At 61.3% G+C, this 461,373-nt stretch carries 396 protein-coding genes, 1 other RNA gene and 3 pseudogenes (1 of these 400 running past the window's edge); 152 read left to right on the top strand and 248 right to left on the bottom strand.

The features are described 5' to 3' along the window. Positions 1–722: the 3' portion of a transaldolase gene (gene tal, locus AC1M7R_RS20615; protein ID WP_072388951.1), read on the top strand. It extends 205 nt beyond the left edge of the window; the window shows 722 of its 927 coding nt (coding positions 206–927); the start codon falls outside the window, past its left edge; it ends in the stop codon at positions 720–722. A 97-nt stretch (positions 723–819) separates the two neighbouring features. Here the strand turns inward: tal and rssC are convergent, their stop codons facing one another. From rssC to AC1M7R_RS20600, 3 genes are all read right to left on the bottom strand, one after another. Next, positions 820–1,308 (bottom strand): anti-sigma factor antagonist RssC, encoded by a 489-nt coding sequence (rssC, locus tag AC1M7R_RS20610; RefSeq protein WP_072388953.1) that lies wholly within the window; start codon positions 1,306–1,308, stop codon positions 820–822. Next, on the bottom strand, positions 1,308–2,489 hold the full coding sequence (gene rssB / locus AC1M7R_RS20605; RefSeq protein WP_072388955.1) for a two-component system response regulator RssB: 1,182 nt from the start codon (positions 2,487–2,489) through the stop codon (positions 1,308–1,310). The genes rssC and rssB overlap by 1 nt, the downstream gene beginning before the upstream one ends. Positions 2,490–2,833: 344 nt before the next feature. Beyond that, positions 2,834–3,523 carry an MlaA family lipoprotein gene (locus AC1M7R_RS20600; RefSeq protein WP_076407219.1) on the bottom strand — a complete coding sequence of 230 codons (690 nt, stop codon included), beginning with the start codon at positions 3,521–3,523 and terminating at the stop codon, positions 2,834–2,836. Positions 3,524–3,724: 201 nt separating this feature from the next. Between AC1M7R_RS20600 and pcrP the strand changes: the two genes are divergently transcribed. Next, positions 3,725–4,345 carry an HAD superfamily inactivated hydrolase PcrP gene (gene pcrP / locus AC1M7R_RS20595; protein WP_072388960.1) on the top strand — a complete coding sequence of 207 codons (621 nt, stop codon included), beginning with the start codon at positions 3,725–3,727 and terminating at the stop codon, positions 4,343–4,345. 106 nt (positions 4,346–4,451) lie between these two features. Further along, the gene (locus AC1M7R_RS20590) at positions 4,452–4,718 is read left to right on the top strand and encodes a DUF4404 family protein (RefSeq protein WP_072388962.1); all 267 of its coding nucleotides are present in this window, start codon (positions 4,452–4,454) and stop codon (positions 4,716–4,718) included. Between the two features lie 166 nt (positions 4,719–4,884). Here the strand turns inward: AC1M7R_RS20590 and queF are convergent, their stop codons facing one another. Then, a complete protein-coding gene (gene queF, locus AC1M7R_RS20585; RefSeq protein ID WP_072388964.1) occupies positions 4,885–5,715 on the bottom strand; it encodes an NADPH-dependent 7-cyano-7-deazaguanine reductase QueF in 831 nt (276 codons plus the stop codon). A gap of 61 nt (positions 5,716–5,776) precedes the next feature. Next, entirely contained in the window at positions 5,777–6,298 is a 522-nt protein-coding gene (gene copI / locus AC1M7R_RS20580) for a copper-resistant cuproprotein CopI (RefSeq protein ID WP_490609863.1), read from the bottom strand. 159 nt (positions 6,299–6,457) lie between these two features. On the opposite strand from copI, the gene AC1M7R_RS20575 reads away from it, so the two are divergent. Then, positions 6,458–7,138, top strand: coding sequence for a heavy metal response regulator transcription factor (locus tag AC1M7R_RS20575; RefSeq protein WP_072458054.1), 681 nt, complete (start codon positions 6,458–6,460; stop codon positions 7,136–7,138). Then, entirely contained in the window at positions 7,135–8,493 is a 1,359-nt protein-coding gene (locus AC1M7R_RS20570; protein WP_072388970.1) for a heavy metal sensor histidine kinase, read from the top strand. Before AC1M7R_RS20575 ends, AC1M7R_RS20570 begins: the two co-directional genes overlap by 4 nt. Positions 8,494–8,660: 167 nt before the next feature. Here the strand turns inward: AC1M7R_RS20570 and AC1M7R_RS20565 are convergent, their stop codons facing one another. The 3 genes from AC1M7R_RS20565 to AC1M7R_RS20555 all read right to left on the bottom strand — a co-directional run bounded on the left by AC1M7R_RS20565 (position 8,661) and on the right by AC1M7R_RS20555 (position 11,908). Next, positions 8,661–9,905, bottom strand: coding sequence for a lipoprotein-releasing ABC transporter permease subunit (locus tag AC1M7R_RS20565; RefSeq protein ID WP_490609862.1), 1,245 nt, complete (start codon positions 9,903–9,905; stop codon positions 8,661–8,663). Between the two features lie 61 nt (positions 9,906–9,966). Next, positions 9,967–10,650 (bottom strand): lipoprotein-releasing ABC transporter ATP-binding protein LolD, encoded by a 684-nt coding sequence (lolD, locus tag AC1M7R_RS20560; RefSeq protein WP_165887691.1) that lies wholly within the window; start codon positions 10,648–10,650, stop codon positions 9,967–9,969. A 7-nt stretch (positions 10,651–10,657) separates the two neighbouring features. Further along, entirely contained in the window at positions 10,658–11,908 is a 1,251-nt protein-coding gene (locus tag AC1M7R_RS20555) for a lipoprotein-releasing ABC transporter permease subunit (RefSeq protein WP_072388976.1), read from the bottom strand. A gap of 94 nt (positions 11,909–12,002) precedes the next feature. Between AC1M7R_RS20555 and AC1M7R_RS20550 the strand changes: the two genes are divergently transcribed. Next, entirely contained in the window at positions 12,003–12,599 is a 597-nt protein-coding gene (locus AC1M7R_RS20550; protein WP_072388978.1) for a PilZ domain-containing protein, read from the top strand. Continuing rightward, positions 12,596–13,318 carry a glycerophosphodiester phosphodiesterase gene (locus AC1M7R_RS20545; protein ID WP_072388980.1) on the top strand — a complete coding sequence of 241 codons (723 nt, stop codon included), beginning with the start codon at positions 12,596–12,598 and terminating at the stop codon, positions 13,316–13,318. Before AC1M7R_RS20550 ends, AC1M7R_RS20545 begins: the two co-directional genes overlap by 4 nt. 42 nt (positions 13,319–13,360) lie before the next feature. Here the strand turns inward: AC1M7R_RS20545 and sthA are convergent, their stop codons facing one another. Beyond that, the gene (gene sthA, locus AC1M7R_RS20540) at positions 13,361–14,755 is read right to left on the bottom strand and encodes a Si-specific NAD(P)(+) transhydrogenase (protein ID WP_053158653.1); all 1,395 of its coding nucleotides are present in this window, start codon (positions 14,753–14,755) and stop codon (positions 13,361–13,363) included. Between the two features lie 218 nt (positions 14,756–14,973). Further along, a complete protein-coding gene (locus AC1M7R_RS20535) occupies positions 14,974–15,972 on the bottom strand; it encodes an FAD:protein FMN transferase (protein ID WP_490609861.1) in 999 nt (332 codons plus the stop codon). A 215-nt stretch (positions 15,973–16,187) separates the two neighbouring features. Between AC1M7R_RS20535 and AC1M7R_RS20530 the strand changes: the two genes are divergently transcribed. Then, complete coding sequence (locus AC1M7R_RS20530; RefSeq protein WP_072430359.1) at positions 16,188–17,489, top strand: MFS transporter; 1,302 nt, start codon at positions 16,188–16,190, stop codon at positions 17,487–17,489. 90 nt (positions 17,490–17,579) lie between these two features. Here the strand turns inward: AC1M7R_RS20530 and AC1M7R_RS20525 are convergent, their stop codons facing one another. Further along, positions 17,580–19,043 carry a glyceraldehyde-3-phosphate dehydrogenase gene (locus AC1M7R_RS20525; protein WP_072388986.1) on the bottom strand — a complete coding sequence of 488 codons (1,464 nt, stop codon included), beginning with the start codon at positions 19,041–19,043 and terminating at the stop codon, positions 17,580–17,582. Positions 19,044–19,212: 169 nt separating this feature from the next. Between AC1M7R_RS20525 and mfd the strand changes: the two genes are divergently transcribed. The 3 genes from mfd to AC1M7R_RS20510 are packed head-to-tail and all read left to right on the top strand — an operon-like array spanning position 19,213 to position 25,944. After that, positions 19,213–22,662, top strand: coding sequence for a transcription-repair coupling factor (mfd, locus tag AC1M7R_RS20520; protein WP_076407222.1), 3,450 nt, complete (start codon positions 19,213–19,215; stop codon positions 22,660–22,662). A 10-nt stretch (positions 22,663–22,672) separates the two neighbouring features. Further along, on the top strand, positions 22,673–23,239 hold the full coding sequence (locus AC1M7R_RS20515) for a CsiV family protein (RefSeq protein ID WP_072388990.1): 567 nt from the start codon (positions 22,673–22,675) through the stop codon (positions 23,237–23,239). A gap of 11 nt (positions 23,240–23,250) precedes the next feature. After that, positions 23,251–25,944, top strand: a complete 2,694-nt coding sequence (locus AC1M7R_RS20510) for a DEAD/DEAH box helicase (protein ID WP_072430357.1) — start codon at positions 23,251–23,253, stop codon at positions 25,942–25,944. 62 nt (positions 25,945–26,006) lie between these two features. Here AC1M7R_RS20510 and AC1M7R_RS20505 read toward each other — a convergent pair whose 3' ends face one another. The 3 genes from AC1M7R_RS20505 to AC1M7R_RS20495 form a co-directional block, all read right to left on the bottom strand. Beyond that, the gene (locus AC1M7R_RS20505) at positions 26,007–26,747 is read right to left on the bottom strand and encodes an S-methyl-5'-thioinosine phosphorylase (protein WP_490609860.1); all 741 of its coding nucleotides are present in this window, start codon (positions 26,745–26,747) and stop codon (positions 26,007–26,009) included. A gap of 10 nt (positions 26,748–26,757) precedes the next feature. Further along, positions 26,758–27,756 carry a beta-N-acetylhexosaminidase gene (nagZ, locus tag AC1M7R_RS20500; RefSeq protein WP_177305086.1) on the bottom strand — a complete coding sequence of 333 codons (999 nt, stop codon included), beginning with the start codon at positions 27,754–27,756 and terminating at the stop codon, positions 26,758–26,760. Between the two features lie 187 nt (positions 27,757–27,943). Further along, entirely contained in the window at positions 27,944–28,651 is a 708-nt protein-coding gene (locus tag AC1M7R_RS20495; protein WP_072388997.1) for a TetR/AcrR family transcriptional regulator, read from the bottom strand. A gap of 240 nt (positions 28,652–28,891) precedes the next feature. Here AC1M7R_RS20495 and lexA point away from each other — a divergent pair, with 240 nt between their 5' ends. Next, positions 28,892–29,500, top strand: coding sequence for a transcriptional repressor LexA (lexA, locus tag AC1M7R_RS20490; protein WP_072388999.1), 609 nt, complete (start codon positions 28,892–28,894; stop codon positions 29,498–29,500). A 10-nt stretch (positions 29,501–29,510) separates the two neighbouring features. Then, positions 29,511–29,984, top strand: a complete 474-nt coding sequence (sulA, locus tag AC1M7R_RS20485) for an SOS-induced cell division inhibitor SulA (RefSeq protein ID WP_072389001.1) — start codon at positions 29,511–29,513, stop codon at positions 29,982–29,984. Between the two features lie 72 nt (positions 29,985–30,056). Here the strand turns inward: sulA and AC1M7R_RS20480 are convergent, their stop codons facing one another. The 7 genes from AC1M7R_RS20480 to AC1M7R_RS20450 all read right to left on the bottom strand — a co-directional run bounded on the left by AC1M7R_RS20480 (position 30,057) and on the right by AC1M7R_RS20450 (position 38,493). Then, positions 30,057–30,290: a hypothetical protein gene (locus tag AC1M7R_RS20480; protein ID WP_072389598.1), complete on the bottom strand. Its 234-nt coding sequence runs from the start codon at positions 30,288–30,290 to the stop codon at positions 30,057–30,059. Positions 30,291–30,397: 107 nt separating this feature from the next. After that, positions 30,398–30,922: a DUF6586 family protein gene (locus tag AC1M7R_RS20475; protein ID WP_072389003.1), complete on the bottom strand. Its 525-nt coding sequence runs from the start codon at positions 30,920–30,922 to the stop codon at positions 30,398–30,400. Positions 30,923–31,112: 190 nt separating this feature from the next. Further along, positions 31,113–33,725, bottom strand: a complete 2,613-nt coding sequence (topA, locus tag AC1M7R_RS20470; protein ID WP_072389005.1) for a type I DNA topoisomerase — start codon at positions 33,723–33,725, stop codon at positions 31,113–31,115. A 115-nt stretch (positions 33,726–33,840) separates the two neighbouring features. Then, positions 33,841–34,077 carry a DUF1653 domain-containing protein gene (locus tag AC1M7R_RS20465; protein ID WP_072389007.1) on the bottom strand — a complete coding sequence of 79 codons (237 nt, stop codon included), beginning with the start codon at positions 34,075–34,077 and terminating at the stop codon, positions 33,841–33,843. Between the two features lie 98 nt (positions 34,078–34,175). Further along, the gene (fadA, locus tag AC1M7R_RS20460; protein WP_053158700.1) at positions 34,176–35,351 is read right to left on the bottom strand and encodes an acetyl-CoA C-acyltransferase FadA; all 1,176 of its coding nucleotides are present in this window, start codon (positions 35,349–35,351) and stop codon (positions 34,176–34,178) included. Positions 35,352–35,381: 30 nt separating this feature from the next. Next, the gene (gene fadB, locus AC1M7R_RS20455) at positions 35,382–37,529 is read right to left on the bottom strand and encodes a fatty acid oxidation complex subunit alpha FadB (protein ID WP_072389009.1); all 2,148 of its coding nucleotides are present in this window, start codon (positions 37,527–37,529) and stop codon (positions 35,382–35,384) included. Between the two features lie 526 nt (positions 37,530–38,055). Continuing rightward, positions 38,056–38,493 carry a hypothetical protein gene (locus AC1M7R_RS20450; RefSeq protein WP_072458062.1) on the bottom strand — a complete coding sequence of 146 codons (438 nt, stop codon included), beginning with the start codon at positions 38,491–38,493 and terminating at the stop codon, positions 38,056–38,058. 102 nt (positions 38,494–38,595) lie between these two features. Here AC1M7R_RS20450 and AC1M7R_RS20445 point away from each other — a divergent pair, with 102 nt between their 5' ends. Beyond that, complete coding sequence (locus AC1M7R_RS20445; RefSeq protein ID WP_072389013.1) at positions 38,596–39,036, top strand: universal stress protein; 441 nt, start codon at positions 38,596–38,598, stop codon at positions 39,034–39,036. A gap of 99 nt (positions 39,037–39,135) precedes the next feature. Here the strand turns inward: AC1M7R_RS20445 and AC1M7R_RS20440 are convergent, their stop codons facing one another. Continuing rightward, a complete protein-coding gene (locus AC1M7R_RS20440) occupies positions 39,136–41,055 on the bottom strand; it encodes an ATP-binding cassette domain-containing protein (RefSeq protein WP_072389015.1) in 1,920 nt (639 codons plus the stop codon). Between the two features lie 224 nt (positions 41,056–41,279). Here AC1M7R_RS20440 and AC1M7R_RS20435 point away from each other — a divergent pair, with 224 nt between their 5' ends. Next, on the top strand, positions 41,280–43,208 hold the full coding sequence (locus AC1M7R_RS20435; protein WP_072389017.1) for a transglycosylase SLT domain-containing protein: 1,929 nt from the start codon (positions 41,280–41,282) through the stop codon (positions 43,206–43,208). A 112-nt stretch (positions 43,209–43,320) separates the two neighbouring features. Here AC1M7R_RS20435 and AC1M7R_RS20430 read toward each other — a convergent pair whose 3' ends face one another. Beyond that, on the bottom strand, positions 43,321–45,093 hold the full coding sequence (locus tag AC1M7R_RS20430) for an ABC transporter transmembrane domain-containing protein (RefSeq protein WP_072389019.1): 1,773 nt from the start codon (positions 45,091–45,093) through the stop codon (positions 43,321–43,323). 259 nt (positions 45,094–45,352) lie between these two features. On the opposite strand from AC1M7R_RS20430, the gene AC1M7R_RS20425 reads away from it, so the two are divergent. Continuing rightward, entirely contained in the window at positions 45,353–45,532 is a 180-nt protein-coding gene (locus tag AC1M7R_RS20425) for a PA1571 family protein (protein ID WP_003199629.1), read from the top strand. A 106-nt stretch (positions 45,533–45,638) separates the two neighbouring features. On the opposite strand, the gene pdxB is transcribed toward AC1M7R_RS20425, so the two are convergent. After that, the gene (gene pdxB, locus AC1M7R_RS20420) at positions 45,639–46,781 is read right to left on the bottom strand and encodes a 4-phosphoerythronate dehydrogenase PdxB (protein WP_072430351.1); all 1,143 of its coding nucleotides are present in this window, start codon (positions 46,779–46,781) and stop codon (positions 45,639–45,641) included. A 162-nt stretch (positions 46,782–46,943) separates the two neighbouring features. Between pdxB and AC1M7R_RS20415 the strand changes: the two genes are divergently transcribed. Continuing rightward, positions 46,944–48,347 carry an MATE family efflux transporter gene (locus tag AC1M7R_RS20415; RefSeq protein WP_072430350.1) on the top strand — a complete coding sequence of 468 codons (1,404 nt, stop codon included), beginning with the start codon at positions 46,944–46,946 and terminating at the stop codon, positions 48,345–48,347. Here AC1M7R_RS20415 and tusA read toward each other — a convergent pair. Continuing rightward, positions 48,344–48,595, bottom strand: coding sequence for a sulfurtransferase TusA (gene tusA, locus AC1M7R_RS20410; RefSeq protein WP_072389025.1), 252 nt, complete (start codon positions 48,593–48,595; stop codon positions 48,344–48,346). The genes AC1M7R_RS20415 and tusA overlap by 4 nt on opposite strands. A gap of 182 nt (positions 48,596–48,777) precedes the next feature. After that, complete coding sequence (gene rlmM / locus AC1M7R_RS20405) at positions 48,778–49,851, bottom strand: 23S rRNA (cytidine(2498)-2'-O)-methyltransferase RlmM (protein ID WP_072389027.1); 1,074 nt, start codon at positions 49,849–49,851, stop codon at positions 48,778–48,780. Between the two features lie 171 nt (positions 49,852–50,022). Here rlmM and acnA point away from each other — a divergent pair, with 171 nt between their 5' ends. From acnA to AC1M7R_RS20390, 3 genes are all read left to right on the top strand, one after another. Continuing rightward, positions 50,023–52,764 (top strand): aconitate hydratase AcnA, encoded by a 2,742-nt coding sequence (acnA, locus tag AC1M7R_RS20400; protein ID WP_072389029.1) that lies wholly within the window; start codon positions 50,023–50,025, stop codon positions 52,762–52,764. A 107-nt stretch (positions 52,765–52,871) separates the two neighbouring features. After that, positions 52,872–53,660 (top strand): CPBP family intramembrane glutamic endopeptidase, encoded by a 789-nt coding sequence (locus AC1M7R_RS20395; RefSeq protein WP_490609859.1) that lies wholly within the window; start codon positions 52,872–52,874, stop codon positions 53,658–53,660. A gap of 76 nt (positions 53,661–53,736) precedes the next feature. Beyond that, the gene (locus tag AC1M7R_RS20390) at positions 53,737–55,302 is read left to right on the top strand and encodes a methyl-accepting chemotaxis protein (RefSeq protein ID WP_072389033.1); all 1,566 of its coding nucleotides are present in this window, start codon (positions 53,737–53,739) and stop codon (positions 55,300–55,302) included. A 143-nt stretch (positions 55,303–55,445) separates the two neighbouring features. On the opposite strand, the gene AC1M7R_RS20385 is transcribed toward AC1M7R_RS20390, so the two are convergent. Continuing rightward, entirely contained in the window at positions 55,446–56,144 is a 699-nt protein-coding gene (locus tag AC1M7R_RS20385) for an alpha/beta family hydrolase (RefSeq protein WP_072389036.1), read from the bottom strand. A gap of 95 nt (positions 56,145–56,239) precedes the next feature. On the opposite strand from AC1M7R_RS20385, the gene ccoN (AC1M7R_RS20380) reads away from it, so the two are divergent. From ccoN (AC1M7R_RS20380) to AC1M7R_RS20295, 18 genes are all read left to right on the top strand, one after another. After that, complete coding sequence (gene ccoN / locus AC1M7R_RS20380) at positions 56,240–57,664, top strand: cytochrome-c oxidase, cbb3-type subunit I (RefSeq protein ID WP_072389038.1); 1,425 nt, start codon at positions 56,240–56,242, stop codon at positions 57,662–57,664. A gap of 10 nt (positions 57,665–57,674) precedes the next feature. Further along, on the top strand, positions 57,675–58,283 hold the full coding sequence (gene ccoO / locus AC1M7R_RS20375; RefSeq protein WP_072389040.1) for a cytochrome-c oxidase, cbb3-type subunit II: 609 nt from the start codon (positions 57,675–57,677) through the stop codon (positions 58,281–58,283). Between the two features lie 5 nt (positions 58,284–58,288). Continuing rightward, positions 58,289–58,492 (top strand): cbb3-type cytochrome oxidase subunit 3, encoded by a 204-nt coding sequence (locus AC1M7R_RS20370; protein ID WP_072389042.1) that lies wholly within the window; start codon positions 58,289–58,291, stop codon positions 58,490–58,492. After that, entirely contained in the window at positions 58,489–59,442 is a 954-nt protein-coding gene (gene ccoP / locus AC1M7R_RS20365; protein ID WP_072389044.1) for a cytochrome-c oxidase, cbb3-type subunit III, read from the top strand. The genes AC1M7R_RS20370 and ccoP (AC1M7R_RS20365) overlap by 4 nt, the downstream gene beginning before the upstream one ends. A gap of 479 nt (positions 59,443–59,921) precedes the next feature. Then, on the top strand, positions 59,922–61,364 hold the full coding sequence (ccoN, locus tag AC1M7R_RS20360) for a cytochrome-c oxidase, cbb3-type subunit I (RefSeq protein ID WP_053158760.1): 1,443 nt from the start codon (positions 59,922–59,924) through the stop codon (positions 61,362–61,364). Then, positions 61,364–61,972, top strand: a complete 609-nt coding sequence (gene ccoO / locus AC1M7R_RS20355) for a cytochrome-c oxidase, cbb3-type subunit II (protein ID WP_053158763.1) — start codon at positions 61,364–61,366, stop codon at positions 61,970–61,972. Before ccoN (AC1M7R_RS20360) ends, ccoO (AC1M7R_RS20355) begins: the two co-directional genes overlap by 1 nt. A gap of 5 nt (positions 61,973–61,977) precedes the next feature. Then, positions 61,978–62,163 carry a CcoQ/FixQ family Cbb3-type cytochrome c oxidase assembly chaperone gene (locus AC1M7R_RS20350; RefSeq protein WP_003183474.1) on the top strand — a complete coding sequence of 62 codons (186 nt, stop codon included), beginning with the start codon at positions 61,978–61,980 and terminating at the stop codon, positions 62,161–62,163. Further along, the gene (gene ccoP / locus AC1M7R_RS20345) at positions 62,160–63,143 is read left to right on the top strand and encodes a cytochrome-c oxidase, cbb3-type subunit III (protein ID WP_053158766.1); all 984 of its coding nucleotides are present in this window, start codon (positions 62,160–62,162) and stop codon (positions 63,141–63,143) included. The genes AC1M7R_RS20350 and ccoP (AC1M7R_RS20345) overlap by 4 nt, the downstream gene beginning before the upstream one ends. A 149-nt stretch (positions 63,144–63,292) precedes the next feature. Continuing rightward, positions 63,293–63,547, top strand: a complete 255-nt coding sequence (locus AC1M7R_RS20340; RefSeq protein WP_072389046.1) for a type II toxin-antitoxin system Phd/YefM family antitoxin — start codon at positions 63,293–63,295, stop codon at positions 63,545–63,547. Beyond that, entirely contained in the window at positions 63,547–63,969 is a 423-nt protein-coding gene (locus tag AC1M7R_RS20335; RefSeq protein ID WP_072389048.1) for a type II toxin-antitoxin system VapC family toxin, read from the top strand. The genes AC1M7R_RS20340 and AC1M7R_RS20335 overlap by 1 nt, the downstream gene beginning before the upstream one ends. Before the next feature lie 205 nt (positions 63,970–64,174). Further along, positions 64,175–65,590 carry a cytochrome c oxidase accessory protein CcoG gene (gene ccoG / locus AC1M7R_RS20330; RefSeq protein WP_072389050.1) on the top strand — a complete coding sequence of 472 codons (1,416 nt, stop codon included), beginning with the start codon at positions 64,175–64,177 and terminating at the stop codon, positions 65,588–65,590. A 10-nt stretch (positions 65,591–65,600) separates the two neighbouring features. Beyond that, the gene (locus AC1M7R_RS20325; protein ID WP_072389052.1) at positions 65,601–66,140 is read left to right on the top strand and encodes a FixH family protein; all 540 of its coding nucleotides are present in this window, start codon (positions 65,601–65,603) and stop codon (positions 66,138–66,140) included. 161 nt (positions 66,141–66,301) lie between these two features. Beyond that, positions 66,302–68,752, top strand: a complete 2,451-nt coding sequence (locus AC1M7R_RS20320) for a heavy metal translocating P-type ATPase (RefSeq protein ID WP_072389055.1) — start codon at positions 66,302–66,304, stop codon at positions 68,750–68,752. A 25-nt stretch (positions 68,753–68,777) separates the two neighbouring features. After that, entirely contained in the window at positions 68,778–68,996 is a 219-nt protein-coding gene (gene ccoS, locus AC1M7R_RS20315; RefSeq protein ID WP_053158784.1) for a cbb3-type cytochrome oxidase assembly protein CcoS, read from the top strand. Next, entirely contained in the window at positions 68,989–69,672 is a 684-nt protein-coding gene (locus tag AC1M7R_RS20310) for a sulfite exporter TauE/SafE family protein (RefSeq protein WP_072389057.1), read from the top strand. Before ccoS ends, AC1M7R_RS20310 begins: the two co-directional genes overlap by 8 nt. A gap of 143 nt (positions 69,673–69,815) precedes the next feature. Next, positions 69,816–71,198: an oxygen-independent coproporphyrinogen III oxidase gene (gene hemN, locus AC1M7R_RS20305; protein ID WP_072430344.1), complete on the top strand. Its 1,383-nt coding sequence runs from the start codon at positions 69,816–69,818 to the stop codon at positions 71,196–71,198. Between the two features lie 95 nt (positions 71,199–71,293). Then, positions 71,294–72,028, top strand: a complete 735-nt coding sequence (gene fnr, locus AC1M7R_RS20300; protein ID WP_072389061.1) for a fumarate/nitrate reduction transcriptional regulator Fnr — start codon at positions 71,294–71,296, stop codon at positions 72,026–72,028. 76 nt (positions 72,029–72,104) lie between these two features. Beyond that, entirely contained in the window at positions 72,105–72,653 is a 549-nt protein-coding gene (locus AC1M7R_RS20295) for an adenine phosphoribosyltransferase (RefSeq protein WP_072389063.1), read from the top strand. 125 nt (positions 72,654–72,778) lie between these two features. Here the strand turns inward: AC1M7R_RS20295 and recR are convergent, their stop codons facing one another. From recR to dnaX, 4 genes are all read right to left on the bottom strand, one after another. After that, positions 72,779–73,381 carry a recombination mediator RecR gene (recR, locus tag AC1M7R_RS20290; RefSeq protein WP_072389065.1) on the bottom strand — a complete coding sequence of 201 codons (603 nt, stop codon included), beginning with the start codon at positions 73,379–73,381 and terminating at the stop codon, positions 72,779–72,781. A gap of 66 nt (positions 73,382–73,447) precedes the next feature. Next, complete coding sequence (locus tag AC1M7R_RS20285; protein WP_072389067.1) at positions 73,448–74,482, bottom strand: NADPH-dependent curcumin/dihydrocurcumin reductase; 1,035 nt, start codon at positions 74,480–74,482, stop codon at positions 73,448–73,450. Positions 74,483–74,657: 175 nt separating this feature from the next. Next, complete coding sequence (locus AC1M7R_RS20280; protein WP_053153324.1) at positions 74,658–74,996, bottom strand: YbaB/EbfC family nucleoid-associated protein; 339 nt, start codon at positions 74,994–74,996, stop codon at positions 74,658–74,660. Positions 74,997–75,060: 64 nt separating this feature from the next. Further along, positions 75,061–77,130: a DNA polymerase III subunit gamma/tau gene (dnaX, locus tag AC1M7R_RS20275; protein ID WP_072389069.1), complete on the bottom strand. Its 2,070-nt coding sequence runs from the start codon at positions 77,128–77,130 to the stop codon at positions 75,061–75,063. 142 nt (positions 77,131–77,272) lie between these two features. Between dnaX and AC1M7R_RS20270 the strand changes: the two genes are divergently transcribed. After that, entirely contained in the window at positions 77,273–78,037 is a 765-nt protein-coding gene (locus tag AC1M7R_RS20270) for a substrate-binding periplasmic protein (RefSeq protein WP_072389070.1), read from the top strand. On the opposite strand, the gene AC1M7R_RS20265 is transcribed toward AC1M7R_RS20270, so the two are convergent. Beyond that, entirely contained in the window at positions 77,989–79,731 is a 1,743-nt protein-coding gene (locus tag AC1M7R_RS20265; RefSeq protein ID WP_072430342.1) for a putative bifunctional diguanylate cyclase/phosphodiesterase, read from the bottom strand. The genes AC1M7R_RS20270 and AC1M7R_RS20265 overlap by 49 nt on opposite strands. Positions 79,732–80,037: 306 nt before the next feature. On the opposite strand from AC1M7R_RS20265, the gene AC1M7R_RS20260 reads away from it, so the two are divergent. After that, the gene (locus AC1M7R_RS20260) at positions 80,038–80,352 is read left to right on the top strand and encodes a helix-turn-helix domain-containing protein (protein WP_072389072.1); all 315 of its coding nucleotides are present in this window, start codon (positions 80,038–80,040) and stop codon (positions 80,350–80,352) included. 41 nt (positions 80,353–80,393) lie between these two features. Here AC1M7R_RS20260 and AC1M7R_RS20255 read toward each other — a convergent pair whose 3' ends face one another. The 7 genes from AC1M7R_RS20255 to AC1M7R_RS20225 all read right to left on the bottom strand — a co-directional run bounded on the left by AC1M7R_RS20255 (position 80,394) and on the right by AC1M7R_RS20225 (position 90,663). Further along, positions 80,394–81,044: a Pr6Pr family membrane protein gene (locus AC1M7R_RS20255; RefSeq protein ID WP_072389073.1), complete on the bottom strand. Its 651-nt coding sequence runs from the start codon at positions 81,042–81,044 to the stop codon at positions 80,394–80,396. A gap of 255 nt (positions 81,045–81,299) precedes the next feature. Further along, positions 81,300–81,396, bottom strand: an RNA gene (gene ffs, locus AC1M7R_RS20250) — signal recognition particle sRNA small type. A 133-nt stretch (positions 81,397–81,529) separates the two neighbouring features. Further along, the gene (locus tag AC1M7R_RS20245; RefSeq protein ID WP_072430341.1) at positions 81,530–82,690 is read right to left on the bottom strand and encodes a zinc-binding metallopeptidase family protein; all 1,161 of its coding nucleotides are present in this window, start codon (positions 82,688–82,690) and stop codon (positions 81,530–81,532) included. 184 nt (positions 82,691–82,874) lie between these two features. Further along, positions 82,875–85,238 (bottom strand): NAD-dependent DNA ligase LigA, encoded by a 2,364-nt coding sequence (gene ligA / locus AC1M7R_RS20240; RefSeq protein WP_072430340.1) that lies wholly within the window; start codon positions 85,236–85,238, stop codon positions 82,875–82,877. Positions 85,239–85,415: 177 nt separating this feature from the next. After that, entirely contained in the window at positions 85,416–86,258 is an 843-nt protein-coding gene (gene zipA, locus AC1M7R_RS20235) for a cell division protein ZipA (protein ID WP_072389076.1), read from the bottom strand. A 255-nt stretch (positions 86,259–86,513) separates the two neighbouring features. Continuing rightward, positions 86,514–90,002 carry a chromosome segregation protein SMC gene (gene smc, locus AC1M7R_RS20230; RefSeq protein ID WP_072430339.1) on the bottom strand — a complete coding sequence of 1,163 codons (3,489 nt, stop codon included), beginning with the start codon at positions 90,000–90,002 and terminating at the stop codon, positions 86,514–86,516. A gap of 1 nt (position 90,003) precedes the next feature. Then, positions 90,004–90,663: a GntR family transcriptional regulator gene (locus tag AC1M7R_RS20225; protein ID WP_072389078.1), complete on the bottom strand. Its 660-nt coding sequence runs from the start codon at positions 90,661–90,663 to the stop codon at positions 90,004–90,006. Between the two features lie 389 nt (positions 90,664–91,052). Between AC1M7R_RS20225 and xdhA the strand changes: the two genes are divergently transcribed. The 4 genes from xdhA to guaD all read left to right on the top strand — a co-directional run bounded on the left by xdhA (position 91,053) and on the right by guaD (position 97,174). After that, on the top strand, positions 91,053–92,507 hold the full coding sequence (gene xdhA / locus AC1M7R_RS20220) for a xanthine dehydrogenase small subunit (RefSeq protein WP_072389080.1): 1,455 nt from the start codon (positions 91,053–91,055) through the stop codon (positions 92,505–92,507). Next, on the top strand, positions 92,500–94,899 hold the full coding sequence (gene xdhB / locus AC1M7R_RS20215; protein WP_490609858.1) for a xanthine dehydrogenase molybdopterin binding subunit: 2,400 nt from the start codon (positions 92,500–92,502) through the stop codon (positions 94,897–94,899). The genes xdhA and xdhB overlap by 8 nt, the downstream gene beginning before the upstream one ends. 121 nt (positions 94,900–95,020) lie before the next feature. Continuing rightward, positions 95,021–95,851, top strand: a complete 831-nt coding sequence (gene xdhC, locus AC1M7R_RS20210; RefSeq protein WP_271901891.1) for a xanthine dehydrogenase accessory protein XdhC — start codon at positions 95,021–95,023, stop codon at positions 95,849–95,851. Between the two features lie 18 nt (positions 95,852–95,869). Then, a complete protein-coding gene (gene guaD / locus AC1M7R_RS20205; RefSeq protein WP_072389086.1) occupies positions 95,870–97,174 on the top strand; it encodes a guanine deaminase in 1,305 nt (434 codons plus the stop codon). A gap of 130 nt (positions 97,175–97,304) precedes the next feature. Here the strand turns inward: guaD and AC1M7R_RS20200 are convergent, their stop codons facing one another. Further along, positions 97,305–98,069: a GntR family transcriptional regulator gene (locus AC1M7R_RS20200; RefSeq protein ID WP_003183531.1), complete on the bottom strand. Its 765-nt coding sequence runs from the start codon at positions 98,067–98,069 to the stop codon at positions 97,305–97,307. A 362-nt stretch (positions 98,070–98,431) separates the two neighbouring features. Here AC1M7R_RS20200 and AC1M7R_RS20195 point away from each other — a divergent pair, with 362 nt between their 5' ends. Beyond that, positions 98,432–99,622 (top strand): benzoate/H(+) symporter BenE family transporter, encoded by a 1,191-nt coding sequence (locus AC1M7R_RS20195; protein WP_072389088.1) that lies wholly within the window; start codon positions 98,432–98,434, stop codon positions 99,620–99,622. Between the two features lie 87 nt (positions 99,623–99,709). On the opposite strand, the gene AC1M7R_RS20190 is transcribed toward AC1M7R_RS20195, so the two are convergent. Then, positions 99,710–100,054: a YggL family protein gene (locus tag AC1M7R_RS20190; RefSeq protein WP_072389090.1), complete on the bottom strand. Its 345-nt coding sequence runs from the start codon at positions 100,052–100,054 to the stop codon at positions 99,710–99,712. 232 nt (positions 100,055–100,286) lie between these two features. Between AC1M7R_RS20190 and dacB the strand changes: the two genes are divergently transcribed. Then, positions 100,287–101,753: a D-alanyl-D-alanine carboxypeptidase/D-alanyl-D-alanine endopeptidase gene (gene dacB, locus AC1M7R_RS20185; RefSeq protein WP_072389093.1), complete on the top strand. Its 1,467-nt coding sequence runs from the start codon at positions 100,287–100,289 to the stop codon at positions 101,751–101,753. Between the two features lie 64 nt (positions 101,754–101,817). Here dacB and AC1M7R_RS20180 read toward each other — a convergent pair whose 3' ends face one another. Together AC1M7R_RS20180 and rlmKL are read right to left on the bottom strand one after the other, a co-directional pair. Further along, positions 101,818–104,202 (bottom strand): sensor domain-containing diguanylate cyclase, encoded by a 2,385-nt coding sequence (locus AC1M7R_RS20180; protein WP_092179552.1) that lies wholly within the window; start codon positions 104,200–104,202, stop codon positions 101,818–101,820. A gap of 143 nt (positions 104,203–104,345) precedes the next feature. After that, complete coding sequence (gene rlmKL / locus AC1M7R_RS20175) at positions 104,346–106,616, bottom strand: bifunctional 23S rRNA (guanine(2069)-N(7))-methyltransferase RlmK/23S rRNA (guanine(2445)-N(2))-methyltransferase RlmL (RefSeq protein ID WP_072389097.1); 2,271 nt, start codon at positions 106,614–106,616, stop codon at positions 104,346–104,348. A gap of 560 nt (positions 106,617–107,176) precedes the next feature. Here rlmKL and rmf point away from each other — a divergent pair. Beyond that, positions 107,177–107,392 (top strand): ribosome modulation factor, encoded by a 216-nt coding sequence (rmf, locus tag AC1M7R_RS20170; protein ID WP_003223300.1) that lies wholly within the window; start codon positions 107,177–107,179, stop codon positions 107,390–107,392. A gap of 228 nt (positions 107,393–107,620) precedes the next feature. Here rmf and AC1M7R_RS20165 read toward each other — a convergent pair whose 3' ends face one another. Next, positions 107,621–108,640, bottom strand: a complete 1,020-nt coding sequence (locus tag AC1M7R_RS20165) for a quinone-dependent dihydroorotate dehydrogenase (RefSeq protein ID WP_072389099.1) — start codon at positions 108,638–108,640, stop codon at positions 107,621–107,623. Positions 108,641–108,882: 242 nt separating this feature from the next. Here AC1M7R_RS20165 and AC1M7R_RS20160 point away from each other — a divergent pair, with 242 nt between their 5' ends. The 8 genes from AC1M7R_RS20160 (at position 108,883) to cobA (ending at position 120,616) form a co-directional block, all read left to right on the top strand. Further along, positions 108,883–110,094, top strand: coding sequence for a CmpA/NrtA family ABC transporter substrate-binding protein (locus AC1M7R_RS20160; RefSeq protein ID WP_123595975.1), 1,212 nt, complete (start codon positions 108,883–108,885; stop codon positions 110,092–110,094). Between the two features lie 14 nt (positions 110,095–110,108). Next, entirely contained in the window at positions 110,109–110,684 is a 576-nt protein-coding gene (locus tag AC1M7R_RS20155) for an ANTAR domain-containing response regulator (RefSeq protein ID WP_053153356.1), read from the top strand. A gap of 359 nt (positions 110,685–111,043) precedes the next feature. Beyond that, entirely contained in the window at positions 111,044–112,255 is a 1,212-nt protein-coding gene (locus AC1M7R_RS20150; RefSeq protein WP_072389103.1) for a nitrate/nitrite transporter, read from the top strand. 9 nt (positions 112,256–112,264) lie between these two features. Further along, on the top strand, positions 112,265–113,935 hold the full coding sequence (locus AC1M7R_RS20145; protein WP_072389105.1) for a bifunctional protein-serine/threonine kinase/phosphatase: 1,671 nt from the start codon (positions 112,265–112,267) through the stop codon (positions 113,933–113,935). 430 nt (positions 113,936–114,365) lie between these two features. After that, entirely contained in the window at positions 114,366–116,819 is a 2,454-nt protein-coding gene (gene nirB, locus AC1M7R_RS20140; protein ID WP_072389107.1) for a nitrite reductase large subunit NirB, read from the top strand. Beyond that, positions 116,816–117,133 carry a nitrite reductase small subunit NirD gene (gene nirD, locus AC1M7R_RS20135; RefSeq protein ID WP_072389109.1) on the top strand — a complete coding sequence of 106 codons (318 nt, stop codon included), beginning with the start codon at positions 116,816–116,818 and terminating at the stop codon, positions 117,131–117,133. Before nirB ends, nirD begins: the two co-directional genes overlap by 4 nt. Next, positions 117,133–119,850, top strand: a complete 2,718-nt coding sequence (locus AC1M7R_RS20130; RefSeq protein ID WP_072458076.1) for a nitrate reductase — start codon at positions 117,133–117,135, stop codon at positions 119,848–119,850. Before nirD ends, AC1M7R_RS20130 begins: the two co-directional genes overlap by 1 nt. A 10-nt stretch (positions 119,851–119,860) precedes the next feature. After that, positions 119,861–120,616, top strand: coding sequence for a uroporphyrinogen-III C-methyltransferase (gene cobA, locus AC1M7R_RS20125; RefSeq protein WP_072389113.1), 756 nt, complete (start codon positions 119,861–119,863; stop codon positions 120,614–120,616). Positions 120,617–120,843: 227 nt separating this feature from the next. Here the strand turns inward: cobA and AC1M7R_RS20120 are convergent, their stop codons facing one another. The 8 genes from AC1M7R_RS20120 to ppsA form a co-directional block, all read right to left on the bottom strand. Then, positions 120,844–121,878 (bottom strand): OmpA family protein, encoded by a 1,035-nt coding sequence (locus AC1M7R_RS20120; RefSeq protein WP_490609857.1) that lies wholly within the window; start codon positions 121,876–121,878, stop codon positions 120,844–120,846. A gap of 108 nt (positions 121,879–121,986) precedes the next feature. Beyond that, positions 121,987–122,577, bottom strand: a complete 591-nt coding sequence (gene sigX / locus AC1M7R_RS20115; RefSeq protein ID WP_053155315.1) for an RNA polymerase sigma factor SigX — start codon at positions 122,575–122,577, stop codon at positions 121,987–121,989. A gap of 91 nt (positions 122,578–122,668) precedes the next feature. Continuing rightward, the gene (locus AC1M7R_RS20110) at positions 122,669–123,493 is read right to left on the bottom strand and encodes a mechanosensitive ion channel family protein (RefSeq protein WP_072389117.1); all 825 of its coding nucleotides are present in this window, start codon (positions 123,491–123,493) and stop codon (positions 122,669–122,671) included. A 2-nt stretch (positions 123,494–123,495) separates the two neighbouring features. Further along, positions 123,496–123,747 carry a CrfX protein gene (locus tag AC1M7R_RS20105; protein WP_371304244.1) on the bottom strand — a complete coding sequence of 84 codons (252 nt, stop codon included), beginning with the start codon at positions 123,745–123,747 and terminating at the stop codon, positions 123,496–123,498. 56 nt (positions 123,748–123,803) lie between these two features. Next, positions 123,804–124,799 carry a zinc transporter ZntB gene (locus AC1M7R_RS20100; protein ID WP_072430333.1) on the bottom strand — a complete coding sequence of 332 codons (996 nt, stop codon included), beginning with the start codon at positions 124,797–124,799 and terminating at the stop codon, positions 123,804–123,806. A gap of 25 nt (positions 124,800–124,824) precedes the next feature. Further along, positions 124,825–125,316: a ribonuclease E activity regulator RraA gene (rraA, locus tag AC1M7R_RS20095; protein WP_072389121.1), complete on the bottom strand. Its 492-nt coding sequence runs from the start codon at positions 125,314–125,316 to the stop codon at positions 124,825–124,827. 137 nt (positions 125,317–125,453) lie between these two features. Next, positions 125,454–126,446 (bottom strand): alpha/beta fold hydrolase, encoded by a 993-nt coding sequence (locus tag AC1M7R_RS20090; RefSeq protein WP_092179542.1) that lies wholly within the window; start codon positions 126,444–126,446, stop codon positions 125,454–125,456. Between the two features lie 157 nt (positions 126,447–126,603). Then, on the bottom strand, positions 126,604–128,979 hold the full coding sequence (gene ppsA, locus AC1M7R_RS20085) for a phosphoenolpyruvate synthase (protein ID WP_072389125.1): 2,376 nt from the start codon (positions 128,977–128,979) through the stop codon (positions 126,604–126,606). A gap of 176 nt (positions 128,980–129,155) precedes the next feature. Between ppsA and ppsR the strand changes: the two genes are divergently transcribed. Further along, entirely contained in the window at positions 129,156–129,974 is an 819-nt protein-coding gene (gene ppsR / locus AC1M7R_RS20080) for a posphoenolpyruvate synthetase regulatory kinase/phosphorylase PpsR (protein ID WP_042732259.1), read from the top strand. Positions 129,975–130,042: 68 nt separating this feature from the next. Here ppsR and AC1M7R_RS20075 read toward each other — a convergent pair whose 3' ends face one another. Next, positions 130,043–130,885, bottom strand: coding sequence for a type 1 glutamine amidotransferase domain-containing protein (locus tag AC1M7R_RS20075; protein WP_490609856.1), 843 nt, complete (start codon positions 130,883–130,885; stop codon positions 130,043–130,045). Between the two features lie 101 nt (positions 130,886–130,986). Here AC1M7R_RS20075 and AC1M7R_RS20070 point away from each other — a divergent pair, with 101 nt between their 5' ends. After that, positions 130,987–131,883 (top strand): LysR family transcriptional regulator, encoded by an 897-nt coding sequence (locus AC1M7R_RS20070; protein WP_072389129.1) that lies wholly within the window; start codon positions 130,987–130,989, stop codon positions 131,881–131,883. 189 nt (positions 131,884–132,072) lie between these two features. Here AC1M7R_RS20070 and AC1M7R_RS20065 read toward each other — a convergent pair whose 3' ends face one another. The 5 genes from AC1M7R_RS20065 to AC1M7R_RS20045 all read right to left on the bottom strand — a co-directional run bounded on the left by AC1M7R_RS20065 (position 132,073) and on the right by AC1M7R_RS20045 (position 136,559). Beyond that, entirely contained in the window at positions 132,073–132,300 is a 228-nt protein-coding gene (locus AC1M7R_RS20065; protein WP_072430330.1) for an MbtH family protein, read from the bottom strand. An 84-nt stretch (positions 132,301–132,384) separates the two neighbouring features. Further along, positions 132,385–133,797 (bottom strand): aspartate aminotransferase family protein, encoded by a 1,413-nt coding sequence (locus AC1M7R_RS20060; RefSeq protein ID WP_072389133.1) that lies wholly within the window; start codon positions 133,795–133,797, stop codon positions 132,385–132,387. A gap of 119 nt (positions 133,798–133,916) precedes the next feature. Beyond that, positions 133,917–134,423 (bottom strand): GNAT family N-acetyltransferase, encoded by a 507-nt coding sequence (locus AC1M7R_RS20055; protein ID WP_072389135.1) that lies wholly within the window; start codon positions 134,421–134,423, stop codon positions 133,917–133,919. Between the two features lie 127 nt (positions 134,424–134,550). Next, complete coding sequence (locus AC1M7R_RS20050) at positions 134,551–135,882, bottom strand: sensor histidine kinase (protein ID WP_072389138.1); 1,332 nt, start codon at positions 135,880–135,882, stop codon at positions 134,551–134,553. Then, entirely contained in the window at positions 135,879–136,559 is a 681-nt protein-coding gene (locus AC1M7R_RS20045; RefSeq protein ID WP_072389140.1) for a response regulator, read from the bottom strand. Before AC1M7R_RS20045 ends, AC1M7R_RS20050 begins: the two co-directional genes overlap by 4 nt. A 174-nt stretch (positions 136,560–136,733) precedes the next feature. Between AC1M7R_RS20045 and dsbD the strand changes: the two genes are divergently transcribed. Genes dsbD through dsbG form a run of 3 tightly spaced genes read left to right on the top strand, consistent with a single transcriptional unit; the run spans position 136,734 to position 140,073 of the window. Then, a complete protein-coding gene (dsbD, locus tag AC1M7R_RS20040) occupies positions 136,734–138,461 on the top strand; it encodes a protein-disulfide reductase DsbD (RefSeq protein WP_337349381.1) in 1,728 nt (575 codons plus the stop codon). Continuing rightward, a complete protein-coding gene (locus tag AC1M7R_RS20035; protein WP_072389144.1) occupies positions 138,461–139,330 on the top strand; it encodes a TlpA family protein disulfide reductase in 870 nt (289 codons plus the stop codon). The genes dsbD and AC1M7R_RS20035 overlap by 1 nt, the downstream gene beginning before the upstream one ends. Further along, a complete protein-coding gene (gene dsbG / locus AC1M7R_RS20030) occupies positions 139,306–140,073 on the top strand; it encodes a thiol:disulfide interchange protein DsbG (RefSeq protein ID WP_072389146.1) in 768 nt (255 codons plus the stop codon). The genes AC1M7R_RS20035 and dsbG overlap by 25 nt, the downstream gene beginning before the upstream one ends. A 106-nt stretch (positions 140,074–140,179) precedes the next feature. Here dsbG and AC1M7R_RS20025 read toward each other — a convergent pair whose 3' ends face one another. Beyond that, positions 140,180–140,986, bottom strand: a complete 807-nt coding sequence (locus AC1M7R_RS20025) for an alpha/beta fold hydrolase (RefSeq protein WP_072430328.1) — start codon at positions 140,984–140,986, stop codon at positions 140,180–140,182. A gap of 191 nt (positions 140,987–141,177) precedes the next feature. Between AC1M7R_RS20025 and AC1M7R_RS20020 the strand changes: the two genes are divergently transcribed. Next, positions 141,178–141,444, top strand: a complete 267-nt coding sequence (locus tag AC1M7R_RS20020; protein ID WP_072389150.1) for a hypothetical protein — start codon at positions 141,178–141,180, stop codon at positions 141,442–141,444. Between the two features lie 90 nt (positions 141,445–141,534). Here AC1M7R_RS20020 and AC1M7R_RS20015 read toward each other — a convergent pair whose 3' ends face one another. Beyond that, positions 141,535–154,515 carry a non-ribosomal peptide synthetase gene (locus AC1M7R_RS20015; protein WP_490609855.1) on the bottom strand — a complete coding sequence of 4,327 codons (12,981 nt, stop codon included), beginning with the start codon at positions 154,513–154,515 and terminating at the stop codon, positions 141,535–141,537. A gap of 383 nt (positions 154,516–154,898) precedes the next feature. Here AC1M7R_RS20015 and AC1M7R_RS20010 point away from each other — a divergent pair, with 383 nt between their 5' ends. Next, on the top strand, positions 154,899–155,447 hold the full coding sequence (locus AC1M7R_RS20010) for an RNA polymerase factor sigma-70 (protein WP_072389154.1): 549 nt from the start codon (positions 154,899–154,901) through the stop codon (positions 155,445–155,447). A gap of 122 nt (positions 155,448–155,569) precedes the next feature. Here the strand turns inward: AC1M7R_RS20010 and AC1M7R_RS20005 are convergent, their stop codons facing one another. The 3 genes from AC1M7R_RS20005 to AC1M7R_RS19995 form a co-directional block, all read right to left on the bottom strand. Beyond that, positions 155,570–156,583, bottom strand: coding sequence for a GNAT family N-acetyltransferase (locus AC1M7R_RS20005; protein ID WP_123595965.1), 1,014 nt, complete (start codon positions 156,581–156,583; stop codon positions 155,570–155,572). Between the two features lie 69 nt (positions 156,584–156,652). After that, on the bottom strand, positions 156,653–157,429 hold the full coding sequence (locus AC1M7R_RS20000; RefSeq protein WP_072458151.1) for a substrate-binding periplasmic protein: 777 nt from the start codon (positions 157,427–157,429) through the stop codon (positions 156,653–156,655). 111 nt (positions 157,430–157,540) lie between these two features. After that, complete coding sequence (locus AC1M7R_RS19995) at positions 157,541–158,167, bottom strand: TetR/AcrR family transcriptional regulator (protein ID WP_072389159.1); 627 nt, start codon at positions 158,165–158,167, stop codon at positions 157,541–157,543. Positions 158,168–158,316: 149 nt separating this feature from the next. On the opposite strand from AC1M7R_RS19995, the gene AC1M7R_RS19990 reads away from it, so the two are divergent. From AC1M7R_RS19990 to ppnP, 6 genes are all read left to right on the top strand, one after another. Beyond that, entirely contained in the window at positions 158,317–160,107 is a 1,791-nt protein-coding gene (locus AC1M7R_RS19990) for an acyclic terpene utilization AtuA family protein (protein ID WP_092179531.1), read from the top strand. A gap of 29 nt (positions 160,108–160,136) precedes the next feature. Beyond that, complete coding sequence (locus tag AC1M7R_RS19985) at positions 160,137–161,753, top strand: acyl-CoA carboxylase subunit beta (RefSeq protein ID WP_072389163.1); 1,617 nt, start codon at positions 160,137–160,139, stop codon at positions 161,751–161,753. 43 nt (positions 161,754–161,796) lie between these two features. After that, complete coding sequence (gene atuD, locus AC1M7R_RS19980) at positions 161,797–162,954, top strand: citronellyl-CoA dehydrogenase (protein ID WP_490609854.1); 1,158 nt, start codon at positions 161,797–161,799, stop codon at positions 162,952–162,954. 17 nt (positions 162,955–162,971) lie between these two features. Then, positions 162,972–164,960 (top strand): acetyl/propionyl/methylcrotonyl-CoA carboxylase subunit alpha, encoded by a 1,989-nt coding sequence (locus tag AC1M7R_RS19975; protein ID WP_490610491.1) that lies wholly within the window; start codon positions 162,972–162,974, stop codon positions 164,958–164,960. A gap of 183 nt (positions 164,961–165,143) precedes the next feature. Next, a complete protein-coding gene (locus AC1M7R_RS19970) occupies positions 165,144–165,686 on the top strand; it encodes a 3'-5' exonuclease (RefSeq protein ID WP_072458086.1) in 543 nt (180 codons plus the stop codon). A gap of 88 nt (positions 165,687–165,774) precedes the next feature. After that, positions 165,775–166,059, top strand: a complete 285-nt coding sequence (ppnP, locus tag AC1M7R_RS19965) for a pyrimidine/purine nucleoside phosphorylase (protein WP_072389169.1) — start codon at positions 165,775–165,777, stop codon at positions 166,057–166,059. Positions 166,060–166,125: 66 nt separating this feature from the next. Here the strand turns inward: ppnP and AC1M7R_RS19960 are convergent, their stop codons facing one another. Both AC1M7R_RS19960 and AC1M7R_RS19955 read right to left on the bottom strand, forming a co-directional pair. Beyond that, complete coding sequence (locus AC1M7R_RS19960; RefSeq protein WP_072389171.1) at positions 166,126–166,935, bottom strand: MOSC domain-containing protein; 810 nt, start codon at positions 166,933–166,935, stop codon at positions 166,126–166,128. 70 nt (positions 166,936–167,005) lie between these two features. Further along, positions 167,006–167,929, bottom strand: a complete 924-nt coding sequence (locus tag AC1M7R_RS19955) for a chemotaxis protein CheV (protein WP_072389173.1) — start codon at positions 167,927–167,929, stop codon at positions 167,006–167,008. Between the two features lie 482 nt (positions 167,930–168,411). Here AC1M7R_RS19955 and AC1M7R_RS19950 point away from each other — a divergent pair, with 482 nt between their 5' ends. From AC1M7R_RS19950 to AC1M7R_RS19940, 3 genes are all read left to right on the top strand, one after another. Then, positions 168,412–168,882, top strand: a complete 471-nt coding sequence (locus tag AC1M7R_RS19950) for a hypothetical protein (protein WP_072389175.1) — start codon at positions 168,412–168,414, stop codon at positions 168,880–168,882. Positions 168,883–169,103: 221 nt separating this feature from the next. Further along, positions 169,104–169,997: a sensor histidine kinase gene (locus AC1M7R_RS19945; protein ID WP_490610490.1), complete on the top strand. Its 894-nt coding sequence runs from the start codon at positions 169,104–169,106 to the stop codon at positions 169,995–169,997. Continuing rightward, entirely contained in the window at positions 169,994–170,653 is a 660-nt protein-coding gene (locus tag AC1M7R_RS19940) for a response regulator (RefSeq protein WP_072389179.1), read from the top strand. Before AC1M7R_RS19945 ends, AC1M7R_RS19940 begins: the two co-directional genes overlap by 4 nt. On the opposite strand, the gene yegS is transcribed toward AC1M7R_RS19940, so the two are convergent. Next, positions 170,637–171,554: a lipid kinase YegS gene (gene yegS, locus AC1M7R_RS19935; RefSeq protein WP_072389181.1), complete on the bottom strand. Its 918-nt coding sequence runs from the start codon at positions 171,552–171,554 to the stop codon at positions 170,637–170,639. The genes AC1M7R_RS19940 and yegS overlap by 17 nt on opposite strands. Positions 171,555–171,898: 344 nt before the next feature. Between yegS and AC1M7R_RS19930 the strand changes: the two genes are divergently transcribed. Then, the gene (locus AC1M7R_RS19930; protein WP_231991093.1) at positions 171,899–172,207 is read left to right on the top strand and encodes a hypothetical protein; all 309 of its coding nucleotides are present in this window, start codon (positions 171,899–171,901) and stop codon (positions 172,205–172,207) included. A gap of 65 nt (positions 172,208–172,272) precedes the next feature. On the opposite strand, the gene AC1M7R_RS19925 is transcribed toward AC1M7R_RS19930, so the two are convergent. Then, positions 172,273–173,460, bottom strand: a complete 1,188-nt coding sequence (locus tag AC1M7R_RS19925) for a molybdopterin molybdotransferase MoeA (RefSeq protein ID WP_165887905.1) — start codon at positions 173,458–173,460, stop codon at positions 172,273–172,275. A gap of 22 nt (positions 173,461–173,482) precedes the next feature. Next, positions 173,483–174,022, bottom strand: a complete 540-nt coding sequence (moaB, locus tag AC1M7R_RS19920) for a molybdenum cofactor biosynthesis protein B (RefSeq protein WP_072389187.1) — start codon at positions 174,020–174,022, stop codon at positions 173,483–173,485. 78 nt (positions 174,023–174,100) lie between these two features. Between moaB and mobA the strand changes: the two genes are divergently transcribed. After that, complete coding sequence (mobA, locus tag AC1M7R_RS19915) at positions 174,101–174,697, top strand: molybdenum cofactor guanylyltransferase MobA (RefSeq protein ID WP_072389189.1); 597 nt, start codon at positions 174,101–174,103, stop codon at positions 174,695–174,697. Between the two features lie 105 nt (positions 174,698–174,802). Continuing rightward, entirely contained in the window at positions 174,803–175,024 is a 222-nt protein-coding gene (locus AC1M7R_RS19910) for a YgdI/YgdR family lipoprotein (protein ID WP_072389191.1), read from the top strand. 76 nt (positions 175,025–175,100) lie between these two features. Here the strand turns inward: AC1M7R_RS19910 and AC1M7R_RS19905 are convergent, their stop codons facing one another. From AC1M7R_RS19905 to AC1M7R_RS19895, 3 genes are all read right to left on the bottom strand, one after another. After that, complete coding sequence (locus tag AC1M7R_RS19905) at positions 175,101–175,991, bottom strand: pseudouridine synthase (protein WP_490609853.1); 891 nt, start codon at positions 175,989–175,991, stop codon at positions 175,101–175,103. Positions 175,992–176,064: 73 nt separating this feature from the next. Further along, entirely contained in the window at positions 176,065–176,385 is a 321-nt protein-coding gene (locus AC1M7R_RS19900) for a transcriptional regulator (protein WP_072389195.1), read from the bottom strand. Positions 176,386–176,480: 95 nt separating this feature from the next. Beyond that, positions 176,481–176,735, bottom strand: coding sequence for a glutaredoxin family protein (locus tag AC1M7R_RS19895; RefSeq protein WP_072389197.1), 255 nt, complete (start codon positions 176,733–176,735; stop codon positions 176,481–176,483). A 179-nt stretch (positions 176,736–176,914) separates the two neighbouring features. On the opposite strand from AC1M7R_RS19895, the gene AC1M7R_RS19890 reads away from it, so the two are divergent. Then, entirely contained in the window at positions 176,915–178,627 is a 1,713-nt protein-coding gene (locus AC1M7R_RS19890; RefSeq protein WP_072458088.1) for a cation:proton antiporter, read from the top strand. 8 nt (positions 178,628–178,635) lie between these two features. Here the strand turns inward: AC1M7R_RS19890 and AC1M7R_RS19885 are convergent, their stop codons facing one another. Further along, positions 178,636–179,844 (bottom strand): ammonium transporter, encoded by a 1,209-nt coding sequence (locus AC1M7R_RS19885; protein ID WP_072389201.1) that lies wholly within the window; start codon positions 179,842–179,844, stop codon positions 178,636–178,638. A 336-nt stretch (positions 179,845–180,180) separates the two neighbouring features. On the opposite strand from AC1M7R_RS19885, the gene AC1M7R_RS19880 reads away from it, so the two are divergent. The 7 genes from AC1M7R_RS19880 to AC1M7R_RS19850 all read left to right on the top strand — a co-directional run bounded on the left by AC1M7R_RS19880 (position 180,181) and on the right by AC1M7R_RS19850 (position 190,183). Next, positions 180,181–180,495, top strand: coding sequence for an ElaB/YgaM/YqjD family protein (locus AC1M7R_RS19880; RefSeq protein ID WP_072389203.1), 315 nt, complete (start codon positions 180,181–180,183; stop codon positions 180,493–180,495). 2 nt (positions 180,496–180,497) lie between these two features. Next, a complete protein-coding gene (locus AC1M7R_RS19875; protein WP_072389205.1) occupies positions 180,498–180,887 on the top strand; it encodes a phage holin family protein in 390 nt (129 codons plus the stop codon). Further along, positions 180,884–181,219 carry a hypothetical protein gene (locus tag AC1M7R_RS19870; RefSeq protein WP_072389207.1) on the top strand — a complete coding sequence of 112 codons (336 nt, stop codon included), beginning with the start codon at positions 180,884–180,886 and terminating at the stop codon, positions 181,217–181,219. The genes AC1M7R_RS19875 and AC1M7R_RS19870 overlap by 4 nt, the downstream gene beginning before the upstream one ends. A 64-nt stretch (positions 181,220–181,283) precedes the next feature. Further along, a complete protein-coding gene (locus tag AC1M7R_RS19865) occupies positions 181,284–182,612 on the top strand; it encodes a deoxyguanosinetriphosphate triphosphohydrolase (protein ID WP_072389209.1) in 1,329 nt (442 codons plus the stop codon). A gap of 313 nt (positions 182,613–182,925) precedes the next feature. Further along, complete coding sequence (locus AC1M7R_RS19860) at positions 182,926–183,552, top strand: response regulator transcription factor (RefSeq protein WP_072389211.1); 627 nt, start codon at positions 182,926–182,928, stop codon at positions 183,550–183,552. A 9-nt stretch (positions 183,553–183,561) separates the two neighbouring features. Continuing rightward, positions 183,562–187,182, top strand: coding sequence for a transporter substrate-binding domain-containing protein (locus AC1M7R_RS19855; RefSeq protein ID WP_123595961.1), 3,621 nt, complete (start codon positions 183,562–183,564; stop codon positions 187,180–187,182). A 58-nt stretch (positions 187,183–187,240) separates the two neighbouring features. Next, complete coding sequence (locus AC1M7R_RS19850) at positions 187,241–190,183, top strand: HD domain-containing phosphohydrolase (RefSeq protein WP_103894059.1); 2,943 nt, start codon at positions 187,241–187,243, stop codon at positions 190,181–190,183. Between the two features lie 95 nt (positions 190,184–190,278). On the opposite strand, the gene AC1M7R_RS19845 is transcribed toward AC1M7R_RS19850, so the two are convergent. Both AC1M7R_RS19845 and AC1M7R_RS19840 read right to left on the bottom strand, forming a co-directional pair. Continuing rightward, entirely contained in the window at positions 190,279–190,761 is a 483-nt protein-coding gene (locus AC1M7R_RS19845) for a GAF domain-containing protein (protein WP_072389218.1), read from the bottom strand. Beyond that, positions 190,758–191,648 (bottom strand): ATP-binding protein, encoded by an 891-nt coding sequence (locus AC1M7R_RS19840; protein ID WP_072389220.1) that lies wholly within the window; start codon positions 191,646–191,648, stop codon positions 190,758–190,760. Before AC1M7R_RS19840 ends, AC1M7R_RS19845 begins: the two co-directional genes overlap by 4 nt. A 163-nt stretch (positions 191,649–191,811) precedes the next feature. Between AC1M7R_RS19840 and AC1M7R_RS19835 the strand changes: the two genes are divergently transcribed. Further along, positions 191,812–194,133, top strand: coding sequence for a hybrid sensor histidine kinase/response regulator (locus tag AC1M7R_RS19835; RefSeq protein WP_072389223.1), 2,322 nt, complete (start codon positions 191,812–191,814; stop codon positions 194,131–194,133). On the opposite strand, the gene AC1M7R_RS19830 is transcribed toward AC1M7R_RS19835, so the two are convergent. The 3 genes from AC1M7R_RS19830 to msrB all read right to left on the bottom strand — a co-directional run bounded on the left by AC1M7R_RS19830 (position 194,114) and on the right by msrB (position 195,570). Next, positions 194,114–194,578, bottom strand: coding sequence for a MarR family winged helix-turn-helix transcriptional regulator (locus AC1M7R_RS19830; protein ID WP_072389225.1), 465 nt, complete (start codon positions 194,576–194,578; stop codon positions 194,114–194,116). The genes AC1M7R_RS19835 and AC1M7R_RS19830 overlap by 20 nt on opposite strands. Beyond that, complete coding sequence (locus tag AC1M7R_RS19825; RefSeq protein WP_092179521.1) at positions 194,575–195,060, bottom strand: glutathione peroxidase; 486 nt, start codon at positions 195,058–195,060, stop codon at positions 194,575–194,577. Before AC1M7R_RS19825 ends, AC1M7R_RS19830 begins: the two co-directional genes overlap by 4 nt. A gap of 114 nt (positions 195,061–195,174) precedes the next feature. After that, entirely contained in the window at positions 195,175–195,570 is a 396-nt protein-coding gene (msrB, locus tag AC1M7R_RS19820; protein WP_072389229.1) for a peptide-methionine (R)-S-oxide reductase MsrB, read from the bottom strand. A gap of 222 nt (positions 195,571–195,792) precedes the next feature. Here msrB and AC1M7R_RS19815 point away from each other — a divergent pair, with 222 nt between their 5' ends. Next, complete coding sequence (locus AC1M7R_RS19815; RefSeq protein ID WP_053155200.1) at positions 195,793–197,004, top strand: pyridoxal phosphate-dependent aminotransferase; 1,212 nt, start codon at positions 195,793–195,795, stop codon at positions 197,002–197,004. Between the two features lie 300 nt (positions 197,005–197,304). Beyond that, positions 197,305–198,192, top strand: coding sequence for a protease HtpX (htpX, locus tag AC1M7R_RS19810; protein WP_072389231.1), 888 nt, complete (start codon positions 197,305–197,307; stop codon positions 198,190–198,192). Positions 198,193–198,265: 73 nt separating this feature from the next. Here the strand turns inward: htpX and AC1M7R_RS19805 are convergent, their stop codons facing one another. Further along, positions 198,266–198,919: a thiopurine S-methyltransferase gene (locus AC1M7R_RS19805; RefSeq protein WP_072389233.1), complete on the bottom strand. Its 654-nt coding sequence runs from the start codon at positions 198,917–198,919 to the stop codon at positions 198,266–198,268. A 103-nt stretch (positions 198,920–199,022) separates the two neighbouring features. On the opposite strand from AC1M7R_RS19805, the gene AC1M7R_RS19800 reads away from it, so the two are divergent. Continuing rightward, positions 199,023–199,790: a DODA-type extradiol aromatic ring-opening family dioxygenase gene (locus AC1M7R_RS19800; RefSeq protein WP_072430310.1), complete on the top strand. Its 768-nt coding sequence runs from the start codon at positions 199,023–199,025 to the stop codon at positions 199,788–199,790. Positions 199,791–199,920: 130 nt separating this feature from the next. Here AC1M7R_RS19800 and AC1M7R_RS19795 read toward each other — a convergent pair whose 3' ends face one another. Together AC1M7R_RS19795 and AC1M7R_RS19790 are read right to left on the bottom strand one after the other, a co-directional pair. Continuing rightward, on the bottom strand, positions 199,921–201,594 hold the full coding sequence (locus AC1M7R_RS19795) for a DEAD/DEAH box helicase (protein ID WP_072389237.1): 1,674 nt from the start codon (positions 201,592–201,594) through the stop codon (positions 199,921–199,923). Between the two features lie 435 nt (positions 201,595–202,029). Then, positions 202,030–202,785 carry a spermidine synthase gene (locus tag AC1M7R_RS19790; protein WP_072389239.1) on the bottom strand — a complete coding sequence of 252 codons (756 nt, stop codon included), beginning with the start codon at positions 202,783–202,785 and terminating at the stop codon, positions 202,030–202,032. A gap of 147 nt (positions 202,786–202,932) precedes the next feature. Here AC1M7R_RS19790 and AC1M7R_RS19785 point away from each other — a divergent pair, with 147 nt between their 5' ends. Next, positions 202,933–204,279 (top strand): class II 3-deoxy-7-phosphoheptulonate synthase, encoded by a 1,347-nt coding sequence (locus tag AC1M7R_RS19785; protein WP_072430309.1) that lies wholly within the window; start codon positions 202,933–202,935, stop codon positions 204,277–204,279. 132 nt (positions 204,280–204,411) lie between these two features. On the opposite strand, the gene AC1M7R_RS19780 is transcribed toward AC1M7R_RS19785, so the two are convergent. After that, positions 204,412–205,641: a winged helix-turn-helix domain-containing protein gene (locus AC1M7R_RS19780; RefSeq protein WP_076407256.1), complete on the bottom strand. Its 1,230-nt coding sequence runs from the start codon at positions 205,639–205,641 to the stop codon at positions 204,412–204,414. A gap of 64 nt (positions 205,642–205,705) precedes the next feature. Beyond that, positions 205,706–205,927 carry a DUF1127 domain-containing protein gene (locus AC1M7R_RS19775; protein WP_072389245.1) on the bottom strand — a complete coding sequence of 74 codons (222 nt, stop codon included), beginning with the start codon at positions 205,925–205,927 and terminating at the stop codon, positions 205,706–205,708. Positions 205,928–206,024: 97 nt separating this feature from the next. On the opposite strand from AC1M7R_RS19775, the gene AC1M7R_RS19770 reads away from it, so the two are divergent. Then, positions 206,025–206,879, top strand: a complete 855-nt coding sequence (locus AC1M7R_RS19770) for a LysR substrate-binding domain-containing protein (RefSeq protein WP_172834667.1) — start codon at positions 206,025–206,027, stop codon at positions 206,877–206,879. Here the strand turns inward: AC1M7R_RS19770 and AC1M7R_RS19765 are convergent. Continuing rightward, positions 206,869–207,636 carry a sulfite exporter TauE/SafE family protein gene (locus tag AC1M7R_RS19765; RefSeq protein WP_207956594.1) on the bottom strand — a complete coding sequence of 256 codons (768 nt, stop codon included), beginning with the start codon at positions 207,634–207,636 and terminating at the stop codon, positions 206,869–206,871. The genes AC1M7R_RS19770 and AC1M7R_RS19765 overlap by 11 nt on opposite strands. A 129-nt stretch (positions 207,637–207,765) precedes the next feature. Between AC1M7R_RS19765 and AC1M7R_RS19760 the strand changes: the two genes are divergently transcribed. The 3 genes from AC1M7R_RS19760 to AC1M7R_RS19750 all read left to right on the top strand — a co-directional run bounded on the left by AC1M7R_RS19760 (position 207,766) and on the right by AC1M7R_RS19750 (position 210,095). After that, on the top strand, positions 207,766–208,227 hold the full coding sequence (locus AC1M7R_RS19760; protein WP_072389251.1) for a MarR family winged helix-turn-helix transcriptional regulator: 462 nt from the start codon (positions 207,766–207,768) through the stop codon (positions 208,225–208,227). A 402-nt stretch (positions 208,228–208,629) separates the two neighbouring features. Next, positions 208,630–209,049 carry an organic hydroperoxide resistance protein gene (locus AC1M7R_RS19755; RefSeq protein WP_072389253.1) on the top strand — a complete coding sequence of 140 codons (420 nt, stop codon included), beginning with the start codon at positions 208,630–208,632 and terminating at the stop codon, positions 209,047–209,049. A gap of 32 nt (positions 209,050–209,081) precedes the next feature. Further along, entirely contained in the window at positions 209,082–210,095 is a 1,014-nt protein-coding gene (locus tag AC1M7R_RS19750) for an alpha/beta hydrolase (protein WP_337349387.1), read from the top strand. Positions 210,096–210,213: 118 nt separating this feature from the next. On the opposite strand, the gene AC1M7R_RS19745 is transcribed toward AC1M7R_RS19750, so the two are convergent. Together AC1M7R_RS19745 and earP are read right to left on the bottom strand one after the other, a co-directional pair. Then, the gene (locus AC1M7R_RS19745; protein ID WP_053155174.1) at positions 210,214–210,783 is read right to left on the bottom strand and encodes an elongation factor P; all 570 of its coding nucleotides are present in this window, start codon (positions 210,781–210,783) and stop codon (positions 210,214–210,216) included. 48 nt (positions 210,784–210,831) lie between these two features. Then, a complete protein-coding gene (gene earP / locus AC1M7R_RS19740) occupies positions 210,832–211,965 on the bottom strand; it encodes an elongation factor P maturation arginine rhamnosyltransferase EarP (protein WP_072389257.1) in 1,134 nt (377 codons plus the stop codon). A gap of 119 nt (positions 211,966–212,084) precedes the next feature. On the opposite strand from earP, the gene AC1M7R_RS19735 reads away from it, so the two are divergent. Both AC1M7R_RS19735 and AC1M7R_RS19730 read left to right on the top strand, forming a co-directional pair. Continuing rightward, a complete protein-coding gene (locus tag AC1M7R_RS19735) occupies positions 212,085–212,471 on the top strand; it encodes a hypothetical protein (RefSeq protein ID WP_072389259.1) in 387 nt (128 codons plus the stop codon). Positions 212,472–212,473: 2 nt separating this feature from the next. Then, positions 212,474–212,956 (top strand): GreA/GreB family elongation factor, encoded by a 483-nt coding sequence (locus AC1M7R_RS19730; RefSeq protein ID WP_072389261.1) that lies wholly within the window; start codon positions 212,474–212,476, stop codon positions 212,954–212,956. 45 nt (positions 212,957–213,001) lie between these two features. Here the strand turns inward: AC1M7R_RS19730 and cysB are convergent, their stop codons facing one another. The 4 genes from cysB to AC1M7R_RS19710 form a co-directional block, all read right to left on the bottom strand. Then, positions 213,002–213,976, bottom strand: a complete 975-nt coding sequence (cysB, locus tag AC1M7R_RS19725; protein WP_072389263.1) for an HTH-type transcriptional regulator CysB — start codon at positions 213,974–213,976, stop codon at positions 213,002–213,004. A gap of 110 nt (positions 213,977–214,086) precedes the next feature. After that, positions 214,087–214,587: a universal stress protein gene (locus tag AC1M7R_RS19720; protein ID WP_014337270.1), complete on the bottom strand. Its 501-nt coding sequence runs from the start codon at positions 214,585–214,587 to the stop codon at positions 214,087–214,089. Positions 214,588–214,683: 96 nt separating this feature from the next. Further along, positions 214,684–215,589 (bottom strand): 5'-nucleotidase, encoded by a 906-nt coding sequence (locus AC1M7R_RS19715; RefSeq protein WP_072430307.1) that lies wholly within the window; start codon positions 215,587–215,589, stop codon positions 214,684–214,686. Positions 215,590–215,608: 19 nt separating this feature from the next. After that, positions 215,609–216,562 carry a putative 2-dehydropantoate 2-reductase gene (locus tag AC1M7R_RS19710; RefSeq protein ID WP_490610489.1) on the bottom strand — a complete coding sequence of 318 codons (954 nt, stop codon included), beginning with the start codon at positions 216,560–216,562 and terminating at the stop codon, positions 215,609–215,611. A 292-nt stretch (positions 216,563–216,854) separates the two neighbouring features. Here AC1M7R_RS19710 and AC1M7R_RS19705 point away from each other — a divergent pair, with 292 nt between their 5' ends. Next, positions 216,855–217,931 (top strand): 3-deoxy-7-phosphoheptulonate synthase, encoded by a 1,077-nt coding sequence (locus AC1M7R_RS19705; protein ID WP_490609852.1) that lies wholly within the window; start codon positions 216,855–216,857, stop codon positions 217,929–217,931. Positions 217,932–218,003: 72 nt separating this feature from the next. On the opposite strand, the gene AC1M7R_RS19700 is transcribed toward AC1M7R_RS19705, so the two are convergent. Beyond that, the gene (locus AC1M7R_RS19700) at positions 218,004–218,285 is read right to left on the bottom strand and encodes a GNAT family N-acetyltransferase (RefSeq protein ID WP_042728324.1); all 282 of its coding nucleotides are present in this window, start codon (positions 218,283–218,285) and stop codon (positions 218,004–218,006) included. 131 nt (positions 218,286–218,416) lie between these two features. Further along, complete coding sequence (locus AC1M7R_RS19695; RefSeq protein WP_156682188.1) at positions 218,417–218,590, bottom strand: hypothetical protein; 174 nt, start codon at positions 218,588–218,590, stop codon at positions 218,417–218,419. Positions 218,591–218,919: 329 nt separating this feature from the next. Here AC1M7R_RS19695 and oprI point away from each other — a divergent pair, with 329 nt between their 5' ends. Beyond that, on the top strand, positions 218,920–219,171 hold the full coding sequence (gene oprI / locus AC1M7R_RS19690; RefSeq protein ID WP_011335311.1) for an outer membrane lipoprotei OprI: 252 nt from the start codon (positions 218,920–218,922) through the stop codon (positions 219,169–219,171). Between the two features lie 125 nt (positions 219,172–219,296). Here oprI and AC1M7R_RS19685 read toward each other — a convergent pair whose 3' ends face one another. The 3 genes from AC1M7R_RS19685 to AC1M7R_RS19675 all read right to left on the bottom strand — a co-directional run bounded on the left by AC1M7R_RS19685 (position 219,297) and on the right by AC1M7R_RS19675 (position 221,309). Continuing rightward, positions 219,297–220,268: a L,D-transpeptidase family protein gene (locus AC1M7R_RS19685; RefSeq protein ID WP_072389269.1), complete on the bottom strand. Its 972-nt coding sequence runs from the start codon at positions 220,266–220,268 to the stop codon at positions 219,297–219,299. A gap of 85 nt (positions 220,269–220,353) precedes the next feature. Then, on the bottom strand, positions 220,354–220,647 hold the full coding sequence (locus tag AC1M7R_RS19680; RefSeq protein WP_003199347.1) for a hypothetical protein: 294 nt from the start codon (positions 220,645–220,647) through the stop codon (positions 220,354–220,356). Positions 220,648–220,703: 56 nt separating this feature from the next. Beyond that, the gene (locus AC1M7R_RS19675) at positions 220,704–221,309 is read right to left on the bottom strand and encodes an arylesterase (protein ID WP_072389271.1); all 606 of its coding nucleotides are present in this window, start codon (positions 221,307–221,309) and stop codon (positions 220,704–220,706) included. Between the two features lie 10 nt (positions 221,310–221,319). Here AC1M7R_RS19675 and AC1M7R_RS19670 point away from each other — a divergent pair, with 10 nt between their 5' ends. The 4 genes from AC1M7R_RS19670 (at position 221,320) to AC1M7R_RS19655 (ending at position 226,068) form a co-directional block, all read left to right on the top strand. Beyond that, on the top strand, positions 221,320–222,003 hold the full coding sequence (locus AC1M7R_RS19670) for an ABC transporter ATP-binding protein (protein WP_072389273.1): 684 nt from the start codon (positions 221,320–221,322) through the stop codon (positions 222,001–222,003). Beyond that, positions 222,003–224,507 (top strand): ABC transporter permease, encoded by a 2,505-nt coding sequence (locus AC1M7R_RS19665; protein ID WP_490609851.1) that lies wholly within the window; start codon positions 222,003–222,005, stop codon positions 224,505–224,507. Before AC1M7R_RS19670 ends, AC1M7R_RS19665 begins: the two co-directional genes overlap by 1 nt. Before the next feature lie 33 nt (positions 224,508–224,540). Further along, positions 224,541–225,038 carry a transcription elongation factor GreB gene (gene greB / locus AC1M7R_RS19660; RefSeq protein WP_072389278.1) on the top strand — a complete coding sequence of 166 codons (498 nt, stop codon included), beginning with the start codon at positions 224,541–224,543 and terminating at the stop codon, positions 225,036–225,038. Positions 225,039–225,180: 142 nt separating this feature from the next. After that, complete coding sequence (locus AC1M7R_RS19655; protein WP_123596406.1) at positions 225,181–226,068, top strand: PI-PLC domain-containing protein; 888 nt, start codon at positions 225,181–225,183, stop codon at positions 226,066–226,068. On the opposite strand, the gene AC1M7R_RS19650 is transcribed toward AC1M7R_RS19655, so the two are convergent. The 3 genes from AC1M7R_RS19650 to AC1M7R_RS19640 form a co-directional block, all read right to left on the bottom strand. Continuing rightward, positions 226,055–226,363, bottom strand: a complete 309-nt coding sequence (locus AC1M7R_RS19650; RefSeq protein ID WP_072389282.1) for a hypothetical protein — start codon at positions 226,361–226,363, stop codon at positions 226,055–226,057. The genes AC1M7R_RS19655 and AC1M7R_RS19650 overlap by 14 nt on opposite strands. A 250-nt stretch (positions 226,364–226,613) precedes the next feature. Continuing rightward, positions 226,614–227,048 carry a DoxX family protein gene (locus AC1M7R_RS19645; protein WP_072389285.1) on the bottom strand — a complete coding sequence of 145 codons (435 nt, stop codon included), beginning with the start codon at positions 227,046–227,048 and terminating at the stop codon, positions 226,614–226,616. Between the two features lie 101 nt (positions 227,049–227,149). Next, positions 227,150–228,571 carry an MltF family protein gene (locus tag AC1M7R_RS19640; protein WP_072389287.1) on the bottom strand — a complete coding sequence of 474 codons (1,422 nt, stop codon included), beginning with the start codon at positions 228,569–228,571 and terminating at the stop codon, positions 227,150–227,152. 234 nt (positions 228,572–228,805) lie between these two features. Between AC1M7R_RS19640 and AC1M7R_RS19635 the strand changes: the two genes are divergently transcribed. The 3 genes from AC1M7R_RS19635 (at position 228,806) to AC1M7R_RS19625 (ending at position 231,813) form a co-directional block, all read left to right on the top strand. Further along, complete coding sequence (locus AC1M7R_RS19635) at positions 228,806–229,615, top strand: TatD family hydrolase (protein WP_072458100.1); 810 nt, start codon at positions 228,806–228,808, stop codon at positions 229,613–229,615. Between the two features lie 114 nt (positions 229,616–229,729). After that, complete coding sequence (locus AC1M7R_RS19630) at positions 229,730–231,211, top strand: methyl-accepting chemotaxis protein (protein ID WP_072389291.1); 1,482 nt, start codon at positions 229,730–229,732, stop codon at positions 231,209–231,211. Positions 231,212–231,450: 239 nt separating this feature from the next. Next, the gene (locus AC1M7R_RS19625) at positions 231,451–231,813 is read left to right on the top strand and encodes an Mpo1-like protein (RefSeq protein ID WP_072389293.1); all 363 of its coding nucleotides are present in this window, start codon (positions 231,451–231,453) and stop codon (positions 231,811–231,813) included. A 14-nt stretch (positions 231,814–231,827) separates the two neighbouring features. Here AC1M7R_RS19625 and AC1M7R_RS19620 read toward each other — a convergent pair whose 3' ends face one another. The 3 genes from AC1M7R_RS19620 to AC1M7R_RS19610 form a co-directional block, all read right to left on the bottom strand. Next, positions 231,828–232,625, bottom strand: coding sequence for an acyl-CoA thioesterase (locus AC1M7R_RS19620; protein WP_072389295.1), 798 nt, complete (start codon positions 232,623–232,625; stop codon positions 231,828–231,830). 217 nt (positions 232,626–232,842) lie between these two features. Next, complete coding sequence (locus AC1M7R_RS19615) at positions 232,843–233,604, bottom strand: CHAD domain-containing protein (protein WP_072389297.1); 762 nt, start codon at positions 233,602–233,604, stop codon at positions 232,843–232,845. A gap of 88 nt (positions 233,605–233,692) precedes the next feature. Further along, complete coding sequence (locus AC1M7R_RS19610; protein ID WP_039588883.1) at positions 233,693–233,983, bottom strand: hypothetical protein; 291 nt, start codon at positions 233,981–233,983, stop codon at positions 233,693–233,695. A gap of 204 nt (positions 233,984–234,187) precedes the next feature. On the opposite strand from AC1M7R_RS19610, the gene AC1M7R_RS19605 reads away from it, so the two are divergent. After that, positions 234,188–235,225, top strand: a complete 1,038-nt coding sequence (locus tag AC1M7R_RS19605; protein ID WP_072389299.1) for a patatin-like phospholipase family protein — start codon at positions 234,188–234,190, stop codon at positions 235,223–235,225. A 39-nt stretch (positions 235,226–235,264) separates the two neighbouring features. Here AC1M7R_RS19605 and AC1M7R_RS19600 read toward each other — a convergent pair whose 3' ends face one another. The 6 genes from AC1M7R_RS19600 to kdpF all read right to left on the bottom strand — a co-directional run bounded on the left by AC1M7R_RS19600 (position 235,265) and on the right by kdpF (position 243,264). Next, entirely contained in the window at positions 235,265–235,963 is a 699-nt protein-coding gene (locus AC1M7R_RS19600) for a response regulator (RefSeq protein WP_490609850.1), read from the bottom strand. Between the two features lie 48 nt (positions 235,964–236,011). Then, positions 236,012–238,663, bottom strand: coding sequence for a DUF4118 domain-containing protein (locus AC1M7R_RS19595; protein ID WP_490609849.1), 2,652 nt, complete (start codon positions 238,661–238,663; stop codon positions 236,012–236,014). Between the two features lie 132 nt (positions 238,664–238,795). Beyond that, complete coding sequence (gene kdpC / locus AC1M7R_RS19590; RefSeq protein ID WP_072389305.1) at positions 238,796–239,341, bottom strand: potassium-transporting ATPase subunit KdpC; 546 nt, start codon at positions 239,339–239,341, stop codon at positions 238,796–238,798. A 65-nt stretch (positions 239,342–239,406) separates the two neighbouring features. After that, positions 239,407–241,461, bottom strand: a complete 2,055-nt coding sequence (kdpB, locus tag AC1M7R_RS19585) for a potassium-transporting ATPase subunit KdpB (RefSeq protein WP_072389307.1) — start codon at positions 241,459–241,461, stop codon at positions 239,407–239,409. Between the two features lie 10 nt (positions 241,462–241,471). Beyond that, a complete protein-coding gene (gene kdpA / locus AC1M7R_RS19580) occupies positions 241,472–243,166 on the bottom strand; it encodes a potassium-transporting ATPase subunit KdpA (RefSeq protein WP_072430300.1) in 1,695 nt (564 codons plus the stop codon). Positions 243,167–243,174: 8 nt separating this feature from the next. After that, complete coding sequence (gene kdpF, locus AC1M7R_RS19575; RefSeq protein ID WP_053155116.1) at positions 243,175–243,264, bottom strand: K(+)-transporting ATPase subunit F; 90 nt, start codon at positions 243,262–243,264, stop codon at positions 243,175–243,177. 359 nt (positions 243,265–243,623) lie between these two features. Between kdpF and eat the strand changes: the two genes are divergently transcribed. Together eat and AC1M7R_RS19565 are read left to right on the top strand one after the other, a co-directional pair. Further along, positions 243,624–244,988, top strand: coding sequence for an ethanolamine permease (gene eat / locus AC1M7R_RS19570; RefSeq protein WP_490609848.1), 1,365 nt, complete (start codon positions 243,624–243,626; stop codon positions 244,986–244,988). Between the two features lie 117 nt (positions 244,989–245,105). Next, the gene (locus AC1M7R_RS19565; protein WP_072389313.1) at positions 245,106–245,273 is read left to right on the top strand and encodes a DUF2897 family protein; all 168 of its coding nucleotides are present in this window, start codon (positions 245,106–245,108) and stop codon (positions 245,271–245,273) included. A 78-nt stretch (positions 245,274–245,351) separates the two neighbouring features. On the opposite strand, the gene AC1M7R_RS19560 is transcribed toward AC1M7R_RS19565, so the two are convergent. From AC1M7R_RS19560 to AC1M7R_RS19450, 23 genes are all read right to left on the bottom strand, one after another. Beyond that, entirely contained in the window at positions 245,352–246,203 is an 852-nt protein-coding gene (locus AC1M7R_RS19560) for an urea carboxylase-associated family protein (RefSeq protein ID WP_490609847.1), read from the bottom strand. Between the two features lie 15 nt (positions 246,204–246,218). Then, positions 246,219–246,872, bottom strand: coding sequence for a GntR family transcriptional regulator (locus AC1M7R_RS19555; RefSeq protein ID WP_123596409.1), 654 nt, complete (start codon positions 246,870–246,872; stop codon positions 246,219–246,221). 162 nt (positions 246,873–247,034) lie between these two features. Then, positions 247,035–247,370 carry a ComEA family DNA-binding protein gene (locus AC1M7R_RS19550; protein ID WP_072389319.1) on the bottom strand — a complete coding sequence of 112 codons (336 nt, stop codon included), beginning with the start codon at positions 247,368–247,370 and terminating at the stop codon, positions 247,035–247,037. A 114-nt stretch (positions 247,371–247,484) separates the two neighbouring features. Continuing rightward, positions 247,485–249,479: a polysaccharide biosynthesis protein gene (locus AC1M7R_RS19545; protein ID WP_072430563.1), complete on the bottom strand. Its 1,995-nt coding sequence runs from the start codon at positions 249,477–249,479 to the stop codon at positions 247,485–247,487. A gap of 145 nt (positions 249,480–249,624) precedes the next feature. After that, entirely contained in the window at positions 249,625–251,634 is a 2,010-nt protein-coding gene (locus tag AC1M7R_RS19540) for a polysaccharide biosynthesis protein (RefSeq protein WP_490609846.1), read from the bottom strand. A gap of 94 nt (positions 251,635–251,728) precedes the next feature. Next, entirely contained in the window at positions 251,729–252,745 is a 1,017-nt protein-coding gene (locus AC1M7R_RS19535) for an MraY family glycosyltransferase (protein ID WP_072430298.1), read from the bottom strand. Then, positions 252,742–253,707, bottom strand: coding sequence for a UDP-glucose 4-epimerase family protein (locus AC1M7R_RS19530; protein WP_490609845.1), 966 nt, complete (start codon positions 253,705–253,707; stop codon positions 252,742–252,744). Before AC1M7R_RS19530 ends, AC1M7R_RS19535 begins: the two co-directional genes overlap by 4 nt. Then, positions 253,707–254,960, bottom strand: a complete 1,254-nt coding sequence (locus tag AC1M7R_RS19525) for a glycosyltransferase family 4 protein (RefSeq protein ID WP_490609844.1) — start codon at positions 254,958–254,960, stop codon at positions 253,707–253,709. Before AC1M7R_RS19525 ends, AC1M7R_RS19530 begins: the two co-directional genes overlap by 1 nt. Positions 254,961–254,974: 14 nt before the next feature. After that, positions 254,975–256,105: a non-hydrolyzing UDP-N-acetylglucosamine 2-epimerase gene (wecB, locus tag AC1M7R_RS19520; protein ID WP_490610488.1), complete on the bottom strand. Its 1,131-nt coding sequence runs from the start codon at positions 256,103–256,105 to the stop codon at positions 254,975–254,977. A gap of 22 nt (positions 256,106–256,127) precedes the next feature. Further along, entirely contained in the window at positions 256,128–257,246 is a 1,119-nt protein-coding gene (gene wbjC / locus AC1M7R_RS19515) for a UDP-2-acetamido-2,6-beta-L-arabino-hexul-4-ose reductase (protein ID WP_072430295.1), read from the bottom strand. Positions 257,247–257,250: 4 nt separating this feature from the next. After that, complete coding sequence (locus AC1M7R_RS19510; RefSeq protein ID WP_072430294.1) at positions 257,251–258,285, bottom strand: polysaccharide biosynthesis protein; 1,035 nt, start codon at positions 258,283–258,285, stop codon at positions 257,251–257,253. A gap of 31 nt (positions 258,286–258,316) precedes the next feature. After that, positions 258,317–259,099, bottom strand: coding sequence for an AglZ/HisF2 family acetamidino modification protein (locus tag AC1M7R_RS19505; RefSeq protein ID WP_072430293.1), 783 nt, complete (start codon positions 259,097–259,099; stop codon positions 258,317–258,319). Position 259,100: 1 nt separating this feature from the next. Further along, entirely contained in the window at positions 259,101–259,715 is a 615-nt protein-coding gene (gene hisH, locus AC1M7R_RS19500) for an imidazole glycerol phosphate synthase subunit HisH (protein ID WP_072430292.1), read from the bottom strand. Next, positions 259,712–260,815 carry an N-acetyl sugar amidotransferase gene (locus tag AC1M7R_RS19495; protein WP_490609843.1) on the bottom strand — a complete coding sequence of 368 codons (1,104 nt, stop codon included), beginning with the start codon at positions 260,813–260,815 and terminating at the stop codon, positions 259,712–259,714. Before AC1M7R_RS19495 ends, hisH begins: the two co-directional genes overlap by 4 nt. A gap of 64 nt (positions 260,816–260,879) precedes the next feature. Then, a complete protein-coding gene (locus tag AC1M7R_RS19490) occupies positions 260,880–262,139 on the bottom strand; it encodes a hypothetical protein (RefSeq protein ID WP_490609842.1) in 1,260 nt (419 codons plus the stop codon). Positions 262,140–262,372: 233 nt separating this feature from the next. Continuing rightward, the gene (locus AC1M7R_RS19485; RefSeq protein WP_072430289.1) at positions 262,373–263,656 is read right to left on the bottom strand and encodes an MATE family efflux transporter; all 1,284 of its coding nucleotides are present in this window, start codon (positions 263,654–263,656) and stop codon (positions 262,373–262,375) included. 132 nt (positions 263,657–263,788) lie between these two features. Further along, on the bottom strand, positions 263,789–264,490 hold the full coding sequence (locus tag AC1M7R_RS19480) for an acylneuraminate cytidylyltransferase family protein (RefSeq protein ID WP_072430288.1): 702 nt from the start codon (positions 264,488–264,490) through the stop codon (positions 263,789–263,791). 37 nt (positions 264,491–264,527) lie between these two features. After that, positions 264,528–265,574 carry a nucleotidyltransferase family protein gene (locus AC1M7R_RS19475; protein ID WP_072430287.1) on the bottom strand — a complete coding sequence of 349 codons (1,047 nt, stop codon included), beginning with the start codon at positions 265,572–265,574 and terminating at the stop codon, positions 264,528–264,530. 9 nt (positions 265,575–265,583) lie between these two features. Then, positions 265,584–266,249 (bottom strand): acetyltransferase, encoded by a 666-nt coding sequence (locus tag AC1M7R_RS19470; RefSeq protein ID WP_072430286.1) that lies wholly within the window; start codon positions 266,247–266,249, stop codon positions 265,584–265,586. After that, the gene (gene neuB, locus AC1M7R_RS19465; RefSeq protein ID WP_490609841.1) at positions 266,246–267,331 is read right to left on the bottom strand and encodes an N-acetylneuraminate synthase; all 1,086 of its coding nucleotides are present in this window, start codon (positions 267,329–267,331) and stop codon (positions 266,246–266,248) included. Before neuB ends, AC1M7R_RS19470 begins: the two co-directional genes overlap by 4 nt. Next, positions 267,328–268,488 carry a UDP-N-acetylglucosamine 2-epimerase gene (gene neuC / locus AC1M7R_RS19460; protein ID WP_072430284.1) on the bottom strand — a complete coding sequence of 387 codons (1,161 nt, stop codon included), beginning with the start codon at positions 268,486–268,488 and terminating at the stop codon, positions 267,328–267,330. The genes neuB and neuC overlap by 4 nt, the downstream gene beginning before the upstream one ends. Next, entirely contained in the window at positions 268,478–269,635 is a 1,158-nt protein-coding gene (locus AC1M7R_RS19455) for a LegC family aminotransferase (protein ID WP_072430283.1), read from the bottom strand. Before AC1M7R_RS19455 ends, neuC begins: the two co-directional genes overlap by 11 nt. 11 nt (positions 269,636–269,646) lie before the next feature. After that, positions 269,647–270,627 carry an NAD-dependent 4,6-dehydratase LegB gene (locus AC1M7R_RS19450; protein ID WP_072430282.1) on the bottom strand — a complete coding sequence of 327 codons (981 nt, stop codon included), beginning with the start codon at positions 270,625–270,627 and terminating at the stop codon, positions 269,647–269,649. Between the two features lie 795 nt (positions 270,628–271,422). Here AC1M7R_RS19450 and AC1M7R_RS19445 point away from each other — a divergent pair. Next, a complete protein-coding gene (locus tag AC1M7R_RS19445; RefSeq protein ID WP_177305080.1) occupies positions 271,423–271,593 on the top strand; it encodes a hypothetical protein in 171 nt (56 codons plus the stop codon). A 539-nt stretch (positions 271,594–272,132) separates the two neighbouring features. On the opposite strand, the gene AC1M7R_RS19440 is transcribed toward AC1M7R_RS19445, so the two are convergent. The 12 genes from AC1M7R_RS19440 to mtnA all read right to left on the bottom strand — a co-directional run bounded on the left by AC1M7R_RS19440 (position 272,133) and on the right by mtnA (position 285,724). Continuing rightward, entirely contained in the window at positions 272,133–272,357 is a 225-nt protein-coding gene (locus AC1M7R_RS19440) for a lipopolysaccharide assembly protein LapA domain-containing protein (RefSeq protein WP_072430281.1), read from the bottom strand. A gap of 18 nt (positions 272,358–272,375) precedes the next feature. Continuing rightward, positions 272,376–272,672, bottom strand: a complete 297-nt coding sequence (ihfB, locus tag AC1M7R_RS19435; RefSeq protein WP_003199243.1) for an integration host factor subunit beta — start codon at positions 272,670–272,672, stop codon at positions 272,376–272,378. Positions 272,673–272,816: 144 nt separating this feature from the next. Then, complete coding sequence (locus AC1M7R_RS19430; RefSeq protein ID WP_072389362.1) at positions 272,817–273,095, bottom strand: hypothetical protein; 279 nt, start codon at positions 273,093–273,095, stop codon at positions 272,817–272,819. 221 nt (positions 273,096–273,316) lie between these two features. Continuing rightward, a complete protein-coding gene (rpsA, locus tag AC1M7R_RS19425) occupies positions 273,317–275,008 on the bottom strand; it encodes a 30S ribosomal protein S1 (RefSeq protein WP_072389364.1) in 1,692 nt (563 codons plus the stop codon). Between the two features lie 119 nt (positions 275,009–275,127). Then, positions 275,128–275,817, bottom strand: a complete 690-nt coding sequence (gene cmk / locus AC1M7R_RS19420) for a (d)CMP kinase (protein ID WP_123596410.1) — start codon at positions 275,815–275,817, stop codon at positions 275,128–275,130. Next, positions 275,814–278,021, bottom strand: coding sequence for a bifunctional prephenate dehydrogenase/3-phosphoshikimate 1-carboxyvinyltransferase (locus AC1M7R_RS19415; RefSeq protein ID WP_072458123.1), 2,208 nt, complete (start codon positions 278,019–278,021; stop codon positions 275,814–275,816). Before AC1M7R_RS19415 ends, cmk begins: the two co-directional genes overlap by 4 nt. A gap of 28 nt (positions 278,022–278,049) precedes the next feature. Beyond that, positions 278,050–279,162 (bottom strand): histidinol-phosphate transaminase, encoded by a 1,113-nt coding sequence (gene hisC, locus AC1M7R_RS19410; RefSeq protein WP_490609840.1) that lies wholly within the window; start codon positions 279,160–279,162, stop codon positions 278,050–278,052. Between the two features lie 13 nt (positions 279,163–279,175). Beyond that, a complete protein-coding gene (gene pheA, locus AC1M7R_RS19405) occupies positions 279,176–280,270 on the bottom strand; it encodes a prephenate dehydratase (RefSeq protein WP_072389372.1) in 1,095 nt (364 codons plus the stop codon). After that, positions 280,270–281,355: a 3-phosphoserine/phosphohydroxythreonine transaminase gene (gene serC, locus AC1M7R_RS19400; RefSeq protein ID WP_072430276.1), complete on the bottom strand. Its 1,086-nt coding sequence runs from the start codon at positions 281,353–281,355 to the stop codon at positions 280,270–280,272. The genes pheA and serC overlap by 1 nt, the downstream gene beginning before the upstream one ends. Positions 281,356–281,539: 184 nt before the next feature. Further along, positions 281,540–284,203, bottom strand: coding sequence for a DNA gyrase subunit A (gyrA, locus tag AC1M7R_RS19395; protein WP_072389374.1), 2,664 nt, complete (start codon positions 284,201–284,203; stop codon positions 281,540–281,542). 223 nt (positions 284,204–284,426) lie between these two features. After that, entirely contained in the window at positions 284,427–284,570 is a 144-nt protein-coding gene (locus AC1M7R_RS19390) for a hypothetical protein (protein WP_177305082.1), read from the bottom strand. Positions 284,571–284,647: 77 nt separating this feature from the next. Beyond that, a complete protein-coding gene (gene mtnA / locus AC1M7R_RS19385) occupies positions 284,648–285,724 on the bottom strand; it encodes an S-methyl-5-thioribose-1-phosphate isomerase (RefSeq protein ID WP_072389376.1) in 1,077 nt (358 codons plus the stop codon). 106 nt (positions 285,725–285,830) lie between these two features. On the opposite strand from mtnA, the gene AC1M7R_RS19380 reads away from it, so the two are divergent. The 5 genes from AC1M7R_RS19380 (at position 285,831) to AC1M7R_RS19360 (ending at position 290,814) form a co-directional block, all read left to right on the top strand. Then, entirely contained in the window at positions 285,831–287,162 is a 1,332-nt protein-coding gene (locus AC1M7R_RS19380; RefSeq protein ID WP_072458124.1) for a TRZ/ATZ family hydrolase, read from the top strand. 63 nt (positions 287,163–287,225) lie between these two features. Then, positions 287,226–287,924: a bifunctional 2-polyprenyl-6-hydroxyphenol methylase/3-demethylubiquinol 3-O-methyltransferase UbiG gene (gene ubiG / locus AC1M7R_RS19375; protein WP_072389380.1), complete on the top strand. Its 699-nt coding sequence runs from the start codon at positions 287,226–287,228 to the stop codon at positions 287,922–287,924. A 4-nt stretch (positions 287,925–287,928) separates the two neighbouring features. Further along, positions 287,929–288,600, top strand: coding sequence for an N-acetylmuramic acid 6-phosphate phosphatase MupP (mupP, locus tag AC1M7R_RS19370; protein WP_072389382.1), 672 nt, complete (start codon positions 287,929–287,931; stop codon positions 288,598–288,600). A gap of 185 nt (positions 288,601–288,785) precedes the next feature. Further along, positions 288,786–289,526, top strand: a complete 741-nt coding sequence (locus AC1M7R_RS19365) for a YciK family oxidoreductase (protein WP_072389384.1) — start codon at positions 288,786–288,788, stop codon at positions 289,524–289,526. A gap of 361 nt (positions 289,527–289,887) precedes the next feature. Then, the gene (locus AC1M7R_RS19360; RefSeq protein WP_072389386.1) at positions 289,888–290,814 is read left to right on the top strand and encodes a GGDEF domain-containing protein; all 927 of its coding nucleotides are present in this window, start codon (positions 289,888–289,890) and stop codon (positions 290,812–290,814) included. 79 nt (positions 290,815–290,893) lie between these two features. Here AC1M7R_RS19360 and AC1M7R_RS19355 read toward each other — a convergent pair whose 3' ends face one another. Both AC1M7R_RS19355 and AC1M7R_RS19350 read right to left on the bottom strand, forming a co-directional pair. Then, on the bottom strand, positions 290,894–291,652 hold the full coding sequence (locus AC1M7R_RS19355) for an iron-containing redox enzyme family protein (RefSeq protein ID WP_207956596.1): 759 nt from the start codon (positions 291,650–291,652) through the stop codon (positions 290,894–290,896). 79 nt (positions 291,653–291,731) lie between these two features. Next, positions 291,732–294,191 carry an EAL domain-containing protein gene (locus AC1M7R_RS19350; protein ID WP_490609839.1) on the bottom strand — a complete coding sequence of 820 codons (2,460 nt, stop codon included), beginning with the start codon at positions 294,189–294,191 and terminating at the stop codon, positions 291,732–291,734. Positions 294,192–294,513: 322 nt separating this feature from the next. Here AC1M7R_RS19350 and AC1M7R_RS19345 point away from each other — a divergent pair, with 322 nt between their 5' ends. After that, positions 294,514–299,190, top strand: a complete 4,677-nt coding sequence (locus AC1M7R_RS19345) for a hypothetical protein (RefSeq protein ID WP_490609838.1) — start codon at positions 294,514–294,516, stop codon at positions 299,188–299,190. A 66-nt stretch (positions 299,191–299,256) separates the two neighbouring features. On the opposite strand, the gene AC1M7R_RS19340 is transcribed toward AC1M7R_RS19345, so the two are convergent. The 5 genes from AC1M7R_RS19340 to AC1M7R_RS19320 all read right to left on the bottom strand — a co-directional run bounded on the left by AC1M7R_RS19340 (position 299,257) and on the right by AC1M7R_RS19320 (position 303,599). Beyond that, a complete protein-coding gene (locus AC1M7R_RS19340; RefSeq protein WP_072389392.1) occupies positions 299,257–301,074 on the bottom strand; it encodes an ABC transporter ATP-binding protein in 1,818 nt (605 codons plus the stop codon). Then, a complete protein-coding gene (locus tag AC1M7R_RS19335; RefSeq protein ID WP_072389394.1) occupies positions 301,067–301,702 on the bottom strand; it encodes a DsbA family protein in 636 nt (211 codons plus the stop codon). Before AC1M7R_RS19335 ends, AC1M7R_RS19340 begins: the two co-directional genes overlap by 8 nt. A 3-nt stretch (positions 301,703–301,705) precedes the next feature. After that, positions 301,706–302,647: an oxygen-dependent tRNA uridine(34) hydroxylase TrhO gene (trhO, locus tag AC1M7R_RS19330; protein WP_072389396.1), complete on the bottom strand. Its 942-nt coding sequence runs from the start codon at positions 302,645–302,647 to the stop codon at positions 301,706–301,708. 121 nt (positions 302,648–302,768) lie between these two features. Then, positions 302,769–303,068 (bottom strand): BolA family protein, encoded by a 300-nt coding sequence (locus tag AC1M7R_RS19325; RefSeq protein WP_490609837.1) that lies wholly within the window; start codon positions 303,066–303,068, stop codon positions 302,769–302,771. Between the two features lie 12 nt (positions 303,069–303,080). Beyond that, complete coding sequence (locus tag AC1M7R_RS19320; RefSeq protein WP_072389400.1) at positions 303,081–303,599, bottom strand: DUF2059 domain-containing protein; 519 nt, start codon at positions 303,597–303,599, stop codon at positions 303,081–303,083. A 187-nt stretch (positions 303,600–303,786) separates the two neighbouring features. Here AC1M7R_RS19320 and AC1M7R_RS19315 point away from each other — a divergent pair, with 187 nt between their 5' ends. Next, positions 303,787–305,181 carry a class II fumarate hydratase gene (locus AC1M7R_RS19315; RefSeq protein WP_072389402.1) on the top strand — a complete coding sequence of 465 codons (1,395 nt, stop codon included), beginning with the start codon at positions 303,787–303,789 and terminating at the stop codon, positions 305,179–305,181. 72 nt (positions 305,182–305,253) lie between these two features. Here the strand turns inward: AC1M7R_RS19315 and AC1M7R_RS19310 are convergent, their stop codons facing one another. Further along, positions 305,254–306,216, bottom strand: a complete 963-nt coding sequence (locus AC1M7R_RS19310) for a DMT family transporter (RefSeq protein WP_072430270.1) — start codon at positions 306,214–306,216, stop codon at positions 305,254–305,256. A 187-nt stretch (positions 306,217–306,403) separates the two neighbouring features. Here AC1M7R_RS19310 and AC1M7R_RS19305 point away from each other — a divergent pair, with 187 nt between their 5' ends. Further along, positions 306,404–306,601 carry a DUF6316 family protein gene (locus AC1M7R_RS19305; RefSeq protein WP_072389406.1) on the top strand — a complete coding sequence of 66 codons (198 nt, stop codon included), beginning with the start codon at positions 306,404–306,406 and terminating at the stop codon, positions 306,599–306,601. An 87-nt stretch (positions 306,602–306,688) separates the two neighbouring features. Here AC1M7R_RS19305 and AC1M7R_RS19300 read toward each other — a convergent pair whose 3' ends face one another. Next, positions 306,689–307,873 carry a thiolase family protein gene (locus AC1M7R_RS19300; protein WP_092179487.1) on the bottom strand — a complete coding sequence of 395 codons (1,185 nt, stop codon included), beginning with the start codon at positions 307,871–307,873 and terminating at the stop codon, positions 306,689–306,691. A gap of 105 nt (positions 307,874–307,978) precedes the next feature. Then, positions 307,979–309,487 carry a polyphosphate:AMP phosphotransferase gene (gene pap, locus AC1M7R_RS19295; RefSeq protein ID WP_072389410.1) on the bottom strand — a complete coding sequence of 503 codons (1,509 nt, stop codon included), beginning with the start codon at positions 309,485–309,487 and terminating at the stop codon, positions 307,979–307,981. Positions 309,488–309,637: 150 nt separating this feature from the next. Between pap and mnmC the strand changes: the two genes are divergently transcribed. Continuing rightward, the gene (mnmC, locus tag AC1M7R_RS19290; protein ID WP_490609836.1) at positions 309,638–311,620 is read left to right on the top strand and encodes a bifunctional tRNA (5-methylaminomethyl-2-thiouridine)(34)-methyltransferase MnmC2/FAD-dependent 5-carboxymethylaminomethyl-2-thiouridine(34) oxidoreductase MnmC1; all 1,983 of its coding nucleotides are present in this window, start codon (positions 309,638–309,640) and stop codon (positions 311,618–311,620) included. A gap of 600 nt (positions 311,621–312,220) precedes the next feature. After that, on the top strand, positions 312,221–313,561 hold the full coding sequence (locus tag AC1M7R_RS19285; protein WP_072430268.1) for a hypothetical protein: 1,341 nt from the start codon (positions 312,221–312,223) through the stop codon (positions 313,559–313,561). 88 nt (positions 313,562–313,649) lie between these two features. Here the strand turns inward: AC1M7R_RS19285 and AC1M7R_RS19280 are convergent, their stop codons facing one another. Continuing rightward, on the bottom strand, positions 313,650–313,829 hold the full coding sequence (locus tag AC1M7R_RS19280; RefSeq protein WP_072430267.1) for a hypothetical protein: 180 nt from the start codon (positions 313,827–313,829) through the stop codon (positions 313,650–313,652). A 1,048-nt stretch (positions 313,830–314,877) separates the two neighbouring features. On the opposite strand from AC1M7R_RS19280, the gene AC1M7R_RS19275 reads away from it, so the two are divergent. The 4 genes from AC1M7R_RS19275 to AC1M7R_RS19260 all read left to right on the top strand — a co-directional run bounded on the left by AC1M7R_RS19275 (position 314,878) and on the right by AC1M7R_RS19260 (position 320,095). Next, positions 314,878–316,650, top strand: a complete 1,773-nt coding sequence (locus AC1M7R_RS19275; RefSeq protein ID WP_490609835.1) for an N-acetylglutaminylglutamine amidotransferase — start codon at positions 314,878–314,880, stop codon at positions 316,648–316,650. Between the two features lie 3 nt (positions 316,651–316,653). Continuing rightward, on the top strand, positions 316,654–318,399 hold the full coding sequence (gene ngg, locus AC1M7R_RS19270) for an N-acetylglutaminylglutamine synthetase (RefSeq protein WP_490609834.1): 1,746 nt from the start codon (positions 316,654–316,656) through the stop codon (positions 318,397–318,399). A gap of 138 nt (positions 318,400–318,537) precedes the next feature. Beyond that, positions 318,538–319,728, top strand: coding sequence for an osmoprotectant NAGGN system M42 family peptidase (locus AC1M7R_RS19265; protein WP_072389427.1), 1,191 nt, complete (start codon positions 318,538–318,540; stop codon positions 319,726–319,728). 139 nt (positions 319,729–319,867) lie between these two features. Beyond that, positions 319,868–320,095: a YheU family protein gene (locus AC1M7R_RS19260; RefSeq protein WP_072389429.1), complete on the top strand. Its 228-nt coding sequence runs from the start codon at positions 319,868–319,870 to the stop codon at positions 320,093–320,095. Here the strand turns inward: AC1M7R_RS19260 and csrA are convergent. The 3 genes from csrA to AC1M7R_RS19245 form a co-directional block, all read right to left on the bottom strand. Further along, complete coding sequence (gene csrA / locus AC1M7R_RS19255; RefSeq protein ID WP_072389431.1) at positions 320,084–320,302, bottom strand: carbon storage regulator CsrA; 219 nt, start codon at positions 320,300–320,302, stop codon at positions 320,084–320,086. The genes AC1M7R_RS19260 and csrA overlap by 12 nt on opposite strands. A gap of 150 nt (positions 320,303–320,452) precedes the next feature. Continuing rightward, positions 320,453–320,785, bottom strand: coding sequence for a YnfA family protein (locus tag AC1M7R_RS19250; protein ID WP_072389433.1), 333 nt, complete (start codon positions 320,783–320,785; stop codon positions 320,453–320,455). 57 nt (positions 320,786–320,842) lie between these two features. After that, complete coding sequence (locus AC1M7R_RS19245; protein ID WP_072389435.1) at positions 320,843–321,658, bottom strand: SDR family oxidoreductase; 816 nt, start codon at positions 321,656–321,658, stop codon at positions 320,843–320,845. Positions 321,659–322,050: 392 nt separating this feature from the next. Here AC1M7R_RS19245 and AC1M7R_RS19240 point away from each other — a divergent pair, with 392 nt between their 5' ends. Next, positions 322,051–322,203 (top strand): DUF3309 family protein, encoded by a 153-nt coding sequence (locus AC1M7R_RS19240; protein WP_018606531.1) that lies wholly within the window; start codon positions 322,051–322,053, stop codon positions 322,201–322,203. Between the two features lie 228 nt (positions 322,204–322,431). Here the strand turns inward: AC1M7R_RS19240 and AC1M7R_RS19235 are convergent, their stop codons facing one another. The 11 genes from AC1M7R_RS19235 to ccmA form a co-directional block, all read right to left on the bottom strand. Continuing rightward, complete coding sequence (locus AC1M7R_RS19235; RefSeq protein ID WP_072389437.1) at positions 322,432–324,525, bottom strand: LTA synthase family protein; 2,094 nt, start codon at positions 324,523–324,525, stop codon at positions 322,432–322,434. 264 nt (positions 324,526–324,789) lie between these two features. Further along, positions 324,790–325,197 (bottom strand): hypothetical protein, encoded by a 408-nt coding sequence (locus AC1M7R_RS19230; protein WP_072389439.1) that lies wholly within the window; start codon positions 325,195–325,197, stop codon positions 324,790–324,792. Between the two features lie 14 nt (positions 325,198–325,211). Next, a complete protein-coding gene (gene ccmI / locus AC1M7R_RS19225; protein ID WP_490609833.1) occupies positions 325,212–326,420 on the bottom strand; it encodes a c-type cytochrome biogenesis protein CcmI in 1,209 nt (402 codons plus the stop codon). Then, positions 326,413–326,886: a cytochrome c-type biogenesis protein gene (locus AC1M7R_RS19220; protein WP_271901959.1), complete on the bottom strand. Its 474-nt coding sequence runs from the start codon at positions 326,884–326,886 to the stop codon at positions 326,413–326,415. Before AC1M7R_RS19220 ends, ccmI begins: the two co-directional genes overlap by 8 nt. Then, positions 326,883–327,419, bottom strand: coding sequence for a DsbE family thiol:disulfide interchange protein (locus AC1M7R_RS19215; RefSeq protein ID WP_072389445.1), 537 nt, complete (start codon positions 327,417–327,419; stop codon positions 326,883–326,885). The genes AC1M7R_RS19220 and AC1M7R_RS19215 overlap by 4 nt, the downstream gene beginning before the upstream one ends. Then, on the bottom strand, positions 327,416–329,404 hold the full coding sequence (locus tag AC1M7R_RS19210; RefSeq protein WP_072430262.1) for a heme lyase CcmF/NrfE family subunit: 1,989 nt from the start codon (positions 329,402–329,404) through the stop codon (positions 327,416–327,418). Before AC1M7R_RS19210 ends, AC1M7R_RS19215 begins: the two co-directional genes overlap by 4 nt. Positions 329,405–329,407: 3 nt before the next feature. Then, positions 329,408–329,863: a cytochrome c maturation protein CcmE gene (gene ccmE / locus AC1M7R_RS19205; RefSeq protein WP_072458132.1), complete on the bottom strand. Its 456-nt coding sequence runs from the start codon at positions 329,861–329,863 to the stop codon at positions 329,408–329,410. Beyond that, positions 329,860–330,036, bottom strand: coding sequence for a heme exporter protein CcmD (gene ccmD, locus AC1M7R_RS19200; RefSeq protein ID WP_072389451.1), 177 nt, complete (start codon positions 330,034–330,036; stop codon positions 329,860–329,862). Before ccmD ends, ccmE begins: the two co-directional genes overlap by 4 nt. After that, positions 330,033–330,788, bottom strand: coding sequence for a heme ABC transporter permease (locus AC1M7R_RS19195; RefSeq protein WP_072389453.1), 756 nt, complete (start codon positions 330,786–330,788; stop codon positions 330,033–330,035). Before AC1M7R_RS19195 ends, ccmD begins: the two co-directional genes overlap by 4 nt. Before the next feature lie 94 nt (positions 330,789–330,882). Continuing rightward, positions 330,883–331,551, bottom strand: a complete 669-nt coding sequence (gene ccmB, locus AC1M7R_RS19190) for a heme exporter protein CcmB (protein ID WP_053154995.1) — start codon at positions 331,549–331,551, stop codon at positions 330,883–330,885. Continuing rightward, entirely contained in the window at positions 331,548–332,183 is a 636-nt protein-coding gene (gene ccmA, locus AC1M7R_RS19185) for a cytochrome c biogenesis heme-transporting ATPase CcmA (protein ID WP_072389455.1), read from the bottom strand. The genes ccmB and ccmA overlap by 4 nt, the downstream gene beginning before the upstream one ends. A gap of 185 nt (positions 332,184–332,368) precedes the next feature. On the opposite strand from ccmA, the gene fliK reads away from it, so the two are divergent. From fliK to AC1M7R_RS19160, 5 genes are all read left to right on the top strand, one after another. Next, the gene (gene fliK / locus AC1M7R_RS19180; RefSeq protein WP_490609832.1) at positions 332,369–333,943 is read left to right on the top strand and encodes a flagellar hook-length control protein FliK; all 1,575 of its coding nucleotides are present in this window, start codon (positions 332,369–332,371) and stop codon (positions 333,941–333,943) included. Continuing rightward, positions 333,940–334,269, top strand: coding sequence for an EscU/YscU/HrcU family type III secretion system export apparatus switch protein (locus tag AC1M7R_RS19175; protein ID WP_490609831.1), 330 nt, complete (start codon positions 333,940–333,942; stop codon positions 334,267–334,269). The genes fliK and AC1M7R_RS19175 overlap by 4 nt, the downstream gene beginning before the upstream one ends. Before the next feature lie 541 nt (positions 334,270–334,810). Beyond that, a complete protein-coding gene (locus tag AC1M7R_RS19170; protein ID WP_490609830.1) occupies positions 334,811–335,104 on the top strand; it encodes a fructose-bisphosphate aldolase in 294 nt (97 codons plus the stop codon). A 294-nt stretch (positions 335,105–335,398) separates the two neighbouring features. Then, entirely contained in the window at positions 335,399–336,514 is a 1,116-nt protein-coding gene (locus AC1M7R_RS19165) for an AAA family ATPase (RefSeq protein ID WP_490609829.1), read from the top strand. Beyond that, complete coding sequence (locus AC1M7R_RS19160) at positions 336,508–337,083, top strand: DUF4276 family protein (RefSeq protein ID WP_490609828.1); 576 nt, start codon at positions 336,508–336,510, stop codon at positions 337,081–337,083. Before AC1M7R_RS19165 ends, AC1M7R_RS19160 begins: the two co-directional genes overlap by 7 nt. A 53-nt stretch (positions 337,084–337,136) precedes the next feature. Here the strand turns inward: AC1M7R_RS19160 and AC1M7R_RS19155 are convergent, their stop codons facing one another. From AC1M7R_RS19155 to AC1M7R_RS18955, 41 genes and pseudogenes are all read right to left on the bottom strand, one after another. Beyond that, positions 337,137–337,532: a DUF2802 domain-containing protein gene (locus AC1M7R_RS19155; protein ID WP_072389462.1), complete on the bottom strand. Its 396-nt coding sequence runs from the start codon at positions 337,530–337,532 to the stop codon at positions 337,137–337,139. 1 nt (position 337,533) lies between these two features. Beyond that, the gene (locus AC1M7R_RS19150) at positions 337,534–338,019 is read right to left on the bottom strand and encodes a chemotaxis protein CheW (protein ID WP_024778681.1); all 486 of its coding nucleotides are present in this window, start codon (positions 338,017–338,019) and stop codon (positions 337,534–337,536) included. A gap of 70 nt (positions 338,020–338,089) precedes the next feature. Further along, on the bottom strand, positions 338,090–338,977 hold the full coding sequence (locus AC1M7R_RS19145; RefSeq protein ID WP_072458134.1) for a CheW domain-containing protein: 888 nt from the start codon (positions 338,975–338,977) through the stop codon (positions 338,090–338,092). An 80-nt stretch (positions 338,978–339,057) separates the two neighbouring features. Further along, positions 339,058–339,849: a ParA family protein gene (locus AC1M7R_RS19140; RefSeq protein WP_053154985.1), complete on the bottom strand. Its 792-nt coding sequence runs from the start codon at positions 339,847–339,849 to the stop codon at positions 339,058–339,060. 49 nt (positions 339,850–339,898) lie between these two features. Then, complete coding sequence (gene motD / locus AC1M7R_RS19135) at positions 339,899–340,783, bottom strand: flagellar motor protein MotD (protein ID WP_072389466.1); 885 nt, start codon at positions 340,781–340,783, stop codon at positions 339,899–339,901. A gap of 15 nt (positions 340,784–340,798) precedes the next feature. Next, positions 340,799–341,539: a flagellar motor protein gene (locus tag AC1M7R_RS19130; RefSeq protein ID WP_072389468.1), complete on the bottom strand. Its 741-nt coding sequence runs from the start codon at positions 341,537–341,539 to the stop codon at positions 340,799–340,801. Further along, complete coding sequence (locus tag AC1M7R_RS19125) at positions 341,539–342,669, bottom strand: protein-glutamate methylesterase/protein-glutamine glutaminase (RefSeq protein ID WP_072389471.1); 1,131 nt, start codon at positions 342,667–342,669, stop codon at positions 341,539–341,541. The genes AC1M7R_RS19130 and AC1M7R_RS19125 overlap by 1 nt, the downstream gene beginning before the upstream one ends. 47 nt (positions 342,670–342,716) lie before the next feature. Continuing rightward, positions 342,717–344,999: a chemotaxis protein CheA gene (locus AC1M7R_RS19120; RefSeq protein ID WP_072389473.1), complete on the bottom strand. Its 2,283-nt coding sequence runs from the start codon at positions 344,997–344,999 to the stop codon at positions 342,717–342,719. A 258-nt stretch (positions 345,000–345,257) separates the two neighbouring features. After that, entirely contained in the window at positions 345,258–346,046 is a 789-nt protein-coding gene (locus AC1M7R_RS19115; RefSeq protein WP_072389475.1) for a protein phosphatase CheZ, read from the bottom strand. A gap of 18 nt (positions 346,047–346,064) precedes the next feature. Then, positions 346,065–346,436, bottom strand: a complete 372-nt coding sequence (locus AC1M7R_RS19110) for a chemotaxis response regulator CheY (RefSeq protein WP_003183998.1) — start codon at positions 346,434–346,436, stop codon at positions 346,065–346,067. Positions 346,437–346,602: 166 nt separating this feature from the next. Then, positions 346,603–347,346 carry an RNA polymerase sigma factor FliA gene (gene fliA / locus AC1M7R_RS19105; protein ID WP_072389477.1) on the bottom strand — a complete coding sequence of 248 codons (744 nt, stop codon included), beginning with the start codon at positions 347,344–347,346 and terminating at the stop codon, positions 346,603–346,605. After that, complete coding sequence (gene fleN, locus AC1M7R_RS19100) at positions 347,343–348,173, bottom strand: flagellar synthesis regulator FleN (protein ID WP_003184001.1); 831 nt, start codon at positions 348,171–348,173, stop codon at positions 347,343–347,345. Before fleN ends, fliA begins: the two co-directional genes overlap by 4 nt. A 114-nt stretch (positions 348,174–348,287) precedes the next feature. After that, a complete protein-coding gene (gene flhF, locus AC1M7R_RS19095) occupies positions 348,288–349,637 on the bottom strand; it encodes a flagellar biosynthesis GTPase FlhF (RefSeq protein WP_072389480.1) in 1,350 nt (449 codons plus the stop codon). Positions 349,638–349,648: 11 nt separating this feature from the next. Next, positions 349,649–351,778, bottom strand: a complete 2,130-nt coding sequence (gene flhA, locus AC1M7R_RS19090) for a flagellar biosynthesis protein FlhA (protein WP_072389482.1) — start codon at positions 351,776–351,778, stop codon at positions 349,649–349,651. Between the two features lie 229 nt (positions 351,779–352,007). Beyond that, positions 352,008–353,144: a flagellar biosynthesis protein FlhB gene (flhB, locus tag AC1M7R_RS19085; RefSeq protein WP_072389484.1), complete on the bottom strand. Its 1,137-nt coding sequence runs from the start codon at positions 353,142–353,144 to the stop codon at positions 352,008–352,010. Positions 353,145–353,147: 3 nt separating this feature from the next. Next, complete coding sequence (gene fliR / locus AC1M7R_RS19080; protein WP_490610487.1) at positions 353,148–353,924, bottom strand: flagellar biosynthetic protein FliR; 777 nt, start codon at positions 353,922–353,924, stop codon at positions 353,148–353,150. A 10-nt stretch (positions 353,925–353,934) separates the two neighbouring features. After that, entirely contained in the window at positions 353,935–354,204 is a 270-nt protein-coding gene (fliQ, locus tag AC1M7R_RS19075; RefSeq protein WP_003184009.1) for a flagellar biosynthesis protein FliQ, read from the bottom strand. 23 nt (positions 354,205–354,227) lie between these two features. Further along, positions 354,228–354,977 (bottom strand): flagellar type III secretion system pore protein FliP, encoded by a 750-nt coding sequence (gene fliP, locus AC1M7R_RS19070; protein WP_072389488.1) that lies wholly within the window; start codon positions 354,975–354,977, stop codon positions 354,228–354,230. Then, on the bottom strand, positions 354,977–355,384 hold the full coding sequence (gene fliO / locus AC1M7R_RS19065) for a flagellar biosynthetic protein FliO (RefSeq protein ID WP_092179770.1): 408 nt from the start codon (positions 355,382–355,384) through the stop codon (positions 354,977–354,979). The genes fliP and fliO overlap by 1 nt, the downstream gene beginning before the upstream one ends. A 27-nt stretch (positions 355,385–355,411) precedes the next feature. Continuing rightward, a complete protein-coding gene (gene fliN, locus AC1M7R_RS19060; RefSeq protein WP_072389492.1) occupies positions 355,412–355,870 on the bottom strand; it encodes a flagellar motor switch protein FliN in 459 nt (152 codons plus the stop codon). Between the two features lie 65 nt (positions 355,871–355,935). Beyond that, entirely contained in the window at positions 355,936–356,904 is a 969-nt protein-coding gene (gene fliM / locus AC1M7R_RS19055) for a flagellar motor switch protein FliM (RefSeq protein ID WP_072389494.1), read from the bottom strand. A 9-nt stretch (positions 356,905–356,913) separates the two neighbouring features. Beyond that, positions 356,914–357,417, bottom strand: coding sequence for a flagellar basal body-associated protein FliL (gene fliL, locus AC1M7R_RS19050; protein ID WP_053154955.1), 504 nt, complete (start codon positions 357,415–357,417; stop codon positions 356,914–356,916). A 198-nt stretch (positions 357,418–357,615) separates the two neighbouring features. Then, complete coding sequence (locus tag AC1M7R_RS19045) at positions 357,616–358,989, bottom strand: flagellar hook-length control protein FliK (RefSeq protein ID WP_490609827.1); 1,374 nt, start codon at positions 358,987–358,989, stop codon at positions 357,616–357,618. Between the two features lie 98 nt (positions 358,990–359,087). Then, positions 359,088–359,432: an Hpt domain-containing protein gene (locus tag AC1M7R_RS19040; RefSeq protein WP_042731736.1), complete on the bottom strand. Its 345-nt coding sequence runs from the start codon at positions 359,430–359,432 to the stop codon at positions 359,088–359,090. 31 nt (positions 359,433–359,463) lie between these two features. Further along, positions 359,464–361,170 (bottom strand): ATP-binding SpoIIE family protein phosphatase, encoded by a 1,707-nt coding sequence (locus AC1M7R_RS19035; RefSeq protein WP_072389498.1) that lies wholly within the window; start codon positions 361,168–361,170, stop codon positions 359,464–359,466. A 102-nt stretch (positions 361,171–361,272) separates the two neighbouring features. Next, a pseudogene (locus AC1M7R_RS19030) lies at positions 361,273–361,572 on the bottom strand (STAS domain-containing protein); the annotation flags it as partial. Between the two features lie 103 nt (positions 361,573–361,675). Continuing rightward, positions 361,676–362,125 carry a flagellar export protein FliJ gene (gene fliJ, locus AC1M7R_RS19025; protein WP_053154949.1) on the bottom strand — a complete coding sequence of 150 codons (450 nt, stop codon included), beginning with the start codon at positions 362,123–362,125 and terminating at the stop codon, positions 361,676–361,678. 6 nt (positions 362,126–362,131) lie between these two features. Then, positions 362,132–363,490 (bottom strand): flagellar protein export ATPase FliI, encoded by a 1,359-nt coding sequence (gene fliI / locus AC1M7R_RS19020; protein WP_053154947.1) that lies wholly within the window; start codon positions 363,488–363,490, stop codon positions 362,132–362,134. Continuing rightward, on the bottom strand, positions 363,480–364,310 hold the full coding sequence (fliH, locus tag AC1M7R_RS19015) for a flagellar assembly protein FliH (protein WP_072389500.1): 831 nt from the start codon (positions 364,308–364,310) through the stop codon (positions 363,480–363,482). The genes fliI and fliH overlap by 11 nt, the downstream gene beginning before the upstream one ends. Before the next feature lie 7 nt (positions 364,311–364,317). Next, the gene (fliG, locus tag AC1M7R_RS19010) at positions 364,318–365,337 is read right to left on the bottom strand and encodes a flagellar motor switch protein FliG (RefSeq protein ID WP_053154943.1); all 1,020 of its coding nucleotides are present in this window, start codon (positions 365,335–365,337) and stop codon (positions 364,318–364,320) included. Continuing rightward, positions 365,330–367,114 carry a flagellar basal-body MS-ring/collar protein FliF gene (fliF, locus tag AC1M7R_RS19005; RefSeq protein WP_440776587.1) on the bottom strand — a complete coding sequence of 595 codons (1,785 nt, stop codon included), beginning with the start codon at positions 367,112–367,114 and terminating at the stop codon, positions 365,330–365,332. Before fliF ends, fliG begins: the two co-directional genes overlap by 8 nt. Positions 367,115–367,130: 16 nt before the next feature. Then, on the bottom strand, positions 367,131–367,457 hold the full coding sequence (fliE, locus tag AC1M7R_RS19000; RefSeq protein WP_072389504.1) for a flagellar hook-basal body complex protein FliE: 327 nt from the start codon (positions 367,455–367,457) through the stop codon (positions 367,131–367,133). Between the two features lie 230 nt (positions 367,458–367,687). Next, positions 367,688–369,082 (bottom strand): sigma-54-dependent transcriptional regulator, encoded by a 1,395-nt coding sequence (locus AC1M7R_RS18995; RefSeq protein ID WP_072389506.1) that lies wholly within the window; start codon positions 369,080–369,082, stop codon positions 367,688–367,690. Between the two features lie 4 nt (positions 369,083–369,086). After that, positions 369,087–370,277 (bottom strand): sensor histidine kinase, encoded by a 1,191-nt coding sequence (locus tag AC1M7R_RS18990; protein ID WP_172834668.1) that lies wholly within the window; start codon positions 370,275–370,277, stop codon positions 369,087–369,089. A gap of 134 nt (positions 370,278–370,411) precedes the next feature. Continuing rightward, a complete protein-coding gene (locus tag AC1M7R_RS18985; RefSeq protein ID WP_072389509.1) occupies positions 370,412–371,887 on the bottom strand; it encodes a sigma-54 dependent transcriptional regulator in 1,476 nt (491 codons plus the stop codon). Positions 371,888–372,059: 172 nt separating this feature from the next. Further along, positions 372,060–372,356 (bottom strand): flagellar protein FliT, encoded by a 297-nt coding sequence (gene fliT / locus AC1M7R_RS18980; protein ID WP_072389511.1) that lies wholly within the window; start codon positions 372,354–372,356, stop codon positions 372,060–372,062. An 11-nt stretch (positions 372,357–372,367) separates the two neighbouring features. Next, complete coding sequence (fliS, locus tag AC1M7R_RS18975; RefSeq protein ID WP_072430256.1) at positions 372,368–372,763, bottom strand: flagellar export chaperone FliS; 396 nt, start codon at positions 372,761–372,763, stop codon at positions 372,368–372,370. Positions 372,764–372,895: 132 nt separating this feature from the next. Next, positions 372,896–374,326 (bottom strand): flagellar filament capping protein FliD, encoded by a 1,431-nt coding sequence (gene fliD, locus AC1M7R_RS18970; protein ID WP_072430255.1) that lies wholly within the window; start codon positions 374,324–374,326, stop codon positions 372,896–372,898. Positions 374,327–374,408: 82 nt separating this feature from the next. After that, a complete protein-coding gene (locus tag AC1M7R_RS18965; protein WP_072430254.1) occupies positions 374,409–374,774 on the bottom strand; it encodes a flagellar protein FlaG in 366 nt (121 codons plus the stop codon). 72 nt (positions 374,775–374,846) lie between these two features. Next, positions 374,847–375,695: a flagellin domain-containing protein gene (locus tag AC1M7R_RS18960; RefSeq protein WP_039593098.1), complete on the bottom strand. Its 849-nt coding sequence runs from the start codon at positions 375,693–375,695 to the stop codon at positions 374,847–374,849. Positions 375,696–376,029: 334 nt separating this feature from the next. Then, a complete protein-coding gene (locus AC1M7R_RS18955; protein ID WP_072430559.1) occupies positions 376,030–376,956 on the bottom strand; it encodes a ketoacyl-ACP synthase III in 927 nt (308 codons plus the stop codon). Positions 376,957–377,105: 149 nt separating this feature from the next. Here AC1M7R_RS18955 and AC1M7R_RS18950 point away from each other — a divergent pair, with 149 nt between their 5' ends. Continuing rightward, entirely contained in the window at positions 377,106–377,276 is a 171-nt protein-coding gene (locus AC1M7R_RS18950) for a hypothetical protein (protein WP_176776485.1), read from the top strand. A gap of 18 nt (positions 377,277–377,294) precedes the next feature. Here AC1M7R_RS18950 and AC1M7R_RS18945 read toward each other — a convergent pair whose 3' ends face one another. The 17 genes from AC1M7R_RS18945 to AC1M7R_RS18865 form a co-directional block, all read right to left on the bottom strand. After that, on the bottom strand, positions 377,295–380,189 hold the full coding sequence (locus AC1M7R_RS18945) for a glycosyltransferase family 2 protein (RefSeq protein WP_490609826.1): 2,895 nt from the start codon (positions 380,187–380,189) through the stop codon (positions 377,295–377,297). A 63-nt stretch (positions 380,190–380,252) separates the two neighbouring features. Beyond that, positions 380,253–383,834, bottom strand: coding sequence for a glycosyltransferase (locus tag AC1M7R_RS18940; protein ID WP_490610486.1), 3,582 nt, complete (start codon positions 383,832–383,834; stop codon positions 380,253–380,255). Between the two features lie 108 nt (positions 383,835–383,942). Further along, entirely contained in the window at positions 383,943–385,508 is a 1,566-nt protein-coding gene (locus AC1M7R_RS18935; RefSeq protein WP_072430252.1) for a flagellar hook-associated protein 3, read from the bottom strand. A 13-nt stretch (positions 385,509–385,521) separates the two neighbouring features. After that, on the bottom strand, positions 385,522–387,588 hold the full coding sequence (gene flgK, locus AC1M7R_RS18930) for a flagellar hook-associated protein FlgK (protein ID WP_072430251.1): 2,067 nt from the start codon (positions 387,586–387,588) through the stop codon (positions 385,522–385,524). A 10-nt stretch (positions 387,589–387,598) separates the two neighbouring features. Further along, positions 387,599–388,915 carry a flagellar assembly peptidoglycan hydrolase FlgJ gene (gene flgJ, locus AC1M7R_RS18925; protein ID WP_072389551.1) on the bottom strand — a complete coding sequence of 439 codons (1,317 nt, stop codon included), beginning with the start codon at positions 388,913–388,915 and terminating at the stop codon, positions 387,599–387,601. Positions 388,916–388,925: 10 nt separating this feature from the next. Next, positions 388,926–389,996: a flagellar basal body P-ring protein FlgI gene (locus tag AC1M7R_RS18920; RefSeq protein WP_165887907.1), complete on the bottom strand. Its 1,071-nt coding sequence runs from the start codon at positions 389,994–389,996 to the stop codon at positions 388,926–388,928. A gap of 45 nt (positions 389,997–390,041) precedes the next feature. Next, positions 390,042–390,737, bottom strand: a complete 696-nt coding sequence (flgH, locus tag AC1M7R_RS18915) for a flagellar basal body L-ring protein FlgH (RefSeq protein WP_072389553.1) — start codon at positions 390,735–390,737, stop codon at positions 390,042–390,044. A 48-nt stretch (positions 390,738–390,785) separates the two neighbouring features. Then, on the bottom strand, positions 390,786–391,571 hold the full coding sequence (gene flgG / locus AC1M7R_RS18910) for a flagellar basal-body rod protein FlgG (RefSeq protein ID WP_053154880.1): 786 nt from the start codon (positions 391,569–391,571) through the stop codon (positions 390,786–390,788). Positions 391,572–391,620: 49 nt separating this feature from the next. Continuing rightward, the gene (locus AC1M7R_RS18905; protein ID WP_072430250.1) at positions 391,621–392,358 is read right to left on the bottom strand and encodes a flagellar basal body rod protein FlgF; all 738 of its coding nucleotides are present in this window, start codon (positions 392,356–392,358) and stop codon (positions 391,621–391,623) included. Between the two features lie 430 nt (positions 392,359–392,788). Then, a complete protein-coding gene (gene rffA, locus AC1M7R_RS18900; protein WP_490609825.1) occupies positions 392,789–393,934 on the bottom strand; it encodes a dTDP-4-amino-4,6-dideoxygalactose transaminase in 1,146 nt (381 codons plus the stop codon). A 51-nt stretch (positions 393,935–393,985) separates the two neighbouring features. Further along, on the bottom strand, positions 393,986–394,663 hold the full coding sequence (locus AC1M7R_RS18895; RefSeq protein WP_490609824.1) for a metallophosphoesterase family protein: 678 nt from the start codon (positions 394,661–394,663) through the stop codon (positions 393,986–393,988). Further along, the gene (locus AC1M7R_RS18890) at positions 394,644–395,621 is read right to left on the bottom strand and encodes an ATP-grasp domain-containing protein (RefSeq protein ID WP_072430247.1); all 978 of its coding nucleotides are present in this window, start codon (positions 395,619–395,621) and stop codon (positions 394,644–394,646) included. Before AC1M7R_RS18890 ends, AC1M7R_RS18895 begins: the two co-directional genes overlap by 20 nt. After that, positions 395,618–396,466, bottom strand: coding sequence for an NAD-dependent epimerase/dehydratase family protein (locus AC1M7R_RS18885; protein WP_072458143.1), 849 nt, complete (start codon positions 396,464–396,466; stop codon positions 395,618–395,620). The genes AC1M7R_RS18890 and AC1M7R_RS18885 overlap by 4 nt, the downstream gene beginning before the upstream one ends. Continuing rightward, a complete protein-coding gene (locus tag AC1M7R_RS18880; protein ID WP_072458144.1) occupies positions 396,463–397,191 on the bottom strand; it encodes a class I SAM-dependent methyltransferase in 729 nt (242 codons plus the stop codon). The genes AC1M7R_RS18885 and AC1M7R_RS18880 overlap by 4 nt, the downstream gene beginning before the upstream one ends. A gap of 45 nt (positions 397,192–397,236) precedes the next feature. After that, positions 397,237–400,779: a glycosyltransferase gene (locus tag AC1M7R_RS18875; RefSeq protein WP_490609823.1), complete on the bottom strand. Its 3,543-nt coding sequence runs from the start codon at positions 400,777–400,779 to the stop codon at positions 397,237–397,239. A gap of 51 nt (positions 400,780–400,830) precedes the next feature. Next, positions 400,831–401,532 carry a WbqC family protein gene (locus AC1M7R_RS18870; protein WP_490609822.1) on the bottom strand — a complete coding sequence of 234 codons (702 nt, stop codon included), beginning with the start codon at positions 401,530–401,532 and terminating at the stop codon, positions 400,831–400,833. Positions 401,533–401,762: 230 nt separating this feature from the next. Continuing rightward, positions 401,763–403,319 carry a sigma-54-dependent transcriptional regulator gene (locus tag AC1M7R_RS18865; RefSeq protein WP_072430242.1) on the bottom strand — a complete coding sequence of 519 codons (1,557 nt, stop codon included), beginning with the start codon at positions 403,317–403,319 and terminating at the stop codon, positions 401,763–401,765. 346 nt (positions 403,320–403,665) lie between these two features. On the opposite strand from AC1M7R_RS18865, the gene phhA reads away from it, so the two are divergent. The 3 genes from phhA (at position 403,666) to AC1M7R_RS18850 (ending at position 406,099) form a co-directional block, all read left to right on the top strand. After that, a complete protein-coding gene (phhA, locus tag AC1M7R_RS18860; RefSeq protein WP_092179466.1) occupies positions 403,666–404,451 on the top strand; it encodes a phenylalanine 4-monooxygenase in 786 nt (261 codons plus the stop codon). Between the two features lie 98 nt (positions 404,452–404,549). Then, positions 404,550–404,906, top strand: a complete 357-nt coding sequence (locus AC1M7R_RS18855; RefSeq protein WP_003184087.1) for a 4a-hydroxytetrahydrobiopterin dehydratase — start codon at positions 404,550–404,552, stop codon at positions 404,904–404,906. After that, a complete protein-coding gene (locus AC1M7R_RS18850) occupies positions 404,906–406,099 on the top strand; it encodes an amino acid aminotransferase (protein WP_072389561.1) in 1,194 nt (397 codons plus the stop codon). Before AC1M7R_RS18855 ends, AC1M7R_RS18850 begins: the two co-directional genes overlap by 1 nt. A gap of 80 nt (positions 406,100–406,179) precedes the next feature. Here the strand turns inward: AC1M7R_RS18850 and AC1M7R_RS18845 are convergent, their stop codons facing one another. Continuing rightward, entirely contained in the window at positions 406,180–406,743 is a 564-nt protein-coding gene (locus AC1M7R_RS18845) for an NAD(P)H nitroreductase (protein ID WP_072389563.1), read from the bottom strand. Positions 406,744–406,915: 172 nt separating this feature from the next. Between AC1M7R_RS18845 and AC1M7R_RS18840 the strand changes: the two genes are divergently transcribed. Continuing rightward, positions 406,916–408,370 (top strand): TrkH family potassium uptake protein, encoded by a 1,455-nt coding sequence (locus AC1M7R_RS18840; protein WP_072389565.1) that lies wholly within the window; start codon positions 406,916–406,918, stop codon positions 408,368–408,370. On the opposite strand, the gene AC1M7R_RS18835 is transcribed toward AC1M7R_RS18840, so the two are convergent. Then, positions 408,327–409,382 carry an AraC family transcriptional regulator gene (locus tag AC1M7R_RS18835; protein WP_271901995.1) on the bottom strand — a complete coding sequence of 352 codons (1,056 nt, stop codon included), beginning with the start codon at positions 409,380–409,382 and terminating at the stop codon, positions 408,327–408,329. The genes AC1M7R_RS18840 and AC1M7R_RS18835 overlap by 44 nt on opposite strands. Positions 409,383–409,538: 156 nt before the next feature. Here AC1M7R_RS18835 and AC1M7R_RS18830 point away from each other — a divergent pair, with 156 nt between their 5' ends. Further along, positions 409,539–409,850, top strand: coding sequence for an Mpo1-like protein (locus AC1M7R_RS18830; RefSeq protein ID WP_072389569.1), 312 nt, complete (start codon positions 409,539–409,541; stop codon positions 409,848–409,850). Between the two features lie 2 nt (positions 409,851–409,852). On the opposite strand, the gene AC1M7R_RS18825 is transcribed toward AC1M7R_RS18830, so the two are convergent. Next, positions 409,853–410,668: a UDP-2,3-diacylglucosamine diphosphatase gene (locus AC1M7R_RS18825; protein ID WP_072389571.1), complete on the bottom strand. Its 816-nt coding sequence runs from the start codon at positions 410,666–410,668 to the stop codon at positions 409,853–409,855. A 136-nt stretch (positions 410,669–410,804) separates the two neighbouring features. Between AC1M7R_RS18825 and AC1M7R_RS18820 the strand changes: the two genes are divergently transcribed. Both AC1M7R_RS18820 and AC1M7R_RS18815 read left to right on the top strand, forming a co-directional pair. Then, a complete protein-coding gene (locus tag AC1M7R_RS18820) occupies positions 410,805–411,554 on the top strand; it encodes a helix-turn-helix transcriptional regulator (protein ID WP_490609821.1) in 750 nt (249 codons plus the stop codon). Between the two features lie 162 nt (positions 411,555–411,716). Beyond that, positions 411,717–412,607 (top strand): DMT family transporter, encoded by an 891-nt coding sequence (locus tag AC1M7R_RS18815; RefSeq protein ID WP_072389575.1) that lies wholly within the window; start codon positions 411,717–411,719, stop codon positions 412,605–412,607. Here AC1M7R_RS18815 and AC1M7R_RS18810 read toward each other — a convergent pair. Then, positions 412,601–412,888: an Rdx family protein gene (locus AC1M7R_RS18810; protein WP_072389577.1), complete on the bottom strand. Its 288-nt coding sequence runs from the start codon at positions 412,886–412,888 to the stop codon at positions 412,601–412,603. The genes AC1M7R_RS18815 and AC1M7R_RS18810 overlap by 7 nt on opposite strands. Before the next feature lie 71 nt (positions 412,889–412,959). Between AC1M7R_RS18810 and AC1M7R_RS18805 the strand changes: the two genes are divergently transcribed. Further along, positions 412,960–415,161: a patatin-like phospholipase family protein gene (locus tag AC1M7R_RS18805; protein ID WP_490609820.1), complete on the top strand. Its 2,202-nt coding sequence runs from the start codon at positions 412,960–412,962 to the stop codon at positions 415,159–415,161. A gap of 93 nt (positions 415,162–415,254) precedes the next feature. Here the strand turns inward: AC1M7R_RS18805 and AC1M7R_RS18800 are convergent, their stop codons facing one another. The 3 genes from AC1M7R_RS18800 to recQ all read right to left on the bottom strand — a co-directional run bounded on the left by AC1M7R_RS18800 (position 415,255) and on the right by recQ (position 420,057). Further along, on the bottom strand, positions 415,255–417,216 hold the full coding sequence (locus AC1M7R_RS18800) for a motility hub landmark protein FimV (RefSeq protein WP_490609819.1): 1,962 nt from the start codon (positions 417,214–417,216) through the stop codon (positions 415,255–415,257). A 151-nt stretch (positions 417,217–417,367) separates the two neighbouring features. Next, on the bottom strand, positions 417,368–417,802 hold the full coding sequence (locus AC1M7R_RS18795) for a MarR family transcriptional regulator (RefSeq protein WP_072389583.1): 435 nt from the start codon (positions 417,800–417,802) through the stop codon (positions 417,368–417,370). Between the two features lie 128 nt (positions 417,803–417,930). Next, entirely contained in the window at positions 417,931–420,057 is a 2,127-nt protein-coding gene (recQ, locus tag AC1M7R_RS18790) for a DNA helicase RecQ (RefSeq protein ID WP_072389585.1), read from the bottom strand. Between the two features lie 493 nt (positions 420,058–420,550). Here recQ and AC1M7R_RS18785 point away from each other — a divergent pair, with 493 nt between their 5' ends. From AC1M7R_RS18785 to AC1M7R_RS18770, 4 genes are all read left to right on the top strand, one after another. Further along, positions 420,551–421,138, top strand: coding sequence for a UPF0149 family protein (locus AC1M7R_RS18785; RefSeq protein ID WP_072389588.1), 588 nt, complete (start codon positions 420,551–420,553; stop codon positions 421,136–421,138). A gap of 8 nt (positions 421,139–421,146) precedes the next feature. Beyond that, positions 421,147–421,542 (top strand): YbaN family protein, encoded by a 396-nt coding sequence (locus AC1M7R_RS18780; protein ID WP_072389590.1) that lies wholly within the window; start codon positions 421,147–421,149, stop codon positions 421,540–421,542. A gap of 212 nt (positions 421,543–421,754) precedes the next feature. After that, positions 421,755–424,337, top strand: coding sequence for a hypothetical protein (locus tag AC1M7R_RS18775; protein WP_490609818.1), 2,583 nt, complete (start codon positions 421,755–421,757; stop codon positions 424,335–424,337). Positions 424,338–424,607: 270 nt separating this feature from the next. Beyond that, the gene (locus AC1M7R_RS18770; RefSeq protein WP_490609817.1) at positions 424,608–427,526 is read left to right on the top strand and encodes an RCC1 domain-containing protein; all 2,919 of its coding nucleotides are present in this window, start codon (positions 424,608–424,610) and stop codon (positions 427,524–427,526) included. 170 nt (positions 427,527–427,696) lie between these two features. Here AC1M7R_RS18770 and AC1M7R_RS18765 read toward each other — a convergent pair whose 3' ends face one another. After that, positions 427,697–434,812 (bottom strand): retention module-containing protein, encoded by a 7,116-nt coding sequence (locus AC1M7R_RS18765; RefSeq protein WP_490609816.1) that lies wholly within the window; start codon positions 434,810–434,812, stop codon positions 427,697–427,699. A 450-nt stretch (positions 434,813–435,262) separates the two neighbouring features. Here AC1M7R_RS18765 and AC1M7R_RS18760 point away from each other — a divergent pair, with 450 nt between their 5' ends. From AC1M7R_RS18760 to AC1M7R_RS18750, 3 genes are all read left to right on the top strand, one after another. After that, entirely contained in the window at positions 435,263–436,621 is a 1,359-nt protein-coding gene (locus AC1M7R_RS18760) for a TolC family outer membrane protein (RefSeq protein WP_053154814.1), read from the top strand. Positions 436,622–436,640: 19 nt separating this feature from the next. Continuing rightward, positions 436,641–438,800, top strand: a complete 2,160-nt coding sequence (locus AC1M7R_RS18755; RefSeq protein ID WP_072399190.1) for a type I secretion system permease/ATPase — start codon at positions 436,641–436,643, stop codon at positions 438,798–438,800. Positions 438,801–438,880: 80 nt separating this feature from the next. Then, complete coding sequence (locus AC1M7R_RS18750; protein WP_490609815.1) at positions 438,881–440,245, top strand: HlyD family type I secretion periplasmic adaptor subunit; 1,365 nt, start codon at positions 438,881–438,883, stop codon at positions 440,243–440,245. Positions 440,246–440,320: 75 nt separating this feature from the next. On the opposite strand, the gene AC1M7R_RS18745 is transcribed toward AC1M7R_RS18750, so the two are convergent. Both AC1M7R_RS18745 and AC1M7R_RS18740 read right to left on the bottom strand, forming a co-directional pair. Next, positions 440,321–440,917, bottom strand: a complete 597-nt coding sequence (locus AC1M7R_RS18745) for a tRNA-uridine aminocarboxypropyltransferase (RefSeq protein ID WP_072432317.1) — start codon at positions 440,915–440,917, stop codon at positions 440,321–440,323. A gap of 7 nt (positions 440,918–440,924) precedes the next feature. After that, on the bottom strand, positions 440,925–441,818 hold the full coding sequence (locus tag AC1M7R_RS18740) for a LysR family transcriptional regulator (RefSeq protein WP_072399184.1): 894 nt from the start codon (positions 441,816–441,818) through the stop codon (positions 440,925–440,927). Between the two features lie 192 nt (positions 441,819–442,010). Between AC1M7R_RS18740 and speB the strand changes: the two genes are divergently transcribed. From speB to AC1M7R_RS18720, 4 genes are all read left to right on the top strand, one after another. After that, positions 442,011–442,961, top strand: coding sequence for an agmatinase (gene speB, locus AC1M7R_RS18735; protein ID WP_072399182.1), 951 nt, complete (start codon positions 442,011–442,013; stop codon positions 442,959–442,961). Between the two features lie 7 nt (positions 442,962–442,968). Then, a complete protein-coding gene (locus AC1M7R_RS18730; RefSeq protein WP_092182151.1) occupies positions 442,969–443,394 on the top strand; it encodes a YybH family protein in 426 nt (141 codons plus the stop codon). 51 nt (positions 443,395–443,445) lie between these two features. Further along, positions 443,446–445,002: a purine-cytosine permease family protein gene (locus tag AC1M7R_RS18725; protein WP_256327898.1), complete on the top strand. Its 1,557-nt coding sequence runs from the start codon at positions 443,446–443,448 to the stop codon at positions 445,000–445,002. Positions 445,003–445,155: 153 nt separating this feature from the next. Then, on the top strand, positions 445,156–446,544 hold the full coding sequence (locus tag AC1M7R_RS18720) for a sodium:solute symporter family protein (protein WP_072432320.1): 1,389 nt from the start codon (positions 445,156–445,158) through the stop codon (positions 446,542–446,544). A 208-nt stretch (positions 446,545–446,752) separates the two neighbouring features. Here AC1M7R_RS18720 and AC1M7R_RS18715 read toward each other — a convergent pair whose 3' ends face one another. Together AC1M7R_RS18715 and ptrR are read right to left on the bottom strand one after the other, a co-directional pair. After that, the gene (locus AC1M7R_RS18715) at positions 446,753–446,881 is read right to left on the bottom strand and encodes a PA1414 family protein (protein WP_003184145.1); all 129 of its coding nucleotides are present in this window, start codon (positions 446,879–446,881) and stop codon (positions 446,753–446,755) included. 139 nt (positions 446,882–447,020) lie between these two features. Beyond that, positions 447,021–447,914 (bottom strand): putrescine utilization regulator PtrR, encoded by an 894-nt coding sequence (gene ptrR / locus AC1M7R_RS18710; protein WP_092182148.1) that lies wholly within the window; start codon positions 447,912–447,914, stop codon positions 447,021–447,023. Positions 447,915–448,017: 103 nt separating this feature from the next. Between ptrR and AC1M7R_RS18705 the strand changes: the two genes are divergently transcribed. Further along, on the top strand, positions 448,018–449,190 hold the full coding sequence (locus AC1M7R_RS18705) for an MFS transporter (RefSeq protein ID WP_490609814.1): 1,173 nt from the start codon (positions 448,018–448,020) through the stop codon (positions 449,188–449,190). Here AC1M7R_RS18705 and AC1M7R_RS18700 read toward each other — a convergent pair whose 3' ends face one another. Beyond that, positions 449,191–450,645, bottom strand: a complete 1,455-nt coding sequence (locus tag AC1M7R_RS18700) for an NCS1 family nucleobase:cation symporter-1 (protein WP_076407284.1) — start codon at positions 450,643–450,645, stop codon at positions 449,191–449,193. A gap of 306 nt (positions 450,646–450,951) precedes the next feature. Then, positions 450,952–451,788: a CvfB family protein gene (locus AC1M7R_RS18695; RefSeq protein WP_072399167.1), complete on the bottom strand. Its 837-nt coding sequence runs from the start codon at positions 451,786–451,788 to the stop codon at positions 450,952–450,954. A 349-nt stretch (positions 451,789–452,137) separates the two neighbouring features. On the opposite strand from AC1M7R_RS18695, the gene AC1M7R_RS18690 reads away from it, so the two are divergent. The 3 genes from AC1M7R_RS18690 (at position 452,138) to AC1M7R_RS18680 (ending at position 454,175) form a co-directional block, all read left to right on the top strand. Beyond that, the gene (locus AC1M7R_RS18690) at positions 452,138–452,326 is read left to right on the top strand and encodes a PFL_1563 family small protein (protein WP_016702300.1); all 189 of its coding nucleotides are present in this window, start codon (positions 452,138–452,140) and stop codon (positions 452,324–452,326) included. 184 nt (positions 452,327–452,510) lie between these two features. Further along, complete coding sequence (locus AC1M7R_RS18685) at positions 452,511–453,227, top strand: TorF family putative porin (RefSeq protein ID WP_076407286.1); 717 nt, start codon at positions 452,511–452,513, stop codon at positions 453,225–453,227. Positions 453,228–453,308: 81 nt separating this feature from the next. Continuing rightward, positions 453,309–454,175, top strand: coding sequence for a DUF6279 family lipoprotein (locus AC1M7R_RS18680; RefSeq protein ID WP_490609813.1), 867 nt, complete (start codon positions 453,309–453,311; stop codon positions 454,173–454,175). Between the two features lie 139 nt (positions 454,176–454,314). On the opposite strand, the gene AC1M7R_RS18675 is transcribed toward AC1M7R_RS18680, so the two are convergent. After that, entirely contained in the window at positions 454,315–454,707 is a 393-nt protein-coding gene (locus AC1M7R_RS18675) for a transcriptional regulator (RefSeq protein ID WP_072399162.1), read from the bottom strand. A gap of 175 nt (positions 454,708–454,882) precedes the next feature. Between AC1M7R_RS18675 and AC1M7R_RS18670 the strand changes: the two genes are divergently transcribed. Beyond that, positions 454,883–455,614: a DUF899 domain-containing protein gene (locus AC1M7R_RS18670; protein ID WP_076407287.1), complete on the top strand. Its 732-nt coding sequence runs from the start codon at positions 454,883–454,885 to the stop codon at positions 455,612–455,614. A 256-nt stretch (positions 455,615–455,870) separates the two neighbouring features. Continuing rightward, positions 455,871–456,143: a hypothetical protein gene (locus tag AC1M7R_RS18665; RefSeq protein WP_490609812.1), complete on the top strand. Its 273-nt coding sequence runs from the start codon at positions 455,871–455,873 to the stop codon at positions 456,141–456,143. A 112-nt stretch (positions 456,144–456,255) separates the two neighbouring features. Here the strand turns inward: AC1M7R_RS18665 and AC1M7R_RS18660 are convergent, their stop codons facing one another. The 9 genes and pseudogenes from AC1M7R_RS18660 to AC1M7R_RS18620 form a co-directional block, all read right to left on the bottom strand. After that, the gene (locus AC1M7R_RS18660; RefSeq protein ID WP_072399157.1) at positions 456,256–456,543 is read right to left on the bottom strand and encodes a HigA family addiction module antitoxin; all 288 of its coding nucleotides are present in this window, start codon (positions 456,541–456,543) and stop codon (positions 456,256–456,258) included. After that, a complete protein-coding gene (locus AC1M7R_RS18655; RefSeq protein ID WP_072399155.1) occupies positions 456,543–456,821 on the bottom strand; it encodes a type II toxin-antitoxin system RelE/ParE family toxin in 279 nt (92 codons plus the stop codon). Before AC1M7R_RS18655 ends, AC1M7R_RS18660 begins: the two co-directional genes overlap by 1 nt. 331 nt (positions 456,822–457,152) lie before the next feature. Next, positions 457,153–457,335, bottom strand: a pseudogene (locus AC1M7R_RS18650) (IS4 family transposase); the annotation flags it as partial. 204 nt (positions 457,336–457,539) lie between these two features. After that, on the bottom strand, positions 457,540–457,953 hold the full coding sequence (locus AC1M7R_RS18645; protein ID WP_490609811.1) for a hypothetical protein: 414 nt from the start codon (positions 457,951–457,953) through the stop codon (positions 457,540–457,542). A gap of 508 nt (positions 457,954–458,461) precedes the next feature. Then, on the bottom strand, positions 458,462–458,773 hold the full coding sequence (locus AC1M7R_RS18640) for a hypothetical protein (RefSeq protein WP_371304281.1): 312 nt from the start codon (positions 458,771–458,773) through the stop codon (positions 458,462–458,464). A 597-nt stretch (positions 458,774–459,370) separates the two neighbouring features. After that, positions 459,371–459,628 carry a MafI family immunity protein gene (locus tag AC1M7R_RS18635; protein ID WP_490609810.1) on the bottom strand — a complete coding sequence of 86 codons (258 nt, stop codon included), beginning with the start codon at positions 459,626–459,628 and terminating at the stop codon, positions 459,371–459,373. 6 nt (positions 459,629–459,634) lie between these two features. Further along, a pseudogene (locus tag AC1M7R_RS18630) lies at positions 459,635–459,962 on the bottom strand (EndoU domain-containing protein); the annotation flags it as partial. After that, entirely contained in the window at positions 459,940–460,152 is a 213-nt protein-coding gene (locus tag AC1M7R_RS18625) for a hypothetical protein (RefSeq protein ID WP_490609809.1), read from the bottom strand. The gene AC1M7R_RS18625 and the pseudogene AC1M7R_RS18630, both read right to left, overlap by 23 nt. Before the next feature lie 286 nt (positions 460,153–460,438). After that, entirely contained in the window at positions 460,439–460,795 is a 357-nt protein-coding gene (locus AC1M7R_RS18620) for a hypothetical protein (protein WP_490609808.1), read from the bottom strand. Positions 460,796–461,373 lie beyond the last annotated feature (578 nt).

Genomic DNA, 461,373 nt, shown 5'->3' with positions numbered 1-461,373 from the left:
GTTTTGGCGTGGCGGTCGGCCAGGAGATCCTGAAGGTGATTCCGGGGCGTATTTCCACTGAAGTGGATGCGCGCCTGTCGTTCGACACCGACGCCATGCTCAAGCGTGCCCATCGCCTGGTCGATCTTTATGAGAAGGCCGGCGTCGGCCGTGATCGCGTCCTGATCAAGATCGCATCGACCTGGGAAGGTATCCGCGCCGCCGAGCAGTTGGAGCGCGAGGGTATCCAGTGCAACCTGACCCTGCTGTTCTCCTTCGCCCAGGCCGCGGCCTGTGCCGACGCTGGGGTATTCCTGATTTCGCCGTTCGTAGGCCGTATCTACGATTGGTACAAGAAGGCCAATGGCAACGATTACACCGGCGCCGATGATCCAGGCGTGCAGTCCGTGACACGCATCTACAACTACTACAAGGCCAATGACTACAAGACCGTAGTCATGGGCGCCAGCTTCCGTAACATCAATCAGATCGAACAACTGGCCGGTTGCGACCGCTTGACCGTCAGCCCGGAACTGCTGGAGAAACTGGCCGCCGACGAAGGCAAGCTGGAACGCAAGCTGGCGCCTGGACAGGCCGGTGAAGCACGCCTGAGCCTCAACGAAGCGCAATTCCGCTGGCTATCCAACGAGGACGCCATGGCCACCGAGAAACTGGCCGAAGGTATCCGCCAGTTCGCCCGGGACCAGGAGAAACTCGAGGCGCTGCTGCAAGCCAAGCTCTAAGCGCAGTCGAAACAAGAAGGGGGCGAACCTGGATGGGTTCGCCCCCTTTTTTCATCGCATCTATCCGCAAGCCTTGATGTCGGCCCACGGAGATGAATCAAGAGCCAGGTCGTTCCAGCGCGTTCACCAGGTCATGGAACGCCTCACGATTGGACTCGTTGAGCCCCATCAGGATCTTGTGGGCTTCCAGTACCTTGATCCGCACGTCTTCTTCGGATTGGTCCTGATCAGGCAGGTCGTCCAGGCATTCGGGGCACGGCACCGGGTCACCGACGATGTTGAACACCTGGTCGAAGCCCATCGACTGCAAGAGGCGGGTAATGTCGCTGTGGGTGGTGACGACGGTCGGCAGCAGGCCGACCTTTTGCCGCGACAGGATCGACAACTTGGCCAGCAGGCCAAGGGTGGTGCTGTCGATACTGCGGGTTTCAGTCAGGTCGATCACGATGGCATTGAAATTCAATGCAGTGAAGATCCGCTCAATAGTCGCATCCAGCGCCGAACAAAGGGTCAGACGCACTTCACCGACAAACTTCAGGACAAATGTGCCGTCCTGCTCGGCGAACTGGATTCTACCGGTACTCATCAAAGGTTCCTGCTCAACACTAACAGGGCGATATCATCCGGCATCTCCCCTAGCGTAGCTAATCCAAACACTTGCCGCAGACCTTCCAGGCTGCCGCCCGCAGCACTCACCCGTTCAGGCAAGGCCGCTTCTTTCTCTTTGAGTGTAGGCTCCGACAAAAGATCCAGAATGCCATCAGACATCAGCGTCAGGCTGAATACGGGTGGCAATTCCAGTACGTGGTCCTCGTAGGTCGCCTCGTTGAAAAGGCCCACCGGCAGACCACGCCCTTCCAGATACCGAACACTGTCCGGGGTGTACAACACAGGCAACGGCAGATGGCCGCCGATGCTATAGGTCAACAAGCCCGTCTCCTCGTCGATGACTCCACCGACCATGGTGACATGTTTACCCAGCTTACAACTGATCAGGCCCCGGTTGATATGCCCCAGGACCTCCGAAGGCTTGAACTCCGGCAACGTGCCATTGCGCTTGGACTCGAACAGCAGGCGCGTGGTCATGAATTTCAGCAGCACCGTCACGAACGCCGACGAGGCGCCATGACCGGAAACATCTGCCAGGTAAAACGCTACTCGCCGCTCATCGACCCGAAAGTAGTCCACGAAATCACCCGACAGGTATAACGACGGGATGATCTGGTGGGCAAAATGGAAGTCGTCGACCGACCAGGGGCTGACCGGCAGCATGTTCATCTGCACCTGACGCCCGGCGTTCTGGTCTTCCTGCAGCAGGTTCAGGCTGGCTTCCAGCTCGCGGTTGGCGGTTTCCAGTTTTTCGCGGTAGCGCTGGTTTTCCACCATCAGCCGCGAACGGTCCAGGGCCCGGCGCACCGAGTGTTCTAGCACGGCCAGGTCTTCCAGGGGTTTGATCAGGTAATCCGCCGCGCCCAGGCGCAAAGCCTCGACCGCGTCGTTCATCACACCCGCGCCCGAGACCACGATGACGGGTGTCTGCGCGGAGATCTCGGCGACCTGGCGAATGAGTTCGAGTCCGCCCATCTGCGGCATGCGCAGGTCGCAGATGACCAGGTCGGGCTTGTCTTGCTCGAATACCTGAAGACCCTGTTGGCCGTTGCTGGCCTGCAGGACGCTGAAACCACTGTCTTCCAAGTAGGCTGCGAGGCTGGCTCGCACCACTTCGTCATCATCGATTATCAGCAGCGTGGCACTGGTTTTTGGCATGTGGGCAAACGGCGCCAGAATTAGGTTGGCGTAGCGGGCTGGGCTGTCGGGCCGGGCGCGCACTACTGGATTCGCTTTCTAGCCTCTCTGTCGTACAGCTTTCAGGCGTTTGCCCTACACACGTTTACATCAGAGGTGCCCTTCTAAGGCGCAGACGGTACTCCCATCCGCGGGGCGTTTCAAGCTCATGCGGATAGCCGCTTGCCGTCTTTATTTGTCAAAGTACAGAGAGTTATAAGAACCGAGCGAAGCGTAACTCAATGGAAGGATAAATCCCGCCCGATGCACCCCGAAAGCACGAAAGGCGGCCTTTCGGGGCCGCCTTTCGTGCGCAGCAGGGTGGATCAGAAATCGTCCACTACCTGACCGTCCTTGACCTTGAACTCACGGTTCTGCAAGAAGGCATTGCGGATGAATACGTACTTGTCACCGGTCACCATCTTCTCGGCCGACAGCAGGCTGGCGCGGGTGTCGACGATGTTCAGGCCGAAGATCGAGTTACGCACCGAGACGTTGTCGATATAGGGATACGGCGTGGTGTAGCTGTCGACAAACCTGGCCGGGGCATCGCGCAAGGTGCTTGGGCCCAGCAACGGCAGCATGACATAGGGACCACTGTCGAGTCCCCAATAGCCCAGGGTCTGGCCGAAATCCTCGTCGTTGCGCTGCAGGCCCATCCTGGTGCCTACGTCAAAGAAGCCCAGCAGGCCGAAGGTGGTGTTGAAGAGCAGTCGGGCGGTGTCGACTCCGGCGGCGGCCGGCTTGCCTTGCAGCACATCGTTGGCCAGGTTGCCCACGTCGCCGATGTTGCGGAACATGTTGTGGATACCGTCTTCGAGGAATTGTGGCGTTACATATTGGTAACCCTGCGCCAGCGGTTTGAGCGCATAGGTGTCGACGGTATCGTTGAATTTGAAGATCGGCCGGTTGATGCTTTCCCAAGGATCTTCTTCCGTGGCGGCCTGGGCGGCGAACGGTACCAGCAGAACACTGGCAGAAAGACACAGCTGAGCTAGACGATGGCTCCAGCGCATAGGGGAAAACTCCTTGGATTGTTCAGGCAAGGGCGCCGAGCCCAGGCGGTGAGGTGGCTAGTATAAAGCGGAACGTGTCGATAGGCAGCAGGGTAAAGGAATATGCCTGTGGGACCTTTCTTTCATCCAGCGCCTTCATTTCCCTGTCACAGAGCTGTCATCGAGGGCCGGTAGGCTCCAGGTTATTTCAAGGACGTTCCCATGCCCCGCGCCGAAGCCCTGCCCCTTCCCGCTCCCAGTCTTACCGCCGTACTGTTTGGCCTGAGCGGGTGCCTGGTGGATTTCGGAGCGCGGGTTCGTCAACCGGGTGCGAAACCGGCCGAGCATGCCCACCCGACGCCCGGTGCGCTGGAAAGCCTCCACCGCCTGCAACTTCAAGAGATACCCTGCGCCTGGCTCGATGAACTGCCTCCCGCCGTCAGCCATGGCCTGGCGGCGTCCTTGCCGGCGTGGATCAAATCGCCGCAACTTCCTGCAACAAATAATCCGTGGCCAGCGCCCCATGCCTGCTGGCAAGCATTGATGGCCCTGAACGTCCAGCAACTGGACGGATGCGTCCTGGTGAGCGGCGAACCCCGGTTGTTGCAGTCCGGACTCAACGCCGGCCTATGGACCATCGGTCTCGCATCCTGCGGCTCGCTGTGCGGCCTGGCGCCGGCGCAATGGCAGGCCCTGGACCAACAGCAACGCGAAATCAGGCGGGCCAAGGCCACCGTGCAATTGTTCGGGCTGGGGGTGCATTCGGTGATCGATCATTTGGGCGAACTCGACGCCTGCCTGGCCGATATCAGCCTGCGTCGGCTCAAAGGCGAGAAGCCCTGACCCGGATCATGCAGGTTGTGCGGGGGTGGATTACTCTTAAAGCAGGCCATGGACCTTTGACGAAGCGTCGCGGTCCATGGCTGTGCCGATCAATAAGGAGTACGCCATGCCTGGCCGCGACGATTTGCAAAAACAGCTCGACCAATTGCGCGATCAATTGGAACAGAACCCGCCGCTGTCCGAACCAGAACGCGAGAACCTGCACCAGTTGATGACTCAGATCGAGGCCGAAATCGAACTGGAAAACACTCTTCAGGACAACAGCCTGGTCGACGGCGTGAACCTGGCCGTGGAACGATTCGAAGTCGAACACCCTACCATCGCCGGGACCCTGCGCAATATCGTGCAAGCCTTGGGCAGCATGGGTATCTGACCCCTGCGCATGTAAAAAGCCCCACTTTCGACAGTGGGGCTTTGCGTTACTCACGAACTCAAATGCGATCCTTCGTGGGGCCTGCTCGCGATTGCGTACCGTTGCTCAACCCCAAGGCTGAATGCGGCGCCCTCATCGCGAACAGGCTCGTTTCCCCGTCGGCGTTTCATTGACGGACCAGACGACGATTCGGCAATTGCATCGCTTCGGTGCTGCGATACGGGTTGATGTCCAGTCCACCACGGCGCACATAACGCGCATACACCGTCAATTTCTCCGGCTTGAGCAAACGCTGCAGGTCGAGGAAGATCCGCTCCACACACTGCTCGTGAAAATCCGAATGCTGGCGGAAACTGACGATGTAGGCCAGCAGGCTGGCGTGATCCAGGGCCGCGCCGCGATATTCCACCGCCACGCTGCCCCAATCCGGCTGGCTGGTGACCGGGCAGTTGGATTTGAGCAAATGACTGTGCAGGCTTTCCTCGACGATGCGCGACGCGTCGCAACGCAGCAACTCCGGGCGCGGATGCGCGTAGGAATCGACGCTGATGTCCAGGTCGTCGATGCAAGTGCCGGGCAGTGCCACGATGCCTTCGCTTTCCACCTCCTGGAGGCTGCGAACCCGCACCGCCACCGGCTTGCCGGCCGCGGCCGAAAGGTCCTGGCGCAAGGTCGCCTCCAGGCTTGCGGTATCGGCGAACGGGGTCTGGTTCAAGGAGTTGAGGTACAACTTGAAGGACTTGGACTCGATGATATTCGGCGAATCCGCCGCAATCGCGAACTCACCGATAGCCACCACCGGCTTGCCGGAAGGCAGCAGCCACGACAACTCGAAACAGTTCCAGAAATCCACGCCCTTGTACGGCAGGGTCTCGGCCGTCAGGCCCAGTTCCGCCCATTTCGCGGTGCGCGGGATCGGGAACAGCAGTGATGGCGTGTACGTGGCGATGTATTCGCTGGATTTGCCCAGCGGCGAATGTTCGGCTGCGGGATGCATGACGGAAACCTGACTGAATAATCAGCGGATTCTATCAGCCTTTGCCAGCGCCTTTGAGTGCTTACTGTCTGACGGTCAGGTCACCCTTCATTCCCGCCTGGTAATGGCCGGGAATATTGCAAGCGAACTCCAGGCGAGTGACCTTGCTGAAGGTCCAGGTCAGTTCGGCTGTCTTGCCCGGCTCCACCAGCACGCTGTTGGGATCGTCGTGGCGCATGCCTGCCTGGCCGTGGCCCATGGCGCTATGGTCCATGCCCTGCTTCATCGCGGTCGGCATCAACTGTCCGTTCTGTTGCATCTTGAGCATCTGCTGCTGGTGTTCGGCATGCATGGCCGCGTCGCCCAGGTTGAATTCGTGGAGTAACTGGCCTTTATTGATCAATACGAAACGCACGGTCTCCCCGGCCTTGATATCGAGGGACGCGGGCGAAAAGGTCATGTCCCCCATCACCACTTCGATACTGCGACTGGCCTTGGCCGCCGGCGCTGGCTGGCCAAAATCGACATGGCCTGGCGAGGCCCATGACGGCACACTGAGGACGATTGCACAAGCAGCCAGGATCAGGCGTTTACCCATTAACATGTTCAGACTCCCAAGGGATGAGGTTCAGCTTGTGCGAAACTCTATCGCCGTGCGCCTGCCAATCGGCTGACGGCTCGATTACAACTTTGTCAGGTTGCACCATGGCCCTGCGTGCCACGGTATAACGCCTTCGTTCCAATCCTGCCTCGAGCCGCCACCATGAAATTGCTGATCGTCGAAGACCAAACGAAAACCGGCCAATACTTGCGCCAGGGCCTGAGCGAAGCCGGGTTCAATGCCGACCTGGTGGCCGATGGCATCACCGGCCAGCAACTGGCCCTGAGCGGTGAATACGCCCTGTTGATCCTTGACGTGATGCTGCCCGGACGCGATGGCTGGCAGATTCTGCAGGCCGTACGCGGCGCCGGGCTGGATACTCCGGTGCTGTTTCTCACCGCGCGGGACGCTGTCCAGGACCGGGTGCATGGCCTGGAACTGGGCGCCGACGACTATCTGGTCAAGCCCTTCGCGTTTTCCGAATTGCTGGCACGGGTCCGCAGCCTGTTGCGTCGCGGCGGTTCGTCGCCCCAGGAAACCAGCCTGCAACTGGCCGACTTGCGCCTGGATCTGATCCGTCGCCGCGTCGAACGCAGCGGTCGGCGCATCGACCTCACCGCCAAGGAATTCGCCCTGTTGGAGATGCTTTTGCGGCGCCAGGGCGAGGTGCTGCCCAAGTCCCTGATCGCCTCCCAGGTCTGGGACATGAACTTCGACAGTGACACCAACGTCATCGAAGTCGCGATCCGCCGCCTGCGGATCAAGATTGACGACGAATTTCCCAGCAAGCTCATCCACACGGTGCGCGGCATGGGCTATGTGCTCGAAGAGCGAAGCCTGTGAAGGCCCGGTGGTCCTTGAGCAGTCGCCTGGCGCTGCTGTTCGCCGCCTGCACCGCCGTGGTGTCGCTGTTTGCCGGGGTTCTGTTCAGCCGCGGCAGCGAGGCGCACTTCATCGAGCTGGATCAACAGTTGCTGGAAGGCCGGCTGATCGGCTTGCGCCGGGCCTTGCAGGATCTCGACGCCGAGCAGACCCGCAGGCGCCTGGAGGATGAACTCAGCCGCCAGGCCGACCTGGCGTTGCGTATCAAGGACAGCAATGGTGTGCGCTGGTACGACAGCTCGATCCGGATTCCACAGCAACTGCCGGAAAGTCCTGGCCTGTCGACCCTCAGCGATGCAGACACCGACTACCGGGTGCTGAATGCGCCACTGGACCCCAACCGTCCCGGCTCGCCACAACTGACGCTGCTGCTGGACATCACCCACCACCAGCATTTTCTGCAACGCATGCAGCGCCTGATCTGGTTGACCGTGGGCCTCTCCGCCCTCGCTACCGCCCTGCTGGGCGCCTGGGCCGCACGACGCGCCTTGCGGCCGTTGCGGCGCATGGGGGCCATTGCCGGCAGCGTCTCGGCCCGCTCCCTCAACGCCCGCCTGCCCGAAGAGCAGATGCCTGCCGAACTGGCCGAATTGGCCCACAGCATCAACGCCATGCTCGAACGCCTTGACGATGCGTTTCAACGGCTCTCGGCGTTCTCCGCCGATATCGCCCATGAATTGCGCACGCCGCTGTCGAACCTGTTGACCCACACCCAGGTCACCCTCACCCGGGAACGTCCGCTGGAGGACTACCGCGAAGCGCTGCACAGCAATCTCGAAGAACTGCAATGGATGGCGCAAATGGTCAACGACATGCTGTACCTGGCCAAGGCCGACCATGGCCTGCTGGCGCCCAACCGTGAGCCGCTGTTACTGGCGGCGGAAGTGGATGTGCTGCTGGAGTTCTTCGCACCCTTGGCCGAAGACGTCAATGTACGGCTGAACCGGGAAGGCGACGGTCGCGTGGAGGGGGATCGCAGCATGTTGCGCCGGGCCTTCTCCAACCTGCTGGACAATGCCTTGCGCTTCACCCCCGGCGGCGGCGAAGTGCGCCTGCGGATCCTTGACGGCCCGCATGCGCTGAAGATCTATGTGGAGAACAGCGGCGAAGGCATTCCAGCAGACCTGCTGCCGCGCCTGTTCGATCGCTTCTATCGCGCCGACCCGGCCCGCCGGGAAGGCAGCAGTGAACATGCGGGGCTGGGCCTGGCCATTACCCGCTCGATCATCCATGCCCACGGCGGGCATATCCACTGCGAGTCGGCCGATGGCTGGACACGCTTCATGATTGAATTGCCGAAGGCAGGCCAGCCCTGACACAAGACCCTGTGGTCGAGGGGATTTATCCCCGCTGGGCCGCGAAGCGGCCCCCAAAAACAGTCAATTCAACCTGTCTGATGTACCGAGCTTCAGGTTCAGGGCTGCTTTGCAGCCCAACGGGGTAAATCCCCTGGCAACAAGGGCCCTGCAGCCGGTCCTGGATATCAGGAATACCGCAACGCCTGCGCCGGCTCGGTCTTCGCCGCACGCCAGGCCGGGTAGATCGTGGCGAGGAAGCTCAGGATAAAGCCGGCGGCACAGATCAGGATCACGTCGCCACGCTGAAGCTCCGACGGCAGGTTGCTGATGAAATACACATCGGAACTGAAGATGTGCTGGCCACTGACCCGCTCCAGCCATCCCACCAGCTCGCTGACATTCAACGCCGCGATCACCCCCAGCACTCCGCCGATCACCGTACCGACGACGCCGATTACCGTACCCTGGACCATGAAGATCGCCATGATCTGCCGTGGCGTGGCGCCGATGGTCCGCAGGATCGCGATGTCCGCGCCCTTTTCGTTCACCACCATGATCAGGGTCGCGATGATATTGAACGCCGCCACTGCGACGATCATCAGCAACAGCAGGCCGATCATGGTCTTTTCCATTTTCATGGCACTGAACAGGCTGCCCTGGGTGTGGGTCCAGTCGTCCGCCTTGTAGCCTGCGCCCAGGCCGCTGGCGATGTCGCCAGACACCTTGGGCGCGGCGTACAGGTCCTTCACCGCCAGACGCACGCTCTGCACCTGGTTCGGCTGCCAATGCTGCATCTGTGCGGCGTCGGCCAGGTGGATCAGCGCCATGGAACCATCCAGCTCGGCGCCCACCTTGAACACACCCACCACGTTCAGTCGCTGCATGCGCGGAGTGATTCCCCCCGGCGCGGTGCTGACTTCCGGCACGATCAAGGTCAGTTTGTCGCCGACGTTCAAACGAAAGCGTCGAGCCGTGATCTCACCGATCACCACACCATATTCGCCCGGTTTCAAGGCATCGAGACGCCCCTGGACAATATGCTGGGCCACGATGGACACCTTGCCTTCCTGGGCCGGATCGATACCGCTGATCTGGATCGGCTGCATCGAGCCCTTATGGCTGAGCATGCCTTCCATTTCGGTGAACGGCACGGCCGCCGTCACCTGGGGATTGTTCAATGCCGCGGCGGCCACCGGTTGCCAGTCATCGATGGGATTGACCCCGACGATGGTGGCGTGGGGCACCATGCCAAGGATGCGCGAGCTCATTTCGCGCTGGAAACCATTCATGACCGAGAGCACCACGATCATCGCCAGCACGCCCAGGGCGAGGCCGATCATCGACGTCATGGAGATGAATGAAACGAAGCGATTGCGACGCTTGGCGCGGGTATAGCGCGTGCCGATAAAGATCGATAACGGTCTGAACATTCGGGGCACCGTAAAAAGATAAATGACCCGGCGCATGGATGCTGCGCCGGGTTCCGGTCGGTCAGATAGGGGTCAGGCAACCTTCCTGCAGATGCAGCACGCGGTCCATCTGCCGGGCCAGATTCATGTCGTGGGTAACCACCAGGAACGCGGTGCGCAACGAGGTGCTGAGCTCCAGCATCAGGTCCTGGATGCCTTGGGCGGTGTGGGAATCGAGGTTACCGGTCGGCTCGTCGAGCATCACCAGGCCCGGCTTGTTGACCAACGCCCGGGCAATCGCCACCCGCTGGCGCTCGCCACCGGACAGTTCGGCCGGCTTGTGTTCAAGGCGGTGCCCCAGCCCGACCCGCTCCAGCAACGCCGTGGCCCGCTGGCGAGCTTCGGGAATCGCGGTACGGCCGATCAGCAACGGCATGCAGACGTTTTCCAGTGCGGTGAATTCCGGCAACAGATGGTGGAACTGGTAGACGAAGCCCAGGGAACGGTTGCGCAGCAGGCCGCGGCCCTTCTCGTTCAGCGCCGAGAGTTCCTCGCCCGCCAGCCAGACACTGCCGGCGGTGGGCGTGTCGAGACCGCCCAGCAGATTGAGCAAGGTACTCTTGCCCGACCCGGACGTGCCGACAATCGCCACGCGCTCACCCGGGAACAGCTCCAGTTGCAGGCCCGACAACACCACTACCGACTCCGGGCCCTCCTCGTAGGATTTACCCAGGTTGCGGCAGCTCAAGATCGCTTTTTCACTCATGCCCGACTCACTCATAACGTAACGCCTCCGCAGGCTGGGTGCGTGCGGCACGCCAGGCTGGATACAGGGTGGCGAGGAAACTCAGGATCAACGCGGCGCCGCAGACCATCACCACGTCATCGGACTGCAATTGCGACGGCAGGTAGTCGATGAAGTACACGTCGGCGTTGAGGAACTTGTGGCCGATCAGGCCTTCGAGGGCGGCAATCGCGGCGCTGACGTTCAGCGCGGCGAACATCCCGACCAGGGCGCCGACAATCGTGCCGATCACACCGATGACCGTGCCCTGGACCATGAAGATGCGCATGATCTGCCCCGGCGTGGCACCCAGGGTGCGCAGGATGGCGATGTCGCCCTTCTTGTCGTTCACCACCATCACCAGCGTGGAAATGATGTTGAACGCGGCCACGGCGACGATCAGCAGCAACAACAGGCCGATCATGGCTTTTTCCATGCGGATCGCCTGGTACAGGTTGCCGTGGGTACGGGTCCAGTCGCGGGCGTAATAACGATCTTCGCCAAGCTGCTGGGCGATGTTCCAGGCGACACGGGGCGCCTGGAACAGATCGTCGAACTTCAACCGCAACCCCTGGACCTGATCCGGTTTCCAACGATGCAGGCGCGCCAGGTCCTGGAGGTTGGTGACCCCCAGGTAGCCATCCAGCTCGCCGGCACCGACATGGAAAATGCCGACCACGGTAAAACGCTTCATGCGTGGGAACATGCCGCCGGGGGTCACGGTGACCTCCGGTGCGACGAACGTCAGCTTGTCGCCGATGGCGACGCCGAGCTTGGTCGCGGCCTTGTCGCCGATGACGATGCCGAAGCTGCCCGGCGCCAGGTCGTCCAGCCGGCCCTGCCGCATGAAGTTGTCGATAATCGACACCTGCCGTTCGAGCCCGGGGTCGATGCCGTTGAGCAACACCTTGGACACCTTGCCGTCGTTGGTCAGCAGCCCCTGCATCTGGGTGAAAGGCGCCACGGCCAGCACCTGCGGATTGTGCTTGACCTGGGCGGCCAGGCTCGGCCAGTCGCTGATGGCCTCGCCGGATTCGACGGTGGCATGGGGCACCATGCCCAGTACACGGGTGCGCATTTCATGATCGAAGCCGTTCATCACCGACAGCACGACAATCATCACGACCACGCCAAGGGCCAGGCCGATGATGGACGTCAGGGAAATGAACGATACGAAATGGTTGCGGCGTTTTGCACGGGTATAACGCGTGCCGATAAATACGAAGAGAGGTCTGAACATGTCGGGGCTTGTTCGGAGGGAAAAGGAACGTCCTTGTGGCGGGGGTCACAAACCAGCTTTACACTCAGACCACCGCCGCTACCATGGGTTCGCCATGTCGACATTAGATGAAGAAGATCGCCGCGAATACTACCGTATCGAGGACACGATCGCACTGGAAATTCAGCCCCTGTCGATTCCTGAAGCCGCCAGCCAGGAACTGTTGCAGGATGCTTCTCCATTATTCAATCTGCTCAGCGAACTGCACCTGAGCGAATTCGAGTCACAACACCTGCTGCGCCAGATCAGCGAGCGCGAACGCAGCATCGCGGCGTACCTCAAGGTGATGAACAAACGCATCGACCTGCTCAGCCAGGTGATTGCCCTGACGGTGCTGGGGGAGATCGGCGAGCCACAACCGGTGATCATTTCCGAAGGCGGCATCGACTTCCAATACCCCACGCCCATTGCCGTCGGCGCGCACCTGTCCATCAAACTGGTGCTGATGCCCCAGGCCCTGGGCCTGTTGCTGCGGGCGCGTGTCACCCACTGCGATCCCAAGGGCGATGGCTATGATGTCGGTACCGAGTTCGAACACCCGACCGACGGCCAGCGCCAGTTGCTGGCCCGCTACATCCTGCAGAAACAGGCGCAAGAACGTCGCCTGGCGCGAGAACTGAACGAATCAGGTACCCATAAGGAACAACCGTGACCCTCATCTATGGCCACCGCGGCGCCAAGGGCGAAGCGCCGGAAAACACCCTGACCGGTTTTCAGGAATGTCTCAAGCACGGCGTGCGCCGTTGCGAACTGGACCTGCACCTCTCCATGGACGGCGAGTTGATGGTGATCCATGACCCGACCCTCAAGCGCACCACGGATCGCCGGGGCAAGGTGGTGGAACATACCGCCGCCGAGCTGGTGACCTACGATGCGCGCAAAGGTGGCCCGGGCTGGATCACGCCGTGCCCGATCCCGCGCCTCGAAGAGCTGTTCGAGAAGTGTGATTTCGAGCATTGGCAACTGGAAGTCAAAAGCGCGTCACGCACCCGGGCGGCGGCGACGGTGCTGGGCATTCGCGAAATGGCCCAGCGCTTCGGGCTGCTGGACAAGGTCACCATCACGTCCAGTTCCCGGGAGGTGCTCAAGGCTGCCCTGGAGCTGACCCCGGACATTTCCCGTGGCCTGGTGGCGGAATACGCCTGGCTCGACCCGTTGAAGGTCGCGCAGAGCTATGGCTGTGAGATTCTGGCGCTGAACTGGACCCTGTGCACGCCGGAACGCCTGATCAAGGCGCAGCGTCAGGGCCTGCATGTGTCGGTGTGGACCGTCAACGAGCCCGCGCTCATGCGCAGGCTCGCCGACTTTGGCGCTGACAGCCTGATTACAGACTTTCCCGGTTTGGCCACTGCCACGCTCGAGAATTGCTGAAATCGGTCTCCCCGGCCGGCTCAGGCCACCGGCCGGAGCCGCTCAAAAAAGCCGGTTGAGCCCGTCGTAGGCCGCTACCCGATAGGCTTCGGCCATGGTCGGGTAGTTGAACGTGGTGTTGACGAAGTACTTCAGCGTGTTCAGCTCGCCAGGCTGGTTCATGATCGCCTGGCCGATGTGGACGATCTCCGAGGCCTGGTAGCCGAAGCAGTGCACGCCCAGCACTTCCAGCGTCTCGCGGTGGAACAGGATCTTGAGCATGCCTTGCGGCTCGCCGGCGATCTGTGCCCGCGCCATGCTCTTGAAGAAAGCCTTGCCCACTTCGTACGGCACCTTGGCCTGGGTCAGCTCCTGCTCGTTCTTGCCGATGGAGCTGATCTCCGGAATGGTGTAGATACCGGTCGGAACGTCGTTGACGAAGCGCCAGCTGCCATTGTCGACGATGCTGCCGGCGGCCGAACGACCCTGGTCGTGGGCGGCACTGGCCAGGCTCGGCCAACCGATCACGTCACCGGCGCCATAGATGTTCGGCACGCAGGTGCGATAGTTTTCATCGACTTCGATCTGGCCACGGCTGTTGACCTTCACGCCGATGTTTTCCAGGCCCAGGGCGTCGGTGTTGCCGGTACGGCCATTGCACCATAGCAAGGCGTCAGCCTTGATCTTCTTGCCGGACTTGAGGTGCAGGATCACGCCGTTGTCCACACCCTCGACACGGTCGTACTCTTCGTTGTGGCGCACGGTGATGTTGTTGTTGCTGAAGTGATAGCTCAGGGCCTGGGAGATTTCCGAATCCAGGAAACTCAACAGCTGGCCACGGTTGTCCACCAGTTCCACCAGTACCCCAAGGCCGCTGAAGATCGAGGCATATTCACAACCGATCACGCCGGCGCCATAGACGATCAGCTTACGCGGGGTATGGCCCAGGCTCAGGATGGTGTCGCTGTCGTAGATCCGCGCATGGTTGAAGTCGATATCGGCCGGGCGATACGGGCGCGAACCAGTGGCGATGATGATGTGCTTGGCCACCAGCTTTTCCACGACGCCGTTGCCACAGACCACTTCGACGGTCTGCTCGTCGGCGAAGCTGCCGGTGCCGAAGAACACATCCACGCGATTGCGAGCGTAGTAGCCGGTACGCGAGGCCACTTGCTTGGAAATGACTTTCTCGGCGCTCTTGAGCACGTCCGGGAAGGAAAACCAGCGCGGCTCGCCGATCGCCCGGAACATCGGATTGGTGTTGAATTGCATGATCTGCCGGACCGAGTGACGCAAGGCCTTGGACGGGATGGTGCCCAGGTGGGTGCAGTTGCCGCCGACCTGCCGACGGCTGTCGACCATCGCCACCTTGCGCCCTGCCTTGGCGGCGTTCATTGCCGCGCCTTCCCCCGCCGGGCCGGAACCCAGTACCACCACGTCGTAGTTGTAGACAGCCATGCGTACTCCTCAGAACAGGCCGCGGCGCCGGACTTGGCGACCACGGCTAAATCACGCCGTTTGCGGCATGAAGGAACAATTTGGGGCCGGTTCACGAGCCCGGCCACAGTCTATAGAAGCGTCAACGCCGCGCACATTACCCCTTGGTCGCGTCCTAGGCTAGGGGGCACCCCCTTTTGCCTGCGCCATTTCGCCACACCTACCCTTTCACCAGCCTGTCATCGTTGGGCTTTGCCGGTGCTAAACCGTTCAAATGCATCATTGGTGCGGATGACGAAGCGCCCCTGCTCCCGCACCACGAAAAATACCCCGATACCGTGTTTTTCGGCATAGTCCCAGCCCCTTTCCGGGCCGAGAATCAGCAACAGCGTCGATAGTCCATCGGCCATCAACGCCGAAGGATGAATCACAGTCACTGACGCCAGGTTGTGTCGGACCGGCGAACCGGTGCGTGCGTCGAGCGTGTGGGAATAACGCGTTCCGTCCTGTTCGAAATAATGACGGTAGTCACCGGACGTCGAAACCCCATAACCATCGACCTCGATGACACGCTCGGCCACCTGCCGGTCGTCCCGGGGTTCTTCCAGGGCGACTCGCCAGGGCGCGCCATCGGGCTTGTGTCCGGCAGCCTTGAGCTCTCCCGTGGCTTCCACCAGGTAGCTGTCGATGCCCAGGGCCTGGAGCCTGGCGGCGATCCGGTCCACGGCATGGCCCGCGGCGACGCTGTTGAAATCGACTTCCACCGCGGCGTCCTTGCACAACCGCTCACCGTCGATACGCAGTTGCCCGTAGCCGACACGCTGCCGCGCCTGGGCCAGGGCTTGCGCGGTTGGCACCTTTTCTTCCCGGGACTGGGGGCCGAATCCCCACAGGTTCAACAACGGCTCCACCGTCAGGTCGAAAGCCCCCTCGCTGTCCAGGGACAACCGTTCCCCCACTCGTATCAGTTCCAGGACCGGCCCGGGCATGACCTTGCAACTGTTGGCCGGCAACCCGTTGAAAAGCTCGATCTCGGAATCGCTGCGATAGGTCGAGAACTGCCGGTCCACTTCGGCGAGGATGCTTTCCACCTCGCCCTGCAGCGCTTTCGGGCCAGGGGCGGCGGAATGCCTGACGTATTGGACAGAATAACGACTACCCATGGTGGGCCCGTCGAATCGCTCGAGGGTGTCGCCGTTGCCGCAGCCGGACAAGGCAGCAACCAGGACCACAAGCATCTCCCTGCGTCCAATTAACAAATCTTCATCTCCCCTCAAAACCGCGCCCGCCATTATGGGCGTCAGCGCGTGCATGCGCGAATCTGTGGAAGCGAACCTGGTCGTGATAGTGGAGAGTCAGTCGCATGGGTGCTGATTGATCCGTCGCCACCGCCAGCAGGCTCGCTCCCACAGGTACTGCGATTCCTACAAGATTTGCCAGAGTGAGTACCGACATGTCTTCCAACACGAGCAGCGCCAAGGCGATCTTTCGCGTGGTCAGCGGCAATTTTCTCGAGATGTTCGACTTCATGGTCTACGGCTTCTACGCCACGGCCATCGCCAGGACGTTCTTTCCCACCGACAGTGCCTTCGCTTCGCTGATGCTGTCCCTGGCCACGTTCGGCGCCGGGTTTCTGATGCGTCCGCTGGGGGCGATCTTTCTCGGCGCCTATATTGACCGACACGGTCGCCGCAAGGGACTGATCATCACCCTGGCGATGATGGCCGCGGGCACCTTGCTGATCGCCTGTGTGCCAGGTTACGCCACCCTGGGCGTGATGGCCCCGCTGCTGGTGCTGCTGGGGCGGTTGCTGCAGGGCTTTTCCGCCGGTGTGGAATTGGGCGGTGTGTCGGTGTACCTGGCGGAAATCTCCACGCCGGGACGCAAGGGTTTCTTTGTCAGTTGGCAGTCCGCCAGCCAACAGGCCGCCGTGGTGTTTGCCGGGCTGCTGGGGGTGGCCCTCAATCATTGGCTGAGCCCCCAGGAAATGGGCGAATGGGGTTGGCGCGTACCTTTCCTGGTGGGCTGCATGATCGTGCCGGCCATTTTCGTGATCCGTCGCTCTCTGGAGGAAACCCCTGAGTTCCAAGCAAGAAAACACCGCCCCACCCTGTCGGAAATCATCCGCTCCATCGGTCAGAACTTTGGCATCGTCCTGGCCGGCATGGCGATGGTGGTCATGACCACGGTGTCGTTCTACCTGATCACCGCCTATACCCCGACCTTCGGCAAGGCCGAATTGAACCTGTCGGATCTGGATGCCTTGCTGGTCACGGTATGCATCGGCCTGTCGAACTTCTTCTGGTTACCGGTGATGGGTGCGTTTTCCGACAAGATCGGACGCAAGCCCTTGCTGCTGGGAGCGACAATCCTGGCGATCCTAACGGCATATCCAGCGCTGTCATGGCTGGTGACGAACCCTAGCTTCAGCCATCTGCTGATGGTCGAACTGTGGTTCTCGTTCCTGTACGGATCCTACAACGGCGCCATGGTGGTGGCCTTGACGGAAATCATGCCGGTTGAGGTGCGCACCACCGGCTTTTCCCTGGCCTACAGCCTTGCCACCGCCACCTTCGGCGGCTTTACCCCGGCGGCCTGTACTTATCTGATCCATGAGCTGGGGAACAAGGCGGCTCCCGGCATATGGCTCAGTGGCGCGGCGGTGTTGGGGCTGGTGGCGACCCTGGTGCTGTTCAGGGGCAATCGTCATGAATTGCGCACTGCACAGGCTTCGATGGCGGGCGGCGCCAGATAAGTCCTGGCGCGAGCAGGCCTTGCGCAGGACATAAAGCTCAGACAAAAAAACGCCCCGACAAGTCGGGGCGTTTTCATGGGCGGCCTGGGCTTAGCGCGGGAACGCTGGCGGGTTTACACCGGCCATGTCTTCCATTACGCGAACCACCTGGCAGCTGTAACCGAACTCGTTGTCGTACCACACATACAGGACAACGCGGTTGTCGTTGCAGATGGTGGCTTCGGCATCGACTACGCCGGCGTGGCGCGAGCCTACGAAGTCGGTGGAGACCACTTCCTGCGAATTGACGAAATCGATCTGCTTGTGCAGTTCCGAATGCAGCGCCACATAGCGCAGGTACTCGTTCATCTCTTCGCGGCTGGTGGCTTTCTCCAGGTTCAGGTTGAGAATAGCCATGGACACGTTTGGCGTCGGCACACGGATCGCGTTGCCGGTCAGCTTGCCGGCCAGCTCAGGCAGGGCCTTGGCAGCGGCGGTGGCGGCACCGGTTTCGGTGATGACCATGTTCAACGCGGCGCTGCGGCCACGGCGATCGCCCTTGTGGAAGTTGTCGATCAGGTTCTGGTCGTTGGTATACGAGTGCACGGTTTCAACGTGACCGTTGACGATGCCGAACTTGTCGTTGACCGCCTTGAGCACCGGCACAATGGCGTTGGTGGTGCAGGACGCGGCGGAGACGATCTTGTCCTCGGCCGTGATATCGCCATGGTTGATACCGTGAACGATGTTCTTCAGCTTGCCCTTGCCAGGCGCGGTCAGCACGACCCGGTCGATGCCCGGGCAGGCCAGATGCTGGCCCAGGCCATCGGCATCACGCCATACGCCGGTGTTGTCCACCAGCAGGGCGTCCTTGATGCCGTACTGGGTGTAGTCCACCTCGGTGGGGTTCTTCGCGTAGATCACCTGGATCAGGTTACCGTTGGCGCAGATGGTGTTGTTTTCTTCATCGATGATGATGGTGCCGTTGAACGAACCGTGGACCGAATCGCGGCGCAGCAGGCTGGCACGCTTGGTCAGGTCGTTCTCGGCGCCCTTGCGCACCACGATGGCCCGCAGGCGCAGGCCGTCGCCGCCACCGGTCTTCTCGATCAGGATGCGCGCCAGCAGACGGCCGATACGACCGAAGCCGTACAGCACCACGTCGGTACCTTTACGGGCCGAAGCGTTCTGTTGACCCACCACATCGGCCAGCTCTTCGCGAACGAACTGCTCGGCGCTGCGGCCATTGCCCTGGGCCTTGAACTTGACGGCCAGCTTGCCCAGGTCCACCGAGGCGGCGCCGAGCTTGAGCTCGCTCATGGCCTTGAGCAGAGGGAAAGTTTCGTGGACGGACAATTCGCTGTCGTCAGACTGACGGTGGCGAGCAAAGCGGTGAGCCTTGAGAATCGCGATGACAGACTGGTTGATCAGGCTGCGGCCATAGATCGAGCTCACCACGTTGTTATTGCGGTAGAGCTGACCGATGAGAGGGATCATCGCTTCGGCGAGTGCTTCACGATCGATCCATTCACCAAGACACTGGTCGGGCTTCTGAGTCACGGGAACCTTCCACATGTAGGGGCTGAAAAAAGGGGCTACATTATGCCGCCGAGTCCACGGCTGAGCAATGCGCGCCTGTCGCGCCGTGGTTTTCCCCTTCGCCAGGGTAGTCTACGACTGACAGCCCCCCCTTTACCCCGCTACAATTGTCGACTTTGTCGCAACGCTTGGAGCTCAACCTTCCGTGCCCGTTCTGCGTCTCCCGCATCTCCCTGCCTGTGCAGGTAAACAGCACTGGGGCAACCTGCCCGGTGCCGCCCTGAGCCTGGCCATCGCCGAGGCCGCCAGCGCTGCAAAGCGCTTCACCCTGCTGCTGACCGCCGACAGCCAGAGCGCCGAGCGGTTGGAACAGGAGCTGAGTTTCTTCGCCCCGGATTTGCCAGTGCTGCATTTCCCGGATTGGGAAACCCTGCCCTACGACCTGTTTTCCCCGCACCAAGACATCATTTCCCAGCGAATCGCCAGCCTCTACCGGTTGCCCGAGCTCAGTCATGGCGTTTTGGTAGTGCCGATCACCACGGCCCTACATCGCCTGGCACCGACCCAGTTCCTGCTCGGTAGCAGCCTGGTGCTGGACATCGGCCAGAAACTCGACGTCGAGCAGATGCGCAGCCGCCTGGAAGCCAGCGGCTATCGTTGCGTCGATACCGTCTACGAGCACGGCGAGTTCGCCGTACGCGGGGCATTGATCGATCTGTTCCCGATGGGCAGCAAGCTGCCTTATCGCATCGACCTGTTCGATGACGAAATCGAGACACTGCGCACCTTCGACCCGGAAAACCAGCGATCCATCGACAAGGTCCAGTCGGTCCGCCTGCTGCCCGCCAAGGAGTTCCCGCTGCAGAAGGAAGCCGTGACCCGTTTCAAGGCACGCTTTCGCGAACGCTTCGATGTGGATTTCCGCCGCTGCCCGATCTTCCAGGACCTGAGCAGCGGGATCACCCCGGCCGGGATCGAGTACTACCTGCCATTGTTCTTCGAAGACACGTCCACGCTGTTCGACTATCTGCCACAGGACACCCAGGTGTTTTCCCTGCCCGGCATCGAACAGGCGGCGGAAAACTTCTGGAACGACGTGCGCAACCGTTATGAAGAGCGCCGCGTCGACCCGGCCCGCCCGCTATTGCCGCCGGCCGAGCTGTTCCTGCCGGTGGAAGACTGCTTTGCCCGCCTCAAGAGCTGGCCCCGCGTGGTGGCCAGCCAGCAGGACGTGGAGCCCGGTGTCGGCCGCGAACGTTTCCCCGCCAAGCCCCTGCCCGACCTGGCCATCGAAGCCAAGGCCACCCAACCGTTGTGGGCCCTGGCGGGCTTTCTCGACGAATTTCCCGGCCGCGTCCTGTTCACCGCCGAGTCCGCCGGACGGCGAGAAGTCCTGCTGGAACTGCTCGAGCGCCTGAAGCTGCGACCCAAGACCGTGGACAGCTGGCCGGACTTCGTCGCCGGCACAGATCGACTGGCGATCACCATCGCGCCGCTGGACGAAGGGCTGGTGCTCGACGATCCGGCCCTTGCACTGGTCGCCGAAAGCCCGTTGTTCGGCCAGCGCGTGATGCAGCGCAGGCGCCGCGAGAAACGGGCCGACGCCAGCAACGAAGCCGTCATCAAGAACCTCACCGAGCTGCGCGAGGGCGCCCCGGTGGTGCACATCGACCACGGTGTGGGCCGATACCTGGGCCTGGCCACCCTGGAAGTCGATAACCAGACGGCCGAATTCCTCACCCTGGAATACGCCGAGGGTGCCAAGCTCTACGTGCCGGTGGCGAACCTGCACCTGATCGCACGCTATACCGGCAGCGACGATGCCCTGGCCCCGTTGCACCGCCTGGGCTCGGAAACCTGGCAGAAGGCCAAGCGCAAGGCCGCCGAACAGGTGCGCGACGTCGCCGCCGAGCTGCTGGATATCTACGCCCGCCGGGCCGCGCGGGAAGGTTTCGCGTTCACCGACCCGAAAGTCGATTACGAGACCTTCAGCGCCGGCTTCCCGTTCGAAGAGACCGTCGACCAGCAGACCACCATCGAAGCCGTGCGCGCCGACATGCTCGCGCCCAAGCCGATGGACCGGCTGGTGTGCGGCGATGTCGGCTTCGGCAAGACCGAAGTGGCGATGCGCGCCGCGTTCATTGCCGTGCACAGCGGCAAGCAGGTGGCGATCCTGGTGCCGACCACCCTGCTCGCCCAGCAGCACTACAACAGTTTCCGCGACCGCTTCGCCGACTGGCCGGTGACAGTGGAAGTGATGAGCCGCTTCAAATCCGCCAAGGAAGTGAACGCTGCGGTTAAGGATCTGGCCGAGGGCAAGATCGACATCGTCATCGGCACGCATAAATTGCTGCAGGACGATGTGAAGATCAAAAACCTCGGACTGGTGATCATCGACGAAGAGCACCGCTTCGGTGTGCGCCAGAAAGAACAGCTCAAGGCCCTGCGCAGCGAAGTCGACATCCTGACCCTCACCGCCACGCCGATCCCGCGCACGCTGAACATGGCGGTGTCGGGCATGCGCGACCTGTCGATCATCGCCACGCCGCCGGCCCGTCGCCTGTCGGTGCGCACGTTCGTCATGGAACAGAACAAGAGCACGGTCAAGGAAGCCCTGCTGCGGGAGTTGCTGCGTGGCGGCCAGGTCTATTACCTGCACAACGACGTCAAGACCATCGAGAAATGCGCCGCCGACCTGGCCGAGCTGGTACCGGAAGCCCGGATCGGCATCGGCCATGGGCAGATGCGCGAACGTGAACTCGAGCAGGTGATGAGCGATTTCTACCACAAGCGCTTCAACGTGCTGATCGCCTCGACCATCATCGAAACCGGCATCGACGTGCCCAGCGCCAACACCATCATCATCGAGCGCGCCGACAAGTTCGGCCTGGCCCAGTTGCACCAGTTGCGCGGTCGGGTCGGGCGCAGCCATCACCAGGCCTATGCCTACCTGCTGACACCGCCACGCCAGCAGATCACCCCGGATGCTGAGAAACGCCTGGAGGCCATCGCCAACACCCAGGACCTCGGCGCGGGCTTCGTACTGGCGACCAACGACCTGGAAATCCGCGGCGCCGGTGAGCTGCTGGGCGATGGCCAGAGTGGCCAGATCCAGGCCGTCGGCTTCACCCTGTACATGGAAATGCTCGAACGGGCCGTCAAGTCGATCCGCAAGGGCGAACAGCCGAACCTCGACCAGCCCCTGGGTGGCGGGCCGGAAATCAACCTCCGGGTACCGGCGCTGATTCCCGAGGACTATCTGCCGGACGTGCATGCGCGGCTGATTCTCTACAAACGCATCGCCTCGGCCAGCGATGAAGAAGGCCTCAAGGACCTGCAAGTGGAGATGATCGACCGCTTCGGCCTGCTGCCGGAGCCGACCAAGAACCTGGTACGTACCACGCTACTCAAGCTCAAGGCCGAGCAATTGGGCATCAAGAAAGTCGACGGCGGGCCCAACGGCGGCCGTATCGAGTTCGAGGCCCAGACCCCGGTCGATCCGCTGGTGCTGATCAAGCTGATCCAGGGCCAGCCCAAACGCTACAAGTTCGAGGGTGCCACGATGTTCAAGTTCATGGTGCCCATGGAACGCCCGGAAGAGCGTTTCAATACCGTAGAAGCGCTGTTCGAGCGCCTCACCCCGACCACTGCTTGAAGGACGCCCCATGCGCCTGTTTCGCTCACTGACCTTGTTGATGACCCTGGTCGCTCCCCTGGCGTTCGCCGACGACCTGTATCAGGTTGAAATGATCCTGGTACGCCAGAATGCCGAGCCGGCAATCATCAGTCGCGCCGCACCGGAGGACTGGGATGCCGGCGCGCAACGCCTGGCCGCGGACAGCCAGCGCGCGCCAGCCATGGGCAACATCGTGGAGAAACTCAACGCAAGCGGCCAGTACACGGTGCTGATGCACAAAGCCTGGCAACAGACCCTGGGCGAACAGGGCAGCAAGGTCGCCATCAGCGACGGCACCGAACAGTTCGGTCAATTCCCTATCGAAGGCACCCTGGAACTGAAACTGGGACGCTTCACCGACGTGGATGCCGACTTCTGGGTCAACCAGATCGATGGCAATGGCCTGGTCACCGCCAGCGAACGCCTGAAACAGAAAAGCCACACCAAGAATGGCCAGCTCAATTACCTGGACAACGGTCATCTTGCCTTGCTGATCAAGATCACCTCCATGACCACGCCCGCCCCACGGCAGGCGCCTGACGTCATTCCCGACTGACCGGCGCGCCTATGCCCTCGCCCCTGAGCAAACCCCTGGCACCTTCCTGGGTCAATCGATTCAAGGAGCAGAGCCTGGAACGCGGGCGCCGCTACGCGCAGGAAAACCGCATCAGGATCGTCGAGGCCGGTGAAAGCACCATTACCGCCAGTTGCGAAGGCTCTGGCGGCAACGTTTACCGTCAGACCATTCGCCTGAAAGAGTCAGCCAAAGGGACACTGCTGTTGCTTGAAGCGGCGTGCTCCTGCCCGGTACGCATCAACTGCAAGCACTGTGCGGCGGTGCTGCTGCAAGTCCAGGAAACCCTGGCCTACCCGGCCGCCGAAAAAGACGCGCAACTGCTGGAAAAACTTCAGGCGGTGCTGGACAACCGCAGCCCCAAGGCCCCGCCGCAAGTGCTTGTGGACAACGTCCAGCCAGTGCCGCGCCTCTGGCTGGCCAGCATCGAGTTCAGTGCCTTCGAGCCGCGCAATGGCAAGATGCAACGCTATATCCAGCATCGTGCCGCCCTGTCGTTCAGCTACCTGGACGAGTACGTCAGCGGCCAGCGCAATACCGACGTACTGATTCGCCAGGAAACCCAAACGCTGCGGATCAAACGCCAGACCGATGTGGAACAGTCCTATCGCGAACAGCTAAGGATCCTCGGCTTCAAGGTGGCGACCCGACAAAGCAAGGCCCTGCCGGAAAGCGCCGGTGAACTGTACGAAATGGTCAACGACAGCGCCTGGCTGACATTCACGCTCAATGACCTGCCGAAACTGCGTAGCCAGGGCTGGGAATTGCAGATCGACGAGGATTTCGGCTTCGACCTCACCGCCGTGGATGACTGGTACGCCACCGTCGAGCAAACGCCGGAGCGGGACTGGTTCGACCTGGAGCTGGGGATCATCGTCAATGGCGAGCGGCTGAGCCTGCTGCCGATCCTGCTGAACCTGATGCGCTCGCACATCGAGCTGTTCAACCCGGAACGCCTGGCGAGACGGCGCGACGACGAACTGATTCTGGTCAACCTGCCGAACCGCCCGAATTCGCAGTTTGGCCCGCAACAAGTGGCCCTGCCCTATGGCCGACTGAAACCGGTACTGGCGACCCTGGGCGAGTTTTACCTGCAGGAACCGGGCACTACCAAGCTACGCCTGAACAACGCGGACGCCTTGCGCCTCAACCCGTTGCAGGACATGCCCTTGCGTTGGGAAGGCGGCGAGCATATCCGCAGCCTTGCCCAGCGCCTTCGAGACATCAAGGACTACACGGCCACCGCGCCAGAGGGACTGAACGCGACATTGCGGCCTTATCAGCTCGAAGGCTTGAGCTGGATGCAATCGCTGCGGCAGCTGGAAGTCGGCGGCATCCTCGCGGACGACATGGGCCTGGGCAAGACCCTACAGACCCTGGCGCATATTCTCAGCGAAAAAAATGCCGGCCGCCTGGACCGGCCCTGCATGGTGGTAATGCCCACCAGCCTGATTCCCAACTGGCTCGACGAAGCAGCCCACTTCACACCGCAACTGAAGGTGCTGGCCCTGTATGGCGCCGGACGCAAGAAGCACTTCGATCGGCTGGCCGATTACGACCTGGTACTGACCACCTACGCGCTGCTACCCAAGGATGTCGAGCGCCTGGCGGCGCAATCGCTGCATGTACTGATCCTCGACGAAGCCCAGTACATCAAGAACCCCACCAGCAAAGCCGCCCAGGCCGCCCGAGAACTCAATGCCCGGCAGCGCCTGTGCCTGTCCGGCACGCCCCTGGAGAATCACTTGGGCGAGCTGTGGTCTCTGTTTCATTTCCTTCTGCCGGGGTGGCTGGGCGACGTCAAGAGCTTCAACCGCGATTACCGCGTGCCGATTGAAAAACGCGGCAGCGACGCGAGGCTCAAGCACCTCAATGGTCGGGTGAAACCCTTCCTGCTGCGCAGGACCAAAGAACAAGTGGCGACGGAACTGCCGCCCAAGACCGAGATCGTCCATTGGGTTGAACTCAGCGATGCCCAGCGGGACGTCTACGAAACCATGCGCCTGGCCATGGACAAGAAAGTCCGCGACGAGATCACCCGAAAAGGCGTGGCTCGCAGCCAGATCATCATCCTCGAGGCGTTGCTCAAGCTGCGCCAGGTGTGTTGCGATTTGCGCCTGATCAACGACGCCAACCTGCCCAGCAAGGGCAGCACCTCGGGCAAACTCGACAGCCTGATGGAAATGCTCGAAGAGTTGTTCGAAGAAGGCCGCCGGGTGCTGCTGTTTTCCCAGTTCACCTCGATGCTGGCGCTGATCGAGAGCGAGCTGAAAAAACGCGGGATCGATTACGCCATCCTGACCGGCCAGACCCGGGATCGGCGCACGCCCGTCAAGGAGTTCCAGAGCGGTAAGCGCCAGATCTTCCTGATCAGCCTGAAGGCTGGAGGCGTGGGCCTGAACCTGACCGAGGCCGATACCGTGATCCATTACGATCCGTGGTGGAACCCCGCCACAGAAAACCAGGCAACTGATCGCGCCTACCGCATCGGCCAGGAAAAACCGGTGTTCGTCTACAAGCTGATTGCCCGAGGCACAGTGGAAGAAAAGATACAGCTGCTGCAAAAAGAAAAATCCGACCTCGCTGCGGGCGTGCTGGACGGCCGCGTGGCAGGAGACTGGCAATTGCAGAGCGACGATATCGAGGCGCTGTTTGCCCCGCTGCCGGATAAGCTGGAAAAGCGCTGACGTCGGCGAAGCCCCTGTCCACGCCCTTCCCCAGTGAGAGCGCACAGACCCGCAATAGCCGGCTATCCCGCCGCCAGCACCCGGGCCAGCACTGACTTCACTGTTCCCATCCCGTCACGCAACGCCTGCTCGATTTCTGCCATGCTGATGACCGTCGCGGATTTCCCGGCGGCCGGGTTCACCACCAGGGCCAGGCAGGCGTAGTCCAGTTCCAGCTCACGGGCCAGTGCCGCTTCCGGCATGCCGGTCATGCCGACGATGTCGCAACCATCGCGCTCCAGCCGTACGATCTCGGCGGCCGTCTCCAGGCGCGGCCCCTGGGTACAGCCATGGACGCCTCGATCGCTGTAGTCGCAGCCCTCGGCGGCCAGGGCAGCGATCAGCCGCTGGCGCAGCAGCTCGCTGTAGGGATAGCTGAAGTCGATATGGGTGAACGCTTCCAGGTCATCGGCGAAATAGGTGTGCTGACGACCGCTGGTGTAATCAATCAACTGATGGGGCACGCAAAGATGTCCGGTCCCCATGGCCGCATGAATCCCACCCACGGCGTTGACGGCCAGGATCGCCTCTGCACCGGCCTGCTTCAGGGCCCAGAGATTGGCGCGATAGTTCACCTGATGGGGCGGGAAGCGATGAGGATGACCATGACGAGCCAGGAACAGGACTTCACGCCCGGCGAATTCGCCAATGTGCACCTGGGAGGACGGTGCGCCATAGGGTGTCTCCACCGTCAGGGACTGGCGAATGGCCAGGCCCTCCAGTTGGGCCAGGCCGGTACCGCCGATGATTGCGTGAACGGCCATCGATGATGTCCTAGTCGATCAGTTGGGCAGCCTTCAAGGCGCCGATCGCCGTCAGCCAGCGTGGATCCTGGCGATACTCGGTGGTGGCGAACGCCTGGCCACGCATGCGGTCGATCCGTGCCGACGGCTTGACCTTCAACCGCTGTGCAGCACTCAAGGCCAGCTCAGCGGCTGCGCGGTCGTTGCACACCAAGCCCATGTCGCATCCGGCCGATAGCGCGGCCTCGATGCGACTGGCAGCATCGCCAACCACGTGGGCGCCAGCCATCGACAGGTCATCACTGAAGATCACGCCGTCGAACTGCAGCTCGCCTCGCAGGATGTCCTGCAGCCAGCGTCGGGAAAAGCCTGCCGGGTTGGCATCGACCTGGGGATAGATGACATGGGCGGGCATCACTGCGGCCAACTGCTTGCTCAATCTGGCGAAGGGCACCAGGTCATTGGCGCGGATCTGCTCCAGGCTGCGCTCATCATTGGGGATGGCCACGTGAGAGTCGGCCTCGGCCCAGCCATGACCGGGAAAATGCTTGCCGGTGGCCGCCATGCCGGCGGCCTTCATGCCACGAATGAACGCACCTGCCAGCGATGCCACGCGCTCGGGATCACCTTCGAAAGAACGACTACCAACCACGGCGCTGCGCTGGTAATCGAGATCCAGCACCGGCGCGAAGCTCAGGTCGAGACCGACAGCCAGCACCTCGGTGGCCATGATCCAGCCGCACTGCTCGGCCAGGTATTCGGCATTCGGATTGTCGGCAATGGCCCGCATGGCCGGCAAACGGACGAACCCCTGACGCAGGCGCTGAACGCGCCCCCCCTCCTGGTCCACCGCCAGCAGAAGGTCTGGACGAATGGCCCGTATCGACGCGCTCAACTCGCGAACCTGCCGTGGATGCTCGATATTTCGAGCGAAAATGATCAGGCCGCCCACTTCCGGCTGACGCAACAGGTGGCGGTCCTCGGCCGTCAGCCAGGTACCGGCGACGTCCACCATCAACGAGCCTTGCAGGCCAGCAGTCATAATAGTTCCTTGATAATGATGAATCCGCACGGCGGCTGCGCGACCGCACCCTCAGGCGCCTGGCCCGGCAGAACGCGGTCACGCAATGGGAGATGGGGCGGATTCGAAACGAGAGTGTGCATGGGCGGCTAGCTTAGCGGATGTAGGCCGCCGCGCCCACCCATGCACCGGGCACTCAGGCCTTGGCGAGCGCCGGTGTCGATTTGCTGCGCGGACGCAATTGCGCGGCCGCCATGGCGTCGTCGGTGACGCCGCTCTCGGCGCGCATGCCGGCCGCCAGGAACGGCACCATCAGGCGCATCACCTGCTCGATGGACGTGTTCACGCCGAAATCGGTTTCGGCGATGGCCCTCAAGGCCTTGATACCGGACATGCTGAACGCAGCGGCACCGAGCATGAAATGCACGCGCCAGAACAGCTCGATGGGCGGGATACGGGGTGCGGCTTCGTTGACCAGAAGCATGTAGCGGCGGAACACCTTGCCGTACATGTCTTCGAGGTAACGCCGCAGGTGCCCCTGGCTCTGGCTGAAGGCCAGGCCCAGGAGGCGCATGAAAATGGACAGGTCGTTGCCACTGCGTGGTTGCACGGCAAGCGCCTGCTCGACCAGCATCTCCAGCAGTTCTTCGAGGGTGGGCTTGACGTCGGGCTTGGCCTGGCGGCGTTCCAGCTCGCGGTCGAGGCTGAGGCAGAAAGGCCCGAGGAAGCGCGAGAAGACCGCCTGGATCAGCGCCTTCTTCGAGCCGAAATGATAGTTCACCGCCGCCAGGTTCACCCCGGCCTTGCTGGTAATCAGACGCAACGAGGTTTCGGCAAAACCTTTTTCCGCGAACAACTGCTCGGCAGCATCGAGAATGCGTTCAACGGTTTCCGACTGGGCCATGGCTACTCCGCCTGACAAACACTTGTTTGAAACATACGTTTCAGCCCCCGCGTTGTCAAGCCTGGCGGGACGTTTTGCGAACGGGCGGTCAGCTATTTAACCATACCTTTGACAGGCTGTAGCCATGGCGCATCCAGCAGCTCCTTCTACCGTCCGGCGGCCCGAGAAAAAAGGAGGATTGCCAAGCGGCCGCCACTGTATATAATCCCAGTCACTGTATAAAAAGACAGAGCGATCAATATGCTAAAGCTGACGCCACGCCAAGCAGAGATTCTGGCCTTCATCAAACGCTGCCTAGAAGACAACGGCTACCCGCCGACCCGCGCGGAAATCGCTCAGGAACTGGGTTTCAAGTCGCCCAACGCGGCAGAAGAACATCTCAAGGCCCTCGCTCGCAAAGGCGCGATCGAAATGACGCCCGGCGCGTCCCGCGGGATCCGCATCCCCGGCTTCGAAGCCAAGGCCGACGAAACCACCCTGCCGATCATTGGCCGCGTGGCGGCAGGCGCTCCGATCCTTGCTGAACAACACGTCGAAGAATCCTGCAACATCAACCCTTCTTTCTTCCATCCCCGGGCCGATTATCTTCTTCGCGTCCACGGCATGAGCATGAAGGACATCGGCATTTTCGATGGCGACCTGCTGGCGGTGCACACCACTCGCGAAGCCCGCAATGGCCAGATCGTCGTGGCGCGTATCGGTGACGAAGTGACCGTCAAGCGCTTCAAGCGCGATGGCAGCAAGGTCTGGCTGATCGCCGAAAACCCCGAATTCGCCCCCATCGAAGTGAACCTGAAAGAACAGGATCTCGTCATCGAAGGCTTGAGCGTCGGCGTCATTCGCCGCTAAAGGAGGCTTTATGCATTTCCCTCACACACCACAGCACACGCAACTGCCGCTGTTCGAGGCATTCATGGCCCAGCCTTTGGCTCCAGTCCTGAAAGATGTGATCGAATCACCCTGGGGCGTCGAGCCCGAGGCCTTCAGTGAATTGTCGTTACGTGGTGCGGCCGGGAACTGCCTGAACCTGCTGGCCCCGATCCTGCGGGAGTTGAGCCAGGACCAGGACGCTCGCTGGTTGACGCTGATCGCGCCTCCGGCGAGCGTTACCCAAGCCTGGCTGCGAGATGCCGGCCTCAATCGCGAGCGTATCCTGCTGCTGCAGCCCCGAGGCACTCAGAGCGCCCTACAGTTGACGTGCGAAGCATTGCGCCTGGGCCGTAGCCATACGGTGGTCAGCTGGCTCAACCCGCTATCCCCTGCCGCGCGACAACAGTTGATCAGCGCCGCTCGCGTCGGAGACGCACAAAGCCTGAATATTCGTTTGGGCTAGGACAACCACGAGGCTTCTCCAGGACAGAGAAGCCGGTCAGCAAATCATCTTTCAAAAACCGACAAACGGGTATCAATGAAGAACCCGTGGTCCTTCTTCCTTGCTGAACTCACCTTCAACCAGGCGCCCTGCCATTTGGACACCCACGCTCAACATCGCCTTGGCGACTTCGACGTGCTGCCCCTGAAGGAACGCCTTGGCGTCTTCGGAGAAACTCAGGGTAACCAGGGAACCCTCGTCCTCAGCCCTGCGCAGCTCGATGCGGCCGTCAGGAAGTTCGACAATTTCTAGAAAGGACGTAGGCATAAAAGTCTGTTCTCCACGAAAGGCGAGGATTATATCGCCATCGGCCAGGATTCGCTCGGGATCTTGACCAAGCGTTGTCAATGAACGTTACGGTCCGAAAAAGACCATCAGCATTCGTTCAACCCTTCACGGAAACGAATCGCCAGGCTTTTGAGATTCTGGCGCCAGCTCTCCAGCTCCTCCCGACTCAATTCGTCCTCAGGCTCCGGTTCGTCCAGGTTGACCGCCACAATCAACGGCTGGGTTACATCGCCCTTGGGCTTGTGCGGTGCCCGCGGCGGCTGGAACAGCGCCCCATGGGCCGCCAGCAATCTGGCCAGCCAGGTTTCAGGGTTCTGAGCCAGTTCGAGCATTTCCGCCAGCTCGGGGATGGCGATGTCCTGGAGGACCTCGCGGGTCAACAGCAGCTCTGCACGCGGAGCATTGGCCTGAGGCAAGCGATAGAAGCCTGCGATTTCATGACACAACCCCAATAACGCACCGTACAGGTGAAACAAGGCGGACTCACGCCCAGCCTGGATCAGTGCAGGGGAGTTCATTGCTCGTCCATCCTCGGCCCTGGCGAGCGCCTCGAGCGACAGGCCGGCGAAATAGATTTTCTGGTTGGTGCGGGTGTAGAGCTCGTGGGCCATGGCGGCATCCTCCCAACGACATGAAAGCTTCACGCAAGAGCGACAGTGTCATGGATCAACCGAGGCGACTGCAAGCCAAAAACAGAAAAGGCCCCATGACGGGGCCTTTTCTGTTCAACAACGGTGCTGTGGGAGCTGCCTGGTCATTCTGCGCACGCAAGCACTTTCATCCCCAAGTCATTGCCGACAATCAGCGTTTGTCTTCAACGGTCCACTTGCCGCCGTCGTAGTACGCCTTCCAGCCGGTGGGCTTGCCGTCGACCTCAGTCTGGACGTACTGCTCCTTGGTCTTGCGACTGTAGCGAATCACCGCCGGGCGACCGTCCGGATCCTTCTGCGGCGCTTCGCAAAGGAAATGGTACTTGGGATCGATCTCGTCCTTGTGCGGCAGCAGCTCTATCACCAGCGGTGCCCGGGTTTCACGGTTTTTCGGGAACTGGCTGGCGGCCAGGAACAGGCCGGACGCACCGTCACGCAGGATGTAGGTGTCGTTGACCTTCTCGCACTTGAGCTCAGGCATCTTCACCGGATCCATCTTCGGCGGTGCGGCGTCACCACTGCGCAGCAGTTTGCGGGTGTTCTTGCAGGTCGGGTTGGTGCAACCGAAAAACTTGCCGAAACGGCCGGTCTTGAGCTGCATCTCGCTACCGCACTTGTCGCACTCCAGGCTCGGGCCTTCATACCCCTTGATGCGATAGCTGCCCTCTTCGATCTCGTAGCCCGCACAATCCGGATTGTTACCGCAGATATGCAGCTTGCGCTTCTCATCCAGCAGGTAGGCATCCATCGCCGTGCTGCAGATCGGGCAGCGATGCTTGCCACGCAACACCAGGGATTCCGATTCCCCCTCGTCGTCCGCTGCGATTTCATCCCCCGGAACCAGGTTGACCGTGGCCTTGCAGCGCTCCTTGGGTGGCAGGCTGTAGCCCGAGCAACCCAGGAAGACGCCGGTCGAAGCCGTGCGGATCTGCATTGGACGACCGCAGGTCTGGCATGGAATATCGGTCATGACCGGCTGGTTGGCCCGCATGCCGTTGTCCGGGCTCTCCGCCACTTCGAGTTTTTTCTTGAAGTCGCCGTAGAACTCATCCAGGACGTTTTTCCAGTCCCGCTCGCCCTGGGCCACATCGTCGAGATTCTCTTCCATATCGGCGGTAAAGCCGTAGTCCATCAGGTTCGAGAAGCTCTCGGACAGGCGCTCGGTCACGATATCGCCCATCTTTTCCGAGTAGAACCGACGATTATGCAGCGCTACATAGCCACGATCCTGGATGGTGGAAATGATCGCTGCATAAGTCGAAGGACGACCGATACCACGCTTTTCCATCTCCTTGACCAGGCTGGCTTCCGAGTAGCGTGCCGGTGGCTTGGTGAAATGCTGCGTCGGATCGAGCTTGATGAGTTTCAGCACGTCGCCCTGGGCCATGTCCGGCAGGACATCGTCATCCCCAGGCTTGGTGATCTGCGGCATGACCCGGGTGTAGCCGTCGAACTTGAGGATGCGGCCCTTGGCGCGCAGCTCGAAGTCCCCGGCACCGACGCTGACGGTGGTGGACAGGTACTGGGCAGGCAGCATCTGGCATGCCAGGAACTGACGCCAGATCAGCTCGTACAGGCGCTCGGCATCACGCTCCATGCCCGACAGCTTGCTCGGCTCGGTATTGGCATCGGAGGGACGAATCGCTTCGTGAGCCTCCTGTGCGCCTTCCTTGCTGCTATAGACATTTGGCGTGTCCGGCAGGTACTTCTTGCCGAATTCGCTTTCGATGTAGGTGCGCGCCATCGCCACGGCATCGGCCGAAAGGTTGGTCGAGTCGGTACGCATGTAAGTGATGTAGCCCGCTTCGTACAGACGCTGGGCCATCATCATGGTTTTCTTCACGCCGAAGCCCAGGCGGTTGCTCGCGGCCTGCTGCAGCGTGGAGGTAATGAACGGCGCCGATGGCTTGCTGCTGGTCGGCTTGTCTTCACGCTTGACGATGCTGTAGCTGGAAGCCTTGAGCTTCTCCAGCGCTGCCATGGCCTGGGCTTCGTTGAGCGGCTTGAAGGCTTCGCCCTTCTCGCGGGCGACTTCGAAGCGCACGGTCGCGCCCTTGGTCGTGCCGAGGTCCGCATGCACTTCCCAATACTCTTCGGGAATGAACGCACGAATTTCCCGCTCGCGCTCCACCACCAGCTTCACTGCTACCGACTGCACACGACCGGCCGACAGGCCGCGGGCGATCTTGGCCCACAGCAGGGGCGAAACCATGTAGCCCACCACCCGGTCGAGGAAACGACGCGCCTGCTGGGCGTTGACCCGATCGATGTCCAGCTCGCCCGGCTCGGAGAACGCTTCCTGGATGGCCTTCTTAGTGATCTCGTTGAACACCACGCGCTTGTAGCGGCTGTCATCCCCCCCGATGGCTTCGCGCAGGTGCCAGGCGATGGCTTCCCCTTCGCGGTCCAAGTCCGTCGCCAGGTAGATGGTGTCGGCATCCTTGGCGAGCCGACGCAACTCTTCGATGACCTTTTCCTTGCCCGGGAGGATCTCGTACTTGGCCTTCCAGCCATGCTCCGGATCGACTCCCATGCGCGAGACCAGCTGCTTGCGCGCCTTTTCCTTCGGCGACAGCGCCGGCGCTTCGCCCGCAGTGGCCTTGCCGCGCTTGGCGGCTGGCTCCTTGCTGGCGCTAGCCGAACCGCTGGTGGGCAGGTCACGGATATGGCCGATACTCGACTTCACCACGTATTGGTTACCCAGATACTTGTTGATGGTCTTGGCCTTAGCCGGGGATTCCACAATGACCAGCGATTTGCCCATGGATCAGAAAATTCCTGAATTCTAAAAAGTGAAAGGCGGTTGGCGCCTGACGCGGCACCGCTATATATAGTGGCTGTAAGGTGAGGTCAAGCGCAGGGGGTCCCGCACGAAGGCCTCATGGCCTGGAAAAAATGCTCTCTTCGGCCTGCACCAAAGCAAAGCGCGGCACCTGTTCGCCGTCAACCTCGACGGACTCCTGGAACATGCTCAAGGGACGCACCCAAAAGCCGTAATCGCCATACAGGGCCTGGTAGAAGACCACTTCTTCCTCGGTCTCGGAATGCCGCGCGATGCTGAATACGCGGTACTGCGGACCTTTGTAATGTTGGTAGAGCCCTGGTTGTATCGGCATGCTTCGGCCCTCGCTCAAGTCCTTTCAAAATAAAAACAAAATAAATCCGGAAAAACAAAAACCGGGGCACTCGGCCCCGGCTTCCATCGACGCAACGCTTAGACGCGTTCGAAGACAGTGGCGATGCCTTGGCCAAGGCCAATGCACATGGTGGACACCCCGAAAGTGCCGCCGTTCTGTTTCATGACGTTCAGCAACGTACCGGAGATACGCGCACCGGAGCAACCGAACGGGTGTCCCAGGGCGATCGCGCCGCCGTGCAGGTTAACCTTCTCGTCCATCTTGTCGAGCACTTTCAGATCTTTCAGCACCGGCAGGGCCTGTGCAGCGAAAGCTTCGTTGAGCTCGATGAAGTCGATATCGGCCATGCTCAGGCCGGCACGCTTCAGGGCTTTCTGGGTAGCCGGTACTGGACCATAGCCCATGATCGCCGGATCCACACCCGCTACCGCCATCGAACGAATCACGGCCATCGGCTGGATCCCCAGGTCCTGGGCACGCTGGGCGGACATCACGATCATGCACGAAGCACCATCGGTGATCTGCGACGAAGTGCCGGCCGTCACGGTACCACCCTTCGGGTTGAAGGCCGGCTTGAGGGTCGCCAGGCTTTCCAGGGTGGTTTCCGGACGGATGGTTTCGTCGTAGTCGAACAACTTCAGGAAGCCGTTCTCGTCGTAACCCTGCATCGGGATGATCTCGTCCTTGAACTTGCCTTCCACGGTCGCCTTGTGGGCGAGCTGGTGGGAGCGCACGCCAAAGGCGTCCTGCTGTTCGCGGGTGATGCCGTGCATCTTGCCGAGCATTTCCGCGGTCAGGCCCATCATGCCGGAGGCCTTTGCCGCATACAGCGACATATGCGGGTTCGGATCGACGCCGTGCATCATGCTCACGTGGCCCATGTGCTCGACACCACCGACGACGAACACGTCACCGTTGCCAGTCATGATCGCCTGGGCGGCGGTGTGCAGCGCGCTCATGGAGGAACCGCACAGGCGGCTGACGGTCTGGCCGGCCGACGTGTGGGGAATCTGGGTCATCAGCGAAGCCATGCGGGCGATGTTCCAGCCCTGCTCCAGGGTCTGGTTCACACAGCCCCAGATCACGTCTTCGACTTCATTGGGGTCGACCTTGACGTTGCGCTCCAGCAGCTTGCTGATCAGGTGCGCCGACATGTCCTCGGCACGGGTGTTGCGGTGCATGCCGCCCTTGGAGCGGCCCATCGGCGTACGACCGAAGTCGACGATCACGACGTCTCTAGGATTCAAGCTCATAAATGTTCTCTCGCTCTAGTCGTTGGGCGCTTAACCGAAGAAGCTCTGGCCGTTCTTGGCCATTTCACGCAGCTTCGCGGTGGGGTGGTACAGCGCGCCCAGATCAGCGTACTGGTCAGCCAGGGCAACGAACTGTGCAACACCGATCGAATCGATGTAGCGCAGCGCACCGCCACGGAATGGAGGGAAACCGATACCGTAGACCAGACCCATGTCGGCTTCGGCGGCGGTTTCGACAATGCCGTCTTCCAGGCAACGCACGGTCTCCAGGCACAGCGGGATCATCATCCAGTTGATGATGTCCTCGTCGGTGACTTCGCGCTGCTCATAGACGATCGGCTTGAGCACTTCCAGCACCGACGGGTCGGCCACTTTCTTCTGCTTGCCGCGCTTGTCGGTTTCGTAGGCATAGAAGCCCTTGCCGTTCTTCTGGCCCAGGCGCTTGGCTTCATAGAGCACGTCAACGGCGGAACGACGGTCGTCCTTCATGCGGTCCGGGAAACCTTCGGCCATGACGTCGCGGCCATGGTGACCGGTGTCGATGCCGACCACGTCCATCAGGTAGGCCGGGCCCATCGGCCAGCCGAATTTCTCCATGATCTTGTCGATGCGCACGAAGTCCACGCCGGCGCTGACCAGCTTGGCAAAACCGCCGAAGTACGGGAACAGCACGCGGTTGACCAAAAAGCCCGGGCAGTCGTTGACGACGATCGGGTTCTTGCCCATTTTCTTGGCGTAGGCCACGGTGGTGGCGATAGCCTGTTCGCTGGACTTCTCGCCCCGGATCACTTCCACCAGCGGCATCATGTGCACCGGGTTGAAGAAGTGCATGCCCACGAAGTTCTCCGGGCGCTTGAGGGCCTTGGCCAGCAGCGAGATGGAAATGGTCGAAGTGTTCGAAGCAAGGATGGTGTCCTCCTTGACCTGGTCTTCGACTTCAGCCAATACCGCCTGCTTGACCTTCGGATTCTCGACAACCGCTTCGACCACCAGGTCGACATGGCCGAAGTCACCATAGGACAAGGTCGGGCGAATGCCGTTGAGCACTTCGGCCATCTTCGCGGCGGTCATGCGGCCTTTGTCGACGCGGCCCACCAGCAGTTTGGCGGCTTCGGCCAGGCCTTGCTCGATACCGTGCTCGTTGATGTCTTTCATCAGGATCGGCGTGCCCTTGGACGCCGACTGATAAGCGATACCACCGCCCATGATGCCGGCGCCCAGCACGGCAGCCTGCTTCACGTCACGCGCGATTTCGTCGTAGGCCTTGGCCTTTTTCTTCAGTTCCTGGTCATTGAGGAACAGACCGATCAGGCTTTGTGCAGCGGAGGTCTTGGCCAGTTTGACGAAGCCGGCGGCTTCGGCTTCCAGGGCCTTGTCGCGACCGAAGTTCGCGGCTTTCTGAATGGTCTTGATGGCTTCGACCGGCGCCGGGTAGTTCGGGCCAGCCTGGCCGGCCACGAAACCCTTGGCGGTTTCGAAAGCCATCATCTGTTCGATGGCGTTGAGCTTGAGCTTTTCCAGCTTCGGCTGGCGCTTGGCCTTGTAATCGAACTCACCGCTGATGGCACGCTTGACCAGCTCGAGGGCGGCCTCCTGGAGTTTGCCAGGCTCGACCACGGCATCCACGGCACCGACTTTCAGCGCGTCTTCGGCACGGTTTTCCTTGCCGGCGGCAATCCATTCGATGGCGTTGTCGACGCCGATCAGGCGGGGCAGGCGCACGGTGCCACCAAAGCCCGGATAGATGCCCAGCTTGACTTCCGGCAGGCCGATCTTGGCCGACGTGGACATGACGCGATAATCCGCCGCCAGGCACATTTCCAGGCCGCCACCCAGGGCGATACCGTTGATGGCCGCGACGGTCGGAACATTGAGGTCTTCGAAATCGCTGAAGATACGGTTGGCTTCGAGGTTGCCGGCGATCAGTTCGGCATCGGGCAGCTTGAAGTTGTCGACGAACTCGGTGATGTCGGCGCCGACGATGAAGACGTCCTTGCCACTGCTGACGATCACACCCTTGATCGAAGCATCTGCCTTGATAGTGTCCACGGCCTGACGCAATTCATTCAGGGTTAGACGGTTGAACTTGTTGACGGACTCACCCTTGAGGTCGAACTTGAGTTCGACGATGCCGCTTTCAAGAGCCTTAACCGTGATGGCTTTACCTTCGTAAATCATCAACTGATCTCCACGATATGGACGCTGAACAGTACACGTTGAACGCTGACCACTGGTTCGGCATTGACGTTACCGTCGATGCTACGCCAATCCGCCAGGCACACCCGCCAACGCGATAGTCGGGGTTCTGTAGGAGCATTCGGAAAATACAAACGCTCAATTCATACGCCCGTTTGATTTGGGTACGTCACCTTCACGGAAATTCCGACAATTGTCAATCGCCCTAAACAGGGCGCCGAGCGCGACTTGACAGTCATTTCCGTACCGTACGGATCCGCAACACGGCGCCGCATGCAAGGCCATTCATAAGATCAATAATTAGAAAAGTCGCCCTAATTCCAGGCACGCTGATTTCGACCGGCTATGCTGGCGTAAGTGCGTTTGAAAACGGTCGGCTGATGAGGTCGCGAACGAACGTCCGGACAAGAATTCTGTTTACCGGCCTGCCTGGCCAACCCGCCCGATGAAGCTGTCGGGCTTTTTTATGGGTGCGGACGGCGACGCCCCATGACCTTCCGCCGCCCCGTCAAGCCAATGCCTTGAGCACATCGGAAATGTCCTGCAATACAGTGGCCTCGCCTTTTTCGCCCCAGTACAACGCGATCATTTGCCGATCGGCTTGGATCTTGTAGACGTTGGCGGGCAGCTTCTCCAGATGGGCGAGCAGCGCCTCATCCTGGCAGACTTCCCGCCACTGGTTGACCCAGACACCTGGCGCGCTTTGCCAGTAGCTCCAACTGGCCGGTTGCTTGCCGCGCCGGGGCCGGAGGTACTGGGCGCAAGGATTCGGTGGCTGCGGCTCGAGCCAGTGCGGCCACTCCTGGGGTGCCAGTTGCATGGCCAGGCCGAGGCGCCGCGCCTCCATGCGCAGGGCCATGCGACCGCTCTGTACACGGGACGGCCGCAACCATGCCAGGGGGCTCAACACCACCAGCAGGATTGACACCACTATCCAGACCGTCATATCTGTACTCCCGAATTCTGATGGGCCATTGACCGAGGTCGCCGTCAATGCGCTTGAAACCAGCCATACTTAACCGTATCGCAATTCTCTGGAGTGCTTTCCATGTACTACGAACACATCCTGGTCGCCGTCGACCTTACTGAAGAATGCGATCCCGTCGTCAAGCGTGCCCTCGCGCTTTGCGAAGGCCGAGACACCAAGCTTTCGCTGGTGCATATCGTCGAACCGATGGCCATGGCCTTCGGCGGCGACGTGCCAATGGACCTATCCCAGCTGCAACAACAGCAATTCGACCAGGCCAAGGAACGCCTTGACCGACTGATCGCGAAATATCCGGCCCTGAAGAAGGAATTCAGCCACCTGACCTACGGCCAGCCGCGCCAGGAAATCCACCACCTGGCCAAGGAACAGGGTTGCGACCTGATCGTGGTCGGCAGCCACGGTCGCCATGGCCTGGCACTGCTGCTGGGCTCTACCGCCAATGATGTGCTGCACGGCGCGCCTTGCGATGTGCTGGCGGTGCACCTGATCAAGCGCACATGATCCATGGGGAGCGAGCCTGCTTGCTCCCCATGGAGAGCGTTTTCAAATGAAAATCCCGGTATTCATTGCTGAACGCCGGGATTTACTTGCAACGGTTGATCACGCGTCCAGTTCGGCCCAGCGCTCGACCAAGGCATCCAGCTCGGCCTGCAACTGCTCCAGCTGCGCGATCACCTTGGCGGTTTCGGCGGGAGGGCGCTGATAGAAACCGGCCTCCGCCATTTCAGCTTCCACCGCCGCGATCTGCGCTTCCTTGGCCTCGATATCGCCGGGCAAGGCTTCCAGCTCGCGCTGCAGCTTATAGCTGAGTTTTTTCCTGGCCGGTGCCGGGGCGGCAGCCGAGACAACCGGTGCAGGTTCGGCCTTGACCACGGCCGAGTTCAGGTCGGCCTTGCCGGACTTGCTCTCGGTCACGCCCAGGAGGCGCGGCGAGCCACCCTGGCGCAACCAGTCCTGATACCCGCCGACGTATTCGCGAACCTGTCCCTCGCCTTCGAACACCAGGGTGCTGGTAACCACGTTGTCGAGGAAGGCCCGGTCGTGACTGACCATCAGCACCGTGCCGCTGAAGGTCAGCAACACTTCTTCCAGCAACTCCAGGGTTTCCACGTCCAGGTCGTTGGTCGGTTCGTCGAGCACCAGCAGGTTCGCCGGCTTGCTGAACAGCTTCGCCAGCAAGAGACGGGCACGCTCACCGCCGGACAAGGCCTTGACCGGCGTACGCGCACGCTGGGGGCTGAACAGGAAGTCGCCCAGGTAGCTCAGTACGTGGCGGCTCTGGCCATCGATCTCGATGAAGTCGCGGCCCTCGGCGACGTTGTCGATCACCGTCTTTTCCAGATCCAGCTGATGGCGCAACTGGTCGAAGTAGGCGACATCGATCCTGGTGCCCTCTTCTACCTTGCCGCTGGTAGGCGTCAGGCCACCGAGCATCAGCTTGAGCAAGGTGGTCTTGCCGGTGCCGTTGGCACCCAGCAGGCCGATACGGTCGCCCCGCTGCAGGACCATGGAAAAGTCCTTGACCAGGAGCGGTCCGCCCGGATGGGCAAAGCTGACGTTCTCCAGCACCATCACCTGCTTGCCGGACTTCTCGGCGGTGTCGAGCTGGATATTGGCCTTGCCGGTACGCTCGCGACGCTCGCTGCGTTCGACACGCAGGGCCTTGAGGGCGCGTACGCGGCCTTCGTTGCGAGTACGCCGGGCCTTGATGCCCTGGCGAATCCAGACTTCTTCCTGGGCCAGGCGCTTGTCGAACAAGGCATTGGCGGTTTCTTCGGCCGCCAGCATGGCTTCCTTGTGCACCAGGAAACTGGCGTAGTCGCCGTTCCAGTCAATCAGGCCGCCGCGATCCAGCTCGAGGATGCGGGTCGCCAGGTTCTGCAGGAAAGAACGGTCGTGGGTGATGAACAGCACCGCCCCCTGGAAATCCTTCAAGGCCTCTTCGAGCCAGGCGATGGCGCCGATGTCCAGGTGGTTGGTCGGTTCGTCGAGCAGCAGCAGGTCCGGCTCGGACACCAGGGCCTGGGCCAGCAGGACCCGGCGGCGCCAGCCACCGGACAGATCGGCCAGGGTCTTGTCGGCCGGCAATTGCAGGCGGCTCAGGGTGCTGTCGACCAGTTGCTGCAGGCGCCAGCCATCACGGGCCTCGAGGTCATGCTGCACGTGCATCAGCTTTTCCAGGTCGGCATCGGTGACGATGTTCTGGCTCAGGTGATGATACTCGGCCAGCAGCGCACCGACGCCGTCCAGGCCCTCGGCAACCACATCGAACACCGTCCGCTCGTCGGCCACCGGCAATTCCTGGGGCAATTCGCCGATCTTCAGGCCCGGGGCCCGCCAGACGGAGCCGTCGTCGGGCTTCTGGTCACCCTTGACCAGCTTCATCATGCTGGACTTGCCGGTACCGTTGCGGCCGATGATGCACACCCGCTCGCCACGGGCGATCTGCCAGGACACCTTGTCCAACAACGGCATGGCGCCGAACGCAAGGGACACATCGCTGAATTTGAGCAGGGTCATGAGCTTCTCCAAAAACCGGGCGCGCATTCTACCCGAGATAGGACCTTGCAGGGCCGCCTATTTCGTCACCCGAGGGCTCTTTACAGGTTCGGCGCGACAAAAACCGCGAACTTGCACCGATGGCCCCGCAAAGCTTTCGCCGCTTGCTGGCAAAAGGCTAAGCTACAGACAGTTACCCTGGGTTTTCCCTTGGGCTTGTCATGTTTTTTCTGCCCGGACGTATCATGCGCAGTCGCCTTTTTAGTGTCTTGTCCTGTTTTTTCGTGTGTGCCACTGCCATCCAGACCGCCCAGGCGGTGGATATCTCCACTCAACGCCAGTATTACGATGAGGCCAAGCGTGCCCTGGCCAAGGGCGACTCCGGCCCGTACTTGCGCTACAGCCAGGCCTTGCGCGACTATCCGCTGGAGCCGTACCTGGCCTATGACGAACTGACCGCGCGCCTCAAGAGCGCCAGCAACGCCGAAATCGAGAAGTTCCTCGCTGAACACGGTGACCTGCCCCAGGCCAACTGGATGAAGTTGCGCTGGCTGCGCTGGCTGAGCGAACGCGGCGACTGGCAGACCTTCGTCAAGTATTACGACCCCAAGCTCAACTTCACCGAACTGGACTGCCTCAATGCCCAATACCAGCTCACCCATGGCTTGAAGGCCGAAGGCTACGCCAACACCGAGAAACTCTGGCTCACCGGCAAGTCCCAGCCGCAGGCGTGCGACGCGCTGTTCGGCCTGTGGGCCTCCCAGGGCCAGTTGACGGAACAGAAACGCTGGGAGCGGGCCAAGCTGGCCGCCCAGGCCCGCAACTATCCGCTGGCCAACAGCCTGGTCAGCGGCCTGACCACCCTCGCCCCCCGAGGCAAATTGCTGGTGGACGTGGCGCAGAAACCCGAACTGCTCAACCAGCCGTCGCGCTTCAGCCCGGCGGACGAGCCCATGTCCGATATCGTCAGCCTCGGCCTGCGCCGCCTCGCCCGCCAGGATCCTGACAAAGCCATGGCATTGCTGGACGGCTACGCCAGCACCATGCACTTTTCCCGCGACGAGAAGGTCGCCATCGCCCGGGAGATCGGCCTGACCCTGGCCAAGCGTTTCGACAGTCGTGCCCTGGACGTGATGACCAGATACGATCCGGAGCTGCGGGACGACACCGTGTCGGAATGGCGCCTGCGCCTGTTGCTGCGCCTGGGTCGCTGGAATGAGGCCTATGAATTGAGCCGGCGCCTGCCCGAGTCGCTGGCCACCACCAACCGCTGGCGCTACTGGCAGGCCCGTAGCCTGGAACTGGCGCAACCGCAGAACCCCGAGGCACAGGCGCTTTACAAGCACTTGGCGCGTGAGCGGGACTTCTACGGGTTCCTGGCCGCCGACCGCTCCCAGTCGCCCTACTCCCTGGTCAACAAACCGCTGGTGATGAGCCAGGCGCTGGTCAACAAGGTGCGCAATACCCCAGGCGTACGCCGGGCGCTGGAGTTTCATGCCCGCGGGCAGATCGTCGACGGTCGCCGCGAGTGGTACCACGTCAGCCGGCATTTCAGCCGGGAGGAAATGGTCGCCCAGGCGAAACTCGCCTATGACCTGAAATGGTATTTCCCGGCGATCCGCACCATCAGCCAGGCCAAGTACTGGGACGACCTGGACATCCGCTTCCCGATGGCCCACCGCGAGACCCTGGTGCGCGAGGCCAAGGTTCGTGGCCTGCATTCGAGCTGGGTCTTCGCGATCACCCGCCAGGAAAGTGCCTTTATGGATGACGCCCGCTCCAGCGTCGGTGCCGCCGGCCTGATGCAACTGATGCCCGGCACCGCCAAGGAGACCGCGCGCAAGTTCAGCATCCCCCTGGCCTCGCCACAGCAGGTATTGAACCCCGACAAGAACATCCAGCTGGGCGCGGCCTACCTGAGCCAGGTGCACAGCCAGTTCAACGGCAACCGCGTACTGGCTTCGGCCGCCTACAATGCCGGCCCCGGGCGCGTACGCCAGTGGCTGCGTGGCGCCGATCACCTGAGCTTCGACGTCTGGGTCGAAAGCATCCCGTTCGATGAAACCCGCCAATACGTGCAGAACGTGTTGTCCTACTCGGTGATCTACGGCCAGAAACTCAACTCGCCGCAGCCGTTGGTGGATTGGCACGAGCGGTACTTCGATGATCAGTGAGGGTTAGCGTCGAGCTTCAAGTGGCAAGCGGTTCCTCAAAAGCGAAAAAAATGCCCGTATAGAAAGCCACGGGCATTTTTTTGTCGGTTACCGGACCTTACGGCGGCAGTCCTCAGCCAGTTGCCGACTCCCGGCCAGCATCGAACTGCAACGCCGCCAACCGCGCATACAGCGCATTGCTGGCCACCAGCTCCTGATGAGTGCCCACGGCAACCACTTTGCCCTGGTCCATCACCGCGATCCGGTCGGCGTTCTTCACCGTCGCCAGGCGATGGGCGATGACCAGGGTGGTACGGTTCTTCATCAGACTGGGCAGGGCTTGCTGGATCAAGTGTTCGCTTTGCGCATCGAGGGCGCTGGTGGCCTCATCCAGCAGCAGGATCGGTGCATCCACCAGCAGCGCCCGCGCGATGGCCAGGCGTTGACGCTGGCCACCGGACAGCCCCAGGCCACCATCGCCCAGGTGGGTCTGGTAGCCATCGGGCATTTTTTCGATGAAGTCATGGGCGTGGGCGATCTGCGCCGCCTCGCGTACCTGCGCGGAGGTCGCCTGGGGATTGCCGTAGCGGAGGTTTTCTTCCACGGTGCCGAAAAACAGTGCCGGATTCTGCGACACCAGGGCGAAATGACGCCGCAGGTCCAGCGGATCGAGCCGGGTCAACGGTACGTCGTCGATCAGGATCCGGCCCTGCTGTGGGTCGTAGAATCGCAGCAACAAGTCATACACGGTGGATTTGCCCGCCCCGGACGGCCCGACCAGGGCCAGGGTCTCACCAGCCCTGACGCTCAGGTCCAGGCCATCGACCGCGTAGCTTTCCGGCCGGGAGGGATAGGAAAAACGCACGCCCTCGAGACGCAGATCACCCCGCACCCGCGGGGGCAAGGTCACCAGGCCCGAGCTTGGAGGCTGGATGATGTTCTGCGAGCGCAGCAGTTCGGCGATGCGTTCCGCGGCACCGGCTGCCCGCTGCAGCTCGCCGATCACCTCGCTCAAGGTGCCGAAGGCACTGCCGACGATCAGGCTGTAGAACACGAAAGCAGCCAGTTCACCGCCGGAAATCCGTCCGGCGATCACGTCCATGCCGCCCACCCAGAGCATGACCCCTACCGCTCCCAGCACCAGCACGATCACCAGCGTGATCAGCCAGGCCCGCTGGGCGATGCGCTTGCGAGCCGTGTCGAAAGCCTGCTCCACCGTGACGGCGAAACGTCCCTCGTCCTGGACCTGATGATTGTAGGCCTGGACGGTCTTGATCTGGCCCAGGGTTTCGGCGACGTAGCTGCCGACATCGGCGATGCGGTCCTGGCTCTCGCGGGACAGGCTGCGCACCCGGCGCCCGAAAACCAGGATCGGCGCCAGCACCAGCGGCAAGGCAATCACCACGATGCTGGTGAGCTTAGGGTTGGTGACGAACAGCAGCACGATGCCGCCGACCACCATCAAGGCATTGCGCAGGAACAACGACAGCGAAGAACCGATCACCGATTGCAGCAAGGTGGTATCTGCGGTCAGGCGCGACTGGATTTCGGAACTGCGGTTGTTCTCGTAGAACCCCGGGTGCAAGTACACCAGGTGGTTGAACACCTGGCGGCGGATATCGGCCACCACCCGCTCGCCAATCCAGGACACCAAGTAGAAGCGGGCGAAGGTGCCGACCGCCAACCCCGCCACCAGCACCATGAACAACCCGATGGACTGGTTGAGCAGATGAGGGGAACGGGTCATGAAGCCCTGGTCTACCAGTAACCGGATGCCCTGGCCCATGGACAAGGTTATGCCCGCCGTGACGATAAGGGCCAGCAAGGCACCGGCGACCTGCTTGCGGTAGGGGGCGATAAAACCACTGGCCAGGCCAATGGCCCGGCGATGTCGAGAAGAAAGCATTCAGGAACGTCCGATAATGCAACGGGAACGGGATCGGCAACGGTGCCGAAAACACAGCGGAACCAAGTTGAATCAGAATGAGTCAGGTTAAATATGACCACAACGACTAGTGACTAGATGTTATCGGTCTAAAGTCTGGGTGGAAACGCAACGATGTTTCTGTTTGAGTGAAGGTGTCGCCATGAACCTACAAGGAGTGTCATGGCTCGGTCACCTGGCGACACTAAACTAGGCACACAACCTGATGAGGAGACAGGCCATGTCCTTGCAACACAGCAGCGACGACAAGATTCAAGTGATCCGCACGCAACCGGACCAGTCCCTGGGCTGCTCGTTCATCGACGCCCAAGGGCGCGAAGTCCCGATCACCGAAGACATGATCCAGAAAGCCTGCAGCGAGCTGGAGAAACGACTGGTCAAGCCTGCCGAACAAAAGTGATACAGCCCGTCTTCAACTGAACCCGACCTCGACGTCGGGTTTTTTCTGCCTGCCTGGATAGGCAACTTATCTGTCATCCCAGCCCCATCGCGCCACGTAAACGGCCCTATTCCGCGGTGGCCCCCAGCGCGGTCACGATCTGCTGCAATGCCGGGGAGTGCCCTTCGATGTGCACCTTCAGGCTGTCGATCTCCCGGCGTGGCGGGTAATGCTTGCGCAAGGCATCGAAAGCGCGGCGCTGTTCGTCTACCGTGCCGACGAGACTGCGACGAAAATCTGCATCGTCGCGACGTGGGTCGTAGACGCTGCGGCACAGCGCCGCCAAGGCCCAGGCCGGGTCCGTCGCGGCATCCAGGGTGATGCCACCCAGCCATGGCCTGGGCAGCAGGTCGGCAAGGCTGACTTGCGCCGGGCGCTCCAGGAAATCGCACAAGGCCGCGTAGATCTGCGCCGTGCCGCGCTGGCGACCGTCAAGGCTATAACCGGCAATGTGTGGCGTGGCGATCACGCACAGGTCGGCCAGGTCCACATCCACCGTCGGCTCCTGCTCCCAGACGTCCAGCACCGCTTGCAGGTCTTCGCGCTCCAGCAGCACGCTGCGCAGCGCGACGTTGTCGATGACCGGCCCACGCGCGGCGTTGATCAACCAGGTGCCAGGCTTGAGCATGTTCAGGCGTGCTTCGTCGAACAGATGCCAGGTCGGCTGCCCGCCATCGCGGGTCAATGGCGTGTGCAGGCTGATCACGTCGCACTGCTCGATGATCTGCTCCAGGCTGACATAGTCCCCGCCCTCGGCGGCCTGGCGAGGTGGATCGCAGACTTTCACCGTCCAGCCCAGCCCCCTGAGCACTTGGATCAAGCGCCCGCCCACCTGGCCCGCGCCGACCACGCCGAAGGTGCGCTGACGCAAATCCGCGCCTTCGATCTCGGCCAGGGTCATCAGGCTGCCCAGCACATAGTCCACCACGCCACGGGCATTGCAACCCGGCGCGCTGGCCCAGCGGATACCGGCCTCGGCGAAGTAGGCCAGGTCCAGGTGATCGGTACCGATGGTGCAGGTACCGACGAAGCGCACCTTGCTGCCTTCCAGCAGCGCCCGGTTGACCTGGCTGACCGAACGCACCAGCAGAATATCGGCCTGGGCGACCAGCGCCCGGTCGATGCCCCGCCCCGGTACCCGGCGAATCTCGCCGAAACCTTGAAAGAATGCATCGAGCAGGGGGATGTTTTCGTCGGCGACGATCAGCATGGCAGAGCTCCTTTGGCGGGATGGGCAGTGTAGGCGTTCCGCTCAGCCCGTGCATTCACAAGTCGAGCAGGCGATTACAAATCCACAACATAGGTTTTTTCCTGACCGCCGTGTCAAGGCGTAGAATCCGCCGTTTCATGCTATTTCTCGGACGCTTCGCCTGTGAATCCTGTAATCGACACCGCCGTCACCCTCTCCCGCCCGGCCCGGGTCCGCCTGGAGCTCAAGACGCTGCTGGCCCTGGCATTGCCGATCATGGTGGCGCAGCTGGCGACCACCGCCATGGGCTTTGTCGATGCGGTGATGGCCGGCCGTGTCGGTCCACGGGACCTGGCGGCGGTGGCACTGGGCAACTCCATCTGGGTGCCGGTGTTCCTGTTGATGACCGGGACATTGCTGGCCACCACGCCCAAAGTTGCCCAGCGCTTCGGCGCCGGGACCTTCGACGAGATCGGACCGCTGGTGCGCCAGGCGCTGTGGCTGGCATTGGCAGTGGGATTGCTGGCGACACTGGCGCTGTACAGCGCCGAACCGATCCTGCACCTCATGAAGGTGGACCCCGAACTGGTCGGACCGTGCATGGAATACCTGCGGGGCATCGGTTCCGGCCTGCCGGCGGTGGCGCTGTACCACGTACTGCGCTGCTTCAGCGACGGCCTGGGCCGCACTCGACCCGCGATGGTGTTGGGGTTGTGCGGGCTGGCACTGAACATCCCGCTCAATTACATCTTCATCTATGGGCACCTGGGCGTGCCGGCCATGGGGGGCGTCGGTTGTGGCTGGGCCACGGCCATCGTCATGTGGGTCATGGCCCTGGGCATGGCCGGTTGGGCGCGCTGGGCACCGGCCTATCGATCGAGCCGTCTGTTCAGCCGTTTCGACTGGCCGCAGTGGACGGTCATCAAGCGCCTGCTGGGCATCGGCCTGCCCATTGGCATCGCCGTGTTCGCCGAGTCGAGCATCTTTGCGGTGATCGCCCTGCTGATCGGCAGCCTGGGCGCTACGGTGGTGGCCGGGCACCAGATCGCCCTGAACTTCAGCTCCCTGGTGTTCATGATCCCCTATTCCCTGGGCATGGCCGTGACGGTGCGGGTCGGCCAGGCCCTGGGGCGACGCCAGCCTCGGGAAGCACGCTTTGCCGCCGGCGTCGGCATGGGGGCCGCCCTGGCGTACGCCTGCCTGTCGGCCAGCCTGATGTTCGGCTTGCGTGGCCCCATCGCCTCGATCTATACCGCCGACCCCGTGGTGATCGAAGTGGCGTCGATGCTGATCGTCTACGCGGCGCTGTTCCAGTTTTCCGATGGCATCCAGGTGACGGCGGCGGGTGCCTTGCGCGGCTACCAGGATACTCGGGTGACGATGATCCTGACGCTGTTCGCCTATTGGGGCATCGGCCTGCCGGTGGGTTACGCCCTGGGGCTGACCGATTGGCTGGGGGCGGCCAGCGGCCCGAGCGGGCTGTGGCAGGGGTTGATCGTTGGCTTGAGCTGCGCGGCGCTGATGCTGTCGATCCGCCTGGCCCGCAGCGCACGCAAGCAGATCCGCATCAGCCGCTCGGCGGGTTAAGCGAGCTTCTTGCGGATCCAGTAGCGGTAGGTGCCGTTCTCTTCGTCCTGGGCCACCAATTGGTGGTCGAGGAACACGCAGAACTTGGGAATATCACGGCGGGTCGAGGGATCGGTGGCAATCACCATCAACAGCCCGCCCGGCACCAGGTCGCGGATGTGCTGGTGCAGCATCATCACCGGCTCAGGGCAATTGAGACCGCTGGCATCCAGGGTGCCGTCGACCGGCGTATCGTTCATCTGACTCATCTTTCACTCCTGAAACTGGCGGGCATTGTCGCGCAATGTCGGCGCTCGGTCACCCCTGGCTTCACACTGCCTCCTGTGGGAGCGAGCTTGCTCGCGACAGCGGTGGGTCAGCTTGCATCCATGTTGAATGTACCGACGTCATCGAGACTCGCTCCCACAAGGAACTGCATCAATTCCGAGGGCTAGCGGGACTTCGGCTTCTTCGTGTCCAACCGCCGTAAATGGCACGTCACCTCCTCACGGTCGTGATACAGCTGCTTGCAGCCGATCTGCACCTTGACGCCTCGCGCCTTGAAACCATCGGCGATGCGTTCGAGCAGACGTTTGACTTCGGCATAACGCTGCTTCATTGGCAGCTTGAGATTGACCACCGCCTCGCGACAGTGACCCTCGCCGATCCACTCCTCCAGCATCGCCGCGTTGCGCGCCGGCTTCTCGACGATGTCGCAGACCATCCAGTCCACCGGTTGTTTCGGCTTGAAGGTAAAGCCATCCGCCATCAGGTGTTGCACCAGGCCGGTTTCCATCAGGCTCTCGGCCATCGGACCGTTATCGATGGCGGTCACCAGCATGCCGCGATTGACCAGCTGCCAGGTCCAGCCACCCGGCGCGGCGCCCAGGTCGACACCGGTCATGTCGCTGTGCAGCCGCTCGTCCCACTGGTCCCGGGGTATGAAATGGTGCCAGGCCTCTTCAAGCTTGAGCGTGGAGCGGCTCGGCGCCTCCCGCGGAAACTTCAGGCGCGGGATGCCCATGGGCCACATTGCCGAGTTGTCGGCTTCCGCCAGCCCGAGAAACACTTCACGGCCGCTCTTGAAGGTCAACAGCAGACGCGGCCGGGCGTCATCGTCGATCAGTTTGCCGGCCCCGATCAGCGCCTTGCGCAAGGGCCCCTCGAATTTCTTGCAGAAGTTCGAAAGCTCCTTGCCATCGTTGGTGTCCAGCACCTCCAGCCACAGGCTGCCGCAGGTGGGGAATGCGCTCATGTGGGACAGGATGACACTGATGCGGTCGGTTTCCGGCAGCTCGATGAAGGTGCCGCGGGCCCATTGGCGAGGGAAGATCAGATCGGCAAAACGCTGGCCGCGCATCAATCGCTCGGCACCCTCGTCTTGCGTACAGACGAATTCTGCGCAAGCACTGGCCGGCTTGGCCTTGGCATAGCCGGCCACGTTCAGGCGCGCGGCGTGTTCGGCGATTTCGGAGCAGACTTCTCCCTCGAAACCCGGCCGGCAATGCATGAAAAGCGTGTTCATTGAAACTCCGTAGCAAAGCCTGTCACGAAACCGGCGCATCATAGCGGAGTTCGGAACCCCAAACCTGCCCGCGGTGTCCTGTGATTAGTCATTACTTGAAATCAGGGCTAGGTTAAAGGCTCTGTCTGTTCCGTCAGTCCGTAGCCGTGCGGACTCAAAGGAGTGATCTCAATGCCCTCCCTCGATAGCCTGAAAACCCTCAAGACGCTGCAAGTCGACGCCAGGACCTACCATTATTTCAGCCTGCCGGATGCCGCCCGAAGCCTGGGCGACCTGGACAGGCTGCCCATGTCTCTCAAGGTCCTGCTGGAGAACCTGCTGCGCTGGGAAGATGAAAAGACCGTCACCGGGGCCGACCTCAAGGCCCTGGCCGGATGGCTTAAAGAACGACGTTCCGACCGCGAGATCCAGTATCGCCCGGCCCGGGTGCTGATGCAGGACTTCACCGGCGTCCCGGCCGTCGTCGACCTGGCCGCCATGCGCGCCGCCGTGGAAAAGGCCGGCGGCGATCCCCAGCGGATCAATCCACTGTCGCCGGTGGACCTGGTGATCGACCACTCGGTGATGGTGGACAAGTTCGCCAGCCAACAGGCGTTCGAGCAGAACGTCGATATCGAAATGCAGCGCAATGGCGAACGCTACGCCTTCCTGCGCTGGGGCCAGAGCGCCTTCGACAACTTCAGCGTGGTCCCGCCGGGCACTGGCATCTGCCACCAGGTCAATCTCGAATATCTGGGACGCACTGTGTGGACCCGTGAAGAAGAAGGACGCACCTACGCCTTTCCCGACACACTGGTGGGCACCGACTCCCACACCACCATGATCAATGGCCTCGGTGTCCTGGGCTGGGGCGTCGGCGGGATCGAGGCCGAGGCCGCCATGCTCGGCCAGCCGGTGTCGATGCTGATTCCCGAGGTCATCGGTTTCAAACTCACCGGCAAGCTGCGCGAGGGCATTACCGCCACCGACCTGGTGCTGACCGTCACGCAGATGCTGCGCAAGAAAGGCGTGGTGGGTAAATTCGTCGAGTTCTATGGCGACGGCCTCGCCGATCTGCCCCTGGCCGACCGCGCCACCATCGCCAACATGGCCCCCGAGTACGGCGCCACCTGCGGATTTTTCCCGGTGGACGACGTGACCCTGGACTACTTGCGCCTGTCCGGGCGACCGGCGGACACCGTGAAACTGGTGGAAGCCTACTGCAAGGCCCAGGGCCTGTGGCGGCTGCCTGGCCAGGAACCGGTGTTCACCGACACCCTGGAGCTGGACATGGGCAGCGTCGACGCCAGCCTGGCAGGGCCCAAACGGCCTCAGGACAGGGTCTCGCTGGCCAACGTCGGCCAGGCGTTCGACGACTTCCTGGGGTTGCAGGTCAAACCCACCAGCAAGGAAGAAGGGCGCCTGGAAAGCGAAGGCGGTGGCGGCGTCGCGGTGGGCAATGCCGATCAGGTGGGAGAAGCCGAGTATGAATTCGAAGGCCAGACCCATCGCCTGAAGAACGGCGCGGTGGTGATCGCCGCCATCACCTCCTGCACCAACACCTCCAACCCCAGCGTGATGATGGCCGCCGGGCTGCTGGCGAAGAAAGCCGTGGAGAAAGGCCTGACCCGCAAACCCTGGGTCAAGAGTTCCCTGGCGCCCGGCTCCAAGGTGGTCACCGATTACTACCGGGCCGCCGGGTTGACCGAGTATCTGGACCAATTGGGTTTCGCCCTGGTGGGCTATGGCTGCACGACCTGCATCGGTAATTCCGGACCATTGCCCGAGCCGATCGAAAAGGCCATCCAGAAGGCCGACCTGACGGTAGCCTCAGTCCTGTCGGGCAACCGCAACTTCGAAGGCCGCGTGCATCCGCTGGTCAAGACCAACTGGCTGGCCTCGCCGCCCCTGGTGGTGGCCTATGCCCTGGCGGGCACGGTGCGCATCGATATCGGCAGCGAACCCCTGGGCAACGACCGGGACGGCAAACCCGTGTACCTGCGGGACATCTGGCCCAGCAGCCAGGAAGTGGCCGAAGCCGTGGCCAAGGTGGATACCAGCATGTTCCACAAGGAATATGCCGCCGTGTTCGCCGGCGACGAGCAATGGCAGGCCATCGAGGTGCCGCAGGCAGCCACCTACGTCTGGCAGTCGGACTCGACCTATATCCAGCATCCGCCGTTCTTCGACGGCATCGGCGGGCCACCGCCGGTCATCCAAAACGTCGAGGGCGCCCGGGTCCTGGCCCTGCTCGGGGACTCGGTCACCACCGACCATATTTCCCCGGCCGGCAATATCAAGGCCGACAGCCCGGCTGGCCGTTATCTGCGCGAACAGGGCGTGGAACCGCGGGACTTCAACTCCTATGGCTCAAGGCGCGGTAATCACGAGGTGATGATGCGCGGTACCTTCGCCAATATCCGGATCCGCAACGAGATGCTGGGCGGTGAGGAAGGCGGCAATACGATCTATATTCCCAACGGCGAGAAAATGCCGATCTACGATGCCGCGATGCTGTACCAGGCCACAGGCACGCCGCTGGTGGTCATCGCCGGCCAGGAATATGGCACCGGATCGAGTCGTGACTGGGCGGCCAAGGGCACCAATCTACTGGGGGTCAAGGCGGTAATCGCCGAAAGCTTCGAGCGCATCCACCGCTCCAACCTGGTGGGCATGGGCGTGCTGCCACTGCAGTTCAAGCTGGACCAGAATCGCAAGAGCCTGAACCTGACCGGCAAGGAAACCCTGGATATCCTTGGGCTGAGCGACGTCGAACTGACACCACGGATGAACCTGCCCCTGGTCATTACTCGCGAGGATGGTCGCCAGGAGCGGATCGAAGTGCTGTGCCGCATCGATACCTTGAATGAAGTGGAATATTTCAAGGCCGGCGGTATCCTGCACTATGTCCTACGGCAACTGATCGCAGCCTGAAAAGACCCCTCCTACAGAAACACCGCCTCTTTCAGGCGGTGTTTTTGTATTGGGGCTGCCTATAATTCCGCCGTCTTGCCGCTCTCGCTTCGATTCAAGGATGTCCTATGCCCGCCCTACCCTGGCCTTACCTGGCCCTCCTGTCCGCCGGCTACTGCCTGGCCGTGGCCTATGGCCAACTGGCCTGGACCGCCCTGATCTCGGTCGCCCTGCTGCTGTTCGCCGGGTACGCAGTCCGCCAGCAGCAGACCCCTGTCGGCCGCTTCCTCGGCCACGCCCTGTTCCTGGTGATGGCCCTGGCCCTGGCGTTGCACTGGATGCCGGGCTTCTTCAACGGACGGGCCATCCCGGCACAACGCCTGACCGCCGATGCCGCGCCATTCGCCATGTATTTCAATCAGGACAAGCCACTGATCGGCTTCTGGCTGTTGCTGGCATGCCCCTGGATCTTCGGTCGGCGCGGGTTTCGCCTGTCGGTCCATGCGACGGCCCTGGGGCTGGCGCTGAGCGCGATCCTGGCCTTGGGTGGGGCCATGTTGCTGGGCATGATCCAATGGGCGCCGAAATGGCCGGACCATGCGTGGCTGTGGGTTCTCAACAATCTTTTATTGGTGACGCTGGTGGAGGAAGCGCTGTTTCGTGGCTACATTCAGGGGGGCCTGAGCCGGCGCTTCAAGCACCTGGCCCATGGCGACAACCTGGCGTTGCTCCTGGCCTCGCTGCTGTTCGGCCTGGTACACGCCGGTGCTGGTTGGGAATGGGTGCTGCTGTCGGGCCTCGCGGGGCTCGGCTACGGCCTGGCGTATCGCTTCGGCGGCCTGGGGGCTGCGATCGCCACGCACTTCGGCCTGAACCTGATTCATTTCACTTTGTTTACATACCCGATGCTGGCGTGAAACCGATGGGGAAAATAACTTCAATAAATACCTGACGTGGCCGACAACCTTTCAAAGCCTTGCGGATCTACACACCATGCGTAACAACCAACCTGTCACCCAACGCGAAAGGACCTTCCCGGCCCAACAACGACTGATTTCCACCACCAATGCCAAGGGAGTGATCACCTACTGCAACGACGCGTTCGTCGAGATCAGTGGGTTTTCCAAGGAAGAACTGATCGGTTCGCCTCACAATCTGGTGCGCCACCCCGACGTCCCGTCGGCCGTGTTCGCCCATATGTGGAATACCCTGAAACAAGGCTTGCCATGGATGGGCATCGTCAAGAATCGCTGCAAGAGCGGAGACCATTATTGGGTCAACGCCTACGTCACGCCCATATTCGAGGGTAACCAGGTGATCGGCTACGAGTCGGTGCGCGTCAAGCCCACCGCCGAGCAGGTCTCCCGGGCCGAAGCGCTCTACCGACGCATCAACCAGGGCAAGCCGGCCGTCCCGCGGAGCGACAAGTGGCTCCCGATACTGCAGGATTGGCTGCCGTTCATCCTGGTGAGCCAGTTGAGCTTCATCGTAGGCGCCTTCCTCAACTCATCCTGGGGCTTCGCCCTGGCCGCCCTGCTGTCGGTGCCCCTGGGCCTGATGGGCCTGCAATGGCAGCAACGGGGCATCAAGCGCCTGCTGCGCCTGGCCGAGCAGACCACCTCCGACCCGCTGATCGCCCAGATGTACACCGACAGCCGTGGGGTCCAGGCACGCCTGGAAATGTCCATCCTCAGCCAGGAAGCGCGCCTGAAGACCTGCCTGACCCGCCTGCAGGATACCGCCGAGCACCTCAACGACCAGGCGCGACAGTCCAACGCGCTGGCCCACAACAGTTCCAGCGGCCTGGAACGCCAGCGAGTGGAGACCGAACAGGTGGCCACGGCGGTCAACCAGATGGCCGCCACCACCCAGGAAGTCGCCAGTCACGTGCAACGCACCGCCGACGCGACCCAGGAAGCCAACCGACTGACCGGTCGTGGCCGCGATATCGCCGGGGAAACCCGCGAAGCCATCGAGCGCCTGTCGGTGGTGGTGGGCGAGACCGGACAGACCGTGACCCAGCTGGCCAAGGACAGCGACGAGATCGGTGGCGTGGTGGATGTGATCAAGGGCATCGCCGACCAGACCAACCTCCTGGCCCTGAACGCCGCCATCGAAGCGGCCCGTGCCGGCGAAATGGGTCGCGGCTTTGCCGTTGTGGCCGATGAAGTGCGGCAACTGGCGCAACGCACCAGCGAATCCACGGGGCAGATCCATGCCCTGATCGCCAAGCTCCAGCAGACGGCCAACAATGCCGTGCAGACCATGGACGCCGGTCACCGCCAGGCCGAGGAAGGCGTGGCACGCGTCATGGAGGCCGACCAGGCGCTGGTGGGGATCAGCGAAGCGGTGGCCAACATCACCGACATGACCACCCAGATCGCGGCCGCCACCGAGGAACAAAGCTCTGTGGCCGAAGAGATCAGTCGCAACATCAGCAACATTTCGGAACTGGCCGACCAGACCTCGGACCAGGCCCACAACTCGGCGCTGCTCAGCGAAGAACTGACCCGTACAGCCAATACGCAGTACTCATTGGTGGAGCGGTTCAACCGCTGACAGATGCCTGCCCCAAAAAAACCGGACAGCGAAAGCTTCCGGTTTTTTATTGCCTCCCAGTCTCTTCCCACAAGGTCATGGATCGTCCGTCCAGGTGCATCGCAATCGTGGGGGCGAGCCTGCTCGGGATGAGGCCATGGTCGTCAACCAAACGTTGATTGGAGAAATGCTGCCACCTTGCTCGCCGCCGTCTCCAGATGCTGCTCATGGCTGAATCCAGAAGCCTTCAATGGCTTCAAGTCATGATCCCCCGCCACCAGCCACAGCACTTCGATATCCGGTGACAAGGTATAGCCCTGGACCGTTTCACGGTTGCCCAACGCATCGCGCTCGCCCTGGACGATCAAGGTGGCGGTCTTCAGTCCCGCCAGATGCTCGACCCGTGGCTTCTCCGGCTTGCCCGCCGCATAGAAGGGATACCCCAGGCACACCAACGCGTCAGCGCCCAGCTCATCGGCCAGCAAACTCGCCATCCGCCCGCCCATGGACTTGCCGCCAATGGCCAGCCGCCCAGCGACATAAGGCCGCACCGTGGCGTACACCTCACGCCAACACTCCAGCAGTTTCGGTGCCGGGTTCGGAGGACGCTTGCCACCGTCCTGGCGCCGTTGGGCCATGTAGGGAAACTCGAAGCGCAACACGTTGACCCCATGTGCGGCAAGGCGCGCGGCCATTTCGTCCATGAAACCACTGTCCATCGGCGCACCGGCTCCGTGGGCCAGGATCAGGGTTGGCGCCCCGGCATGCGAGGCCGGTTGCGCGGCGGTCCATAACCAGCCGTTTTGCGCCACGCACCGCGCCCATTGATCCCCGTCAATACTGGCCTTGTGCTGTTTGTCCATGCTTGCCTCGCTTTCAGTCTGCCTATAACTCCAGGCGAAGATGCCCCGCTGCCTTGCGCAGGCGCGCTCTTCGGCTGAACCGTGGATGGGGAACCATGAACACTTCTATCAGTACCGCCTACAACTACAAGGTGGTCCGCCAATTCGCCATTATGACGGTGGTGTGGGGCATCGTCGGCATGGGGCTCGGGGTTTTTCTCGCCGCCCAATTGGTCTGGCCACAGCTCAACTTCGATCTACCGTGGACCAGCTTCGGCCGCCTGCGCCCGCTGCACACCAACGCGGTGATCTTCGCCTTCGGTGGCTGCGCCCTGTTCGCCAGCTCGTTCTATTCGGTGCAGCGCACCTGCCAGACCCAGCTGTTTGCGCCAAAGCTCGCCGCATTCTGTTTCTGGGGCTGGCAACTGGTGATCCTGCTGGCGGCCATCAGCCTGCCGCTGGGCTACACCAGCTCCAAGGAATACGCCGAACTGGAATGGCCGATCGACATCCTGATCACCATCGTCTGGGTCGCCTACGCCATCGTGTTCTTCGGGACCGTGGCCAAGCGCAACACCAAGCACATCTACGTGGGCAACTGGTTCTTCGGTGGGTTCATCCTGACCGTGGCGATCCTGCACATCGTCAACAACCTGGAACTGCCGGTGAGCCTCACCAAGTCCTACTCGGTGTATGCCGGGGCCACGGACGCGATGGTGCAATGGTGGTACGGCCACAACGCCGTGGGCTTCTTCCTCACCGCAGGCTTCCTGGGGATGATGTACTACTTCGTGCCGAAACAGGCCGAGCGTCCGGTGTATTCCTATCGCCTGTCCATCGTGCACTTCTGGGCGCTGATCACCCTCTACATCTGGGCCGGTCCGCACCACCTGCACTACACCGCGCTGCCGGACTGGGCCCAATCCCTGGGCATGGTGATGTCGCTGATCCTGCTGGCACCGAGCTGGGGCGGCATGATCAACGGCATGATGACCCTCTCCGGCGCCTGGCATAAGCTGCGCAGCGACCCGATCCTGCGGTTCCTGGTGGTGTCCCTGGCGTTCTACGGCATGTCGACCTTCGAAGGTCCGATGATGGCGATCAAGACCGTCAACGCCCTCTCCCACTACACCGACTGGACCATCGGCCACGTACACGCCGGCGCCCTCGGCTGGGTGGCAATGATCTCCATCGGCGCGCTGTATCACATGATCCCGAAAGTCTTCGGCCGCACGCAGATGCACAGCATCGGCCTGATCAACGCGCACTTCTGGCTCGCGACCATCGGCACCGTGCTCTACATCGCCTCGATGTGGGTCAACGGCATCGCCCAGGGCCTGATGTGGCGCGCGGTGAACGAAGACGGGACCCTCACCTACTCCTTCGTCGAAACCCTGGTGGCCAGCCACCCCGGCTTCGTCGTGCGGCTGGCAGGCGGGGCGATCTTCCTCATCGGCATGCTGCTGATGGCCTACAACACCTGGCGCACCGTGCGGGCCTACCAGCCTGCCGAAGCCGCCGCTGCCGCGCAGATGGCCTGAGGAGTCCGCCATGAAACACGAAACAATCGAAAAAAACGTCGGCCTGCTGATGCTGCTGATGGTCCTGGCCGTGAGCATCGGTGGCCTGACCCAGATCGTCCCTCTGTTCTTCCAGGACGTGACCAACAAGCCGGTGGACGGCATGAAGCCCTACACCGCCCTGCAACTGGAAGGCCGCGACATCTATATCCGTGAAGGCTGCGTCGGTTGCCACTCGCAGATGATCCGTCCGTTCCGCGCCGAGACCGAACGCTACGGCCACTACTCGGTCGCCGGCGAAAGCGTCTGGGACCATCCGTTCTTGTGGGGTTCCAAGCGCACCGGTCCGGACCTGGCCCGGGTTGGCGCGCGCTACTCCGATGACTGGCACCGCGCCCACCTGTACAACCCGCGCAACGTCGTGCCCGAGTCGAAGATGCCGGCCTACCCGTGGCTGGTGACCAAGGCGGTGGACAGCAGCCATACCGAAGCCAAGCTGCGCACCATGCGCACCCTGGGCGTGCCGTACACCGACGATGACATCAGCGCCAGCGTGGCCTCGCTCCAGGGCAAGACCGAAATGGACGCGCTGGTGGCCTACCTGCAAGTGCTCGGCACTGCCATCAAGAGCAAGAGGTGAGCCCCATGTTTCTTGAAATGAGCACTGGAATGATCCGAGGGCTGGGCACGGTCGTGGTCTTCGTTGCCTTCGTCGGCCTGATCCTGTGGGTCTTCAGCAGCAAACGCGGCCCTGAATTCGCCCAGGCCCGCCTGCTGCCATTCGCAGACGAGCCACCCGCCGACACCGCCAATCCCCAAGACCCTGCAACAAGGAGTACCCGGCCATGACCACCTTCTGGAGTACGTGGATCTGCGTACTGACCATCGGCAGCCTCATCGGCCTGACCTGGCTGCTGATCGGCACCCGCAAGGGCGAGACCAAGGGCAGCGTCGACCAGACCATGGGCCACAGCTTCGACGGCATCGAGGAGTACGACAACCCGCTGCCGCAGTGGTGGTTCCTGTTGTTCGCCGGCACCCTGGTGTTTTCCGTCGGCTACCTGGTCCTTTACCCGGGCCTGGGCAACTGGAAAGGCATCCTGCCCGGCTACGAGAATGGCTGGACCGGCGCCCATGAGTGGGAAAAGGAAATGGCCAAGGCCGACGCCAGGTTCGGACCGATCTTCGCCAAATTCGCCGCGATGCCGGTGGAAGAAGTCGCCAAGGACCCGCAGGCCCTGAAGATGGGCGGTCGCTTGTTCGCCTCCAACTGCTCGGTCTGCCACGGCTCCGACGCCAAGGGCGCGTTCGGCTTCCCGAACCTGGCCGACAGCAACTGGCGCTGGGGCGGCAATGCCGAAACCATCAAGGCCACGATCATGGGCGGTCGCATGGCGGCAATGCCGGCCTGGGGCGAGGTGCTGGGCGATGCCGGGGTCAAGAACGTAGCCGCCTATGTGCGTCATGACCTGGCCGGCCTGCCGTTGCCAGCGGACAGCGGCGCCGACCTGGAAGCCGGCAAGCAGGCCTTCAATACCACCTGTGTCGCCTGCCATGGCGCCACCGGCCAGGGCACCGAAGCCATGGGCGCGCCGAACCTGACGCAACCGGCTGGCTTCATCTACGGCACCAGCCTGGCACAGCTGCAGCAGACCATTCGCCATGGTCGCCAGGGTCATATGCCGGCCCAGAACGAACTGCTGGGCAATGACAAGGTGCAGTTGCTTGCAGCTTACGTCTACAGCCTGTCCCACCCTGCCGGTGCCGAGCGCCTGCAGGCTGAACACAAAAGCCAATAAATCCTGACCACACCAACAACCGCATTCACTCGAATGCGGTTGTTCGCCTCACTGCGCGACGCATTGTCGCACCCTCCCATGATCTTCCTTTCGGTTCACCGCAATCGGGTCTAAGCTCTCCTCTGCGTGTACTGGCGACTGCCGGTTTCAGGTCGACCCGACCCGATGTGTTCGACAATCGTTCGATAAAAATGCCGCAAAGACAGGCAGATACCGGCTATTTTCGAGATAGCTGCGTATCACCCGAACCCGTTGTGTGAACACACCCCGTTACAACCGACCCGACCCCCTCGCCTCTTTCCTTTGCCGCGGCTGTTTGCCGGGGCCGGATTTTGTCCCTACGCAATACATGGAAAGGCCGCAGAATCAGCGTTGGAAAGCATTGACCCAGGTCATGGCGCGTTGCAATGACCCCCTGCTTTCTCCATACTGCGGCCGATTTTTATCCTAATAAAACACCCAAACCGTGGAACCTTAGAATGAGCACAGCAATCAGTCCGACTGCTTATAACTATAAGGTAGTCCGCCAGTTCGCCATCATGACGGTGGTCTGGGGGATCCTTGGCATGGGGCTCGGTGTCTTCATCGCCTCGCAACTGGTCTGGCCGGAGTTGAACTTCGATCTGCCATGGACGACGTTTGGACGCCTGCGCCCACTGCACACCAACCTGGTGATCTTCGCCTTCGGTGGTTGTGCATTGTTTGCCACTTCCTACTACGTCGTGCAGCGAACCTGCCAAACGCGACTGATTTCCGACAGCCTCGCCGCCTTCACCTTCTGGGGTTGGCAAGCGGTGATCGTCGGCGCGATCGTGACCCTGCCAATGGGTTTCACCACCACCAAGGAATACGCCGAACTGGAATGGCCCCTGGCTATCCTGCTGGCCATCGTCTGGGTGACCTACGGTCTGGTGTTCTTCGGCACCATCGTCAAGCGCAAGACCAAGCACATCTATGTGGGCAACTGGTTCTACGGTGCCTTCATCGTCGTGACGGCCATGCTGCACATCGTCAACCACATGTCGTTGCCGGTCAGCCTGTTCAAGTCGTACTCGGCCTACTCGGGCGCGACCGACGCGATGATCCAGTGGTGGTACGGCCACAACGCCGTGGGCTTCTTCCTGACCACCGGCTTCTTGGGGATGATGTACTACTTCGTGCCGAAGCAGGCCGAGCGTCCGATCTACTCCTATCGCCTGTCCATCGTGCACTTCTGGGCGCTGATCACCCTGTACATCTGGGCCGGTCCGCACCACCTGCACTACACCGCGCTGCCGGACTGGGCCCAGTCCCTGGGCATGGCGATGTCGATCATCCTGCTGGCACCAAGCTGGGGCGGCATGATCAACGGCATGATGACCCTCTCCGGCGCCTGGCATAAGCTGCGTACCGACCCGATCCTGCGGTTCCTGGTGGTGTCCCTGGCGTTCTACGGCATGTCGACCTTCGAAGGCCCGATGATGGCGATCAAGACCGTCAACTCCCTCTCCCACTACACCGACTGGACCATCGGCCACGTACACGCCGGCGCCCTCGGCTGGGTAGCGATGATCTCCATCGGCGCCATCTACCACATGATCCCGAAACTGTTCGGTCGTGCGCAGATGCACAGCACCGGCCTGATCAACGCGCATTTCTGGCTCGCGACCATCGGTACCGTGCTCTACATCGCCTCGATGTGGGTCAACGGCATCACCCAGGGCCTGATGTGGCGTGCAATCAACGATGACGGCACCCTGACCTACTCGTTCGTCGAGGCGCTGCAAGCCAGTCACCCTGGTTTCATCGTGCGTGCCCTGGGCGGCGCGTTCTTCGCCAGCGGCATGCTGCTCATGGCCTACAACGTGTACCGCACCGTTCGTGCTTCTGACCCGGCTGAAGCTGAAGCCGCCGCCAAGATCGCCGTAGTTGGAGCTCACTGATGAAGCACGAAGCAGTAGAGAAGAATATCGGCCTGCTGGCCTTCTTCATGGTCATCGCCGTCAGCGTCGGCGGCCTGACCCAGATCGTTCCGCTGTTTTTCCAGGACGTGACCAACAAGCCGGTCGAAGGCATGAAGCCGCGCACCGCCCTTGAACTGGAAGGCCGCGACGTCTATATCGCCAACGGCTGTGTCGGCTGCCATTCGCAGATGATCCGTCCGTTCCGCGCCGAGACCGAACGCTACGGCCACTACTCGGTCGCCGGCGAAAGCGTCTGGGACCACCCGTTCCTGTGGGGCTCCAAGCGCACCGGTCCGGACCTGGCCCGTGTTGGCGGTCGCTACTCCGACGATTGGCAGCGTGCGCACCTGTACAACCCGCGCAACGTGGTGCCGGAGTCGAAAATGCCGGCCTACCCGTTCCTCGTAGAAAACAAGCTCGACGGCAAAGACACCGCGAAAAAAATGGAAGTCCTGCGCAGCCTGGGCGTTCCTTACACCGACGAAGACATCGCCGGTGCCAGGGATGCCGTGAAGGGCAAGACTGAAATGGACGCGCTGGTGGCCTATCTGCAAGGCCTGGGCACCATCATCAAAAGCAAACGGTGATTTAGATGGATATCGGGATGATTCGTGGCCTGGGCACCGTCGTCGTGATGGTGGCCTTTATCGGTCTGGCCCTGTGGGTGTTCAGCCCCAAGCGCAAGTCGGAGTTTGACGACGCGACCTTGCTGCCGTTCGCGGATGATCCCGAAGCCATCAAGCACGTCGAGCAAGCTTCTAGGAGTAACAAAGAATGACTACGTTCTGGAGTCTGTACGTCACAGTCCTCAGTCTGGGAACCATCTTCTCCCTGACCTGGCTGCTGCTGTCGACCCGCAAGGGCCAGCGCGCCGAACAAACGGACGAGACCGTTGGCCACTCGTTCGATGGCATCGAGGAATATGACAACCCTCTGCCAAAGTGGTGGTTCATGCTGTTCGTGGGCACCATCGTGTTCGCCCTCGGTTACCTGGTGCTCTACCCGGGCCTGGGCAACTGGAAAGGCCTGCTGCCGGGCTATAACTACCTGGACACCGAAAAGCAGACCCCTTTCGCCAATGGCCAAACCGGCTGGACCGGCGTGCACGAATGGGAAAAGGAAATGGCTCGTTCGGACGCCAAGTTCGGTCCGATCTTCGCCAAATTCGCATCCATGCCCATCGAAGAAGTCGCCAAGGACCCGCAAGCCCTGAAGATGGGTGGCCGCCTGTTCGCCTCCAACTGCTCGGTCTGCCACGGCTCCGACGCCAAGGGCGCCTATGGCTTCCCCAACCTGACCGACGCCGACTGGCGCTGGGGCGGTGAACCGGAAACCATCAAGACCACCATCATGGGCGGTCGTCACGCGGTCATGCCGGGTTGGGCTGCCGTGGTGGGCGAGCAAGGCGTAGCCGACGTGGCCTCCTACGTAGTGACCAGCCTGCACGGTCGCAAGCTGCCGGAAGGTGCCAAGGCCGATCCGGCCAACGGCCAGAAACTGTTCGCGGCCAACTGCGTGGCCTGTCACGGCCCGGCCGGCAAAGGCACGCCTGCCATGGGCGCGCCTGACCTGACGCATCCAGCCGGCTTCATCTACGGTTCGAGTTTCGCCCAGCTGCAGCAGACCATCCGTTACGGCCGCCAGGGCCAGATGCCGGCCCAGGCCGACCTGCAAGGCAACGACAAGGTCCACTTGCTGGCTGCCTATGTCTACAGCCTGTCTCACGGCGAGAAAGCACCTGCGGCCGACGCCCAGTAAAGCTAACGCCTGATGTACCGAAGGCCCCGTCAACCAGCGTTGACGGGGCCTTTTTGTTTGCCGGTGCGACAGGACGAAATGGTTTTATCTTGCCCGCAATCAGCAGCGGTAGTAACGTGCCTACATTCAGTTCTATTGAGGACGCCGCCATGTCCATCACCACTATTTCCAGCCGCGAATTCAACCACGACACAAGTGGTGCCAAAAAAGCCACCCGCCAGGGGCCGGTCATCATCACCGACCGTGGCAAGCCGGCCCACGTGCTGCTAAGCATTGAGGAGTACCAGAAACTGACCGGCGTTGGCACCAGCATTGTCGAGTTGCTGGTCATGCCCGACACACCGGATATCGATTTCGATATCGAACGTGCCGTCATCTCTCCTCGACCGGTGGACCTGTCCTGATGTATCTGCTCGACACTAACGTCATCTCGGAACTGCGCAAGCCTCAAGCCGATAAGAACGTACAGGCCTGGGCGCGTGGCGTGCCCGCCCCTAGCCTTTACCTCTCGGCGATTACCGTATTGGAATTGGAAACCGGCGTGTTGCGCTTCGAACGCAGGGACCCGGTACAAGGCAGCCGCCTGCGCGAATGGCTGGACAACCATGTCATGCCCGCATTCGCCGGAAGAATCCTGGCGGTCGACCGCGCTGTCGCGCTGCGCTGCGCTCGCCTGCACGTTCCGGATCGCAGCAATGAATGCGATGCACTGATTGCTGCCACTGCATTGGTCCACGGACTGACCTTAGTCACCCGCAACGTGAGTGATTTTCATAACAACGGCGTCGCGGTGCTCAACCCATGGTCATCCAGTCCAGCCGCTTGAGACGGCAGCTCCTACAATAGTCAATTGATCTGGGTCATGACTTGTTACATCCGCTACACCATTCTATGCAGACGCCCAACGCGACCAAAGGTCGCACCCGTGGCCTGAAGCGACAGGCGTATCATTGCGCCATTGCAACGCCCTTTCTGACCGTGGTCGGCACGTACTGGCCTCGGCACTTTTCCACTGCCGTGGGATGCATTCGATGAGTAACCAGATTCCGGTACATGACGTCACCCCGCCTGCCAAGGACGCGAACAAAACCGTCGACCTTTATGCCTCTCGGGAAAAGATCTACACGCGTGCCTTCACCGGCCTGTTCCGCAACCTGCGGATGGTCGGCGGCGCATTACTGTTCCTGCTGTATTTCGGTACGGTCTGGCTGAACTGGGGTGGCCACCAGGCCGTCTGGTGGAACCTGCCGGAACGCAAGTTCTTCATCTTCGGCGCGACCTTCTGGCCCCAGGACTTCATCCTGCTGTCGGGACTGCTGATCATCGCGGCCTTCGGCCTGTTCTTCATCACGGTCTATGCAGGGCGGATCTGGTGTGGCTATACCTGTCCGCAGAGCGTGTGGACCTGGATCTTCATGTGGTGTGAAAAAGTCACCGAAGGCGACCGCAACCAGCGCATCAAGCTGGACAAGGCGCCCATGAGCGCCAACAAATTCCTGCGCAAGTTCGCCAAGCACAGCCTGTGGCTGCTGATCGGCTTCGTCACCGGCATGACCTTCGTCGGCTACTTCACCCCCATTCGCGAACTGGTCTTCGAATTCTTCACCGGCCAGGCCGACGGCTGGTCGTATTTCTGGGTCGGCTTCTTCACCCTCGCCACCTATGGCAACGCCGGTTGGCTGCGCGAGCAGGTGTGCATCTACATGTGCCCCTATGCCCGCTTCCAGAGTGTGATGTTCGACAAGGACACCCTGATCGTGTCCTACGATCCGCGTCGCGGCGAAAGCCGTGGCCCGCGCAAGAAAGGCATCGACTACAAGGCCCTCGGCCTGGGGGACTGCATCGACTGCACCATGTGCGTCCAGGTCTGCCCCACCGGTATCGATATCCGCGACGGCCTGCAGATCGAGTGCATCGGCTGTGCCGCCTGCATCGACGCCTGCGACAACATCATGGACAAGATGGACTACCCCCGCGGCCTGATCAGCTACACCACCGAACACAACCTGTCGGGGCAGAAAACCCATAAACTGCGTCCGCGCCTGATCGGCTATGCCCTGGTCCTGCTGACCATGATCAGCCTGCTGGTAACCGCGTTCTTCATGCGTTCGCTGGTGGGCTTCGACGTCAGCAAGGACCGCGTGCTGTACCGCGAGAACGCTGAAGGCCGGATCGAAAACGTCTACAGCCTGAAAATCATGAACAAGGACCAGCGCGATCACACCTATGTGCTGGAAGCCACCGGCCTGCCTGACCTCAAGCTTCAGGGCCGGCGGGAAATCAAGGTCGCGGCCGGCGACATCTTCAGCCAGCCGGTTGAACTGTCCAGCGCGCCGGATCAACTGCCGTCCAGCACCAATGAGGTGACTTTCATCCTCAAGGATGCCGATGACGACAGCGTTCATGTTGAAGCCAAGAGCCGGTTCATCGGCCCACAAACTCGTTGAGAGAAATGACATGCCTGCAGCAACTGCCTCCAGCCCTTGGTACAAACACCTCTGGCCCTGGATCATCATCGGCATCCTGACCTGCTCGGTGGTGCTGAGCCTGTCCATGGTGACCATCGCGGTGAACAACCCGGACAACCTGGTGAACGACAACTACTACGAAGCCGGCAAGGGCATCAACCGCTCCCTGGAGCGCGAGCTGCTGGGCCAGACCCTGCAGTTGCATGCCAATGTGCAGCTCGATGACGTCACCGGCGAAGTGAACCTGCGCCTGAGCGGCAACAGCCGGCCCCAGACCCTGGAACTGAGCCTGATTTCGCCGACCCAGCCGGAGAAGGACCGCAAGGTCGTCCTGACCCGCAACGACAGCGAGCCCGGACGGTATGTCGGACAGTTGACGGACAAGATCGAAGGCCGGCGCTTCGTGGAACTGCTGGGCATGGAGAACGGCAAGACCTGGCGTCTGTTCGAGGAAGAACAGATCAACCATGACCAGGACGTCTTGCTCGGTGACGAGCCGCTGCAAGGCGCTGAAGACTTGCACAAATAAGCCGCTTTTCCTGTGGCCAAGGAGTTGCTCCCATTGGGCCGCTAAGCGGCCCTGTGTTTGGTCCGGCGCCCCTTTCAGGCATATTGCGTTCTCTGACAACGGCGGCTCGTCGCCGAGCGGGAGCAAGCTCCCTCGCCACAAAAGGCTTTCATGCGACAACCATGACCACTCCACAGCCCTGCTACCACTGCGCCCTGCCCGTGCCTCCTGGCAGTCGCTTTACCGCCGTTGTCCTGGGTGAAACCCGCGAGCTGTGCTGCCCGGGCTGCCAGGCGGTGGCCCAGGCCATCGTGGCAGGCGGCCTGGAGAGTTATTATCAGCATCGCAGCGAGGCCTCGGCCAACCCCGAGACCCTGCCCACCCAGTTGACCGACGAACTGGCCCTGTATGACCGTCCCGATGTCCAGCAATCCTTTGTGCGCCACGAGGGCGAACTGGCGCAAGCCACCCTGCTGATGGAGGGCATCAGTTGCGCCGCCTGCGGCTGGCTGATCGAGAAACAGCTGCGCAGCCTGCCGGACGTGGCCGAGGCGCGCTTGAACCTCTCCAACCATCGCCTGCATGTACGCTGGGCCGACGCTCGCTTGCCCCTGAGCACGCTGCTCGCCGAATTGCGCCGCATCGGCTACGCCGCCCACCCGTACCACGCCGACCAGGCCAGCGAACAGCTCGCTGCACAGAACCGCCTGGCCCTGCGTCAGCTCGGCGTGGCCGGATTGCTGTGGTTCCAGGCCATGATGGCGACCATGGCCACCTGGCCGGAATTCAACATCGACCTGAGCCCCGAGATGCACACCATCCTGCGCTGGGTCGCGCTGTTCCTCACCACCCCGATCGTGTTCTACAGCTGCGCGCCTTTCTTCAAGGGCGCGATGCGTGACCTGCGCACCCGCCACCTGACCATGGACGTTTCCGTGTCCCTGGCCATCGGCAGTGCCTATGTCGCCGGAATCTGGACCTCCATCACCGGTACGGGAGAACTGTATTTCGACGCCGTGGGCATGTTCGCCCTGTTCCTGCTGGCCGGCCGATACCTGGAGCGCCGGGCCCGGGAACGTACCGCCGCCGCCACCGCGCAACTGGTCAACCTGTTGCCCGCGTCGTGCCTGCGCCTGGAAGACAACGGCCAGAGTGAACGCATCCTGCTCAGCGAGTTGCGCGTCGGCGACCGGGTACTGGTACAGCCCGGCGCGACCCTGCCGGCCGATGGCCGGATCCTCGACGGCCAGTCCAGTGTCGACGAGTCGCTGCTGACCGGCGAATACCTGCCCCAGCCTCGCCAGGCGGGCGATGCAGTCACTGCCGGCACGCTCAACGTCGAAGGAGCGCTGACGGTCGAAGTACTGGCCCTGGGACAAGACACTCGGTTGTCGGCCATCGTGCGCCTGCTGGAACGAGCCCAGGCCGAAAAACCGCGCCTGGCGGAAATCGCCGACCGCGCCGCCCAGTGGTTCCTGCTGTTTTCCCTGATCGCCGTGGCCGCCATCGGCCTGTTGTGGTGGCAGCTGGATGCGTCCAGGGCATTCTGGATCGTCCTGGCGATGCTGGTCGCCACTTGCCCTTGCGCATTGTCCCTGGCGACCCCCACCGCCCTCACGGCCGCCACCGGCTCCCTGCACAAGCTCGGGCTGCTGTTGACCCGCGGGCATGTGCTGGAGGGATTGAATCAGATCGATACGGTGATTTTCGACAAGACCGGCACCCTCACCGAAGGTCGCCTGGCCTTGCGTGCCATTCGTCCGCTGGCCGCCCTGGACAGCGACCAGTGCCTGGGCTTGGCCGCAGCCCTGGAAAACCGCTCCGAGCATCCCATCGCCCGCGCCTTCGGGCGTGCGCCCCTGGCCGCCGAGCAAGTGCAAAGCACCCCGGGGCTGGGCCTGGAGGGATGGGTGGCCGAACGACGCCTGCGCATCGGCCACCCCGGCTTCGTTTGTGAGTTGAGCGGCGCCACCGTTCCATCGATGCCAGACGAACCCGGTCAATGGCTGCTGCTGGGCGATACCGACGGGCCGCAGGCGTGGTTTGTCCTGGACGATCGGCTACGCGCCGATGCCCCGGCACTGCTGGCGGCCTGCAAGGCGCGCGGCTGGCGTACGCTGCTGCTGTCGGGCGACAGCTCGCCGATGGTGGCCGGCGTGGCGGCCGAACTGGGCATCGACGAGGCCCGGGGTGGCCTGCGCCCGGACGACAAACTGGCGGTGCTGCAGCAGTTGCACCAGCAGGGTCACAAGGTACTGATGCTCGGCGACGGCGTGAACGACGTGCCGGTGCTGGCGGCCGCGGACATCAGCGTCGCCATGGGCTCGGCCACCGACCTGGCCAAGACCAGCGCCGACGCGGTGCTCCTGTCCAACCGCCTCGACGCCCTGGTCCACGCCTTCGCCCTGGCCCGCCGCACCCGCCGGGTGATTATCGAGAACCTGGCGTGGGCCGCGCTGTACAATGGCCTCATGCTGCCGTTCGCCGCCCTCGGCTGGATCACACCGGTTTGGGCGGCGGTCGGTATGTCCATCAGTTCGTTGACCGTGGTGTTGAATGCGCTGAGGCTGACTCGCCAGCCCCGGGCGCCCGTTTGCGCCACCACCCCCGACACCCGCCCGCTGCCGGCCTGAGCCGCGCGGGCATGGAGTTCCGACAATGCCAGCTCTGTATGTGATGATCCCGGCGGCACTGCTGATCGTCGCCATCGCCGTCTACATCTTCTTCTGGGCCGTGGACAGCGGGCAGTACGACGACCTCGACGGCCCGGCCCACAGCATCCTGTTCGACGACCAGGACCCGAACCACAAGGCCGCGGTGGACGAGGCCGACGGTCAACCCCGCGAACCGGACGACAAGGCCCCTCCTCATGCTTGAGCTGGCGCCGCAACTGGTCTCGGCGGTCATTCTCGGCCTGTTGGGCGGTGGGCACTGCCTGGGTATGTGCGGCGGCCTCATGGGCGCCCTGACCCTGGCGATTCCCAAGGAACAGCGCAGCCGGCGCTTGCGGCTGCTGCTGGCGTACAACCTGGGACGGATCCTGAGCTATGCCACCGCCGGACTGCTGATCGGCCTGGCCGGCTGGGCTGTCGCCAACAGCGCAGCGGCGATGATCCTGCGGGTCCTGGCCGGCTTGCTGCTGATCGCCATGGGCCTGTACCTGGCGGGCTGGTGGAGCGGCCTGACCCGTATCGAAAGCGTCGGTCGCGGGCTGTGGCGGCTCATCCAGCCCGTCGCCAATCGCTTGCTCCCTGTTTCGAGCCTGCCTCGGGCCCTGCTGCTGGGCGCGTTATGGGGCTGGCTGCCGTGCGGCCTGGTCTACAGCACCCTGTTGTGGTCGGCGAGCCAGGGCAACGCGCTGGACAGCGCGCTCTTGATGCTTGCCTTCGGCCTCGGCACCTGGCCAGTACTGCTCGCCACGGGCCTGGCGGCAGAGCGCGTCACGGCGCTGTTGCGCAAGCGCAGCGTGCGCGTGGCCGGCGGGCTGCTGGTGATGGTCTTCGGCCTCTGGACCCTGCCGGGGCCGCACCAGCATTGGCTCATGGGGCACTGATCGGCAACCGTCATCCCTCGCAGGCTCGCTCGTACACTCACCACGCCCCTGCCCACAGTCGACGCCCGTTGATGCAAATCAAGACGCTCCCCCGCTGGCATCCCTAGACTCGCCCCATGCCAGTTTATCCGGGGAACGCCCGCATGCTCGACGCCATTCGTTGGGACCCAGACCTGATCCGCCGCTATGACCTGGCGGGGCCTCGCTACACCTCGTACCCGACCGCGGCGCAATTCACCAGCCAGGTGGGGACCTTCGACCTGCTCCACGCCCTGCGCGAGAGCCGCAAGGCATTGCGGCCACTGTCGCTGTACGTGCACGTGCCGTTCTGCGCGAACATCTGCTACTACTGCGCCTGCAACAAAGTCATCACCAAGGACCGGGGCCGTGCCCACGCCTACCTGCAGCGCCTAGAACAGGAAATCCAGCTGATCGGTTGCCATCTGGACCCGACCCAGCGCGTGGAACAGTTGCACCTGGGCGGCGGCACGCCAACGTTCCTCAGCCATGACGAGTTGCGCCAGTTGATGGCCAAGCTGCGCAAGCACCTGAATCTGCAGGACGACGATTCCGGCGACTACGGCATCGAGATCGATCCACGGGAAGCCGACTGGTCCACCATGGGCCTGTTGCGGGAACTGGGATTCAACCGGGTCAGCATCGGCGTGCAGGACCTCGACCCTGCCGTGCAGCGGGCCGTCAATCGCCTGCAAAGCCTGGATGAAACCCGCGCCGTGATCGAGGCGGCCCGCACCTTGCAATTTCGCTCGATCAACATCGACCTGATCTACGGCCTGCCCAAACAGACCCCGGAAAACTTTGCCCGCACCGTACAGGAGGTCATCCAGCTGCAGCCCGATCGCCTGTCGGTGTTCAATTATGCCCATCTGCCGGAGCGCTTCATGCCCCAGCGGCGCATCGACAGCCAGGACCTGCCGAGCCCCGTGCAAAAGCTGGCCATGCTGCAAGGCACCATCGAACAGCTGACCGCCGCCGGTTACCGCTACATTGGCATGGACCACTTCGCCCTGCCCGACGACGACCTGGCGATCGCCCAGGAAGAGGCCACCCTGCAACGCAATTTCCAGGGCTACACCACCCATGGCCACTGCGACCTGATCGGCCTCGGCGTGTCGGCCATCAGCCAGATCGGCGACCTGTACTGCCAGAACAACAGCGATTTGAACCAGTACCAGAACACCCTGGCCGACGGCCAACTGGCGACCAGTCGCGGCCTGCTCTGCACCGCCGACGACCGCCTGCGGCGGGCGGTGATCCAGCAGTTGATCTGCCATTTCAACCTGGAATTCGCCGAGATCGAGCGAGCCTTCGACATCGATTTCGTCGAGTACTTCGCCTCGGTGTGGCCATCCCTGCAAGTCATGGCCGACGATGGCCTGATCGAGCTCGACAGCGAACACATCAGGGTCCTGCCCGCCGGGCGCCTGCTGGTGCGCTCGGTGTGCATGGTGTTCGACGCCTATCTGGAGCAGCAAAATCGCCAGCGCTTCTCCCGCGTGATCTGAGCGCGACAATTTGACGACGAAAGCGCACTGGCCGGGTTGCCTGAGCTGGGTTACCCTTACGGCTGATGTGTGTTTTTCCCACAAGGATTAAAGAAATGTCCGAGCCCGTCAAATTGCGCGCACACAACCAGGCCCATTGCAAGGATTGCAGCCTGGCCCCTCTATGCCTGCCACTTTCTCTGAATCTGGAGGACATGGACGCGCTGGACGAAATCGTCAAGCGGGGCCGCCCCTTGAAGAAAGGTGAGTTCCTGTTCCGCCAGGGCGACACGTTCGACTCCGTGTACGCCGTGCGATCGGGCGCCTTGAAGACGTTCAACCTCAGTGACAGCGGCGAGGAGCAGCTCACCGGTTTCCACCTGCCCAGCGAGCTGGTGGGCCTGTCAGGCATGGACACCGAAAGCCATCCGGTCTCGGCCCAGGCGCTGGAAACCACCTCGGTCTGCGAGATTCCGTTCGAACGCCTCGACGAACTGGCGCTGCAACTGCCACAGCTGCGTCGCCAACTGATGCGGGTGATGAGCCGCGAGATCCGCGACGATCAGCAAATGATGCTGCTGCTCTCGAAAAAGACCGCCGACGAGCGCATCGCCACCTTCCTGGTCAACCTCTCCGCGCGCTTCCGTGCCCGGGGCTTCTCCGCCAACCAGTTCCGCCTGAGCATGTCGCGCAACGAAATCGGCAACTACCTGGGCCTGGCCGTGGAAACCGTGTCGCGGGTATTCACCCGCTTCCAGCAGAACGAACTGATCGCCGCCGAAGGCAAGGAAATCCACATCCTCGACCCGATCCAGCTCTGCGCCCTGGCCGGCGGCTCGATCGACGGCTGATGAATGCGAGCGGCTGAGGGTTTCCCTCGGCCGCGCTATACTGCCGCGTTTGCAGCCTTGCCAGGACACCTCGACGATGGTCTTCGACTCCTTCGACATCAAATCCCTGATCCGCCCCGTAATCGATTTCCCCAAGCCCGGCGTGATCTTTCGCGACATCACCCCACTGTTCCAGTCCCCCACCGCCCTGCGGCTGGTCATGGACAGCTTCGCCCACCGCTATGTCGAAGCCGACTTCACCCACATCGGCGCGATGGATGCCCGGGGCTTCCTGATCGGCTCGATCCTGGCCTACCAGTTGAACAAGCCATTGGTGCTGTTTCGCAAGCAAGGCAAGCTGCCAGCCGATGTGCTGGCCGAGGGTTACCAGACCGAATACGGCGAAGCCTTCCTTGAAGTGCACGCCGACAGCCTGTGCGAGGGTGATTCGGTGGTGATGTTCGATGACCTGATCGCCACCGGCGGCACGCTGATCGCCGCCGCCAACCTGATCCGTCGCATGGGCGCCAAGGTCCATGAAGCCGCCGCGATCATCGACCTGCCGGAACTGCTCGGTTCCCAGCGCCTGGAAGACATGGGCATCCCCACCTTCTGCCTGACGCAGTTCTCCCTCAGCGAAAAATAACGGGCAGGCAACCATCGAACCTGTGGGAGCGAGCTTGCTCGCGATGGCGGTTTATCAGTCGCATGGAGGTTGGCTGATCCACCGCTATCGCGAGCAGGCTCGCTCCCACAGATACTGTGTAGCGGTTACAACGCGATCGGCTTGCGACCGGCAAACGAATGCGCCAGCGTCCCGCCGTCCACCAGCTCCAGCTCCCCACCCAGCGGCACGCCATGGGCGATGCGTGAGGCGACCAGGCCTTTGTTGCTCAGCAGCTGGGCGATGTAGTGCGCGGTGGCTTCGCCCTCCACTGTCGGGTTGGTGGCCAGGATCACTTCCTTGAAGGTGCCGGCCTCTTCGATGCGCGCCATCAGCTCAGGAATGCCGATGGCTTCCGGCCCCAGGCCGTCGAGGGGCGACAGATGCCCCTTGAGCACGAAATAACGCCCACGAAACCCGGTCTGCTCCACCGCGTACACGTCCATCGGCCCTTCCACGACGCACAACAGGCTGTCGTCCCGCCGCGGGTCGGCGCATTGGGGGCACAGGTCGTCTTCGGTGAGGGTCCGGCACTGGCGGCAATGCCCTACCCCTTCCATGGCCTGGCTCAAGGCCTGGGCCAGGCGTGAGCCGCCGCTGCGATCACGCTCGAGCAACTGCAACGCCATGCGCTGGGCCGTTTTCTGACCCACGCCCGGCAAGGTTCGCAGGGCATCGATCAGTTGGCGAATCAAAGGGCTGAAGCTCATTGAGGAAATATCCGACATGACAACGAGACGCGGTTTATACCCGCGCCTCCGATTAGCGTCAAATACTCAATCCTGTGCCACCCGCACTACCAGCTTGCCGAAATTGCGTCCCTCCAACAGGCCGATAAACGCCTGCGGTGCGTTCTCGAGGCCATCGACCACGTCTTCGCGGAACCTCACCTTGCCGTCCCGGACCCAGGGTGCCATGGCACTGAGAAATTCCGGCTGCCGGTCGCCGTAGTCGTCGAACACGATAAACCCTTGCATCCGCACCCGCTTGGTCAGCAAGGTGCGCTGCAGGAGCGGCAGGCGGTCGGGACCGTCCGGGGCCTGTTGATCATTGTAGGAAGCGATCAGCCCGCAGAGTGGAATGCGCGCCTTGGCATTGAGCAGTGGCACCACGGCATCGAAAACCTTGCCGCCGACATTTTCATAATAGATGTCGATCCCCTTGTCACAGGTCCGGGCCAGCTCCTCGGCAAAATCCGCGCGTTTATGATCGACGCAGGCATCGAACCCCAGCTCCTCCACCACGTATCTGCATTTCTCGCTGCCGCCGGCCACGCCTACCACCCGCAGCCCCTTGATCTTCGCCACCTGGCCGACCACCGAGCCGACGGCGCCCGAGGCCGCCGCCACGACCAGGGTTTCCCCGGCCCGGGGCTGGCCGATGTCCATCAACCCCATGTAGGCGGTCATGCCCGGCATGCCCAGCACACCCAGGGCCATCGACGGGCTGGGCAGCCCGGAGGGAATGGGGATGATGTTGCGGCCGTCACTGATGCTGTGGCTCTGCCAGCCCGTTACCCCCACCACCAGGTCGCCTTCCTGGAATTTCGGATGCAGGGAGCGCTCCACGCGACTGACGGCCCCGCCGGTCATCACTTCATCGATCTGCACGGGCGCGGCATAGGACGGTGCGTCGCTCATTCGCCCGCGCATGTAGGGGTCCAGGGACAGGAACAGTGTCTTGAGCAGGACCTGCCCTTCTGCCAGGTCCGGTAATGTCACCTGCTCGATGCGGAAATTCTCCGGGACGGGCGCCCCCTTGGGACGGGAAGCAAGAACGATGCGCTGGTTGGTTATCGATGCCTGTGACATGGAAACGTCTCCTTGATCGTGGATGGGCGTGCATAGGCAGCAGACCACTGCCCAAGGGGCAGCGTTCGATGTTTGTGCGCTCGGCCCGCGACGCCAGGAATTTCTGAAGCGGACACAAAAATGCCAGGCGCGGTGCCTGGCATTGTGTGTAGCCCATCCCCGTCGGGATCGCGAATCAGAACGGCAGCTTCATGCCCGGTGGCAGTTGCATGCCGGCGGTCATGCCGGACATCTTTTCCTGGCTGTTGGCTTCGATCTTGCGCACCGCGTCGTTGACGGCGGCGGCGAACAGGGCCTCAAGCATTTCCTTGTCGTCTTCGCTCAGGCCTTCGACCACGCTTGGATCGATGCTGACGCGCTTGATGTCGTGGCGACCGGTCATGACCACGGTCACCATGTCACCGCCGGATTTGCCGGTGACTTCGGCGTTGGCCAGCTCTTCCTGCATCTTGGCCATTTTTTCCTGCATCTGCTGTGCCTGCTTCATCAGGCCGGCCATGCCACCTTTCATCATGGGAATCACCTCGAAAGTACTTGGATAGATACCGCGCCCGAACCGTCCGGTCCGGCGCTTTCAGTTATGAGCCCTGGCTGACCGGGGCCTCGACAGGTTCGATAGTATCGTGACGGACCACGGCGCCGAACTGTTGCATCATCTGCTGGATGAACGGATCGTTGTGGATCGACTCCTCGGCCTCGCGCTGACGGTCGGCACGGCGTCGTGCCGCCGCCTGGGCCGGGGTTTCCTGCTCGGGCTTGATCAGCTCGATGCTCAGGGTCAGGGTGCGCTGATGATACTGGTTCAGCGCATCGTTGAGGCGACGCTGCTGGGTCGCGTTGAACAGCGCACTGTGGGCCGGATCCAGGTGCAGCAGCCAATGGTCGCCTTCCACGGAAATCAGCGTGCAGTTGGCGGCGATACTGCCGGTCATGCCGGAAATCGGCAGTTTCGCAAACAGCTCCAGCCATTGCAGGGCCAGCCCGGTGGCCGGCATCGCGGCAGGTTCCGGCTCGGGTTCGGGCGTCGGCTCGCGGGCATGCTCGCTGGCCAGGTCGTCCAGATAGCTGTAGGCCGAGTCCAGGTCCGGCTCGATGTAGTCTTCATCCAGCGGAGGCTCGTCGTCCAGGTCAGTGCCAGGGGTGGCGAGATCGACCTCGGCCGCCGTCGGCTCCGGCATGGGGGCCGCGACCCACTCGGGGGCGTCGGGCACCACACTGTCCGGGGTCGGCATGGGGAGCGGCGGCAGCTCGGGCTGCTGGGCTGTGGTATCCAGCACAGGCTGCCGGGCAGGCGGCTGGACGATCTCAGGCTCCACCGGATCGTTCCAGGGCAGGTCGATGACTGCTTCGGCAACCGGTTCGGGAGCTGGCTCTGGTTCGGGCACAGGCTGCGCAGCCGCGACAACAGGTGTCGGGGCCGGTTGCGCAATGGCTGCTACCGTAGCCGGGGCAGAAACCACTGCCGGCGCAACAACAGGCGCGGCAGCCACTGGCCTGGTGGAATCAGCTGTGGCCTGGCTGATCCCCACTGGCTTTAGCACCGGCCTCGGCGCGTCCGCCGTATCGGCGGGCCGGAACGCCAGCATTCGCAACAGCACCATTTCGAAGCCGCCTCGCGGATCCGGCGCCAAAGGCAGGTCGCGACGGCCGATGAGGCCCATCTGGTAATAGAACTGCACGTCTTCGGCTGGCAAGGCCTGGGCCAGGGCCAATACCCGATCACGGTCGCCATGGCCATTGTCGACACCTTCAGGCAAGGCCTGGGCGATGGCGACACGGTGCAATACGTTGAGGATTTCCGACAGCACGCCATTCCAGTCCGGGCCTTGCTCGGCCAGGTGACGCACGGCTTCGAGCAACGCCTTCGCGTCGCCTTCGATCAGCGCATGCAGCACGTCATAGACCTGGCCATGGTCCAGGGTACCGAGCATGGCCCGCACGTCGGCGGCCATCACCTTGCCTTCGCCAAAGGCAATGGCCTGGTCGGTGAGGCTCATGGCGTCACGCATCGAACCGTCGGCGGCGCGCCCCAGCAGCCACAATGCGTCGTCTTCGAACGGCACGTTCTCGACACCCAGCACATGGGTGAGGTGCTCGACGACCCGCTCCGGCGTCATGTTCTTGAGGGAGAACTGCAGGCAACGGGACAAAATTGTCGCGGGAAGTTTCTGCGGGTCGGTGGTCGCCAGGATGAACTTGACGTAGGGCGGCGGCTCCTCAAGCGTCTTGAGCAGCGCATTGAAGGAATGGCTGGAGAGCATGTGCACTTCGTCGATCAGGTAGACCTTGAAGCGCCCACGGCTCGGGGCGTACTGCACGTTGTCGAGCAGTTCGCGGGTGTCTTCGACCTTGGTGCGACTGGCGGCGTCGATCTCGATGAGGTCGACGAAACGGCCCTCGTCGATCTCGCGACAGACCGAACATTCGCCACAGGGCGTGGAAGTGATGCCGGTTTCGCAGTTCAGGCACTTGGCGATGATCCGCGCAATGGTGGTCTTGCCCACGCCCCGCGTCCCCGTGAACAGGTAGGCGTGGTGCAGCCGCTGGCTGTCCAAGGCATTGATCAGAGCCTTGAGCACATGGGTCTGGCCGACCATTTCGCGGAACGAGCGCGGACGCCATTTACGTGCAAGAACCTGATAACTCATCGAAAACCGTCGCAACGAAGGAACAGAAGCGGCTAATGCTAGCGGAGCAGGGGCGAAATTGCATCCGGTGCGCTCGCCTAATCTGACTAAGCTGTGGATCATGACTCGGTTGTCGACAGGATTCGCGGGATCAGGAGAGCGTATGCACGGGGCCATGGGGGCTTTGCTGTTGTTGAGTACGGGTTGTCTGGCCGCCGAAACGCCCTTGCGATTTGCCGTCACCGACGGCTGGGCCATGCCCATGGTACAGATCGAACGGGGCCGTCCGACCCAGGGCATCATGCCCGACATCATGACCAGCCTGGCGACCCAGGCAGGCATGCCGGCCGAGTTCCACGTGCTGTCTCGGGCCAGGCTCGACTCGGCCATGCAGAATGGCGAAGTCGATATGCGCTGTTATGTCAGCCCCGACTGGGTGGATGGCAACGGCAATTATCTATGGAGCGTCCCGCTGTTCTTCCAGCGCGACCTGCTGATCGGCACCACCAGCGTGTCCACGCAACTGTCGCCGGCGGCACTGGCACCACAACCGATCGGCACGGTGCTGGGCTATACGTACCCGACCTTGCAGCCGCTGTTCGACAGCGGCCACTTGCGGCGCGACGATGCGCGTAGCCAGGAGCAGGTGCTGGCCAAGCTGCTTGCCGGTCGCTATCGCTATGGCGTGAGCAATCAATGGGCACTGGACTGGTTCAATCAACGGCATGGGGCTGACCGTCAACTGCACGAGGTGGCTGTTCTCCAGGAACAACAGCTGGGCTGCTACCTGCGTAACGATCCCGGTCTTGCGACACAACGCATTCTGCGCACCCTGGAAAAAATGAAAGCGTCGGGGGAAATCGACGCCATCATCCGGCTCTATACCGGCCGCAACGCCGCATCGCAGGCAGAGACCGAGTCGCCCTGAATGCCGGGCCGTTGCTTCCACTGCGGCGGTGGAACAAAGCCCCTTACCCACCCTGGTATCTGCTCGGGGGGCATGGGTCGGGCAATGAAATACCCTTGAGCCACTTCACACCCCAGCCGCAGCAACAATTGCCCATGTTCCAGGCTGTCCAACCCCTCGGCCACCACCTGGCGCCCGAATGCCTGAGCCAGACCGATCACGGCGCGGGTCAGGGCCAGGTCGTCCCGGTCCTCCAGGATGTCGCGGACAAAGGTCTTGTCGATCTTGATGGTCTGGGTGCGCAGGTGCTTGAGGTCATTGAGGGAACAGTGGCCCGTTCCGAAGCCTCCCAGGGAAAACACCACGCCCAAGGCCTGGCAGGCCTGGAGACAGTCGCTGACGTGGGCCAGGTTTTCCACCGCGACGGATTCGACGATCTGCAGGTCCAGCATGCGCGGCGACACCGTCGGGTGTCGTTCCAGCACCTGCCGCAGGCGCTCCACGAAATCCGCGCGCTGGAAGTGTCGCGCCGAGATGTTGATGCTCACCGGCCAACACTGCCCCGCCTGCTGCCATTGCTGCAACTGGGTCATGACCTGCTCCATGACCCATTCGCCGATGTCGACGATCAGGTCGGTTTCTTCCACCAGGGGCAGGAACTCCCGGGGCGGCACCAGTCCACGTTGCGGATGTTTCCAGCGCAGCAGCGCCTCGAGACCGACCACGCAGCCATCGCGCATATTGACCTTGGGCTGGAAATGCAGCCGCAACTCGTCGTCCACCAATGCCTGCCGGACTCGCTCGACGGACTGGTACGTGGCCTGTACCTCCCTGTCCCGGGACACATCGAACAGATGGAAACGATTGCGACCGCTCTGCTTGGCCACGTACATGGCCTGGTCGGCGTGGCGCAGCAAGGTTTCGGCATCCTCGTCGTCCCACGGGTACAGCGTGACACCGATGCTGGCGAACACCTTGATACTCTTGCCATCGATCACGTAGGGCGCGGAGACGGCGATCAGCACCCGGTTCAAGGCGCCATGCAGCTCATCCATCCCACGCACATGACGCAGCACCAGTACGAACTCATCCCCGGCCAGCCGCGCCACCACGTCCTCGCCACGCACGATACTGCGCAGCCGCCTGGCCACCTCCACCAGCAGCCGGTCGCCACTGGCGTGGCCATGACCATCATTGACGGCCTTGAAGCCGTCGAGGTCGAGCATGCATATCGCCAGGGGCAGGTTTTCCGCCCGGGAAAAGGCCAGGGACTGATTCAACAAGTCCGACAGGTAGGTGCGATTGGGCAGCCCGGTCAGCACATCGTGTCCGACCCGCCATTGCAGGGAATGCAGTTGCCGACGCTTCTCGCTGACATCGAAACGAATCGCCAGGTAACGCTCGATCCGCCCTGTCGTATCGTCGGCCACCGGTACCAGGGTGGTGTCGACCCAATGCAAGGTTCCGTCCTTGGCCCGGTTGCAGATCTCGCCTTTCCAGATCTGGCCCAAGGCAATGGTGCGCCACATGGCGCTGAAGAACTCGCCAGGGTGCTGTCCGGAGTTGAGCAGGCGATGATTTTCGCCCAGCAGTTCATCGCGCCGGTAGCCAAAGAGAAGACAGAACTGATCGTTGACGTAGGTGATACGCCCGTTCAAATCGGTTTCGGAGAAAATCGCGGCTGCGTCAACGGCTCTGCGGTACTTCTTATCCATCGAAGCAGTCATCCATGAGTCATGGCTGGGCAGACGAAACAGCCAACTCGCTTCGAACACCTCGAAATGAGTTGGAGCGCGGGCCGTGCCGGCGATTGGGGTCAAGCCTCTACCGTTTGTCGCGACAATAAACGCAAGCGCTGTGTTTTTCGCGCATCCCGGTGTCTGATGCAGGTCACCAAATACCCGTGCCAAAGGCCGATTCTACGAAACACATCACATTTTGCAAAGCAAAGTGATGGAACATGCGGTTGCCTAATGCAAAAATCTATCGTTAAGTTCTTGATTCTAAATGGGAATTGAGCGATGCGAATTTCGAGCTTGGGGGCGGCCATCAGACGCTATCGCAAAGTAGCGGGGCTGACTCAGGCTGAACTGGGCGAAAAGACCGGCTTTGACCCCAAAACCATCAGCCGTTTCGAAACCGGCACCTACACCCCCAGCGTCGAAGCGCTGATCCTGCTTGCCAAGGCGCTGGACGTACAGCTCAAGGCATTTTTTGTCGATATGAACGACGAAGACGAACAACGCGCCTACCTGTTCGGCGTCATCCACAAAGCCACGCCAAAGGACCTGGGGAAGCTGATCGCGGCGGTAGACCAGGCGCTGTCCAAGCCTTAGGGCATGTCCCCTGAAATCCACGGGAGCAGGTCATCGGCCAGTCAACGCTCCCCCTTCGCCCGATCCACGGCAATCACGACCAGCGATATCACCACGAACCCCACCAGCACCATGGCCGCATTGCCAAGCGCCTGCATATAACCCAGCCGATTCACTTCGATGAACGGATAGGGATAGGTGTCCAGCAGATGGCCGCGCACCAGGGCGTAGATGAAATAGGCCAACGGATAGATCAGCCACGGCCAGGCGTTGCGCCAATGCAGCCCCTTGGGAACGCAGAACCACCAATAGATCACGAACACCACTGGCATCACGTCGTGGAGCAACTCGTCGGCCACCCATTGCCAGCCCTGGGGATCCCACACGTTACGCAGCAAGAAATTGTAGGCCAGACCCACCAGCACGATGGCGGCTGCCACGCCGCCTTGTGTCGACGGTCGGAGAAAGAAGCTGCGCAGCGCCGAGCTCCCTGTCGTCGCGGCATAAGTCAACACCACCGCCACCAGGATATTGGTCAGCACCGTGAAGTAACTGAAGAAGATATCCAGCCCACCCGCCAGGCTCTTGCCGGCCTGCCAGCGCGAAGTCAGGATCAAGTAAAGCTGGAGCACCAAGGCAAACCAGGCCAGCCCAGCGGCCAGCTTCACGGCCACATTGCCCTTGCCTTGCGTTAACACCATGTCGTCGCTCATCACGTTGCCCTCCGGCCACGTGGCAGCTGCGACTGCGAAGTCCCTGAAAGGGATGTTCAACGACAGGCTGCCTGTTGAACGAGACCCTAGAAAAGCACCCGTAAGGATTCCACTGTCATTGCTGACAGTTCCGACCAGTGGTCATGCTGCAGGCGGCACAAGGCTGCGAAAGCATTCGAAGAGCAGAACAGGAAGACAAGGAAGGATGAAGTGAGAAGAACCTTGCGAAGGAAGGTTCGGGCGTTATGGAGGCAACCCCACCAGCCACACCCCGGCACACAATGTTCCCGCTGTGGCTGCTTCCTTCCGGATCTGACCAGGTTCACGGGTAATCGTTGCGGGGGGACCGATGGGGTCACCATAACGACGCCCGCCTGACGGCGAGCCGCGCCATTGTACCTATCTGGCAAGAACTTACAACCGTCCGCGCCGGATTAAAAACCGAAGATGTTCAAGCACTTGCCGCGCAGGCAAGGCCCGCGTGGCTATAGCAGCACTTCATCGGCCCGACCGCCCTCCTCCTGGATCACCATGTGGATGAAATGCAGCTTGGTAATCACCGCGGCCGGCAGGACGAAAGGGTAGAAATCCGGCTGGCCCATGCTGCGGGACAGCTCGTTGAGCATGCCGGCCAGTTCGATCCAGGCGTTGACGAAGGACAGGAAGGCCGAGCCACCGGAATGCCCCGGGTCGAACAGGGTGTCGGGCGGGAACGGCTGGTAGTCGAAATCCATGTCCTGGGCGCTCATGCCAAAACCCAGCGCGGTGTCCACCGCGTCCATCATGTGCAGGTAGTGAGCCCAGGTCTCGGCCCAGTCTTCCCAGGGATGCATGGTGGCGTAGGCGCTGACGTAACGGCTTTGCCAATCCTGGGGCGCGCCTTGCTGGTAGTGACGCTCCAGGGCTTCGGAATAACTGGCGCGCTCGTCGCCGAACAATCCACGAAACGGCTCGAGCCAGTGGCTGTTGGCGACCAGCCGGTCCCAGTAGTAATGGCCCACTTCGTGACGAAAATGCCCGAGCAGGGTGCGATACGGCTCGCGCATCTGCTGGCGCACGTATTCGCGATGGGCATCGTCGGCTTCCTTGATGTCCAGGGTGATCAATCCGCTGGCGTGACCGGTGGTCGGCGGGGTGCCGTCAGGGTCGACGCCGATGAAATCGAAGGCCAGGCCAATGTCTTCATCGACACTTTTCGGGACCACCGGTAAACCCAGGGTGATCAGTTGCGCCACCAGGCGGCGCTTGGCGGTCTCGACCTTGCGCCAGCGCTCCGGGTTTTCCGGGAGCGACAGATCCGGAATGGTGCGGTTCAGGCTGCAAGCAATGCACAGCGTGTCCTGGTCATTGGCCGGCAGCAACCAGTTGCAGGCCGCCGGGGTATCCAGGTTGGCACAGCGACGGAACAATCCCGCCTGCGGATCGGCATCCAGCGTCCAGGTGCCCGGTTGCTCGCCGGGTTGCAGGGAAGACAGACGGCTCTGTTCGGGCTGATACCCCAGCGCCGCCAGGCAGGCCAGGCATTGGCTGTTGCGAAAGAACAGGGACTGGCCGCAGCGACACGGCCAGATCTTGCTGTTACGCGAACGATCGGCCATGAAAGGCGCGGCGATGCGTGAACTCAGCTGTTCGAAGAAGCGGTACATGGCGATCTTTCTCCCGGGAGCCTGAAGATTAGTGGCCTGTGTGGCTAATTCGTGCCCTCGACGTCAAGTTGACCGTACAGACCACTAGATCACCCCGCGCGCAGGATCGTTCCTGCGCGCATCGCTTCAAACGCGGCAAGGAGCGGCTCGCGTCATGGAGCCCCGCTCCACACCACAGGCCTGCTCAGGACTGGACGGCGATGCCATGCTTGCCCAGGAAAGCCACGAACGCCTCTTCGTCCAGCACCTCGATGCCCAACTCGTTCGCCTTGGCCAGTTTCGAACCTGCCCCCGGCCCAGCCACCACGCAATGGGTTTTCGCTGACACGGAACCGGCCACCTTGGCACCCAGGCTCTCGAGCTTGTCCTTGGCGACGTCGCGACTCATCAGTTCCAACGAGCCGGTCAGCACCCAGGTATGCCCCGCTTCGGGCAAGCCTTCGACGACTTTCTTCTCGCTCTGCCAGTGCATGCCGAAGTCCCGCAGCTGTTTTTCGGCGGCCTCGGCCTGCCGGCGATTTTCGGCGATGGCGAAGAATTCCCGAACGGCATTGGCCTGTTTCTCCGGCAGGGTCTGGCGCATGTCCAGCCAGTCCGCCTCCATCACCGCTTCGAGGGATCCGAACCTGTCCGCCAGTTTCTGCGCCCCACCGGGCCCGACCGAAGGGATGTCCAGCTTGTCCAGGAAACCACCCAGGGTGGTGCTGGCCGAGAATTCCGCCCCCAGTTCGCCCTGGTCCTGGATATCCAGACCGTGGCGCAGCAGTTCCTTGATCACCTGGCGGTTATGCGGGTCTTCGAAGAAGCTGTGGATCTCGTGGGCGACTTCCAGCCCTACATCCGGCAGGTAAGTGAGTACCTGGGGCAACGCTGCCTGAACGCGCTCCAGCGACCCCAGGGAGCGGGCCAGGACCTTGGCGGTTTCCTCGCCGACATCCGGAATGCCCAGGGCATAGATGAAGCGCGCCAGGCTCGGCTTCTTGCTGTCGGCGATGGCCGCCAGCAGGTTCCTGCTGGACAGCTCGGCGAAGCCTTCCAGGTCCACCACTTGCTCGAAGGTCAGGGCGTACAGATCGGCGGGCGAGCCCACCAGGCCCTCGTCCACCAATTGCTCGACACTCTTCTCCCCCAGCCCTTCGATGTCCATGGCCCGGCGCGACACGAAATGAATGATCGCCTGCTTGAGCTGCGCACCACAGGCCAGGCGCCCGACGCAGCGATACACCGCGCCTTCGCTGACGGTCTCGCGTCCCTTGCTGCGCCTGATCAATTGCGTGCGCTCCACGTGGGAACCGCACACCGGGCATTGCTGGGGGATCGCCACGGGACGTGCGTCATCCGGACGACGTTCGGTGACCACTTGCACCACTTGTGGAATCACATCCCCGGCACGGCGGATGATCACGGTGTCGCCGATCATCAGGCCCAGGCGCGCCACTTCGTCCATGTTGTGCAGCGTGGCATTGGCCACCGTCACGCCGGCCACCTTGACCGGCTTGAGCCGTGCCACGGGCGTCACCGCTCCGGTGCGGCCCACCTGGAACTCGACATCCAGCAGCTCGGTGAGCTCTTCGCTGGCCGGGAATTTATGGGCAATGGCCCAGCGTGGCTCACGGGCGCGGAAGCCAAGCTCGCGCTGGGAAGCGATGCTGTTGACCTTGAACACCACCCCGTCGATTTCATAAGGCAGTGCGTTGCGCCGCTCACCGATGTCGCGGTAGTAGTCCAGGCATTCATCGATGCCATGGGCAAGCTTCAGCTCGCGACTGATGGGCAGGCCCCAGGCCTTGAGCTGCTTGAGGTTGCCGATGTGGGTATCGGCGATGTCCGCTGTCACCTGGCCGATGCCGTAGCAGCAGAACTCCAGGGGTCGGTTGGCGGTGATCCGGGAATCCAGTTGCCGCAGGCTGCCGGCCGCCGCGTTGCGCGGGTTGGCGAAGGTCTTGCCGCCCGCCTCCAGCTGCGTGGCGTTGAGCCGTTCGAAGCCGGCCTTGGACATGTACACCTCGCCCCGTACTTCCAGCACGGGTGGCCAGCCGCTGCCCTGCAGCCTGAGGGGGATGTTGCGCACTGTGCGCACGTTGACACTGATGTCTTCGCCGGTAGTGCCGTCACCGCGGGTGGCACCGCGTACCAGCATGCCGTCCTGGTACAACAGGCTGACCGCCAGGCCATCGAGCTTCGGCTCGCAGCTGTATTGCACCGCCGCGCCGCCGCCCAGCAGATCGCCCATGGGCAGGTCGAGCCCCTCGGTCACCCGGCGATCGAACTCGCGCATGGTGGTTTCATCGAAGGCGTTGCCCAGGCTGAGCATCGGAATCTCGTGGCGGACCTGGCTGAACGCAGACAGGGCGACGCTGCCGACACGCTGGGTCGGGGAGTCGCTGGTCACCAGTTCCGGATGCTGCTCTTCCAGGGCCTTGAGTTCATGGAACAGACGATCGTACTCGGCGTCCGGGATGGTTGGTTCATCGAGGACATGGTAACGGTAGTTGTGCTGATCCAGCTCGGTACGCAGCTCTAGGATGCGGGTTTCGACGGCATTCATGGTGTTCTCTCATAAAGCAAAAGAGCAGCCGAGGCTGCTCATTTCAATCAGTCATGCAACGCTCGGCGGAAAACCTGCGGCAACTTAATATTTTGGGAGCTGCTTCGCAGCCCAGCGGGGCGGCGCGACGTTTCGCCAAATCCCCTCGCCACAAAAGCGCCTCGCCAGTTGGCAGCCTCAGCGCTTCTGGGTCAATGCCCGGCGCTCGAATTCGACGATGCGCTGACGGTAATGTTCGATGGTCTGGGCCGTCAGCACGCTGCGTTGGTCATCCTTCAATTCGCCGTTGAGTTCCTGGGACAGCTTGCGGGCCGCCGCGACCATCACGTCGAATGCCTGTTTGGGGTGACGCGGTCCTGGCAGGCCAAGGAAGAAACTCACCGCCGGGGTGCTGAAGTGATCGATGTCGTCCAGGTCGAACACGCCTGGCTTGACGGCGTTGGCCATGGAAAACAGGACCTCGCCGTTACCAGCCATGCTTTCGTGGCGGTGGAAGATGTCCATCTCGCCGAAGCGCAGGCCGCTTTCCAGGATGTTCTGCAACAGCGCCGGGCCCTTGAAGCCGCCCGGATCGCGGCAGATGACGCTGATCACCAGCACTTCTTCTGCCTGGGCCTGGTCCTTGTCGCTGCCGGAAGTCTTGCTTTCGTCCGGGAAATCGTCGCGGCTGCTGAAGCTCGGACCACCGTCCAGGTCGAGGTTGAGGTTCAGGTCGCCCTGGGACGGCTCACTGTTACGCTTGCCGCGCTTGGAGCCCGACTCCCGTGGTTCGCGTGCGGGTGCGCTGACCGAAGGCAGGTCATGCTCGTCCAGCTGCGGCTCCTTGTGGGTGTCCAGCACCCGGGGCGGCCCCAGCAGCTCGGTGTTGTCATCGTCATCCGGCAGGTTCGACAGGCTGCGATCAAGGCGGAACTTGAGCTTCCCCTTGCCGCCGCGCATCCGGCGCCAGCCGTCGAAAAGAATACCGGCAATGACAATGATGCCGATGACGATCAGCCACTCGCGCAGACCGATTTCCATGTAATCCCGTGCCTCTATAAAAATGCTGAAAAATAAGGGGCTTAGCTATTTGCAAACCGCTTTAAAACGTGGCGCCAACTCTATGTTCTGAATGGCGTTTTGCCCACGCATAGGAAAAATTGACATTAAACTAGCACGACCAAAGATAACTTTACACCGTCTGTCGCATAGGCTTGTGCCAATCTGTGATTTGCACGGCACCGTTCAACGGTTAAAAGCCCCGCGGCCCTCCAGGAAGATGTCCGGCTTGCCACTTCAGGCATCCACCATTGCCATGGCCTCCTCGACATCCACCGCCACCAGACGCGAACAGCCGGGCTCATGCATCGTCACCCCCATCAACTGGTCGGCCATTTCCATGGCGATCTTGTTGTGGGTGATGTAGATGAACTGCACCGTTTCGGACATTTCCTTCACCAGCCGCGCGTAACGACCCACGTTCGCGTCGTCCAGCGGCGCATCGACCTCGTCGAGCATGCAGAACGGCGCCGGATTCAACTTGAAGATGGCAAATACCAGGGCCAGGGCCGTCAGCGCTTTTTCACCGCCGGAGAGCAAATGGATGGTGCTGTTCTTCTTTCCGGGTGGACGCGCCATGATCGTCACCCCAGTATCGAGTAGATCTTCGCCCGTCAGTTCCAAATACGCGCTGCCGCCACCGAAAACTTTCGGGAAAAGTGCCTGCAAACCGCTGTTGATCTGATCAAAGGTATCCTTGAAGCGATTTCGGGTTTCCTTGTCGATCTTGCGAATGACGTTTTCCAGGGTCTCCAGCGCTTCCACCAGGTCGGCATCCTGGGCGTCCAGGTAACGCTTGCGCTCGGACTGCTGCTCGTATTCGTCGATCGCCGCCAGGTTGATCGCGCCCAGGCGCTGGATGCGCGCGGCGATGCGCTCCAGCTCCTCCTCGGCGTCTTTCTCGTTGGCGCCGGGCACCAGCGTGGCGAGCACACCATTGAGGTCGTAACCGTCTTCGAGCAACTGATCCTGCAACGCCTTGCGGCGCACTGTCAGGGCCTGCCACTCCAGGCGTTGCTGCTCCATCTGGCCACGGATCAGTTGCGATTGCTGCTCGGCCTGGCTGCGCCGCTTCTCGGCGTCACGCAGCTCTCGGTCGGCGTCTTCCAGGGCGATCTGCGCAGTCTTGAGTTCTTCGTCGACGCTCATGCGCTTGTCCAGCAGCTCTTCGAGCTTGAGCCGCAGTTCCTCCAGCGGTGCCTCCCCCTCCTCCAGGTTGAGACTCAGCTGTTCGCGCTTTTCAGTCAGGCGCTCGGATTGCATTTCCAGGCGCTCCAAAGCCTGACGGGTGGAATCGTACTGGGCCTGGAGCGAGCCCAGGCGTACCGCCAGTTGATGGGCATGGTCCTTGTGCTGGCGAGCCTCCTGGCGTACCCGATCCAGGCGCTCGCGCAAGCTGTCGCGCTGGGCCAGCAACAGTTCGCGTTGCTCGGTGTCCAGAGCCATGGCATCGAGGGCCTCTTGCAGTTGCAAGCGCGCCTCGCCGATCTGTTCATGTTCCAGTGCCCGTTGCTCGCCCAGCTCGGCGATCTCTTCTTCGAGACGAGTGCGACGCAGGGCCAGTTGTTCGACCTTGGCCTTGCCGGCCGACAGCCCGGCCTTGAGCTCACCCTGATGGCGCGCTTCGTCCTGCAACAGCCGACGCAGGTGTTCACGGCCATTTTCCTGCTGACGTTGCTGCGCCCGCAGGTTCTGCAATTCGCTTTCCAAGGCCTCGACGCTGGCTTCGCGCTCTTCGCGTTCGGCCCCCAGGCGCTGGATCTCCTGGCCTCGGGCAAGCATGCCGCTCTCGGCTTCGCTGGCCCGGCGCACCCGCAGGAAGTGTCGGCCAACCCAATAGCCGTCGCGGCTGATCAGGCTCTCACCCGCCGCCAGTTGTCCGCGCAAAGCCAAGGCCTGTTCGAGGCTATCCACGGGCTTGACCTGGCCCAGCCAGGGCGACAGATCGACCTGGGCCTCGACCTTGTCCAACAGGCTGCCCGGCATCCGCACACCGTCACCGGCCGGACTGAGCAGCCGCAGGTCGCCCTGGGTAAAGCCCGACAGGTCGAAACCGGCGAAATCGTCCACCAGTACCGCCTGCAGGTCGGCACCCAGCACCGTCTCCACCGCCAGTTCCCAACCGGCGTCGACCTTCAGGCCTTCGGCCAAGCGTGGACGCTCGGCCAGATGCTGGTCGCGCAGCCATTCGGCGGTGCCGGTGCCTGGGTCGAGCGCGGCTTGCTGCAAGGCTTCCAGGGAGGCCAGACGCCCATTGAGTCGCTGCAACTCGCCCTGGGCCTGTTGCTGGTTGTGCAAGGCCTGCTGCAAGGCCTGGCGCAACTGTTCAAGGCGTTCGACCTGGGCGTCTTCACTGGCCTGTAAGTCTTCGAGGGTGGCTTCGCTGGCCGCCAGCTGCTCGCTCAGGTCCAGGATCGCCGCGTCTTCCGGGTCGGCCGCCAGCAGGGCGCGCTCTTCGGCCAGGCGCCGCTGGCGCTCGGCCAGGCGCTCCATGCTGGTTTCCAATTGCTGGATGCGCGACTGCTGCACCTCGGCCTGGCGCCGCGGTTCGGCGGAAGTCAGGTTGAAACGGTCCCACTGCTCCTGCCAGCCATGCATGGTCAGCTCGGCTTCCTCCAGGGCAGCGGCAGCCTCTTCGGCCGCGGCGCTGGTAACTTCCTGTTCCGGGGTGAGTCGGTCCAGCTCTTCGCCGAGGGTCAGCAGCAACGTACGGTCGTGCCCCAGGTGAGACTCGGTTTCCAGCCGCGCCCGCTCGGCTTCCTTCAAGTCATCCTGCAACTGACGCAGCCGTTGCTGGCCGTGCTGGATACTCTGCTCGACCCTGGCGATGTCGCCGCCCACCGAATAGAAGCGCCCCTGCACCAGATTGAAGCGCTCGGACAGTTCGTGATGCCCGTCGCGCAGGCGCTCGATGGCCGCGTCGGCGTTGCGCTGCTCGGCCACCAGGGCTTCGAAGCTGACCTCCTGGTTGCCGATGATCGACTCGCGCTGGCCGACCTGCTCATTCAGGGCCTGCCACCGCAGGGCCGAGAGCTGGGCCTTGAGCTGGCGCTCCTCGCCCTTGTATTCCTGGTACTTGCGGGCGGCTTCGGATTGGCGGTGCAACCGTTCGAGCTGGCGATCGAGCTCTTCGCGCAAGTCGGTCAGGCGGGCAAGGTTTTCGTGGGTGCGGCGGATACGGTTTTCAGTCTCGCGCCGCCGCTCCTTGTATTTGGAAATACCCGCGGCTTCCTCGATGAAGTTGCGCAGGTCTTCGGGCTTGGCCTCGATCAGCTTGGAGATCATGCCCTGCTCGATGATCGAATAGCTGCGCGGCCCCAGGCCGGTGCCCAGGAAGATATCGGTGATATCGCGCCGCCGGCACTTGGCACCATTGAGGAAATAACTGTTCTGGCTGTCCCGGGTCACCTTGCGCCGAATGGAGATCTCGGCATAGGCGGCATATTCGCCCACCAGGGTGCTGTCGGAGTTGTCGAACACCAGCTCGATGCTTGCCTGGCTCACCGGCTTGCGACTGGTCGAGCCGTTGAAGATGACGTCGGTCATCGACTCGCCGCGCAGGTTCTTGGCCGAGCTCTCGCCCATCACCCAGCGGACGGCGTCGATGATATTGGACTTGCCGCAACCGTTGGGCCCCACCACCGCCGCCATGTTGCTGGGGAAGTTCACCGTGGTCGGGTCGACGAAGGACTTGAACCCCGCCAGCTTGATGCACTTGAGTCGCACGTCAGGCCGCCGTCAGGGCAGAAACCACCAGATCGCAACTGCGCTGGGCATAGGCCGTCAGCACGATGCGAATCTGCGGCAGGTCACGGGCCAGCACGGCCACGAGCAGGCGCTGGAACAGATCGAGGAACTCGCTCATTTCCGCCTTGCGCTGTTCCAGGGCCAGGAAGTAGGCACGGCTCATGGCCGGCTGCAGGTTCTCGACGGTTTCCTGCAGGTACGGATTGTTGGCGAAAGGATAGGCGGCACGCATCACACTGAAGCTTTCATCGACGAAGGTACGGATGTCCTGTCGGACGAAGGCCTCCTTGAGGCGCTGCTGGATCACCAGGAAGGGCGCCATGTCGGCCTGATCCTTCCAGCCCTGGGCCACGGCGTTGCCCAGCAGGATGTACAGCTCGCTCATCAGCGCGCAGAGGCTGCGTACCTTGTGCTCGGTGAGTTCGGTGACATGGGCGCCACGGCGCGGCAGGATCGCGACCAGATGGCGCCGTTCCAGGATCAGCAAGGCCTCGCGGACCGAGCCGCGGCTGACATTGAGCGCCAGCGTGACCTTCTGCTCCTGGATGCGCTCCCCCGGCCTCATTTCGCCGCGAATGATGCGCTCGGCGAGATGATGGGCGATTTGCTCAGCGAGGCTGTCCGGGGCCTTGAACGTCATGGTTGTCCTTCAAACTCTTCGATTTGCACAAGCGGCGCAGTGTACCGCACTCGATACGTCATGGCGCAGGGCCTGCACCGGGTTTTTGGCACGATATAAGCAAATTTTCAAGGGCCCGGCCTTTGCGCAAGCAGGGCTCGCCCGCGAACGTGGACCGACCGCCGCAGATCCTTGCGCAGGCCGGCATCCGAGCAAGCAAGCCCGTCCCACAAGGATTTGCGCTTAACTGATGGAGAGAGGACATCGCTCGAAGTTCGACCCCGAAACCTGTTGTTCATCGACAAAGCGAATTTTCCTGACCTTAAAGTCAGAAAATCGTTGACCGAAAAGTCAGAACTGATAAATTCGGCCCACGTCGATACAACAATAATGAATCTGCGAGGCCTTCCGTGATCCAGTTTTTACTCAACCAGGAACTCCGTAGCGAGCACAGCCTGGACCCGAACCTGACCGTGCTCAATTACCTGCGCGAGCATGTCGGCCGGTCCGGCACCAAAGAAGGCTGCGCCAGCGGCGACTGTGGTGCGTGCACCGTGGTGGTGGGCGAACTGCACGTAGATGAATCCGGTCATGAGCGCCTGCGCTATCGCAGCCTCAACTCATGCCTGACCTTCGTCTCGTCCCTGCACGGCAAGCAACTGATCAGCGTCGAAGACCTCAAGCACCAGGGCCGGTTGCACAGCGTCCAGCAGGCCATGGTCGATTGTCACGGCTCGCAATGCGGCTTCTGTACCCCCGGCTTCGTCATGTCGCTGTTTGCCCTGCAGAAAAACAGCGAACAGCCCGACGCGCACAAGGCCCACGAGGCCCTGGCCGGCAACCTGTGTCGCTGCACCGGCTACCGGCCGATCCTGGCTGCCGCCGACCAGGCCTGCTGCGGCAAGCAAACGGACCAGTTCGACGCTCGTGAAGCCCAGACCATCGCTCGTCTCAAGGCCATTGCGCCCAAGGAGACCGGCGAACTCAACAGCGGCGACAAGCGCTGCCTGGTGCCGCTGACGGTCGCCGACCTGGCCGAACTCTACGACGCGTATCCCCAGGCGCGCCTGCTGGCCGGCGGCACGGACCTGGCCCTGGAAGTCACCCAGTTCCACCGTACCCTGCCGGTGATGATCTATGTGGGAAACGTGGCCGAACTCAAGCGCATCGAGCGCTTCGACGACCGCCTGGAGATCGGCGCCGCTACCGCGCTCTCCGATTGCTACGAGGCCTTGCAGGCCGAATACCCCGACTTCGGTGAATTGCTGCAGCGCTTCGCCTCGCTGCAGATCCGCAACCAGGGCACCCTGGGCGGCAACATCGGCAACGCCTCGCCCATCGGCGACTCCCCGCCCTTGCTGATCGCCCTCGGCGCGCAGATCGTACTGTGCAAGGGGCAGGTGCGCCGCACACTGGCCCTGGAGGACTATTTCATCGATTACCGGGTCACGGCTCGCCAGGAAAGCGAATTCATCGAGAAGATCATCGTGCCGAGGGCCAGCGCCGAGCAGGCATTTCGCGCCTACAAGGTTTCCAAGCGCCTGGACGATGACATTTCCGCCGTGTGCGCGGCATTCAACCTGCGGATCGACAACGGCGTGGTGCGCGACGCCCGCGTAGCGTTCGGCGGCATGGCCGCGACGCCCAAGCGCGCCAAGCATTGTGAGGCGGCCCTGATCGGCTCTGCATGGAACGACAGCACTGTCGAGCGTGCCTGCGCGGCCCTGGGCGAGGATTTCACGCCGCTGTCGGACTTCCGCGCCAGCAAGGAGTACCGCTTGCTCGGCGCCCGCAACCTGCTGCGCAAATACTTCATCGAACTGCAAACGCCGCACATCGAGACTCGGGTGACCGCTTATGTCTAACCATCACGCCGCAGAAAAGACCCAAGCCGAACTGGCCGAACTGTTCGCCCGCGACCTCACCACTGGCGTGGGCCGCAGCGTCAAGCACGACAGCGCCGCCAAGCATGTGTCTGGTGAAGCCCAGTACATCGATGACCGCCTGGAGTTTCCCAACCAGTTGCACGTCTATGCCCGGCTGTCGGACCGCGCCCACGCCCGGATCCTGCGCATCGACACCACGCCGTGCTATGCCTTCGACGGGGTGCGCATCGCCATTACCCATGCGGATATACCGGGCCTGAAGGACATCGGACCGTTGCTGCCCGGCGATCCACTGCTGGCCATCGATGATGTGCAGTTCGTCGGCCAGCCCGTGCTGGCCGTGGCCGCCCGGGACCTGGAAACCGCGCGCAAGGCGGCGATGGCGGCCATCGTCGAATATGAAGACCTGGAGCCGGTGCTCGACGTGGTCGAAGCCCTGCGCAAGCGTCACTTCGTGCTCGACAGCCACACCCATCGGCGCGGTGATTCGGCCGCCGCCCTGGCCGGTGCCGAACACCGTATCCAGGGCACGCTGCACATCGGCGGCCAGGAACATTTCTACCTGGAAACCCAGATTTCCTCGGTGATGCCCACCGAAGATGGCGGCATGCTCGTCTACTGCTCGACCCAGAACCCCACCGAAGTGCAGAAACTGGTGGCCGAAGTGCTGGGGGTTTCGATGAACAAAGTCGTGGTGGACATGCGCCGCATGGGCGGTGGGTTCGGCGGCAAGGAAACCCAGGCCGCCAGCCCGGCCTGCCTGTGCGCGGTCATCGCCCATCTCACTGGCCAGCCGACCAAGATGCGCCTGCCCCGGGTCGAAGACATGCTGATGACCGGCAAGCGCCACCCCTTCTACATCGAATACGACGTCGGCTTCGACAGCACCGGGCGCCTGCACGGCATCGCCCTCGAACTGGCCGGCAATTGCGGCTGTTCGCCGGACCTGTCCGCCTCTATCGTCGACCGTGCGATGTTCCACGCCGATAACGCCTATTACCTGGGCGATGCGACCATCAACGGCCATCGCTGCAAGACCAATATCGCCTCGAACACCGCCTATCGCGGCTTCGGCGGCCCCCAGGGCATGGTCGCCATCGAGGAAGTCATGGACGCCATCGCCCGACACCTGGGCCTGGACCCGCTGGCCGTGCGCAAGGCCAACTACTACGGCAAGACCGAGCGCAACGTCACCCACTACTACCAGACCGTCGAGCACAACATGCTCGAGGAAATGACCGCCGAGCTTGAGCAAAGCAGCCAGTACGCCGAACGCCGCGAGGCGATCCGCCGCTACAACGCCAACAGCCCGATCCTGAAAAAAGGCCTGGCGCTGACCCCGGTGAAATTCGGCATTTCGTTCACCGCCAGTTTCCTCAACCAGGCCGGCGCGCTGATCCACATCTACACCGATGGCAGCATCCACCTTAATCATGGTGGCACCGAAATGGGCCAGGGCCTCAACACCAAGGTCGCCCAGGTGGTGGCCGAAGTGTTCCAGGTGGAAATGGACCGGGTGCAGATCACCGCGACCAATACCGACAAAGTGCCCAACACCTCGCCCACCGCCGCCAGCAGCGGCGCCGACCTGAACGGCAAGGCCGCGCAGAACGCCGCCGAAACCATCAAGCGGCGCCTGGTGGAGTTCGCTGCGCGGCAGTACAAGGTCAGCGAAGAAGACGTGGAATTCAAAAACGGCCATGTTCGGGTGCGCGATCACATCCTGACGTTCGAGGCGTTGGTGCAACAGGCCTATTTCGCCCAGGTCTCGCTGTCCAGCACCGGTTTCTACAAGACTCCGAAGATCTACTACGACCGCAGCCAGGCCCGTGGCCGGCCGTTCTACTACTACGCCTATGGCGCGGCCTGCGCCGAGGTCATCGTCGATACCCTGACTGGCGAATACAAGATGCTGCGCACCGACATCCTCCACGACGTCGGCGCCTCGTTGAACCCGGCGATCGATATCGGCCAGGTCGAGGGTGGCTTCATCCAGGGCATGGGCTGGCTGACCATCGAAGAGCTGGTGTGGAACGACAAGGGCAAGCTGATGACCAATGGCCCGGCCAGCTACAAGATCCCGGCCGTGGCCGACATGCCCCTGGACCTGCGGGTCAGGCTGGTGGAGAACCGCAAGAACCCGGAAGACACGGTGTTCCATTCCAAGGCCGTTGGCGAGCCGCCCTTCATGCTCGGCATCGCCGCATGGTGCGCCATCAAGGACGCCGTGGCGAGCCTGGGGGATTATAGGCACCAACCGAAAATCGATGCGCCGGCGACGCCGGAGCGGGTGTTGTGGGGGTGTGAGCAGATGCGAGGGTTGAAAGCGGTCAGGACTGAGGAAGCTGAAGTCGAAGTGGCTTCGCTCTAGACCGCGGCGCGGCTATCGCGAGCAAGCTCGCTCCCACAAGGGACTGCGGACACCGTCCCAATGTGGGAGCGAGCTTGCTCGCGATGAGGCCGGAACAGACAAAAGAGACGTCGAGGTGAATATGTACAACTGGATCAGCGCCCTCGCCGACCTGCAGACCCGCGGTGAATCCTGCGTGCTGGTGACGATCATCGAAGAACTGGGTTCCACACCGCGCAACGCCGGCTCGAAGATGGTCATCAGCGCCAGCCAGACCTTCGACACCATCGGTGGCGGGCACCTGGAGTACAAGGCCATGGAGATCGCCCGGCAAATGCTCGCCAGCGGCCAGCAGGACACCCATCTGGAGCGTTTCAGCCTCGGCGCCAGCCTGGGCCAGTGCTGCGGTGGCGTCACGGTGCTGCTGTTCGAACCCATGGGCCAGGTGCAGGCACAGATCGCAGTGTTCGGCGCCGGTCATGTCGGTCGCGCGCTGGTGCCGCTGCTGGCGAGCCTGCCTTGCAAGGTGCGCTGGATCGACTCGCGGGAGACGGAATTTCCTGAACAACTGCCCCACGGCGTGCGCAGGATCGTCAGCGAAGATCCGTTGGATGAAGTCGACGCACTGCCGCCCGGTAGCTACTGCATCGTCATGACCCATAACCATCAGCTGGACCTGGAGCTGAGCGCCGCGATCCTCAAGCGCAATGACTTCGCCTATTTCGGCCTGATCGGTTCGAAGACCAAACGGGTCAGGTTCGAACACCGCCTGCGCGACCGCGGCTTCGACAGCGGCGCCTTGCAGCGCATGCGCTGCCCGATGGGCATTGGCGAAGTCAAAGGCAAGCTGCCTGTGGAAATCGCCATCTCCATCGCCGGCGAAATCATCGCCACCTATAACGCGAATTTCGGCCAGCAGACCCGCCGCGCCGAGCCCATTGCCAAACTGCTGCCGGCCTCGCGTCGCAGCTGACCATTTCCGAGAGTTCCCATGCCCCTGACTCGCAAAGCCTACCGTGCCGCCCTGCTCCACAGTCTCGCCGATCCTGCCGAAGCCGGGATCGAAGCGTCCTACGAATACTTCGAAGACGGCCTGCTGGTGGTGGAGAATGGCCAGATCAGCGCCATCGGCCCCGCCTGCGACCTGCTGCCCACACTGGCCGCCGACATCGAGATCGTCCATCACCAGGATGCGCTGATCACTCCTGGCTTCATCGATACCCATATCCATCTGCCCCAGACCGGCATGGTGGGCGCCTATGGCGAACAGTTGCTGGACTGGCTGGACACCTACACCTTTCCCTGCGAGAGCCAGTTCGCCGACAAGGCCCACGCCGACGCGGTGGCGGATATTTTCGTCAAGGAACTGCTGCGCAACGGCACCACCACGGCGCTGGTGTTCGGCAGCGTGCACCCGCAATCGGTGAACGCGTTCTTCGAAGTGGCCCAGAAACTCGACCTGCGGATGATCGCCGGCAAAGTGATGATGGACCGCAATGCCCCGGACTACCTGGTCGATACGGCCGAATCCAGCTACACCCAGAGCAAGGCGCTGATCGAGCGCTGGCATGGCAAGGGTCGCCTGCACTACGCCGTGACACCGCGCTTCGCCCCCACCAGCACACCGGAACAACTGGCCCTGGCCGGTCAATTGCTGAGGGAATATCCCGATCTCTACATGCAGACCCACATCAGTGAAAACCTGCAGGAAGTGCAGTGGGTCAAGTCCCTGTTTCCCGAGCGCAAGGGCTATCTGGACGTCTACGACCACTACCAGTTGCTCGGCCAGCGCTCGGTACTGGCCCATGGCGTGCACCTGTGCGACGACGAATGCGCGCGCCTGGCCGAGACCGGTTCGGCCATAGCCTTCTGCCCGACTTCGAACCTGTTCCTCGGCAGCGGACTGTTCAACCTGCCCATGGCCGAGAAGCATAAGGTGAATGTGGGGCTGGGCACGGACGTCGGTGGCGGTACCAGCTTTTCGCTGCTGCAGACCCTGAACGAAGCCTACAAGGTGATGCAGTTGCAGGGCGCCAGGCTGAGCCCGTTCAAGTCACTCTACCTGGCCACCCTGGGCGGCGCCCGGGCCTTGCGCCTGGAGGATCGGATCGGGACCTTGCAACCGGGTACGGATGCGGACTTCCTGGTGCTGGACTACAACGCCACGCCGCTGCTGAGCTATCGCCTCAAGCAGGCCAAGGACATTGCCGAGCGGTTGTTCGTATTGATGACGCTGGGGGATGACCGGACGGTGGCGCAGACCTATGCGGCCGGTAAATTGGTGCATCAGCGCTAGAATCTCGGCGCCTGTCGGAACGCTATCGCGAGCAGGCTCGCTCCCGCAGGGATTATGTGAACAACACAAATCCACTGTGGAAGCGAGCCTGCTGGCGATGAAGGCGACTGGGAATAACTGGCTCACCCCATCAGAGCTTGGCCGTCGACCGCCCAGGCTTCTTGCTCTGCAGCAGATGCGAGAACACCGCATGCAAATCATCCGACGCGCTTTCTTCGTCGAGGTTGAGCTTGCTGTCGATGTGATCCATGTGGTGCATCATCAGGTCAACCGCCAGCGTGGCGTCCCGGGCCTCGATGGCGTCGATCAGCTGGGTGTGTTCGTCATAGGAACAGTGGGAACGGTTGCCGCTTTCGTATTGGGCGATGATCAGGGACGTCTGGGACACCAGGCTGCGCTGGAAGCTGATCAATGGCGCGTTCTTCGCCGCTTCGGCCAGCTTGAGGTGGAACTCGCCCGACAGGCGAATGCCGGCGCCACGGTCGCCACGGGAAAAACTGTCGCGCTCGTCGCTGACCATCTGCCGCAGTTCGGCCAGTTGCTCGGCGGTGGCGTGCTGCACCGCCAACTCGGTGATGGCCCGTTCCACGAGGCGCCGGGCCATGAACACCTGGCGAGCCTCCTCGACACTCGGGCTGGCCACCACGGCGCCCCGATTGGGTCGCAGCAGCACCACCCCTTCATGGGCCAGGCGAGACAGCGCGCGCCGGATGATCGTGCGGCTGACTCCGAAAATTTCCCCCAGTGCCTCTTCGCTCAACTTGGTACCGGGCGCCAGGCGTTGTTCGAGGATGGCCTCGAAGATATGTGCATAGACAATATCGTCCTGGGTTCCGCTGCGGCCGGCTTTACCTGCTCGCGGTTGTTTCTTGAGGGGTTGCAACTGTTCGTTCATGGGCACTCGGGTCGGGAGAACTGCGGCGAATTGACCGTGACTGTAATACGGCACAGCGGGTCGCTGGCAAGTATCGTGTAAAAAACAGCTCGATTGTACACAACCTCTGATGGCAACACGACTGTACGGCTGTTTGCAGGCATGGCTGTATTGCAATCGACAACTGCGTTGAGTTTAGGCTTAAACCACAAAATCTGTGGCGAGGGGATTGATCCCCGCCGGGTCGCAAAGCGGGCGGTCTCAGCCATACCAGCCCTGTTGCAACGAGACTTTCCAGGACCGCCATGCAGTTCATCGAGGATCAATCCTCTCGCCACACAGTCAGGCTCTAGCTGTTCTACCAATCAGGATCATCCCGCACCATGACCGAAGTCACGACTACGCCACTTCGCCCCTTGGCCGACACCTCCCTCTCGGCCATCGTCGCCGGGTTCATTGCCATGATGACCGGCTACACCAGTTCCCTGGTGCTGATGTTCCAGGCCGGGCAGGCGGCCGGGCTGACCAGCGGGCAGATTTCCTCGTGGATCTGGGCGATTTCCATTGGCATGGCGGTGTGCTCCATCGGGCTGTCGTTGCGCTATCGCACACCGATCACCATCGCCTGGTCGACACCCGGCGCGGCGCTGTTGATCACCAGCCTGGGCGGTGTGAGTTACGGCGAGGCCATCGGCGCCTATATCACCTGTGCAGTGCTGGTGACGATCTGCGGCCTGACCGGCAGCTTCGAACGCCTGGTCAAGCGCATTCCGGCCTCGCTGGCGGCGGCGCTGCTGGCGGGCATCCTGTTCAAGATCGGCAGCGAGATTTTCGTCGCCGCCCAGCATCGCACCGGCCTGGTGCTGGGGATGTTCTTCACCTACCTGGTGGTCAAGCGCGTGTCGCCTCGCTACGCCGTGCTGGCAGCGCTGTTGATCGGTACCGCGCTGGCGAGCGTGATGGACCTGCTGGACTTCAGCGGTTTCGCCCTGGAAGTCGCGACTCCGGTCTGGACCACGCCGCACTTTTCCCTGGCAGCCACCATCAGCATCGGCATTCCGCTGTTCGTGGTGGCGATGACTTCGCAGAACATGCCGGGCATCGCCGTGCTGCGAGCCGACGGCTACAACGTGCCGGCCTCGCCGCTGATCACCAGCACGGGCATCGCCTCCCTGCTGCTGGCGCCCTTCGGCTCCCATGGCATCAACCTGGCGGCCATCAGCGCTGCCATCTGCACCGGGCCCCACGCCCATGAGGATCGCAACAAACGCTACACGGCGGCCGTCTGGTGCGGGGTTTTCTACGCAATCGCCGGCGTGTTCGGCGCAACGCTAGCGGCGTTGTTCGCGGCACTGCCCAAGGAACTGGTGCTGTCCATCGCGGCGCTGGCGCTGTTCGGCTCGATCATCAATGGCTTGAGCATCGCCATGAGCGAAGCCAGGGAACGGGAAGCGGCGCTGATCACCTTCATGGTCACGGCGTCGGGGCTGACGCTGTTCTCCATTGGTTCGGCATTCTGGGGGATCGTGGCGGGGGTGTCGACGTTGCTCATCCTGAACTGGAGCAAGGATTGATCGCCCCTACGCTCAGCGTGGGAACGATCGCTCCAACCGACAGGCGCAAAAAAACCGGCACCCATGAGGGTTGCCGGTTTCGGAACATCAAGCGACCGGGTTGATCTGCTTTTCCGGGTACCACACGTCGATCAGCGGGCTGACTTCAACGCTGGTCAGCTCAGGACGGGCCTTGAGCCAGGCTTCTACAGCCGCGCGCTGCTCTTCGCTGACCGAACCGCGCTTCTGCAGGCAGACCAGACCGTAGTCGTCGCCGCCCACATAACCCAGGCCATTGGCTTCCATGGCTTCTTTCAGGAACGCGTCGAGGAAAGCGTCAATAGCCTCATCGGCCAGATCTTCTTTGAAATCCAGGTTCAATTCGAAACCCAGCTCTTGAAATTCATCCACGCAAAGCTTTTTGCGCAGACGCCGGGAACGGTTAGTCGCCATTGAAACAATCCTCATAAGTAATAACGGCCGGCACTTTACCAGTTTGGAGCACCGTTTGCCCGACTGATCGGCGCAACCGCCTACCGTCGGTAAAAAAATAGCGCCTGGAAGGACTCGGGCACGGCAAAGCCGCTACGCCTTGGGGCATAATGCCGACACATTCATTACCGTTGAGGACGTTCAATTTTCATGTCCTCGTTTTTTCCCCCTCGCCCGCAGGGTTTTATTTCAAATGATCAAGTCTTTGCGTCCACTGCTTCTGGCCAGCCTTCTTCTTCCCCTGGCCCTTCCTGCCTACACCAGCGCCGCCACCATCAATACCGCCCTGTCGCCCAACGTGCAAAAGGCCCTCAAGGCCAGCAAGCTGCAGGACAACGCCCTGTCCCTGGTACTGGTGCCGCTCAACGGCCCTGGCACGCCGACCCTTTATAACGCCGACGTTTCGGTCAATCCTGCCTCCACCATGAAGCTGGTGACCACCTACGCGGCGCTGGAAATGCTCGGCCCCAACCACCAGTGGAAAACCGAGTTCTACACCGACGGCACCCTCAACGGCGGCATCCTCAACGGCAACCTGTACCTCAAGGGCGGCGGTGACCCCAAGCTGAACATGGAAAAGCTCTGGTTGCTGATGCGCGACCTGCGGGCCAACGGTGTGCAGCAGGTCACGGGTGACCTGGTGCTGGACCGCGGCTTCTTCATCCAGCCGCAACTGCCCGAGTTCAACGACGACGGCAACGACGAGAACAAGCCTTTCCTGGTCAAGCCCGACTCCTTGCTGGTCAACCTCAAGGCCCTGCGCTTCGTGGCACGCAATGACGGCGGGCGGGTGCTGGTGTCGGTGGAACCGCCCATCGCCAGCATCCGTATCGATAACCAGGTCAAGGCCGTCAACGGCAAGCAGTGCGCCGGCAACGTGCGCTACAACCCGGTGCCGCAAGCGGACGGCAGCGTGAACGTGACCGTCAGCGGCCAACTCGGTGACGGTTGCAGCTCCCAGACCTATCTGTCGCTGCTGGATCACGCCACCTATACCGCCGGCGCGGTGCGGGCGATCTGGAAAGAACTGGGTGGCAGCATCCAAGGCCAGGATCGCCTGGCCTCGACGCCAAACAATGCCAAGGTACTGGCCCGGGCGTTCTCGCCGGACCTGGCGGAAATCATCCGCGACATCAACAAATACAGTAACAACACCATGGCCCAGCAACTGTTCCTGAGCCTGGGCGCGCAGTTTCGCAACGAAGCCGACGGTGACGACGCCAAGGCCGCGCAACGCGTGGTGCGCCAATGGCTGGCCAAGAAAGGCATCACCGCGCCGCACCTGGTGATGGAAAACGGTTCCGGGCTGTCTCGCGCCGAACGGGTGAGCGCCCGGGAAATGGCAGCGATGCTGCAAGCGGCGTGGCGCAGCCCGTATTCGGCGGAGTTCATCAGCTCGATGCCCATCGTCGGCACCGACGGGACCATGCGCAAGCGCCTCAAGACCACCGCCATGGCCGGTGAGGCCCATGTCAAGACAGGCACCCTGAACACCGTCCGAGCCATCGCCGGCTACAGCCGGGACGTCAACGGCAATACCTGGGCGGTAGTAGCGATCCTCAACGATCCGAAGCCGTGGGGTGCGTCCTCGGTGCTGGACCAGGTGCTGCTGGACCTGTACCGCCAGCCGAAACTGCCGCAGACGGCTTCGGTGCTGTAACCCATCGACCCACAGTGGGAGCGAGCCAGCTCGCCCCCACTGGATCGGCGGCTTCCGACAGTCGCTACTCCAGTTGTGCCTCGACCCGGTCCCGCCCGGCCTGCTTGGCCGCATAGACCCCTGAGTCGGCCCGCAACAGCAACGCATCCGCCCCTTCTCCGGCACGCCAACTGGCAATGCCGAAGCTGGCGGTAATCACACCGACATCCTCGATGGGCGCATTTCGCAGCCCTTCCCACAACCCGATGGCCAGCGCATGGGCGCTTTCACCGTCGGTATCCGGACACAGCACCACGAACTCTTCCCCACCCAGGCGACAGAAGACGTCGGTACGCCGCAGGCGCTGGGTAATGCGCAGGCAGACCGCCTGCAACACCCGATCGCCTACAGCATGGCCGTGCTGGTCGTTGATGCGTTTGAAGTGGTCGATGTCCAGCATGATGACCGAGAGGTCGCCGGAGCCGCGTTCGACCCGCGTCATTTCCGAAGTCAGGCGCTCCTGGAAATAACGCCGGTTGCGGATACCGGTCAGGGCATCGGTCACTGACAGGGCCCGCAGTTCCTCCTCCACGCGCTTGAGATCGGAAATATCCGAGATGTAGCCATGCCAGAGCACGCCACCGCCCGGCAACTGTTCGGGCGTCGCCTCGCCGCGTACCCAACGCAGCCCCCGCTGCGGCAGTTGCACCCGATACTCTTCGCGCCAGGGGCTCAGGGTATCGGCCGAGGTGCGGATCGAAGCCCGGACCCGGGCACTGTCCAACGGATGGATGCGTGAAAATACCGCCTCCGCGTTCTGGACCAGCACATCGGGCGCCAGCTCATAGATGTCGCGGATCCCGTCGCTGGCATAAATCACGCTGAAGCGGCCGTTGAAGTCCATCTTGAACTGGTAGATACCGCCGGGGACGTGGGCGCTGAGCTTTTTGAGCAGCATATCCCTGGCCGCCAGTGCCTCATGGACACGCTTGCGCTCGGTGATATCGATACAGATCGCCAGGTGGCCGACCCACAGCCCCTGGTCGTCAAGCATCGGCGTGGCCAGCATGTTCACTGTCAGGTGGCTGCCGTCGCGGCGCACCAGGGTCCACTCACGGGCCTGCTGTCCGCCACGCTCGCCGCTCTCCAGCAGCATCGCATGGCAGGTGGGTATCGGCTTGCCATAGCGCGAGGCGAGTTGGGCCGCCCGTGCCTGGAGCTCACGCGGAACGTGCAGGCTCTCGAGGGTCATGCTCTGCAGGACCTCGCTGCTCTGGTAGCCCAGCATGTGCTCGGCCCCGGCGTTGAACGTGGTGATGACACCTCGCAGGTCCGTGGCGATGATCGCCACCTGGGTCGCGGCATCCAGCACACCGCGCAGCTGGCTGTGGGTCCCGCGCAGTTCCTGCTCTCGGGCACGCAGTTCCCGGGTACGTTGTTCCACCAGCGTCAGCGCCCGCTGCCGCTGGCTCACCAATACATAGAGCAGGGCGCTGAGCAGGAAACTGAGCAGGCCGCCCAACACCACCAGGCTCGATACCGAGGAATGGTTGGCCGACAGGAAGATCCGGCTGGGCCGCAGTTCTACCCGATAGTCTCGATCCCCAAGGCGCAACAGGCGAACCGCCGATAAATCGCTGTCACCGGGCGGCTCCGGGGAATCGAACAGCACTTCTTCCCGGACATCGCCGGACAGGTCCAGGACGCGCATGGAGAGGTTTTCATGGTTGGACGCCGGCAAGCCGTCACCCACCAGGCGGCGCATGCTGATGGCAGCCACCACGTAACCGAACGGCTCCCTGGATGCTGCCCTGGTCACCGGGGCAACCAGCAAGACGCCACGGGCGAAGGCCGGATCGCCTCCCAGCAGATCCAGGGGCTGCGAGACCGCCAGGGCATCGCGCTGGCGCGCCTGTTCAAGGACCGCCCGACGCGATGGGTCAGACAATAGATCCAGGCCCAATGGCGAGACGAAGGACGGTTGGCTCTGGATGTACAGGACAGGCACGTACTCGCCCCGTTCGGCAGCGGGTCGCAAGCCGCCGCTACCATCCGCCTCACGAATGGAAAATGCATCCAGCCCCTCCTCCCGCGCCTGAAGCTCGAACGCCTGCCGCTCGGCCCCGGTCACCCGAGGCGCCCAGCCGAAAGCCTGGGTACGGCGCAACAGCGCCTCGGCGTAGCCGTGGAATTCGTCGCTGGAGACGCCCGATGAATTGGCAAAGAAGCGTCTGAGGCTATCGAGACGCTGCTCCTGGTCCTGGAAGCGTTCCTCGATGCGGCTGAACCGTTCCTCGGCCTGCAGCTCGAAGCGTTGGCGCAGTTGCTGGTTGAACAGATTGGTCATCGCCCAGGTCAGCAAACCGGTCATGCAAGTGCCCGCCACGAAGACCAGTGAAGCCACCAGCCAGGCCGAGACATCTTCGCTGATAAAGCCCAGGATCCTGGGACGTACCGGATGCAATGCCATAACGCCAACTCGAAGAAAGGGGGCAGGCATCGTTACAGCCCTGGCCACAGGCTTAGTTATAGCTATTAGCCATCACTTTGACCAGCACTAAAAACGGCTGGAAGCCTTGAATTACAAGGCTTCGTGGATCCAATCCGGAAATTTCAACGTGCCATGATCTTCCAGGCGCGGTGGATTTTTCCGTTGCGGGCGAAATCCGGGTCGATGGTGCTGGCGGTGATTTCCTCCACCGCGTAGCGCTCGCCAAGATTGTCCTCGAGTTGGAACTTGCGGAAATTGTTGGAGAAGTACAGCACGCCGCCCGGTGCCAGGCGGGCCATGGCCAGATCCAGCAACTGGACATGGTCACGCTGCACGTCGAACACGCCTTCCATGCGCTTGGAGTTGGAGAAGGTTGGAGGGTCGATGAAGATCAGGTCGTATTCATCGCGGCAGTCCTGCAGCCAGGTCATGACATCGCCCTGCTCCAGCCGGTTCTTGTCGGAGAAACCGTTGAGGGACAGGTTGCGCCGCGCCCAGTCCAGGTAGGTTTTCGACAGATCGACGCTGGTGGTGCTCCGGGCACCGCCCTTGGCGGCATGGACGCTGGCGGTGGCGGTGTAGCAGAACAGGTTGAGGAAGCGCTTGCCGGCGGCTTCCTTCTGGATCCGCAGGCGCATCGGACGATGATCGAGGAACAGGCCGGTGTCCAGGTAGTCGGTGAGGTTGACCAACAGCTTCACGCCTCCCTCGTTGACCTCGGTGAACTTGCCCTGGGTACTCTGGCGTTCGTACTGCCGGGTGCCGCTCTGGCGTTCGCGGCGCTTGATCACTACATGACTCTTGTCGATGTTCAACGCCTGGGGAATGGCCGCCAGGGCATCGAACAGCCGGGCCGAAGCCTTTTCCGGGTCGATGGACTTGGGCGCGGCGTATTCCTGGACGTGCACCCAGTCGTGATACAGATCGATGGCCATGGAATATTCCGGCATGTCGGCATCGTAGACCCGGTAGCAGTCCACGCCTTCGCGCTTGGCCCATTTGCCCAACTGCTTGAGGTTCTTTTGCAGGCGGTTGGCGAACATCTGCCCGCCTTCGCTCAACCGGGCCAGTTCGACCACCGGGGCCGGGGCCGGTTTGATCGGGTTGCCGTTCTTGTTGTACTGACGCTCTTGCGGCGTAGCCGGGGCCTGATCCTGCTCGGCAAGGGCTTGCTCGCGCTCCGCCTGGCGCTGTTCCGGGGTGCGGCGCTCGCCGGTGACGAACTGGTCGGGCAGCACCTTGATCAGCAGCAATTTGCACGGCAAGGCGCCGTTCCAGAAGGAATACTGCTTGTGGCTGCGGATCCCCATGCGCTTGCCCAGGTCCGGGGCACCGGTGAACACCGCCGCCTCCCAGTTCAGGCAAGCCTGGCGCAGACGCTCGCCAAGGTTCTGGTAGAGATACAGCAAGCTGGCCTCGTCGCCCAGGCGCTCGCCATAGGGCGGGTTGCAGATCACCAGGCCTTTCTGGTTCTGGTCCGGCCGCGGCTCGAACGTGGCGACCTCGCCCTGGTAGATCTTGATCCACTCGCTCAGGCCGGCACGCTCAACGTTGTTGCGGCCCGGCTGGATCAGTCGTGGATCGGCTTCGTAGCCGCGAATCCACAACGGTGGCCTGGCCAGCCCGGCAGCGGCGCGGGCGGTGGCTTCTTCATGGAGTTTTTTCCACAACGCCGGCACATGGCCCAGCCACGCAGTGAAGCCCCACTGCTGACGGCGCAGGTTCGGCGCCATGTCGGTGGCGATCATCCCGGCTTCCACCAGGAACGTGCCCACGCCGCACATGGGGTCGGCCAGCGCCCCGCCTTCGGCGGCGATACGCGGCCACCCGGCCCGGATCAGAATGGCCGCCGCGAGGTTTTCCTTGAGCGGCGCAGCGCCCTGCTGCAAGCGGTAGCCGCGCTGGTGCAGGCTGTGGCCGGACAGGTCCAGGGAGAGGATCGCTTCACCGCGATCCAGGCGCAGGTGGATGCGCAGGTCCGGATTGAGCTTGTCGATGGATGGCCGCTCCCCCGCAGGCGTGCGCAGCTTGTCGACGATGGCATCCTTGACCTTCAGCGCGCCGAAGTGGGTGTTATCGATGCCCGAACCATGACCGCTGAACTCCACCGCCAGGGTGCCATCGGCCAGCATGTGATCCTGCCAGTCTACATCCAGCACGCCGTGGTACAGGTCGTCGGCGCTCTTCATGGCAAAGCGCTTGAGCACCAGCAACACGCGGTTGGCCAGGCGCGACCACAGGCACAGGCGATAGGCGGTTTCCATGTTGGCCATGCCGCGCACGGCCGAGGTGTGCTCGCGCGCCTCTTCAAGGCCAAGCCCGACGGCTTCCTCGAGCAGCAGGCCTTCTAGGCCCTTGGGGCAGGTGAGGAAGAGTTCGAAACGATCGGACATTGGAATTCCAGAGCCTTTGGCTAAGTGGACAGGCAACGCATTGCCTGTCGGGTTCAATCAGGTGCTTTTCACCTGGGCCTGCACAGTGGCTTTTCGTACAGGTCCAGAGCACCCGGCGGCACGAGAATGTGCCGTTCCGCCCTCGCCGCTCGAGTTAAAAAAGCTTAGATGCGGGGGCAGATAAAAAATTCTGTGGAACAAATCGGGGAAAACGCGTCCCTTTCGTCGAATAGTACCCGACGGCCGTACGAGGACATTCTCATTCGCAACAGGATAGCCCCTTCCACGCAGGGCCGATCATACAGGGGTCTTGCTCAAAAGCGGTCAACGAACATCATGTTACTTATCTCCCTAACATCTTTATTGTTACGTGCTTATGACAAAACGATCATTCCATCCATGTGACGCTTTGGTTAGAACTCAACACAGGTTGACGTCGCAACGGCGCCAACACCTTGGCTCGTCACGCCGGCAACGAGCCACCAACGGCAGAATGATTCTGCCCCGGCCTCGATAGAGGTCGACGCTAAGCAACAGTCAACAAGTGAGGGCAACACCCTATGAGAAGACTTAAGCGTGATCCGTTGGAAAGAGCATTTTTACGCGGTTACCAATATGGCGTTGGTGGTAAATCCCGTGAGCTTTGCCCCTTTACTCTACCGTCGGTACGTCAAGCCTGGATCAATGGCTGGCGAGAAGGACGTGGCGACAACTGGGACGGTATGACCGGCACTGCGGGTATCCACAGACTCAACGAACTTCACGCCGTCGGCTGACACAGGGCTTAACACTCAAGAACTCGACAATCTGATACTCACAACGATTTAACCACGCGCGTCCCATCCGGACGGCGGGCTACGGCCCAGGGGCTCCTTCGAGGAGCCCTTTTTAATGCCCGGCTTCCTGTGGCAAACGCCCTTGTGGCGAGGGGATCTATCTCCTCGCCACGGATAGATCGACTCACCACAATAAATCCCTTCGCCGCAGTGGGTTTCAGAGATCAATCAACGCAACGCCGCGATGGCATCCACCGATTCACGAATCAGCGCCGGGCCTTTGTAGATAAAGCCCGAATAGATCTGCACCAGGCTCGCCCCCGCGGTGATTTTTTCGGCGGCGTGGCGGCCTTCCGTGATCCCGCCCGCGGCGATGATCGGCAGCCGTCCGGCCAGTTCGGCGGCCAGTACCTTCACCGTATGGGTGCTCTTGTCGCGCACTGGCGCGCCGGACAGCCCGCCCGCCTCGTCACCGTGCTCCAGCCCCTGGACACCTTCACGCCCCAGCGTCGTGTTGGTGGCGATCACGGCGTCCATTCCGGTCTCCATCAGGGCCTGGGCCACTTGTACGGTCTCCTCGTCGCTCATGTCCGGGGCAATCTTGATCGCCAGGGGAACATGCCGGCCATGAATCGTCGCCAGCTCAGCGCGACGCCGGGCCAGGTCGGCCAACAGCTGCTTGAGCGAGTCACCGAATTGCAGGCTGCGCAGGCCCGGGGTGTTGGGCGAGCTGACGTTGACGGTGACATAGCTGGCGTGGGCGTAGACCTTGTCCAGGCAGATCAGGTAATCGTCGACGGCACGTTCCACCGGGGTGTCGAAGTTCTTGCCGATATTGATGCCCAGCACGCCCTTGTACTTGGCCGCCGCCACGCGGGCCAGCAGATGATCGACGCCGAGGTTGTTGAAACCCATGCGGTTGATGATCGCCTCGGCCTGGGGCAGGCGGAAGAGCCGGGGCTTGGGGTTGCCTGGTTGCGGCCGTGGCGTGACAGTGCCGATTTCCACGAAACCGAATCCCAGTTGCGCGAATCCGTCGATGGCCGCGCCATTCTTGTCCAGCCCTGCCGCCAGGCCGACGGGGTTGGGGAACTGCAGCCCCATCACGGTCACCGGCAACTTCGCCGGCGCCTTGCACAACAGGCCATTGAGGCCCAGGCGCCCGCCCGCGCCGATCAGATCCAGGGACAGGTCGTGGGAGGTTTCCGGGGAAAGTTTGAACAGCAGTTCACGGGCCAGGGTGTACATGGGCGGCTTTGACTCGGGCGACAAAATGAGGCGGCGATTATAGCCGCGCAGCGCCGGTTCAGCGAGGCGCCTGCATAAAACAGCACCGATGGCATATGCCTTGCACCCTTTTCGGTCATCGGCGCTCATACCAACGGCGGAATGAGTGCCACACTGTTTAAAGAGGACAATGGCGTCGTCATCCGGCACTGCTCTGTCAGCAGCCCGGGTACGGCGCTTTTTCATGTGGAAGGTGATGCCCGATGAATGAAGTTCCAGCCACTCCCCTGGCCTGGGTCAATGGCAGCGATGCACCGGAAAAAAGCGTGCTCGATCTCGGCTTCATGGCCCTGAGCGATTGCGCCCCGGTCGTGGTGGCCGCTACCCAGGGGTTCGCCCAACCCTACGGCCTGACCTTGAACCTCAAGCGCCAGGCGTCCTGGGCCAACTTGCGGGACAAGCTGGTCAGCGGTGAAATCGACGCGGCCCACAGCCTGTACGGCCTGGTCTACGCCGTACACCTGGGTATCGGTGGCGTCGCGCCGACCGACATGGCCGTACTGATGGGCCTGAACCAGAACGGCCAGAGCATCAACCTTTCCCATGGCCTGCAGGCCCTGGGTGTGACCAGTCCTGAGGCACTGGAACGCCATGTGCACCAAACTCGCACGAAACTGACCTTCGCCCAGACTTTCCCCACCGGCACCCATGCGATGTGGCTTTATTACTGGCTCGCCGCCCAAGGCATCCACCCCTTGTCGGACGTCGACAGCGTGGTGGTCCCGCCGCCACAGATGATCGCCCACCTGCAGGCCGGGCGCATCGATGGCCTCTGCGTCGGCGAACCCTGGTGTGCCAGCGCGGTGAAGCAGAACCTGGGCTTCACCCTGGCGACCACCCAGACCATCTGGCCCGATCATCCGGAAAAGGTCCTGGGTTGCACCCGAGCATTCGTGGAGCAGTACCCCAATACCGCGCGGGCCTTGGTAATGGCTGTCCTCGAAGCCAGCCGATTCATCGAACAGAGTACCGAGAACCGTCGCAGCACCGCGCAACTGCTGAGCGCGCCCGAGTACCTCGACGCACCGCTGGACTGCATCGAGCCCCGCCTGCTCGGCATCTATGCCGACGGCCTGGGCAACAGCTGGCAGGATCCCCACGCCATGCGCTTCCACGGCAACGGCGAGGTGAACGTGCCGTACCTGTCCGACGGCATGTGGTTCATGACTCAGTTCCGGCGTTGGGGGCTGCTGCGCGAAGACCCGGATTACCTCGCCGTGGCGCGGGAGGTCCAACAGCTCGAGCTGTACCATGAGGCCTGTGCGGCGCTGGGCATCGCGTCCCCACGCCAGGACATGCGCAGCAGCCAGTTGATCGACGGCATCCGCTGGGACGGTTCCGATCCGGCCGGGTATGCCCGTGGCTTCAAACTGCACGCCTTGAGCGATGCGGCTCCCCTTCTCGCCAGCCGCTGACAGGAGCCTCGACCATGTTGCGTATCCTGCTGATCAACGACACCGCGAAAAAGGTCGGGCGCCTCAAGGCTGCCCTGACGGAGGCCGGATTCGACGTCATCGACGAATCCGGGCTGACCATCGACTTGCCGGAACGCGTCGAAACAGTGCGTCCGGATGTCATCCTGATCGATACCGAGTCACCGGGACGAGACGTCATGGAACAAGTGGTGCTGGTCAGCCGCGACCAGCCACGACCGATCGTCATGTTCACCGACGAGCACGACCCGGATGTGATGCGCCAGGCGATCAAGTCCGGCGTAAGCGCCTATATCGTCGAAGGCATCCACGCCGCGCGCCTGCAGCCGATCCTCGACGTGGCCATGGCCCGCTTCGAAAGCGACCAGGCCCTGCGGGCCCAGCTCCTGGCACGGGACCAGCAACTGGCCGAACGCAAGCGCATCGAACTGGCCAAGGGCATGCTGATGAAGATGAAAGCCTGCAATGAGGAACAGGCCTACACCCTGATGCGCCGCCAGGCCATGAGCCGCCAGCAGAAGCTGATCCAGGTGGCGGAGCAGATCATCGCGATGAATGAGCTGCTGGGCTGAAAACCTTGAAGCACCTGGCCTGGCGCCATCGCAAGCCAGCTCGCTCCCACAGTTGATCCGGGGTATCCACAGATATTGTGTTCACCCCAGCCCCTCTGTGGGAGCGAGCTGGCTCGCGATAGTCCTCAGCCCAATCCCTCCTGTTGGCACAGATCTCGCTTAAGCAATCTCACCGGTAGCCAACGGCGGTTGCCCACCTACGACAAAGACGTCGCACACCCTGCTCGCCCCCAGGCGGCCCGGGTTGCGGCGTTTTTTTTGCTTTGGCCCCACCGTCCGGGGTCGGTGGGGTCGCCATGACGGCGCACCACCTCGAAGCACTGACTCATTACCCGAGACTTTTACCGCTGAGGTGCGCGATGAATTCAAGCTTCTGGAAATCCGGCCACACCCCGACCCTGTTCGCAGCCTTCCTCTACTTCGACCTGAGCTTCATGGTCTGGTACCTGCTCGGCCCACTGGCGGTGCAAATCGCCACCGACCTGCAACTGACCACCCAGCAACGCGGCCTGATGGTGGCGACGCCGATCCTGGCCGGCGCCGTACTGCGCCTGCTCATGGGCCTGCTGGCCGACCGGATCTCCCCCAAAACCGCCGGCATGGTCGGCCAGGTGATCGTGATCGGTGCGCTGTTCTGCGCCTGGAAACTGGGCATCCACAGTTATGAGCAGGCATTGCTGCTGGGCCTGTTCCTGGGCGTGGCCGGCGCATCGTTCGCCGTCGCCCTGCCGCTGGCCTCCCAATGGTATCCGCCGCAGCACCAGGGCAAGGCCATGGGCATCGCCGGTGCCGGTAACTCGGGCACCGTGCTGGCCGCGCTGATCGCACCGGTCATGGCCGCCACGTTTGGCTGGACCAACGTATTCGGCTTCGCCCTGATCCCTCTGGGCCTGACCCTGGTCCTGTTCGCCTGGCTGGCCAAGAACGCGCCGGAGCGGCCGAAAGCCAAATCCATGGCCGATTACCTCAAGGCCCTGGGTGACCGTGACAGCTGGTGGTTCATGTTCTTCTACAGCGTGACCTTCGGCGGCTTCATCGGCCTGGCCAGCGCCCTGCCTGGCTACTTCAACGACCAGTACGGCCTGAGTCCGGTGACAGCCGGCTACTACACCGCCGCCTGCGTCTTCGGCGGCAGCCTGATGCGCCCGCTGGGCGGCGCCCTGGCGGACCGTTTCGGTGGCATTCGCACCCTGCTGGGCATGTACACCATCGCGGCGGTGTGCATCGCCGCGGTGGGTTTCAACCTGCCAAGCTCCTACGCGGCGCTGGCCCTGTTCGTCTGCACCATGCTGGGGCTGGGGGCGGGTAACGGCGCGGTGTTCCAACTGGTGCCGCAGCGCTTCCGTCGCGAAATCGGGGTCATGACCGGGCTGATCGGCATGGCCGGCGGTATCGGTGGCTTCGCCCTGGCGGCGGGCATGGGGGCGATCAAGCAGAGCACCGGCAGCTATCAACTGGCGCTGTGGCTGTTCGCCAGTCTCGGCGTATTGGCCTGGTTCGGCCTGCACGGCGTCAAGCGCCGCTGGAGGACCACCTGGGGTTCGGCCGCCGTTACTGCGGCCCGGGTATAACCAACCACCATGAGCCTGCAACTGAGTTTCGCCGAAGCCAGTGCCATCGGCCCGCGCGAGGAAAACCAGGACGCCCTGCGCCTGGTCACGCCAGCCCCGGCCCTGGCCGCCAGCAAGGGCTACCTGTTCGCCATCGCCGACGGCGTGAGCCAATGCGCCGATGGCGGCCTGGCCGCCCGTTCGACGTTGCAGGCGCTGGCCCTGGATTACTACGCCACGCCACAGACCTGGGGGGTGGCCCAGGCCCTGGATCGGCTGTTGCTGGCACAGAACCGCTGGTTGCAGGCCAACGGTGGCGGACAGCCCCTGCTTACCACTGTCAGTGCCCTGGTGCTACGGGGCCGACGCTTCACCCTGGCCCATGTGGGCGATTGTCGGGTCTACCGCTGGCACGCCGATCAGTTGCAACGGGTCAGCGAAGACCACGTCTGGGAACAGCAGGGCATGCAGCACGTGCTCAAGCGTGCCCTGGGGCTGGACCAGCACCTGATCCTCGATTTCCTCGACGGCGAACTGCGCACCGACGAAACCTTCGTCCTGCTCAGCGACGGCGTCTGGGCGGTATTGGGGGACACGGCCATCGCCGGCATCCTGCGCGACCAACCGGACCTGGACCTCGCGGCCCAGACGCTGGTCAACGCCGCGCACCTGGCCGGCAGCCAGGACAACGCCAGCGCGCTGCTGGTACGGGTCGATGCACTGGGGGAAGCAAGCATCGGCGATGCGCTGATTCAACTGCAGCAATGGCCCCTTCCCCCGGCCCTGAAACCAGGCCAGGTGTTCGAAGGCTGGCGGATCGAAGGGCTGCTCGGCCAGAGCCAGCAATCGTTGCTGTATCGGGTACACGACAGTCAGGGCCAGCCGTGGCTGTTGAAAACCCTGCCTGGGCACCTGCGGGACGACACCCGGGCCGGGCAGGCGCTGCTCTCCGAGGAATGGTTCCTGCGCCGGGTCGCAGGCCGGCAGTTTCCGGAAGTCCATGGGGTTGCCCAACGTCAGCACCTGTACTACGTGATGCGTGAATACCCGGGCATCACCCTGGCCGAACTGTTCGACCGGGGCGGCACCTTGCCGTTGGCCCGATGGCAAGACCTGGCGCAGCGGCTGGTACGGGCCGTGGGGTTGCTGCACCGACGGCAGATCTACCATCGCGACATCAAGCCGGAAAACCTGCACCTGGGGGACGATGGGGAACTGCGCCTGCTGGATTTCGGCCTGGCGTATTGCCCGGGACTGTCGGAGGACCAGGCCAATGTCTTGCCGGGAACCCCAAGTTATATTGCCCCGGAAGCCTTCGGCGGTATCGCCCCCACCGCACAGCAGGACCTGTATGCGGTCGGTGTGACCTTGTACTTCCTGCTGACGGGGCATTACCCCTACGGCGAAATCGAGGCCTTCCAGCGGCCGCGCTTTGGCGTGCCAGTCAGCGCCAACCGTTACCGGCCGGACCTGCCCGAATGGCTCGGGCAAAGCCTGGAGCGGGCCGTTGCCGCCGATCCTGGCCAACGCTTCGAAACCGCCGAGGAATGGCTGTTATTGCTGGAACAGGGCGAGCGCCGCAGCTTGAGCGTCAGACCCCGTCCGCTGCTGGAGCGCGAACCGCTGAAAGTCTGGCGGACGTTGGCGCTGGTGTCGTTGGTGGTGAATGTCGTGCTGCTGTTTCTGGTGTTTCACAGCTGAGATCCGGTCGCGCCTGTCGCGCGCAAGCTCGCTCCCGCAGGGTGTGTGTGTCCACCGCAGATCCAATGTGGGAGCGAGCTTGCTCGCGATGGCAGCCTGATCGTCCATACAACTGCTCCTGCAAGACGCTCCATTACCGGGCAACACGCTTTGATTCGGTGCAATAAATCCCTCCCCAATCCGCTCAATCAAGCCGCTGCTCAATGAATCCACGCCTTCGAGCCAGTTGGCACAACCACTGCATAAATCCCTTTCAACAGACATAAGGCAATGCCTCCAACGATGAAGGCGGTGCTTCCCGAGAGAACGGGACCAGGACAAAGGCGTCCTCGCTAGCTTGCTAGCGGGACGCCTTTTTTTGTTTTCGTGAAAATTGCCGAGCCAGTCCGATCGCCGTGATGAAACGGACATGAGCTTGCGGAGAACCCTGATGAAAAAACTCAAACTGGTGATGATCGGCAATGGCATGGCCGGGGTTCGAACCCTCGAGGAACTGCTCAAGCTGAGCAACGAGCTGTACGACATCACGGTGTTCGGTGCCGAACCCCACACCAATTACAACCGCATCCTGCTCTCCCCCGTACTGGCCGGCGAACAGACGTTCGAAGATATCGTGCTCAACGACCTGGCCTGGTACCAGGACAACAACATCAACCTGCTGCTCAATCGCAAGGTGGTGCAGATCGATCGCGTCAAACGCCGGGTCATCGCCGAGGACGGCAGCGAAGCCGAATATGACCGCCTGTTGATCGCCACCGGCTCCACCCCGTTCATCCTGCCGATTCCCGGCAACACCCTGGACGGTGTGATCGGTTACCGCGACATCGCCGACACCCAGGCGATGATCGACACCGCCAAGACCCACAGGCACGCCGTGGTCATCGGCGGCGGCCTGCTGGGCCTGGAAGCGGCCAACGGCCTGAAGCTGCGCGGCATGGACGTGACCGTAGTGCATCTGGGCGAATGGTTGCTGGAGCGGCAACTGGACAAGACCAGCGGCCAGTTGCTGCAGACCGCCCTGGAGAATCGCGGCCTGAAATTCCGCCTCAGCGAGCAGACCCAGGCCCTGCACGACGCCGGCAATGGCCGGGTCGGCTCGGTGCAGTTCAAGAACGGCGACATCATTCCCGCCGACCTGGTGGTGATGGCCGCCGGTATCCGCCCCAATGTCGAACTGGCGGAAAAGGCCGGCATCCCGTGCAACCGCGGGATCCTGGTCAACGACACGATGCAGACCTACGACCCGCGCATCTACGCCATCGGTGAATGCGCCAACCATCGCGGCACCGCCTACGGTCTGGTCGCACCGTTGTTCGAACAGGCCAAGGTCTGCGCCAACCACCTCGCCCAACTGGGCTTCGCCACTTACAAAGGCTCGGTCACCTCGACCAAGTTGAAAGTGACTGGCATCGACCTGTTTTCCGCCGGCGACTTCATGGGCGGCGAAGGCACCGAAACCATCACCCTTTCCGACCCCATCGGCGGCGTCTACAAGAAGCTGGTGATCAAGGATGACGTGCTGGTCGGTGCCTGCCTGTACGGCGATACGGCAGATGGCGGCTGGTATTTCCGCCAGATCCGTGAAAACCATGCCATCAGCGAGATCCGCGATCACCTGATGTTTGGCGAGAACGCCTTGGGCGACGTTGGCCACCAAGGCCAGGACAAGGCCATGAGCATGGCCGACAGCGCCGAGGTCTGCGGCTGCAACGGCGTGTGCAAGGGCACCATCGTCAAGGCGATCCAGGAACACGGGCTGTTCAGCGTCGATGATGTGAAAAAACACACCAAGGCTGCCAGCTCCTGTGGCTCCTGCGCCGGCCTGGTGGAACAGATCCTGATCAACACCGTCGGTGGCGCAGCGGACGTCAAGCCGAAAAGCGAAAAGGCCATCTGCGGTTGCAGCGACCTCAACCACGGCCAGATTCGCCAGGCGATCCGCGACCAGCACCTGCTGACCATCGCCGGGACCATGAGTTACCTGAACTGGCGCACCCCGAACGGCTGTGCCACCTGCCGTCCGGCATTGAACTACTACCTGATCTCCACCTGGCCCGGCGAAGCCCAGGACGATCCACAATCGCGGCTGATCAACGAACGCGCCCATGCCAACATCCAGAAGGACGGCACCTACTCCGTGGTCCCGCGCATGTGGGGCGGCGTGACCAATCCTTCGGAACTGCGACGCATCGCCGACGTGGCCGACAAATACAACGTGCCCATGGTCAAGGTCACGGGCGGGCAGCGCATCGATTTGCTCGGAATCAAAAAGCAGGACCTGCCGGGGGTCTGGAAAGACCTCGACATGCCGTCCGGCCACGCCTACGGCAAATCCATCCGCACCGTGAAGACCTGCGTAGGCAGTGAGTTCTGCCGCTTCGGCACCCAGAACTCGACCCAATTGGGCATCGAGCTGGAGCATGACCTGTTCAACATGTGGTCGCCGCACAAGGTGAAACTGGCCGTCTCCGGCTGCCCGCGCAATTGCTCGGAAGCCGGTATCAAGGACGTCGGCATCATCGGCGTCGACTCCGGCTGGGAGATGTACATCGGTGGCAACGGCGGGATCAAGACCGAGGTGGCGGAGTTCTTCGTCAAGCTCAAGACCGCCGAAGAAGTGCGCGAATACAACGGCGCTTTCCTGCAGCTGTACCGCGAGGAAGCCTTCTACCTTGAACGCACTGTGCATTACATGCAGCGAGTCGGCATGGAGCACATCAAGAAAGCCGTGCTGGAAGACCCCGAGCGGCGCAAGGCCCTCCACGAACGCCTGAAGTTCTCCCTGTCGCTGGAACAGGACCCTTGGAAGCAACGCCTGGAACAACCTCAGCTCAAGAAAGAGTTCGAGGTCATTCCCGTGAAAAACCTGGAGGTGCCGGCATGAACTGGCTGGATATCTGCGCACTGGAGGAGATCAACATCCTCGGTTCGCGCATCATCAATGGTCCTGAAGGCGATATCGCGATTTTCCGCACCAGCGACGATGAAGTGTTCGCCCTCGATGACCGTTGTCCGCACAAGGGCGGGCCGTTGTCACAAGGCCTGGTCTACGGCAAGCGCGTGGCCTGCCCGCTGCACAACTGGCAGATCGACTTGGAAAGCGGTCAGGCCCAAGCCCCCGACGTGGGCTGCGCCCATCATCATTCGGCCCGGGTCGAAAACGGCCGGGTGCAGTTGGCCCTGCGGGACGCAAGCTGATGAACCGCCAGACCACTGCCTCGACCTGCTGTTACTGCGGGGTCGGTTGCGGCGTCCTGATCGAGCATGACGACGAGCGCATCCTCGGCGTCAGCGGCGATCCGGCCCATCCGGCCAATTTCGGCAAACTGTGCAGCAAGGGTTCCACCCTGCACCTGACCGGCGACCTGGCCGCCCGCGCCCTGTATCCCGAATTGCGCCTGGGCAAGGGCCTGGCCCGGGCCCGTACCGACTGGGACAGCGCCCTGGATCACGCCGCCAGCGTGTTCGCCGATACCATCGCCGAACATGGTCCGGACAGCGTGGCCTTCTACATCTCCGGCCAACTGCTGACCGAGGATTACTACGCCTTCAACAAACTCGCCCGGGCGCTGGTGGGCACCAACAACATCGACAGCAATTCCCGGCTGTGCATGTCCTCGGCCGTGGTGGGCTACAAGCGCAGCCTGGGTGCCGATGCCCCCCCTTGCAGCTATGAAGACCTGGAACTGAGCGACTGCGTGATGATCGTCGGCAGCAACATGGCCTACGCGCATCCGATCCTGTTTCGACGCCTGGAAGCTGCAAAATCCCAACGGCCGCAGATGAAAGTCATCGTCATCGATCCCCGTCGCACCGACACTTGCGACCTGGCGGACCTGCACCTGGCGATCCTGCCAGGCACCGATGTCGCCCTGTTCCATGGGATCTTGCACTTGCTGCTGTGGGAAGACTGGGTCGACCGCGACTTCATCAAGGCCCATACCGAAGGCCTGGCGGACCTGAAGAACCTGGTGCGCGACTACACTCCCGCCATGGTCGCCCAGTTGTGCGGCATCAGCGTCGAGCAATTGCATCAGTGCGCCGAGTCCATCGGCAACGCGTCGAGCTTCCTGTCGTTGTGGTGCATGGGCCTTAACCAATCCACCGCCGGCAGCGCGAAAAACAGCGCACTGATCAACCTGCATCTGGCCACCGGACAGATCGGCCGGCCGGGCGCCGGTCCTTTCTCGCTGACCGGCCAGCCCAATGCCATGGGCGGTCGCGAAACCGGCAGCCTGTCGAACCTGCTGCCCGGTCATCGCGAAGCCGCCAATCCCGAGCACCGGGCCGAAGTCGCTCGCTACTGGGGCGTCGAGCAGCTACCCGCCACCACGGGCCTGAGCGCCATCGAACTGTTCGAGCAGGTGCGCAACGGCAAGGTCAAGGCACTGTGGATCGCCTGTACCAACCCTGCCCAATCGATGCCGGACCAGACAGCGGTGCGAGAGGCCCTGCAGGCCTGCCCGTTCGTGGTCCTGCAAGAGGCTTTCCGCACCACCGAGACCGCCGGATTCGCCGACCTGCTGCTGCCGGCAGCCAGCTGGGGCGAGAAAGAAGGCTCGGTGACCAACTCCGAGCGGCGCATTTCCCACGTTCGTCGGGCCGTTGCCGCACCGGGCGAAGCCCGAGCGGACTGGGCAATCACCGTGGATTTCGCACAACGCCTGGAAAAACGCCTGCGCCCCGGCCAACCCAGCCTGTTCGATTTCGATGCGCCGGCCCAGCTGTTCGACGAATACAAGCAACTGACCCGAGGTCGCGACCTGGACCTGTCGGGCATCAGCCATTCGCTGATCGACCAGTTGGGTCCTCAGCAATGGCCGTTCCCGGAGGGCGCCACCGAAGGCACTCCGCGCCTGTATGTGGATGGGATTTTCCCTACCGACAGCGGCCGTGCCCGCTTCGTGGCCGACCCCTATCGCGCCGCCAGGGAGCTGCGCGATGCCCGCTTCCCGTTGACCCTCAACACCGGCCGGCTGCGGGACCAGTGGCATGGCATGAGCCGCACCGGAACCGCTGCGCAGTTGTTTGGCCATGTGAACGAGGCCGTGCTGAGCCTGCATCCCGACGAACTGCTTCGCCATCGCCTGCAGGCCGGCGACCTGGTCAGCCTCAAGAGCCGTCGCGGCGCCGTGATCGTGGCCGTGGACAGCGATGAAAGCGTGCGCCCCGGACAGGCGTTCCTGCCCATGCACTGGGGCGACCGGTTCCTCAAGGGCGGGGTCAATACCCTGACGCAACCAGCCTTCGATCCCTTGTCGAAACAGCCGGAACTCAAGCACAGCGGCGTGCGCCTGGAACCGGTGAACCTGCCCTGGCAGCTTTACGCCCTGGTCGAAGGCGATGTCCAGCTGCACCTGGAGACCTTGCGACCGCTGTGTGAGGCGTTTGCCTACGTCAGCCTGAGCCTTACCGGCCGTGAGCGTCCGGCGCTGCTGATTCGCGCCGCCAGCGCCCTGGCCCCCGAACCGCAATTGCTGCACGCGATTGACGAACAACTGGGCCTGATCGAGGGGCCGGTGCTGGCCTATGACGATCCGCGTCGCGCCATCGGCAAACGTGTCCGCATCGAAAACGGCCGTATAACGGCCATCCGCCTGGCCGGCGAAACCCTGGCCCGGCACTGGCTGCAGAACCTGTGGCTGGAAGGCCGTGCCGACGAGCAGTTGCGACGCTGGTTGCTGGCGCCCTTGAGTGCACCACCAGGCAATACCGGCGCCGCGCTGGGCGGCGGCAAGACCCTGTGCAACTGCATGAACGTCAGCCAGCGAGCGGTCTGCGCGGGCATCGAACGCGGCCTGGACCTGCAAGGGCTGAAACAGGAACTGGGTTGCGGCACGCAATGCGGTTCCTGTGTACCGGAAATCAAGCGTCTGCTGGTCGCCACTGCGCGGCCGGTGGCGGCAGTCTCGTGAGGAAAACACTATGAACGCAAAAGTCTGGCTGGTGGGTGCAGGTCCTGGCGACCCGGAATTACTGACCCTCAAGGCCGTGCGCGCCCTGCACGAAGCCGACGTGGTGCTGATCGACGATCTGGTCAATGGCGCCGTGCTTGAGCATTGCCCCACCGCACGCGTCATCGCCGTGGGCAAACGCGGCGGATGCCGATCCACGCCACAAGCTTTCATCCATCGCCTGATGCTGCGCTATGCCCGCCAAGGCAAATGCGTGGTACGCCTCAAGGGCGGCGACCCGTGCATTTTCGGCCGGGGTGGTGAAGAGGCGCAGTGGCTACGTGAACACGGTGTCGACGTTGAGCTGGTCAACGGCATCACCGCCGGCCTGGCGGGCGCCACCCAGTGCGACATCCCGCTGACCCTGCGCGGGATCGCCCGGGGCGTGACGCTGGTCACGGCCCACACCCAGGACGGCAGCAGCCTGAACTGGCAGGCGCTGGCCCAGAGCGGGACGACCCTGGTGGTGTACATGGGGGTGGCGAAACTGAGTGAAATCCGCGAGCAACTGCTCAAAGGTGGCCTGGCGGCGAATACCCCGGTGGCCATGATCGAAAACGCTTCCCTGCCCCACCAGCGGGACTGCCGCAGCGACCTAGCCTCGATGGAAGCCGACGCCAGCACGTTCGAGCTCAAGAGCCCGGCAATCCTGGTCATCGGGGCAGTAGCGGCTGGCGCGCAGTTAACCCAGGCACAACAGACCTGGGTCCAGGCAGCAGCGTTGTAACCGCAAACAACAAACCTGTGGGAGCGAGCCTGCTCGCGATAGCGGTCAGTCAGTCAACCTCTCTGTTGGATGATCCGACACATCGCGAGCAGGCTCGCTCCCACAATTGATCGTTGGCGCTCACAGAATCACCACTCACCGCAGCTATTGTATTGGTTCCTCACTCATAAATCGCAGGCAAAGAAAAACCCGGCCTGAGCCGGGTTTTTCCACAAGCCTTGGGCTAATTACTTGCCTTGGGCTTCTACTTGAGCTTCTACGCGACGGTTTACAGCGCGGCCAGCTTCAGTGGCGTTGTCAGCGACTGGGCGGGATTCGCCGTAGCCAACAGACTGAACGCGGGACGATTCAACACCGTACTGGTTGGTCAGAACTTCCTTAACGGCTTTTGCACGACGCTCGGACAGCTTCTGGTTGTAAGCATCAGTACCGACGGAGTCAGTGTGACCTTCAACAGTGGTGCTGGTCGATGGGTACTGCTTCATGAAGTCAGCCAGGTTCTTGATGTCGCCGTAGCTGTTAGGCTTGACAACCGACTTGTCGAAGTCGAACTTCACGTCCAGCTCAACACGTACGACTTCAGCAACTGCTGGGCAGCCATCAGCGTCAACGGTTACGTTGGCTGGGGTGTCAGGGCACTTGTCGACGTTGTCGCACACGCCGTCGTTGTCGCTGTCGGAGCAGACTTCAGCCGGAGCTGGAACTGGAGCAGCGGCAGGCTTGGAACCGCCACCGAAGTTCACACCGATACCGACGCTAGGAGCCCACTCGGTGTCGCCCTGGTCGATGTTGTACTGAGCTTCAACGCCAGCACGGGCGTAGAAGTTGTCGGTGAAGTACAGCTTGGCACCGCCGCCCACGTTGGCGAAGGTGGAACGGTTACGGCTGTTGCTGCCGTTCTGGTCGATGCTCTGGTCGGAGAAACCGGCCGAGACGTATGGACGCAGCATGTCACCTGGGTTGTTGAAGTGGTACAGGGCATCCAGAGCGGTGTTGGCGCCCTTGACGTTGGTACCGTCTTCAGTGCGTGCGTTGTGCACTTCGTCGTAGGCCAGACGCAGTTCTACGTCGTCGGTCAGGAAGTAACCGATCGAACCGCCGAACAGGTTGCCGTTGTTTTTGAAGTCACGAGCGCTGTCGAATTGCTCTTTCTTGGCGAAGCCTTCGATTTCAACTGCGCCTTGGCCTTGTGCCAGCGCGCCGAACGAAGTAGCGGCAATAAGAGAACCAATGGCAAAGCCCAAGGTGTTTTTCAGTTTCATCCGTTAAATCCCCATCTGGTGATTGTGAAGCAGTCCCGCAAACCGGGGGACAACTCGGCGGCAAGTCTATCAGAACTTGCCTACACGTAAGAGATATTTGCGCCGAAGTTAAGTTTCAGCAATGCCTGCAAATTTCTCACGCAGCTTATCGAGAGCGCGCTTGTAACGCATTTTTGTCGCGCTCAAACCCATGTGCATTATGTCTGCGATCTCCTGGAACTCCAGTTCTGCGACAAATCGTAGCACCAGAATCTCCCTGTCGATCGGGTTCACATAAACCAGCCAGCGATCGAGTCCACCCTTTTCCTCGGGCTTGGGCGCCTTTTCATCAGACGCTTCCTCGAGAGGGTCCAGGCTCAACGCGTCCATCAAGCGACGCTTTCGCCGTTCCTTGCGATACTGTGTGATGCATTCGTTGTAGGTGATGCTATATAGCCATGTCTTGAACTTCGATTTCCCCTCGAAGTTCTTCAGGCCGTAAAGCACCTTCAACATCACCTCCTGACAGACATCGTCAGCATCGCGATCGTTCCCCAGATAACGTGCACAGACGTTAAATAATGTTCTCTGGTAACGGCGCATCAACTCTTCGTAAGCACGTGTTACGTGGAACAGCTCCGTATGCGCGCGCGCAACCAACTCCTCATCGGAGAGATCACGGGGGTCATAGCGCGTGGATAGCGATTGGGGTTTGTTCAAAACAAGTCGGGCCGACGGTCTAGGTCAATGTGCGCCGCAGCCTGCGATAGCAGGCATTTTGCGGCGGCATACATTAGCAGAGTTTGCCGGGTTAGCGGCTACTCACATGCTGCTCCAGCAGGATCCGATTGGAGAGCGACACCAGTTCGCCCTCATCGGTCAGCAATGTGGTCTTCACCGTGCCGATCTCCTCGATCTGGCCTTCGACCTCGCCAACACGCACTTGTTGTCCAACCTCATACAGCTCACGCACATAGATTCCCGCAAGAATCTGGCCGGCGATTTCCCGGCTTCCCAGTCCCATGGCCAGCGCAATCGCCAGACCAACGGTAATCAATACGATCACGATCACATGGTTGAGCAGGTCGGTCTTGACCTCCAACTGGCTGATCGCGACGGAAATGCTGATGATGATCACCAGGCCCTGGGCGATACGTCCAAGACCCGATGCATAATCCAACCCCACGCCTTCGGCCGCGCCGCGCACCAGGCCGTTGACCAGTTGTGCCAGCAGGACCCCTACCAGCAACACCAGCGCAGCGCCGAAAACCTTCGGCAGATACAGCGCAAGCATATCGAGCGTAGCTGAAACTCGCTGCAGGCCAAGGGATTCGGCTGCGGAAACCAGGAAAATAAGCAATACGAACCAATAGACGATCTTGCCGATCAGGGTCGAGATCGGCACCTGGATACCGCCACGGGACAGCAGCTTGGTCAGGCCGGTGCCCCCCATCAGACGGTCGAGGCCCAGCTTGGCGAGCAGCTTGGACAGCAGCGTGTCGAGCAGCTTGGCCACCACGAACCCCAGCAACACCACCACCAGGGCGCCGAACAGGTTGGGGATGAAGTTAGCCACCTTGGTCCACAACGCAGTCATTGCCGCGACAAGGCTCTGGGTCCAGAGATTCAATTCCATATTCAGTCAGCCTTATGAGCGGTGCGAGTAGCAGGTTTACGACGGGAAACCGGCGAGACATGGGCCGAGCCGTTGTTCAAGGCGATCATCAGCGCGGGCACCCAGCGGCCCAGCAGGCTGAAAAGATCGCCGGCGCCGACCTGGCGGTTGGCGGTTTTCAGTACACGTCCCAGGCAGGCATCGTCGTCGCGGCTGGACGGCGAGGCCTTGAGCATGTCGCGCAAAGACTGTTCAAACGGATCGTGCATATGCACCTCTCGTGATGTCTGTGGAAGACGCGATCAGAATTCTTCGGGTCACATGAAACCCATCACACCCAGCGCAAGCGGCGGAACAGCCACCATTGCCCCAACGCCACGCAGACCATCAGCAGGCAAGCGGCGAGGAAGCCGTACGGGCTTTCGGAGAACGGAATACCGCCCACGTTGATGCCCAGCAGACCGGTGAGAAAACTCATCGGCAGGAAAATCCCGGTGATGATGCCGAAGCGGTACATGGTGCGGTTCATGCGCACGGAAAGACGCCGGTCCTCGGCCTCCAGCACCAGCCCCACGCGCTCGCGGGCCAGTTCCAGCTCCTCGAGGTAGCGGGTCAGGCTGTTGTTCAGTTCATTCCAGTAGTCACCGTCGTCTTCGACGAACCAGGGCAACTTGAGCCGCGACATCTGGCCGAAAATGTCCCGCTGTGGAGACAGGAAGCGCTTCAGTCCGGCCGCCCGCCGACGGATGTGCAAAATGGCGTCGTGCTCGGGGGTGTACCGTTCGTCGGCATCGAGTTTTTCTTCCTCGCCGTCGACGATTTCCGAGAGATGGGACACCAGGTCCTGCACTTTGTCGGTCAGGTATTGCGCCATATAAAGGATGAGTTCCGAAGAGTTTCTCGGCCCCTCGCCCTCGGCCAGGTGCGCCAGCAGTTCATCGGTGGCGCGCAATGGACGAAGGCGCAGGGAAATCACCCGCTGGGCAGACGCGAAGATGCGCACCGAGACCATGTCTTCCGGCTCGGCCCCCGGGTTGAGGTTGATCCCCCTGAGAAACAGCAGCAGCTCGGCGTCGGGCAATGGCAGCAGGCGTGGCCGGGTGTTCTCCTCGAGCAGCAGGTCACAGTTGAACTCGCTGAGGCCGCTGGACTTGCGCAGCCAGGTGTGGGTCTGCGGATGACTGCGATCCCAATGCAACCACAGGCTTTCATGCGCCTGCAGCTGCAGATCGTCCAGTTCGGTCCGGGCTATCGAACGCGCACCACCTTTACCATCCAGCACCAGGGCATGCACCAGCCCCCATTGCGCGTTTTCTTCCTCGAACATCCTCATCCCTTACGGCTTTGACGCTTCATTCAGGCATTTGCAGCGGGCTGGGCGAAACGATCACGCCGTTATTGTCCGCATAGACATATTCGCCCGGACGGAAGGTCACGCCGGCAAACGTCACGGCTACATTGAGATCGCCGATACCGCGTTTATCGGTCTTCATTGGATGGCTGGCCAGGGCCTGGACGCCGAGGTCGGTCTGGGCAATGACATCCACATCGCGGATGCAGCCGTAGATCACAAGGCCCTCCCAACCGTTTTTCGCAGCCTTTTCGGCGAGCATGTCCCCCAGCAAGGCCCGACGCAGGGAACCGCCGCCGTCGACCACCAGCACCTTGCCGTTGCCCTTGAGCTCAACCTGCTCCTTGACCAGCGAATTGTCCTCGAAGCACTTGATGGTCACGATTTCGCCACCGAAGGAATCGCGGCCACCGAAATTGCTGAACATCGGCTCCACCACCTGAACCAGGTCCGGGTAGGCGTCGCACAGGTCGGGCGTGAGGTAATGCTTCATCGAATGACTCCCGCAAGGGCCCTGGAAGGGCTGAACGTCAGGCTGAATGAATAACCGTTTATGACCGAAACAGCGTAGCGCGTCATATCTTAGCCGTAAGCCGGGCAGAGCGGAATGCCCCTGTCAGAGCTCCCGCTTCAAACCGCCTCGGCCAGAATGGGCTGGCTCGCCGGCAATGGCGCGCATTGTTCCTCCAGCCAACGCACCACCAACGGCCATACTTCGGCCTGCGCGGCCTTGCTGACCAGCATTTCCACATGGCCGAAATCGTCGCTGAAGCCCTGCTCCCGGCCCAGGCAGACGAACTGCTTATGGGCGGAGCCGACCTGGTCGAAGAGCTTGCGGCAGGCCCAGGTCGGATCCTGGTGGTCGCCACTGGCACTGACCGCCAGTACCGGCACCTGCACATCGGCCAGGCCCGCCCACCAGTTTTTTTCAGCGTCGCCGAAACGCCCGAACAGGCCATACCAGCGCATGCTCTCCAGTGCCAGGCCGATGGGCTCGTCCTCCGGGCCACGCTTGAGCCTGGAACCGGAGAGTTGGGCAAACCGCTTGAGGATAAACCGACCGCCCCACTCCACTGGCGGGATCTTCAACGGCCAGTAGGTTCGACTGACCTGGGTCCCGAAAAACGCCGCCGACGCCACGGCCGGCTCCCCCAGGTAATGACCGCCCAGGGCCGCAGCCAGGGTAATGCCGCCCAGGGAGTGACCGATCCAGTGGGGCACCTGCCCGCTCTGCTCACGGACAAAGGCACCGATGGCCGGCAGATCGTAACGGGCATAATCGGCCACGCGGTTCTTGCGGTAGTCCAGGTTGCGCTGGGACAGGCCGTGACCGCGCATTTCGGGAATCCACACGTCGAACCCCAGTCGCGCCAGGTAGGCACCCAGGCCCAGGCCCTTGGGCGAATACCAGAAGCGCCGGTTGGAAAAACTGCCATGCAACAGGATCACCGGAACGCCACGGACCGCTTCGGTGGCATCGGCCATGCCCAGGCGCGTGACGGCCAGTTCGACGCTGTGGTCCGGACTGTTTCCAGGTTTCAAACGATAGACATCTTCGCTCAGATCGCCACGCCGCTCAGCGCTGATCAGGGCGACAGGAAAAAGGTCGCTGCTGCTTTGCATAATCTTCTTGCACAAAAAAAGACGACTGTGGGAGCGAGCTTGCTCGCGATTGCGGCGGATCAGCAAAATAATCTTGGCTGACACACCGCTATCGCGAGCAAGCTCGCTCCCACAAAGGTTACCCGGCTTACATTACCGGTGAGGCCCCTTCACGCGATCAGACCGCGCCTTGCCCCTCGGCCAGGAAGAACCAGGTTTCCAGCACGGAGTCCGGGTTCAGCGAAACGCTTTCGATGCCCTGCTCCATCAGCCACTTGGCCAGGTCCGGGTGGTCCGAAGGGCCCTGGCCGCAGATGCCGATGTATTTGCCGGCCTTGTTGCAGGCGGCGATGGCGTTGGCCAGCAGCTTCTTGACCGCCGGGTTCCGCTCGTCGAACAGGTGCGCGATGATCCCCGAGTCGCGGTCCAGGCCCAGGGTCAGCTGGGTCAGGTCATTGGAGCCGATGGAGAAGCCGTCGAAGAACTCGAGGAATTCTTCGGCCAGGATGGCGTTGGACGGCAGTTCGCACATCATGATCACGCGCAGGCCGTTTTCGCCACGGGCCAGGCCGTTTTCCGCCAGCAGGTCGACGACCTGGCTCGCTTCGCCCAGGGTACGCACGAACGGCACCATGATCTCCACGTTGGTCAGGCCCATGTCATTGCGCACACGCTTGAGGGCGCGGCACTCGAGCTCGAAGCAATCACGGAACGACTCGCTGATGTAGCGCGAGGCGCCGCGGAAGCCCAGCATCGGGTTCTCTTCTTCCGGTTCGTAGAGTTTGCCGCCGATCAGGTTGGCGTATTCGTTGGACTTGAAGTCCGACAGACGCACGATGACCTTTTTCGGCCAGAAGGCCGCTGCCAGGGTGCTGATGCCCTCCACCAGCTTCTCGACATAGAAGCCGACCGGATCGTCGTAGCCGGCGATGCGCTTGTCGACGCTGTCCTTGATCTCGGATGGCAGGCCGTCGTAGTTCAGCAGTGCCTTGGGGTGCACGCCGATCATGCGGTTGATGATGAACTCCAGGCGGGCCAGGCCCACGCCGGCGTTGGGCAACTGCGCGAAGTCGAAGGCGCGGTCCGGGTTGCCGACGTTCATCATGATCTTGAACGGCAGCTCCGGCATGGCGTCCACGGAGTTCTTCTTGATGTCGAAGCCCAGCTCGCCTTCGAAGATGTAGCCGGTATCGCCTTCGGCGCAGGAAACGGTCACACCCTGCCCGTCCTTGAGCAGCTCGGTGGCGTTGCCGCAACCCACCACGGCCGGGATGCCCAGTTCACGGGCGATGATCGCCGCGTGGCAGGTACGGCCGCCGCGGTTGGTGACGATGGCGCTGGCGCGCTTCATCACCGGCTCCCAGTCCGGGTCGGTCATGTCGGAAACCAGCACGTCGCCGGCCTGGACCTTGTCCATCTCCGAGACGTCCTTGATGATCCGTACCTTGCCGGCGCCGATGCGCTGGCCGATGGCGCGACCTTCCACCAGCACGGTGCCGGTTTCCTTGAGCAGGTAGCGCTCCATGACGTTGGCCTGGGTACGGCTCTTCACGGTTTCCGGGCGGGCCTGGACGATGTACAGCTTGCCGTCGTCACCGTCCTTGGCCCATTCGATGTCCATCGGGCACTTGTAGTGTTGCTCGATGATCATCGCCTGCTTGGCCAGTTCGCTGACTTCGGCGTCGGTCAGGCAGAAACGGGCGCGGTCGGCCTTGTCCACATCGACGGTCTTCACCGAGCGACCGGCCTTGGCTTCGTCGCCGTAGATCATCTTGATGGCCTTGCTGCCCAGGTTGCGGCGCAGGATCGCCGGGCGACCGGCCTGCAAGGTGCTCTTGTGGACGTAGAACTCGTCCGGGTTCACCGCGCCCTGGACGACGGTTTCACCCAGGCCATAGGCGCCGGTGATGAATACCACGTCACGGAAGCCCGATTCGGTGTCCAGGGTGAACATCACACCGGCGGTGCCGGTTTCGGAACGGACCATGCGCTGCACACCCGCCGACAGGGCCACCAGCTTGTGATCGAAGCCCTGGTGCACGCGGTAGGAAATGGCACGGTCGTTGAAAAGGGAGGCGAAGACTTCCTTGGCCGCGCGAATGACGTTCTCCACGCCGCGGATGTTCAGGAAGGTCTCCTGTTGGCCGGCGAAGGACGCGTCCGGCAGGTCTTCGGCGGTAGCCGAGGAACGCACGGCGACAGCGATGTCGGGGTTGCCCTCGGACAGCTTGGCGAAGGCGGTGCGGATCTCGGTGTTCAGTTGCTCGGGGAACTCGGCTTCCATGATCCACTGGCGGATCTGGGCACCGGTCTTGGCCAGGGCATTGACGTCATCGACGTCCAGGGCATCGAGCGCGTCGTGGATCTGCTTGTTCAGGCCGCTCAGTTCCAGGAAATCACGATAAGCCTGAGCCGTCGTGGCAAAGCCACCTGGCACCGAAACGCCGGCGCCGGCGAGGTTGCTGATCATCTCGCCCAGGGATGCGTTCTTGCCCCCCACATGCTCCACATCATGGACGCCGAGCTTATCGAGGGAAACTACGTACTCTACCAAGGTGATCTCTCCACTAACTGTGTTGGAAAAGCTCAAGGCACCGGTGGCTCCGGGGGAGCGAGTGCCGGCGATATGGCCTGGACCTGGAAAATAAGTGAGAATGCGGGCCACTGGCGGCCGGCAAATCGCGCCTATCATATCCAAGAATCGTCATCAGCTTAAGGCCCAGGGCACAAATGAAACGATCTGCTTTCTTTATTTCCGATGGCACCGGCATCACGGCCGAGACCCTGGGCCAAAGCCTGTTGGCGCAGTTCGAAAACATTACCTTCACCAAGCTGACACGTCCGTACATCGATAGCGTCGACAAGGCGCGGGCCATGGTACAGCAAATCAATAAAGCCGCCGAAACCGACGGTTTCCGCCCGATCATCTTCGACACCATCGTCAATCAGGACATCCGTGAGATTCTCGCAACGTCCAATGGTTTCATGATCGACATTTTTTCCACCTTCCTGGCGCCTCTGGAACAGGAACTGAGCGAGCATTCCTCCTATTCGGTCGGCAAGTCCCACTCCATTGGCCATAACTCCAACTACATGGAGCGGATCGAGGCGGTCAACTTCGCCCTGGACAACGATGACGGTGCCCGCACGCATTATTACGACAAGGCCGATCTGATCCTAGTGGGTGTGTCGCGGTGTGGTAAGACGCCGACGTGCCTGTACATGGCGATGCAGTTCGGCATCCGCGCGGCCAACTATCCGCTGACCGAGGAAGACATGGAGCGCCTGCAGCTGCCCAGCGCCCTGCGCGCCCACCAGCACAAGCTGTTCGGGTTGACCATCGACCCGGATCGCCTCACCGCGATCCGCAACGAGCGCAAGCCCAACAGCCGCTATTCGAGCTATGCCCAGTGCGAATTCGAGGTGCGCGAGGTGGAAAACCTGTTCCGCCGGGAGAACATTCCCCATATCAACTCCACGCATTTTTCAGTGGAAGAGATTTCGGCGAAGATCCTGGTGGAGAAAGGGGTGGAGCGGCGGTTCAAGTGAACCCGCAACAACACAAAACCCCGTGGGAGCGAGCAAGCTCGCTCCCACGGGGTTTGTAGTACTGCAGGCTACTGCGCCAGACGCTTGACCAACGCCTGCCCCACCGTCAGCGCCGAGGCCGGATTCTGGCCGGTGATCAATTCCCGATCCTCCACCACGTGGGCAGTCCACGGTGTGGTGTTGCTGCTGTACTGCCCGCCAGCCTGCTGCAACGCGGTCTGCGGGTAGAATTTCATGCTCCCACCGTCCAGCAGCCCCTTGGCCAACTCTTCTTCCTGATTGCTGATTACCGTCATCCTGTACCCGGCATAGATCCAGTCGGCCTTGGCCGATACCTGGCCTTTAGTCAACTGGCCAACAAAGCCCTTGGCATCAGGCAGGGTCGACAGCAACGCGATCGGCCCGTGGCAGACCAGCGCAGTGGTCTTGCCCTTGCCATGGAAATGGGTCAACACCCGCCCCAGTGAGGCACTGGTGAGCAGATCCTGCATCGGCGCATGACCGCCGGGGATATACAGCGCATCGAACCGGTCCAGGCCCATCTGCTCGACACGAGCCAGGCTGACCACTGGCGATTGCGCGATCGAGGTGATCTTCAGTTGCGCCAGCAGTGCCTCGTAGTGCTTGAGTTCCGCCGCGTCATTGTTGAAGTACATCTTGTCTACCGAAGAGCGATCCAGGGTGGGGGCCTTGCCTTGCGGCGTGGCGAATGTCACCTGGTGGCCCGCGTCCAGCAACAGCTTGACCGGCTGCAGCAGTTCGTTGAGATAGAACCCGGTGGAGAAGACCTTGCCGTCACGCAGGTCCAGGTGATCGGCATCCGACAGGACCACCAGCACGTTATCCGCCTGGGCGGCGATACTGGTGACCGCCAGTGCGGCGGACAAGGCCAGGGTAGTGAGCTTTTTCATGATGACTCCGCAAGATTGGGTTGGGATGCGCTCACTGTATTGATGCCGCTATCGGCGATAAACTCGCCACAAAGAACATCACCTGGCCCCTGGAGGCAACAATGCCCCGTCGATTCGATTATCTGGCTGATGTCGAAGCCTTCGTCACGGTCGTGGAGAAAGGTACGCTCAGTGCCGCAGCGGTGGCGCTGGGCACCACGCCTTCGGTTCTCAGCCGCGCCATCTCGCGGCTCGAAACCCGGCTCGGGGTGCAATTGCTGCGGCGCACTACCCGGCGGTTGAACCTGACCGACGCAGGCCTCCTGTACCTGGAACAGTCACGCTCGGCCTTTGCCATGATCGACGACGCCGAGCGGCGGATCCAGGGCCAGGACGGGCCCCTCACCGGCCGGGTGCGTCTGAGCGTGCCCACCACTTACGGCCATTACCGCCTGCCGCAGTTGCTGGCGCGCTTCGCCGAGGCTTGCCCGCAGGTTCGGATCGAGCTGAGCATCACCAATCGCAACGTCGACCTGGTCGCCGAAGGCTACGACCTGGCGATCCGTCTGGGCCAGTTGCCGGACAGCGGACTGGTCGGGCGTAAGCTCGAGGATGCCCGCCTTTGCCTGGTGGCCGCGCCACAGTACCTGGAACGCGCCGGAACGCCCCGCCACATCGACGAGTTGACGGCCCACGCCTGCCTGCCCTTCGTGATGCCCAGCAGCGGGCGTATCGCGCCGTGGCTGTTTCGGGAAAACGGCGAAGATCGGGAATGGGTGCCGACGGGCAAGGTGCAGGTGTCTGACGACGTACTGGGTATCGTGTCCCTGGCCCAGGCAGGGATGGGCATCTGCCAGACCTATGACTTCATCGTCCGTGAGCGAGTAGAGCGTGGGGAGCTGCGGGTACTGCTGGATGACTTTGGCGGACGCAGTCGACCGTTTTCAGTCATCTACCCGCCCCATCGACAATTGCCGGCAGCGGCGCGGGCGTTGATTGATTTTCTGATCGAGCAATAGCTGGCAACGCCGGCCGACCTCCGTGGGAGCGAGCTTGCTCGCGATTGAGGAGTGCCAGCCGGCATTAATGTCGCCGATCCACCGCTATCGCGAGCAAGCTCGCTCCCACGGTGGCTGATGTGACTGCAAGGTTTGTATGGTCCCGCAGCCTTCCTGTGGAACCCTTTCTTGCTGCCACAGGCTCTACGTTCAGTGGGCCGCAGCCGCCTGCTCGTCCATTTTCTTGCGCAGGCTCAGCGGGCGCATATCGGTCCAGACTTCTTCGATGTAGGCCAGGCACTCCTTCTTGAAACCGCTTTTGCCAACGGTACGCCAGCCCTCTGGAACGGCCTTGTAGTCCGGCCAGATCGAATATTGCTCTTCGTGGTTGACCACGACCTGAAAGAGGATGTCCTCGCGGTCGAATACTGAAGTCATGTGTGTTTCTCCATCGTTGCTCGAGGTTCGCTGCAGCACATGCGCAGCCGGGGTATGTAAGGAACGTCCGGGATCTGGGGAAAATTAGGTATCCGCCACGGCAGCCTTCAAGGCCCGTCCGAAGATTTCGGCGACCCGGTCGACTTCCGCCGCCGAGATGATCAGTGGCGGCAGGAAACGCACCACCGCACCCTGGCGCCCACCCAGCTCCAGGATCAGCCCGCGCTTGAGGCATTCACGTTGCAGCCCGGGAGCCAGGCGGGCATGGGCCGGCGGATGTCCCAAGGCATCCGGGGCGCCAGCCGGGTCCACCAGTTCGACGCCGAGCATCAGCCCACGGCCGCGTATGTCGCCCATCTGCGGAAAATCCCGTTGCAGGCTGTGCAGGTGATCGCTCAGGCGCCGGCCCATGGCGGCGGCATGAGCCGGCAGGTCGTGTTCCACCAGATAGCGCATCACCGCCGAACCGGCCGCCATGGCCATCTGATTGCCGCGAAACGTCCCGGCATGGGCGCCCGGCAGCCAGGTGTCGAGCCAGTCGCGATAAACCAGCACCGCCAGCGGCAGGCTGCCACCGATGGCCTTGGACAGTACCACCGCGTCCGGAATGATTCCGGCATGCTCGAAGGCGAACATCTTGCCGGTACGACCGAAACCGCTCTGGATTTCATCGACGATCAGGGCCACGCCGGCCTGCTCGGTGATCCGCCGCAGGCCGCGCAACCAGTCGACATCGGCCGGTATCACCCCGCCCTCGCCCTGCACCACCTCGACAATCACCGCCGCCGGCAACTGCACACCGGCCTCCGGATCGTTCAGCAGATTCTCCAGGTAGTGCAGATTGGCCTTCACCCCCTCGGCGCCGCCCAACCCGAACGGGCAGCGGTAGTCGTAGGGGTATGGCATGAACTGCACGCCGTTGGCGAGCAAGGCCCCCAGGGGTTTCTTCGGCCCCAGGCTGCCCATCAGGCTCAGCGCCCCCTGGCTCATGCCGTGATAACCACCCTGGAACGACAGGACCGTGCTGCGTCCGGTGGCGGTGCGCACCAGCTTGAGCGCTGCTTCCACCGCGTCGGTGCCGGTGGGTCCGCAGAACTGGATCTTCGCTTCGGCGGCAAACGCCGTTGGCAACAGGCCGAACAGGTCCTGGACGAAGCGGTCCTTGACCGGGGTGGTCAGGTCCAGGGTATGCAGGGGCAACTCGTCGGCCAGCACTTGCTGGATCGCCGCGATCACCACCGGATGGTTATGCCCCAGTGCCAGGGTGCCGGCACCGGCCAGGCAGTCGATGAAGGTCCGGCCCTCGACGTCCTCGACGTACAGCCCCCTGGCACGCTTGAGGGCCAGGGGTATCCGTCGCGGATAACTGCGGGCGTTGGATTCCTGCCGGCTCTGGCGGGCCAGCAGCGGCGATTCGTTGAACTGATAGAGCATCTCGGCCGGCACGGGGCTGACCCGCGCCGGTTCTGCTTCGATAAGGCTGTTGGCGACTGACATTTCTCGACCCCGCAATACACTCAAGTAGTGACCCAAACGGCATACCGCACAGATGCGCATCCGGTCGGGCGCATAGGCAGGTTTTCCTGTCATGGGAAACGCATCAGCACGGTGCGGATTTACCCTTCAGGCAAAGTTGATTGCACCGCCCCCGTCAGTGGCTTGTGCATGGCAATGGCCGCGATTCCGCCGATGGCAAAGGCCTCGGCACTCTGCTCGAAGCCCAGGTGCCGATAGAATCCCTGACTGGTGCGCGTGCTGTTGAGCCGCACCCGGGCGACACCGAGGTCCCCCAGCCACGCCTCGATGTCCCGCACCAGCGCCCGGCCGGCGCCGCGGCGAAACCATTCCGGTTGCACATAGCAGAATGCGATCCGGCCATTGACCGAAGCCATCGCGGTTCCTACCGGACGCCCCTGCAACCGCGCCAGGGTCAGGCGCAACCGCGGATCGGCCAGCCAGGGCTGTATGCGCGCGAGGGTGCTGTTGCGGGTCCAGGCCGCCACGAGGCGCGGGTCGTTACGGTGTTCGGCGGCACAACCGATGCGGATGCAGCGCTCGGCGATCCGGCTGATGATGCCGGCATCGCTGGGCGTGGCTGTGCTGATTTCGATGGGAGCTTGCATAGGCGCGGTCTTCCTCAGTCCTTGAGTCGAGCTGAAAAAAACATAGCCCCGCATGACCCGGGGGCGCCAATGGCAGGTCGTTACCGCAGATGTACGCTCGATGTTCGTAGGGACACAATCGATCCGCTCAACCGGGCAATGCCTGCACCGGCATCGTCAATTCAACCCGCAGCCCATCCGGACGACTGTCGAAATGCAGGCCACAGCCACAACGCTGGACAATGGCCTGGACGATCGCCAGGCCCAGTCCGCAGCCGGTGCTCTGGCCGCTGCGCCAGAAGCGCTGGGTCAGGTGCTGGAGATCGTCGGCGGCAATGCCGGGGCCGTGATCGCGGACCTTGAAGCGTACCCGCTGGCCGATCATTTCCAGGCTCAGTTCCACGTCGGTATCGTCCGGGGTGTGGCGCAGGGCGTTATCCAGCAGGTTGCGCAACGCGGCGATGGACAGTACCGCCGGCATCTGCACCGGCGCATCGGACAGGCCCGGGGCTACGTGCAAGCGAATTCGCCGGGAAGCGCCACCGCCCGCGTCCTGGATCGCCAGTCGCGCGACCTGCTCGGCGCTGCACTGCACGCCATCGTCGAACGACAGGCTGCCTTCGACTCGGGCCAGCAGCAGCAATTGTTCGAGCGTGCGGTGCAGGCGGTCGGCGCCCTCCTCGGCCCGGGCCAGGGATTGATCGCGGGCAGCGCCGTCGGTCATGCGCGCCACTTGCAGGTGCGTCTTGATGGCCGTCAACGGGCTGCGCAGTTCATGGGCGGCGTCGCCGGTCAGCCGGCGTTCCCGCTCGATGGTCTTGCCGATGCGCTGGAACAGCTGGTTCTGGGTTTCCAGCAACGGTCGCAGCTCGCTGGGCAGCGGATGAATCTGCAAGGGTTCCAGGGAGTCGGCACTGCGCCGCATCAACGCATCGCGCATGCGATTGAGCGGTGCAAGGCCCTGGCCGATCCCCAGCCACAGCAGACACAGGCACCCCAGCAGCGCCACGCCTACCGGCACCGAGGCGGCCAGCAGCACAGACATGTTCAAGGCTTCGCGCTCGATCTGGCGGTCGGCGGTGGTGATACGCACATCGCCTCGGGCCAGGGTGAAGCTGCGCCACGGCGCACCGTCGATCATCTGGTCGTGGAACCCCATTTTCTCGGCTTCCAGGGCCTGTTCCGGGGTGCTGTGGCTACGGGCCAGGATCTCACCGCGCAGGGAGCTGACCTGGCAGGCCATGCCCCCCGGGATGTTCAACTGTTCCGCGCTGAAATGTGTGCCCTCGCCCTTGCTGGGCATGGGCGGCAGCTGCTCCAGCAGCCCGGCCACCATCCGCGCCGACGCCACCAGGCGCTGGTCAAGGGAAAACATCATCTGGTTGCGCAGGTCGCTGAGCATCCATGCAGCAGCCAGGGCCCAGATCAGGATGAACGCGGCGCCAAGGGTCAGGCTCAGGCGCAATCGCAGGCTCATCATTTGGAAGTCTTCCCGTCGCCGGCCGGCCCCAGCCGATACCCCAGGCCACGTACCGTCTCGACAATCCCGTTGCCCAGCTTGCGCCGCAGGTGATGGATATGCACGTTCAGGGCATTGCTTTCCAGTTCGTCGCTGAAGCCGTAGACGCTGTCCTTGAGCTGTTCGGCGGACAGCACCCGGCCGCGGTTATGCAGCAAGGCCTGCAACAGCGACTGCTCCCGGCGGGACAGGTCTACCGGCTGGCCCGCCAGCATCGTTTCGCGGCTGCTGGGGTCGTAGGTCAGGCTGCCATGCTCGATCAGGTTGACGCTGCGCCCCGCCACCCGCCGCAACAGCGTGTGCAGGCGAGCGGCCAGTTCCCGCAGGTCGAAAGGCTTGAGCAGATAGTCGTCGGCGCCGGCCTGCAGCCCGTCGACCCGATCGGTCACCGAATCGCGCGCCGTGAGGATCAGCACCGGAATCTCCAGGCCTTGCTGGCGCAATTGCCGCAGCAGCTTGAGACCGTCTTCGTCGGGCAACCCCAGGTCCAGCACCATGACGTCGAATTCGGCCACCGCGAGGATCGCCCGCGCCGCCGATGCCGTTGCCACGTGTTCGACGACCAGGCCCTGGGCCGTCAGGCCGGCGACGATGCCACTGGCGATCAACTCATCGTCTTCGCAGACCAGTACGTGCATGGTAAGCCTCGTGGAAAAAGGTACATTAGGCCGCCGGCCGATTAAGCCGACATTATGCGACGAGTACCGCCCCATGGGCGATCATTGCTGTTGACCCGTCGTCGCCGGGTTAATCGACGGTTAATCGCCGGTCGCCATTGTGCCCTCACTCGCTTCGTTCTAAGGCTTCTCTACATGCGTCGATTGTTTTTGCTGTGGCTGCTCCTGATCTCGGGCCTGGCCCAGGCCGCCAATCCCTTCGAGACAAAACCCGACTTCCTGCCGGTGGAAAAGGCCTTCGTGTTTACCGCCGAGCGCCTCGATTCCGGTGAGACCCAGCTGTTCTGGCAGATCGCCGACGGGTATTACCTGTATCAGCAACGGCTCAGGTTCGACGGCCTGGCCGAGGCGCAGAAACCGACGTTGCCCGAAGGCGAGGCCCACAGCGATGAGTTCTTCGGCGATCAACAGGTCTATCGCCAGGCGCTGGAACTGAAGATCCCGGCGGGCGCCACCGGCAAGATCAAGGTGGGTTTCCAGGGCTGCGCCGACGCAGGCCTGTGCTATCCACCCCAGACCCAGGTAGTCGACCTGGGCGGCGACGCTCCCGCGCCGGCCAATGGCGAAGCGGCGGACCAGGCCCTGGCCAGTGGCCTGCAGCAGCGGGCCCTGGGCTGGAGCCTGCTGGTGTTCTTCGGCCTGGGGCTGCTGCTGGCATTCACGCCGTGCTCCCTGCCGATGCTGCCGATCCTTGCCGGGCTGGTGATGGGCAGCGGCGCGGGTCCCCGGCGGGGCCTGGCCCTGGCCGGCAGTTATGTGATCAGCATGGCCCTGGTGTATGCCGCCATGGGCGTACTCGCCGCGCTGCTGGGAGCCAATCTGCAGGCGCTGTTGCAGCAACCGTGGCTGCTGGGCGCCTTTGCGACGGTGTTCGTACTGCTGGCTTTGCCGATGTTCGGTTTCTTCGAACTGCAATTGCCGGCCGCCCTGCGGGACCGACTGGAAAATGCCGGCCGCCAGCGGCGTGGCGGCAGCCTGCTGGGCGCCGGCGTCCTCGGCGCACTGTCCGGCCTGTTGGTAGGTCCTTGCATGACCGCGCCACTGGCCGGCGCACTGCTGTATATCGCCCAGAGCGGCAATGCACTGCACGGCGGGCTGATCCTGTTCGCCATGGGCATCGGCATGGGCCTGCCGCTGTTGCTGCTGGTGACCGTGGGCAATCGCTTCCTGCCCAAGCCCGGGGCCTGGATGAACGTGCTCAAGGGCGTGTTCGGCTTCCTGTTCCTGGGCACTGCGCTGCTGATGATTCGTCCGGTCATCGATGATTCGCTGTGGATCGGATTGTGGGGCGTGCTGTTGCTGATCGCCGCCTACAGCGCCTGGCGCCAGACCGAAGGTTTCGGTCGTACCGCCTACGTGTGCGGTAGCGCGTCGCTGTTGCTGGGGCTCTGGGGCAGCCTGCTGGTCATCGGTGCGGCAGGCGGCAGCGACGACTTCTTCCAGCCCTTGAAAGTCTACAGCGGCGGCCAGGGCGGCGCGGTGGTCGATGCCCGGGATGCCTTCGTCACGGTCAGCGAACCCGCGGCCCTGCAGCGGGAGCTCGACGCCGCCCAGGCCCAGGGCCAGTGGGTGCTGCTCGACTACTACGCGGACTGGTGCGTGTCCTGCAAGATCATGGAAAAACAGGTGTTCGGCCGTCCCGAAGTGCTGGACGCCCTCAAAGGCGTGCGCCTGCTGCGCCTGGACGTGACTGCCGATACGCAGGCCAGCCGTGAGCTGCTGGAGCGCTATCAAGTGCCAGGGCCACCGAGCCTGCTGTGGATCGGTAGCGATGGCCAGGAGCGTCGCAACCAGCGGATCACCGGGGAAATCGATGCCAAGGGTTTCCTGGCACGCTGGAACGCCACCCGGGATGCTCGCTGATGCTGACGTTAACCCTGGGGACCTTCGCCATTGCCCTGAATCACCTGCTGTTGATCAGCGCCCTGGCATTGGCGACATTCGTTGGCTGGCGAGTGGCCCGGCGCGGTGGCGAGAACCCCGAATCGGTGCTGTTCGTGCTGTTCCTGCTCGGGCTCCTGGCGGCGCGGGTCGGCTTTGTCGTGGCTTATTGGGGCCATTACCGGGACGACCTGTGGCAGATCGTCGACCTGCGCGATGGCGGTTTCCTGGCCTGGCCCGGCATCGTCGCGCTGCTGATCGGCACAACGCTGTGGGCCCTACGTCGTCCGCCCCTGCGCCGGCCACTGGGCTTTGGCGTCGGCAGCGGCCTGTTGTTCTGGCTGGTGGCCACGATGTCCCTGACCCTCTATGAGCAGGGTACCCGCCTGCCGGACATCAGCCTGCGAAACGCCGAAGGCGAGACGGTAAAGCTCACCGATTACCAGGGCGGCCCCCTGGTCATCAACCTCTGGGCCACCTGGTGCCCGCCCTGCCGGCGTGAGATGCCGGTACTGGAAGAGGCGCAACAGCAGCGTCCCGACCTGACGTTCCTGTTCGTCAATCAGGCCGAAAGCATGCAAAGCGTCAGCACCTTCCTCGAAACCCAGGGCCTGAGCCTGGACAACGTTCTGTTCGATGGCAGTGGCCGACTCGGCCAGGCCGTCGGCTCCATGGCCCTGCCGACAACCTTGTTCTATGGCGCCGACGGCCGCCTGCTGGACAGCCACCTCGGTGAACTCTCGGAAGCGAGCCTGGCCCGCGCCCTGGAAAACTTCGAAACGCCGGGCTCGACCGCGGCGCCCCACCCCGTCACAAGGAAATCGCCATGCCCCGCCTCCGCCCTCTGCTGACACTGGCCTTCGCCACAGCGCTGTCCCAAGCCCCCCTGCTCCAGGCCGAGGAGTTGCCGGCAGCCATCAAGAAGATCGAAGCCAAGGGCGCGAAAATCGTCGGCACGTTCCAGGCACCGGACGGACTTCGCGGTTACGCCGCGCAATACCAGAACCGTGGCATGGCGCTTTACCTGACGCCCGACGGCCAGCATGTACTGCTGGGCAACCTGTACGACGCCGACGGCAAGGACCTGAGCGCCGAGCCGCTGCAGAAGCTGGTCTATGCCCCGATGGCCAAGCAGATCTGGAGCAAGATGCAAGCGAGCCACTGGATCGCCGACGGCAAACCGGATGCACCACGCACCGTCTACCTGTTCAGTGATCCCAACTGCCCGTACTGCAACATGTTCTGGGAACAGGCACGGCCATGGGTCAACGCCGGCAAGGTGCAGCTGCGCCACATCATGGTGGGCATCATCCGTGAGGACAGCCCGGCAAAATCCGCCGCGTTGCTGGCCGCCAAGGATCCTGAAAAAGCCCTGGAGAACCATGAGAAGGCCGGCAAGGGCAGCCCCCTCAAACCGCTCAAGGACATACCGCCGGCCATCCAGGCCAAGCTGGATGCCAACTTGCAGCTCATGGACGAACTGGAACTGTCCGCCACCCCGGCGATTTTCTATCTGGATGAAAAAGGCGACCTGCAGCAACAGCAAGGCGCGCCATCACCGGACAAGCTGGTGAAGATACTCGGGCCGAAGTAACCGGCGGCCACCGAAACCTGTGGGAGCGGCAAGCCCGCTCCCACAGGTTTTTATCGTCGTCCACGACATCGGTTTTCGCCCCCCTCCACGGGTCGTGATGGCGGGGTCAGCGGCGTAGAAACTCCAGCAGCGCAGCGGTCACGAACTCCGCGTTCTCCAGGTTGGAGATATGCCCCGCTTGCGGGATCAACCGACAGGGGCAACCGATCAGCCCGGCCATCTCCTGGGCCTCGGACGGCGGCCGTGGCTTGTCCTGGTCGCCACACATCACCAGGGTCCGGCCGGCGTCCAGCTCCGGCAGGCGCGACAGAATGTCGTCCCGACCGAAGATGATCCGTCCCAGCGGCACGATGCTGTCGCGCAGGCGGTCGGCCGGCAAGGCGGCCAGCGTGGCGCGGAACTGTTGGTACAGCGGCGACTGCGGCTCGATGCCCGGCCGGAAGAAAATCGGCACGATGATATCCAGCAAAGGTTCGGCAATGGCCCCGTTCGCCTCGATCTTGTCGAACAACGAGAAATAATACTGGCGGGTCGGCTCCGGCTCGACGCCCACATAAGTGTCCATCAGCACCAGTGCCTGCAGCCGCTGGGGCGCCGCCAGCGCCAACCGGGTGCCCCACATGCCGCCCACCGAAAGCCCCACCAGGCTGAAGTCATCGACGTCCAGTTGGTCCATCAGCCCCAGCACCTGGCGAGCCAGGTCGTCCAGGGAGGTCATGTCCTGCGGCAGACGCCCGGATTGGCCGTGGCCCCACAGGTCCGGGGCGATCACCCGGTAATGCCGGGACAAGGCCTCGATCTGCGGCGCCCACATGCCGTGGTCCCACAAATAACTGCTGCCCAACACCACCACCGGGCCCTGGCCCTGGTCGAGGTAGTGAAGCGATTGTCCATCAAGGGTTGCAAAGGGCATCGAGGACCTCCTTGTGAATATGGAAAGTTTGAATGCGCAAAAACCTCGGCAGCCTGCCGTGGCATGCAGCGATCCGTCAATGCAAGGGATGATCCCGTCCGTAGGGTACCTGTCAGCTATGACAGTAGTTTTGCCCGGCCACCGGCGATAGGGTGAGGACTCGATCAACCATCACCGGATGGAGAACCGCCATGACCAAAGCCGAGCTTCAGGCGTTCGCCCAGGCACAAGTGGATCTTTTGAAGCCCAAAGCCGCCGATACCCAGAAAGCTTCCGGACAGCGGGCCAAAGGAAAACTGATGTTCTACGAGGCACTGCTGGCCGTTTACGGCAACACCCAGACCCCGGAACAATTCGGTTTGCTGGATGCCGTCAACGATACCTTCCAGGAAATCGGCGCATTCGCCTCCGGCGTCACCTTTTTCAGCAAACCGGAAGAATGCTGCCGCACCCCATGACGCGCCCACAGGGATTTAAGATCGCTGGATACCTCGCGACAAGAGGCGCAGGCCCCGCTCACACAGGGGCCTGCACAGAGATCATGCCATTTACAGCCCCTCCAGCTCGGCCATCAAGTCATTCAGCCGGTCCACCTTCTCCTCGGTGATTTCGCTGGCAGCCAATCCTTCGATGTAGTCGGCCAGTTCCTGGACCGTGCTGCATTCGAACATGGCCCGCAGCGGTACGTTGCGTTGCAGGGCCTTCTGTACCCGAGAGGCGATTTGCGTCGCCAGCAACGAATGACCGCCCAGTTCGAAGAAGTTATCCCGTACGCCCACTCGCTCGACGTTCAGCACCTGCGCCCAGATATCCGCCAGGGTCTGTTCCAGCGCGGTGCCCGGTGCCTGGTAATCCTGGCTTTGCAACTGGCCGATCTCCAGGGCCGGCAAGGCGTTGCGGTCGAGCTTGCCATTGGCGTTCAGGGGCAGCCGGTCCAGCCATAGCCAATGCAGCGGCACCATGTATTCCGGCAGCTCGGCCCGCAGGCGTTGCTTGATGCGCTCCAGGCGTTCGGTCGCCGGCAGCGTCGAATCAGAAGCGACCAGGTAGCCCACCAGATGCTTGCCGTTGATCCCCGCCTGCACGCCCACCGCGGCATCGCGCAACTCCGGCTGCTCATGCAGCCGCGCCTCGATTTCACCCAGCTCGATACGATAGCCACGAATCTTCACCTGATGATCGATGCGGCCGACGTACTCCAGCACGCCATCGCTGCGCCGCCGCGCCAGGTCCCCAGTGCGGTACAACCGCTCCCCCGGCGCGCCGAACGGATTGGGCACGAATACCGGGGCAGTACGCAGCGGATCGCCGACATAACCACGTCCCACCCCGGTGCCCGCCACGCACAGCTCACCCACGGCACCCAGCGGCACCAGCTCCAGCGCGCCGTCGAGCAGGTACAAACGGTTGTTGTCGGTGGGCGTGCCAATGGGCAGGTAAGTGCCACGGGTCGACGCCATGTCGACACGGAAGAACGCCACGTCATCGGAGCATTCCGCCGGGCCGTAGGCGTTGACCAGGCCGATGGCCGGGTATCGCAACAGCCACTGGTGGGCCAGCTCCGGGGGCATCGCTTCGCCAGTGGGCAACATCCAGCGCAGTCCGTCCAGGCTGACACGATCCTGGGCAAGCATGCCCTGGATCAGGGACGGCACGCTTTCCAGCACCGTGATGCCCTGGCGCTGCACATGTTCCAGCAACCCTTGCGGATCATGGGCGATGGTATTCGGCACGATGTCGACCCTGGCCCCGAACAACGGCGCGGCGAGGAACTGCCACACCGAGATGTCGAAACTCTGGGACGCCGTCTGGGCGATCACATCGGCCTCGCCCAGCGCCAGGTACGGCACCTTGCTCAGCTGATTGTTGAGCATGCCCCGCTGCTGCACCATCACGCCCTTGGGCTGCCCGGTGGAACCGGACGTATAGATCACATACGCCAGGTTGTCCGGCCCGCTATGGACTCCGGGGTTTTCCTGCGACGCATCACTGGCCTGGATGTCTTCCCACACCAGCAGCTTCGGCCGCGCCGAACAGGCATGCTCATCCAGCAGCGCCAGCGCCTGGGCATGGCAGGCCTGGGTGCAGACCAGCAGCGGCGTGCGGCTCAGTTCCAGGATACGCCCCAGGCGCTGGCTCGGCAGGCCCGGGTCCAGCGGCAGGTACCCGGCGCCGGCCTTGAAGCTGCCGATGATCATTGCCAGCAGGTCCAGCCCCCGTTCGGCCAGCAGCGCCACCGGCTGATCGAGGCCTACGCCGCAGGCGATCAGTGCATGGCCCAGGCGGTTGCTGTGGGCGTTCAACCCGGCGTAGGTGTATCGGTTGTCCAGGCAGCTGGCCGCGATCCGTTGCGGATGGGCCGCAACCCGGGCCTCGAACAATTCCACATAGCTCTGGGCCAAGGGATAGTCGCGCTCACTCTGGTTGCAGCCATGGACCAGGAAGTCCTGCTCCTGCGCCGCCATCAGCGGCAGCTCGGCCATGTCACCGTGCAAGCCCTCCATCAGGGCCAGCAGCAATCGCTTGAACTCACCCAGCAGCCCCTCGACGGTGGACGCTTCGAAGTAGCGTCGGTCGTAAGACAGATGCAGCCCCAGGTCGTCCCCGGGATAGCAGACCGCCGTCAACGGGAAGTTGGTGTGGGTGCGACCCGAATCCGACGTGGCGTTGAGGCTGCGGGCGCGGTCCAGCACCGAGACTTGCACCGGAGCGTTCTCGAACACGAACAGGCTGTCGAACAGCGGCTGGCCCTTGGGCAGTTCGCTGACTTCCTGGATGCTCACCAGCGGCAGGTACTCGTATTCGCGCAGTTGCATGTTGCTGTCCAGCAACTGGCCCAGCCACTGGCGCACCGTACAGCGCTGCTGGTCCTCGGGCATCCGCACCCGCAACGCGACACTGTTGATGAACAGCCCCACCGTGCGCTGCATCTGCGGCAATTCCACCGGGCGGCCAGCCACGGTGACACCGAACAGCACGTCCCGGTCGCCGCTCACTCGCCGCAGCACCAGCGCCCACGCTGCCTGGGCGAAGGTGTTGACCGTCAGTTGGTGAGCCTGGGCCAGTTCGCGCAGCCGTGCGCCGTCCTTTGCCTCGAGGCGGGTGTAGCAGTCGCCGACGATCATGCCTGCGCTGTCACCGGCGTGTTCACGCAGGAACGGGCGGTCGGCGGGGATTGGCGTGGTCCGTTCGAACCCTTCCAGGTTGTGCTTCCACCACTGGCGGGCCTCGGCCAGGCTCCGATGCTGCAGCCAGCCGATGTAGTCGCGATAGCGGGGTGGAACGGCCAGCCGGGGCTCGCGGTTTTCGCCAAGGGCGGTATAGATCTCGAAGAAATCGTCCATCAGCAACGAGCGGCACCAGGCATCGATCAGGATGTGGTGATTGCTCATCATGAACCAGTAGCGCGCCTCGCCCACGCGGATCAGTCGCAGGTGGAACGGTGCCTGGTTCAACAGATCGAAGCCGGCCTCGCGCTCGCGCTTGAGCAGCGCCTGGAGCCGGTCTTCCTGCTGGTCCCCGGGTACCTCGCGCCAGTCGAGATAATCCACTGGCGTGTTGCCGGGCTTGTGGATGATCTGCAGCATCTCTTCGCCGACGTTCCAGCAGAACGAGGCGCGCAAGGCTTCGTGACGGCTCACCACCGCCTCCCAGGCTTGGGCGAAACGATGCGGGTCCAGTTCGCTGTCGATGCGGTAGCGGTCCTGCATGTAGTACAGACCGGTGCCCGGTTCCAGCAAGGTGTGCAGCAGCATGCCTTCCTGCATCGGCGTCAGTGGATAGACATCCTCGATCTGCGCAGCCGGCACGGGCAAGTGGTCGAGCTGCTCCTGGGACAGTTTCGCCAGCGGGAAATCCGACGGCGTCGGGCCGCCCGCCTCGTCCGTCAGGCAGTGCTCGACCAGGCGCTGCAACTCATCGAGGTACGCCGCGGCCAAGGTGACGATCGTCTGCCTGTCATGGCGTTCGCCACTGTAGGTCCAGCGCAGCACCAGCTCACCACCACTGACCTGGCTGTCGACACTCAGCTCATTGGGCAGTGGCGCATCGGGGTCGTGGATCGCCCCCAGCGCTGCGTCCAGTGGCCGGAACAGGGCGTCATGCCCCAGGGTCTGGTCAAGCTGGCCCAGGTAGTTGAAGGTGATCGACGCCTGCGGCAGGTCAGCCATCGCCTGGCGAGTGGCGTCGTCGGCCAGGTAGCGCAGCACGCCATAGCCCAGCCCCTTGTGCGGTACGGCGCGCAACTGCTCCTTGATGGCCTTGATCGATGCGCCGATATCTTCGGCCGACGGGCTCAGGCGCACAGGGTAGACACTGGTGAACCAACCCACGGTGCGGGTCAGGTCCAGATCGTCGAACAGCATCTCGCGGCCGTGCCCCTCGAGCTGGACCAGGGCCGACTCATGACCGCTCCAGCGGCACAGGACCCGGGCCAGTGCCGTGAGCAACAGGTCGTTGACCTGGGTGCGGTAGGCACTCGGCGCCTGTTGCAACAGCTGCCGGGTGCGCCCGGCATCCAGGCGCACACTGACCGTCTGTCCATGACGCTCCTGGAGAGCACCGTCAGGATGCGCGCAAGGCAACGCCACAGCCGGGCCGCTCAACCGGCGTTGCCAGTCGGCCAGTTCTTCGCGCAGGGACTCGCTGCCGGCATAGGCCTGCAAGCGCGCCGCCCAATCGCGCAATGGGCTGGTCTTGGCCGGCAGCCCGATCGCTTGCCCGGCCGTGATCTGGCGGTAGACGGTTTGCAGATCGTCCATCAGTACCCGCCACGACACCGCGTCCACCACCAGGTGATGGATGACGATCAGCAGGCGCTGCCCACCGTCGGACAACCGGGCCAGCACTGCCCTGAGCAACGGACCGCCAGACAGATCGAGGCTGCGCTGGGTCTGCTCGAACAAGGCCTGGCAATGCTCCACGGAGTCGACGGACAGCGACTGCACCAGCGCGACGTCCGACAGCGGCCGATGCTCGGCGCGCCAGTGTCCGGCGGTCTGTGCAAAGCCCAGGCGCAGGGCGTCGTGCTGCTGCAGGACAGCCTGCAGCGCCTGTTCCAGATGTCCCGGGTCCAGGGTCATGGCCGGCTCCAGCAACAACGCCTGGTTCCAGTGGTGTCGATTGGGGATCGGGCACTCGAAGAACCAGTGCTGGATCGGTGTCAGCCCCGACTCGCCGCTCAGCAAGCCCTGCTCGGCGCTCAGCTGTTCGCTGCGGGTGGCGACAGCGGCCAGGGTCTGCACGGTCTGGTGCTGGAACAGGTCGCGGGGCGTGAAGTGGATGCCCTGCTGCCGGGCCCGACTGACCACCTGGATAGACAGGATCGAATCGCCGCCCAGCTCGAAGAAATTATCGTTGAGGCCGACCTGTTCCACGTTCAGCACCTCGCACCAGATGGCCGCCAGGGTCTGCTCCAGGGCATTGCTCGGCGCCACATAATGTTGCCGGTTGAGCTCAAGATCCGGCATCGGCAAGGCGCGACGGTCGAGCTTGCCGTTGGCGGTCAGCGGCATGCTCGCCAGCAGGATCAGGTGCGTGGGCACCATGTAGTCCGGCAGCTGTGCCTTGAGATGATGCTTCAAGGCTTCGCGCAGGACGCCTTGTCGTTCGGCGTCCTGGGTGGCGACGTCGGTCACCAGGTAGCCTGCCAATTGCTTGCCGCCCGGCATATCGAGGGCCAGTACCACGGCCTCGCGCACCGCGTCGTGTTCCAACAGGCGGGTTTCGATTTCCCCCAGTTCGATACGGAAGCCACGGATCTTGACCTGATGGTCGACCCGACCCAGGTATTCCACCAGGCCATCGGCACGCTGGCGCACCAGGTCGCCGGTGCGATAGAGCCGCCCACCTTCGGTGCAGAACGGATCGGCGACGAACCGCTCGGCCGTCATGCCCGGCCGCTGGTGGTACCCCTGGGCCAGGCCCGCGCCGCCGACGTACAACTCGCCTGTCGCGCCTTGCGGCACCAGGGCCAGGTCGGCATCGAGGATATAAGCCACCCGCTCACCGACCACACTGCCGATGGGCACGCTGGTCACGCCCTCCTCCAATTGCTCGGGTGCCAGGCACGCCAATGGCATGACCACGGTTTCCGTCGGGCCATAGGCGTTGAAAAACCGTGCCGGGCTGAACGCCGCGCGGATGCGCTGCAGATGCTCCCCGGTCAGGGCCTCGCCCCCCGTGATGCACATGCGCACGGGCAGGATCTGCCCCTGGGTCGCCAGCCATTGCGCCAGTTGGCTGCCATAGCTGGGCGTGAAACCGAGGACGTTGACGCCATGCGCGCGGATCAATCCGCAGATTTCCTCGGCGTCCCATTGCCCCTGGGCCCGCAGCACCACATGGGCGCCGCTGAGCAGCGGCACCAGCAGGCGCTCGGTGGCGGCGTCAAAGTTGATGGAATAGAAATGCAGCTCGCAGTCGTCCGGGCGCATGCCGAAACGCTGGATCACCGCCTGGCAGTGCATGGCGATTTCGCCGTGGGACACCACCACCCCCTTGGGCTTGCCGGTGGAGCCCGAGGTGTAGATCAGGTAGGCCTGGTGCTGCGGCAGGTTGATCGACGGCAATGGATGATCAGGATATTGCACCAATGCCGGACCATCCTCCTCCAGGCTCCAGCGTCCGACGCCGTCTGGCAGCGCACCGAGAGACTCGAACATTGCCCGGTCGCTGAGCAACCACGCGATGCCGCTGTCTTCGATCATGTAGTGCAAGCGGTCCAGCGGGTATTCGGGGTCCAGCGGCACGTAGGCACCGCCGGCCTTGAGAATCGCCAGCAGGCCGATGACCATTTCCAGGGAACGCTCCAGGGCCAGGCCCACCCGGACCTGTGGCCCGACGCCGCGCTCGCGCAGCATCCAGGCCAGTCGATTGGCGCGGCGTTCGAGTTCACCGTAGGTCAGGGTCTGTCCGGCAAAGGTCAAGGCCGGGGCATCGGGACGGGCCTGGGCCTGCTCGCTGAACAGCGGGTGCAGGCAGTGGTCCAGGCGATGCTCGCCGGGCTCGACACCCAGGTTGTCGAGCAACTGTTGCCGCTCGCCAGCGTCCAGCAGCGGCAGCTCGCTCAAGCGTCGGCCCGGATCGCTCAGCAGCGCCTCCAGCAGGTTGCGCCAATGCCCGGCCATGCGGGCGATGCGGGGTTCATCGAACAGGTCGGTGCTGTAGGTCAGGCAGCAACCCAGGCGATGATCCAGGTCGGTGACCTCCAGGTTGAGGTCGAACTTGGTGGCCCGGGCATCGTTCACCAGGTACTGCACGGTCATGCCGGCCAATGTGCGGCTCTGCTGGAATTCCCAGCGCTGGACGTTGCACATCACCTGGAACAGCGGATTGTAGGCGGCGCTGCGCGGCGGTTGCAGGGCTTCGACCAGATGATCGAACGGCAGGTCCTGGTGGGACTGGCCTTCGATGACTGTATGGCGCACCTGCTCGAACAGCTCGCCCACCGACATCTGCCCGTCGAGCTGGCAACGCAGCACCTGGGTGTTGAGGAACGCACCGATCAGCCCTTCGCTTTCCGGTCGGATCCGGTTGGCCACCGGCGCGCCGATGCGAAGGTCGGTCTGGCCGCTGTAGCGATAGAGCAGCACGGCCAAGGCGGCGGTCATGGTCATGAACAGGGTCAAGCCGTGTTGCGCGTTGAAGGCACGCACCCTGGCGGCCAGGTCATCGCTGAGGTCGAAGCGGAACAACTCGCCGCGATGGCTTTGCACCGGTGGCCGCGGACGGTCGGACGGTAGCTCCAGCAATGGGTGTTCACGGCCCAGTTGCGCGGTCCAGTAGTCCAGTTGCCGTTGGCGCTCGCCGGACTCCAGCCACTGGCGCTGCCAGACGCTGTAGTCCAGGTATTGCACCGGCAAAGGCTCCAGCGGCGATTGGCGGTCATCGACGAAGGCTTCGTACAACGCGCTCAGCTCCCGGGCGAAGATGTCCATCGCCCAGCCTTCGGTGACGATGTGATGCAGGGTCAGCACCAGGTAATGCTCCTGCTCCGCGGTCTTGACCAGGCAGGCCCGCAGCAACGGCCCGGTTTCCAGGTCGAAAGGCTTGTGGGCCTCGCTGTCGGCCAGCGCCTGCACCCGTTGTTCACGGACATCGGCGGCCAGCGCCGAGAAATCCTTCCAGTCCATCCGCAGGCCCACGTCATCGTGCACCTGCTGCCAGGCCACGCCGTCGGCACTGGGGAACGTGGTGCGCAGGGTTTCGTGTCGCAAGACCAATGCCTGCAAGGCCGCCTCGAAGCGCCCGACATCCAGCACCCCGCGCAAACGCGCCATGCCGCCGACGTTATAGGCCGGGCTGTCCGGCTCCATCTGCCAGAGGAACCACATGCGCTGCTGGGAATAGGACAGCGGCACCGGTTGGCTGCGATCGACCTTTTCGATCGGTGGCTGCCGGTTGGTCTGGCCACTGGCCTGGATCAAGCGTACCTGTTCGGCAAACGCCCCCAGTTCACTGTTCTCGAACAAGGCTCGCAGCGGCAACTCGACGTCGCAGGCCTGGCGGGTGCGGGAAATGATCTGGGTCGCCAGCAGCGAGTGGCCGCCGAGGGCAAAGAAATCATCCCGCAGGCCAATCCGGGACAGCCCCAGCACGTCGCGCCAGATATCGGCGAGCTGGCATTCGAGGGCGCTGACCGGCTCCACGTGGTCACGCCCCTGCCACTGCGGTTCGGGCAAGGCGTGGCGGTCGAGCTTGCCGCTGGGGCTCAGCGGCATGGCATCCAGGCGCAACACCTGCGCGGGCACCATGTAGTCCGGCAATTCGGCGGCCAGGGCGGCGAGGAGCCGCTGGTCCAGGTCGTCCCCGGTAAGATCTGGCGCGGTGTAGTAGCCGATCAATTGCGGACCGGCGGCGGTGTCGCGCACCAGCACGGCCGCCTGGGCGATGCCCTCCTGGGCCAGCAGCCGCGCTTCGATTTCCTGCGGTTCGATACGGAAACCGCGCAGTTTGACCTGCTGATCGAGGCGGCCGAGGTATTCGATCACCCCACCGGCGGTCCAGCGCGCCCGGTCGCCGGTGCGATACAGGCGCGCGCCCGTGGCGGCCAGCGGATCCGGTACAAACCGCTCGGCGCTCAGGCCCGGCCGGCCGAGGTAACCCCGGGCCAGGCCCAGGCCGCCGATGCACAGTTCGCCCGACACTCCGGACGGTACCGGGTTGAGCTCACTGTCGAGCACGCGACACAGCACGTTGCCCAGCGGACGGCCGATCGGCGAGCGCTCGCCATCGGCATCGCTGCAATGCCAGTGCGTGACGTTGATGGCGGTTTCGGTCGGACCGTAGCGATTGTGCAGTTGCGCCGTCGGCAGTTGCGCCAGCACTCGGCTGCGTAATTCGGCCGGCAAGGCTTCACCCCCGGAGAACACCCGGCGCAGGCAGGTGCAACCGGCGCTCAAGGGTTCGTCGACGAACAGGCTGAGCAGCGGTGGCACGAAGTGCAGCGTGGTCACGCCAAACTGTTGGACCAACTGGGCGATGCGGTGCGGGTCGCGATGTTCGCCGGGGCCGGCCAGGACCAGCGGGCAACCTGTGATCAAGGGCCAGAAGCATTCCCACACCGACACGTCGAAGCTGATCGGCGCCTTTTGCATCAGCACATCGGTTTCGTCCAGGCCATAGGTGGCCTGCATCCATTGCAAGCGTTCGGCCAGGGCCGCGTGGGTGTTGCCGACCCCCTTGGGCTGGCCGGTGGAACCGGAGGTGTAGATCACGTAGGCCAAATGATCGCCGTGCAGATGCAGGCCTGGCGGATTGCCCGGCCATTGCTCCAGATGCAAGGCATCCAGGGCAATCACGCTGATGCCTTCGCAGACCGGCAAGCGTTCGAGCAACGCGGTCTGCGTCAGCAGCAGATCGACGCCGCTGTCCTGGAGCATATAGGCCAGGCGTTCGGCCGGGTAATCCGCATCCAGCGGTACATAGGCGCCACCGGCCTTGATGATCGCCAGCACGCCGATGAGCAACTGCGGCGAACGCTCGGCGGCGATTGCCACGCACACATCGGGGCCAACGCCTTTGTCCCGCAGGTAGTGGGCCAGGCGATTGGCCTGGGTGTGCAGTTCGGCGTAGTCCAGGCGACCGCCCTCCCACAGCAGCGCGGCGCGTTGCGGCGTACGCCGGGCCTGCTCGTTCAGCAGCTCCGGCAACCATCGTGCCGCCGGTTCGCAAGGGGCCACACTCCATTGCTGCTGTTGCGCCTGCTCATCGGCGGACAGCAAAGGCACGTCGCCGATGGCCTGCTGCGGATCGGCGCATACTGCCCGCAGCAGGTTGCAGAAATGCCCGGCCAGGCGCGCGATGGTCGCCGCCTCGAACAGCTCGTCGGCGTAGTCGAACGACAGCGTCAACCGCCCGTTGCGGTCTTCCTCGCTGTGCAGTTGCAGATCGAACTTGGCTTCGCGGCTGTGCCATGGCAGCTCATCGGCCAGCAATCCCGGCAAGCGTCGCAAGGCGCCCAGGTCGCGTTGCTGATGGTTGAACATCACCTGGAACAGCCCTTGTTCGCGAGCCTGCGGGAAGGCTTCGAGCAGTTGTTCGTAGGGAAGGTCCTGGTACGCCTGGGCGCCCAGCGTGGCCTCCCGGGCCTGGGCCAGGAGCGCGGCGAAGGACTGGCGCGAATCGACCTGCCCGCGCAGCACCTGGGTATTGATGAAAAAGCCGATCAGGCCTTGGGTTTCCAGGCGTGGACGGTTGGCATTGGGCACGCCGATGCGCAGGTCGGACTGGCCGGTATAGCGTTGCAACAAGGCCTGGAATGCCGCCAGCAGACACATGAACGGTGTCGCGTCGTGGGCCTGGGCGAGCTGGCGCAAGGCATCGCCGAGGCTCTTGTCCAGGCGCAGGCTATGACGCGCGGCGCGGCGAAGACGCTGGGCGCTGCGAGGATGATCGGTGCTCAGCGCCAGGACGGGATGTTCGTCTCCCAGTGTCTGTTTCCAATAGGCCAGTTGCCGCTCGGCTTCTCCCTGGGCGAGCCACTGGCGCTGCCAGCGGCCGTAGTCGGCGTACTGCAACGGCAGCGGCGCCAGCGCGGCGACCTGCCCCTGGGTCGCGGCGGCATACAGCCGCGAGAATTCGTCCACCAGCACATTCATCGACCAGCCGTCGGCAATGATGTGGTGCATCGTCACCAGCAACTGGTGATCGTCCTCATCCAGGCGCACCAGCGTGACCCGCAGCAGCGGCCCCTTTTCCAGGTCGAACGGCGTAGTCGCTTCGGTTTCCCGGATCTGCCGGGCGCGGGCCTGGCGCTGATCGTTGGGCAAGTCCGCCAGATCGATTGAGCGCAGGTCGAATCCCGCAGCCGGATCGATCTGCTGCATGGCCACGCCATCGCGCTCCAGGAAACGCGTGCGCAGGGATTCATGGCGTTCGATCAGTTGCTGAAAACTGGCGCGCAGTGCGTTTTCGTCCAATTCGCCACGCAGGTGCAAGCCGCCGGGAATGTTATAGGCGCAGCTTGCAGGGTCCAGTTGCCAGGTGATCCACAAGCGGTTCTGGGCCAGGGACTGCGGCAATGCCTCATGGCGCGGCAACAGGCTGATCGTGTCCTGGGACGGGTTGCCGTCCTGTTGGCTGGCGGCCACTGCGGCCGTGAAAGCGCTGAGGGTCGGGGCTTCGAACAGCAGGCGCAGCTCCAATGTCACGCCCAGGGTTTCGCGCAGCCGCGCAACCACCTGGGTGGCGATGATGGAGTTGCCCCCCAGCAGGAAGAAATGATCGTCTCCCTGCACTTCGTCAACCTGCAACAGCTCGCGCCAGACCTGGGCAATCTGCGCCTGCAACGGCGAGGTCGACGCCTGCGCACGGACACTTGCGACCTCGGTCGACGGGAACTGCGCATAGCTGTCGAGGCTGCCGTCGGCCAGGCGAGTGCGGCACGCCGAGCGTTGCAACTTGCCGCTGGACGTCTTGGGCAAGGCACCGGGATTGAGTAGCACCACCACGCTCGGCGCTTGCTGACAGGCGTCGGCCACCACCTGGCGAAGGGTCTTGATCAGCGCCTCGGGCGGCAGGATTTTCTGCACGCTGCGGCTGATTTCCGCCGCAATGCCGATGCCTTCCTCGGTGCCATCGTTGACTGCGAAGGCCGCCACCCGGCCTTTGCGCACCACTTCCACCTCACGCTCGATAGTCTGCTCGATGTCCTGGGGATAAAGGTTGTGCCCGCGCACGATCAGCATGTCTTTCAAGCGACCGGTGATGAACAGCTCGCCGTCATGGACGAAGCCCAGGTCGCCGGTGCGCAGCCAGGTACGACCGTCATGCTGGACGAAGGTCTTGGCCGTGGCCTCGGGATTGCGCCAGTAACCATGGGCGATGCTCGGCCCGGTGGCCCAGACTTCGCCCACCTGCTGGTCGGCCAGCGGCTGGAGCGTATTGGGTTCGACGACCAGCACCCCGTGTCCGGGCTGGCCGAAACCGCAGCTCATCACCGCGCTGCCTTGCCCCGGCTCGGCGCGGTTCTGCGCCAGCGCCGCGTCGTCTATGCGCAATGAAGCAATGCCATGGCTGCGGGGCGTGCCGGCGACGAACAGGGTGGCTTCCGCCAGGCCGTAGGACGCCATGAAGTTGTCAGAGGTGAAACCGCACGCCGCGAACTTCTCGGCGAAACGTTCCAGGGTGTCGAGGCGGATCGGCTCGGAGCCCGAATAGGCCACCCGCCAGCCGCTCAGGTCGAGGCGCTGCAAGGCCGAGTCGCTGATCCGCTCGCTGCACAACCGATAGGCGAAATCCGGGCCGCCGCTGATGGTGCCACCGTACTCGCTGATGGCTTCCAGCCAACGCAACGGCCGGGCCAGGAAATACCCCGGCGACATCAGCACGCATGGCACGCCACTGAAGACCGGTTGCAGCAGGCCGCCGATCAAGCCCATGTCGTGATACAGCGGCAGCCAGCTGACGATGACGTCGTCGGGGTTCAGGTCGATGCCGAAGCCATGGCGGATCAACAGCTCGTTGGCCACCAGGTTGCCATGGCTGACCTGCACCCCCTTGGGCAATGCAGTGGAGCCGGAGGTGTATTGCAAAAAGGCAATGTCATCGTCCTGCAAGGTCGGCGCGACCCATTGTCCGGCACGTGCCGGGTCGAGGCTGTCGACGCATAGCAACGATGGTGCGGACTCGATGGCCTGCAAGGCTTCGCGCAGATCGCTGCTGGTGAGCAAAAGGCGCGGCTCGGCGTCGGCGATGATCGACAGCAGACGTTCCTGGTGATGACGACGGGCCGACTCCGGTGGATAGGCCGGCACGGCGATCACACCGGCGTACAGGCAACCGAAAAACGCCGCGACGTAATCGGGGCCGCTGGGAAACAGCAGCACCGCGCGATCGCCGACTGTCGCCTCGGCCTGCAAGGCGGCGGCAATGGTGCGGGCGCGCAGGTCCAGATCGCGATAACTCAGCACCACGCTCTGCTCCGGCGTGTCGGCAAGGAAGCGCAAGGCCACGCGATCCGGCGTCGAGGCGGCGCGGCGCTGGAGGGCATGGGCCAGGGTGCTGGGAAGTTCGAACGCGTCGGTCATGAGGTTTCCTGCCTGAAATTCGGCTTGCAAGTGATATCCAGTCTTCTTCCATCGCACGCCATCGACGGCATGCGGGACGCGGTCATGGCCGACCGCGCGAGGCAATGGAAATGCGTTGCGGCATCCGGGCTGCCGCCCGAAACCGTCACCCATGAGAACGGATCACGCCGGCAAATAATTAGTCAGCGAGCAGGCCCACCGAGCCATTGGCAAGCGATCGCCCTGCGGCAATGGGTCGCGGCGGCCCATCTTGAACAATCGCCATCAATAATTCTTCTTCTCAATTGACAATCATTATCATTCAGCCTAATTTGGCGCTCGATGTGCAGGACGCCGCCAGTTAACCGCTTGTCCTGCTAACTTTTTGCAGCAAGGTGAATTCCATGACGGAACAAGTATCCACAAGCAGGTGCGACTCACCGTTACTTCAGGCGTTCGTCGATAACCGGATGATCCTGGTCAAAATCGCGGCGCGCATCACCGGTTGCCGGTCTCGCGCCGAAGATGTGGTGCAGGATGCGTTTTTCCGGCTGCAATCGGCGCCCCAGATCACCTCTTCCTTCAAGGCTCAGCTCAGTTACCTGTTCCAGATCGTGCGCAACCTGGCGATCGATCACTACCGCAAGCAGGCGCTGGAACAGAAATACTCGGGGCCGGAAGAGGAAGGACTGAACGTGGTGATCCAGGGTGCTTCGCCGGAAACGTCTCACATCAACTTTTCCACGCTGGAGCACATTGCCGATGCGTTGACCGAGTTGCCCAGCCGCACCCGCTACGCCTTCGAAATGTATCGCCTGCATGGCGTTCCACAGAAGGACATCGCCAAGGAACTGGGGGTCTCGCCCACCCTGGTGAACTTCATGATCCGTGACGCCCTGGTGCATTGCCGCAAGGCGTCGGGCGTGCGCGCAGACACCTTCGCCCGGCGGTAACACACGCCATTTTCTCCGGCCTTGCCGCAAACAGGCTCGCTTTCACCAGGTCCACCGACCTGGTGAAAGCGAGCCTGTTCATGATGACGGCCTGATGACCGCCACCTGGTCCATGCCAAACCTCACATCAACGCGCACCGGTCGAAGAACCGCTCGCGCCCCAGGATCATCAGCGCCGCACGCTTGTGAGGGAAATCGAATTCCTTCTCGCAGTGGAAACACTGGTTGTGCAGGTATCCGATCATCCTTGCATTGTCGGCCCGGGGCTCGGCCACCACGCGCTGGGTGCGCGGGTCGTCCAGGAACAGGTAGTGCACCAGCGCCGATAGCCAGCTCGCCACCTTGTGGGGCCCCCGATGCTGCTCCTCGCCCACCAGCATGTGGATGCCACGATCGTAGTTCTCGGCGTCATAGAACGGCGCGATCCGATCCTCCTTGGCCCAATAGGCTTCGAAGTAGGCAAACGGCTGATCGTCGAAACAACCGATCAGGGTCAGGACCCGTGGGTCGCGCTGCAGCGTGTCCAGGTATTGGCGGTGCTGTTCGAGGCTGCCTTGCTCCTGCCAGAAACTCGCCACCCGGGGGCTGTTCTGCCAGCGATTGAAACGCGCCAGGTCGTGCTCGATCTCCAGGGTGCGCAAGGACACCCAGGACCCCAGTCGCGCATCGAAACGCCGATACACTTCGCCGCGAGGCTTTATCGGCCGACGCGGATGGCGCTTGCCGTCCGTGATGATCATCTGCTGCGGATAACTGCCATTGAACGACTCGCCTAGCCAGGGTTGCGGCAGTTGCCAGAACTGCGTGCGCTCGCAGGCATATTCGTCAGCCTCCCCGGTGGCCGTCAGCAGGCCGCTGAGCAAGGCGTCGCCGGGACGCTCAGCAAGGTGCCAGACCAGGCGCTGGCACTGCGGCTCCCGGGCAAACAGCCAATAGCAGGCGGCCCAGAGGGCCGGCCCAACTGGCCGGTCGTTGATTTCCTGCAGATGCACCCGCAATTCGGGGCCACGCTCCAGGCGCAGCCGGATCAGCGGTGCGCCTTCCAGCATCAGGCTCAGATGACGTTCGGTTTCATCGGCGCCCAGACGGCGCCCTCCGGGCAAGGGCAGAATCGTCGGGTGGTTGAGGTCGGGCATGGCAGAGGCTCGCGTATTCGTCGGTAGTCAACGTGGGACGTGAGCCAGGGCGGGAAATTTAGGGGCCGGTCAATGATTGTGGGTCGGCACCAGGGCAATCTGGTAAGGCGTGAAAATGGCCAGCAATTGACCGTTGTCCCGAAGCGTTTGCAATAACCGGGCGAAGGTTTCGCTGGTGATCGGCGCCTGGGGCCGGATCAACGCATAGTGGTGATAGACTTGGTCGATACGCTCGGACACCAGCAACTGGGGGCCGACCTGAGGATTGCGCAGGACATAGTCATTGAGGTACGAACGCGTCACCAGCGCGATGTCCGCGCGACCGCGCAGCACCATCAACAGGTTGCTGTCATGGGAATACGTCAGCGTGGCGTTGTATTGGCCGATGAGAAACTTGGGATCGGCGTTGAATTCGGCAAAGGCATAGTGGTAACCGCTGAACAGGGCCAGGCGCTTGCCCCTGAGGTCGGCGAAATAGCTCTGCTGGCGATCCGGCTGGCGCTGGGCGACAAAGATCTCCGCATCCTCCAGGCCCATGTCCACCACGGTATGCGGCACGTCCTTCCATCCCCAGTCGGGGTTCTCGAAGATCGCCATATCGACCCGGCCCTGCTTGAAATCATTGAAGCGACGCGGGATCGATGTAGGCACCAGCACGAACTGGTAGTCGGTCTGGGAGCGATTCAGGGCCTCGACCAATTGCGGCAGCAGGCCGGTGTCGGCGCCATTTTCGGGGCGCACCGTATAGGGTGGGAAATGCGCAGCCCCGATACGGACCAGTTGCGCCGCCGAAGCTGGCAAGGCCAGGAAAATGGCCAGCACGGCCAGCAGAACACGCGAAGTCATCCCCATCGGCGAACACTTCAAGGTCACCCACTCCCCCATAAGTCATACATTCAAGCTAGGCGGTTTCAGCCCGATTAGCCAACCACGCGGCACCGGAGGAAAACGGCCCGATTATTGTTTTTCTTCAAGCACCAGGATCAATGCCTGTTCGGCCAGGTCATCGAGACTCAGGCTGCCTTCGGCGCGAAACCAGGTGGTGGTCCAGGACAATGCGCCTGTGAGGAAACGCCGGGTAATGAACACGTCCCCGCGAATATACCCGGCATCCTTGGCCTGGCCCAGCACCTCCAGCCACAAGTCCTCGTAAATATCGCGCAAGGCCAGCACCTGCTCCTGCCCTTGCTCGGATAACGAGCGCCATTCGTAGACCAGCACCGCCATCGCCTCGCCCGTACCGCCCATGATCGACTGCAGTTCGCAGCGGATCAGCGCCAGTACCTGCTCACGAACATTGCCCGCCTCGGCCAGGGCCGCGCGCATCAGGGCGGTGTTGTAGCGGATGGTTTCTTCCATCACCGCCCGCAGGATCTCGTCCTTGCTCTTGAAGTGATGAAAGATGCTGCCGGACTGAATGCCCACGGCGCTCGCCAGGTCGCGCACCGTGGTGCGCTCGAAGCCTTTGTTGCGAAACAGGTGGGCGGCCGTCTGCAGCAACTTGCCGCGGGCGCTGTCCGGGTCGGTCAGTTGACCGAGCTCCACCAGCTCTTGCATGACCCTCAAGGCTTTTTGCTCGTCCACCCTTTCTCTCCTACAGTCGTTCGACGTGGCGCCGGCAATTTAAGCCCAGCGGGACAACCAAGCAAGCGCTCGGGCAGAAGAACCAGCGGTCGTTTACAAACCAAGCGCTTGCTTGGTAGTCTCGAATCCCGTTTACCGGAGGGCCCCCCATGCCAAGAGCGATCCGTATCGGTTGCGCCAGCGCCTTCTGGGGCGACACCCCTACCGCCGCGGCCCAGTTGGTGGACGGCGGGAACCTGGATTACCTGGTGTTCGATTACCTGGCCGAGATCACCCTCTCGATCATGGCCGCTGCGCGCATGAAGGATCCCCAGGCCGGTTATGCCACCGACTTTGTCGAAGTGCTGGCCCCCCTGCTCCAGCGTCTGCATGAAGGCGCCATCCGCGTCATCAGCAATGCCGGCGGGGTCAATCCCCAAGCCTGTGCCGCCGCCCTTCGAACGGCTTGCGACGAGGCCGGCGTGCCGTTGAAGATCGCCGTACTGCTGGGCGATGACCTGCAAACTCAATGCCAAGGACTTGCCCAGCAGGGCATCCGCGAGATGTCCAGCGGCGAGCCCTTGCCCTCTACGTGCCTCTCCATCAACGCCTACCTGGGCGCACCAGGCATCGTCGAAGCCCTGCGCCTGGGAGCCGATATCGTGATCACCGGTCGCGTGGTGGACAGTGCGGTGGTCAGCGCCGCCCTGGTGCACGAATTCGGCTGGGCCTGGCACGACTACGACAAATTGGCCCAGGCTGCACTGGCCGGACATCTCATCGAGTGCGGGGCCCAATGCACGGGCGGTAATTTCACGGACTGGCAAGACGTGCCGGATTACGAGCACATCGGTTTTCCCATCGTCGAAGCCAGCGCCGACGGCCAGTTCATTGTCACCAAGGTGCAAGGCACTGGCGGGCTGGTCACACCGCTGACCGTCGGCGAACAGTTGTTGTACGAAATCGGCGACCCGCAGGGGTACCTGCTACCGGACGTGATCTGCGATTTCAGCCAGGTCAGGTTGATCCAGCAAGGCAGGCATGCCGTGCGAGTCCAGGGCGCCAGGGGCCTGCCCCCCACCGATCGGTACAAAGTGTGCGCCACCTGGCCGGACGGCTTTCGCTGCACCGCCCTGTGCCTGATCGCCGGCATCGATGCGGTGGCCAAGGCCGAACGGGTCAGTCAGGCGATCATTGCCAGGACCTCGCAGATGTTCAGCGAGCGAGGCTGGGCTCCCTACAGCGAAGTGAACATCGAGCTGTTGGGCAGCGAAGCCACCTACGGTCACCACGGCCAACGCCGGGACAGCCGCGAAGTGTTGATCAAGCTGGCGGTCCGGCACCCGGACCGACAAGCGCTGGCGCTGTTTGCCCGGGAGATCGCCCCGGCCGCCACCGGCATGGCACCTGGACTGACCGGCCTGCTGGGCGGCCGACCGACGGTGCAGCCGCTGATACGTCTCTTCTCGTTCCTGATCGACAAAAGTGCCTGCCGGCTCGACATCCAACTGGACGGCCAGCTCCACGCCTGCGTCCTGCCTGACGTCAAACCGCTGGACACCAGCGACCTGCCCACCGCCCCGGAACTGCCCAGGCCCCAGGGTCGGGCCGATGCCAGCGTCCCCCTGATCAAGCTGGCCGTGGCCCGCTCCGGTGACAAGGGCAATCACAGCAACATCGGTGTGATCGCCCGCGAGCCCGAGTACCTGCCGTGGATCGCCGAAGCGCTGACGCCGCAAGTGATGGTCGACTGGATGAGCCATGTACTCGATCCCGTGCGCGGACGCGTCGAGCGTTGGTACCTGCCCGGTACCCAGAGCCTGAATTTCCTGTTGGAGAACGCCCTCGGCGGCGGTGGCGTCGCCAGCCTGCGCATCGACCCCCAGGGCAAGGCATTCGCCCAGCAACTGCTGGAAATCCAGATCCCGGTGCCCCAGGACATCGCCGACCGGGTCAACTGAAGGACGCTCGTTGGAAAGGAACAGTCGCCATGCCAGTCATCGAATCGCAGCTCGATCCGCACAACGCCGACTTCGCCCGCAATCGCGCGGCGATGCTGGCCAGCGTCGGACAACTTCGGCAGATCGAACAGGCCATGCTGGAGAAGGCCGCCCAGGCCCAGGCGAAATTCGACAAGCGGGGTCAACTGCTGCCACGCCAGCGCCTGAACCTGCTGCTGGACCCCGGCGCGCCGTTCCTCGAACTGGCGAGCCTGGCCGGCTACAAGCTCCATGACGACAAGGACGGCAGCGAGGCCGGCGGTGGCCTGATCGCTGGCATCGGCCATGTCAGTGGCGCGCGGGTGCTGGTGGTGGCCAACAACAGTGCGATCAGGGGCGGAACCATTTCCCCCAGCGGCCTTGACAAGACCCTGCGCCTGCAACAGATCGCCATGGAAAACAGGCTGCCGGTGATCACCCTCGCCGAAAGCGGCGGGGCCAACCTCAATTACGCCGCGCAGATTTTCGTCGAAGGCGCGCGCAGCTTCGCCAACCAGGCCCGGATGTCGGCCATGGGGCTGCCACAGATTACCGTGGTGCACGGCTCGGCCACCGCTGGCGGCGCTTATCAGCCGGGGCTGTCGGACTATGTGGTGGTGGTACGTGACAAGGCCCGGCTGTTCCTTGCCGGCCCGCCACTGCTCAAGGCCGCTACCGGCGAAATGGCCACCGAGGAGGAACTGGGTGGCGCGCAGATGCACGCGCAAGTAGCGGGCACCGCCGAATACCTGGCCGAGAACGACGCCGACGGTATCCGCCTGGCCCGGGAAATCGTCAGCCTGCTGCCCTGGAACGCACGACGACCGCCACGCCCCGATCACACCTGGCCGGAACCGCTCTACCCCATCGACGAATTGTACGGACTGGTGCCCGACGATCCCAAAAAGCCCTATGACGTGCGGGAAATCATCGCCCGCATCGCCGACGGCTCCAGCTTCCTCGACTTCAAGAACGAATTCGACCCACTGACGGTGTGCGGCCACCTTCGGATTCACGGCCATGCCTGCGGCCTGATCGGCAACAACGGTCCGATCACACCGAAGGGCGCGAGCAAGGCGGCGCAGTTCATCCAGCTTTGCGACCAGAGCCGCACACCGCTGTTGTTCCTGCACAACACCACCGGGTTCATGGTGGGCACCGAAGCCGAACAGCAAGGTGTGATCAAGCACGGCGCCAAGATGATCCAGGCGGTGGCCAACGCCCGGGTGGCGAAGCTGACAATCGTGGTGGGCGGTTCCTACGGTGCCGGCCATTACGCCATGTGCGGTCGCGGACTGGATCCGCGTTTCATCTTCGCCTGGCCCAACAGCCACACTGCGGTGATGGGAGGCGCCCAGGCCGGCAAGGTCCTGCGCCTGGTCACCGAGGCCACGCAGGCCAGGAACGGCGTCACTGCCGATCCACAGATGCTCGACCAGCTGGAACGCAGCACCGCGCAGAAACTCGACAGCCAGTCCACCGCCCTCTACGGCAGCGCCAACCTGTGGGACGACGGCCTCATCGACCCACGGGATACCCGCACCCTGCTGGGCTACCTGCTGGACATCTGCCATGAAGCCGAAGGCCGGTCGCTGCAACCCAACAGTTTCGGAGTGGCCCGCTTCTGATCCGGCGAGTGCCTCGATCGCCGTTCAAAGGAGAACACTGAAAATGATCTTCACCCAGGAACACGAAGCACTGCGGCGCACTGTTCGCCAGTTTGTCGACCACGACATCAACCCTTACGTCGACGAATGGGAAAAGGCCGGGCGGTTTCCCATCCACGAAGTCTTTCGCAAGGCGGGCGAGCTGGGGTTGCTGGGAATCTCCAAGCCAGAACGTTTCGGCGGCATGGGCCTGGACTACAGCTATTCGATCGTCGCGGCCGAGGAACTCGGCACCATCCACTGTGGCGGCGTGCCCATGTCCATCGGCGTCCAGACCGACATGTGCACTCCGGCCCTGGCGCGTTTCGGTTCCGACGCACTGCGCGAAGAATTCCTGCGCCCGGCCATCCGCGGCGAACAGGTGGGCTGCATCGGCGTCTCGGAAACCGCTGCCGGCTCCGACGTGGCCGGCCTCAAGACCACGGCGCGCAAGGACGGCGACGACTACGTCATCAACGGCAGCAAGATGTGGATCACCAATTCACCGAGCGCCGATTTCATCTGCCTTCTGGCCAACACTTCGGACGACAAGCCGCACCTCAACAAATCCCTGATCGTGGTACCGATGCACACGCCCGGCATCAGCCTCGGCGCGCACCTGGACAAGCTCGGCATGCGCAGCTCGGAAACCGCCCAGGTGTTCTTCGATGATGTGCGGGTGCCGCAACGCAATCGCATCGGCCAGGAGGGCGCCGGGTTCATGATGCAGATGCTGCAGTTCCAGGAAGAACGGCTGTTCGGCGCGGCGAACATGATCAAGGGGCTGGAGCGCTGCGTCGACAGCACCATCGAATATTGCCGTGAACGCAAGACCTTCGGTACAGCGCTGATCGACAATCAGGTGATCCACTTTCGCCTGGCGGAACTGGCCAGCGAGATCGAATGCCTGCGAGCGCTGGTCTATCAGGCCACCGAGCAGTACATCAACGGCCAGGATGTCACGCGCCTGGCGTCCATGGCCAAGCTCAAGGCCGGGCGCCTGAGCCGTGAGGTCACCGACAGTTGCCTGCAATACTGGGGCGGCATGGGGTTCATGTGGGACAACCCGGTGTCGCGGGCCTACCGCGATGTACGGCTGGTGTCCATCGGCGCCGGGGCGGACGAGATCATGCTGGGGATCATCTGCAAGCTCATGGGCACGTTGCCGGGAAAGAAAAAATGAGCAGCTACCCGCCCGCCATGTCCGCCTTCAGCAAGATCCTCGTCGCCAACCGCGGTGAAATCGCCTGCCGGATCCAGCGCACCGCGCAGGCCCTGGGCTACCGCACGGTCGCTGTGTTCAGCGAGGCCGATGCCGACGCGTTGCATGTCCGCATGGCCGATGAAGCCGTTTCGATCGGACCGGCGGCGGTGCAACAGTCCTACCTCAACCCATCGGCCATTCTCGAGGCGGCCCGCAGAAGCGGCGCCGATGCGATTCACCCCGGCTACGGTTTCCTCTCCGAGAACGCCGATTTCGCCCGGGCCTGCGAAAAAGCCGGGCTCGTTTTCATCGGCCCCAGCCCCGACGCCATCGAACTGATGGGCAGCAAACGGCGTTCGAAGATCGCCATGCTTGCCGCGGGCGTGCCCTGTATTGCCGGCTATCAGGACGCGGCCCAGGACGACGACACTCTTTGCCGCGAAGCCGAACGCATCGGTTTCCCGCTGATGATCAAGTCCAGCGCAGGCGGTGGCGGCCGGGGCATGCGCCTGGTCCAGCGGGCCGACGACCTGCTGGAGCAACTGCACGGTGCACGCTCCGAGGCACTGCATGGCTTTGGCAGTGACGAGTTGATCCTGGAACAGGCGCTGATCGATCCACGGCATGTCGAGGTGCAGATTTTTGGCGATCGCCATGGTCACTTGATCCACCTCGGCGAACGGGACTGCTCGATCCAGCGCCGTCACCAGAAGATCATCGAGGAGGCACCCTGCCCGGTCATGACCGCCGCGCTGCGCCACGCCATGGGCGAGGCAGCGCTCAAGGCCGGTCGCGCGGTGAACTACGTCGGTGCCGGCACGGTGGAGTTCCTGCTGGCCGCCGATGGCCGGTTCTACTTCCTGGAAATGAATACCCGGCTGCAGGTGGAGCACCCGGTGACCGAACAGATCACTGGCCAGGACCTGGTGGCCTGGCAGCTGGACATCGCCGCTGGCCTGCCCTTGCCCCTGCGCCAGGATCAGTTGCAGCTCAGCGGCCATGCCATGGAAGTGCGGCTGTATGCCGAAGATCCAGGCGAGCATTTCCTGCCCCAGACCGGACGCCTGACCGGCTGGGAACCGCCGACCCGGGGCGAGGTACGCATCGACCACGGTTTGCTGGAAGGCCAGGCCATCACACCGTTCTATGATCCGATGCTGGGCAAGCTCATCAGCCACGGCGCCACTCGCGAAGAGGCCCGGCGCAAGCTGTTGCGCGCCGTGGAGGATTGCGTGTTGCTGGGGGTTCGGAGCAATCAGCGAATGCTGGCGGGTCTGCTGGCGCATCCGCAATTCATCGCGGGCGATTTCGGCACCGACTTCATCGCCCGGCATTTCGCCGACCACATCGCCCTCCAGCCTCATATCCCCTCGACTGAACAGCTAGCCATCGCCACCGCCCTGTTCTACTGGGCGGCAGGCGCACCCCACTCCGGCCTGGCGGGCTGGCACAACAACACCGGCGCGGCGCTGCACTACCGGATCGGTGCGGCCGAACGCGACTGGACACTGAGCCTGAACGCCGAAGCGGACGGCACGCTGCGGGTCCTTACCGCCGGCCAGGTGTTCGAACTGATACGGCTCGATACCGACCAGCGCGGCACAAGCCTGGTCATCAATGGCATCCGGCAACGCTACACCTGGCGCCTCCACGGCACCGACCTCTGGCTGTTCGCCCGCCCCGGCAGCCTGCACCTGCAGGATCGGACCCACGCTGCTGTCATACCAGACTGCGTGGTGGGTGATGGCATGCTCAAGGCGCCAATGGATGGGGTTATCGTGCAATTGCGGGTCAGGGAAGGCAGCGTGGTTTGCCAGGGGCAACTGCTGGTAGTGCTCGAGGCGATGAAAATGGAGCACTCGCTCAAGGCCGACAGGGACGGCGTGGTGCGGGCGTTGCAGATCAGGCAAGGCGACCAGGTGAGGAACCGGCAGGTTTTGTTGCAGGTGACTACAGATGACCAGGCTCTGTACGAAAAGTCTTGAGACGAAGGTCAGGCAAGGCGAAAACAGCCGATCAAGCGGAATCTACTTGAGTACACGAGCATTGCGAGGCATTTTTCAACGCAGCATGAACGAGTATCAAGGCTTTTCGTACAGAGCCTAGGCGGATGCGCCGGGTTTGACTACGCTCAACCCCATCTGCATGCCGCTACCCGGGAACCCGCGATGCCTAACTGGCTGGTGATTGATCTGGAGGCCACCACCGATGAAGGAGGCTGGCCGGTAACCGAAATGGAAATTATCGAAATCGGCGCCACGCTGGTGAATCGTGACGCTCACGAGGTGGATCATTTCCAGCGTTTCGTCCGCCCCTTGAGACGCCCCCTGCTCACATCGTTCTGCCGCGAGCTGACGCACATCACCCAGGCCAATATCGACAGCGCGGCCACCTTGTCCGAGGTCTGGCCGGCATTCGAACGCTGGCTGACGCCCTACCAGGCGAACCTGGGCGGCTGGGTCAGCTGGGGCGATTACGACCGCAAGCAGTTGCTTCAGGAGTGGCAGCATCAACGGCTGCAAAGCTTTCTCAGCCAGGTGCCCCACATGAACCTCAAGCAGCGCTTCGCCAAGGCCCGACGGCTGGAGCGGCCACTGGGGCTCAATGGAGCCCTGCAACTGGCCGGCCTGCAGTTCAACGGTCAACAGCACCGGGCCCTGGAGGATGCGCGCAACACCGCGCGATTGCTGCCCCTGGTGCTGGCCGACTGAGCAACCCGCCCCCGTTTCGCAGATGACGTGTGTCGAAGCCTTGTGCATACTGGCCGGCCTTTTTCAGCCCTTTTACGAGGAATCGCCCATGTTCAAAGTCAACGAGTACTTCGACGGCACCGTCAAGTCCATCGCCTTCGGCACTGCCGAAGGTCCTGCGACCATCGGCGTCATGGCACCGGGCGAATACGAGTTCGGAACGGCCCAGCGGGAGATCATGCACGTGGTCTCCGGCGCCCTGACCGTGAAACTGCCCGACAGCGCCGAATGGGAAACCTTCGCTGCCGGCAGCCAGTTCAATGTCCCGGCCAACAGCAAGTTCCAGCTCAAGGTGGCCGTCGACACTGCCTACCTGTGCGAATACCGCGGCTGAACCTGCTGCATCAAAAAAAATGCCCGTGTCCAGCGACACGGGCATTTTTCATTGCGAACGCGGTGTTTATTCGAGCACCTCGACCGGCATGCCGACTTCGAGCCGACCGTTGCCGTCGTTGACCAGGTTCTGGCCGAACATCGCCCCGTCCGGCGTCGATCGATACTGCTGCAACGTGGCGAAAGGCTCGCGGTTCGGATCGCGTTCACCGGTTTGCGGGTCGACCGTGGTCATGATGCAGCGCGAGCACGGCTTGACCACCCGAAATTCCACATCGCCGATACGAATACGTTTCCAGCCATCCTCGGCGAACGCGTCGCTGCCCTCGATCACCAGATTGGGCCGGAAACGCAGCATCTCCAGGGAGCGACCGACCCGATTCGACAGATCCTGCAGGGAGGCCTGGCCGATCAGCAGCAATGGAAAACCGTCCGCGAAGGCGACCTTATCGTCGTCCTTGCCGTAACCGGCCGCCGTGGTACGCGCCAGCTCCACCGGTACATGCACCAGCCGGGTGGCATTGCCAATGAACTCGCTGACCCAGTTGCCCGCCTCATCGCCAGCATCCGGTACACGCAGGGTGTCACGCCAGATAGTCACTCCCCGGCGTTGCTCTTCGGCGGTCGAAGGCAGCGGCACCTCGATACTGCCATGGCCCGGCGCACTGAGCGTCAGGCCTCCGGCATCATTCCACAATGCCGAGAGCTGGCTCATCTTCGCCACGGCCCGCTGAGTCAGGAATCGCCCGCTGGCCTCATCCACCAGCATCCAGCGCCGGTCACCGTCCAACCCCAGTTTGTCCAGGCCAATCCCTGGCAGGGACTGGCCTTTGCCGGACTTCAACGGATAACGGTACAGCGCGCTCAGCCGCAACATGGTCAGCTCCCTGATGGCGAAAAAATGCCACCTTATACGAGCCGGCCATCGATGCAAACCACGATCGGCCTCAGCCAAGCATCAGTCGCTGGCGCACCACATCGACCAGTTTGTCGGGCTGGAATTTGGAGAGGAAATTGTCGCAGCCGACCTTCTTCACCATCGAGTCGTTGAAGCTGCCGGACAGCGAGGTATGCAGGACCACGTAGAGCCCACGCAAGCGCGGGTCGTTACGGATCTCGGTGGTCAGGCGATAGCCGTCCATTTCCGGCATTTCCGCGTCGGTGAAGATCATCAGCAATTTGTCGGTCATCACCTCACCGGTATCGGCCCAGGCCTTGAGCATGTTGAGGGCTTTCAGGCCGTCGCTGGCGATGTGCATCTTCACCCCCAACTGACCCAGGGTGTCGCGCAGTTGCGAGAGCGCGACATTGGAGTCGTCCACCAGCAATACTTCGCGTCCGCGAGCCTTCTCCAGCACCGGGTCTTCGAGCTTGTCCCGGGAGACCTTGGCGTTGTAGGGCACGATTTCGGCGAGGACTTTCTCCACGTCGATGATTTCCACCAACTGGTCGTCCACCTTGCTGATCGCGGTCAGGTAGTGTTCCCGGCCGGCGCTGGTCGGCGGCGGCAGGATCGCTTCCCAGTTCATGTTGACGATGCGGTCCACGCCACCCACCAGGAACGCCTGGACCGACCGGTTGTACTCGGTGACGATGATGGTGCTGTTGGCTCCCGGCACCAGCGGCCGCATGCCGATGGCCTGGGACAGGTCGATCACCGGCAGCGTCTGGCCCCGCAGGTTGACCACGCCGCACACGAATGGGTGGCGTTGCGGCATCAAGGTCAGCTTGGGCAGTTGCAGAACTTCCTGGACCTTGAACACGTTGATGGCGAACAATTGCCGCCCCGCCAGGCGAAACATGAGAATTTCCAGGCGATTCTCACCCACCAGCTGGGTTCGTTGGTCTACTGTGTCGAGAATGCCGGCCATTGATGACTCCTGGGATTGTTCGGATGAATCCAATAAAGCAACTATCGGCCGTGGACGCCGGATCTTGACCCCCTGATGAAATACACTTGCGGGGCATTGATATCATATTAACATCATGCTTTACTGGCTTCACCCTTCAGATCCGACACTTTCCCCGCTGCGCGACCATGTTTTGCGCACAAGGTTCCCCTGCCTAAGGGATTCCCCTAGCAACAATCAGGTCCAACCTGATATTCCCAATATCCAATAGCCATTAATGTGACGCCATTCTCATTGCTGAACGGAGTCAGGCCTTTGTGCGCGACAGCAGGACATCGGACTTCCAGCCTTTCGGCCGATCCCACCCGAGCAACTTTCCGTCTGCCTGTCCCTGGTACGCGGCAAGGGTGTGCCGACGCACTTTCGTTCGTAGCCGGCCGTGAGGCCCAACCGTTTGCCACTCGCGATTTTCTTTCGTCTGACATGATGTTGTGGAGATAAGCATGCCGAACGATCGTAAGAACTGGTCTCAGCGCCTACCCGAATTCCTGACCGAGGCCGAGACACTGCTGGCCAAGTCGGAGGAATGCCTGAGCCATCTGCAGCTGATCAACAATGACAAGGATGCAATCGATTGCATGCTCAGTACCTTGTTGAAGCTGGCAAACAAGGCCGATGCCCTGGCACTGGAAGCCGTATCGGAATTCTCCCTGCATATCCATGGCCTGCTCAGCCATGCGCAGAACAACATGGATCTGCACGACCAGGCCCTTGAGGCCTTGAAGGATTGCTTCACCCTGATGGCCTGGCAGCTGGAACTGGTCGATCCCACCACCGGCCAGCTCAGCCTGGACAACAGCGAACAGACCTCATTGATCGAGGCATTCGCCTTCCAGGTGGGCCAAAGCCCTTGCGACGCACTCCACGCAGCACACCGGCTGGCCCTGGTGCCCTTCTCCCAGAAGCAGGCCTGACACCTCACGGCCGACCTCCGATGCACGGCGCTTCAGGGCACCATGCCAGGCGCGACCAACGCTGGATGAAGTGGTACTATGTCTCGCGTCAGTCGCTTCGAAAGCAGGGTGTGGAAAGCCTGCCACCGAAGCCACCCTCGACCTGAAACGTTTACCCGACCCGGCCTGTCAGATGCGCTGACCGGCCAGCCCGCAGCGAACCTTCATTGGCTCCATCCGCTATGTACGCCAGCCTCAAGTCATCCCTCACCTGGCCACCCTCCCGAGAAAACGCCCGCCGGTTCACCCTGTTCCTGTGCATTTGCTCGACCCTCGGCAGCGTGCTGGTGTACCTGTCCGGCCAGGTCGTGCCGGTGAGCCTGCTGGTGTTGGACATCGCAGCCTTGACCTGCGTCTGGATCCACTATCGGCTGTCGCGAAAGTCCATCAAGTTCCAGCCACAGGAACTGGCCGACCGGTTGCTCGAAGTCCAGGAAAACGAACGTCACCGACTCAGCCGTGAGCTGCACGACGATATCGGCCAGTTGCTGACCGCGGCCAAATTGCAAAGCGAATGGCTCAAGCGCCGGCTCCCCGAGGACTTGCAGGGCCAATGTTCGGTCCTCTGCGAAACGCTGGACGAAACCCTGCACAAGGTCCGCGATGTGTCGGCAATCCTCAACCCGCGCCAATTGACCAGCCTTGGACTCGAAGCCAGCCTGCGCGCGCACCTGCTCAAGACACTGGCCAATACCCCGGTGAAATGGAGCCTCGATTGCCAGCAGCGCATGGCGGGGATTCCCGAGGAGATGACTGTCGCTGCCTTCCGGATCACCCAGGAAGCCATCACCAATATTTTGCGCCACGCCCAGGCCCAGAACCTGCTGGTGCGCCTGCAACGCCTGCCTGAAGGGCTGTTCCTGCTGATCAGCGACGACGGCCAGGGGTTCGTCCCGGCAGACCACCCCGCCCGTGAAGGGCAACGGGGCATGGCCGGCATGGCGGAACGGGTCGAACAACTGGGCGGCACCCTCAAGGTCATCAGTGAAGCCGGCAAGGGCACGCATATCGAAGCACGTTTTCCCTGGGCCCCTCGTACCCTGGCGCGGGCCAGTAAGAATAAGGTTCTCCATTGACTTGTAATTTGCTTCTCGTAGATGACCATTCGCTGATCCGCGCCGGCGTGCGCGCTCTGGTCACGGATCTGCCCGGTTATGCCGTCATCGGCGAAGCCAGTGATGGCACGCAGTTGCTGGAACTCGTGGAACGGCTGGTCCCCGATATCGTGCTGCTGGACATCACCATGAAAAACACCAGCGGCCTGGATGCCTTGCAGCAGCTCAAGCAGGTGCGCCCCCACAGCAAGGTGCTGATCCTGTCGATGCACACCGATCCGGCGCTGATCATGCAGGCCCTTGAGTCCGGCGCACACGGCTACCTGCTCAAGGACACCACGGCCACCGAGCTGGAGCACGCCCTGGACGCGCTGCGCAACAACGAACGCTACCTGAGCCCGGCCATCGCCCACACGGTGATCAACCAGGCGCTGACGCGCGTCCAGAAGCATCAGCCCGATCCCGTCCAGACCCACAACCTGACGGCACGCCAGCTGGAGATTTTGCGGCTGATCGTGCGCGGCAAGTCGACCCGGGAAATCGCCAACGGCCTGAGCCTGAGCATCAAGACCGTGGAGACTCACCGGGCGCAGATCATGAAGCGCCTGCAGATCCATGACGTGGCCGGACTGGTGCTTTTCGCGGTACGCGAGCAGATCATCAGCCTGGACGATTGAGTACCGCGGAAGCCGTCAGCAAAGGCGAGTCGAGCGGCAGGTGTACGCGTATCGCCTTCTCGCGCACCGTGAACCTCAGGTTGTCGACCTGCAGCGGCTCGCCGTCGAGATTGATGTCCAGGCCCTGGGCCACCTTGATCTCCACCCAGGGCAGGCGTGCGCGCACGAACATGTTGTCGATGCCCAGGCCACCGGCCAGCAGATCCCTGAGCGTGCTGACCACTTCCTGGGGGGCCGGCAGGATGCTGATGTCCAGCAATCCATCATCCACCAGCGCCTGCGGACTCAACTGATGGCCTCCCCCGGCCTGACGGCCATTGCCGATGCCCAGCGCCAGCAGATCGCCCTGCCAACTGAAACCGGGCCCCTGCAACTCACCATAGGCCGCGCTCAGCTCACTGAACCGCGTCAGGCCGGTGAATAGATACGCGGCCCCGCCCAGCACCTTTTTCAGATCCTCGGAGGTGTTTGCCGTGACCTGGCTGCCGAAACCGCCGGTGGCCATGTTCAGAAAGATCCGTCCGCCGACTTCGCCCAGGTCGATTGCCCGGGGCTCCACCTCCAACAGTTCCAGGGCCTGGTCCGGTTCCAGCGGGACTCCCGCCGCCCGGGCAAAATCATTGGCGGTGCCCAATGGCAACAGCACGAGGCTGGCATCGCTGGATTGGAGGGCAAGCGCTTCGGCAATGTCCCGCAACGTACCGTCACCGCCACCGGCGATCAGTCGCGTGTAACCAGCCTCCAACGCCTCGTCTACACAACGCTGGGCATCGCCGGCCTCCCAGGTCAGCCGTACCGCCAGGTCCCAGCCCTGCTTGCGCTTGAGCATCACTGCCGCGCGAACCTCTTCGTTGAGCGCTTGCTTGCCATGTAGAATCAACAGCGCCTTGCCTTTGCTCATCGTCGTCTCCGTCATTGGAAGGTTCCAGGAAATGGGACCGCTCATTCGGCCGAAAAAGCCCTCCGCCTATCAATTTCGCTCAAAAGCCCGCTGTCCTCCGTGAAAAGGCTGGGGTACCCGGCTCCCGGACAGATACTTCTTCACTCGAAGAGTTTTCTTACAAGAACTGGCGAATCCACTCAATTGACCCTCCAGCTGTATTGAGACACCTTGGCATTCTGTTGTCTGGACCATCAAAAACACTCATTACACAAGGATGTGCAACCCCATGGATGGATATGTCACGGCCCGCAGGCGCCGTATCAGTGGTTCGAACCGTTGTGGCCGAAGGGACGAAACATCCCATGCATAGCCACGAGTACAAGCTGTCACCCCGGCATCTCGCGTCCATTGGAAGCGAGCGAACCGAAAATCAGAACGAATGCAAAAGTTGCAGCAATCCCGTTGGAGGAATCGATTTGGAACCGCGCGTCGTTGAACTGGAAACCCACCTCAAGTACATCCGTAGGGATATGGATGAAATCCGTACCGACGTAAAGGTCATCCGCCACCGGCTCGCCTATTCGGCCGGCGCGGCAGCGGTGATCCTCGGCCTGCTGGGCTGGCTCGCGAACAGTCGCTTCGACCAGTTGGTCATGCTGCTCTCGCGATAACGACGGGGACGCAGGCAGGCCCAGGCACCTGGCTCGGGCCGGAGCACACCCCCGCTGTCACGGCTTCAGTCCAGGACCTCGCTCAAAGGGATGAAGCCCACTTCATCACCCTCGACATGGGTCTGCCCTTCGAGCACTTCGACCAGCCCATCGGCCCAGGCCGCGCTACGCAGGACCCCGGAGCTTTGGTTCCGATAAAGGATGGCCCTGCCGCTCTCAAGGCGCCCTCGCAGATATTCCCGCCGGTTGCCGGCCTTCCCCCAGACAAAACCGGCCGGCACCTTGAACTTCAACGGCATCACCGATTGGACACCCTGGCGTCGCAGCAGGTAAGGCCGGGCCAGCAGCGCAAAAGTCACCAGTGTCGAGGCAGGGTTTCCTGGCAACCCTATCACCGGCACGCCACGGAAGTGCCCGACCGTCAGGGGTTTCCCTGGCTTGATGGCGAGTTTCCAGAGCGTCAGTTCGCCCTCCTCGCGCAATGCGGTCCCCAGGAAGTCAGCCTCACCTACCGATACGCCACCAGTGGACAGGATCAGGTCGACATCCGACAACTGGGCCAGGCGCGCACGGGTGGCGGGCAAATCGTCAGGCAGGATGCCTGCATCGACCACATGGCAGCCCAGCCGCCGCAGCCAGCCGCAGAGCACCACACGGTTACTGTTGTAGATCTGGCCAGGGCCCAGTGGCTGGCCAGGTTCGACCAGTTCGTCGCCAGTGGACAGGACGGCAACACTGACCTTGCGCACCACTTCCAGCGTCGCGCATCCCAGCGATGCCGCCAGTCCCAACTCGATCGGTCCCAGGCGAGTCCCCGCCGAAAGAATCTTTTCGCCAACAGTGGTTTCCTGCCCCTGTGGGCGGATGTTCTGGCCGCTCACCAGGGGTTCGGTGAACCGGACCCGCTGATCGTCTTCCACCACGGCGTTTTCCTGCATTTCGACGCAGTCGGCACCGGCAGGCACTGGCGCTCCCGTAAAGATCCGCGCGCAGGTTCCCGCAGCCAACGGTTGCGGGGCCTGCCCGGCAAAGATGCGCTGGCTGACCGTCAGCGGCTCGCCGTGCCAATCGGCCAGCCGCAAGGCATAGCCATCCATCGCACTGTTGGGCCATGGCGGCAAGTCCAGGGTCGACACCAGATCTTCAGCCAGCACCCGCCCTTGCGCCTCGCCCAGGGGCAGCCGTTCACGCTGGGTGATCGGAGCGGCGGCGGCCATTTCGAGCAGGCGCTCCAATGCAACCTCGACGGCCATCAAGGCGCCGGCCTTGCCCGGTTTACCCACGGGATTCACAAGGAGCTGCCTGTTTCAGGTGAGGCACGAAGTTGCAGGGGCGATGGCGCGCATCCAGTTGCTCGGCCAGGATAGCGTCCCAACCGGTACGCACTGCATTGGTGGAACCTGGCAGGCAGCACACCAGCGTGCCATTGGCCAGGCCTGCCAGTGCCCGGGACTGGATGGTGGAGGTGCCGATGTCTGCCACGGAAATCTGGCGGAACAGTTCACCGAAACCATCGACCTGCTTGTCCAGCAGGCAGGCAACCGCTTCCGGCGTGCTGTCGCGACCGGTAAAACCGGTACCGCCGGTGATCAGCACCACCTGCACCACCTCGTCGGCGATCCAGGCCGCCACTTGCGCCCGAATCTTGTACAGATCATCTTTGAGCAGAACCCGCGCAGCCAGGTTATGACCCGCCGCCATGAGCCGGTCGACAAAGACCTGGCCGGAGGTATCGGTCTCCAGGGTACGGGTATCACTGACTGTCAGCACCGCGATATTGAGCGGCACGAAAGGTACATCAGCCTTGGCTTTCATAGGCTCGTCCAGTTGTGGGAGAAACAGCCCGGTGTTATATCACAGCGCTTCATTTTTCCGCCTGTGGGGAGACACACCATGACCTCGAATATTTCCCGGCCACCGTGCTCCATCCTGCTGCTGGCCGGTGGACGCGGACAACGCATGGGCGGGCAGGACAAGGGCCTGGTGGAATGGCGGGGTGAACCGCTGATTGCCCATCTCCACCGCCAGACCCGTGCTCTGAGCGATGACCTGATCATCTCTTGCAACCGTAACCTGGAACGTTATGCGTTGTATGCCGATCAATTGGTGCACGACGATGAAGGGGATTTCCCCGGGCCGCTGGCGGGTATCCGGGCAGGCCTCAGGGCGGCGAGGCATCGGTTCTTGCTGGTGTTGCCGTGCGACGTGCCGAACATCGACTCGAACCTGCTAGAGAGCATGTTGGAAACCGCCAGCCAGCACCCCGACAGGCCGCTGATGGTGCGCCATGGCGAACACTGGGAACCGTTGTTGTGCGTCATTCCCCTGGCGCTGGCCGCCGCCTTCGAACAGGCCTGGGGCGAAGGCGAACGCAGCCCGGGCCGGATCATGCGTACCTTGCACGCGGTTGCCCTGCAATGCCCGGCCGACGATCCACGGCTGGCGAATCTGAATACGCCCGAACTGCTGAACCGACACACAGGACATTGACGCAGGGCATTCAAATTAACCGTACAGGCCCCTAGCCAGGAACTTGCGCACGTTGTATACGTCTGAAGGTCAGTAACTTGAAGAATTCCATTTCGGAGAAACACCATGACTCAACGGACCCTCGCCACTTTCATGCTCGCACTGGGCCTCGCCACTCTTGCCGGGTGCGCATCGCCAACAGTGATCACCTTGAATGACGGTCGCGAAATCCAGGCCGTCGACACACCCAAGTACGACGAAGACACCGGTTTCTATGAGTTCGAACAACTGGACGGCAAGCAGACCCGCGTGAACAAGGATCAGGTCCGCACCGTCAAGGACCTCTAAGCCTCAGCGCCGCACCCGATACACAAAAGCCCGCAAAATTGCGGGCTTTTTCATGCCGGTCCGAAAGCCGAAGCGATTACCACTGGAGCTCGATAGCGCTCTCGAAAATACGTTCCTGAGCTGTGACCGGATCGATGAAGCTCAGCCCCTGGGCCAGCAATTTGAGCGGGTTGGCATAATCGTCCGGCGCATCGCGCAGCACATCGGGATAAAACGGATCATTGCAGATAGCAGCCCCGAGGGCATTCATATGCACCCGCAACTGATGCTTCTTGCCGGTGACCGGATACAGACCGTAGCGCCACAACTCGCCATTTTTTTCCAGTACCTCGATGGCTGTTTCGGTATTGGGTTCGCCCGGCCCTTCCTGCATCCGGAAAAACGGCTCGCCATCGACCATCCGGCTTTTGTGCACCCGAGGAAACGTCAGACCAGGCAACGCTGGAGCAATGGCCTGGTAGCGTTTTTCGATCTGCCGCGCAGGAAACAGCGATTGGTAAGCCGATCGGCTGAGGGGGTTGGCTGAAAACAGCACCAGCCCGGCGGTATGCCGGTCGATACGGTGCAGGGGCACCAGATGAGGATTGTCCAGCCGCCGGATCAGTCGTCGCAACAAGGTCTGCTCGACATATTCACCCGCGGGGGTGACTGGCAGGAAATGCGGTTTGTCGGCCACCACCAGATGCTCGTCGGCATACAGGATCGTCTCGACGACCGGGATCGGTTTCTCGTCAGGCACTTCGCGGAAATAGTGGATGCGTAATCCCTCACGGTACGGCAAGTCGACCCCGATCGCCTTGCCCTCCCCGTCCAGCACACGACCTCGGGCAATCCGGTCCAGCCATTGCTCGCGACTGATGGCGCTGAAATGCTCGCACAGGCATTCCAGCACTGTCTGCCATTGGCCGGGCGGCAGATACAAGGTGCTGGCCTGGTGGTGTGCGGCGGAAAACGATGAACCAGACATTGAAAACTCTTGGGCAATGTTTACAAGCCGGCATTATCCGACAGTCGCGCAAGCCCGCCCAGCTATGATTGCCTCATACCGTGACCGGGGCGGAACCTGCCGTCGCTTCGGTGAATTCCTTCAGCCAGCGCAGCACCTCCACTGCCTCCCAGCGGCCCGGGTCGTACAAGGCGTACAACAATCCCTGGTAACCCACGACATCCAGCTGCTTGTGATAACCGGCACGCTGGAACAGTGCCTCGATCTCAGCGAAACAGGTGTTGAAATGCAGCTTGTTGAAGGGTGTCTTGCCTTCGGTAACCAACCCGTCCAGGCGCAACTCCAGGACGGCCTCGCGCACGACATCCACGGACATCCTGTTCACGCTGTTCTTCAATTGTTCGACATTGAGCAAGGTGCGGCACTCCAGATAGCTGTATGGACATACAGTAACCGAAGACATCCTTTTTCGCCAACGCCAATGCTCGTACAACGCCGGCCTTAAAGCGCTCAACGCAGGAACGAGGCCACCCGGTCGGGATTATCGAAAGGCCAGTCCAGCTCCTCACCGGTATCGTTCCTGCGCAATACCGGGATGCGCAATCCATAGGTTTCCGACAGTTGCTCGTCTTCGGCGATGTCCACCAGCTCCACCAGCAACCCGTGTTCAACGAAATGCATCAATACCCCTTCGGCCACCTCACACAGGTGACAACCCAGGGTACCGAACAGCTGGCATTCAGGAAGCGCGCTTTCAGGAGGCATGGCAGGTAGACCCACAAAAGATAGACGGTCATTCTAGGCTCGCTCCGGAAAACCGTCGAGCCGGGTGCCGTATCAGGCCATATTGGCAAAACGCTGATGCAAATCACTGACCGGACTCGCTTTCCGATGCTTGCTTGTCTTCTACGCTATGTGCCACAAGCCATGAAACGGAGTTTCCCTTGTTTGCCAACCTGCTGATCATTCTCGCCTCCTCCCTGGTGGTCATTGCCCTGTTCAGGCGACTGCGGCTGCCACCGGTGCTGGGCTACCTATGTGTCGGGCTGGCGGTCGGGCCCACTGCGCTGGGCTGGGTAAACGACAGCGAGGAACTGCCGGACCTGGCTGAACTCGGGGTGGTCTTCCTGCTGTTTTCCCTGGGACTGGAGTTCTCCTTGTCCAAGATGCTTGAGCTGCGCCGTGTCGTATTCGGCCTCGGCAGCCTGCAGGTAGTGTGCTCGGGGGCGCTCCTGGGTGGCGTACTGGTGGCGTTCGGCGCTCCGGTGCTGGCCGCGATGCTGCTGGGCGCGGGATTGGCCCTGTCATCCACCGCCATCGTCAGCAAGGAACTCACCAGCCTGGGGGAAATCTTCAGCAGCCACGGCCAGAATGCCATCGGTGTGCTGCTGTTCCAGGACATCGTCGCGGTATTGCTGCTGACCCTGGTGCCGGTGTTCGCGGGTAGCAGTACCCAGGCATGGTACTGGGCGCTGCCCCTGACGCTGGGCAAGACGCTGCTGCTGTTCGGCGGGCTGCTGCTGGCCAGTCGCCTGCTGCTGCCACGGTTGTTCCATGAAGTGGCCGCATCCCACTCCGCCGAACTGTTCGTGCTGCTGGCCCTGGTCATCGTCTTGCTGACGGCATGGCTGACCCACCTGATGGGGCTCTCGCCGGCCCTTGGCGCGTTCCTGGCGGGCATGTTGCTCGGAGAGAGCCATTACCGACACCAGATCGAGGCCGATATACGTCCGTTCCGCGACATCCTGCTGGGACTGTTTTTCGTCAGCATCGGCATGCTGATCGACCTGCGGTTGTTCGTGGATGACGGCTGGTTGATCCTTGGCCTGACCCTGGGGCTGATGCTCATCAAGAGCTGCGTGGTCGCCCTGCTGGTGAAATGGCGCGGCAGCGACGGCGAAACCGCCTGGCGCAGCGGCCTGGCCCTGGCCCAGGGTGGAGAATTCTGTTTCGCCCTGATGGCATTGATGCAGCAGAACCGCCTCATGCCGGCCGAACTCGTCAGCCTGCTGCTGGCCGCGACGTTCTGTTCGATGCTACTGACGCCCTTGTTGCTGCGCGCCGCGCCGGGCATCGCCGCCCGCCTGCACCGCAAGCCTAACGAAGCGGCCCAGCTGGACCAGATCAGCGCACTCAATGCCGGCCTGTCGGGCCATGTGATCATTTGCGGATACGGTCGCGTCGGCCAATCCATCGGGCGCTTCCTGCGTCGTGAAAACCAGGCCTTCGTTGCCTTGGACGACGATCCCGTGATCATCCAGGAAGCCACCGTTGGGGAGAAATGCGTGTACTACGGTGATTCACGTCGAGGGGACCTGCTGGCCGCCGTGGGCCTGGGCCGCGCCCGCTTGCTGGTGATCGCCGTCGACAAGACCGACATCGCCATCGACGTGCTCAAGGAGGCCCGGCGGCTCAATCCCCAGGTCCCGATCCTCGTACGCACCCGCGACGACAGCCAGCTGGCGGAGTTGCAGGCCGCCGGGGCCAGCGAGGTGGTCCCGGAACTGTTGGAGTCGAGCCTGATGCTGGCTTCCCACGCCCTGATCATGCTCGGGCTGGCGGAGCAGCAAGTCCGCCAGCATGTGGATCAGGTGCGCCATGACCGCTATCGCCTGCTGCACGGTTTTTATCCTGGCAACCAGGACAAGGAGCCTTGATGCCTCGCTCAATCCTGGCTGACGGCGCCAATCTTGTGGATGGACAAGTCCGCGCCGTAGTACTCCTCTTCCTGGGTCAGCCGAAGCCCCAGCACGGCCTTGATCAGGCCATAGACCGCGAAACCACCGGCCAGGGCAATGGCCACGCCCATCGCGGTACCGATCAGTTGGCTGACCAGGCTGACCCCACCCAGGCCGCCCAAGGCGCCCTGACCGAAAATGCCGCAGGCAATGCCCCCCCAGACGCCGCACAGGCCATGCAATGGCCAGACACCCAGCACATCGTCGATCTTCCATTTGCCCTGGGCCGCGGTGAAACACCAGACAAACAGGACTCCGGCAATGGCACCGGTGGCCAGCGCCCCAACCGGATGCATCAGGTCGGAACCTGCACATACCGCCACCAGCCCGGCCAGTGGGCCGTTATGCAGGAAGCCCGGGTCGTTGCGACCGACAACCAGTGCCGCCACGGTTCCGCCGACCATGGCCATCAACGAATTGACCGCCACCAATCCACTCACCCCAGGCAGCGTCTGGGCGCTCATGACGTTGAAACCGAACCAGCCGACAATCAGGATCCAGGAACCCAGGGCCAGAAACGGAATGCTCGATGGCGCGAACGCCACCAGTCGACCGTCCCGGTAACGGCCGTTACGCGCACCGAGCAGGAGCACGGCGGCCAGCGCCAGCCAGCCGCCCATGGCATGCACCACCACGGAGCCGGCAAAGTCGTGGAAACTGGCACCGAATCGGGCCTGCAACCAGGCTTGCAGGCCAAGATTGCCATTCCATACCAGGCCCTCGAAGAAGGGATATACGAATGCCACGATCAACACCGTGGCGCACAACTGCGGGGCGAATCGGGCGCGTTCGGCAATACCGCCGGAAATGATGGCAGGGATCGCAGCGGCGAATGTCAGCAGAAAAAAGAATTTCACCAGGCTGTAGCCATGATCGGCACTCAGCACCGCTGCAGGCTGCAGGAACGTCACGCCGTAGGAAACCCAGTAGCCCACGAAGAAATACGCCAGGGTCGAGACCGCGAAATCGCTGAGGATCTTCGACAGCGCGTTGACCTGGTTTTTCTGTCGGACGGTGCCTACTTCCAGGAACGCAAAACCGGCATGCATGGCCAGGACCATGACCGCACCGAGCAGAATGAACAGCGTGTTGGAGCTATGGACCAGACTGTCCACAGCGCTTTGCATATTTTCCATGGTATTGGCAGACCTGAAAAAGTTTTAAGAGCATCGACGCGACTGGCGCCGCCCCAGCGCACCAAGTTGAATCAATCCGACTACCGATCGAAGGCAGGCGAACCGCTTTGGTGCACCAGGAGGAGCAAGACGCAGTGATGTTTCGCGAGTTCTGATTATTTGGGTTAAGGTTCCGCCAGCCTGCGCCCGACTTCAGCGCATCGACACGCCCGACGCACCAGTACATGGCAAAACCTTGAGCCAATGCCGAGCAAAAGTTGTACCAGCCACTTTCACTGAACCTTCCGGCAAGGCTTACACTCGAACGCTTCAGACGTCATTTACGGAGATCCATCCATGGCCAGACCCCAGGCAAAGACTGCTCAAGAAATCCTGAAGGAAGACTTTCAGACGCTGGTCAGCGACACCGAACGCCTGCTGGAGCACACCGCGACGCTGGCGGGCGACCAGGCCGATGAACTGCGCAGCCAGATCCATGAGACCCTCCTGCGCGCCCGCGACACCCTCAAGCTGACCGAGGACTCCATGCGCGAACGCGGCCAGGCTGCGGTGACCGCCACGGAGGAATATGTACAAGCCAACCCTTGGCAATCGGTCGGCATCGCCGCAGGGGTGGGCTTCCTGATCGGCCTGCTGGCGACACGACGCTGATGATGGACATGAACGAACCGGGCTCGTCCGAAGCGGGCACAAAATCTTCGGCACGCCGATTGGGAGCTGCGTTTCTCGGGTTGCTGCACAGCCATGTCGAGTTGTTCGGCATGGAGCTCCAGGAACAGAAGGCCCGTACCGTCAGCCTGCTGCTGTTCGCCGGCCTGGCACTGGTGTTTGCGCTGTTGCTGTTGGTAGGCCTGTCGACACTGGTACTGATCCTGGTATGGGATACCTATCGCATGGCGGGGATTATCGGCCTGTGCCTGTTCTATCTGCTGGCGGCGCTGTTCTGCGGTCTTCGGCTCAAGGCGGCGATCTACGATGAATCCTCCCCCTTCCATGCCACCCTGGAAGAATTGTCCAATGACCGGGAGCGCCTGTTGCCATGAGCCTGCCCGATATCCCTCAAGCCCGTACACGGCAGGAAATGCGCAAGGCGCTGGTTCGCTTGCGCATGGAGATGCATCGCCAGGAAATCCGTCAGGAAACACGCCAACTGCTGCAACCGTTGCAGCGGGTGCGTGGCTTTAGCCAGAACTGGCATGAAGGCTTTGGCATAAAACACGCGCCCCTGTGGGGTATGGCGGCAGTGACCCTGCTGGGCTTCATCACCGGCAAGCGGACCCGCAGTGGACGCAGCGGTGGCCTGGCACGCCTGGTCCGACTGGCTACAACGCTGCTGCCGCTGATCAAACTGGCCAAGAGCGCACGCAAGCCTTGATGGGCTTGCGGGACGCTGCCCGAACAGGGAAGCTAGTGTCGAATACTCAACGGAGCAACCGGCCTTGGACTGGCACACCCTGCTGACTCGCGAACGCCTCGGGAAACCGCTGCACAGCCCGCAAGAGCTGGGCCGAAGCCCTTTCCATAAAGACCATGACCGCATCATCTTTTCCGGTGCCTTCCGACGCCTGGGCCGCAAGACCCAAGTGCATCCGGTGTCCAGCAACGACCACATTCACACGCGCCTGACCCATTCCCTGGAAGTCAGTTGCGTCGGACGCTCACTGGGCATGCGGGTGGGAGAAACCATCCGCGGCGCCCTGCCCGACTGGTGCGAGCCAAGCGACCTGGGCATGGTGGTGCAATCGGCCTGCCTGGCCCACGACATCGGCAACCCACCCTTCGGCCATTCCGGCGAGGACGCCATCCGCTACTGGTTCCAACAGGCGGCAGGCCGTGGCTGGCTTGACGCCATGAGCGAGGCCGAACGCAACGACTTTCTCAATTTCGAAGGCAACGCCCAGGGGTTCCGGGTCCTCACGCAACTTGAATATCACCAGTTCGACGGCGGCACCCGCCTGACCTATGCCACCCTGGGCACTTACCTGAAATACCCCTGGACGGCTCGTCACGCCGACTCCCTGGGCTACAAGAAACACAAGTTCGGCTGCTACCAGAGCGAACTGCCCCTGCTTGAACAGATTGCCCACAAGCTGGGCCTGCCGCAGATCGAAGACCAGCGCTGGGCGCGGCATCCGCTGGTGTACCTGATGGAAGCCGCCGATGACATCTGCTACGCCCTGATCGACCTGGAAGATGGCGTGGAGATGGATCTACTGGCGTACTCACAGGTGGAGTCGCTGCTCCTGGACCTGGTGGGTGACGATCTCCCGGAAACCTACCGTCAGCTCGGGCCGCTGGATTCGCGCCGACGCAAACTGGCCATCCTGCGGGGCAAGGCCATCGAGCACCTGACCAATGCCGCTGCCCGGGCATTCGTGGAACAGCAACAGGCGTTGCTGGCCGGCACGCTGTCGGGCGATCTCGTGGAACATATGCATGGTCCGGCCAAACGTTGCGTATTGAATGCCAAGGACATGGCACGCAAGAAGATCTTCCAGGACAAGCGCAAGACACTCAATGAAATCGGTGCCTACACCACCCTGGAAATCCTGCTCAACGGGTTCTGTGGCGCTGCGCTGGAACAGCATGGAGGCCGCACCCCTTCATTCAAGAATCGCCGCATCCTCGACCTGCTGGGAAACAACGCGCCCGACCCCAATGGGTCCCTGCATGCAGCATTCCTGCGGATGATCGATTTCATCGCCGGCATGACCGACAGTTACGCCAGCGAGATGGCCCAGGAGATGACGGGCCGCATCCGTCAATAGATCCTCTTGCGCGCGCCATCATCTTTCAGCCACGGCCTGTAAAGGGGCTTTTGCTGAGTTTTTTCCATAATAAACCTTGGAGCTGTTTGTCATTAAACCCATGACAAACAGCTCTGAATATGACGTCCACAAATAAAACCCACACAACTTCGCGCCTATTACCTACTAAAAACCTAATTACCTCGTAGTATCCAACCTCTTTTTTTGTAGGAAACTTCTGAAACTAAGGATGAATGCCTGTCTCCTCGTACGGCACGGCCTTTAACTGGGCTAAGGTGCGCGCTTTATTTATGCTCGCATGGGACTTTTATTCATGAACTCCGTTTTCATTGTCGACGATCATCCGGTCATCCGCCTCGCTGTTCGCATGCTACTGGAGCATGAGGGCTACAAAGTGGTAGGGGAAACCGACAATGGCGTCGATGCGATGCAAATGGTGCGCGAATGCATGCCGGACCTGGTGATCCTGGACATCAGCATTCCCAAACTTGACGGGCTGGAAATCCTCTCGCGCTTCAATGCCATGACCACGCCGCTCAAGACCCTCGTGCTCACGGCGCAGTCACCCACGCTGTTCGGTATCCGCTGCATGCAATCCGGTGCCTCCGGTTACGTCTGCAAGCAAGAGGACCTCAGTGAACTTGTCAGTGCAATCAAGGCTGTGTTGTCGGGCTACAACTATTTTCCGAGCCAGGCGCTCAACCCGGTGCGCCCCGATGATCCGCGAAGTGTGGAACTGGACCTGTTCAAGAACGTCAACGATCGAGAGTTGATGGTATTGCAACTCTTTGCCCAGGGGCGCACTAACAAGGAAATTGCCAAGGGCATGTTCCTGAGCAACAAGACTGTCAGCACTTACAAGAAACGCTTGATGCAGAAACTCAAGGTCAAGTCCCTTGTGGAACTTATAGAAATGGCGAAGCGCAACGCACTGGTGTGAGAAAACAGGATGTCCACAGGCATGAAAGGATTTCTCCTGCTATTGATCGCAGGGCTATGTGCAGGATTTCTCGCGGCAGCGACTGCCGCTCCCGAGCCATACACACTTCTGGGTCGCTCGGGCGCGCCCCCTGTCGAGGTCGGCCTGGATCAGGCCCAGCGTGCCTGGCTGCGTGAACGGCAGGAACTGAGACTGGGCACTTCCGCACCGGATTATCCGCCCTTCGATCTTTCCACCAGCGGACGCGACTATGAAGGCATGACTGCCGACTACGCCGCGATTATCGCCCAGGCGACCGGGCTGCCCGTGAAAGTCCTGCGCTTCGGCTCCCGCGGCGAGGCCATCGCTGCGCTCAAGCAAGGCCGTATCGATCTGTTGGGAAGCGCCAACGGTTTCGAAGCCCGCGATCCCGAACTCGCCCTTTCGACACCCTATGCCGTGGATCAGCCCGTCCTTGTCACCCGAACCAATGAAAGCCGCTCCCTGAGCGAGGATCTCGAGGGGCTGCGTCTCAGCATGGTCTATCACTACCTGCCCGAGCAGGACGTCGAAAGGCTGTACCCTAAGGCGCGTATCACCACCTACCCCTCCTACCAGAACGCCATAAATGCCGTCGCTTTCGGCCAGGCCGATGTCTTTCTCGGCGATACCATTTCCACCCACTACATGATCAACAAGGGCTACCTGAACAACATCCGCATGGCCAGCTTCGGCAAGCATGAGTCCCATGGATTCGGTTTCGCGGTACGGCGCCATGACACCCGCTTGCTGGAAATCATCAATGCCACGCTCAACCGGATCCCGATCAGCGAACAGGTGGCGATCTCCAAACGCTGGAGCGCGGGCAGCGACCTCTATCTCACCGAGCATCGAATACAACTGACCGACAGGGAGCAACGCTGGCTGGCCAGCCATCCGGTGATCCGGGTGGCCGTGAACGAAACGTTCGCCCCGTTCACCTTCTTCGATTCGGACGGCGATTTTCGCGGAATAGGCGCCGACTTGCTGGAACTGATCCGGCTGCGCACCGGCTTGCGCCTGGATATCCAACGCCATCGGGACGACAGCGAAACGATTGCAGCCATCGCGAACGATCGGGCCGATATGATTGCCGCGCTCCTGCCCAGCAGCGAACGGCAACAGCAGCTTAAATTCAGCCGCCCTTACGTCGACAGTTCCTTCGTGCTGCTGAGTCCCAAGCATTCCGCTGCGCCGACGGTGCTCGACCAGTTCGGCGAAAGAAGCCTGGCGATCGCCAAAGGCAATCCGATCATCGAGTGGCTACACCGCCAGTACCCGCGCATCAGGATCATCGAAACCACCGACTCCGCCCATGCCGTTGAAATGCTTGCCCAAGGCAAGGTCGACGGCAGCGTGCACTCCCTGGTCATGGCCAACTATTTCCTTTCGTCCCACGCGTTCCGGGACACGTTGCAGATCAGCAGCACCGTGGGCACCGAGCAGGCCATGTTCTCCCTGGCCACGGCCAGAAACGCCACCGAACTGAACGCCATCCTCGACAAGGCCCTGACCAGCATCGACCCCGACGAACTGGGGGTCATCAACAACCGGTGGCGGGGCTACGTCCCGGCATCGGAGCACACCTGGCGCACCTATAACCGCCTGTTCTTCCAGATCGTCACGGGGGTCGGCCTGCTACTGCTGCTGTCCCTGGCCTGGAACGCCTACATGCGGCGGCAGATCCGCCAGCGCCAGCGAGCGGAACTGGCGCTCAACGACCAGCTGGAGTTCATGCGTTCGCTGGTCAACGGCACGCCACATCCCATTTACGTCAGAGACCGCGACGGCGTCCTGCAGAGCTGTAACGACAGCTATCTGGAGGCCTTCGATGCACGGCGCGAAGACGTCATTGGCAAGAACGTGATGCCCGGCTCCATGAGCAATGCCTTCGAGGCCAGGGAGTACCAGGCGGACTACCAGCGGGTCATGGAGGAAGGCACCCCATTGATCGTCGACAGGCCGCTGCACATCGGCGACAGGCGACTGACGATCTATCACTGGATCCTTCCCTACCGCAACGCCGCCGCCCAGGTACAAGGCATCATCGGCGGCTGGATCGACATCAGTGAACGACGGCAGCTTTTCGATGAACTGCGGGCCGCCAAGGAGCGGGCCGATGATGCGAACCGGGCCAAGAGCACCTTCCTGGCGACCATGAGCCACGAAATCCGCACCCCCATGAACGCGGTGATCGGCATGCTTGAACTGGCCCTCAAGCATGCCGACAAGGGCCAGGTGGACCGGGCCGCCATCGCCGTCGCCTACGAATCGGCCTCCGGCATGCTGGAACTGATCGGCGATATCCTGGACATCGCTCGCATCGAGTCGGGCCACCTGAGCCTGGCTCCCGAACGGGTCAATCTCAGGGCCTTGCTGCAATCGGTCATCCGAGTGTTCGAAGGTGTGGCCCGACAGAAGAACCTGGCGCTGACACTGCAGCTCGACCCGGCAGACGACAACCCGGACGTACTGATAGACCCCTTGCGATTCAAGCAGGTGATTTCGAACCTGATCAGCAACGCCCTCAAGTTCACCGAGCAGGGCTGGGTAAGGGTTGATGTCCAGCTGTCTCGAACCGAGCGTGACGATCTCCTGCAAATGCGCCTGGATGTCAGCGACAGCGGCATCGGCATCAGCCCCAGCGACCTGAACCGACTGTTCGAGCCTTTTGCCCAGGCCGACAATACCAGCCGCATGGCCCGCAAGGGCGCCGGGCTGGGACTGGTGATCAGTCGCAACCTGTGTCGCATGATGGGGGGCAGCCTGCATATGAACAGCCAACCGGGAGCCGGTACCCAGGTCCGAGTCTGCCTGCAATTGAGCGTACTGCCTACGGTGACGGCCTGCGCTGTGCCTGAGCCGGTGATCGAAACGGCGGCGGCCGCCCTGAATGTGCTGGTGGTGGACGACCATCCGGCCAATCGCCTGTTGATGTCACAGCAACTGGAATACCTCGGTCATCGCTACCAGGTCGCCGACGATGGCGCACAAGGGCTCACCGCCTGGCAGCATGGGGATTTCGACCTGGTCATCGTCGACTGCAACATGCCGGTCATGAGCGGCTACGAGCTGGCCCGGTCAATCCGCAGGTACGAGTCCGGACAGAACCTGCCGCCCTGTACCCTTCTGGGATTTACCGCCAATGCACAACCCGAAGAAAAACAGCGCTGCCTGGACGCCGGGATGGACGACTGCCTGTTCAAACCGATCAGCCTGAATGTCCTGAGCCAATGGATGAAAGGCGTCAGGTCCGTGAGCCGTCCACAGACCTTCACTGTACACAACCTGCGGGCACTGACCGGCGGCGATCCTTCATCCACCCGGAGGCTGTTGGCGGAGCTGCTGCGCAGCAACCGCTCGGACCGCCAGGAATTGCTCGCTGTCGCCCGGGATGGGAACCGGCAGGCGCTGACCGAAACGGCACACAAGATAAAGGGCGTAGCCCGGATCGTGCAGGCGACCGATTTGATCCAGCGATGCGAGGCATTGGAAAACGCTTGCCTTCAAGCCCAGGCACCCGAGCGGATCCAGGCATGCGCCACGGCCCTCGAACGTGCCATGGCGGAGCTGGAGCAGGTGCTGGAAAACGAGGTCGCCAAGGCAAAATAGCCCGGTATTTACTATGATGTCCGCTCAGCAGTGCGTACCCACACTCGGAGTGATTGCAATGCCCAGCGCACCGCGTCCGGAACAACGCCGGTTCCCCCTCCACGTACACATCAGTGTGATGTTCACCCTGCTCCTGCTGCTCACCGGCGTGGTGCTGGGCCTCTTCAACTACCGACAGACCACGCGGATCATCCTCTCCAGCAGCGAACAACTGTTCAACCGCATTGAACGGGACGTGCGCCTGGACCTGTACGACACCTACGAGCCGATCCGCCATGTGCTGAGCCTGCTGGCCGACTACCCGGCAACGCGGGCCGCCGGCCTGGACCAACGCCTGGCCCTGCTTATCCCTTTCAGCCAGGCACTGCGGGACAACCCCAACCTGGCATCGTTGTACCTGGGCGACCGCCAGGGCAATTTCCTGATGGTCCGGCCACTGCGCACCCAAGCACTGAAAACCGCGGTGAGCGCGCCAGACGAAGCGGCTTATCAGGTCTGGACCCTCGAACGAACAGGCCTTTCGGGCCAGGTGCGCTCCCAGTCACTGTTCTACGATCAGGCGCTGGCATTCATCAGCGCCCGGGACAATGCCGATGGCACCTTCGATCCACGCACGCGTGACTGGTTTCGCAGTGCACTGGACACTGCCGGGCAGATCACGACCGATCCCTACGTCTTCTTTTCCACCCGCAACATCGGCACGACCCTCGCCCGGCGAAGCGGCGAGGAAGCGGTCATCGGTGCCGACCTGACCCTCGCGGCCCTGTCCCAGACGCTCGCCAAGCACAAAGTGACCGCCGGCACTGAAATCGTGCTGGTCGATCCCCAGGGCAACGCGGTGGGCTATCCCGACAGCGACCGGTTGCTCGCTGATACCGGATCGGCCCAACTGATCAAGGCCCGCGACCTCAGCCCGTCCATCGCCGTCGCTCTCGACGCCAGTGGCGACGCAACGCGCCTGGAGGCAGCCGGACGCCAATGGATCGTGTCCCGCAGTCACATGCAGGAAGGCGGGCCCCGGGGCCTGGAGCTGGCGTTGCTGGTGCCCGAGGATGAACTGCTGGCCGATGCCTATCGCATGCGCTGGCAAGGCGCCCTGATTACCCTGGCCACGCTGCTGCTGTGCCTGCCCCTGGGCTGGCTGACTTCCAGGCTGCTGGTCAAGCCCCTGAGCGCGTTGGTCCGGGAAGCGGATGCGATTCGCAGCTTCGACTTCGACTACCCGGTGTCGCGCCACTCCCTCGTACTGGAAGTGGATCAATTGAGCCTCTCGATGGCCCGGATGAAAGAGACGCTGGCCAGCTTCTTTGAAATCACCGCCAGCCTGCGCGCCGAAACCCGCTTCGCCCCACTGTTGGAACGAGTGCTGTTCGAGACCGTGAAAATCGGCCAGGCCCAGGCCGGGCTGATCTACCTGCGCGAAAATGACACCGACCAGGTCAAGCCGTATGGGCTGGTCATCCATGGCACGCCACAGCCACTGGAAGCGTTCGAACTGCAAAGCCATGCCCTGGCCAGTGGCGACAGCCCGCCCTGGCTCCAGCAACTGGCGCTCTCGGACAATCTCGTCACCTCCCTGGGATACGAGCAGGCCGCCGACCTGCAGCGTGTCCTGCAGGCACTGGACGCTCCGCGCGTGCACCTGATCGGTATCCGCCTGCGCAACCGTCATCAGGAAACCGTCGGCATGCTGGTGCTGTTGATCAGCGATACCGGCACCGAAGCCGATCTGGAAAAACTGCAGCCGGACCGCATCGCTTTTTTGCAAGCCGTCTCCGGCACCGCCACCGTGAGCATCGAAAGCCAGCGCCTGCAGGCCCGACAGAAGCAATTGCTGGACTCGTTCATCCAGCTGCTGGCCGGCGCCATCGACGCCAAGAGCCCGTACACCGGCGGTCACTGCCAGCGGGTACCGGCCCTGACCCTGCTACTCGCCCAGGCCGCCGCCGCGAGCAACGCGCCGGCCTTCGAAGCCTACCGGCCTACCGAAGACGAGTGGGAAGCGCTGCACATCGCCGCCTGGCTGCACGATTGCGGCAAGGTCACCACGCCGGAGTACGTGGTGGACAAGGCCACCAAGCTGGAGACCCTGAACGACCGGATCCACGAAATCCGCACGCGCTTCGAGGTGCTCAAGCGCGACGCCTGGGTCGACTACTGGCAGGCCATGGCAACCGGGGGCGAAGCCGCCGCCCTGGCGCGCAAGCGTGATGAGACGCTGGCCAGCCTCGATGACGACTTCGCCTTTGTCGCGCGTTGCAACCTGGGCACCGAAGCCATGGCCGACGCCGACCTGCTACGTTTGCGGGAAATTGCCCAGCGTCCCTGGACCCGGACGCTGGACGATCGCCTGGGCGTATCGTGGGAAGAGAACCGGCGCCAGGCACGGACTCCCGAGCCGACGCTCCCCGTGGTCGAAACCCTGTTGGCCGACAAGCCCGAACACCTGGTGGAGCGGCACGAGGCCGAACTGATCCCGGCGGACAACCCATGGGGCTTCCAGCTCGATGTGCCAACCTGGAAATACAACCGTGGCGAACTCTACAACCTCAGCATCCCACGGGGCACGCTGACCCGGGAGGAACGCTATGTCATCAATCACCATATGGTGCAGACGATCCTGATGCTCAGCCAGCTGCCCTTCCCCAGCCACCTGGAGAACGTTGCGGAGATCGCTGGCGGCCATCATGAAAAGATGGATGGCACCGGATACCCCAAGCGGCTCAGGCGCGCGCAGATGAGCCTGCCGGCACGCATGATGGCGATCGCGGATATCTTCGAAGCATTGACGGCGGCCGACCGGCCCTACAAGAAAGCCAAGAAACTGAGCGAGGCCCTGGGCATCATGGCGACGATGTGCCGTAACGCCCATATCGACCCGGAACTGTTCAAGCTTTTCATCGATGAACGGATCTACCTGAGCTACGCCAACCAGTTTCTCGACCCGCACCAGATCGATGACGTCGATGCGGACAGCCTCCTGGACCAGGCGGGCGTCTAGACATGGGCGCCGTCGCTACCGATCCAGGCGTGTGGTCGGGCACCGAGACTGCCCGCCACAGGTCCGCAGGCTTTGCCAGCGCCCGCGCGAAGGGCTCAGCAGTCGGTCAAGCGCAGGAAAATCTCGCTCAGGCGCTCGATACCAGCCTGGTCATGCTCGCTGAAGCGCGCCAGTTTCGGGCTGTCCAAATCGAGCACTCCGATCAGGCGTCCGTCCTTGAGCAGCGGCACCACCAGTTCGCTGTTCGACGCACTGTCACAGGCGATGTGCCCCGGGAAGGCATGCACGTCCTCGACACGCTGGGTCTGGCCGGTCGCCGCTGCCGTACCGCAGACACCCCGGCCGAAGGGAATCCGCACGCAGGCGATCTGGCCCTGGAACGGGCCCAGCACCAGTTCTTCATTGCGATTGAGATAGAACCCGGCCCAGTTCAGGTCGTCCAGCTGACTGAACAGGAATGCCGAGAACTGCGCGGCGTTGGCGATGAAATCGCGTTCATCGGCCAGCAGGGATTGCAACTGTGCCGATAACAGGTCGTAGCCGTCGAGGCCTTGGCCGGTGTTCTTCAGATCGATCATGCCTTGTGCTCCAGCAGTTTGAGGCCAACCCAATAACGGGCAAATTGATAGGCGCAACGGCCGTTGCGGTTGCCCCGCCCGGTGGCCCAGCGGACCGCTTCTATATCCAGCGCTTCATCACGCTGCCAGGCCAGCCCGGCCTTGGCCGCCAGCTCACCGATCCAGTGCTCCACCACATTGAGAAAATGCTCCTGGGTGAAGGGATAGAACGACAGCCACAGGCCGAAACGGTCCGACAGCGCGATCTTGTCCTCCACGGCTTCGCTGGGATGCAGCTCGCCATCGACCCGCTTCCAGTTCTCGTTGTCGCTTTCCTTTTCCGGCACCAGGTGACGGCGGTTGGACGTGGCATACAGCAACACGTTATCCGGCGCCTGTTCCAGGGAGCCATCCAGCACGCTCTTGAGTACCCGGTAATCACCCTCACCGGATTCGAACGACAGGTCATCGCAGAACAGCACGAAGCGCTGGGGCAGCTTGGCGACCTGCTCCACCACCCGCGGCAGGTCGGCCAGATGATCGCGTTCGATCTCGATCAGCCGCAGGCCCTCCTGGGCATGCTCGGCCAACAGGGCGCGCACCAGGGACGATTTGCCCGTACCACGCGAGCCCCAGAGCAATGCGTGGTTGGCCGGCATGCCGTCGATGAACTGACGGGTGTTGCGGCCCAGTTGTCCGACCTGGCGCTCGACGCCGATCAGGTCCGACAGGCGCATGTCGAGGCTGACCTGCAACGGCAACAGATAACCGCTGCGTCCGTCGCGCTGCCAGCGGGCAGCCAGGGTTGCGGTCCAGTCGATGTCGGGCCGGGGCGCGGGCAGCAACGGCTCGATACGGGCCAGCACCGCATCGGCGCGCTCAAGAAAAGCATTCAATCGCGAGTCCACGTCTTCTCCTCGGGCAGGTTCACAGTAATGATGACGCTACGGCGACGAAACGCCGTATTCAATGGCGGGTCTATCCCACACAACATAAACCGGCCAGGCCGGTATCCAGAGATGATCAGCTATGCTTGAGCGGCGAAGGGAAACGTAAGTGGTTCACCATTCCATGGACATCAGATTCACCCAACGGCTGTCTTACAAGCAGGCCCGACTGACCGTTCTGGTGGGTTTCGTGCTGGGCACATTGCTCAGCCTGATGCAGATCGGCATCGATTATGCCAGCGAAGACGCCTCGATCAACCGCGAGATCCTGTCGCTGATGGAAATCAGCCACAACCCGGCCTCGCGCATCGCCTACAACATCGACGCCGAACTGGCCCAGGAGTTGTCCCTGGGCCTGCTGCGTTCACCGGCCATCATCGGCGCCGAACTGATCGACAACAACAATACCGTGTTGGCCAGCGTCAAACGCCCCGAACTCCAGAGCAACTACCGGTTCATCAGCGACTTCCTGTTCGGCGCCCAGCGCCAGTTCGAAGATCGGCTTTACCTGGACCATTTGCCCGGCGAATCCCTCGGAGTGCTGCGCCTCGAGGTCGATACGTACGCTTTTGGCAGCCGCTTCCTGCGCAGGGCCGAGGTCACGCTGCTCAACGGGTTCGCCCGCAGCCTGATCCTGACCGGGCTGTTGCTGGCGCTGTTCTACGTCATGCTGACCAAGCCCTTGGTACGGGTCATCCGCGAGCTGGCCGGCCGCGACCCCAGCAGCAGCGAACAGAGCCGGCTGGAATGCCCTTCCGGCCACCAGTACGACGAGATCGGCGTACTGGTCTCGGTCGCCAACCAGCAGTTCGAAAACATCTCCACCGAAATCCAGCAGCGGCGCACCGCCGAAAATCGCCTCACCGAATACCTGGCGCAACTGGAAAACATCGTCTCGGCACGCACCGCCGAACTCAAGGCCATCAATGCCCGCCTCAGCCAGTCCAACGAAGAGCTGGAAGTGGCCAGGCGTACCGCCCTGGACATGGCCGACGCCCGTTCCGCCTTCCTGGCCAACATGAGCCATGAAATCCGCACGCCCCTCAATGGCCTGCTGGGGATGATCGCCTTGTCTTTGGACGGCCCTCTCACCGCCGAGCAGCAGCAGCAATTGTCGATTGCCCATGACTCGGGCAAGGTGCTGGTCGAACTGCTCAACGATATTCTCGACCTGTCCAAGTTCGATGCCGGCCAGCTGGAGCTCGAACGTATCCCGTTCGACCTGGCTTCCCAGATCGAAGACACCGCCAACCTGCTCTCCCAGAATGCCGCCCCCAGTGTCGAACTGGCCTGCCTGATCGATCCTCGTTTCCCGGCCCAGGTGCTGGGCGATCCGACCCGCGTGCGCCAGATCGTCAGCAACCTGTTGTCCAACGCACTCAAGTTCACCCGCTTCGGCCGTGTCGATGTGCGGCTGAGCGCCTACGAAGGCGGCGTGCGCATCGAAGTTTGCGACACCGGCATCGGCATCCCCCAGGATGCCCAGGCGCGGATCTTCCAGCCGTTCACCCAGGCCGGCGCCGGGATCACCCGTCAGTTTGGCGGCACCGGGCTGGGCCTGGCCTTGACCCACAACCTCTGCGAAGCCATGCAAGGCCGCCTGACGATCAGTTCCGAAGCCGGTTTCGGCAGCCAGTTCTGCGCCGACCTGCCCTTGCCCTGCCATACGCCGGCGGCGGTGGTCGAACCGTTGCGAGGCAATGTCGTAGCCATCACCGCCGCCAGCAGCGGACTGGCCGAATTGCTGCACATGCTGCTGCCCGTCTGGGGCCTGGATTACCAGCGACGCTCCGTCGATGACTCCCTGCTGGGCCTCAAACCGGATGTGCTGATAACCGACTGCCCCGAATGCCTGTTCAACCTGCGACCGACCTTCAGCGCCCCCATCCTGCTGGTGACCGCCTACGGCAGTTTCATGCCCAGCGAAGAAGCCGCTACCCTCGCCCCCCTGCTGCAGCAGGCCCGCCCGCTGGCGCGCCATGCGCTGTACCAGATCCTGCGTCGTGCCCTGCAAAGCGAGGCGGCCGCCATCGACGACAAGCAGATCGAGGCACAGCCGCCCTCCAGGCGCGCGCGGGTGTTGCTGGTGGAGGACAACCCGGTCAACCAACTGGTGGCCAAGGGCATGCTGGTGAAACTGGGGTGCGAGGTCATCGTCGCGGCCCATGGTGCCGAAGCACTGGATCAGCTCGAACAGCGGGATTTCGATCTGGTGCTGATGGATTGCAACATGCCAGTGATGGACGGTTACGAAGCCAGTCGGCAGATTCGTCGCAGCGGGCGCTGGCCGAACCTGCCGATCGTGGCATTGACCGCCAATGCCATGCCCGAGGAGCGCGAACGCTGCCGGACCGCCGGCATGACCGACTACCTGTCCAAGCCGTTTCGCCGCGAAGAACTGGCGACGGTTCTGGACCAGTGGGTGCCTACGACGTCAGCGCCCTGATCTGGCCCAGCAACTGGTCGAGCCCGGCGCGCAACGTTCCCAGGCCATCCAGGTCGATGCCACTGTCGCACAACAGGCGGGCCTTGAGCGGCGCCACTTGTTCTCGCAAGACCCGCCCGGTGTCCGTCAGGCTCAGGTGGACCTCCCGCTCGTCCCGGGCCGAACGCTGGCGCTGGACCAGGTCAAGTTGCTCCAGACGCTTGAGCAAGGGTGTCAGCGTTCCCGAGTCCAGCAGCAGCCGCTCCCCCAGTGCCTTGACCGTGGGCTGCTCGGGCGCGGTGTCCTGCCACTCCCAGAGCACCAGCATCGCCAGGTACTGCGGATAGGTCAGGCCGAGCTGATCGAGCATCGGCTTGTAGCCACGGATCACTGCCCGCGACGCAGCATACAGCTTGAAGCACAGCTGGCTGTCGAGCGTGAGCGCTTCGATGGGTTTGTCCTTCATTTGAGCAGGGCTTCGATCTCGGCGGTCAGGTCCTCGGGCTTGGTGGTCGGGGCGAAACGCTTGACCACCTGACCGTCCTTGCCGATCAGGAACTTGGTGAAGTTCCACTTGATGCCCTTGGAACCCAGCACGCCGGGGGCGCGTTGCTTGAGCTGGACGAACAGTGGATGTGCGTTGGCACCGTTGACCTCGACTTTCTTGAACAACGGGAAGCTCACGCCGAAATTCAGCTCGCAGAACTCGGAAATCGCCCCTTCGTTACCCGGCTCCTGCTTGCCGAACTGATTGCAGGGAAAGCCCAGTACCACCAGGCCGCGGTCCTTGTAGGACTGCCAAAGGGTCTCCAGGCCCTTGTACTGTGGTGTGAAACCGCACTGGCTGGCGGTGTTGACCACCAGCACGGCCTTGCCGGCGAAATCGGCGAGGGTCTTTTGCTCACCCTTGATGGTGATGCAGGGAATGCTCAGCAGGTTGTCGCTCATGGCACGGCTCCAGCGGGAAGGAAGGAGCCGAAGATAGCGAGCAATTAAATTGTGTGCAATTTAATTCGAACCAAGACAACCTTCGGCGAGGGGATTCCCCTCGCCAGGCTTTCATCACTGGCGATCAACCAGGTCCAGGCACACCGAATTGATACAGTAACGCAACCCCGTGGGCGGCGGGCCGTCAGGAAACACATGACCCAGGTGAGCATCGCATTTGGCGCAGACCACTTCGGTGCGGATCATGCCGTGGCTGACATCGCGCACTTCCACCACGGCACTGCCCTCGATCGGCGCGTAGAAGCTCGGCCAGCCACAGCCGGAATCGAACTTGGTCCGCGAATCGAACAACGGTTCGTTGCAACAGATGCAGTGGTACACACCGTCGGTCTTGGTGGTGTTGTATTTACCGGAAAACGGGCGCTCGGTGCCCTTCAACCGGCAGACGTTGTACTGCTCCGGGTCGAGCATGGCACGCCATTCTTCAAGGGTTCTTTCCAACTTTTCCATCGTCTTGCCTCGGCAATTGAAAAAGCCCGATCCGACGCTTTTCCGCGGGTCGGGCGGCACGTATGATTGCGCCTCGTCAGACGCCAGTCTGGCAGTCACTCCATGCGTATTCAAACGGATTGTGACGCCTGTGCCATGTCCGGGCACGGGTACAGACGCAGGATCACCAGAACGGTCGTCGAGACGCCCGCCTGGATCGTTCATTTTCGGGAACACATCGCCATGCAGGTTAGCAAATCGAACAAGCTCGCCAACGTCTGCTACGACATTCGCGGCCCAGTGCTCAAGCACGCCAAACGCCTGGAAGAGGAAGGCCATCGCATCCTCAAGCTGAACATCGGCAACCCGGCCCCCTTTGGTTTCGAAGCGCCCGATGAAATCCTCCAGGACGTGATCCGCAACCTGCCCACCGCCCAGGGCTACAGCGACTCCAAGGGCCTGTTCAGCGCCCGCAAGGCGGTGATGCAGTACTACCAGCAGAAGCAGGTCGAAGGCGTCGGCATCGAGGACATCTACCTGGGCAACGGCGTATCCGAGCTGATCGTGATGTCGATGCAGGCGCTGCTCAACAACGGCGACGAAGTGCTGGTGCCGGCCCCCGACTATCCCCTGTGGACAGCCGCAGTCAGCCTGTCCGGAGGCAACCCGGTACATTACCTGTGCGACGAACAGGCCAACTGGTTCCCGGACCTGGCGGACATCAAGGCCAAGATCACGCCCAACACCAAGGCACTGGTGATCATCAACCCGAACAACCCGACCGGCGCGGTGTACTCCAGGGAAGTGTTGCTGGGCATGCTGGAGCTGGCTCGCCAGCACAACCTGGTGGTGTTTTCCGACGAGATCTACGACAAGATCCTGTACGACGACGCCGTCCACATCTGCACCGCCTCCCTGGCTCCGGACCTGTTGTGCCTGACCTTCAACGGCCTGTCCAAATCCTACCGGGTGGCGGGTTTCCGCTCCGGCTGGATTGCCATCTCCGGCCCCAAGCATCATGCCCAGAGCTATATCGAAGGCATCGACATGCTGGCCAACATGCGCCTGTGTGCCAACGTCCCGAGCCAGCATGCCATCCAGACGGCGCTGGGCGGCTACCAGAGCATCAACGACCTGGTCCTGCCCCCGGGCCGGCTGCTGGAACAGCGCAACCGTACCTGGGAACTGCTCAACGACATCCCCGGCGTCAGTTGCGTCAAGCCGATGGGGGCGCTGTATGCCTTCCCACGGATCGACCCCAAGGTCTGCCCGATCCACAACGACGAGAAATTCGTACTTGACCTGCTGCTGTCCGAAAAGCTGCTGATCGTCCAGGGCACCGCGTTCAACTGGCCATGGCCGGATCATTTCCGCGTCGTCACGCTGCCACGGGTCGACGACCTGGAACAGGCCATTGGGCGGATCGGCAACTTCCTCAAGTCCTATCGCCAATAAGCCGGACAAGCGCGCGAGGTACCTCGCCTCGCGCGCTGTCTGATTCAGCAACATATCCGTTCCACCGATTTTGACGCCCCTTCTACACTGACTGCTCGGCAACCGATGGGCAGCAGGCCTAACATTCAAGGGGCCAGAGAGGCATATTTCATTTCTCTGGTACTTTCAGAAAAGTCCTTCAATCATTTGGGAAGCCTGTAGGACACAGTTTGAAATAGTCGGTGAGTTGAATAGCCTGCGGCAGCACCTTATATACCCCGCATAACGCTACATCTTTAGCATGAGGAGTTTGCTACCACCATGATGCGCATCCTGCTGTTCTTGGCCACTAACCTGGCGGTCGTGCTGATTGCCAGCATCACCCTGAGCCTTTTCGGCTTCAACGGGTTCATGGCGGCCAATGGGGTTGATCTCAACCTCAATCAGCTGCTGATCTTCTGTGCGGTGTTCGGTTTCGCTGGCTCCCTGTTCTCGCTGTTCATCTCAAAGTGGATGGCGAAGATGAGTACCGGCACCCAGATCATCAGCCAGCCGCGCACTCGCCATGAACAATGGCTGCTGCAGACCGTCGAGCAGCTGTCCCGCGAAGCCGGCATCAAGATGCCGGAGGTCGGGATCTTCCCGGCCTACGAGGCCAACGCCTTCGCCACCGGCTGGAACAAGAACGACGCCCTGGTCGCGGTGAGCCAGGGTCTGCTCGAGCGGTTCTCGCCCGATGAAGTCAAGGCCGTGCTGGCCCACGAGATCGGCCACGTCGCCAACGGCGACATGGTGACCCTGGCGCTGATCCAGGGCGTGGTGAACACCTTCGTGATGTTCTTTGCCCGCATCATCGGCAACTTCGTCGACAAGGTGATCTTCAAGAACGAAGAAGGCCAGGGCATCGCCTACTACGTGGCGACCATCTTCGCCGAGCTGGTACTGGGCATCCTCGCCAGCGCCATCGTCATGTGGTTCTCGCGCAAGCGCGAATTCCGCGCCGACGACGCCGGCGCCCGCCTGGCCGGCACCAGTGCGATGATCGGTGCCCTGCAGCGCCTGCGTGCCGAACAGGGCCTGCCGGTGCACATGCCCGACACCCTGACTGCCTTCGGCATCAACGGCGGCATCAAGCAGGGCCTGGCTCGCCTGTTCATGAGCCACCCGCCACTGGAAGAGCGTATCGACGCACTGCGTCGTCGCGGCTAAGGTAGATCTCGATAAAAAGCCCGCGCAATGCGGGCTTTTTATTTACACGTGGGCAACCACGATGTCCCTTGGTTCAGCGTGCGGAAATCCGATAGACCCGCTCATCCAGTCGCTTTACCCCCGCCTGGAGAAACTTCCAACTTTCCCCCAGCACGTCCTGCTCCTGCAGCACGTCCAGCCGCCAGGCCTTGCCCAGCAACCGCTGCACCTCTTCGTCGCCAACCGAAAACGGCGGCCCCGGCATCTCTTCCTGGTTGTAATCCAGGGTAATCAGCAATCCGGCCCCCTCCGGCAAGAGCGCCTGCAAATGGCCTGCGTAACGTTCGCGCATGGGCGCCGGCAAGGCGATCAGCGCGGCCCGGTCGTACAGCGCGGCACAATCGGCGACATCACCCGGCTTCAAGGCAAAGAAATCGCCGCAACGGATTTCAATGTCACCGGTGCGAAATACCTTGAAGTCCCCCTCCTCGCTCACGCTCGGCTCCAACTGATGCTCCTGGAAAAAATCGGTGATGGCCTTTTCCGACAACTCCACCCCCAGCACCGGATACCCTTGATGAGCAAGCCACACCAGATCCAGGGTCTTGCCGCACAACGGCACCAGCACCCGACTGCCTCGCTCCAGTCCCAACAGCGGCCAGAATCCTTGCAGATAAGGGTTCACTTGCGGCAAGTGAAAACCGATCTGATCCGTCGACCATCGCTTGTGCCAAAACTCAGGCTCCATGACTCGCTCCAAAAATTCGATCAAAACGGGTTAAAACTTATATTAGATTCCGATCATAGACCTGACGGAAGATGGCGGCATCTTAACGCTCAGGAGCCCGTTCATGCTGCCCAGCCTGTTTATTTCCCATGGCTCTCCGATGCTCGCCCTGGAGCCTGGCGACAGCGGCCCGGCACTGGCGCGCATCGCCGCGCAATTGCCCAGGCCACATGCCATCGTCATTGTTTCCGCTCATTGGGAAAGCGATGAGTTGGTGGTCAGCGCCAATCCGCAGCCTCGCACCTGGCACGATTTCGGAGGCTTTCCGCCCGCCCTGTACAACGTGCAGTATCCCGCCCGGGGCAATCCCGGCCTGGCGGCAGAAGTTGCAGAATTGCTCGACACCGCGCATCTGCCGGCGCGCCTCGACAGCCAACGCCCCTCCGATCACGGCGTCTGGGTACCGTTGTCCCTGATGTACCCCGAAGCGGACATCCCGGTGGTTCAAGTATCCCTGCCCAGCCACCAGGGGCCAGCGTTGCAGACCAGGGTGGGCCGGGCGCTCGCGCCGCTGCGCCAGCGCGACATCCTGCTGATCGGTTCCGGCAGCATTACCCATAACCTGCGGGACCTGGACTGGAGCGCCGGACCTGAAAGCATCGAGTCCTGGGCAAAGGCATTTCGTGACTGGATGGTGGAAAAACTCGAGGCCGACGACGAAGCCGCCTTACATGATTACCGCCACCAGGCACCGAACGCCGTGCGCAGCCATCCCAGCGACGAGCATCTGCTGCCGCTGTATTTTGCCCGGGGTGCCGGCGGGAAGTTCAGTGTTGCCCATCAAGGCTTCGCAATGGGGACGCTGGGGATGGACATCTATCGGTTCGGTTGACAGGCGGACCGAGCCTGCTCGCGATTGCCTTCACAACGACTGTCCTTGAGGAAACACCCAGCCACAGGCAAAAAAAATCCCCGAACCAGTCGGGGATTTTTTATGTTCGATCAGTCGACCCTGGGGCCGATCAATCTTCGCGATAGCGACGCAGCTTGAGTTGCTTGCCGGCCACGCGAGTGTCCTTCAGCTTGGTCAGCAACTTCTCCAGGCCATCTTCCGGCAGCTCTACCAGGCTGAAGCTGTCCCGCACCTGGATGCGACCGATGGCTTCACGAGCCAGGCCACCTTCATTGAGGATGGCGCCCAGCAGGTTCTTGGCGGCAATGCCGTCACGAGCACCCAGTGCGGTACGGCAACGGGCACGACCTTCGGCCAGCGGGATCGGAGCACGACGCTCACGGTCGCCACGGTCAGGGCGGTCACCGCTACGCTCAGGACGATCGCCACGAGGCGCGCTGTTCGGCACCAGTGGACGCTCTTTCTCGATCGCAGCCAGGTCCAGTGCCTGTCCATTGGTCGCCTTGCGCAGCAGGGCGGCAGCCAGGGCACGTGGGGAGCAACCGATGTCGGCGGTCAGGCGATCGAGCAGATCACCGTGGGTCGACTCAGCGTCAGCCACCAGCGGCGACAGGCTATTGGTCAGTTTCTTGATGCGGGCATCGAGAACGGCCTGGGCATCCGGCAGACGCACTTCAGCCACTTTCTGGCCGGTCACACGCTCGATCACCTGCAGCATGCGGCGCTCACGAGGCGTCACCAGCAGCAGTGCGCGACCTTCGCGGCCCGCACGACCGGTACGACCGATACGGTGAACGTAGGACTCAGGGTCGTACGGCATGTCCACGTTGAATACGTGGGTGATGCGCGGAACGTCCAGGCCACGGGCAGCAACGTCAGTCGCCACGACGATGTCCAGGCGACCATCCTTGAGGGAGTCGATGACGCGCTCACGCTGGTTCTGGGCAATGTCCCCGTTCAGCGCAGCGGCCTTGTAGCCTTTGGCTTCCAGGGCGCTGGCCAGATCCAGGGTCGCTTGCTTGGTGCGAACGAACATGATCAGGGCGTCGAAATCCTCGACTTCCAGCAGGCTCAGGACGGCAGAGGTCTTCTGGTCGGCGTGGACCAGCAGGTGGGCCTGCTCGATCGCGGTGACGGTCTGGGTCTTGCTCTGGATCTTGACGTGTTTCGGGTCCTTGAGGTGACGCTCGGCGATCGCACGGATCGACTGCGGCAAGGTGGCCGAGAACAGTACGGTCTGGCGGGTTTCCGGCATGGCCTTGAAGATCACTTCCAGGTCATCCATGAAGCCCAGCTTGAGCATTTCGTCCGCCTCGTCGAGAACCAGGTGGTTCACGGTGGCCAGGACTTTTTCGTCGCGACGCAGGTGGTCGCACAGACGGCCCGGGGTGGCGACAACGATCTGTGCGCCATTACGGATTGCTTTCAGTTGTGGGCCCATCGGCGCGCCGCCGTAGACAGCCACAACAGTCACGCCCGGCATCTGCTTGGCGTAGGTTTCGAAAGCGGTTGCAACTTGCAGCGCCAACTCACGGGTTGGGGCCAGGATCAGAGCTTGCGGCTCGCGCTTGGACGGATCAATGCGGTGCAGGATAGGCAGGGCGAACGCGGCGGTCTTGCCCGTACCGGTTTGCGCCTGGCCAATCATGTCGTGACCGGCGAGAATGATCGGGATCGACTGCTGCTGAATGGCCGAAGGCTCTTCATAGCCGGTAGCGACTACTGCAGCGACAATATTGGGATGAAGTTCAAGAGCGGCGAAGCCGCCGATTTCCTGGGTCATGGGTCTGCCTCTAAGTGCATCCGCAAAGACCCATGCTCCAAAGCTGCGCATGCCGTGTTGAGACTCAAGAGTCGCCCTGGCAGCTTTGTCGGCGGGGATTTGCGAAAACGAATGAATGAAAAAAGAACGTCGAGAGAGCATCCGTTGTGCGGACATGCAACCGAAGCTGGCTTCAGAAAATTGCGCTACCTTGACGCGGCCCGGCTAAAGGCCGGCGCGCACTATACCGGAATTTGCCCAAAAAGGGAGCTTTTTTTATCGCTGCGCCGCAGTACGGGCTTGCCATACACCCAATGCGGCGAGGGGATTTATCCCGTTGGGCTGCCAGGCAGCCCCGATGTATCCGACGCATTCCCGACAGGATGAGCACTGGAGGGGCGCGCTGCGCGCACCAGCCAGATGAATCCCCTCGCCACAGGGATTCCTGGCCCTTGATCAGGTCGCGGGCCGGATCGCCTTGATCAATGACTGCAACGAATAGCCCAGTCGTGGCGCCAGCCCTTCGGCCCGGGCAATCAGGCCTTCCATATCCAGTGTCTGCTCCAGGTCCGCCGGCACGATCAGGATCACATTGCCCTCCTTCACTGGCAATTCCCAGTAGTGGCGGTGGTACAAACCGCGCAGCAACGCCGCACCCAACGGCTTGCCGTCATCGGTGGCCCATTGGTTGATCACCAGCCAGCCGCCCGGATTGAGACGCTTCTGGCAGTTTTCCAGGAACCCCCAGGCCAGATGCCCGACGCCCGGACCGACGTCGGTATAGAGGTCGACGAAAATCAGGTCCGCGGGTTCGGCGGTTTCCAGCAGCTGCAGGGCGTCGCCGACCCGGATATACAGGCGGGGATCGTCATCCAGCCCCAGGTATTCGATGGCCAGGCGCGGCACATCGGGGCGCAATTCGATAGCCTCGACATCTTCCAGCGGCAGGAACTTGAGACAGGCCTGGGTCAGCGTTCCGGCGCCCAGCCCCAGGAACAGCGCGCTTTCCGGTTGCTCATGGCACAACGCACCGATCAGCATGGCCCGGGTGTAATCGTATTCGAGCCAGCTGGGATCTGCCGTGAACACACAGCTTTGTTCGATGGCATCGCCGAATTCGAGGAACCGGTAATCGGCCACCTCGAACACGCGGATCATACCGAACTCATCGTGCACTTCGGCGAGCAGATGCTCGACACGCTCCTCTGTCATTTCAACTCCCGATAGCAACCAGGCCGCGCATGACCGGTTGGGCCGGTGCCTGGGCAAAAGCGCGATTGTCGACCAGGCGACGGCAGCAGGTCACGCACTAATTTGCTGGTAACATGGGCGTCCGAGCGTAATCCATTAGAGACCATGATGAGCCAACCCTGGAGCCCTGACAGCTGGCGCGCCTTGCCGATCCAGCAACAACCTCGTTACCCCGACGCGGCGCACCTGCTGCAGGTCGAGCAGACCCTGGCCAGCTATCCGCCGCTGGTGTTTGCCGGAGAGGCCCGGGAACTGCGCCGTCAGTTCGCCGAGGTGACCCAGGGCCGGGCCTTCCTGCTCCAGGGTGGCGATTGCGCCGAAAGCTTTGCGGAGTTCTCGGCGGCGAAGATCCGCGACACCTTCAAGGTGCTGTTGCAGATGGCCATTGTCATGACCTTCGCCGCCGGCTGCCCGGTGGTCAAGGTCGGCCGCATGGCCGGGCAATTCGCCAAGCCGCGTTCGGCCAACGATGAAACCATCGACGGCATGACCTTGCCGGCCTACCGGGGCGACATCGTCAACGGCATCGGCTTCGACCAGCAGAGCCGCGTGCCGGATCCGGATCGACTGTTGCAGGCCTACCATCAGTCCACCGCTACCTTGAACCTGCTGCGGGCGTTCGCCCAGGGCGGTTTTGCCGATCTGCACCAGGTGCATAAGTGGAACCTGGACTTCATCGCCAACTCGGCCCTGGCGGAAAAATACAGCCACCTGGCCGACCGCATCGACGAAACCCTGGCGTTCATGCGCGCCTGCGGCATGGACAGCTCGCCACAATTGCGTGAAACCAGCTTCTTCACCGCACATGAAGCACTGCTGCTGAACTATGAAGAAGCCTTCGTGCGCCGGGACAGCCTGACCAATGACTATTACGACTGCTCGGCACACATGCTCTGGATCGGTGACCGTACCCGTCAACTGGACGGAGCCCATGTCGAATTCCTGCGGGGCGTGAACAACCCGATCGGGGTCAAGGTCGGCCCGAGCATGAAGCCCGATGACCTGATCCGCCTGATCGACGTGCTCAACCCCGACAACGATCCGGGTCGCCTGAACCTGATCGCACGGATGGGCGCGAATCAGGTTGGCGATCATCTTCCACAGCTGTTGCGTGCCGTGCAGCGTGAAGGCAAGCAGGTGCTGTGGAGCTCAGACCCTATGCATGGCAATACCATCAAGGCCAGCAGCGGCTACAAGACGCGGGACTTCGCGCAGATCCTCGGGGAGGTGAAACAGTTCTTCCAGGTCCATGAGGCGGAAGGTACCTATGCGGGCGGAATCCACATCGAGATGACCGGACAGAACGTCACCGAGTGCATCGGCGGCGCCAGGCCGATCACCGAGGATGGCCTGTCGGACCGCTACCACACCCACTGCGACCCGCGGATGAATGCCGATCAGTCGCTGGAGCTGGCGTTCCTGATTGCCGAAACGTTGAAGCAGGTTCGGCGCTGAATCGTTCAGCTTGTCGCGACTGAACGACATCTTCGCGGGCAAGCCCGCCCCCACGGTAGGCCGGCGATGAACATGATTCTTGTGTTCGACCCGGCCCGATGTGGAAGCAGGCTTGCCCGCGAAGGGACCGACTCAGCCAGCACCGATTCCGGCCAACGCCACCGCCAAGCGTACCCCACCCATTCGCCGGCAATTGAGCTGAACCCGTTCCAACCCCAACCAATCGGCCATGCGCCGCAGGCTCATCGCCAACGCCAGCATGCCCTCCTCGTCCAGCCCTGGCTCTTCCTCGTGCACCGCATGCACCGCCAACCGGCCCTGGGCGCGTTCCGCCCGTAGATCGATCCGGGCGGCGATACGTTCGTCATGCAGGAACGGCAGGACGTAATAGCCGTACACGCGCTTGTGGGCCGGGGTGTAGATTTCCAGTCGATAACGGAAATCGAACAACCGCTCGGTACGACTGCGTTCCCATACCAGCGAATCGAACGGCGACAACAGGGCACTGGCCGCTACCTTGCGAACAATCTTCACATCAGGTCGGCACCAGGCGGGCTGCTTCCAGCCTTGCACCTGGCAACGCAGCAACTGCCCGCCCTCTTCCAGCTCCGCCAACCGGGCGCGGCTGTCAGCCGGGTCGAGACGGAAGTAATCTCGCAGATCCTTTTCGGTTCCCACTCCCAGCGCTTCGGCCGCGTGCAGCAATAATGCGCGCTGGGCCTGGGCCTCGTCCGGCAGCGGCTGTTGCAGGACCGAGGCCGGGAGCACCCGCTCCGGCAGGTCGTAGAGCCGCTCGAAACCGCGGCGCCCCGCCACCGTGACCTCCCCGGCCGCGAACAGCCACTCAAGGGCATGCTTCTCGGCGCTCCAGTCCCACCACGGACCGGCCTTCTCCTGGCGAGTGGACAAGCTGCCCGCACCCAGGGCTCCCCGCTCCCGGACCGACGCGAGGACGCGGCGAATGACCTCCTGGCGCTCCCGGCCGAAACGCGCCAACTGTTGATAGATGCCTTCGCCGCGAGACGCGCGGATCATGCGCCAGCGCATCAGCGGGTACATCGACATGGGCAGCAGGGACGCTTCGTGCCCCCAGTACTCGAACAATGTCCGGCGTCGCCCCTGGCTCCAGGCCGCCTGATCGAGCAAATCGAGATTGTAATGGCCGAGACGGGAGAACAGCGGAAGGTAATGCGAGCGCACCAATGCGTTGACGGAATCGATCTGCAGCACGCCGAGGCGTTCGATCAGACGGTTGAGACGCGAGGACTGCACCGAAGCCGGCGCCAGCCGCCCATTGAATCCCTGGGCGGCCAACGCCAGGCGCCGGGCCTGTTTGAGGGTAAAGGATACAGTCGCGGGCATGGAGATCTCCTTGTCTGCTCGCAACCTACCTCACCGGGAATCGATTTGTGTAGGGAGGGATGGCTCATTTGTGCAATGGATCATCCCAGAATGGCCGAACCACTTCCTTTTCGACATCCGCTCGACTGACACCGATGTCCTTGAGCGCCTCGTCGCTCAATCCGGCGAGCAATTCACGTTCATGGTGCAATTCATACCAGCGGCTAAACTTGTGCAACAGATCGCTGAGGGAAAACCGATGGAATGAGTGCTTATCTATCGATACGTATCCTTTCTGACCTTTCATCGTGATGTCCTCCGTTGGGGGTGACTCAAGTCTCGCGCCACCGCTAAGATCAATCCAACGAATGTTTCTTATGCAATACATCTCGGAGATTGATCCATTGTCGAGTTACCCGAGCATCGATACGGAAGTGCTGCGTACCTTCGTCGCCATTGCCGACCAGGGGGGATTCACCCGGGCCGGTGAACTGGTCAACCGCACCCAGTCCGCCGTCAGCATGCAGATGAAGCGCCTGGAAGAAGATGTGCTGCAGCGGCGCCTGTTCGAGCGTGACGGGCGCCAGGTCAAGCTCACCGCCGAAGGCCAGGTGCTATTGGGGTACGCCCGCAGGATCCTCAAGCTGCACAGCGAGGTGTTCAATACCCTGCGCGAACCGCACATGGTCGGTACCGTGCGCATCGGCACACCGGACGATTACGTGATGCGATTCCTGCCGGGTATCCTGCAGCGCTTCGCCCAGTTCTATCCGCTGATCGAAATCGAAGTGCATTGCGAATCGTCCAAGCAGCTGTTGCTGCGCCAGGACCTGGACCTGTCCATCGTCACCCGTAAACCCGGGGATGAAATCGGCCAGCTATTGCGCAAGGAACGCTTCGTCTGGGCCGAAGCGGCGTGCTTCAACGCCCATGAAAAAACACCACTGCCCCTGGCGATGTTCAACAGTGACTGTTTCTGCCGACAGTGGGCCTGCAATGCGCTGGATGCCATGGGCCGCGAGTATCGCGTGGCCTACAACAGTTCCAGCCTGTCGGCGCTCATGGCCGTGGTGGGCGCGGGCCTGGCGATCACCGCGCAACTGGAAAGCCTGCTCACGCCGGACATGCGGGTACTGGGCGAGGCCGAGAACCTGCCGGAACTGCCCGAGGCCAGCATCATGCTGATCCGCAACCTGCACAATCCGTCGCCGATCACCGAATGCCTGGCCGAGCACATCGTCGAAGGCTTCAAGCTTTAAAGGCGAGCAGGATCGCGCAAACCACCAGGAAGCCGCAGAACAAGGCGCGCAACAGGCGCTCCGGCATGGCATGGGCAACTTTCACGCCCCAGCTGATGCTCAGCAAGCCGCCGGCGGCCAAGGGCACGCCGATGCTCCAGTCCACCTGGTGGTGGAACGCGTAGGTAGCCAGGGTCACGCCGGTGCTGGGCAAGGCCAGCGACAGCGACAACCCCTGGGCCACCACCTGGGTGGTGCCAAACAGGCTGGTCAGGATAGGCGTCGCGACAACAGCCCCGCCGACACCGAACAGACCTCCCATGGCCCCGGACACCGCCCCCAGCACGCCGAGCCACGGCCAGCCATAGCGCATCTGTGCCGAGGCCGGCGCGCTGGTGGCGAACATACGGATCAGGTTATAGGCCGCCAATACGATCAAGAACGCCACGAAACCGATGCGCATGCTCTGGGCATCGATGCCGACGGCCCAGATCGAGCCAAGCCAGGCAAAGCAGAACCCCATGGTCGCCAACGGCAGGACATGGCGCAGCTCGATGCGATTACGCTGGTGGTAACGCCAAAGGGCCAGCATCACATTGGGAACCACCATCACCAGCGCCGTCCCCTGGGCGATCTGCTGGTCCAGACCGAACCAGACCCCCAGAACAGGAATCGCGATCAATCCGCCGCCAATCCCGAACAATCCCCCCAGGGTGCCCAACGCAGCCCCGACCACCAGATACAGAAAACTCTCGATCACAGACGATTCTCCCCTCATCAAGGGCGCATATCCTACGCAGTCGACGCCTTCGGCGAAACGTGACATCGGTGCAACACGTCAGAATTGTCTGGCGCACGAAAGATTTGCCCGCTAGATTTATCCCAATCATTGATTGAAGGTTTTGCCATGAGTACTCAGCACGCCACCCCCGACCCTTGCGAAGCCCTGTTGCTCGACAACCAGGTTTGCTTTGCCCTGCACTCTACGTCGCTGATGATGACCAAGGTCTACAAGCCACTGCTGCAAGCCCTGGGCCTGACATACCCCCAATACCTGGCGATGATGGTGCTGTGGGAAACCGACGGTTTGACCGTAGGGGAGATCAGCAGTCGCCTGCTTACCGACCCGGGCTCGTTGACCCCGCTGCTCAAGCGCCTTGAGGCCGAAGGCCTGCTGAGCCGCACCCGCAGCCGAGAAGACGAACGCGTGGTGGTTGTGGAACTCACCGAGAAAGGCCGCGCCTTGCAGAAAAAAGCCCTCGATATTCCCCAATGCATCCTCGCCGCCAGCGGCCAGACCCTGGAGCAGTTGAAAAAACTGCAACAGGACCTGCAGGCACTGCGCAGCCATCTGCAAGACAGCCTCTGATTCCACCTCCTCAAAGCCTGGCGATCCCGCGATGGCGGTATGTCGTCATACCGCCAGGGACTGCCACCGCGCCATCGTGAGCAAGCGCGGCCCACACACGCCCCCCCGCCCTCAGCCTTCGCACCCCGCATATTCCTGCCTGCGCCCCCCATTTCATCCTTACCCGACTTCCTTATGTAGGCCAGGTCTGTCCACAAAGGCCTACTCGAAGCCGGCGTATCAAATTTTTTTCACCGCTTGGAACGCTCTATATCAAGGGTTCAAGACCTTCCGATCTAAAAAAATCCATCCGTCTCGAAAATTTATCTTGCGCGCAAGATATTTGCGCTATACATTCTCTTCACACCTACTTAGCGCACAAATATTTAGCGCAAAACATCAACCAGGAACGAGGCTCCCATCATGAAAACTCTCTACACAGCAATCGCAACTTCCACCGGCGGCCGTGATGGTCGTGCGATCTCCAGCGACAACATCCTCGACGTCAAGCTCGCCACGCCCAAGGAACTCGGCGGCGCTGGTGGCGCGGCAACCAACCCGGAACAACTGTTCGCTGCCGGTTACTCGGCCTGCTTCATCGGCGCCCTGAAATTCGTCGCCAGCCAGAGCAAGCGCAAGATCCCGGATGATGCCTCGATTACCGCCCATGTCGGCATCGGCCAGATCCCCGGTGGTTTCGGCCTCGACATCGACCTGCACATCAGCCTGCCAGGCCTGGATCAGGACGAAGCGCAAAGCCTGGTGGACGCGGCTCACCAAGTCTGCCCCTACTCCAACGCAACTCGCGGCAACGTCGATGTCCGCCTGCACGTAACCATCTGATCACCGACCCTACTGACCTCAAGGAGACGAACATGAACACATTCAGCAAAGCCCTGACCGGCACCCTTCTCGCACTCAGCGTCAGCAGCGCCTTCGCCAACGGCATTGTCGAGCACAACACCCAGACGTTCCTCGATGCACTGAACGCCGGCACTGGCAAGCCGCTGGAACAGCTTTCTCCCAAGGATGCCCGTGCTGTACTGGTTGGCGCCCAGGCGGGGGTTAAACTGACCCTGCCCAAGGCCGATGTCAGCGAGAAAACCATCCAGGTGGATGGCCAGTCGATCAGCCTGACCATCGTTCGTCCGGCCGGGGTCAAGGGGAAATTGCCCGTGTTCATGTTCTTCCATGGCGGCGGCTGGGTGTTGGGGGATTTCCCGACCCACGAACGACTGGTTCGTGACCTGGTGGCGGGATCGGGAGCCGCGGCAGTGTTCGTCAACTACACGCCGTCCCCCGAAGCGCATTACCCGGTGGCGATCAACCAGGCCTACGCCGCCACGAAATGGGTGGCCGAGCATGGCAAGCAGATCAATGTCGACGGCAAGCGCCTGGCAGTGGTGGGTAACAGCGTTGGCGGCAACATGGCAGCCGTCGTGGCATTGATGGCCAAGGACAAGGGTACCCCGGCGATCCGGTTCCAGGCGCTGTTATGGCCGGTGACCGACGCCAGCTTCGAAACTGCGTCCTACAACCAATTCGCCGAGGGACACTTCCTCAGCAAGAACATGATGAAGTGGTTCTGGGACAACTACACCACCGATGCCGGACAGCGCAGCGAGATCTATGCTTCGCCGCTGCGGGCGACCACCGCGCAACTCAAGGGGCTGCCGCCAGCACTGGTGCAGACCGCCGAGGCCGATGTACTGCGCGACGAAGGCGAAGCCTATGCTCGCAAACTGGACGCCGCCGGTGTGCCGGTCACCGCAGTGCGCTACAACGGCATGATCCACGACTATGGCCTGCTCAACGTCGTGAGCCAGGTGCCGGCAGTGCGTTCGGCGATGTTGCAGGTGTCCGAGGAGCTCAAGCAACACCTTAAGTGAATGGGCTGCGCAGCCCTGATGGCGAGGGAGCCTGCTCCCTTCGCCACCAGGAATTGCTGTATGTTGAAATGAAAAAGCCCGACTCAATGGTCGGGCTTTTTCATGCACAAGGCGTCGCTTACTTGGCGCGGCCCTTGTAGGAACCGCCATCGCGGGTATCGATCTCGATCATGTCGCCGATTTCGATGAAGTCAGCAACCGACAGCTCGGTACCGTTCTTCAGTTTGGCAGGCTTCATGACCTTGCCGGAAGTGTCGCCGCGAGCGGAACCTTCGGTGTAGTCAACCTGACGCACGATGGTGGTCGGCAGTTCCACGGAAACCAGACGGCCTTCGAAGAATACGGCTTCGCAGACGTCGGTCATGCCTTCTTCAACGAATGGCAGGACGCTTTCGATGTCTTCGGCGTTCAGCTCGTACATGGTGTAGTCAGTGGTGTCCATGAACGTGTAGGAGTCACCGCTGATGAAGGACAGGGTGGCTTCCTTGCGGTCGAGGATCACGTCGTCCAGCTTGTCGTCGGCGCCGTAGACGGTTTCGGTCTTGTAGCCGGTCAACAGGTTCTTCAGCTTGGTCTTCATGATCGCGCTGTTACGACCCGACTTGGTGAATTCAGCTTTCTGAACCAACCAAGGATCGTTGTCGATACGAATCACGGTACCGGGTTTGAGTTCTTTACCAGTTTTCATTGCGAATATCCGAATTTGGATGGGATTTACAAAAATCTAGGCCGCGTATCATAGCCAATTTCCATAAAACTTCACCAGCGCCGTGGCAAGATCGGGTCGCGAAGCCTGTTCCAGGCACCACGCCTGGGCATGTTCGGCCAGTTCCTGCTGCCGCTCGCAGACGGTTTTCCAGTGTTCGGCCATGTCCTGGCCGGCATTCCACGCCCGCCAGAGACCGCTCATCGCTTTTTGCGCCGGCTCTGCAAGTCCTTGGGTGTAGAGCGTGAGGAAAGCCTCCAGTTTGTCCAGGTGTACGTCCTCTTCCTGCTGATAGATGTGCCAGAGCAGTGGCCGGCCGGCCCACTGGGCACGCACGAAAGAATCCTCGCCGCGCACGGCGTTGAAATCGCAGCACCACAGCAGCAGATCGTATTGATCCTGCCGGACGAATGGCAGCACCTGCACCGTCAGGGCGCCACGCCGATGCACTGCGCCGACCTCCAACGGGCCTACCGCGAACCAACGTTCGACGTCCCCCAGTATCCGCCCTTCCGGCACCAGCACGTGGGACGCCCGGGCGTCGTGCGCCATGGCATCGAACCAACTCGCCAGCCCGGCGTTTTCATAGGCGAACAGGGAGATCAGGCGCGCATCCGGCGCCCGCTCGACCCCCAGGCCCTGGAGGAACATGCGCTGCGCCTCGGCATCCTGCTGGAATTGCCGGCGCCGCTCCAACAGACCCGCTTCACGCAGCAAGCCTCCCGTCCCTTCACGGAAACCAGGGAAGAAGAAATATTTCTGCACGTGGCGGTACTTGACCGACGGTAGCCCGTGGCATCCGATGACCCAGTCCTCGGCGCTCAGGTAGTCGAGATTCATCCATAACGGCGTCTTCTGGCGCTCGGCCATCGCATCCATATAGGCACTGGGCAACTGGCAGGCGAACGCGGCGATTACCACATCGGCCGCTTCGGTGGCGGGCCAGTCCTGGGCCCAGTGACGCACCTCAACCCCTTGCTGCCACTGCTGCGCGAGGGTGGTATCGATGCCTGGGCACAACCGCTCGAAAGCACGCAAGTCGTCGACCCATAGCCGGACGGCACACCGATGCTCGGCCACCAGTTGCCGGGCCAGGCGCCAGGTGACGCCGATGTCGCCAAAATTATCGACAACGGTGCAAAAGATATCCCAACGCCCGGTCATTCCCGACTCCCTGTGACAAAGGTGCGATTGTCCCGAATAAACCGATGATGCAGAAGGGCCGACGGCGATTAATCTTCATGCGACAATCACCGCCCTACGAGCCTTGCCAGGAAGCAGCCATGCCTGATTATCCGCCCGCCCAGCGCCTCGGCGCCCTGCAATTGACCCTCAGCATTGCCCTGGGATTATGGCTTGGGTTTCTCGCCATCGTCCTGACCAGCTGGTTGCTGTCGAAATTCATCTTCGACGAACAACTGGCCCCGGTGGTCGGCGCCGTGCATCAACTGGCGCAACCGCCAGCCGTGCAGCCGCCTCCCGAGCCGCCCACGCCCATGTTCGAGCAGTATCAGCAGAACCTGCAAAGGAACGAGCAGCGCCAGGCCCTGGATCAGGCCCGCAGCGATCCGCGTAACCTGTCCAATCCCAAATGCCAGTTCTGGCTGCAGCAGGACCAGAACGCCCCCAGCGAAAAAAGCCGTGCCAACGTTCTACAGTTCTGCAATTGATCATGGATAAACAGACCGTCCACCGACTGATTCTCGACAAGCTCAAGGTCGATCTCGAGATCGCCGAACGCGCCGCGCAAACCGCCTACGAAGCCGCGACCCATGAAGAGAACATCGCCGAGAACAAGTACGACACCCTGGGCCTCGAAGCGTCCTACCTCGCCGCCGGACAAGCCCGACGCGTCGAGGAAATCCGCCAGGCCCTGGCGCTCTGCCAGAACCTGGCGCTCAGGCCATACGACGAACAACGCGGGATCCAGGTAGGTACACTGATCGGCCTGGAAGATGAGGAAGGTCGCGAGCAGTGGCTGTTTCTCGGGCCGGATGCAGCGGGACTGAAGGTGTCGCTGGTGGGCCAGCCGATCACGGTCATCACCCCTCGCTCCCCCCTGGGCCGAGGCCTGCTGGGCAAGTTCGAAGGCGATGAGGTGGAGATCGTGGTGGCGGGTACCCGGCAACAGTTCGCTGTCACCGAGGTGATCTAGGGCGTACGAAAAGGTACACGACACCTTTTCGTACGCTCTCTGGTATCAATGTACCGGTAGTTCGACGCCGTCGAACAGTTCCTCGAGTTCCTGCTTGTTATGGCACTGGATGGCCTTGGCCATGACTTCCCGGGTCAGGTGTGGCGCGAATTTCTCGATGAAATCGCACATGAATCCCCGCAGGAAAGTGCCGCGGCGGAATCCGATCTTGGTCACGCTCGATTCGAACAGCTCACTGGCGTCCAGCACGACCAGGTCGCTGTCGAGCTTGGTGTCGACGGCCATTTTCGCCACGATACCCACGCCCAGGCCGAGACGTACATAAGTCTTGATCACGTCGGCATCGGCGGCGGTGAACACCACTTTCGGGGTCAGCCCACGGTGGCTGAAGGCTTCGTCGAGTTTCGACCGGCCGGTGAACCCGAACACATACGTCACGATGGGGTATTCGGCCAGCGCTTCGAGCGTCAGCTTTGGCAGCTTGGTCAACGGATGGCCCTGGGGCACGGCCACACAACGGTTCCAGCGATAGCACGGCATCATCACCAGGTCGCCGAACAACTCCAGGGCCTCGGTGGCGATGGCGAAATCCACCGTGCCGTCGGCGGCCATCTCGGCGATCTGCATGGGCGACCCCTGGTGCATGTGCAGGGCCACGTCCGGGTATTGCTTGATGAAATTGCTGATCACCGGCGGCAGCGCGTAGCGGGCCTGGGTGTGAGTGGTGGCGATCGACAGGGTGCCTTTTTTCTCGTTGGAGAACTCCTGGGCGATCTGCTTGATGCTCTCGACCTTGCGCAGGATCTCGCCGGCCGTGGTGATGATGCGCTCACCGGCCGGGGTCACGCGGGTCAGGTGCTTGCCACTGCGGGCGAAGACTTCCACTCCCAGCTCGTCTTCCAACAGTCGGATCTGCTTGCTGATGCCGGGTTGCGACGTATAGAGGCTTTGTGCGGTAGCGGAAACGTTGAGGTCGTGGTGCGCCACTTCCCAGATGTAGCGCAGTTGTTGAAGCTTCATATGTATCCCTCAAAGCAGTTGGACGCCACGGGCATCAGCGACGGTATATAACTATATGAATGGTCACGACAATAAATCTAGAACTTTTTATGAAAAGCCATCATTTAGCCTCAAGCTTCTCCCTGACGCCGACGCTGCACCAGCGGCACCAGGTACACCGGCACCCGGGATAACTGCAATACCCGCGCAGCGGTCCTGCCCAAGGGCGTCTCACCACTTGCCCCTTGGCAATGACTGCCTACGATCAGCAAATCGACAGAGAGTTTCGCTGCCTGTTCGAGAATGACCTGGGAGGGATCGCCCTGATACACCCTGACCGATTTGATCAGCTTCAAGTCCTGCTGCCCCTCCCCCAATTCTTCGCGAAAACTGTCGAGCACCCGCTGTTCGATATTGGCCATCACGGTATTCAGACCCTGTCGATGAAATTCGTTCAGCGCCTGCTCGTCGAGATAGCTTTGCAACACCGATTCGGCGAACAGCCCCATCGGCTCTACCGCATGCACCACATACAACTCGGCTTCAAACGTCCGTGCCAACGCCAAGGCATGCTGCATCACATAGGGGGCATACAGCCCCAGGTCTGTGGCATACAGCATCGAACGAATCATGTGACCTCCTCGCGTGCCAGAATGGCGGAGATTGATTCAGCTTAGCAGTGCCTCGGGGACTACGACGTGTGGCTTGACGTCCCGGACGACGGCTCGTCAGGGCTTGACTTCGTTACTGATGCCGTGGGGTACGTGACCTGTGGCGACCACTTCGCGAGCCAGTTCGCAGTGGCCGGTCTGGTCGTCGAAAAACACGTCGGCGGCAAAGGCTTCGAGGAATGCCGACTTGGTCAGGCCGCCGAGAAACAGTGACTCGTCCAGACGGATGTCCCATTCGCGCAAGGTGCGGATGACCCGCTCATGGGCGGGAGCCGAACGGGCGGTGACCAAGGCAGTGCGAATCGGGCAGGCGTCCTCGGGAAACTCGCGCTGCAGCGCATTGAGCGCCGCCAGGAACCCTTTGAACGGCCCGCCTCGCAGCGGCTCGCGGGCGGCCTGTCGCTCGCTGGCCTGGAAAGCCTCCAGCCCGCCGCTCTGGTAGATGCGCTCCGACTCATCGGAAAACAGCACCGCATCGCCATCGAAGGCAATGCGCAACTCTTCGCTGGCGGCACGGCTGGCACCGCCCGACAGGATGGTCGCCGCAGCGAATCCGGCGTCCAGGGCGCTGCGTACGTCTTCGGCATGGGTGGAGAGGAACAGATCGCAGCCGAACGCCTTGAGGTAAGGGTACGGGCTGCGACCACCGACGAAGGCCGCGCGCGAGATCGCCAGGCCGTAATGATGGATCGAGTTGAACACCCGAAGCCCCGTGTCGGCACTGTTGCGCGACACCAGGATTACCTCGACCCGGGCACGCCCCAGATGCTCGTTGAGGCTGAGCAGCTTTTGCACGAGGGCGAACGCATCGCCAGGTTCGAGGACCTCGTCTTCGTGCTCGATCTGGTACTGCCGATAGGCTTCGACGCCACTCGACAGATACACCTTGTGGCTTTCCCTCAGGTCGAACAGCGCCCGTGAAGAGATCGCCAGCACCAGCCTGTCATCGATGTTGTTTGCCATGCCTCCCCCTTCCGCCCGATCAGCGGTTGCGTCCGTCGATGAACGCCAGCGCCTGGTACAAGGCTTCGATTTTCGGTAATTCACAACCTGCCGCTTTCGCCGCCGCCAATGGCCGGCAGTAGATCGCATCCAGTTCCAGCGCACGCTTGTGGGAAAAGTCGTGATACATGCTTGGCCAGTAATCGGGCATCTTGTCGGTCATCGTAAACAGATACTCGGCGTAGCCTGGCGCGACGTGATGACCGCAGGCCTGGGCACCACGCACCACCTCCTCCATCAACGCCCGGATCAGCTCGCGGCTGCGGTCGTCAGCCATCAACGGGGTGGTGCTGGCCCCCAGCAGGACGGACAGGCCGTTGTACGGCACGTTCCACACCAGCTTCTGCCAGCGGGCCTGTCGCAGGTCAGGCATCGCCTGGGAGTCGATGCCGGCGGCACGAAACAGCGTCGCGGCCTCCTCGACGACCGCCATGCGCCCGGCCTGGTCAGCGCATGAACCGCTGTGATAACCGATATTCACCGAGCCAAGGGCCTGATGCGCGATGACGCCCGGGCCGACACGGTTCACACAGATCAGGCACAGGCCGCCCAGCAGATGCAACGATTCGGGCAACAGGGGCCGGAGTTCGTCTTCGACATCGAGACCGTTCTGCAGCAGCAGGACCTTCGCGCCATCGGCCGCCGCCTGGACGATGGCCGGGGCCAGGTCGGCATTGCTGGTGGTCTTGGCGCCGACCAGCAGCCAGTCGCAGGGCGGCATGTCGGCTGCGGATCGATATGCCTGGACCGGGTTGAGTGTCAGTGGTCCGTGGACCGCGCTATCGATCCGCAAGCCGTGTTCAGCGACCGCGCCGAATTCACTGCGCAGCAGGAAGTGCACATCATGGCCGGCACGCGCCAGCATCACGCCGTAGAACCCACCGATCGCCCCGGTGCCGATCACCCCGATCCGCGGTTTGAAGCCTGCCTGCATCATCGTCACTCCTCTGCTTGAAGGCCGAGCACATCATTACACAGGTGCCCTTCCCCGTGGCGAGGAGCCTTGCGTCCATCGGGCCGATCCTCGCCCTGGCGCAGGCGCTTTTCGCCAATGCCACGCCTTCAGGTCGGATCAAGCGCTCCCAGCACCATTAAACCGGCCCTTGCCCATTGTCGAGCAGCCTCGTAACGCGATAAGGTTCGGCTCCCCGACGCGCTTAAATCCGCTGTGCACCGCCGCGCGGGGATCGCTGGCGGCCGGCACCCGTGACCTGACGAGTAACACGATGGCTGATTTACCGATCAATGACCTTAACGTCGCCTCCAACGAGACCCTCATCACGCCTGACCAGCTCAAGCGCGATATTCCCCTGAGCGACGCTGCCCTGCGCACCGTGACCAAGGGGCGGGAAGTCATCCGCAATATCCTCGACGGCACCGACCATCGCCTGTTCGTCGTCATCGGGCCCTGCTCGATCCATGACATCAAGGCCGCCCACGAATATGCCGAGCGCCTGAAGGTCCTGGCAGCGGAAGTCTCCGATACGCTGTACCTGGTCATGCGGGTGTATTTCGAGAAACCCCGGACCACCGTCGGCTGGAAAGGCCTGATCAACGATCCTTATCTGGACGACTCGTTCAAGATCCAGGATGGCCTGCACATCGGTCGTCAGTTGCTGCTGGACCTGGCGGAAATGGGCCTGCCCACCGCCACCGAGGCCCTGGACCCGATCTCCCCGCAATATCTGCAGGACCTGATCAGTTGGTCGGCCATCGGCGCGCGAACCACCGAATCCCAGACCCACCGCGAAATGGCCTCGGGCCTGTCCTCGGCCGTGGGCTTCAAGAACGGCACCGACGGCGGCCTGACCGTGGCGATCAACGCATTGCAGTCGGTCTCCAATCCTCACCGGTTCCTGGGTATCAACCAGGAAGGCGGCGTGTCCATCGTCACCACCAAGGGCAACGCCTACGGTCATGTGGTACTGCGCGGTGGCAACGGCAAGCCGAACTACGATTCGGTCAGCGTCGCGCTGTGCGAGCAAGCGCTGAACAAGGCGAAGATCAAGCCGAACATCATGGTCGACTGCAGCCATGCCAACTCCAACAAGGACCCGGCGCTGCAACCCCTGGTCATGGAGAACGTGGCCAACCAGATCCTGGAAGGCAACCAGTCGATCATCGGCCTGATGATCGAAAGCCACCTCAACTGGGGCTGCCAGGCGATTCCCAAGGACCTCGCCGACTTGCAGTACGGCGTCTCCATCACCGATGCCTGCATCGACTGGGGTACCACGGAAAAAACCCTGCGCAGCATGCACGCCAAGCTCAAGGATGTGCTGCCCAAGCGTCAGCGCGCTTGATCGCTACTTTCTTCTAGCGCATGAAAAACGCCGGGCTTTGGACCCGGCGTTTTTCATTGGAAATCGTTGGTGTCAGAGCTTCGCCGCGTGTCGCTGGTGACGCTCCATGTAGCGTTCCACATAGGAACAGGACGGGATCACCGTGTAGCCCATCTCTTCCGCGTATTGCAGCGCCTTTTCAGTCAGCGCCGCCGCAATGCCCCGACCGCGCAAGGCATTGGGCACGAACGTGCGATAGATATCCAGGGTCTGCTTGCCCAGATCCATGTAAGTCAGATAGGCACGATGACCGTCCACAGTGGTCTCGAACTGATGACCAGCCTGGTCATGGTGGATGGACAACGCCTCGCTCATCACTACTCCTCGCGGGTCTGAATGCTGACCCCTACCTTACCGATGTTTTTCCGGCGAAGGAACATCTACGCCACCCCGTGCCTGTCCGGTCACCGAGCGCTAAAAAAGCCAACCGCTCAAACCCGAGCACGTCATGAATAGTAGGCACCAATGACGCAAATGCTCAAGGCACGCCTGTCATTGAAGGGAAAACCCGCCAGGTCGAGGGATTTGAACGCCAGCGTCACGCTGAAGTCAGCGAAGGTGCAATAGCTGAACATCGCCAGTTGTTGAGTCTTGAGACGAACGCCCGTAGTTAAAGTCACCGGCAATACCAATAAAGATGCCTGGGGCCTGCACAAAAAATGAACAAAAGTGTAGGCGAATCAATAAGCAGCGACTTTAGCGGTCGCCCCGGAGTTCCTCTCGCAAGCGGAACTTTTCTACCCTTGCACACTCCATTCAAGGGCTTGGCGCTGTGTATTTTTTAAACAACCGCAAGAAAAGTTGCTCGAAAAAGAATCACCGCCTACAATTTTTTTGCTTCTTGCGCTACGTCAGTTTACTTACTACAAGTAATGGGTAGTATGTACGCCGGCTAACTCCTCAGTCTGGGGAGACAGTCACTAATAGAAAGTCCTTGAAGGGGAACACGATGAACAACGTTCTGAAATTCTCTGCTCTGGCCCTGGCCGCAGTTCTGGCTACCGGTTGCAGCAGCGCATCGAAAGAAACCGAAGCACGTCTGACTGCTACCGAAGACGCAGCAGCTCGCGCCCAAGCTCGTGCAGACGAAGCTTACCGTAAAGCTGATGAAGCTCTGGCTGCTGCTCAAAAAGCACAACAGACTGCTGACGAAGCCAACGAGCGCGCTCTGCGCATGCTGGAAAAAGCCAGCCGCAAGTAATAGTCCTTCGGGATTGTTATCGAGCCGACCCATTCTTGGGTCGGCTTTTTTATGCCCGGGTGTTTTTCCAGGCGATAAAAAACCCGCCGACGTCGCGAAACGTCGGCGGGTCCTGAAGAGCGTTCTTACTGTTGCATGTCGATCGGTGCACTCGAGACCATGGGCGCCGACGCGTTCGGCACGGCGACCTCCACCGGCAGGCCATCTTCGGCGGCCACCACATCACGCACCATATCCCAGTTCATGCGCAGGTTGCTGGTGATGTCCTCACGCTTGAGCATCGCATTGATCACCGCGGTGTGCTTGTCCACCACCGACGGGTTGCCCTTGTCGTCCACCGGGGTATGGGCTTCCAGGTAAACCTTGCCACCACTCAGGCCCAGCTTGTAAGGGTCGTTGATGATACGCACCGGCGTTCCCACCGGCACCATGCTGGCCATTTCCAGGACATTGTTGTTGAACATGCGGAAACAGCCGTGGCTGGTGCGCATGCCGATGCCGAACTTCTTGTTCGAACCATGGATGAGGTACCCCGGGGTACCCAGGGTGAACTTGAACGGCCCCAGCGGGTTGTCGGGACCGGCCGGTACCACGCTCGGCAGGATGTCGCCATCGGCGGCATGTTCGGCCCTGATCGAAGCCGGCGGCGTCCAGGTCGGGTTCGGCGTCTTGGCGATGATGCTGGTCCGGGCGATGGGCGACCCCCAGCCTTCACGACCGATCCCCAACGGGAAGGTGTAAACCACGTTCCGGCCCTTGGGGTAGTAGTAGAGGCGATACTCGGCGAGGTTGATCACGATGCCTTCGCGCGGGCCCGGCGGCAGGATGAAACGGGTCGGCAGCACGATCTCGGTGCCGGCGCCCGGCAGCCAGGGATCGACACCCGGGTTGGCGGCGACCATTTCGGTATAGCCCAGGTCATAGGTCGTGCCCAGGTCGGCGAAAGTGTCCTCGTACTTGGCCTTGATCACCTGCACCTGGCCGACAATGTCTTCGCCGGGTGGTGGCAGGGGCAATTCCAGGGCAGCAACGGGCCCGGCCATACACAGGGCGGCAAGAGACAGGCAGCGGGCGACGGCAGGCAAGCGCGGCAACATCCGGGGAATCCTTCGCAGATCGAACAGAGGGTATGAAGATCGCGATTGTACACCGTCCCCCGTTATTTCGGGGAGGGCAGGATGATCACAACTCGAACCGCAGTTCCGGCCAGATCGGCGAGGTGCCGCGCTTCTGGGACTCCAGGATCGCCCGGCATAACGAACACAGGCGATGGTCCTGGAAGATCTTGCGATCCACGCTCGACCAGCGAGGCTGGGCCGGCAGCAGGCTGCCGCAGAGCGTCCGGTCGGCCGAGCCGCCGAGCTCCAGCTGCCGGGTCACCAGGTGTACCCGCACTTCCTGGCAGGCGAACAGGTCCAGCTGTTCGTCAGGCTCGATCAGTTGGTAGGCAAACAGGGACCAGGCGGGACGCGGCATCGGGGGCTCCAAATCGGGGGCGCCACATTAGCCGAAAGACCGCCTGTAGAAAAGCGTCAAAGCAACGGTTTCAGGGTCGGCCAGACATTTTCCAGCAACTTGCCCTGGGCCGCGACGGACGGGTGCAATCCGTCGTCCTGCATCATCCCCGGTACCCCACCGACGCCCTGGAGGAAAAACGGCACCAGCGGTACTTTTTTCTCATCGGCCAGGGTGCTGTAGACCCTGGCGAAGGCATCGGTGTAGCGTCGCCCGTAATTGGGCGGCAGTTGCATGCCGAGCAGCAACACCTTGGCACCGCTGTCACGGGCGCTGTCGATCATCGCTGCAAGGTTTTGTTGCAATTGTGTTGGCGGTTGTCCACGCAGGCCGTCATTGCCCCCCAGCTCGAGGATCACGAGGTCCGGTTTATGGGCTGCAAGCAGCGCCGGCAGCCGCGCCTGGCCGCCCGCGCTGGTGTCGCCACTGATGGAAGCATTGACCACTTTATCGTCAAAACCCTCGGCCTTGAGCCGCTGTTCGAGCAATGACACCCAGCCTTGCCGGGTATCCAGGCCGAAAGCCGCGCTGATACTATCGCCAACGATCAGGACTGTACCCGCCGCTGCGTTCTGGACCATGCACATCAAGGCCAGGCCGGCACTCAAAAACCACACACGCATCGGATTCTCCATGGGCTCAAGCATTCTCACCGCGAAGGACCTTAGCAAAGTGGTTCCCAGCGCGGAAGGTGAACTGACCATCCTGCACGAACTCAGCCTGGAATTGAACAAGGGCGACAGCCTGGCCATCGTCGGCGCCTCCGGTTCCGGAAAATCCACGCTCCTGGGCCTCTTGGCCGGCCTCGACCTGCCCAGCAGCGGTGAAGTGACACTGGCCGGCCAGGCCCTCAGTGCGCTGGACGAGGACCAGCGGGCCCGGATTCGCGCCGAGCATGTCGGTTTCGTCTTCCAGTCGTTCCAGTTGCTCGACAGCCTCAACGCCCTGGAAAACGTCATGCTGCCGCTGGAGCTTGACGGTCACAAGGACGCCCGGGAGCGGGCCACGGAATTGCTGCAGCGGGTCGGCCTCGGGCAACGCCTGACGCACTCGCCCCGCCAGCTTTCCGGCGGCGAGCAGCAACGTGTGGCGATTGCCCGTGCCTTCGCCGCCGAACCCGACGTACTGTTTGCCGACGAACCCACCGGTAACCTCGACAGTCACACCGGGGAGCGCATCAGTGATCTTCTGTTCGAATTGAACAAGGAAAGCGGCACCACCCTGGTGCTGGTCACCCACGATGAACGCCTGGCCCATCGCTGCCGGCGCCTGATCCGACTTGAAGCCGGCCAGATGGTCGCCCCCCTGGAGCCTTGATGGCACGCCTGCCGCTGTTGCGCCTGTTCAGTCTCGCCGTTCGCCAACTGCTACGCGACGCCCGCGCCGGCGAGTTGCGCGTGCTGTTCTTCGCCCTGCTGGTGGCGGTGGCGGCGAGCACCGCCATCGGTTATTTCGGTGCCCGCCTCAACGGCGCGATGATGATGCGCGCCACTGAATTTCTCGGTGCCGACCTGCTGCTCGAAGGCAGCTCGCCCGCCCGCCCCGAACAGATCCGCAGCGGCACCGACCTGGGCCTGGAACATGCCCAGGTGGTGGAGTTCTCCAGCGTGGTCGCCACGGACAACGGCATCCAGCTGTCCAGCGTCAAGGCAGTCGGCGAGCTGTATCCCTTGCGCGGGCAGTTGAAAAGCGCACCGACTCCGTTCGCCCCGGAAGAAGCCGGCGGGCGGCCGAAACCGGGCGAGGCCTGGGTCGAAGCACGCCTGTTGACGGCACTGGACCTGAAAATCGGCGACAGCATCGATATCGGCAACAAGACCCTGCGCCTGAGCCGGGTACTGACCTACGAACCGGATCGCGCCGGCAATTTCTACAGCCTCACCCCCCGGGTCATGATCAACCTGGAGGACCTGGAAGCCACTGGCGTGGTCCAGCCCGGCAGCCGTGTCAGTTATCGCGAACTGTGGCGAGGCCCGGCACCGGCCTTGCAGACTTACCGCGACATGGTCAATCCCGGCCTCGAAGCCAACCAGCGCCTGCAGGACGCCCGCGACGGCAACCGGCAGATCGGTGGCGCACTCGGCAAGGCCGAGCGCTACCTGAACATGGCCAGCCTGGTGGCGGTGCTGTTGTCCGGCGTCGCCGTCGCGCTCTGCGCCAATCGTTTTGCCACCCGCCGCTTCGATGCCAGTGCCCTGTTGCGCTGCCTCGGCCTGTCACGCCGGGAAACCATGTTGCTGTTCAGCCTTCAACTGGCGGTACTGGGCCTGCTGGCCAGCATCAGTGGCGCCCTGCTCGGCTGGCTCGCGCAATTGGGACTCTTCGCCCTGCTGCACGACCTGCTGCCTGCCACCGTGCCGCCGGGCGGTCTGCTGCCCGCGATTGCCGGCACCGGCACCGGGCTGGTGGCCCTGGTCGGATTCGCCCTGCCGCCACTGGCGGCGCTGGGGCGAGTGCCGCCGTTGCGGGTGTTGCGCCGGGACATGTTGCCGATTCCCTCCAGCACCTGGGTGGTCTACGGTGCCGCGCTGGGTGCCTTGGGCTTGATCATGTGGCGCCTGAGCCTGGACCTGGTGCTGACCTTCGCCCTGCTCGGTGGCGGCGTCGTCGCCGCCCTGGTACTGGGCGGCCTGCTGTTGCTGCTGCTTCAAAGCCTGCGCCGGATGCTGGCGCGTGCCTCGTTGCCGTGGCGACTGGGGCTCGGCCAGTTGCTGCGTCATCCGTTGGCGGCAGCCGGGCAGTCATTGGCGTTCGGCCTGATCCTGCTGTCCATGGCCTTGATTGCGCTCTTGCGCGGCGAGTTGCTGGACACCTGGCAGAACCAACTGCCGAAAAATGCCCCGAACTACTTCGCCCTGAACATCCTGCCCAATGACAAGCAGGCCTTCACCGACAAGCTGCTGCAGTTGTCGGCACAATCGGCTCCCCTCTACCCTGTCGTACCGGGACGGCTGATCAGCATCAACGGCGAGCCGGCCAAGGAGTTCGTCACCAAGGATTCGGCAGGGGACCGCGCGCTGCAACGTGACCTGAGCCTGACCTGGGCCGCGGACCTGCCGGCGGGCAACGTCGTCACGGCCGGGACCTGGTGGCCACAGCAACCGCCGGATGACATGCCGGGGGTCTCGGTGGAGGGCAAGGTAGCCGAGAACCTCAAGATCAAGCTCGGCGATCGATTGCTGTTCAGTGTGGGCGGCGTCAACCGCGAAGCGAAGGTCACCAGCCTGCGGGAAATCAACTGGGACAACTTCCAGCCGAACTTCTTCATGATCTTCCAGCCCGGCACCTTGAAGGACCTGCCGGCCACCTACCTCACCAGTTTCTATCTGGCCGCCGGTCACGATCAGCAGATCGTCGAGCTGTCCCGGGCGTTCCCGGCGGTCACGATCCTGCAGGTCGAAGCCTTGCTCGAACAATTGCGCAGCATCCTGGCCCAGGTGACCCTGGCCGTGGAATACGTGCTGCTGTTCGTACTCGCGGCGGGCATGGCCGTGCTGTTCTCCGGCCTGCAGGCCACGCTCGATGAACGCATCCGCCAAGGCGCATTGTTGCGCGCCCTGGGCGCCGGACGACCGCTGCTGGTCAAGGCACGACGCATCGAGTTCGGCCTGCTGGGCGCGGTCAGCGGCTTGCTGGCGGCCTTGGGTTCGGAAGTCGTGAGCCTGGTGCTCTACCGCTACGCCTTCGACCTGCCCTGGCATCCACATCCATGGCTGCTGGTATTGCCGCTGGTGGGAGCATTGCTCATTGGTTACGCCGGGGTGTTCGGTACCCGTCGGGCACTCAACGCCAGCCCGCTGACAGTTTTGCGCGAGGGTTGATAGACTTCGGTCTCATCGTCAAAAGAAGCCGCCATGAGTCGTTATCGCCCTCCCCGCACCGCCGGTACCGCCCTGATCACTCCCGAGGGCGAAGCGCGGATGCGTGCCGAATTCCATGAGTTGTGGCATGTGCGTCGCCCTCAGGTCACGCAGGCCGTCAGCGAGGCCGCGGCTCAGGGCGATCGCTCGGAAAATGCCGAGTACACCTACGGCAAGAAAATGCTGCGGGAAATCGACAGCCGTGTGCGTTTCCTCACCAAGCGCCTCGAAGCGCTCAAGGTGGTAACGGAAAAACCCAGCGACCCGAACAAGGTCTACTTCGGCGCCTGGGTCACGGTCGAAGATGAGGACGGCAAAGAGTCGCGCTATCGCATCGTCGGACCCGACGAACTGGATTTGAAACAGAACCTGATCAGCATCGATTCGCCCTTGGCGCGGGCGTTGATTGGCAAGGCCCTGGACGCCGAAGTCAGGGTCCAGACTCCTACAGGTGAAAAGCTGGTCTACATCGTGGATATCGCCTATCCATGACGCGTGCCTGCCCTAGGGCACGCGGGCGCGGAAACATCCCACCAAACTTGAAACTTTGACACGGCTGCTGTCCTGCGCAGAATGACTGGCGCAGGCTGTGTCACGCCTTTTGCTCAAAAAAATTATTCAAGGATGAATAATCATGCAGATTACCCACCATGGACTGGATTGCTGGATGTACAACACCCCCGAGTTATACAAACTGCGCATCGACGAACTTATCTTGCCCGGCACGCATGACTCCGGAGCCGATAAAAAAGCCCCCAACCTTACGCTGCCTCAAGAGAAGACCCAGGACGTGCCGATCATCGAACAGATCCTGGCGGGCTTTCGCGTGCTGGACCTGCGCGTGGTGTGTTCTGGCAACGCTCCCCCCGGCAGCGACGGGCGCTTTCAATTGTTCCACCTCACCTCATCCGGGCGCACGGTGAGCGGCGATGTCCTGGATCAATTGAACAATTTCTACGACGACCTCGACCACAAGGCAACGCGGGCGAAGGAAATCATCATTCTGAATTTTCACAAGTTCAAGAACTTCACCCGCGCGACCCATCGGGAACTGCATGAGTTGATCCATACGAAAATCGGACAACGGCTGATACCCAGGAACTGGCGCAAGGCAACGGTGGAAGATATCTGGACGCATCGGCCGGGGCGCACGGTGGTCATCTCCTACAACCACCGCGTCAGGGCCAAATACTGGAAAGGCGTGGAACACCAATGGAGCGGCAAGAACCTGAATACCACCAGCGCCTTGAAGAAGTTCATGGACGAACAATCCGCCCGGAAGAAACCCGACTTCGTCCTACGCTCGATACAATGCGCCAAGTATGTGCTGCCCCTGCATATTCCGGATGATTTCAGCGACAAGATCGATCTGTGGTTCGAGTCCAGGAACAGCGACAGCTATATACAACGCTTCCACATCATCAATACCGACTGGTCGACCCGCAGCCAGATCGTCTTCAACTGCATGCATGCCAATCGGCTTCGGGCGAAGGCAAAGAGCGCCTCCCTCACCGCCGCGTGATCAACCCTTGCCGCGCCACGCGGGTCAGTTGCCGGATCATCTCCGGAGCATCCGCCGCACTGGGCGCCTGGATGACGGCCAGGTCGAAACTGTCGTTGGCAAAACGTGCCAGCGACTCGCCGTCTTCGACGAATTGAATGAGGAATGCCGCGGGGCCGTGGCTGCGTCGAGGCCAGCCATCGAGATAGCGCAACAATGTAGGCTGGTGGGTACCGCCCAGGAGGATTTTCGGATTACGCTGCAGAAGACTTGCCGTAATAGGCGCCAGACGGGCCAGGGAGTTGGGTGCGTTCATCGTGTCGTGTCTCTGCCTCGAAAGTCTGCATGGCAGGTGAGAGGCAACACCGAACCAGCGCTTTAGCGGTATTTCGAAGCCGTGTCTCTGGCTTCTGACGGCAACTCCCTGAGTCACCTGGCGCCCCGCAAGTAGCTGTTTAAATCGGCGCATGCGCAGCATCCTAGAGAAGCCGACCAGCCAGTGTCAAGAATCAGCGCCCACAAAAAAGGCCCGTAGCAGACGGGCCTCTTGCAATCCGCGAAAGCGATCAGCGAGCGACGGCACCGTCGACCGACAACTTGCCCGCACCTTCGATCAGTATCGCGATGCTACCGGCCAGCAAGGCCAAGGCAAACTCATAACCGTTGTTGGCCATGAACAGACCGTTGCCGATGTGCACCGAGAAAATCGCCACCAGCGACAGGAACGCCAGGCCCAATGCCGCCGGGCGGGCCAGCAAGCCAATGACCAGGGCCAGGCCGGCGAAGAACTCCGTACCGCCCGCCAATGTGGCCATCAGGTAACCTGGCGTCAGGCCGATGCTTTCCATCCATTGGGCCGTCCCCGCCAGACCGTAGCCACCGAACAGGCCGAACAGCTTCTGCGCGCCATGGGCGGCGAAAATGATGCCTACAGCAATGCGCAGAACAGTCAGGCCATAACCGGCACGAGTGGACAGGACTTTGTTGATGACAGTGCTCATAGGGTGCATTCCTTGGTGTGTGCGTTGTGTGGTCGCCATATTAATCGATTGAACTCATGATAAAAGCGGAAAAAATCCGCTATACCATTCGAATTATTAGATCATTTCCGCAGAGCGACCTTTTGCTCCCTGGGCTCCAGCGACTCTCGCTCTCGATCAAACGCCAGATAGTACTTGTTCACACTATTAACGTAGCTGACGGCGCCCATTCCCACCTGCTCCATGGCAATGCGCTCGACCTGAAAGAACCACTGGTTGGGGTTCAGGCCCCGTCGCCGGGCCTCGGCACGCATGCCCTGCACCCGTTCCGGTCCCATGTTGTAGGCAGCCAGCACGAAGGCCATGCGTTCACGTTCGTTGAGTTTGGGGCTGGAGAAAAACTTGCGACGGATCAGGGCCAGGTATTTGGCGCTGGCCTGCACATTCGCATCCAGGTTCTGGATATTGCCCACCCCCACCCGCTGGGCCGCCGAAGGCGTGATCTGCATCAGTCCCGTGGGACCGCTGCCGCTGCGGGCACTGGGTTGCAGGGCAGACTCCTTGAACGCCAGGGCCGCGAGGTTCAGCCAGTCCATGTTCTGGGCCTCGGCGTGCTTCTGCAGCACCGGACGCAGCGTCTCCAGACGCTGGCGATTGGCCCGGGCCAAGGGATTGTGGACCTGGTACAAACGACGATAGATACGCAGGAACGCCGCGTCCTGGTTGGACGGAACCTTGTAGGTGGTCAGGAAGCCGTTGATGCTCGCACGCAGCATCGCGGCGTCGCGGCGGACAAACCAGTGCTCGCTCTGCGGCTCGCCAATGGGCACCTGTCGATCGAAACGCAGCTTGGGCAGGATCTTGCCCCAGCGCTCGGCAATGGGTTGTTCGACGATCGTCAGGTGAAAGATCCCGCCCTGGACCATCTCCAGCACATCTTCAACCGCCAGGCTGGGATCGACCCATTCGATCTTCACCGCAGGCAACTTGAGCAGCGCCAGTTTCTGGTTGATCTGGTTCACCGCGTCCCCCGCGGCACTGCCGTTGGGCAGGGCCAGGGTCTTGCCGGAGAGCTGCTCTACGCGTGTGTAACGTTTCTCGCCCTTGATGCCCACCAGCAGCAATGGCACATCGGACCGGATCGGATCGCTGGCGCTGACCGCCTGGCCGGCCTGGGGTTCGAGCAGTTCGCCCGGCGCCACGAGGTCGCCTTCGCCACGGTGCAAGGCGCCGAGCAACTGATCCTTGGCCGTGGGGATGATCTTGAGAGTGATTTGCTGGCCATCGCGGGCATGGCCGTTGAGGTACTGCTCGAAGGCTCGCAGCCGGTGATATTCGACACCGATGGATTGCCCCTGGACTTCACCGGAACTGTTACGACTCTGATTGACCAGCACCTTGAGCACGCGACTGCTGCGGATCTGCGCCAGATCACGCACGGTACCCGGCGCCACAGTTTGTACTGGCCCGGGCAGCCGTGCTTCGGCCGGCATCGGCAAAAGCAGCGAACAACACAGCAGTAACAACACCTGAGGACGTACCATCCACACTCCGGAAGGATACCGACGCTCGCCTTCCTCAGAATCGAGGCTTGAGCCGACGGAAACAGAGCGCCTGGGGCGCTGAAAAGTGCGCAAGACTGGCACAGCGCTGGCATTTATACCAACCCGACCTGTCTCGTGGCCTCAACAGACAGCCTCAACTCGTTGTAGTTCTTGGCTTTTCTTATAAATCTACAGCTCTGGTATGCTTTCGGGCCCTTGGGCCGAGGTAGCACCATGCAACTCATCGATATCGGCGTCAACCTGACCAACCCCAGTTTCGTCGACAAACACCAGGCGGTGCTCGAGCGCGCCTATGAAGCCGGGGTTTGCCAACTGATCCTGACCGGCACCAGCATCGACAGCAGCGAACAGGCGATCGAGCTGTGCCAGCGCCTCGATGAAACCGGCGAGCGGCTGTTTTCCACTGCCGGCATTCACCCGCACAGCGCCAGCGAATGGACCGCCGACAGTGCCCGGCGTCTCAAGGATCTGCTCAAGCAAGGCCGCGCCCGGGCAGTAGGCGAATGCGGGCTGGATTTCAATCGGGACTTCTCCCCTCGCCCACAACAGGAGAAGGTCCTGGAGGAGCACCTCGCCCTGGCGACGGAACTGCAGCTGCCGGTCTTCCTCCACGAACGCGACGCCGACCAGCGCCTGCTGGAAATTCTCCGGGACTTCCGCGACCGCTTGCCCGCCGCCGTGGTGCATTGTTTCACCGGTGAGAAAAAAGCACTGTACAGCTACCTCGACCTGGACTTGCACATCGGCATCACCGGCTGGATCTGTGACGAGCGCCGCGGCACGCACCTGCACCCGTTGGTGCGCGAGATCCCTCGCGGCCGACTGATGCTTGAAAGCGATGCGCCGTACCTGTTGCCGCGCACGCTGCGCCCCAAGCCCAAGAACGGTCGCAACGAACCGGCCTATCTGACAGAGGTCTTGCGCGAAGTCGCCTTGCACCGAGGCGAATCCCGGGAAGAGCTGGCGGTCCACAGTACCGCGTGCGCCAGGGCCTTTTTTGGTTTGCCTGTGATTTGCGGCTAGCCCTATCCAACGGCACACGGCATCCGTTGACCCATATCAAAATGCGCCGCGCTGAATAGCATCAGAATAATGGCACCTTGCCAAAACTGTTTCCGCTATCAGAGAAGACCTTCCATGGGTGCCTGGCTTAGCAATATCTCACTGAAATACAAATTCTGGGCGGTCAATGCGGTGGCCTTCGTGACCACCCTGCTGCTCGTCCTTTACGCGGTGCATCTGGAGCAACAGGCCCGCAACCACGCGGCCCTGGCGAATGCCCAGGCCCAGGCCCGGCTGCTCGATCGCTGGCCTGCCGGACAGGCCCTGCCCAAGACCGATTACCTGCTGAGCTTCCCCCGAGGCCAGGTGCCCGTTTTCGAGGACCAGCCATTACCGGCGTTGGAGGGGGCCGCAGGCCGGGTCGAATTCGACGCCAGTCCCTTGTTCGGTGAGCGGCCGCTGCTGGGCGCCGAAGTGATCCAGCGAAGCGACGGCCAGCAGCTCGCCGTACTGGTCCCTGGCGCAAGCCTGAGCCAGGTATTCAGAGAACGCTTCAGCCAATACGCGGTGGCGGTATTCGTACTGATGCTGGCGATGCTGGGGGCGTCGCAGTTGTTGATCCGCTTCCTGCTCAGCCAACTCAACACCCTGAAGGACGTGATGCTGCACGTCGAACGGACCGGCGACCTGTCCGCTCGTGTGCCTCTGGCCTGCCGGGATGAAGTGGGCCAGATGGCCGCGGCATTCAATGCCATGCAGGCCGGTTATCAACGCGTGGTCGATACCGTGGCCAGCACCGCACGCCAATTGGACAGTGGAGCGGCACGCCTGGCATCGAGCATGAACGATGTGCGCCACGGCATGCTCGGCCAGCAGAGCGAAACCGATCAGGCGGCGACGGCGATCAACGAAATGTCCGCCACGGTGTACCACATCGCTCAACATGCCGGCGCCACCCGCGACCTGTCGAAAACCGCCGATACTCTGGCGGGCAATGGCCGAGAGGTGGTTGGCCGTGTGCAGCAATCGATCACCGGGCTTTCCTCCGGTGTGCAGCAGACCGCCGAAATGATCCAGCGCCTGGCCGAAGACAGCCAGAAGATCAACGGCGTGGTCAGCGTCATCCACAGCATCGCCGAACAGACCAACCTGCTGGCCCTCAACGCGGCGATCGAGGCAGCGCGAGCCGGGGAAATGGGCCGAGGCTTCGCCGTGGTGGCCGATGAGGTGCGCAACCTCGCCAAGCGCGTGCAAACCTCGACGGACGAGATCACCGGCATGATAGCGGCCCTGCAGGCAGGCACCCGGGATGCCGTGGATTTCATGCAGGAAAGCTCCTACAAGGCTGACGATTGCGTACAACAGGCCCGCGAGGCAGGCGAGGCGTTGGAACAGATCACCGGGGCGGTGGCACAGATGCGCGAGAGCAATACCCAGATCGCCGTCGCCGCCGAGCAGCAGAGCCAGGTCGCCGAAGAAATGAACCGGGCGGTGGTCAGCATTCGCGACGTCACCGAAAACACCGTGCGCCAGACAGTGGACTCGGCCACCACCAGCCATGACCTGGCGACCCTGGCCGGCGAACTGAACAAGGCGATCGGGCAACTCAAGCTCTGAGCCCGCGATTCAGCGCCAGCCCTCTCCCGCACTGGGGGTCATGCTGTTCATTTAGCGAATTCGAAGGGCGGACGGCTTTACGCACTGGGGCGGGCTTTCTTGATTTTCAAGCGAGCCCAACAGTCAATCCCGCCATTGCCTTTTGATTCTATCGCCCCGATAAGCAACCTCGATTCGCCGGTCCAACGGTCGACGCCTATTCTTCACCCATATGTGTAGACGAATCGAGGAACAGCATCATGGGCAAACGTCACCCCAACCTTGCCGCCTGGCAATGGCGTGCCTACCCTGACAATCACCGTCACCCGACCAACCTGGTGCTGCACCTGATTGCCGTGCCGCTGTTCATCGTTGCATTCCTGCTGATCGTGTCGGGGGTGTTCGGCCTGAACCTGGCGAATATCGCCATCGGTGTGATCGGCGTGATCGCCGCGCTGGGCTTGCAGCGCCACGGCCATGGTCTGGAGGCACAGGCCTCCGAACCGTTCAGCGACCGCAAAGACGCGGTATCGCGGCTGCTGGTGGAACAGTTCCTGACCTTTCCCAGGTTCCTGTTCAGCGGTGGCTGGTGGCGCGCCTGGCGGGACCGCCACCGGCGCTGAGTCGCGAGCTCCCCTCAGCCGAAGATGGTCACTGTCTGCCGGCTCATGGCGATGAGGCGCCCATCGGCGCTCCAGAATTTCGCGGCGACATGACCGTAGCCGTCCTGGGCGTGCTCGATCTCGGCCAGGTACTGGCACCAGTCCAGCGTCGTGAGTTCCAGCACCGGCTGGACGAATTCGATGGTCCAGGTGAGTGTGCTGCCCGGAGCCATTTGCGTCAGGTGGGGCAACAATGCCGGAGGCCAGGCGTCCACCAACGCCAGGATGTGGGCCTCGTTGAGCGGCTCTTCCTTCACATCCCCCCGTAACCGTACCCAGCCGCCCATGCTCCGGGATTTGTTGCCCGTGAACGGCAGGCCGCCGACGCTCCAGCGCATTGCCAGATGCCGCATGAATTCCGGGGTGGCGCCCTTGACGTAGGGCAACTCCTGGCACTGCTCCACATTCGTGAAGGACGGCGCGGGGTCGGCCTGCACCGCCACCACGGAAGCACGAGAGGCGCCGAAACTGCCCTGGACCAGGGTGACCACCTGGCCCTTCTGCACCGCTCGCCCCACCACCTGGCTGACCGCCTTGCCTTCGCGCAACACCTCGACTTCGAAACTGACAGGTACGTCCGGCTCGACCGGACCGACGAAAGTGATCGCCAGCGAACGCACCGGGCGATCCGCCGGGACCCGCGCACGCATCGCCTCATACTGCAACGCCGCCACCAACCCACCAAAACTGGCGCGCCCCTGGCCCCATTCGGGCGCGATGGTCACTGCATCTGGCTGGCGACGCACGGCATCGATCAAATCGGAAAAGCGCATGACAACCTCGAAAGTGGGGAAGAACGATGAACGGATCTTAACCAGCCCGTGCGAGCGGCACAGCGCTCATTCCGGCCAAAGAAACGGACAGATAGGCCGCAGCTTTTCAAATCCACCCTCGATCGACCGCGGGAGCGAGTGTGCCCACGAACCCGTCATCCGTGACAAGAGGAATACGGGAGACAGCGCTCCCGTGGGAAAAATATGCAGGCAGGATTCAGGACTTGTCGAAGCAGTCCGCTATCAGCTTGTCGAGCACCTTGTCGGACTTGGCCTCGGCCTTTTCCATGGTGACCCGCCAGCTCGGCACGCAGGATTGCAGGTCGTGTTCCTGCTCGGCCCTGGCCAGCCATTGCCAGCAATCGTGCCAGTCCCCCAACGCGGCCTGGGCCGACTTGAGCCGTGGCATGGCCGCCTCGGGCAGGCGATCGAGTTCGGGATAGGCTTCGATGGCGTAGCGCACGCGTTTGATCAACAAACGCAAGCGATGACGGTCGTGAGCCGGATCGTCCAAGGCTTCACCGAGTTTCTTCCATTGCTTGTCCAGGCGCTTTTCGATGCGCTTGCGCAATCCCTTGAGCAACCCCTGGCGCTGGGCGGCACGAATGAAGCGTGGGAAGGCATCGAGGATCATCAGCAAGTGCCCCAGCTCCGGGCTCGCGGCGACGGCGCGATAGGCTTGGGCCATCTGCAGCTGGCGGTGCTGAGCGGCTTGCGGCTTGCCGTGCGCCTCCAGGTAGGCCGCCAGCACTTCCCGGTCCCGCAATGGCGTGGTCAGGGTGCCGACCGCCGAGGCGGCCGCTTCCAGCTGTTCGACCCCGGGTAACCCGCGCAACGGGCGAAGCAGGCTGCGCAGACGGCGGACCGTGGTGCGCAGGTCATGCAACGCTTCGCTGTCGGTATGGGCATTCAGGCGGGCCTGGCAGGCCAGCAGGCGGACTTCCAGGCCCAGTATCCGGGCCACCAGCCGATCGATCATGGGCTTACTCCGTTAGCAGCGCCAGGCTGCAAGCCTCACAGGCACAACGCCTCTCTTGAGGCTTGCAGCTTACAACGTGTCGCTGCTTTTATCGCCCCGCGCGGGACTCACGAATGTAGAAACGCGCTTTCTCGGCTTTCTTGGTGCAGCCTTCAAAGGCTTCGAATTGTTGCTGGGTCTTGGCGCCTGTCAGCAACGACAGGGCCTTGGAATAGCTGACGGTACCGGCAAAGCCTTCGGCCTTGGCCAGGTCGAGTTCACGCCAGGCACTGTCGAGCTGGCTGCCGCAACTGTCTCGGTACGCGGTCTTGCCGGCGCAACCGGCCAGGGCCAGAACCATCAGGGATGCCACCAGGGGCAGGCAGATCCGGGCTTTCATCGATAACACCTCAAGGTCAACAGTCGTGCTGGTAAGACGGTCCCGCCGGCAAAAAGTGCCAAGGCCCAACCGCGTTAATTCAAGTGTGGGCGAGCATACAAAAATGCCACACCGGTGTGTCAAAAAACGACGCTCGCGCCACAACGATTGAGCCGGGCCGTCGATGAGTGCATTGTTGAAGCCTGTTCGACAAGAGGCCAGGTCATGACAAAACGTGTCGCATTGGTATTGGGCTCGGGTGGTGCACGGGGCTACGCCCATATCGGGGTGATCGAGGAGATCGAACGGCGTGGCTACGACATCGCCTGCATTGCCGGTTGTTCCATGGGGGCCGTCGTAGGCGGGATCTATGCCGCGGGCAAGCTCGACGACTATCGCAACTGGATCGAGAGTCTCGACTACCTGGATGTGTTGCGGCTGGTGGATGTCAGCTTTCGCCTGGGGGCGATTCGCGGGGAAAAAGTCTTCGGGCAGATCCGCAAGATCGTCGGCGAACTCAATATCGAAGACCTGCGCATTCCCTATACCGCCGTGGCCACCGACCTGACCAACCAACAGGAAATCTGGTTCCAGGAAGGTTGCCTGCACCAGGCGATGCGGGCCTCGGCGGCTATCCCCAGCCTGTTCACGCCGGTGATGCAAGGCAATCGCATGCTGGTGGATGGCGGCCTGCTCAATCCGTTGCCGATCGTGCCGGTGGTGTCCAGCCACTGCGACCTGATCATCGCGGTCAACCTCAATGCCACGAACCAGAGGCAATACCGCCTGCCCGTCATCCCGCGACCCGCAGCATTCAGGCGTCGCTTCGACACTCTGGTCAGTTCCCTAGGCTCGCGCCTGCCGTTTCGCCGCAAACAGGCCGAACAACTGCTGTTACTGGAGCAAGAAGCGCTGAGGGCCGAGGCCGCCGACATCAACCCCTGGCTAGAATCGGCCGAACCCGAAGGCCAGCAACCGGCCGCGGCGCCGGAATCCGAAGGCGCCCCGAAATCCGCCACCGGCTCGTTCATCATCGATAACGTCGGCCCGGCCTCGCTGCTGGACCTGATCAACCAGAGCTTCGAGGTCATGCAGACCTCCCTGGCCCAATACAAGATCGCCGGCTATCCGCCGGATGTGCTGATCAACGTGCCCAAGCGCGTGTGCCGTTTTTTCGAATTCTACAAGGCGCCGGAACTGATCGCGCTGGGCAGGGAAATCGCCAGTGACACCCTGGATCGGTATGAAAGTGAACAGAGCTGAAGCAACAATTGTGGCAAGGCTTGGCTGAAGACCGAGGGGTTAAAAACCACCCTCTCCCAACAACCGATACCCCACCCCCGCCTCGGTCACGATGAATCGGGGACGGGTCGGATCATCGACGAGCTTTTGCCGCAGGTGGCCGATCACGATCCGCAGGTAATGGCTGTCCTCGATATGGGTTGGCCCCCAGATGTCCTTGAGCAACTGCTGTTGGGTGATGACTCGCCCCGGATGGCGCGCCAACTGCGCCAGCACTGCATATTCCTTGCGGGTCAGGGCCACTTCGGCGCCGTCCAGCAGCACGCGGCGATAAGCCAGGTCTACGGTCAGCGGTCCGACGGTCAGCGCCGCTTCCCGTGCTTCCCCCGTCGGGACCTGGCGCAGCAGGGCACGGATCCGGGCCAGGAATTCCTGGATCCCGAACGGCTTGGTCACGTAGTCGTTGGCTCCGTTGTCCAGCGCCTCGACCTTCTGCGCTTCGCTGGCGCGCACGGATAGCACCAGCACCGGAACCGTCGACCATTGGCGGAACTCACGCAGTACCTGCTGGCCGTCCATGTCCGGCAGGCCCAGGTCGAGCACCAGCAGGTCCGGCTTGTTCAACGCCGCCTGGGCCAGGCCGTCGCTGCCCGTGGCGGCCTCCAGCACTTTGTAGCCCTGGGAAGCCAGGCTGATGCGCAGGAACTTGCGGATCTGCGGTTCATCGTCGATGACCAAAAGTGTGGCGGTCTGGTTCATGGGGTCCGTTCGGTATAAATAGATGGCAGGAGAATATCCCAGTCCGGCTCAGGCTTCATCGTCCATGCCCGGTTGTGCCTGCAAGGGCAGGTGCAAGGTGATGCAGGTTCCACGCCCGTCGAGCCCGTCATCCACACTGATTCGCCCACCGTGGGCGCCGACCATGCCCTGACAGATCGCCAACCCGAGCCCGGTGCCCTGCCCGCCTCGATCGCCGCGCGCAGCGGTGTAGAACATGTCGAAGATTTTCTCGCGCTCTTCAGCCGGAATGCCCGGCCCCTCATCGGCCACGGCAAAGAACACTTCGCGGTCCGTCGCTCCGGCGCTCAGCAACAGACGCCCCTGGGCCGGCGAAAATCGCGCGGCGTTCTCCAGCACATTCACCAGGGCCTGCTCGATCAGGGCCGCATGGATATGCAGCAGCGGCAGTTCGGCAGGTACCTCGACGCTGACCGCCAGGGGCGCCAGTACCGCCCGAAGTCGATTGAGCGCACTGCCCACGATATCGGCCGGCGCCACCCAGTCCCGCGCCAGCTTCAAGGCGCCATGGCCCAGGCGGGTCATGTCCAGCAGGTTCTGGATATAGCGATCCAGCCGCTCGGCTTCATCCCGGGTGCCCTCGAGCAATTCGCGACGATCCGCCAGCGGGATCGCCTCCCCCAGCGCCAACAGGCTGTCGATGCTGCCGCGCATCGCAGTCAGCGGCGTACGCAGGTCGTGGGACACCGAAGCCAGCAAGGCGCTACGCAATTGCTCGGTCTCGCCATGCAGGCGCGCCGCTTCCAGATCCTGGGCCAGCTGGGCCCGCGCCAATGCCTGGGCCAGCGGCTGGCTGAGGGCAGCCAGCAAACGACGCCGCTGGCCATTCAACGGCTTGCCGTCCTTGGGGCATGCCCCTAGCAACGCCAAGGGCCCTCCTTCCACCGACAGTGGCCACCACCACCAGCGTCCGGATGGCAGCGTCCCGGTGCCGGCGCCCGCTGGCTGGTCATGCTGCCAGGCCCAGTCGGCGGCAGCGCGCTCGGCCTCGGTAAAGGTCAGCGGCTCGCCGGTCTCGACTTTCCAGCCAGCCTGGCCATCCCGGTTGAGCAGACACAGTTGCAAATCGTGCCAACCGTCGAAGTGCTGCACGGCGGCACTGATCACCGCCTGCCTGTCTGTGGCGGCGGTGAGTTTGCGGGACAGGTCGAGCAATACCCCGGTTTCCTGCTGGGTGTCGCGCAGGGCCTGCAACTGGCGACGCTGGCGGGCGGCGAGATTGCCGGTCAGGGCCGCCATCAGCAGGAAGAACACCAACGTCAGCACATCTTCTTCGCGCTGGATGGTGAAGGAAAAATTCGGCGGGATGAACAGAAAGTCATAGGCCAGGAACGACAGCGCCGCGCAGGCCAGCGCCGGGCCAAGGCTGCTGCGCACCGCCACCAGCAATACCGCCATCAGAAACACCAGGGAGATGTTGGGCAATGCCAACAACCCGGAGACACCCCAGGCCAGCGCACTGGCCGCCATGGTTGCAATCAGCGCCAGCGCGTAGTCGAATCCGCTGCGCGCGGCGTCCGAGCGCACATGGGCGGGACGCGGCTGTTCATCGCTGTCCAGCACGTTGATCTCCAGCCCCCTGGCGTCTCGCAGCAACCGCGACGCCAGGCCGCCGCCGAACAGTCGCCTGCGCAGACGCGGTCTGGACTGTCCCACCAACACCAGCGTGGCACGACGCTCGGCGGCATGCTGGATCAGGGTCCTGGCCACTTCGCCGGCCCGCAGCAACACCACCTCTGCTCCCAGGCGTTCGGCCAGTTGCTGGGCCGTTTGCAGGCGCTGGCGCGAGGGTTCGTCCCGGGCGCTGCCGTTGTCCACGTGCACCAGGCTCCATGGCAAATGCCGACGTTGGGCGACACGGCTGGCATGGCGCACCAGGCGTTCGGCCTGGGCGTCGCCATCCACGCCCACCAGCAGCCGGCCCCGCACCGCCGGAGCGGCCTGGCCCATCTGTCGGTAGCCCTGGGTCAGGTCCTTGTCCACCTGGGCCGCGGCGGTCTGCATCGCCAGTTCGCGCAAGGCGGTAAGGTTGGTCTGGCTGAAGAAGGCATCGATGGCTGCCCTGGCCTGCTCCGGCACGTAGACCTTGCCATCGCGCAGCCGTTCCAGCAGCTCACGAGGAGGCAGGTCGATCAGCAGCAGCTCGTCGGCCTCTTGCAGGACCCAATCGGGCAAGGTCTCGCGAACCTGCACGCCGGTAATGCCACGCACCTGGTCGTTGAGACTTTCCAGGTGCTGGACGTTCACGGTGGTATAGACATCGATGCCGGCGGTGAGCAGCTCCTGGATATCCTGCCAACGCTTGGCATGGCGACTGCCAGGCGCATTGGTGTGGGCCAGTTCGTCTACCAGCACCAGGGTCGGCCGCGCGGCGAGCAGACCGTCGAGGTCCATTTCTTCGAGCATCACACCGCGGTATTCCGAGCGCACCAACGGTTGCTGCGCCAGGCCACCGAGCAACGCCTCGGTTTCAGTCCGACCGTGCGTCTCCACCACACCGGCGATCACCTTCACGCCCTGGCGCAGTTGGGTGTGGGCCGCTTGCAGCATGGCGTAGGTCTTGCCGACTCCGGGGGCCGCGCCAAGAAAGACCTTGAGTCGACCACGATCATGACGGGACAGATTGGCTAACAGTGCGTCGGCACGATCGGAGTCGCTCATAGCAAAGGGATCTCTTGTCTCTGGATAGTGATGCAGTGAATTCTCCCGGCGCCTTCGCAGGCAGGCCCGCTTCGACAGGTTCAGCACAATCCCCTGTGGGAGCGGGCCTGCCCGCGAAGGCGGCCTGGCCGGCTAGAGCTTTTCCAGCGCCAGGTTCAATGCCAGGACATTGACCACCGGCGGCCCCACCAGGGGCTGCTCGATGTGTGCCTCCAGCAATTGCTGCACTGCGGAAACCGGCAGGCTGCGCGCTGCGGCGACACGCGCCAGTTGATAGGCAATCGCAGCCGGTGGCAAGTGCGGATCGAGGCCACTGCCGGAAGTGGTGAGCAGCGCCAGCGGGACCGGCCCCTGGCCGGTCACCTGGAGCTTGCGAGCCTCGTCGGTGACACGCGCCGCCAGGGCCGGGTTGCTCGGGGAAAGGTTGCTGGCGCCACTGGCGACCGTGGCGAAAGCGCCGGCCGATGGCCGTGGATGGAACCAGGCATCGCCCTGGAAATCCTGGGCGATCAACATCGAACCGCGCACCTTGCCATCGGCATCCCGGACCAGGCTGCCATTGGCCTGGGCGGGAAAGGCCACTTGCGCGACTCCCGTCACCACCAGCGGATAAGCGACACCTGTGATCAGGGTCATCAGCAATAACAGGCTCAAGGCCGGGCGTATCAGTGTGGACATCTCAGAATCCTCGAATTGGGACAACAACCTCTAGCGGCGTGCAGACCGGTTGGCCGGCATCAGGCTCAAACCAGGTTCAACGCCGTCAGCAACATGTCGATTGCCTTGATGCCTACGAAGGGCACCACGATCCCACCCAGGCCGTAGATCAACAGGTTGCGCCGCAGCAGCGCCGCGGCACTGGCCGCCTGCACCCGCACGCCTCGCAGCGCCAGGGGAATCAGCACCACGATGATCAGCGCGTTGAAGACAATGGCCGAGACAATCGCGCTTTGCGGACTGTTCAGGTGCATCACGTTCAGCACACCCAGCTGTGGATAAATCGAAGCGAACAACGCCGGCAGGATCGCGAAATACTTGGCGATGTCATTGGCAATGGAAAAGGTGGTCAGCGCTCCGCGGGTCACCAGCAATTCCTTGCCGATCTGCACCACATCCAGCAACTTGGTCGGGTCACTGTCGAGGTCGACCATGTTGGCCGCTTCCCGCGCCGCCTGGGTGCCGTCATTCATCGCCATGCCGACATCGGCCTGGGCCAGGGCCGGCGCATCGTTGGCGCCGTCGCCGCACATGGCGACCAATCGACCGTCGTTCTGCTCGTGACGGATACGCGCCAGCTTCTTCTCCGGGGTGGCTTCGGCCAGCACGTCATCGACACCGGCCTCGGCGGCGATCGCAGCGGCCGTCAGCGGGTTGTCGCCGGTGACCATCACGGTACGGATACCCAGCTTGCGCAGCTCGGCAAAGCGTTCGCGAATGCCAGGCTTGACCACATCCTTGAGGTGGATGGCCCCCAGCAGCCGCCCATCGACACACACCAACAACGGGGTGCCGCCACTCTGGGCGATCTTGTCGATCTCCCGGGCCAGCACCGTGGGCAATTCGCTGCGTGGCAGGCCGACGAATTCCAGCAGGGAATCGACGGCCCCCTTGCGATACTTGCGCCCTTGATAATCGACACCGGACAAGCGGGTCTCAGCGCTGAAGGGGACGGCTGTCAGCAGTTCGACGGCGGGCTCGGGCTGTGGATGCAGGCCGCGCAGGTACTCGACGATAGACTTGCCCTCGGCGGTTTCGTCGGCCAGCGAGGCAAACAGCGCGCCTTCGGCCAGCTCCTTGGCGCTGACGCCCGGAGTGGCATATACCGCGGCACAACGACGATTGCCGAACGTAATGGTGCCGGTCTTGTCCAGCATCAGCACATGGACGTCCCCTGCCGCTTCCACCGCGCGACCGGACTTGGCGATAACGTTCAGGCGCACCAGCCGGTCCATGCCGGCGATGCCAATGGCCGACAGCAATCCGCCGATGGTGGTGGGAATCAGCGTGACCAACAGCGCCACCAGAAACACCAGCGGCAGGCTGCCGTTGGCGAAATGAGCGAACGGCTGCAACGTCACGACCACCAGCAGGAAGATCAGGGTCAGGCCGATCAGCAAGATATCCAACGCCACTTCGTTGGGCGTCTTCTGGCGTTTGGCGCCCTCCACCAGGGCGATCATGCGGTCCAGGGTGGATTCACCGGGGTTGCTGGTGATTCGCACCAGCAACCAGTCGGAAACCAGGCGAGTGTTGCCCGTGACGGCCGAGCGGTCCCCACCGGATTCACGAATGACCGGTGCCGACTCCCCCGTGATGGCGGCCTCGTTGACCGCGGCGATCCCTTCGATCACCTCGCCATCGCCCGGAATCATCTCGCCCGCCTCGACGCGCACCACATCGCCCTTGCGCAAGCCACTGGCGGGAATCACTTCAAAGCCAGCGGCAACCTGACGACGAGCACTCAGGCCCTCGCTACCGGCCTTGAGGCTGTCGGCCCGGGCCTTGCCACGTCCTTCGGCCAAGGCTTCGGCGAAGTTGGCGAACAGCACGGTGAACCACAGCCAGAGCGCGATCTGCGCCGCCACGAAGACCGGCACGACACTGTCGGGAATGAAGCACAGCACGGTGGTGAAGACTGCGGTCAGCTCCACCACCAGCATGACCGGGGCCCGATACAATTGCCGCGGGTCGAGCTTGACGAAGGCTTGCTTCAGCGCAGGCCGCCACAGTGTAGCGACCGAAGTCTTCGGTGATTGGGTGGCCTTGGTGGCGACCGTTTCGGTTGCAGGCATATTCATCATCGGTTCCTCAGAAGCCCATGCTCAGGTGTTCGGCAATCGGGCCCAGGGCCAGGGTCGGCAGGAAGCTCAGGCCGCCTACCAGCAGGATGGTCACGGTCAACAGGGTCACGAACAGCGGCCCGTGGGTGGGGAAGCTGTTCTGCCCGACCGGCGCGGTCTTCTTGAGCGCCAGGCTGCCAGCCAACGCCAGTACCGGCAGGATGTAGCCGAAACGACCAATCAACATGCCCAGGCCCAGCATCAGGTTGTGAAACGGCGTATTGGCGCCGAAACCGGCGAATGCCGAACCGTTGTTCGCCCCTGCCGAGGTATAGGCGTACAGCAATTGGCTGAAACCGTGGGCGCCAGGGTTGCTCACTGCGGCTGATGGTCCCGGCAGGCTCGCGGCGACAGCACCGAGCACCAGGACACTGACGGGCATGACCAGCAAGGTCACCACCAGCAACTGCACTTCCCTGGCACCGAGTTTCTTGCCCAGGTATTCAGGCGTCCGACCGATCATCAGGCCTGCCAGGAACACCGCGATCAGCACGTTCAACAGCATCCCGTAGAGTCCGGCACCCACGCCGCCGAAGATCACCTCTCCCACCATCATGTTCACCAGCGCGACCATGCCGCTGAGAGGGTTGAGGCTGTCATGCATGGCATTGACCGAGCCGTTGGAGGCCGCCGTGGTGGTCACCGACCACAGCACCGTCGCGGTGGTGCCCAAGCGCGCCTCCTTGCCCTCCTGTGGCGCGACCTGCTCCACGGCGGCGTCAGCCAGTGCCGGGTTGGGCTGGTATTCAGCCCACAGCGAGGTAGCACCGCCCATCAGGAACAGCACGAGCATGCAGGCGATGATCGCCCGGCTCTGACGCAGGTCCTTGACGTAGTGGCCGAAGGTAAACACCAGCGCGGCGGGGATCAGGATGATCGACGCGACTTCGAACAGGTTGCTCCAGGCCGTCGGGTTTTCGAACGGATGCGCCGAGTTGACACCAAAGAACCCGCCACCGTTGGTACCAAGTTGCTTGATCGCGATCTGGCTGGCCGCCGGCCCCAGGGGGATCACCTGGTCCGCGCCCTGCACCGTCACGGCGTGGACGTAATGCGCGAAGGTCTGCGGCACGCCCTGCCATACCAGGAACAAGGCCAGTAACAGACACAACGGCAAGAGCCCGTAGAGAGTGGCACGGGTCATGTCGACCCAGAAATTACCCAGCGTCGAGGCGGACCGGCGCCCGATGCCACGACACAGTGCCACCAGCACCGCCAGGCCGGTGGCGGCGCTGACGAAATTTTGCACGGTCAGGCCGGCCATCTGGCTCAAATAGCTCAGGGATGCCTCGCCGCTGTAGGACTGCCAATTGGTATTGGTCATGAAGCTGACGGCCGTGTTGAAGGCCTGGGTCCACTCCATGCCGGGCAATTGCTCGGGGTTGAGGGGCAGGTAACCCTGTAGCAGCAGGATCGCGAACAGCAACACGAACCCCGCCAGGTTGAAGGCAAGCAAGGCCAGGGTGTATTTCTGCCAGCTCTGCTCGGTGCCGGGGTCGACTCCGGCCAGGCGATAACAGCCGCGCTCTACCGGGCCGAGAACGGGTGACAGCCAGGTCCGCTGCCCCTCCATCACTCGATAGTAGAACCGCCCCAGGAACGGTGCCGGAATCAGCACCAGCGCGAAAAAGGCAAGCATCAATCCGTAGTCATAACCGTGCATGGCTGCTCCTAGCTCCGATCTGCGCGCAACAGCGCAACCAGCAGATAAATGAACAGCGCCACTGCCAGGAGCAGTGACACCCCGTCCAGAACACTCATGGGATTTCTCCGTGTTACGGCGTCGTGCCGTGATGGAGTCATTGTCTGCAGGGTGGCTGTAAAGGAACGAGATCGAGGGTGGGGTTGGGGGATAAAGAATTTGTAAAGATCGGGACTTGTGGAGAGTCATGGAGCGCGTTCGTAACCAGGCTTGCCATACGTGGGGACCCCGAACCTGCCCGCGAAGAGGTCCGCCCAGGCACCGACGCTCCTAACTGGGGCACAAAAACAGGTAATCCGGCGGCCAACATCCCCGATACGACACGATTTCCCTCATTACGACCGGCCGAACCATACTGGCACGCCCACTGCACTGCCCCATCCCAGCGCTTTTGCTACTGATCGAGGGGGAGCCACCGATGAACACACAACTCAAACCCACCCTGGGCACCCTGCATCTATGGGGCATTGCCGTCGGGCTGGTGATTTCGGGCGAGTATTTTGGCTGGAGCTATGGCTGGGGCGTCGCCGGTACACTGGGTTTCCTGGTGACCTCATTCATGGTCGCGGCCATGTACACCTGTTTCATCTTCAGTTTCACCGAACTGACCACCGCCATCCCCCATGCTGGCGGTCCGTTCGCCTACAGCCGCCGGGCCTTCGGCGAGAAAGGCGGCCTGATCGCCGGGCTGGCGACGCTGATCGAGTTCGTCTTCGCGCCACCGGCCATCGCCCTGGCCATCGGCGCCTACCTGAACGTGCAATTCCCGGCCCTGGACCCGAAGCATGCGGCGGTCGGCGCCTATATCGTCTTCATGATTCTGAACATTCTCGGGGTAAAACTGGCGGCCACCTTCGAGCTGATCGTCTGTGTCCTGGCGGTAGCTGAACTGCTGGTCTTCATGGGCGTCGTGGCGCCAGCGTTCAGCTTCAGCAATTTCGCCCTGAACGGCTGGGCCGGTTCGGATGTGTTCGGGGCGCCGGCCATTGCCGGTATATTCGCCGCAATCCCCTTCGCCATCTGGTTCTTCCTGGCGATCGAAGGCGCCGCCATGGCCGCCGAAGAAGCCAAGGATCCAAAACGGACAATTCCCAAGGCCTACATCAGCGGCATCCTGACCCTGGTGTTCCTGGCCATGGGCGTGATGTTCTTCGCCGGTGGCGTGGGGGACTGGCGCACCCTGTCGAACATCAACGACCCACTGCCCCAGGCAATGAAAGCCGTGGTCGGCGATAACTCCGGCTGGTTGCACATGCTGGTGTGGATTGGCCTGTTCGGCCTGGTGGCGAGCTTCCACGGCATCATCCTGGGCTACTCGCGCCAGTTCTTCGCCCTGGCCCGGGCCGGTTACCTGCCCACCTCCCTTGCCCGGCTGTCCCGCTTCCAGACACCGCACCGAGCCATCATCGTCGGAGGTGTGATCGGCATCGCAGCCATCTACAGCGACGGCCTGATCAATCTCGGCGGCATGAGCCTGACCGCGGCAATGATCACGATGGCCGTGTTCGGCGCCATCGTCATGTACATCATGAGCATGCTCAGCCTGTTCAAGCTACGCAAAACCGAACCCAACCTGGAGCGTACTTTCCGCGCACCGGGCTATCCGATCGTGCCGGGGATCGCCCTGGTGCTGGCGGTGGTATGCCTGGTGGCGATGGCCTGGTTCAACATGCTGATCGGCTTGATCTTCGTCGGCTTCATGGCAGTGGGCTTCGTCTATTTCATCCTCACGGCGCAACTGCGCGCCGATGCGCCGGCCGATGCAATGCTGACCGGGCTATGAAAGCGAAACAGGCATAACGGGCGTAGTATGGAACCACTGCGAACAGCCTTCGCTCATAAGTGGTAGGACATTGGCCGGCGAATACTCGTTTGGCCACTGCCCCTCAAGGAGAATCCTATGCCCTGGTATGCCTGGTTGATCCTGATCGTGGCAATCGGCTCGATCGTTGGCGGCCTGATGCTGCTGCGCGACACTGCCAACAAAGTCGAGTTGACCGATGAGCAACGCAAGCGCGTTGCCGAGCGCAATGCGCAAATGGATGCGAAAGAAGCCAAGGACCGTTGAATCCGAAATGAATAGAGCCTCTGTGGCGGGGATTTATCCCCTCACCACAGAGGGCAGTGCATTGCCGCGCCTGTCGTGTTACTTCTCCCAATCCGCCTTGGCAATCTGCAAGCCATGCAACCCTTTGTATGCCGCCCGCTCAGGTTGGCTCCAGCCCTCCAGCAAAGAATCCTCCAACCGATAGATCTCAACCCCCAGTGGACGACAGACGCCAAGGGGATCCTGCGCATCCGGCCCCCACATCGCCACGGACAAATCCCCACCAGGGCACGTCGATAAGGCACATAGCAGATCGATCTCGGCGAAGAACTCCAGGTAATCGCCCTGCCGCGCCGGGCAGGCCTTCATGAAATACATGTCGTCATGGTTGAGTCCGGTGCACTGGAAAATATTCAGCACGTCGTGCACGTCAAACTCGGTCAATCCATAGGGCAACACCGCACGGGTCAGGTTCGAGTGGCAATGGTGATGGAAGTCCTCGCCTGTGAGCATTTTGTTCACGTACGGATCACAGCGCGTCCCCAGCAGATCATGCAGCCGTCCACCATGCTCGTCGATGCCATAAGCGGCCAGGCTGTCATCGGTGATGGTCACCAAAGGACGCAGGAATGGCAGGTTCGACCACAGCCGGTCATGGGTACTGACATGAGCGCCCTGCAACTGACGGGTACGTGCCGCCCACAGGCGCTCCCGTGGATCATGAGCGTTCCAGACGTTGAAGTCCCCTACCTGCGGCCCCACCGGCGTAGTGACCCGGAACACGTGCCCCGCCGGGACGTGCCAGGCTCGACCGGTACGGATTGGCACCTCGAACTGTTCGATCAGGGTGCGTTTGTCCTGCTGAGCGCGGATACGGTCGTAGAAGGGCTTGTCCACTTGCAGGGCTGAGCCTTTGCTGACCTGATAGGCGGCTGGATAGTCTTTGTACATGACAGGAGTCCTTGATCAGTTCTTTGAGGTGGAAGACAGCAGGTGCAAGAGCATCTGCTCGGAGTCGTCCAGGTAGACGCTCATCGCTTCATGTGCCCCATGCTTGTTGCCTTCCGCCAGCCAGTCATGGATCTGCCGGTCGCGGGCCAGCCAAGGTGCCTGGAAGCGCGGCTCATCGGGGGCGCAGAAGAACGCCAGGCGCAATTGCGCAACCACGTTGGTAAAAAAATCATCAAGCAAGGGGCTGCCCAACAACCCAACGATGTGCTGGTGAAATGCTAGGCTGTGCGTACCGACCGCCCGCCAGTCTTCGCGCTCCCGGGCCAGCTCGGCGGCGTCAAGCGCGTCGAGCATCCGGTCGGACCGATACGTGGCAAGTGGCTGGCTGTTCATGATCGCCTGGAGCTCCAGGGTGCGCCGAACCTTGAAGAGGTCCCGCACATCGTCACTGTCCAACCTGCGAACCATCACACCCTTGTTGCGCACGTAACGGGCCAGCCCTTCCTGCCCCAGGCGATGCAACGCTTCACGAATGGTATTGCGCGACGCGCTGTAGGCGGACACCAGGTCGTTCTCCACCAACGCCATGCCGGGCAACAAGCCACCGCCGATGATATCGGCGCGCAGCTCGAGGGTGATCTGGTCGGCCAGGGAAAGACCAATGTTCATATTCGGAGCCTCAGGATTGTTCAACAATCGGTTGCAAATGAGTAATCACAATCCATGCCAGGCAATCGTGTACCCGCCACAGTGGAAGCAGCTACTCATCGTTGCCTCGTCTTCCAGACGCAAAAAGGCCAGTCATATGACTGGCCTCTCTTCTACCTCACTTCAGTTCACGTCCAGCTTTTCGCGATTTCTGTCCAGAATCGCCTTGCCAATCCCCTTGACTTCCAACAACTCTTCAACCGAGGAAAAGGCTCCATTCGTTTCCCTGTATGCAACAATTGCCTTGGCCTTGGCCTCGCCTATACCCGCCAGCTCACGTTGCAGCGTAGCAGCGTCCGCCTCGTTGAGATTCACTTTGGCGCCTTCCGGCCTGGTCGATACCTGTGTGACCTGCGGCGCTGCCGTTGTCTCGGGCTTGACCGCTGGCGCAGCGATTGCGGCAATAGAGGCGCTGGTCAGCAGGGCAAAAACCAGGGAATAGAAATAGCCTGTACGCATAAGTGACGCTCCATGACATCGTTAAGAGAGAAGCAGCTTTTCCGAAGCTGCTTCTCAAACTTAGGCGATGATAGGGTGGTGTCAAAAGCGTGTACGTTACAGCGTGTGTAACAATCAGGGTTCGAGGCGACGCTGCTGATAGATCCAGTCGACAATCTCTCCGTCCGGCGCGTAGCCACTGACGGTATCGCGAAGCAACTGGCGGACCCTGGCGTAATCATCCTGTTCGATCGCTGCCAGCAGTTCGGCCAGCCTGGCCTTGAGCACATCCCAGGGCAGGTAATCCTCGTTGGCGCTCATGATCATCGGATGTTGGGTGGCAACCACGTTGTCACCTATCAACAACTCTTCATACAGCTTCTCGCCAGGGCGAAGACCGGTGAATTCGATGGAAATGTCTCCGTGGGGATTTTTCTCCGAACGAATGCTCAAGCCAGACAGATGGATCATTTTCTCCGCCAACTGGACGATTCTTACCGGCTCCCCCATGTCCAGAACAAACACATCGCCCCCCAGCCCCATGGAGCCTGCCTGGATCACCAATTGCGCAGCCTCGGGAATGGTCATGAAATAACGCGTGATCTTCGGGTGAGTAACGGTCAACGGTCCGCCGGACTTGATTTGTTTATGGAACAGAGGAATCACCGAACCGGACGAGCCCAGCACATTGCCGAACCGAACCATGGTGAAACGGGTTTTATTAACCCTCGAGACATTGGCCTTATCGCCGAACAACACTGGCGCCAATTCACGACTGAGGGCCTGCAGAGTCAGCTCAGCAAGCCGCTTGGTACTACCCATCACGTTGGTGGGCCGTACTGCCTTGTCCGTCGAAATCAATACGAAGTTCGATACCCCAGCCTGCAGCGCTGCTTGCGCCGTATTAAGCGTACCCATGACGTTGTTGAGCACACCTTCGGCAATGTTGTGCTCGACCATGGGGACATGTTTATAAGCCGCGGCGTGATAGACCGTATCGACATTCCAGGTCTTCATCACATCCAGTAACTTGCCCTGATCCCGGACCGAACCCAGGATGGGTAACAGGCGAACGGATAGAGACTCACGTGTGATCCGTGGTTCCAACTCAGACAGAATACTGTACAGGTTGAATTCGCTATGTTCATACAACAATAACGTTGTGGGCTTGAGTGCCAGGATCTGCCGGCACAACTCCGAGCCGATCGATCCGCCCGCTCCGGTCACCAATACCGACTGCCCTGTAATACAGTGCTCGAGCAAGTCAGGTTGGGCGGGGACCGCATCTCGCCCCAGAAGGTCAGCGATGTCCACCTCCTGGATGTCGTCGACCTTGACCCGGCCACTGGCCAGGTCCATGAATCCCGGAACACTGCGTACATGCAGCGGGAACTGTTCGAGCAACGCCAGTATTTCCCGACGACGCCCGCGGGATGAAGACGGGATAGCCAGCAAAATCTCCTGGGCACCGGTGGTATCGATCATCTTCTGGATATTCTTCGGTTCGTAGACCTGCAATCCGGCGATTACTCGGTCGGCAATACTGCTGTCATCGTCAATGAATGCAACCGGTCGCATGACACGTCCCATGCGCAAGGCGGCCACGAGTTGATTACCGGCGGCACCTGCACCATAGATTGCTACTCTGGGCAGGCCATCTGCGCGGTTGGTAAAGGGGACATGCTGCGCGGCGGAGAACCAGTCCCCCAGGAAATACTGCCGCATCATCAGACGCAGGCCGCCAATCATGATCAGGCTGAGCCACCAATAATTGAAAATGATGGAGCGCGGTACCACGGTCTTGTGGTTGCTGTACCAATACACCACAAGAGCCAACAATAATGCCGAAAGGCTGACGGCCTTGCAGATAGTGATCAGCGCGTCGTTACCGAAATAACGCATGACAGCACGGTACATGCCAAAGCGGATGAAAATCGGAATGGCAACCAGCGGTGCGGAGCCGAATAGCCACAAATGCGTTTCAATCGGGCTGGCCAATGCCTCGATACCGAGCCGAACGACGAACGCCAACCAAAGAGCGAGCCAGACAAGGACGATGTCTGTCGCCACCTGGATCGCCCGCTTATGGCGCCTTGGCAATCCGAGCAAGGTTATTCTTAGCTTATCCATGAACCCCTTACCCAACTTGGGCTACTCCCGTCGCGAATGCGCTCGCATAGAACGTATAGGCGCCGTGCATCATCGATAAAACGTTCATCAGAAACGTACCCGTACCAGTACCAGAAAATAGACCCGATCCAGCGCTCCGGCTTGTTCAGCAGTCCTTATGCTTTGGTATCAAGCGACGCTGTTGGAATATCCAATCGACAATTTCTCCCTCAGGGGTATAACCGCTGACCACTTCACGCAAAAGCATGCGGACTCGTGAATATTCGTCCCTGTCAACGGCAGCCATCAGTTCGTCCAACTTTATCTTGAGTTGCTCCCAAGGCAGATGGTCCTCATTGGCACTCATGATCATCGGATGCGGGGTCGCGACTACATTATCCCCGATCAGCAACTCCTCATAGAGTTTTTCACCTGGCCGCAGTCCGGTAAATTCGATCGCGATATCACCGTGCGGATTTTTTTCAGAGCGTACACTCAAGCCGGACAGAAGAACCATCTTCTGCGCCAACTCGGCGATCTTCACCGGCTCGCCCATGTCCAATACGAATACGTCCCCTCCTCTCCCCATCGAGCCCGCTTGAATCACCAACTGGGCGGCCTCCGGGATGGTCATGAAATAGCGTGTAATATTGGGGTGGGTAACGGTGATGGGCCCGCCGGACTTGATCTGCAAGCGGAAGCGCGGGATAACCGAGCCTGACGATCCCAGCACGTTACCGAAGCGCACCATGACGAAACGGGTTTTATTGACCCGTGCGACATTCCCGCTGTCGCCGAACAGCACCGGGGCAACCTCCTGACTCAGGGCCTGCAAGACCATTTCCGCCAAACGCTTGGTACTGCCCATGACATTGGTCGGGCGCACGGCCTTGTCCGTGGAAATGAGCACGAAATTTTCAACCTGAGCCTTCAACGCTGCTTGTGCGGTATTTAACGTACCGATGACATTGTTGAACAGGCCTTCGGCGATGTTGTGCTCGACCAGAGGCACATGCTTGTAGGCTGCGGCGTGATATACCGTCTCGACCTTCCAGGAAATCATCGTGTCGAACAATTTATTCGCGTTGCGCACGGATCCCAGGATTGGCAATACATTTACAGAGATCGATTGTCGGGCAATGGTATCTTCCAGTTCGCTCAAGACACTGTAAAGGTTGAACTCACTGTGGTCGAATAGTAACAATGTGGAAGGCTCCAGGGCGAGGATCTGGCGGCAGAGCTCGGAACCGATCGACCCACCCGCGCCCGTGACCAGAACTACCTTGCCCTGAATACAGCGCGACAGCAGGGCAGGTTGTGCAGGGACCGCATCCCGTCCCAGCAAGTCCGCGATGTCGACCTCCTGGATGTCGTCGACTTTCACACGACCGCTGGCCAGGTCCATGAAACCCGGAACACTGCGTACGTGCAGCGGATAACCTTCGAGATACCCCAGGATCTCACGTCGCCGCGCACGGCTCGCCGAAGGAACGGCTAACAGCACCTCCTGGGCCCCGGTGAGTTCAATCATCTTCTGAATATGTTTGGGCTTGAACACCTGCAAGCCGGCAATCATGCGATTCGCGATACCGACATCGTCATCAATGAATGCCACCGGTTGCATGTCTCGCCCAATGCGCAAGGCAGCCACCAACTGATTACCAGCGGCACCGGCACCATAGACCGCTACCTTGGTAAGACCGGTGGTACGGTTTACAAAAGGCACGTGATGGGCGGGGATGAACCAATCGCCCATGAAGTACTGGCGCATGAACAGTCGCAGGCCGCCGATCATCACCAGGCTGAGCCACCAGTAATTGAAAATGACCGAACGTGGCACGGGTGCCATGTAGGAAGCCCCCCAATACACCACGAGCGCCAATACAAGCGCGCTCAGGCTGACCGCCTTGATGATCGCGACCAGGGCATCGTTGCCCAGGTAACGCATGACTGCCCGATACATCCCGAATCGTACGAACAAGGGAATGGCAATCAACGAAGCGCTGACCAGTAGCCATGGATGATGGACGAATGGATTGACCATGTCGTCAAAGCCAAGGCGCACCACGAATGCCAACCACAAAGCGAGCCAGACCAACAGCACATCGGCCACAACCTGCAGCAGGCGCTTCTGCCGACGTGGCAGCTTCAGCAATGCGACGCGAAGTCTATCCATGAATGTTTCCAACACCTGTCCTTCCTATCCCTTCTCATGAAGACTGCACGGCTACAGCCTTCCCTTACCATTATCTGCTTCTCTACTTGAGGATTCAGGCACTCTCCAATTGACCGGCCTTGAACTTGAAGGCCAACAACACCAGCGGCACGTAAGCCAGCAACAGGCCTGTCAGCCCATCGAGCTTCACCATCACGACGCACCACGCCACGGGGAACAACCACAGCACGTTGATTGCAGCCACTGCCAGCGTGACCGGACGATGGCGACCGTAGTGGCGCGAGGCAAACTGATAAGCATGGCTGCGGTGTGCCTCGTAGACCTTGTCACCCCGTAAGAACCGACGAATCAGCGTGACCGTCGCATCGACGATAAACACCCCTAACAGAATCAGCCAAGCCCAAAACAAGGCTGGTGAAACCCAGGCCGCTTGCAGCGACATGATCCCAAGCGCAATACCCAGGAAGCCACTGCCTGCATCCCCCATGAAAATTTTTGCCGGTGGAAAATTCCAGAACAGAAAACCCAGTACCGCAGCAGCCAGTATCAACGGGGGCCAGATCAGGTCGGTGAAACCCGACAAAACGTAGAGCACGCTCGCTCCGACACAGGCCAGCACCGCCTCTATACTGGCGATACCGTCAATGCCGTCCATGAAGTTATACAGGTTGAGAAGCCAGACTAAATAAAAAGCAGCGAGAACATGTCCAACCCAGGAGAGGTCGAAGCGGACGCCAAACAGGTCCAAGGGCGCCAGCCCCTCAAGCCATACCAGCGCCCAAGCAGCCGCGCTGAAATGCCCAAGCAATCGCCAACGTGCGGCAATGTGACCATGATCGTCCATGAATCCCACGATAGCGACCAACGCACCGCTCCCCCCCAACGCCACCAGATAGTCGAGCGACACCAGACCCAGTTGTCCCAGCAATGGCAATGTCACCAGGAACGCAACCACGATCGCCACGCCCCCTCCCCTTGGGGTCGGGATGCTATGTGAGCTGCGTGCGTTGGGTATATCGATGATGCTGCGTGCCAAGGCATAGCGACGAAGGCCAGCCGTCATGAGCAGCGAAGCCATCGCGACAGAGAAAAACAACCAGAAGTACATCATTTCGCTTGATTCATCCTGAAGTGCCGTGCGGTCCTGGCCAAGGCGTCATCGACACTCACGGGTGGGATCCAACTCAAAAGTGTCCGGGTTTTCTCAATATCGACTTGCAATGAACCACACAGGCGCTGAGACAGCGCTTTTTTACCTAACAGGCTGGCTCCACGCTCGAGCATCCAGCTTGGGACCGGTATCAATCGGGCCGACTTGCCCAGTGCACAAGCCATCCGACTGAGCAACGCAGTTGTCGACAAGTCTTCACCATCACTGACCAGGAACGTTTGGTTCGCCGCCGCCGGATGGTCGATGCATGTGACAATCAGGTCCACCAGATTATCGATACTTACCAGGCTGCGCCGGTTATCAATGGCACCGAATGGCAATGGCACACCTTTGTCCAGCCAACGCATCATGCTCAGGAAGTTCGCCTTCACCCCCGGGCCATACACCAGAACAGGCCGGATGATAACCACTTCCATTCCTGTCGCTTGCGCAAGCTGGCGCAGACCTTCCTCGGCCTCCTGCTTGGAGACGCCATACGGGTCGGCCGGGGCAGGCAGATCGTCCGCATGATAAGGGCGGCCGTGCGAAGTGCCTTCCCCATTGACCTTGATGGAACTGATGAAAATAAAGCGGCGGACACCGGCTTGCGCCGCCTGCCGCGCAAAGTTGAGCGTGCCCACGACGTTAACCTGCCGAAAAGCAGCCAGTGGATCGGCTTCCTTGTCATTCATCACATGCACACGCGCCGCACAATGTATGACGGTATCCACATTGGTCAGGTGCGATAGCCATTGGGTCTGCGGAGAAAATGCCTCGATCCGTATGGTGTTTACCGGCGCCGGTAAACGCCTGTCACCACGAACCACCGCAATCACCGACTTCTCGGGCTCCGTGTGCAGGCGCTCGAGCAATGCACCGCCGACAAACCCGCTCGCTCCGGTCATAAGAATACAGTGCTGCATCAGCGGTCTACCTTCCGTAGCGTGGCGTTTCTGAAGATGTCTTCCAAGCGCGCCAGTAAACGCTGCTTGGAGTAGTGCTGGAGGTAATAGTTGCGGCCCCTCTCACCCATCACCTTGAGCTGAATGGGCGACGTTTCGGCTAGGGCTTTAGTGATGCGGGCCAGCCCCTCTGCGTCACCGGATGCGCATGTGAAACCCGCACCCGACTCATTGATGACGCGTGCGGCTTCACCATTGATCATGCCCAGCAGAGGTCTGCCAGAAGCCAGGTAGGCCTGGACCTTGCCCGGAATGGTCTTTTCAAATACATCGTTGGTTTTTAATGAGACCAACAACGCATCGGCGTTGGCGAACAGCGCAGGCATGGCTTCCAGTGGATGTCTGCCCAAAAGCAGTACGTTATCCAGGCCGCGTGCGCTGACCTGTTGTCCCAGCCACTCACTCATTCGACCATCCCCCACGATGGCCCAACGCACAGCTACTTTCCCACGCAGTCGTTCAGCCGCGTCCAGCACGGCAGGGAAATCCTGGGCTTCGCCCAGATTCCCAGCAAACACCACCGTAAATACCGACTCGTCACGTGCAAGTATCCCGGTCGAGAGAGCCGCCGTCGTCGAGAAATCGTCTTCAGCCCAACTGGGGAAATAGACCAGACGTTCCAGACCTATAGGCCGCGTACAGTAGCCTTTGACGTTTTCAAGGAAGCCATTGGATTGCAGTAGCAAATAGTCTGCGCGGTTGTAGATCCACGACACCATTCGTCCCACCAGAGCCAATAACGCCGGCTTTTTCAATACGCCCACCGCCCGCAGCGTTTCAGGCCATAGGTCCAAAACCCAGATGAACACCGGAGCTTTCTTCAGGCGACCGATGACCAAGGCAGGAATCGCCGCCATGATGGGGGACACGGCGTAGACAAATACGGCATCAAAAGCACGACCCCGCAGTGCATAGGTGCCGACGGTCGAAGCGCTGGTAAAAAAACTGAGGTAGTTGATGATCAACTGGATGCTGCGCTTTCCACGCGGGATCATGGGAACCCTGACAATGCTCGCACCATGGTAGTCGTCGAACTGATGCGGTGCGGACTTGTAGGCTTCAAATACCTTCCCTTCCGGATAATTGGGTACCCCGGTGAGCACCGTGACCGAATGCCCTTTTTCGGTGAAATCACGAACAAGATCGTTGATCCGCATGTTTTCCGGCCAAAAATACTGCGTAACAACCAGGATGTTCAGCTTACTCTCAGACATATTCACAACTCGACTCAATACCGCTTCCAGACGACACGGTTCACGTAGTCGGTGTAACTGTGAACGATCCTGGCAACCTTTTCAGAAACGTTGGGCATGCTGTAGTCCGCCACCAGACGCAGACTGCGCTCGGTACCTGACAGCTGTGTCTGGAGAATATTCAGCCCCTGTAGAACACGCTCGACCTCCAGGCCCACCATCATCACTACCGCTTCCTCCATTCCTTCAGGCCGCTCATGAGCTTCACGCAGGTTTAAGGCAGGAAAATTAAGAATGGACGCTTCTTCGTTGATGGTGCCACTATCGGATAGAACGGCATGGGATTCGAGTTGCAGCTTGTTGTAGTCCATAAAGCCCAGGGGCTTGAGCAGTCGAACGTTCTCATGGAAGACGATACCCATTGCATCCACGCGTTTCTGAGTACGCGGATGGGTAGAAACAATCACGGGCTGGTCGAACGTGATGGCAATGGTATTGAGTACCTTGACCATCTTGAGGAAGTTCTTATCCGAGTCGACGTTCTCTTCCCGGTGTGCGCTGACCACAAAGAACTTGCCCGCTTCCAGGCCAAGCCGTTCCAAGACGTCTGACGCCACGATGCGGTCACGGTAATGGTTGAGCACCTCGAACATCGGGCTGCCCGTCTTGATCACACGATCGGCAGGTAACCCCTCGCCCAGCAAATAATCACGAGCGATGGTGCTGTAGGTCAGGTTGATATCTGCTGTGTGATCGACGATGCGCCGATTGATTTCCTCGGGAACACGCATGTCAAAACAGCGGTTCCCGGCTTCCATGTGGAAAGTAGGGATTTTGCGGCGCTTGGCAGGAATGACCGCCATGCAACTATTGGTATCGCCCAGGACCAGCAAAGCCTCCGGCTGGATAGTCGCCAACACCCGATCCACCGCGATGATCACATTACCGATGGTTTCGGCACCGGTACTTCCAGCGGCATTCAGGAAGTGATCGGGCTTGCGAATGCCCAAGTCCTGGAAAAAAATCTCGTTCAGTTCATAGTCGTAGTTCTGTCCTGTATGCACCAATACGTGTTCACAGTACTTATCCAACGCAGCCATGACCCGGGACAAACGGATGATTTCCGGACGAGTTCCTACGACGGTGACGATTTTCAGTTTTTTCACTGCAGTGTTCATTACTAATCCTTCAGGCCTGGGTGCCAACAGCCATGGTGTAGGTATCTGGCCGTTCACGATCAAATATCTCGTTGGCCCACAGCATTACGATCATTTCGGTTTCACCAATGTTGGTGATGTCATGCGTCCAGCCTGGCACCGTCTCGACCACTCGTGGGGTATCGCCGTCCGTGTAGAGTTCATAGAACTCACCGCTGACGATATGCCGGAAACGGAAGCAGGCACGGCCCTTGATAACCAGAAATTTTTCGGTTTTGCTGTGATGGTAATGCCCTCCCCGCGTAATACCTGGATGGGCAGTGAAATAGGAAAATTGACCCGCATCCGGAGTTTTGAGCATTTCGACGAATACGCCCCGCGCATCACCATGCTTGGGCAATTCGTAGGTGAATACTTCAGGGGGAAAGTAACTTAGATACGTCGAGTATAACGCACGGACCAAACCAGTCCCGACCCGTTCGGTCACCATGGTTTCCCGGCTGCGCTTGAACGCCTGCAATTGTTCCGCCAGCGCTCCGACCGTAGTGTCGTAGACCGGCTGGACATCCAGATAAGGGCCCTGAGCGGCATTGCCATCCATTACGTCGATGAAGCTTTTGATCACATCGTCGATATACACTAACTGCAAGGGGGCGAGTGGGTTATTGACGGTAATCGGCAAGTCACGAACGATGTTATGGCAGAACGTCGCTACAGCCGAGTTGTAGTCAGGCCGAGCCCATTTTCCGAAAACGTTGGGCAAACGATAGAGATAGACCGGTGAGCCTCGCTGTTCTGAAAGTTCAAGCAGTGCGCGCTCTGCCTCTCGCTTGCTCGCTCCATAGGGATTGTCCACCTCGGCTTGTATGGACGAGGTGTAGATCACGGGAATCGACCGACCGGTGGTTTTGATTGCCGCGCACAATGTTGCGGTCAGGCCGCTATTACCTTCGCTGAACTCCTCGACACGCTGCGGTCGATTGACGCCGGCCAGATGAAAAACGAAGTCCACGCCGTCCAGCATCGACGCCAAGTTACACGCGGCTTGCTCGCGACCAAATCGGACTACCTGAACATCTCGACGCTCCTGCAGGTGTGCAACAAGATTCTTGCCGACGAAGCCGTTGGCGCCCGTAATAAGGACCTTCATAGGCTCACTCCTCTGGAGTGGCATGCTCGCCACGCTGGATGGCCCGCATGAATTCCAACTTCAACAACAACTTCTGCATGCCCTCAACGTCGAGGCGCTCAGTGTTATGCGAGTTGTAATCCTCAGTATGGGAAATTTTTTCCTCACCTTGCTCCACGAACTTGCTGTAGTTCAAGTCACGCAAGTCCGGCGGGACACGGAAATAGGCGCCCATGTCTTCCGCACAGGCCATTTCCTCACGACTGAGCAACGCTTCATAAAGCTTTTCGCCATGGCGTGTGCCAATGATCTGGATCGGGTGATCGGGCAGGCCGAGCATGGCCGTCAATGCCTGCGCCAGGGTCTCCACCGTAGCTGCAGGCGCTTTCTGTACAAAAAGATCGCCATTGTTGCCATGTTCGAAGGCATAGAGCACCAGGTCCACCGCATCGGACAAGGTCATCATGAACCGAGTCATGTTCGGGTCGGTGATCGACAATGACTTCCCTTCACGAATCTGCTCGACGAACAGAGGGATGACCGACCCCCGAGAAGCCATGACGTTGCCATAGCGTGTGCCGCAGATAACCGTCTTGCTCTCATCGACGTTACGCGACTTGGCGACCATGACCTTTTCCATCATAGCCTTGGAAATGCCCATCGCATTGATGGGGTAGACAGCCTTGTCGGTACTCAGGCAAACCACCCGCCGGACATCATTTTGAATAGCAGCCTCGAGCACGTTATCAGTGCCGATAACGTTGGTTTTGACCGCTTCCATGGGGTGGAACTCGCAGGACGGAACCTGTTTGAGGGCTGCGGCATGGAAAATATAGTCAACACCGCGAGTGGCATTCAGCACGCTTTGGTAATCACGCACATCACCGATGTAAAACTTCAGCTTGGCGTTACTGTAACGCTTGCGCATGTCGTCCTGTTTTTTTTCATCGCGGCTGAAAATGCGTATCTCCGCGATGTCGGTATCCAGGAAACGCTTGAGCACTGCATTACCGAAAGAACCAGTACCGCCGGTAATAAGAAGTTTCTTGCCGTTGAACATATGACCTGACCCTTGCCGCGAACCCGGAGAACTACCGAGCTCGTAGAGCTGAATAAATAATTTCGTTTTTCTGCTGAGCACTCGGATAGCTGATCAGCACAGCCCGGTATGCGCCCTTGAACACAAAGAAGCTGCCCGCCGCCACGCCGACTACGCCACAAGCTGCCACGACGTCGCGCATGTCCTCAAGCGAACCGCCGCCACCCAGGATGGTAATGGGGATGCGTAAGGTCTCCCGAAGCTTAACGGCAAGCTCAACATTGTAGCCTTTCATCCTGCCGTCGTTTTCAATGGAATTAAGCACGATTTCTCCGGCTCCGAGTCTTTCAAACTCTTGAGCCGCTTCAAGAACGCTGCGCTTGGTGTTCCGCGTGCCGTTGTGTGTCCAGACCTCCTGCTGTTTACTCAACAGGCGGGCTTTATGGTCCAGGACCACTACAACGCTTTGGCTACCGATCTCTTCAGCGATCTGACCGATCAACTGAGGGGTTTCAAACGCTGCCGAGCTGATGGCGACCTTCTCAACGCCCAACGCGATGATGTCCTTGGCTTGCTGCGCGGTACGAATGCCCCCGCCATAGCACAACGGCATGCGGCACTCCGCTGCCAATTTGGCAATCTGAGCGTAATTAGGCTCGACAGCGTTCACCGTGGCGTCGATGTCGATCACGATCAATTCGTCGGCCTCTTTCTCGTTGAAGATTTTCACCGCGTTGATCGGGTCCCCAACGTACTTGGGATCCTTGAACTTCACTGTCTTCACCAGCCCGCCGTCTTGAATCAGCAAGCAAGGAATGATCCTGGGTCTCAACATGTCATAGTTCCGCGAAGTTTTTCAGTAGTCCGACGCCGAAATGGTGGCTCTTTTCAGGGTGAAACTGGACGCCATAAACGTTTTCAGCGCGCACGGCGCAGCTGAACGCTAAACCGTAGGAAGATGTAGCCTCGCTGTGCCGAGCCTCTTCGCATTCAAAAAAGAACGAATGCAGGAAATAAAAACGCGCATCGTTCTCAAAACCGCTGAATAACGCGGAGTTCCCAGCCGGACTGACATCGTTCCAGCCCATGTGCGGCAGAGGTAACTCGGTCAGGCCCGGAACAGACTTGAATGATCGAACGCAACCGGGCACCCAGCCAAGGCCAGGCAGGGAGCCCTCGTCACTACTGTTCGCCAGTATTTGCATGCCTACGCAGACACCCAGTACCGGGACTTTGTGTCCCAAGACCAATTCTTCTAGCGCGGGACGCATGCCCGAGGCACCAAGCCGTTGAACGGCGTGGTCGAACGCGCCGACCCCAGGAAGGATCAACTTGGTCGCACCGTCCAATTGCGCAGTTGTCTGAGCGACGGTAACGGGGATGTGCAAACGTCGATAAACGTTCACGAAAGCCTGGATATTTCCGAGACCATAGTCAATGATGGTAATCATCTGAACAGCCGTTTTTCCAATCCGATTGCACTGAGTATCCGGGCACCTATTCCGATCAGGAAGCGCTTGTTTTTGTAATCACGGTAGGTTTTATTTTCGCCCTCGAAAATGCGCTGAAGTTCAGGTACAGTCAAGTCTAACTTGTGCGCAACATATTCAAACTCAGACGTCAGAAAATTTTCATCCAGTTCCGGCTTGGCGATGCGCTCCAGGGCGGACTCGCGAGTCATCTGTCCGGTCATGATGAGACTGGAGAAATGAGCACGACGCTTTTCATATCCAAACTTGCGCGGCATCCAGTAATCTTCATAGAAACGTGTGAATCTGGATTCATGATGCTTGTGTTGAAAACGCTTCCAGCCAAACAAGCGCTCCAGCGTATTTTCCGCATCGCTCTTTATATAAGGCAATAAATTTAACGGGCGCACAACCTGCATACCCAAGACATATCGATAATATAATTTGTAGGATAGTATATCGACGAGAGGGAACGTCTTGAGCTTGCGAGTCCCAAATTTACCGTGGATATCATTGATCAGTATTTTGTCGATACCGGGGTAGCCTCCCCATTCCTCCGGTTCGCGGCAACATTCCGTAGAGTAGTTGGCGCCTGTCAGTACGTACTTTATTTTGTTGGCTTTTGCAAACCGGTAAAGCCCCGAAAAAAAAGCTGCGTCTTGCGGGATATCCTGATCCGGGATTTGCGCTTTTAGGAAAGCCACTTGCAAACTCTTCATTTCTTCCCAGTTGACAACGTCGGTGTATAGCTCCAAGCCAAGACCGTCAACCAGCTTTTCAATATTTCCCACCGCCTGGTCAGTATTCCAGCCTGCGTCAACATGAAACAGGAGGGGTCGCAACCCCATGATTTCCTTGGCGACATAGCACAAATAAGAACTGTCAAGACCACCACTAAGGCCTATGATACAGTCGAAATCACGACCAACGCCGTCAGCTTTAATTTTATCAGCCAACGCCTCAAGCTCAGCTTGGCCACGAGCATCAGTGTACCAACTAGGCTTGATAACGTTCTCAAAATTATTGCAATACTCGCAAACACCCTGCTCATCAAATTTTATATTAGGATCACTCGTATCCATAATACATCTAGAGCAAATTTTGTATTCTCCAGCGTAGCTCATCCCCCCCCCCTCCCACTCAACACTACTTCGCTGACTGCAGCTTATTGGTTATTTTAGACAAAACCGATTCGTATTCCTCGGGCTGAATAGCCAACGGGTGCAAAATCGCACCTATTCCGCTCCCCTCATACTCAGCGACCAAGGTAGAAGGGTAGGATATTAGCAAATCGACCCTGGGAAAGAAATCAGCCTGCTCGATCATATGCCAGCCCCTCGCCCTAACCTCCTTGCTCGGAGATACCGTCGGGTGCGGCTTGTAAAAAAAGTCAATAGAGGAATCCGACATTATTCGGTCATACAGAAACAAGTGAAAATTTTCACATATAGCATGTCCGACAATCAGCACGCTGAAACCCGAAGACACAGGAGTCAATGAAATTTTGGGTTTGAAACATTCAATATCAAGATCACGCTTGAGATTGCCGCAGAATATAATATATTTGCGAAATACCTCGGCAGATGCCTCATTGTAAACATATAGCTTATCCACACTCCTCAACCGGGTGGGAATTTTTACTGAGAAAGTGGCCTCCATACTTGTTGAAGACAACCCTACAAGGGAACCATGCTGAACAATTATCAGACCTGACTGTGCCTTATTTTCAGCGACCAGACGATCAATGAGAACAGCCCATCGATCGTAATGATCAGTTATGACAAATTTATGCGAAGGTATTTTTTCAATTGCCAAATAAAATACAATCCACTTGAATGCAGTGTAACTTTGTAGCCTCCAGACTTTAAACGCAGCCTTATGCCCCATTCGACTGGAAATAAAAAAGGAAAGTCTTAACGCCTGAACGCAATCCCACCAGGTCAGAAGAGACGAATAATCCAAAACTGTTAATTCTGGATTCGCCACTAGTCCGTCACTGCCAGGCCCCTTAACCAGACAACTGGAATGATTTAACGCATCAACCGACTCGAGCACACTCAAAGCCCGCGGAGAAAAAGCTAGCGCAACAGGCTTGTCCGAAGGCAAACTCAAGAACCTTAAATCAAACTTTTCCTTCCCGATCAATAACCTTAAGAAGTCAAATAGAAACCAACATTTATCGAGCCCCATGCGCCACAGCAAGGTTACGACCTGAATAAAAATTCGAGCGAAGAAAGAACTTGACCGTATGAAACTTAAAAATTTTGCGGGACGAGGCGCATACGCCAGCTTACTTGGATCGCACGCGCACAGCGAATAAACACTCTCATCAACAGCTATTTCATTTTTTGTAGCGGCGAGATAATGGGCAAGCAACCTCAATCGTTTGCGAATTTTATTATCCATTATATATTCCCCCTTGACTCTCCGAAAAAAATGCCTCTCTCAGGCAAAAAACATCTGATCACGGGCAGAAATTCAGTGCATTCTCAAAAATCAGTACAAACGAGGCAATATAAAATCATCGCCACCGTCCAGAATACCTCATAAAGATACATAACATATCGAAGAAACCAGACACCCAATTTCGTTGCAATGAAAACACATGACAACTTTAACTTGCCTCATGGAAAGCCCTGCTAGGCTTTAGCACCACAACCTTCCTTCTTAATCAAGCGAAAGCCAAAACCATAAGCCAAAGATTTCCATAGAAATATCATCGCAAAAGCATTACACATACCCCAGAGCACGGCCGAGACCCCATCAACGTTTGCCATGCGCATCGAAAAATAAGATACGAGAAAAACCACAAACCCACCGACTTGACTAAAAAATATATGCGAGTCCTTATGAAGCGCATAGAGCCCCACATGGGGAATCATGCTGAAGGCATATAGAGCCATAGCCAAAATCAACCACTTCAAAATATAGAAATACTCAACATAAACAACGTTATCCAACCATAGCGCCATACCCCACCCAAAAAAGTAACAGGCAACAGACAAAAACAAGGTAAAGCCAATTACGTTAAAACTAAGTCCACGCATACTGATCGAGAATTGATGATAATCGCTAGACTTGGCGAAAAGAATAAGCTTCGGATAAAAAAACACTATTACGGCCGCATCTAAAAACGAAAGAACAGCTGTCGCCATACCTATGTACAAAACATACGCACCCAAGACATCCAGACCAGCCACCCGCTCTATCCAGTAACGGTCAATTGTAAAAATGCCACGAATACAAAGGCTGGCGATCAGCAACGGCCATACCAACCTTAGCCCTTTTTTTATCCACAGCCAATTCACCGGCTTGAAAAAAGAACGGCTGCTGTATGATCTCAAACCCCAGAAACCCATAAACAGCGCTAACACGCATCCCGAAAACCAGAGCGCAAAGACAAAGTTCAAATTTCGCGAAGTGGGCGATAGAAACATGACCAGTATGGCAAGCAGCCCCCAGACACCACTGCGGACAAACAGGACTGCACTGGCCAGCATCTGCTGCGAAACAGCAACCAAAACTCTGTTCAGCTCTTGAGCCAGATGCTCAACGACCAATAGAAAACCAAACCAATAAATATACTTTATCGAGATAAATCCACTCGAAAAGAAAAAAACTATCAGCGGAAAAACAAGAACATACGCCAGGGCATAAAGCACTACTTGATCTTTAAGATAGCCAAATAAAAGATCTGGATCGGAACCTATTATCTCCCGCGTAGAATAATTGTAAAACTCAAATCCAACCAGATAAATTGCATATCCAATAGTAGCCGCTACCAGGCCGTAGACACCGACATCTTTAGCGTCAAGGTACTTAGCCATAAAAAAAATAAGGGCAAATTTACTAACGAGCGTAGCCGCCCTTAAATTTAAATTGATAATACGCTTAACTTTCTCGCGCCCCACCAACGTCAGCATTCTATTTAACAACCGAGTCAATGCTCCCAAACAAAAAATCCGCTGCCTTGGACAGGAGAATAATGCAAACTGGATTCTCCCGCCGTGAGGTAGTGTCATATACTACGAATTAATACACCACATGCCTCGGCATTAGGCGTCTAGTTCCTTGTTCAGATTTTCATCATGGACGAACATTTCCGCCATTTTAAAATCATAGATATCATCCACATCGACAGCGCGCATCCGCGGGATCACAACAGATTTCAACCGACCACCAAACAGTCCTGTTGACGCTTTGATGTAAGAAGGCCGCGTTACATAAGCAACTCCGGTCATATCATAGACAGCCGGAGCATCCTGCCTCCGAGTAATGGTGCCATCTCCACATACCAGTTTACTTAACCCAGCATCATCCCGAATCAACATTGCAAAATACGGGTTGGTTGCCGCCGGAGTCACAGTCACAACAACATCAGCGTCTTTGATTGAATCCAGGCATTTGCGTACATCATCGGCATTTCGCAATGGACTGGTAGCAGGGAGGCTCAAAAAAATATCAAAAGGATCACCGCGCTGCTCTAAAGTTTCGATCGCATGCTGCCAGGATTTCCACTCGGCCGATGTATCCGCCGCCAATTCTTCTGGTCGTTCAATAACCTCTGCGCCGTACTGTTTCGCAATGGCAGCTATCTGGGGACAATCCGTTGATACAAATATTTTCTCTATACTTTCTACCTGCTTGGCCACATTGATTGAATAGGCCAGCAAAGGCTGACCTGCCAAGTTTCTAATATTCTTACCAGGCAGGCCCTTAGAGCCACCTCTTGCAAATATAAAAGCGTACGTTTTCATGAACCCCCCAGTGACAAAAAATCAGACAAGCAGAAAACTACAAACTTAAAAATTCACTTTGAGCACGCTGGAAGTCCTCCATACGACCTATATCAAGCCAATACTCATGCACAGGAAACATATTCACATTTCGATTGAGCTCAATCTCTCGTTCCAATAGCGTAGGCATATCAATGCGCTCACCAGCCGGAACGCTTTTCACCAGCTCTGGTGACAGCAAATAGATACCAGCGTTGATGAAAAAGTGCTGGACCGGTTTCTCGACCATCGAGATTATTCTGTGCCCTTCGCTCTGAATAACGCCATAAGGGACGCGATATTCAAACTCTCTTACACACATAGTGGCAACGCCATTGTGCGTTTCATGAAATTCCAACAGGTTCAGGAAATTCAAGGTAGTCAACAAATCTCCGTTCATCATGAACAATGGCATATCTATCTCATCGTGAGGAAGAAGTCCTAGTGCCCCCCCCGTGCCCAGGGGGGCCTCTTCATGAATATAAGTAATGCTGACACCCCATTGACTACCGTTGCCAAAATAGTCTCGGATCATCTCCGGCATGTAATGAGTGGAAATATAAAACCGATGAAAACCAGAGCTGATGAAGCGCTCTAAGATCAGTTCCAAAATTGGCTTATCCCCAACCTTGAGCAAAGGCTTGGGACAGTTATGAGTCAGCGGTCTCAATCGAGTTCCAAAACCACCAGCCATGAGAAACACAGGATTATCACGGCGCGGCTTATCAAGAAGATCATGCAAGGTCTCAAGGCCAATCACCTTGCCCTGATCATCCAAGATCGGAAGTTGAAGAAGTTTATATTGCTCCATTATGGAAAGGATACGCGCCTTCGTCCAACCCATCCGAGCAGTTTTCGGCGACAAGCACATGATATCCTTGATAGGACCGTTGAGCGGCAGTTTTTTCAGTAGCGCCCGGCGTATATCTCCGTCAGTCACTGTACCTAAGAGATTTTGTTGGTCATCTACCACCAGTACTATACGCATCGCAACGCGATCCAGCGTAGCGATAGCCTCTTCCATAGCGATGTCTGGACTAACAAGCGTTAACTGCCACTGTTTCATTCTTGCCTCTTAATTCTTTAGTCGTCGGGTAATATGAGGTTTGGCACCTAACGATATGCGATCAGCTGGTAACGATCTCACCAGTACCGAACCGGCTCCAATCACAGAGTTTTTTCCCACGGTCAACGACTGAACGATGGTAGCACCAGCGCCAACGAAAGCCCCTTCGCAAATAGTACAACCCCCACAAACCACTGCACCGGGGGCAATATGTACGTTAGCGTAGACATTACAGTCATGATCAATGCTCGCACGGGTATTGATGATTGTATTTTCACCGATGTCGCAGTCAGCCTGTATGGTAGCACCCGCCATGACTTGAACGCCTTGGCCAAGGTTCGCAGTGGAGTCGACTGAAGCACAGGGATGAACCAATACAGGAAAACTAAATCCCTTGGCTCGGTAGTGCTTGAATATTATTTCTCGAAAATTATTATGAGTGACCTGGCCAATTCCATTGATAAGTCCAACTTCTGCGGGATCTAATTGCTCAATACAACCGTCATCACCAAGCACCTCGACGCCACGCCACTCCTTCACTTCTTTGGATTTAAATTCAGGAGCACATACACCAATGACATCAAACCCCGCCGATGTCGCTAATGAAAGAAGAACCTTAGCATGGCCTCCTGCGCCGATTAGCACTACGGACTTTACAGTCTTTACAAGTTTCACTGCTCGAGAGCCTCGCCCACGGCATATTCACGCGGGCTGACTTTTCCGATCAAACTCCATAGTTCAACAGCCGGTACGCCACCGCAACTGCGCGCCGTTGTAAGGTCTTCACGGGACAACACAGTTCCTTTTGCTATTTGACGATTTGCTACGACCTGCTGCCGGGCGGCCTTGCGTGTATCCCACTCGCTTGCTTGCGGAGCCTTGCACGCACTACCAATAGCTTGCTCTAAGGCCCGGATATCATTGATCATGCCTTTAAGCTCATTCGGCTCGAGGGATGCCTTGTGATCAGGCCCTGGCAAAGTCCGATCAAGCGTAAAATGCTTTTCAATGACCTTGGCTCCCCTTGCCACAGCAGCAATAGAGACCAACGCACCTTCCGTATGGTCCGAATATCCAACCTCGAGACCAAAAGCGTTTGCGAGCGTATCCATCGCCCTTAAATTGACCTCGGCCCAAGGGGTGGGGTACTGCGATGTGCAGTGAAGCAAGGTCACGTGTCCAAGCAATTTATGCCTGTTTTCTGCAACGCTCCAGGAACGCCAAACGTCATCCATGTTCTCTGGCTCACGCTCATGGACCAAGGCATGCGCAACAATAGCCAAACCCTGCTCAACCTCACTGAGCGTGGCCATTCCAGTGGAAAGCACCAGGGGCTTCTGCGTCCGGGCAAATTGCCAAAGCAATGGACCATTGGTCAATTCGCCGGAGGGCACCTTGAAAAAAGGCATCTCCAAGCGGCATAGAAAGTCCAAGCTCTCCGCATCAAAAGCGGTTGAAAGGAACTCGATTCCGAGATCTCGAGCGTGTCGTTGGATATCCTGATGCCACTCCTTTGGCAACTCAAGCCTCTTCAACATTGCAAGCTGAGATTCAGCATTGTCGGTATTCCTGACTTGGTAGGCAGCCTTGGGGGCACTCTTGGAAGCCAGCTTAGCAGCATCAAACGTCTGGAACTTCACCGCATCAGCGCCAGACGCTGCAGCTGCTTCAACAAGTGCCAACGCCATGTCCCGTTGACCGTTATGGTTAACACCAGCTTCTGCAATTACGTACACACCTTGCGAGCAACTTTTCATAGTAAATCCAGATCATAGAATTTTTTTGAAGTATTGCCGTCGAAACCTATCAGCTGCTGTACGATTTTCCGACTGGCATCGCCTTGCCCATAGGGATTTTCTGCATGTTTGCACATATCGGAGAAGCCCTCGGACAACGCTAGGGAAATAGCTTGGCGAATTGAGCTGGCGCTAGGCTCACAAGGGATAACGGTTTCGGCAGCCAGCCGGCCTTTCTGACGCGAGCCAATATTGACAGTCGGCAAACCAAATGAAGGCACTTCGATAATTCCGCTTGACGAGTTACCGACTACGACACTCGCATATTGCAATATACTTAAATAGCGTTTGAACCCAAGCGATGGCACGGCGAGCACCCTGTCAGGGTTGAGTGCTGCATATTTTTCAATCAACGATATTATGCTACGGCCGCCGTTGTCTGCATTGGGGTAAGTAATAATCACTTGATGATCTGGAAATGAATCCAACGCACCCAGCAAAGCACAGAAGCTCTGCTCAGGATCCTCTTCAGCAAGGGTGACCGGATGATAGGTCACCAACATGAAAGGCCTTTCTATCTGGAAATCGAGGCTTTGAGACAACGCCTCGAGAGACAAAAACTCTCCCCGCTTCACATGATCTAAGCCAACGGCACCAACGTTAAATACTCGTGCAGGATCTTCGCCCATTTGAATGACACGTTGCCTATAGGGTTCCGCGGCCACAAAATGCAGGGCGGCCATTTTACTTATGGCATGCCGAATAGCATCATCATAGGCCCCTTCCGTTATTTCTCCACCATGGATATGAGCCACTGGAATTTTCATGATGAGTGCAGCTTGCACTATCGCTAGTGCCTCGAACCGGTCCCCGAGCACCACCAGTATATCTGGCGCCAACCGCTCCAAGGCTTCGGCAAATCCCAATAATCCCAAGCCCATGGATTTGACAACGCCAACCGCCGTGTCAGATGACAACAGCATTTCGACTTTTGCATCAATCTCAAATCCATCATGAGCGATCTGTTTCCAAGTCTCTCCGAACTCTGGGGACAGATGCATACCACTCACGATGACTTTGAGGTCCAACGAAGGATTATTTTCTATATCCTTCATCAACCAATACAAAAGGCCATATTCAGCCCTGGTACCGGTAAAAACTGCAACCTTACTGGCCACGCTGAAACTCCGGCAACACGCTGCTCGGCAAATTCACTACTCGGGATTCCAGCCACAGCGAGTTGGTCAAGTCGCCTTTAATGCATTTATTGTAAAGCGGAAGGTGACACATTAACTTCCAGATAGGTCGAGTCATAACGCCTTTATCGTTAGTTGCTTTAAGAAGAGCATCACGACGCTCAACAGATTCGCAAATCACCGTATTCAGCCAGTAATTCGAGCGACATTCAGGAGGCTCTTTGAAAAAAGTCAGCTCGCTATTAGCCAACAACGAGGCGTAGCGGGACGCCAACTCACGCTTGGCTGAAACAAATGTGTCGATCTGCTCCAGCTGCGCACATCCCAAAGCAGCATTCAGGTTGGGCAATCTATAATTGAAACCCAATTCGTCATGAACATATTCATAGGGATGAGGTTGCTTCGCCGTTGTGGTCAGGTGTTTGGCTTTTATGCCAAGTGTCTCGTTAGAAAGAATAGCCCCCCCGCCACCCGTGGTAATAATTTTATTACCATTGAAGCTGAGGACTCCCAAAGCACCAAATGTTCCAGTATGCTGCCCTTTATATAGACTTCCGAGCGATTCCGCCGCATCCTCGATTAAGGTTATATTCCAAAGCCGGCAAACTTTTACCAAGTGATCGATATCTACTGGGTGCCCAAACGTGTGCATCGGCAAACAGGCTCGGATAACCTGATGCGTCGTTTTGTTGCGACAAAGCCCATTATCGTCTAGATAAGCATGCTCTTGAAGCCACTTACTCATGGCCGAAGGGGAAAATCCAAGTGTATGCAGATCAACGTCAATGAAAACTGGCATCGCCCCGCAATAAGCGATTGCATTGCAGGTCGCGACAAAAGTTAACGCTTGAGTCAAGACCAGATCGCCGGCCTTTACCTCAGCTAAAACAAGCGCCGTGTGAAGAGCTGCCGTGCCGTTTACCGTCGCCGTCGCCCGAGGACTCCTAGTATAGGACGCCATGTTTTTTTCGAAACGATCGACAAAGGCACCTACGCTCGATACGTATGTAGATTCGATTGTTTCCACTACATAATCACGTTCGCGACCATTGAAGACCGGTGCATGCAGCGGAATGTAGTCATTGGTAGCGTATTCTTCACGCACGAATTTAATTAACGAATCGAACATACTCCCCCCTCTCAGACGTTATAAATATCAGCTTTATACTTAGCCAAATTTTCGGGAACGAGAAGCCAGTCGATTGTTTGTTGCAGGCCTTCAGAAATAGAATAACTCGGAACAAAACCGGTCAGTTTATTTATTTTGGTATTGTCACACCACAATCTGAATACTTCCGATTTTCCTGGACGCATGCGCTGATCGTCAGTCAAGAATTCCACATCACTGTTCATCAGCTTTTTGATAAGCTCAAGCGTATCACGTACAGATATTTCGTAGTTGGAACCAATATTTACCGTCTCGCCAATGGCTTCCTGGCAACGCGCCAACTGTAAGAATCCCCGGCAGGTATCAGCCACGTAGTTGAAATCTCGGGTTGGGGAGACATCGCCTAGCTTAATCTGCTTCTGACCGCTTGCAATTTGAGTGATGATGGTTGGAATAACCGCCCTGGCCGATTGCCTAGGCCCGTAGGTATTAAACGGCCTGGCGATGGTCAACGGCAAATCGAAAGCATTGAAGAAGCTCATGGCCATCGCGTCGGCACCAATTTTCGAAGCGCTGTAAGGTGATTGAGCTTGTAGGGGGTGTTTTTCGTCGATAGGCACATACTGAGCGGTGCCATAAACTTCACTCGTAGAAGTATGGATCACCCTGCTGACATTATTTTCAAGGGCGGCCTGACAGATATTCAATGTACCTTTTACATTGGTGTCTACGTAGCTATCCGGAGCAACATACGAATATGGGATAGCAATCAATGCCGCAAGATGGAAAACAACATCAACTCCCTTTGTAATGTGCTTACAAAAATGCGGATCCCTGACATCGCCGCTAACGACTTCCACTTGATCAAGACAGTTGATATTTTCTAACCAACCCCAATAATTGAATGAATTGTATTGAGACAGCGCTTTTACTTGATAGCCTTCTTTCACCAACAACTCAACCAAATGGGAGCCAATAAACCCATCCGCACCCGTTACTAAAACTTTATTCAATTTCCACCTCAGTACTGGTTGAGTTTTTAAATTCGAACTGGCAATTTCAAGCTTGCCAGCTCTATTAATTCGTTAGTCAAATTTCACACCAATAGGTATGTCACCGACCCGGAGATTCAATTTTTCTCAATGGCACATTGACATTACGACTCGCACCGCCCACCATAAAATGCGATTGAGCCACCTCAATAGTCTTAGGGGACAAGATGAAAGCACAGATCCTTTGCGGAGCGTGGAAAACTACCCAAACTTTCTCAGTATTCATGATGCAACTCCCTCCGCTTCGTAGCCTATCCATTGCCTTGGAAAATTTGTACCTATGTCCACCCTACCGAGCAGTGCCTCAGCAGTCGATGAGTGAGCCGACAAGCCCAAATGGAACCTACAGGCTTTTCAAGCCTACGCAAATTTAGCCAAGCCTGCCCAGCGCAGCAGCGCCCATGAGCTCACGGTTCGCTCCTTACCCGACATGCCCCCCCTAAGAGAGCATTCAGACGTGCGCATCAGAAACAATCTCGATTTTGTACCAAAATTAGACCTATTCCGTAGCCAGCCCTGCTAAATACCTGCTGCTCATTGCTGCATTACTTGCCAGCAGCCCTAATGATAGCGAGGCCAAGCCACAGGGGAAAATGGTTTTTACCAGCCCCCCTCCTCCAGACTCACCTGGAAACTATCCTGGGGGCGGAAAGAGAGTCGACGTGCCGGGCGTAAAGCCGAACTGTTGGAAATGCTGCCCCCCCCCCACCCAACCTGACAATGACCGAGGTTACCCGACGGGAGGAGTGCTGCTGCATGCCCTTGTCAGCCTCGCTCAAGCGAGCCAGTGCCAAAGGATGTGTGTTGGCGACCGATTCCAAACAACCAGGCGACATTTGGTTGGCGGAAATGAAATCCCTGATCGCCGCTGAATGTGCGAGCTTGTTCATGATTAAGCTGAGCGAGAAACGATGGCGGATTGCCTGAGCAACAAAAGTTCAAGCAGTCCCGGCCAAAGCGCTGAATGAACACAGGCGGCAGCGTTTCTTCACCTGTACAACGGCACCAAGCATGCCCACCTACCGCCCAGCCAGATCGAACCGAGATAAGCGGATAAATAACTGCCTGGCCTCGGAGTCGTCGCTATATCGCGCACTCCGAGTTACCGACAGCGTCAGCATCGAGATATGCCCAGCGCTCTGTGCGCCATGCAGAGCCTACGACATGCGGCGCACGCGCCGACCGAGTGTGGTTGAGGGACATTACGTATCTGCCGTCTTCGGAACAGGGCAAGCACGATTTGCCCTGAAGATTCCGAGCAAATACGTCTTATACATATGGATCGAAATAGGGCTTCAGCTCGGGACTTTCCCCCATCCTATAGTTCAACTCACCAATACCGCTCCGAGTAAACGGAATAATAAAAAACTTACTTAAGAAATTTGTAAGGAACGAGAAAGCAACCGCACTGATCAAAGTCAGAGAATCTTTGATAGTGACCCAAGACTCCCGGGCTTACACATCCATTATTTCAGGAGTCGACTCTTCCCCATGAACCAAGACAGGAACGGTCCAAGCATCATGCCAGCGAGCAGCGCCAGGAGGACGCAAATCGAAACGGGTAGCTCGGGGGCAGGCCAGCCCAGGAACAATAGCGTGGCAGGCTGATTATTTTCCAGCACAAACAGGACAATCACCAAGGCCACGAGCAGCGCAGCTACGAAAAACGCCAAGCGCCTAAAGTTCCGCATTTATCTTCTTCCCCTTTGTCAAAGCTCATCCCCCTCCTCTTCGTTAACTCGATCCCTGAGCTCTTTACCTGGCTTGAAATGGGGAACGAATTTGCCGTCCAGGCTTACCGATTGCCCGGTCTTGGGATTACGCCCCACCCGCGGAGCACGGTAATGCAGGGAAAAACTGCCAAAGCCACGGATCTCGATTCGATCCCCGGTTGCCAGGCACTGGGACATTTGTTCAAGCATGGTCTTGATGGCCAGCTCCACATCCTTGGATGAGAGTAGCCCTTGATGGGTGACAATTCGTTCGATCAACTCCGACTTCGTCATATTTTTCCCTTCTTTATCAAGCAGCTAGATCAGTGCTTCGAAAGGTTTTAGCATGCCCGGAAGGATTTGAACAGCCCAAGTATTGACAAATCTTTTGCACATCTGACCATCCCTTTTTGGTGCAGACACTCCAAGCTCTTCCAACTATCGACAGATGACCAGCATGGTACGGGTCAAGTACCCGGCGGGATTGAAGCCGAAGGGATACCAGTCCTCATCCTTGGCATCGTCAGATCGAGTTATTACCTTGTAGCCCGCCCCCTTGCACTCCCTGCCAGCGCGCTTGTGGCACTTCTCCCACCCGGAACCCAACCCCGAGCAGTCGACTTCGATGCCGCTTACACCGCGCACCGCATGGGTCTTGGCGCTTGTAGAACAACCCGCCATAACCAGAACAGCCACTATCAGCAAAAGCTTTTTCATCCGAATCCTTGAGCCAGGATCCTGAGCCCAATCATTTGGGCCAGGCTCGAATCAGATCCTATTGATGATTGATCCGCTTGATAAAGAGACAATTTGAAGAGCGGGTTGGTTTCCCAAGTGCCGTCCTGACAGCGATCATTCTGAAACGCCAGGAACACCGAGAATACAACAGGCACAAAAAAGGGCGACCGAAGTCGCCCTTTTTTACAGAAAGCCAGAACTCAGTTCTGCTTTTCCGCTTGTGCAGCACGCAGCAGGTCACCCAGGGTGGTCGCTACTGGAGCATCCGTAGCTGGCTTGTCGCGCAGGCTCTGGATAGCTTCTTTCTCTTCCTCAACGTCCTTCGACTTGATCGAGAGCTGGATTACGCGACTCTTGCGGTCAACGCTGATGATCTTGGCTTCTACTTCTTCACCTTCTTTCAGGACGTTACGCGCATCTTCAACGCGGTCACGGCTGATTTCGGAGGCTTTCAGAGTCGCTTCGATATCGTCGGCCAAAGTGATGATGGCGCCTTTGGCGTCAACTTCTTTCACGATGCCCTTAACGATTGCGCCTTTGTCGTTCTCTTGAACGTACTCGGAGAACGGATCGCTTTCCAGTTGCTTGATGCCCAGGGAGATGCGCTCGCGCTCTGGGTCAACCGACAGGATAACGGTGTCCAGCTCGTCGCCCTTCTTGAAACGGCGTACGGCTTCTTCGCCCACTTCGTTCCAGGAGATATCGGACAGGTGAACCAGGCCGTCAATGCCGCCGTCCAGACCAATGAAGATACCGAAATCGGTGATCGACTTGATGGTGCCGGAGATCTTGTCGCCCTTGTTGAACTGGCCAGAGAAGTCTTCCCACGGGTTCGACTTGCACTGCTTGATGCCCAGGGAGATACGACGACGCTCTTCGTCGATGTCCAGAACCATGACTTCCACTTCGTCGCCGACTTGTACGACTTTCGAAGGGTGGATGTTCTTGTTGGTCCAGTCCATTTCGGAAACGTGTACCAGGCCTTCAACGCCTTCTTCCAGCTCAGCGAAGCAGCCGTAGTCGGTCAGGTTGGTAACACGAGCGGTGACGCGAGTGCCTTCTGGGTAACGGGCTTTGATAGCAACCCATGGATCTTCGCCCAGTTGCTTCAGACCCAGGGAAACACGATTGCGCTCGCGATCGTACTTCAGAACCTTGACATCGATTTCGTCGCCAACGTTGACGATTTCCGAAGGATGCTTGATACGCTTCCAGGCCATGTCGGTGATGTGCAGCAGGCCATCGACGCCACCCAGATCGACGAATGCGCCGTAGTCGGTGAGGTTCTTGACGATACCTTTGACCTGCTGGCCTTCCTGCAGCGATTCCAACAGAGCTTCGCGCTCGGCGGAGTTTTCGGCTTCCAGGACGCTGCGACGGGAAACGACAACGTTGTTGCGCTTCTGGTCCAGCTTGATGACCTTGAATTCCAGCTCTTTGCCTTCCAGGTGCGTGGTGTCGCGCACTGGACGGACGTCAACCAGGGAACCTGGCAGGAACGCACGGATGCCGTTAACGTCGACAGTGAAGCCGCCTTTAACCTTACCGTTGATAACGCCCTTGACCACTTCCTCAGCTGCGAAAGCCGCTTCCAGAACGATCCAGCATTCAGCGCGCTTGGCTTTCTCACGGGACAGCTTGGTTTCGCCAAAGCCATCTTCAACCGAGTCCAGAGCAACGTGAACTTCGTCACCGACGTTGATGTTCAGCTCGCCAGCGTCGTTGTAGAACTGCTCCAGCGGGATGAGGGCTTCAGACTTCAGGCCAGCGTGAACGGTTACCCAGCGAGCCTGGTAGTCGATATCAACGATAACACCGGTGATGATGGAGCCTGTCTGAAGGTTCAGGGTTTTCAGGCTTTCTTCAAAGAGTTCCGCAAAGCTTTCGCTCATTTTAATTCCTGTTGATTGGGGCGAAGGATACGCCCGGCTCCACACCCCAGACGGTGTGGGTTAGTTTCATATAAAAGAAGACCGCAGGACTATGACTGGTCCCCTGCGGAGCTTCCTGGTCACCCGGCGATATCGCGAATGGCGATCTCGCTCATGATGCGTTGCAACACCTGATCGATGGACAACTCCGTGGAATCCAGCTGTATCGCATCGGTCGCCGGCTTTAGCGGGGCTACTGCGCGCTGGGTGTCACGCTCGTCGCGCGCACGGATCTCATCTAGCAGACTCGACAGACTAACATCCTCGCCCTTGCCCTTCAACTGCAAATATCGGCGGCGAGCCCGCTCCTCCGCACTGGCAGTGAGGAAAATCTTCAATGGCGCGTCCGGAAACACCACCGTTCCCATGTCCCGACCATCGGCCACCAGCCCCGGTGGTTCCTGGAATGCCCGCTGACGCTGCAGCAACGCTTCGCGCACCGCCGGTAGCGCGGCAACCTGCGAAGCGCCTGCACCCACGCTCTCGGTACGGATGACATCGCTGACTTCGTCGCCTTCCAGGATGATGCGCTGCAACTGGCCCTCGGTCGCGGCGATGAACTGCACATCCAGATGCGCCGCCAGGGCCTTGAGCAGTTCTTCGTTGGTCAGGTCCACGCCATGGTTGCTGGCCGCGAACGCCAGCAGTCGATACAACGCCCCCGAGTCGAGCAGGTTCCAGCCCAGTTGACGGGCCAGAATCCCGGCAACGGTGCCCTTGCCCGAGCCGCTAGGGCCATCGATGGTGATGACCGGTGTCTTGATCTTCACGACTGCGCCTCTTGTGCTACTCGAATACCGACCTGCGCACACAGCGCGAGGAAGTTCGGAAACGACGTCGCGACGTTGGCACAGTCGTGGATGCGGATCGGTGCGCTGGCACGCAAGGAAGCCACGCTGAATGCCATGGCAATACGGTGGTCGCCATGCCCATGAACCTCGCCGCCGCCGATCTGGCCGCCGTCGATGATGATGCCATCCGGAGTCGGCTCGCACTTGACCCCCAGCGCCAGCAGGCCATCAGCCATCACCTGGATACGGTCCGATTCCTTGACCCGCAGCTCTTCGGCGCCAGTCAATACGGTACGCCCTTCTGCACAGGCCGCCGCCACGAACAGCACCGGGAACTCGTCGATCGCCAGCGGAACCAGCGCTTCCGGAATCTCGATACCCTTGAGTTTAGCTGCTCTTACGCGCAGGTCCGCTACGGGTTCGCCACCGACTTCACGCTGGTTTTCCAAGGTGATATCAGCGCCCATCAGGCGCAGGATATCGATCACACCGGTACGGGTCGGGTTGATGCCGACGTGTTCGAGCACCAGTTCGGAGCCCTCGGCGATAGACGCTGCCACCAGGAAGAACGCGGACGAAGAGATATCGCCTGGCACTTCGATGTGGGTGGCCGTCAGCTTGCTACCGGACTCAACGGACGCCGTGGCCCCGTCGACCGTGACCGGGTAACCGAAACCGCGCAGCATGCGCTCGGTGTGATCGCGGGTCGGGGCGGGTTCGGTGACGGTGGTCTTGCCTTCGGCATAAAGACCGGCCAGCAGCAGGCAGGATTTCACCTGGGCGCTGGCCATCGGCATGGTATAGGTCAAGCCCTTGAGCTTGTTGCCGCCACGAATGGTCATCGGCGGACGCCCGTCGGCCGCCGTCTCGATGACCGCACCCATTTCCCGCAGTGGATTGGCCACCCGATTCATCGGACGCTTGGACAACGAAGCGTCGCCGGTCAGGACACTGTCGAAGTCCTGGGCGGCCAGCAGGCCGGACAACAGGCGCATCGAGGTACCCGAGTTGCCCAGGTAGATCGGTCCAGGGGCAGGCTTGAGGCCATGCAGGCCGACCCCATGGATGGTCACGCGGCCATGATGCGGGCCTTCGATGACCACACCCATGTCGCGAAATGCCTGCAATGTCGCCAGGGCGTCTTCGCCTTCGAGGAAGCCTTCCACCTCGGTCACGCCTTCAGCCAGGGAGCCGAGCATGATCGAGCGGTGGGAAATCGATTTATCGCCCGGTACACGAATACGCCCACTCAGGGAGCCACCAGGTTGTGCCAGGAAAATCAGATCGTTGGAATTCATAGCGTCCACATAGGCCCGACGGGCCAGGATTTTACTGAAATGCTCGCGGGCCACCCTGGCGCGTGTGAAAACGCCCAGCAATTGGTGCCCGTCCCCTGCATCGACCGCGTCGCGCAAGGCGTCGAGATCGCTGCGAAATGTATCGAGTGTGCGCAGGACAGCTTCGCGATTGGCGAGGAAGATGTCGTGCCACATGACCGGGTCGCTACCAGCGATTCTCGTGAAATCGCGGAAACCGCCGGCAGCGTAACGGAAGATCTCGAGATTTTCATTGCGTTTGGCCAATGAATCCACCAGACCGAACGCCAACAGGTGCGGCAGATGGCTGGTAGCGGCCAGGACTTCATCATGCCGTCCGACCTGCATGTGCTCGACATCGGCCCCCAGCTCACGCCACAAACGGTCCACCACCGCCAGCGCAGCCGGATCGGTTTGCTCCAGCGGCGTCAGAATCACCTTGTGGCGGCGAAACAGTTCGGCGTTGGAAGCTTCAACGCCGCTCTGCTCGGAACCGGCAATCGGGTGACCGGGCACGAACCGTGCCGGCATCCCACCGAAAGCCTCGGTGGCCGCCCGCACGACGTTACCCTTGGCGCTGCCGACATCGGTCAGGATCGCCTCGCCCAGGTCCATGATCGCCAGGCGCGCCAGCAATTTCTCCATGGCCAGGATCGGCACCGCCAGCTGGATGACATCGGCCCCCTGGCAAGCAGCGGCCAGGTCATCCTCGCAACGATCCACCACACCAAGCTCCACCGCCAGCTTGCGCGATTGCGGGTCCAGGTCGACACCGACCACTTCACGACACAGACCGCTCTCGCGCAGCCCCTTGGCGAACGAACCACCGATCAGCCCCAGGCCGATCACCACCAGGCGACCGATCATAGGCACGACAGGTTGCAACGCAGTGACATCAACCACAAGCCAGGACCTTGCTCAACGCCTCTAGGAAACGGCTGTTTTCCGCCGGCAAGCCAATGGTGACGCGCAGATGGTTCGGCAGGCCGTAGTTAGCCACCGGACGCACGATCACTCCTTCACGCAGCAACTCCTGGAACACCGGCGCGGCAACGCGCCCCAGGTCGACACAGATAAAGTTGCCCTTGGAGGGAATCCAGCCCAGGCCCAGTTCACGGAAGCCGGCTTCCAACTGCTGCATGCCGGCCTCGTTCAGGCGGCGACCCTGCTCGAGGTACTCCTCATCCTGGAGCGCGGCGCATGCGGCAGCCAGGGCAAAACTGTTGACGTTGAACGGCTGGCGTACGCGGTTAAGCACATCGGCCACCACGGCAGTGGACAGGCCATAGCCGACCCGCAGCGACGCCAGGCCGTAGGCCTTGGAGAACGTGCGCGAGACCAGCAGGTTTGGGTAGGCCGCGAGGAAATCCAGGCCATCGGGCAGTTCGCTCCCCTCGGCATACTCGATGTATGCCTCGTCCAGCACCACCAGTACATGCTCAGGAACGTCCTGCAGGAAGTCGTCCAATGCCTGGGCGTCGAACCAGGTGCCGGTCGGATTGTTCGGGTTGGCGATGAAGACCACCCGGGTATTGGCATCGATGGCAGCCAGCATCGCCGGCAGATCGTGTCCGAAATCCTTGGCCGGCACCACATGCGCATCGGCACCCACGGCCTGGGTCGCGATCGGGTAGACCGCGAACGCGTGCTCGCTGAACACGGCATTGAGGCCCGGCGCGAGGTAGGCGCGCGCCACCAGCTCGAGAATGTCGTTGGAACCGTTGCCCAGGGTCACCTGGGTCAATTCAACGCCACAGCGCTCGGCCAGCAGGCTCTTGAGGGCATAACCGTTGCCATCGGGATAACGGGTCAGATCGGCCAGTTCATCGCGAATTGCCGCCAGCGCCTTGGGGCTCGCGCCCAGGGGGTTTTCATTGCTCGCCAGCTTGACGATGCGGGTCGGATCCAGATTCAGCTCGCGGGCCAGTTCGTCCACAGGCTTGCCCGGAACGTAAGGCGAAAGTTGTTGCACGCCTGGCTGAGCCAGGGCGAGGAAGTTGCCACTCATTTGCTATCCGCCCTTAAAGAACTGCCTTGGGGTAGGAACCCAGCACCTTGAGTGCCACTGCTTCCTGACTGATTTTCTCCAGCACACCTTTTACCAGCGGATCGCGGTGATGGCCGACGAAATCGATGAAAAACACGTAGGTCCATTTACCGCTGCGCGAAGGACGGGTCTCGATCCGGGTCAGGTCGATACCGTTGTCGTGGAATGGCACCAGCAATTCATGGAGTGCACCGGGCTTGTTGCTCATGGAGACGATGATCGACGTCTTGTCGTCGCCAGTCGGAGGAACCTCCTGATTGCCGATCATCAGGAATCGCGTGGAGTTGTCCGGGCGATCCTCGATTTTCTCCGCCAGACGGGTCAAGCCGTAGAGACCGGCCGCCATGTCTCCGGCGATGGCCGCCGAGTTCCACTCGCCCTTGACCCGCTTGGCCGCTTCGGCGTTGCTCGATACCGCCACGCGCTCGACATTCGGGTAATGGGCATCCAGCCACTTGCGGCACTGGGCCAGGGACTGGGCATGGGAATAGATCCGGCTGATGCTGTCGGTCTTGGTGTTTTCCCCCACCAGCAGATGGTGGTGGATGCGCAACTCCACTTCGCCACAGATCACCATGTCGTGCTCGAGGAAGCTGTCCAGCGTGTGGTTGACCGCGCCTTCGGTGGAGTTTTCCACCGGAACCACGCCAAAATTCACCGCGCCGGCCGCTACTTCACGGAAGACTTCGTCGATGGCCGCCATCGGCTTGCTGATGACGGCATGGCCGAAGTGCTTCATGGCGGCGGCCTGGGTGAAGGTACCTTCCGGCCCCAGGTAGGCGACTTTCAACGGCTGCTCGAGTGCCAGGCACGAGGACATGATTTCACGGAACAACCGCGCCATCTCTTCGTTGCCCAAGGGTCCCTTGTTGCGCTCCATGACCCGTTTGAGCACCTGAGCCTCACGCTCGGGACGATAGAACACCGGCGTTTCGCCCTCGGCCAGGGAGGCCATCTTCACGCGAGCGACTTCCTGGGCGCAGCGTGCTCGCTCGCTGATCAACTCCAGGACTTTTTCGTCCAGGGCATCGATGCGCAGGCGCAGCGCCTTGAGTTCCTGTTCTGACATCAGCCGTGTTCCTTCTCGAACTCTGCCATGTAGGCCACCAGTGCATTGACGGCATGGATGTCCACGGCGTTATAGATGGAGGCACGCATGCCACCCACGGAGCGGTGGCCCTTGAGGTTCAGCAGGCCGCGTTCTTCGGCGCCTGCCAGGAACGGCTTGTCGAGACGATCGTCGGCCAGGCGGAACGGAACGTTCATCCACGAGCGATCGGTCTTGTTGATCGGGTTGCTGTACAGGTCACTGGCATCGATGAAGTCGTAGAGCGTGCGTTGCTTCACTTCGTTGAGCTTGCCGATGGCTTCGACCCCGCCCTGCTCCTTCAGCCATTCGAACACCAGGCCGGACAGGTACCAGGCCAGGGTCGGGGGGGTGTTGTACATGGAGCCGTTGTCGGCCGCGACCTTGTAGTCGAGCATGGTCGGGCACAGGGCGCGGGCGCGCCCCAGCAGGTCTTCACGAATGATGCTGACCAGGATGCCGCTCGGACCGATGTTCTTCTGGGCACCGGCGTAGATCATGCCGAACCGGGAGATATCCACAGGACGCGAGAGAATATCCGACGACATGTCGGCGACCAGCGGGACATCGCCGGTTTCCGGGATCCAGTTGAACTCCAGGCCGCCGATGGTCTCATTCGGCGCGTAGTGAACGTAAGCGGCGTCCTTGGACAGGTTCCACTCGTTCTGCCCGGGAATGGCGAAGTAATCGTAGGGCTTGGCGCTGGCCGCAACGTTCACGTGACCATAACGCGAGGCTTCTTCGATGGCTTTCTGCGACCAGATACCGGTATCGATGTAGTCGGCCTTGCCGCTTTCCGGCAGCAGGTTCAGCGGAACCTGGGCGAACTGCTGGCTGGCACCGCCCTGGAGGAACAGCACCTTGTAGTTGGACGGGATGTTCAGCAGATCACGCAGGTCCTGCTCGGCCTTGGTGGCAATGGACACGAACTCATCGCTGCGATGGCTCATTTCCATGACAGACAGGCCCTTGCCATGCCAGTCGAGAAGTTCACCCTGGGCGCGCTTCAGGACCGCTTCAGGAAGCGCCGCCGGGCCGGCACAGAAGTTATAGGCTCTCTTGCTCACATCCAATCTCGCTCTGATCTGGTGGTCACTTAAATCTTTCGGTCTGCACGGAATCGTCCCCGTGCTCTGCATGGGAGTGCATCCAATGAAGCTCGGCGCCATGGGGCGCTGAGCATGGGAGCGATCCTATGCAGCATCACAAACAACAAGGGGGCGAATCTTCATCCGCCCCCTGCGTGTCCGCTTAGTCCTGCGGTTCTTCTTCGTCTGCGGCGGCATCGAGCGACTGCTCGTCGGCCATGTCGTCGACATTGGCGCCAAGGGTGCCGTCGAACGCCATGTCTTCCTCGCCTTCCTGCTCCGCGCCTTCGACTTCCGAAGGCTCTTGCACCCGCTCAAGCCCGACCAGCGTCTCGTCGTTGGCCAGCTTGATCAGTGTCACGCCCTGGGTGTTACGACCCAGGCTGGAGACTTCGTCGACCCGCGTACGGACCAGGGTGCCCTGGTCGGAAATCAGCATGATCTCTTCGCCATCGAGCACTTGCACCGCGCCGACCAATCGGCCGTTACGCTCGTTGCTGACCATGGCGATCACGCCCTGGCCGCCACGCTTGTACTCCGGGAACTCGCTGATGGCGGTGCGCTTGCCGTAGCCACGCTCGGAAGCGGTAAGGATCTGACTGCCCTCTTCCGGGATCAGCATGGAGATCAGCTTCTGCCCTTCCGGCAGGCGCATGCCGCGTACACCGCGGGCGGTACGGCCCATGGCACGGACATCGGACTCCTTGAAGCGGGTCACCTTGCCGCCGTCGGAAAACAGCATGACTTCACGCTCGCCGTCGGTGATGGCCGCGGAGATCAGCACATCGCCCTCGTCCAGTTCCAGGGCGATCAGGCCCACGCTGCGCTGGCGACTGAACGATTCCAGCGGGGTCTTCTTCACGGTGCCGTTGGCAGTCGCCATGAAGATATAGTGACCTTCGGTGTACTCCTCCACCGGCAGCATGGTGGTGATGTATTCGCCATCATCCAGCGGCAGCAGGTTGACCAGCGGACGACCGCGCGCGGCACGGGATGCCTCGGGGATTTCATAAGTCTTGAGCCAGTAGACCTTGCCTTTGCTGGAGAACAGCAGCAGCGTGGTATGGCTGTTGGCAACCAGCAGGTGAGCGATGTAGTCCTCGTCCTTGACGCCGGTAGCCGATTTGCCTTTGCCGCCGCGACGCTGGGCCTGGTAGGCGGCCAGGGGCTGGGTCTTGGCGTAGCCGCCATGGGAAATGGTCACCACGCGATCTTCTTCCGGGATCATGTCACCCAGGGTCAGGTCCAGGCGCGCATCGAGGATCTCGGTGCGGCGTACGTCGCCGTACTCGGCGCGGATCACTTCCAGCTCTTCGCGGATCACTTCCATCAGGCGCGTGGCGCTGTTGAGGATGCGGATCAGCTCGCCGATCTGGTTGAGGATCTCCTGGTACTCGGCCAGCAGCTTCTCGTGCTCCAGGCCGGTCAGGCGGTGCAGGCGCAGTTCCAGGATGGCTTGCGCCTGCTCCGGGGACAGGAAGTACTTGCCGTCGCGCAGGCCATACTGCGGATCGAGGTTCTCCGGCCGGCACGAGTCGGCGCCGGCGCGTTCCACCATGGTCATTACCGCGCTCGATTCCCAAGGCGTGCTGACCAGCGCTTCCTTGGCTTCCGACGGTGTCGGCGAAGCCTTGATCAGGGCGATGACCGGGTCGATGTTCGACAGGGCGACAGCCTGGCCTTCGAGGATATGTCCACGCTCGCGGGCCTTGCGAAGCTCGAATACGGTGCGGCGGGTCACCACTTCGCGACGATGGCGCACGAAGGCTTCCAGCAGGTCCTTGAGGTTCAGGATCCGCGGACGACCGTCGATCAGCGCAACGATGTTGATGCCGAACACACTCTGCAACTGGGTCTGGGCGTAGAGGTTGTTGAGGATCACCTCGGGCACTTCGCCACGGCGCAACTCGATCACGACACGCATGCCGTCCTTGTCGGACTCGTCGCGCAGCTCGGTGATACCTTCGAGCTTCTTCTCTTTCACCAGCTCGGCGATCTTCTCGATCAGTCGAGCCTTGTTCAGTTGGTACGGGAGCTCGGTGATGACGATCTGCTGGCGGCCGCCGACCTTGTCGATGTCTTCGACGGTGGAACGGGCGCGCATGTAAATGCGGCCTCGACCGGTGCGATAGGCCTCGATGATACCGGCACGACCGTTGATGATCGCGGCGGTCGGGAAGTCCGGGCCGGGAATGTACTGCATCAGTTCATCGACGGTGAGTTCGGGATTGTCGATGAGAGCCAGGCAACCGTCGATGACTTCACCGAGGTTGTGCGGCGGGATGTTGGTCGCCATGCCCACGGCGATACCGCTGGAGCCGTTGACCAGCAGGTTCGGGATACGGGTCGGCATGACCGCCGGGATCATTTCGGTGCCGTCGTAGTTCGGCACCCAGTCCACGGTTTCCTTGTGCAGGTCGGCCAGCAGCTCGTGGGCCAGCTTGGTCATGCGCACTTCGGTGTATCGCATGGCCGCGGCGTTGTCTCCGTCCACGGAACCGAAGTTGCCCTGGCCGTCTACCAGCAGGTAGCGCAGGGAAAACGGCTGTGCCATCCGCACGATGGTGTCGTACACGGCAGTGTCGCCGTGGGGGTGATACTTACCGATCACGTCACCGACGACACGGGCGGATTTCTTGTACGGCTTGTTGAAGTCGTTGCCCAGCTCGCTCATTGCGTACAGCACGCGCCGATGCACGGGTTTCAAGCCATCGCGCGCATCCGGCAGTGCCCGCCCGACGATTACGCTCATCGCATAGTCGAGGTAGGACTGTTTCAGCTCGTCTTCGATATTGACCGGGAGGATTTCTTTGGCCAGTTCGCCCATGAGAAGCCTGATTCCTTTTTCTGGTGAAACTTCGTCACGCCCGGATGAGGCGAACGAAGCTCGCCGCTGCCGACCAGGTGCCGTGCAGCGACTTACGACAAATCAACGAGTTATGCCATGGATCTGCGCAGTAAAGACTGCCTCGCGAGGCAGCCCTGGAAACCGCCGGATGTTATCACAAGAGCCGCCACGCACCTATCCCCCTGATGCGCATGGTGTGTAGTTAGTTGACCGGTGACAGGCTGATACGGAAGCAGAGGGGCTTAGAAGCGCGGCGACTGAAGAATTTGCGCTCGAATGCAAGAAGATTTACCGGTTTCAGGAGCTTCTTCGCGAACAGGCTCGCGCCCACACGAGTGTTTTGCATGCCCAGGGTTCCTGGCACGACACGATTGCATGCGCAAGCGAGCCAGCTCGAAGACGATGCGCCTGATAGAAACTGTCTCAATGCAGCCGCTTGCGGCACATCAACTGCGCCAGTTTCGCGGTGTCAGGGCGTTCGACGATACCCTTTTCGGTGACGATGGCATCGATCAGGTCCGCCGGCGTCACGTCGAATACCGGGTTGAAGGCGTCCGCATCCGCGCCCACCCGCTTGCCGCCGACTTCCAGCAGCTCGCGCCCGTCACGCTCTTCGAGCGGGATATCGTCGCCACTGGCCAGGCTCATGTCGATGGTCGAACTCGGCGCCACCACCATGAAACGCACGCCGTGGTGCATGGCACAGACCGCCAGCTGATAGGTCCCGATCTTGTTGGCCACGTCGCCGTTGGCGGTGATGCGGTCGGCACCGACGATCACCCAGGTCACGCCCTTGGTCTTCATGATGTGGGCTGCGGCAGAATCGGCGTTGACGGTCACCGGGATGCCTTCGTTGGCCAATTCCCAGGCGGTCAGGCGCGAGCCCTGCAACCATGGACGGGTTTCGTCGGCGTAGACGCGCTCGACCATGCCTTCCAGGAACGCGCCACGGATCACGCCCAGCGCCGTACCGAAGCCTCCGGTGGCCAGGGCACCGGTATTGCAATGGGTCAGGATGGCCTGGGCATTGCCCTGGTGCCTGCGAATCAGGTCGACGCCGAGCTGGGCCATGGTCAGGTTGGCTTCGCGATCACTTTCGTGGATGGCGATGGCTTCGGCTTCGAGGGCCGCCAGCGGCTCGACATGATCCTTCAAGCGCACCAGCCGGTCGCGCATCCGATCCAGGGCCCAGAACAGGTTTACCGCCGTCGGCCGGGATTCGGCCAACAGTGCCAGGTCGGCCTCCAGCGCGGCCCGCCAGTCGCCGCCTTCGGCAAACCTCGCCCGGGCGGCCAGTACGACGCCATAGGCCGCACTGATGCCGATGGCCGGTGCGCCGCGTACCACCATCGAACGAATGGCTTCGGCCACGCCGGCCGCGCTGTCATAGGCGATCCAGTTTTCCTCGAACGGCAAAACACGCTGATCGAGCAGGTACAGGTAACCATTGCGCCAGTCGATGGCCTTCACCTTCTCCGCTGCCAACAGACGATCGCGCATCCCTCACCCCGCACTCATGAACAAAAGCCGTCGATTATAGCGATCCCTCCGCGAAGACGCTCGGGTATACTTCGCCATCCTTTATATCCGATGGAACCGATCCACGATGCCCAGGACTGCCGTTGCGCTCGACTTATTATTGCTGCCGACCTGGTTGGTGCCTGTCGAACCCGCCGGTGTGGTACTCCAGGACCACGGCCTGGGCATTCGCGACGGTTGCATCGTTTTCATCGGTCCACGGGCAGAAGCCCTCAAGTGCGACGCCGCCCAGGTCCGCGAACTGCCGGGCATGCTGCTCAGCCCGGGGCTGATCAACGCCCACGGCCATGCGGCGATGACGCTGTTCCGCGGTCTGGCCGACGATCTGCCGCTGATGACATGGCTCGAGCAGCACATCTGGCCGGCCGAAGGCAAATGGGTCGATGAGGATTTCGTCCGCGATGGCACCGACCTGGCCATTGCCGAACAGGTCAAGGGCGGCATCACCTGCTTCTCTGACATGTATTTCTACCCCAAGGTTGCCAGCGAGCGCGTCCACAACAGCGGCATCCGCGCCCAAATCGCCATCCCTGTCCTCGATTTCCCGATTCCCGGTGCGGCCAGCGCCGACGAAGCCATTCGTCAGGGCATCGAATTGTTTGGCGACCTCAAGCATCATCCGCGAATCAAAGTCGCATTCGGACCCCATGCGCCTTACACCGTAGGCGACGAAAACCTGGAGAAAATCCGTGTGATTGCCGAGGAACTGGATGCGGCGATTCATATGCACGTCCACGAAACCGCATTCGAAGTGCAGCAGGCCGTGGATAAAACCGCCGAACGCCCCATGGCTCGCCTGGGCCGGCTGGGTCTTCTGGGCCCGCGCTTCCAGGCCGTGCACATGACACAGATCAGCGATGAAGACCTCGCCTTACTGGTAGAAAGCAACTGCAGCGTCATCCATTGTCCGGAATCGAACCTTAAGCTGGCCAGCGGCTTCTGCCCGGTGGAGCGCCTGTGGCAGGCCGGCGTCAATGTAGCGATCGGCACCGACGGCGCAGCCAGCAACAACGACCTGGACCTGCTGGGCGAAACCCGCACCGCGGCACTGTTGGCCAAGGCTGTTTCCGGCTCTGCCATGGCCCTGGACGCCCACCGCGCGTTGCGCATGGCCACGCTCAATGGCGCCCGGGCGCTGGGCATAGAGGCCATAGTCGGCTCGCTGGAGCTCGGCAAGGCTGCGGACCTGGTGGCCTTTGACCTGTCAGGCCTGGCTCAGCAACCGGTCTACGACCCGGTTTCACAACTGATCTATGCCACAGGCCGCGATCGCGTGAAACACCTGTGGGTGGCTGGCAAGCCTTTATTGGAGGACGGCCGGTTGACCCGCCTGGATGAAACGCAACTGATCGCCACGGCGCAGGCCTGGGGACGGCGCATCAGCGGCCATGACCAATGACCATGCCCCTTGAGCCATCGCTCGGGGCCCTGATTCTTTCAAAGTTTTTTCGAGGATTTGCACATGAGTAACGTCGACCACGCCGAAATCGCCAAGTTCGAGGCCCTCGCCCATCGCTGGTGGGATCGTGAAAGCGAGTTCAAGCCACTGCACGATATCAACCCGCTGCGGGTCAACTGGATTGACGAACGTGTCGGCCTGGCCGGCAAGAAGGTACTCGATGTCGGCTGCGGCGGCGGTATCCTCAGTGAAGCCATGGCCCTGCGCGGGGCAACCGTGACGGGCATCGACATGGGCGAGGCGCCGCTGGCCGTGGCGCAATTGCATCAACTGGAATCCGGTGTCAACGTGGAGTACCGGCAGACCACCGCCGAAGCCCTGGCCGAGGAAATGCCCGAGCAGTTCGATGTGGTCACCTGCCTGGAAATGCTCGAGCACGTGCCCGACCCGTCCTCGGTCATCCGGGCCTGCATGCGCATGGTCAAACCCGGCGGCCAGGTATTCTTCTCCACCATCAACCGCAACCCAAAGGCGTATCTGTTCGCCATCATCGGCGCCGAATACATCATGAAGCTGCTGCCGCGCGGCACCCACGACTTCAAGAAATTCATCCGCCCCTCCGAACTGGGTGCCTGGAGCCGCATGGCCGGGCTGACCGTCAAGGACATCATCGGCCTGACCTACAACCCGCTCACCAAGCACTACAAGCTGTCTTCGGACGTTGACGTCAACTACATGATCCAGACCCTGCGCGAGGAGTAAGTCGATGCGTCTCAAGGCAGTTCTTTTCGACATGGATGGCACGCTGCTCGACACGGCACCGGACTTCATCGCCATCTGCCAGGCCATGCGCGCCGACCGTGGCTTGCCACCGATGAACACCCAGCACATCCGCGACGAGATTTCCGGAGGGGCACGGGCTATGGTGGCAGTGACGTTTTCCATGGACCCTGAATCGCCGGGGTTCGAGGAGCTGCGCCAGGAATTCCTGGACCGCTACCTCAAGGGCTGCGCGATCCACAGCCATCTGTTCGACGGCATGGCCGAGGTGCTGGCCGACATCGAAGCCGCCAATCTGGTCTGGGGCGTGGTCACCAACAAGCCGGTGCGTTTCGCCGAGCCGATCATGCAGCAGCTGGGGCTGGCCGAGCGCTCGAAGGTGCTGATCTGCCCCGATCATGTGAAGAACAGCAAGCCCGACCCGGAGCCGTTGATCCTGGCGTGCAAGATGCTCGACCTGGACCCGGCCAGCGTCCTGTTCATAGGCGACGACCTGCGGGACATCGAGTCCGGCCGCAATGCCGGCACCAGGACCTGTGCAGTGACCTACGGCTACATCCACCCGGACGACAACCCCAGGCATTGGGGGGCGGACGTGGTGATCGATCACCCTTCGGCACTACGTGAAGTGCTGGATAACGCGTTGTGCAGTTGCTGAGCTGAACGTCGCAGTCGTGGCGAGGGGATTCATCCCCGCTGGGGCGCGAAGCGCCTCCCATCACGCGCTCAGAAAGCCTGGATGCCGACGGCATGAAAACAGGGCTGCATCGCAGCTCAACGGGGATGAGTCCCCTCGCCACAACAATGCATCACCACGCATCGTTTTGTTTCGTGAGGTTCTTTATGTTTGATTACACCGCCCGCCCCGACCTGCTCGAAGGCCGGGTCATCCTCGTGACCGGGGCCGGTCGTGGCATCGGCGCCGCTGCTGCCAAGGCCTACGCCGCCCACGGTGCCACGGTGCTGCTGCTGGGCAAGACCGAAGCCAACCTGACCCAGGTCTATGATGAAATCGAAGCCGCCGGTCACCCACAAGCGGCCGTGATTCCGTTCAACCTGGAAACCGCCCTGCCCCATCAGTACGACGAACTGGCAGCCATGATCGAAACCGAGTTCGGTCACCTGGACGGCCTGCTGCACAACGCTTCGATCATCGGTCCGCGCACACCGCTGGAGCAGCTGTCGGGCGAAAACTTCATGCGGGTGATGCACGTGAACGTCAACGCCATGTTCATGCTCACCAGCACCTTGCTGCCTCTGCTCAAGCTGTCCAGGGATGCCTCCGTGGTGTTCACCTCCAGCAGCGTCGGACGCAAGGGCCGCGCGTACTGGGGGGCCTACGGTGTGTCCAAGTTCGCCACCGAGGGGCTGATGCAGACCCTGGCCGACGAGGTCGATACTGTCGCGGCAGTGCGAGCCAACAGCATCAACCCGGGGGCCACCCGCACCAGCATGCGCGCCCAGGCCTATCCGGGGGAAAATCCGCTCAATAACCCGACGCCTGAAGAGATCATGCCGGTCTACCTGTACTTGATGGGCCCGGACAGCACGGGTGTCAACGGCCAGGCCTTCAACGCCCAGTAACACCTCCACTTCACGTCGCGGCGGTTTACCGTCGCGGCGCTGCCGCGTGCAATGCCAAGCCAGGCGAATCGCCAGACCTCCGTCGCTCGACGCCTGCATCATGCCCGCATCTGCATTTCACCCCGTTGATTTTCCAAGCGATTTTTCCGTATTGAACGGACTGGCACGAGTTTCGCTCTAAATACCCTCAAACACGCCATGTCCGGCGGGTGACAGGCATTGAGGCGAGACCTGCAGCCATACAGGGAAAGCAGACTAGACTCAACTCAGTGCCTTACGGGATTGATGGACCAGTACGATACGCAGCCTGGCGCTGCCTCGCCCACCCTGTCGGGACAGATTTTGCAGGGGCTTACGCCATATGAAAACGCCCACCCAGACCAATACGATTGACTTCGACAGCGCCAAATTGCAGCGCCTGGGACTCGGCCAGCCGTCACCCTTGGCGACACGGTCCGTCACGCTCCAGCAACTGCGCCAACAACTGGGCCAGCAATTGCAGACGAGCCTGGAGCCGCAGCGGGTCCTGGGCCTGTTCTTCCGTGAAGTCCAGCGGCTGGTGCCATTGGATGCACTGGCCTACCAGCACAAGCCCAGCGACCTGCGCATGGAGTTCGGCCAGCGTGGGCACCACGTGCTCAGCTACAACTTGAGTCATGAAGGCGAAGATCTGGGCGAGCTGATATTCCGGCGCAATCAGCGCTTTACCGACCCCGAGCAACACGACCTCGAGTCCGTGATGTCGACGCTGCTGTTTCCGTTGCGCAACGCCCTGCTCTACCGCGTAGCGACCCAGAGCGCCCTGCGCGATCCCTTGACCGGCACCGGCAACCGCATCGCCATGGACCAGACCCTGGAGCGGGAAATCGACATGTCCCGGCGCCATATGCAGCCCCTGTCGCTGTTGATGCTCGACATCGATCATTTCAAGCGCATCAACGACACCCACGGCCATGGCGTCGGCGATGAAGTACTCAGGACCGTCGCCGAGTCGATCAAGCAGCAATTGCGCAACGTGGACATGGTGTTCAGGTTCGGTGGCGAGGAATTCCTGATCCTGCTTTCCAATACCAGCCGGGAAGCAGCGGCCATGGTCGGCGAACGGCTGCGGTATGCCGCTCAGGTGCAGGATTATTTCGTGGCGGGAACGAGGATCGAGCTGACGGTCAGCCTCGGCTGTGCAACGCTGCTGCCGGGCGAGTCCGCCGAAAGCCTGTTGCGACGGGTCGACAGTGCACTGTATGTGGCCAAGCGCGAGGGGCGGAACCGGCTGGCGATGGCGGGTTGAAAGGCCGCCGGGGAACGACACTCGCTGCGGGCCCTGGCCGTCAACCTCCCCGTTGACGGCCAGGGCCCCTTACGGGCGATCAGCTCCCGGCCAGCGCCAGGCGCTCACGGGTGGAGGAGACTTTTTCCTGCTCCAGTTGCATGCAACGCTCCAGGAACAGATACATGTAGTCATAGCTCTTGCAAATGGCCTGGCGCAGCTCGGCCTGCAAGGCCCTGCTCGGGTTCATGCCCCCTAGCGTGCAGATGATCTCCAGGGCTTCCCAAGGGTGGGCATCGTCGTACTGCGCATGCATCTTCAGCCATTTCATGGCGCGCTTGCGTTCTTCCTCGGGGAAGGCCGCGGCATAGACGCCGCTGGAACATACCAGCGCCGACCACTCACCGGTGGCCCCTTCGATCGCATAGTTGGTCGCCGCGATGGCCACTATCAGCGAATCGGACGAGCTGGTGTGCCAGCACCAGTGACTCAAGGCATGCAGTTCGGGGGGCACCTGCTGGGCTTGCAGGTCTTCCAGCGTGACGCCATGGGCCGCACTCCAGTTCACCCAGTAGTCGGCATGGTTGAGTTCGACACGAATGTTGCGCATCAGCCAACGACGGGCCATGTCCTCGCCAGGGTGGCGGGCAAAGCGGGTCTTGGTAAGGTTCTGCGCCATGTACAAGGCGAACTGTTCGACGACCGGCCAACCACCGATGAGGTAGTGGCGCATGGTCCTGGCGCTGAGCTTGTTATCACGCATGCGTTGATACAGCTCGTGTTCGACAACCCGGCGCTTGCTCTCGCTGCAATCGATAATGAGCTGTTGTGCCCATTTCGGATAGCTGGTGGCGTCCATGAGCGGGCCTGTTCGGTTGAATGTGTCGATCACTGTCGGGCTCCTTTTGATTGTGATTTTTTACGGATCAACAAGAGGCTCAGCGGAACGTACCGGGGGCCTTGAATAACAACGGCTGGGGCCGGGCCGGCCTACATTGCAACGTATCACAGGTAAACAATTGCGGGCGCTCGATCACATACCCTTGAGCGTAATCCACGCCAATCTCCAGCAGTGCCTGCTCGATCTGGGCAGTCTCAACGAACTCGGCAATCGTGCGCTTACCCATGACGTGGCCGATGTGATTGATCACTTCGACCATTGCACGGTTAATCGGGTCGTCCAGCATATCCTTTACGAAACTCCCGTCGATCTTCAGGAAGTCTACAGGTAAATGTTTCAAGTAAGCGAACGAAGACATTCCGGCACAAAAGTCATCCAGAGAGAAATAACAACCCAACCCCTTGAGTTCATTGATAAAGCGGATCGCACTACCCAAATTCGAAATAGCGCTGGTCTCGGTTATTTCAAAACAAATCATTTCTGGCGGGACTGAATAAGCCGCGAATTGTTTACGCAGGAAATCAAGGAATGCCTGATCTCCGATAGTAGTGCCTGACAGATTTATCGCACACATGGCCATGGGGCCTTGGGGCGACTCATTCAGGCACTGGCGAATGATCCTGAAGACGTTTTCCACCACCCAACGGTCCAGGGAAGTCATCAGGCCGTAACGCTCGGCGGCCGGTATGAAGCTGTCCGGCAGGATCATCCGCCCGGCTTCGTCATGCAGGCGCAACAGGATCTCGATATGCCCGCCACCGTGTTCCCCCGGCCCCAGCGCGGCGATTTCCTGGGCATAGAGACAGAAACGGTTTTCCTCCAGAGCCATGTGCAGGCGCTGGACCCAGGCCATTTCGCCGAAGCGCAGGGACAGTTCCGAATCGTCGGCGTGATAGACCTGAACCCGGTTGCGGCCCTTCTCCTTGGCCATGTAGCAGGCCATGTCCGCGGCACGCAGGGACGCCTCCAGCGTCGTCGGGTTCTGGGCGATATGCACCAGCCCGATGCTCACGGTGGTCACGAATGGCCGGCCCTTCCAGACGAAGTGCAGGTTCTGCACGGTCTGGCGCAGTCCTTCGGCGATCTTCTCCGCAGCGTCCGGCGCGCAGTTCTCCAGCAGGATCCCGAATTCATCCCCACCCAGACGGGCCAATGTATCGTTTTCCCGCAGCCCCGATTGCAGCAAGGCACAGATATGACGAAGCAGCTCGTCGCCTGCCGCATGGCCACAAGTGTCGTTGACCAGCTTGAACTGATCCAGGTCCAGGAACATCAAGGCATGCCGCCCGGACTGGCGCGTCAGGTTATGCAAGGCCTGTTCGAGGCGATATTCGAACTCCCGGCGGTTCGCCAGGCCAGTCAAGGCGTCGTGGGTGGCCTGCCAGGACAGGTTGGCGATGTACTGACGCTCCTGGGTCATGTCGTGCAGGACCAGCACGGCGCCGCTGACCTTGCCGGCATGGCGGATTGGCGCCCCTACGAGCGTTACCGAAACGGTACTGCCATCCAGCCGCTGGATCAGTTTGGAATGCTCGCTGCCCCCGCCGAGCCGCCCGCTGAGGATGTGCTCGATCAGGGTCAGGCCTTCGGTCTGGGCGTTGTCGTCCAGCAGATTGAACAGCGCGGCCAGGGGCAGCCCGGTGGCGTGCTCGGCTTTCCAATGGGTCATCGCCTCGGCCGCGGGATTCATATAGGCAATGGCGCCCTCGACATCGGTAGTGATGACCCCGTCGCCGATGGATTGCAGGGTGATCTGTGCCCGTTCCTTCTCCACTTGCAGCGCATTGGCGAAAACCTGCCGCTGGGCCAGCAGTTTGTGGGTGCGCAACAACGCCAGGACAATCAGCCCCAGGGCGGTGGCGAAGTTGGTCACCAACAGCAGGCGCAGGATAAAGCGCGACCCCTCCCCCAAGGCGTCGCTGAACGCCTTGGCAGCCGGGGTGACGGAATCGTTGATGGCAAAGATTCGTGTCTTCCAGCCGCGGATATCGATGTCCGTGGCCTTGCCCTGGGAAATGCTCTCGTGCATCTGCCGGGCGACGTTGTTCAGTTCTATCAGGTAACTGTCACCCACCGTCCAGAGGTCGATGGCTTCTTCCAGGTAACTGAAGTGGCGAAAATTCAGGTAGAGCCAGATCAGGCTGGAGACGTCGTCCGGGTGATTGCCTCCCTTGAGAATGCCTGCCCGCGCCGCCTCCAGGTCCGGTGGCTGGCGATCCAGCGCCACCCGCAGTTCATGCCCGCCTTCGGGCACGGCGATGGCCAGCTGGTATTTGCGGAAAATCGCCTCGTCGCGGCTGTCGGCGTAGAGGTTCAGGTAATAGATCGCGTCTTTCTGCCCCTTGGACCAGAGGCTTTCCCCGGCCACATAACCACGAACCGCCGACAATACGTAAAGACTGACGCCCCCCAGCAAGGCCTGAAACAGAACAACGGCGATAAAAGGCCATACGATGCCCAACAACCGGGGAGTTCCGAGAGTCCGCGCTTGATTCATGAGGTCCCTGTATAGGCTCGTCGACCAGCCTAAAGACCGATCATTCCAACAAGACTAGGAGGCGCAGCAGTTCCTCGCAAGAGGCCGGACATCATTTAACGTCCCCGTCTCTCGAATGCGTGAAATCTCGTCGATGCCTGTCACAGGCACTAACCGGAAAAGTTAGAAAACACCGGGGCGCCATATATATCTACCACCACTGTTTTTCCCTGATTGATTGGATAGGGGACTGCTCCGGCCGGCACTTTTGAAGTGGGCCTGGGGCCCCTTCGTTTATCACCAGGGACTCTTTATGCACCCGTTGCCCTCGTTCGATCTTTCAATGAATTCTCCACAGCACCAATGGCCCTCCCAGGCCCAGGCGCATCAGGGCCTGCTGGCGGAGTATGACGCGCTGTTGGCACTTGTCCGAAACAATGAAACACCCACGGACAAGTTCATCGACAGACTACTGACACCCCAACCCTGTTCTCCCATGGCCCTGGAAAACGCAATCGGCCAGCAGGCACTGCGAGCGCTGATGGAAAACAAGGATTACCAGTCACTGTGCGCCACCCTGGACGCTTCATTCAATGAATTGACCGTGATATTGAAGGACGGCCAGGCCCATTACTTCGCACGCAAGAAGAACGACACCACCGTCATCCGGCTTGAACTCGACAAACAAACCGCCTGGAAAGAGTTGTTGGCAAACATCGAAAAGTCGGCACTCCGACTGGCTGGAAAGATTCGCTTCGATGGCCAGTTTTCACTCGCCAGAATGACCCGGTTCTATGGCATTGCGGCCTGGGATCCGCAAGATGCCCAACAACGCCAGGCCACCCTCGACACCCTGGAAGAGAAACGCGCTCGCCATTCATTGGGGCTCTGGCACGGCATCAGGCTCGACGAACCGAACCTGGAACCGACACCCGCGCAAGCGATGGACGACCGCCTGGTCATCGAAACAGTGCGTCAATTCCTGCCCACGCCGCAGACATTCCTGCTGGACTATCTCGGTGCCCGGGATATCACCCGCCTGGCAACACAAACGCTCCGCGCAAAACCGTCGGTGTACCTGGAGCAAATCCTGCTGTCGCCAAGGGCCCAGGCGCTGGCCGCCAGGCTGCTGCTGGCCCTGGACTGGTTCGGCGGCAGGGACGGCGAGAACAGCGCTCCGGGAATACGTACCGGCTTGCTGGTCAAGGCCCTTCGCCTGTGGATCACCTCGGTTCCGACCGCAGACCCGGAGGGCATCGCTGGCTACCGCTGGCAAAAGTCAGCCCATTGGGGCAAGAGCTACCAGGAAATCCAGGCCGGCTTCGAGACACACCTGGTCGCATCGGGGCGCGCCACGTCGGTGAATGAATCCATTCTGATCGCCGGCCTTTTCCTGCCGTTGTTCCCCTTGGAGTTCCAGGTTCGCGATATACCGCCGCAACTGCCCTACCGAAGCTCCACTGTCTGGGTGAATTTCGTCCACGGGGTTCACCTGGCCCAGGCGATCGATCCTCTGTTGCTGCAACGCCTGGACTTCCAGCAACTGGTGGACCTGCCCATCAGGCAGGCCATTGGAGCGACAGCCGAAGAACTGAAACTGATCACCCTGACCCGATTGAAACCGATGCTGGAATGGGCCCTGACGAACGGGTTGATTGGCTATAGGGAGGATGCCAACTATCCGGCGCAAGACATACAGGAGGCCGCAAAGAGGCTCGACTCCGAAGTCGAAAGCCTGAACCGCGCTATCCGCTGGCTTGATAGCCCGCCCCCCGAACGACTGAACATTGCCAGGGCGAAGATGGCCAGGTTTTTTGGCGAGAGCCTGTTCGTGTCGGACGGCCGCAAGCTGGTCAAGGAAGCGAACGCCTTCTATACCGCACCGCAACTTCGGCTGATGGCTCCTATCGGCAGGCCCGCGCCTGACGCGTATTCATTCGTGGATGTCTATGCCTCCGGGCAGCTTCAGGGAAAAAGATGGTTCATCACCGGGCCGGATGGGAAATACTCGACGAACGCCTGGTTGAGTATCGACGACGACCGAACCGTGCAGAGCAATCTGCCATGGCCGCATCTGTCCGCCATTGCCCTCGAGCGCAGAACATTGCCGGATATCGAGGAGACATTTGCCACGCACTTCAAGATCTACCTCAACCTGATCAGAAACGCCTACCGGACATTGATCGCCCATCAACTCGCCTCTCTTCCCCTGGCCGACCGTCATGCGCTGGAGTATGGATCGGTCAAGGTCTACACCTTGAGACAAGCGATCATGGGAACCGAGGCGGCGAACGAGTCGGAAGACAAGAAGCGCCCACTGCGTGCGCGTAACGGCTTCGTCCTGGCGGCGACACGGGACAGCCGCACCTCCTATTACGAAGTCCTGCCCCGCGCCGGCGTGATCCGCCGCCGACCGGATATCACCGAGCAACACCTGGGCGGCGAGCTGAAGACAGAGAAATGGCGAGTCAGCCGCGGCTCTTCCGTAAACGCGAGCGTAGTGCGTACCAAAATCCTTCCTTTCGATTGGGACGCCCATGTAAAGGGCACCATTCCCGCTGCCGATAGGCAATGCCAGGCCATCCTGGATCAGTTGGGCGACACCCTTGAGCCGATGGAACGCGATGATGACAGCGCCTTGCCCCGCACATTGGAATCGAAAGTCACCCAAAGGATCACTCAACACATTGCCCAGCACCTGCTGTTCGTGGATGAAAAGGAACTGCACGACAGTTGTTATGGCGCCACGGAGTTCGACCATGAAAAAGCCAAGCGCAAGAAAGTCATCGACCTGACCAAAATGCTCGTACCTTTCTGGAGCAGTATCGAAGACCTCAGCTCAGGCGATCGCGATCGCCTGGTCAGTGGTGCGTTTGGCCTGTTCATCGACTTCGCCTCGTTTGTCCTTCCCATCGGCAAATTCGCCTCGGGCTCGCTGAAGCTGATCCGGACGGTGGGCAAATGGAGTTTTGGCGAAACGTTGCCCGCCTTCGCGAAACTCACGGGCACCTTGCTCAACGCAACGCTCAATCCCCTCGATGCAATCCCATCCCTGTTTCAAGCAGGTGGCCAGAGTGCATACCGGCTCGGGAAAAAAGGCTATTTCAACCTGAAGGTCCTGAGCGGCAGAGCCGGCCACTACGATTTTGTAAAAGGCATGTCCCAGGCCACGGATCCGGGAAGATGGCGACCGCTGGCCAACCATGACCAGCTCGGTGCGGTGCGCGGGGTCGATGATGTCCTGGTACGCAACGTCGGGGCGTCCGGCAAAACCGACTACCGCTTGATCGACCCGTTTTCCGACAAGCCTTACGGCCCATCCCTGTCCAAGGACGTGCCCGAATTGTCCCTGGGCCGCTCCCACTACAACACCCTGGCCCGCACTGACACCGATGTCATTGTCGAGGTCCCGCAAAGAAGCCACATACGCGAACAGCTCGAAGTCGACGGCAGCCGTACGCTTTATCTGGATGACGTGCCCTATCGCCTGGCGGACGGCACCCTGCGTCGCGCCAGTCAGCTGGATGCCAGTGAAACCCTCAGGAAACAACCATGCCGTGTCCGTCGGGCTCCCGATGAAATTTGCAAGACCCGGTATGTCCTGCAGGACAAGCCTGCCGAGCGTCCACCTTCGGGAGAGTTCAGCGCGGAGCCGAGCTGGGCGCCGTGGTTCGGCGATACGACGCTCTATCCCTCCATACCCAAGTCGGCCAACGACCGGGCGCTGTTGGCGTTCGAGGGGAAAATCTATGAGCTCAAGGGCGGCAAGCTCAATACCTACAAAGGACGGCCGGAATGGATCGGCCTCACCAGCAAGACCCCGATTCCCAGGGAAACCGTCGATGCGACGCTGGAATTCCAGACCGGCCTCTATGGAGGGATCAGAGTATCCGGGACGGCAGAGGGCATCGATGACACACACGTGACCGGCGCGCTCATCATTCGATCCATCGACGAGAAATTCAATTACGTCTTCACCCGCCTGAATTTCGACGATTACTACATGACGAGATTACCGTCCACCGACAGCCTCGAGGGCCCGTTGATCCTGAAAAAGCTGGGCCCCGAAGACCTGATGCCAGGCACGCCCGGCGAGGAGCTCCAAAGGGTCTACATCGGCTCGCTGAACGCGAACAACGCTGCAAGGATCTATGGAAGAGACCAGGTCGAACTGGCGCTGGACAAGATCGATGAAATTTCGATTCCCATCGGTGCCCCTGTCCATCCGCCTTCCAATATGAAGTGGGTGAAGGTCAATACGTATTCGGCCGAGGCCGTGCTTTTCGATCGCCGGACAAGAATGATCGTGGCCGACCTGCCTACCGGAGCGGCCGTGTGGAAGCCTTCCAGGCAGGCACCCGAGGCGTTGCAAAAGTCGACAGCGAATATCTTCGAGGCTTTGTTTACGGACCCGTCCATCGCCGTTGCCCCGCAATCGGCGACCCGTCCTGTCACCATCGACGACGCCATGCGGGAGTTGCAGAAAATCCTCCCGACGCAAAACCCCAAGAACATCGCCTTCGCCAGCGTCACCACCGCCTCGGGGAAAAATGAAGTCTACGTCAGCGTTTCCGGCATCGAGGACTATACCCGGCACCTGCCACTGTTCAAATCCAGCAATGGCTTGAGCGAAATCACCTTGAACGACGTCAGCTATTTCAACGTAGACGCCATCAGGAATCCCATCGATCCCGCAGCCCTTAGCCTCAGCCCCGACGGGAAGCTTTTGGCGATTCCCCACTTGATGGATGCGACGGGCAGTTCCGGTTCGGACAGGCTGGGCCGCATCACGACCGCAGACAGTGAAAGCAAGCTGATCGGCTACATCAGTGAAAAGTATCCGGATCCTGGGGACATCAAGTCCATCACCGTGGCGACCACCTTGCCGCCCTGCGAATCCTGCTCGATTGTCATGAAGGAATTCGGCCACGAGCGCGGCGCCGATGCCCTGAATGTCATCTGGGGGCAACGCCGCAAGCGTCCGGCCACGGAGCTTGGCACGTCAACCGATTCAGACTGAAACCAGGCGCTATTGAAAGTATCTCTAGACGAAGGCCAGGCAGTGCCTGGCCTGGTGTTTCAGAGCCTAGTGCTGCTGCAGATGGCCATAAAGCTTGGCGTACAGACCGCCATCGGCCATCAGTTGCTGATGGTCCCCGTCCTCGGCGATTTTCCCACCGTCGAATACCAGCACCCGGTCGGCCTGCTTGACGGCCGACAGCCGGTGAGCGATGACCAGGGTGGTGCGATGGCTCAGGAATCGGGCCAGTGCCTGGTGCAGGTTGTATTCGGTGGCAGCGTCCAGGGCCGAGGTCGCCTCGTCGAGGATCACCACCTTGGGTTCGGCCAGGACCATGCGCGCAATCGCCAGGCGCTGGCGTTGGCCACCGGATAGACGCACCCCGGAACGCCCGACGACGCTGTCCAGGCCGGCGGGCAATTCGCGGATCGTGCTGTGCAACTGCGCAATTTCCAGCGCCCGCCAGCAGGCTTCGTCGCTGCGCTCGCGGCCCATGGTCAGGTTGGCCCGGACCGTGTCATTGAACAGCGCCGGGTGTTGCAGCACCACTGCGACGTGTTCACGGATGGTCTCCAGACCGATGTCCTCCTGAGTGACGCCACCAAAGCGAATGCTGCCCGACTGCGGTGTATACAGCCCCAGCAACAGCTGCACCAGGGTGCTCTTGCCACCGCCGCTGGCCCCGACGATGGCGACTTTTTCACCAGGCGCGATGGACAGGTTCAGTTGGTCGAGCACCAGCTCCTCGCCATAACCGAAGCTCAATCCCTGGATATCGATGCCGAGGGTGTCCTGCCCCAGGAACGGATCGACCGTGCCCTTGTATTGCGGCTCGTCGGCACGCGCCAGCAATTCGTTGATGCGGCTCAAGGCTCCGCCCGCCGCATAATAGGCGTATTGTAGGTTCAGCAGTTGTTCCACCGGACCGATCATGAACCAGAGGTAGCTGAACACCGCCAGCATCTGGCCGATGGAAAGATCGGAAAACAGTACGGTGAGCATCGCCGCGGCGCGGAAGATATCGATGCCGAACTGGAACAGCAAACCACTGGCCCGGCTCGACGCGTCGCTTTTCCACTGGGAGTTGACCGCATAATCGCGCACTTCCCGGGCGCGCAACCCCAGCCGGCCAAGGAAAAAACCCTGCCGGTTACCGGCCCGCACCTCCTGGATCGCGTCCAGGGTTTCAGTCAGGGCCTGGGTGAAGCGCGACGTGCTGTCGTTTTCCAGTTTCTTGAGGTGCTTGACCCGTTTGCCCAACTGCACGGTGGCGTAGATCACCAGCGGGTTGAACAACAGGATCAACAACGCCAGTTTCCAATGCATCCACACAAGAATGCCGGCCGTGCCCACCAGGGTCAGCATCGCCACCAGGAACCGGCTGAGCGTCTCGCCGACGAATTTGTCGAGGGTATCCAGGTCGGTGACCAGGTGGGCCGCCACGGTGCCGCTGCCCAGGCTTTCGTATTCGCCCAGGGAGATGCGCTTGAGGCGGTCGATCAAGCGGATACGGATGCGATAGACGATGTCCTTGGCCAGTCTCGCGAACAACCGCGCCTGCAGTACGTTGAACAGCAGCGCGCCGCACCGCAGGGCCAGGGTCGCCAGCAACATCAGCCCGATATAACCGGCAGCGCTCTGCCAGCCCAACGGCAGCGCATGGTTCATTATCTTCAGCGCCGCGTCGCCATGGCCCAGCAGCACCTCGTCCACCAGCAGCGGCAACAGCAAGGGGATCGGCACGCTGCACAACGTCGCCAGTACGGCCACGCCGTTGGCGATCCACAGGGCCTTCTTGTGCTTGAGGGCCAGGCGACGGATTTCCGCCCAGCTCAATCGATCGACGCGCTGGGGGCCCGGGGTCCCCTCCGGCAGATCAGGCACAGGCGGCGCGCTCCAGCCAACGCCCCAGCAATGGAGCCAACTGGCTCAAGGGCTGGTAGCCATTGGTGAGCAAGGCCAGCTGGCCGTCGCGCTCGGCCAGCAGCGTGGGGAATCCGGCGATGCCGAGGTCTTGCACCCAGGTGAAATCCGCAGCCGTGGCCGCGTGTTGATCGGCACGGTCGAACGCAGCGGCGAACTCGATGCGCGGCAACCCCGCCTGCTCGGCCAGTTCCACCAGGACGCTGGCGTGGGTGACATCGCGACCTTCGACATAAAAAGCCTGCTGGATCAGTTTCAGCAGCTTCCAGGCCAGGTCCGGCGCCAGGCTACGGGCCGTCACCACGGCGCGGCAGGCCGGCTCGGTGTCATAGACGAAACCATCGGGCAACGCGCCTTCGAGCTTGAACGGCTGGCCGGTGGCCTGGGTGACCGCCTGCCAGTGTTCGAGGATGTAGCGCCGGGTCGTCGGCTCCAGGGCCGAGCCGCTGCCGGTGCGCAGGCCGCCCACCACCAGGTGCAGTTCCACCCCGTGGGCCTGGGCCTGCTCTACCAGGGCCTCGGCCACCGGGGCGAACCCCCAGCACCAGGAACACATGGGATCCATGACATAGAGCAGGCGTGGCGGCATGGTTCAGGCCTCGGACGATGATTGCTTGTAGTTGTAGCCGATCGGATGCGGCATGTTGCGCGCCTTGGCCAGCTCGATCTGCTTTTGCCGGTCGATGGCGCTGCGGCGGGTCTTCTCGCTCAGCTTGTCCCAGCAATGCGGGCAACTGATTCCCGGCACGTAATGCTCCGAAGCGCGATCTTCCAGGCTTACCGGCGTGCGGCAGGCATGACATTGATCGTAGTCGCCTTCGCTGAGGTCGTGGCGCACGGTCACGCGGTTATCGAACACAAAGCAGTCGCCACGCCATTTGGTTTCTTCCTGGGGCACCTCTTCCAGGTACTTCAGAATGCCGCCCTTGAGGTGGAAGACTTCGTCGAAGCCCTGGCTGAGCATGTAGCTGGAGGCCTTCTCGCAGCGAATGCCACCGGTGCAGAACATCGCGACCTTCTTGTGCCGCGCCGGATCGAAGTTGGCTTTGATGTAGTCGGGAAACTCGCGGAAGCTGGTGGTCTTGGGGTCGATGGCGCCTTCGAACGTGCCGATGGACACTTCGTAATCGTTACGGGTGTCGATCAGCAACACCTCCGGATCGCTGATCAACGCGTTCCAGTCCCGCGGCTCGACATAGGTACCGACCTGCTTGTTCGGGTCTACGCCTTCGACGCCGAGGGTGACGATTTCTTTCTTGAGCTTGACCTTGGTGCGATAGAAAGGCTGCTCGTCGCAGTACGATTCCTTGTGGTCGATATCGACCATGCGCGGATCGTTCCTGAGCCAGGCCAGCAACCCGTCGATGCCTTCACGGGTGCCGGAAACAGTACCGTTGATGCCCTCCTGGGCGATCAGCAAGGTACCTTTGATGCCGTTGTCGAGCATGGCCTTGAGCAAGGGCTCACGCAGCTCGACGTAATCTTCCAGGGTGACGAACTTGTACAGTGCCGCCACGACAATGGATGGTGTCATGGGTATTTCTCCAGGTGGCTACCCTCGTAAAGGGTGAACCGGATGCGAAAAAAAACGCGCCCTTGTCAGGCGCGTCGCGGATTCTAGCAAATACACCGTGGCTTTAGGAGCTGCACGAGGGTCAGTGCTTGCTGCCTCCGGCACAGGTCGGCGAAGCAGGGGCCGCGTCGATCTGCGCCCACTCCTCGGGGGTGTAGGTGTGCAACGCCAACGCATGGAACTCGCCCATCAGCTCGCTCAGCGTGCCATAGACCTTCTGGTGGCGCTTGACCCGATTGAGCCCCTCGAACTGCCGGCTGACCACCACCGCCTTGTAATGGGTCTCAAGCCCACGGCTGTGCATGTGGCTTTCATCCAGTACCTGCAGGTGCTCGGGCTGCAGGAGCCCGAGTGTCGATTCGATGCGTTGTTGCATGCTCATACCGGGCTCCGCTTACGGCTTTTTCTTGGCAGGGGCGGCTTTCGGTTCAAGCTCGGCGGTCATGTCGGCCAGCAGCTTGTTGACCACCGGCACCGCGCTTTCCAGCTTGGCCTGGGTCAGTTGGGCGGACTGCTGGGTCAGCTGTGGCATCTTTTCCAGGACTTTCTTGCCCAGGGGCGACTGATAGAAAGCGACCAGGTCCTTGAGCTCCGACTCACTGAAGTTGGTGGTGTAGAGCTTGACCATGTCCGGCTTGAGCTTGTTCCAGCCAATGGCCTGGTCCAGAGCGGCATTGGCCTTGGCCTGGTAGGTCTCCAGGGTGGCTTTCTTCGACTCGGGAGCCTTGGTCTGTTCGAAGCGTTGGGCAAACATCTGCTGCACTTGCATGTACACCGGGGTGCCCAGCTTGTCGGCATGAGCCAGGGTCAGGAACGCTTCGGCACTGGCGTTGTGGCTGGCGGTATCGGCGAAAACAGGGCCGCTGGCACACACCAGAGCAACTGCGGTACAGATGGCGCGAAGACGGGTCATCGAGTTTCCTTTTTAACTGGCGAGGTAAAACCCCAGGGGCGACCATTCTGCGCCTATTAAACGCCGCGCCTCAACCCCGTGCCGAGCGGGTCCGATTGACGGACCGAACGGGCCGCTCCTACATTGAGGGAACCGATGCCGCCCAGCAGGGCCCAAACCGCGTATCCGATGACAGGAGTTTTACCCGATGAGCCGTATCGAAACCGACAGCCTTGGCCAGGTTGAAGTCCCCGATGAAGCCTACTGGGGCGCCCAGACACAGCGCTCCATGATCAACTTTGCCATCGGCGACGAACGCATGCCCCTGTCGGTGTTGCATGCCCTGGCGCTGGTCAAGAAAGCCGCCGCGCGGGTCAATGACCGCAATGGCGACCTGCCCGCCGACATCGCCCGCCTGATCGAGCAGGCGGCCGACGAAGTGCTGGCCGGCCAGCATGACGACCAGTTCCCCCTGGTGGTGTGGCAGACCGGTAGCGGGACCCAGAGCAACATGAACGTGAACGAAGTGATCGCCGGGCGCGCCAACGAGCTGGCGGGCAACCCCCGAGGCGGCAAGACCCCGGTGCACCCCAACGACCATGTCAACCGGTCCCAGAGCTCCAACGACTGCTTCCCTACCGCCATGCACATCGCCGCCGCCCAGGCCGTCCATCAGCAATTGCTGCCGGCCATCGCCGAACTGTCGGGCGGGCTCGCGGAGCTGGCGGCGCGTCACATGAAGTTGGTCAAGACCGGACGTACCCACATGATGGATGCCACCCCCATCACCTTCGGCCAGGAACTGTCGGCCTTCATTGCCCAGCTCGACTACGCCGAGCGGGCGATCCGTGCCGCATTGCCGGCGGTCTGCGAACTGGCCCAGGGCGGTACCGCCGTGGGCACCGGGCTGAACTCACCCCATGGCTTCGGCGAAGCGATTGCCGCTGAACTGGCGGCGTTGTCCGGCCTGCCCTTCGTCACCGCGCCGAACAAGTTCGCCGCGCTGGCGGGTCATGAGCCCCTGACTACGCTGTCCGGTGCGTTGAAGACCCTTGCCGTGACCCTGATGAAGATTGCCAACGACCTGCGCCTGCTGGGCTCCGGGCCTCGTGCCGGCTTCGCCGAGGTGAAGCTGCCCGCCAACGAACCGGGCAGCTCCATCATGCCCGGCAAGGTCAACCCGACCCAGTGCGAAGCCTTGTCGATGCTGGCCTGCCAGGTCCTGGGCAACGACGTGACCATCGGTTTCGCCGCCAGCCAGGGCCATCTGCAGCTGAATGTGTTCAAACCGGTGATCATTCACAACCTGTTGCAATCGATCCGCCTGCTGGCCGATGGCTGCAGCAACTTCCAGCAACACTGCATCGCCGGTCTCGAACCCGACGGCGAGCAGATGGCGGCGCACCTGGAGCGCGGCTTGATGCTGGTCACTGCGCTGAATCCGCACATCGGCTACGACAAGTCCGCCGAAATCGCCAAGAAGGCCTACAGCGAAGGGCTGACCCTGCGTGAAGCGGCGCTGCAACTGGGGTATCTGACCGACGAAGAGTTCGATACCTGGGTACGTCCGGAAAACATGCTGGAAGCGGGTAGCCAGGGCTGAGTCACGGTTGACGGAGAGCGAGCCTGCTCGCGATGGGCAGGTCGACACTACATCCTGTCGCCTGCCAGGCCGCTACCGTCCCAGCGCCAACCGCTCGCGCCGGGCCCTGAGCCCGGCCAGCAGCGAAGGGCCCAGGGCCACCAGGGCCGAACCCAGCACCACCAGCACCGCTCCGCCATACCCCAGCAGGTTGATCTGCTCGGCATGGACATAGTCGGGCCACCACCAGGCAGCCAGGGCCACCGCGGCGAAGGTCACCAGTGGCGTGATGGCCAGGGTCGCACTGACCCGGGAGGCCTCCCAGTGGGCCAGGGCCTCGGCGAATGCACCATAGGCAATCAGCGTATTGAGGCAACACGCCAGCAGCAACCAGCCTTGCAGCGGGCTCAGTTGCAGCGCTTCCAACGGATGCACCCAAGGCGTGAGCAGCAACGCGCAGAACAGGTAGATCACCATCATCACCTGCAGGGAATTCCATACCGTCAGTAATTGCTTCTGGCCCAGGGCGTAGAACGTCCAGACCGTCGAAGCCAGTAACACCAGCAAGACCCCGGCGGTGTAGTCGCTCAAGGACGTCAGCAGTTCCGCGAGGCGCTGGTTGAAAAACAGCGCGAAACCCACCAGCAACACCAGCAGGCCAATGCCCTGCCCCAGGCTGAAACGCTCCTTGAACACGAACAGGCTGGCGACCAGCAGCATGATCGGCCCCATCTGCACCACCAGTTGCGCGGTGCCCGGGCTCAGGCGGTTCAGTCCCATCAGGTACAGCACGTAGTTGCCCACCAGCCCCAGCACCGCCATCGCCACCAACCAGCCGCCACGCGGGCCCAGCACTTTGCGGGAGGGCAAGCGCCGGGTGGCTGCCAGGTAGATGAACAGCAAGCCGCCGGATACCAGCAAGCGAAACCAGGTCACGGTGACCGGGTCCATCACTTGCAGCACCTGTTTGAGTTTGATCGGCAGGATTCCCCACAACAGGGCGGTCAGCAGGGCGAGGAACAGGCCATAGACCCAGCGACCGGACGAAATGTGCATGCAATCCCCGAAGCTCAAGAAAAGAGCGACTATTCTAGTTGGAGATTGTCCGATCACACAGGGACAGTTGGGCTTGAACAGTTCCGGGGTAAATAATGGCACATTGCCGCCTATCGACTGGCCAAGCGCCAGTTAACGGCAACACGTAAACTTCATTCACTTGATCTCGATGCTTTCTGGAGTTCCCATGCTTGGCAAACGCGCCCAGGACGTCGCCCCGGCGATGGTCTTTCCCAGTGACCGGATTTGCCGGATCAACGGCGAATTCTATTTCAGTACCCGGGAAGGCACCCAGGAAGGCCCCTTTGCCAGCCGTGAGGCGGCAGAGCGAGAAGTGGCGGCGTATATCGAGCGGATACAGAAAGCCGTTGCGGCCGCCAGTTGAGAGGCGGCTCCAACATTTACCCCAGTAATCGTGGCAAGGGCGCCAGGGCCCTCGCCACGCTGGTTTTCGGTCTTTTGCGATTCGCCGCTACCTGACCGCCTCGAATAGCCCTGTCGCCCCCATCCCGCCACCTACGCACATGGTCACGATGCCGTAGCGCAGGTTGCGCCGTTGCAGTTCACGCACCAGGTGCCCCACCTGGCGCGAGCCGGTCATGCCGAACGGATGGCCGATGGCGATCGAACCGCCATTGACGTTGTATTTCTCGTTATCGATTTCCAACCGGTTCCGGCTGTACAGGCATTGGGAGGCGAACGCCTCGTTGAGCTCCCACAGATCGATGTCGGCGACGCGCAGGCCCTTGGCCTTGAGCAGCTTGGGCACGGAGAATACCGGGCCGATGCCCATTTCGTCCGGTTCGCAACCGGCCACGGTAAAACCGCGGAAAAACGCCTTGGGCTTGAGTCCCAGCGCGAGGGCTTTTTCCAGGCTCATCACCAGGGTCATCGAGGCGCCATCGGACAGTTGCGACGAATTGCCCGCCGTCACCGATCCGTCTTCGGCGAACACCGGCTTGAGGGCCGCCAGGCTTTCATAGGTCGTATCCGGACGATTGCAGTCGTCGCGATCCACCACGCCGTCGAGGATCTGCACCGCTCCGCTGTTCTTGTCCTCGACCCGGTACTTGACTGTCATCGGGACGATTTCGTCATCGAACAGCCCGGCCGCCTGGGCCGTGGCGGTGCGTTGCTGGCTCTGCAAGGCGTAGCGGTCCTGCTCCTCGCGGCTGACCTGGTAACGGCGCGCCACCACTTCGGCCGTCTGGCCCATGGGGAAATAGATCCCGGGCACCTGCTCCTTGAGCAGCGGGTTGATCAGGTTGTCGGTATTGACGCTTTTCATCGTCAGGCTGATGGACTCCACCCCACCGGCCACGATGATGTCGCTGCAACCGGAGGCGATCTGGTTGGCGGCGATGGCGATGGCTTGCAGGCCCGAGGAACAGAAGCGGTTGAGGGTCATGCCGGCGGTGCCGGTACCCAGCCGTGAAAGCACCGCCACGTTACGACCGATGTTGTAGCCCTGCGCCCCTTCGTTGGAGCCGGCGCCCACAATGCAATCCTCGACTCCGGCCGGGTCGATGTCGTTGCGCGTCAACAGCGCATTGACACAGTGCGCCGCCATGTCGTCAGGGCGGGTCTGGTTGAACTTGCCGCGAAAGGACTTGGCCAGGCCGGTCCGCACGCTGTCGACGATCACCACTTCACGCATGGCTCTACCTCATTGTCGTTGTCGGTTTAGGTGACAACGAGCATAGAGCCAGCGCATCAGCGGCCGCGACGATCATTCATCCCGCGTATGCATATCCATCGCCCGCTACTTCTTGCGGGCCCGCTTTGCACTGCGCTCGAACGCAGCCTCCAGCGCTTCGTTGAGGGTGCGCAAAACCTTGACCCGAGCCCAGCGCTTGTCGTTGGCCTCCACCAGTGTCCACGGGGAAATCTCGGTGCTGGTGCGATCTACCATGTCGCATATGGCCGTCCGGTAGTCGTCCCACTTGTCGCGATTGCGCCAGTCGTCCTCGGTGATCTTGAAGCGCTTGAACGGGATTTCCTCGCGCTCCTGGAAACGTTCGAGCTGGGTCTGCTTGTCGATGGCGAGCCAGAACTTGACCACCACCACGCCGGCATCGGCGATCTGCTCCTCGAAGTCATTGATCTCGCCATAGGCCCGCATCCAGTCGGCCCGGCTGCAGAATCCTTCGACCCGTTCCACCAGCACCCGGCCATACCAGGAGCGGTCGAACATGGTGAACTTGCCCCGCGCAGGAATGTGCCGCCAGAACCGCCACATATAGGGGTGGGCGCGCTCTTCCTCGGTGGGCGCGGCGATCGGCACGATGCTGTACTGGCGCGGATCGAGGGCGGCCGCCACCCGCCGGATCGCCCCGCCCTTGCCCGCCGCATCGTTGCCCTCGAACACCGCCACCAGGGCATGCCGGCGCATGCGCTTGTCCCGCAGCAGCCCCGCGAATCGCGCCTGCTCGGTGATCAGTTGTTCTTCATAGTCGGCCTTGTCCAGGCGCAGGGTCATGTCCAGGCTGTCGAGCAAGGTAATCTGACTGTCCAGCGCCGGCAGCGGGGCCACGCTGACCTTTTCCGGCTTGATCCTGTGGCGGTCCAGTGCCTGGCGCAGGCCTTCGAGCAGGATCCTGCCGACGGTGAGGCTGCGGTAGCAGGCGTCCATGCCCTCGATGACGTGCCACGGCGCGTAATCGCGGCTGGTCCGGCGCAGCACCCGCTCGCCGTACTTGACGAACTTGCCGTAGGTCTGGGATTGCTGCCAGTCCAGCGGGCTGATCCGCCAGCTGTGCAACGGATCGTCCCGGAGCCCCTTGAGCCGGGCCTTCATCTGTTTCTTGGAAAGGTGGAACCAGAACTTGAAGATCAGTGCACCCTCGTCACAGAGCATTTTCTCCAGGCGCTCGGCGGCATTGATGGCCTGGTCGAGCCGGGGGTCCTTGAACTCCCCATGAACCCGTCCCTGCAGCATCTGGCTGTACCAGTTGCCGAAGAAGATGCCCATGCGCCCCTTGGCCGGCAGCATCCGCCAGTAGCGCCAGGCCGGTGGCCGCGCCAGTTCCTCGTCGGTCTGCTGGTCGAAGGTGCGCACCTCGATCAGCCGCGGGTCCATCCACTCGTTGAGCAACTTCACCGTTTCGCCCTTGCCCGCCCCTTCGATGCCGTTGATCAGCACGATCACCGGAAATCGGCTCTGCTGATGCAGCTCGAATTGAGCCTCCAGCAGCGCTTCACGCAAGGCCGGTACTTCGGCGTCATAAGTGTCTTTATCGATAACGTGGCCGATCTCGGCGGATTCGAACATACGCAGCTCCTTCCAGGAATGGGCAAAGACTAGCGGATTGGATGCGGCACCGTGCAGCAGATTCCATCCAGATGCCCAGTCTGTTGCGGTGGGTCAAGCAAGCCGACAGCGATCGGCTAGAATGGCCATCCAGTTTTTACCGAGCCTGCCATGACGCCCATCCAGTACCACGCCCAACTCGACTGGGACGACCAGGGTCGCCCGCGCTCGCGGGTGTTCGACGACGTGTATTTTTCCGACCAGTCCGGGTTGGAAGAGACCCGCTATGTGTTCCTCGAACAGAACAACCTGGCCGAGCGCTTTCGCGCGTTGCCGGACCACGGGCGGCTGGTGATCGGCGAAACCGGCTTCGGCACCGGCCTGAACTTCCTCTGTGCCTGGCAGTTGTTCGAACAACACGCGCCGGTCGGGGCGCGGTTGCATTTTGTCAGCGTCGAAAAGTACCCCCTCACCCCCACGGACCTGCGCCGGGCCCTGTCCCTCTGGCCATCGCTCAAGGAACAGGCCGATCAGTTGCTCGCGCAGTATGTGGCAATTCACCAGGGCTTCCAGCGCCTGGTAATGGCGGGTGGGCGTGTGACGCTGACCTTGATGATCGGCGATGCATTGGAGCAGTTGCCACAGCTGGACGGCCAGATCGACGCCTGGTTCCTGGACGGTTTCGCGCCGGCCAGGAACCCGGACATGTGGACCGCCGAACTGTTCGCCGAACTGGCGCGGCTGGCGGTCCCCGGCACCACCCTCAGCACGTTCACCAGCACCGGTTGGGTACGACGATTGCTCGACGCCGCCGGTTTCAAGATGAAACGCACACCGGGCATCGGCCATAAGTGGGAAATTCTTCGAGGAACTTATCTCGGCGGGCCGGAGCAGACGCCGGCACCATCCCCGGCGAAGCCATGGTATGCGCGCCCCGCCCCACTGGCCGGAGAGCGCCGCGCATTGGTGGTCGGTGGCGGCCTGGCCGGTTGCGCCAGTGCGGCCAGCCTAGCGGCACGAGGGTGGCAGGTCACGCTGCTGGAACGCCACGCCGGATTGGCCGAAGAAGCGTCCGGCAATCCCCAGGGCGTGCTGTACCTCAAGCTTTCCGCCCACGGCACGGCGTTGTCGCAGATGATCCTCAGCGGATTCGGCTACACCCGGCGCCTGCTGGAGCAACTGCAACGAGGCGTTGACTGGGACGGCTGCGGTGTCTTGCAACTGGCCTTCGACCACAAGGAGGCCGAACGCCAGGCGCAACTGGCCGCGGCATTCCCGACCGACTTGCTGCACCGGCTGGAGCGCCCGGAAGCCGAGGCCCTGGCGGGCATCGGCCTGGCCTGTGGTGGTCTGTTCTATCCCGAAGGCGGCTGGGTCCATCCACCGGCGCTGTGTCGCTGGCAGGCTTCGGCACCGGCGATCGATGTGTCGCTCCACCATGAGGTGCTGGACCTGCGCCGCGTCGACGGGCAATGGCAAGCCTGGGACGGCGAACGCTGCCTGGCCAGCGCACCGGTGGCGATCCTCGCCAGCGCCGCCGAGATCAAGCGTTTCGAACCGGCGGCGGGGCTGCCGCTCAAGCGCATTCGCGGACAGATCACCCGGCTACCCCAGACTGCCCGCAGCCAGGACCTGCGCACCGTGGTCTGCGCCGAAGGCTACGTGGCACCGGCGCGCCTGGGCGAGCATATCCTTGGGGCCAGTTTCGATTTCAAGAATGACGACCTGACGCCCACCGCTGCCGAACATGCCGGCAACCTGGTTATGCTGGAGGAAATTTCCGCCGACCTGGTGGATCGCCTGGAAGCCGACACCCTGGCTCCGGAAAACCTCGAAGGCCGCGCGGCGTTCCGTTGCACCAGCCCGGACTACCTGCCCATCGTCGGTCCCCTGGCCGACGGCCAGGCCTTCGCCCGAACCTATGCCGTACTGGCCAAGGACGCCCGTCAGGTTCCGGACAGCCCCTGCCCCTGGCTCGATGGCTTGTACATCAACAGCGGCCATGGGTCCCGGGGCCTGATCACCGCACCGCTGGCAGGGGAGCTGATCGCCGCCTGGCTGGACAACGAACCCTTGCCCCTGCCCCGCAGCGTCGCCGAGGCTTGCCACCCGAACCGGTTTGCGCTGCGGGCACTGGTTCGGGGCAAGGCTTAACACAATCTAAAACACCTCCATGGAGCGGGCTAGCTCGCTACAGTGGTGGCCGTTCAACATTATCAAAAACAGAACCAACGCCTTCGCGAGCAAACCCGCTCGAAAGCATATTGAGCAACCGCTACTAAACTGCTCCACTCGTCGGTTTATAACGCATCACCATAAAACTCACGGCAATCCTGCGGTCAGATTCGGACTACCCGCTCTTTCTGCATGTGCGGCTTGACCCTGACCCACTGATAAACCGGTAAGGACTTCTGCGGACTAGCTGGAGTATTCAAAAAGCACTAGACAAGGGGTTTCAGCGCATCTGAGGCCTCGGATAGGCCCTCAAGGGAACGCCAGTGGGTACAAAAAGCAGTGCAACATACATCCCCGTCTCGCCCTTCGACGTCTTGCAAACCGTTCACCCGTCTCATGTACGCCCCATTCAAAGCCGCCACGTGATCCGGTATGATCCGCCGCCTGTTACCTCCTGGAGCGCCCGCTACTATGCGATCGCTGCCGGCAATGGAATGGCTTGGAGATACCACCTGGCAAACCGAGCTGAAGCGCTTGACTGCCTGGTTTATGGAAGCTCAAAAAGGAACAAGTTAACGTATGTATATATTTAATAATACGACGAAGAAACTGGCACTGATATTGGTTGGCCCGCTTGGATGCTATATCGCTTATCAGATGTTGTTCATCGGGCGGTATCTCGACATTGAAAAATACCCAATACTGACTTCCACCTATCTGAATGGCGCGACGATTATAGACTCGGTCTGTGCGTTTGCTGTTGCCCTACTTGGATTCTTGCTCGCTCGTCGCCTGGGTCTTCTCGACGAATTTTTACCATCGTTTGAGCGGCTATCGACATTGTCCCTTGCTTTGATAACGACGAGTATTCTGTGCCTTTTACTGCTGAGCATGTATCGAGTTTTTGGCACTCTGTCCCCCAACTATGTCGTTCAGAATTACCATACGTACAGTTTCATGGTAACTAACGGCGGCGCCTGGATAGTCCTCGCAATGTATTCTGCATTGCTTCTTCAGCTGATGAATATGTATTTCAGTGGCGTCACTTTGAAGAATGGCACTTTCCTGTTGTTGAGCCTGCTTATCGTGTCGTTCAGTGGTGGCCGCGGGGTCCTGATTCTCTTCGCGCTTATGTTCATCGTCATGCTGATGTTCCAGCGCGTAAGCCTCTTGAAGTTTTTGATCGTAGCCATTCTCACAGCCGCATCGATGGGCGTGTCATACGTTATCATCACCAGTCTGCGGGCCCCCGTAGCGCCCGCTGTAATCGGCTCCGTGGCACCAAGTGAGGCCACGTCGCGCATAGATGAGATCTTCGGCAGGAAGGCTGATCGGGTCGCCAACCCGGAGGCTGCAAAAGAATCAGTAGCGGTGGACCCCACGAACAGTTTTGAGGACCTGAATTACAACGCCGCATTCATTTCAGAGGACGTCTTGAGTGCGATTCGGGACGAAAAGATTGAACCCAGGGCATATGCCCTCGAAGATGCGATGACGCTATTCATTCCCCGCAAGCTGATGCCCAGCAAACCAATATCCACTGCCGAGACCCGCGCGCTTTACCCTCACGTGGCCAAGCGCGGTACGAACATCACTTTCCCACTCAAGGCGAACGTGCTCATGCACCTGGGAAGTTGGGCGTTCTATGCAGACTGGATCGTGGTATTGATCTGTCAGACACTGATGATATTGGGCGTTTCCCGACGCACCAGGGCGCCTAGCATATTCGGGTTCGCCATGCTGTTCTGCGGTATCGGATTCACACTCATCGCTCGCGGCGGAATATTCAATGCCCGTCTACTGGTAATCGTGCTGTGCGTATTCGCGGCCTATGCTGGATACCGCACTTTGCTGCGCATTCAAACCGCTTTATATGCCAGCAGACGCGAGCGCCTTGCTGGCCCGCCTTCGCCCACCTGATGACATCAGCCCATAAAGTCGGCCCATAAAGACAGCGGGCATAACGTCTGCGTGGGCCTCTGGATGTCTTATCCGCGCTACTTGCCGGCTAGTTATTGCGACTTCTCTTCCAGCCTGAAAAGGCAAGAATGACACCTACAATAATCATGATCACGCCGGGGATTTCGATCTCTTTCGACCTCAAAAAAAAGTTGATTGATATCCCTATTCCAGCCAATAAAAGCAGAACTCCAGATATAAATACTCCGCTTCTAAGTGCTTGATACATTGCAGTTCTCCTTCCATGTTTCCGCCCATTGTACACAAAGCCGATATGGGCGAAATGGCGCCTAAATTCAAAGCAAAGCCCATCAGACCACGATGCGCAGGTCACCGGCAGCAGTCTTATAAGCGGCACCAAAACCAAGCCCGCCAGCTACAGCTATGGCGTTATCGGCATAGGCCCGAACCGTCATAACGCGCCATTGGACTTGATCCTCAGCTTGCTGAAGTCAGCGTATCTAAGGCCGATACCGTCGGTAGCGTCAAGCACCTGAATGCCATTGGTGAACGATGCCGCTAGGCCCTTGAAACGAAGCGAGCCCCGCGCGGCATGCCATGAACTCGCACTCTACGATGATTTTCACCTTTGAGTGGTTCCCAACCCTTATGCCTACATTCGGCTGCGGGGAAGCGGACGAGCTGATTGGCAAGCTATACGAATTGACGAGCGGTCTTCAGACGAATTCAGGCATGTTTTTTTGCGTTTTTTTCTATAGACCGATGCGTCCAGACACGGCGATAGCTCTACGATGGAGCGAGGTTGGATAGATGCTCACGGCATGCGAAGGTCTGCCGTATCAGGCTGTACGGCAAGAGCAAGAAAAGGACGAAGACGAAGGTGTCCAAGGAAGTTTTATTGAACGATCGCGCTTTGTAGGCACTCGAAAAAGCCAGACTCCTTACGACGGCGCGCTCTGAATATGTTTTCGCGCCGGAAGGCTCGGATGGAAAATCAGAGCTGTACATCCGTTCCGAAACAGGGGCTAAGCGCTATTGGTTGAAAGCGCTGCGCAACGCGGGGATTCGTTATCGCCGAATGTTCGACACCAGCCACACCTGCGCAACGATGTGCCTGATGTTCAGGATGAACTCTGCGTTCATCGCCGCGCAGCTTGGGCGTTCAGGTGCTGCTTTCAACCCATGTCCAAGTTGATCAGTTCATCGAGCGATTTCGCTGAGCTTGAAAAGCTGGATTTACCGAAAATCGGTACAACATAGGTACTCGATTCGAGGTATAGGCGACTAGGCCCAGAAAATACAAGGCCTTTTAGAATATGTGCGGATTAGCTGGAGAGTTACGTTTCGATCAACAACCTGCGGACCTTGCGGCCGTGGAACGCATCACCCATCACCTCGCCCCTCGTGGCCCCGACGCGTGGGGTTTTCATAGCCAGGGCCCGATCGCCCTGGGTCATCGTCGCCTGAAAATCATGGACCTGTCCGACGGCTCGGCCCAGCCGATGATCGACAATCAGTTGGGCCTGTCCCTGGCCTTCAATGGCGCGATCTACAACTATCCGGAGCTGCGAGCCGAACTCGAAGCATTGGGCTATGGCTTCCATTCCGGCGGCGACACCGAGGTGCTGCTCAAGGGTTATCACGCCTGGGGCCAAGCGCTGCTGCCCAAGCTCAACGGCATGTTCGCCTTCGCCATCTGGGAACGCGACGCCAAGCAGCTGTTCATCGCCCGCGACCGTCTCGGCGTCAAGCCGCTGTACCTGTCGCGCACCGGCCAGCGCCTGCGTTTTGCCTCGGCGCTGCCGGCCCTGCTCAAGGGCGGCGATATCAACCCCGTGCTCGATCCCGTCGCGCTCAATCACTACCTGAACTTCCACGCCGTGGTCCCGGCGCCGCGTACCTTGCTGGCGGGCATCGAAAAGCTGCCACCGGCCACCTGGATGCGCATCGCAGCCGATGGCAGCACCGAGCAGCAAACCTGGTGGACCCTGCCATACGGCCCGCGGGCCGATGAACAGCAGCTGAACCTGGAGGACTGGATCGACCGGGTGCTCGACAGCACTCGCGAAGCGGTCGCCATTCGCCAGCGAGCCGCGGTGGATGTCGGCGTTCTGCTGTCCGGCGGCGTGGACTCGAGCATGCTGGTGGGGCTGTTGCGAGAGGTCGGCGTGCAAGACCTGTCCACCTTTTCCATCGGTTTCCAGGATGCCGGCGGCGAGCGCGGTGACGAATTCCAGTATTCGGACCTGATCGCCCGACACTACGGCACCCGGCACCACCAGTTACGCATCGACGAAAAGGAAATCATCGAACAGTTGCCAGCGGCCTTCCGCGCCATGAGCGAGCCGATGGTCAGTCATGACTGCATCGCGTTCTACCTGTTGTCGCGGGAAGTGTCCAAGCATTGCAAAGTGGTGCAAAGCGGCCAGGGTGCCGACGAACTGTTTGCCGGTTACCACTGGTATCCACAGGTGGATGGCGCCAGCGACCCTTATGCAGCCTATCGCGCGGCTTTCTTCGACCGCAGCTATGAAGAATATGCCGCCACCGTACAGCCCAAGTGGCTGGTGGCCAACGACGCGGCCGGTGAATTCGTCAAGGATCACTTCGCCCGACCTGGCGCCGACGCGGCCGTGGACAAGGCGCTGCGCCTGGACAGCACGGTGATGCTGGTGGACGACCCGGTCAAGCGTGTCGACAACATGACCATGGCCTGGGGCCTGGAGGCGCGCACGCCGTTCCTGGACTACCGACTGGTGGAGCTCTCGGCGCGGATCCCGGCGAAGTTCAAGTTGCCCGACGGCGGCAAGCAAGTGCTCAAGGAAGCGGCCCGGCGGGTGATTCCCGGCGAAGTGATCGACCGCAAGAAAGGCTACTTCCCGGTACCGGGACTCAAGCACCTGGAAGGCAACACCCTGGCCTGGATCCGCGAACTGCTGCTGGACCCGAGCCAGGACCGCGGCCTGTTCAACCCGGCCATGCTGGACCGCCTGCTCACCGACCCCAACGGTCAGCTCACCCCATTGCGCGGCTCCCGTCTGTGGCAGCTGGCAGCGCTGAACCTGTGGCTCAGCGAGCAAGGAATCTGATTGATGAAACCCAACCCTACCGTTCACAACCAACGTCTGCTGCGTGGCCAGGCCCCTTCCTATGAACGCCTGCAAGCACGCCTGGCCGAAGACGGCGGCGAGCTGGACACCGCCCCCATCGCCGTGCATTGCGGCTGGGGCCGGCTGCTGATCGGCCACACCTTCCCGGACCCCGCGTCCCTGGGCCGGGAACTGCTCAACGAACAGCCCGGCGAACGGGACATCGCCCTGTATGTCGCTGCTCCCCAGCAAGTGCTGGGGCTGGAGCCGGCGCATCTGTTTCTCGATCCCTCCGACACGCTGCGCCTGTGGTTCAGCGATTATCGCCAGGCCACCCGGGTGTTCCGTGGCTTTCGCATTCGTCGCGCCCAGAGCGAAGCGGACTGGCAGGCCATCAACCAGCTCTACCAGGCCCGGGGCATGCTTCCCATCGATCCCCAGCGGCTGACCCCGCGCCACGAGGGGGGCCCCGTCTACTGGCTGGCCGAAGACGACGACACCGGTGCGGTGATCGGCAGCGTCATGGGCCTGAATCATCAGAAAGCCTTCAACGATCCGGAAAACGGCAGCAGCCTCTGGTGCCTGGCCGTGGACCCGCAATGCTCCAGGCCCGGGGTGGGTGAAGTGCTGGTGCGGCACCTTGTCGAGCACTTCATGAGCCGTGGCTTGAGCTATCTCGACCTGTCGGTATTGCATGACAACCGCCAGGCGAAGAATCTCTATGCCAAGCTGGGTTTCCGGAACCTGTCGACCTTTGCCATCAAACGCAAGAACGGTATCAACCAGCCACTGTTCCTGGGGCCGGGTCCGGAAGCGCAGTTCAATCCCTACGCCCGGATCATTGTCGAGGAAGCTCACCGTCGCGGCATCGAAGTGCAGGTGGACGACGCCGAGGCCGGCCTGTTCACCCTGATCCATGGCAGTCGCCGAGTGCGCTGTCGCGAGTCCCTGAGCGACTTGACCAGTGCCGTCAGCATGACGTTGTGCCAGAACAAAAGCCTGACCCACAAGGTGCTGAAAAATGCCGGGCTGAGCCTGCCGGCCCAGCAATTGGCGGGCAATGCCGATGACAATCTGGCGTTTCTGGATGAACACGAACGGGTGGTGGTCAAGCCGTTGGACGGCGAACAGGGCCAAGGCGTGGCAGTGGACCTGCGCACCATCGAAGAGGTGCAGGCCGCCATCGAGACCGCCCGGCAGTTTGACCAACGGGTCCTGCTGGAAAGCTTTCACGAAGGGTTGGACCTGCGGATCCTGGTGATCGGATTCGAAGTGGTGGCCGCAGCCATCCGGCGTCCGGCAGAAGTGATCGGAGATGGCCGCCACACCATCGGTGCCTTGATCGAGGCCCAGAGCCGCCGGCGGCAGGCGGCTACGGGGGGCGAGAGCAAGATCCCCCTGGACGCCGAGACCCAACGCACACTGAACTCGGCGGGCTATGACTACGACAGTGTCTTGCCGGCCGGGGAACACCTGTTCGTACGGCGTACAGCGAACCTGCATACCGGCGGTATCCTGGAAGATGTCACCGGCATTCTCCACCCGACCCTCGCCGAGGCAGCGGTACGGGCCGCACGAGCCCTGGACATCCCCATGGTTGGCCTCGACCTGCTGGTACCGGCCGCCGACCAACCCGAGTACGTATTCATCGAAGCCAATGAACGCGCCGGCCTGGCCAACCACGAACCACAGCCCACGGCTGAACGCTTCGTGGACTTGCTGTTTCCCCACAGCCAGGCGATGGCCTAAGCCTCTACAGATCATTCCCACGCCCGGCGTGGGAATGCCTCAAGGGACGCTCAGCGTTCAGATCACGCCGGGCGTCACCGGCTGCATTCCCACGCAGCGCGTGGGAATGATCATGCGCTCAACCCATCAGGAGTTTCCATGATCAGTAAAATTCCCGAACCGAACCTCGAATACCTGCAGAAAGTCCTGCTGGAGATGCTTGCCATTCCCAGCCCCACCGGCTTCACCGACACCATCGTGCGCTATGTCGCCGAGCGGCTGGAAGAACTCGGCATTCCCTTCGAGATGACCCGGCGCGGCACGATCCGCGCCACCCTCAAGGGCCGCAAGAACAGCCCCGACCGGGCGGTCTCGGCTCACCTGGACACCATTGGTGCCACCGTACGGGCCATCAAGGATAACGGCCGCCTGACCCTGGCGCCGGTGGGCTGCTGGTCCAGCCGTTTCGCCGAAGGCAGTCGAGTCAGCCTGTTCACCGACACCGGGGTGATCCGCGGCAGCGTGTTGCCGTTGATGGCCTCCGGGCACGCGTTCAATACCGCCGTGGATGAAATGCCCATCAGCTGGGATCACATCGAACTGCGCCTGGACGCCTACTGCGCCACCCGGGCCGATTGCGAAACCCTGGGGGTCGGTATCGGTGACTACGTCGCCTTCGACCCCTTGCCGGAATTCACCGAGAGCGGCCACATCAGTGCCCGGCACCTGGACGACAAGGCCGGGGTAGCGGCACTGCTGGCCGCGCTCAAGGCTATCGTCGAGAGCGGTGAGGAACTGCTGATCGATTGCCACCCACTGTTCACCATCACCGAAGAAACCGGCAGTGGCGCAGCCGCCGCACTGCCCTGGGACGTCAGTGAATTCGTCGGCATCGACATCGCCCCCGTCGCCCCGGGCCAGCATTCGAGCGAGCACACGGTGAGCGTGGCGATGCAGGACTCCGGTGGTCCGTATGACTATCACCTGTCGCGGCATCTGTTGAAGCTGGCCAAGGAGAACGACCTGCCGGTACGTCGTGACCTGTTCCGCTACTACTTCAGCGATGCCCATTCGGCCATCACCGCCGGCCATGACATTCGAACCGCCCTGCTGGCCTTCGGCTGCGACGCCACCCATGGCTACGAACGCACCCACATCGACAGCCTCGCCGCCCTCAGCCGCCTGCTGGGCGCCTACATTCTCAGCCCGCCGGTATTCGCCAGCGATGCACAACCGGCCCAGGGTTCCCTGGAGCGCTTCAGCCATCAGATCGAACACGATGCACAGATGGAAAGCGATACCCGCGTACCGTCGGTGGACAGCCTGGTGGGACAACGGTCGGACGGGTGATCGAAATTATCCTCCGGCCGGTCATCCGCGGACAGGCGGTTGCCCCTGCGGGCGCAGCCTGCTCGCGATGCGCCTCCCAAGGCTAGCCGCAAGCCTTCAATGGCCGTAGCATCAGGGCATTGTCCAGCCGAGGTAGACCATGCTGATTCCCCACGACCAACTCGAAGTCGACACGCTGACTCGCCTGATCGAGGACTTCGTGACTCGCGACGGCACCGACAACGGTGACGACACGCCCCTGGAGACGCGTGTATTGCGGGTCAGGCAAGCCCTGGCCAAGGGCCAGGCGATGATCGTCTTCGATCCTGAAAGCGAACAGTGCCAATTGATGCTCAAGCACGACGTGCCCAAGCATCTATTTGACTGAACACGCCCTGTCGACCGCAGACGCCTTGGGCGTGGCCCGGGCTTTCTTCTTCTGGATCCTTTCGTAGATTTCGAAGCGATGCACATCGATGTGCCGTGGCGCTTCCACGCCGAACCGCACGGTGGTGCCGTTGACCGAGAGCACCCGCACGGAAATGTCGTCACCGATGGAAATCAGTTCACCCACAGCACGGCTTAATACGAGCATGGTTCTTGTCCTTAAGAATGTCTGGACCTCGACCATGCCCGGCCGCTTTGGTGTTCACAAGACAACGACAAGAATTCAGTAACCCCCTACAAACAGGGCTCCTGCGACTGACGGAAACGTCCTGCAAAACCCTGTCGAATCGCCCGGATGTCAGGAAGCCGAAAAACGAGGACCGAACAGGATGACGCTGGCGCCCAACACGCAGAGCGCCACGCCGATCCAGTCGGAACCCAGGGGCCTGGCACGCTCGACCACCGCCAGCCAGCCGATGGAAGCGATGATATAGATACCGCCATAAGCGGCGTAGGCACGCCCGGCATAGGTCGCTTCGATGCGGGTCAACAGCAGGGCGAACAGCGTGAGGCTGAGCAGCGCTGGCACGATCCACCAGGCACTCTTGCCCTGGCGCAGCCACATCCAGAAGGCGTAGCAGCCGGCGATTTCAAACAGCGCGGCGAGGAAGAACCACAGGTAATTGAGCATGCACGTGTCCATCAGGAGGGCCGGATGGCGCCATCCTGAGGACACCGGGCGCTCAGGTCAACTCGAGCCCTGGCGGGCCTTGGCGCGCATCTTGTCGGCCATGGCGGTCATTTCATCGTACAGCAGCTGCGGATTCTTCTGCTTCATCGCCCAGGCCATGCGTCCCTGTTCGTGCGGCAGGATCATGAACTCCCCCTGGTCCACTTGCCGATAGATGTAATCGGCGATATCGGCGGCGGTGATGGGCGAGCTTTCCAGCAACTTGCCCACCTGGGCTTTCATCGCCGGGGTCGGGCCACGGAAAGAATCCAGCAGGTTGGTCTGGAAGAACGACGGACAGACCACGTGCACGCCGATTTCCTGCTGTGCCAGTTCCACCAGCAGGCTTTCCGACAATGCCACCACGCCGGCCTTGGCCACGTTGTAGTTGCTCATGGCTGGCCCCTGCATCAGCGCCGCCATGGAGGCGATGTTGATGATCTTGCCACGACTTTTCTCCAGTAACGGCAGGAAGGCCTTGCAACCCTTGACCACCCCCATGAGGTTGATCGCGATCTGCCAGTCCCAGTCCTCCAGCGACAGTTCGCTGAAAAAACCGCCGGAAGCCACGCCAGCGTTGTTGACGATGATATCGATGCCGCCGAGCTTCTCTTCACACGCTTGGGCAAACGCCGTCAGTTGGCTGTAGTCACGCACATCGCAGCGCTGCACGAAACCGTCACCACCGGCGTCGCGCACCAACCTGAGGGTTTGTGCAAGGCCGGGCTCACTGACATCCGACAAGGCCAGGTGCCAGCCTTCGCGGGCCCAGCGCAGCGCGATTTCGCGACCCAGGCCTGAGCCGGCACCGGTAATCATCATGCGATTTTGCATAGGAAACAGCCTTGTTGTTCCGGGAGAGATGCAGCCGAGTGTAGCGAAGGACCCGTCACGGCCCACGCACCATTAGATTGCTGAATAGCCGGGGCAAACCGTAATGGGTTTTGATCGGGCTGACCGCCTGCCATCACCCGACGGGCCTCGAAGTTCAGGGCTGTCCTGCCTCCGCAGTCATCAATTTCCTCTCCCCCTGTTCGCGACGAGGCAGGAAGATTCATCCTTTGGAAAAAAACCGCGATAAGCAGCGCCCCTTCAAATACTAAAAAACTTTGAATTTTTTACAGGACGTTACGGTCGGACTAAATAAGCCCGCCCGGTTTCAATGCAGCGCGCTGGCAGTTGAAAAGTTGTCTCACTCCAAAACTGACCAATAAGGAAAAGCAACAATGGGCACAATACTTATCATCATTCTGATCCTCCTCTTGATCGGTGGCCTGCCGGTCTTTCCGCACTCCAGAAGTTGGGGTTATGGTCCATCCGGTATCATCGGCGTAGTGTTAGTGGTGCTGTTGATATTGCTGTTACTGGGCAAGATATGAACCGCCGGACTCTGTTTGAAAAGTCTTGAGACGAAGGTCAGGCAAGGCGAAAACCGGCGAGGAACGGCCGGGGTCGCCTCGGCTTTACTGGGGTAAGTGAGCATTGCGATCGGACTCGCGCACGAGCCGGTTTTCAACGCAGCATTAACGAGTATCAAGACTTCTCGGAAAGAGTCCAAGCAAAAAAAAGAGGCCTTCTTCAAGGCCTCTTTTTTATGCTCGTCGGACTCAGTCCGGCGTACCGTGAATCACTCCAGCGGTGTTATCGATCAAGCTCTTGGTGGCGGTTTGCAAGAACGCCTCCAGCTCGAGCTTCATCTTCGCCGCATCGGGCGAGTCCTGGATAACGGTTGCACGAGGGTTGGCTCCCAGTTCATAACTGAACAGTTTCGCGTCCATGCCCTTGTCCCTGGGTACCATCAGGACCTTGTCACCGCGCAGGATAGCCGTGGTCTGGTCACTGCCCGATGGCTTGATCACGCCAAAACCGCTGTCCCCTTCCGGCAGGTTCAGCAGATCGCGCCCCCAGCACTGGTGACGCACCTGGCCACCGATCCGCCCCATGATTGTCGGTACGATATCGACCTGGGTGCCCACGGTATGGTTACGCTGGCCGAACTTTTCCTGGATGCCCGGACCGATCAACAGCATCGGCACGTTGAACCGGCCCAGGTCCATTTCGGAGATCTGACGCTCGTTGCCGAAGCCATGGTCGCCGACCACGACGAACAGCGTTTCCTTGAAGTAAGGCTCCTTGCGGGCCTTCTCGAAGAACTGTCCCAGGGCCCAGTCGGAGTAGCGCATAGCGGTCAGGTGTTCGTTCAGGCTGCCCCGGTCGGTAACCCGCTCCACCGGCAAGGGCGTTGGCAATGCGTACGGCGTGTGGTTGGACAAGGTCTGCAGCAAGGCATAGAACGGCTTGCCGTTCTCCCGCGCCTTGAGCTCGATCAGGCCGCGATCGAACATGTCCTGGTCGGACACGCCCCAGGTCGGATCGGAGAATACCGGGTTCACGAAATCGTTACGCCCGATGAAGTTGGTCATGCCCTGGTTGCTGAAGAAGCCCGACTGGTTGTCCCAGGCGAAATCGCCGTTATAGACATACACATCGTCGTAGTCTCGGGCGCTGAGCAGCTGTGGCAGGCCCGACAATTTATGACTGCCCTCCGGCGTCTGCATCAGGTACTCGAAACCCGGCAGGTTCGGGAAGCAGGCCATGGTGGCGAACATACCCTGGTGGGTGTGGGTGCCGTTGGAGAAGAAACGGTCGAACAACAGGCCTTCCTTGGACAGCTTGTCCAGGTAAGGCGTGATGTTGCCAGGAGCGCCAAGGGCGCCCACCGAATGCCCCGCCATGCTCTCCATGAGGATCACGACCACGTTCTTGATCGGCAGGGTCTTGTCGGCTGGCGGCGTGTAATCCCGGCGTACGGCGGCAGTATCGGTATCCACCAGCTTGTCGTCGGGCATCACCAGCATGTCACGCACGGTCTGTTGCGCCAGGGGTTGCTCCAGCGTGGCTTTCCAGATGTTGTCACGGTCCTCGGACAGCCGGCTCTTGGCGGCCGCCACCAGGGACAGCGTGCCATTGAGACCCAGCTGGTTGGCGAAGTTCGAATCGGTGGTGTAGACGTCGCCCCAACGCAGGGGTGGCCCCTGGCGCAGGGTGCCGCGCGCGGCGGTCACGGCCACCAACAGGCAGACCATGAATACCGCAACGCGTCCGTACCACGGGGCGATCTGGCGCGTACCGATGCTGCCACCGCTGAAAGGGCCACGTGGCCGCGTGGCACGATCGGCAGCCTTGAACGCCAGGCTGAGAATGATGGTTCCGCCGGCCCAGGCCAGCAGGTAGCGCACCACCGGGAAACCGTACCAGAGCATGCTCATTACGGTCTTCGGGTCTTCCTTCACGTATTGGAAGACCAGGCCGTTCAAACGCTGGTGGAATTCACGGTAGAAGTCCATTTCCATCAGGCCCAGGAACAGGGCGATGCTGGAGGTGAGCGTCAGCCAGAAACGAAAGAATCCGCGAGCGGCCATGGCCCGGACGCTGAACAGCGACAGCAGCAGCGGGATACTGAGATAGACCACCAGCCTCAGGTCGAAGCGCAGGCCGTTGGCAAAGGCCTCGACAAAGGTCGAAGCCGGGGTGTCGAGGATCATTTCGCGGTTATAGACCAGCAGCGCCACGCGCAGCAGGCTGAACATCACCATCATCACCAGGGCACAGAGCAAGGTATAGGCCAGGTGTGATTTGACGGTCGGTTGCAGCAGGCGATGCGTGCTTCGCCGCGTGCTCAGGGCGTCCGGAATTGCCATGTCGTTTTAGGACCTATTGGAGTGAGTGTGACAAAGAAACAACGGCGTACTCCTCTGTCGACCAAAGGGGGTTGCGCAGAGGGGGCAGATGTTGCACGAACGGCCAAGGCATTGCCATTAAATAACCGCCGGCAATAAAAGCGCGGGGATTTTCCAAAAGTTCTCGTGAAAATTTCGTTCAATGCATATTCAGAAACAAAAAAGCCCGGCCTGCCGGGAAAACTGTGGTGAGGGGATTGATCCCTTCACCACAGGGGCCTTTGTTCAATGAAATTGCCGCCCGAGGCCCGCCGGTACGCCTTCTATGGTGGTGGCTTCCCAGGGGCCGTTCGGGCTGACGGAACGGCTCCAACCGTTGTCCCAGCGGTAGTAGGTACGTTGGCGGTAGAAGGTGTTGGTCTGGTTATCCAGCACATAGACCCCAAGCTTTGCATCCCAATGGCTGTTGCCACCCGGTGGCGGGGCAAAACTGGCGGAAGTGCGCGGCAGCGGCTTGGCCGGTTTGTTCGGCGTTACCGGTTTGCCCGGAGCGGTCGAGGGTGCCGGCTTGGTCGCCGGGCCGGAAGGCGGGATGGGTGGTAGCGGCGCCGAAGGCTCCGGCGGGCGATGGACCGCACAAGCGCTCAGGCCCAGAACGAGCGAAAGCAGGGTGATACGAGCGAGGGCGGTCATGGTGCGAGTTCCTGTCATTGGTCCGGGCTGTCGATAGTCAGTTGCTGCGGCGTCGTGGTGCTGCTCGCCAGGGGCTGGCTGCGGCCGATCCACTCGCCGGCGGTCGGTTGACCGGCGCGGGAGATACGCGCTACCAGTTGGACTTCGGGGAAGTTCGACAGTTTCAGTTGCGGCATCATCGCGTCCGCGTCGCCCAGCTCGACGCTGGCAGGCAGGTCGGCGACCGTCAGGCGCTTGGCCGCCAGCGGCGCGGGTGGGCCGGAGACGGCGCGGGCGAAGATGAACACGCTGTCGCCTGGCTGTACCTTGGCCTTGAGCGCCGGGGCCAGGTCGACGCGCACCTTGAGTAGCGCGGCGGCCTTGGCAGCCACGGCCGGAGCCTGGGCGACCTTGCCACCACTGGCCTGGAGCTTCTCAATGGCACGAGCGATGCCGCCTTGCAGTGCCTCGCGGGATTTATCGCCTTGCGGCAACTGCTCCAGCAGGCGCCCCCAGTAATCGATAGCGTCCTGATAGCGCTCGCCTTCGAACGCGGCGATCCCCAGCAGGCCCAGGCTGGTGACTTCCTTGGGATCGAGCTTCAGGGCTTCGTCGGTCAGGGCCTGGACCTTGTCCGACCATTTCTTGCCATCGGCGAAATACTGCGCCTGGGCCCATTGGCCGAGCAACTCGGGCTGCCGGCCGGCCACCGCGACGGTGCGCTCGAAGATTTTCGCCGCATCCGCCGGGCGGTCCTGGGCCATGTAGGTGCGACCGAGGAAGTACAAGCCTTCGGCGTTATCCGGTTGCGCCGCCACCGCCCGTTCCAGGCGCTGGGTCATGTCTTGCATCGACTGCGGCGCCTGGGCGAATTCGCGGGTCAGTTCGACCTTGTCGCTGGCTCCGAAATGCAAGTACAGCCCCAGCCCCAGCACCGGGACCAGCACGGCGGCCAGCAACGGCAATGGTTTGCCCAGCCGCGATTCCCGTGGTGCGTCGACGCCCTCGGTGTCGGCAAGCAGTTCCCGGGCGGCTTCGGCGCGACCGGTGTCCAACTGCGCGGCGTTGAGCACGCCTTCCGCCTGCTCGGCCTGCAGTTCGGCAACGCGCTCCTGATACAACGCCACGTTGAGCGCGGTACGGTCCTCTTCCCGCTGGGCACGGCGCCCCCGCAACACAGGGATCAACAGAAAACTCAGGGCAACCAGGAGAAGCAGACCTGCGGCGAGCCAGAAATCAATCATGCTTGGTTTTATCCAACAGTTGGTCGAGGCGCTGGCGCTCTTCGACGGAAAGCGAATCGGGGGCCGCAGTTCGCTGGACCCGGCGGCGACGCACGATCACCGCGATGATGACGAAACCGCCCAGCAGCAACCCGGCGGGGCCGAACCACAGCAGCGCGGTCCTGGAACTCAAGGCCGGGTTGTAACGCACGAACTCGCCGTAGCGGTCCACCATGAAATCGACGATCTGCTGGTCACTCTTGCCTTCACCGAGCATGCGGAAGATTTCCTTGCGCAGGTCGGCGGCAATCGGAGCATTGGAATCGGCGATGTCCTGGTTCTGGCACTTGGGGCAGCGCAGTTCCTTGGTCAGTTCGCGAAAGCGCTCTCGCTCGCCCTCGTTGGCGAACTCGTAGGTATCGATGGCGGCATGGGCCACCCCGGCCAGGCTCAGGCCGAGGACCGCCGCGGCTAGCCAACGCTTCATGGCTTGGCCTCGTCCACCAGCGCCTGGTACTTGGCGGCCAGTTTCTCGCGCCAGACCTGTTCGTCGATCACACCGACGAACTTGTCGCGGATGACCCCCTTGGCGTCGATGAAGAAGGTTTCCGGCGCCCCGTAGACCCCCAGGTTCAGGCCCAGGGAGCCCTCCTCATCACGGATGTCCAGTTGGTACGGATTGTGGAATTCGGCCAGCCATTTCAAGGCGTCGGCGTTGACATCCTTGTAGTTCACGCCATAGATCACCACGCCGTTCTGGGCCAGCTTGTTCAGCACCGGATGTTCGACCCGGCAGGAAATGCACCAGGTGCCCCATACGTTGACCAGCGCGGGCTTGCCCAGCAGGTCGGCGCGGGTCAGGGTTCGGTCACCCTGGACCGACGGCAGGGAGAACTCCGGAAATGGCTTGCCGATCATCGCCGATGGCAACTCGGCCGGGTTCAGGTAAAGCCCCCGGAACAGAAAGACCGCCACCACCAGGAACAGCGCCAGCGGCAACAGCATCAACCAACGTTTCATGCAGTGGCTCCCGTTGCACCCAGGGCTTCGCGCACCCGGGTCTTCACCTTGACTCGATATCGCCGATCCAGTGCCGCCAGCGCCCCGCCCAGGCCGGTGAGCAGGCCACCGAACCAGATCCAGCGTACGAACGGCTTGACGTGCACCCGCACGGCCCATGCACCGTCACCCAGGGATTCGCCCAGCGCCACGTAGAGGTCGCGGGTGAAACCGGCATCGATCCCGGCTTCGGTCATCACCGAGTTCTGTACGGTATAAAGGCGTTTCTCGGGATGCAGTACCGTCACTTCCTGCCCATTGCGAATGACCCGCACGGTGCCCTTGTCGGACGTGAAGTTCGGCCCTTCGAAATGCCTGGCCCCTTCGAAGACGAACTGGTAGCCCCCAAGCTCCATGGACTCGCCCGGCGCCAGGCGCAGGTCGCGCTCGGCGCTGTTCTGGCTGGACAGCACCACGCCCAGGGCGCAGACGGCGATGCCCAGGTGGGCGATCTGCATGCCCCAGTAGCTGCGGGTCAGGGTCGGCAGGCCCTTGATCAGGCCTTTGTGGCGGGTCTTGTCGAAGATGTCGCGTACACCGGCCAGCAACACCCAGGCAGCCAGCACGAACGTCGCCAGCACCGCCCAGTTGAAGTCGCCATAGGCGATCCCGGCCACCACGGCCAGGGCAGCGGTGCCCAGCAGCACCGGTGTGAGCATTCCCACCAGCCACTTGACCGGGGTGTCCTTCCAGCGCACCAGCACACCAACCGCCATCACCACCATCAGGATCGCCATCAGCGGGATGAACAGCGCATTGAAGTACGGCGGCCCTACCGAAAGCTTGGCACCGGAAAGCGCATCGAGCACCAGCGGGTACAAGGTCCCCAGCAGGATCATCGACGCAGCGACCACCAGCACCAGGTTGTTGCCCAGCAACAGGGTTTCCCGAGACCAGAGGTTGAAGCCGACCTGGCTCTTGACCACCGGAGCGCGCACCGCGAACAGCGTCAGCGAACCACCCACCACGAACAGCAGGAAGATCAGGATGAACACGCCACGCTCGGGGTCCGAGGCGAAGGCATGCACCGACGTCAGCACCCCGGAACGCACCAGGAAGGTTCCCAGCAGGCTCAGGGAAAACGCCGCGATGGCCAGCAGTACCGTCCAGCTCTTGAAGACGCCACGTTTTTCCGTGACGGCCAGGGAGTGAATCAGCGCCGTGCCCACCAGCCAAGGCATGAAGGAGGCGTTCTCCACCGGGTCCCAGAACCACCAGCCACCCCAGCCGAGCTCGTAATAGGCCCACCAGGAACCGAGGGTGATGCCGATGCCGAGGAAGGCCCAGGCGACGATGGTCCACGGCCGCGACCAGCGGGCCCAGGCGGCATCGAGGCGGCCACCCAGCAAGGCGGCAATGGCGAAGGCGAAGGCCACGGAGAAACCGACATAGCCCATGTAGAGCATCGGCGGATGGACGATCAGGCCGATGTCCTGCAGCAGTGGGTTGAGGTCACGACCGTCCACGGGCACCTGGGGCAGGATCCGCTGGAACGGGTTGGACGTGACGATCAGGAACAGCAGGAAACCGGTGCTGATCATGCCCATCACCGCCAGCACCCGGGCCAGCATCACCTGGGGCAATTGCCGGGAAAACACCGACACCGCGAAGGTCCAGCCGCTGAGGATCAATGCCCACAGCAGCAGTGACCCCTCGTGGGCACCCCATACGGCACTGAACTTGTAGTACCAGGGCAAGGCGCTATTGGAGTTGCTGGCCACGTATGCCACGGAAAAATCGTCGACCATGAAGGCATAGGTCAGGCAACCGAAGGCAAACACCATGAACGCGAACTGGCCCCACGCCGCCGGCTGGGCCAGGCCCATCCACAGGCGGTCACCGCGCCAGGCGCCGAGCAACGGCACCACCGCCTGGACCAGGGCCAGGCACAAGGCCAGGATCATGGCCAGATGGCCCAATTCGGGGATATAGAGTCCTGCGCTCATGGATCAGCCCTCCTTCACGGGAGTGGGGGCCGATTGGCCGCTTTCTTTCAAGGCCTTGGTCACTTCCGGCGGCATGTACTTCTCATCGTGCTTGGCCAGCACTTCGTCGGCCACCACCACACCGTCGGCATTGAGCTTGCCCAGGGCGACGATGCCCTGCCCTTCGCGGAACAGATCCGGGAGAATGCCCCGGTAGGTGATGGTCACGGTCTTGTTGAAGTCGGTGACGTTGAAGGTCACGTCCAGCGAATCCCCGGAGCGTACCAGGGAGCCCTTCTCCACCATCCCGCCGGCGCGGATGCGCGTGCCCCTGGGAGCTTCGCCATTGGCGATCTGGGTCGGGGTGTAGAACAGGTTGATGTTCTGCTGCAAGGCGCTGAGGGCCAGGCCGACCGCGGCACCGACACCCACCAGGATCGCAAGGATGATGACAAGACGCTTTTTGCGCACCGGATTCACTGACCACTCTCCCGGCGCAAACGACGCGCCTCTTGTTGCAGATACCGCTTGCGGGCCAGGATCGGCACCGCCACGTTGAGAACCAGTACCGCCAGGCAGATGCCATAGGCTGACCAGACATACAGGCCGTGATGGCCCATGGCGAGGAACTCGCCGAATGAAGCGAAACTCATCGAGCGGCCTCCAGGCTGTTCTGTACTTCGGCCTTCACCCAACTGGCCCGGGCTTCGCGCTTGAGCACTTCCAGGCGCATGCGCAGCAACAGCACCGCGCCGAAGAAACAGTAGAAACCCAGCGCGGTCAGCAGCAACGGCAGCCACATCTCCATCGGCATCGCCGGTTTCTCGGTGAGGGTGAAGGTGGCGCCCTGGTGCAGGGTGTTCCACCATTCCACCGAGTACTTGATGATGGGGATGTTGATCACCCCGACAATCGCCAGCACCGCACAGGCCTTGGCGGCGCTCTCACGATTGCTGATGGCGTTGCCCAGCGCAATAAGACCGAAGTACAGGAAAAGCAGGATCAGCATCGACGTCAGCCGGGCATCCCAGACCCACCACGAGCCCCAGGTCGGCTTGCCCCAGATGGCGCCGGTGACCAGCGCCACGGCGGTCATCCAGGCACCGATGGGGGCGGCGCACTGCAGGGCCACGTCAGCCAGCTTCATCTTCCAGACCAGCCCCACCACACCGCACACCGCCAGCATCACGTAGATGGACTGGGCCAGCACCGCCGTGGGAACGTGGATGTAGATGATGCGGAAACTGTTGCCCTGCTGGTAATCCGGTGGCGCGAAAGCCAGGCCCCAGACCACGCCGCTGCCAATCAGCAGCACGGCGGCGATGCTCAGCCAGGGCAATAACCTGCCACTGATGCCATAAAACCATTTGGGTGAGCCGAGCTTATGAAACCAGGTCCAATTCATTGCTGTTTCCATCACGGTCGCGGCTCGCTGTCACGAACCGCCGGGTCTGCCTTTACTTCACAGGAAGTGGTCAATTTTTGACCAGGCCTAGTTATTATTCGCCGACGCTGATCTTCAGGCCAGCGGCTATTGCAAAGGGTGTCAGGGTTATCGCCAGGGCGGTCAGGCTCCCAAGCCACAGCAGATAACCGGTTGCCGGCATGCCTTGCAGCGCCGCCTGCAAGGCGCCACTGCCCAGGATCAGGACCGGGATATACAACGGCAGGATCAAGAGCGCCAGCAACAGGCCGCCGCGCTTCAACCCCACCGTCAGTGCCGCACCTACGGCCCCCAGCAGGCTCAGCACCGGCGTACCCAGCAACAGCGACACCAACAGCACCGGCATGCAGGCCGCAGGCAACCCCAGCATCATCGCCAGGAGCGGTGAGAGCAAGACCAGCGCCAGGCCGGAAAAAACCCAGTGTGCCAGTACCTTGGCCAAAACCAGAAGGGCCAGGGGGTGCGACGAAAGGACCCACTGTTCCAGCGATCCGTCCTCGAAATCACTGCGGAAAAGCCCGTCCAGCGAGAGCAGGACCGATAAAAGCGCTGCCACCCAGACCAGGCCTGGCGACAAGGTTTGCAACAATTGAGTCTCGGGGCCGACCGCCAGGGGGAACAGCGCAATGACGATCGCAAAAAAGACCAGCGGATTGGCCAGTTCGGCCGGACGGCGGAACAACAGACGCGCTTCGCGGGCAAGCAACAGGCCAAACACAGTCATACGGCCCAATTCCCCAGATCGATATTGCGGTAGCCGGACGGCATCCGGGTCAATGTATGGTGGGTGGTCAGCAACACCATGCCGGCGTTTTCGCAGTGCCGGGCCAGATGTTCCTCCAGCTGCGCCACCCCTTGCTTGTCCAGGGCGGTGAATGGTTCGTCGAGGATCCACAACGGCGGGCTGTCCAGGTATAGACGCGCCAGGGCCACGCGGCGCTGCTGGCCGGCGGACAGGGTATGGCACGGCACATCCTCGAAACCACGCAGCCCCACTTGCGCCAATGCCTGCCAGATCGCTTCCCGTGTGGCGGGCCGATGCAGCGCACAGAGCCAGCTGAGGTTTTCCTCGGGAGTCAACAGATCCTTGATACCGGCGGCGTGACCGATCCAGAGCAGGTTGCGAGCCAGCTCGCCGCGCTGGCTGTGCAACGGCTGGCCGTTGAGCAGCACCTGGCCTGCGGTGGGCTGCATCAACCCGGCCAACAGGCGCAACAGACTGGTCTTGCCGCTACCATTGGGCCCACTGACTTGCACCATATCGCCCGGCGAGAGTCTCAATTCGAGGTGTTCGAAAAGCAGCCGCAAGTCTCGCTCACAGGCGAGGCCGACGGTTTGCAAAAGAGGACTGGTCAAGGGATCGCGGGCCTTATACGGTTCAAGTCGGCGGTGCTGCGGCCGTTAAAGAAGTGCAGCATAGATGCTTTGAGGGCCTGTTCCACAGAGCTGCGTCAAACAATGACGAGATTTTCGCCACTCCCTGAAAATACGGGCGGCATTATACATGCCGAGCTTTACATTTCCCCAAGGTCAAAGCGCAAATGACAGGCGACATGAACATCCAGCCACTGCCCCAGGCCACGGCAACGACACGTGCGCCGATGGTCAGCGGTGAGCTGCTCAAGCTGCTCACGCCCGCCGCAGGCTTGATCGCCACCGGCCAGACGGCCCAGGCCGAAGTCCTGTCCCTCAAGCAGGCGGACCAGACATTCCAGCTCTTGCTCAAGGTCACCCTGGAAAGCGGCCGCCAGACCACGGTACAGGCCACCAGCACCCAGCCGCTGCCTCAGGGCACCAGCCTGGCGGTGACCCAACCATCGGCCAGCAACCTGGCGATTACCGTGCAACAGGCCCTCGCTTCCAGCGTCGCGACCCTCACCCGGATCGACACCAGCCAGATGCCGGTGGGCACCTTGCTGCAAGGCAAGGTCATCACCAGCCAGGCCTTGCCACAGGCGCCAGGGCAACCGGTGGTCTATCGATCGCTGGTGAGCCTGCTCAACACCGCCCAGGCCGGCCGAACCCTGGATATCGACAGTCCCCGGCCGCTGCGTATCGGCACGTTGCTCAGCGCCCAGGTACAGGATGCCCAGACGCTGAAGTTCATCCCGCTGAGCAACCGCCAGGAACAACTGGCTGTGAGCCAGCAACTGGTGACCCAGGTCAGTCGCCAGGGCTCGCTGGACAGCCTGATCAGCGCCCTGCAGAACCTGCCCGTCACCGATGACACGGGTAGCGAGCTGCGCGCCGTGGTGACGCGCCTGTTGGCCAGCCTGCCGGATGTCCAGCAACTGAGCACCCCCAAGGGCCTGGCCCAGGCCCTGGCCGCCAGCGGTGCGTTCCTGGAGAGCAAGCTGCTGGCCGGGCACCCCCCTGCCCTGGCACCGGACCTCAAGGGCGACCTGCTGAAGCTGGTCGCACAGCTGACACCGGCCCTGCCCGCCTCCACCAACCTGAGCGCGATCATCGCTGCCAATACCCTGGCCCAGGCACTGCCCAGTTTCGTGCGCAACGCCCTGGGCACCCTTGGCCAGGTCAGCGCCAAGCCGCAGCCCACCAGCTTTCCCCTGCCCTCGCGCCTGTTGAAAGAGCAGGACGACGAAGGTGATCTCGAACATTTGCTGCGCCTCGCCGCGGCCGCCGTGTCGCGCCTGCAGAGCCACCAACTGTCGAGCCTGGAACAGACCGGCCTGACCGACGACGGTCGCCTGATGAGTACCTGGCAACTGGAAATCCCGATGCGTAACCTGCAGGACATCGTGCCCTTGCAGGTCAAGTTCCAGCGTGAGCAAACCCCACCCCGGGAGCAGTCGAACGAGCCTCGGGAAGAACGCGAGCCCCGACAACAGCAGCTCTGGCGGGTCGAACTGGCGTTCGACATGGAGCCGCTGGGACCGCTACAGGTCCAGGTCCAGTTGCTCAGCGGCAGCCTGTCGAGCCAGTTGTGGGCGCAACGCCCCTATACCGCCAGCCTGATCGAAAGCAATCTGGCGGCCCTGCGCGAACGCCTCGTGACCTGCGGCCTGAATGTGGGCGACCTCGATTGCCATCTCGGCACCCCGCCCCAGGGCCCCAAGACCCGGCTCGAACAGCGCTGGGTGGACGAAACCGCATGACGACCCACACCGAACCCCGCCAGGCCATTGCCCTCAAGTACGATGGCCAGCACGCCCCGACCCTCACCGCCAAGGGCGACGAAGCCCTGGCCGAGGAAATCCTGCGCATCGCCAGGGAAAGCGAAGTACCGATCTATGAGAATGCCGAGCTGGTGAAATTGCTGGCTCGCCTGGAGCTGGGGGACAGTATCCCGGAAGAGTTGTATCGCACGATTGCCGAAATCATCGCGTTCGCCTGGACCCTCAAGGGCAAGTTTCCCAAGGGTTTTGATCCGAATGCGCCGAGTATGGAGAAGGATGTGACGGAGCGCGGGGATGATTACTGACTGCCGGCGGCACTGAAGACAAGCAAGTCCCCCGCTGTGGAGAGTCTCGAGCTGATCGCTGACTAACGACGCGGCCGATTTTGAAGTCTGTAAATCCTGTGGGAAATAACTGGCTATGTTGAAGGAGTTAGCGCTCGCTGGACCGAGAAACAACCCAAACCCTGCTAACCCGTATCCCCACACATAGCGCAACAGCCGGTTTTAATGGGCTTGCATCACGAAGCGCGGGGGAGCCATTCGCCAGGATATCCACCTGAGCTTCCTACAGCCTGGTTGCGGCTTACCAAAATCGCTGCCTAAAGTTGGCCTGTCGCTGACATCAGTTGGCGAAGGGTTTCGCAGCCCTTAAGATTGATACCTTGTTCGCCATGTACGGCCGGCTTTCGGTTGCGCATCGTTTCATGGCGGTTGTGCGTGGGAGACCTTCGGGTCTGCCGGGTCTTGGTGTTAATCCTCCGGTCTGCGAACCCGCGCATAACTGCCACCCATCCTGTTTCGCAGCAGAACGGTGGCAGATCCAATTTTTATCAGGATTAACACCATGACAACTCAACACCCGCTCAACCACTTCACCCCCATGTCTCACTTCGCCACCGAACATCCCGTCCTCCTCATTGATGCCAATGCCCCACTGATTGAACTCCACAGCTGCCTTAACGAACGCCTTGAGGCCGTCCTCAAGTACCTCAATCTCATGGCCTGCACCACCCTGCCCGACTATGCCGAAAACGACATCAATACAGTCACCAACATTGCTCGGATCCTGGTTCAGGATGTGAGCGATGTGTTTCGGGTAATTGAGGTGCGGGGCTTGGAGGTGCCTGAGGGGCAGTAATGACTTCCAGCTATACAACCCGCTTCGGCGGGTTGTCGCTTTTCTGGTTCGTATTTAGAGGCGGTGGAAAAATGCTTCGAAAGAAATTCGGAGATTGAGGCTGTCACTTTTCGGTCTCGGCCTTGGCTGTAAAGTAGTCACAGCCCTGACGAGTTTTACTCAGGAGCAGGCCTTCCAATTTGTCTATAGAATCAGCGTCCATTGAGTAGAATACGTTACGAAAAATAACTCCAAGCGCCTGATCTTAAGAAATTCTGTACTGAAACGGTGACTGAGGAGAGCTGAGGATTTGCGATGAAAATTGAATACCTCGAGATCAAAGGCTTCAAGAGCGCGGTAAATATAGTCCTACGGGATCTACCACCCTTTACAGCGCTGGCCGGCTCGAACGGCGCAGGTAAGAGCAACATTACTGACGCGCTGGCCTTTCTAGGTGCGGTAGTGAAACGAGGGGCTGCCCAGGCAATACGCGACTTTGGGGGGTTCCAGCAGATTCACTGCTTCAAGCATAGAAAGGAAAACCGTACGACGATCTCCTTTGCGCTCAAGATTAAGCTCAAAGAAGAGACTTTCGACTACAACTTGAAGATATCCGAGATAGACCGGGTACCCCGGGTACTTGAAAGCTTAAAGGTCAACGGCAAACAGGTCATTGACCGCAAGAGCAGCAATGAAACGCAGATTGCTTTAAGTGACGCCCAGGGTCTGCAGCTTCTGCCTGAATATGCACAGGATATGACTGCGCTCATGTTGCTAAGCCATTCGCCACTGTATCGCATGCTTACCAATATCCAGGTATTCCGGATCGATCCGCTGGAAGCCAAGGAACCTGACAGCTCAACAGCTGACGCTACGACACTCGACAGCCACGGTCGGAACGTAGCAACCATGTTGTCAGTTCTGGAGAAAAACGAACGTTTTCGTGACCAGATATTGGAATGGATCGAATTGATAGTTCCCGGAATGGAGAATGTGTCTACCGAGAAGCAAAGGTTGGATGGCTCCACAGTGATTACCTTCAAGGAAGAAGGAACAAAAGCCCGGTTCCCGGCACGGCTGATTTCTGACGGTACGATTTACGCCCTGTGCATCATGACCGCTGTATTAAGCCGTGCAGACAAATCAGGCATCACAATCATAGAGGAACCGGAACGAGGCATTCATCCGAAAGCTATTGGTGAGCTGGTTCAGTTGATGCATGAAAATGCGTCCGTGGAGCACCCAGTTCTCATCACCACCCATAGCGAATCCGTTGTCCGGAATCTTGACCTTGAAGAACTGTGGCTCGTGAATAAAGAGGATGGCAAGACCAAGGTCAAATGTGCTTCGGACTCAAGGGTCGATAAAAAAGATATCCCGTTGGACACAGCCTGGCTGGCCAATCTTTTCGATGGAGGCCTGCCATGGTAAGAGTTGGATTCATCGTGGAAGGCGACAGCGAAAAAATAGTTATCGAATCCGCTGATTTCAGAGCGCTTCTGCTGGAAAACGACTTTGAACTGGTCAATCCCGTGGTCAATGCTAAGGGGGGCGGTAATCTTTTACCGCAAAACATCGACGCCTATCTGGCGCGCCTGGATCAGCAAGCGGTCGACAGAATCGTAGTGCTTACCGATCTCGAAGACGAAGAATCAGTTGATGTCGTCAGAAAGCGCATCTCAAACGCTCGAATAGATATCACATTTGTCGCTGTAAAAGCATTGGAAGGTTGGTTCCTGGCTGACTCAAGTGCGATACGCAAATGGCTTGACGTACATCACTTCGATGAGCCTCAGCCCGAGCAGACACTGAACAAGCCCTGGGACCGCCTCAAAGAGATATCAAATGAGCTTGGTAAACGCGGTCCGGGCAACAAGACCGCATTTGCAAAGAAGATGGTCAAGCACTATGGCTTCAGCATTCGCCAAGCGGCCTCGCACCCAGGGTGCGCAAGCGCGAAGGAACTTGTCAGCTATTTCACGAGGCAAGGACAAGCCTAAGCGCAGGACAACCTGCAAGGCTGATATCTCTTGCAGCTTGCCACTCAAGGCTCTTAGCCGCCCCGGTGCAACTTACTCATCAACTCCGCTTCGGCCTGGGTCAAGCCGCAGGCCTGGGTCAGTTCGTCGACGCTGGCGCCCATGCCGACCAGACGCGCGGCCTGGGCGAAAGAAAGGCTCGAGGGGTCGCGCTGTTCCAGCTGGGCCAGCTTGTCCGGCAACGGGCCGACCACGGCGCGCAGTTCATGGAGGGCTTCGCCCATGCGCACGGTGCCGTTCTGGTAATCGTCGACACGCTTGGCCAGGTCCTTGATGCGCTGATCGCGCAGCGCATCGCCCTGGGCCTGCTGCGCGGCGATCTGCCGCTGGGCGCGGATGTAGGCCAGGAACATCGCCAGCGTACCGGCCCAGAACAGGAACAGGACAATGACTGCTACCTCAAGGATCAAATCAGATACTCTCCAGTTCCGACCATTCTTCTTCGCTCATCATTTTTTCCAGTTCGACCAGGATCAGCAACTCGTTGTTCTTGTTGCACACGCCCTGGATGAACTTGGCCGATTCTTCGTTACCGACGTTAGGCGCGGTTTCGATTTCCGACTGACGCAAGTAAACCACTTCAGCGACGCTGTCCACCAGGATACCGACCACTTGCTTGTCGGCCTCGATGATCACGATACGGGTGTTGTCGTTGACTTCAGTGGAGTTCAAGCCGAAACGCTGGCGAGTGTCGATCACCGTGACTACGTTGCCACGCAGGTTGATGATACCCAGCACATAGCTGGGCGCACCCGGTACCGGAGCGATCTCGGTATAGCGCAGCACTTCCTGCACGCGCATCACGTTGATGCCGTAGGTTTCGTTATCGAGCTTGAAGGTGACCCATTGCAGGATCGGATCTTCGGAACCCTTGAGAGACGACGCCTTATCATTCATACCCTGACCCCTCGAAAAACCGCCTGTGGCGGTGTGTTCTGCCCCGTGACGCCCTGCGTCGCCGGTTGTGTTATTTCGGTTTCTGGACCGGCTTGGTGCCGCCCAGGTGTTTTGCCCCGCCGCTGGCGATCAGCTCGGCCAGCTCGGAAACGTCCAGCAAGGCGCACATGTGCTCGATCACCGTACCGGCCAGCCATGGCCGTTGCCCTCGATGGCTGCGCCACTTGATTTCGTTCGGGTCCAGGCGCAACGAGCGACTGACCTGATGCACCGCCAATCCCCACTCGTAGCCCTGCACCGAAATCACGTACTGAAGGCCCTGGCGGAAATCGTCGCGATAACGATCCGGCATCACCCAGCGCGCGGTATCCAGCACCTTCAGGTTGCCGGCCTGGCTGGGCAGGATCCCGAGGAACCATTCCGGCTGGCCGAACAACGGCGTCAATTCCTGCCCGGCCAGGGAATAAATCGATCCCAGGCAAACCAGCGGCACCGCCAGGGTCAACCCGGCCACATCGAACAACAGGCACTCGAACGCCTCGGCGGCCCAGGCCGGACGGTCGTTTCCCGGCACCGGTGGCGGCGGGCTGCTCGGCGGCAGGTGAACTTCCACCACCGGCTTGACCAGGCCCTGCAACAACGGCGCAACGGTCGAGACCGGCGCCAGGATTGGCGCGGGTACCTCCATCACTTTCACGGCCGGCTCTATCGACGGCGCTTCGACCCCCGGAGCCTTGGCCACCGGGGCAACCACGGGCTTGCGTGCATCACGGGCCTGCTCTTCGAGCACGGCCGCCTGGAATTCATCCAGTACACCCTCGGCTTCGACGGACCCAGGCAAGGCCTCGATCACGCTCGGCGGCGGTGGCAATTCTTCGGTCGCTTCCTGCAACAGCCCATCCAGATAAGACTGCAGGGCCATTTGCGGACGCGAGGTTGTCTTGATCGGGCGGTTCATTGGAACAGTGCGCCCCATATGAATGTTATCGGCATGGATGCCATGGGACTTGAGCCTGCGATGATTCTGGACGCGTTCAATCAGGCCACCTGCTGTGGAACGAGCTGCTGGGCCAGGAGATGCTTGAGCAGCGCGCGGTAAGCCAGCACGCCACGGCTCTTGCCATCGAACTGCGAAGGGGTCAGGCCGGCGCGACTGGCATCGCGCAGGCGCGTGTCCACCGGGATGTAGCCTTGCCAGATGTCATCGGGATACATGTCGCGCAATACCCGCAGGGTGCCCATGGAAGCCTGGGTGCGCCGGTCGAACAGGGTTGGCACGATGTTGAAGGCCAGCGATTGCTTGCGCGAGCGGTTGACCATCGCCAAGGTGTTGACCATCCGCTCCAACCCCTTGACCGCCAGGTGCTCGGTCTGCACCGGGATCACCAGTTGCTGGCTGGCCGCCAAGGCGTTGACCATCAGCAAGCCAAGCAACGGCGGGCTGTCGATGATCGCATAATCGAAATCCTGCCACAGTTGCGCCAGACTCTTGGCGATCACCAGGCCCAGGCCGCTCTGGCCAGGCGACTGGCGCTCCAGGGTGGCCAGGGCGGTGCTGGACGGCAGCAGGGAAATCCGCTCGTCGCTGGTGGACAACAGCAACTGCCCGGGCAAGCCCTCGGGCACGCTGCCCTTGTGCAGGAACAGGTCGTAGTTGCTGTGCTCCAGGCTATCGGGATCGTAGCCAAAGTAACTGGTCATCGAGCCGTGCGGGTCCAGATCGACAATGACCACGCGCTTGCCCGCCTCGGCCAGCAATCCGGCTAAAGCGATGGAAGAGGTGGTTTTACCCACGCCCCCTTTCTGATTGGCAACTGCCCAGACTCTCATTCGGATCGTTCCTCCCGGCCGAAACAGGCTCGACCGAGAAATAGCTCGGTTATAAAGCGGGTGACGGAGAATTGACGGCGCTCGGTCTTCCCGGTGTGTTGACCGAGGTCGGTGCAGTTTGTGTGCCAGCCCGCTTCAATGCCGCATCCGGCGTCGCATGGGCCGTGCCGGTACCGGTCAGGCTGCGGCGCACGTCGAGGTTGCGCGACACCACCAGCACCACCCGCCGGTTGCGCGCACGCCCCTCGGCAGTGGCATTGTTGGCCACCGGCTGGAACTCGCCGTACCCCACCGATGCCAGGCGGCCAGGATTCACGCCCTGCATGGCAAGCATGCGCACGATACTGGCCGAACGGGCCGAGGACAGCTCCCAGTTGGTCGGGTACTGCGCGGTGCGGATCGGCTGGTCGTCGGTGAAGCCTTCCACATGAATCGGGTTGTCGAACGGCTTGAGGATCGCCGCCACCTTGTCGATGATGTTGAACGCCATGTCACTGGGCATCGCATCGCCGCTGCCGAACAACAGGCTGGAGTTGAGCTCGATCTCCACCCACAGCTCATTGCCGCGCACGGTCATCTGGTTGGAACTGATCAGGTCGCCGAACGCGGCGCTGATGTCGTCGGCAATGCTTTTCAGCGGATCGCTGCCGCCGGCGATGCCGGCATCCACCTGCTCGGCGTCCCTGACCAACGGCTTGGCCGGCGTCGTGGTCTTGGGGCGTTCGTCGCCGATGGGGATAGGCTTGAGGGCGCGGTCCGAGTCGGTAAAGACGCCGAGCAGCGCTTCGGAAATCACCTTGTACTTGCCTTCGTTGACCGACGAGATCGAGTACATCACCACGAAAAAGGCAAACAGCAAGGTGATGAAGTCGGCGTAGGAAACCAGCCAGCGTTCGTGGTTGACGTGCTCTTCATGCTGTCTGCGGCGTGCCATTGTCCCTATCCCCCATCAGTCCATGAAGCCCTGGAGCTTCAACTCGATGGAACGCGGGTTCTCACCCTCGGCGATGGACAGGATGCCCTCCAGCAACATTTCACGATAACGCGACTGGCGCAGGGCGATGGCCTTGAGCTTGGCGGCGATGGGCAGCAACACCAGGTTGGCGCTGGCCACGCCATAGATCGTGGCGACGAAAGCCACGGCGATACCATTGCCCAGTTGCGATGGATCGGCCAGGTTACCCATCACGTGGATCAGGCCCATGACCGCACCGATGATGCCGATGGTAGGTGCGTAGCCGCCCATGCTTTCGAACACCTTGGCTGCTTCGATGTCACGGCTTTCCTGGGTATAGAAATCCACTTCCAGGATGCTGCGGATGGCTTCCGGCTCGGCGCCGTCCACCAGCAGCTGCAGGCCTTTGCGCGAATAGCTGTCCGGTTCGGCGTCAGCCACCCCTTCCAGACCGAGCAGGCCCTCCTTGCGGGCGGTCAGGCTCCAGTTCACGACGCGATCGATGCCACCGGCCAGGTCGACCCGTGGCGGGAACAGGATCCAGACCAGCACCTGCATGGCGCGCTTGAAGGCGCTCATGGGTGACTGCAGCAAAGCGGCCCCGATGGTGCCGCCCAGCACGATCAACGCGGCCGGGCCGTTGGCCAGGGCCCCGAGATGGCCGCCTTCCAGATAATTGCCACCGATGATGGCGACGAACGCCATGATGATGCCGATCAGGCTGAGCACATCCATTACAGGCACGCCTCGACCAGGTGTCTACCGATATCGTCCAGGCCATATATCCCGTCGGCCAGGTCCGCTTTGACAATCGCCATGGGCATGCCATAGATCACGCAGCTGGCTTCGTCCTGGGCCCAGATCGTGCTGCCGCCCTGCTTGAGCAGGCGCGCGCCTTCGCGACCATCGGCCCCCATGCCGGTGAGCACCACCGCCAGAACTTTGTCGCCGTAGGATTTCGCGGCGGAACCGAAGGTGATATCCACACAAGGCTTGTAGTTCAGGCGCTCGTCGCCAGGCAGGATTTTCACCGCGCCACGGCCATCGATCATCATCTGCTTGCCACCCGGCGCCAGCAGCGCCAGGCCGGGACGCAGGACATCGCCATCCTCGGCTTCCTTGACGCTGATGCGGCAGAGCTTGTCCAGGCGCTCGGCGAATGCCTTGGTGAACGCGGCGGGCATGTGCTGGATCAGCACGATGGGGGCCGGGAAATTGGCCGGCAACTGGGTCAGGACCCGCTGCAGCGCCACCGGACCACCGGTGGAAGTACCGATGGCGACCAGTTTGTAGGCCTTGCGCTTGGGCGCCGGCGACGAGGCCGTGGCGGCGGGCGCGGCACGGGTTGGCGCAGCAGGCGCAGCGCTGCGCGCCGGCGCCGGATTGAAACCACCCGATGAAGCCGGGGCAGGCGCAGGCGCGGACACCGGCGCCGGGGCCGGTGGGCTGTAGGCACTCACGCGCCGGTTGCTGCGGGAAATGCTGTGGACCTTCTCGCAGAGCAACTGCCGGACCTTGTCGGGGTTGCGCGAGATGTCCTCGAAATTCTTCGGCAGGAAATCCACCGCGCCGGCGTCCAGCGCATCGAGGGTCACCCGGGCGCCTTCGTGGGTCAGCGAGGAGAACATCAATACCGGGGTCGGGCAGCGCTGCATGATATGCCGCACGGCGGTGATGCCATCCATCATGGGCATCTCGTAGTCCATGGTGATCACGTCCGGCTTGAGGGCCAGGGCCTGATCGATCGCCTCTTTGCCGTTGGTCGCGGTGCCGACGACCTGAATACTCGTATCCGCTGAAAGAATTTCCGAGACGCGGCGGCGGAAGAACCCCGAATCGTCCACCACCAGGACTTTAACTACCATAAACACTCCGTTAGACGAGGCGCGGCCCTGGGCCACGCCCCCCAGAATCAAATACGCCGTGTGGCGTAACGCTTGAGCATGCTTGGCACATCGAGGATCAGCGCGATGCGGCCGTCGCCAGTGATGGTGGCGCCGGACATGCCCGGGGTGCCCTGGAGCATCTTGCCCAACGGCTTGATGACCACTTCTTCCTGGCCCACGAGCTGGTCGACGACGAAGCCGATCCGCTGGGTACCGACCGAAAGGATCACCACATGGCCTTCGCCCTGCTCCACATGGGCGGCGGAGCTGACCAGCCAGCGCTTGAGGTAGAACAGCGGCAGCGCCTTGTCCCGCACGATCACCACTTCCTGGCCGTCCACCACGTTGGTCTTCGACAGGTCGAGGTGGAAAATCTCGTTGACGTTGACCAATGGGAAGGCGAAGGCCTGGTTGCCCAGCATCACCATCAGGGTCGGCATGATCGCCAGGGTCAGCGGCACCTTGATGAGGATCTTCGAGCCCGAACCCTTGACCGAATGAATGTTGATCGAACCGTTGAGCTGGGAGATCTTGGTTTTCACCACGTCCATGCCCACGCCACGGCCCGATACGTCGGAAATCTCGGTCTTGGTGGAGAACCCCGGGGCGAAGATCAGGTTGTAGCACTCGGTGTCGCTGAGGCGGTCGGCGGCATCCTTGTCCATCACACCGCGTTTCACTGCGATGGCCCGCAATATCTCGGGGTCCATGCCCTTGCCGTCGTCGGAGATCGACAGCAGGATGTGATCACCCTCCTGCTCGGCGGCCAGGATCACCTTGCCGCTGCGGACCTTGCCGGCGGCCTCGCGCTCTTCCGGCGACTCGATGCCGTGGTCGACCGCGTTGCGCACCAAGTGGACCAGCGGGTCGGCCAAGGCCTCGACGAGGTTCTTGTCCAGGTCGGTTTCTTCACCCACCAGTTCCAGGTTGATTTCTTTCTTGAGCTGGCGAGCCAGGTCTCGTACCAGGCGCGGGAAGCGCCCGAAGACTTTCTTGATCGGCTGCATCCGGGTCTTCATGACCGCGGTCTGCAGGTCGGCGGTGACCACGTCGAGATTCGACACCGCCTTGGACATGGCTTCGTCCTGGCTGTTGAGGCCCAGGCGCACCAGACGGTTACGCACCAGCACCAGTTCGCCGACCATGTTCATGATCTCGTCCAGGCGCGCGGTGTCGACCCGAACGGTTGTCTCGGCTTCGCTGGTCGGTTTTTCCGCTGGCGCGGCAGCGGCTGCGCGAGCAGGTGCCGGGGCGGCTGGCTTGGCCGCGGCCGCCGGCGCAGGCGTCTCGGCCTTGGCTTGGGGCGCCTTGCTTTCCGGCGCCTTGGCAGCGGGCTTGGGCGCAGCCTTGGCGGCCGGCGCGGCCGTCGATGCGGCAGTGGCGGTACCGACTTCGCTGAACTTGCCTTTGCCGTGCAGTTCGTCGAGCAGCGATTCGAATTCCTGGTCAGTGATCAGGTCGCTGCCGGCCGCCGCGGCGGATGGTTTGTCCGAGCCCGGTGCAGAAGCGATGGCCGACTCCAGCGCGTCAACGGCGAACGTGCCCTTGCCATGCAACTGGTCGAGTAGCGCTTCGAATTCATCGTCGGTGATGTCGGAGTTGTCGCCTGCCGCGCTGGGGGCCGCAGGTGTTGGCGTCGGGGCGACGGCATCCGGGGCGAACTGGCCCTTGCCGTGGAGCTGGTCGAGCAGCGACTCGAACTCGGCATCGGTGATTTCGTCGCTGGCCGTGCCATCGGCGGCTTGCGCCGCTGGCGCTACCGGGGCCTGGACCTGGGCTTCAGCCTTGACGGCGCTCAGGGAGTCCAGCAGTTGTTCGAATTCGTTATCGGTGATATCGCCCGACTCTTGCGCCACCGGTTCTTCGGCGACAGGCTCTTCGACAGCGGGTTCTTCAGCCGGAGCGGCTTCGTCGGCCGATTGCGGCTCGGCCAGGCGCGACAGCGCGGCGAGCAGCTCAGGCGTGGCAGGGGTAATGGGCGAGCGCTCGCGCACTTCGCTGAACATGCTGTTGACCGCATCCAGTGCTTCAAGCACCACGTCCATCAGCTCCGAGTCAACGCGACGCTCACCCTTGCGCAGGATGTCGAACACGTTCTCGGCAATGTGACAGCACTCCACCAGCTCGTTGAGCTGGAGGAAGCCGGCGCCTCCTTTTACAGTGTGGAAACCGCGAAAAATTGCATTGAGCAGATCCGCATCGTCAGGCCGGCTTTCCAGCTCGACCAGTTGTTCGGACAGTTGCTCTAGAATCTCGCCGGCCTCAACCAGGAAATCCTGAAGGATCTCTTCATCGGCGCCGAAGCTCATTAATGGCTGCTCCTAAAACAGGTAGGTCGTGATGACGGTTAATCCCGGATCGCATTGGTGTCGTGAGCGTGCCCGGCAAGGCTTGCAACGCAGCATGGCGCGCTCTGGACTCCAACCTCTCGGGGTGCGCCCCACAAGGCGCAATCCGTCGTTACTCGTCGTTCATTTGGTAAGACCAAACCACACTCCTCGTGCCTGGGTCTTGCGCCTTGTGGGGCACGGCGCGATCGGTATTAACCGTTATCACGACCTACAAACTCAAAATCCAAGGCTGGACAACAAATCGTCCACGTCGTCCTGACCGGATACAACGTCTTCTCTTTTATCGGCATGAATTTGCGGACCTTCACCCTGGGAGAGATGTTTTTTTGGATCTTTTTCAGCGAGCATCGCCGCACGGTCATGTTCGATGCCCGCAAAGCGGTCCACCTGACTGGCCATGAGCACGAGTTTGAGCAGATTGCTTTCGACTTCGGTGACCAGTTGGGTCACGCGCTTGATCACCTGCCCGGTCAGGTCCTGATAGTCCTGGGCCAGCAGAATGTCGTTGAGGTTGTTCGCCACGGCGCGGTTGTCGGCGCTGCTGCGTGTCAGAAAACCGTCGACACGGCGAGCCAGCTCCCGGAATTCCTGGGCCCCGACTTCCCGCCGCATGAACCGGCCCCAATCGGCGCTCAAGGCCTGGGCTTCGTCGCCCAGGCCGTTGACCAGGGGCGTAGCGCTTTCCACCAGGTCCATGGTGCGGTTGGCCGCGGCCTCGGTCAGCTTGACCACGTAGGACAGGCGCTCGGTCGCGTCGGTGATCTGCGAGACCTCCTCGGCCTGCGGCATGTTCGGGTCGATCTGGAAATTGACGATTGCGCTGTGCAGTTCACGGGTGAGCTTGCCGACTTCCTGGTACAGACCACGATCCCGGGTCTGGTTGAGCTCGTGGATCATCTGGACAGCGTCGCCGAAGCGGCCTTTTTCAAGGCTATCGACCAGTTCGCGGGCATGTTTTTTCAGGGTCGATTCGAAATCGCCCATTGAAGATTCGTTATGCTCCATAGCTCCCCCGTGGCGCCATTAACCGATGCGTTCGAAGATTTTCTCGATCTTCTCTTTCAACGCCTGGGCCGTGAAGGGTTTGACCACATAGCCGTTCACACCGGCCTGGGCCGCTTCGATGATCTGCTCGCGCTTGGCTTCGGCGGTGACCATCAGCACGGGAAGGTGCTTGAGTTTTTCATCGGCGCGTACATGACGCAGCAAGTCGATACCGGTCATGCCGGGCATGTTCCAGTCAGTCACCAGAAAGTCGATGCTCCCGCTGTTGAGGACCGGGATGGCGGTGGTGCCATCGTCGGCCTCAACCGTGTTGGTGAACCCAAGGTCACGCAACAGGTTCTTAATGATCCGCCGCATCGTTGAAAAATCGTCAACGATGAGGATTTTCATGTTCTTGTCCAATTCGACCTCCAAGCAGTCTTAAACGTGTCCAGCACCTGAACGCGCCATTTCAATCAATCCGGCACAACACTCGACAACGGTCCGGTGCGCACCGTACGGCGACTGATGGGAACTTGCCCCGCCAACCTCGTCCGCTGCGCTCCCCTGCCCGCTGTCAGCGCGCTCGCCACTCCCCCAAACGCCCCCGCAAACGGGCCGCGCACTGGCTGTGTAACTGGCTGACCCGCGATTCGCTGACCCCCAGGACCTCACCGATTTCCTTGAGGTTCAGCTCTTCGTCGTAGTACAGCGCCAAGACCAGTCGCTCACGCTCCGGCAAATTGGCAATCGCATCCGCCAACGCACTCTGGAAGCGTTCATCTTCCAGGTCACGCGACGGCTCCATATAGGCACTTGCGCCATCCTCATGCAGCCCTTCGTGCTCGCCGTCCTGCAACAGGTCGTCGAAACTGAACAGGCGGCTGCCCAGGGTATCGTTCAAAATCCCGTAATAATCGTCGAGACTCAACTGGAGTTCGGCCGCAACCTCGTGATCTTTAGCGTCACGTCCGGTTTTAGATTCGATGGCGCGAATCGCGTCACTGACCATGCGGGTATTACGGTGTACCGAACGCGGTGCCCAATCGCCCTTGCGGACCTCATCGAGCATCGCGCCACGAATGCGGATACCGGCATAGGTCTCGAAACTGGCCCCCTTGCTGGCGTCGTATTTGTTCGCCACTTCGAGCAGGCCGATCATGCCTGCCTGGATCAGGTCTTCGACCTGGACACTGGCCGGCAGGCGCGCCAGCAAGTGATAGGCAATGCGCTTGACCAGGGGCGCGTAACGCTCGATCAATTCGTATTGGGCGTCCCGTGCCGATTTCTTGTAGAGATGGTTGTAACCGCTGGCTGTCATAACACGGGCCCTGCTGTTTGTTGCACGAGACGCTCGACGAAAAATTCCAGATGCCCGCGTGGGTTGGCCGGCAGTGGCCAGGTATCGACCTTCTGGGCGATCGCCTTGAACGCCAGCGCGCATTTGGAACGTGGAAAGGCTTCATAGACGGCACGTTGCTTCTGGACGGCCTTGCGTACGCTTTCGTCGTAGGGCACGGCCCCCACGTATTGAAGCGCAACGTCCAGGAAGCGATCCGTGACCTTGGTCAACTTGGCGAACAGGTTGCGTCCCTCCTGTGGGCTCTGGGCCATGTTGGCCAGGACGCGGAAGCGGTTCATGCCATAGTCGCGGTTCAGTAGCTTGATCAGGGCATAGGCGTCGGTGATGGACGTCGGTTCGTCGCAGACCACCAGCAACACCTCCTGGGCGGCGCGTACGAAACTGACGACCGAGTCACCGATACCGGCCGCGGTATCGATCACCAGCACATCGAGGTTATCGCCAATGTCGCTGAATGCCTGGATCAGGCCGGCGTGCTGGGCCGGGGTCAGATGAACCATGCTCTGGGTGCCGGAGGCGGCCGGCACGATGCGAATCCCGCCGGGCCCTTGCAGCAGCACGTCGCGCAATTCGCAGCGACCTTCGATGACGTCCGCCAGGGTGCGCTTGGGGGTAAGCCCCAGCAGCACGTCGACGTTCGCCAGGCCCAGGTCGGCGTCCAGCAGCATGACCCGTCGGCCAAGCTCTGCCAGAGCCAGGGACAAGTTCACTGACACGTTAGTCTTGCCGACGCCACCTTTGCCGCCGGTCACCGCGATCACCTGTACGGGATGCATGCTGCCCATGTTCGTTCTTTACCTTGTCTTACTTAGACGGAGGCCACATTACTGGCTGCGCGTTCATACTGAACATTGCATGGCAGACCATCGATGTAGGTACAAAAAATATTCATGATTACCTCAGCCGACCTGCTTGGTAGGGCTGTGGTAGATATCAGCGAACATGTCAGCCATGGCTTCTTCGCTGGGTTCGTCCTGCATTTGCACACTCACGGCGCGACTGACCAGTTGATGACGACGCGGCAGATGCAAATCATCCGGGATCCGCGGCCCATCGGTCAGGTACGCCACCGGCAGATCGTGACCGATCGCCAGGCTCAACACCTCGCCCAGGCTTGCCGTTTCGTCCAGCTTGGTCAGGATGCAACCGGCCAGACCACAGCGTTTGTAGCTGTGATAAGCGGCCGTTAGAACCTGTTTCTGGCTGGTGGTTGCCAACACGAGATAATTTTTTGACCGTATACCGCGACCGGCCAGGCTTTCAAGCTGCATGCGCAGGGCCGGGTCGCTGGCTTGCAGGCCGGCGGTATCGATCAGCACGACACGCTTGCGCAGCAGCGGCTCCAGCGCCTGGGCCAGGGATTGGCCCGGGTCCACGTGGGTCACCGACACATTGAGGATCCGACCCAGGGTCTTGAGTTGCTCCTGGGCGCCGATGCGGAAACTGTCCATGCTCACCAGGGCAATGCTCTGGGAACCGTACTTGAGCACATAACGGGCGGCCAGCTTGGCCAGGGTGGTGGTCTTGCCCATGCCGGCCGGACCGACCATCGCAATCACCCCGCCCTCTTCCAGCGGCTCGACTTCCGGCGTGGCGATCATCCGCGCCAGGTGCGCCAGCAGCATGCGCCAGGCCTGGCGAGGCTCCTCGATATCGTTGATCAGCGCCAGCAGGTCGCGGGCCAACGGACCGGACAGGCCGATGCGTTGCAGGCGACGCCACAGGTTGGCCTGGGCCGGGCGGCTGCCTTGCAGCTGGTTCCAGGCCAGGGAGCCGAGCTGGACTTCCATCAGCTCGCGCAGGCTGTTGAGCTCGAAACGCATCGAATCCAGGGCCCGTGGGTCGATACCCGGGGCGGGCGCGGCCGGAGCCGGGGCCGGACGACGCGGCTCGGCCGGGGTCGGCTCGATCAGCGGCTCGGCAGCGGTCAAGGGCAGGCCGGCAGTCAGCGGCTGGCCGGCGAACAATTGACGATTGGTGCCGGCGGCGGCCTCGCCTTCGCTGCTGCGCAGGCTCAATTCGGCCTGGGCACTGGCGATGCGCGACTGGGTCTTGCGCAGCTCATCCTCAAGTTCCATGTTCGGAACCCGCGGGGCCAACGCAGACAATTTGTAGTCCAGGGCCGCCGTCAGCTCGACACCGCCGGCGATCCGGCGGTTGCCGATGATGGCTGCTTCGGCGCCCAGCTCGTCACGAACCAGTTTCATGGCCTGACGCATATCGGCGGCGAAAAAACGCTTCACTTGCATAAACCACTACCTCAGCCGTTGGGCCCTACTGTCGCAACAATGGTCACTTGCTTGTTGTCCGGTATTTCCTGGTAAGCCAGCACATGCAGGCCCGGGACTGCGAGGCGGCCGAAGCGCGAGAGCATCGCGCGAATCGGACCTGCCACCAGCAGGATCACCGGTTGACCTTGCATTTCCTGCCGCTGGGCTGCCTCGATCAACGAACGCTGCAGCTTCTCGGCCATGCTTGGCTCCAGCAGAACACCCTCTTCCGAGCCTTGTCCTGCCTTCTGAAGACTATTGAGCAATATCTGTTCCAACCTTGGCTCCAGCGTGATCACAGGCAGCTCGGACTCAGTACCTACAATGCTTTGGACGATTGCACGGGACACGCCGACCCGCACTGCAGCCACCAGGGCGGCGGTATCTTGACTCTTGGAAGCGTTGTTGGCGATCGCTTCGGCAATGCTGCGAATGTCGCGAACCGGTACCTGTTCGGCCAGCAGCGCTTGCAGCACCTTGAGCAACTGAGACAACGAAACCACGCCAGGCACCAGCTCTTCGGCCAGTTTCGGAGAGCCCTTGGCCAGTACCTGCAGCAATTGCTGGACTTCCTCGTGGCCAATCAGCTCGCTGGAGTGCTTGTACAGAATCTGGTTCAAATGGGTCGCGACCACGGTACTGGCGTCCACCACGGTGTAGCCGAGGGACTGGGCCTGGGCTCGCTGGCTGATTTCGATCCACACCGCCTCGAGACCGAAAGCCGGATCCTTGGCGGTGATGCCGTTGAGCGAACCATAGACCTGCCCCGGGTTGATGGCCAATTCGCGGTCCGGATAGATCTCGGCTTCCGCCAGGATCACCCCCATCAAGGTCAGGCGATAGGCGCTTGGGGCCAGGTCGAGGTTGTCACGGATATGCACGGTGGGCATCAGGAAACCCAGGTCCTGGGACAGCTTCTTGCGCACGCCCTTGATCCGTGCCAGCAACTGGCCGCCCTGGTTGCGGTCGACCAGCGGGATCAGGCGGTAACCGACTTCCAGGCCGATCATGTCGATGGGGGTCACGTCGTCCCAGCCCAGCTCCTTGGTTTCCATGGCACGGGCCGGCGATGGCAGCAATTCCTGCTGGCGCTTGACCTCCTGCAGGGCCTGGACCTTCTGCTCGTTCTGTTTCTTCCAGAACAGATAGGCGCCGCCCGCGGCCACGGCAGCCATGGTCAGGAAGGAAACGTGCGGCATGCCCGGCACCAGGCCCATCACCGCCATCAGGCCGGCGGCCACGGCCAGGGCCTTGGGCGAGGCGAACATCTGCCGGCCGATCTGCTTGCCCATGTCTTCGGAGCCCGAGGCACGGGTCACCATGATCGCCGCGGCTGTGGATAACAACAGTGATGGCAATTGCGCCACCAAACCGTCACCGATGGTCAGCAAGGCATAGACCTTGCCCGCATCGCCGAAACTCATGTTGTGCTGGAAGATACCGACCGCCATGCCGCCGATCAGGTTGATGAAGAGGATCAGCAAGCCGGCGATGGCGTCACCGCGCACGAACTTGCTCGCACCGTCCATGGAGCCGTAGAACTCGGCTTCCTGGGCCACTTCAAGGCGGCGTGCCTTGGCCTGGCTCTGGTCGATCAGACCGGCGTTGAGGTCGGCATCGATCGCCATCTGCTTGCCTGGCATCGCATCGAGGGTAAAGCGCGCGCTCACCTCCGAAATCCGCCCGGCACCCTTGGTCACCACCACGAAGTTGATGATCATGAGGATGGCGAACACCACGATACCGACCACGTAGTTGCCACCAATCACCACCTCACCGAAGGCCTGGATCACCTTACCGGCAGCGGCGTGACCTTCCTGGCCGTGGAGCATGACCACGCGGGTGGACGCCACGTTCAGCGCCAGGCGCAACAGCGTGGCCACCAGCAGGATGGTGGGGAAGACCGCGAAATCCAGTGGGCGCAAGGCATACACGCACACCAGCAGTACGACGATGGACAAAGCGATGTTGAACGTGAAGAACACGTCCAGCAGGAACGGTGGTACCGGCAGCATCATCATGGCCAGCATGACCAGCAGCAACAGCGGCACGCCCAGATTGCCCCGGCTGAGGTCTACGACGTTGCTGCGCGCGGTGCTGAGTAACTGAGAGCGATCCACCGATATTCCCCGTTCCGTGAAGCAAACTTTTGACGCCCAGAGCGGGCGCAGACGGGGTATTGCAAGAAGCCTTCCAACTTTTGCCGACAGCCGAAACAGAGCGGGCGAAACGAATGCACGCGGTGGCAGCGAGCCTGCCCGCGACTGCGATTTGTCAGGCGCATCCGATGGTCGAATGGAGCATCGCGTTCGCGAGCAGGCTCGCCCCCACAGGGGGCGGGTTCATGGCTCAGGAATCGCGGCGCAGGTCCGGCGGGATCGGCAGGTCCTTGAGCGGCTCGGGACGCTTGCCCTTGCCGGCGCGGTGCTGACGGATCTGATAGACGTAGGCCAGTACCTGGGCCACCGCCAGATACAGGCCACCGGGGATTTCCTGGTCGAGTTCGGTGGAGTAGTAAATGGAACGTGCCAGCGCCGGAGATTCGAGCAGCATCACTTCATTGGCCACGGCGATTTCACGGATCTTCAATGCCAGGAAGTCGCTGCCCTTGGCCAGCAATACCGGGGCGTTGCCTTTGTCAGGATCGTATTTGAGCGCCACGGCATAGTGGGTCGGGTTGGTAATGACCACGTCGGCTTCCGGAATTGCCGCCATCATCCGCCGCTGGGATACCTCGCGCTGCAACTGGCGAATCCGCTGCTTGACCTCCGGCTTGCCCTCCGAGTCCTTGTACTCGTCGCGCACCTCCTGCTTGGTCATCATCAGTTTCTGCTTGCTCTGATAGAGCTGGATCGGCACATCGATAGCGGCGATCAGGATCAAGCCACAGGCCATCCACAACGTGCTCCAGCCCACCAGTTGCACGCTATGGATAATGGCCTGCTCCAGTGGTTCATGGGCGATGCGCAGCACGTCGTCGATATCGGCCTGCAATACCACCAATGCAACGGACAGGACCAACAGGAACTTGCCGAATGCCTTGAGCAGCTCCATCAGTGCCGTGGTGGAAAACATGCGCTTGAGGCCGGCCGCCGGATTCATCCGACTGAACTTGGGGGCCAGGCTCCCGGCGGCGAATAGCCATCCGCCCAGGGAAATCGGACCGATGAAGGCTGCCAGCAACAAAAAAATCAGGACTGGCTGAATCGCCAGGATGGCGATCTTGCCGGAATGCAACAGGTACTGCGCCATCGCGCCGGGGCTCAGCAGCACCTCCCGGGGCAAGGAAAAATTCAGGCGCATGATTTCCAACAGATCCAGAGCCAGGCCGCCCCCGTAAATCAGCAGGCCGCCAGCGCCGGCGAGCATGATCGCAAGGGTATTGAGCTCCTTGGAGCGCGCGATCTCGCCCTTTTCACGGGACTCTCTACGGCGTTTCTCCGTGGGGTCTTCTGTCTTGTCCTGACCGCTTTCGCTCTCGGCCATGGTTCAGCGCGCCTGTGCCATGTCACGCAGCAACTGCAAGGCCTGGGTGGCCAGCGGCTGGTACTGGTTGAGAATATCCCCCAGGCTGACCCAGAAAATCACCATGCCCAGCACCAGGGTCAGCGGGAAACCGATGGAAAAAATGTTCAACTGCGGCGCCGCCCGGGTCATCACGCCAAACGCGATGTTGACCACCAGCAGCGCAGTGATCGCCGGCAATACCAGCAGCATCGCCGCCCCCAGGACCCAGCCGAGCTTGCCGGCGACGTTCCAGAAATGATTGACCAGCATCGCGCTGCCCACCGGCAACGTGGTGAAACTCTCGGTCATGACTTCGAAAACCACCAGGTGTCCGTTCATGGAGAGGAACAGCAGGGTCACCAGCATGGTCAGGAGCTGCCCGATGACGGCCGTGTTGACGCCGTTGGTGGGGTCGATCATGGAAGCGAAGGCCATGCCCATCTGGATCGAAATGATCTGCCCCGCCACCACGAACGCCTGGAAAAACAACTGCAGCGAAAACCCCATCAGGACTCCGATGAGGATCTGTTCGGCCACCAGCATCAGCGCACTGAGGTCCAGGGCATTGACCGGGGGCATCGGCGGCAGCCCGGGCACGATGACTACCGTGATCGCCAGGGCGAAATACAGGCGCACGCGGGTCGGCACCAGGGTCGTGCCGAAGACCGGCATGCTCATCAACACGGCGGTCACGCGAAACAGCGGCAGGATGAACGACGCCACCCAGGTACTGATCTGGGTGTCCGTCAGTGCGAGCATCGACATCGGGTCAACCGATCAACTGCGGAATACTGCCGTACAACTGCAGGATGTATTCCATGAAGGTTTGCACCAGCCAGGGACCGGCGACAATCAGCGTCACCAGCATGACCAGCAGGCGTGGCAGGAAGCTCAGGGTCTGCTCGTTGATCTGGGTGGCGGCCTGGAACATGGCCACCAGCAGACCCACCAACAGGCTGGGGATCACCAGGATGGCAACCATCATGGTGGTCAGCCAGAGAGCCTCGCGGAACAGGTCTACCGCTACTTCAGGCGTCATATCGTCCTACTCGCGCAAGGGGTCTAAACACCGCCGAAACTGCCCGCCAGGGTGCCGATGATCAATGCCCAGCCATCCACCAGGACGAACAGCATGATCTTGAACGGCAGGGAAATGATCAGCGGCGACAGCATCATCATGCCCATGGCCATGAGGATACTGGCGACTACCAGGTCAATGATCAGGAACGGGATGAAAATCATGAAGCCGATCTGGAATGCGGTCTTGAGCTCGGAGGTCACGAACGCCGGCACCAGGATGGTCAGCGGCGCCTGGTCGGGGCTGGCGATGTCGGTGCGCTTGGACAGGCGCATGAACAGCTCCAGGTCGCTGCTGCGGGTTTGCGCCAGCATGAAATCCTTGACCGGCACCTCGGCCTTGGCCACGGCGTCCTGGGCAGTGATCTTCTCCGCCAGGTAAGGCTGCAGCGCATCCTGGTTCACCCGATCGAACACCGGGGCCATGATGAACATGGTCAGGAACAGCGCCATGCCGGTGAGGATCTGGTTCGACGGCGTCTGCTGCAAGCCCAGGGCCTGGCGCAGGATGGAAAAGACAATGATGATCCGGGTAAAGCTGGTCATCAGCATGACGAACGCCGGGATGAAGCTCAGCGCAGTCATGATCAGCAGGATCTGCAGGCTGACCGAGTATTCCTGGGCCCCTTCTGCGTTGGTCCCCAGGGTGATCGCCGGGATCGACAACGGATCGGCGGCGAACGCCAACGGCGCGGCCAGCATCAGCGCCAGCGTCAACAGAATGCGCAACGGCATTACTTCTTATCCTTCTGGTCTTTACCCAGCAGTTCCATGAGGCGCTGGGCAAATTCGGGAGTGGCCTGCTCGGTGGACGGCACCTGCACCGGCTCCTTGAGCACGTGCAACGCGGTGATCGTGCCAGGGCTCAGGCCCAGCAGGATCTGCTCGTTGCCCACCTGCACCAGCACCAGCCGGTCCCGCGGGCCAAGAGCGCGCGAGCCGACGATATCGATGACCTGGCCCTTGCCGGCCGGCCCCGCCTGTTGCACGCGGCGCAGCAACCAGGCGAGGAAAAAGATCAGCCCCAGCACCAGCAACAGGCCCAGCACCAGCTGCGCCAATTGCCCGGCCATACTGCTGCCGGACGCCGTGGCCGTGGTGGTCGCCGCCGGTTCGGCCGCCAGCACGCTGAAGGGCAGCATGAGGGCCGCTGCGATAAACCCCTTCACTCAGCGCAGCTTCTTGATGCGTTCGCTCGGGCTGATCACGTCCGTCAGGCGGATGCCGAACTTCTCGTTGACCACCACCACTTCGCCATGGGCGATCAGGGTGCCGTTGACCAGCACGTCCAGGGGCTCGCCGGCCAGGCGGTCCAACTCGATCACCGAACCCTGGTTGAGCTGCAGCAGGTTGCGGATGTTGATGTCGGTGCTGCCCACTTCCATGGAAATCGACACCGGGATATCGAGAATCACGTCCAGGTTCGGACCGTCCAGCGTCACGGGCTCGTGGCTCTTGGGCACGCTGCCGAACTCTTCCATGGGCAGGCGGTTGGACGCAGCGGCGCCGGTGTCGGCTGCCAGCAAGGCGTCGATGTCGGCCTGTCCGCTTTCGCCAGCTTCTTCCAGGGCAGCGGCCCATTCGTCGGCCAGCGCCTGGTCGTCCTGGTTGTTCATATCGTTAGCCATCGTTTGTCCTCGGCGGGCAAAAATCAGTTAGAAACGTAAAATCCGCTAAAAAGTTTCGACACTGCTCAGCGGCGTTCGATCGGCTCGATCACTTGCAACGCGAGGTTGCCTTTGTGAGAGCCCATCTTGACCTTGAAGGCCGGTACGCCGTTGGCACGCATGATCATGTCTTCCGGCATCTCGACGGGGATGATGTCCCCCGGCTGCATGTGCAGGATGTCCCGCAGGCGCAGTTGACGCCGCGCGACAGTCGCGCCAATCGGCACGTCCACGTCCAGCACGTCCTGGCGCAGGGCATTGATCCAGCGCTCGTCCTGGTCGTCGAGGTCCGACTGGAAACCGGCGTCGAGCATCTCGCGCACCGGCTCGATCATCGAATACGGCATGGTCACGTGCAGGTCACCTCCACCGCCATCGAGCTCGATATGGAAAGTCGACACCACGATGGCCTCGCTCGGGCCGACGATGTTGGCCATGGCCGGGTTCACTTCCGAGTTGATGTACTCGAAGTTCACTTCCATGATCGCCTGCCAGGCCTCCTTCAGGTCGATGAAGGCCTGCTCCAGCACCATACGCACCACTCGCAGCTCGGTGGGGGTGAATTCACGCCCTTCGATCTTGGCGTGACGACCATCTCCGCCGAAGAAATTGTCCACCAGCTTGAACACCAGCTTGGCATCCAGGATGAACAGCGCGGTGCCGCGCAACGGCTTGATCTTGACCAGGTTCAGGCTGGTGGGCACGTACAGCGAATGCACGTACTCACCGAATTTCATCACCTGCACGCCGCCGACGGCCACGTCGGCCGAACGGCGCAGCATGTTGAACATGCTGATACGGGTGTATCGGGCAAAGCGCTCGTTGATCATCTCCAGGGTCGGCATGCGTCCGCGAACGATGCGATCCTGGCTGGTCAGGTCGTAGCTTTTGACGCTGCCCGGTTCAGTAGCGGTTTCGGTTTGCACCAGGCCGTCGTCGACACCATGCAACAGCGCATCGATTTCGTCCTGGGACAACAGGTCCTGCACGGCCATGTCGTGTTCCTACTGCAATACGAAGTTAGTGAAGAGCAACTGTTCGATCACCACTTTGCCGAGTTCTTTCTGTGCCACTTCCTGCACGCTGGCCGTGGCTTTCTGACGCAGCATTTCCTGGCCGACAGGGGTGGCCAGGGTGTCGAAGTTCTGTCCGGAAAACAGCATCACCAGGTTATTGCGGATCAGCGGCATGTGCACCCGCAAGGCTTCCAGGTCGGCCTGATTGCGACCCAGCAGGGTGATGCTGACCTGCATGTAGCGCTGACGGCCGTTCTGGGTGTAGTTGGCCACGAACGCAGGCGCCATGGGCTCGAAAATCGCCGGCTGCTTGCCGACCGGTGCCGCTTCGGCCACGGGCGCAGGCTTGCTTTGAGCGTTGTGCATGAAATACCAGGTCGCCCCCACGGATACACCGATCGCCAGCAGCAGCCCCACGACGATCAGGATGATCATCTTGAGTTTGCCTTTGGTCGCAGGGTCTTTTACAGCTGCTGCTTCGCTCTTCGCCATGCCAATAATCCGTCACTAATCGGGGGGTTTACGGTTGCATGGCAAGGCAGGAGCAAGTGTTATGCCAGAACATGTCGGGAGCACAAAGCACTGTGGGAGCGAGCCTGCTCGCCATTACGGAGTCTCGGTCACCTCGTATCGGTGACTGGTCCACAGTCATGGCGAGCTGGCTCGCTCCCACAGGGTCTGTTTGCCTGGTCAGGCGTAGTAATCCACGGCGCTGGTACCGATGACGGTGGTGGTGCTGGCGGCCACCTCGGCGACGCCGGCCGGCAGGTTTTCATCCCCGGAGTCCAGGCGCGCGCCAGTCGACGAAGCGCGCCCGGCCTGGGCCTGCTGCTGCGCCTGCTGGTCCGGGTTCTGGGAGCCACGGGATTGATCGGACACGCTGACGTCGACCTGGCCCATGCCCTGCTGGGCGAAGCTGTCGCGCAGGCGGTGCATCTGGCCTTCGAGGGCTTCGCGCACACCGGAGTGAGCGCTCATGAAGGTAACCTGGGTCTGCTGGTCCGGGATCATGTTCACCCGGATATCCAGGCGTCCGAGTTCGGCTGGCTGCAACTGGATGTCCGCCGCCTTGAGATTGGCGCTCGACAGGTACATGACCCGGTTGACGATCTCTTCGGTCCAGCCGCTCTGGTTCATGGCGATTGGCTGGTTGACCGGCACCGCGTTGGCAGTCTTGGGCGTGGCGGCCTGGGTCAGCGCCGCCAGGCGGTTGGCGAAATCATCCACCCGGGTATCGCTGGAAGCGCCCCCCAGATCCTTGAGCCCTTCGCTGATCAGGCCGCTGAAGGCCTTGTCGCCGCCCTGGCTTCCCGGACCGGTGCTGTCCTGGTCAGCCTGGACGCTGAGCATATTGGCCATGCCGGCGGCGAATGTCTGGGCCGACGTGGACGTCTGTTCGGCTTCGAGCGGCGCCGTAGCGGCTGCCTTGGACTGGCTGGCGGCGGAAACATGGCCGCTCTGCTCCATTGCCAGGCGCAGCGCCGGCAGGGCATCGAGGGGGTCAGCCTGTGGATCGAACTCCGGGTCCACCACTGGAGCCTCAGCCTTGGCCGGCGTCACTAGGGGCGCAACCGGTGCCGCCACCGCCGCGACAACCTGAGGTGCGGAGCAAACGTCCACCGGCGTGGGTGCAACGTCCACGGTCACGACCGATGCGGCAGTCTCCGGCAGCAAGGCGGGGTCCAGTGTCGGATCGGCAAGCGGAGCCTCGGCCACGGGCGCTTCAGCCGTATCGTCGCGCTCCTCGCTGGCCTGCTGGTCGTCGGCGGTGACCGGTTTGTCGGTGGGCAAGGGTTTGCCGCTATCGGCAACGGTCGGTTCTGGCGCGGCAGCCGTTTCGTTGCCGGCGTCTTTCTTGACGGTGTTGTCGGGCGTCTTGTCGCGCACCGGCTTCATCGAAGGTTCAGGTACCGACGGTGATTTGACGGGGGCCTGCTTGGCGAAGACCTGCGCGAAGCTGAAGGCTCTATTTCCTGGCTCCGGGGCCGCTGCCGGTGAATTGACGGCGGTCTGGGGCTTGGCCTGGGTGGTGGCCTGCAGCAGTGTATTGGGCGTAACGGGCATAAAAAGTCTCCGCTGCACTGAAATCATAGGTACAGTCGAGACAAGTCAATGCAAGGGGCGGGCCAACGCCGCAGAGGCTGGAAATCGGTCGGTCATGCTCAGCAGTGGAAACCTTCGCGCTCTTCCCTGCAGAGGTTTCGAACATGGGCAAATTCGCTGTCGATCTCGCTGACCAGCTTCTCGATGCCACCCAGCGAGGGCTGCTTGGCACGCTGCTCCAGCTCGCCGCACAGCTCAGCCAGGCGGATGGCCCCCATGTTGCTGCTGCTGCCCTTGAAGCTGTGGGCCGTGGCGCTCAGTTTTTCAGCGTCACGAGCCTCGTGCAGCACGCGAAGGCGCGCCTCGGAATCGTTGAGAAAGGTGTCTAGCAGTTCCAGATACCCTTCCTCCATGACTTCCTTCAATGTGCTGAGCACATCGCGGTCCAGATGAATCTCACTCACTTGTTCGCTCCTTGATCAAGAATGGCGCGGATTATGCCAGAGCCTCCCAGAAAAACTCCACGCGGACACTACGACCATCGTCTGACCAACGGGCCTGATGGCTCAACTGCCGTACCAGGCTCACACCGCGCCCTGACAGCCTGTCGCAGTCCAGAGGTCGCGCCAGCACCTGGGCGACATCGAAGCCCTCGCCGCTGTCTTCGACCTCGATCACCAGGCGGCCACCCTCACCATGAGGGGTGATATGCAAGTGTACCCGGATGTGACCGTCACTCAATTCTTCCAGGCGTGAGTTGCGCTCCGTGTAATAACGCGCAAAACCCGACGCGTCACGCTTGATACTCGAATCCAGCCCCAGCACGCCATGTTCCAGGGCGTTGGAATACAACTCCGAGAGTACGCTGTAGAGCGCACCGCTCTGGGCCCTGAGCCCATGAACTTCAAGCAACAGTTGCAACAGGTACGGCATGGGATTGAACCGCCTGAGCGTCTGCGCCCGGAACTCGAAGCTCACCGACCAGTCCAGCGGGCTGGACTGGCCGCTATCGGAATAGACCGGTGGCGGCGGGTTGAGTTGCGCCGGCGCCACCATCCGCACCTCCACCATGCTGAAGTCATCGCGGGCCTCGCCGCGAAAATCCCGCAGCGCCTGCTGGATGTCTTCGAAAAGACTGTCCGGCTCGCGGTTGGCGGCGAAGACCGCCTGCAGCCGATCCACGCCAAACAGTTCGTCATCCTCGTTACTGGTATCGATGACGCCATCCGACAGCAGGAATACCCGATCCCCTACCGCCATCGGATGCACTTCGGTACGGTCATCGAATAACTGTGGCGTGAGCACGCCCAACGGCAGGTGGCGCGCCGGCAATGGCTTGCGCGCCCCGCTGAGGCTGTCATGCAGGTAGCCGTCGGGCATGCCGCCGTTCCAGATTTCCACCGTGCCGCGTTGGAAACTCAGGCACAACAGCGTCGCGCAGCAGAACATGTCGACCGGCAGGATGCGTTTGAGCTTGGCGTTCATTTCCCGCAGGATCTGCGCCAGGCCGTAGCCCTTGGCAGTCATGCCGTAGAACACCTCCGCCAGCGGCATCGCGCCGACTGCCGCCGGCAGGCCGTGGCCGGTGAAATCCCCCAGCAGGACATGCATGTCGCCGGCCGGATTGAACGCGGCCAGCAGCAGATCGCCGTTGAACAAGGCATAAGGTGATTGCAGGTAACGGATGTTCGGAGCGCTGAGACAGCCGGAGTGGGCGATCTTGTCGAACACGGCCTTGGCGACCCGCTGTTCGTTGAGCAGGTAATCGTGGTGCCGGGCGATCTGGTCGCGCTGCTCAACGACGGTAGCCTGCAAACGCCGCAACCGATCCATCGCCTTGATCTTGGCGGCCAGGATCACCTGGTTATAGGGTTTTGCCAGGAAATCGTCGCCACCGGCCTCCAGGCAACGAGCCAAGGCCTCGCTTTCGGTCAATGACGTGAGGAAGATGATCGGAACCAGCTGCTCGCCGGCCAACTGCTTGATCTTCTGCGCGGCCTCGAACCCGTCCATGACGGGCATCATCGCGTCCATCAGCACCAGGTGCGGACGCTGCTGCTGGTACACCTCCACTGCCTCGGCACCATCGGCTGCAGTGAGCACATGATGCCCCTGGCGACGGACAATGGTGGACAACAGCAGCCGATCAGCGGCACTGTCCTCGGCAATCAGGACCGTCAGCGACTCCAGATCGGACAACATGGCGGGTGATCAGGCTTTGCCCAGATGGAACTTGTCCTGGTGAGCGTGGCCGTTCTGCGCGCCATCATCTTTCGCCGCCGACTTGTCCTCCTTCGGGCCGTCGATATCGAACAGCTTGTCGAAATTGGAGATCGCAAGAATCTTGCGCACATCCGCACCGCAGTTGGTGACGCTCACATCGGCGTCTTCACCCCCGGCGTAATCACGCAGCAGGAGCAACATGCCCAAAGCGGAGCTGTCGAGATAGGTGGTGTCTTTCAGGTCCACGACGTAGGTTTCGGGCTTCTTGTGGAACTTTTCGTAAGATTCACGAAATTCCTGGTGCCGCCCGAAATCGAAACGACCCTTGATCGAAATCGTCAGTTTCTTCCCATCGTCGGATACTTCTGTAACGACTGACATAGTAGGCTTCCCTGTCATGGACATACGTGTACAAGGTGTAGCACCTGGTAGAGGACTGAGCAAGGCCTTGGATCGCCCCGCCCTCTAAATTCCAGTGCCCCGGTCAAAACGGATCCTGGCGCGGCAGGCGCTGGGACAGCTCATCCAGCAGCTTCTGCTCGCGTTTGTCTTCCAACTGTCGCGCCTCATCGATGTAACGCTGCACCAGTTTGCGCAGCCCTTCGACGCGGGCGAAAGCCTCCTGCCAACTCTGGCGCGCCTTCTCCAGGTTGTTCTGGTGCCAGACCAGGCTCTGGCGCTGCTGGTCGATGGCCGTCCCCAACTGCGCGAGAAACCCCTGATAGCCCAATAACCACTGGCCGGAAACGCCGTGGCTGCCACGGGCGATCCATTGTTCCTGATATTCCAGGCGGAAATTCTCCAGGTCGGCCAGCTTGCTTTCGGCAACGGCCACCTGGCCCTGGAAATACGCCAACCGCTGGACCGCGGTCTTCTCGGCCTTTTCCGCCATGTCCACCACGGGCGCCAGGCGCGCCGCACGACTCGTGGCCATGATCGGTTATCCGCCGGAAACCGGGGCGAAGATGGTCTGCAGGTGCGCTTCGCTGGCGCCCATGCCGATGTTGTCGTTCAGGCTCTGGCGCAGGTAGACCGCCATGGCTGGATAGAGATTGATGGCGGTGTCGGTCTCGCGATCGCCCCCGGGTACGTAGGCCCCCACACTGATCAGATCGCGGCTCTGCTGGTAGCGCGACCAGTATTGCTTGAATTGCTGGGCGCGCTTGAGGTGTTCGGCGCTGATGACCGATGGCATGACCCGACTGATGGACGCCTCGATATCGATGGCCGGGTAATGCCCCTCCTCCGCCAGGCGCCGGGACAGCACGATGTGGCCGTCCAGCACCCCCCGCGCCGAGTCGGCGATGGGGTCCTGCTGGTCGTCGCCTTCGGACAGCACGGTATAGAACGCCGTGATCGAGCCGCCGCCCTTCTCGGCATTACCGGCGCGCTCCACCAGCTTGGGAAGCTTGGCGAACACCGATGGCGGATAGCCCTTGGTGGCCGGCGGCTCGCCGATGGCCAGGGCGATTTCCCGCTGGGCCTGGGCGAAACGGGTCAACGAGTCCATCAGCAACAGGACATTCTTGCCCTTGTCGCGGAAATATTCGGCGATGCGGGTGCAATACATGGCGGCCCGCAGGCGCATCAGCGGCGCGTCGTCCGCCGGCGAGGCCACCACGACGGAGCGCTTGAGGCCTTCCTCGCCGAGGATGTGCTCGATGAATTCCTTCACCTCACGACCCCGTTCGCCGATCAGCCCCACCACGATGATGTCGGCTTCGGTGAAGCGGGTCATCATGCCCAGCAGCACACTCTTGCCCACCCCCGTACCGGCGAAAAGCCCCAGACGCTGGCCGCGCCCTACCGTCAATAAACCGTTGATGCAGCGAATGCCCACGTCCAGCGGTACGCTGATGGGGTCGCGCTTGAGCGGGTTGATCGTCGGACCGTCCATCGGCACCCAGTCCTCGGCCTTCATGCCGCCCTTGCCGTCCAGGGCACGGCCGGCACCATCCAGCACGCGCCCGAGCATGCTCATGCCCATGGGCAGCCGGCCGGTATCGGCCAGGGGCACTACCCGCGCACCGGGCGCGATGCCCGCCACGCTGCCCACCGGCATCAGAAAGACCTTGCTGCCGGAAAAGCCCATGACTTCGGCTTCGACCTGCACCGGATGGTAGGTGTCGTCATTGATGACCAGGCAGCGGCTGCCCATGGCGGCACGCAGGCCTTCGGCCTCCAGGGTCAGGCCGACCATGCGCAACAGACGTCCTTCCAGGATCGGCTGGCCGGCCAGTTCGGTGGCCTCGGCGTAGCTGCCCAGGCGCTTGCCGAAGCTGGTTCTTTCAAGGCGCATCGCGAGCATCCGGTTCGGTAGCGATCAGTTCGGCGGCATCCAGGCCGGCACTGACGGCGCCCCTGGGCTCGTCCGGCAATTCCACGCTAAGGTCGGCAGCGGCCGGATGCAGGGCCTGTTCGTGCAACTGGTCGAAGAGCTTGGCCATGGCTTGCTGGATGCGGGTTTCGACAGTGGCATCGATGCGACTGTGTTCGGTTTCCACCCGGCATCCACCCGGCAGCAAGGCTTCGTCCTCGACGATGCGCCACGTTTCCTCGTGACGCTCGCGCAGAGCTTTGACCAAGGCGAAATCCTGGGGATTGATGTATAGGCGCACGTTGCCCACGCCCAATGGCAACAGCTTGAGGGCCTCGCGCATGACATGTTCGATCTGGCTCGAATCGATGGCCAGTTCGCGCTGGATCACTTGCCTGGTGATGTGTTGCACCAACCCCACCAGGGATTTTTCGATCTGCGTATCCTGCTCGGCGATGGGCTCGAACAGGTTGAGCATCAGTGTCTCCAGCGCCTGGAGCTTGGCCGTCAACGCCGTTTCGGCTTCCTGGCGGACCTTGATGGACGTGCTGTGGAAGCCTTCCTTCTCACCGATGGCGAAACCTTCGTTGTAGGCTTCCTGGCGAATGCCTTCCACTTCCTCCAGGGTCAGCGGCTGGACTTCCTCCAGCGGCACTTCCTCGATTTCCGGCAGCTCCTCCACCGGCTCGGGCTCAGGCTCCGGCACATGAGGGTCGAAGCTGGGCAGCGACCAGACGTCGAAACCACCGACATCCCGGGCGCGGATCAGGTCGCTGGGTGCATCATCACTCTTGGCAGACATAACGACCTTAGATCATCTCTTCGCCGCCCTTGCCACCGAGCACGATTTCTCCGGCTTCGGCCATGCGACGGGCGATGGTGAGGATTTCCTTCTGTGCGGTTTCCACATCGCTGACGCGCACCGGGCCCTTGGCCTCCAGGTCGTCGCGCAACAGTTCGGCCGCCCGTTTGGACATGTTCTTGAAGATCTTCTCCTTGACGCCTTCGTCCGACCCCTTGAGGGCCAGTACCAGCACATCGGAGGACACTTCGCGCAACAGCGCCTGGATACCGCGGTCGTCGACATCGGCCAGGTTGTTGAACACGAACATGAGGTCTTCGATCTGACCGGACAGGTCTTCGTCGAACTCGCGGATCGAGTCCATCAGTTGGCCCTCGATCGAACTGTCGAGGAAGTTCATGATATCCGCCGCACGCTTGATGCCACCCAGGGTGGTGCGCGAGGCATTGGAATTGCCCGAGAACTGCTTCTCGAGTATCTGGTTCAGTTCCTTCAGCGCCGCCGGCTGCACGGTGTTGAGCGAAGACACCCGCAGGATGATGTCCAGCCGCGCCTTGTGATCGAAATTGCCGAGCACTTCGCCCGCCTGGTCGGGATCGAGGTAGGCCACCACGATCGCCTGGATCTGCGGGTGCTCGTAACGGATCACGTCCGCCACGGCCCGCGGCTCCATCCACTTGAGGCTGTCCAGGCCACTGGTGTTGCCCCCCAGCAGGATCCGGTCGATCAAGCCATTGGCCTTGTCCTCGCCCAGGGCCTGGGTGAGCATCTTGCGCACGTAGTCATCGGAGCCGACGCCCAGGCTGGTCTGGTCGCCGACGATGTCGACGAACTCGCTCATGACCTGCTCGACCTGCTCACGGTGCACGTTACCCATCTGCGCCATGGCCACCCCCACACGCTGGACCTCCTTGGGCCCCATGTGGCGCAGCACCTGGGCGGCATCGGTCGACCCCAGGGACAGCAGCAGGATCGCGGCTTTGTCGACCCGGGACAATTTGGCAACGGCGGCTCGATTATCACTCATCTGCGTTAATCCACTCTTTCACGACCTGGGCCACACGACCCGGATCTTCTGCCACCAGACTCTTGATGGCGTTCAACTGTGCGTCATAGCCTTCGCTCGGGCTTGGCAACAGAATGCTCTGCGGCCCACCGAGGCTGACGCGATCGTTGGCCAATTCGCCATCCAGGCCACCCATGCCTCCCAGCTCTACATCACCCAGGCCGGCCAGTTGCTTGTTCCTGCCGCCATTGGTGATGTTGTTGAGTACCGGACGCAGCACCCCGAAGACCAGCACCAGGATGAACAGCACGCCCAATACTTGCTTGACCACATCCCAGAACCAGGGTTGCGAATAAAACGGAATATCGGCGATCACTTCTCCGCGCTCGGAGGAGAACGGCACGTTGATCACGCTGACGCTGTCGCCACGGCTGGCGTCGAAACCCACGGCGTCCTGTACCAGGCGGGTAAAGCGCGCCAATTCGTCGGCGCTCCAGGGCGCACGGGTGGTTTCGCCGTTCGCCGGGTTGACCTTGACCTGATCGTCCACCACCACTGCCACCGACAGGCGGTTCAAACGCCCTTGCTGTTGCTTGGTGTGGCTGATGGAACGGTCCAGCTCGAAGTTCTTGGTCGATTGCTGGCGCTTGTCGGCCGGGTACGGCGCGAGCATCGGCTGGCCGGTGGCCGGATCCATGATCTGCTGGCCGTTGGCATCTACCAGCGGCTGGCCTGGCTGCACCATACCGACAGCCCCGGCGGCACCACCAGTGGTCTGCGGCGCGCTGGCAGGCGATGGCGGCTGGTTGCTCAGGGCACCGGGCACGCCTTGGGGGCCATTGCTGGCGGTGCGCTGCTCAGTCACCGACTGCTCACTGCGCAAGGCCGGTTGATCGGGGTTGAACTGCTCGGACGTCGACTCGACGGCGCTGAAGTCCACATCGGCCGACACTTCGGCCTTGTAGCGGTCATTGCCCAGGATCGGCTGCAGGATGTTATGCACACGCTGGGTCAGCATGCCTTCCATGCGACGGCTGTAGTCGAACTGCTTGCCGGCCATGGTCAGTTCGGAGTTTTCCACCTGGTCGGACAGCAGGTTGCCCTTCTGGTCGACCACGGTGATCTGCGACTTGCTCAATTCAGGAACGCTGGTCGCCACCAGATTGACGATCGCCAGGACCTGGCCAGGCTCGAGCGCGCGGCCCGGGTACAACTCGACCAGTACCGAAGCACTGGGCTTGCGCTCGTCGCGCACGAATACCGAGCTTTTCGGGATCGCCAGGTGCACACGGGCACCCTTGACGTTGTTCAGGCTGGAAATGGTACGCGCCAGCTCGCCTTCCAGGCCGCGACGATAACGGGTCGCTTCCATGAACTGGCTGGTGCCCAGGCCCTGATCCTTGTCGAGGATCTCGAAGCCGATATTGCCGTCGCTGGGCGTCACGCCGGCGGCGGCGAGCTTGAGGCGCGCACGCGCTACGTCGTCGGCCTTGACCAGCAGGGCACCGGAATTGGGCTCGACGGTATAGGGAATGTCTGCGGAAGCCAGGGTCTCCATGACTTGCTTGGCGTCCATGCCTTCCAGGCTGCCGTACAAAGGACGGTAGTCCGGCTGCTGGGACCACAGCACCACGGCGAAACCAATCGCCACGCTGGCAGCCAGGCCGACCAACAGGCCAACCTGACGCAGCATGGTCATCTCGGAGAGGTTTTCCAGGAAAGACAGCCCGAACAGCGGCGGTTTGCCGTCTGGTGCAGGGGTCTTGGCCGGAACGTTATCAACGACTGCTTCTGCCATGACTCAATAGTTTCCTTTAGACCGGCATCTGCATGATGTCTTGATAGGCCTGAACCAGTTTGTTGCGAACCTGGGTCAATGCCTGAAACGAGACAGAGGCTTTCTGCGAAGAGATCATTACATCAGTCAGGTCGACGCCACTTTTGCCAATTTCAAAAGCACTGGCCAGTTGACTAGACGCCTGCTGGGTATCGTTCACTTTATTGACGGCCTGACCGAGCATGTCGGAAAAGCTGCTGCCACCCACCTGGGGGACCGCGACCGACTTGGGCTGTGCCATGGCGTCCATCTGCATGGCCCGCATGTCCAGCATCAATCGATTAAATTCAATACCTTGGCTCATGGTCTACTCTCTCTGGCGGCCCGCATTTTTTTGACACTTACTCAGCGGGTATACAGGTGTTAGCAACAAGGGTGCCAGCTCCGTGGCCGTCATAAACAAATGCGCGCGCCGCTCCTTCGAGGCACCTGTGCAAGCGCGCCTGCTGGCGATAGCGGTGTGTCGGTCAACGTCCTCGTCGCGAGACCATGGTCGTCGCGCGCAGACTCGTTCCCACAGGGTTCAACTCAAATTCAACTGGCGAACAGGTAGGCCTCTACGTCCATCCCCGCGTCACGCATCTGCGCCAGCTTGTAGCGCAAGGTGCGCGGGCTGATGCCCAGACGTTCCGCCGCCTCCTTGCGCCGGCCACGCTCGGCACGCAGGGTGTCGATGATCATCTGGAACTCGCGCCGCCGCAGGTCATCGCCCAAGGCCCCAGCCGACTCGCCCTCGACTTCCGCCGCCGGTACGAATGCCGCCACCGGCGGCTGCGAAGCGACCGGCAATGGGGCACAGGCCACCGGGCCGGCCAGGCAGAAATCCTCAGGCTGGATCAAGCCGCCCTGCTGCAGGATCAAGGCTCGCTGGATCGCGTTATCCAGCTCCCGGACATTTCCGGGCCAAGGGTAGGCAACCAGGCAGGCCTGCGCCGCCGGCGACAACCTGGCGGCCGCATGCTTCATTTTATTGACGTGCCGGGCCAACAACCGCTCGGCCAGCGGCAGGATATCGGCAGTGCGCTCGCGCAATGGACGCCAGGCCAGGGGAAATACCGACAGGCGGTAGTAAAGGTCTTCCCGAAAACGACCCGCCGCCACTTCGCCGGCCAGGTCTCGGTTGGTGGTCGCCACCACGCGGATATCCAGGTGGATGGGCTTGCGCCCACCGACCCGCTCCACTTCCCGCTCCTGCAGCACCCGCAACAGCTTGGCTTGCAGCCCCAGGGGCATTTCGGAAATCTCGTCGAGCAGAATGGTGCCGCCATCGGCCTGCTCGAATTTGCCGGCCTGGGCCGCAATGGCCCCGGTGAACGAGCCCTTTTCGTGACCGAACAGGGTCGCTTCGAGCATGTTGTCGGGAATCGCCGCGCAGTTGATGGCAATGAACGGTTCGTTGGCGCGCCGGGATTGCTGATGGATATAGCGCGCCAGGACCTCCTTGCCGGTGCCGGACTCACCGGAAATCAACACAGTGGAATCGCTACGCGCCACTCGCGCGGCCAATTCCAGCAGTTGCGCACTGGCCGGCTCGAACGCCACCGGCCCTTCGCCTTCGACGAGCGGGACACCCAGCGCATGGCGCGCCACCAGATCCAGCAGCGCCTTGGGTTCGAATGGCTTGACCAGGTAATCCGCTGCGCCCTGGCGCATGGCGTCCACCGCTCGCTCCACCGCACCGTGGGCGGTCATCAGCAACACCGGCAATTGTGGATGGCGGGCACGTAACAGCCCGAGCAACTGGTGACCATCCATGCCCGGCATGTTCACATCACTGACCACCAGGTTGAAGGTTTCCCGAGCCACGGCCAGCAGCGCGTCCTCTGCCGAGCCAACGGCAACATAATCATGCCCGGCCAGCACCAGCGTGTCGGCCAGCGCTTCGCGCAGGGCCCGGTCGTCCTCTACCAGTAACACCTTGATCGCCATCACTTCACTCCACCTGTGGCGAACTGGAGAACAACGGCAGGAGCACCGTTGCACAGGTCCCACGCCCCAGTCGCGACTGCAATTTCAATTCTCCCTGATGGGCACGGGCCACGGCCTTGACCACGGTCAGGCCCAGGCCGGTGCCGGTGGCCTTGGTGGTGAAGAACGGCTCGCCGAGGCGAGCCAGCACAGCCGGCTCGATACCGCTGCCGCTGTCGCTGACACACAGACGCAGGGTCTCGGCCCGGGTGTAGAGGTGAACCTTGAGACGCACGTGCTCGCCGCCGGCCTGGATCGCATTTTCGATGAGGTTCAACACCGCCCCCACCAAGGTGTCACGGTTACACAGCACCTCACCGGCATGGCTATCACACTGCCAGCGGATCGGCAGGTCCCGCACATGGGTCAATGCCGCGGCCTGCAGGGATTGCAACAGCGCCTTCGGGGTTACCCGGTCGGTCAATGGCAACTCGCCGCGGGCGAAGACCAGCATGTCCCGCACCTGATGCTCCAGCTCGTGCAGGCGCTCTTTCAAACGTCCGGCAAAGCGCTGCTGGGTTTCCACCGACAGGGGTTGCTCGGTCAAATGACTGGCGTACAACAGGGCGGCGGACAATGGCGTACGGATCTGATGAGCCAGCGACGCCACCATGCGCCCCAGGGAGGACAACCGCTCATGGCGCGCCAACTGGTCTTGCAGGTGACGGGTTTCAGTCAGGTCGTTGAGCAGCACCAACTGCCCGGGCTCGGCGTCCAGCGAACGGGTCGAAATGGACAAGCGGCGACCATCCTTGAGGGAAACTTCATGACCGTCGTCTTCACGAGGCGCGAAGCAGCGGGCAATGACGTGTCGCCACAACTCGCCCTCAAGGGGCAGCCCGAGCAGCTCGCAAGCCGCCGGGTTGGCTTCGCGGACGAAACCCTGGGCATCGATGACAATGACGCCGCCAGGCAGAAGGTCGAGCAGGTTCTGCAGCCGGTTGGCCAGACGCTCTTTTTCCGCCAGCTCTTGCATGCGCTGGGCGCTGACCACCGCCAACTCCCCCTTGAGCTCGGTGACCCGGGCTTCGAGGAGGCTGTAGGAATCGGTCAGTTGGCTGGACACCTGATTGAACAGCGAAAACGCCTGCTCGAGCCCAAGCCGGCTTGCCTGCTCGGCGGACGGCATGCCCCCCGCATCGGGGACCGAAGACATCTGAACGTGGGCGGCTTGGCTCATCGGGCTCTCTCGCTTGGCTGACCGTCAGTTAAACGGAACGTTGAGAGAGCTTTAGCAATACCCGTGCCGAAAAAAAACCGCCTGAAAATCAGGCGGTTGCAAAACAGGCGTCAATCATCCGCCTGTTCGTCTCCTTCGCGACGGCTCATGCCGTACTTGCGCATCTTTTCCACCAGGGTGGTGCGGCGAATGCGCAAGCGTTCCGCCGCACGGGCCACGATGCCGTTGGCGTCGTCCAGCGCCTGCTGGATAAGCCCCTGCTCCAGGCCTCCGAGGTAATCCTTGAGATCCAGGCCCTCCGGCGGCAGTAGGGCATTGGCGGTGAAATCCGGCGTGTGGCCGTTGATCACCACCCGCTCTTCCAGGTCGCTGCGCAGGCTGTCGACCATTTGCTCGTCTTCGTCGTCGACGTAGCGGAACTTCTTGGGCAGCTCGGCCACCCCAATGACGCCATAGGGATGCATGATCGCCATGCGTTCCACCAGGTTGGCCAGCTCACGGACGTTGCCCGGCCAGCCATGGCGACACAGGGACATGATCGCCGCCGAATTGAAACGGATCGAACCGCGCTTCTCGTGCTCCATGCGCGAAATCAGCTCGTTCATCAGCAACGGGATGTCTTCGACCCGCTCACGCAACGGCGCCATCTCGATGGGAAACACATTGAGGCGATAGTAGAGATCCTCACGGAAACTGCCCACCTCGATCATGCTCTCGAGGTTCTTGTGGGTCGCGGCGATGATGCGTACGTCGACGCTCTGGGTCTTGTTGCTGCCCACTCGCTCGAAAGTACGCTCCTGCAGGACCCGCAGCAGCTTGACCTGCATCGGCAAGGGCATGTCGCCGATCTCGTCGAGGAACAGGGTGCCGCCATTGGCAAGCTCGAAACGCCCGGCCCGGCTGGTGATCGCCCCGGTGAAAGCGCCCTTCTCATGGCCGAACAGTTCGCTTTCCAGCAACTCGGCCGGGATCGCGCCGCAGTTGACTGGCACGAATGGCGCCTCGCGACGCTTGGAATGGTAATGCAGGTTGCGCGCGACCACTTCCTTGCCGGTGCCGGACTCGCCGAGGATCAATACGCTGGCGTCGGTGTCGGCCACCTGCTGCATCATCTGGCGAACATGCTGGATCGCCCGGCTGGTACCGACAAGGCTGCGGAACAGGTTGGGTTCACGATGCCTGCCGCGCTCGCGAGCCTGGTCATACATCTCGCGATAGACCTGGGCCCGGTGCAGCGAATCGAGCAACTTGCTGTAGCTGGGCGGCATTTCCAGGGTGGAAAGCACTCGGCGACGCTGGTCCTCTGGCAAGTCAAGGGAAGAATTTTCGCCCATTAACAAAACCGGAAGGAACTCATCCCAGGTTGAGAGTGTCTTTAGCAAGCCCAAAAGAGTTGCGGGAGCATTTACGGTCCCGATAAGGACACAAATGACTTCACGACTGGACGACAAAGAGCCGACTGCCTGCTGCCAGTCATGGCTTCCGCAGGGTAAATTTTCTTCGCCAAGAAAATTCAGGATCACCGCCAAGTCGCGGCGGCGAACGCTATCGTCATCGATCAGGAGAATTTTGGTTTCACGCCACATGCAATAGCAACTTCCCTAGTCAACTCAGTGCCCGGAATTAGGGGGCAAGCTAGACGCTTGCAGACTTGTCGTGCCTGTAGACGCCTGAAAAGTGTAAACAGCCACTAGTTAAGTCAAAAAACGCTGCAGAGTCAAATTTATGGCGCAGTTTGTTCGGATTATTTGAGCAGGATCAACCGAACAAGTGGTAAACCTTGGCCGCAGCCTGTGCCTGCTGGACCTGCGACATCTCGTTGACTATCGCCTGCCGCTCCCCTGTCGCCGCCTCGAGCAATTGCCTGTACACCCCCAGCAACTCCTCAAGATTACTGCGCAAAGCTGCCTCATCCACTCCGGATTCGCTCAGGGCGTCTTCCATGCAGGAACGGCAGGTCATGTCCAACTGACCGATTGCCTCCCAATTACGCTCTGCCAAAGCATCGACCAGGGCGTCACGGGTTTGTTCTATTCGCTGCAGGACAAGACTCATGAGAGTACTCCTTAGAATTGCGGACCAGGCGTGGCAATGGCATCCCAGCCTTCCTTGACCGTGCGAAGCAGATCGGCGACTTCGTCGAGAATCTTCGGATCGGTCTTCACATTGGCTTCGGCCAAGCGTTTCATCATGTAAGCGTAGAGAGCGTCCAACTCGGCAACCGACTCGGCCTGGTTCTCCAGGTCCAGGCCTTCACGCAGGCCACCAACGATACCGATGGCCTTGCTGATGAAGATGCCTTTGTTGGCGATATCCTTGCGCTCCATCGCACCCTTGGCCTGCGCGATACGGTCCAGGCCGCCTTCCATGAGCATTTGTACAAGACGATGGGGACTTGCTTCGGAGGTTTGCGCCTGGGCACCAATCTTCTGGTATTGGCGAAGGGCTAACATCGGATTCATGTTCTACCTCATCAAAAAACTTCGGTTCGTATAAAGAGCGTATCGACGCCACGTCAAAAAACTTTAGACCCGAAAGGCAAAAGCCCGGAACGTTGTCAAAACGTTGCCGGGCTTATTTGCGTCGGTGGAAAATCAGCTGTTTCTCTGTTGCGCTGTCAACGCCTCGAACATCGAGGTGATGTTGCTCGCAGTCGCCTTCAGCTTACCGACCAGGGTGTCCATGTCGTTGTACTTTTTGGTCAGCGTGGCAGTCAGAGTCACGACCCGGCGATCCAGGGCCTCCTGGTCGTTTTTGAGCCGGGTCTGAGTCTTGTTCAGCGCCGATGTACGCTGATCGAGGATGCCGCCGGTCTGGCTGTAGGGTTCGATAGCCTTGCTCATGCGCTCGAGCAAGCCATTGGAACCGGTGAACATCGTCTGGACTTCACCACTGAGCTTCTTGTCGTTCATTGCCGCGGTGAACTTGGTGTTATCGAAGTTCAACGCGCCCGTTTTCTGGTCGGTGGTGATACCCAGCTGGGCCAGTACCGTCAGCTTGTCGCCGGCCCCGGTTTGAGACAAGGGTTCGCGGATCGCCGCCAGGAGCGAACGAGGCAACGCGTCACCGGTCAGCTTTGCAGGTACCGTCGGGTTACCATCATCGTCAAGGGTCGGCTTGGTCAGCGCGGTGATGCTGTTGGCGACCGCGTTATAGGCATCGACGAACTTCTGGATCGAGGCTTTCAGGCCGTCATTGTTCGGCGCCACGGTAACGGTTGCAGTGCCATCCCCTCCAACGCCGAGCAGATTCAACGTCAGACCGGAGATCGCCGTGCTCACCGTATTGCTCTTGCTGGTCAGTGCCATGCCATCGATGGAAAAACTGGCATCCTTGGCCACGGCACCGATGGCCCCCGCCGAGGTAGCCGTCAGCGCGGCACCGTTGGCACCCACGACATTGGTCCCATCGATCTCCAGGCCAGCAATACCACTCACCGAGATGTCGGAACCTGCACCGGTCGTGCTTGAACCCAGCACCAGGCGCGAGCCGAAAGAGTCGGTCACGATGTTGGCACTGAAACCCGCAGCCTTGAGCGAAGAATCGGCGTTTATCGCGTCACGGACCGATTGCAGGGTCGAACCATCCGGCACATTGAGGTTGTAGTTGACCCCCTTCTGCGAGATGGTCAGGGTGCCCGAGGGGATGGCGCTGGTCGTACCACCGGCGAAGGCTGCCGAAGTAACCTTGGACGCCGTGGCGAGGTTGTTGACTTTGACCGAGTAAGTCCCGTTCACCGCCGAGTTGCTGGCGGTGGCCGTGAGCACTGTCGGGGCAGAGGATGTCGCAGCAAAACCCGCGAATTGCGGGTTGGTTGTGCTGCCCAAGTCCTTCATGGCGGTATTGAAAGCCGCCAGCAACGACTTCAGGGTTCCCACCCCGGAGATACTGTTGGTAGTCGTCGTCGTCGCTCGGGTGATCTGACCTTGCTTGGCGGCCTTGTCGGAATCGACCAGCGCCTTGACGATCGCGGTGGTATCAAGGCCAGAGCCTAGACCCAAGCCAGGTAGAATTGGACTTGCCATATGGGACTCCCTTCAGTGTGTCGCCGGCCTTTTGACCTTTACAACGCCCAAAAGAACATAACTACAAAATTCGTGCCGGTTGTCAGGCTTCGGCGCTGAACAACAAGCTGTTTGCATCATTCAAACTGTTGGCCAGTTTCAAAACTTCTTCGTTCGGGATCTGGCGAATCACTTCACCGGAATCACTGGCAATCACTTTGACCACTACTTTGCCAGAAGGCTCATCGATAGAGAACTCCAGATTGCGCTTGACCGACTGGACGAACTTCTCGATTTCCTGAACTGCTTTCTTGAGTTTGTCCTGCTCTGCGGCAGCTTCTTTAGGAGTCTGCTTGACCGGTGTCACGATAGCGACGTCAGCCTGAGGCTTCTCCACTGGCTTGTCGGCCACTGTATGCACCGGCTTGGCCGCTGGATAAGACAAGTTCAGCTTCACGCTCATATCCATGTCCATCACCTCTTGAACGGAAAAAGCGAGAGAGCACGCAAGCGCACTCCCCCGCTAAAACTCATCCGACTATTACTGAAGCAGCTTCAGTACAGCGGATGGCAGTTGGTTGGCCTGGGCCAGAACCGAGGTAGACGCTTGCTGCAGAGTCTGCTGCTTGGTCAGTTGTGCAGTTTCAGCAGCGAAGTCGGTATCTTGTACGCGACCCAGTGCAGCACTGGCGTTTTCGTTGATGTTCTGCAGGTTGGAGATAGTGCTGTTCAGACGGTTCTGGGCAGCACCGAGGTCGGCACGAGCACTGTTGATGGTGTCGATCGCGCTGGTGATTGCGTCCATGGCGGCCGAGAAGTTGGTTTCAGCAGTTGCGCTGTCGGAACCAACGATGGTGATCGCCGAGTCAACACCCAGGGTGGCAGCGTCGAAGCTGGCGCTCAGGGTCAGGGTGATCTGGTTGTCAGAACCGTTGTTCGAACCGACCTGGAAGGTCATGGTGCTAGCGGTACCGTCCAGCAGGTTCTTGCCGTTCAGGTTGGTGCTGTTGGCGATACGGGTCAGTTCGTCGCTCATCTGCGAGAACTCTTTGTTCAGAGCGATACGGTCATCTGCGCTGTTGCTATCGTTACGAGCCTGGATGGCCAGTTCACGCATACGTTGCAGAATGTTGGTCTGCTCCTGCATCGCGCCTTCAGCGGTCTGCGCCATGGAGATACCATCGTTGGCGTTCTTGATCGCCATGTTCTGACCGCGGATTTGCGAGGTCATACGGGTAGCGATCTGCAGGCCTGCGGCGTCGTCTTTGGCGCTGTTGATTTTCAGGCCGGACGACAGGCGGGTCATCGAAGTGGACAGAGCATCGGAAGCCTTGTTCAGGTTCTTCTGAACGTTCAACGATGTGACGTTAGTGTTTACTGTTAAAGCCATGACGAATTCCTCGTTGGTTGGGTACTGCGGCTTCCGGCCCTGGCAACCGCCGGGTGTGGCCTAGAGAACCTTCGTAATAGTTATCGTCGGGTTGGGAACTTGCTTGAGGGCTTTTTTCAAAAAATTTGCTAGCAGACTGCCACCCCTTGAAAAACAAGGGCTTAGCCGGGAGAAAAGGCAAGAAAAATGGCGCCAAAAACCGGTTCCGGTAAATTGCGGGCAAAAAAAGTGGGAGCGGACTTGCTCGCGAAGGCGCAGGTTCAGCAGGTAACTGTGCTGAAGGTACCGACGCCTTCGCGGGCAAGCCCGCTCCCACATCTGGGTTGCGGTGTAATCAGTCGCGATAAAGGATCGCCGATCCCCACGACAGGCCCACACCGAAACCGCTGATGGCCACGCGTTTCCAGTCAGCATCCAGGACGTGCTTTTCCAGCAGCAATGGAATGCTCGACGACACCGTATTGCCAGTCTCGACCATGTCCTTTATGAACTTCTCCGGTTCGCCTTCGAAGCGGCGCGCCACGGCATCGACAATCGCCGCACTGCCTTGGTGGATGCAGAACGCATCGATGTCGCTGGCTTGCAACGACGACTCGTTCAACAGCTCATGCAAATGAGCGGGCACCTTGAGCAAGGCGAAATTGAAGACCTGGCGACCGTTCATGAAGAACACGCCATCACTGACCTTCAAATGTGGCGCACCGGAGCCGTCGGTACCGAACTTGGACTTGCCCAACTGCCAGCTGGCGCCCTCGGCCATCCAGGTGGCCGTGGCGGCATCGCCGAACAGCATGGTGGTGTTGCGATCTTCAGGGTCGACGATTTTCGAGTACGGGTCGGCGGTAACCAGCAAGCCGTTCTTCAGGCCTGCGGCCTCCATGAAGCCTTTCAAGGCATAGATGCCGTATACGTAGCCCGAGCAGCCCAGCGATATATCGAACGCCGCCACATGGGTCGGCAGGCCAAGCTTGTCCTGCACGATAGCGGCAGTGTGCGGCAGCCCTTCTTCATCACCATTCTGGGTGACGACGATCAGCGCGTCGATGGACTCGCGCGAAAGCTGTGGATTGTTGGCGAACAATGCATTCACCGCCTCGACACACAGGTCCGAGGTTTCCTGGTCGGCGTCTTTGCGCGGCAGAAACGCCGAACCAATCTTGCCAAGGATGAACTCTTCATCCTTCTCGAATTTGGCACCCTGAGCGTAGTTATCCACACCAGCGGTCGGCACATAACTCGCTATGCTTTTTATGCCAATCATCATGGCTTCCCGATCATGTACTGCGACTAGGTTCACCCCCAAAAGCTCAGGGGCGCGTCAAAAAAGGTTGATTTCCCAGGGCGGACGCCTTGTCCTGCGAACGAACAGGCCTCCACTCCAGGGAATACAATACAGTGAAGATGCACTTTATGACCTATGCGTCACGCCGTTTTGTTCTGGAAAAGCATTTTTTCATGACAAACGAAGCCATGTCATTTCCAGCGACGGTGCCGAAAACAGGACAAGAATCTTGGGATGGCGGCGCGATTCGGGGAAGGACGCCGGCAGGTTCAGCTGCCGGCGCTGATGGAAACCACTGAGATGGGTTGCGCAGCAGGTTAGCCCAGCAAGTCGGTCCAGGGTACGTTGCGTACCGCCCCCAGGGCGAAACCCGCGCCTTCCAGCGCCAGGTTCCCGTTGTAGAACCGATCCTGGGCGAATGCCTCGGACCACTTCTCGCGAAGGGCTGCAAGCGCCTGGGGGGTGCTGGCCAGCACGCCAGGCTGGATGACCTGCACGTGTGGCGTCCATACCGTCAGATAACCGGCCTGGCCAATTCTCAGACACAGGTCGACATCACCCAAGGCCTCGTCGAACAGCCCTGTGTCGATACCGTCAGCCGCTTCGAACAACTGCCTGGAAATCATCAGGCAGGCAAAAGACACCGCCGAGCAGTTCTGCTCCACCACCAGCCTGTTCATGTAGCCTCTGGCTGTCTTCGGCTCGCCGACGAAAGCCGAGCCGACTCCGTTGTTGAGGCCCAGGATCAAGCCAGCCTGGGTGATGCTGCCGTCGCGTTCGACCAGTTTGGCGCCGACCACTCCCACTTCCGGACGCAACACTTGATTGAGCAGCGACTCGATCCAGTTGACATTGACCACTTCGCTGTCAGCCGCCAGTGTCACCAGATAGTCGCCCTTGGCATGCTGACTCGCAGCGTTGATCAAGGTCCCCGTCGCGACACCCGGTTCGATATCCAACAATCGGACGCGGCTGGCCTGGTGTCCCTGGCCACTGAGCCAGGTGCGCAGTACCGAATTGTTTGCCGCCCCGGTGGGCACCAGCACTTCGTAACGCTGATATCGAGTGCGCTGCAGTACGCTGAGCAAGCAACGTTGCAGCGCGATCAATTCGCCAATGCCATGGACGATAATCGATACCATGGGACGATCGGCAAAACGGTAATCGATTTTATGCGTGCCCGGCACCGCAGCGCTCACGTCGGCTTGATACCCACGAACCGCCAGATGACGCAGCAATGTCTTGCGCTCATCGGCATTGTCCTTCAGCGCAGGCGCCTGGCAGATCAGCAGAGGTTCATCCAGGTGGGCAAGCCCTTCCAGGCCATCCTGCTCGATCAGACGCAACAACAGGTCGAACTCCATCGCATTCTTGAACTCGCGGGAATACCCGCCGAGCTTGACCAGCGTCTCGCGGCGTACCAACCAGTGACGGGCCATCAACGCCGGGGAGTTTTGCAGCAAGTCCAGGTTGAACCCTGGCCGGAAGACATCGGCCAGCGTACCGTCGGGCTGGCGCTGAAGCTCGTCCATCGCCACGGCCTGGCACTGTGGAGCGGCCAGTAATTCCACCCCCGCGCGGAACAGGCCGCCCGGCGTCAATTCATCGCCCACCTCGGCCATCACCATCCAGTCACAATCGCTCTGGTTGACAACCTGGTTGATCTTGTCGACGTAGTTGCTTTCGTTGACCTTGACGAAATGCAAGACATTCTGCGGCGTCGTCTCGGCTGGCAGGTCGCCGGTGGTGAACACGATTATCTTGAATGCCCGACAGTAGCCGTTGATGATGCTGTCGAAGGTCGCCTGTAATTTGAAGACGTCCGCTTCCAGGTCCAGGAGCAAAATGCCGAACTTGGGGCCTCCATCGCGAGCCGCCAGGTATTTTGATACCTGCCCGGCTTCACCAGCGCTCGGCTCACGTGCCTCGAGCCAACGCAGCAATTGACCGGAACGCGTGGCATCGAACAGTTTCGCGGTATTTTCAAATGCCGCCGCCTTGAGCCGCTGGTCCCAGGCCTGGAGCATCTGCACGTAGCGCGTGTCACCCTTGGCCTGCATGAGCCCGAGCAGTTGCTTCACCAGATCCTGGTTGAAGGCATAGCTCAGGAAAGCCCTCGCCAGCTGTTCGTCAAGCGGCTCGGCGCTGGTGTTGCGCTGCGGCCGAGACAGCTCTTTCTGCCTGAGCATGACCGCTTCCAGCTCCCGCAACTGCACCTGTCCGCTCGGTGCTGCATGGAGCAGGAATTCCAGCGTGGTGAGCACGTCAAAGAAGGCCTGGTTATAGAACGGCATCTCAACGTATTGCGTCGGTTCGAAACGACGAACCGGTTCGCCACGTCGCGAGTCCCAGATTGACTCGAACAGCTTCCTGCCCTGCGGTACCGAACGTTCGTCCTGCTTCTTGACGATGGCCTTGGCATATTCCCGCGTCGGGGTATCCGTGCCGAAGGCACTGGCCAGGGCCGCGGCAAAACGTTCCTGCTCGGCGGCCGCATGCAAGTCCGAAGCGCCAGGCACCGTAACGAGCGGGTTCTGTGGTTTTTCTATGCGGCTACGTTCGTGCAAGCCATGGGGAATGTCCAGCAAACGGACCTTGCCCTGGGCCATCAACCCATAGCAATGACCGGCCTGCTGCAACCGCGAATCAAAGCCGGCGGGCAACGAAGCGTAGTTTCGCCGCAAGGTTTCAGTGCGCGTCAGTGCGCTCACCAATGACGGGCAATCCTCGGCGAACACGGCCAGGCGGGCTTCGGCCGATGAGGCGCAATAGTCTTCACAGCCCTTGCGGTCGAGCAAGTAGTAATCGACACGATCGGCATGGGCTTCGAACGCCAGGCTATAGCCTTGGCAGGCACTGTATTCGGCGTGTGCTTCGAGGAAACTCAACGATTGTTCGAGCGCTTGGGGCAGCAGGAAACTATCGGCGTCGGCAATCGCCAGGTAAGGCGTGACAACCCGCTCAACGGCCTGGCGAACCTTGTCGCCAAAACCACTCGCCCCAGGCGCATGCAGGTATTGCACACCAGGGAATGCAGTCGAGATACCGGCATCGATCAGGTTCGATGAGTCGATCACCAGCATGGAGAACGAACTGTCGCGGTAGTGGCGCAACGCCCGTCGCAGGGCAGTCGACTGGTCGTGAGCAAGCAGCACCAGCGTAAACCGTTCATTCAACGGAGCAGTCGATCCTGTTGGGACATTGCTTTGCATATTCATTCCTTAAAAAGTGTGAAGCCACATCGGCGATACCGGGAGTTTCGGGATCGAAATCCGTCAGTCCGGTAGCCAGCCATTGGCCCAGTACTGCAAGTTATCGCCGCGCAATACAAAGTCGCGCAGTACCACTTCACGTAATTCGTCGCCCATCCGGTAACTGGCAATCGGATCCGCCAGGTGCATACGGATCGCCTCCAGCCATTCTTCCGTGCTGTTGGTGAGAACGCGAGTGCAAGGCAAATGACCCCGGTAAGCTTCGGTGTCCGAACAGATGACCGGATAACCGCACGCTCCGTACTCCAACAGGCGAAGGTTGCTCTTGCAGTCGTTGAAAATATGAAATTCCAACGGAGCCAGAGCCAGGTCCAGGTTCAAGCTGGCAAGTTTTGCCGGATAAAGCGCCAGACTCACCCCAGGATGAAACTCATGAACATAGGGCTTGAGCAAATCGGGGCACATGCCAAAGAAAACCCACTCGACTTCATCAGCCAACTCTTTGACGACATCGGCGATGAGCTCCAGGTCACCACGGTGGCTGGTGCCTCCGCCCCAACCGATACGCGGTTTGGCGGAGGTCGCACGCTGGCTCCTGAGTTGGTTCCACAGGCCGGCGGCCAGCATATTCGGCACCACACGGATGTCGTGGTGCATGCTCGACAAGACATCCGCCAGCGGATGGGTGGAAACCACTACCCGATCACATAGCCCGATTCCCTGGCGCAGCAGATCCTCGAGGTTATCCGGCATATTGCGACGGTGTTCGTTTTTTTCCGGGACCTTGGCTATGTAATCATCCAGCTCGTAGATGCGCATGGCCTTGGAGTAGGTCTTGACTTGGGTAATGTCCTTGAACTTGCCCACGTTATAGCGACCTTGAAGCACGATCACATCCGGTGACTGGCGTTCGATGTCGATGATCGAAGGCGTATCGTAGGCAACACGACCGACTATTCGGCCCGCCGCCTCCAGCTCGAACAACGGTTGACTGACCCGGTAATGCCCCACCGCTGAAGTATTGACCGCCATTCCCAGGATTGACGGTACGTTGCGGGTGATCAACGGATTCCATCCGGTGCGTGGGCCGGGTTCCAGGCTGAAACTCTTTCCGGTCAGGGTCAGGTTACGGTTGTAGGCAGGATCATTGGCGATCCTGGGCAACCAGCGCTGATAGAACGCCTCTTGTTCGTGCTCCAGCCGCTGCTTCCACGAAGGGTCACGACTGGCCTCCACGCCAGGTGCCAGCACAACATCGCTGTACGGCGTGGTAACGATCAGGTAGCCGTTTTTTCCGACCTGCTGGCACAGCTCCAGAGAGTTGATGCGCTGCGTGGTGATGGATTCATCAAACCCACCGACCTCCTCCAGAACCTGCTTGCGCACCAGCATGCAATGATCGCCGACGGCACTCCAGTTCTGCACTGTCTGCAAGCGTTGCATATAGCCGCCAGACGTGACCGATTCGTTGACGAAGGCCCGGCCCGCCAATCCACCCAGCCCCATGATCATGCCCGAGTCGATGACCCGGCCTTGCTGGTTGAGCGTGCGGGGGCCCACGATGCCAACCTCGGGACGTTGCCCATGATTGAGCAACTCGTCCAGCCAGGCGGCTTCCAGCAGGAGGCAATTGGGGTTGAGCAACAACAGGTATTCGCCGCGAGCCTGCTGTGCGGCGAAATTGCGCAGCACTGCTTCGCTAGCACTTCCCGGATGCAGGAAGATCCGCAGCTTTTCACTGCCCAACTCGGCCATGGCCCGCAGCCAATGCTGCAACTCGGCGTTTTCACTGGCGTTGTCGACAATGATGATTTCATAGTGAGGGTATGCGGTCGTGCTGATCAGGCTGTTTACGCAGCGCTCCAGCGCGCCCAGGTCATCCTTGACGCTGATGACGATCGACACCAGTGGTCGCTCGGCGAACAGATATTCGATGCGTGGTACCAACGCCAGGAGCGGCCCTGGGTGGAGCTTGTGCGGCACGCCGATACGCTGCAGATGAGCGCTGATCGACCTGGCGTTCTGCTCGATGACTTCCGGCAGCGACAGCCATTGTGCGAAGGAAAACGTTGACTCGACCTGGACTTCAGGAATATGCCCGATGACCTGCGGCCCGTCCGTTTCCACCAAGCGCCAGATCAGGTCGTGGGGCGCCAATTCGCCCAGGCTCGAATCGAATCCACCCGAGGCCAGGAATCGCGTGCGCTCGAAAGCCAGCGTCCGACCGACATAGGGATAACCTCGCATCAGGTCGACATTGAAGTCAGGCTTGAAGATCGGCTCCGCCGATTTTTCATCCGCCAACGCTCCTTCATCGCTGTAGATACAGGCCGCACCCGGCGAGCTGACAATCCGGTCGGCCATTATCAGCAACGCTGATTCGGTCAGGCGATCGCCAGCACGCAGCAGGTAGAACCAGTCGGCACCGTCCAGTTGAGGCAGCAGCCCGTTGAGCTGCTGCGCCCAGTCTGCTTGCAGGCCGAGGCGCAACACATGGTTCTCCAGCGCCTGGCGGCCGTTGGATAACAGCAGCACGGATTCGCAGGCGTAGGCTTGGGCAGCGATACTCTGCAGGGTAATGCTCAAGGCATAAGGATCGTCCTGCTCGTCGATGATGACCGGGACGATCCTCGGACGATAGGCCCAGCGGGCGATCTGCCGGGACAAGACTTGCTTGCGCAATGGGCTGAAACGCCGACAGGCCAACCACTGCACATAAAGATCCGCATAGCTTTCGATGTCAGTGCCGACTTGCGAGCCGATGACGCCCTGCCGCGTCGCAATCACCGAGTAGACGTTGATTTCTTCCCACTCGGACGCCTCCTGCTCCTTGCTCCGGTCCAGCGCCTGGTAACGCACCCAGCCGCTGGCTGGCGCCGGCTCGCCACTGCGCTGGGCAAGCATTTCCTTGAGCCATGTCAGCTCCACCGTTGCCGCGTCAAGCATTTTGGCCTGACGCGCCAGACGCTCCGGATGCAAGCGCTGGCCGCTTCCCTCGGCGTACAGCTGGACCAGGTTTCCCCGGCGCAACAGGCAGATAAACAAGGCGAAATCAAGGACCGCCTCGAAACCTTCACCGGGTCGCGCCAACGCTGGCAGCAAGGCCTCGACATCGGTACGACGCATCAACGCGCCACTTAAACCGCCAAGGATATTACGGGTGGTTTTCTCAAAATACGCCAGCATGTCGCTGCCATTGAACATCGCATCGAACTGCGTGATGCCCGTGTTTTCAACACGGACCGGCAACGCATAGTTGTCTGCGTCGATCAGGTGATGCTTGTTGATCACCAGCGAGACTTGCGCATGCTCCTGCAGAATGGCTGCCTGCTGACTGACACAGAACGCCAGCAATTGGTCGTCATCGCAAAGGAACTTGATGAACTCGCCCGAAGATTCTCCAAGGCAACGCAACAGGTTCTGCTGGAACCCCAACCGAGTCTGGTTACGCAGGTAGCGCACCGCAACGTCGGAAGCCGCGCCAAGCTCCTGGACAATCTGCTCGATTTCATCAGTGCGGCAATCGTCGCAAATGACAATCTCGAGGTTCTCGTAGGTCTGCTCGAGTGCACTTTGCAAAGCGAGGCGGAAAAAGCGTGGGTTGAACGCGGGGATGGCAATGCTGACAAGAGGAGCTGAATTCACACGCATGGCTCTCAACCGGTGGGCGTCAACTCAGGCGAGAGCAGGACGTCCTGAATCGTAAAGGAACAGGTCGGGGACCGTGCTTGGCATCACGGCCCCCGCCTTGGATCAGATCTTGTTGAACAGTCCCAGCTGACTGATTTTGCTGAATGCCAACTGCGACGCCTGAAGCATAGTCTGCTGCAAAGTCAGGCGCGTCATCACTTCCGCCGGGTCGGAGTCACGAATGGCCGACTGGGTTTGCGAATTCGCCAGGACAAAGCTCTGGTTGGTATCGCTCTGGGTATCGAGGGACTGGCCGCGTCCACCCACAGAGCTCAGAGCACTGGTCAACTGGTCGGTTCCGCTGGCCAGGTTACCGATACCCGAAGCCAGCGCCGCGTTCAATTTCTGGATAGCGATATTGTCGCCATCGGCCGGCGTGTTCAGAGCAGTTCGCAACTGGTTCACGGTGTCCAGGATGTTCTGCGTCTCGTGGGTATTGACCGCGATGCTGAACTGGTCGTTGGCCGCCGGAGCACCATTGAGGGTGAAACTGACGCCGGATGCGGTGGCGACGTTGCCCGCCAGAGTCCCGCTGGATACCGGCTTGCTATCAGCGGTCAGGGGCGCGGCATACAGGTCGAAATCCGTGGCGCTGGTGAACTTCAGCACCGCCGACCCCGTCGGAAAACTGCCGTGGTAGGCCACCGGATCGGTGATTTCGCTACCGGTGATCTGGGTCGCAGTGGTGTTGCCCGGGCTGCGGGCAGGAGCGAACGAGTCGGGTTTGGCAGCCAGGGTAAAAGTATGGCCGGGCAACACCGTGCCTGGCGCGTCGCCCGCATGAAGGTTGACGTTCAGGGTCAGGTCGACGCCGCGAAAGCTGACGGTCTGGCCGACCTGGTTATTAGGCTCGATGACGCCACCCTTGCTGGCTTCAGCGGTGACATCGTTGCCGCCCGAATCGGTGATCTTCAATTGGGTGCCGCTGACGAACTCCACGGTGTATGGCTCGCCGCTGCGAAACTTGCCGTTGTAGGCAACGCTGGACGACACCTGCCCATTGGTCAGCACCACGCGACCATCATCCACCGCCGGCGCGGTCATGGTGACCTGGGTGCGACTGGTGTTGACGGCTTGCTGGAACGCTTCCCAACCGGTGCTGTTGGTGGCCATCGACATGGTGTCGCCGATAGGCAGGTCAAGGGTCACCTGGTCGCCATTGTAGCTGTAGGTACCGTCGTCATTGCGGGTGAACGGTACGACATCGCCTTTGGATCCGGCAAAGATGTATTTGCCGTTTTCATCCTTGGTGTTCATCAGGCTCAGCAGCTGCTCTTCGATCGATCCCAACTCAGAAGCGACGGCCTTGCGGTCTGCGTCGGTGTAGGCGGCGTTGCCGGCACTCACGGCCAATTCCTTGGCGCGCTGCAGCACGTTGCCAATGCTGGTCATGACCGCTTCGGTCGTGCCCAGGGTCGCCTTGATGGTGGTGACGTTCGCTTCATATTGGGAAAGCATCGAAGCCTGGTTGCCCAGTTGCAGCAGACGCGAAGCGCCCACCGGATCATCGGCGGCGGTGTTCACCCGCACCAGGCTGCTGGCTTCCTCACTGGTCTTGACGACCTTGGCGAAATTCTTCTGGTAGTTCGCAGCCGTGCTTTCGTAGAACTGAGAGGTGGAAATGCGCATGGGCTACGGCTCCTTAAAGACTGTTGATCAATGTGCTGAAGATTTGTTGCGCAGCCTTGATGATCTGCGAAGACGCGGTGTAGTACTGCTGGAACTTGACCAGGTTGCCGGTTTCTTCATCCAGGTCCACGCCAGACAGCGAGTCGCGAGCGGTCTTGGCGTTGTTCAGGATCGCCCCGGTGGCGGCGCTGTCGAGCTTGCCCTGGGCGGCCTTGGCGCCAACGCCTTCCACCAGTTTTCCGTAGGCATCGTTCAGGGAAATGCCCTTGCTGGACGAGCCGGTGTCCACGGTCTTGGCGGTTTGCAGGCCGGCCAGGACGGTGCCGTTACGGTTATCCAGGCTGCCAGGCTGGCTGAGGCTGATATTGATGCCTGACCCTTCGGATGGCGCGCCGGCAATGGACATGTCGAACGTGACGGTACGCTGCACCGGCGGTACGGACGAATCCATGATCGGGTTGCCACTGGCGTCCTTGAGCGGAACGCTCAGGCTCAGGGTGTTGCTCTGGCCCGGCTTGATCGTACCGCTGCTGATCGTACCGCCTTGGGCGTCGAGCAGCTGGTAGGCCTGGCTTGTGCCGTCGGCCGAAGTCGCACCGAACACCACCTTGACCGGCATGGAGTTCTTGATGCCGTTCTGGATGATGCTGGTGGTAGCTTCATCATAGATGTCCAGCTTGGTCGTCATGGTCGGCTGGCCGCTGGCCGGAATGGTCAGCGTGCCGCTGCCGCCCGGCGTAATGGCCGCGCCCAGCGGGGCCGCGATCGCCAGCCGCTTGGAGTCGGTCATCTCGGTCTTGATGCTGCCCGCCGCGTTGCGGGTCGGGGTGATCTTGAACGAATCGCCGGCCGCCGCGGTGCCGTTGGCAAACGTCATCGAAAAACCGTCGATCACCGGCGGCGGCGTGGTCGTGGTGCTGAATGCCCCCATCGAAGTCCCGTCGGGCAAGCGCTGTACGATATATCCAGTGGCGCTGGTGAACGTCACTTTATAGTCGTTGGTGGTCAGCTTGCCGGTGTCTTCGATGGACACGTTGAAGTTGCCGGAACCTGCGCTGTTACTCAGCGCGGCGACGCTGCGCTGGCTCATCTGCGCAGTGCTGTTGATGTTGCTGAACAGGTTGGAGCCAAACGCACCGTTCTTGTCGATGCCCGAAGCCTGGATGGTATTCATCTGGTCGGCGACGACCAGTGCCACCCGGCCCAGCTCGTTCATGGCCGGATCCAGTACGGTGCTGCGATAGCGCATCAGGCCGCCGATTTCACCGCCGGTAATTACCTGGGTCAGGTCCATGACACTCGAGCCGCTGTTGAGCTGGATGCCCATGCGACCCGGGTCGTTCTTGTCCGGCACCGCCTCGAGTTTATTGGTGATATTGCCCATGACCAGTGGCTGGCCGGAGCCGAGGTAGATGTCCAGGCTGCTGCCGTTCTCGACGACCTGGGTGCCGGTGAACGTGGACAGTTGGCGAATGGTTTCGCTACGGGCATCGAGCAGATCGTTTGGCGCGCCGCCGGAGTTGGAGACTTCGGCGATTTTCTTGTTCAACTGGGCAACAGTGGTGGCCAGACTGTTGATCTGGTCGACCATGTTCGACAGATTGCCGTTGATGTTCTCGTTCTGGGCGGTCAACTGGCTGGCAACCGAATTGAAACGGTTGCTCAAGGCCTGGGCATCGCTGAGCAGCAGTTGGCGGGACGCATCGTCCCCCGGCTTGGCGTTGACGTTCTGCACCGAGGCGAAGAACTTGGTCAGCGCACCGTTGAGGCCGGTACCGCTGTCCGACAGCAGGGAGTCCAGCGGAGTGATCTGCCCCTGGTAGGCCGCCGCATCGCTGTTGAGCGAGGTGGTGGTTTTCAACTGCGCTTCAAGATACGAGTTATATACCCGGCGCACATCGGCCAGGGTCGTGCCGGAACCAATGAACACGTTGCCGTACTGGTTCGACGCCTTGGTGGTCTGCACGGTCTGCTGACGCGAATACCCGGCGGTATCGACGTTGGCGATGTTGTTACCCGTGGTTACCAGTGCGGTCTGGCTTGCGGACAGACCCGACATCCCGATATTGAGCAAACTCATGGTTCAGACCTTATAAAGTCGTTGTGGCGCCAGCCGACGCGTAGTTTTGGTAACTCGTCATCTGCCGGGCTATGTTCGAAATCTTGCTGGCGTAGTTCGGATCGGTGGCGTAACCGGCCTTCTGCAACTCGCGTACAAACTGTTCCGGGTTATCGGCCGACTTCAGCACATCTTGATAGCGGCTGTTGCTTTGCAGCAGGTTGACCAGGTCATGGAAACTGTCGCGGTACGAGGCGTAGGAACGGAACTCGGCCGTCTCCTTGACCATCTCGCCATTGCGGAATTCGCTGGTGATCGCCCGGGCCGAATCGCCCGTCCAGTTCTTGCTGGCCTTGATGCCGAACAGGTTGTGGCTGCTGCTGCCATCGGGCTGGCGCATGACCGACTTGCCCCAACCGGTTTCCAGGGCAGCCTGGGCCACCAGGTAACGCGGATCGACACCGATGCGGTCTGCCGCTTCCTTGGCCATCGGCAACATGGCGTTGACGAACTCGTCGGCATCGCGGAAAGCCTTGCGCGCCGGCGCCAGCGGCGGCTGTGCCACGGCGCGGCCGTAAATCTGCATGTCGCCCTTGGACTCGGCGGCCTTGAGCGTCGCCAACCAGTCGCCATTGGCCAATTCGCCAGAGGCAGGCTTGACGCCGGTAACGGCGCGGTCCGGCAGGATGTTCATCGCGGGGGCATCGGCATTGACCTTGCCATTGGCCACAGCCGAAGGCACCAGCCCGGCCAACAGTCGGTCGGCCAGTTTCGGCGGCAAGGCCAGGCGACGCTGATTGAGCAGCTCCATGTCGTTGCGGTGACCACCCTCGCCCGCTTCCTGCGGTGCCCTCACGGCCCGCGAAGCCCACAGCGGACGTTGGCCGCTGGTGCGCGAAAGAGGCCCGTCGGACAGGGTTCCGGCAGCCACAGGCGTGGGCACCGGTGCCTTGGCAACCTGATCCTGCGCCTCTTGCTGCTTGGCGGCCGACAACGTGGCCGCCTCGCCCGATGCCAGGGGCTTGTTCTTGGACATCTGACGCAGCAACACATCCGCCAGGCCGATGCCTCCGCCCTCGCGGGACATGGAAACGGCCAACTGCTGGTCGTACATTTCCTGGTACTGCTTGGCCTCGGGCGTATTCATGGGGTTGTCCTTGCCCAGCACCTCGGTGGCCGAACGCATGGACTTGAGCATCTCGCCGATGAACAGCGACTCGAACTCCTGCGCCACCTTGCGCAGGTTACCGTCGCTGTTCTTGTCGCCGACCTTGAGCTGATTCAGGCGATTGAGGTCCGAGTAGGAAGCCGAATCCCCGCTGATCAAGGCACCTTTGCGCATATCCATGGCTCGTTCCTTAAATCACGATCAGGTCGGCTTGCAACGCGCCGGCCTGCTTCAAGGCTTCGAGAATCGCCATCAGGTCGCCCGGTGCCGCGCCGACCTGGTTCACCGCCCGGACGATTTCATCCAGGGTCGTGCCCGGGCCGAACTTGAACATCGGCTTGGCTTCCTGCTCGGCATTGACCCGCGAGCGGGGAACCACGGCGGTCTGGCCGTTGGACAACGGCCCCGGCTGGCTGACGATCGGGTCTTCGGTGATGGTCACCGTCAGGCTGCCGTGAGTCACCGCCGCTGGCGACACCTTGACGTTCTGGCCGATCACGATGGTACCGGTGCGCGAGTTGATGATGACCTTCGCCACCGCCTGGCCCGGATCGACTTCCAGGTTTTCCAGGATCGACAGGTAGTCGACCCGCTGGCTCGGGTCCAGGGGCGCAGTGACGCGGATCGAACCGCCGTCGATGGCCTGGGCCACGCCTGGGCCGAGCATGTCGTTGATCTTGTCGACGATGCGCTTGGCGGTGGTGAAGTCGGAACGGTTGAGGTTCAGCGTCAGGCTGTTGCCCTGGTTGAAACCGCTCGGCACCGCACGCTCCACCGACGCACCGCCAGGGATGCGACCTGCCGACGGAACGTTGACGGTGATCTTCGAACCATCGCGCCCTTCGGCATCGAAACCACCCACCACCAGGTTGCCCTGCGCAATGGCGTAGACGTTGCCGTCGATCCCCTTGAGCGGCGTCAGCAGCAAGGTGCCACCACGCAGGCTCTTGGAGTTACCGATGGAGGAAACGGTGATATCCACTTGCTGACCGGGCTTGGCGAACGCCGGCAGATCGGCGCTGACCGAGACCGCCGCGACGTTCTTCAACTGCACGTTGCCCGAACCCGCCGGCACCTTGATGCCGAACTGCGACAGCATGTTGTTGAAGGTCTGCAAGGTGAACGGCGTCTGGGTGGTCTGGTCACCCGTGCCGTTCAACCCCACGACCAGGCCGTAGCCGATCAACTGGTTGGAACGCACGCCGGAGATGCTGGCGATATCCTTCAGGCGCTCGGCTTGAACGCTGAAGGCCGCCGACATGACCAGGGCACCGAGCAACAGCTGTTTAAGATTCAACTTGACCACCTAGAAAGGGAACTTGGGGCTGAGGAAGAAACGGTCGAACCAGCCCGGCTGACTCGCATCGGCAAACGCACCGGTACCCGAGTACGTAATGCGCGCATCGGCCACACGAGTCGACGAAACGGTGTTGTCGGTCGCGATGTCATCCGCACGGACCATACCCGCGATACGCACCAGTTCGTCACCGGTGTTGAGGGTCAGCCACTTCTCGCCCCGCACGACGATGATGCCGTTGGGCAGCACATCGGCGACGGTCACGGTGATCGAACCGGTCAGGCTGTTGCTCTGTCCGGACTTGCTGTCACCCTTGGTGGCCCGGTCGGCGCCATAGCCGGCGTTGAGGCTCAGGTCATTGCTGCCGATCGGGTTGTTGGTGGTCAGGCTGGAGCCGAACAGCGAGGTAAGGCCGACGCTGGTCTCGCTGGTCTTGTCGATCTGCGAGTTGGCGTTCTTGCTGGCCTGGGTCCGCTCGTTCAGGGTGATGGTGATGATGTCACCGACCCGGAAGGCCTTGCGGTCGCTGTACAGGTTCTGTTCGAAGCCGGCCTGGTAGATCGAGCCGTTATTGGCGGCGGCCGGCAGCGGCGTGCGCGGCAACACCGGAGCGTAGTACGGGTCATTGGGCTTGGGCGTAGGCGCGACGCAGCCCGCGAGCGCGGTGATCCCACTCAGTGCCAGTACAGATACAAAGCGATTCATGACCCTACCTCTAGGTGTTGCAGGCGACCCAGGGTCGCCCTGACGTGATTACAGATTCTGTGTAACGAACGAGAGCATCTGGTCGGCGGTGGAGATCACCTTGGAGTTCATCTCGTAGGCGCGCTGGGTGGTGATCATGTTGACCATCTCCTCAACGGTGCTCACGTTGGACGTTTCCAGGGTGTTCTGCAGCGTGGTGCCGAAACCGTTCAACCCCGGCGTGCCGACTTGCGGCGCACCGCTGGCGGCGGTTTCCAGGAACAGGTTGTTGCCCACCGCTTGCAGACCGGCCGGGTTGATGAAGTCGGCGGTCTGCAGGTTGCCGATCACCTGGGCGGCCGGGTTGCCCGCCACAGTGATGGACACGGTGCCGTCACGGCCCACGGTGAAGGTCTGGGCATCGTTCGGGATGATGATGGCCGGCTCCAGGGCGAAACCGCTGGCGTTGACGATCTGGCCATTGGAATCGAGGTGGAACGTACCGTCACGGGTATAGGACGTGGTGCCGTCCGGTTGCAGGATCTGGAAGAAGCCGCGACCGTCGATAGCCATGTCCAGCGGCTGCTCGGTGGTCTGCAGGCTGCCGGCGTTGAAGTTCTTCTGGGTGCCGACGATGCGCACACCCGTACCCACTTGCAGGCCCGACGGCAGCTCGCTGTCCTGGGTCGACTGGGCACCTGGCTGGCGCTTGACCTGATACAGCAGGTCCTGGAATTCGGCGCGATCACGCTTGAAGCCCGTGGTCGACACGTTCGCCAGGTTGTTGGAAATGGTGGAAAGGTTGGTGTCCTGGGCGGACAGACCGGTTTTGGCAACCCATAGAGCCGGAAGCATTCGATTCTCCTCGTACGCCTGTTTTTCGGCGCGACGCTGTAGTTAATGGTTAGATCTGCAAGACCCGAGCCATGGCCTCGTCGCCTTCTTTGGCGGTGTTCATCATTTTCACGTGGAGCTCGAATTGCTTGGCCAGGGCCAGCACCGACGTCATCTCATCCACGGCATTGACGTTGCTCGCTTCCTGGAAGCCCGACACCAGTTGCACATTGGCATCGATGGGCGCCGGCTGGCCGTCCTTGGTACGGATCGTGCCGTCCAGGCCCTTGGTCATGTTCCTGGGGTCCGGGTTGACCAGCTTGATGCGGTCGACCTCAGCCATCACGCGCGGGCCTTCGCCCATGGCGCGGATGCTGATGGTGCCGTCCTGGCCGATCTCGATCTTCTGCTCCGGCGGCACGGCGATCGGACCGCCGTTGCCCATGACCGGCATGCCGTTGCCGGCCCGCAGCACGCCCAGGGCGTCAACGTTCAGGCTGCCGGTGCGCACATAGCTTTCGCCCCCGTCGGGGTTCTGCACGGCCATCCAGCCCGGCCCGCTGACAGCCACGTCCAGGTCGCGACCGGTTTCAACCAGTGCACCCGGCGTGAAGTCCGTGGCTGGACGTTCGGACATGGCGAATGCCCGCGCCGGAAAGCTGTCGCCGAACACGGGCATCGAACGTGCCTGCTCCAGGTCTTTCTGGAAGCCGTTGGTGGAGATGTTCGCCAGGTTGTTGGCATGGGCCCGTTGCGCCAGCGCATTCTGGCTGGCGCCGGTCATTGCCACATAAAGGTACTTGTCCACTTTCGTTCCTCTGCATGCCGGACGTTTGCCGTCCACTGCTGTGTTGCACAGCCTCAAGCAATTTGCAGACCAACTTTTTCCTAACGGCGCCAAGCCCGGCAAACAAAGGGGTTGAGGGACTTCGAGAGGGAGGCCATCAACCGATGGAAGACGAAAAACCGGCGGTGTCATGCCGCCAAGTGGCAAGGGCTGGCCTGGAGGCTGGAGGCATCGCCGGCCATCACGGACAAGCCAGACCAGGGACAGGTCCGATTTAAGGCGCAGCGCAAGCCGCCACCCCCACGACTTGCCTGGATATTCCTGGCCCGACAGGGCCGCCAACCCCCGAGGCCAGACCAAGGTGTGTCAGTGAAGCTCAGGTCCCTGACACGGCGTTTCGCCGAATGAGGCCTTGCAGGACAACACCTCGGTCATACTTTCAACCAGCCAGTCAGGCTCTCATCAAGGCATTGCCCAGGGTTTCCACCACCCGACCTTGCTGGTCGTCGGTCATGCCCAGCCAGAGTGGCAGACGCAACAAACGCTCGGAATAGCCATCCGTGATTTCCATCGAGCCATGAACCCGCCCATAACGTGCGCCCGCAGGCGAAGAATGCAGCGGCACGTAATGGAACACGGCATGGATCGCATGCCTTTTCAGCGTATCGAGCACCGCCTGGCGCTCTGCGCCCGGGGCGAGGAGCACGTAGTACATGTGGGCGTTGTGCTGACAATCTTCAGGGATTATCGGACGACGCAGCACCCCTTGGAATTCCAGCTCCGCCAATGCGGCATGGTAGCTATGCCAGATCGCCAGACGGCGATGGGTGATGGCCTGGGCTTCTTCCAACTGGGCCCAGAGGAAGGCGGCAATGATTTCTCCGGGCAGGAACGACGAGCCCACCTCCTGCCAAGTGTATTTGTCTACTTCGCCCCGGAAGAAACGACTGCGATCGGTACCTTTTTCCCGAATTATCTCGGCCCGCAGCGCCAGCTCGGGGTCATTGACCAGCAAAGCCCCGCCCTCACCCGAAATCACGTTCTTGGTTTCGTGAAAGCTGAATGCTCCAAGGTCACCGATGCTGCCCAGTGCTCGGCCTTTATAGGTCGACATCACGCCTTGTGCGGCGTCTTCAACCACTGCCAGCCCATGCTTGCGGGCAATCGCCAGGATGGCATCCATCTCGCAGGCCACCCCGGCGTAATGGACGGGCACGATGGCCTTGGTCCGGGATGTGATTGCTGCCTCGACCAGACGCTCATCCAGATTCAGGGTATCGGGTCGTATATCGACGAAGACCGGCACTGCGCCACGCAATACAAAGGCATTGGCGGTGGAGACGAAGGTATAGGAGGGCAGGATGACTTCATCGCCAGGCTGGATATCCAGCAGCAAAGCCGCCATCTCCAGCGCAGCGGTACATGAATGCGTGAGCAATGCCTTGCTGCAACCAGTATTGGACTCCAGCCAGCGGTGGCACTTCTTGGTGAATGGGCCATCACCGGCGAGCATGTTTCCGAACTTGGCCTGGGCAATGTAATCCAGCTCCCTGCCGGTCATGTAGGGGCTGTTGAAGGCAATCGTTTCTTGGCTCATTGCAAACTTCCATGGGTGGGCATAGTCATCAGTGGTGCACAGCGCGAAGTCTTAAACCGCACTGAGCCGCCCACCTATCTGGCTGCCTGTTTCAAGGTTTTCATAAAAATACGGGGTGAATCCCGCGTCCTTCATTGCCTCTTGGGTTTCACCGATGTCGTATTCAATCCGATGCAGGTGGAATATCTCGCCATCCCAAGTGGCGAAACCTGCCCGGGGATCACCATCACGTGGCTGGCCGACGGAACCGGGATTGCAATAGACCTTGTCCTCGCCACTCCACAAGTGCTGGACATGGGTATGGCCTGACACGAAATGACGACCGGGAAACGGCATGAAATACGCTTGTGACGGACGCACGTACTCGTCCAGCGGATCGTTCCAGCCGCCATGGACAATGCTCAAGTCTTGCTGGGTAGAGCGCTCAGGGAGCGCCCCCAACCATGCCAGGTTCTGTGAGGTGATGACGCCCCGTTGATAATCCAGGCAGGCATTGGCGCTATTGGAGCGAGGACAGCGCTCGTTCCTGGCCAGGTACCAGTCATGGTTGCCCATCACGGAAAAGATGTTCCGTTCGCGCAGGGCATCGCAGCACTCATTGACCTGGCTGTAATAACCGGCCGTGTCGCCCAGGCAGATAATGTGCGTCACACCCAACTCGTCAAGCTTGGCCAACACTGTCCGCAGGGCACTGTAATTGCCGTGTATGTCAGAAATGATCCCGATCATAGACGATGAAATCCTCTATATAACGAACAGCGAAACCACCCCGAAGGGCCGGCTGGGTCAGCGTCTTGCCGTCGAGGTAATGATCCAGGCACATGGCAGCTTCGTTGTAACCGAATGCGCGACGTATCGAACTGGTCGAAGAGATCCGCGGGTTGATCTCGAGGAGGCTCCAGGACCCGTCATGACCGCGACGGAACTGCAGATTGGTCGGTCCGACCGGCTTGAAGGCACGGCACAGCCTGGCCACGACTTGGTCCAGAGCGTCATCCCGATATACCCAGGCCTTGGCGGTCGAGCCATCCGAGGCCAGCCTGCGCTGGAAATTGATGGTGGGCCCGGTATTGCCCTGTCCGTCGCCAAAAGCCGCTACGGTGAACTCATCGGCCGCACTGCCGATGATGGGCTGCGCCATGAGGTAATCGCCGAGCAGCGCCGCATGAGGCGTAAAGTCACGCTCTTCGCGTACCCAGACCAGCCCCTTGGAGGCATAACTGCGGCGCGGCTTGAGCAGGAACGGCAGCCCCAGGGCAGCCTCGAGCGAATGAAAATCCCCCGACAGCAGGCTGGGAATACGGCTGGGATCCCCCAACGCTACCAGCGCCTGGTCCATTGCCCATTTGTCCCGGGAAAGATCGATCAGATGCGGGTTGTTGAGCACCACCTGGCAATCCCATTGGGCCAGCAGTGCCCGGTTGTCCGATAACCAATGAACGTCCTGTTCGATGCCGGGAATAAGCAGATCAACCTTGTACCTGGCCAGCGTATCGCCCAGCCACTGTCCATATTCGGAGGCTGCGGTATACGGGGCCTGCTCGAAGACATCGCTCCAGGCGCGGCCGACAGCGTCGTCGTAGATATCAGTGCCGACCAGGCGAACAGAAGGAGCCGCTTCACGCAGCGACTTGAGCAGGCCGTACCCCATGATGGCCCCTACGCCAGTCACCATGACGGTCTTCATGACAGCCCCTCCCTGTGCGCTCTCATCAGCTCGAAGCCCCGGCGAACGTCGATTCGAGGGGTGAAACCGATCTGCTGGTACAGCTCGTGCGCACACTCGAAAGGGGCAAGGTCGGGGATATCACCCTTTTCGGGCAGGAAGCGTACATCCAACGGCTTGCCGAACGCCTCGAACGCAGCCTGGACAATCGCCGAAAGACGGGGAGATTCGGGATGACCACAGTTATACAAACCAGGGATGCCCTGCTTTGCCAGCCGCACGCAGACCTCGGTCAGATCGCTCAGGTGCAGATAGTTGCGCCTGGCGTCGTTGCTGCCATACAACTCGACGCCCTGCCCCGCCTGTGCCTTATCGGCGATGGCGTACAGCAACGGCTGGTGAAGCCTGCACTGTTCGCCGTCGTCGTAGACTTGGCTGATGCGCAAAACACTAAGGGTCATGCCCCGTTCCCGGCAATAAAGACTCGCCACCTCTTCTGAATGGCGCTTGGAAAGCGAATAGATGCCGAAATAGGGATCCGTCGGCCGGTCACCCGCCGAACGCGATGAAAGCAGAATGAAATGACGAGCCCCACATTGCTCGGCCAGGCGGCAGGCCGCCAGCGTACCGACACTGTTGACCAGTTCGGCGCGGACCAGATCGTCCGGCTGGCGGCCGCCGAAATCTGCGGCGGCCAGCACGACAATGTCAAAACGCTCGTCGCACGCGAAGGGCTCCTGGCGGCTCAGGTCGAAAGCGATATCGGCATCCCGGCGCCCCGCCAGCTTGACGGGGCCAAGGCACGACAAGGCCTGGGCGACCGCCTTGCCGATGACCGAGGTACTTCCAATCACCAGGCTTTTCATGATGGGGCGACTGTCGCTTCGAGCATCAGCGCACAGCTGAGCTCCGGATAATCGATGCCCACGGTGCACATCGCGTGAAGGATGTCGCCCCCCAGGTGCAGCTCTTGCAGTTGTCCGGTGGTGAAGGGCTTGAGGAAGACACCTTCCTTGCGCGCCACCTGGAACCCGGCAGTTTCCAGCTCAGCGGTCAGGGTCTGAAGCGAATAGCTGCGCACATGGCCCAGCTCCAGATCGCCACGACCCAGCGCCATCATGTCGTCAAGCAGACCGGCAGCATGACCGAACCGCCGATGCAGCGACTCCCCATTGGGAACCAGCACGAAGCAGCGGCCACCCGGCGCCAGGTAATGCTTGAATTTTTGCAATATGGCCTGCGGATCATCGACGTGCTCAAGGACAAACCCCATCACGATGAGGTCGAAACGCTTGTCGGTATCGAATGTCTCGAAATAGCTTTCGACGATCTCGGCTGCATTGTCCGGATACTGCGCCTTGAACTGAGCGATCACCGACGCGGAGCCATCGATCACCGTGTGCTCACTGAAGAACTGCGAGAAGCGGTGGGTGCTGAAGCCATGGCCGACACCAAGCTCCAGCAGGCTTTGCTCCTTGGTGCACAGCGCCATGATGCGTTGGGGATACCAATTGAGAATGATGTTGTTGTCATACGCATAGCCAAAGCTGTCGCTGTAGGCTGCGATGAAGGTATCGAGATCGTTGCTCATGTCACATGCACTCCGCTGGGGGGCAAAGGTAATAAGTTGTACGGATCAGTCGGCCAACCAGGCCCGTCGCCAGGCGTCGAGGCGCTCGCCTTGGAGCAGCCACTGCGCACGTACGGTCGACTGCAAGGTATCGCCCAGCGTCGCGGAGGCTTCACGGTCTTCCAGGTGCATGCGAATCGTCCGAATCCATTCCTGCGCCTCGTTGTTCACCCGGGACAGCGGCAACACCTCGCCACCGATAAAACCCGGTACTCGGCTGCAAATGACCGGATGCCCGCAAGCGGCATGCTGCAGGACACGCAAGTCGCCGGAACAGGCATTGCCCAGGTTTTCCGCCATGGGCACCAGGGCAAGATCAAGATTCAAGGTGGCCATGGCCCCGGCCAACTGCTGCTGCGCGACACTTGGGTGCAGTTCTTTCAGGAAAGGTTGCAATGACGCCGGGCAGTCGCCGAGCACCACCCAATCCACCTCGCCAGCGAACGCGGGCAACACGTCGGCCAACAACTGAGCATCCTTGCAGCCCAACCAGCCCAGACGCGGCCTGGGCCCAGTGCGCCGCTTGCTTTGCACACGCCCCCACGCAGCCGGCAGCAGGGTTTCCAGCACACGAATATCGTCGTGGTGACCCTGTAGCAGTTCAGCCAGCGCGGGCGTAGGGACCAGCACACGATCGGCCTGCATCATTCCGTACCGCAGGCGCTCCAGCAGCTCTTCGGCAGCGTAATCGCCCTTCAACGCCATCTGCGGTAGATAGCCATCCAGATCATAGACGGTGAAGGCTTTGGAAAAGGCCCTCAGGCGGCTCAGGGCCAGCAGCCCAGCGTCGTCCAGGGGGCGCTGCAACACCACGGTGGTTGGTGCCAGGCGCTCGATTTCCACCGACGACAGCAGACTTGAAACAGCCACGCCTTCAATCTGCCCTGCTTCAAGCAACGTACTGAAGGGTTGAACCAGCCGCGAGTAGGCGCCCGCCTGCTGTTCGGTGACACAGACCAGCACCCTCGGTACGCTGCCTTGCAGCGCAAACCAGCACAGATCAGTGTTTTCCCGGACAAATCCCTCACCGACGCGCAGCGAAAAGTTGGCGTTGTAGGCCGGGTCGCGGGCCAGCTGTGGCAACCAGCGTGCGAGCAAGGCATCTTCCTGCTGGCTGCTCGCACGGATGCCAGCCACAGAATCCATCAACAGGCGCGCGTAAGGCGTCCAGACATTCAGATAACCTGCCTGCTGGAGCTTCAGACACAGGTCGACAGAGGTCCAGGGCGCCAGCAGCGGGTCGCTGTCGAAGCCTCCAGCCTCAATGAACAGCGCTCGACGCAGCATCAGGCACTCGGCGCCCAGGGCAGAGCAATTGCGTTCAAGCCCAAGCCGTCCCATGTAGCCCTCCGCCTCGGAGGGCAGACCTTCAAAAGCCCGGCCGACCATGGCGCCCAGCCCCAGCACCAGGTCCGCCTGGCGAATGCGACCCTGGCTATCCTCCAGCTTGCCTCCCACGGCGCCGACTTCCGGACGCTGGGCATGATTGAGCAACGACTGCAACCAACCCGGCTCCAGCACAGCGCTTTGCGCATCGAGCCAGAGCAGGTATTCCCCACGTGCGTCCTGGGCCGCCGCATTGCACATGCCCGCACGAGACTGCCCCGGCATGAAACGCAACACCTGGAACCGGCCTTCGCCCATCCGCTCGACCAGCCCCAGCCACTCCAGCAACGCGGGGTCATCGTTGCCTGGCTCGATCAGCAAGACCTCGAAGTCCACTGCGTCAGTGTGCAACAGCAGGCTTTCCAGACAGCGCTGGAAATTCGTCAGTTGACCTTCCAGGTAAATCAGAATGCTGACCGAAGCCTGCTGCTCGTGGCCGTAGTCGATACGATAGCGGCCCGCAGTCGTAGCAAGTTCAATCGCTCGCGCCCGACCGTAGCCACGTGCCTGGAGATGTGCATCGATGACCGCGCATTCATCTGCGCATTGCCAATGACGCAGCTCGTTGGCAATCAACAGCGGTTCGCTGACGTGACCGATGCTCGCCATCCCACATTCGCTGATCAGGCGCAGTTGGTAAGCCAATTCGAAGGCATCGCCGCAGGTATCGTCAAAACCGTTCAAGCGCACCAGCGCATCGCGACGGAACATCCAGTGACGAGAAAGACCGGCCGGAAACGCCAGGAGCAGGTCCAGATTCAAATCGGGTCGCAGCGAAAGGTCGACCACACCGCCCGTACGCAGCGCCTCGTCGGCGTATACCGCCAGGCAACTGTCAGGCGCCTGGAGCAGATTCTGAGCCATCACCAGCAGCCCCGCGGCGATAAATTCCTCCCCCGCATCCACCAGCATGAACCAGTCGCTCTGGACGCCCTGGAGCAAGCCATTGATCGCGGCCGCCGGCTGCTTCGGATCGCACGCCAACCACTGGACGTTGGCTCGCCCCGGGTCGGCGCTACCGATCACGCAGACATGGATGCGTTGGTACAACTGTCTATCCAGGCTGTCCAGTGTATGCGCCAATGCCAGCTGATTGCCGTCATCGCGGACCACGACAGTGAAGGCAGGCGCCGCCGGGACCGACAACCGCTCATTGATCAAAAGCAACTGCTGCGCCGTCGGGTAGCGTTTGCGCAACCAGTCGAGCGCTCCCAGACGATTGCCGACCGCCTCACGAGCGGCGGTTGCCTGGGTTTTCGCGATAAACACATCCAGTTGCTGCCAGAAAGACGCAGTGCGCTCGACGTAACGTTGCAAGGCGTCACCAAGGCTGGCCCGGGCATGCCCCAACGGGTCCGGCTGGTCGAGCATGGCAAAGCCGACGCTGCCGAAGAAACTGGTGTCGAGCAGTGGCTGGTCGACGCCATGCCCCGGAATGAATATCACCGGGCAACCACACAGCACCGCCATGACACAGGTCATCGACCACTCATAGCTGTACATCACCTCGGCCCCGCGCAGCAGCTTGGCCAGCTCGGGCAGGGGCAAGGGATTGGCCATGCTCAACAGGCGGATATCGGCCGGCAGTTGCGAGTAATCGATCAGGCCCAGAGGGTGACGGTTCTGGTAGAGATAGCTTCCCTTGCGCTCAGTCGCGGTGCCCACCGTCGAGAACATTTCGACATCGATGGCCGGCAGGCACAACAGGTCGCCGTCAGGGTCACCTCGGTGCTCGGCGAGCCGGGCAGCGTAATAGAAGAACAGGTCGGTGGGAGCGGCATCCATGCCATTACCCGTGAGAAACCCCTCGAAATTCAGCAGAAAACGCGCCACGACCGAACAGTTGAGCGGATTGCCGGGGAACACCTCCGGATAAACCGCAATCGGCACTTTGCCCGCTGCCGCATGGCGCTGCTTGATCGTCGAATTGATCAGCGGCGTCTTGAGGTCCGGGTTGACCACCTCTGTGCCGCAGATATAGGCCTCGCGGCCACTGAGGTTGAGCATATGACAGAGGTAGTGCAACGAGACGACGCCCGACGACGATTCACGATAGGCAGGCGCGAGGAAGTAATACGGATGCTCGGGCTTGGCGTACATCAGCCGCAAACGCGCCAACGCCTGTTCGAGCGAGTAAGCGTCCTGCTGCGCAAGGTTCGACATCGGGTGCAATCTCCAGAATCAAATCAAAAGGGTGTCACTGGGAAGGCCTGCTCAGGCAGCCCTTTTCTCCAGGAAAGCCGATGCGTCCGCGCCGGTGTTGAACAACAGGTCTATGACACTGACCGCATGCTGGAACTCACCGTAGACCTGGGGATACTCGGGATAACCGGCATAACTCATATACGACACGGTAATCCCCTGGGCGGCGAAAGCCGCTTCGTCCAGGTAATGACTGGCAGCGGGTCCAGAGAGATATTCGTCGGCACCGAGGGCCTGGCATAAGTGGATCAGACGCTCATTCTTGCCTTCTGCACGGCCCAGATCCTCGGAACGGTACAGCGGCGTGTGAATGCCCAGCAGGGGGCACAAGCCGGCGATGAACAGGTGGTTGATAAGGCTCAGGTGAGTGAGGTTGGCGGCCTGTTCGTAGAGCGAGCGGATCGGCGCCTCCATCTGCCTGAAGCATGAAGCGCGCCGGTAGCTCTGCTCAATGGTCTTCCAGTGGGCTGCGGCCCAATCCGGATTGGTGACTTGTACCTCGTTGATCAACTGCCCGAGACGGCCTTTCTTCTTGATCGGGATACTCAGCCAATGCTCGCCCTGGGCGGTCTTGATCTTGTTGCGGTTGCGCCAGTCACTACGGGTGTACTGGACATCGTCATACAGGACGAACGCATCGACACTGCGGATCAGATCGAAATAACCCTTCCAGGGAATGTAGTTCGACTGAACCACAGCCAGTTTCTTATGCATCCTGAACCTCACGTAGCGCGGCGGAATCCGGGGCCCTGCCCTGTCAAAAAATCGCCACCAGGCATGAATAAGTGGGGACAGATCAGGACACAGCAAATCCCATACCAGCTACCGTGATACCCAAGGCGCGTGCAATTGCGGACATGGCCCTCACATCGGACCGACGACAAGACCGAGCCAGCGCTTGACGAACATCAGGTATGAAAAGAGTGGCAGACATGGACCTTCAACTACTGGCCCTTTCCCACCTCATACTCACGCAACTTATTGGCAATGGTGGTGTGGGAAACCCCTAGTCGCTTGCCCAGTTGGCGGCTGCTGGGGTGCTCGGAGTACAAGCGCTCCAGCACCGCCTTCTCGAAACGCCCGACGATCTCGTCCAACCCGCCCTCGAGTGAGAAATCACCAAGGGGCTGGCGCACGCCGTAGTCCGGCAGGCGAATATGCTCGGCCTTGACGGTACCGCCATCGCACAGGGAAACGGCCTGGAACAGTACGTTTTCCAGTTGCCGGACGTTGCCCGGCCAGTGGTAATGGCTCAGACGGTCCATCGCCGCCGGAGCCAGCCTGGGCAGCGGGCAGCCGATCTGGCGGCTGGCCTGGTCGAGAAAATGCTCCACCAGTGGCGTCAGGCCATCGAGGCATTCGCGCAACGGCGGGATGTGCAGGGACAGCACGTTCAAGCGGTGGTACAGGTCCTGGCGGAATTCTCCCCGGGCACAGAGCTCGGACAAATCCACCTGGGTCGCGCAGATGACCCTGACGTCCAGGTACACCTCCTCATCGCTGCCGACGCGCCGGAAGCAACCGTCCTGCAGGAACCGCAGCAGCTTAACCTGCAGGCGCGGGCTCATTTCCCCGACGCCGTCGAGGAAAAGCGTGCCTCCGGCGGTCAGTTCCAACAGGCCGAGCTTGCCTTCGGCACGGGCGCCTTCGAAGGCACCGGGGCCGTAGCCGAACAGTTCGGTCTCGGCCATGGATTCCGGCAACCCGGCGCAATTGAGCGCCATGAGGGGGGATTGACCCCGGGGACTGGCCAGGTGGCAGGCGCGAGCCAGCAGCTCTTTGCCGGTGCCGGTCTCGCCTTCTATCAACAGCGGCGCATCCAGCGGCGCCATCCGCCGGGCCTCGCGGACCACCGCCGCCATCACCTTCGAGCTCTGGAAAATACTGTCGAAGCCACGCAGCTCCTGCTTGCGCACGTTATAGATCCGTTCGCCGACCCGGTCGGCCCGATGCAACGTCAACACCGCGCCGGCCATGGCCTCGCTGTCGTCGTGCTCCGATTGCAGCGGGGCGATGTCGGCCAGGAACACGTCCCCCTTGACCTTGACCCGCAACCCATTGATCCGCGACTGGTTGGCGCGCACCAGTTCCGGCAGGTCGAAATCCTCGGCGTAGCGCGACAGTGGAATCCCCGGCACCTCGTCCACCCGCACTCCAAGCAGTTGCGCCGCTGCCCGGTTCGCCGCGACGATGGAACCGCCCATGTCGATGGACAGCACCGGAAACTCCAGGGCGCCAAGCAAGGCATTGAGTTCCATGTGCCGACGCTCGCTTGGCATCAGCCCTACGCGCTTGACCCCGAACACCCCGGCGATGCCTTCGAATTTCGGGCGCAACGCCTGGAACTGGATATTGATCAGGTTGGGGCAGTGCAGGTAAATCGCATTGCCATGCTCGCCCCCCACTTCGCCCCGGGCAACGTTGATGCCGTACTCCACCAACAGATTGAGAATGTCCCGCAGGATGCCGATGCGGTTCTGGCAATGGACTTTGATGCGCATGAGAAGGCCTGGTGCGTTAGGAATCGATAGGGACAAGGCCCGCAAAGCGCTGCCGCGTCGCCCGGTGGAGCAAGCCCACCAGTGTTTTTGTCTGGAGGCGCAAATAACCGTCAAGATTATGTGACAGCTGTAGGCCTTTTCCTAGCTGAAAATCTCCAGAGAATCGAAGGCCAGCAAAAAACGTCACGAAAATTTTACAGAACAAGGACGGCTATCATTGATTGGCGCGCTTGCACCTGCTGCACGATCCCCTGCTTGGGGTTATCTCTAATGCATCGCTGGACATAAAAATAAACAGCCTTTCTCCGGTTCGAAAAAACCAGAGGAAAAACAGCAGGAGAGCAGCATGAAGCAAACGCAATACGTGGCCCGCGAGCCCGATGCGCAAGGTTTTATCCACTACCCCGCCGAAGAACACGCGGTGTGGAATACGCTGATCACCCGCCAGCTGAAAGTCATCGAAGGCCGTGCGTGCCAGGAATACCTGGACGGCATCGACAAACTCGGCCTGCCCTACGACCGCATTCCGCAGTTGGGGGAAATCAACAAAGTGCTGGGCGAGACCACGGGCTGGCAAGTCGCCCGGGTGCCGGCGCTGATCCCTTTCCAGACCTTCTTTGAATTGCTCGCCAGCAAGCAGTTTCCGGTGGCGACTTTCATCCGTACCCGTGAAGAACTGGACTACCTGCAAGAGCCGGACATCTTCCACGAGATCTTCGGCCACTGCCCGCTGCTGACCAATCCCTGGTTTGCCGAATTCACCCACACCTATGGCAAGCTCGGCCTGCAGGCCTCCAAGGAAGAGCGTGTCTACCTGGCGCGCCTGTACTGGATGACCATCGAGTTCGGCCTGGTGGAAACGCCTCAAGGCCGGCGCATCTACGGCGGCGGCATCCTGTCATCGCCCAAGGAAACCGTGTATTGCCTCTCGGACGAGCCGGAGCACCAGCCCTTCGACCCGCTGGAAGCCATGCGCACGCCATATCGCATCGACATCCTGCAGCCGGTGTATTTCGTGCTGCCCGAACTCAAGCGCCTGTTCGACCTGGCCCACGAAGACATCATGGGCATGGTCAAGCGCGGCCGGGAACTGGGCCTGCACGCACCGAAATTTCCACCGAAAGCCGCGTGACCCGCGATTTTCGATCTCAATTGAGTCTGTTGCACGGCACGGCTTTGCTTTAGCGTGGGTGCATCGACGCTTTCAACTATTCGATCCAGGAACACACCATGAACACTCTGAACCAAGCCCATTGCGAAGCCTGCCGCGCCGATGCCCCACAAGTCAGCGACGAAGAACTGCCGGTCCTGATCAAGCAGATCCCGGACTGGAACATCGAAGTGCGCGACGGCGTGATGCAGCTGGAAAAAGTCTTCCTGTTCAAGAACTTCAAGCATGCCCTGGCGTTCACCAACGCCGTCGGCGAAATCTCCGAAGCCGAAGGCCATCACCCGGGCCTGCTCACCGAGTGGGGCAAGGTCACCGTGACCTGGTGGAGCCATTCCATCAAGGGCCTGCACCGCAACGACTTCATCATGGCCGCCCGCACCGATGACGTGGCCAAGACCGCCGAGGGCCGCAAGTAATGCACTTCGATGCCATCGGCCGGGTGCCCGGTGACCCGATCCTCGGCCTGATGGAGGCCTACGGTGCGGACAGCAACCCGAACAAGTTCGACCTGGGCGTAGGGGTCTACAAGGACGCCCAGGGCCTGACGCCGATCCTTGCGTCCGTGAAGCTGGCCGAGCAGCGGCTGGTGGAACGCCAGGCCACCAAGACCTACATCGGTGGCCATGGCGACGCCACGTTCGGCCAATTGGTCAGTGAACTGGTGCTGGGGGCCGACTCGCCGCTGGTCATGGACAAACGCGCCGGCGTCACCCAGACCCCGGGGGGCACCGGTGCGCTGCGCCTGAGCGCCGATTTCATTGCCCAATGCCTGCCGGGCCGTGGTGTCTGGCTGAGCAACCCGACCTGGCCGATCCACGAAACCATCTTCGCCGCGGCAGGGGTCAAGACCCGCCTCTACCCTTACGTGGGCGCCGACAACCGTCTGGATTTCGAGGCGATGCTGGCCACCCTGGGCCAGGCACCGAAGGGCGATGTGGTGCTGCTGCATGCCTGCTGCCACAACCCCACCGGCTTCGACCTGTCCCATGAGCAATGGCGCCAGGTCCTGGACGTGGTACGCAGCCGCGATCTGCTGCCCTTGATCGACTTTGCCTACCAAGGTTTCGGTGATGGACTGGAGCAAGACGCCTGGGCGGTCCGGCTGTTTGCCCAGGCCTTGCCCGAAGTGTTGATCACCAGTTCCTGCTCGAAAAACTTCGGCCTGTACAGGGACCGTACCGGCGCGTTGATCGTCTGTGCGGCGGATGGCGAGAAGCTGCAGGATATTCGCAGCCAACTGGCCAACATCGCCCGCAACCTGTGGTCGACGCCACCGGACCATGGCGCGGCGGTGGTGGCGACGATCCTGGGTGACGCGCACCTCAAGAGCCTGTGGACAGACGAAGTGCAGGTCATGCGCCTGCGCATCGCGCAGCTACGCAGCGGCCTGCTGGAGGCCTTGGAGCCTCACGGCCTGCGCGAACGCTTCGCCCACATCGGCGTGCAACGCGGGATGTTTTCCTACACCGGCTTGAACCCGGAACAGGTCAGGCACCTGCGAGAGCGGCACAGTGTCTACATGGTCGGTACAGGACGGGCGAACGTGGCAGGCATCGATGCCACGCGCCTGGATCTGCTGGCCCAGGCCATTGCCGACGCCTGCCGATAATCGCAGCGCATTCGTGGCGAGGGGGCCTGCCCTTCGCCACGATGACCCAGCCGAACGGATGCGGCGGTGCGATATGGCGTTTACTGGCCGGTCCACTCGCGAACGAATTCGCTGATGTCTTCCTTGGGCGCCGTACGCGCTTCCTTCTGCGGCGTGCCCAGGTAGAGGAAACCGATCACTTCTTCCCCCACTTCCAGGCCAAGCCCCTCGGCCACGTGGGGCGAATAGGCCAGATCTCCCGTACGCCATACGCCACCGACGCCCTGGGCGTAGGCCGCCAGCAGGATCGCATGGGCCGCGCAGCCGGCCGCCAGCAATTGCTCGGACTTGGGGATCTTGAAATGGTCTTGCAGACGAGCGATCACCACCACGACCAGGGGCGCACGCAGCGGGCCATTGAGGGCCTTTTCCACAACGGCCTCAGCCACCAGCGGGTCATTGAAACGCGCCGCTTCGGCCAGCAGTTCGCCCATGCGATAACGCGCTTGCCCTTCGACCGTCAGAAAACGCCATGGCCGCAACTGGCCATGATCCGGCGCGCGCATCGCGGCGGCGAACATGACCTCCCGCTGCTCGGGCGTAGGCGCCGGGTCAATCAGGCGTGGAACGGAAACACGGTTGAGCAAAGCGTCGAGAGCCTGCATCGGCCACCTCCCTGGAAAAATGTCCGGCTATTCTAGTGGCTGTACGGCGAGTCCGTCAGCGCAAATTCGAATACCGGCTCCCAGGCCGCACCCGCCAGGCCCCGGATGGCGGTTTACATGCCATTCGCCGCAGGTAGAATGGCGCCCTTCCCTTTCAGCCCGAGCGGACTCCATGGCGTTGCCGACCCTGCGAATCATTGGTTTCATCATCGGCATCTTCCTGATCACCCTGGCGATCTTCATGGTCGTGCCCATGGCCACGTTGCTGGTTTTCGAGCGCACGGGCGACCTGCCGTCGTTTCTCTGGTCGAGCATGATCACCTTCGTCGCCGGCCTGGCCCTGGTGCTCCCGGGACGTCCCGAGCATGTGCATCTGCGGCCCCGGGACATGTACCTGCTGACCGTCAGCAGTTGGCTGGTGGTGTGCATTTTCGCAGCGCTGCCATTCCTGCTGACCCAGCACATCAGCTACACGGATTCGTTTTTCGAAAGCATGTCGGGAATCACCGCCACCGGTGCCACGGTCCTGAGCGGCCTGGACAACATGTCCCCCGGCATCCTGATGTGGCGCTCGCTGCTGCACTGGCTCGGCGGGATCGGCTTCATCGGCATGGCCGTGGCGATCCTGCCGCTGCTGCGCATCGGTGGCATGCGGCTGTTCCAGACCGAATCGTCGGACCGCTCGGAAAAGGTCATGCCGCGCTCCCACATGGTGGCGCGGTTGATCGTGGCCTCCTATGTCGGTATCACCATTTTCGGCACGCTGGCGCTCTGGTGGGCCGGGATGAGCCCGTTCGATGCCATCAACCATTCGATGTCGGCGATCTCGACCGGCGGTTTTTCCACCTCCGACCTGTCCCTGGCCAAATGGAGCCAGCCGGCGGTGCATTGGGTCGCCATCGTCATCATGATCCTCGGCAGCCTGCCGTTCGCCCTGTATGTCTCGATGCTGCGCGGCCATCGCCGGGCGCTGATCAAGGACCAGCAGGTCCAGGGCCTGATCGGCGTGCTGCTGGTGACCTGGCTGGTACTGGGCACCTGGTACTGGGCGACCACCGACCTGCATTGGCTGGACGCTTTACGGCACGTGGCCCTGAACGTGACGTCGATCGTCACCACCACCGGTTTCGCCCTGGGCGACTACAGCCTGTGGGGCAACTTCTCCCTGATGCTGTTTTTCTACCTCGGCTTCGTCGGCGGCTGCTCGGGCTCGACGGCCGGCGGGATCAAGATCTTCCGTTTCCAGGTCGCCTACATCCTGCTCAGGGCCAACCTCACGCAACTGATCCATCCGCGCGCGGTGATCAAGCAGAAATACAACGGCCACCGCCTCGACGAGGAAATCGTGCGCTCGATCCTCACGTTCTCGTTCTTCTTCGCCATCACCATCTGCGTCATCGCCCTGCTGCTGTCGCTGCTGGGCGTGGAGTGGATGACCGCGCTGACCGGCGCGGCCAGTACGGTATCCGGCGTCGGCCCGGGGCTGGGGGAAACCATCGGGCCGGCCGGCAACTTCGCGCCGCTGCCGGACGCGGCCAAGTGGATCCTGTCGGCGGGCATGCTCCTGGGCCGGCTGGAAATCATCACAGTGTTCGTGCTGTGTATCCCGGCGTTCTGGCGTCACTGACCGGTTTGGCCGCCCGTGCCGCCCGGTACTCGCCGGGCGTCGTGTCGAACCAGCGGCGAAAGGCGCGGAAAAAATTGCTCGGATCGGCAAACCCCAGCAGATAGGCGATTTCCAGCAAGGTCATGTCCGGCTGCGTCAGGTACTGCTCGGCCAGCTCGCGGCGGGTGTCATCCAGCAGATGCTGGAAGCTGGTGCCCTCTTCCTGCAGGCGTCGCTGCAAGGTGCGTTGAGACAGGTGCAATGCCTGCGCCACCACGTCACGCTTGGGTTCGCCCTGGGGCAGCAGCCGGCAAAGAGCCTGGCGCGCCTTGTGAGTCACGCGGCTTTCCGAAAAACGCGCCAGGTATTCGCCGGCGAAACGGTCATGCAGCAACGCCATGGCCTCGTTGGCCGTCGGCAGCGGTACCTCCATGTCTGCCCGTTCGAAGATCAGCGCATCGTAGGGCGCATTGAACATCAGCGGCGCGGGGAAAGCCTGGTGGTAGGGCGTCGGATCAAGGGGCTCAGGGCCCTGGAACAACACTTTCACCGGATGCAGGGTGCGTCCGGTCAGCCAGTTGCACAGGCTCAACGCGCAGGCCAGGGATGCCTCGGTACTTTGCCGGGTGGGAGGCAGGTGATCGCCGTGCACCGCCAGGACCAGCCCGTAATGGCCCTCAATCTGGCGGATGCTGGCCTCGGCGCTTTCGGCGATGATCCGCTGATAGCGCACCAACCGCTGGAAACCTTCGAGCAATGTGCGGCTGGACATCAGGGCATAACCCACAACATGGAACGACGCCGGTCGCACGATCTTGCCCATGTTCAAACCGATGGCCGGATTGCCCGACAGCTCCACCGCCAATTGCCAGAGCCGCGTCATGGAGTCCTGGGGGAAACGGGCATCCGGATCGTCCAGCGCTTCGAAGTCCAGCCCCAACTGCCCGAACATCGCGCGACAATCCAGGCCGTCCATCTCCAGCGCCTTGACAATCCCCATCGCCCAACTTGAAGAAGTCGTTCGTTCGCTCATGACATTTACTTGCATGACGAGCCGCGCGTTGCGGCCGGATTTGCGAAGGATACTAAAGTGGCGCCCATTGTCACTGTCCGTCGATGACAAGGGCTCCTAGACTTCCAGAAGAATGGCGCGATCGGCACCAGAACAATAACCACCGAGCAAGCAATCGTGGAAAACACCAAGACATTCAGCACATTCGCCGAGTTCTATCCGTACTACCTGGGCGAACACAGCAACAGCACCTGCCGGCGCCTGCACTTCGTCGGTACTTCCCTGGTCATTCTGATTTTCGTCATGGCGCTCGTCGTCGGCAACGGCGCCTGGTTGCTGGCGCTGCCCGTGGCAGGCTACGGCTTCGCCTGGGTCGGGCATTTCTTCTTCGAAAAAAACCGCCCGGCCACCTTCCAGCATCCGTTCTACAGCCTGCTGGGGGATTTCGTCATGTACCGCGACATGTGCCTGGGCAAGGTCGCGTTCTGAGCTCAAGCCGGCTCGGCGACCTTGATTGCCTTCAGCCGAGCCTCCCGCGCCTGGGCCTCCGCCAGGCGATAGAGTTCGATCGAACCATCCCAGTGCTCGATCAACGCGGTGCACGATTCGACCCAATCACCGCAATTGAGGTATTCCACCTCCCCTACCTTGCGGATCTCGGCATGGTGGATGTGCCCGCACACCACGCCGTGCAGTTCGCGCTTGACGCATTCGTGGGCGATGGCTTCCTCGAAATCGCTGATGAAGCTCACGGCAGTCTTGACCTTGTGCTTGAGGTACGCCGACAGCGACCAGTAGCCATAGCCATAACGGGCCCGCCAATGGTTGAGCCAGCGGTTCAGCGTGAGGGTGAATTCGTAGGCCCAATCCCCGAGGAACGCCAGCCAACGATGGTACCGGGTGATGACATCGAACTGATCGCCATGGATCACCAGCAGGTGCCGGCCGTCGGCGGTGACATGCACCGCTTCGTCCACCAGCTGGATGTTGCCCAGGATCAGCTTCGAATAGCGCCGCAGGAATTCATCGTGGTTACCCGTCACGTAGATCACTTCGGTGCCGCGCTTGCTCATGGTCAGCAAGCGCCGGATGACGTTGGTATGCGCCTGGGGCCAGTACATGCCGCCGCGCAGCTTCCAGCCGTCGATGATGTCGCCGACCAGGTAGATCCTGTCGGCGTGGTAGCCCTTGAGGAACTGTGACAGGTGCTCGGCCTGACAGTCCCGGGTGCCCAGGTGCACGTCGGAAATCCACAGGGTGCGAACACGCTGCTTGCGGCTGGGTCTGGCGAGCTCGGCGCTGGTCATGGGCAACCCCCTCTGATCGTTTTCACCACTGTGCATGCCGGCGATTAATGGCCCATGACAGATACAAGTCGGTTACATGACAGGGCCATGCATCGCGACCTGGGTGTATCCTGACGGCCTGCGATGGGAGACCGCGATGAGACCGATCCTCACGCTACGCCAATACAGCCAGGACCTGATCGTCCACAGCCATGACCACCCTCAACTGGTGTTCGGGCTGTCCGGCGCGCTGGATTTCGAGGTCGAAGGTTGCGGCAGCCAGGTGGTCCGGCAAAGTTTCGTGGTGGTGCCGGCCGGTGCCCATCACGCCTGCGACAGCCCCAAAGGCAGTCGTTGCCTGGTACTGGATGTACCCGGCGGCGATTGGCTCGATCAATGCCTGGGCGATCATGCCGACGCCAGCCGCCGGTTGCTCGGCACCAGTGCCCGCCTGCCCCTGGATGCGGGGCAAAGCCAGTTGGTCAGTTGGCTGGCGGGCAGCCGGATGGACGATCCGTTGATCGCCCGGCAGGGGGCGGTGCTGCTGCTGGCCAGCCTCAATGACGCGCGTCCCGCCCCGACCGGTGGCCGGCGCCTGCCCTACGCCGCCCTCGACGCCCACATCGACCAGTACGCCGCCTATCCATTGCAGGTGGCGGACCTGGCCCAGGTCGCCGGTCTCTCCAGCGCCCGCCTGCATGCGCGCTTCGTCGCCGAATGCGGACAGACCCCGATGGAATACATCCGCAGCCGTCGCCTGCACAAGGCCGTGGGGTTGCTGCGGGACTCGGACCTGCCCATCGGCGAGATCGCCCACCGGGTCGGCTACAGCTCCCAGAGTGCCTTCGCCGCCGCCGTGCTGCGCGAATTTGGCGCCTCGCCGGGCAAACTGCGACGCCAACGCTAGCCGTGCGCTAAAAACCGCTAGGATCGCGACAGACGCGCCGGGCTGTCCCACGCTTCAATACTGACCAGCCATGCCGGCGTGGCGCGGGCTTTAGTCGGGTCGCGCCGCAGCGTACTTGCACAAGGTTCTGCGTGCATCCGCCGCTTTATAGAAAGGACTGTAATGACTCCCCGTACCGCCCTCGGCGCCCTGCACATCGGCGCCCTCATGTTCGGCCTGACCGGTGTGTTCGGCAAGCTGGCTGCCGCGTCGCCGACGATCATCGTGTTCGGCCGCGCCACGTTTGCCGTGCTGGCCCTGGCGTTCTTTGCCCGGTTCGCCAGTAGCACCTCCTGGCAGAAACTCCGTGCAGCGGATAGCCGTCGCCTGTTGCTGGGCGGACTGCTGCTGGCAGCACACTGGGTAAGCTTCTTCATCGCGGTAAAAGTCGCCGGCGTTGCGGTCGCTACGCTGGGATTCGCCAGTTTCCCGGCGTTTACCGTGCTGCTCGAAGGGTTGATCTTCCGGGAGCGAATACGCGCCAATGAAATCCTGCTGGTGGTGTTGGTGAGCATCGGCCTGGTGCTGGTCACGCCGGATTTCGACCTGGCCAGCGGTGCCACCACCGGCCTGCTGTGGGCGGTGGCTTCGGGCTTGCTGTTCTCCCTGCTGTCGCTGACCAACCGTGCCGGCTCCGGCCGCGTTCCGCCCGTGCAGGCCGCGCTGTGCCAGAACCTGGTGGTGGGGTTATGCCTGCTGCCCCTGGCCGCGCCGCAGTTGAGCGATGTACGTGCGCTCGACTGGCTGTGGATCGCCCTGCTCGGGGTGCTCTGCACCGGCCTGGCCCACAGCCTGTTTGTCGCCAGCCTGGAAGTGATCAAGGCGCGCACCGCGGCGGTGGTCTTCGCCATGGAGCCGGTCTACGGCATCGCCATGGCCTGGCTGCTGTTCGGTGAGAGCCCGACATTGCGCATGTTGCTGGGCGGCGTGCTGATCATCGTCGCGATCGTGGTGTCGAGCCAGCTGAGCCGTTCCAAGGCACCGCCGGCAGGCGTCGAAGCGACGTCTCACTGAACCCGGTCGTTATGGCCCAGGTCCCGCTCCGGATCGATCTGATCGCGCACCCGCTGCTTGAGCACCTTGGCCTCGGGGAAGCCGCCGTCGGCCTTGCGCTCCCAGAGCTGCACACCGTCGCAGCCAATGTGGAAAACCCCGCCAGTGCCCGGCACCAGGGAGACCTTGCCCAGATCGTCGCCGAAGGTGCTCAGCAGTTCCTGGGCCAGCCAGGCGGCACGCAGCAACCACTGGCATTGGGTGCAATAGGTGATGACGATTTCCGGTTTATGCTCGGTCATTGCGGGTCGACTCGTGGATTCGAAGGCATCGTTATAATACTCGCCTTTGACCGTCCGCCCCGAGATCGACGATGCGCCGCCTGCTGCCTTGCCTGCTTCTGCTCCTGTTGCCCTTGTTCAGTCATGCCAACGAGCCTGCCGTCCAAACCCCGCGTCCGAAGATCGGACTGGTGTTGTCCGGCGGCGCGGCACGAGGCCTGGCCCATATCGGCGTACTCAAGGCCCTGGAAGAACAGGGTATCCGGATCGACGCCATCGCCGGCACCAGCATGGGCGCCGTGATCGGCGGGCTGTACGCCTCCGGCTACAAGATCGACGAGCTGGAAAGACTCGCCCTGGAAATCGACTGGCAGCAGGCCCTGTCCGATGCCCCGCCGCGCAAGGACGTGCCGTTCCGGCGCAAGCAGGACGACCGTGACTTCCTGGTGAAACAGAAACTGAGCTTTCGCGATGACGGCAGCCTCGGCCTGCCATTGGGCGTCATCCAGGGGCAGAACCTGGCTCTGCTGCTCGAGAGCCTGCTGGCACATGCCAGCGACACCCGGGACTTCGACAAACTGCCGATCCCGTTCCGCGCCGTGGCGACCGACATCGCCAGCGGCGAAAAGGTGGTGTTCCGCAAGGGTCACTTGCCCAAGGTCATCCGCGCCAGCATGTCGATCCCGGCGGTGTTCGCCCCGGTGGAGCTGGATGGCCGTCTGCTGGTGGACGGCGGCATGAGCGACAACATCCCGCTGGACGTGGCCAGGGAGATGGGCGTGGACATGGCCATTGTGGTGGACATCGGCACCCCGTTGCGCAACCGCAAGCAACTGGTGACGGTGCTCGACGTCCTGAACCAGTCGACCACCCTGATGACCCGGCGCAATTCCCAAGAGCAACTGGCAACCCTGAAGAAAGACGACGTGCTGATCCAGCCGGCCCTGGTGAGCTTCGGCTCGACCGACTTCGGCCAGGCCCGGGAAATGATCGATGCCGGCTATCGCGCCACCCGGATTCTCCAGGCCCGCCTGGCCCACCTGCGGCCTCCCGAGCCGACCGATCCACAACTCATGGCCGCACGCACGCCCAGCGAACGGACACCGGTCATCACGGCCATTCGCGTGGAAAACGATTCGAAAGTGGGCGATGACGTGATTCGCTATTACATTCGCCAGCAGATCGGTGAGCCCCTGGACCTGGGCCGCCTGCAAACCGACATGGGCACGCTGTACGGCCTGGACTACTTCGAACAGGTGCAATATCGCGTGGTCCACAAGGGACCGGACAACACCCTGGTGATCAACGCCCGGGGCAAGCGCACCGGTACCGACTATCTGCGGCTGGGCCTGAGCCTGTCGGACGATATGCGCGGCGACAGCGCCTTCAACCTCGGCGCCAGCTATCGGGTCAACGGCATCAATCGCCTGGGCGCCGAATGGCTGACCCGGGCCCAGATCGGTGACCGGCAGGAGTTGTACAGCGAGTTCTATCAGCCGCTGGACGTAGGCTCGCGCTACTTCATCGCCCCCTACGGGCAATTCGAATCTCGCAACGTGGAATCGATCCTGGACAACGACCCGGTCGCGCAATACCGCGTGGAGCGTTATGGCCTGGGCCTGAACCTGGGCCGCCAGATCGGCAACAGCGGCGAGATCCGTTTCGGGGTCGGCCAGGCCTGGGGCAAGGCGGACGTGCGCATCGGCGACCACGACCAACCCAGCGAGGACTTCAACGAAGGCTTCTACGAGCTGAAATACTCGTTCGACTCCCTGGACAACGTGTACTTCCCCCACGAAGGCGAAGATCTCGGCCTGTCCTGGCGCCAGTACGATCCGGGCCTGGGCTCAGACCAGCGCTATCGCCAGTGGGAGCTGAAGCTGGACAAGGCCATGAGCAGTGGCCCGAACACGTTCATCCTCGGCGGGCGCTACGGGCGGACCCTCGACACGGCCGAGATCGTGACGTCGAGCTTCGTGCTCGGCGGCGCACGGCAGCTATCAGGCTTTCGCGAAGACGGCATTTCCGGGCAGAACATGAGCCTGATGCGCGCCGTTTACTACCGCCGGCTGACACCCCGAGCCTACCTGCCCCTGGATTTCCCACTGTACTTCGGCGGCTCGCTGGAGCGCGGTCGGGCCTGGAACAACGACAACGAATTCGACAGCGGCTACATCAACGCCGCCAGCATTTTCCTGGGCTTCGACACACCGCTGGGCCCGCTGAACTTCAGCTACGGCTTCAACGACGACGATGAGCAGGCGGTGTACCTGAATCTGGGCCAGACGTTCTGATGGCCAGGCAGGGAAGATTGGATCTCTGGACGGGCTTCTTCACGGGCCAGCCCGGGAAGAGGCCCATCTCCCCTGGAGGCTTTTGAAGAAGTATCAGCGAATCCCGGCCAACAGCACCCGCGCGGTCTGCTTGAGGGGTTCGTCGCCCTCCTGGAGCAGTTCTTCGAGCAACGTGATGGCGGTCTTGATGTCGCCATCGTCGATACAATTCTGCGCCTGCTCAAGCTTTTCCGAATGCTCCGATGCCTGTGGATCCGGAGAGGTCGCTTCGGGCTCCAGCGACAGCGGCTCGAGCTCCAGGGACTGCTCCTCATCGGCGAACCCGTCGAGGAAAGCATCGTCCAGTGACTCGGTTTCCAACGGCGCGCCCCATTGCAGCTCCGGTTCGTCGAAACCGGAAAGCGACAAATCGTCGAGGGCCAGTGGAGGCTCGACGTTTTTGCCGCCGGTGGCCTCCTGCCCTTCCTTGAGATCCCAGCTGGAATCCATGGACAGCTCATCCAGGTTCAGCTCGAACTCGCCCGGCGGGTGTAAAGGGGCCGGCTCGGGAGCGGGAGCAGGAATTGGCGCCTGGGGCGCCGGGGGCACGGCCTCGGGTGCGCTGGCCACGGCGACCTTGGGATACTTTGCCCGGACCTCCTCCAGCGTCGAGGCATCGACTCCCTGCGTGGCCAAGTGATGCTCCTGGACCTGGAAGCCGATGGCATCCCCCTGCTTGCCCAGCACATCCAGCAGCTTGAGGCCCAGGTCGGTGCGTTCCGGCTCCGCCAGCAGCGCGGCCCGGAGCAATCCCGCCGCTTCGGCGAAGCGGCCATAGGTCAGGTAGATCCCCACCCCTTCCAGCACGTCGCCCAGTGGGGTATCGCCATTATTGAACGACGCGGCGACTTCTGGCGGGTCCGTCTCCACAGTCGTTCCATAGGTATCGGTGCTGTCCTCCAGCAGGGGGGCGGGACGCTCGGTCATCGACTCCGAACCGACCTGGGCCTGTTGCCGGCGGCGAATGAACAATAACAAGGCGAGCAGCCCCAACAGGCCCACCAGCGCCGCCACCCATGACCAGTCGATGCCCCCAGGCTCCGCCACCGGTTGCGCGTCAGCCGGCGGGGTGTCATTCACAGCCTCCGCTGCGGGGGACGCCGTTGGCGCAGACACCGTGGCACCGGGAGCTGGGGTGAGCTCGGCCAGTTTCGTCTGCAGTTCGCTGATCTGCTGGCGCTGGCCGGCAATTTCTTCGTCCTGGGCCTGGAGCCGGGCCTGCAGCTCTTCGATGGTTTTCTGTTGCTGCTGGTTCTGCAGTACGCTGGCGGCCAGTTGCTCGTTGGAATCGGCAGGGGCCGGAGCCGTATCAGCAGGGGCAGGCAACACGGCCGAATCGGGCAGCAACAGGCGTTGACCGATGGAGAGCCGTTCGCTGCCGGGGTTCAGGGCCAGGATGCCCTGCATCAGCTCGTTGACCGAGGCACCGCTGCCCGCGTCATGCAGGCGCTTGGCAATGATCCAGGGGTTGTCCCCCTGCACGACGGTGTAGCGCTTGCCTTGGGTCGCCGCAGGTGGCTTGATGGCTGGCGCCGCCTGGGTCGATGCCGCTGCCTTGGGCGTACTGGCGGTCGCGTCGGTGGCAGGTACGATAGCTGCCGTGCCTGGCGGGTCGATCAGCACCGTGTATTCACGCAGAAGGCGTCCATTGGGCTGATTGAGCTGCACCAGGAAATTGAGGAAAGGCTCTTCCACCGGTTTGCTGGAAGTCACCCGAATGAAACTGCGTTCGCCGCGCAGCACCGGCGTAAATCGCAGGTTGCTCAGGAAAAACACCCGCTCCACGCCGGCCCGGCTGAAGTCGTCCGGGCTCGCCAGGCTGGCCGATAGATCGCCCTCTTCGAGCCCGGCCACATCCACCAGGGCAATATCGGCGCGCAACGGCTGGTTCAAGGCGGAATGAAGCGTGATTTCCCCAAGGCCCAGCGCTGACGCCAGAGCCGGATACCCCAAGGCACCCATGACCACTGACACGTTGACCCAACTGCGCAACGTGGACTGCAAACTTCCAAGCATGGGTATCCCTTTCGATGACCAGAACAGCTTTCAATACGAGCGCAAGCTGGTGATCTCGTTCAGTTTCAGGTTGGGAAAACTGAACAAGAGCCCCCTATGGTTATAGTTCGCTAACCGCCGAATCTCAAAAGTCTGGCGCCAGGGATATGCCTCAGGACTTTTCCAGGTTGGCCAGGATCGTGCCGTGGACCCGCATGCACACCCGCATGTCCGCTTCGTCGACGCCTTCGAACAGCTCTCGACGCAGTTGGGTGGCAATGGTTTCGATCTGTTCGATCAACGGTCGGGCCGGTGCGCAAAGGACAATCTTCTTGGCCCGGCGGTCTTCGGCCACGGCCTGGCGTTGCACCAGCCCCTGGGTTTCCAGGCTGTCCAGCAGACGCGCCAGCGTCGGGCCTTCTACCGCGACGCTCTGGGCCAGTTCTCGCTGGGTCGGCGCATGTTCGAAACGGGCCAGGTGCAGCAGCACCAGCCAACGCGCCTGGGACAGGCCCAACCCGGCCAGGCGCCGGTCCAGTTCGGCACGCCAGCCTCGAGACATTTGCGCCAATTGCATGCCAAAACGGTGTTGATCGGTCAACGACATAGAAAACTCATCAGATCTTAAAATAAGAAAAACTAATTATTAGTCAGCTAAGCATGCACATTGGAATCCGGCAAGGCCGTTTCCCATTGAATCGCGTACTGAATCGTTAAAGGTCCGCAACTCATTGATCAGACTTCGAATTCCGACTGCAAGGCAGCCCTCACGCAGTACAGGACGCCCTCCGGTACCCGACCGACGAACAGCGCGGCGACCTCCGATACCGAGGGCAACTCACCCTCGCCATCCAGGAAAGCGTCCTGCACTTCGCCCATCAACTCCTCGGGCAAGTCCAGTGCCTGTTCCAGGGATAGCTGCTGCATGCCGATGGCTTCGGCGAGCATCGCATAGACGTTTTTTTCCGAGCACTGCAACTGCCCGGCGATTTGCAATGGCGTCATGCCCGCACGCGCCAGGGTGATGAGTTCGTGGCGTACGTCGGCCACCGACTTCGGCGTCTCGGCCTCCCCGCCCAATACCTGGAGGAACGCCTCGCCATAGCGTTCCAGCTTGCGCGCACCCACACCGCTGACCCGGGCCATCTCCGCCAGGGAGGTGGGCTGGCTGCGCAGCATTTCCAGCAGCGTCGAGTCGGGAAAAATGACATAGGGCGGCACACCGTGTTCCTCGGCCAACTTGCGACGCAAGGCGCGCAGGGCTTCCCACTGATCGCGCTCTTCGCCACGCACCAGCTGGCTGGCCTGGCTCTTGCCGCTCTTGACCGCCGTCGCCGGCTTGAGGTCCCGGCGCAGCTGGAGGCTGACCTCGCCCTTGAGCAAGGGCCGGCAACTGGCGCTCAGGCGCAGCCCGCCGTAGCCTTCCAGGTCGATGTCCGCCAGGCCGCGCGCCACGAGCTGTCGGAACAATGAACGCCATTCACTCTCGGAACGGTCCTTGCCGACACCGAACACCGACAGGTGCTGATGGCCGAAGCTGCGGACCTTCTCGTTGTCCTTGCCCAGCAAGACGTCCACCAGGTGCCCCACGCCATAGCGCTGCCCGGTGCGATAGATGGTCGACAGCGCCTGGCGGGCCGGTTCGGTGGCGTCCCAGGTTTCCACGCCGTCGACACAATTGTCGCAATGCCCGCAGGGTTGGGGCATGTCTTCGTCGAAATAGGCCAAAAGGGTCTGGCGCCGGCAGCGGGTTTCCTCGCACAGGGAAAGCATGGCGTCGAGCTTGTGTTGCTCCAGGCGCTTGTGGCGTTCGTCGCCTTCGGAGTTCTGCAGCATCTGCTTGAGCATCACCACGTCCTGCAGGCCGTAGGCCATCCAGGCGTCGGCCGGCAAGCCATCGCGGCCGGCACGACCGGTTTCCTGGTAATAGGCCTCCAGGGACTTGGGCAGGTCCAGGTGCGCGACGAAACGTACGTTGGGTTTGTCGATGCCCATGCCGAACGCCACGGTGGCCACCATGATCAGGCCTTCTTCGTTGAGAAAGCGCTTCTGGTGATAGGCCCGCAGGTCATTGGGCAGGCCGGCGTGATACGGCAAGGCCGGAAAACCCTGCTCGCAGAGGAACGCGGCGACCTCATCGACCTTCTTGCGCGACAGGCAGTAGACAATGCCGGCATCGCTGCGGCGTTCGGCGAGGAATGCCAGCAACTGCTTGCGCGGCTGCTCCTTGGGCACGATGCGGTAGAAAATGTTGGGCCGGTCGAAACTGGAAAGGAATCGCTCGGCCTCCTGCAAATGCAGGCGCTCGACGATCTCTTCGCGGGTACGCTTGTCGGCCGTGGCAGTCAGGGCGATGCGTGGCACGTCCGGGAACAGCTCCGCCAGTTGCCCCAATTGCAGGTATTCGCGACGGAAATCGTGGCCCCACTGGGACACGCAGTGGGCTTCGTCGATGGCGAACAGGGCGATTTCCAGGCTCTGCAGGAACGCCAGCATGCGTGGCTGCACCAGGCGTTCAGGGGCCAGGTACAGCATCTTCACTTCACCGCGCTTGATCCGGGCCGCCAGCTCGCGCTGCTGGTCGGCATTCAAGGTGGAGTTCAACGAAGCAGCGGCAACCCCCAGCTCCTCGAGGGTGGCGACCTGGTCGTCCATCAGGGCGATCAGCGGCGATACCACCACCGCCAGGCCATTGCGCAACAGCGCCGGCACCTGGTAGCACAAGGATTTGCCGCCACCGGTGGGCATCAGCACCAGGGCATCGCCGCCGCTGGCCACGCGCTCAATAATGGCACCCTGGCGGCCACGGAAACTGTCGTAGCCGAAGATGTCCTTGAGGACGCGTTGAGCCTGTTCGAGCATAGAAACTCCAAAAATCACCGAAACATCCCTGCAAGGCTGGTTCAGAATCGAAAAGGCTGCGCCGGCAAATCGTAAGGGCGCGTTTCGAACCGGCTGGACGCCGCAGGGCGTCACAAAACGCGGCAGTATACCCGAGGCCTTGGCCGCAGAGGGCGATGCTGACAAGAGGTGCTTCTGACTTTCAAAGCAAGCCAAGCTGTATGTGTGGCAAGGGGCTTCATTTCCGCCGAGCTGCGCAGCAGCCCCTCTCGGTTTATCGATTGGATCGCACACTCAAGTGACATTGGGTCTGCTGCGCAGCCCAACGGGGCGGTGCGATGTTTCGCTGAATCCCCTCGCCACAGGAGCCAGGCCGGGCCTTCCTTCTTCGGTATGTCCCCGGCTCTTGGGCAACCCAGCCCTTGCCGACAAGGCAAATGTGCCACGCGGCTGGCCTGGGCGCTCAAGAAGGCCTAGAATTCCCGCATTGTTTATTCCCCCAAGGTAGCCCGTAATGTCCTTCGCTGAGCAACTGACCCGCCTGCAAGTCTTCCTCGACGCCGATGAGCTGCACGACGAAGCGCTGGATTACGTGGCCGCTCATGGCTATCTGACCGCCCTCTCGATCTGCTCCGAGCAGGTGCCTGACCGGGAGTGGATCGACGCCCTGTTCGCCGAAGAGCCGCATTACACCGACGAAGCCCAGCGCATCGAGATCGAAGCCACCCTGGTGGGCCTCAAGGCCCATATCGCCCGCCAACTGGCCTCGGACGAAGAATTCGAACTGCCGTGCGAACTGGACCTGGGCGACGACCCGGACGACTCGGAACTGCGTGGCTGGTGCATCGGTTTCATGGAAGGCGTGTTCCTGCGCGAAGCGGCCTGGTTCGAAACCGCCGAAGAGGAAGTCAGCGAAATGCTGCTGCCGATCATGGTCGGTTCCGGCCTGTTCGACGAACAACCGGAGTTTTCCGACATCGCCGCCGATCCGAACCTGATGGACGACATGATCGTGCAGATCCCGGAAGCCCTCACCGCCCTGTACCTGCTGTGCAACGCCCCGGACGAGAAACCGGCGATCCTCAAGCCGCGCCATCACTGAGCGACCGGGTGCCCGCGCCCATCGGCAAGCGCCCGCTGATCCTGCGTTACGCTCTGCTGGCCATCGGCTGGTTGAGCGTGGTGCTGGGGGTCATCGGTATCTTCATTCCCGTGCTGCCCACCACCCCTTTCCTGCTGCTGGCCGCCGCGTGCTTTGCCCGCAGTTCGCCGCGCTTCTATCGCTGGCTGGTCGGCCATCCGCGGCTCGGCCCCTGGATCGCGGATTACCTCAGCGGCAACGGCATTCCCCTCAAGGGCAAGGTCTACGCCATCGCGCTGATGTGGGCGAGCATCCTTTTGTCCTGCTACCTGGTGCCCTTGCCTTGGGCGCGAGGGTTCATGTTGACCAGCGCGGTGCTGGTGACGATCTACATTCTCAGGCAGAAGACGCTGCACAAACCCTGAAGCAAATGCACGCCGGTCCAGCCCCGACAATTAGCTGCTTGCCGCCCTTACCACAGAGGCTCGTTACCTTCCTTTACTAGCCGGCCCAGGGCATCCCCCATCCGCCCGTCTTAAACCTGCTCTCACCTGTCAGTCCTGACAGTAGCCACCCTTCATGCATCGGCGCTCTCATATCACACGCCCCTGAGGCGGCACTTATGAGGACCCCGACCATGCCCCCGCCATCGACACCCGCCGACCAGACCGTCCTTCTGGAGAAACCCGACCTGCCGCGCGCCACTCGCCCCGTGGTGGGGGGCGATTTCGGGGTGCCCAAGCATATCTATGACCAGGAGCCCGCGGGCTGCAAGGTTCTGGTGTTGCCCTATACGAATCAGACAGGCGGGGAGAACGTCTCGATCAACCTCAATGGCGAGACGAACATCGACAACCGGAACACGCTGGGCACCGACGACACGGTGGAGCTGTACATTCCCCATGGAAAACTATTGGCCAACGCAGTCAATCGACTGACCTACACCATAATGCGCCTCAGCGGTGTCGTTGAAACCTCCGATCCTCCTGCGGAGATCCTCTACAACGAGTTCCGGCCAGGCCTTTACGATCGCACGCCTGGCGATGGTGCGCATTCCGAGCTGGAGTTGATCCTGCCGGATGAAATCAAGAACGGAGTAGGGCCGGGCTTCACCCGGGCGACGGTGTGCGTGAGTTACCCCTATTGCCGGGCACATGACCGTATCTGGCTCAACTGCAACGGCAAGCCCAAATACCATACGGTGCCTGATACCGAGGCCCCATCGCCGCCGGACCCCGGCTCGCCGACACCCACCACGATCTGCTTCGATGTCACCAGCGCCGAACTGGGCGATGACCATGCCCAGTTCATGTTCTCCTTCACGGTCACCGACCAGCTGGGCAATTCGCCGGATCTCAACTCGCCCTGGTCCGCTGTGCAGACGGTTGACGTGGACCAGGCCGGTCTTCGACTGCCGATGCCGATCCCGCGGGAAATCGCCAGCGACACGGCTGACGACCCCGGCATCATCGATCTCGAAAAACTGGGTACGAACCCGCTGCTGTTGATCGTTCTGACCAGCGACCCTCGTTTCCTGCCGGGAGATACGATCGAAGCGACCTACCTTGCGAAAGTGGTGGGCCAGCCGGAGGTCACCCACAGCGAGACGGGAACGGTCGAAACCGATGGTTTTGGGCAGAAGGTGGCCTGTGTGCTGGAGATTCCCAACGACAAGGTTATTTCGGGCAGCACAGTGCAGGCGTCTTACAAACTGTTCAGGGGCACGACGCTGGTCGGTACCTCAAAAACGGCCCATGCGACCGTGATCGGAGCGGCGCAGAACCTGTTGCCTCCTTCGGTGAAAGAGGCCAATGGCCCCATCCTGAACCCGGTCCAGGCCAAGGACGCGCTCCACATCGTTGTACCGGCCAACGCCGCGCTGCTGCCCGACGACAAACTCAAAGTCACTTGGACCGGCGCAGCGGGCACGCCGGCAGGTGGTTCACACACCTCGGGGGAATGGCCGGTCAGGGATGGGTGGGAAGTACCGATTCCCAACAGCGTGGTGGCGTTCAACCTGGGCAAGGCGGTGACGGTGACCTACACGGTGATCCAGAACGGCGTGGAGTCGCCGCCGTCGGATCCGTTTGTGCTGAATGTGCAGGCGCTCAGCCAAGACGATCTGCTGGTCGCCAGACCAAGGATCCTGCAAGCCACCAACAATGGCGAAGGGGCGGAACTGGATGTAGCAACCTTTACAGGCAACGCCACCGTGCGTATCGACGCCTGGCCCCTTATTGCCCAAGGGCAGTACGTGTGGTTACGCCTGAAGGGCAAAAACAACGATGGCACGGATTATGAACGCGTGCTTTGGAGCAGCGCCCTGGGCAGCCGAGTTTCGGCAAGCTGGGTCTCGGATGGATTCGCGACCAACACCGTGCCATTCACTGAACTGCAGGGGCTGCGCAATGGCAGTACGCTCACGGTGGAGTTCAAGGCCACGTTAAACCAGAGTGCCGAGGAAGGTCTTGCCGATACTTTTCCGTTGCGTACTTATACGGTCACGGTGATGACGGCGTTAAGAGTTGTCTCTCTAACAGCTTCGCCTCGTGGCGCGGAGCATTTGTTTTTGCCTGAGAGCGGATTTCCGAAGACAGGTTTCAACCATGCTCGATTTACAATAAATGTGGATGGTGGGCAGCCTCCTTACTCGTTTTCTGCATCGAACTCCGCGTACGCGTCCATTCATGCCCAAACAGGCGAAGTTCAAAGAACAACTTATCATGAAGTTATTTTTACGATTACAGACGCGGCGCAACCGAACCCTAATCGCGCAACTTTTATAATGAAGCAGGCGGCGCTATGGTTTACAGGACTCTATGGTTATGAGACATGGTCCACCGCCGCTGGCCGTGGCAGGCTGCCTCAGGTAGGGCACTTGACTTTAGGGCAGGGTGTTCGGGGAATAGGGACTCTCTTCGGGGAATGGGGGGATATGCAAGTTGGGTATAACTGGCCTAGTGGCGCGACAAACGAACATGGTGCTCCTGACCCAAACATTACGGAATATTGGACGCATGAAAACTCAGGGGATGGTAGCTATTACACTGTCAGCCTTAAACACGGTTATCCCTATAAACGCCCTCACAACTGGTTTATACCTCACATCGGAGTTGTAGCTCTAGGACCTGCCCCGCTACTCTTGGACGCCTTTGGGTTTCCTCCGGGGTTGCGTCCTCCAAAGGATTATCCCGATATTTGCGAACTGGAAAAGGCTTGACGACATAAGTCGCAGAATGCTGGGCAAAATCGACCACACCAACCAGCACAACAATGCCCATGACGAGAGAGTTCGCTCCCGCTGGACTGCGAAGCAGCCCCTTTGATGGGGCAGTCGCTGCGCAACCGAGCAGGAGCAGACTGCCATGAAAACAGCTCGCCGCCCGTCTTAAATCTGCTTTCACCTGTCAGTCCTGACAGTAGCCACCCTTCATGCATCGGCGCTCTCATATCACACGCCCCTGACGCGGCACTTATGAGGACCCCGACCATGCCCCTTCCATCGATACCCGCCGACCAGACCGTCCTTCTGGAGAAACCCGACCTGCCGCGCGCCACTCGCCCCGTGGTGGGGGGCGATTTCGGGGTGCCCAAGCATATCTATGACCAGGAGCCCGCGGGCTGCAAGGTTCTGGTGTTGCCCTATACGAATCAGACAGGCGGGGAGAACGTCTCGATCAACCTCAATGGCGAGACGAACATCGACAACCGGGACACGCTGGGCATCGACGACACGGTGGAGCTCTACATACCGAATGGAAAATTGCGGCCCGGCATGGTCAATCGACTGACCTACACCGTGAGGCGCCTGAGCGGTATCCCCGAAACCTCTGACCCTCCCGTGGAGATTCTGTATAACCAGATCCGCCCTGGTAACGAGGATCGCTCGCCCGGCGATGGCGCACACTCGGAGCTGGAATTGATCCTGCCGGATGAAATCAAGAACGGCATAGGGCCGGGGTTCACCCGGGCGACGGTGTGCGTGAGTTACCCCTATTGCCGGGCGCACGACCGCATCCGGCTCAATTGCAACGGCAAGGATGTGATGCGTACCGTACTGGAAAGCGAGGCTCCTGCGCCGCCGGACCACGGCTCGGCAACGCCTACCACGATCTGCTTCGATGTCACCAGCGCCGACCTGGGCGAGGATCATCCCGAGTTCATGTTTTCCTTCACGGTCACCGACCAGTTGGGCAACTCGCCGGACCTTGACTCACCCTTTTCGGCAATACAGATCGTGGACGTGGACCAGGCCGGCCTTCGACTGCCGGTGCCGATCCCGCGGGAAATCGCCAGCGACGGAACCGACGATCCCAGCACCATCGACCTCGACAAGCTGGGCACCAACCCGCTGTTGTTGATCATCTTGACCGGTGACTCACGCTTCCTGCCGGGGGATACGATCGAGGCGACCTACGTCGCGAAGGTGGCAGGCCAGCCGAATGTCACCCACAGCGAGACGGGAACGGTCGAGACCGATGGCTTGGGGCAGAAACAGGCCTGTGTGCTGGAGATTCCCAACGACAAGGTTATTTCGGGCAGCACGGTAGAAATGTCCTACAAGCTGTTCAGGGGCACGACCTTCATGGGCTCCTCAAAAATAGCAAGGGCGACCGTTGTAGGGTCACGACAAGACCCGCTTCCTCCAACCATCGACCAGGCCCTGGGAGACCAACTCGACCCTGCCAATACTCCCAATGGCGCCACGGTTCGGATACCGGCCGAGACTAATCTGCTGGACGGGGATTCGGGCGAAGTGCGTTGGGTAGGTCTGCCCGGTGCGGGCACTATCAACGTGCCTTATACCGTCTCGGCCAGCGAAGCGGGCCAGTCGAAGGCAGTGACCGTGCAACAGTCGGTGGTACTGGCGAACGTTGATCGAACCATCACGTTGGACTATACGTTGCGGCGTCAGGGTAGTTCGCCCATCCCCTCGCAACCGGCGGTCTACGATGTGCGGCGACAAGTGGGAACAGGACAGTTGCAGGTCATGGGCGCGCGCGGTACATCGAACTCGATGCACTGGTCCACGGTGGGGAGCAGCCGGCTGCTGACAGCGCTGAATGTCACCACCCAACAGCCGCTTGAAGCACTATGGCAATACGAGGGCGACGGTGGCGCCCCCATCCAGGCCGCGAGGTTCAATGACAACCAGCCCTGGCGGCTACTCCGTGTGCGCACCAGCCAGGATGAGGTCCGTATCAATCCTGCCAACCTGTTCGGAGCAGGCAACTTCAAAATCGCTGCTCCATCGCAACCATGGGGCGCATTCGTAGCTCGCCGCACCCAAGGCAACCTGGTTGGCTGGGGAGTGGCTGGGCATGGCGGCGACGTGCCGCCGGAGATTGCGACGATCACCGACATAGTCGGCGTTGCCCATGCCGCCTATGCCTTTGCCGCATGGCGCGCCAACGGCCAGGTGGTCGCCTGGGGCTGGGCAGAGCGAGGCGGTGAAGTACCACGGGATATCGGCAATCTGAGGGATATTGTCGAGGTGGTCGGGACAGGACACGCTTTTGCCGCGCGACGGGCAACGGGGCACCTGGTGGCATGGGGAGAGACCGGCTTGGGCGGTGATATTCCTGAAACCATCGCGCAGTTCGATGACTTCGTAGAAGTAGCCGCCACAGCCCATGCCTTTGCGGCACGGCGGGCCAACGGCACCGTCGTGGCGTGGGGAAGGCCGGACCTGGGGGCGGCGGTGCCGGATGATATTGCCTTGCTCACCGATATCGTGGACTTGAGCAGCGCCTACTACGTCTTCGCGGCGCGGCGAGCCAATGGATCCGTGGTGGCGTGGGGCACTCAACCTAACGCGGGGGGCATGGTGCCAGGCGATATTGCGCGCCTCACGAACATTGTCGAGGTCGTTGGCGCAAGCACAGCTCTGGCCGCCCGACTATCCGATGGATCAGTCGTGGCATGGGGAGACGCGAACGCCGGCGGTAGTATTCCGGGCCCGATTGCAAGACTCGACGACGTGGTTCAGGTTGTCTCGACTTCAAGTTCCTTTGCCGCACTCAGGGCCAGCGGTCATGTCGTGACCTGGGGACATCCGGATTACGGAGCACCAGTGCCTCCTACCATCGAAGTGTTCGATGACTTCGTTCAGGTCGCAGCCACCGCCGGGGCATTTGCCGCGCTGCGCCGAAACGGCACCGTAGTGGCTTGGGGGCACCCAGCGTGGGGAGGCGTGGTGAACGCAAGTGGGCTGACAAACGTGCGAGCACTTTATGCCAACAGCCAGGCTTTCATCGCACTCACGAGCGATGCGCGAGTGGTTACCTGGGGTCTTGCCGGTGCGGGAGGCAACAGCGACCCGGTCCAGGGATTGCTGAACGGCCATGTGTCCTACTACGCCACTGCCGCCACGCGCGGTGCTGCGCTGAGGCGGCCGGCCGCCGGGTGAGCCTCCATTGCTTGATCGGGTCGGAGGATGACTGGATGAGTGCGGAATGATTTCCTGCCCGGCCATTTCAGCCCAGCCCACTCGAGTCATCCGCTTATCAGGTCGCTGGAAGATATAAAACCCGCCATCCCCCTCCACGGGGATGGCGGGTTTCGTCGTTTCAACTCACCTTACACCGTATCCACCTTCAACGAATGATCGTTCAGCATCCCGTTGATGATGGTTGCCGTGTCCGCGCCGGCGATCATGCCGTCCACGCCAGGCGTGACACCGTAGTGGCTGGCGAGGTTGACGCCGGCCAGGTCGATGGTCTGGTTCGGCGCGGCGCCGGCGATGGCGCTGACGTCGATGCTGGTGGTGACCGATGCGCCGCTGCCCGTCACGCTGAAATGCAGGTAGTCGTCCAGTGAAGCGCTAGTGCCGTTTTCGCCCAATAGCAACTGGGACAGGTCGAGCTTGTCCACGCCCGGGGTAAAGTCCGTGATCACGTCATGGCCGCTATTGCCCGCCAGCCATTTGAAGGTGTCGGCGCCGCTGCCGCCGGCGAGGGTATTGTTGCCCAGGCCGCCGATCAGGATGTCGTCGCCGCCACCGCCATTGAGCACGTCATGGCCCAGCCCACCGTCGATGCGGTTGTTGGCGCCATCGCCACTGAGGGTGTCGTTGAAGTTCGATCCGATGAGGTGCTCGATCCCCCCCAGGGTATCGGTACCGGCGCCGCCGGTGTCCTGCGCGGCCAGCAGGCCCAGGTCGACCGTGACGCCAGCCGTGGCGTGGGCGTAGCTGGCGGTGTCGTTACCCGTGCCACCGTCCAGCAGATCGTTGCCGGTGCCGCTGTAGAGCAGGTCGTCGCCGGCACCACCGTGCAAGGTGTCATTGCCCGAGCCCGCGCTGAGGATATCGTTGCCGTCACCGGCGTTGAGGATGTCGTCACCGGCACCGGCCATCAGCACATCGTCCCCCGCAGTGCCCGTCAGGGTGTGACCGGCCTGGTAACTGATGCTCACCGCCCCGCTGTCGCTGCCGCCATGGTTGTCGCTGGCGGTGTAGGTACCATGGTAATCCGGCGTACTCTCCTGGGCGCCGGCGTAGTTGACGGTCAAGGTCAGCTGGTAGTTTTCCGAGGCATTGACGTTGCCATTGCCGGGGTTGGGAATGTTGGTGACGTGGATCTGATAGTTGCCGTCCGCCGCGGCAGTGAACGAGGCACCGTCATTGATGGCAATGAACGGTCCGCCATTGAGGGAGTACTCCAGGGCGATGCGCCCGGACGCCAGATTATGATCCAGGGTGAGGGTCTCGCCCTGCTTGAGGCTGATATTGAGCCGGTCTTCATCGTTGGCATTGTTGTTGGACACCGCCCCCAGCGCCCCACTGACTACCAGCGCCGCGGTCATGGTCGCGGTGTTGGCGACGAAAGCGCTGCGGTTGAGGTTGATGGACTGCACGTTGTTACCGGTGAAACTGAGCGTGCCGGCGGTGCCGGTGAAGTCTGCTCCCCTGGCGACCCAGCCGGTATTGAAGCTGGTGGGCGACGCAGTCAGCGGATCGCCGTTGGCGTCGCTGTCGTTGCCCAGCAACAACTCTCCCGGCACTACGATATTGCCTGACAGCAGGTTGGTGATGATGTGGTCGTCCATCGCCACGGGAGGGCTGTTGGGCGTGACATTGACCACCAGGCTGGCGCTCGCCAGGTCGCCGTCGTTGTCGCTGACGACATAGCCGATGGTTTCGGTGATCAGGCTGCCGGTGGTGGTTTGGGAGGTGTAGCTGTATTCACCGGTGTCGAGGTTGACCACCAGGGTACCATCGTGGTCGGTGGCGATACTCAACGTATTGTTCAGGCTATTGAAAGTGCCGTGGTTGGACCCTCCGCTGGCAACCAGTGCCCCCTGCCCACCGTTGGCGGTCGGGTCATAGCTGTAGGTGGTGCCATCCACCAGCAGGCTCTTGATAAACCCGCCGTCGGCGCCGAACGAACCGCCCTCGCCTAGCAGATTGCCGGTCACCGGCACCCCTTGCACGGTACCGGAAAGCACCGAGCCGAGCTGGTTCAGATCGGTGACCACCACCGCGTTGGTGTCGGTGTGGGCGCTGCCGTCATAGGCCAGTGGGTCGAGATGGGCATTGCTGACGCCGCTGCCCAGGCCGATGGCGTAGTTCTTGATGCCGTTGGCGTCGAGGAAGGCTTTCCACGCGGCCTCGTCCGCCGCACCGGTTTCCTGACCCGTGGTGGGCTTGCCATCGGAAAAGAAGTAACCGATGTTCTGTGCCCCGGTCAGTTGCCCGGAGGTGGCGAACGCCGTCTTGGCCGCCGCCACCGCCGCGTCGTAGTTGGTGCCGCCGTCCGCCGACAGGCCGCTGAGGAGCGACTTGGCGGTGGCCACGTCCACCCACACGGACGTCTGGTCGGTGGCGCTGCTGCTGAATGTCACCAGTTGGACTTTCACATCACCCAGGTCATCGTACTTATCCAGCAAGGCGCTGATGGCCTGCTTCGCCAGGTCCAGCCGCGAGAGGCCGGGCACACCGGAGGGATCGGCCATGCTGCCGGACACATCGAGCACGATCAGCAGGTTGGAATCGATTTCCACGGCGGTCACCGAGCGCTCGGACGCGATGGCCGTAGGCACGTCATCGACGATGCTGACTACCAGGTTGCCGGTCACCTTGTTGCCCAGGGAATCCGTGGCCTGGTAGGTGAAGCTCTCGCTCAGGACATTCGGACCGTCGTTGGCATGGGGCGTCGTGCTGGCGGGGGACGTCAGCGTGTAGGTGTAGGAGCCGTCCGGATTGAGCAGCAGTTGGCCGTAGGCGCCAGTGGCATTGCCGACCAGGACGAACGTCACGGCGCCAGTGGCACCGCTGACCGATCCCACGAGGCTGCCGCTGGCGGTTTCGCCGGTGGTGCCGGGGTCGCTGCCGGTGACCGTGCCGGGGGCCAGGTCCTGGCCGTCCTGGTTCAGGTCGAGGGCTTTCTCGTAGACGGTAATGTCCTGATCGGGCTCGGCCACGAGGCAACTGTTGTGCACGTCGATGGTGATGGTGGTGGTGCTTTCATCGCCGTCGGCGTCGCGCACGGTGTAGGTGAACACATCGGTGGCGCCGGGTGCGCCAACGGCGTCCGGGTTGCTGTGATAGACCGCGTTGCCGCTGGCATCCAGGGTGAGGTAACCATAGGTGCCGTTGATCTGGGTATTGAGGCCGCCCACCGCCGGGGACGAAGTATCGCTGCCAACGCGCACACCAATGACGGTACCGCCGTCGGCGCCGAGTACGTCGTTGTCCAGTACGTTGCCGCTGATCGTACCGCCCTCCACCACCGAAGCGGCGTCGCAATGCGCCTCGGGCATGTCATCGACGATGTTGATGACGATGGTGCTGGTGACCGAGTTGCCCAGGGAGTCCGTGGCTTGATAGGTGAAGCTTTCGCTCAGGACGTTCGGGCCGTCATTGGCGTTGGGCGTGGTCGTGGCCGGTGATGTCAGCGTATAGGTATAGGAACCGTCTGGGTTGAGCAGCAGTTGCCCGTAGGCGCCAGTGGCGTTGCCGACCAGGGCGAACGTCACGGCGCCGATGGCACCGCTGACCGATCCCACCAGGCTGCCGCTGGCGGTTTCGCCAGTGGTGCCAGGGTCGCTGCCGGTGACCGTGCCGGGAGCCAGGTCCTGGCCGTCCTGGTTCAGGTCGAGGGCCTTTTCATGGACGCCGATGTCCTGGTCCGGCGTCGCGACGAGGCAGCTTTCATGCACGTCGATGGTGATGGTGGTGGTGCTTTCATCGCCGTCGGCGTCGCGCACGGTGTAGGTGAACACATCGGTGGCGCCAGGGGCGCTGACCGTGTTCGGATAGCTGTGGTAGACCGCGTTGCCGTTGGCATCCAGGGTGAGGTAACCGTAGCTGCCGTTGATCTGGGTATTGAGGCCGCCCACGGCCGGGGTCGAAGTATCGTCGCCGGCACGGACACCGATCACCGCGCCGCTGGTGGCCGGGCCGTCGGCACCGCCCACATCGTTGTTCAGTACGTTGCCACTGACCGTCCCTCCCTCGTCCACCGAAGCGGAGTCGGCGTGGGCAGTGGGCAGGTCATCGACGATATTTACGTCCAGGTTGCCGGTGGCAGTAGTGCCGTTGTCGTCGGTAACCACCACGGCAAACTGCTCGCTCAGGCTGTTGGCGCCGCTGGCATTCGGGTGGGCCTCGTTATCCAGCAGGGTGTAGCTGTAGCTGACCACGCCGGTGACGGCGTTGAAGCCGGTGATGGTCAGGGTGTTGCCCAGCGCCGTGGTAATCGATTGAGGGAAACCGGCCGCCACGCCACCGCTGACCACGTTGATGCCGCCGACGCTCAGGTTCTGCACACCGTCCAGCGCTGTCACGGTGAACGTGCCGCTCTGGGTCAGGGCCGGTGCATCCGGGCTGGTGCCATCGGCCAGGTGTTGTTCCCGGACGCTCAGCTCGCCGCCTTCAGTGTCCAGCCCCTGGATGATCACCGGGTCGTCGTTGTTGTGGACCTGCAGCACCAGGTTGGCGGTGCTGGTATCGCCGTCGGCATCGGTCAGGGTGTAGGTGAAGGTTTCCGTACCGCTGCCGCCGCCGTGCAACGCGACGAACTGCGGATCGCTGGTGTTCAACGTATAGGTGTACGACCCGTCGGCGTTGAGCACCAGGGTACCGTAGGTACCGGTGAACGTGCCGGGGGTGATGGGGCCGGACGCCACGGTGTCGGCGCCTTGGCTGTCATTGGTCAGGACGCTGCCGCTCAGGGTCAGTTGGGTCTCCGAGGCGGTAGCGGCGTTGCTGTCGTCCACGGCCTGAGGCAGGTCATCGACGATGTTCACGTCCAGGTTGCCGGTGGCAGTAGTGCCGTTGTCGTCGGTAACCACCACGGCAAACTGCTCGCTCAGGCTGTTGGCGCCGCTGGCATTCGGGTGGGCCTCGTTATCCAGCAGGGTGTAGCTGTAGCTGACCACGCCGGTGACGGCGTTGAAGCCGGTGATGGTCAGGGTGTTGCCCAGCGCCGTGGTAATCGATTGAGGGAAACCGGCCGCCACGCCACCGCTGACCACGGTGATGCCACCGACGCTCAGGTTCTGCACACCGTCCAGCGCTGTCACGGTGAACGTGCCGCTCTGGGTCAGGGCCGGTGCATCCGGGCTGGTGCCATCGGCCAAGTGTTGTTCCCGGACGGTCAGCTCGCCGCCTTCAGTGTCCAGCCCCTGGATGATCACCGGGTCGTCGTTGTTGTGGACCTGCAGCACCAGGTTGGCGGTGCTGGTGTCGCCGTCGGCATCGGTCAGGGTGTAGGTGAAGGTTTCCGTGCCGCTGCCGCCGCCGTGCAACGCGACGAACTGCGGATCGCTGGTGTTCAACGTATAGGTGTAAGTGCCATTGGGGTTGAGCACCAGGGTGCCGTAGGTGCCGGTGAACGTGCCGGGGGTGATGGGGCCGGACGCCACGGTGTCGGCGCCTTGGCTGTCATTGGTCAGGACGCTGCCGCTCAGGGTCAGTTGAGTCTCCGAGGCGGTACCGGCGTTGCTGTCGTCCACGGCCTGAGGCAGGTCATCGACGATGTTCACGTCCAGGTTGCCGGTGGCAGTAGTGCCGTTGTCGTCGGTAACCACCACGGCAAACTGCTCGCTCAGGCTGTTGGCGCCGCTGGCATTCGGGTGGGCCTCGTTATCCAGCAAGGTGTAGCTGTAGCTGACCACGCCGGTGACGGCGTTGAAGCCGGTGATGGTCAGGGTGTTGCCCAGCGCCGTGGTAATCGATTGAGGGAAACCGGCCGCCACGCCACCGCTGACCACGTTGATGCCGCCGACGCTCAGGTTCTGCACACCGTCCAGCGCTGTCACGGTGAACGTGCCGCTCTGGGTCAGGGCCGGTGCATCCGGGCTGGTGCCATCGGCCAGGTGTTGTTCCCGGACGCTCAGCTCGCCGCCTTCAGTGTCCAGCCCCTGGATGATCACCGGGTCGTCGTTGTTGTGGACCTGCAGCACCAGGTTGGCGGTGCTGGTATCGCCGTCGGCATCGGTCAGGGTGTAGGTGAAGGTTTCCGTACCGCTGCCGCCGCCGTGCAACGCGACGAACTGCGGATCGCTGGTGTTCAACGTATAGGTGTAAGTGCCATTGGGGTTGAGCACCAGGGTGCCGTAGGTGCCGGTGAACGTGCCGCCAATGATCGGCCCGCTGTCGGGGCCGGTGGGGATACGATCGGCCCCCTGATGGTCGTTGGGCAAGACGTTGCCGGTGAGGGTGACCAACGATTCCGACGCTGTGCTGGCGTGGCTGTCGTCGATCGCCTGGGGCACATCGTCGGTGATATTGACGTCCAGGGTGCCGTTCGCGCTGTCACCGTCGTTGTCCACGGCCACGACCGGGAACTGTTCAGTGAGGGTATTGGCGCCGGCACCGGCAGGATGGGTTTCGTTGTCCGTGAGGGTGTAGCTGTAGCTGACGACACCGGTGGCGGGGTTGTAGCCCGTGATGGTCAGCGTGTTGCCCAGTGCCGTGGTGATCGATTGAGGAAAACCTGCCGGTACGCCGCCAGCGATGACGCTGATGCCCCCGATGCTCAGGCTGCTCAACCCGTCGGGGGCGTTGATGGTGAAGGTACCGCTTTGCACCAGCGCCGCCGGGTTGCTGGCCGAACCGTCGGCCAGGCTGGCCTCGTCTGCCGTCAGCTCGCCGCCCTCCACGGTCAGCCCGTCGAGGGTCACCGGGTTATCAGGCGTCTCGGGGGTCACTGGCGGTACGGTTCCATCGTCACCGTCATCCGCATCCCCCGCCAGGCGCAGCAGAGGAAATTCGGGAATCCCGTTGAATCCCGCCGTAGGGAATCCGATGCTCGGGTCAACCGCCCCGCCCACCTCTTCCAGCAGCACAAAACTGTGCCCGCCCCCAAGGCCGCCGGGGGCATTGCCAGCACCGGGGCCGGCCGCCGTGGCTTCGCCGGTCTGGGTCGGGTCGGCACCGGCGGCGATGGCTTGTTGCAGCTTCTGCACATCGGTCAGTTGCGCATCACTCGGTGCCGCGGCCTCAGGCGTCTCGACGCCAGGCGCCTGCCGGGCCAGCAACTGCGAGGTCAGGGTCAGGTCGCTTTCACGTCCGAGGGTCAACTCCTGGCCATTGGCAAGCTGCACGGCCACGGCCCCCTCGGCTCCGGTCACCAGATGCTCACCGGCATACAGTCGATCTCCCTCCACCAGCGGGCGTCGCAGGCCCCCGGTCGCTTGCGCGAAAACCTGCCCGATTACCTTGCTGACGGTACCGATGAGCGCTGCCATGTGCATTCCTCCGTTGCCAACCCGCGGTCGGCATGTCTGGGTGAAGAAGCGATGCCTGATGAGCCCCCGGAAAATCTGGAAAATCTGCCAGGTTTCAAAGGATCCGAAGGGCTAGCTCTTTGCCACAATGACAAAAAACCGTCGCAAAACATCACCCTTCATTCCGCTCTTTCGACCACTTCCCCACGTCGTTCAAAAATTTCCATGGAACTTTTATTGACGCCTAAAAGCCGTCAGAACCCGCATTTTCAAAGGCTTTCGCTTTGCACAATGTGCCGCTTTTTTCCAAGCACATAAGTTTTTTTCGGAATAAGCGCTATGAGAAATTCTTCTTAGGTTTCTCGCAGGATGTTCTTAGCTGTGTTGTTACAAGGTTGAAACGGTTTTGATCTTAAATACGTCAAAATTTTGGCGACACAGAAGCACAACAGACCTCAGGAGATGCACCCCATGCGCGTTCTATCCCCCCTCTGCAGCGCGGTTTTGCTGGCCATGGCCTGCTCTTCTCACGCCCAGGCCATGTCATTGACCGAAGCGATCCAGAGCACCATCGCGACTCATCCGGAATTGGCCCAACGAGTGGACAGCCGTCTGTCGGCCAATGAAGACGTCAAGGTCGCCAGGGGGGGCTTTTTCCCGTCGGTGGATTTGAATGCCGGCTACGGCCGGGGCTACAGCGACAACCCCAGCACTCGGGGACAAGGCGACCACCACACCAATGTCCTGACTTACACACAGTCGGAGTTGCGCCTGCGGCAGATGCTCTTTGACGGTTTCAACACCACCAACGAAGTGGAACGCACCAAAGGCGTGGTCAACTCCCGCGCCTATTACGCCCAGGGCACCGCCCAGGATCTGGCCCTGCGCACCATCGAGGTCTATCTGGAAGTGCTCAAGCGCCGCGAACTGGTGACCCTGGCCAAGAACAACCTGCAAGCCCACCTGCGAGTCAACGACCAGATCGGCCTGCGCACCGAGCGCGGGGTGGGCAGCACCGCCGATTCCGACCAGTCCAATGCCCGCCGCGCCCTGGCGGAAAACAACTACGACACCGCCCAGGTAGACCTGGCCGACGCCGAGGCGAACTTCTACAGCGTGGTCGGACGCATGCCCGACGAGCTGGAAACGCCCCCCTCGACCCGGGGCGAGATCCCCGCAGACCTGCGCCAGGCCCAGCAAAGCATGGTGGAGAACAACCCGTACCTGAAATCGGCCCAGGCCGACATACAGTCCGCCCAGAGCCAGTACGAGTCGGCCAAGTCGCCGTTCTACCCACGTTTCGACGCCGAAGCGGCGGTGGGTGCCAATAACAACATCGGTGGCGAAGAAGGCCATGACAACAACTGGCGGGTCGGCGTGGTGATGAACTACAACCTGTTCCGCGGCGGTAGCGACAAGGCACGCCTGGCCTCCAACTCCCATCAGATCAACCAGGCCATGGACATCCGCAACAACGCCCTGCGCCAGCTCAACGAAGACACGCGCCTGGCCTGGAACGCGATGAACAATGCCCGCAAGCAGACCCCCACCGCCCGGGAATACGCCGACACCACCGCCCGCGTACGCGCCGCGTACCAGGACCAGTTCGGGCTGGGCCAGCGGACCCTGCTCGACCTGCTCGACAGCGAGAACGAGCTGTACAACGCCAATCGCCGCTACACCGAAGTCCGGTACACCGAGGAGTACTCGATGTACCGCGTGCTGGCGAACATGGGCGTGCTGTTGAGCAAGCAGCGGGTGGTACTGCCCGCCGACGCCGTCGCCCAGACCGAGGTCAAGAACGAAGCGCGACTGCCTGAACTGAAGTAGTCCCGGGGGAACGATCACGATGACCAGCATGGCACCCGCAACACCCAGCGCCGATCCGCGCCTGAATGTCGATGACCCATTGCTGGATGGTCTGCTGATCCTTTGCAAACTCCATGGCGCGGCAGTCAGTCGCGCCAGCCTCAGCGCCGGGCTTCCAATGGCGCACCAACGGCTGAGCCCGGACCTGCTGCCACGCGCGGCGGCCCGGGCCGGTTTGCAGGCGCGGGTGCTGCGCCGCAAGCTGGCCGAGATTTCCCCCCTCAACCTGCCGGTGATGCTGATCCTGGCCGGTGGCCGTTGTGCGGTGCTGCGGCGTTGGCGCGAAGATGGCCAGGCGCTGATCCTGCCCAGCGAAGCCGATGGCGGCGAACAATGGGTCAGTGGCGAGGAACTGGCCCTCGATTACAGTGGCCAGGCCCTGTTCGCGCGGCCGCGACATGAACTCGAGGATTTGCGCGCGCCACTGGTGCCGAGGGTCGAGGCCTGGTTTCGCGACACCCTCAAGTTGTCCCGCTGGCTGTACAGCGACGCGATCCTGGCGAGCCTGCTCATCAACCTGCTGGGGCTGATGGTGCCGCTGTTCGTCATGCAGACCTACGATCGCGTGGTGCCGAACCAGGCGACCTCCACATTATGGGTGCTGGCCGTAGGGTTGTTGATCGGCACTGGCTTCGAACTGGTGCTGCGGGTCGTGCGCGCCCACCTGCTGGACGCCGCCGGCAAGAAGACCGACGTGATTCTTTCCGCCACCCTGTTCGAACGCATCACCGGCATGGCGATGAAGGCCCGGCCGGTGACCATCGGCGGATTCGCCCAGAGCATCCACGACTTCCAGGGCCTGCGGGAATTTCTCACGGCCGTCACCTTGACCAGCCTGATCGACCTGCCCTTCGCCTTGCTGATGCTGGTGGTGATCGGCCTGCTGGGTGGATGGCTGGTGGTGATTCCGGTGGTGGCCTTTCCGATCACCATCGTCTTCGCGATGATCATCCAGGCGCGCCTGAGCGATACCGTACAGAAAAGCCTGGCCCTGGGCGCGCAGCGCCAGGCCTTGTTGATCGAAACCCTCGGCGGTTTGGAAACCCTCAAGGCCTGCAGCGCCGAAAGCGAGCGCCAGCATCAATGGGAAAGCACCCATGGCGCCCTCACCCGCCTGGACAGCCATGCGCGCAACCTCTCGGCCCTGGCCACCAACGGCACCCTGTTCCTGCAACAGCTGGCCGGCATGACCACCATCGTCGCCGGGGTCTACAGCATCATTGCCGGCAACCTCAGCGTCGGCGCGCTGGTGGCGACCTACATGCTGGGCAGCCGGGTGCTGGCGCCACTGGGACAGATCGCCGGGTTGATCACCCGCTACCAGCAGGCCCGGCTCACCATGCGCAGCACCGACGCCTTGATGGCCTTGCCCCAGGAGCGCGAAGCCGGGCAGCGACCGCTGGACCGCACCCAATTGCAGGGCGCGCTGGACGTCAACGGCGTGACGTTCCACTACAACGGTCAGGACACTCCGGCGCTGGCACACGTGAGTTTCAGCCTCAAGCCCGGTGAGCGGGTCGCAATCATCGGGCGCAGCGGCTCGGGCAAAAGCACCCTGGCACGCCTGGTGATGGGGTTCTATGCGCCCCAGGAGGGCCAGCTGTTGCTCGATGGCCTGGACCTGCGGCAGCTGGATGTCGCCGACCTGCGCCAACAGATCGGCTATGTCGCCCATGACCTGCCGTTGCTGGCCGGCAGCCTGCGGGACAACCTCACCCTCGGCGCCCGCTATGTCAGCGACGCGCGCATGCTGGAAGTGGCGGAACTGACCGGTGTCACCGAACTGGCCCGCCAGCATCCCCAAGGCTTCGACCGGCCGGTGGGCGAACGTGGCCAGTTGCTGTCCGGTGGCCAACGCCAAGCCGTGCTGCTGGCCCGGGCCTTGTTGCTCGACCCGCCGATCCTGCTGCTGGACGAACCCACCAGCGCCATGGACAACAGCAGCGAAGACGTCCTGCGGCAGAAGCTTCACACCCATGTACAGGGCAAGACGGTGCTGCTGGTCACTCACCGCACTTCGATGCTGAGCCTGGTGGACCGGTTGGTGGTCTTGGACAACGGACGGATCGTGGCGGATGGGCCGAAGGACGCAGTCATCGATGCCTTGCGCAAGGGACGGGTAGGCTCTGCGGCGGTTTAAGCGCAATACCGCTCCCACACAAGCTCGCTCTCACGGTTCTTGGTTCGGCTTTATTTTCTCTCACTGACGGGTATCGCCCCATGTCTGCTCAAACACCGGATTCAGCCGCCCGAAGCTACTTCGGCAGTTTCAGCAAAAGCGCCGAAAGCGAGTTCATGTCGGAAACCGCAGGCGCCGCGCTGCAGGACTCGCCCCGCCGTTCGCGCATTACCGTGTGGCTGGCCGCCGGGCTGATCGTCGCCGCGCTGGTGTGGGCCAGGCTTGCGGTCCTGCAGGAAGTCACAACCGGTGAAGGCAAGGCGATTCCGTCGAGCAAGGTGCAAGTGATCCAGAACCTGGAGGGCGGTATCGTCAGCGAGATCTTTGTGCGCGAAGGCCAGATGGTGAACAAGGGCGATACCCTGCTGCGCCTGGACGACACGCGTTATCTGTCGAACAAGGGCGAAAGCGAGGCCGACCGGTATGCCTTGATGGCCCAGGTCGAGCGCCTGTCGGCGGAGGCCGAGGGCCGGCCGCTGCAGATGTCCGCCGAGGTGACTGGCAAGGCCCCGCAAGTGGCCGAGGATGAGCGCTCCCTGCACGAACAACGCCAGCGGCGCCTGGCCAGTGAACAACGGACCCTGACCGAACAACTGCGCCAGAAGACCCAGGAGCTGGCGGAGTTCCGCTCCAAGCAGAGCCAGTTCAGCTCAGCCCTGAGCCTGCTGCAGGAGGAAATGAACATGTCCGCGCCGCTGGTGCGCACCGGGGCGGTTTCACCGGTGGAAATCCTGCGGCTCAAGCGCAGCGCGGTGGAGATCCGCGGCTCGCTCAACGCCACCACCCTGGCGATTCCCCGGGCGGAATCGGCGATCAACGAGATCAAGAGCAAGATCGACGAATCGGAACAGACCTTCCGTTCCGAGGCGGCCAAGGAGCTCAACGAAAAACGCACCGAGCTGTCGAAAATCACCGCGTCGAGCATCGCCATCGACGACCGCGTGACCCGAACCACCGTGGTCTCGCCGGTGCATGGGGTGATCAAGCAACTCAAGGTGAACACCATCGGCGGCGTGGTGCAGCCGGGTAGCGACATGGTGGAAATCGTGCCTCTGGAGGACAACCTGCTGATCGAAGCCAAGGTCCGCCCGCAGGACGTGGCCTTCCTGCACCCTGGGCAGAAAGCCATGGTCAAGTTCAGCGCCTACGACTACACGATCTACGGCGGGCTGAGCGCCAGGCTCGAACTGATCGGTGCCGACACCATCACCGACGACAAGGGCAACAGCTTCTACCTGATCCAGGTGCGTACCGACAAAAACCACTTGGGCGGGGATGCCAAGCCGCTGCTGATCATTCCGGGAATGGTGGCGACGGTGGATATCATTACCGGCGAGAAAAGTGTTCTGGATTACTTGCTCAAGCCGGTGCTGAAGGCCAGGACTGAGGCGATGCGGGAGCGGTAGTTTCTGGCTGGGATTTCATCGACAGGGCTACCGCTATCGCGAGCCTGCTCGCGATGAGGCCAGTAAAAACCGCCACTATTTTCGGACATGGTTACGCTGGAAAACCTCCTCCCCCATCGCCGCAATCTGCCCCTCGATCAACGCCTCGAACGGCCTGAGCAACGGCTCGAAACTGTTCGGTGCTTCAAGCACCTGCAACGCCTGGACAATCGCCTCCACCGTCGACAACGCTCCCGGCCCCGGCGCCTTGCGCAGGCGATAACGGGACACGCCGCCTTCGGCCAGGGTCACCCTCGGCAGCGCCGCCAGCAACGGATTGAGGTGCAGCAACTTGCGCGCCTTGCGCCAGGTGCCATCCGGGACGACCAGCAGGATCGGCTCATCGGACGGGGTGCAGGTCTGCAACGGTAGCGCCTCGTCGCCAGGAAACAACAGCCGCGCCTGATAACCCGGTTGATTGAGCAGCCGTGGCAAATCCTCGAACACCTCACCCACCATCAGCTCGGCATTGGTCAGCCCCAGCGCCGCCAGCCGCGCGGTGTTCAGGGCGTGGTTCACTTCGCTGGGATGCTGCAACAACAACACCCGGGTACGGCTGTCGAGACTGGGGATCAACGGGCACAGGCAATGGCTCTGCGGCCGCTGGCACCGTGGGCAATGGATTCTGGGCATCGGCACCTCAGGCCTGGTTCAACTGCGCCTTGAGCAGGTCGCGGAATGTCTGGATCAGCGGCTCGCGACTGCGGCCACGGCGCATGATCATCGAAAACGGTGCCTGGTAGCCGAACGTGGCCGGCAACAGCACCCGCAGGTCACCCTTGTCGACCCAGGCCTGGGCATAGTGTTCGGGCAGGTAACCGATGTAGGCGCCGGACAGCACCAGGATCAGTTGCGCCTCCATGCTTTCCACCGTCGCCGCACTGTGCTTGAAGCCGTGGCGGGCCAGTTCTGCCTGGCTCCAGTAACCACGCCCCACCATGCGCTGCTGGGTGATGAGTTGTTCGGGAATGCGCCGCTCGCTGAACAGCGGGTGACGGCTGCTGCAGTACAACCAGTGTTGTTCGCGGTACAGCGGCATGTAGACCAGCCCGCTCATGCGCGTGGAAAACGCACCGATGGCCAGGTCCAGGCGATTGTCCTGGACCCCGAGTTGCAGCTCGTAGGGACTCATGACCGACAGATGCAGGTGCACCGCCGGGTGTTCCTGGCTGTAGGCACCGATGGCTTCGGCGAACGGCAGGGCCTTGTCACTGACGGTGGAGTCGATCACCCCCAGGTTCAGCGTGCCGCGCAACTCGCCTTTCAGCGCGGCGGCATATTGCTCGAAACCTTCGAGCTCACCCAGCAGGCGCAGGGTTTCCTGATGGAACAGCTCCCCCTTGCTGGTCAGGCTGAACCCACCCCGGCCACGGTGACAGAGCACCAGGCCCAGGGCCGATTCGAGCTGGCTCATGTAGGTGCTGATGGCCGATGTGGACAAGTTGAGTTCATGCTGCGCGTTGGCGAACCCCTGGTGCCGGACCACGCTGACAAAAATGCGCAGCAGTTTCAGGTCGGGTAAAGCGTTGGCCATCGGATGTCTCCATACAGGCGGGTCACTGCAAACTTTGTGGCGAGGGGATTGCGCTGGGCGAGAGTCTATCGCCCTGCCCCGCATTAGTTTAGAAAAATCTGAACTAAGTATTTGCCACCGGCGATTTTTCCCCACGCACGCTTTTCGCAGAATCGGCCCCCGATAACTAAAACAAACGATGAGGCCCTAGCCGTGGACAAGATTCTTCACCAACCACTGGGCGGCAACGAAATGCCGCGCTTCGGCGGCATCGCTACCATGATGCGACTGCCCCACGTGCCCACCGCCGCCGGCCTGGACGCTGCTTTCGTCGGTGTACCGCTGGACATCGGCACCTCCCTGCGCGCCGGTACCCGTTTCGGGCCCCGGGAGATCCGCGCCGAATCCGTGATGATCCGCCCCTACAACATGGCCACCGGCGCCGCGCCGTTCGATTCGCTATCGGTGGCCGATATCGGCGACGTGGCGATCAACACGTTCAATCTGCTGGATGCCGTGCGTATCATCGAGCAGTCCTATCACAAAATCCTCGAACACAACGTCATTCCCCTGACCCTGGGCGGCGACCACACCATCACCCTGCCGATCCTGCGGGCCATCCACAAGAAACACGGCAAGGTCGGCCTGGTCCATATCGATGCCCATGCCGATGTGAACGACCACATGTTCGGCGAGAAAATCGCCCACGGCACCACCTTCCGCCGCGCAGTGGAAGAAGGCCTGCTGGATTGCGACCGCGTGGTACAGATCGGCCTGCGGGCCCAGGGCTATACCGCCGACGATTTCAACTGGAGCCGTCGCCAGGGTTTCCGGGTGGTCCAGGCCGAAGAGTGCTGGCACCATTCCCTGGCACCGCTGATGGCCGAGGTCCGCGAAAAAGTCGGCGGCGGCCCGGTGTACCTGAGCTTCGACATCGATGGCATCGACCCGGCCTGGGCGCCGGGTACCGGTACTCCGGAAATCGGTGGCCTGACCACCATCCAGGCGATCGAGATCGTGCGCGGTTGCCAGGGCCTCGACCTGGTGGGTTGTGACCTGGTGGAGGTCTCGCCGCCCTACGACACCACCGGCAACACCTCGCTGTTGGGCGCCAACCTGCTGTACGAGATGCTCTGCGTACTGCCTGGCGTGGCTCATCGCTGAGGTTGCCATGAACGAACGGGAGCAAGTGCTCGAGGCCGCCGCGCAGCTGGTGGCGGCCTTCGCCCGCAATGACCGCGACGCTTACTTCGGCGCCTTCACAGCCGATGCGAGCTTCGTGTTCCACACCCTCGAACAGCCCCTGCTGTCGCGCGATGCCTACCAGGCATTGTGGGATCGCTGGCGGTCCGAGGATGGCTTCGAGGTGCTCTCATGCACCTCGAGCAACGCCTTCGTCAGCCTGCAAGGAGACGTGGCGGTGTTTATCCATGACGTGGCCACCGAGCTGCGCATGCAAGGGGAGCGACACTTTAGCCAGGAACGCGAAACCATCCTGTTCCGCCGACAGGACGGACACGTACAAGAACAACAGGGCCTATGGCTGGCCTGTCACGAACATTTATCCGCCATGCCGGAAGGGCTGCCACCCCCTTAGCCAAACAGGCAGCGCTCACATCCGATGAGCGCGCCTCGATGATCGGAGCAGATCATGAATAACAATAACGATAAAAGCCTTACGCAAATCGAAACCTACGGGGTCGAGCAGATCCCGGACCATGAACGCACCGCCGGTCCGGGGGATCTGTTTCGACTGATCTTCGGCGGCGCCAATACCTTCGCCACCGCTGTGCTCGGCAGCTTCCCGGTGTTGTTCGGACTTTCGTTCCAGGCCGGGGTCTGGGCCATCGTGCTGGGGGTGTTGCTGGGCGCGATCATCCTCGCACCGATGGGCCTGTTCGGCCCGCTCAACGGCACCAACAACGCCGTTTCCTCCGGCGCACATTTTGGCGTGCACGGGCGGATCGTCGGTTCGTTCCTGTCGTTGCTGACGGCCATTGCGTTTTTCTCGCTGTCGGTATGGAGCTCGGGGGATGCGTTGATCGGCGGCGCCAAGCGCCTGGTGGGCGTACCGGAAACCGACCTGAGCCTGGGCCTGGCCTACGGCCTCTTCGCCCTGCTGGTGTTGACAGTGTGCATCTACGGCTTCCGCTTCATGCTGTGGGTCAACCGCATCGCGGTATGGGCGGCCAGCCTGCTGTTCCTGCTGGGCATCGTCGCCTTCGCCCCAACCTTCGACAGCCAGTACGCCGGCACGGTTGCCCTTGGCCAAGCGGGCTTCTGGGCGGCGTTCATCGGCGCGGCGCTGGTGGCCATGAGCAACCCGATCTCCTTCGGCGCGTTCCTGGGCGACTGGTCGCGCTACATTCCCCGCAATACGCCCAAGCGCCGCATCATGCTGGCAGTGATCGCCGCGCAGCTTGCCACGTTGATCCCGTTCCTGTTCGGCCTCGCCACCGCCACCATCGTGGCGGTCAAGGCGCCGGACTACATCGCGTCCAACAACTACGTGGGCGGCCTGCTGGCGGTGTCGCCGGGCTGGTTCTTCCTGCCGGTGTGCCTGATCGCGGTGATCGGCGGCATGTCCACCGGCACGACATCCCTGTATGGCACCGGGCTGGACATGTCCAGCGTGTTTCCGCGGGTACTGTCGCGGGTCAAGGCGACGCTGCTGATCGGTGTGCTGTCGATTGCCTTCATCTTCATCGGACGTTTCGCTGCGAACCTGGTGCAGAGCGTGTCCACCTTCGCCGTGCTGATCATCACCTGCACCACCCCATGGATGGTGATCATGATCATCGGCCTGGTGGTGCGCCGCGGCTTCTACTGCCCGGATGACCTGCAAGTGTTCACCCGGGGCGAAACCGGCGGACGCTACTGGTTCACCCATGGCTGGAACTGGCGCGGCCTGGGCGCATGGATTCCCAGCGCACTGGTGGGGTTGTGCTTCGTCAACCTGCCTGGACAGTTCGTCGGGCCCCTGGGCGAGCTGGCCGGTGGTATCGACATCAGCCTGCCGGTGACCCTCGGCCTGGCCTCGGTGGTGTACCTGGCGTTGCTGGGACTGTTTCCGGAACCGGCGGCGGTGTATGGGCCGGATGATCCGCGTGGCAAGGGTTTGGAGCCCGACACCGCGGAGTCGGGCCCCGAACCTGTGGCGAGGGGATTCGTACCGGCTGGAGCGCGAAGCGGTCCCACCCCCTGATACCTCGGTGTACCAGACAGATCGAATCGACTGTTCCGGGAGGGCTGCTTCGCAGCCCAGCGGGGCGGTGCGACGTTTCGCTAAACCTCCTCGCTCCCAGGGCATGACTCATCCCGACTTTCTTATAAAAAATACAACCGGAGACACGCCACCATGGCTTTGGATTTAATCGTCGTTCTCATTTACGCCGCCGGCATGATCGCCCTGGGCTGGTACGGCATGCGCCGCGCCAGGACCCGTGACGACTATCTGGTCGCCGGTCGCAACCTCGGCCCGGGCTTTTACCTGGGCACCATGGCCGCCACGGTATTGGGCGGCGCGTCCACCATCGGTACCGTGCGCCTGGGTTATGTCCATGGGATTTCCGGCTTCTGGCTGTGCGGCGCCATCGGCCTGGGCATCGTCGGCCTGAGCCTGTTCCTGGCCAAGCCGTTGCTCAAGCTGAAGATCTACACCGTCACCCAGGTGCTGGAGCGTCGCTACAATCCGGCGGCGCGGCACGCCAGCGCGGTGATCATGCTGGTGTACGCACTGATGATCGGCGCCACGTCCACCATCGCCATCGGTACCGTGATGCAGGTGCTGTTCGGCCTGCCCTTCTGGGCTTCGATCCTGGTGGGCGGCGGCGTGGTGGTGCTGTATTCCACCATCGGCGGCATGTGGTCCCTGACCCTCACCGACATCGTGCAATTTCTGATCATGACCGTTGGCCTGGTGTTCCTGTTGATGCCAATGTCCATCGTCGATGCGGGTGGCTGGGACGCCATGGTAGCCAAGCTACCGGCCAGCTACTTCGATTTCACCGCCATTGGCTGGGACACCATCGTCACCTACTTCCTGATCTATTTCTTCGGCATCTTCATCGGCCAGGATATCTGGCAGCGGGTGTTCACCGCCCGCAGCGAAGGCGTGGCGAAGGTGGCCGGTACCGCCGCCGGCCTGTACTGCGTGCTGTACGGCCTGGCCGGCGCCCTGATCGGCATGGCCGCCAAGGTGCTGCTGCCGGACCTGGAGAACGTCAACAACGCCTTTGCCAGCGTCGTCCAGACGAGCCTGCCCAACGGTATCCGCGGGCTGGTGGTGGCCGCCGCGCTGGCGGCACTGATGTCCACCGCGGCGGCGGGGTTGCTCGCAGCCTCCACCACCGTGGTCCAGGACCTGCTGCCACGCCTGCGCCAGGGACGTGAAGGCGGCAGCGCCGATGTCCACGAAAACCGCATCGCGACGCTGTTGATGGGCGTGGTCGTGCTGGGCATCGCCCTGGTGGTCAGCGACGTGATCAGCGCCCTGACCCTGGCCTACAACCTGTTGGTAGGCGGCATGCTGATCCCGTTGATCGGCGCGATCTACTGGAAACGCGCCACCACCGCCGGCGCGATCACCAGCATGTCCCTGGGCTTCGTGACAGCGCTGTTCTTCATGTTCAAGGACGGCCTGGATGCCAATACGCCGATCTATTACAGCCTGGGCGTGGCGCTGGTGAGCTTTGTGCTGGTGAGCCTGTTGTCGCCACGGCCGAAGGTAGTGGCCAAGGCGGTTTGACCGCCAACGCTCGACAATGAGATCCCTGTGGGAGCGAGCCTGCTCGCGATGACGGCAGTACATTCAACAAGAATGCATGCCGGTCCACCGCTATCGCGAGCAGGCTCGCTCCCACAGGTTCTGTCTTCAGAAATAAAAAGATCGCAGTTCCGGGCCATCTCAATTGAAATGGTCCGGAACTGCGATCTCTCCAGATTCGGCGATGTATCTACCGACGACGCGGCTGGCGGCGGCGTTGCTCATCATCGGTGCGGATCGGAACCGGTTGCAGGGGTGGCTCGATCAAACCGAGTGCGACACCCAGGTCATGAAGCCAGTTCTGGATTTTCTCTTTCATCGTGGTGCCCCCTCAGGGTGGTGCGAGCGGCAGATTTCTGTGGCCCCTTCGCACTGATAATAGTCCGATGTGCTACGCAATGCTCGTCACATATTGCAATGATCTGTTACTGGATTGATCCAAATCCGCTGCCGGTAGTTCAAGCCGATTGAGCCTCCCTCCTGGTCACTGGCGGCCAGGCTCGCTGTTGCAGTTCGATCCAGGCGTTGAGGTTCGCCCCGACCATCCCTTTTCGCCACATCAACCAGGTCGTTGCGCTGGCGAACGGCTCGGCCAGCGGGTGCACTGCCACCTGTTCGCGCCCCGGCAGGCTGGCCAGCATCGACTCGGACATCAGCGCCACGCCGGAGCCGGCAATCACGCATGCCAGCATCCCCTGGTAAGACTCGATCTCCATCGCCCTGCCCATGGTCGCATGGTCGTGGGCAAACCAGGCCTCCAGACGCATCCGATACGAGCAACCCCGTCGGAACGTGAAGACCGAACGGCCTTGTACATCCAGCGCACTGCGCACCGGCGGGTGATCGGCCTCGCTGATCAGCACCAGCCGTTCATCGCACAACGGCACACCGTCCAGCCCCGCCAGTTCCAGCGGGCCATCCACCAGCGCAGCATCGAGGCGGCCGGTCAGCAGGCCTTCGAGCAACTCACCGCTGGGCCCCGATTGCACCTGCAGGTTCACCGCCGGATACGTCCGGTGGTAGGTGGCCAACAGGTCCGGCAGGTAAATCGCCGCAGTGCTGTACATCGTACCCAGGACAAAATCCCCGGCCGGCTGCCCTCCTTGCACGGCAGCATGGGCTTCGTCATGCAAGGCAAACAGCTTGTTCGCATAGTCCAGCAGGACTTTTCCTGCGGGTGATAGCTGTAAACGCTGCCGCTCGCGCCGGAACAGATCCACCCCCAATTGCTCTTCCAACTGCCTGAGCCGGGTCGATAGATTCGACGGCACCCGATGCATGCGCTCGGCAGCCCGAGTGATGGAGCCCTCCTCGGCCACGGCCTGGAAGATCCGCAATTGGCTGAACTCCATGACATTCTCCAAAAAAGAACAAGTTACTCACTATTATTCAATTTTATTGAAAGTCAATCGATCCTAGCCTGACGGTCATTCGCCTCGATACCGGAGAACGACCATGTCGCCCTTTATCCGCCTGCTCGCCAGCTTCATTGCCCTGATGATGGCCATGGGCATCGGCCGCTTCGCCCTTACGCCCCAGTTACCTCATTTGATCGGCGAAGGACAGGTCGACTTGACTGCCGCCGGTCTGATTGCCGCTGCCAACTACCTGGGTTATTTCGTCGGCGCACTGGACGCGATGTTCGCTCGTCGTCCGGAGCAGGTACGGCGGCGTTTACTCGGTGGGCTGTGGCTGTGCGTGCTGCTGACCCTGGCATCCTGCTGGGCCTGGGGATTCTGGCCGCACCTGGCGCTGCGTTTTGGCACCGGTGTCGCCAGTGCCTGGGCGCTGGTGATGATCACCGCGCTGAGCCAACCCCTGGCAGCCGCGGCGGGACGACCACGGCTTGGCGCGCTGGTGTTCGCCGGGCCGGGCCTGGGAATCTTCCTTACCGGCTTGCTGGCCCTGGGCTCCAACCTGTTGGGCCAGACATCCGCGACCTTGTGGCTGGTGTACGCCGGTGTGGCGCTGGTCATGCTGTTGGTGATCCTGCCGATCCTGCCGCAACCCAGCCCAACCGCGACCGTCGTGGCCCCGGCCAGCCCGTCGTCGCCCCCGGGCATCGCCCGGCTCGGCGTGGTGTACGCGTTGTACGGCGTGGGTTACATCATTCCCGCGACGTTCCTGTCGCAAATGGCCTCGGCACGGTTCCAAGGGCAATGGCAAGCCGATCTGTTCTGGCCCTGCTTCGGCCTCGCCGCCGCTATCGGTGTGTTGTTGGTGAGCCTGCGCCGGCCCGCGCCAAACACCACCGGCCGCTGGTTGATCGGTACCTTGTGGCTGCAGGCTGCCGGTGTGTTTGCCTGCCTGTTGGGCAGCGGACCGGGGCTGGCGTTGGGAGTGATCCTGTGCGGCACGCCGTTCCTGGCCTGCATGCAACTGGTGATGTTGCGCTCCCGGGAACTGGCGCCCCATGCCACCCAACGCAACGCCGGTCTGTTGACCGCCTGTTTTGCCATGGGCCAACTCAGCGGGCCGTTGCTGGCGGCGTTGAGCAGTCATTTCAGCGGTGGCCTGCAGCCGGCGCTGATCATCGCCGGCAGCAGCCTGGTGCTGGCCGGAGCACTGTTGCTACGGCCCGCCAGCCAGGCCGCCCGAGTGCACTGCACCCAGAACGCCCTGCGTTGATCAGGCTTGCCCGGCGGCGCTGAACGAAGGTTTCAGATGCGTGCTCAGCTCGCGCCGGGCCAGGGCGAAATACAACACGCCCCCCAGGAAGCAACCGGTGAACCAGGCGAAGTTGGCCATCGGCTGCAACATCGGGGTGAAGGTAATCGCCACGCCCATCAGCGTCGCAGGGATCAAGGCCTTGACCGCCGTCCAGTTGATGCCACCGCTGTAGTAATAGCGCCCGCTCGGCCCGTCGTTGAACAGCGCATCCACATCGATCTGCTGTTTCTTGATCAGGTAGTAATCCACCAGCAGGATGCCGAACAGCGGCCCGATGAACGCCGCCAGCACGTCCAGGGTGTAGTGGATCACTTCAGGGTTGTTGAACAAGTTCCAGGGCGTGATGAAGACCGATGCCACCGCCGCGATCATGCCGCCGGCGCGCCAGCTGACCTTGCTGGGCGCGACGTTGGCGAAGTCAAAGGCCGGGGACACGAAGTTGGCCACGATATTGATACCGATGGTGGCCGTCACGAAGGCGAAGGCCCCCAGCAGGACCGCCACATCGTTGTCGATGCGCGCCACGGTAGCGATCGGGTCATGGAGCATTTCACCGAACACCGGCAAGGTGCCGGAAACGATCACTACGGTCACCAGCGAGAAGGCCAGGAAATTCACCGGCAGGCCCCAGAAGTTGCCTCGGCGCACGTCAGACATGCTCCGGCAATAGCGGCTGAAATCACCGAAGTTCAGGGTTGGGCCAGAAAAGTACGACACCACCAGGGCCGTCGCGACGATTACCTGGCCGAACGCCTGCCAGCCGGACAAGGACTTTTCCGCCAGGGTGAAACTGATGTTGCTCCAACCGGCCTTCCAGACGATCCAGCCGGCCAGCAGGAACATCACCGCGTAGACCACTGGCCCGGCCCAGTCGATGAAACGCCGGATCGACTCCATCCCGGCCCAGAATACCAGGGCCTGAACGCACCACAGGCTGAGGAAACCGAACCAACCGAGGTAGGATAGACCGGCAAAATGCGGCGTTGCGTAGACTTCCATCGACGGAAAGAACCGCAGCACCACGATGATCAGGGCGCTGGAGGCCAGATAGGTCTGGATGCCGTACCACGCCACCGCGATCAACCCGCGGATGACGGCAGGAATGTTCGCGCCGAACACGCCGAACGCCAAACGACAGATCACCGGATACGGCACCGCCGCCTGTTGGCTCGGCCGGGCTACCAGATTGGCGATCAACTGCACGATACAGATCCCGCCCAGCAAGGCGATAAGCACCTGCCAGCTGGCCAGGCCCAACGCGAACAGGCTGGCGGCGAAAACGTAGCCGCCGACGCTGTGCACATCGCTCATCCAGAACGCGAAGATGTTGTACCAATTCCATTTCTGCGGCAGCGGGCCCAGGTCCGCGTTATAGAGACGGGGGCTGTAGCCGGTGGGCAATTGCTCGGACATTGCGGGGCTCCTTTTTTATGAAACCGGGCCCCCGAATAAACTGTTCACCATACTGCGCACGGGAGCCGGCATGGTTTGTATACGAAGCTCCACGCAGAATGCGTGCCATAGGGATTGAACATGAGACAAACCGCGGTGTGCGGCCAGGTTCAAGGCAAGCAAAAAGCTGCCAAGCGCCCACGAACAGGGCGTGAATGCATGCTAAAGGTGCAAAAATCTTGTATACACGAGGCAGCTGAACATCACCTCTGTGGTGAGGGGATTTATTCACTCACCACAGGGTCTTCTTACCTATAAGTAAAGGGTTCAGCTCAGCTCGATACGATCGGGATGAATGACGATCTGCCCATTCTTGTACAACGCACCAATGGCTTTCTTGAAGTTGCCCTTGCTCACGCCAAACAGGCTGCTGATCAGCGCTGGGTCGCTCTTGTCGCTCACGGCCAGCGTGCCGTTGTTTTCACGCAGCTTGGCCAGAATCTTCGCATTCAGACTGGTGGCGGCTTCCTGGCCCACCGGCTGCAGGCTCAGGCTGATCTTGCCGTCCGGGCGGACTTCCTTGATGAAGCCCTTTTCCTGTTTGCCGGCCCGCATGAACTTGAAGATTTCGTTCTTGTGGATCAAGCCCCAATGCTTGTTATTGATGATGGCCTTGAACCCCATGTCGGTGGCTTCGGCGACCAATAAATCTACTTCCTGGCCGGGCTTGTAGTTGGCCGGCGTCTTGTCCAGATAACGGTCCAGGCGCGCCGTGGCAGTGATGCGGCGAGTGTGCTTGTCGAGGTAGACATGCACCACGCAGTAATCCCCGGCGCTCATCTGGCGCTTTTCTTCCGAGAACGGCAACAGCAGGTCCTTGGGCAGTCCCCAGTCAAGGAACACGCCGATGCTATTGACTTCAACCACTTTCAGGCTGGCGAATTCCCCCACCTGGACTTTGGGCTTTTCCGTAGTCGCGATCAGTTTGTCGTCACTGTCCAGATAAACGAAAACATTCAGCCAATCTTCATCTTCAGTGGGAATATCCTTGGGGATATAACGGTTGGGCAACAGAATTTCGCCATCGGCACCGCCATCCAGATATAAACCGAAGTTAGTGTGTTTAACCACTTGCAAACTGTTGTAGCGCCCGACTAAAGCCATTTCCAATACCCTCATTGCGTGGGCGGCATTCTACCTGTTTTTACCGGTCGATTCGTGGATGCTGGCGGGCCTGCTGGAAAAGACCTGCGCAAGCCTTGATTTTCCTGGGGTTTCGACCTGAGCAGGGCCATTCGTCAGACAATTGATGCCGTTGCAAGCGTCTGGCCTCGCTTGTCCGACGATATATTTTGCGCACGGTTGTTATTTAAAACAGGAGGTTAGGCGTTTGATCACGGTATGAATCCGCCTTCGTGTCTGCCGTTGCCGGGATATTTGGCGCAAATATCAGCCAAGCAATGGCCAGGTATTTCCTGTACGATGCCTGGCCCAATTAATTATCTACAGGTTAATGGCCGCCATGCGCGTAAAAGCATCCAACAGCAAAGCAAAGCCAGCTCCAGCCGTTGAAACCAGCGAGTCGATCAACGACCAGATCGCTGCATTCCTCAAGTCCGGCGGCGAAATCCAGCAAATTGCCAAGGGCGTCAGCGGCCAGACCTTCGGCCCGTCCAAGCAGATCAGCCTGGGCAAGAAATAATCCCCGCACCGCCTGGTCCCAAAGCGCTTTGAGCTTCGAAGCGCTTGGACTGGAAGTCTTTTCTCCCCCTCGATAAGTAAAAATCGACGAACGGCCTTCGATGCCGGGTATTCGTCGGTATGCTTGCGCCTCTCTATTTCAAGTGTTCCAGCTTGAATGCTCCTCGCTATTCATGGAGTGAAGCATGCGTATTCCCAATGCCCTGCTGATGATCGGCCTGCTGATCGGCCCCCTTGCCCATGGGCAGGTTTTCCAGCGCGAGCTCGGCGACTTCGACCTCAAGCTCGGCACCACGCCCAGCCGCAGCATGGCCCAGGGCCTCGTCACCCCTTCGAGCACCGGTTCGTTCCATGGCGGCCTGGACCTGAGCCATGACAGTGGCTGGTACTTCGGCCAGTGGTCCCCCAGCGCCGGGCTGACCCCATCCACCAACCTCGAAGTCGATTCCTACCTGGGCTTCAAACAGCCTTTCGACCAGACCCTGGGCTACGAAGTCGGCCTTATCCACTACAGCTACCCCACGGTCGACACCCTCGACAGCCAGGAGCTCTACGGCGGCCTGACCGTGCTGGGCAGCCGTTTCGGCGCGGCGTTGAGCAACGACCCGGACAAACAGAACAGCACCCTATTCGCCGACCTGGGTGGCAACGTGCCGTTCGGCATCGGCATCAGTGCCAAATACACGACCCACCAGCTCAACACACCCGTTTCCGTGGGAGATGGCTACGTAGGCAGTTTCAGTGACTGGTCGCTGAAAATCTCCCGTCCGTGGCGAGGCATCGACCTGGACCTGATCTACAGCGACTCCAGCCTCAACGGCAGCGGTTGCTCGGCCTATTCCGGCCACAACAGCGAATGCGACGGGTTGGTGACCCTGAAAATGGCCCATCCATTTTACTAAGCGTTACGCTTTAATCGGCTGAACTGCCGCGCGCCTGCCATGCTCAAACAAGACACCTGATGGCTTCGCAAGGACTCGCCCATGTCGCGCTGGTTGACCCGCACCGCCATGTTCATCGCCCTGTTGCTGACACTCACCGCCTGTAGCCGTATCGGCCTGGCCTATCGCAACCTCGACCTGATCATCCCTTGGACGCTCAACGATTACCTGGAAATCAACGGCGAGCAAAAGGACTGGTTCAACGAGCGCCTCAAGGAGCACCTGAGTTGGCATTGCACCACGCAACTGCCCGGTTACCTCGATTGGCTGGACCGCTTGAAGACCATGGTGCAGACCGATCAGGTCACCGACGAAGCCCTGCAGCAACGCACCCGGGAAGCCAAGGCCGCCATCGCCGAAACCGCCCGGGCGATCACCCCGTCGGCCATCGAATTGCTGCAGGGGCTGAACGACGACCAGGTCGCAGACATGGACGCCGCGTTTATCAAGGACCAGCGTAAACGCCAGCAGCAGTACCTCAAGCCGACCTTGCAACAGCAGATCCAGGAACGCAGCGAACGCATGGAAAAGCGCCTGAACGACTGGCTCGGTCCCCTCAACATCGCCCAGCGCCAGCGGGTGGTGGCCTGGTCCACCGCCCTGGGCGACCAGAACCAGCAGTGGATCGCCAATCGCGCCCATTGGCAAAACCAGTTCAGCGCCGCCGTGGCCCAGCGGCACAGCCCGGACTTTGCAAAACGCATCGAGCAACTGCTGGTGGACCGCGAGAGCCTGTGGACACCGGCCTACCGTGAGGCCTACAACAAAACCGAAGCCCAGGCCCGCAGCCTGCTGATCGACCTGATGACCAACAGCACGCCGCCCCAGCGCGAACGGCTGTTGAAGAAAATCGACGGAGTGAAAAAAGACTTCAGCGATTTGAAGTGCCTGAAGGCTGCACGATCTTGAAACCACTGAAGATCCAACGTGGGAGATCAAATGCGGGAGCGAGCTTGCTCGCGATAGCGATCGAACAGGCAATACATCCGTTGAATGCCAGAGCGCCTATCGCGAGCAAGCTCGCTCCCACAAGGTTTGTGCCTGGTTCCTAGGCAATCTGCGCCTTCGAAGCCAAGTCATCAAACGTAAACTCATCCAGCGCATCTTCCTGCTCATCCAGTACCTGGCGCGGATGATCATTACCAGGGATGCTGCTGTCGATCAGGCTCAGCAACCGCGAGCCACGGGGCGTCAGCACGAAATTCTCACCGTTGCCGCCCTCCTCCTCCGGCCGGGGCTCGATGAAGCCCCGCTCCAGCAACACCTTCTCATACTCCCCGGCGACCGCTTTCAGATGATCGAGGTTCTCGATCTCCTCGCCCGCAGCCGCTTTCTGCGCCGCGTACTGCTCCGCATAAGGCCGGGGGGTGAAGCTGTGGCCGGCGCCGTTCTGCACTTCGTGCAACAACTTTTCGATCAAGTCCCAGTTATAAGTCGTCATCCTGGTCCATCCTCTGAAGAGTGAGATGCCTACTCAAGGTGTGACCGAGACGCTACGTCACCGTTCAGCCGGGGTTCCGGGCGGGTCATTTCACACGCCGACCAACGGTCTGTCGAATCCGGCCAGGGCCAAACGACCACTTGCTGAAGCGCCTTTGCCTACAGGAGAAATCGCCATGAACGTAGAAAATCATCCCGTCGTCTCGCGCGAAGAATGGCTCACCGCCCGCCGCGAACACCTGGCCCACGAAAAAGCCTTCACCCGCGAACGGGACAAACTCAGCGCCGAACGCCGCGCCCTGCCCTGGGTCAAGATCGACAAACCCTACCGCTTCCAGGGCCCTCACGGCGAACTGAGCCTGGCCAACCTGTTCGGCGGTCGCAGCCAACTGATCATCTACCACTTCATGTTCGGCCCCGGCTGGACAGAAGGCTGCCAGGGCTGCTCGTTCCTCTCCGACCACATCGACGGCGCCAACCAGCACCTGGCCCACCACGACGTCGCGGTGGTCGCCGTTTCCCGCGCCCCGTTCGCCGAATTCCAACCGTTCAAACGCCGCATGGGCTGGGCCTTCGACTGGGTCTCTTCAAACGGCTGCGACTTCAACTACGACTTCGGTGTCAGCTTCAAAGCCGAAGACACCGCCGGAGGGAAAGCCACCTACAACTACGAAACAACCGACACCAGCGAAGGCGAACTCCCAGGCCTGAGCGTCTTCTATCGCAATGAAGCCGGCGACATCTTCCACACCTACTCCACCTATGCCCGCGGCCTGGACATGCTGGTCGGCACCTACCACTACCTAGATCTAACGCCCAAGGGCCGCAATGAAGACGAACTCATGGATTGGGTGCGGCATCACGATAAGTATGACGAGGCCAAGCCTCATAGCTGCTGCCACAGCTAAAATCCAAGTCAAACACCGCCCCCTGTGGCCAGGGGGCTTGCTCTCGATCGACTGCGCAGCAGGCGCCTACATTGCCTACGCCGCCGCAGTCACAAAGTCGAGCGCAAGCAGGTCAAACGTCCTACATGAAACTCGGAAAGCGGTAGCTTGTGGCTCAAGAACGGCGGGGCCTATAGTCCATCTTCGCCAAAGCGGCGAACAGGTTTGGCGACCTGACTTACAGAGAGACTCATTAATTTTTCGCGAGGCTCTGACCATGACCCGATACATGCCCATCACCGGCATCGACTGCACCCCCGCCACCCTGCTCATCGACACCGAAGCCCCCCTCGACGTCCTCTTCGAAACCGCCGACTACCGCATCCGCACCGTGACCCAGGTACTGGAAAACATTGCCTTTCGTTCGGATATCGACTCGGAGACGGTGGTACTGACCGACTTCTGCAAGATGCTGACGATAGCGCTGCGTGATGGGTGTGATGTGATGGATGTGATTGGGAGGCGGTTGCGGGCGCTGGTAGCGGAGTAATGAAAATGGGCGACCTTGGGTCGCCCATTTTCATAACGTTATGTTGTTCGTCATCGGCAGCTCTTCTGGACTTGCAAGTACACAAGGAGACAGCACTTCTGACCTAAGCAATTCAAGCAAAAGCGAACTTTCCTACCTGCTGCAAATCAACGTGTTGACGGGCAACCCATAGATCGTAAGCATCTTGCATAGCCAGCCAGCTCTCCGGCGAGCGGCCGAGCGCGACCGACAGTCGCAGCGCCATTTCAGGCGAAACGCGACTGCTACCCTTTAGGACACGGCTCAACGTCGAAGGCGCTACGCCAAGCTTTTCAGCCAGTTCCCGACCGCTGATACCGTTGGGCTCCAGATAGACTTCAGTGATGAATTCACCGGGATGAGGTGGGTTATGCATGTTCATCAATGGTAATCCTCATAGTCCAGGACATAAGCGTTTCCTTCACGAAACTCGAACGTCAGCCGCCAATTGCCATTCACCATGATCGACCAGCGTCCGCGCTTTTCTCCCTTGAGCGGGTGCAAACGAAAACCCGGAATATCCATATCATCAATGGTCATGGCTGTATCCAAAGCGGCTAGCTGCATCCGAAGCCGCTTGGCATGAGCCGTTTGTAGGCCAGCTGTACTACCTGTTTGGAAGAATCTGCGCAGTCCTTTGTGATGAAAAGACTTGATCATTGCGAAAGCCTACCATGTTGCGCAACACGCAACAAAAAAATCTGTCCGAGTATCCCGTGAGACGAGATCAATGATGAAATGCCATATCAGGTAAGAGATCGGAAATGGATGGATACGGATCTGACTTCATTCTGCTACCCAGTGAATATCACTACGCTACTTGCACTGTGGTCCAGACGTGACCGGTTCCGGTGCGCGTCGCTGAGTAGCTTATTAGGGGAGCTGTCGAGAGGAAATCAGACACCTCTCATATAAAGGTACGAAAATTCCGGCACGAAGATGAAGGGGATGTCTAGTCCTGAATTAGGTGTAAACCTATTTCAGGACTAGACACTCGCTTTATCGAGTGTTTGGGATACGCCTGGCCCAGCATGGCACGACCGATTCCGGTCAAGGTCAGGCGCCGGCCTTGTAGCAATGCGCTGACACAACACATCAGGGCGGTCAGGCGGCGAGAGTGGAGCGTGGGCAGTGCTTGGGCGAGTGCGTTGTGTAAAAATTGGATGGCTTGCATGAGTTCGGGATCTTGCTTTTGTGTGGTGCAAACCAAGCTGCCGACTCATGCAGGCTTCTTCAATATTCCAACTTCTTGATTTATGTAGGAAAAAGTGGGGATTCCTCAGGGACAGACCACGTTTAAAATACATCACGTACCTGTCCCCAGACATTCTCGAAAACGTGGTCTGTCCCCGTTCCCCCCATTCTGCTCGCCCTCCACCTACGGCAATTTCACTATAACGACCTCATCAGAACCTTTGGGCAGCTCTAAAAAATACTTCCACTTCTCTAAAATTTTGCGCCATTCCTGCAAGGTAAACCTGCCCTCAGGTTGGCCGATCCAGTCGTCGTTGACCAAGATATCAACTTGCACACCTGAAGCATCCATATCCAATAGGACATCATTTCCACCTTCAATGATTGAGACTTGAACACCATCCTCGATTGATGTGACAGCCTCCAGCAATTGAACACAGTTACTTGGAACCTGAGCGATTGCACTTAATACACTGCAAACATAAAGCTCATAGCGTTGCGCATCCTCTTGGCCAGGAGACACCTCAGCTACAGCGTCGTAAACCTGCCCAGCAACCGGGTGAACGCCACCATCAACATAATAAAACTTAAGTTCCATTGCATCTCCCAAATACATTAAGGCTCATACTCTGGATAAACCGTCACCCTTGGATAGGTGTACCCTTTAACCTGTACTCCAGAAGGAGTTCTTGAGAAAACGGGGACAAATTTATTTTCCTGACTCACCCCTCAGCCGCCCCTGTTTTCTTCTCGCTATTGTACTAACACACCGACCATCTGCTCTATCTCATCCGCAAAACGACTTGTGCCTTACACTGCGTTAGATGGGTAGCTCGGTAAAACAATATACCCTACTCAGCCCCCCCATCCCTGGAAGCTTTGAGCGTAGCAGATGATTGAAAAATATATCTATCCTCTTTTTCTCTTTTCTCGTTTTTTTGCAATTCTTTAAATTTTTAAACCACATAAAGCCACGTCATCAGAAACTCGAACCACACCATCAACGATAGACAAACCATCCTCAGATTCAAAAACTCTAAATCCACAATTCCCAAAATCAAAATACACACAGAAAAAGCAGAAAAAGCACGAAAAAGGGGACAAATTTATTTTCCAGCCTTGGCCCACCGCCGCCCCTGTCCTCGCTGCTCTACCCTCACACCAACAATCCGCTCCACTTCATCTACGAAACGGTTTTTACCCGTCAATTGGCCTCGTTGCAAAGCGTCGCGGATCAATTGAGTTTGATCAGTCGGAATGGCTTGGCGCACAAACTCTTCATACCGAAGCCGCCGCTCCATCGAGGTATCACCCAACGCCATGAAGCATGGATCAGCATCTAACAGGCACCCACTAGGCTCATCATTTACCCGGCTTCGATAGCTCGACCATGCATAATCTGCGACGTTGGCGAGCATGCGAGCGCGCACAGGATTCAATTCAATTTAACGACTACAAGCGAGAAAATATGAATCCGACTGTGAAAAATAAATCCGTCCCTTTTTTCTATACGAGAGCAAAAGGGGACATCTATTAGCCTTGACTTGAGACCGGCTAATGGGTGTCCCTTTTTTCTCTTTTCGCTGCCTAAGTTGTGATCCTTGGCCTCATCCTATTGACAGCGTCCAGAAGCGATTCCAATTCAAGGCCATAACTATCAGGCTCAAAACTCTCCTCTATGCCCCTCATCAAAAACTCATTCGAAATCAATTCGCATAGCTCATCTATTTCACTCGACGATATCGAACCATAAAGTACTTTATCAGGTAGGAGTTTGATTTTTTCCTCAAAAAAACATAACGCGACTAAAAGCTGCGTTTGGGCATCAGTTAATACTCCGGCCATTTTCCAGTCCCCGAAGATGATTTCCCCCAACCTGTAACCACTTTACCTTCAGTATTGACCACTATAACTGCATCCGTCCCTGTACACCTCAAAAAGGGGACACCCATTAGCCTTGACTTGAGACCGGCTAATGGGTATCACCTTTTCTACCCTACCCAGCTCTTTATATTTCAGGCACTCGTCAACGCCTGCAAATACTTAAAAGGAGCGTTTCCGAGATCAAACCCCATGACTGACGCTAACAACTGGATCTCTTTAAGCTCATCAATAGACAGAGCCACGTCGTATTCACAAATATGGTCGCAGAGAATCTCTAAAGCTAAATTTTCCTCGTTATATTTCACATAGTCCAATGCACCATCAAGAAGGACCGCCTCCAATCGCCCTTTGAATTTGGCACCTAGATTTAATATCTGTTGAAAGTACATATCAACCTACTTAATCGGTTTATAAGTGGGTATAGGCGCATCGTCAGGAAATGCAGTTATGACATTCTGCACCGCCGGTTGATATACAACACGCATACGAACCCCATCCCGCGTTTCGTAAGAAACCCCACTTAGCTGGATCGCCACTTTTTGTATACAATCCACCCGTTCCGGTCTGTGCATACCACTTTGTATCCGGCGAAGTCAGAATATCACTTACTTCATGAATCATTTTCTCCGCAGACCAGCTTTCTGGGAATACAGTTTTCCCCGGTTGTCCGGGCCAGAGATGACCACCTCTTCCCGGCCCATCACCATACAAAATACGCTTCTTCCGAGAGCAGATCGACGTAATCCGATGAATTTGTAATCTTCGGCGCCGTTACTGGCTTCGGTGGATCAAGATCCGGCACATCCGAATCCGGATTAAGCTCCTCCAGCTTATTGATCCGAGTCTTGATGACGTCAATATCAACCGAAGCCTCAATCCTCTTGACCGTGTTGACCGAAACGTCAATCCCCATCCGCGACAGCGCCAAAGGACGAAAAGGGGACGGACGAAAAGGGGACAGATTTATTTTCCCGAATCACCACTCAGCCGCCCCTGATTTCTCTCGCTATTGTACTAACACACCGACCAACTGCTCTATCTCATCCGCAAAACGACTTGTGTCTTACACTGCGTTAAATGGGTAGCTCGGTAAAACAATATACCCTACTCAGCCCCCCATCCCTGGAAGCCTTGAGCGTAGCAGATGATTGAAAAATAAATCTATCCTCTTTTTCTCTTTTCTCGTTTTTTGCAATTCCTTAAATTTTTAAACCACATAAAGCCACGTCATCAGGAACTCGAACCACACCATCAACGATAGACAAACCATCCTCAGATTCAAAAACGCTAAATCCACAATTCCCAAAATCAAAATACACACCGACACACCCATCTTCTACATTCATGACACCGTACTTATATACAGCAAGGAGCTCTTTATCAAAATACTTATTAAGCTCACCAGTTTTCCGAATCGGGTAAGCGAAATCATCGGATATTTCATCTAACCCCAACAGCTTCGGCTCAGAGCCAACGGATAAAATCCTTAACACCCCCTCCCCGATGTCCAATGAAACCCATCCCGCCCCTGAGAACCTAAAAAAAAGAACCAGCATTTCACAAACCAGAGATCTCGATATAAAAAAAGATCGAAATCTAAACTCGCAGATCCTATCACCAATAATCATCAAGCCATATCTCATGATTAAAATTTAGATGATTTTTCTGGAATCAGAGTATCAAACTCATATTTTCCACCAGACAACACCCGCAAACTCACAGCACTATTTGTCTTTAAGCTGTATACATGAATAAGATCATAGCCACCTCGAACAGCAGTCTTGAACGAAAAAGGGAACAGATTTATTTTCCCAGCTCAGTCCTCGCCCCCCCCTGCTCTCTCTCGCCATTCTACTAACACACCGACCCTCTGCTCTATCTCCCCTGCAAAATTACTTGTGCCGTACACTACGTTAGATGGTTATTCGGTAAACACTACGTCCCATTCTGGGCATATTTTGGTTCCTCCATCCTTGGAAGCGTTAAGCGTGGCGAAGGATTGAAAAATAAATCTGCCCCCTTTTTTCGCTTTGCCGAGGGCACGCTCGGCATCGAGGCCATCCTGGAAGAGTTCAGGGGCAGGATTGTGAATGGGCGGCTACTGCCCAGCGCAAACCACGAATAAAACAACACC

This window comes from Pseudomonas sp. MS01C9, assembly GCF_058202755.1.
This window is presented reverse-complemented; position numbering and strand designations above follow the sequence as displayed.

What these genes read in the sequence shown, in the direction of transcription:
- rssC (WP_072388953.1), bottom strand. Translation starts at nt 1,308, where the DNA reads ATGAGTACCGGTAGAATCCAGTTCGCCGAGCAGGACGGCACATTTGTC.
- rssB (WP_072388955.1), bottom strand. Translation starts at nt 2,489, where the DNA reads ATGCCAAAAACCAGTGCCACGCTGCTGATAATCGATGATGACGAAGTG.
- AC1M7R_RS20600 (WP_076407219.1), bottom strand. Translation starts at nt 3,523, where the DNA reads ATGCGCTGGAGCCATCGTCTAGCTCAGCTGTGTCTTTCTGCCAGTGTT.
- pcrP (WP_072388960.1), top strand. Translation starts at nt 3,725, where the DNA reads ATGCCCCGCGCCGAAGCCCTGCCCCTTCCCGCTCCCAGTCTTACCGCC.
- AC1M7R_RS20590 (WP_072388962.1), top strand. Translation starts at nt 4,452, where the DNA reads ATGCCTGGCCGCGACGATTTGCAAAAACAGCTCGACCAATTGCGCGAT.
- queF (WP_072388964.1), bottom strand. Translation starts at nt 5,715, where the DNA reads ATGCATCCCGCAGCCGAACATTCGCCGCTGGGCAAATCCAGCGAATAC.
- copI (WP_490609863.1), bottom strand. Translation starts at nt 6,298, where the DNA reads ATGTTAATGGGTAAACGCCTGATCCTGGCTGCTTGTGCAATCGTCCTC.
- AC1M7R_RS20575 (WP_072458054.1), top strand. Translation starts at nt 6,458, where the DNA reads ATGAAATTGCTGATCGTCGAAGACCAAACGAAAACCGGCCAATACTTG.
- AC1M7R_RS20565 (WP_490609862.1), bottom strand. Translation starts at nt 9,905, where the DNA reads ATGTTCAGACCGTTATCGATCTTTATCGGCACGCGCTATACCCGCGCC.
- lolD (WP_165887691.1), bottom strand. Translation starts at nt 10,650, where the DNA reads ATGAGTGAAAAAGCGATCTTGAGCTGCCGCAACCTGGGTAAATCCTAC.
- AC1M7R_RS20555 (WP_072388976.1), bottom strand. Translation starts at nt 11,908, where the DNA reads ATGTTCAGACCTCTCTTCGTATTTATCGGCACGCGTTATACCCGTGCA.
- AC1M7R_RS20550 (WP_072388978.1), top strand. Translation starts at nt 12,003, where the DNA reads ATGTCGACATTAGATGAAGAAGATCGCCGCGAATACTACCGTATCGAG.
- sthA (WP_053158653.1), bottom strand. Translation starts at nt 14,755, where the DNA reads ATGGCTGTCTACAACTACGACGTGGTGGTACTGGGTTCCGGCCCGGCG.
- AC1M7R_RS20535 (WP_490609861.1), bottom strand. Translation starts at nt 15,972, where the DNA reads ATGCTTGTGGTCCTGGTTGCTGCCTTGTCCGGCTGCGGCAACGGCGAC.
- AC1M7R_RS20530 (WP_072430359.1), top strand. Translation starts at nt 16,188, where the DNA reads ATGTCTTCCAACACGAGCAGCGCCAAGGCGATCTTTCGCGTGGTCAGC.
- AC1M7R_RS20525 (WP_072388986.1), bottom strand. Translation starts at nt 19,043, where the DNA reads ATGTGGAAGGTTCCCGTGACTCAGAAGCCCGACCAGTGTCTTGGTGAA.
- AC1M7R_RS20515 (WP_072388990.1), top strand. Translation starts at nt 22,673, where the DNA reads ATGCGCCTGTTTCGCTCACTGACCTTGTTGATGACCCTGGTCGCTCCC.
- AC1M7R_RS20510 (WP_072430357.1), top strand. Translation starts at nt 23,251, where the DNA reads ATGCCCTCGCCCCTGAGCAAACCCCTGGCACCTTCCTGGGTCAATCGA.
- AC1M7R_RS20505 (WP_490609860.1), bottom strand. Translation starts at nt 26,747, where the DNA reads ATGGCCGTTCACGCAATCATCGGCGGTACCGGCCTGGCCCAACTGGAG.
- AC1M7R_RS20495 (WP_072388997.1), bottom strand. Translation starts at nt 28,651, where the DNA reads ATGGCCCAGTCGGAAACCGTTGAACGCATTCTCGATGCTGCCGAGCAG.
- lexA (WP_072388999.1), top strand. Translation starts at nt 28,892, where the DNA reads ATGCTAAAGCTGACGCCACGCCAAGCAGAGATTCTGGCCTTCATCAAA.
- sulA (WP_072389001.1), top strand. Translation starts at nt 29,511, where the DNA reads ATGCATTTCCCTCACACACCACAGCACACGCAACTGCCGCTGTTCGAG.
- AC1M7R_RS20480 (WP_072389598.1), bottom strand. Translation starts at nt 30,290, where the DNA reads ATGCCTACGTCCTTTCTAGAAATTGTCGAACTTCCTGACGGCCGCATC.
- AC1M7R_RS20475 (WP_072389003.1), bottom strand. Translation starts at nt 30,922, where the DNA reads ATGGCCCACGAGCTCTACACCCGCACCAACCAGAAAATCTATTTCGCC.
- topA (WP_072389005.1), bottom strand. Translation starts at nt 33,725, where the DNA reads ATGGGCAAATCGCTGGTCATTGTGGAATCCCCGGCTAAGGCCAAGACC.
- AC1M7R_RS20465 (WP_072389007.1), bottom strand. Translation starts at nt 34,077, where the DNA reads ATGCCGATACAACCAGGGCTCTACCAACATTACAAAGGTCCGCAGTAC.
- fadA (WP_053158700.1), bottom strand. Translation starts at nt 35,351, where the DNA reads ATGAGCTTGAATCCTAGAGACGTCGTGATCGTCGACTTCGGTCGTACG.
- fadB (WP_072389009.1), bottom strand. Translation starts at nt 37,529, where the DNA reads ATGATTTACGAAGGTAAAGCCATCACGGTTAAGGCTCTTGAAAGCGGC.
- AC1M7R_RS20450 (WP_072458062.1), bottom strand. Translation starts at nt 38,493, where the DNA reads ATGACGGTCTGGATAGTGGTGTCAATCCTGCTGGTGGTGTTGAGCCCC.
- AC1M7R_RS20445 (WP_072389013.1), top strand. Translation starts at nt 38,596, where the DNA reads ATGTACTACGAACACATCCTGGTCGCCGTCGACCTTACTGAAGAATGC.
- AC1M7R_RS20440 (WP_072389015.1), bottom strand. Translation starts at nt 41,055, where the DNA reads ATGACCCTGCTCAAATTCAGCGATGTGTCCCTTGCGTTCGGCGCCATG.
- AC1M7R_RS20435 (WP_072389017.1), top strand. Translation starts at nt 41,280, where the DNA reads ATGCGCAGTCGCCTTTTTAGTGTCTTGTCCTGTTTTTTCGTGTGTGCC.
- AC1M7R_RS20430 (WP_072389019.1), bottom strand. Translation starts at nt 45,093, where the DNA reads ATGCTTTCTTCTCGACATCGCCGGGCCATTGGCCTGGCCAGTGGTTTT.
- AC1M7R_RS20425 (WP_003199629.1), top strand. Translation starts at nt 45,353, where the DNA reads ATGTCCTTGCAACACAGCAGCGACGACAAGATTCAAGTGATCCGCACG.
- pdxB (WP_072430351.1), bottom strand. Translation starts at nt 46,781, where the DNA reads ATGCTGATCGTCGCCGACGAAAACATCCCCCTGCTCGATGCATTCTTT.
- tusA (WP_072389025.1), bottom strand. Translation starts at nt 48,595, where the DNA reads ATGAGTCAGATGAACGATACGCCGGTCGACGGCACCCTGGATGCCAGC.
- rlmM (WP_072389027.1), bottom strand. Translation starts at nt 49,851, where the DNA reads ATGAACACGCTTTTCATGCATTGCCGGCCGGGTTTCGAGGGAGAAGTC.
- acnA (WP_072389029.1), top strand. Translation starts at nt 50,023, where the DNA reads ATGCCCTCCCTCGATAGCCTGAAAACCCTCAAGACGCTGCAAGTCGAC.
- AC1M7R_RS20395 (WP_490609859.1), top strand. Translation starts at nt 52,872, where the DNA reads ATGCCCGCCCTACCCTGGCCTTACCTGGCCCTCCTGTCCGCCGGCTAC.
- AC1M7R_RS20390 (WP_072389033.1), top strand. Translation starts at nt 53,737, where the DNA reads ATGCGTAACAACCAACCTGTCACCCAACGCGAAAGGACCTTCCCGGCC.
- AC1M7R_RS20385 (WP_072389036.1), bottom strand. Translation starts at nt 56,144, where the DNA reads ATGGACAAACAGCACAAGGCCAGTATTGACGGGGATCAATGGGCGCGG.
- ccoN (WP_072389038.1), top strand. Translation starts at nt 56,240, where the DNA reads ATGAACACTTCTATCAGTACCGCCTACAACTACAAGGTGGTCCGCCAA.
- ccoO (WP_072389040.1), top strand. Translation starts at nt 57,675, where the DNA reads ATGAAACACGAAACAATCGAAAAAAACGTCGGCCTGCTGATGCTGCTG.
- AC1M7R_RS20370 (WP_072389042.1), top strand. Translation starts at nt 58,289, where the DNA reads ATGTTTCTTGAAATGAGCACTGGAATGATCCGAGGGCTGGGCACGGTC.
- ccoP (WP_072389044.1), top strand. Translation starts at nt 58,489, where the DNA reads ATGACCACCTTCTGGAGTACGTGGATCTGCGTACTGACCATCGGCAGC.
- ccoN (WP_053158760.1), top strand. Translation starts at nt 59,922, where the DNA reads ATGAGCACAGCAATCAGTCCGACTGCTTATAACTATAAGGTAGTCCGC.
- ccoO (WP_053158763.1), top strand. Translation starts at nt 61,364, where the DNA reads ATGAAGCACGAAGCAGTAGAGAAGAATATCGGCCTGCTGGCCTTCTTC.
- AC1M7R_RS20350 (WP_003183474.1), top strand. Translation starts at nt 61,978, where the DNA reads ATGGATATCGGGATGATTCGTGGCCTGGGCACCGTCGTCGTGATGGTG.
- ccoP (WP_053158766.1), top strand. Translation starts at nt 62,160, where the DNA reads ATGACTACGTTCTGGAGTCTGTACGTCACAGTCCTCAGTCTGGGAACC.
- AC1M7R_RS20340 (WP_072389046.1), top strand. Translation starts at nt 63,293, where the DNA reads ATGTCCATCACCACTATTTCCAGCCGCGAATTCAACCACGACACAAGT.
- AC1M7R_RS20335 (WP_072389048.1), top strand. Translation starts at nt 63,547, where the DNA reads ATGTATCTGCTCGACACTAACGTCATCTCGGAACTGCGCAAGCCTCAA.
- ccoG (WP_072389050.1), top strand. Translation starts at nt 64,175, where the DNA reads ATGAGTAACCAGATTCCGGTACATGACGTCACCCCGCCTGCCAAGGAC.
- AC1M7R_RS20325 (WP_072389052.1), top strand. Translation starts at nt 65,601, where the DNA reads ATGCCTGCAGCAACTGCCTCCAGCCCTTGGTACAAACACCTCTGGCCC.
- AC1M7R_RS20320 (WP_072389055.1), top strand. Translation starts at nt 66,302, where the DNA reads ATGACCACTCCACAGCCCTGCTACCACTGCGCCCTGCCCGTGCCTCCT.
- ccoS (WP_053158784.1), top strand. Translation starts at nt 68,778, where the DNA reads ATGCCAGCTCTGTATGTGATGATCCCGGCGGCACTGCTGATCGTCGCC.
- AC1M7R_RS20310 (WP_072389057.1), top strand. Translation starts at nt 68,989, where the DNA reads ATGCTTGAGCTGGCGCCGCAACTGGTCTCGGCGGTCATTCTCGGCCTG.
- hemN (WP_072430344.1), top strand. Translation starts at nt 69,816, where the DNA reads ATGCTCGACGCCATTCGTTGGGACCCAGACCTGATCCGCCGCTATGAC.
- fnr (WP_072389061.1), top strand. Translation starts at nt 71,294, where the DNA reads ATGTCCGAGCCCGTCAAATTGCGCGCACACAACCAGGCCCATTGCAAG.
- AC1M7R_RS20295 (WP_072389063.1), top strand. Translation starts at nt 72,105, where the DNA reads ATGGTCTTCGACTCCTTCGACATCAAATCCCTGATCCGCCCCGTAATC.
- recR (WP_072389065.1), bottom strand. Translation starts at nt 73,381, where the DNA reads ATGAGCTTCAGCCCTTTGATTCGCCAACTGATCGATGCCCTGCGAACC.
- AC1M7R_RS20285 (WP_072389067.1), bottom strand. Translation starts at nt 74,482, where the DNA reads ATGTCACAGGCATCGATAACCAACCAGCGCATCGTTCTTGCTTCCCGT.
- AC1M7R_RS20280 (WP_053153324.1), bottom strand. Translation starts at nt 74,996, where the DNA reads ATGATGAAAGGTGGCATGGCCGGCCTGATGAAGCAGGCACAGCAGATG.
- dnaX (WP_072389069.1), bottom strand. Translation starts at nt 77,130, where the DNA reads ATGAGTTATCAGGTTCTTGCACGTAAATGGCGTCCGCGCTCGTTCCGC.
- AC1M7R_RS20270 (WP_072389070.1), top strand. Translation starts at nt 77,273, where the DNA reads ATGCACGGGGCCATGGGGGCTTTGCTGTTGTTGAGTACGGGTTGTCTG.
- AC1M7R_RS20265 (WP_072430342.1), bottom strand. Translation starts at nt 79,731, where the DNA reads ATGGATAAGAAGTACCGCAGAGCCGTTGACGCAGCCGCGATTTTCTCC.
- AC1M7R_RS20260 (WP_072389072.1), top strand. Translation starts at nt 80,038, where the DNA reads ATGCGAATTTCGAGCTTGGGGGCGGCCATCAGACGCTATCGCAAAGTA.
- AC1M7R_RS20255 (WP_072389073.1), bottom strand. Translation starts at nt 81,044, where the DNA reads ATGAGCGACGACATGGTGTTAACGCAAGGCAAGGGCAATGTGGCCGTG.
- AC1M7R_RS20245 (WP_072430341.1), bottom strand. Translation starts at nt 82,690, where the DNA reads ATGTACCGCTTCTTCGAACAGCTGAGTTCACGCATCGCCGCGCCTTTC.
- ligA (WP_072430340.1), bottom strand. Translation starts at nt 85,238, where the DNA reads ATGAATGCCGTCGAAACCCGCATCCTAGAGCTGCGTACCGAGCTGGAT.
- zipA (WP_072389076.1), bottom strand. Translation starts at nt 86,258, where the DNA reads ATGGAAATCGGTCTGCGCGAGTGGCTGATCGTCATCGGCATCATTGTC.
- AC1M7R_RS20225 (WP_072389078.1), bottom strand. Translation starts at nt 90,663, where the DNA reads ATGACGTTCAAGGCCCCGGACAGCCTCGCTGAGCAAATCGCCCATCAT.
- xdhB (WP_490609858.1), top strand. Translation starts at nt 92,500, where the DNA reads ATGTCTAACCATCACGCCGCAGAAAAGACCCAAGCCGAACTGGCCGAA.
- xdhC (WP_271901891.1), top strand. Translation starts at nt 95,021, where the DNA reads ATGTACAACTGGATCAGCGCCCTCGCCGACCTGCAGACCCGCGGTGAA.
- guaD (WP_072389086.1), top strand. Translation starts at nt 95,870, where the DNA reads ATGCCCCTGACTCGCAAAGCCTACCGTGCCGCCCTGCTCCACAGTCTC.
- AC1M7R_RS20200 (WP_003183531.1), bottom strand. Translation starts at nt 98,069, where the DNA reads ATGAACGAACAGTTGCAACCCCTCAAGAAACAACCGCGAGCAGGTAAA.
- AC1M7R_RS20195 (WP_072389088.1), top strand. Translation starts at nt 98,432, where the DNA reads ATGACCGAAGTCACGACTACGCCACTTCGCCCCTTGGCCGACACCTCC.
- AC1M7R_RS20190 (WP_072389090.1), bottom strand. Translation starts at nt 100,054, where the DNA reads ATGGCGACTAACCGTTCCCGGCGTCTGCGCAAAAAGCTTTGCGTGGAT.
- dacB (WP_072389093.1), top strand. Translation starts at nt 100,287, where the DNA reads ATGATCAAGTCTTTGCGTCCACTGCTTCTGGCCAGCCTTCTTCTTCCC.
- AC1M7R_RS20180 (WP_092179552.1), bottom strand. Translation starts at nt 104,202, where the DNA reads ATGGCATTGCATCCGGTACGTCCCAGGATCCTGGGCTTTATCAGCGAA.
- rlmKL (WP_072389097.1), bottom strand. Translation starts at nt 106,616, where the DNA reads ATGTCCGATCGTTTCGAACTCTTCCTCACCTGCCCCAAGGGCCTAGAA.
- rmf (WP_003223300.1), top strand. Translation starts at nt 107,177, where the DNA reads ATGAGAAGACTTAAGCGTGATCCGTTGGAAAGAGCATTTTTACGCGGT.
- AC1M7R_RS20165 (WP_072389099.1), bottom strand. Translation starts at nt 108,640, where the DNA reads ATGTACACCCTGGCCCGTGAACTGCTGTTCAAACTTTCCCCGGAAACC.
- AC1M7R_RS20160 (WP_123595975.1), top strand. Translation starts at nt 108,883, where the DNA reads ATGAATGAAGTTCCAGCCACTCCCCTGGCCTGGGTCAATGGCAGCGAT.
- AC1M7R_RS20155 (WP_053153356.1), top strand. Translation starts at nt 110,109, where the DNA reads ATGTTGCGTATCCTGCTGATCAACGACACCGCGAAAAAGGTCGGGCGC.
- AC1M7R_RS20150 (WP_072389103.1), top strand. Translation starts at nt 111,044, where the DNA reads ATGAATTCAAGCTTCTGGAAATCCGGCCACACCCCGACCCTGTTCGCA.
- AC1M7R_RS20145 (WP_072389105.1), top strand. Translation starts at nt 112,265, where the DNA reads ATGAGCCTGCAACTGAGTTTCGCCGAAGCCAGTGCCATCGGCCCGCGC.
- nirB (WP_072389107.1), top strand. Translation starts at nt 114,366, where the DNA reads ATGAAAAAACTCAAACTGGTGATGATCGGCAATGGCATGGCCGGGGTT.
- nirD (WP_072389109.1), top strand. Translation starts at nt 116,816, where the DNA reads ATGAACTGGCTGGATATCTGCGCACTGGAGGAGATCAACATCCTCGGT.
- AC1M7R_RS20130 (WP_072458076.1), top strand. Translation starts at nt 117,133, where the DNA reads ATGAACCGCCAGACCACTGCCTCGACCTGCTGTTACTGCGGGGTCGGT.
- cobA (WP_072389113.1), top strand. Translation starts at nt 119,861, where the DNA reads ATGAACGCAAAAGTCTGGCTGGTGGGTGCAGGTCCTGGCGACCCGGAA.
- AC1M7R_RS20120 (WP_490609857.1), bottom strand. Translation starts at nt 121,878, where the DNA reads ATGAAACTGAAAAACACCTTGGGCTTTGCCATTGGTTCTCTTATTGCC.
- AC1M7R_RS20110 (WP_072389117.1), bottom strand. Translation starts at nt 123,493, where the DNA reads ATGGAATTGAATCTCTGGACCCAGAGCCTTGTCGCGGCAATGACTGCG.
- AC1M7R_RS20100 (WP_072430333.1), bottom strand. Translation starts at nt 124,799, where the DNA reads ATGTTCGAGGAAGAAAACGCGCAATGGGGGCTGGTGCATGCCCTGGTG.
- rraA (WP_072389121.1), bottom strand. Translation starts at nt 125,316, where the DNA reads ATGAAGCATTACCTCACGCCCGACCTGTGCGACGCCTACCCGGACCTG.
- AC1M7R_RS20090 (WP_092179542.1), bottom strand. Translation starts at nt 126,446, where the DNA reads ATGCAAAGCAGCAGCGACCTTTTTCCTGTCGCCCTGATCAGCGCTGAG.
- ppsR (WP_042732259.1), top strand. Translation starts at nt 129,156, where the DNA reads ATGAAACGATCTGCTTTCTTTATTTCCGATGGCACCGGCATCACGGCC.
- AC1M7R_RS20075 (WP_490609856.1), bottom strand. Translation starts at nt 130,885, where the DNA reads ATGAAAAAGCTCACTACCCTGGCCTTGTCCGCCGCACTGGCGGTCACC.
- AC1M7R_RS20070 (WP_072389129.1), top strand. Translation starts at nt 130,987, where the DNA reads ATGCCCCGTCGATTCGATTATCTGGCTGATGTCGAAGCCTTCGTCACG.
- AC1M7R_RS20065 (WP_072430330.1), bottom strand. Translation starts at nt 132,300, where the DNA reads ATGACTTCAGTATTCGACCGCGAGGACATCCTCTTTCAGGTCGTGGTC.
- AC1M7R_RS20060 (WP_072389133.1), bottom strand. Translation starts at nt 133,797, where the DNA reads ATGTCAGTCGCCAACAGCCTTATCGAAGCAGAACCGGCGCGGGTCAGC.
- AC1M7R_RS20055 (WP_072389135.1), bottom strand. Translation starts at nt 134,423, where the DNA reads ATGCAAGCTCCCATCGAAATCAGCACAGCCACGCCCAGCGATGCCGGC.
- AC1M7R_RS20050 (WP_072389138.1), bottom strand. Translation starts at nt 135,882, where the DNA reads ATGATGAGCCTGCGATTGCGCCTGAGCCTGACCCTTGGCGCCGCGTTC.
- AC1M7R_RS20045 (WP_072389140.1), bottom strand. Translation starts at nt 136,559, where the DNA reads ATGCACGTACTGGTCTGCGAAGACGATGAGTTGATCGCCAGTGGCATC.
- dsbD (WP_337349381.1), top strand. Translation starts at nt 136,734, where the DNA reads ATGCGTCGATTGTTTTTGCTGTGGCTGCTCCTGATCTCGGGCCTGGCC.
- AC1M7R_RS20035 (WP_072389144.1), top strand. Translation starts at nt 138,461, where the DNA reads ATGCTGACGTTAACCCTGGGGACCTTCGCCATTGCCCTGAATCACCTG.
- dsbG (WP_072389146.1), top strand. Translation starts at nt 139,306, where the DNA reads ATGCCCCGCCTCCGCCCTCTGCTGACACTGGCCTTCGCCACAGCGCTG.
- AC1M7R_RS20025 (WP_072430328.1), bottom strand. Translation starts at nt 140,986, where the DNA reads ATGCCCTTTGCAACCCTTGATGGACAATCGCTTCACTACCTCGACCAG.
- AC1M7R_RS20020 (WP_072389150.1), top strand. Translation starts at nt 141,178, where the DNA reads ATGACCAAAGCCGAGCTTCAGGCGTTCGCCCAGGCACAAGTGGATCTT.
- AC1M7R_RS20015 (WP_490609855.1), bottom strand. Translation starts at nt 154,515, where the DNA reads ATGACCGACGCGTTCGAACTTCCCAGCACCCTGGCCCATGCCCTCCAG.
- AC1M7R_RS20010 (WP_072389154.1), top strand. Translation starts at nt 154,899, where the DNA reads ATGACGGAACAAGTATCCACAAGCAGGTGCGACTCACCGTTACTTCAG.
- AC1M7R_RS20005 (WP_123595965.1), bottom strand. Translation starts at nt 156,583, where the DNA reads ATGCCCGACCTCAACCACCCGACGATTCTGCCCTTGCCCGGAGGGCGC.
- AC1M7R_RS20000 (WP_072458151.1), bottom strand. Translation starts at nt 157,429, where the DNA reads ATGACTTCGCGTGTTCTGCTGGCCGTGCTGGCCATTTTCCTGGCCTTG.
- AC1M7R_RS19990 (WP_092179531.1), top strand. Translation starts at nt 158,317, where the DNA reads ATGCCAAGAGCGATCCGTATCGGTTGCGCCAGCGCCTTCTGGGGCGAC.
- AC1M7R_RS19985 (WP_072389163.1), top strand. Translation starts at nt 160,137, where the DNA reads ATGCCAGTCATCGAATCGCAGCTCGATCCGCACAACGCCGACTTCGCC.
- atuD (WP_490609854.1), top strand. Translation starts at nt 161,797, where the DNA reads ATGATCTTCACCCAGGAACACGAAGCACTGCGGCGCACTGTTCGCCAG.
- AC1M7R_RS19975 (WP_490610491.1), top strand. Translation starts at nt 162,972, where the DNA reads ATGTCCGCCTTCAGCAAGATCCTCGTCGCCAACCGCGGTGAAATCGCC.
- AC1M7R_RS19970 (WP_072458086.1), top strand. Translation starts at nt 165,144, where the DNA reads ATGCCTAACTGGCTGGTGATTGATCTGGAGGCCACCACCGATGAAGGA.
- ppnP (WP_072389169.1), top strand. Translation starts at nt 165,775, where the DNA reads ATGTTCAAAGTCAACGAGTACTTCGACGGCACCGTCAAGTCCATCGCC.
- AC1M7R_RS19960 (WP_072389171.1), bottom strand. Translation starts at nt 166,935, where the DNA reads ATGTTGCGGCTGAGCGCGCTGTACCGTTATCCGTTGAAGTCCGGCAAA.
- AC1M7R_RS19955 (WP_072389173.1), bottom strand. Translation starts at nt 167,929, where the DNA reads ATGGCCGGCATTCTCGACACAGTAGACCAACGAACCCAGCTGGTGGGT.
- AC1M7R_RS19950 (WP_072389175.1), top strand. Translation starts at nt 168,412, where the DNA reads ATGCCGAACGATCGTAAGAACTGGTCTCAGCGCCTACCCGAATTCCTG.
- AC1M7R_RS19945 (WP_490610490.1), top strand. Translation starts at nt 169,104, where the DNA reads ATGTACGCCAGCCTCAAGTCATCCCTCACCTGGCCACCCTCCCGAGAA.
- yegS (WP_072389181.1), bottom strand. Translation starts at nt 171,554, where the DNA reads ATGAGCAAAGGCAAGGCGCTGTTGATTCTACATGGCAAGCAAGCGCTC.
- AC1M7R_RS19930 (WP_231991093.1), top strand. Translation starts at nt 171,899, where the DNA reads ATGCATAGCCACGAGTACAAGCTGTCACCCCGGCATCTCGCGTCCATT.
- AC1M7R_RS19925 (WP_165887905.1), bottom strand. Translation starts at nt 173,460, where the DNA reads ATGGCCGTCGAGGTTGCATTGGAGCGCCTGCTCGAAATGGCCGCCGCC.
- moaB (WP_072389187.1), bottom strand. Translation starts at nt 174,022, where the DNA reads ATGAAAGCCAAGGCTGATGTACCTTTCGTGCCGCTCAATATCGCGGTG.
- mobA (WP_072389189.1), top strand. Translation starts at nt 174,101, where the DNA reads ATGACCTCGAATATTTCCCGGCCACCGTGCTCCATCCTGCTGCTGGCC.
- AC1M7R_RS19910 (WP_072389191.1), top strand. Translation starts at nt 174,803, where the DNA reads ATGACTCAACGGACCCTCGCCACTTTCATGCTCGCACTGGGCCTCGCC.
- AC1M7R_RS19905 (WP_490609853.1), bottom strand. Translation starts at nt 175,991, where the DNA reads ATGTCTGGTTCATCGTTTTCCGCCGCACACCACCAGGCCAGCACCTTG.
- AC1M7R_RS19895 (WP_072389197.1), bottom strand. Translation starts at nt 176,735, where the DNA reads ATGCCTCCTGAAAGCGCGCTTCCTGAATGCCAGCTGTTCGGTACCCTG.
- AC1M7R_RS19885 (WP_072389201.1), bottom strand. Translation starts at nt 179,844, where the DNA reads ATGGAAAATATGCAAAGCGCTGTGGACAGTCTGGTCCATAGCTCCAAC.
- AC1M7R_RS19880 (WP_072389203.1), top strand. Translation starts at nt 180,181, where the DNA reads ATGGCCAGACCCCAGGCAAAGACTGCTCAAGAAATCCTGAAGGAAGAC.
- AC1M7R_RS19875 (WP_072389205.1), top strand. Translation starts at nt 180,498, where the DNA reads ATGGACATGAACGAACCGGGCTCGTCCGAAGCGGGCACAAAATCTTCG.
- AC1M7R_RS19870 (WP_072389207.1), top strand. Translation starts at nt 180,884, where the DNA reads ATGAGCCTGCCCGATATCCCTCAAGCCCGTACACGGCAGGAAATGCGC.
- AC1M7R_RS19860 (WP_072389211.1), top strand. Translation starts at nt 182,926, where the DNA reads ATGAACTCCGTTTTCATTGTCGACGATCATCCGGTCATCCGCCTCGCT.
- AC1M7R_RS19855 (WP_123595961.1), top strand. Translation starts at nt 183,562, where the DNA reads ATGTCCACAGGCATGAAAGGATTTCTCCTGCTATTGATCGCAGGGCTA.
- AC1M7R_RS19850 (WP_103894059.1), top strand. Translation starts at nt 187,241, where the DNA reads ATGCCCAGCGCACCGCGTCCGGAACAACGCCGGTTCCCCCTCCACGTA.
- AC1M7R_RS19845 (WP_072389218.1), bottom strand. Translation starts at nt 190,761, where the DNA reads ATGATCGATCTGAAGAACACCGGCCAAGGCCTCGACGGCTACGACCTG.
- AC1M7R_RS19835 (WP_072389223.1), top strand. Translation starts at nt 191,812, where the DNA reads ATGGACATCAGATTCACCCAACGGCTGTCTTACAAGCAGGCCCGACTG.
- AC1M7R_RS19830 (WP_072389225.1), bottom strand. Translation starts at nt 194,578, where the DNA reads ATGAAGGACAAACCCATCGAAGCGCTCACGCTCGACAGCCAGCTGTGC.
- AC1M7R_RS19825 (WP_092179521.1), bottom strand. Translation starts at nt 195,060, where the DNA reads ATGAGCGACAACCTGCTGAGCATTCCCTGCATCACCATCAAGGGTGAG.
- msrB (WP_072389229.1), bottom strand. Translation starts at nt 195,570, where the DNA reads ATGGAAAAGTTGGAAAGAACCCTTGAAGAATGGCGTGCCATGCTCGAC.
- AC1M7R_RS19815 (WP_053155200.1), top strand. Translation starts at nt 195,793, where the DNA reads ATGCAGGTTAGCAAATCGAACAAGCTCGCCAACGTCTGCTACGACATT.
- htpX (WP_072389231.1), top strand. Translation starts at nt 197,305, where the DNA reads ATGATGCGCATCCTGCTGTTCTTGGCCACTAACCTGGCGGTCGTGCTG.
- AC1M7R_RS19805 (WP_072389233.1), bottom strand. Translation starts at nt 198,919, where the DNA reads ATGGAGCCTGAGTTTTGGCACAAGCGATGGTCGACGGATCAGATCGGT.
- AC1M7R_RS19800 (WP_072430310.1), top strand. Translation starts at nt 199,023, where the DNA reads ATGCTGCCCAGCCTGTTTATTTCCCATGGCTCTCCGATGCTCGCCCTG.
- AC1M7R_RS19795 (WP_072389237.1), bottom strand. Translation starts at nt 201,594, where the DNA reads ATGACCCAGGAAATCGGCGGCTTCGCCGCTCTTGAACTTCATCCCAAT.
- AC1M7R_RS19790 (WP_072389239.1), bottom strand. Translation starts at nt 202,785, where the DNA reads ATGACAGAGGAGCGTGTCGAGCATCTGCTCGCCGAAGTGCACGATGAG.
- AC1M7R_RS19785 (WP_072430309.1), top strand. Translation starts at nt 202,933, where the DNA reads ATGAGCCAACCCTGGAGCCCTGACAGCTGGCGCGCCTTGCCGATCCAG.
- AC1M7R_RS19780 (WP_076407256.1), bottom strand. Translation starts at nt 205,641, where the DNA reads ATGCCCGCGACTGTATCCTTTACCCTCAAACAGGCCCGGCGCCTGGCG.
- AC1M7R_RS19775 (WP_072389245.1), bottom strand. Translation starts at nt 205,927, where the DNA reads ATGAAAGGTCAGAAAGGATACGTATCGATAGATAAGCACTCATTCCAT.
- AC1M7R_RS19765 (WP_207956594.1), bottom strand. Translation starts at nt 207,636, where the DNA reads ATGAGGGGAGAATCGTCTGTGATCGAGAGTTTTCTGTATCTGGTGGTC.
- AC1M7R_RS19760 (WP_072389251.1), top strand. Translation starts at nt 207,766, where the DNA reads ATGAGTACTCAGCACGCCACCCCCGACCCTTGCGAAGCCCTGTTGCTC.
- AC1M7R_RS19755 (WP_072389253.1), top strand. Translation starts at nt 208,630, where the DNA reads ATGAAAACTCTCTACACAGCAATCGCAACTTCCACCGGCGGCCGTGAT.
- AC1M7R_RS19750 (WP_337349387.1), top strand. Translation starts at nt 209,082, where the DNA reads ATGAACACATTCAGCAAAGCCCTGACCGGCACCCTTCTCGCACTCAGC.
- AC1M7R_RS19745 (WP_053155174.1), bottom strand. Translation starts at nt 210,783, where the DNA reads ATGAAAACTGGTAAAGAACTCAAACCCGGTACCGTGATTCGTATCGAC.
- earP (WP_072389257.1), bottom strand. Translation starts at nt 211,965, where the DNA reads ATGACCGGGCGTTGGGATATCTTTTGCACCGTTGTCGATAATTTTGGC.
- AC1M7R_RS19735 (WP_072389259.1), top strand. Translation starts at nt 212,085, where the DNA reads ATGCCTGATTATCCGCCCGCCCAGCGCCTCGGCGCCCTGCAATTGACC.
- AC1M7R_RS19730 (WP_072389261.1), top strand. Translation starts at nt 212,474, where the DNA reads ATGGATAAACAGACCGTCCACCGACTGATTCTCGACAAGCTCAAGGTC.
- cysB (WP_072389263.1), bottom strand. Translation starts at nt 213,976, where the DNA reads ATGAAGCTTCAACAACTGCGCTACATCTGGGAAGTGGCGCACCACGAC.
- AC1M7R_RS19720 (WP_014337270.1), bottom strand. Translation starts at nt 214,587, where the DNA reads ATGATTCGTTCGATGCTGTATGCCACAGACCTGGGGCTGTATGCCCCC.
- AC1M7R_RS19715 (WP_072430307.1), bottom strand. Translation starts at nt 215,589, where the DNA reads ATGGCAAACAACATCGATGACAGGCTGGTGCTGGCGATCTCTTCACGG.
- AC1M7R_RS19710 (WP_490610489.1), bottom strand. Translation starts at nt 216,562, where the DNA reads ATGCAGGCAGGCTTCAAACCGCGGATCGGGGTGATCGGCACCGGGGCG.
- AC1M7R_RS19705 (WP_490609852.1), top strand. Translation starts at nt 216,855, where the DNA reads ATGGCTGATTTACCGATCAATGACCTTAACGTCGCCTCCAACGAGACC.
- AC1M7R_RS19700 (WP_042728324.1), bottom strand. Translation starts at nt 218,285, where the DNA reads ATGAGCGAGGCGTTGTCCATCCACCATGACCAGGCTGGTCATCAGTTC.
- oprI (WP_011335311.1), top strand. Translation starts at nt 218,920, where the DNA reads ATGAACAACGTTCTGAAATTCTCTGCTCTGGCCCTGGCCGCAGTTCTG.
- AC1M7R_RS19685 (WP_072389269.1), bottom strand. Translation starts at nt 220,268, where the DNA reads ATGTTGCCGCGCTTGCCTGCCGTCGCCCGCTGCCTGTCTCTTGCCGCC.
- AC1M7R_RS19680 (WP_003199347.1), bottom strand. Translation starts at nt 220,647, where the DNA reads ATGCCGCGTCCCGCCTGGTCCCTGTTTGCCTACCAACTGATCGAGCCT.
- AC1M7R_RS19675 (WP_072389271.1), bottom strand. Translation starts at nt 221,309, where the DNA reads ATGCGTGTGTGGTTTTTGAGTGCCGGCCTGGCCTTGATGTGCATGGTC.
- AC1M7R_RS19670 (WP_072389273.1), top strand. Translation starts at nt 221,320, where the DNA reads ATGGGCTCAAGCATTCTCACCGCGAAGGACCTTAGCAAAGTGGTTCCC.
- AC1M7R_RS19665 (WP_490609851.1), top strand. Translation starts at nt 222,003, where the DNA reads ATGGCACGCCTGCCGCTGTTGCGCCTGTTCAGTCTCGCCGTTCGCCAA.
- greB (WP_072389278.1), top strand. Translation starts at nt 224,541, where the DNA reads ATGAGTCGTTATCGCCCTCCCCGCACCGCCGGTACCGCCCTGATCACT.
- AC1M7R_RS19655 (WP_123596406.1), top strand. Translation starts at nt 225,181, where the DNA reads ATGCAGATTACCCACCATGGACTGGATTGCTGGATGTACAACACCCCC.
- AC1M7R_RS19650 (WP_072389282.1), bottom strand. Translation starts at nt 226,363, where the DNA reads ATGAACGCACCCAACTCCCTGGCCCGTCTGGCGCCTATTACGGCAAGT.
- AC1M7R_RS19645 (WP_072389285.1), bottom strand. Translation starts at nt 227,048, where the DNA reads ATGAGCACTGTCATCAACAAAGTCCTGTCCACTCGTGCCGGTTATGGC.
- AC1M7R_RS19640 (WP_072389287.1), bottom strand. Translation starts at nt 228,571, where the DNA reads ATGGTACGTCCTCAGGTGTTGTTACTGCTGTGTTGTTCGCTGCTTTTG.
- AC1M7R_RS19635 (WP_072458100.1), top strand. Translation starts at nt 228,806, where the DNA reads ATGCAACTCATCGATATCGGCGTCAACCTGACCAACCCCAGTTTCGTC.
- AC1M7R_RS19630 (WP_072389291.1), top strand. Translation starts at nt 229,730, where the DNA reads ATGGGTGCCTGGCTTAGCAATATCTCACTGAAATACAAATTCTGGGCG.
- AC1M7R_RS19625 (WP_072389293.1), top strand. Translation starts at nt 231,451, where the DNA reads ATGGGCAAACGTCACCCCAACCTTGCCGCCTGGCAATGGCGTGCCTAC.
- AC1M7R_RS19620 (WP_072389295.1), bottom strand. Translation starts at nt 232,625, where the DNA reads ATGCGCTTTTCCGATTTGATCGATGCCGTGCGTCGCCAGCCAGATGCA.
- AC1M7R_RS19615 (WP_072389297.1), bottom strand. Translation starts at nt 233,604, where the DNA reads ATGATCGATCGGCTGGTGGCCCGGATACTGGGCCTGGAAGTCCGCCTG.
- AC1M7R_RS19610 (WP_039588883.1), bottom strand. Translation starts at nt 233,983, where the DNA reads ATGAAAGCCCGGATCTGCCTGCCCCTGGTGGCATCCCTGATGGTTCTG.
- AC1M7R_RS19605 (WP_072389299.1), top strand. Translation starts at nt 234,188, where the DNA reads ATGACAAAACGTGTCGCATTGGTATTGGGCTCGGGTGGTGCACGGGGC.
- AC1M7R_RS19600 (WP_490609850.1), bottom strand. Translation starts at nt 235,963, where the DNA reads ATGAACCAGACCGCCACACTTTTGGTCATCGACGATGAACCGCAGATC.
- AC1M7R_RS19595 (WP_490609849.1), bottom strand. Translation starts at nt 238,663, where the DNA reads ATGAGCGACTCCGATCGTGCCGACGCACTGTTAGCCAATCTGTCCCGT.
- kdpC (WP_072389305.1), bottom strand. Translation starts at nt 239,341, where the DNA reads ATGTCCACACTGATACGCCCGGCCTTGAGCCTGTTATTGCTGATGACC.
- kdpB (WP_072389307.1), bottom strand. Translation starts at nt 241,461, where the DNA reads ATGAATATGCCTGCAACCGAAACGGTCGCCACCAAGGCCACCCAATCA.
- kdpA (WP_072430300.1), bottom strand. Translation starts at nt 243,166, where the DNA reads ATGCACGGTTATGACTACGGATTGATGCTTGCCTTTTTCGCGCTGGTG.
- kdpF (WP_053155116.1), bottom strand. Translation starts at nt 243,264, where the DNA reads ATGAGTGTTCTGGACGGGGTGTCACTGCTCCTGGCAGTGGCGCTGTTC.
- eat (WP_490609848.1), top strand. Translation starts at nt 243,624, where the DNA reads ATGAACACACAACTCAAACCCACCCTGGGCACCCTGCATCTATGGGGC.
- AC1M7R_RS19565 (WP_072389313.1), top strand. Translation starts at nt 245,106, where the DNA reads ATGCCCTGGTATGCCTGGTTGATCCTGATCGTGGCAATCGGCTCGATC.
- AC1M7R_RS19560 (WP_490609847.1), bottom strand. Translation starts at nt 246,203, where the DNA reads ATGTACAAAGACTATCCAGCCGCCTATCAGGTCAGCAAAGGCTCAGCC.
- AC1M7R_RS19555 (WP_123596409.1), bottom strand. Translation starts at nt 246,872, where the DNA reads ATGAACATTGGTCTTTCCCTGGCCGACCAGATCACCCTCGAGCTGCGC.
- AC1M7R_RS19550 (WP_072389319.1), bottom strand. Translation starts at nt 247,370, where the DNA reads ATGCGTACAGGCTATTTCTATTCCCTGGTTTTTGCCCTGCTGACCAGC.
- AC1M7R_RS19545 (WP_072430563.1), bottom strand. Translation starts at nt 249,479, where the DNA reads ATGGATAAGCTAAGAATAACCTTGCTCGGATTGCCAAGGCGCCATAAG.
- AC1M7R_RS19540 (WP_490609846.1), bottom strand. Translation starts at nt 251,634, where the DNA reads ATGGATAGACTTCGCGTCGCATTGCTGAAGCTGCCACGTCGGCAGAAG.
- AC1M7R_RS19535 (WP_072430298.1), bottom strand. Translation starts at nt 252,745, where the DNA reads ATGATGTACTTCTGGTTGTTTTTCTCTGTCGCGATGGCTTCGCTGCTC.
- AC1M7R_RS19530 (WP_490609845.1), bottom strand. Translation starts at nt 253,707, where the DNA reads ATGCAGCACTGTATTCTTATGACCGGAGCGAGCGGGTTTGTCGGCGGT.
- AC1M7R_RS19525 (WP_490609844.1), bottom strand. Translation starts at nt 254,960, where the DNA reads ATGTCTGAGAGTAAGCTGAACATCCTGGTTGTTACGCAGTATTTTTGG.
- wbjC (WP_072430295.1), bottom strand. Translation starts at nt 257,246, where the DNA reads ATGAAGGTCCTTATTACGGGCGCCAACGGCTTCGTCGGCAAGAATCTT.
- AC1M7R_RS19510 (WP_072430294.1), bottom strand. Translation starts at nt 258,285, where the DNA reads ATGTTCAACGGCAAGAAACTTCTTATTACCGGCGGTACTGGTTCTTTC.
- AC1M7R_RS19505 (WP_072430293.1), bottom strand. Translation starts at nt 259,099, where the DNA reads ATGTTGAGACCCAGGATCATTCCTTGCTTGCTGATTCAAGACGGCGGG.
- hisH (WP_072430292.1), bottom strand. Translation starts at nt 259,715, where the DNA reads ATGATTACCATCATTGACTATGGTCTCGGAAATATCCAGGCTTTCGTG.
- AC1M7R_RS19495 (WP_490609843.1), bottom strand. Translation starts at nt 260,815, where the DNA reads ATGGATACGAGTGATCCTAATATAAAATTTGATGAGCAGGGTGTTTGC.
- AC1M7R_RS19490 (WP_490609842.1), bottom strand. Translation starts at nt 262,139, where the DNA reads ATGGATAATAAAATTCGCAAACGATTGAGGTTGCTTGCCCATTATCTC.
- AC1M7R_RS19485 (WP_072430289.1), bottom strand. Translation starts at nt 263,656, where the DNA reads ATGCTGACGTTGGTGGGGCGCGAGAAAGTTAAGCGTATTATCAATTTA.
- AC1M7R_RS19480 (WP_072430288.1), bottom strand. Translation starts at nt 264,490, where the DNA reads ATGAAAACGTACGCTTTTATATTTGCAAGAGGTGGCTCTAAGGGCCTG.
- AC1M7R_RS19475 (WP_072430287.1), bottom strand. Translation starts at nt 265,574, where the DNA reads ATGAAACAGTGGCAGTTAACGCTTGTTAGTCCAGACATCGCTATGGAA.
- neuB (WP_490609841.1), bottom strand. Translation starts at nt 267,331, where the DNA reads ATGAAAAGTTGCTCGCAAGGTGTGTACGTAATTGCAGAAGCTGGTGTT.
- AC1M7R_RS19455 (WP_072430283.1), bottom strand. Translation starts at nt 269,635, where the DNA reads ATGTTCGATTCGTTAATTAAATTCGTGCGTGAAGAATACGCTACCAAT.
- AC1M7R_RS19445 (WP_177305080.1), top strand. Translation starts at nt 271,423, where the DNA reads ATGCCCTTGTCAGCCTCGCTCAAGCGAGCCAGTGCCAAAGGATGTGTG.
- AC1M7R_RS19440 (WP_072430281.1), bottom strand. Translation starts at nt 272,357, where the DNA reads ATGCGGAACTTTAGGCGCTTGGCGTTTTTCGTAGCTGCGCTGCTCGTG.
- ihfB (WP_003199243.1), bottom strand. Translation starts at nt 272,672, where the DNA reads ATGACGAAGTCGGAGTTGATCGAACGAATTGTCACCCATCAAGGGCTA.
- AC1M7R_RS19430 (WP_072389362.1), bottom strand. Translation starts at nt 273,095, where the DNA reads ATGAAAAAGCTTTTGCTGATAGTGGCTGTTCTGGTTATGGCGGGTTGT.
- rpsA (WP_072389364.1), bottom strand. Translation starts at nt 275,008, where the DNA reads ATGAGCGAAAGCTTTGCGGAACTCTTTGAAGAAAGCCTGAAAACCCTG.
- AC1M7R_RS19415 (WP_072458123.1), bottom strand. Translation starts at nt 278,021, where the DNA reads ATGATCGGTCGCCTGGTGGTGATCGGCCTGGGGCTGATCGGTGGTTCG.
- hisC (WP_490609840.1), bottom strand. Translation starts at nt 279,162, where the DNA reads ATGAGTGGCAACTTCCTCGCCCTGGCTCAGCCAGGCGTGCAACAACTT.
- pheA (WP_072389372.1), bottom strand. Translation starts at nt 280,270, where the DNA reads ATGTCAGAACAGGAACTCAAGGCGCTGCGCCTGCGCATCGATGCCCTG.
- gyrA (WP_072389374.1), bottom strand. Translation starts at nt 284,203, where the DNA reads ATGGGCGAACTGGCCAAAGAAATCCTCCCGGTCAATATCGAAGACGAG.
- AC1M7R_RS19390 (WP_177305082.1), bottom strand. Translation starts at nt 284,570, where the DNA reads ATGCAAAACACTCGTGTGGGCGCGAGCCTGTTCGCGAAGAAGCTCCTG.
- mtnA (WP_072389376.1), bottom strand. Translation starts at nt 285,724, where the DNA reads ATGCGCGATCGTCTGTTGGCAGCGGAGAAGGTGAAGGCCATCGACTGG.
- AC1M7R_RS19380 (WP_072458124.1), top strand. Translation starts at nt 285,831, where the DNA reads ATGCCCAGGACTGCCGTTGCGCTCGACTTATTATTGCTGCCGACCTGG.
- ubiG (WP_072389380.1), top strand. Translation starts at nt 287,226, where the DNA reads ATGAGTAACGTCGACCACGCCGAAATCGCCAAGTTCGAGGCCCTCGCC.
- mupP (WP_072389382.1), top strand. Translation starts at nt 287,929, where the DNA reads ATGCGTCTCAAGGCAGTTCTTTTCGACATGGATGGCACGCTGCTCGAC.
- AC1M7R_RS19365 (WP_072389384.1), top strand. Translation starts at nt 288,786, where the DNA reads ATGTTTGATTACACCGCCCGCCCCGACCTGCTCGAAGGCCGGGTCATC.
- AC1M7R_RS19360 (WP_072389386.1), top strand. Translation starts at nt 289,888, where the DNA reads ATGAAAACGCCCACCCAGACCAATACGATTGACTTCGACAGCGCCAAA.
- AC1M7R_RS19355 (WP_207956596.1), bottom strand. Translation starts at nt 291,652, where the DNA reads ATGGACGCCACCAGCTATCCGAAATGGGCACAACAGCTCATTATCGAT.
- AC1M7R_RS19350 (WP_490609839.1), bottom strand. Translation starts at nt 294,191, where the DNA reads ATGAATCAAGCGCGGACTCTCGGAACTCCCCGGTTGTTGGGCATCGTA.
- AC1M7R_RS19345 (WP_490609838.1), top strand. Translation starts at nt 294,514, where the DNA reads ATGAATTCTCCACAGCACCAATGGCCCTCCCAGGCCCAGGCGCATCAG.
- AC1M7R_RS19335 (WP_072389394.1), bottom strand. Translation starts at nt 301,702, where the DNA reads ATGCCGCCACGCCTGCTCTATGTCATGGATCCCATGTGTTCCTGGTGC.
- trhO (WP_072389396.1), bottom strand. Translation starts at nt 302,647, where the DNA reads ATGACACCATCCATTGTCGTGGCGGCACTGTACAAGTTCGTCACCCTG.
- AC1M7R_RS19325 (WP_490609837.1), bottom strand. Translation starts at nt 303,068, where the DNA reads ATGAGCATGCAACAACGCATCGAATCGACACTCGGGCTCCTGCAGCCC.
- AC1M7R_RS19320 (WP_072389400.1), bottom strand. Translation starts at nt 303,599, where the DNA reads ATGACCCGTCTTCGCGCCATCTGTACCGCAGTTGCTCTGGTGTGTGCC.
- AC1M7R_RS19315 (WP_072389402.1), top strand. Translation starts at nt 303,787, where the DNA reads ATGAGCCGTATCGAAACCGACAGCCTTGGCCAGGTTGAAGTCCCCGAT.
- AC1M7R_RS19310 (WP_072430270.1), bottom strand. Translation starts at nt 306,216, where the DNA reads ATGCACATTTCGTCCGGTCGCTGGGTCTATGGCCTGTTCCTCGCCCTG.
- AC1M7R_RS19305 (WP_072389406.1), top strand. Translation starts at nt 306,404, where the DNA reads ATGCTTGGCAAACGCGCCCAGGACGTCGCCCCGGCGATGGTCTTTCCC.
- AC1M7R_RS19300 (WP_092179487.1), bottom strand. Translation starts at nt 307,873, where the DNA reads ATGCGTGAAGTGGTGATCGTCGACAGCGTGCGGACCGGCCTGGCCAAG.
- pap (WP_072389410.1), bottom strand. Translation starts at nt 309,487, where the DNA reads ATGTTCGAATCCGCCGAGATCGGCCACGTTATCGATAAAGACACTTAT.
- mnmC (WP_490609836.1), top strand. Translation starts at nt 309,638, where the DNA reads ATGACGCCCATCCAGTACCACGCCCAACTCGACTGGGACGACCAGGGT.
- AC1M7R_RS19285 (WP_072430268.1), top strand. Translation starts at nt 312,221, where the DNA reads ATGTATATATTTAATAATACGACGAAGAAACTGGCACTGATATTGGTT.
- AC1M7R_RS19280 (WP_072430267.1), bottom strand. Translation starts at nt 313,829, where the DNA reads ATGTATCAAGCACTTAGAAGCGGAGTATTTATATCTGGAGTTCTGCTT.
- AC1M7R_RS19275 (WP_490609835.1), top strand. Translation starts at nt 314,878, where the DNA reads ATGTGCGGATTAGCTGGAGAGTTACGTTTCGATCAACAACCTGCGGAC.
- ngg (WP_490609834.1), top strand. Translation starts at nt 316,654, where the DNA reads ATGAAACCCAACCCTACCGTTCACAACCAACGTCTGCTGCGTGGCCAG.
- AC1M7R_RS19265 (WP_072389427.1), top strand. Translation starts at nt 318,538, where the DNA reads ATGATCAGTAAAATTCCCGAACCGAACCTCGAATACCTGCAGAAAGTC.
- AC1M7R_RS19260 (WP_072389429.1), top strand. Translation starts at nt 319,868, where the DNA reads ATGCTGATTCCCCACGACCAACTCGAAGTCGACACGCTGACTCGCCTG.
- csrA (WP_072389431.1), bottom strand. Translation starts at nt 320,302, where the DNA reads ATGCTCGTATTAAGCCGTGCTGTGGGTGAACTGATTTCCATCGGTGAC.
- AC1M7R_RS19250 (WP_072389433.1), bottom strand. Translation starts at nt 320,785, where the DNA reads ATGCTCAATTACCTGTGGTTCTTCCTCGCCGCGCTGTTTGAAATCGCC.
- AC1M7R_RS19245 (WP_072389435.1), bottom strand. Translation starts at nt 321,658, where the DNA reads ATGCAAAATCGCATGATGATTACCGGTGCCGGCTCAGGCCTGGGTCGC.
- AC1M7R_RS19240 (WP_018606531.1), top strand. Translation starts at nt 322,051, where the DNA reads ATGGGCACAATACTTATCATCATTCTGATCCTCCTCTTGATCGGTGGC.
- AC1M7R_RS19235 (WP_072389437.1), bottom strand. Translation starts at nt 324,525, where the DNA reads ATGGCAATTCCGGACGCCCTGAGCACGCGGCGAAGCACGCATCGCCTG.
- AC1M7R_RS19230 (WP_072389439.1), bottom strand. Translation starts at nt 325,197, where the DNA reads ATGACCGCCCTCGCTCGTATCACCCTGCTTTCGCTCGTTCTGGGCCTG.
- ccmI (WP_490609833.1), bottom strand. Translation starts at nt 326,420, where the DNA reads ATGATTGATTTCTGGCTCGCCGCAGGTCTGCTTCTCCTGGTTGCCCTG.
- AC1M7R_RS19220 (WP_271901959.1), bottom strand. Translation starts at nt 326,886, where the DNA reads ATGAAGCGTTGGCTAGCCGCGGCGGTCCTCGGCCTGAGCCTGGCCGGG.
- AC1M7R_RS19215 (WP_072389445.1), bottom strand. Translation starts at nt 327,419, where the DNA reads ATGAAACGTTGGTTGATGCTGTTGCCGCTGGCGCTGTTCCTGGTGGTG.
- AC1M7R_RS19210 (WP_072430262.1), bottom strand. Translation starts at nt 329,404, where the DNA reads ATGAGCGCAGGACTCTATATCCCCGAATTGGGCCATCTGGCCATGATC.
- ccmD (WP_072389451.1), bottom strand. Translation starts at nt 330,036, where the DNA reads ATGAGTTTCGCTTCATTCGGCGAGTTCCTCGCCATGGGCCATCACGGC.
- AC1M7R_RS19195 (WP_072389453.1), bottom strand. Translation starts at nt 330,788, where the DNA reads ATGAATTGGACCTGGTTTCATAAGCTCGGCTCACCCAAATGGTTTTAT.
- ccmB (WP_053154995.1), bottom strand. Translation starts at nt 331,551, where the DNA reads ATGACTGTGTTTGGCCTGTTGCTTGCCCGCGAAGCGCGTCTGTTGTTC.
- fliK (WP_490609832.1), top strand. Translation starts at nt 332,369, where the DNA reads ATGACAGGCGACATGAACATCCAGCCACTGCCCCAGGCCACGGCAACG.
- AC1M7R_RS19175 (WP_490609831.1), top strand. Translation starts at nt 333,940, where the DNA reads ATGACGACCCACACCGAACCCCGCCAGGCCATTGCCCTCAAGTACGAT.
- AC1M7R_RS19170 (WP_490609830.1), top strand. Translation starts at nt 334,811, where the DNA reads ATGACAACTCAACACCCGCTCAACCACTTCACCCCCATGTCTCACTTC.
- AC1M7R_RS19165 (WP_490609829.1), top strand. Translation starts at nt 335,399, where the DNA reads ATGAAAATTGAATACCTCGAGATCAAAGGCTTCAAGAGCGCGGTAAAT.
- AC1M7R_RS19160 (WP_490609828.1), top strand. Translation starts at nt 336,508, where the DNA reads ATGGTAAGAGTTGGATTCATCGTGGAAGGCGACAGCGAAAAAATAGTT.
- AC1M7R_RS19150 (WP_024778681.1), bottom strand. Translation starts at nt 338,019, where the DNA reads ATGAATGATAAGGCGTCGTCTCTCAAGGGTTCCGAAGATCCGATCCTG.
- AC1M7R_RS19145 (WP_072458134.1), bottom strand. Translation starts at nt 338,977, where the DNA reads ATGAACCGCCCGATCAAGACAACCTCGCGTCCGCAAATGGCCCTGCAG.
- AC1M7R_RS19140 (WP_053154985.1), bottom strand. Translation starts at nt 339,849, where the DNA reads ATGAGAGTCTGGGCAGTTGCCAATCAGAAAGGGGGCGTGGGTAAAACC.
- motD (WP_072389466.1), bottom strand. Translation starts at nt 340,783, where the DNA reads ATGGCACGCCGCAGACAGCATGAAGAGCACGTCAACCACGAACGCTGG.
- AC1M7R_RS19130 (WP_072389468.1), bottom strand. Translation starts at nt 341,539, where the DNA reads ATGGATGTGCTCAGCCTGATCGGCATCATCATGGCGTTCGTCGCCATC.
- AC1M7R_RS19125 (WP_072389471.1), bottom strand. Translation starts at nt 342,669, where the DNA reads ATGGTAGTTAAAGTCCTGGTGGTGGACGATTCGGGGTTCTTCCGCCGC.
- AC1M7R_RS19120 (WP_072389473.1), bottom strand. Translation starts at nt 344,999, where the DNA reads ATGAGCTTCGGCGCCGATGAAGAGATCCTTCAGGATTTCCTGGTTGAG.
- AC1M7R_RS19115 (WP_072389475.1), bottom strand. Translation starts at nt 346,046, where the DNA reads ATGGAGCATAACGAATCTTCAATGGGCGATTTCGAATCGACCCTGAAA.
- AC1M7R_RS19110 (WP_003183998.1), bottom strand. Translation starts at nt 346,436, where the DNA reads ATGAAAATCCTCATCGTTGACGATTTTTCAACGATGCGGCGGATCATT.
- fliA (WP_072389477.1), bottom strand. Translation starts at nt 347,346, where the DNA reads ATGACAGCCAGCGGTTACAACCATCTCTACAAGAAATCGGCACGGGAC.
- fleN (WP_003184001.1), bottom strand. Translation starts at nt 348,173, where the DNA reads ATGGGCAGCATGCATCCCGTACAGGTGATCGCGGTGACCGGCGGCAAA.
- flhF (WP_072389480.1), bottom strand. Translation starts at nt 349,637, where the DNA reads ATGCAAGTGAAGCGTTTTTTCGCCGCCGATATGCGTCAGGCCATGAAA.
- flhB (WP_072389484.1), bottom strand. Translation starts at nt 353,144, where the DNA reads ATGGCCGAGAGCGAAAGCGGTCAGGACAAGACAGAAGACCCCACGGAG.
- fliR (WP_490610487.1), bottom strand. Translation starts at nt 353,924, where the DNA reads ATGCTCGCACTGACGGACACCCAGATCAGTACCTGGGTGGCGTCGTTC.
- fliQ (WP_003184009.1), bottom strand. Translation starts at nt 354,204, where the DNA reads ATGACGCCTGAAGTAGCGGTAGACCTGTTCCGCGAGGCTCTCTGGCTG.
- fliP (WP_072389488.1), bottom strand. Translation starts at nt 354,977, where the DNA reads ATGCCGTTGCGCATTCTGTTGACGCTGGCGCTGATGCTGGCCGCGCCG.
- fliO (WP_092179770.1), bottom strand. Translation starts at nt 355,384, where the DNA reads ATGCTGCCCTTCAGCGTGCTGGCGGCCGAACCGGCGGCGACCACCACG.
- fliN (WP_072389492.1), bottom strand. Translation starts at nt 355,870, where the DNA reads ATGGCTAACGATATGAACAACCAGGACGACCAGGCGCTGGCCGACGAA.
- fliM (WP_072389494.1), bottom strand. Translation starts at nt 356,904, where the DNA reads ATGGCCGTGCAGGACCTGTTGTCCCAGGACGAAATCGATGCGCTGTTG.
- fliL (WP_053154955.1), bottom strand. Translation starts at nt 357,417, where the DNA reads ATGGCGAAGAGCGAAGCAGCAGCTGTAAAAGACCCTGCGACCAAAGGC.
- AC1M7R_RS19045 (WP_490609827.1), bottom strand. Translation starts at nt 358,989, where the DNA reads ATGCCCGTTACGCCCAATACACTGCTGCAGGCCACCACCCAGGCCAAG.
- AC1M7R_RS19035 (WP_072389498.1), bottom strand. Translation starts at nt 361,170, where the DNA reads ATGTTGTCCGATCTGGAGTCGCTGACGGTCCTGATTGCCGAGGACAGT.
- fliJ (WP_053154949.1), bottom strand. Translation starts at nt 362,125, where the DNA reads ATGGCCACGAGTCGTGCGGCGCGCCTGGCGCCCGTGGTGGACATGGCG.
- fliI (WP_053154947.1), bottom strand. Translation starts at nt 363,490, where the DNA reads ATGCGCCTTGAAAGAACCAGCTTCGGCAAGCGCCTGGGCAGCTACGCC.
- fliH (WP_072389500.1), bottom strand. Translation starts at nt 364,310, where the DNA reads ATGTCTGCCAAGAGTGATGATGCACCCAGCGACCTGATCCGCGCCCGG.
- fliG (WP_053154943.1), bottom strand. Translation starts at nt 365,337, where the DNA reads ATGAGTGATAATCGAGCCGCCGTTGCCAAATTGTCCCGGGTCGACAAA.
- fliF (WP_440776587.1), bottom strand. Translation starts at nt 367,114, where the DNA reads ATGGCAGAAGCAGTCGTTGATAACGTTCCGGCCAAGACCCCTGCACCA.
- fliE (WP_072389504.1), bottom strand. Translation starts at nt 367,457, where the DNA reads ATGAGCCAAGGTATTGAATTTAATCGATTGATGCTGGACATGCGGGCC.
- AC1M7R_RS18995 (WP_072389506.1), bottom strand. Translation starts at nt 369,082, where the DNA reads ATGGCGATCAAGGTGTTACTGGTAGAGGACGACCGGGCCCTGCGCGAA.
- AC1M7R_RS18990 (WP_172834668.1), bottom strand. Translation starts at nt 370,277, where the DNA reads ATGTCTTCGGTCCCCGATGCGGGGGGCATGCCGTCCGCCGAGCAGGCA.
- AC1M7R_RS18985 (WP_072389509.1), bottom strand. Translation starts at nt 371,887, where the DNA reads ATGTGGCGTGAAACCAAAATTCTCCTGATCGATGACGATAGCGTTCGC.
- fliT (WP_072389511.1), bottom strand. Translation starts at nt 372,356, where the DNA reads ATGAGTCTTGTCCTGCAGCGAATAGAACAAACCCGTGACGCCCTGGTC.
- fliS (WP_072430256.1), bottom strand. Translation starts at nt 372,763, where the DNA reads ATGAATCCGATGTTAGCCCTTCGCCAATACCAGAAGATTGGTGCCCAG.
- fliD (WP_072430255.1), bottom strand. Translation starts at nt 374,326, where the DNA reads ATGGCAAGTCCAATTCTACCTGGCTTGGGTCTAGGCTCTGGCCTTGAT.
- AC1M7R_RS18965 (WP_072430254.1), bottom strand. Translation starts at nt 374,774, where the DNA reads ATGGATATGAGCGTGAAGCTGAACTTGTCTTATCCAGCGGCCAAGCCG.
- AC1M7R_RS18960 (WP_039593098.1), bottom strand. Translation starts at nt 375,695, where the DNA reads ATGGCTTTAACAGTAAACACTAACGTCACATCGTTGAACGTTCAGAAG.
- AC1M7R_RS18955 (WP_072430559.1), bottom strand. Translation starts at nt 376,956, where the DNA reads ATGATTGGCATAAAAAGCATAGCGAGTTATGTGCCGACCGCTGGTGTG.
- AC1M7R_RS18950 (WP_176776485.1), top strand. Translation starts at nt 377,106, where the DNA reads ATGACCTATGCGTCACGCCGTTTTGTTCTGGAAAAGCATTTTTTCATG.
- AC1M7R_RS18945 (WP_490609826.1), bottom strand. Translation starts at nt 380,189, where the DNA reads ATGCAAAGCAATGTCCCAACAGGATCGACTGCTCCGTTGAATGAACGG.
- AC1M7R_RS18935 (WP_072430252.1), bottom strand. Translation starts at nt 385,508, where the DNA reads ATGCGCATTTCCACCTCTCAGTTCTACGAAAGCACGGCTGCGAACTAC.
- flgK (WP_072430251.1), bottom strand. Translation starts at nt 387,588, where the DNA reads ATGAGTTTGCTCAATATCGGGATGTCGGGTCTGTCCGCAAGCCAGACC.
- flgJ (WP_072389551.1), bottom strand. Translation starts at nt 388,915, where the DNA reads ATGGATATGCGCAAAGGTGCCTTGATCAGCGGGGATTCGGCTTCCTAC.
- AC1M7R_RS18920 (WP_165887907.1), bottom strand. Translation starts at nt 389,996, where the DNA reads ATGTCGGCGGCCTTCAGCGTTCAAGCCGAGCGCCTGAAGGATATCGCC.
- flgH (WP_072389553.1), bottom strand. Translation starts at nt 390,737, where the DNA reads ATGAATCGCTTTGTATCTGTACTGGCACTGAGTGGGATCACCGCGCTC.
- flgG (WP_053154880.1), bottom strand. Translation starts at nt 391,571, where the DNA reads ATGCTTCCGGCTCTATGGGTTGCCAAAACCGGTCTGTCCGCCCAGGAC.
- rffA (WP_490609825.1), bottom strand. Translation starts at nt 393,934, where the DNA reads ATGAGCCAAGAAACGATTGCCTTCAACAGCCCCTACATGACCGGCAGG.
- AC1M7R_RS18895 (WP_490609824.1), bottom strand. Translation starts at nt 394,663, where the DNA reads ATGATCGGGATCATTTCTGACATACACGGCAATTACAGTGCCCTGCGG.
- AC1M7R_RS18890 (WP_072430247.1), bottom strand. Translation starts at nt 395,621, where the DNA reads ATGAAGACCGTCATGGTGACTGGCGTAGGGGCCATCATGGGGTACGGC.
- AC1M7R_RS18885 (WP_072458143.1), bottom strand. Translation starts at nt 396,466, where the DNA reads ATGAAAAGCCTGGTGATTGGAAGTACCTCGGTCATCGGCAAGGCGGTC.
- AC1M7R_RS18880 (WP_072458144.1), bottom strand. Translation starts at nt 397,191, where the DNA reads ATGAGCAACGATCTCGATACCTTCATCGCAGCCTACAGCGACAGCTTT.
- AC1M7R_RS18875 (WP_490609823.1), bottom strand. Translation starts at nt 400,779, where the DNA reads ATGTCGAACCTTGCGCAGCAGGACGCTTACTCGCTCGAACAGGCGTTG.
- AC1M7R_RS18870 (WP_490609822.1), bottom strand. Translation starts at nt 401,532, where the DNA reads ATGCATAAGAAACTGGCTGTGGTTCAGTCGAACTACATTCCCTGGAAG.
- AC1M7R_RS18865 (WP_072430242.1), bottom strand. Translation starts at nt 403,319, where the DNA reads ATGCGCATCAAAGTCCATTGCCAGAACCGCATCGGCATCCTGCGGGAC.
- phhA (WP_092179466.1), top strand. Translation starts at nt 403,666, where the DNA reads ATGAAGCAAACGCAATACGTGGCCCGCGAGCCCGATGCGCAAGGTTTT.
- AC1M7R_RS18855 (WP_003184087.1), top strand. Translation starts at nt 404,550, where the DNA reads ATGAACACTCTGAACCAAGCCCATTGCGAAGCCTGCCGCGCCGATGCC.
- AC1M7R_RS18850 (WP_072389561.1), top strand. Translation starts at nt 404,906, where the DNA reads ATGCACTTCGATGCCATCGGCCGGGTGCCCGGTGACCCGATCCTCGGC.
- AC1M7R_RS18845 (WP_072389563.1), bottom strand. Translation starts at nt 406,743, where the DNA reads ATGCAGGCTCTCGACGCTTTGCTCAACCGTGTTTCCGTTCCACGCCTG.
- AC1M7R_RS18840 (WP_072389565.1), top strand. Translation starts at nt 406,916, where the DNA reads ATGGCGTTGCCGACCCTGCGAATCATTGGTTTCATCATCGGCATCTTC.
- AC1M7R_RS18835 (WP_271901995.1), bottom strand. Translation starts at nt 409,382, where the DNA reads ATGAGCGAACGAACGACTTCTTCAAGTTGGGCGATGGGGATTGTCAAG.
- AC1M7R_RS18825 (WP_072389571.1), bottom strand. Translation starts at nt 410,668, where the DNA reads ATGACCAGCGCCGAGCTCGCCAGACCCAGCCGCAAGCAGCGTGTTCGC.
- AC1M7R_RS18820 (WP_490609821.1), top strand. Translation starts at nt 410,805, where the DNA reads ATGAGACCGATCCTCACGCTACGCCAATACAGCCAGGACCTGATCGTC.
- AC1M7R_RS18815 (WP_072389575.1), top strand. Translation starts at nt 411,717, where the DNA reads ATGACTCCCCGTACCGCCCTCGGCGCCCTGCACATCGGCGCCCTCATG.
- AC1M7R_RS18810 (WP_072389577.1), bottom strand. Translation starts at nt 412,888, where the DNA reads ATGACCGAGCATAAACCGGAAATCGTCATCACCTATTGCACCCAATGC.
- AC1M7R_RS18805 (WP_490609820.1), top strand. Translation starts at nt 412,960, where the DNA reads ATGCGCCGCCTGCTGCCTTGCCTGCTTCTGCTCCTGTTGCCCTTGTTC.
- AC1M7R_RS18800 (WP_490609819.1), bottom strand. Translation starts at nt 417,216, where the DNA reads ATGCTTGGAAGTTTGCAGTCCACGTTGCGCAGTTGGGTCAACGTGTCA.
- AC1M7R_RS18795 (WP_072389583.1), bottom strand. Translation starts at nt 417,802, where the DNA reads ATGTCGTTGACCGATCAACACCGTTTTGGCATGCAATTGGCGCAAATG.
- recQ (WP_072389585.1), bottom strand. Translation starts at nt 420,057, where the DNA reads ATGCTCGAACAGGCTCAACGCGTCCTCAAGGACATCTTCGGCTACGAC.
- AC1M7R_RS18785 (WP_072389588.1), top strand. Translation starts at nt 420,551, where the DNA reads ATGTCCTTCGCTGAGCAACTGACCCGCCTGCAAGTCTTCCTCGACGCC.
- AC1M7R_RS18775 (WP_490609818.1), top strand. Translation starts at nt 421,755, where the DNA reads ATGCCCCCGCCATCGACACCCGCCGACCAGACCGTCCTTCTGGAGAAA.
- AC1M7R_RS18770 (WP_490609817.1), top strand. Translation starts at nt 424,608, where the DNA reads ATGCCCCTTCCATCGATACCCGCCGACCAGACCGTCCTTCTGGAGAAA.
- AC1M7R_RS18765 (WP_490609816.1), bottom strand. Translation starts at nt 434,812, where the DNA reads ATGGCAGCGCTCATCGGTACCGTCAGCAAGGTAATCGGGCAGGTTTTC.
- AC1M7R_RS18760 (WP_053154814.1), top strand. Translation starts at nt 435,263, where the DNA reads ATGCGCGTTCTATCCCCCCTCTGCAGCGCGGTTTTGCTGGCCATGGCC.
- AC1M7R_RS18755 (WP_072399190.1), top strand. Translation starts at nt 436,641, where the DNA reads ATGACCAGCATGGCACCCGCAACACCCAGCGCCGATCCGCGCCTGAAT.
- AC1M7R_RS18750 (WP_490609815.1), top strand. Translation starts at nt 438,881, where the DNA reads ATGTCTGCTCAAACACCGGATTCAGCCGCCCGAAGCTACTTCGGCAGT.
- AC1M7R_RS18745 (WP_072432317.1), bottom strand. Translation starts at nt 440,917, where the DNA reads ATGCCCAGAATCCATTGCCCACGGTGCCAGCGGCCGCAGAGCCATTGC.
- AC1M7R_RS18740 (WP_072399184.1), bottom strand. Translation starts at nt 441,818, where the DNA reads ATGGCCAACGCTTTACCCGACCTGAAACTGCTGCGCATTTTTGTCAGC.
- AC1M7R_RS18730 (WP_092182151.1), top strand. Translation starts at nt 442,969, where the DNA reads ATGAACGAACGGGAGCAAGTGCTCGAGGCCGCCGCGCAGCTGGTGGCG.
- AC1M7R_RS18720 (WP_072432320.1), top strand. Translation starts at nt 445,156, where the DNA reads ATGGCTTTGGATTTAATCGTCGTTCTCATTTACGCCGCCGGCATGATC.
- AC1M7R_RS18715 (WP_003184145.1), bottom strand. Translation starts at nt 446,881, where the DNA reads ATGAAAGAGAAAATCCAGAACTGGCTTCATGACCTGGGTGTCGCACTC.
- ptrR (WP_092182148.1), bottom strand. Translation starts at nt 447,914, where the DNA reads ATGGAGTTCAGCCAATTGCGGATCTTCCAGGCCGTGGCCGAGGAGGGC.
- AC1M7R_RS18705 (WP_490609814.1), top strand. Translation starts at nt 448,018, where the DNA reads ATGTCGCCCTTTATCCGCCTGCTCGCCAGCTTCATTGCCCTGATGATG.
- AC1M7R_RS18700 (WP_076407284.1), bottom strand. Translation starts at nt 450,645, where the DNA reads ATGTCCGAGCAATTGCCCACCGGCTACAGCCCCCGTCTCTATAACGCG.
- AC1M7R_RS18695 (WP_072399167.1), bottom strand. Translation starts at nt 451,788, where the DNA reads ATGGCTTTAGTCGGGCGCTACAACAGTTTGCAAGTGGTTAAACACACT.
- AC1M7R_RS18690 (WP_016702300.1), top strand. Translation starts at nt 452,138, where the DNA reads ATGGCCGCCATGCGCGTAAAAGCATCCAACAGCAAAGCAAAGCCAGCT.
- AC1M7R_RS18685 (WP_076407286.1), top strand. Translation starts at nt 452,511, where the DNA reads ATGCGTATTCCCAATGCCCTGCTGATGATCGGCCTGCTGATCGGCCCC.
- AC1M7R_RS18680 (WP_490609813.1), top strand. Translation starts at nt 453,309, where the DNA reads ATGTCGCGCTGGTTGACCCGCACCGCCATGTTCATCGCCCTGTTGCTG.
- AC1M7R_RS18675 (WP_072399162.1), bottom strand. Translation starts at nt 454,707, where the DNA reads ATGACGACTTATAACTGGGACTTGATCGAAAAGTTGTTGCACGAAGTG.
- AC1M7R_RS18670 (WP_076407287.1), top strand. Translation starts at nt 454,883, where the DNA reads ATGAACGTAGAAAATCATCCCGTCGTCTCGCGCGAAGAATGGCTCACC.
- AC1M7R_RS18665 (WP_490609812.1), top strand. Translation starts at nt 455,871, where the DNA reads ATGACCCGATACATGCCCATCACCGGCATCGACTGCACCCCCGCCACC.
- AC1M7R_RS18660 (WP_072399157.1), bottom strand. Translation starts at nt 456,543, where the DNA reads ATGAACATGCATAACCCACCTCATCCCGGTGAATTCATCACTGAAGTC.
- AC1M7R_RS18655 (WP_072399155.1), bottom strand. Translation starts at nt 456,821, where the DNA reads ATGATCAAGTCTTTTCATCACAAAGGACTGCGCAGATTCTTCCAAACA.
- AC1M7R_RS18645 (WP_490609811.1), bottom strand. Translation starts at nt 457,953, where the DNA reads ATGGAACTTAAGTTTTATTATGTTGATGGTGGCGTTCACCCGGTTGCT.
- AC1M7R_RS18640 (WP_371304281.1), bottom strand. Translation starts at nt 458,773, where the DNA reads ATGCTCGCCAACGTCGCAGATTATGCATGGTCGAGCTATCGAAGCCGG.
- AC1M7R_RS18635 (WP_490609810.1), bottom strand. Translation starts at nt 459,628, where the DNA reads ATGTACTTTCAACAGATATTAAATCTAGGTGCCAAATTCAAAGGGCGA.
- AC1M7R_RS18625 (WP_490609809.1), bottom strand. Translation starts at nt 460,152, where the DNA reads ATGGGGATTGACGTTTCGGTCAACACGGTCAAGAGGATTGAGGCTTCG.
- AC1M7R_RS18620 (WP_490609808.1), bottom strand. Translation starts at nt 460,795, where the DNA reads ATGCTGGTTCTTTTTTTTAGGTTCTCAGGGGCGGGATGGGTTTCATTG.